Here is a 455348-nt window from a genome sequence, read left to right on the forward strand (position 1 = left end):
AGGCTAAGTACTCCTTGCTGACCGATAGCGAACCAGTACCGTGAGGGAAAGGTGAAAAGCACCCCGACGAGGGGAGTGAAACAGTACCTGAAACCGAACGCCTACAATCAGTCGGAGGCTCCTAGCGAGCTGACGGCGTACCTTTTGTATAATGGGTCATCGACTTGGTCTCACGAGCAAGCTTAAGCCGTTAGGTGTAGGCGTAGCGAAAGCGAGTCTTAATAGGGCGTATGAGTTCGTGGGATCAGACCCGAAACCGAGTGATCTAGGCATGGCCAGGTTGAAGGTGCGGTAACACGCACTGGAGGACCGAACCCACATCCGTTGAAAAGGATCGGGATGAGCTGTGCCTAGGGGTGAAAGGCCAATCAAACTCGGAGATAGCTGGTTCTCTGCGAAATCTATTTAGGTAGAGCGTCATCCGAATACCCCGGGGGGTAGAGCACTGGATGGGTAATGGGGCCCCACAGGCTTACTGATCCTAACCAAACTCCGAATACCCGGGAGTACTAGATGGCAGACACACTGCGGATGCTAACGTCCGTAGTGGAGAGGGAAACAACCCTGACCTACAGCTAAGGCCCCCAATTCATGGCTAAGTGGGAAAGCAGGTGGGACGACCAAAACAACCAGGAGGTTGGCTTAGAAGCAGCCATCCTTTAAAGATAGCGTAACAGCTCACTGGTCTAAACAAGTTGTCCTGCGGCGAAGATGTAACGGGGCTCAAGCCATGAGCCGAAGCTTAGGATGCCGTAAGGCATGGTAGCAGAGCGTAGTGTGACATAAGACTTATCCTCTTTAGTGTCTTTCGGGGCACCTTGGAGGATCGAGTCTTTTCGATGAAGCCGGCCTGTGAGGGATCCGGTGGAGAGATCACTAGTGAGAATGATGACATGAGTAGCGACAAAGAGTGTGAGAGACACTCGCCGAAAGTCCAAGGGTTCCTGCTTAAAGCTAATCTGAGCAGGGTAAGCCGGCCCCTAAGCCGAGGCCGAAAGGCGTAGGCGATGGGAACTAGGTTAATATTCCTAGGCCAGGAGGATGTGACGGATCACAGGTGTAGTTCAATCTTATCGGATTGATTGGGCTGCTGAGTGGTTCCCGGAAATAGCCCTCCATCAGACCGTACCCTAAACCGACACAGGTGGACTGGTAGAGCATACCAAGGCGCTTGAGAGAACGATGTTGAAGGAACTCGGCAAAATACCTCCGTAAGTTCGCGAGAAGGAGGCCCGGTTCCTAGGCAACTAGGGGCTGGGGGCACAAACCAGGGTGGCGACTGTTTATTAAAAACACAGGGCTCTGCGAAGTCGCAAGACGACGTATAGGGTCTGACGCCTGCCCGGTGCCTGAAGGTTAAAAGGAGAGGTGAGAGCCTTGAATTGAAGCCCAGTAAACGGCGGCCGTAACTATAACGGTCCTAAGGTAGCGAAATTCCTTGTCGGGTAAGTTCCGACCTGCACGAATGGCGTAACGACTTCCCCGCTGTCTCCAACATCGACTCAGCGAAATTGAATTGCCTGTCAAGATGCAGGCTTCCCGCGGTTAGACGGAAAGACCCCGTGCACCTTTACTACAGCTTCGCACTGGCATCAGGACTGCAATGTGCAGGATAGGTGGTAGGCTTCGAAGCAGGGACGCCAGTTCCTGTGGAGCCTCCCTTGAGATACCACCCTTTGCATTCTTGATGTCTAACCGCGGTCCGTTATCCGGATCCGGGACCCTGCGTGGCGGGTAGTTTGACTGGGGCGGTCGCCTCCTAAAGCGTAACGGAGGCGCGCGAAGGTTGGCTCAGAGCGGTCGGAAATCGCTCGTTGAGTGCAATGGCAGAAGCCAGCCTGACTGCGAGACTGACAAGTCGAGCAGAGTCGAAAGACGGCCATAGTGATCCGGTGGTCCCGAGTGGAAGGGCCATCGCTCAACGGATAAAAGGTACGCCGGGGATAACAGGCTGATACTGCCCAAGAGTCCATATCGACGGCAGTGTTTGGCACCTCGATGTCGGCTCATCTCATCCTGGGGCTGGAGCAGGTCCCAAGGGTACGGCTGTTCGCCGTTTAAAGAGGTACGTGAGCTGGGTTTAGAACGTCGTGAGACAGTTCGGTCCCTATCTGCCGTGGGTGTAGGAGACTTGAGAGGAGTTGCCCCTAGTACGAGAGGACCGGGGTGAACGATCCACTGGTGGACCTGTTGTTGCGCCAGCAGCAGTGCAGGGTAGCTATGATCGGACAGGATAACCGCTGAAGGCATCTAAGCGGGAAGCCCCCCTCAAAACAAGGTCTCCCTGAGGGCCGTGGAAGACCACCACGTCAATAGGCCGGAGATGTAAGCGCAGCAATGCGTTCAGTTGACCGGTACTAATCGCCCGATAGGCTTGATTTGATCCAGTAACAGAAAGACAAATCACCAAAAGCATACACTGACCTTGAGTTGGACAATTACGTCGCTTTTGCTACGCAAATAGCGACGGTGTTGATTGATGTGAAACCCCGCAAGGGGTGACACAACAACCGTGGGCAACGCGCATTCGCTTCGCGAATACGCTGCCTGCCGCGCGCCGCCTTTTTGCAAAGCAAAAAGAGCGACGGGGATTTTCCTCGGTTTGGTGGTCATAGCGCAAGTGAAACACCCGGTCCCATCCCGAACCCGGAAGTTAAGCACTGCAGCGCCAATGGTACTTGGGCTCAAGCCCCGGGAGAGTAGGTCACCGCCAAACCTAGAAAAATCCCCCCTCTCAAAAACGATGAAAAAACACGACCAGGTCTCAAACAGCCAAATAGGCAACAGACCAAACCAAAGTGTCGCGGGATGGAGCAGCCCGGTAGCTCGTCAGGCTCATAACCTGAAGGTCGCAGGTTCAAATCCTGCTCCCGCAACCAAACTCAAAAAATCAAACTACAGCCCGAAAACCCAAACGGCCAACGGGAAGTAAGTAAGATATGCGCGTAGTCACTGCGCGAAAAGTGCAGCGCGCCGCCGAAGAAATCTTAGAATTTTTCGAAACCCTCGTCAGCTCCGCGGCTCTTGGCACACCCGTCACGGTAACCAAAATATCGGTGTCTGCCCTCGGAACGGGACAGTCCGATCACAAGCCGATGGGTGAAAGTAGACCCTGATGATCTGTCGCTATCGGCAGCCGATCCGCCGGATAGGCCGATTGCGGCGCTGCGCGTTTCTTCGTGTCGCCCCTTCACAACGTTCTACAGGTCATCGGACATGATCCGTAGATCGGGCACCTCTTCTATTACCCAGTCTTCGGGCGGGTTCAGTTGCGCCTGTCGTTTGCCGGTGTTTGGGTCTTTGACGAAACGCTGCCGGTTCCAAACCAACCGCCCGATATAGAGTTCGTTGTTCAAGATGCCGGTGCCACGCTGGTAGTTGCCGTAGATCGTCGATGATCCCCATGTGCCAAGGGGGCCGTGAATGCCCTCATTGTTCAGTTGAGCAGCGATGTTGCGTGGGCTTTGCCCATGGCTGTAGTCCTGAAACATACGTTGAACGATCTGGGCTTAGCTTTCATTGATCCGCCGTTCCCCTGTGGTGATAGACCCGTCTGCGTCCATATCTAGCGCAATGTCGTAACGGTATGTGATACCACCGGTTGATTTACCTTTACGCACACGTCCTTCAAGGTCGCGATGGGTCTTTTGAGCCAGGTCTTTCAGGATCAGGCTGCTCATAGTGCCTTTGAGACCGATATGCAGTTCAGAAATTTCTCCCTCTGCCACGGTTACAATCGGGATGCCCTGAAACCGCATCTGCTTGAAAAAGGCCGCGATATGTTCCTGATCTAGGCTTAAGCGGTCGAGACCTTCGGCTACGACGACTTCGAAATTATCAAGCCGGGCGTCTTCCAAAAGCCGTTGATAGCCAGAGCGAAGATGAGATGCTCCGCTCAGTCCTCGGTCGGAAAAGGTCTGGGCCTCCTGCCAACCATTGCTATTGATCAAGCGCAGGCACAGCCGATGCTGGTCCTCAATGGAGGCGTCACTTTGAAGATCGGTGGAGTAGCCGGCGTGGATAGCGGCGCGCATGGGTCGGGCCTTTCGGCCTTAGGAGCTGGTTGGTCCAACCCGTTATAGGCATGGATTGGGCCGTGTTTTGTACTTTCATTGCAACCCGTTGCAATGAAAGATGCTTCGGTCATAGGTATTTGGCCGAACCGACGAGCGGCTTTAGGGTGCGATAACTTGCCGTTTGCGACCCAAGGTCTTCATCTTTGCCTGCAGGAGAGATTGGTAGTCGTCACAGGCTTACAGTCCGATGGAGCGATTGTAATGCTTCTGAGACATGTCCAGCGTGGCATGTCCGAGGATATCCCGGATGATGTTGACATTTTCCGGGTCTGTCTCTGCGAGGCTGGTCGCCGCAATGTGCCGAGAATTGTGTGTGCGCAACTTAACGCCCAGCAAGCGTTTTGCCGCTTTCGGCAGCTCACGAGACAGGCCATTGGCGGTAATCGGGTCTCCATATTGGCTGATCCACAGCGCATTGGATGTCTTGGGTCCAACCAGGATCGGACGATAGATCCCCAGATAAGACACCATCGGTTGCACCAGTAATTTGGGTAGAGGAAACCAGCGCTCTTTTTTGTCTTTGGTGTCCTCAGCCGAAAGATGAACTTCAAAAGCATCAGGGCTTGTATCGTGCGTACCCAAAGTCCATATACACACGGCTTACGTTTTTCTTTTTCGACCTGCTGTCTCCTCAATTCGGCGTTCAGTCTCTCGATTCAGACCGACCACGCCGAGTCGCCGCAATGATGCGGGCGACAAGCATTAGGAGACTTCCACCATGGCAAATGGCACAGTAAAATGGTTCAACTCAACCAAAGGTTTTGGCTTTATCGAGCCTGACGATGGGAAGCGCGACGTGTTCGTGCATATTTCCGCACTTGAGCGTTCCGGCATTAGCGAATTGAAGGACGGCCAGAAGGTTACCTTCGACGTCGAAGCTGGCCGTGACGGACGCGACAGCGCTTCCAACCTGGCACTCGCATAGCCTGCTACGGGCATCCTTCTGGGGTGCCCGGTTGCTCAGAGGGTTCCCAAGAGCCGTTGGAGAACAAGTCAGTTGCAACAGCAGGAATTGACCCGGGCCCTCGTTCAATACCGCGTACCCGATACGAAGCGTAGTGTTTTTGAACTGACTATTACTGTTATCCCTTTTTTCGCGCTATGGGGCGCAGCGTGGTTTGCGCTTTCCCTTGGTGTCTGGGTCGCTATTCCACTGGCAATCCTTAACGCTGCATTTCTGGTGCGTCTCTTCATCATCATGCATGATTGTGGTCACGGATCATTTTTTAAAAACCGTACCGTTTGCAATTGGACAGGCCGGGTCTTGGGTGTTCTCGTCCTCACACCTTATGACGTCTGGCGGCAAAGCCACGCGATTCACCACGCCTCAACCGGCAACCTCGATCGGCGCGGGATGGGCGATATCCCTACGTTAACTGTAGAGGAATATCTGAAGCGAAAGTGGGTCGGGCGTGCCGCTTACAGGTTAATCCGGAACCCCTTCTTCCTGTTCTGTATCGTGCCTGTCTACACGTTCTTTCTGCAAAATCGCTTACCCTTTGGTTTCATGCGGTCAGGCTGGCTGTATTGGGCAAGCGCAATGGGAACAAACGCCGCGATTGCGGTGGTCCTGGCCCTGATTTTTTGGACCGGAGGCCTGGATGTGCTGGTTTATGTATTCCTGCCGACCATGATCGTCGCCGCCTCGATTGGTATTTGGCTTTTCTATATTCAACACCAGTTTGAACACACGACATGGGAACGGGAAGAAGAGTGGAACCTTCAGGACGCCGCATTCTATGGAAGTTCTCATTATGCCTTACCAGGCATCCTGCTTTGGTTCTCTGCAAATATTGGCGTACACCATGTTCACCACCTTGCCAGCCGCATACCGTTTTATCGGCTAAACGAAGTTTTGCGGGACCATTCCAAGTTGGAAAATTGCCAACGTATTACTCTATATGAGAGCCTTCACTGTGCACGATTGCATCTTTGGGACGAAAAAAGCCAGCGCCTGCTGACATTTTCCGAGGCTTTGTCGAACGCCAATTCCAATAGGCATTTAGTGTAGCCTGGCGCGTACCAGATAGGCTTCGACTGTATCACCGCCCAAGGCACGAATGGCCTCTAACCGGTGAAGGCCTTCAATCAGCACGAATCTCTTGTTGTCCGAGCGTATCTGGATCGGGGTTTGCTGGCCGTTTTTCAAAATATCTTCGGCCAGCGTCAGAACTTTTTGTTGATCAAGCGTTTTTGCCCGTTTCACAGGTACATAAATCAGGTCGAGCGGATATGGTCGTTTCTCCAACATAAGCTACGTGACCAACCTTTCGTACATTTGTTCCGATTTAGAGCTCACTTCAAAAGCGGGGGCTGGAACGTGCGTCATAGAACTGAACGAACAGCGTCGCGCAGTTCCTGATGCATAATCCAAGTTGCGGGCTCGTCGTCACTTTCGATGTAAGAAAATGCCAGAACCTGTGCGGCTCCATCATTCTGTGCCGATCCGGCTTCGGGAAGATCCAGCTCCAGATATTCCGCAATCAATAGCCCGATTTTCTTGAAGACCTTGATAGAGGCTTCGCGCGATTTGTAACCGGCCGCCTGAGACAAGTTACCAATGGTCAGACCGTCCTTGCCTGCGATTGTAAGTGCTTTCAGCAACCTGACCTGCGCAGGGGTGAGCCTGATCTGGCGCAATGCCTCGGCATATTCTCTTTCACTGGGAACGAGGGTTCCGGAGTTTCCCTCCAAACGGCGTTGACCGCTACGCTTCCTGTCTCGTGCTTCGAGAATTTCTTTCAAGGCTTCTATAGCCAATGCTGGTGTTTCTCCAACTGCATCGGCAATCATTGTCTGCGTTTTGGCCGGCGGTTTGGGAAATGCCCGTGCAACACTATCGCCGCTCAGAACGCCGGCCTTGATCAAGTACTTTCCAAACTCTTCCTCAATCACTCCTGATACGTCAGCGTTCCGCGACTTACGAACACTGCGGTCCTGAAATGCTCGTTGTTCCAGACCTCGAGCTGACATCTTTGAACCGGAAAGGGTAATTTGAGGGGTATTTTTGCGCATCAGAGAAACACCACTACAACTATCGCTGCGACAAACACCGCCGATGCAATAGATATCTTTATCCCATTGGACCGGCGGCGCGCCTTTTCAGCCTTGATGCTCTTGCCCAGGTTTTCATCAATCGAGTCATTGTTCACGGCTTTGTCCTTCCTGATTTCTCATGCGGCATAGGTTTCCACCAACGCATTGTTATGGCACATTTTCCGTGCACGTATCGTTCTGTCTTGTGAATGGACGATTACATTCCCAACCGTCACCTCTTCGGTTCAAATGAGCGTTGGAAGGAACTTGAATCTTATCGCACCTGTTCCGGTTTGCGCGAAAACCACGTTCGCATTTCCATCCGGAAAAAGTCTCAGGGGCGAGATATGCATCCTGTGGAATTGCCACTGGTTCACAGCTGCTCTCCGCCGCCCTGTAACCTCTGAGGCACACCCATCCATCCGAGCTTCTTTTGTCGCTCAGACGACCGTTTTTTGGGACATCTATTTCAACACAATCCTGGCTCTCTTTACGAAATCCCCAGTTGCAGTGTATTTCCTGCACGCCAAACCGAGTTTCGACGTACCCATTTTGGGGCGAAATCACTTCTTCACACTCTTCTCCGGCACGCTGGAACAGCCGATTGCACGCCCACTGATCTCCGGTTGATGCCAGGTAGGCATTTTCAGGAACTCTTATTTTCTCACAGAGTTCTCCGACATTCTGAAAACCGTGATTGCATTCCCACCCGCGGCCATAGGAGCTACCCGTTAAATATGCGTTTTGGGGTACGTCTGGACTTTGGCAGGATCCGTTTCTGTTTTCGAAACCTTCGTCACAAACCGTTGCACTGGCATTGCCTGCGACTTGGGCAGCAAGCTGCGTTCCTGAGAGCGACACCAAAAGTGTCGAGATCAAACAAAGTATGCAGCGCGTAAACCCAATGAGTGACTGATCCAAACGGAGCCAGAGACCTGATCTATCGGGCATCAAACACGCAATTCATGTGCCAAGTGCTGTTCATGCGGCGCCTTCTTTCCTTGGTCACGCGATGACAGGTGCATGTCCTGTGACAGTTGCAAATGCTTGCGAGGAACGAGCTCATAGCGAAGACCCCAGCGAAACCCGTTCCTATGCTGGGGCACATGCTACAGTTAGTCTGAAGGCCATTGGTTTATCGTAACCGGCAGCATCGCGGCGACGAGATACTTTCACCAATACACTTTTGTGGTTCGTGGCAGCGATAGAGTCAAGGAACTTTCCTTCGTCGCCGTGGCAGCACCGTTAGGGCAGGTAGTAATTGAAACTGCAGGTGACCAAGTTGCCAAACAAGCCTCCGAAAGAAATTAACTGGCAGCGGTCTGACGTTGTAGAGATTTCGGACTGGACCAACAGCGAATACCAACTTTGTCTCGCGTCGCCCTTATCGGGCCTGAGCGCCGCGAAAGTGCTGTACGTGATCAAGGTTTCCAGGTGTCTATAGATGATTGGCCAGACGTCATCAGGAGCAGTGCAGCGACAAAAGTGCCGCATGCTGCGCGATGCTCAAATTACAGCAATGCACATGAAGCGGGCATGGTGCAGTCGCTGAGCATTCGGTCTCAATGACATTGTGAGAAACACTATTGGCCGAAGTTTGAATTCAAACTCCTAACTTGGTGGTTTCCAATTGGCTTGTCTCATGGCGTAACTGAGGTCTTTGCCGTATTTCGAATCTACAAATAGCTCCTCAAAGAGCGCATCCACGCGACTGTCAGGCCACTCGCGTGACAGTTGCTCAGATAGAGTTTGAGCTTCTGCCTTATTCCCCAACATCTGATGTGACGCCATAAGGTAAGCAACGGTTACTGGTCCCACAGGGCCGCCTTTTTCAGCTACGCTTTCAAAGGCTGACACAGCGCCTTCGTAGTCCTTCATATGGAACTTTGCTGACCCCATCGCGTTCTGAAAAACATAACCCCGCTCTAGCTCGATTTTTGAGAGTGCGTCCTCGCTAATTTCTACGACTTGTTCAAACGAACCGGAATAGAGCAGGACCAGCGACACGAACTCCAAAACATGTACATCGTGTGGTGCCAAACGCCGTGCTCTTTGCGCAAATTCTATGGCTTCAAGCCAGTTTCCCTTGGCAAATTTGACCCAAGCCATTGCGGCTTGGCTCCACCCCGCTTCCGGAGCCAATTCGATGGCCCTGTTGGCCTGAGTGTCCGCGTAGTTCAACATGTCCTGAGCTAGGTCGACGTCGGATGTCAGCACTGCAATTGTGGCGGCGACTTGTGCAGCGCCTGCATGGCCGCCGAAATAGCTGTCGTCGTTTTCAATTGCTCCCTGGAATATGGTTAAGGCCGCGTCAAGACGCGCAGGTTCCAAGGCCGGAAAGATCAGGTCCCGACCAGTATGGGCCAGATTTACAGCCTGAAGACGCATTGGGGATGCATCAAAAATGGCGCTGCGCTCATCACGGCTCAGCCCATCGACCGATAAGTCAGTTGGAACATCCTGCTTTGTCGAGCTCACCAAAAAAGCAATCGCACAACAGCCTAGAATTGTGATCCCGACAATCCTAACAGCTGGCCGTGCCAATGCACGAGCACTGGCGTCCAGCTCGGAGAAGTGGGGGTGAGCCGTTTCGGAGCCGCTTCTCAAAATCCGAGGTGCGTAACCACCCTTTGGCAGTTCAAACACCGTTTTTTCCCCGTGCCCATCTGCAGCGTAATATTCGGCAAGCTTGCGTCGCAGGCGCCCAGCGTCCACTCGCACCACATTTTCACGGCGAGCCATCTCGGACATTGATCCGCCATAGACATCCATTGCAATCGTCTTGGCGCGAATTTTATCGGCCCTTCCATTGAGAGACTCCTCGACCACATACGCAAGAAAGTCCTGCAAGCGCTGCGAGCCCGTGAAAGTCGAAGACCTGATAAGCCGCTGAAGTGCCGCCCGAACATCTTTTGCAGCAGGTGACCCGCTCTCATTCAGTGGAGAAGATGTGTCTTTGGTTAAACCCATATTTTCAGTAAGTTACGCATCTGATTACACCGTATTATGCCCCGATATACCTATTGTTAAAAGTGAATTCGTCCAACACTCCCCTAAACCAGTTGATCCATTGAACGAGCTCCGAAATGAAAGGCATCGCCCTTGATAACCTGTTTCCCAACCATCGGGCCGCGATTGCGGACCTAAGGCGGGCGGACACCGTTTTCGATGAAATCTGCCGAGACTATCAGCTTCTAAGTGACGAGTACCTCTCCGTGAACACTGAGCCGAGAAGTCGGTCGTACACGATTGCCCGCGACATCCGCGAGTCTTTGGATGGTCTTCGGGATGAAATTGCTGAATCGCTGCGGCGTGCAGGGAAGATATAATTCAAATAGGGGAAGGGAAACCGATGAGATCAATATTGAAACATGCCACAGCCATGGTGCTGATTTCTGGCGCGGGTTTTGCCCAAGAAGCGCCTATCATACACGACGGCGAGTTCGAGTTTCTCCGCGCGCAGTTTGGCGAGCAATGGGATGCTCAGGATGCGGAGGTAGAAGTTAAGCTTGCCGAGATCCGTGGCGCGAATGGAGGACAACCACCCAACATTCTCTACATTCTGATTGACGATGTGAGTTTCGGTCAAATGGGCAACCGGACGATGAACTATGTCACCGGTTTCGATACGCCCAACATCAATGACTTTGCCACAGAAGGCATGTCTTTGATGCGAATGTACACGGAGCCATCCTGCACACCGACTCGAACGGCGATGTTGACCGGTCGACATCCGGTGCGCGCGGGCGTGGAAGAGGTCAAGGTCGCCCTGGTCGGCGAAGGTCTTGCGTCCGAGGAAGTCACCATCGCCGAAATCCTCAAGGAAGTAGGGTACAACACCGCGCACGTCGGGAAATGGCACCAAGGCGATATTGAACAGGCCTATCCGCACAATCAGGGCTTCGACTGGGCGGCTTTTCCCTTGCATCAGCAGGTTCAGCTGAGCTTGATGACACGTGATGCGATGGTCGCCAACAATATGCTTGGTTACCATTGGTCAGGGCAGTCCAACCAATTTCAATTGGACGAGCGGTTCAAACCCTATGGCCTTGTGACCGGCGTAGAAGGTGAAGCGGGTGGTCTGGCTCGCGAAGTCGAAATGGAGCCCGGCGAAGAATGGACCCAAGCGAAATACGAGGAAATGAACTTGCGCTATCAGCTTCAAGCATTGGAGCAGCTGGAGCGGCTGGCTTCGCAGGACGCGCCATTCTTTATGCAATACTGGCCACTCTATCCGCTGAACTTTGCTTATCCTGAGCAGGCCGTATCTCGCAACGGCGGCTTCCATGCGGACAAATTGCAGGTTCTAGACGGTTGGATCGGCGAGGTTTTGGCCAAGCTGGATGAAACCGGCAAGGCAGACAATACCGTCGTCATGATCATGGCCGACAATGGTTTGATGTACCACTACGAAGGTACATCCGGCCTGAACCAGCTGATATATCGCGGCGGAAAGACACAGCACCTTGAAGGCGGAGTGCGAACCGATGCCTTTATCCGCTGGCCCGGCGCCATTGAGGCGGGCAGCGCGGCAGGTGACATCGTGCACGTATCTGACCTGTTCACCACCTTCGCCCGTATAGCAGGTGCGACTGACCGTATTCCACGGGACCGTGTGATTGATGGCATCGACCAGACGGCATTGTTGCTTGAGGGAGAAGGCAATTCGCGCCGTGACTACGTCTACGTGTACGAAGGGCCTGTTCTGCGCTCAGTTGTGAAGCAAGAGTTCAAGATGCATTTGCCGGCCCCCGGCCAGCCCGGCGCTGCGGCCCCCGTTTTCAATGTCTATCGAGACCCACGTGAAGAACATCCGCTTGTCGGGTACTCACTATGGTCCGGTGCATCTTTCCAAGACATGGTGAAGCGCCATCAGAAAACTATAGCAAAGCACCCGCATCTGCCACTGGGAAAGGGCGTTCCGTATGAGGGGATCGAGAACCTTCGTCCTGAAAGCGAACTGACCCGAGAAGTCTTCTCCAGTTGGCAATGATGAATGTAGACGGCGGCGCAAACCCGTCGCCGTCTAACCAGACCATTCAATTTCTCTCAGGCATATGATGCCACGCATCTTCCTGTGTTTTGTTCCCCTGATCTCTGCGCTGCTCGTGGTGGGCTATGCAGCCGAAGCTGAGGAAACGCGTCAATTCCATTGGCTGTGGTGAACAACACCGACATTCGATATCAGTATTTTGATTTGGGAGGGGGTACAGACCTTCAGGATGCCTTTGTCGATGGTGCATACATGCTGCGCCCTGATCTAAAACTAAAATACGAGCTCCACTAAAATTCAACGAATGCGACTGGCGAAAGGTTCAACGGGTTCGAAAAGACCAGCTTCAAGCTGATCTACTTTCCCTCACAGAAACCCTTGTCTGACACCTGGAGCAAAAAATCCGCACTTGGTTTGGAGTGGATCCTCGATTTTGTTGACCCCGACGAAGGCATCGGCATCGGTACGGATCAGATCGCCCCATTTGGTGGGTTCGCTTTTGCAAACACGAATACTGGGCTGACTCTGATCCCTCTGGTCCAGCACTTTGCTTCGCATAACGCTTCTACTTGATATCAGCCAAATTGCGCTGCGCCTGATTGCGCTTCAGCCATTTGGTGACGGGTATTGGGCAAAAGCAGATATCAAAGCGCCATACGATTGGGAAAATGACGCGTGGCCCGCGACCGCCGAGTTCCAGATCGGTAAAAACCTCAACCCTGGAACTGCTCTCTACACCGATGTGTTGGTCGGTATTGATGCTAACAGACCCTACGACCAAGGTGCCGGGATAGGTCTCAGGTCCAACTACTAAGCACCGCCAATATGCAAGGAAGCTTTGATGCTCCACCTCAGATGAATTAGCGCCCTCGTAGTTCTGACCGGCGTATTTTCTATGCCCGGGCTTTCCCGCGCTCAGACTCTACCTGCGCCAGGTCAAAACGAAACAGGCTGTCGGCATGGAGCCTCATTCTATCTGTTCACACCCCTGCGAATCACGGGTAAGTCAACCGTGGCTGGACAATCCGCGGATTTGGATCTGGACCTTGGTGACGTTCTGGATGTGCTCGATTTCGCGGCAGCTGGCCAGTACGAGGCATGGAACGGGGGTTTTGGGATAATCGTAGATGCGAATTAAGTGGTGATCGAACAGTATACCACTTTGCCTGGCCCCCTGGGAGCCGGGGTTAACGTTGACGTTCGTCAAAGATGGTTTGGTGAACTGTGGCCTTACTGTATTTCAGATGGCGAATACGGCAGCAGCGGCCAGAGATGTACAATCGATCTCCAGGGCGGCCTGAGGTACAATTCCATCCGTTAGGAAATCGACATAGCGACCCCAGGTCTGGGAAACCCACCAACATTGGACGGAGATCAGGGTTGGATAGAACCAGTCGTCGGCATACGCGGAATGTGGCGGCTAAACCAGAAATGGACTGGGATTGCGTCTGTGGAACTTGGCGGTTTTGGTGCCGGTGGAAATGATCTCCAGATTGGCACAAGTATTGGCTTTGACTATCAGCCCTGGGAGAAAACCTCACTGACATTCGGGTATCGTTACTTTAGCGTCGACTATAGCGACACACTGAGTTCCGGTGAATTTGCCTATGACGTCGATCAGCATGGTCCATACATTGGTATCAAGTACTTTTTCTAGCGAGCGGGCGTAAGGTGAATTTCATAAGAAACGAACTGGGCCGGAAACTCGCGCTGCGTCAGCTCAGTCGCTAGTCTGATCGCGGCCGGGCCACATGTGCTTAATCGCGTTGAAGGTCGATCAACACCGGCATCAACTGCAACTGCAAAGCGCGGTTACCTCCGGCATTTGGTTAGCAAAAAACTCGGTTCATATTGTCTCCCTTGGGTTGCGAACATTCCTTGATTGTTCAGCCTTCGATGACGGCTTTGTCCGCACAACGTAATTCTAAGAGTGGCAACACTGACGTCCGCTTGGCGAATAAACCTGACATCTCAATTGCGTTCGGAAACGGTGGTTGCGCCCTCCCGCAACCAAACTCAAAAAATCAAACTAGCGCCCAAAAAACCAAGCTGTGGGCAAAGGTCGGCCCTATTCCGATAAGGCAATGCCTTGGGGCGCCAAGCAGAAGCGCTTTGGGAGTGTTTCAGCGAAAGTGGTCCACTGTAACGACGCACCTTCACGCCCGATGAGCCAATCCGCCTAACTTACGTTCGCGCTACCGTCGATGCGATTGACATCTGTGTTGGGAAAGAACTCTGCCCAGACGTGCCAGAACAAACCGGCACGCAAGGTTTCAACCCGCGTGAGTTGCCCCTGATCGCTATTTCCCCAAAAGTCACAACGCTTTACTGGTTTGCCGCTGTCGTTGTACCAGACCCCGAGGCTTTCGAAATGTGGGTCTATTTGAACCACAAGATCACGCCCTCCGACTTGTGTGTTCACCAGCCAGTTCTGGTCAACCACGAAGTCGTCGGTCCAACACACGGCATCCGACCCGATGGTCACGCCCCAAACAGGTGTCTTGTTGGGCAGGCGCGTGTCAGGCGCGCGCTCCATGTTGTCCATGACGGGGTCAGCCTCCTGATGCTGCCTGGCGATCCCCCATCCGAAAACGATCTCCAGCACCATGTCCAGCAGTCTCAGGAACGGGTTGCTCGACGGCTTGTTCAGAAAGACCTCACCGTCCGGGTAGGCTTTCTTGAAGCCACGGAATGTCATGCGGAACGTTGGCCATGGCTCCATTTGAGCTTCCGGACGCAATGGGCAGGCGGGCCCGTCCGACGCGGTGTCCCGATCCGCTTCTCGGAACCCATAGATGTGTTGGATTGGCTCCCCGGAGTCGTTGTCCCGCAGGATCAAGTTGTTGCCATGTTGCGCTAGAACTTGAAGGTTAAGCCGTTTTCCTTCGATGGATGGCCTGTAACCCTGACCAAGATTGGCCATTGCGCAATAGGTCATGACCACGTCTTCGCCCCCAAGCCCCTTGGCGTCGCCGGCCAGATGCGGCCGCATGATCTGGGCGTCAGGATGTGCCCGGGCGAGATCGCCGTTTGTTATCACGATCACGGGCGCGGTCGGTCCGACGAACCGTTCGGCTTCGGCAATGCTGTAATACCGGGCTGTGTTGAGCTGGTTTCTCAACCCTAAATGGACCCACACATAGGGAAAGCCATACAGAACCAATGCCAGAGCCGCGCCCAACCACCAGATCGCGCCGATGCCGGCACCGAACGCAAAGTGGGCTATGGTCGCAACCGCAAAAGCCGCAAGGCCAAGCCCGATCAACCGATATTCGTTGCGAATGAAGCGGATCATGTTTTCTCGCTTTACCTTCAGCAACATCTGGGAAACGTCACCGAGGTCGCGGAAATAGACAAAGCCAATCCCGAGCGAGATAGCGAGGCCAGTATAGAAGATCAGATTGGCAAGCATGGAGGTGCCTCTTGAACGTGGCGGGCCGAGGTGAGGTCGGACTGCAGTTAGCGTTCGACCGCAGTCTGTTTGGTCAGAAAGGCTTCGACCGCGGCAACGGTTTCTGGGCGCAGGTTTTCGATGCCTTCATACGGCACGCCGCGCGCAGGTTCGGTATCAGGATACAGCTTTTTTCGGGCAAGATGCCGTCCCAGAATGCGCTGGAATTCCTGGCCGCCCCACGCGCCAACTTCGGTCGAAACCGGGTACTTTTCATGCGTATCCCGATAAATATCGAAGAAATTCGCCAGAATTGCACTTTCTCCGGCACCCGGAAGGTTCAGTTTCAACTGATCCTTCACGATCGCCTTCGGGGATGCCACCGAATAGATGATCACATGATCGCGACGCGTTTTCGACTCGTCGCCGAACAGGATTGACGCGGATTGGTCCACCCCATCCACAAGCCTGTCCCGTGGGATGAACGCGTCGGCACCAGCCAGGCGGGACAGGGTCGTATACAGATCCGACACATGGATGATGTTGTTCACGATCGAGTCCGCCTCGATCATTCCGGGCCAACGGATAAAGGCATCCACACGTACGCCGCCTTCTGTCGTATCTCCCTTGCCGCCACGGAAAATCATCGGCGTGAAACCTGACTGTGGGGAATATTTCGTGAAGTGCCCGTTGTCGCCCATCAGCACCACAATGGTGTTTTCGGCTACGCCAAGCGTCTCCATCTCGTCAAACAGCACGCCCAGATATTCGTCCAGCAGTTGCAACTTGTCCGCATAAAGGCCGCCATTCACGCTTTCAGGGCCGTCGCGTCCGGCGCGCGTGTTGTCGAGCGGGATCATCGGCCAGTATTGCAGAAAGAAGGGGGTGTCACCGCCTGCCAGCCGCTGCAGTTCAGACAGCGCCTTGAGCTGGAACTGTTCGTTCATCTCATCGTATTTTTCTGCGTCCCAACGCTCGCCGGGCTGCATGCGGATTTCGCGGATTGGACCGCCAGCCTCACCTTCGATGACGGTGGCCATGGCGGCAGGATCCGGGCGGAACCAATCGTCTACGATATAGTCCTCTTCAAAGTCCTGGATGCCGACCGAGACCTGCTCGCGGATCGCATCATCGTTGAAGATTGTCAGTTGACCCTGTTGATGGATGGCATGCTGCGCATAGTCGAAACCCTGATTCATCGCCCAGCTTTCGGCGATATCACCCATATGCCATTTGCCGACATGACTGGTGGCATAGCCGGCCTCTTTCAGAACCTCTGCCAGTGTGACCTCATCTCCGGGAAGGCCAAAGCCGGCAATGTCGACCGTAGTGTCGCCCATACCCATGCGCACCGGCAGCCGCCCGGTCATCTGGGCCACGCGCGTCGGCGTGCAGGACGGCTCGGTATACATTCGAACCATGCGCATGGCTTCGTCCGAGAACGCATTGATGTTGGGGGTTTCAATTCCGCGTACCGCATTCAGTTCGGGAATGCCCATGTCGCCGAAACCCAGATCGTCGATCAGAATGGACACGATGTTGGGATGGTTGCCAGCATTGCCTTCCCGAAACTCGACCAGTAACGCATCGACGGCAGCGTTGTCTTCAATCCACTGCTCGCCATTCTGCGCTTCCAGAATATAGTACTGTGCGTCATGGATGATCGGCGTGTCCTGCGCAAAAAGCGGGGAAGACAACAGGATCGAGATGGCCGGCGCCAAACAAAAAAGTCTTGTGAACATAAAGGGTTCCCCGCTGTAGGAAGGTTGCGATTGCGACAAGTCTAATTATTTCGGCCTCTAAATCAAATTCAGGGGCGGTGGCACGAGGGCCGGTCGCCCCGTTTGGGGGCAAACCACCGGCGTGATCGCTAGGCTGTTTCGAACAGGGCGTCGGTGAGCAGGTGTTCCGAAAGCGCACCGGGCGCGCCGATCGCCACAAGCCGCGTCTCGGGTTTTCGATCACCCCATGCGCCATCCCGTGAAATGTCCATGCGCTTTCCGACGACCTGCACAAGAATGCGATGATCCGGGTCCTCCTCGCTGAAAACAAATCCTTTGAGGCGATAGACGTCGCCCGGTAGCTTTCGAATTGCGCCTCTCAGCGATGACAGGCTGATGGGTTGCTCGGCCTTCATCATCGTGGTTGAGAATCCGTCAGAATGGTCAGCGTGTTGGCACCCGCAGTCAGGCCCATGCTCATGATGCTCCGGCACTTCTGTCTCAAGCTGTTCGGCAGCAAACCGGCCGACCGACAGCAATATGTCCAGCGGGACATCCGCATTGACCGCTTCGACCAGGCGATACCTGCGGAAACGCGAGCCGAGCCAGTCGTGCACTTTCTGAACTGTTTCTCTGCTGACCAGGTCCACCTTGTTCAAGATGACCATGTCGGAAAACGCGATTTGCCTGAGTTTCAACTCCATCTGCTCTGGTGCGGCGAACAGCTGCTCGGCGTCGACAAGGCACATGAGGCTGTCGAGGCGGATCATGTCCCGGAACTTCTGGTCCGTGAACGTCATCGCAATTGAAGACGGATCAGATACGCCACTGGCCTCGAGGACGATGTATTCCGGTTTTTCCGGCCGGGCGAGAACGGCCTCGACCGTTTCGATCAGGTCATCCCGGATCGAGCAGCACACACACCCATTCGCCAGGCTCATCACATCATCTTCCATGCCAACCACAAGATCAGCATCCACATTGATCGAGCCGAAATCGTTGACCAGAACTGCAACCCGCAGACCATGATTGCCGGTCAGGATGCGGTTCAGAAGGGTAGTTTTCCCCGCCCCGAGAAAGCCGGTCAGAATTGTGACCGGAATTGCCGAAGTCGAACCAAACTCGATCATAGTGTCACTCCGTCTTCTTCTTGCGGTTTGGAATGACGTCGTCGGTTTTGATCACGAAGTCGCTGGGCCATTCGGGATTGGGCGCACGGAACACGTCGGAGGGGTAGTATTCCTTGGGGTCGATCTCCATGTCGCGGTACTTTTGGTCCTGCTGTTCGGCGCGCGATGACCGCGGGGCAGGTGGCTTGATTTCATCGGGCAAGGTGATCTTGCCTTCGGCTTCCATCTTGCCCAATTCACGGAACGGTGCGACCGAGCCTGACTTGCCGGGCAGTGTCGCCTTCCGATACCAGATCGCATCTTTTGTGACGTTGACCACGGCCACGTCCAGACCCCAGGCGAACAGCCCATCATAATGGGCCCGGATACCCGCCAGCATCTCGGCATCAATGTCCTCGTCCTGCGTGTAATGGGTCACCATCGCAAGCCGGGGGCGTGCCTCAGCCATCATCTTGCCAACCGCATAATGCGAGGTGTGATGGGTATCGATCGTGTAGTTGAACAGCTCCTGCGGCAGGCCGTATTTGTAGGTCATCAACTGGCCGATATCCTGACCGGACATTTCGGTGACGAACACATCAACGCCTTTGCCGTATTCAAGGCTCAATTCATCCGGTCGGCCGTCCCCGGTCCAAACGAAGCTCAGGCCGTTCCAATCCAGGCGATACCCGACGGCGCCGTCCTTGGCATGGCTGCGTGGCCAAGAGCGCACGGTGACGCCATCTTCGTCATAGACGATGCCGCCTTCCTGACGGAAATCGAACTCGTTGACCTCGATTTCGTAACCGTCTCCAATCGGGAATACGTCGAAGGCCTCTAAATGCCATTTCAGCATTTGCTTCATGCCGTCCACCATGCCCGCCGTCCCAAGCTCGGGGGTCCGACCGGACGGGCCGTGGATCCGCAGCGGCGTGTAGCCTCCCGACCAAGCTCTGAACGGATAGATATAGGGGATGTCGGCGTAGTGATCGACATGCAGATGCGTGATGAAGATATCGTTGATCAATTGCGCAGGCACCTGCATCCCGATGATGTTGCGCACACAGCCCGACCCGAAATCGAAGAAGAACCGTTTTCCATTGCCCAGCTCGACCATCACACAGGTGCCTGCCTGATCCTCACGCGGAGGAAACGGCGTTGACCCGCAGAAGGAGATGCGCATCTCGTCGGGCCCCAATTCCTCGGAAAGCGGGAAATAGTTTGCGTTCGACCCGGTCATGTATTTCGTCGGCCGGAAGTACTCTGGCAGAGTGATGCCGCCGGCAGGCCGGCCGCCATAGGGGTTCTTCAGGCTTTCACCCAGAGGGCCGTCCCCCTCATGCGCCTGTGCTGCGCCGGAGCCGTAGCTGACAGCCCCCGTTGCCACCGCACCTGCCGCCAGCCCCTGCATGACATGCCGGCGCGAAGGGCTTTCGATCTCATCCGCTGGCTGGTTTTGCTCGTTTTCGTGATCGTTGCTTTGGTCTTTGTCGGTCATTGCGATACCCTCAGTCGGATGCGTTTCTAAGATTGCGCTTCGCCAGACGACGAAGCTCGTTCACAAGTTCAGATTTGATGTGGGCCCATTCCTCGCGCTCGGACGCGGTGATCGACGTATCCTTAAGCTTTGCGCAGACTTTGCCGAAGTCCTCGATGGCCTCGCTCAGAAATGCGTCCGGTTTGAACTGGCTGGAAAGCGCAGTCGAAAGCTCGGGTAGCTCGTCTTTGAGGTCGTCCGTCACTGGATAAAGCCCGATTCCCACTATCTATTCTCGCATCAAGATGCGTGCGGTTGACCGGGGCGGCCAAGTGAGTCACCGTGAGTTGGGGGTGAGTTTGCAGTGAACCAAGCCAATGATTTATCGATAGATCAAGATGTTGGGCTGCCATCACCTGACCTGGTTCGGCAGGCGCTGCGTGACGTTGTTGCCAGCGCCGAGTTCCAAACGTCGCCCCGGCTTCAGCAGTTCCTCACCTATGTCGTCGAGGAAACCCTCGCCGGTCGCGGTTCCCAGATCCGCGGCAAGGCCATTGCCGTCGAAGTGTACGGTCGCAGCATTGATGGCAGCGGCGGTCGAAATCTGGTTCGGGTAGAGGCCAGGCGACTACGGCGTTTGCTGCGTGAGTTTTACGAAGACCATTGGGACGGTCAGGGCGTTCGGATCTTCGTCGATCCAGGCGGATACAAACCGCGGTTTTCACACCAAGCTTCCCTGGATGATCCCAAGTCGGACTTGGCAAGCCACGGCCCGTCCGGCGGACCCAGCCACCTGCGTGGACTTCTGTTGGTCGGGCTGTGCGTTGTGGCCATGATCGTCATGCTGGGCATGTGGCTGAGACCCGGCAACGACGAGGCCGGGCAACCCACCAACACCACCCGGCAGGCCGAACGGGCTGCGCTTGGTCAGCAATCGCTTGCCAGATTGCAGGCGGCCAACCTGGCGGATCAGGCGCGGGGGATGTTCTTTCCGGTCTTCGATGTCAAACGCCAGCAGATCGCCCTGGGAATGTTCCAGCATTCCACCGAGCTCGACCCGGCCTTGCCCGATGGCTATGCGGGAATGGCTCAGGTCTTGGCCACACTGGCTCTGCTGTCTCAAGACGAGGACACACGAGAGGATCTGTTGCGGCAAGCATCCCAGATGTCAGGAACGGCGCTTGAGTTGTCCCCGTCGGGTGCTTGGGCCAACGCCTCGAACGGTTGGCGATTGGCGGTGTCGGGCGACGCGGATGAGGCTTTGAAATATGCGCGCCTGTCTGCTGAACTAGCGCCTGAAGATGGCCATGTTCTGGACCTTGTCGGGATTGCCGCCCTGATTGCGAACGAGCCTGAACTTGCGGCCGAGGTCAGTAATCCGACGCGGGTCAGATCCGGATCCGGCCGATTTGGGGCGAGAAATATCTGGGGGGTATCCCAGCTTGTGCTCGGGAACTACGAAAACGTTGTCGAAGCCTTTCAGGGCGCACCGGCTGCTGGAGCGCCCGTAAGCGGGCCATCACTTTTATTCCAGGCCGTCGCTCATGATCGGCTGGGCAATTTTGACGAAGCACAAAGACTTGTTGACGAGTTGGACACCACGTGGCCGGATTTTCCGTCCGAATTTCTGGTGCAAAGGATTTTTCCGGGTGATGCCGATATGTGGAAGAAGATACTCGAATCTCTGGCGAAGTACTGACAAGCCCGTCGCAGCCGGCGCCATTCAGAAGTCTTCAAGTTTCAACTGACGGCGTCATGAACGGTCCGGGAGATTTGCGCTGTGCATCCCGGATCCGGCTTACACTTCGACCACAGCGATGGGGGATTCGGCCGTTTCTCACGATTGGAATCCTCGGGCGGCTTAGCTCGGCGATGACCTTTCGGTACGGTGCTGCAGTCCTTCGTCGGCTTTGGGGGAATTTGCAGCAAACTTCTCTTGACCTTCCAGCGCGGGAATGGGGCAGACAGTCCCCCCGAAACTGTGCGCAAGGCGGCAAAACCGGCAGGTCAAGCAGGTTTGATCAGTGTCAGACCGTTTCGGTGTCGCCTGCGCCAAGCCAAAAAACAACCGAGTGAAACGAGCCGATGAACAAACTGACGCTATTGGTAGGCGGCGTTCTGATCGCAGGCGCTGCCGTATTTGTCTACAACTACAACCAGCAGCCTGCGGGCCATTCGATGGTGGTGCCCGACACGTCGTCGCTGTCGCAAGGGGAACCAATCGCGCAGGTCCGGGTGCCAGCGACGTTGAGTGCGCAGGCGCAGATGGGCAAGGTTGCCTTTGACGTCAAATGCGCTGTCTGCCATGGGGCGAATGCCACGGGGTTGGAAGGCCTGGCGCCGCCGCTGGTGCATAAGATCTACGAGCCCAGCCACCACGGGGACGAGGCCTTTCAGCGGGCGGTTCAATATGGTGTTCAGGCCCACCACTGGCGCTTTGGCGACATGCCGCCGGTCGCTGGCTTGACCCGTGCAGACGTGCAGGGCATCGTTGCCTATGTCAGGGAACTGCAGCGCGAGAACGGGATAAACTGAACCTTGCACAGCTGGGCGGACAGGATGATCGGACGGTGGATTCTGGCCTTGGGCCTGGTTCTGGCCGGTATTCTGGTGTTCTCGGAACCCGCCTTTGCGCATGGGGGCGATGGGGGCACACATGCCGTCGTCGATCTGGGAGCACCCGACCCCGACCACGTCGAACAGGGCCACCCGGGCCATTGCCACGGCGGGGCCTTCTGCAACGGCGTCGCAATGACCGTGGCCGCGCCAGTCCTTTCCGCGCTGGTATCAAGGATCAGCCGTCGTGCCATCCCGCCGGGCCGGTACCGGATGCTGCCGGTGGCCCTGTTCGATCCGCCCCCGCCACGCGCCGTGTCCTGAGTCATGAAAGGCCCCTTTCGGTGGGCGAGTTGAAGCAGACATACAGGACAAGACGATGACCCTTTTCAAGCTGACGACGGGCGCCGTGCTGGCGTCGATGATTGCCGTGACCGCCCTGGCGCATGGTGGCGCCACCGGGATCGTGAAGGAACGGATGGACGGCATGTCCGCCATGAAGGACGCCATGAAGACCCTGACGCCGATGATGCAGGGCAAGACGCCCTATGACGCCGCCACCGTCCGGCGCGCAGCCGAGGCGATCGGCCGCCATGCCGGCGACAGCATGACCCGGCTGTTCCCCGAAGGCAGCAACGGCATGCCCTCCGAGGCCAAACCCGCGATCTGGCAGGACTGGGACGCTTTCGCCGAACTGGCCGAACAGCTGCAGACCAATGCCGAGGGGCTGGCTTTGGCGGCCGACAACGGGCTGATGATGGCCGGTGCCGGGCAGGGGTCCGGCATGATGAGCGGATCGGGCATGATGGGTGGCGCCTCGATGATGGGGGGCGGGGCCATGATGGGCGGAACCCCCAAGCGCGAGGAGCTGTCCGAGATGCCCGCCGATGACGTGTTCATGATGCTGGGCCAGACCTGCTCGGCCTGTCACACGCGGTTTCGGTCGGAATAGGGTGCCACGATGAAACGCATCTATCGTCTGGGCCTTGCCTCTGCCGTTCTGGCAGCGGCGGGGCTGGCCGCCGTGATCGCGTGGCCGATCGGCCTGACGCCGCAACTGCCCGACCTGACAAGCGAGGTTGACCGCGGGGCCTACCTAGCGCGGGCGGGCGGCTGCATCGCCTGCCACACCAACTTCGCCGAGGGCGGCGCGCCTCTGGCCGGCGGCGTCAAGCTCGAGACGCCCTTTGGCACGCTGTATTCCCCGAACCTGACCACCGACCCGGACCACGGCATTGGCGGCTGGACGATCGAGGAATTTGCCAAGGCTGTGCGTCAAGGCGTGGCGCCGGACGGGCAGCCTTATTACCCGGCCTTCCCGTACCCGTTCTACGCCGATTTCACCGATCAGGACATCGCCGACCTGTGGGCGGCTTTCCAGACCGTGCCGCCGGTGGCCACGCCGTCCCGCGTGCAGGAGATGGCCTTTCCCTTCAACCAGCGCTGGGGGCTGAAACTGTGGCGCGCGGCGTTCCTTGAGCCGCCGCACACCGATCCGGTCCCCGGCAAAGGTGATGTGTGGAACCGCGGCCGGCTGCTGGTCGAAGGCGTCACCCACTGTGCCGCCTGCCACACCGGGCGCAATCTGCTGGGCGCCCGCAAGTCGGATACCGAGCACTTCAAGGGCAGTGATGCACTGCCGGGCGGCGACAAGGCGCCGGCCATCGACTCTGAAACCCTGCAGATGCGGGGCTGGACCGTCGACAGCCTGGCCTATGCCCTGCGCACCGGCATCATGCCCGACGGTGACGTATTCGGCGGCGCAATGGGCGAGGTCGTGACCTACGGCACCAGCTTCCTGACGGACGAAGACCGCCGCGCCATGTCAACTTATCTGCTCGATGACCATGACGGAGGGTGAAAAGGTGGAGGTGCTGCGCGGAACGATCTCGCCAATGATGAAATGGGGTACACCGGTGGCCGTTGTGATCATCGTCTTGGCCAGCGCTCAATGGTGGATGTCGAAAGGGGTGCCTGACGGAGCATCCGGCGATCCGCTACGTGGGGCGGCGCTTTATGCCGAGAACTGTGCATCGTGTCACGGGGCCAACCTGGAGGGTCAGCCCGATTGGCAAACGCCTGATGCGGACGGCGTCCTTCCAGCCCCGCCGCATGATCGAACCGGGCACACCTGGCATCATGGCGATGGCCTATTGTTCGACTATACCAAGTTGGGCGGCGAGGAGATGCTCAAGCGAATGGGAGTCTCGGGGGTCAAAAGCGGAATGCCGGGATTTGCCGACAGCCTGTCCGATCAGGATATCTGGGACATTCTCGCGTTCATCAAGAACAGCTGGCCCGAAGGCGAACGCGCGATTCAACGCCAACGCACCGAGGCGGAACATCAGGCAGGCAACTGACTATTGGCCGGGGTGGGCGCGTCAATTCTGTGTCTGCCCAAGTCGGTGGGGCGAGATCACTGCTCGCCTCCGCACGGCTGGGTCCCGTGCCGGCCCACCCTACGAGGCAAGCAGACCCGACAGTTTGAGTGCCCCGGACTGCAGCAGTGGCAGGAATTGCTTCAGGCTTGTCAGATCGTGACGTTGTGTGGGTGCGTGCACGGACAGAGTGGCCGCAAGCCGGTCATTCTCGTCAAAGACCGGAACCGCGACGGCGGCCATGCCGGGCATGAACTCCTCGTCGTCGGTCGAGTAACCGTTTTGGGCGATTTTGGCGATCTCGGCACGCATGGCCTTGGGGTCAGTAATGGTTTTCTCGGTGTTTGCGGTCAGTCCGCGCGCCGAGAGAAACCCATCCAAGGTGTTTCGGCGCAGGGTCGAGAGGTACATCTTTCCGCTGGCGGTGCAGTGGAATGGCACCTGGGTCCCGATCGGCAGCTGGATTCTCAGCGGCCATTTGGTCTCGACCCGATCGAGATAGATCATGCCCTCGCGGTCGGGGATGGCAAGGTTGCAGGTTTCGCCAATTTCGTCGGCTACTCCGCGCAGGATTGCCAGCCGGGCCGTGCGCAGATGTTCGGACGAAACAGTGTTCACGGACATCTGCCGCAACCGGGGGCCGGGCCCATAGGACCGGCCGTCCAGATCACGTTGAAGGAACCCTTCGGCCTCGGCCGTCTGCAGCAGCCGGTGGACCGTCGGCTTTGCCAGACCCAACGCTTCGATCAGGTCTGCCGGTTTGACCGCGACCCCGCGCCGCGCGACCTCTTCCAAGATCAGCAACAGGCGCAGGTTCGTTGGAATCTGGGTGTCCTTGTCTTGTGTGTCCGTCGCGGTCATCCGGCTACAGTCTAGTTTTTCGGCAGCAGTATCAAGGCCAGATCAGGCACCAGTGACACCAGAATCCAGACCGAGAGCAACGCCACCAGATAAGGCACCGTATACCGCAGAAGCCGGAAATACGGCACGCCTGTAACTCCCGAGGCGACATACAGGTTCAGCCCGTATGGCGGCGTGATGAAGCCAATGGATGCTCCGACAAGGAAGATCACCGAGAAGTGGATCGGATCAATCCCGACCGAAGCTGCGATCGGAGCCAGAATCGGAGCCAGAATGATGGTCACCGGCAGGCTTTCCAGAACCATGCCCGAGAAAAACACGATCACCATCGAGGTGAACAGAACAGCATGGTAGCCCCCCATCGAGGTCACGAAATTGCCGATCGTTTCCTGGGCACCCAGCAGGGAAAGGATCTGCTGCATCACCACCGAGATGGCAATCAGAGGCGCCAGGATCCCGGTGATCTGTGCCGAACGGATGACGATTGACGGGATCTCGGGGATCGTGAAGCCCTCGACCACCAGCATTTCGGCAAAGCTCTTGTCCGTTGGGGAAACATCGTCGCGGGCGCCCATGATCCGGTTGATCGGATAACTCACCAGCCCGGCGATGACGCAGAAGCCAACGGTGACCCCGGCGGCCTCGGTCGGAGAGAACTTGCCGGTGTAGATGCCCCACAGCACGAGCCCGATGGCAAAAAAGCCCAGCCACGCGCCGAAGGCGGTTTTCAGAACGCGGTTCAGCTGCAGCGGGATCAGGTGACCCCAGCCGTTCATGCGGCAGATGATCCAGCAGGCAAACTGCATCCCGATGACCATCAGCGCGCCGGGCAGGATGCCGGCCACGAACAGCTCGGAAATCGGCAGGTTCATCAGGAAGCCATAAACGATGAAGATGATTGATGGTGGGATGATGATCCCGACTGTGCCGCCCGCCGCGGCGGTCGCAGCGCTGAAGCGTTCGTCATATCCGCCCTTGACCATCTCGGGGTGCAGCATCGATCCGATCGTGGCTGTCGTGGCCGAGTTCGACCCCGAGATCGCCGCGAACAACCCGCAGGCCCCAAGCGAAGCCATCGCCAGACCGCCGCGTATCCAGCCGAGACAGGCATAGGCGAAATCGCTGAGCCTTCGGGCGATACCCGACTTGTTGATCAGGTCTCCGGTCAGGATGAACAGGGGCATGGCTAGCAGCGCGAAGCCCTTGTTGAACACGTTCAAAAGCTCGGCGCCCATGTTGTCGAGCGTCAGGCCCAGAACAAACGAGCAGCCGATCACCCAGTAGCCGATGACCAGAAGGACCGGCACGCCCAACATGAACAGGAATGTCACGCCGAGCGAAATCAAAGTAACCCAAGTTCCGTCTGCCATCAGTCTGCCCCGATCACGGCCTGCTTGATCAGCGGCTCGCCTGTTTTGAAGTTGCGCAGATCGTCCGCCAGGTTCTGGAATACTCGGCCGACCATAAGAAAGAATGACAACGGTGCCGCCAGCAGGAACCACCACTGCATGACGTTGTCCGTGCCCAGAACGATCTGGAAGTTGGACGCTGACAAGGCCACCAGCCGCGACGTGGTCACGATGACGATGACCGCGAAGATGAACCACAGCACCGCGTCCAGGATCAGGCAGGCCAACTGCCCGCCGCGTGGCATCGCGGTCCGGAATTCGCTGAAGCTCAGATGCGTTCTGAGGCGCACGTTGTAGGAGGCCCCGAACCACGCCATCACCATGAACAGCAAGGGTGGAATCGTTGTGGACCAGGGTTCCTGGTCATTGAAGACGAATCTGTCGATCACGCCCCAGAAGATAATCAGCGCGATGGCGAGATAGGAATACACCATCACGGATCGTTCCAGATGGCGCTCGATGAAGGGAACCTTGCGATAGATCAGCATGACCAGAAGCCCGCCCAGCGCAGCGACGACGGCGCCGACAACCCACGCTGCGTCGGGCTCCAACGCTGATTGAATTTCAAAGGAATCCTGGCTGAGAAAGGCGCTGAATATCGCGCCAATGTCTGCCCAAAATGACATGAACCCCGTCCTCCCAGTCGGTCTTCGGATGAATCGGCCCACGCGGGGCCGGTTCAAATCAGTTTATCAGGCTTGGCCCATCCACCAACGGCGGGGCTCGACATTTTCCGGCAGGGTGTCTGCCGGGATCTCGCGCGCGATGTCGTAGATCTCCTGATAGGTGTCGATGCCGCCGGCCCACTTGTTCAGGCGCTCGCGCCATTCCGCCCAGGGTTCCGGGTTGAAGTTCGGGGCACACATTTCCTCGGCCAGCTTGATCTGGTCGTCCGGCAGGAAGGCCGCACGCACACCGTTCTCGGCAAAGATCGTGTTGGGCAGCTGCGGATCCGAGAAGCCGACCGTGTTCAGCAACGCGGCTTCGTTTGCACCCTGGATCAGCGCCTGCGTGAAGTAGGACGATTCCATGACCGCATCCTGCAACTCGCCGCCCAGGCTGTCGAAGACCTTGGCCGACATCGACGTGTGTTCGGTACCGCAGAAGAACTTGAGGTTGACCGACTGGGAAACGACTGGCGCCATGTTCGCATAAGCCACCGCCGATGCCCAGGTTTCGGCCCCATCGATCAGACCGGTCTTCAGCGCATCCAGCGTCTCTTCCCAGGCCACCGGAACAGGGTTCAGGTTCAGCAGTTGCATCGCGATTCGACCCAGCTGAGTGCCGGTCACGCGGTTCTTGGTGCCAAACAGCTCTTCCAGTTTGGTGACGGTGGGCTTGTCCGCAAAGGTCGACCCCATCTGAAGCCCGCGCAATTCGCAGTGGGTGAAAAGGAACTTCAATCCGTGGCGCTTCTCGAGCGGCTCGCGCAGGATCCGCTGGCTGGCGGGGCTGTAGAAGAAATGATACTGCGCTGCGCGGCTTGGGAACATGTAGGCATAGTCCAACACGTTCAGATAGGGTGCGCCACCGGCCGAGTTCTGGGTCGAGGCCGCGTAAATGTCCACGATGCCCTGCTGGGTTTTCTCGACACAGCTCAGCTGACCGCAGATCTGGTTGTCGCCGATGAACTCGATGCGAATCTCACCGTCCGTGCGTTCCTCGAGGTCGCGGGCGAATTCGATGGCGCCGGCCCGTTCGATGAGAAGGTTGCGCGTGTTGAAGCCTGCCGCACCGAATTTCAGCGTATGCTTAGGCTCTTTCGAGAACCGTTTTTCATACGTGGATTCAGCCGCCTGCGCGAGATTGGCAAGGCTCATGGCCCCACCGAAACCCCCTGCTGCCAGCAGAGTGGAACTCATGCCATAGCGTCCGGCAACGCGGAAAAAGTCCCGCCGTGAAATGCCACTTAACTTTCGTCCGATCTCCATTGCTATCCTCCCGTTTCGCAATTAATGAGACGTTTTGTATCAAAAAATGCTAGCTTAATTCATGCATCTTGCATAGGGTTTTTTTAGCAACTTCGGGAGGAGCCGATCATGGAAGTGGACTATGTGATTGTCGGTGCCGGTTCTGCGGGATGTGTCATCGCCAATCGGCTTAGTGCTGATCCCCAAACCAAAGTTGCATTGATCGAGGCGGGCGGACCAGACACCAACCCGTGGATTCACATCCCGGTCGGGTACTTCAAGACCATGCACAACCCCTCGGTCGATTGGTGTTATCGCACCGAGCCTGACCCGGGCCTGAATGGGCGTTCCATTGATTGGCCGCGCGGAAAAGTGTTGGGTGGGTCGTCGTCGTTGAACGGGCTTCTGTACGTTCGCGGACAAAAAGAGGACTATGACCGCTGGCGCCAGATGGGAAACGTCGGGTGGGGCTGGGACGATGTTTTGCCCCTGTTCAAACGCAGCGAAGATCAAGAGCGTGGAGAGGATGAGTATCATGGCGTAGGTGGGCCATTGTCCGTCTCCAATATGCGCATACAGCGCCCGATCTGCGATGCTTGGGTCGCTGCGGCACAGGCCGCAGGCTATCCGTTCAATCCCGACTACAACGGCGCCAACCAGGAGGGTGTCGGGTATTTTCAGCTGACCACGCGCAACGGGCGACGTTGCAGTGCAGCCGTCGCCTATCTCAAGCCCATCCGCAACCGTCAGAATCTGACGATCGTCACGCGCGCGCTGGTGACGCGGGTTGCCATGGACGGCAAGCGCGCAACAGGCGTTGTCTACCGCGATCGGTCGGGCGAAACCAAAACGGTGAAAGCACGGCGCGAGGTCATCCTGTCCGGGGGGGCAATCAACTCTCCGCAGATCCTGATGCTGTCAGGCATTGGTGACCCCGATCATCTGAAGGCAAACGGAATCGAACCCGTTCACGCCTTGCCGAACGTCGGCAAGGGGCTGCAGGACCACCTCCAGGCGCGTCTGGTATTCAAGTGCAACGAGCCGACCCTGAACGATGAGGTGCGAAGCCTGTTCAACCAGGCCCGCATTGCGCTGAAATACGCGTTGTTCCGGGCCGGTCCCATGACCATGGCGGCCAGTCTGGCAACCGGTTTCATGAAGACCCGTCCCGATGTTCAAACCCCGGACATCCAATTTCACGTCCAGCCCTGGTCGGCGGACAGCCCGGGCGAAGGCGTGCACCCGTTTTCGGCCTTCACGATGTCGGTCTGCCAACTCAGGCCGGAAAGTCGTGGAGAGTTGCGGTTGGATGGACCGGACCCCGCCAGCTATGTCAAAATCATCCCGAATTATCTGTCGACAGAGACCGATTGCCGAACGATCGTCGCTGGCGTCAACATCGCTCGCAACATTGCGCGCCACAATCCGTTGGCCTCAAAAATCTCCGAGGAGTTCCGACCGACGGCCGATCTGTCCTGTGATGACTATGAAGGTACGTTGGACTGGGCGCGCTCGAATTCGGTGTCGATCTATCATCCGACCGGAACCTGTGCGATGGGCACGACCGACGCCGCCGTTGTCGGTCCTGACTTGAAGGTGAAAGGGATCGAGGGGTTGCGCGTTGCGGATTGCTCGATCATGCCGGAAATCGTCAGCGGAAACACCAATGCGCCCGCCATCATGATCGGTGAGAAGGCCAGCGATCTGATCGCGGGACGCGGCTGACGCCGTGTTTGGGGGTCGGTTTTTGGCTCGGTAAGGTCAGAGCGTCATTCGACCGGCAATCCGAATACCGCGATTGCTGCGCCAAGAATGCAGAACAAAGCAAACATCAACGCGCGGAGGCGCAGGTTCTGCTGAGACGCCGACCGGGCCGCGATGCCGGCCTGCAGCGCGTAATAGGCTGCAAAGGCGCGCGACGCATAGCTGATGATTTCAAAGACATTCGATGTCCAGGTCAGTATCAACCCGACGCCGACCAGAACGGTATAGGCGGTCCGTTCAGAGACGCGCCCGCCTGAAATCTCGGACAGCAATCCACCGGACCCGCTTGTATCCGCGACGGCGGCGCTGAACTGGGCCGACAGGGCCGCAATAACCAGAAGAACGGGCAGTATCGGGGCGACGACTTGCATCAGGTCAATGATTGCCGTTTCGTCCAGAACCAAGCCGCCCGGTTCGACCGAATAGGTCAACAGGCCGATATAGATCAGGTAAACTGCGCTTGCGATCAACTGGGCCCACCGCATGGAGCGAATTCGCGTTTCCGCATCATAGGCGTGGCCGAGGTAGCGCGAGGTCTCAAATCCCTGCACGGTGACGATCAGCCCGGCCAATAACATGAACGCGTGCGAGCCACGCTCGGCCGGCGGGTCAAAGACAAGTGCATCATGGCTGTATTGCTCGGCAAAATACGTGGCAAGTCCGACAAGCAGCCCGGCGATGATTGCCAGTTTCAGGCCGACTGAAATCTGCTCCAACCGTTCCAGCGCGGAAAACCCCCGGGTGCAGCCGACGAAAAGGATCAGCACAAGTACGCCAGAGGTCACAAGGCGGGCATGGAACGCGTCGTCCACTTGGGTCAGGCTCACGCCAAACGAGCCGAACAGGTTCAGGTAGTAGGCGACCGATATGAAGTAGGCAAAAGCCAGGCTTGCCGACGCGACTCTTTCGGCCCGCTCGATACCGGCGCCGCGGTCGGATCTGTGCGCCATGTCGCGGATGTTGTATCGAATTGCGCTTCCGAACCCCCAGGCCGCGGCGCAGAGGCCCAGCATGGCAAGCGGGGCCAGATCGCCAAAACTGACGTCCAGGATCGGACCAAGAACAAGGAACCCGCTGCCGATGATCGACGCCAACGGGGTGATCGAAGCTCGCCACATCCGGGAATTGGCGACACCCGGCCAAACCAGAATGGCCAAGACCACCACGACCGCGGACAGGATCAGCGTATTCTGCAACTCGGTCGTCAAGGGAAGGGTTCTGCCTCGCTAGTGCTCTTCGGGACGCCGCTGGTGGGGGGCAATCGCTGAAGAGGCGATCATGGTATGTGTACCGGCATCCAAGGTCGCTCAGATTTACCAATCAGCGGTATCCCGTTCAACTCTGGCGCTTGGTTGTGCCGCGTTCCATCGCCTTTTCCGAAGCCAGATGGCCCGCGCGCCCAAAAAACCGGCTGGCTGTCAACGTCTTGTTCCATCTTTCGTGAAAGGTCTTCCTGCACGCCAATATGACGTGACGTGCCGGGGTATGAGTTGGACATTTCGCGTGTAATCCATCAGGTTCCGGGCAACACAGCTCCGGTCGCTCGGCCCTTGCATGGCCGCGTTCGGCGCGCAGCATTCGCAGGTTGAACCAGATGCAGTATCACAACAAACCCTATGATCAGCTCAACATCGGGGACACGGCCGAACTGAAACGTTTGTGCACCGAGGATGATTTTTATGCCTTTGCCGCGAATTCGGGCAATCACAACCCGCTGCACCTGGCCCATGAGGACGGGGACGGAGACGACCGGCCCGAGGCGGTAGCGCCATCGCTGTTCGTGGGCGCGCTGATCTCGGCGGTTCTGGGAAACATCCTTCCCGGGGCCGGGACGCTTTACAAATCGCAACAGTTCGACTTCGTGGGCCGTGCCATGGCCGGGGACGAGCTTTTGGCGCGTGTGGTCGTCACCGAAAAGCGCGCCAACCGCGAGGTGGTCCTGGATACCACCGTCACCCGATGCAGGGATGACGCGGTCATCGTCAGCGGCAAGGCCGTGGTAATCGCGCCGGACCGCGCCCTGTCGTTCCGTGAAGTCGAGGTTCCCGGCCTGATCGTTCAGCGGCACCGTCACTTCGACGCGTTGCTGGAGAAATCCCGGCCGATGGACCCCATCCCGACCGCCGTCGTCGCGCCGGAGGACCCGAACTCGCTGGGCGGCGCGATCCTGGCTGCGCGGGAAACGATCATTGAGCCGATACTTGTCGGTCGCCCGGACCTGATCGGGCAGGCGGCGCAGGAACTGGGCGAAAAGCTGGATGGTTTCGAGATTGTCGCCGCGGAAGAGCACAGCGAAGCCGCCCGCATCGCCGTCGACCTTGTGGTCGAAGGCCGGGCCGGGGCGCTGATGAAGGGGCATCTGCACACCGATGATCTGCTGAGGGCCGCATTGCGGAAGGATCAGGGATTGCGCGCGGGCCGGCGCTTTACCCATGTTTTCGTCATGGACGTGCCCGGGCAACCGCACCCGCTGCTGGTGACCGACGCCGCGATCAATATCGAGCCCGATCTGCAAACCAAGATCGACATTACCCAGAACGCGATTGATCTGGCGATCTCGATCGGGATGGAAACGCCCAAGGTCGGCGTTCTGTCGGCGGTCGAGACGGTGAACCCGGCCATTCGGTCCTCGATCGACGCGGCGTTGCTGTCCAAAATGGCTGAACGGGGCCAGATCATAGGAGGCTTGGTCGACGGTCCGCTGGCCATGGACAATGCGGTCAGCATGGCCGCAGCACGGATCAAGGGGATCGTCTCGCCAGTGGCCGGACAGGCCGACATACTTGTGGTTCCGAACCTGGATGCGGGCAACATGCTGGCCAAACAGCTGACATATATCGCCAACGCCGAAGCGGCAGGGGTGGTTCTGGGGGCGAAGGTGCCGATCATCCTGAACAGCCGCGCGGATGACGACAAGGCGCGTTTGGCATCCTGCGCCGTGGCTGCCCTGCACGCCGCCCGCATTGCCGGGGGGCGGTCATGAGCCATGTCATCACGCTGAACGCAGGCTCGTCGTCTCTGAAGTTCGGGCTGTTTTCGTTGCCATCCGATGATCCGGTTGCAATCTGCACCGGAATCGTGGATCGCATCGGTGCCGCTGGCGCGACCATCCGCGCCAAAACGTCGGATGGCCGCACGTTGGGCGGTGATGTCGCAGACGGGATTGCCGATCATCACGAGGCCCTGAACCATGTTCTGGACCTGATCGTCCAGCAATTTCCCGCGGCCAATATTGCAGCCGTCGGCCACCGCATCGTTCATGGTGGTCCTGACCACGATCAACCGATCTTGCTGACGCCGGAAAGCCTTGCGGCGCTGGACAAACTCTCGCCCTTCGCACCATTGCATCAACCTTATAACCTCAGCGGCGTTCGTGCCTCGGTCGAGCGGTTCCCCGATGCGGTGCAGGTTGCCTGTTTCGACACCGCCTTTCATCGCAGTCACCCTTGGGTCAACGATACGTTTGCCTTGCCGACCGAGTATTATGACAAGGGCGTTCGCCGTTATGGGTTTCACGGCCTCAGCTACGAATACATCTCGGGCCATCTGGCCAAGACCGCGCCGCTGCTGCATGGCGGCCGGGTCATCGTGGCGCATCTGGGCAACGGCGCGTCGATGTGCGGTATGATCCACGGCCGCTCGGTCGGGTCCAGCATGGGGTTCTCGGCCATAGACGGTCTGCCTATGGGAACCCGATGCGGCCAGTTGGATCCCGGTGTCGTCCTCTACCTCATGGACCAGAAGGGCATGAGCGTGGATGAGATCACCGAACTTCTGTATCGCAAATCCGGTCTGCTGGGTCTGTCCGGTTTGTCCAGCGACATGCGAACTCTGGAAAAGTCCGACAGCGGCAGCGCGCGCCGGGCCATCAGCTATTTCAATTTCCGTGCGCGGCGTGAACTCGGTGCCCTTGCGGCTGTGCTGGGCGGGCTGGATGCGGTGGTGTTCACGGGTGGGATCGGCGAGAATTCTGCGCTGGTGCGCGAAAGGATTTGCGTCAACATGGGGTGGTTGGGGATTGAACTGGACCATGATGCCAATACGGACCACGCCCGGATCATCTCGACACCGCTGTCCCGGGTTCAGGTCATGGTCATTCCCACCAACGAGGAACTGGTGATCGCCCGTGCGGCTGCTCGTTTCGTCTATCCGCACATGTACGAGACGCTATTGGACAAAGCGAGCCCAGCCGCGCCGCCCCCGGCCGATGGTTCGGGGCCTGAGTGATCAGGCGCTGGACGTCAGCGAAGGATTTTCGGCGAATTTTTCGAAAAAATGGCTCTCTACGGGAAACCCCCAATTTCGGGCATAGGTGGGCTGGGCTATTGTCTGATCAACCAAGGTCAAACTTGGCCTACCACTTTCCCCGAAGAGGGGCTGGCTACCTACCCCCTCAGCCGGCCCCTCAAAAACCCCCAAAAAAGTTGAATCCCTTGACAGCCAAAGCCTTAGAGCCCGGTACCAGATAAGCCCGTGATGCGCATTGCCAGGTCAGGGAGGAGCGCAAAGTCGTCGAAGCTGGCCAAATGGGGAAGTTCCGAGACCGGCGACTTTCGATACCCTTCCGAATACAGAATAAATGGGACTTGGGCACGTTGGGCGGTTTCTGCGTCCACTTCGCTGTCGCCCACAAAGACCCGCGCGTCGTTTGTGCCCAGTGCCTCGAACGTGGCGGTCAGGTGGGCGGGGTCGGGTTTGCGGGATTTCACTGTATCTCCGCCGATCACCACGTCGAAGAACTGCGCCAGATCCAGAACCTCAAGGATATGCTGCGCGGGCGCTTCCGGTTTGTTGGTGCAGACCCCTAGCGCGATATTTGCAGCCCGCAGTCGTCGCAGAGCGTCTTTGACACCTGGATAAGGCCTGGTGATCGCACTTGATGCCTGGCTGTAATGGTTCAGCGTGACCTGTGTCAGTTCGGAATGGCGCTCAATGCTCAGTCCGCAGTGGAGTATCACGCGCTCAACCAGTTTTGGCAGACCATTGCCGACGAATCCCCGGATCGTTTCTTCGGGCAGGGGCGCATAGCCCTGATCGGCCAGCATCCGGTTCGCTGCTGCCGCAATGTCAGCCAGGCTGTCCACCAGCGTGCCATCCAGATCAAACACGATTGCCGCCGTCATCTCCGCTCCCGTCTCTAAGTGCCGAGACCCGGCCTAACGGGCCTGCCGCAAGGGCGCAATGGTTCGGTGTGCGAATAGCAGGAAACCGGCACTTGACATACCTTAGTATTTTTATCAGATTAAGCATGAAGACACGCAGCCAACCCGGTTCCGGGCCAGCCAGATCCATGAAAGTTGAACGGAAAAGGCGCTTTGCCTGAACACAACCGGAGATGACCCGATGAACGCGCAGAACCCGAATCCGACCCAAGCCTATGCCGTTTCGATGCTGCCGGCCCACAAGGCCGAGGACCTGACGCAGGGCGGCAACCTGGCCCATATCGAACTGGGCGACCAGCTGTATACCCTGCGCATCACCCGCGCGGGTAAATTGATCCTGACAAAATGAGCGGCGCATCGACCCGGGGCGGCGCCCCGGTCGGACGGCTGGCCGATCTGACCCCGATCGAGGCTGGCGCCGTCATGTACCTGCGGATGTGGAGTGACGGGGCCGCCGGCCGTGCCGACGCCGCACATGACTTCGACATCGCGCTGGGCGCCGATCATGGGCAGCTGGCCATGCTGGCGCTGGATCGTCTGTGCAGCCTGTGCGCCCATCACGCCCGCCGCCCCCTGATCCGGCACGGGCTGGGCTGCGCCAGTCTGGGCGCGGACGAAAGCTGTTTCGCGCAGATGATCGCCGCGGCCTCGGAAGGGGCGCGCGAGGATGCGATGATGCTGGCCGCCTTGATCGTACGCCCCGATTTCGCGCCCGCACTGGCGTCACTGTCCGAAGAGTTCGGGCTGGCCCTGCGGCGCATGACCACCGCCATCCCACTGCCGTCTACCGGCCATCAGCCCCCCTCGGCCGTGCTGCACTGACAGCGCGGTTAACTGCCCTGGCCGAATCCGGCCGAGGCGTATCTCAGCAGCAGCCGCACCCGTCATGGTGATGGCTGTGGTCGCACACCGGGGCAGGGGCATAGTCGCCCACCTCGGCCAACACAGACCGCAGCGCCCACAGGATCATGTCCACATCCTCGGCTTCGATGGTCAGAGGCGGGCGGATCTTCAGGATGTTATCCTTCGGCCCCTCGCTGCCGATCAGGATGCGGTGGTCCCGCATCCGGTTCTTGACGTATCGGCAGATCTCGGTGCCTTCCGAGCCGTCGGGGTTGATCAGTTCGACCCCAAGAAACAGGCCCATGCCCCGCACATCACCCACGCAGGCGAACTCGGCTTCGATCGCGCGCAGACCATCCATCAGCCGTGCGCCCATCATGCGGGCATTCTCCTGCAGGCCCTCGTCATCGACGATGTCCAGCACCTCTTTGCCGATCCGGCAAGACAGGGTCGAGCCGCCGAAGGTCGAGAAGAACTCGATCCCGTTGTCGAAACTGTCGGCGATCTCGCGCGTTGTGACCAGCACGCCCAGAGGGTGGCCGTTGCCGATGGGCTTGCCCAGAACCACGATATCGGGCGACGCGCCCTGGTGTTCGAATCCGAAGTAGTACTCGCCCAGCCGGCCCAGGCCCGTCTGCACCTCGTCGGCGATGCAGACGCCACCGGCGGCGCGGATCTTTTCATAGACCGCTGGCAGATAGCCCTTGGGCGGGATGATCTGCCCCCCGACCGAGGGGAAGGTCTCGGCGATGAAGCCGGCCACCCCGTGCCCCTTGCGCTGAAGGGCGGCAATCGCGTCGTCCACAAGGTCGGCATATTTGCGCGCGCGGTCGGGGTCGTCGCGTTTGAACCGGCCGCGATAATCGTCGGCCACCTCGACCAGTTCGACCCAATCGGCCTGACCCACGCCGCCGGGCTTGTTGAACTTGTAGGCCGAAATGGCCACCGCCGCATTGGTGTTGCCGTGATAGCCGTGATCGGGCGTCACCATGCCCTTGGCCCCGCTATGCGCCCGCGCCAGACGCAGGGCCAGCTCGTTGGCCTCGGTGCCCGAATTGACGAAGAAGCACACCTGCAGGTGGTCGGGCAGCTTCGACAGCAGCTTGTCGGCAAATTCCACCTGCGCGGGATGCAGATAGCGGGTGTTCGAATTCATCCGCTTCAACTGATCTGCCACCACGGCCTGAATGAGCGGATGCGCGTGCCCCACATGCGGCACGTTGTTGTAGGCGTCAAGATAGGGCCGCCCCCATTCGTCAAACAGGTGATGCTTCCAGCCGCGCACCAGCATCACCGGGTCGTCATATGTCAGGCTCAGGTTGCCGCCGAAATGCGCCCGCCGTTTGTTCAGGATCTCGGCCTTGTCGGTCGGGCGACAGAAGACCTTCTCGTCCGGCAGGTTCAGCAGGGCCGCCGGGGTCGGGCAGACCGCGTGCCACAGGTCCAGCTCGTTCGGGTCGGCGACGCCTGGCCAGTCGGCCTGCATGCCGGTCGTGGTCAGGGCCAGCTGGAAATGCACATGCGGCGCCCAGCCGCCGTTCTGGCCAGCATCGCCCAGCCGGGCGAACGCCGCCCCCTGCGCCACCGGATCGCCGGGTTTCAGCCGGTCACAGACCTCGGGGTCCAGATGCCCGTACAGCGTATAGAACGAGTCACCCTCGGGGGTTTCGTGATGCAGGATCACCACGCCGCCATAGTCCAGATGGTTCGCCCGGTTCTCGACCGCCTCGACCCGACCGCTCAGCGGTGCCAGCAAAGGCGTCCCCGCCGGCGCGAACACATCCACCGCCAGATGCACCGTGCGCCGGTCCGACGCCTTCCACGGACCCTTGCGGAACGTCGGCTCGGCATAGATCAGGCGCGGTTCGTTGTAATAGCCCAGCCACAACCCGTCGCCGAATTCCGCGCCCACCCGCGCGGCCTCGTCCAGCGGCATGTGATACGGGTTCTGCGGCCAGGTCGAGTTTTCGACCGACAGCGAACCCATCGGAACGTCCGACAGATCCTGTCCCAACAGCTGCGCAAATTGACCACGATGTTCGGACAGGTACGCGTGAATGCGCTCGGCCCCGTCGGTGACGGGCAGCCCGCAGGCCGCCCGCAGCCGCGCGGGCATCAGCTCGCCATTAACCGAACCATCCTGGAGGAACCGCCAGGCCGGTGCCTGGCTGATCGTCACATACGGGTCGTCCGGGTTTTCGGCGGCCATCAGCGTGGAGTTGACGACAGACACGGCCAGCCGCATCCGCAGCAGGGGCCAGATCAGGTCCACTTCCTGCGGGCGCAGCCGGTTTGCGGCGTGATAGCCCCGCACCAGCGCGGCCAGCGCCCGTTCGGGGCGGGGGTGATCCAGCACCACATACGCCCCGGCGATCGCCAGTTCGCACACCCGCGGTGCGGCGCACATGTCACCCAGATCGATCAGGCCCGAAACCTGCCGGCGCTCCGACAGCTCACCTTCGACCAGGATGTTGTAGTCATTCACGTCATTGTGGATGGCTTGCCGGGGTAACTCGGCCAGCATGTCCGAGACGGCATCGAACTGCGCGCAAATCTCGCGCAGAAGGGCTGCACGATCCGGGTCGGCAACCGCATCCAGCTTGTCAGCGATCCAGCGGGCCTGGGTCAGGTCCCATTTGAACTCCGGCCGCTCCAGGCCGGGATGCGAAAACCGCTCCAGCGCCCGATCGGTCGCCCCCAATACCCGGCCCAGTTTCAGGATCAGGTCCTCGGATTTCGGCGCCGTCTTGGCATAGCAGCGGCCCGGCAGCCGCTCCAACAGCCACGCCAGCCGCGGCCGCCCCGCGTCGTCGTCGATCTGCGGCAGCAAACCGCCGTCCAGCCCGGGGATCACCTTGGGAAACGGCAGCCCGGGGGCCTCGGTTGCGATATGCTCCAACGCCTTGATCTGCAGATCCACCAACTGCGGCTCGCATCCGGCTCGCATGACCTTCAGAACGTAGTCCCGCCCATTGGTGGCCTGCACCAGGAAATTCAGGTCATACTCGCCATCCAGCCGCGAGAGCCGGGCGTCCAGCCCCCAGACCTGCCGCAGCGCGGCCGCCCAAAATTCACTGACATCATTCATTCGAACTTCCGCCCCGCGCGCGCCGGAGCCCTCTTCATCTGGCCAAAAAATTCTCGGAGGAATCGCGTCTTGGCGCGATGGGGGCAGACGGCCCCCCGTATTATCCCAATGCCCGCAGGCGTTTGATCAGTGACGAGGTGTCCCAGCGGGCGCCGCCCATCTTCTGAACATCTTTGTAGAACTGATCGACCAGCGCGGTCACCGGCAGCGATGCCCCGGTCTCGTCTGCCGTGTCCAGGCAGATACCCAGGTCCTTGCGCATCCAGTCCACAGCAAAGCCGTGGTCGAAATGGTCGTCCAACATGGTCTCGTACCGGTTCGACATCTGCCAGCTTCCAGCGGCACCCTGGCTGATCACCTCGACCACCGCGCGCCCGTCCAGCCCGGCCTTCTCGGCGAAGTGCAGCGCTTCGCTCAGGCCCTGCACCAGCCCTGCGATGGCGATCTGGTTGCACATCTTGGTCATCTGGCCCGCGCCGCTGTCTCCGATGCGGCGGCAGATCTTGGCATAGACCTGCATCACCGGCTCGGCCCGGTCATAGGCGGCCTGATCGCCGCCGCACATGATCGACAGAACCCCGTTCTCGGCCCCGGCCTGGCCGCCCGAGATCGGCGCATCGACAAAAGAGATCCCGCGCGCCTTGGCGGCCGCGTACAGTTCACGCGTGACCTTGGCCGAAACGGTGGTGTGGTCAACGAAAACCGCGCCTTCCGCCATACCGTCAAACGCGCCGTCTTCGCCGGTGCAGACCATGCGCAGATCGTCGTCGTTGCCGACACAGGCCATCACGAACTCGGCCCCTTCGGCGGCACCGCGCGGCGTGGTCGCCATCTGGCCACCATGCTGCGACACCCATTTCTCCGCCTTGGCCGCGGTGCGGTTGTAGACGGTCACCTCATGCCCAGCCGCCTGCAGATGCCCGGCCATCGGATAGCCCATGACGCCCAGGCCAAGGAATGCAACTTTCGCCATTTTCGAGATCCTCCCTGTGACCGGTCCGGGACATGAAACGCCCACTGGCCGGAATGCTTGCCAGAGACAAAGCAAAGCCGCGGCCAAAGGGCAACCCCGCACCGGGAAACGGGCCGCAAATAGTGGCCGCGCGTCACGCGCCGCTGATATTGCGCTCCATCAGGCGCTGGTACAGGCGTGGGGCCAGCCGGTTCAGCCACCACGCCAGCCGCGCCACCCGGCCCACCGGGATGACGGGCCGCCCGCGATCCATCCCTTGCAGGATCACGCGGGCGGCCGCCTCGGGGGTCATCTCGTCCATGCCGTCGCTGGCAGATCCGGGGCGTGCGGTGCCATCCGGCTGCCGATCAGCCCGGCCCGGGTTGGTCGCCACGAATGATGGCGCCGCGATATGCACCCGCACGCCATGGGGGCGTTCTTCGGACCGCAGCGATTTGAAGAAACCTTCCAGCGCGTGTTTCGAGGCCGCATAGGCCGTGCGGTGATACAGCGGCGCAAATCCCGCCACCGACGAGATCGCCAGATGCGCACCTCGCGACCGGCGCAGCGCGGGCAGAAAGGCGCGGGCCATCGAGACGGCCGCGAAATAGTTGATCTCGAACACCTTGCGGTGGCTGGTGTCGTCGGACTGATCGAACCCGCAGATCTGGGTGATCCCAGCGTTGTAGACAACCAGATCGATGCTGTCGCAATGCGCAAGCGTATCGTTCACGGCACGCGCCAGTTGCGCCGGATCGGTCAGATCACAGGCAAGCGCCATCTGCGTGGCGGAGTCCTGCACCCCATTCAGCTTCAGATCCAGCAGGACCACGCGCCATCCACGCTCTTGCAGCGCGACTGAGAGCGCCTGACCCAGCCCGCCGGCCCCGCCCGAGATCACTGCGGTTTTCACAGGCCCACACTCCTTTTCCAAAGGTCGAACACCTCGGCGCTGGTCTTCTGCGGGACATAGCCGAACACGGTCTTCAGCGCCGTATTGTCCAGAACCGGTCGGTATTGCAGGAACCGCACCTGTTCGGGCCCGTAGCGCGACAGGCGCAAGGGTCGGGCCACGGCCAGCGCCGCCTTGAGCGCCCAGGCCGGCAGGCGCAGCACGGGTTTGTCCAACGCGCGGGCCAGATCGTCGACGCTCAGCGCGCCGTCCCCGGCGACGTTGTACACTCCCGGCGGCCCGTCGGTGGCCGCGCGTTTCAGGATGTGGGCCAGATCGCGGGTCCAGATGAACACGAAGGGGCTGTCGCTGCCCGCCACCGCCAGCAGGCGGGGCTTGCGGAACAGGGCGGTGATCTGGTTGTCGGTGCCGTCGCCCAGCACCGTGCCCACCCGAAGCACCACCTGTTCCAGCTGCGGCGCGGCGGTTCGGGCCTCGGCCAGCAATTCCTCGACCTGCCGCTTGTGGTCGGAGTAGGGAAACTCGGGGTTGCCGCGCACCGGATCGGTTTCGCGCAGCAGCACCGGGTTGTCCGCGTGATAGCCATAGGCCGCACCCGACGAGGTGACGACCAGCCGCCGTACGCCATGGACCAGCGCGGCATCGACCACCTTGCGCGTGCCGCCCACATCCACCGCATGGGCCTCGGCCCGTGACATGCCCGGCGGCGGCGTGACGATCGAGGCCAGATGCACGATCACCTCGGGCTTCACCTTGGCGATCACCCGGGCCGGGTCGCCCGTGGTGACATCCATGCGCAGAAACGGAACCTCGTCCGGCAGCGTGTCCGGGCGGCGCAGGTCGGTGGCAAACACCTCATGGTCGCTCAGCTCGTCCAGCAGGGCGCGGCCGACCAGCCCAGCAGCGCCGGTGATCAGGATGCGGGTCATCGGGCGGCCTCGGTCCGGGCCATCAGCTGCGCCAGCGCCAGCCCCGAGATGGCATGCCAGATCCCCCAGAAGGCGGCCACCACGGCCATGCCGCCCAAGCCGTTGAAAAAGGCGAAGATCAGCACCAGTCCAAGGCCCGAATTCTGGATACCGGTCTCGATCGTGATTGCACGCCGGTCAAAGGGGGGCAGCCGGGTCAGAGTGGCCACAACCCAACCGCCCCCCAGTGCCAGTGCGTTGTGAGCGATCACAAGCCCGGCGACCGCCCCGGCGTAGCCCAGGAAGAAACTCCAGTTGGCCGCCAGGGCGAGCACGACGAAAGCCATGAAAATAGCCATGGACAGGATCTGCAGCGGCCCGCGCAGCCGCGCCGTCAGGGCGGGGCGCTTCTGGTTCAGCGTCACGCCCAGAACCAGCGGCAGGATCAGCATCAACCCGACGATGATGGCGATCTGCACCGGGTCGATCTGGGTCTGCTGCAGAATGGCGCGGGTCGGCGGGTACAGCCCGCCCCAAAGCGCGATGTTGAACGGTGTCATCACGATGGCCCCGATGGTGGCGAAGGCGGTCATCGACACCGAAAGCGCCGCGTTTCCGCCCGCCCGATGGGTGATGAAATTCGAGATATTCCCCCCCGGACAGGCCGCCACCAGGATCAGCCCCAAGGCGATCGAGGGGCGCGGCTCGGTCAGCCAGACCAGCAGGAAGGTCAGCGCCGGCAGCACCAGGAATTGCGAGGCCAGCCCCACCACCACCGGCTTGGGCGCGCGCCGCAGCCGGTCGAAGTCGCGTGGTGACAGGTCGATGGCGATCGAGAACATCACGATCGCCAGGATCGCGTTCAGCAGGGTCAGCGAGCCGGGGTTGAAATTCAGCGTGATCTCGTCGATGCCGGTCATGCGCGGGCTTTCCGGAACCGCGCGATCCAATCCGTCACCGCCTTGCGATAGGTCGCCTTGTCCACGTAATAGGCCATGCGGGGCAGGTTCAGATACTGCATGCCTCCGGTGGCGCGCTGATAGTCTTTTTGTTTTTCCGCCTTCAGCGCCGCGGCCACGGGGCAGCCGGACTGAAGACCCTTGATATAGCGCGCCACCATTTCGGCCTGCTCGTGGCGTCCTTGCCAGCCCAGCCCGGTGGCCTCGATCATGCCCAGAACAAACAGGTCGTCGCGTTCGGGATGCATGGCGTTCAGGTACAGATGCGGCGCATCGCCCTGCCAGTTCAGCAGGTTCGGGTCGATGAACGGGTAATGCAGCTTGTAGCCGGTCGCGGCCAGAATCATGTCATAGTCGCTGGCGCTGCCGTCCTTGAAGTGAACGGTGCGGCCCTCGATCCGGTCGATATCGGGGCGAATGCGCAGATCGCCGTGGCCCGCGTGATACAGGACCAGCGAATTCACCACCGGGTGGCTTTCGTAAAGCTTGTAGTCAGGCTTGGGAAAGCCGTATTTCTGCGGGTCGCCCACGAACCAGCGCAGAATCATCCCGTCGATCCGGCGCTTCAGCCACATGGGCAGGCGGATCATCCCGCCCAGCGTGTCGGCGGGTTTGCCAAAGACGTATTTCGGCACGAAATAGTATCCCCGCCGCATCGACAGGTCGCACTGCGCGGCGTGATGGATGGCGTCCACCGCAATGTCGCACCCGGAATTGCCCGCGCCCACGACCAGCACCCGCTTGCCGTCGAACTGGCTGGGATAGCGGTACTGCGAGGCGTGGATCAACTCGCCGTCGAACTTGCCGGGAAAATCGGGCATGTTGGGCTCCGACAGGGTACCGTTCGCGATCAGAACCCCGGCAAACTCACCGCTATGCGTTCCCTGGTCGTCCCGCCAGGTCAGTCGCCAGCCATCGCCCGGCGCGCCCAGTGGCGATGCGTCTATCACCTCGGTGCTGAACCTGTAGTGATCGCGCAGTCCGAAATGATCGGCAAAAGCCCGGAAATAGTCGCGCATCTGCCGGTGCGACGGGTATTCAGCTACGTCGTCGCCCATCGGAAAATCGGCAAATTCGGTCATCGACTTGGACGAGATCAGATGCGCGGATTCGTACATGGTCGACCGCGGCGCATCGATATCCCACAGCCCGCCCACATCGGAATGCAGTTCGAACCCCTTAAACGGGATGCCCTGTTCCTTCAGCACCTTGGCCGCCGCCAGCCCCATCGGACCTGCGCCGATCAAGGCATATGCCTTGCGCACTTGTGTCATGAACCCTCCCCTGCTCGTGGCGCTTAACTTGAACGATCGTCCAAAATAAGGCAAGATGAAAAACATGAGCGCGAAATACATTGAAAAACAAAGGCAAAGGGCGCCGTCGGCCCGGTCGCTTGAAACCAAGGCGCGGATTCTGGACGCGGCCGAGGCGCTGTTTGCCGAGCGGGGATTCGAGGGCGCCTCGATCCGCGACATCGCCACGCGCGCCGGGGTGCAGGTGGGTCTGGTCCACCACCATGGCGGCGGCAAGGAAGAGCTGTTCTTCCAGACTGTCGCGCGCCGCGCCGACGAGCTTGCCCGGATCCGGATGCAGGCGCTGGAGGATCGGCGCGCGCAGGGCCCGCTGACCCTGCGGGGCATTCTGGACTGTTTCATCCGCCCCTATGTCAGCCTTGCCGAAACCGGCGGCCCGGGCTGGATGGCCTATGGGCGGCTGGTGGCGCATGTGTCGGTCGATCCGCGCTGGCGCCATATCGCGGCCGAGTGTTTCGACCCAACCGCTCAGCTATTCATCCGTGAGATCGCCGCGCTGTATCCGCAGGCCGATCCGGCGCTGTTGGCCACGGGCCAGATCTATTCGGTTTCGGCGATGCTGGCGCATCTCAACAGCGCCTGGCGGGTGCAGGCACTGTCACAGGGGGGCGATCTGTCCGGGATCGACCAATTGGTCGAATTCTGCGCCGCGGGGATCGAGGCAATGGTGCACTCGGGCCCCGCTCGGCTCAGTCGATAGCGCGGGCGGTGCCCGAGACGCGCGGGGATTCAAGATTTCGGTCCTCAATTGTCAGTTTGTCGGCAGCTTGGGTGAAGACTCGGGCTTTGGTTGCGCCTTGGATTCTGTGTAGGGGGTGAGCACGGGATAAGCGCTCTGCATCGCTTCGATGGTCTGTGCCCGGAACTGGGTCTGAAACGGGTCGGGCTCGGCGGCGCGCACGGCCTCGGGCGAGAGGTAGAAGCCGACGGTCACGACCGAGACGGCAAAGACCGATCCGGCGGTCAGGGTTGCAAGTGTGTTGGTAATCGCGCGTAGCATGGCATTGATACTCCTATTGCTGACGGTTTCGGGGTCTTGGGGTTGCCTCAGGCCTTTCGGGCCAGAGTCTGCTTCAGTTGGTCGTTCTCGGCCTGCAGCTGGGCCAGTTGGCGGCCAAGCTCGTTCAGATGGGGGCGCAGCTCGGCCTCGGTGAAGCGCGGAGTGATGTGGCGCGGGCAGTTCCAGTCCAGCGCTGCGACATGGATGATCGCCGCGCGTTCCGCCTCGGCCCCATCGGGAAACAGATCGCGCGCGGCCTCGGCGCCTTCGCGAAAGTCCACGCGGCCCAGGATCTTGAGCCTGCGCTGGTTGGCATAATCCATCAGGATCAGCGCGATCCGGTCATTGCCGTCCAGGTTCCCGCGCGAGATATACTGCTTGTTGCCCGCGAAATCGGCATAGCCGATGGTCCGGTCGTCCAGCACCTTCAGAAACCCCGCCGGCCCGCCGCGATGCTGGACATAGGGCCAGCCGGTCTCGGACACGGTGGATTGATAGAACCCGTCGCGCGCCTCTATGAAGGCCTGCTCGGCGGGGCCGATCAGGTGGCCCTGCTGCGGGCCGCCGTCGATGAACTTGGCGTAGGAGGCGGCGGACCCCATCCGCTCTTGATGCGCGCGGACGGCGGGGGTGAAGGTCAGTTCGGAAAAGGCTCGGGGCATGGGGAGCCTCCTTTCACAGGTTCAGGTCGGACAGGCCGGGATGGTCGGCGGGCCGCGGCCCCAGGGGCCAGTGAAACAGGCGCTGGGCGTCGGTGATCGGCAGATCGTTCAAGGACGTATGTCGCTGGGCCATCCGGCCATCGGCGGCGAACTCCCAGTTCTCGTTGCCGTAGGAGCGGAACCACTGCCCTCTGTCGTCGTGCCATTCATAGGCATAGCGCACCGCGATGCGGTTCCCGTCACAGGCCCACAGCTCCTTGATCAGGCGATAGTCCAGCTCGGTGCGCCATTTGCGGGTCAGAAAGGCGTGGATCTCGGCGTGGCCGGTCAGGAACTCGGACCGGTTCCGCCACTGGCTGTCCTCGGTATAGGCCGGGGTCACGATGTCGGGGTCGCGGCTGTTCCAGGCGTCTTCGGCCTTGCGGACCTTTTCGATGGCGGTCTGCGTCGTGAACGGGGGCAGAGGAGGGCGCGGCATGATGGGGGGCTTTCAGGCGAGGGTGGCGGCCAGAAGGGCCACAGTCAGAAGGAAGGGAACATAGCTTGCGGGAAATGGGCTGGCGCGGCGTCGCATCGGTCAAATCCTTTGGGTGTACAGATCAGTAAACTGCGTTGATAAGGTGTACAGATCGGTCACCACTTTCAACCCTTGGGTCAAAAAAAGTTTTTCGATATGGCCGGTGGTATAGAGAAAAAGACCTAATAACAGCGACTTCAACGGTGTGAATTGCACCTGAACGGAAAAGGTATTATGTACTGATCTGTACGCAAAGGAGCCGAATCATGCGTCCGAACAAACGGGATGAGCTGGTCCGCAAGGCGCTGCAGGTGTTTTACCGCGACGGGTTTCACGCCACCGGAATGGACCGGCTGGTGGTCGAAACCGGCGTCTCAAAGACCTCGATGTACAAGCATTTCCGCACCAAGGAAGAGCTGATCCTGGCGGTGCTGCGCCTGCGGGACGAGAATTTTCGCAACTGGTTCGTGCGCCGGATCGAAGAACTGGCCGACACCCCCGCCGATCAACTGCTGGCCGCGTTCGATGCGCTGGGCGAATGGTTCCGCGAGGACAATTTCCGCGGCTGCATGTTCATCAAGGCCGGGGCCGAGTACCAAGACCCCGACCACCCGATCCATGTGCAGGCAGGCGAGCACAAGCGCCTGTTGCTGGAGTATTTCACCGACCTGTGTCGCAAGGCCGGGGCGCAGGGCCCGGACAAGCTGGCCTGCCAGCTGCTGCTGTTGAAAGAGGGCGCGATCGTCACCGCCGTGCTGCTCCGCAACGGCGATCCCGCGCGCGACGCCAAAGAGGCGGCTGCCGTCTTGCTGAAAAACGCGCTGGCTTGACCCATGAAAACCCGCTTTAGTCCCTGAAGCAGGCAAAAGGGGGGGCGTATGCAGCAGGCTTCGGATTTTCTGGAAGAATGTCAGGTTCTTGATGACGCTCTGAAGGGGCTGGGTGCCGCGGATTGGCAAATCGTGACCCAGTTCAAAGACTGGACGATCGACGATGTGTTGGTGCACCTGCATTTCTGGAACCAGATGGCCGATCTGTCGCAGCGTGACCCGGATGGGTTCGACGCAAGGGTGCAGCAGGTGATGCCGCGTATTCAGGCCGACGGGTTCCGTGCGACGGAAAACGTTGCAATCACCGAGCGTGGACATGAACTGCGCGCCGCATGGTCTGATCTATGCAGCCGAATGGGCCGCGACTGGTTGGGCCTGGACCCCAAGGCGCGGGTCAAATGGGTGGGGCCGGATATGTCGGTGCGGTCCTCGATGACCGCCCGGCAGATGGAGACCTGGGCGCATGGTCAGGAGGTGTTCGACACCCTTGGCTTGACCCGGCCCGAGACCGCCCGGATCCGCAACATCGTCGTGCTGGGGGTGAACACCTTTGGCTGGACCTTCACGGTACATGGCCGCCCGGTGCCACCGGTGGCACCTCATCTGCGCCTGACCGCGCCCTCGGGGGAGCTGTGGGAATTCGGCGCGCCCGGTGCCGACCTGATCGAAGGACTGGCCGTCGATTTTGCCCGCGTGGTGACCCAGACCCGAAACGTGGCGGACACCGGCCTGTCGGTGCAGGGGCCGGTCGCGCAGGAGTGGTTGGCCATCGCCCAGTGTTTCGCCGGCGCCCCCGAAACGCCGCCGCCGCCCGGTGCCCGGCATTGCGTAGGGCATTGACGCCAAAGGACGTTGCGTAGCAGCGCAAACCGACGCGGCGTCACCCGGATTGGCGGAATCGGCGGCGAAAGCTACCCTTTCCGCCAACAGAATTCCGGAGAGCCAATCATGTCGCTTTTTACCTCGACCGCTTCCTGGGTCACTGACGAACACCGCATGTTTGCCGAAATGGCCGGACGGTTCATGGATGATGAGCTGGTGCCCAACATCGAAGCGTGGGCCGAGCAGGGCGTGGTCGATCGCGACTTCTGGCGGAAAGCCGGGGAAACCGGGCTGATGGCCGGGGCCATCCCCGAGGAATTCGGCGGTGTCGGCGGCGGTATGGGTTTTGATGCGGTCACGATCTATGAGCAGACCTCGCGGGGGGATGCGGGCTGGGGCTATGGCATCCAGTCGATCGTAATCCATTACATCACCGCCTATGGCAGCGAGGACCAAAAGAAGAAATGGCTGCCCAAGCTGGCCTCGGGCGAGATGGTCGGCGCGCTGGCCATGACCGAACCGGGCACAGGCTCGGACGTTCAGGCGATCCGCACCACCGCCGAGAAGGATGGCAACTCGTACCGGATGAACGGGTCCAAGATCTTCATCACCAACGGCCAGACCGCCGACCTGATCATCGTGGCCGCCAAGACCGACAAGTCGCTGGGTTCCAAGGGCGTGTCGCTGATCGCGGTCGAGACCGAGGGGGCCGAGGGCTTCCGCCGGGGGCGCAACCTCAAGAAGTTGGGCATGAAGGCCAATGACACGGCCGAGCTGTTCTTCGAGGACGTCAAGGTGCCGATGACCAACCTGCTAGGCTCCGAGGAGGGGCAGGGCTTCTATCAGCTGATGAAGCAACTGCCGTGGGAACGTCTGACCATCGGCATCATGGCGCTGGGCGCGATCGACTTCGCCATCGCTGAAACGGTGAAATACACCCAAGAGCGCAAGGCGTTCGGCCAACGAGTGATGGACTTCCAGAACACCCGCTTCAAGCTGGCGGAATGCAAGACCAAGGCCGAGGTGCTGCGCAGCTTCGTCAATGACTGCATCGGCAAGCTGGAGGCCGGTCAGCTGGATGCGGCCACCGCCTCGATGGTGAAATACTGGGGGTCCGAGGTGCAGAACGAGATCATGCATGAATGCCTGCAGCTGTTCGGCGGCTATGGCTTCATGATGGAATACCCGATCGCGCGGCTTTACGCGGATGCGCGGGTGCAGATGATCTATGGCGGCACCAACGAGGTAATGAAGGAACTCATCGCCCGCTCGATCGACGTCTGACCGGGGCTCCCGCCCGTCGTCAACGGCACTTGCGGGCCGCCTTCTCCGGTTGGGCCCGGCCGCGCCCGAGCGATGCTCGGCCGCGGCGGTGCCGGATCGGCTAAGTCAGCTGCCCCTGCAGCCAAGCGCGGAACGAGACAAGCGGGGCCGGTTCCGTGCGATTTTGCGGCCATACAAGATAGTAGTCGCCCAGACTGACCGGCGGAGCTGCGCAGGCCGGAACCAACCGGCCGGCCTCGAGCTCGGCTGAGATGAGATGGCTGGGCAGCAGTGCAACGCCCAGCCCATGGATCGTGGCCTGGATAATGGTCGAAAACTGGTCGAACAGCATGCCTCGGACGCCCTCGACAGGGGTGCCTTGCGCGGCGAACCAGCGTTCCCACGCATCGGGCCGGGTATCCAGATGCAGCAGTGGTGCGTCGACCAGCCATTCAACCTTTGGGGTTTCGGCTGGCAGCAGCGCTGGCGCGCAGACCGGCAGAACCTCTTCGCACATGATCGGCAGATAGTTCACCCCGGTCCAGTCTCGCTGGCCGAAATGGATAGCCGCGTCGAAAGGTTCGGTGCCGAAGTCGAAAGGCTTGAGCCGTGTGCTCAGGTTCATCGTCACTTCGGGGTGGCGCTGCGCGAAATCCTGCAGGCGCGGTGCCAGCCAGTGCATGCCGAACGCGGGCAGAATCGACAGTTGCAAAGAACCGCCAGAGGGGTTGGCCTTCAGCTTCAGTGAGGCCTGCGCCAGTTGCTGCAGCGCTGTTCGGGCGGTTTCCACGTATTCCTTGCCAGCGGGTGTGAGTTGCAGGCGCATTTGGTCGCGCTGGATCAGCGCGACGCCCAGCTGTTCTTCGACGGCCTTCAACTGGCGACTGACCGCGCTTTGGGTCAGCGAGAGTTCATCGGCTGCTGCTGAAGCGCTGCCTAGGCGGTCGACGGCTTCGAGCGCCAACAGGGAAGAAATAGACGGCAGAAATCGACGCGGCGCCAGCATATGATTTTCCCTCATGGCTTGTGGAGGGAATATCACTGGTGGATCCTCCAATCCAATAGCAAAAAGGCGCAGCCGTAGAAAAGTGCAGCGGGGCGATTATGACCATTCAGAACAGTTTGAGCGGATTTCGGAGGGCGGGCCGTCTCGACGGGATCGAATTGTCCGAGATCGTCCAGATCTCGGAACGGGCCGCGCAGCTGCGGGCGCAGGGCGTGGACGTGATCGCGCTCAGCACCGGCGAGCCCGACTTTCCGACCCCGCCGCATGTGGTCGAGGCCGCGCACAAGGCGGCGCTGGACGGTCAGACCCGATATCCCGCCACCGCCGGAACCCCGGCCCTGCGTGCCGCCATCGCGGAACAGGCCGGGGTCGAGTCTGCGCAGGTCATCGTCTCGACCGGGGCTAAGCAGGTGCTGGCCGGCGCGTTCCTCGCGACGCTCGATCCGGGCGATGAGGTCATCACCACCGCGCCCTTCTGGACCAGCTATGCCGACATGGTGAAGCTGGCGGGCGGCACTCCGGTGGTGCTGGACTGCCCGCGTGAACAGGGTTTCAAGCTGACCCCCGAACAGCTCGATGCCGCGATCAGCCCGCGCACCCGCTGGCTGCTGCTGAACACGCCCTCGAACCCGACCGGGGCGGTTTACACCGAAAGCGAATTGCGAGCGTTGGGCGACGTGCTGGAGCAGCACCCGCAGGTCTGGGTGATCTCGGACGAGATCTATCAGCACCTTGCCTATGTGCCTTTCACACCCTTCGTTCAGGCGGTTCCGGCGCTGGCAGACCGCACGCTGACGGTGAACGGCGTGTCCAAGGCCTATTCGATGACCGGCTGGCGCATCGGCTGGGGGATCGGCCCCGCGCCGCTGATCAAGGCGATGGTGGCGGTGCAGGGGCAGATCACCTCAGGCGCCTGCTCCATCGCGCAGGCGGCGGCGCTGGCCGCGCTGACCGGCCCGCAGGACCTGCTGACCGAACGCCGCGAGGCCATGCGCGCGCGCCGCGATCTGGTGGTGGCAAGCCTGAATGCCGCCGGATTGGACTGCGCGGCGCCCGACGGGGCCTTTTACGTCTTCCCGCGGACGCCTGCTGCGATGCCCTCGGACCCCGAGTTCTGCCGCCACCTGCTGGATCATGCGGGCGTCGCGGTGGTGCCGGGGCGGGCCTTTGGCATGCCGGGGCATTTTCGGCTTTCCTTTGCCTATGACACCGATAGCCTGACCCAAGGCCTGCGCCGGATTACCGACGCTACGGCCAAACTCTGACCTGACCGGGGAACCCAGATGGATCGCGCCCAGATCGTTCACGAAAACTTCCTGACCCGCGTCGCCAATCGCGACCTGCCCAAAGGCGCGCCGCCGCGCCCGGGCCTGACTGCGCCCGAGGCGGTGTCGCTGTTCCGCTCGCAGGTGCTCAGCCGCGCGCTGGATCGCACCAGCCGGGCGATGCAGAAGGCGGGGCAGGGGTTCTACACCATCGGATCCTCGGGGCACGAGGGGATGGCCGCCGTGGCCCATGCCCTGCGGCCGACCGACATCGCCTTTCTGCACTATCGCGACGCCGCCTTTCAGATCGCACGCGCCGAGCAGGTGCCCGGTCAGCAGATCGCCTGGGACATGCTGCTGAGTTTCGCGTGTTCCAAAGAGGACCCGACCTCGGGCGGGCGGCACAAGGTGCTGGGGTCCAAGGCGCTGATGATCCCGCCGCAGACCTCGACCATCGCCAGCCACCTGCCCAAGGCGGTGGGCGCGGCCTACAGCCTGGGCGCGGCGCGGCGGCACGACCCCGAGCACCGGCAACTGCCCGAGGATGGCATTGCCATGTGTTCCTTTGGCGACGCTTCGGCCAACCACTCCACCGCGCAGGGGGCGATCAACACCGCAGGCTGGACCAGCGTGCAGTCGATCCCGCTGCCGCTCTTGTTCGTGTGCGAGGACAACGGCATCGGCATCTCGGTCAAGACGCCCAAGGGCTGGATTCAGGCCTCGATGGAGCATCGACCGGGCATCAGGTATTTTCAGGCCAACGGGCTGGACATCTTCGAGACCTTCGCGGTGGCGCAGCAGGCGGCCGACTATGTCCGCACCCGGCGCAAACCGGCCTTCCTGCACCTGAAAACCGTGCGCCTGTATGGTCATGCCGGGGCGGATGTGCCGACCACCTATCTCAGCCGCGCCGAGGTCGAGGCCGACGAGGCCAATGATCCGCTGCTGCATTCGGTGCGCCTGCTGGATCAGGCCGGGGCGCTATCGCCCGGTCAGGCGATGAAGATCTATGAACAGACCTGCGCCCGCACCGACCGCATCGCGGCGCAGGCCGCCACCCGTCCGCATCTGACCACCGCCGCCGAGGTCGCGGCCAGCCTGATCCCGCCCAAGCGCCCCTGCAAGCCCACCAACGGCCCCAGCGCCGAGGCCCGCGCCGCAGCTTTCGGCAGCGACCTGCGCGCGATGGACGACCCGCAGCCGATGGCCCGCCTGATCAACTGGGCCCTGACCGACCTGATGCTGGAACATGGCGAGATCGTCTGCATGGGCGAGGATGTGGGCCGCAAGGGTGGCGTCTATGGCGTGACCCAGAAGCTGCAACAGCGCTTCGGCCCCGACCGGGTGATCGACACGCTGCTGGACGAACAGTCCATCCTCGGCCTTGCCATCGGCATGGCCCACAACGGCTTCGTCCCGATCCCCGAGATCCAGTTCCTCGCCTATCTGCACAATGCCGAGGACCAGATCCGGGGCGAGGCCGCCACGCTGCCCTTCTTCTCGAACGGGCAGTTCACCAACCCGATGGTCGTGCGGATCGCCGGGCTGGGATACCAGAAGGGCTTTGGCGGGCATTTCCACAATGACAACTCGCTGGCCGTGCTGCGCGACATTCCGGGCGTCATCATCGCCTGCCCCTCGACCGGGGAAGATGCGGCCCGGATGCTGCGCGAATGCGTGCGGCTGGCGCGTGAAGAGCAGCGCGTGGTGGTGTTCCTCGAACCCATCGCGCTTTACCCGATGCGCGACCTGCATCAGGCGCAGGACGGCGCCTGGATGACCCGCTATCCCGCGCCCGGCGAACGCATCGCGCTGGGCGAGGTGGGCGTGCATGGAGACGGCACCGATCTGGCCATCGTGACCTACGGCAACGGCCAATACCTGTCGAAACAGGCCCTGCCCGAGCTGCAGGGTGCCGGGCTCAACACCCGCATCATTGACATGCGCTGGCTGGCGCCGCTGCCGGAACAGGCCCTGTTGGAGGCCACCAGGGGCTGCAAGCACGTCCTGATCGTCGATGAATGCCGCCGCACCGGAAGCCAGTCCGAGGCGCTGATGACGCTCTTTGCCGAGCAAACCGACCTGCCCACCGCCCGCGTGGTGGCCGAGGATTGCTATATCGCCACCGGCCCCGCCTATGCCGCGCCGCTGCCCTCGCGCGAGGGGATCGTGGCCACCGCCCTGACCCTGACCGGAGCCAAGAAATGACCCGCACCGCTGTCGTGATCTGCCCCGGCCGGGGCACCTACAACAAGCCCGAGCTGGGCTATCTGCACCGCCACCACGCGGGCCGGATGGAGCTGTTCCGCGAATTCGACGCCATCCGCGCAGAGACGGGCCAAGAGGCGGTGACCGCGCTGGACGGCGCGTCGCGCTTCTCGGTCAGCAAGTATTCGCGCGGCGACGTGGCCTCGCCCCTGATTTATGCCGCCGCACTGGCCGATGCGCAGGCTCTGGCCGAGGATATCGAGGTGGTGGCCGTCACCGGCAACTCGATGGGCTGGTATATCGCGCTGGCCGCCGCGGGGGCGCTGTCGCCCGAAAACGGGTTCCGGGTGGTAAACATCATGGGCACGCTGATGCAGACCCACCTGATCGGCGGGCAGCTGGTCTATCCCTTCACCGGCGACGACTGGCGCGACGACCCGACCCGCAAGGCCGAACTTTTGGCCGAAGTTGCGCGCATCAATGCCCTGCCGGAGCATGACCTCGCCCTGTCGATCGATCTGGGCGGGATGCTGGTGCTGGCGGGCAACGAGGCCGGGCTCAAGGCGTTCGAGGCTGCCCAGCCCGTGGTGCCGGAGCGGTTCCCGATGCGGCTGGCCAACCACGCCGCCTTTCACACGAGCCTGCAGGCCCCCGTGGCGCAGGAAAGCCGCCGCCAATTGCCCGCCACGCTGTTCACTCAGCCGGACCTGCCGATGATCGACGGGCGCGGCAAGATCTGGTGGCCCGGCGCCACCGACACGGGCGCGCTGTGGGATTACACGTTGGGCCATCAGGTGACCGAGCCTTACGACTTTACCCGCGCGGTGCAGACCGCCGCCCGCGAATTCGCGCCCGACCTGTTCATCGTGACCGGCCCCGGTGCCACGCTGGGCGGCGCGGTGGCGCAGTCGCTGGTGCTGGCCAACTGGCGCGGCATGTCCGACAAGGAGAGCTTTCAGGCCCTGCAAGCCCAGAACCCGTTCCTGATCGCGCTGGGGCGCGAGGATCAAAGACCTCTTGCCATCGGCTGAGCCCTCGGGAAATCTGCGCTCGCATTCAAGGACATCCCGCCCATGACCACCGACCCGGAAATCAGCCTGTGGACCAGAACCAGCCGCGAGCGGGTGGACGCCCCGCCCCTGACCGGGTCCGTCACGGTGGACCTTGCGGTGATCGGCGGCGGCTACACGGGTTGCTCGGCGGCACTGCACGCGGCGCAGGCGGGGGCCTCGGTCTGTCTGCTCGAGGCGCACCAGATCGGCCATGGCGGGTCGGGCCGCAATGTCGGGCTGGCCAATGCCGGGCTGTGGCTGCCCCCGGCCGAGATCCGCGCCCATCTGGGCCGCGAGGCGGGCGATCGGTTGATCGCCCTGCTGGCGCAGGCCCCGGCCGAGGTGTTCCGCCTGATCCGTGACCACGCCATCGACTGCGAGCCGGTGCAGGCCGGAACCCTGCACCTAGCCCATTCGCCAAAAGGTCTGCGCGACCTGCAGGCCCGCCACCAACAACTGTCATCCGACGGCGCGCCGGTCGAGCTGCTGTCCGCGCAGGAAGCCGCCCGCCGCACTGGGAGCGAGGCCTTTCACGGCGCTATTTTCGACCCGCGCGCCGGGACGATCCAGCCGCTGGCCTATGTGCAAGGCCTCGCCCGCGCAGCGCGGCAGGCCGGGGCGGCGATCCACGCCAACAGCCCGGTGCAGACCCTGCGCCACGATGGCGAGCTATGGCATCTGGAGACGCCGCAAGGCTTGGTGCGGGCCAAGGCGCTGATCCAAGCCACCAACGCCTATCATGCAGGACTGCCCGACACCCGTCAGGATTATGTGCCGGTCTACTACTTCCAATACGCCACCGACCCACTGCCCGAGGTCATCCGCGCCACCCTGCTGCCGGGGGGCGAGGGCTGCTGGGATACCGGGCTGATCATGACCTCGTTCCGCATGGATCAGGCCGGGCGGCTGGTGATCGGGGCGATGGGTGATCTGGGACACGTCGGCAGCTTTGCCCATCGCGGCTGGATCACGCGGAAACTGGCGCAGATCTTTCCCCCGCTGGCCGAACGGCCGCTGAAAGACGGCTGGCACGGGCGCATTGCCATGACCTCGGACCACATCCCGAAACTGGTTCAGATCGGGCCGAACGCCTTGTCGACGCATGGCTATTCCGGGCGCGGCATCGGGCCGGGCACTGTCTTCGGCCGCATGATGGCCGACAGCCTGCTGACGGGCGACCCCGCCCGCCTGCCATTGCAACCGGTGACCGCCCATCACGAAAGCTGGACAGGCTTGCGCCGCGCCTTCTTTGAAACCGGCGCGGCGCTGACGCATCTGGTCAAGGCAAGGGTCTGACCGGTCAGACCGAGCGGGTGATCCCGCCATCCACCCGGATGTTCTGCCCGGTGATGTAACCGCCGCCCTCGGAGGCCAGCAGCGATATGACTGAGGCGATCTCGTCATAGCTGCGCCCATAGCGGCCCATGGGGATCTTGGCCTTGAACTCTTCTTTCTCAGGCAGGCTGTCGATGAAGCCGGGCAGGACGTTGTTCATGCGGATATTCTCGGCGGCATATTTGTCGGCGAACAGCTTGGTGAACGCCGCCAGCCCGGCCCGGAACACGCCCGAGGTCGGAAATACCGGGTCCGGCTCAAACGCCGCGAAGGTCGAGATGTTGATGATCGCCCCGCCGCCCTGCGCCTGCATGATCGGCGTCACTAGCCTTGTGGGGCGCACCGCGTTCAGGAAATAGACGTCCATCCCCTGATGCCAGTCTTCGTCGGTCAGCTCCAGCACCGGCGCGCGCGGGCCATGCCCGGCCGAGTTCACCAGCACGTCGATCCGCCCCCAATGGGCCATCGCCGCATCCACCAGCCTCTGCAGGTCGTCATTCGACTGGTTCGAGCCGGTCACGCCTACGCCGCCCAGCTCGGCTGCCAGCGCCTCGCCCTTGCCGGACGAGGACAGGATGCCCACCTTGAACCCGTCCGCCGCCAGCCGCCGCGCCGCATCCGCGCCCATGCCGCTGCCGCCGGCGGTGATCAGAGCCACTTTTTCCGTCATCTTTGTTCTCCGTTTCAATCTGCCGCCAAGATGAAGCGTGGCAGGCCGTTTGACCAATCAGTTCTTCTGCCTTAAGGGTGTAGAAAATCTATAGTATGGATGCCATGGCTGCCCTTCCTCCGCTGAACGCTCTGCGCGCCTTCGAGGCGTCAGCCCGTCACCTGAACTTCAGGCTGGCGGCGCAGGAACTGGGTGTCACCCAAGGGGCGGTTGCCCAGCAGGTTCGGGGCCTCGAGGCGCGGCTGGGAACCCCGTTGTTCGACCGCCTGCCGCGCGGCCTGCGGCTGACCGAGGCCGGACGGCGATTCCACGCGCCTCTGCGTCGCGCTTTTCGCCTGATTGAAGAGGCGGTCGAAGACCTGTCCGGCCAGCGCCAGATCACCTTATCGGTCACGCCCAGCTTTGCCTCGAAATGGCTGGTGCCGCGGCTGGGCGATTTCACCGCGCGCCACCCGGATGTCTCGGTGCAGGTCGATGCGCGCGAGCGGCTGGCTGATTTCCAGACGGACGGGGTGGATATCGCGGTGCGGCAGGGCCGCGCGCGGTTTGGCGACGGCCTGGTGGCCGAGCCGCTGTTCCCCACCGAATTCGTCGTGGTTGGCAGCCCCGACCTGGCCGCGCAGGTGACATCGGCGCAAGACCTGCTGGCGCATGTACTGCTGAGCGATTCTCATGGCCTTTGGCCCCTGTTTCTGGAACGCGCCGGCGTGCAGGGGCGCCCGAGAATGATGAATTTCAGCCAGACCAGCCTGGCCATCGACGCCGCCGTGGCCGGGCAGGGCTTTGCATTGGCAAATGCGCCACTGGTCGCGGCCGAGCTGATGGCGGGGCGGCTGGTGCAACCGCTGGCGCAGGTGCTGCTGGACGATCTGGGGTTCCATATCGTCATCCCGCGCAAGCCGCGGCAGCCGGATCTGGTGGCGCTGATGCGCGACTGGTTGCGGGCTCAGGCCTGAAGCGTGGCGGCGATCGCCGCGATCCGCCGGCGCAGCCAGCGATGGGCGGGATCGTTGGCGAACCGCTGGTGCCAGACCATGTAGATCGAAACCGGCTGACAATCGAAGGGCAAGGGCGCGCAGTTTAGCGCCGCCAAAGGCCCTTGTTTCATCAGCGCCGTGTCGGTCGAGATCAGATCGCTGCCTTTCACGAAGGCCGGGATCGCGTTGAAATGCGGCAAGGTCACGGTGGGCGGGCGGATCTGGCTCTGATCCACGCCGCGCATCACCGCCCGCGCGTTGCGCCCATCGGGAAACCGCACCTCGACATGGTCGGCGGCGCAATAGGCGGCCCAGTCGGCGGGCGGATCACGCCGCTCGGCGTCGTAAAACACCATCAGGGGGCTGCTCACCAGCAGCTTCTGAAAGATGTCGGGGCCGTCCGGCGGCAGCGGGGTCAGCATCAACTGGCACCGGTCGCTGCGCAGCAGTTCCGGGTCGGGCACGCCCGAGGGCATGAACCCCAGCTGCAGCCGCACCCCATCGGCCCGCGCCCTGCGCAGCAACTTCGGAAAGATCAGCTCGCGCGGCATGTCGTTGGTGGCGATCTGGACGGCGATCTCTTCGGACAGCGGGTCAAAGGGCCGCTCGTCGGTCAGGGCGCGCATCCCGTCCAGCACCTTCTGAACCGGCTCCTTCAGCGCCAGCGCCCGCTCGGTCGGGGTAAGCCCTTGACCGGAGCGCACGAACAGCGGATCGCCCAGCACATGCCGCAACTTGGCCAACGTGTGGCTGATGGCCGATTGCGTAACGCCCAGGCGGTCGGCGGCCTTCGAGACCGAGTTTTCCTCGAGAATCGTCAGGAAGGTGCGCAGGACCTTGCCGTCCAGATCAGTGAAATCGATTTTCTTCATACCGTTTATGATCTGCCATGAATGGTGTTGCTGTTCATGCCGCGCTAGGGGAAGCTTGGCAACAGGAGGCACGCGATGGGGATCCGCTTTTTCTCGGACAAGAACCGACCCGTTCACATGGGTCCTTATCCGCTGGAACGGCTGCGGCGACAGGATGCGCTGCCCGACCTGTCAGCGCTGGCGCCCATGCCGGTGCTGAGTTTCGACCGCCCCGAGCAGCCCCACAGCATCGTCAACGCGATGGGCGAGTTTCAGGCAATGCTGGACACCATCCGCGATGGCTTCGTCAATCCGGCCCGGGCCGAGATGCCCCGCGATCCGGCTGAACGCGCCAACCACCTGAAGGCGTTCGGCTATTTCAACGATGCCTCGATGATGGGCTGTGGGCCTCTGCCGCCGCAGGCGCTGTTGGACCGGCCCCGGCGAAACCCCGATATCGACCGGCTGGCCCATGCGCTGCAGACCCGGCAGACGAAGACACTGGCCTCGGGGATCGACGTGATCATGGCCGATCTGCGCGACAGCGTGGCAGCCCAACCGGGGCCGATCACCGCCCACCGTCATGCCATCGTGTTCCTGTACGAACATCACCGCGACCCCGATCCGTCCGAGCCGGGCGCTGAGTGGATCCTGGATGCGCAGGACCACCGCGCCTGCCTGCTGGCCACCGAAAACGCGGTGGTGATCGCCAATTACATCCGTCTGTTGGGGTATGACGCGCGGGCGCATTCGGTGATGTCCTCGGACGTGGACCTGCCTCGCCTTGCCGCCGCAGCCGGGTTGGTCTGGGCCGAGGATGGCACCGCCGTGGCCCCGTGGCTGGGGCGTAGGTTCGGCCTGGCCGCCGTGACCACCGAGATGGAAATCGCCCATGATCGACCGCTGGCCCCGCGCGACCGGCAGCCGTGGTTCAGAACCCAAGGCCCCGCGTGGTGGCTGGGCGCGGGCTTTGCCAAAAGCGCGCTGAACCGCGACCCTTACGCCCGCCGCCGCTATGCCGATGGCGCGCACCCGTTCGAGACGCTCAAACGCGTGGACAGCCCGACCACCTATATCGACGAGGCGAACGTGGCCCGCGTGCCCAAACGGGCCGACATGTTCGCGCGGGCGCAGTTCGGCGATATGGGCAAGCCGCTGCAGGATGCGGCCAAGGGCGGGCACTACGTCCGAAAATCCGCGCCCAGCTTTGCGCAACGGCGCGCGCTGGGGGCCTTCGTCTTGCTGCAGGACGGCGACAGCGCCGAGGTCGCCAGACCCACCGATGCCGAGCGCAACGCGGCGAACATCAAGGCGGCCAGCTATTTCCTGGGCGTCGATGCCGTAGGCCTCAGCCGCTGCCCCGAATGGGCGTGGTATTCCCACGACGCCACCGGCGAGGAGATCGTGCCGCCCCACGATCAGGCCGTCAGCATGATCATCGACCAGGGTTATGAGACGATGGAGGGCGCATCCGGTGACGACTGGATCAGCGTTGCCCAGTCGATGCGCGCCTATCTGCGGTTCTCGCTGCTGGGCGGGGTATTGGCCCGTCAGATCCGCAATCTGGGCTACAAGGCCAAGGCGCATACGGTGATGGATGGCGAAGTGCTGCAACCGCCGCTGCTGTTGCTGTCGGGGCTGGGCGAGGTCAGCCGCATCGGCGAGGTGATCCTGAACCCGTTCCTTGGCCCGCGCCTGAAATCGGGGGTCGTGACGACCGACATGCCCATCACCCATGACAAGCCCATCGACTTCGGCCTGCAGCGGTTCTGCGAAAGCTGCAACAAATGTGCCCGCGAATGCCCCTCGGGGGCGATCACCGCCGGACCCAAGCTGATGTTCAACGGCTACGAGATCTGGAAATCCGACAGCCAGAAATGTGCCACCTACCGGATCACCACGCCCGGCGGGGCGATGTGCGGGCGCTGCATGAAGACCTGCCCGTGGAACCTGGAAGGGCTGTTCGCCGAACGCCCGTTCCGCTGGGCCGCGATGACCATTCCCGCCGCGGCACCCGCGTTGGCGAAACTGGACGATGTGCTGGGCAATGGCGGGCTGAACGACACCAAGAAGTGGTGGTGGGATCTGGAGCTACAGCCCGACGGCGCCTATCGCCCCACCGCGCACCCGCTGAACCGGCGCGATCTGCAAAAGGATCTGGATCTGAAATACGAGGATCAGACGCTGGCCGTCTATCCCGCCCCGCTCGCGCCGCATCCCTGGCCCTATCCTTTTGCGATGGACCGCGAGGCCGGGATCGCCGCCTATCAGGCCATGGTAACCGCCGACGAATACAAGGCCCGTCTGGCCGCAGGCGATGTGTCGGTCATCCACCGCTACACGATCTCGGGCGATGCGCCGGTGATGCAGCTGGTGCTGTCGAAGGTCGAGAAGATGACGGCGGATGTCACCAAGTACGAGTTTTCCACCCCGGACGGTGCACCGTTGCCGGATTGGACGGCCGGCGCGCATCTGGATGTGCTGGTGGCGCCGGAATTCCTGCGGCAATACTCGATGTCCGGTGACCCAGCCGAACGCATGACCTATCAGATCGGGGTACTGCGCGAGGATCAGGGCCGCGGCGGTTCGGCCCTGCTGCACCGGATCTTCACGCCGGGCCGCAAGGTGTTCGTGTCAAAGCCGATCAACCATTTCGAACTGGACGAGACCGCCACCCGCACCCTGCTGATGGGCGGTGGTATTGGCATCACCCCGATGATCGCCTTCGCCCATCGCCTGCACGCGCTGGGGCGCGATTTCGACCTGCATTATTCCGTCCCCTCACGGGAAAAGGCCGGGTATCTGGCCGATTTGGCCGCCGCTCCCTGGGCGGACCGCGTGCATCTGCATGTCTCGGACGAGGGCACCCGCGCCGATCTGGACACAATCCTGGCGGGTTATAGCGACGGCTGGCATGTCTATACTTGCGGCCCGGACCGATACATGGAGGCGGTGATGCAGGCTGCCGAACGTCAGGGTTGGCCAGAGGAGGCCCGGCATCTGGAGTATTTCTCGGTGCCCGAGCAGCCCGACTATGAAAACCACCCGTTCACCCTGCGGCTGGCGCGCTCGGGGCGTGACCTTGAGGTGCCCGCCGACAAGGACGCGGCGCAGGTGCTGAACGAGGCCGGCATCCATGTCGACGTGAAATGCGCCGACGGCATCTGCGGCGTGTGCAAATGCGGGCTGATCGCGGGCGAGGTCGAGCATCGCGATTTCGTCCTGTCGCGCAAGCAGCGGGAATCGGCGCTGATTCTCTGCCAGAGCCGTGCGGCCGAGCCGGGCGGGGTGGTCGAGATCGACCTCTGACCTCGGTCGGAAAGCGACATTTTCAGGTGAAAAAATAGGTCGCGCGGGCCATGGACGCCGCCGCGCGGCTGCTCTAACGTCGCCCCAAACCCAGTGAACCCTGACCAACAGGCGCGAGGTACAATCATGCAATATCACCGCCCCGCCAGCTTTGCCGAAGCTTCGGATCTGGCTGCCCATGCAACGGGCATCACGCGGTTTCTGGCCGGCGGCACCGACGTCTTGGTGCAACTGCGGTCCGAGATCGTGACTCCGGACACCCTGATCGACATCAAGGCCATCGACGGCGTACACGCCATCACCCGCCACGCCGATGGTAGCTGGACGCTGGGCGTGGCCGTCACCGGCGCCGAGATGAGCGAACACCCCCAGCTGGGACGCGAGTGGCCCGGAGTGGTCGAGGCGATGGACCTGATCGGCTCGACCCAGGTCCAAGGCCGCGCCACCCTGACGGGCAATCTGTGCAATGGATCGCCTGCCGCCGATTCCGTCCCGGCCATGGTTGCTGCGGGCGTGACAGCAACGGTGACCGGTCCGAGCGGTGATCGGATCGTGGCGGTCGAGGACATCCCGACCGGCCCCGGCAAGACCTCGCTGGCGAAGGGCGAGTTGATCTCGGCCCTGCATATCCCGGCGCGGGGCGAAAATGGCGGCGACGCCTATCTGCGCTTCATTCCGCGCACCGAGATGGACATCGCCGTGGTCGGCGTGGGCGTAAACCTGCGCGTCGATGGTGACACGATCACCGAGGCCCGCGTTGCGCTGGGGGCCGTGGCGCCCACCGTCCTGCTTGTCGAAGACTGCGCCCGGGCGCTGATCGGCACCACGCTGGACGATGCCGCGTCGGCGGCACTGGCCGCCGCCGCCTCGGCCGCCTGCAAACCCATCGACGACAAACGCGGCACGATCGAATTCCGCACCGAAGTGGCCGGCGTTCTGGCAAAACGCGCCGCGAAAATCGCCTATGCCCGCGCCAAGGGAGAGACCGCATGACCAAGCATCACGTCACCACCACCGTCAACGGCGATACGGTCGAATACCTGTGCGACGCGCGCGAAACCCTACTGGACTGTCTGCGCGACAAGCTGAACCTGACCGGCGCCAAGGAAGGCTGCGGCACCGGCGATTGCGGGGCCTGCTCGGTCACGCTGGACGGGCGGCTGGTCTGTTCCTGCCTGGTGCTGGGGGTCGAGGCCGAGGGCAAGCAGATCGAAACCATTGAAGGCATGGCGCAGGGCGAAACCCTGCACCCGCTGCAGCGCAAGTTCATCGACCATGCCGCGCTGCAATGCGGGGTCTGCACACCGGGCGTTCTGGTCGCCGCCAAGGCGCTGCTGGAAAAGAACCCCGACCCGACCGAGGAAGAGGCCCGCTATTGGCTGGCCGGCAACCTGTGCCGCTGCACGGGTTATGACAAGATCATCCGCGCCGTTCTTGAGACGGCCGCCGAGCTGCGGGAGGCTTCGTAATGGCACTCGACGATCGCAAGTCGCACTTCACCTTCGTGGGCACCCGCCCGAACCGTCCCGACGGATTGGACAAGGTCACCGGCCGCGCCCGGTTCGGGGCCGACGTGACCGCGCCGGGCATGCTTTTCGGCGCCATCCTGCGCTCGCCCCACGCCCATGCGCGGATCGTCCGGATCGACACTTCGAAGGCCGAAGCGCATCGGGACGTGAAGGCTGTGGTTACCCGCGCCGATTTCGCCGATGTCCCGTTCAAGCCGGGGCTCGAGGGCGAGTTCTGGAACGTTCTGGAAAACGTCATGGCCGGGGAAAAGGCGCTCTATGACGGGCACGCGGTGGCGGCGGTTGCGGCCAGTTCGGCGCTGGCGGCGCGGGATGCGCTCAAGCTGATCGAGGTCGAATACGAGGTGCTGCCCCATGTCACCGACGTGGACAAGGCGATGGCGCCCGACGCACCGGTGATCCGCGAGGGCGCGGCCGACTATTCGGTGCCCGAGGGCATGCACCCCAACGTCGTGCGCTATCACGAAAGCGGGCATGGCGATGTTGAGGCGGGCTTTGCCGAGGCCGATCTGGTGATCGAGGATCACTTCGTCACCGAGGCCACGCACCAGGGCTATATCGAACCGCACGCCTGCCTTGCCTCGCTGGGCGCTGACGGCAAGGGCGAGCTGTGGTGCTGTACCCAGGGCCACTGGATCGTGCAGAAGACCTGCGCCGCGCTGTTGGGGATCGAAACCGCGCAGCTGCGCGTGACCGCATCGGAAATCGGCGGCGGGTTCGGCGGCAAGACCACCGTGTTCATCGAACCAGTGGCGCTGGCGCTGTCGCGCAAGGCCAACCGTCCGGTCAAGATCGTGATGTCCCGGTCCGAGGTTCTGCGGGCTACGGGGCCGACGGCCTCGGCCTCGTTGGACGTCAAGATCGGCATGAAGAAAGACGGCACCATCACCGCCGCCCAAGGCGTCTTCCGCTTGCAAGGCGGTGCCTTTCCGGGTGCGCCGGGCGACATGACCGCGATGTGCGCCTTTGCGCCCTACAACCTGACCAATGTGCGGCAGGTGGGCTATGACGTCATGTCCAACCGCCCGAAGCAGGCCGCCTATCGCGCGCCCGGCGCGCCGATGGGGGCGTTTGCGGTGGAGTCGGTCATCGACGAGCTGTGCAAGAAACTGGGCCTCGACCCGGTCGATGTGCGCCTGAAGAACGCCGCGCACGAGGGCACCAAGGCCAGCTATGGCCCCACCTATGACCGGATCGGCCTGGTCGAGACGCTCGAAGCCGCCAAAGCCCACCCGCATTATGCCGCGCCGCTGAAGCCGCGGCAGGGACGGGGCATCGCCTGCGGGTTCTGGTTCAACCACGGGGGCGAGACCTCGGTGTCGCTGGCCCTGTCCGAGGACGGCTCGGCGCAGCTGATGGTCGGCACGCCCGATATCGGCGGCTCACGCGCGTCGATGGCGCTGATGGCGGCCGAGGTGTTAGGCATTCCGTACGAGAACATCCGCGTGACCATCGCCGACACCGCCACGCTGGGTTACAACGACGTCAGCCACGGCTCGCGCGTGACCTATGCCAGCGGTCTGGCCACGATCAAGGCGGCGCAGCACGCAGTCGAGAAACTGTGCGAACGCGCGGCGGCCAAATGGGGCATCCCGGTGGACGCGGTGAAATGGGAAAACGGCTGCGCGGTGCCATCCGGCCCCAACGCAGGCGATTTCGACCCGCTGCCGCTGGCCGAGATCACCGCCGACATGGGGCGCACCGGCGGCCCGATCTCGGGCCATTTCGAGGCGACCCCCGAAGGCGCAGGCGTGTCCTTCGGCACCCATATCGTCGATGCCGAGGTCGATCCCGAAACCGGCAAGACCTCGATCACCCGCTACACGGTCATCCAGGACGCGGGCAAGGCGATCCACCCCGCCTATGTCGAGGGCCAGTTCCAGGGCGGCGCGGCGCAGGGCATCGGCTGGGCGCTGAACGAGGAGTACATCTATGGCGAGAATGGCCGGCTGCAGAATCCGGTGTTCCTCGACTACCGTATTCCGGTGGCCAGCGACCTGCCGATGATCGACACGGTGATCGTCGAAGTGCCCAATCCGGGCCATCCGTTCGGCGTGCGTGGCGTGGGTGAAACCGGCATCGTGCCGCCATTGGCAGCCATCGCGAACGCGGTCTCGAACGCGGCGGGCGTGCGGATGCGACAACTGCCGATGTCGCCGCCGCGCATTCTGGCCGCCCTCAAGGGCAATGGTTGAGGTCCATCTCTGGTCCGGTCTCCGGTCGCTGACCGGGGGCCAGGAAGTGGTGCAGGTTCAGGCTGCGACAACCGGCGAGCTGCTGCGCGAACTGGTGCGCCTCCATCCGCAATTGCAGGCGCCGATCGACGCGGGCGTGTCCGTTGCCGTCAATGGCCGGATCATTGCAGCGGGTCTGTCCGAACCCATTCCCGAAGGTGCCGAAGTCTATCTGATGCAGAGGTTGCGGGGCGGGTAGCCTCGTGAAATCGGCGGGGGAGGACCGGAAGCCCCGGTCTTGAATTCAGCGCTTCGGCCTCACCCCTGGTCCTACCGAAGTACCCCCTCGTTAAAAAAACACCATCAAACGGATCGGCAGGATTGATCCGCTATGTATTGCAATATTGGCATTAGTATTGCGGGAAGGTGTCAGATGTGTGTGATTTCCGGCCAAGTCCGGTTGACGTTGGGGAAGTCGCGCCTGCCAAGATATTGAGGCGTCGTACAACGGAATCCGGAAAAAACTGGAAGATGGTGCAGCTAGAGGGAGAAGGTTCGAACTCCCTCTTTGACATCTTGCAAGAATGGGAAGCCGTTCTCAAGACCTGTGATTCACTTATCAACACCGTAAATCAGGACAACGATCCGGGGTGCGGTGATGAGCATTTCGGAACGTGATTTCAACAAAGTAGCTGGGAAGCCAGTCAAAAAGCGGGAAGCACCATTCTCGCTTCGATTGAGCTTCGACGAGAAAGCCGCGCTTCTGGAAGCCGCGAACGGCGTGCCGCTTGGTGCCTACATCAAGGCCAAACTTTTTGACGAACCGTTGGAGAAAGTGCGCCGCCGAAACACCAATCCCGTGAAGGATCACGAGGCTTTGGGCCGTGTCCTCGGCACTCTTGGTGGATCGCGCCTTTCCCAGAACCTTAACCAGCTTGCCCGCGCCGCCAACACTGGCGCGATGCCTGTTTCGCCGGAACTTGAAGAAGAACTGCGCAAGGCATGCGATGAGGTCGCCGAGATGCGTGCTGAACTTCTCCGTGCGCTCGGGAATGGAGGTCAGCCATGATCCTCAAAGGTTCCCAGCGCGGCAATGCCCGCGAGCTTTCCAAGCATCTGATGAATGCCCGTGACAACGAGCATATGGAGCTGCACGATCTTCGTGGCTTCATGAGCGAAGACGATCTGCATGAGGCTCTCGCCGAGGCGGATGCGATCTCAAAAGGCACGCGCTGCAAGCAACATCTATTTTCTCTGAGTCTGAACCCTCCCGAGGGCGTGCATGTCGATACGCAGACCTTCGAGACGGCAATCGAAATGGCCGAACAGAAACTCGGCCTCGATGGTCAGCCGCGTGCAGTCGTCTTCCATGAAAAAGAAGGGCGGCGTCATGCCCATGCCGTCTGGAGCCGCATCAATACCGACTCCATGACGGCCAAGCAGATGTCTTTCACGAAGGTGAAGCTCATGGAGGTTTCGCGTGAGCTGTATCTTCGTCATGGCTGGGAGATGCCAAAGGGGATGGTGGATCGTGAGAACCGCAATCCGCTCACCTTCTCCCGCGCGGAGTGGCAACAAGCGGCGCGTGCCAAGCTAGACCCCCGCATGGTCAAGGCAATGTTCAAGGAAACTTGGGAGCGTTCTGATTCAGCAGAAAGTCTCAAATCCGCCCTGGAGCAGCGCGGCTATTATCTGGCGCAAGGAGATCGGCGCGGCGTGGTCGCGGTGGATTATCGCGGTGAAGCGTTCTCCTTGTCCCGCTGGGCGGGCGTGAAGGCAAAAGACGTCAACGCACGCTTCGCCAACGCCAACGAACTTCCAAAACTTGATGAGCAACGCCAACATATTGCCGTGCTCATGGCAGACGGCTTGCGCCGTCAACGCGCCGAGATTGAAGAAGGATATAAGCGCGCCCGTCCGTCAATTGAATTTCGCCGCACGCAGATGGTGGAACGCCATCGGATCGAGCGCACTGGAATGACCGAACTCCAAAAACAGCGCGAAACCCGTGAAGCAGCTGCGCGCGCCTCGCGTCTACCGAGTAAGGGCGTGGGCAAGTTGTGGAGCCAACTTACTGGCCGATATTCGAAGCTGAAAGCCCAGAACGAACATGATGCCTGGCAAGCACTGAAGCGTGATCAGGTCGAACGCGACAAGATGATTGCGCGGCAACTCGATGAACGCCAGCGCTTGCAGCAGGCCATTCGCGCTATGCGCGAAGAGCGCATCAAGGAACACATGGCGCTACGCCAGGAGATCGCTAACTACATGCTCATGAAGCAGGGCAAGGTTCCGAAGATCGAGCCCAAATACCCGACGACCCGAGCGGATGCGCGATCCCAAGAGACCCAACGAACGGAACGACGCCGCGCCGATGATCGTCAGCGCGAACGCCAACGTCAGCGCCCGCGAGACCGTGGGCCTGATCGGGGCCGAGAATTTTAACCCAAACAATAAGGAGGTCGCCCATGCGACAAGAACTACGACAAACCTTCATGCTGAATTTAGATGAGAAACACGCTCATCTTCTCAATGATCTGCGCGAGCATTTCAGGTTGAAGGCGGAAGATACCCTCCGCCTCACTATCAGGTTGGCTCATGCACGCTTGAAAAAGCCCGATGTACTTGTGCCGAAATTCAAGCCATCGGCGCACCGCGATGATTGGTATGATGATGAAAATGGACCAGTCTAGATCAAAAAAAACGCCGCATGTTCCTGCGGCGCTTTTTCTAGAGCGCGTCAAACAGATCGGCCTGTTTGAGCGTTTCGCTATCCTTCTTTGGCAGGAAAAGAGCTTCCGGTCCGACAAGAACGCAGTCCTGCTTTCCATGACGGACACGCATGCCGTGATAAAAGCCTTCGGGCTTGATACGCTGTTCGAAGGGCAGCATCGCGACTTCGTTGTAGGTCGTAGGCTCGCCGTCAAAGAAGCGCTCAGGCACAAGACGATACGCTTCGGCGGACTTGCTGTGCGTGCCAGTGCAAACCCAAAGTGAATTCTGCCAGACAAAAGGCTTCCGTACTTTTCCTTCCAGACCGATCTTGTCGGCGCTGTAGGATGCCGCGATATCGCCTTCGCCGATACAGCGATCCCGCGTATGGCACCATGTTCCAGAAGCAAGGCGTGAAGGATCGACGCGGTACTCCCTGGGGTCGATGGGGGCGCTCATGAGCGCCCCGCGTCGTTTGATGTCTCGGGAGTATCTTCCAGCGGGAGACGAAGGACGATGCGGCCATTGATTGGGCAGGTTTCAAGTTGGAGTGTGTAGCCTCGCCCGTCTTTGTGCTGCCAGGCGGCTCCGACTTTGTTCCAGTAGGATTTTTCGCCTCTTTGGGTGACGTGCCACGCCAGATAGTCGGGCGCGTTTAAATTCAGGTTTTGGTTCGCTTTTTCGCGTGCCATGGTTTTCTCCTTTGCTTTCTAAGTTGGCTTGCTAACGCCCTCGCTATGGAGCGAAGGCAATGGATCAGGGTTCATGTTCAACACGGCTGGCGAAGCCAGGTGGAGCGGGCAGGACATTGAATGCTGAGCCGCATTCGGTCAGGGGTTTTGGGGCAATCAGTGCAAGCCACTTTGATGCGAAGGGGACCGGACCAGCCGAGATATTAGCGGCCAGACCTGACTTGGCCGCGCTCGTCAGAGCGTGTCGATCTATGCCCGATTTCGACAATCCGCCTAAAGTAAAGCGACGCTTGCGTCCTACACGGGCGAGCAAACGCCTCCAAAGCCTGCTGCCATCAAGCCGTATCAATACCGCCTTCGTGGTGATCCCATCAAAATCTAAACGTCCGCGCTTCATTCGTATCGCTCCATCGCTCCAAGATGTTCCCCGACCCATCAGCGCCTTCATTGGCCAATGATGGTGTGCGTGGGGCCGAAAGGCCCTGAGCGGTTCGGGGCCTCCTTGAAACAAAGGAGATAGCTATGAAACTCGTCTCACGATTTGAAGCGGCATCCCGCAGTACGGCAGAATTGCATGGACTTTTGGCAGAAGCCTTCAACGCTTTTGCCGCTGCTCCGCGTGGAAGCCATGAACGCCGCAATGCTCTTCAAAGCATGCGCAATATCGAAGATGAGCTGGCGGCTCGCACCCTCAAGCTTTAACTCACGCGACTGGCCGTTTGGCCAGTCGCTTCCTTGCAACTGGCCTCAAAAGCGGCCAAAGAAGCGGCCATGCAGTCGGACTTCAGAACGCTTCCGCAGATCATAAAGATATGATATAGTTAAAATAAGTGAATTTAACTACCCGGCCTACAAACCGGCCAAAAAACAGGACAAACATGGCGCGCGACGATGGTGAAAGCATAGGTCTTTTTGAGCCCCTCATGGTGAGCGAGGGCTCTCCGCGTCGTGCTGACCTCAGCGATCTGGCGCTTGAGTTGGCGGAAAAATCCGCCGCGTTCCGTGCCAGCTTGCCCGAGTCCATCGCAGCGGCGCTGGCCGATTTGGTGCGCTCGATGAACTGCTATTACTCCAATCTGATAGAAGGCCACAACACGCACCCTATTGATATTGAACGCGCTCTGGAGGGAGACTACAGTGCCGACCCGAACAAGCGTGATCTACAGATCGAAGCCAAAGCGCATATCACTGTCCAAAAATGGATCGATGATGGCGGGCTCGAAGAGCCCCCGACTACTCCGGCGTCGATCATTGAAATACATCGCCGCTTCTGCGCGTTGTTGCCGGAAGACCTGCTTTGGGTGGAGTACCTCCAAACGGGAGAGCGTGTGAAGGTCGTGCCAGGCGAACTGCGCGAGCGTTATGTGGAAGTCGGGCGTCACGTCGCGATCAGCCCTGGCGCTGTCCCAAGGTTCTTAGATCGCATGCACACGGCTTACGCTCGTTCTGGGCGGATCGAGTCTATCCTCGCCGCAGCATGTGCGCATCATCGCCTGCTATGGGTGCATCCCTTTCTGGATGGCAATGGGCGCGTGGCGCGTTTGATGTCCTATGCGATGTTGCGCAACTCGCTGGACACGCGTGGACTTTGGTCTGTCGCGCGCGGCCTTGCGCGCCGCGAGGCAGACTACAAAGCCCATTTGGAGGCCTGCGATGGAGACAGGCGCGGCGATAGGGATGGACGCGGCACGCTGAGCGAAGCGGCGCTGGCCTCCTTCACCGAATTTTTTCTACGCATCTGCATCGATCAGGTAGAATTCATGGGCTCGCTGATGCAGGCCGACCGCCTGCGCGATCGGATCATGATTTGGGCTGAAGAAGAAATGCGCGCCGGAAACCTGCCCCCGAAATCCGATCTGGTTCTGAAAGCTATTCTCTATCAAGGCGTGCTGGAGCGCGGCGAGGTCGAGTCCGTGCTTGGCACAAGCGAGCGCACCTCGCGCCGCATTACCTCGGCCTTGCTCAAAGCTGGAGTCCTTCGCTCTGAAAGTACGCGGGCACCGCTACACTTGGCCTTTCCGGCAAAATACGCGGAGCGTTGGATGCCGGGACTTTTCCCCGAGGGCTAGATGCTAGAAAAGTATGCGCCCGCCGGAAGGCGGGCGCGAAATTTTCCAGTGGCTTTGAAATCGCCGCCTAAGCGGCGACTCCTTCTTGGCTTTCTTCCTCGATAAACGGTTGAAGCCCGTGCAGGAAATCTGCCGCGCGTTGTGCGTGGGCGGCGGCGCTGAAAATCGCCCGCTTGTCTTCTTTCAGGACTTTAAGCCAACTCTGGATATAGGCGGCATGATCGGTGCCAGGTTCCGGCGTCAATTCCAGATCGGCGCAAAGGAAAGCCGCGCCAAGCTCTGCAACCAGCTCTTCGCGGGCGTAGCCTTCATCACCCCATTTCTTGCGCCCGAATTCGCGGTCAAGGCGGCTCTTGTGCTTCGTCCAGTGGGTCAACTCATGGGCAAGCGTTGCATAATAGCTTTCTGGGCTCTTGAATGTCTCGAAAAACGGCATCTGCACATGATCGCTCCCGCCAGCATAATGGGCGCTGTTGCCGCCATGACGGATATCGGCGCGCGTGTTTGCGAAGAATTCTTCCGCGTGGCTGATCCGCAAGGCGGGGTCGATGACGGCTTCCGGCTTTGAATAGTAGTGTTCGGGCAAGCCTTCGATCTGCTCGACGTTGAAAACGCTGTATCCCTTCATGAAGGGGATTTTCCGCTCTTCCTCTGATCCGTCGTCCTGCTCTTCAGTCTTGGTGATGGTGTTGGCATAGACGACCAGATTGCCGCGCTCGCCCTTCTTGACGTGAGCCCCTAGCTCTTTCGCTTGTTTGAACGTCATCCAGAACGGCGAGAGATAGCCCGCTTCAACGGCGGCTCCCCAAAGCATCAGAATATTGATTCCGTTGTATGGCACGCCGTTGTGCCGCAAGGGTTTTGTAATTTTGCCTTCGAGGTTTCCAGCATTCCAAGGCTTGAGCCATGACAATTCGCCTTGTTCCAGATCGGCAACAATCTTATCGGTTACTTTTTGGTAAATATCTTTTTTCATTGGCTTTTCCCTTTCTTGGATAGTCGGTTGCGCATGCAACCGGACTAGGCCCGCGCCAATGAGCAGGGGGATGGCCGTCAATGACCCGCGCGGCGCGAGGGGGATCACCCGCTTCTGCACGACCAAAGGGAGGAAGAACGGGGACACGCGCCAAAGCGCGCCCATAAAGGGCGCTTGGGTCTTGATGGCCCGGGGCTGCAAGCCCCTATCAAAAGAAAAAAGCTTCAGCCGTTCGTGGCTGACTTAAAATCGCGCAAGGGATGGAAGCCGTTGGCCGAGACTACAGGCTCGGTTCACGACAGCCCGCCCCTTCAAGATTTTCGCGGAAGGGTGCGCCATAAAGATGGTCTACGGGACTTTGATTTGGTCTTGTCGGTCGCTAACTTCTTTCAGCCACTTCTCCAATGCATTCAGTTCGTCGCCAACAATATCGGGCGTTGGTGCCTTTGGATTGAGTGCATCGGAAGCCTTGTGAAGAAGTTCGGAGCATTGTCCGTAATGCTGGCGCATGGTGTATGCATCCGTCTCGGTGATCGCCGAAAGCTTGGCGAAGCCCTTGGTATTCACTTTGCTAGCGAATGTCCGAAGCACAGGAGAAATCGCGTCTTCTACGGCGGTTTCCCAAGTTTGCCGTAAGCTGTCGATCAATCCCCTCGCATTGATGAGCCAATCAGTACTGTCGGGGTCGCGATCAAAGAGGATGCGCGTGTTGGCTAGATGCTTGCGCATCTGTTCAAGTCTGCTTTTGGCATCCTGGGCCTTATCGGGAGCTTCGTTGCGGCAGTGGCCAGGGATATTCTGCCGCTTCTGGATATGCCGCAGAGCAATATCGGTCTTCAGTGAGGGATCATCAACCTGAGCACAGGCGTTCCGCAGAAGAAACAGGAAGGGCAGATCATGAGTGAAGACGATGACCTGACGCTTGCGCCCTTCTTCGGCTAAGCGCTTGGCAATCGCTTCGCGGTGCAGGTGATCAAGTGAAGAAACCGGATCATCAAATATGATTCCGGAATCGCTATTATTAGTTGCCAACTCGGCCATAAATCCGGCAAGAGCGACGCAGCGGTATTCGCCCTCACTCAAAATATCGCCTGCATTTCGTGAAGCGCTTTGCATTAGGCTAACTCTGAAGCGCGACACACCAGCCTGCGAGCTGGCTTGCGTTAGTTCGATGGCGAGGCCAGAAAGGTTGAGGTGATCGATCTCGCGCGCAAAAGTGCCGCGCAACCTTTCGGTGATGAGCGCTTCAGACAAAGTGGTATTTTTCGCGGTGATCGTGTTCGGGCGTGTGTCCTTGAGGGCGGTTTCGATCACATCGATGGACTTGCGGCGACCGATCTCGGCAATCACGTCGTCCGTGATTCCAGACAGCCATTGCCGATCCTGCAACTCAGAAAGTTCGGCCTTCATCGCTTTGCGCTCGTCACTGTCGTCATCAGCCAACAGCGCGTTAGCCCGCGCTTCTAGACCGTCAATGGCATCTGAAAGACTCTGCATGACAGTAGTTGGCACCAGGTTCGGGACATTGCCATTGGCACGCAACATCGCACGTAGCCGCAATTTGGCGGCGATCACATACTGTCGTATCGTTTCGGACAATGCTTGATTGGCGAGTTCGTCGCCGATGAAGACAAGAGCCTTCCTGAGATTCCCATGTAGAATGTTGGCATTGCGCAGAGTGACTTGGTGACTTGAAAGTGCTTGGCGCGCTTTAGCGGCATCCTGTTGGGTCCGATCTTGAACGAAGCTCTCGAACCTGCGTAGTCGAGCCGCTGCATCTGCATCGAGCTCCTGCTGACATAGAACGCATCGTGAGTTTTCGTTGGTCGCCGGAAAATCCTTGTCGGGGTAGGCAATGCCCGTTGAATAGGCGCGCGCGGCTTCCCAAAGGCTGCGCCAGACCTCCGAACCGACACCCTCCAGAGGCTCATCCTTGGAAAGGTTTTGGGAAGCCAGCAGGGCTGCGGCTTTCTTGGTTTCCAGATCAGCCGCAAGGCGGGCAAGTTCGTCGGCACTTGCATCCGAGATGGCTTCATGCAGAGCCATAACATCAGTCCGAATATTCTCCAGCCTTACTTTTTCTGCCCGAAGCCGCCTTGCCGTTGCATTGGGGTCCTGGGCGAAGTCTGCGGCCAGCTCGGTAAGTCGCCTGCTTTCATCATCACTGAGAGTAGAAAGGTCGCGAACCGTTTTCGGACCGGTGTTTTTTCCGAGCCCGTTGACAAGTTTGCCAACAGTGGTGTTCGGCGAGCATTTCGGAGACTTGATACTCTCCGGAGTTTGCGATTTGAGCGTTGAAATTTCAGTGTCGAGGTTTTCTTTCACGGCCTTGCATGCGTTCACAAGCCGCTCAAGGAGTTTCATGGGATAAGGCGTGTAGGCCAAGTCATTCGTTTCTTCGACATGAACATTGGCCGTACGAGAATCGAAGACACTTACCTCGGAGAGCAGGTCGTCCGACTTCTCGCCCTTCTTCCATTGCGACTTCTGCGATTGAGCACCCGCGTTATATTCTATCTCGGCAATCTGCGGTCCAGATGACGCCACATAGATGTTGTCAAGAATTTGCTCGTCTTTACCGCGTGCGACGCGGGCTCGGCATGCCTGTTTGAGTATACGGACATATCCCGACTTTCCTGCGCCGTTGTCGCCATAGACAATGGTGACACCCTTCGGGATGAAGTTTAGCGTCTGTCCGTCAGCCAAAGCATTGACGTTTTGAACGTTGCGGATATTCCGAAGCGCGACCGTAGGCGCTCCGGTGCGTTGCGCGCCGATATGCTTGGCCGCAAGGGGCTCATTTTGCTTCGTGCTGTCTTTGCAGAGTGCTGTGAGCTCAGTGATGTCGGAAACGGCAAGCTCACCACCAACGACTAATCGCCGAAGAGCATCTCGTTGCCATGCAGGTCGATTCTCCGACCAAGACAAAATTTCTGCAAGTGCTTCTGCTTCTGTGTTTACCATCTATTTCTCAGGTTCCGGTTTCTTTCAGCAGATCGCTTACGCACGTTGCCTTGACGTATTTTGCAGCGGTTTCATCCTGAGCCAGAACCGCAAAATGCTCTTTTCCACAGGCGATTTTTGCACCTTCCTTATGACGAAGGTCATCCCACCATCCGCTACCCTTGGTTTCGACCACAAAATAGAGTTTTTCTTGCCCGTCATCCTCGATCAACACGGCCCAATCGGGGTTATAGGTTCCGAGCGGTGTCGGGACTTTGAACCAGCCTGGGAGCTTGGCGTAGACCTTCACGGCTTCGTTGGCTTCCAGCTCTTCTGCGAAACGCCGTTCAACGCCAGCCGAGTCATAGACGACATGCTCGTAGACGGATTTTTGCGTCTGTAGCGTGTTCTTCAGATAGCCCGTCAACTCTTCCTGTTTGAAGAGTTCCTGTGCGTAATAGTGATCATCGCCGACACGTTGGTATTTGATCCCATCGACCAGAGCGAGACGCTTTGTACGGTTGATAGCCTCGGACGCCAGATCGATGAATTCCTGCGGGTTCTTCTTGAAGTCCGGCAGGCGACGACTATCAGTTAAGATTTTGACCAAGCTCTTGCGCGTGAGCTGGGTTTTGTCCTGAAGATCCGTCAACAGATCGGGGAGCTCGATATCGCTCTCGCTAATGGAGGTAAATCCCGACGCCGATGTCTCGCTTGCCTGAACACCGCTCTTGCCGATTGCGATGTCAGCAACGCGGAACTGCGCGCGGGTCTTGGTGATGCTGGGGCCGTCCGTGATGGCGCGCGCGCAATCATCAATGAGCTTGGTGTTGTCAAACTCGACGCGGTAGGTGGTCTTGTGCTTGATACGATCCCAGAGCGCCTTGAAGTCTTCGCTCTCAAGTACGGCCTCTCGGGTGCGGATCGTGATGCGCTCGTCCGCGTTCTTGATGTCGAGCTTGCCCGCCAGCTTGCGCAGGATGTCTTTGATACCGTCTTCCTGCTCCGAAAAATCTTCGGGGAGCTCAAGCGTGTTGTCTTTAAGCGCCGTGCGGAGCGTGTCCTGCACCTTGCCCTTGGCATCAACGAAGCCGTTGTCCTTGAGATAAGTCCAGACCTCTTCTGACCGATCAACGCCTAGAGGGCTGGTGGTGCCGTCTTCGGCAGTGACGGCCAGGTTGGCGAATTGGTGCTTCTCAACCACGCCAAAACGAATGCCCGTATCGGCCTCGATCTCTTTCTGAAGATTGTCGGCGAATTGCTCGTAGCTTTCCGTCGCGACAACGGTAAGTGTGTTCACGTCGAAGCCGCGAAGTCGCTGACCTTCCTGATTAACGCATAGGCGAAGCCCGCGTCCCAAGGTCTGACGACGCTCACGCTCTGTCCCGATGTCGCGCAATGCGCAAATCTGGAAGACGTTCGGATTGTCCCAGCCTTCCTTGAGGGCAGAGTGGGAGAAGATGAATTTCAGTTTGGAATCAAAACTGAGCAACTTCTCCTTATCTCTCATGATGAGATTATAGGCGCGCTCCGCGTTGTCACGGTTTGTCGCATTGTCGGCGATTTCACCGCTGGCTTTTCTGTTTGGCTCCTGAAACTTCTTGTTCTTGTCGATGGCGAAATATCCATCATGAACTTCCGCCGCTTCGATATCGAGGTCAACTTTCTCGAAGAGTGTTTGATAATCGGAATGTTTGGCCAGCTTGCGGTATTCTTCCTCAAACATCTGGGCATATTTGCCCTTTACGATGTTTCCGTCCTCATCGTACTGACGGTAAAAATCAACGCTATCAATGAAGAATAGGCTTAGCACTTTGACTTCGCGTTTCTGGGCGGCAAAGCGCATCTCTTTGTCCAGATGCTCTTTGATGGTACGGCGGATCATAAGCCTTTTAAGGTCATCTTTGTTAACGCCGCCAACTTCATCGCCAGGGCGAAGCAAAGCCTCGCCGCCCGGCATGCCGAGCTCCACTGACTGATTGTCTTTGCCGACCGTGATCGTACCGACGCGGAAATTGGCATAAAGCTCGCGGCCTGTCTCCTGTTCCAGATCGTCACCGTCTTCGACAGTGAAAATCTGACGCTTAACCTTGCCTCCGCTTACGATGTCGGCCTCAATCTTGGCCGTGATGGAGCCGCGCTTGTTCTCGGTAGAGATGAGCTTCACGTATGGCTTGTTGTGACCGCCCTCAACTTCGAGCGACGCCACTTCGATCTGTTTCACTAGCTCTCGCTCATAGGCATCCACGGCGTCCAGTCGGTACACCATGTGGTGCTTGTCCACATGCGTTGCCGAATAGCGCAGCGTGCAAAGCGGGTTCATCGCTTCGAGCGCTTCCTTCCCGCGACCTGTCATCCCGCCATCAACGCTTTGCGGTTCGTCCACGATGATGATTGGGTTGGTCGCACGCACGAGGTCGATGGGCTTCTCGCCGCCCGTCTTCTCGCTCTCTTTGTAGAGGTTGTTCACATCCTTCTTGTTGATCGCCCCGACTGTGACGACCATGATCTGAATATTCGGGCTGGTTGCGAAGTTGCGCACCGTGCCTGGCTTGCCTGAGTCGTATTGGAAATACTCGTAGCCCTTGGCCATCGGGTAGAGGTTCTCGAAGTGCTCGCGGGTGATCTGGAGAGTCTTGTAAGTCCCTTCCTTGATCGCGACGGAGGGCACAACGATCACGAATTTAGTAAAACCGTAACGCTTATTCAGTTCGAAGATGGTGCGCAGGTAAACGTAGGTCTTGCCCGTACCTGTCTCCATCTCGACGGTGAAGTCACCGCTGGTCAGAGACTCCGAAGGTCGAAGTCCGTTCTTGAGCTGTATTTCCCGCATGTTCTCCAGAATTTCATCATCCAGAAGTTCAAGCTTGTTGCCGATGCCAAGCTCGCTCTCGGTGACGCCGAACGAGCCCTGCGCCGCGTCGCCAGAGCGGTAAGTGACGGTGAATTCCGTTCGGTTGATCTCCTGACCTTTGAACAGGGCAGCCACAGATTCAACGGCGGCGTGCTGATAGTCGAGATTATCTTCGAAGTGCAGTTTCATCGCTCAGCCCCCAATCTTACAGGCTGCGCACATGAGCGATGCCGTTCTGTTCCAGAATGGCGGTCATGTTCGTCTTGGCGATGTCGTCGGCAAAGGCGCTGTCACGGAAGACAACTTGCGTGTCTGCGGCTGGCTCCAGCTCCTTGTGCCAATCCGTTATCCCCTTGGCGAGGGCTTCGATCTCGGCCTTGTCGATGGTTTCGTCCAGACAGGCAAAGAGGACGCCGTACCCGATGGAGTAGACCGTCTTACCTGAGATGGACTTCTCTTCAATCGGAACGGTAAGATCGACGCCGCGCTTCAGCAGAAGCTCATAGAGCACGTCCTGTTCACTGCGACCCTCGACCAAGTGCTCTGCATGATCGAGCAAGGTCTGCTCAAGATCGGATGCGTCGGGGTTCCAAGCTCGAATGTTGCTGCTATCGAGCTTGAAGACTTTGAAGCCTAGATCACCCGTGAAGTCTTCACGCTGGCTCCTTAGCGATTCTGCTGCTCGTCGGATTCTATCCTTGCTGATGTCGGCGATATTCTCATACCCAAGCACGGCGGCATCAGATTTCTCATTAGTTATCTTTTCCGGCAGCTGAACCATGATGAATTTTCTAGTGCCGCCATCCTGAACATTCTTCCGCATAACTGCATGGGCTGTTGAAGAAGACCCGGCGAAGAAGTCGAGCACGGTGAAGTCATTTTCCTTATGCAAGAGGTCGATCATTGTGGTCATGAGGTTTAGCGGTTTTGGCGTGTCAAACGGAACCTTATCAGAAAACAGTGATTTTATTTCAGAATTTGCAGATCGCGTTGTACCGAACCTCTCTCCGGCCCAAATATTTTCCGGGGTGCGGCCTTCCTGCTCGGAGAGGTAGATTTTTCTAATAATCTTCGTTTCATCACCCGAAAAGATAATCTCTCCTGAGGCGATTTTTTCCTCGATTGTGGATTTTGCCCAACGCCAACCATTATCCGGCGGGGCAATCGTTTTTCCTGAAGGCGTCTCGATGTCAAAACGCAACGTCTGCCTAAAGTTCGGACTTCTGACGTCACCAGACCTCCAATCGCCCTTCGGATCATTGTCTGGATTTGAGTAGTTTTTATTGTCTTCTTCGGTTCTTGGAAGACTTAAGTTCTTCAAGTCATCAGAGCGTCGAAAAACCATAATATCATTCTTGTGCCGAGAGAAGAAACGCTCATCGTTCTTGCTCTGCTGGGTATGTTTCCAGGCTATTGTGGCAAGGAAGTTTTCTTCGCCAAAAATCTCATTGCACATTGCGCGTAAATTTGATGTCTCATTGTCATCAATAGTGATGAGAATGACGCCATTGGATGCAAGCAAGTTTCTAGCCAGCTTTAGGCGTGGATACATCATATTCAGCCAATTCGTGTGATAGCGCCCTGAGCTCTCCGTATTTGTCGATATTTTTAGACCTTCGTCAGATTTCTGCCCTGTGTACCTGAGATAAGTGTCTAGATTCTCTTGATAGTTGTCGGGATAAATGAATTCACCGCCCGTATTGTAGGGCGGGTCAATATAAATCATCTTGATCTTTCCTGCATAACTCTTCTGCAAGAGCTTCAGGACTTCGAGGTTATCTCCCTCGATAAACAAGTTTTGTGTTGAATCCCAGTCAACGCTTTCTTCGGGGCATGGTCGTAGCGTGCCAGTGGAAGGGGTCAGCGCGATCTGACGTGCCTTTTTCTTGCCGTGCCAAGTCAGTCCGTACTTCTCTTCTCCGTCTGCGACGTCATCTCCAAGCAATTGACGCAACACATCGAAGTCGATCCCATCCTCAGTGAACGCATCCGGCAAAATTGTATTCAGCGCTTCGATGTTTTCGTCAACGATGCTCAGGCTTTCGCCATCTTCTTTTTTCAGTGCGTCCATTACTCTTTCCTCAAATTTCTTTTCGAATAGCTTCGATGCTATCACTGAGTTGCTTGATCCGGGTGTTCAGATTGACCTGTGTCCCCAAGTTTTTCTCTTTCTTCAGTTTGTTGCGGGTTTCGTTCCGCTCCTGATGAAGCTTCTCCATCTGCCGTAGCGCCTCCAAACGGTCGGCCTTCGGTCTTGTTGTCTCACTCGGCGGTGCATACTGCCCTGAGTGAGCTGCGCAGTTCAGTGCGATGATCCTGCCTACCGCGTCCTGATAAAAATCGTAGAGACTGCGGTAACTTAAGTTGGTCGCTCGAAAATCCGATAGGAAGGCATCCTGCGCGGCATTCGGTGAGGACATGCCTATCCAGCCCGTGTCGTAGCTGGCCTCGACCACGATCTTGTTGGCATCAGCACGGTTGATCCGTTTGTCGGCAGCGTGGATCGCAATGTCATGATCACGCACGAAGACGATCAAGAGCGGGTACGGGATGGCTTTCTGGATGACCGAGGCGATGCGAGCATGACGCTCAATAGCAGTAAGCACGACCTTGAGAACGGCGATCTCCAGATACTCATGTGTATCGTCTTCGTGCTTCGGAATGTTGATGGTGGATGGCTTGAGCGTGTAGCTCCAGTCAATCCCTTCGATGTCCTCGACAAAGGCCTTCTTGTCAGCCGCAACAAGCTGTCCATGCTCATAGAACTGCTTCTTGAACAACCGCTTGCCGAGGGAGCACGTCTCCGGCAATCCCAGGTTTGCGTAGAAGTCCTCGATGCTGCGGATATCACTCACGACGCGTTCACCACCATGTAGCTGACGACCTCGAAGTCCTCCATTCCCTGAAAACTCTCCTTGGTCAGGTTCGTGCCGCCGCGAGAGAAGAGGCTCTCGACGCCTTTTTCTTCGGACTTGCCGATGATGCTGCTGACGGCAGCCTCCAAGAGGCTTCGGTAGTGGCTCATATCTCTACCGTTCTTTGTGATGGCATTCATTCGGGCGATGGCGGTGGTGTCTGGTTGCCGTTTGCCGTGGCCATGCTTCTTGAGCACGTCGAGAATCTTCTTCGACTGCACAAAGCTCAGGTTCACCTGGCCGTCATCGGTGACATAGGTCAGGTAGTACGGTGCAAGGGCATAGCCGTCCTCGCGGTTCACTGGCTTGCCTACATTTTTCAGACAGAAGACAACTCCGGGCGGCAAGCCGTCGCGATTCAAGCCAGCGTCGAGGGTAGTAGCGGCGAAGAGCCCTGTCGGTGCCTGTTCCAGATCGCCAAGATGCTCTTTCATGTATTCGGAGAGATCCATGCGGAAGTCGTTCAACGTCAGGTCGGTGATTGAAACCCCACCTGACATCTCTTCCAAATCGACCACCGTGTTTTGCAGTTGATGGAGTTGCTTGCGGCGATACTCCAGATCATTCATGCCGCCAGCGTCCTGTTCGATGACATTTTCTTCGCCAGTCGCCGAGATATCGAGAAGAACCATTCTGCCACTAACGCGCGCTTCAAGATTGATGTATTCATCCAACTCCATATTAGGCCAGAAGTTCGCCAGTTGGATCGCCTTGTTCTTTGATCCCAAACGGTCGATGCGGCCAAAACGCTGAATGATCCGAACGGGGTTCCAATGGATATCGTAGTTCACCAGATAGTCACAATCCTGAAGGTTCTGACCCTCTGAAATGCAGTCGGTCGCAATAAGAAGGTCGATCTCATCGGTTGCGGCCTCATCGATCTTGGCGCGCTCCTTCGAGACTGGCGAGAACGAGGTTAGCAGACTGTCAAAATTACTACTTTGACCCGGCAGGTTCGTCTTGTTGGTGCCGCTGCCAGTGATTTGCGCAGAATAGACGCCGAGTTCCGTGCAGGCCCATTCCGCTATGTGTTCGTAGAGATAGTCAGCGGTATCTGAGAATGCCGTGAAGACGATTATCTTTCGGTTGTCGTCATTGATCGGGTTCTTGCATTTGTGCGCGATCAACTCCCGCAAGGCGCGGAGCTTTGCATCTCGGCTTGCTTCAATCTTACGAGCCTCGTCCAGAAGCGCTGATAACTTAGCGCGGTCGTCCTCCAAGTCCTGCCGCCAGCGATGCTCGTCCATGTCTTTGATCAGAACCTTGACCTTGCGCCCAATAAGGAAATCCTCGAACTCCGGCGAGTCCGTTTCGATGTCCTCGATACCAAGCTCTTCGATGTCCGAGGCGCTGTGGCTCTCAAGTTTTTCGAGAAGCATCTCGACCTCGGCCAGAAGCTTACCAAGCGTGAGGCCAAACGAGTGGATCGAGCTTTCCATGCGCTTGAGCAGGTTGACACGCATCAGGTGGATAAGGCTTTGCTCGCGGTCCACTTGACGGAAGACGGAGGCTCCGTCCTTCACCTTCACATCGTACTTGCGACTATACTCTTCACGTTTGTCAGCGCGGACGTACTTGAGCGGCGAGTAAGCGCTAAGGTTCAGCTTACGGATGGTCCTGTTGATCTCTCGGAGCGGCGGGAACTGATTCTGTGTGTCGATATCGGCCTTGATGTTGATGGGCTGTAATCTCTCGGGGAACGATCCGATCTCGGTGATGTCGTAGTACTTCTCGATGTGCTTGCGCGAACGCGCGATGGTCAGCAGATCGAGAAGTTTGAAGTAGTCGAAGTTCATGGTGTCCAGCAGAGCCTCAACCTTGCGCTCATGATCTTCCAGCCGCAGCCAGTTGTTGAATCGCGTCTGAGCTTTTCGAAGAGTTTCTTCGATGCTTCCGATGCCGTGGTCGCTGTAGGCGCTATCTATACCTTCGGTGATGAACGCGACCTGGTTCTTCAAGTCGTTCATCCTGTTATTCACAGGCGTGGCGGATAGCATGAGTACTTTGGTCTTTACGCCGGAACGGATGATCTCATCCATAAGGCGGGAGTAGCGAGTGAGGCCTTCCTTGGCAGAGCTGGAGTTGCGGAAGTTGTGGGACTCGTCGATCACTACAAGGTCGTAGTTGCCCCAATTCAATGTCTCTAAGTTGATCTCGCCGGAGCGCCCCTGCAATCGCGTGAGGTCTGTATGGTTCAAGACGTCATAATTAAAACGATCCGTGGCCAGCAGGTTGCGCTTGTCGTTGACAGTGTAGACAGTCCAGTTGTCACGTAGCTTTTTCGGGCAAAGCACCAAAACGCGATCATTGCGAAGCTCATAGTATTTGATCACGGCCAATGCTTCGAAGGTTTTGCCGAGACCAACGCTATCGGCAATGATGCATCCGTTGTATTTTTCGAGTTTATCGATAGCGCCCAGAACGCCGTCGCGCTGGAATTTGTAGAGCTTGTTCCAGACAATTGTATCCTTGAAGCCTGTTTTGGATTTTATGATGTTTTCTTCGTCAATATCCTCAAGGAAGTCCTTGAACAGGTTGTAGATCGTCAGGAAGTAAACAAATTCGGGCGACTGATTTGCGCTTAGCCGATCAAGCTGCTTGAGCAACAAGCTCTTGGCATCTTCTGTGGCTTGAGGGTCACGCCAGATTCCCTCGAACCAGTCCAACATTGATGACGTGCTTGGCGTATCTTTTGCGCACATATTCATATGGAAGCGATTAGACTCTGAGTAGCCGAGCCCTGTACTCGTAAAAGTAGAGCTTCCTTGAATTGCGACAGCCTTTCCCTCAGAGTTTTTTGCCAGCATGAGGTTCTGACCAAATGATTGCGGCGAGCGCGCTGTGCGTATCTCGGCTTTTTCTGCCAGCCACTTGGAACACTCCTTTGCAATCTGCATTTGGTTCAATTGGTTCTTGAAGCGTAGTTCAAAGTCGTCACCTTCAAGCATTGGGAAGATGACTGCATCATCCCCGTTATCGTTGGATGTGGCTGGAAAAAGCAGAAAGCGTGCGCCGTCAACAGCCTTAAGCTCTTTCTTGAGAGCCTCAAAGCCGTAGATAGAAAAAAGGCCTGACATAACGGAGAGCTTGGTTCCAGTTGAAAGGTGCTTTCTCAGTTCGTCGCCGACTTTCCCATTTTTCTTGTTATCAAGAAGCATTTACTCGCTCTTCCCGCCACTCTTCAGTCGTTCGTCAATCCAGGCGTCGATCTCCTGCTTTCTGAAGCGCCACGCCCCACCGACTTTGAAGCCAGGGATTTCTCCATCGGCGGTCAAACGGTAGGCGGTTTTTTCGGTGATCTTCAAATAAGAGGCGACTTCCTTGATGGTCATTATGTCAGTGTCCATCAAACGCCTCTGAATTTCTCTGCCCGTCTGAGAAAATACAGGAAGAAACAGAAAACCTCAACCCTAGTGTGTGGCGGTCGGCTGGTGGTGTTCGGTTCGGTGAAGGTGGAATAATCACCCTCTTCAAGCCCTGCGAAGTGGGGTCTTGGGGGCAGTGATAGGTCTCTTGATCGGGTTCAGCGCCGATGCGGTGACGGCATCCAATCCGCGCAGGGTTGGTCAGGGTTCCAATGGGGCTCGAAGGCTCCGTGGTCGATGGGATGGTTCCAAGGTAAGGGCAGCTATGAAATGCTACCTTCCTGGTCTCCATGAAATGGTCATGGGGGTATCGGTGGGAGCAGGAACGCTCCCCTGATTGGTGATGCAACGGCCAAAGGTTGCGAGTGGTTTCATGGGGCGCGATAGCCCATTGATCGATGGGTGCAGGGAGAGCGAAGTCTCCTGCGACTGATTGAACGGGGATACGTTCTACGGGCTCTGACGTGGGTTCAATGCCCAGGAAGAGCCACAGGCCGGGGGGATGCAACGGGGGCGCGCAGCGGGACCCCTTGCCAAGCAGCGTGGTAGTACCACGCACAGCTTGCGTTCGGCGCTATTCTAGCTGCCTTCACGTGGAGTAAATGGTAGTACCACATAGTGGATCGCGGACTTGCGGGCTTGCATTCTGGCTCATTGCTCGTCTGGGATGGGTAGATTTGCTGTCGGGTACATTGCGTTGTGAAGGTATGCCATAGACTGACGATCTTGTCTCGAAGCAGCGTGGTCGAACGGCATTCGGAGCTGTGCATCTTGAAGCCAGGATGATCCCGCATCTTGCTCCATCGCCACTTTGAGAAACCCAACACTGCCACGCATCGCCGCCACGTGAATCGGCGTCAAGGCGGTGGTTGGCTGATTGGTTCGAAGAGACTGTCCATCCTCTAAGGCCATTCGCAACTCATAGAGGTCATCATCCCTCGCTGCCTTAAAGATGTCAGGCGGCTCTTCCTTGCGCGTACTATCGTTCTTGGCGGGCTTGGTCTTCATTTTCAGTGATACCCCGCACTGAACTTCTCGGCGATGGCCTCAAGGTAAGGATTGCTCCCCACAAGATCAGCGGTGAGTCTGCGTGATGCTCCGTCAAAGGATGATCCGTCAAAGCGCTGCACCTTCTTCAGCTCTACCTTGTTTGAAACCTCCGGTGGAAATTCAGTCGTATCGATGGTCATGCTGTAAGCCGTGACACTTCCATTCTCGTCCTTGGTCACATCAATGCGCCCATCGGCAATTATTCTTGAATAAGGAAAGAGCTCGTCACCATAGTCATGCACATCTTCATTAGTGAGAACAAAACGCGCATTGACCAGATCACGCCCTTGAAGGGCTCCTGAATATTCATTTGCCGTGACAATTGAATAACCGCGCAAAACAATTGGAAATCGGCCTTTCTCCAGTGAAACAAAAAATTCCTCATGGAAGGTGTTTGCCGCTTTGCGTACGGCTGCAACGTCTGAAAAGACAATCGTCAGCGGCGCAATGCCGCCATAGAAACCGCCGCACATGATCAGACAAGTTGGAAACGGAACGCCGAATCCCGCTGTCAGAGAATGGATCAGCATGTGTGGTGCTGTTCCATCAAGGATTTGAGCAACGGGCTCGCTCAGATAACCTGAGGCAAAGATATCTCTGAGCGCCTGTCGGTGGAAATTCGTACGCTCCTTGTTGTAGCGCACCTCAAATCCGTTGAAGCCGCCTTCGATCATTACTTGCTGTGCGAAGCGGTTGATAAAGGCGAATTTGGCATCGCCAATGTGATGTGAAGATTTACTGCCGAACCACTTCTTTAGGTCATCCAGCGTGAGCCGCGAGTCTCGTTCGTTCGCAGCTCGTCCTTTGAAGCCGTCAGACTTCGCACGATCACGAAGCTCTGTGTCTTCGGGGGCCATGATCAGATCGCGAAGCTTCTGGTTCCCGATCCCATTGACGTCTTTGTACTCCATAAGCGCCCGTCGATAGTATTCTTTGAGGCTGCTAGGGAAATATCCCAACGTCCTGTCTGCTTGAATAAGGCCTGGCGGGCTGACTGGCAGCGAGACCCGATCACCTCTAGAGGCCTCATCACCCTTATTTTTATGGTTGAAACTTAGGGGAACAATCTTCCCCTCATCAGTTTTTTTCATTGGTCTAGATTGAGCTCAGTTGAAACAGCGGCGCGCCAAAAGCGGTCGCAAACGGAGAAAGGAGAAATCGATGAACGTAAAGATGAAACATTGCAGCTGAGCCCGATATGACGATCTGGCAGCTATCCTAGACCAAGTGGTGCGCTTCACAAGGCTCACCTGAAGGTCGCACTCAAGCAGCAAGCCCACAGAACCAACCAATCAAACGCTGAAGCGATGCGCTTCAGCGACCACCCAAGCTCGGCGTTCTGCCAGGGCGCAACAAGGAAAGGAAAGGCGGATGAGTAACAAAGAAGAGTCAGCCCACACCCGTGACATTAACCATCTGGCGGGGCTGCTTTCAGCAAGCTTGACGCTGTTCATCATGGTCAACGCTATCGATGGATATTTCGACGCGGTGCACAGCTATTTCGCGCGGCGGCTTCCACCAGAAGCGGCCTATCTCGCCACACTGGCAAGTTACGGTCTCGGGGCCGGAATTGCCTTCAAGCTCTTCAAGATCGTGTTGGGAGCCATCCTGCTGGGAGCGGTTGTCAGCGCGGCGCGGAATGGCGGCTCGCCGCTGGGCGTCCTCGGCTTCTGAGCAATCCAGCACGGAAGCTTCAAAGGCCCGTATAGGGCATCACACAAACTAAGGAGAAACACATGCGAAACAAAGAGTTTAAAAAAAGCAAGTTCTGGGGAATTGGAAAACAAGCGACGGTCGGACTCGGTTGCTTCTTAATTCTCACAGCCGGAATTGGCCTGTGGAATGAAGGGGTGGCGGTCCTCGGTGTCGCGCTGAAAATCGGTGGAGTCGGTGCAGTTCTAACTGCCATCGGCGCTCGAATCCCTCCGAAAGACCAGTACACCCAGCGGTGAAAAGGTCTGGTTCGAGAACAGTCTCGAACCAGACCCGATAACCGAGACTTCAATAGCCTCTAACGGTCTGGCGCTCTTCAGCCGTCCAAGCGCGAAGCGCCAGACCACCACCCCAGATGTAAGGAACAATGACATGACGATCCATACCAATTCGCCTTATGGCGAAGCCCGTTTCGCACGCCTTGATGAAGTCCGTCAGAAGGGCCTTTTCCAACGCGGCGGCGTAGAATTCGGACTAATCGAAAACCGCCCGCTCTATCACTCGAACCGCGCGGGCATGAAGATCACAGGCGGTGCTGGTAGCGGAAAAACCTCTCAACTCGCCCTGCCGATGATCCTCGGCTCGAACGCCAGCTTCGTTCTGCTCGATACAAAGAACGCGGAAATCACCCGCGTGATCGAGGCACATTGTGCGCTTCAAGCCGTTCCGCTCTACGCCATCGATCCTTTTGGTGTGAGTGGCCTGCCTCGCCAGCGCGTCTCGCTACTGTCCTACCTCAAGGCAGAGTCCAGCACCCTTGTGCCTGACTCACAGCGCTTCTGGAATGCACTTCTACCGGATAGTGGCGGCGACAACCGTTTCTTTGATCAAGCGGGGCGGCGTTTCGGCGATGCCATCACGCGGCACGACATCTACCTGAACGGCAGCACGTCTTTCCAGTCGATCTTTGATCTGGTCTCGATGCTGCGCAGCGATTTTTCTGCCTGGAGTGCATGGGCCGATATGGCGCTTGAACACAGCCCCGCCGATATTATCGCCACCTTCGGTGAGATGAAGGATATGTATGCGGGCTCGGCAAAGACTTTTGACTCCGTCATGGCAGGCATCAGCAACGCGCTCTCCTTAATGGCTAGCCCTGCGGCGCAAGAGACATTCGTTTCGAATGAACTTGCCGACTTTCCGCTGGAGGCGATGCTGCGCGGAGGCAAGACAATCGTTTCTCTGATCGTGCCGGAAGAACTGCTGGAGCCTTTGGCTCCTGTTGTACGCCAGTTCTTCTCCGCAATCCGTACAGTGAAACAACGAACGCCAAGTGCATCGCCGATCAATTTTCTGATCGATGAAGCTGCGCGGCTTGGTCGTTTTGGCGAACTGGCAGAACTGTTTTCCATCGGGCGCGGGCAAGGCATCACGCCGTATGTCTTCTATCAGGATGACGGGCAGATTGCCCGCAACCTGGGGCCGACCGGAAAAGCGACCATCGAAGCCAACGCTGCGATCATGATCGATCTCGGCGGTGGTATCCGCGACTACGAGACTGCCCGTAATCGCAGCCTTGCTCTTGGCTATCAGACAATTGAAGTGGCCGATCAGCTTGTACAGACCCGCGCCCAGAGCGAGGCGGCGGATATCTGGCGGAAAGTCCATCTGGAGGATGCCGATCCTGTTCAAGCGGGCCTTCGTCTGCAACAGCTCGACTATGAGGCGGCGCACCGAACGAAAATGCGGAAGGCACTAATGGAGCCGGAACAGCTTCTCGGTCTCGATCCCGCCAAGATGCTCGTGCAGGCGCGTGGATATCACTTGCGCCCCTTCATTGCGGACAAACGTCCGTACTTCATCCAGCGGCGCTTCGCAGGCCACTACCTGCCCAATCCAAACGAAGAGCGCGACCTTGTCCGCGTCACGATCCAGACGCGTTTCGGCAAACGCCGCCGCGCTGTCATCGAACAGGACTGCCCGCGCGGGCTTTCACATCTGCCGCAATACGCAGGCGGGCATCGCTCTCTGCGCTTCGTCAAAGGCTTCAAGCCTGCCTCCTGAAACCCAAGCAAACAAAGGAAGACCCATGACCCAAGACCGAAAAGACGGCCCTATTGCCAAGCTACGTGAACATGCGCTGAGCGCGGAAGTTTGGGAAAACCGCCATGAAAGTGGTGCCTCCCACAATGTCACCTTTAGCCGTGCCTACCGCGATTCCGAGGGGAAGTGGCAAAGCACTTCCAACTTCGGCGAGCGTGATCTTCTCCCGCTTCAGCATCTGGCCGGACGTGCTCACGACGCCATTCGCGAACGTAAGATCGAACTGCGCCAGGGTGAACGGCCAAAGGAAAACCGCACCCGAAGCCGAGGCCGCGATCATGATCGGTGATCCCAAAGATGCTTTCGACCGGATGGCCTCGAAAGAGGCACGTGTCCGGCGAGAGGGTCTCCCCGATCCGTCCCGTGTGGCTGAAACGGGGATCAAGACGAAGGAAGCTCTCGAATGGATGGCGCTGGAGCAGCCCGACAGGCCTGAGCTGGTGAGGGATATCGACGATGAGAATCTGCGCCGCGAGGCGCAAGACAAGACCATCGAAGAACGGCGTACGCAAGTCCGCAACATGCGCACGCGCTTCCGACAAACGGCCCGAAAAGGTCGTGAAGATTTTGAAACGGCTCGCAGCTTTCGCGGCCACGAACATGAAAGGGAATGACAATGGAAATGAAGGCGATGACTGAGGAAATTTGCGGGATTGGCCCGAACAATGGTAAAATGAAAGTAGGACAAAGCGTCTCGAATGACGCTCTGCTTTCCGCCTCCGCTGTTCAGCGTGGGGCACCTCAAGGGCATGACGGCAATGATGCACATCCGCGAGTAGCGGGTGCGGGAAATCGCACGCCTATGGTGGGAAAGGAGGGTGCGGCCATGAATGAACACGATGAAGGCCAGGATGTTCGCTTCACGCTAGATGCGGCAGCAAAGCCAAGTCTGGAGATCGATACGGCCAAATACCAAGCCTATCTTGATGATCCTTCTCTGACTGACGCGCAGAAAGAAGAGATCATGCAAGCTCTCTGGCGCATCATCGTCGCCTTCGTGGACCTCGGCTTTGGCGTCCATCCGGCGCAAGAAGTCTGTGGAAAACACCAGCAAGAACTTGATGTGCAAGGCAACAAGGATTCTAATGAATCCAAGCCTGTAAATACTTTGAGCAAGAAATTCGAGCGTGCCAGCGATGATACGTGATCGCGGCCCGCCAGAGATTGAAAGGAGGCCCCATGGCCATTGCGAACAAGAAAGAGGAGACCCAGCTAAAGGCAGTGATTTACTGCCGGGTCTCTTCGCCCAAACAGAAACTGGAAGGGAGCGGGCTGGAAAGCCAGGAACATCGATGCCGCGAATATGCGGATATGAAGGGCTATGACGTAGACGCTGTCTTCCCCGACGATGCGTCGGGCGGCGGTGACTTCATGAAACGTCCAGGCATGGTAGCACTTCTAAGCTACCTCGATGCCCAGCCTGACAAGAATTATGTGGTGATTTTTGACGATCTCAAGCGTTTTGCGCGCGAGACCGAAATGCACATTAAGCTGCGCCAGGCCTTAAAGGCGCGCGGCGCACTCGTGGAATGTCTGAATTTTAAGTTCGAAGATACGCCAGAGGGCAAATTCATTGAGACTATTATCGCGGCTCAAGGAGAACTTGAGCGCGAACAAAATCGCCGACAAGTCATGCAGAAGATGAAGGCGCGCGTTGAAAACGGCTTTTGGGTTTTCCGCGCTCCGGTCGGCTACAAATACGTCTCGGCAAAAAGTGGTGGCGGCAAGGTGCTCGTCCCAGATGAACCGCTCGCCTCGACTGTCCGAGAAGCCCTAGAGGGCTTTGCGAATGGGCGCTTCGCCTCGCAAGCTGAAGTACAGCGTTTCTTCGAGCGATGCCCGCACTTCCCGAAAGACCTCCCTGACGGGCGGCTCCGTCCGATGACGGTCTCGCGACTGCTGAAGAAAGTCGTCTACGCCGGATACGTCGAAGCTCCTAAATGGGGTATCTCTGTCCGAAAGGGAGAGCATGAGGGATTGATCAGCTTCGAAACCTTTGAACGTGTCCAAGAGGCACTTGCTGGCCGAGCGCGGCCCGCTGCGCGAAAGGATTTTAATGAAGATTTCCCGCTACGAGGCTTCGTACACTGCGATGACTGCGGCAAGCCAATGACCGCTTGTTGGTCGAAGGGGTGCCGCAAGCACTACCCTTACTATTTGTGCGACACGCGGGGCTGTCGGTCGAAACGGAAGTCGATTCCGCGTGCCAAGGTCGAAGACGGCTTTGCGGACATCCTCAAAACCATGCAGCCGACGAAGCAACTCTTCACGCTTGCCCGTGTGATGTTCGAGGACGCTTGGAATGCTCGCCTCCAGTCCGTTACGGCATCCCAAGGGGAAATCAAGCGTCAGCTCAAAGCGGTTGAGAAGCAGATCGAGAGCCTTCTGGATCGCATCGTGGAGGCAACTAGCCCCAGCGTGATCAGCGCTTACGAGACACGCCTGACAAAGCTAGAGCGTGAGAAGTTCGTGCTGACCGAAAAAGAGGCATCTGCGTTGCCGCCCAAGGGACGGCTGGAGGAATTTATCGAACTATCGCTTCAATTCCTATCAAGCCCTTGGAATATCTATAAAAATGGCGACTACGCCACACGTCAAACGGTGCTCCGTTTGGCCTTCGCGGAGCCTCTTCGGTATAGTCGGAATCAAGGCTATCGAACTCCCGAAATTTCCTTTCCCTTCAAGGTGTTGGAGGGTATCTCAGGCGCAAAAAAGCAGATGGTGCTGCTGGAGAGAATTGAACTCTCGACCTCTCCCTTACCAAGGGAGTGCTCTACCTCTGAGCTACAGCAGCGCTGTGGGCGGGTGATTAGACTCAAACGAAACGGGGCGCAAGGGTCTCTGGACGGTTTTTTTCGCCTCCTGTAGAGAAAGATCATGGCAGAGAAAAAATCACCCAAAAAACACGGACAATCCGGATCCGCGCGCGAAGATCGGCTCAAGGCTGCCCTCAAGGCAAACCTGGCGCGGCGCAAGGCGCAGGCCAAGGCGCGCAGCGCACAGGATGACCGGCCGGGACAGCACAAGGACTAAGAGCAGATGGATTCGATTCTGGTAACGGGCAACGGGCCGCTTCACGGCCAAATTCCGATCGCGGGGGCCAAGAATGCCTGCCTGACGCTGATGCCGGCCACGTTGCTCAGCGAAGATCCGCTGACGCTGACCAACGCGCCGCGTCTGAGTGACATCAAGACCATGACCGCGCTGCTGCAGTCGCTGGGGGCCGAGGTGTCGGCCCTGCAGGACGGGCAGGTTCTGGCGATGTCCAGTCATGATCTGACCAGTCACACGGCGGACTACGAGATCGTGCGCAAGATGCGTGCCTCGAACCTCGTTCTGGGGCCGCTCTTGGCGCGTTTCGGGCGAGCCGTGGTGTCGCTGCCGGGCGGTTGTGCCATCGGGGCGCGGCCGATGGACCTGCATGTCGAGGGGTTGGAAGCCCTGGGCGCCGAAATCGAGTTGAAGGACGGCTACCTGCACGCCAAGGCGCCAGGTGGATTGAAGGGGGCGGTGCATGAAATGCGCTTTGCCTCGGTGGGTGCCACGGAAAACATCGTCATGGCCGCGACGCTGGCCAAGGGCACGACGGTTCTGAAAAACGCCGCACGCGAGCCCGAGATCGTGGATCTGGTTCAATGCCTGCGCAGCATGGGCGCGCAGATTGAGGGCGAGGGCACCTCGACCATCGAGATCCAGGGTGTCGACCGCCTGCATGGGGCCACGCACCAGGTAGTCACCGACCGGATCGAACTGGGCACCTACATGCTGGCCCCTGCCATTTGCGGCGGCGAGGTCGAACTGCTGGGCGGCCGCCTGTCACTGGTCGAATCCTTCGTCGAGAAGCTGACGGCCGCAGGGGTGGACGTTGCCGAGACGAAACAGGGCCTGAAGGTCTCTCGCAAGAATGGCCGGGTGCGCGCCGTGGACGTGGTGACCGAGCCGTTCCCGGGCTTTCCCACCGATCTGCAGGCGCAAATGATGGCGCTGATGTGCACGGCCGAGGGAACCTCGGTGTTGGAGGAGCGGATTTTCGAGAACCGCTTCATGCATGCCCCCGAACTGGTGCGCATGGGCGCGCAGATCGAGGTGCATGGCGGCACCGCGACGGTGACGGGGGTCGAGCGCCTGAAAGGCGCGCCGGTGATGGCCACCGATCTGCGGGCCTCGGTCTCGCTGATCCTGGCCGGGTTGGCGGCCGAGGGCGAAACAACCGTCAGCCGGGTCTATCATCTGGACCGCGGATATGAGCATGTGGTCCGCAAGCTGGAAGGCGTGGGCGCGAAAATCGAACGGATCAAGGGCTGATGGCAGACGCAACATTCGAAGATGGGCGCGAGGCGCCGCTGAACCTTGGCGCATTGGATGTCGAGGACCTCAAGGTGATCGCAACGCTGACGCAGGATGCGGTTTTTCCGGTCAGCGAAATGACCTGGCAACCAGCCCGCCGCCGCTTTGCCTTGCTGCTCAACCGGTTCCGGTGGGAGGACAAGGAAGCAGCCGAGCGCCGTGGCCGGGATTTCGAACGCGTGCAGTCGCTGCTGGTATTCGACTCGGTCCTGTCGGTGTCCAGCCAGGGGGTTGATCGATCCGACAAGGACCTGATCCTCTCGGTTCTTGATATCGAGTTCCACCCTTCGGATGACGGCACGGGCGAGGTGCTGCTTGTTCTGGCCGGGGATGGCGCGATCCGTCTGACGGTGGAAGCGGTTGATGCAACGCTCAAGGATGTGACCCGCCCCTATCGTGCGCCTTCGGGCAAGGCGCCTCGGCACCCGGACTGATATGCAGAACAAGCGTGGCATTTCGCAGGCGCTGTCTCAGGGGCGGGCCGGCGTGTCGCTGCGCCGGGCCACCGTGTTCGACGTGTTCGGCCTGAGCCGGGTTCTGGTCCGCTCCATCACCCGGCTGTGTGAAGCTGACCACGGAAATCAACCAGACAAGATCGCAGCGTGGACTGCCAACAAGGACCCGCAGTCCGTTCGCAACTGGATCGCGTCGGGCGCCCAGATCTGGATGGCCGAGCGGAGCGGGCAAGCGGTCGCCGTCGGCGGGCTGCGCGCACCGGCCGAGATTTCGCTGCTTTATGTCGATCCGGGCCACGCGGGGCAGCGGGTCGGTGCGGCGTTGCTGTCCCGGCTCGAGGCCGAACTGGCCCTGTCCGGGGCCACCACGGGTCATTTGATGTCCACCCGGACCGCGCTGGGCTTCTATCGCCGGAACGGCTGGGTCGCGGCGGGAGAGCCCGCGGACTGGAACGGCATTCCCCAATTTCCCCTGCGCAAATCGCTGCACCCCTCGGGCTGAGGGTTGAGGCCCGCCCCGGCGGGCGATAAGACCCGTTAAAACGCCCCGGAGTACGCAAATGCCCGTTTTCCTCGACACGACATCCGCCGATTTCGAAACCGGATTCCTGGCCCTTCTGTCCGCCAAACGCGAAGACAGCCCCGATGTCGACGCCGTCGTGGCGCAGATCATCGCAGACGTGCGGTCGCGTGGCGATGCTGCGGTGATCGAATTGACCGCAAAATTCGACCGGTTGCAACTGACGCCGGACACTCTGGCCTTTAGCGCCGCCGAGGTGACGCAGGCCATCGCGACCGTCAGCGACGATGACCGCGCGGCGCTGGAACTGGCCGCCGCGCGCATCCGCGCCTATCACGAACGCCAGATGCCGCAGGACCAGGAATGGACCGACGAGGCGGGCGCGACCCTGGGCTGGCGCTGGTCGGCAGTGTCTGCCGCGGGGCTTTACGTGCCGGGCGGGCTGGCCTCCTACCCGTCCTCGGTGTTGATGAATGCCATTCCGGCCAAGGTGGCCGGGGTCGAGCGGCTGGCCATCGCGGTGCCCACGCCGGACGGACAGGTCAACCCGCTGGTCCTGCTAGCCGCGCGTCTGTCGGGGGTCGACGAAATCTATCGCATTGGCGGCGCGCAGGCGATTGCCGCTCTGGCCTATGGCACCGACACGATCGCGCCGGTGGACAAGATCACCGGACCGGGCAACGCCTTTGTCGCGGCGGCCAAACGGCGGGTGTTCGGCAAGGTGGGCATCGACATGATCGCCGGCCCCTCCGAAATTCTGGTGATCGCGGACAAGGACAACGACCCCGACTGGATCGCGCTGGATCTGCTCAGCCAGGCCGAGCACGACGAAAGCGCCCAGTCGATCCTGATCACTGATGATGCCGGTTTCGGCCGGGCGGTGGCCGAAGCGGTGGAAAAACGGCTGGAGACGCTCGAACGACGTGCGATCGCCGGGGCCAGCTGGCGCGACTATGGTGCGGTGATCACCGTGCGCGACCTGGACGAAGCCGCCGCGCTGTCGAACCGCATCGCACCCGAACACCTTGAACTGTGCGTGGCCGATCCGGTGGCGCTCAGCCAAAAGACGATCCACGCCGGCGCCATTTTCCTGGGCCAGTACACGCCCGAGGCCATCGGCGACTATGTTGGTGGCCCGAACCACGTGTTGCCCACCGCACGCTCGGCCCGGTTTTCGTCGGGGCTCAGCGTGATGGATTTCCTCAAACGCACCACGCTCAGCCACATGACGCCCGAGGCCCTGCGCGCCATCGGCCCGGCGGCCGAGCAATTGGCGCGGTCGGAAAGCCTGGAGGCGCACGGGCTATCCGTGGGCGCGCGGCTCAAGCGGCTGAATGGTTGACCTTGGCATCATGGCGGCGGGGTCACATCCGGCTTGCGACTGCCGCGGCGCGTGCAAAACCACTTGCGGTGGTCGTCCGACCCGTGCGTTTTAACCGGTGACGTCTTAGGACAAACCCGGAGCCGAATTTGGAACGTGTCGCAACCCTCTGGATCGGAGAGCGCTTCAGCTTTCTGGAGCATCTGTGCCTGAAATCCTTTGCGGACTTGGACCAAAAGCCGATCGTCTACCACTATGGCGATCTGCAGGACATTCCGGGCTATGTTGAGGCCCGCGATGCGCGAGAGGTATTCGATGCGTCCGAAATCTATCGCGATCCGATCACGCGGTCGGTCGCCGTACATGCGGACCTGTTCCGCTTGAAACTGCTGCAGCAGACCGATCAGATATGGGTGGATGCGGATGCCTATGCGGTCAAACCTTTCCAGACCGATCAGGGCTATTTGTTTCCAGCGGCCAACCGCAGACGACAACGCATCATGAATGGCGTTCTTGCCCTGCCGAGCGACAGCCCGGCCTTGGCCGAAATGTGCGCCTTTGCCTTTGACGGCGATCTGGTGCCGCCCTGGTGGCCCGAGGAACAGCAGCGCGCCTATCTTCAGATCTTCGGGCGCTCGACCTATTGGAGCCTGCCGATCTTCAGCCTTGGCCCGCCGATGTTGTTTCACTACCTTTTTCCGACGCCGGAACATGCCAAGGCCGTCTCGCGGAAATCGCTGTATGCGGTTCCGCTGCGCCATCGGGCACTGTGGAACGAGCCGGATCAGGACAAGCTTGAGTTCCTGGACTGGCAGAACCAAACCTCGATCCATTTCTACGGCTCGTGGTTTCGCAGGATCTTCAAAGATCGCGATATCAATCCCGGTTCGCTTGTTGACACCTTGCTGCGAAAGCACGGGATCGACCCCAACGAGCACCCCATCTGACCTTGCGTCCAGCCCGTTTCCCGCGTTGTCCCGCGGGCATAGGTGCGCTAGGTCTGGCCTGACCTGAACGGAAGTCGATGACAATGACCCGCATTTCGCATATCGAACTGGACGATCGAAACCTGCCGCCGCCCACGCCCGAGATCGAGCAGGAGCGCAAGGTTGCGATCTATGACCTGCTCGAGGAAAACTCGTTTGCCCTGCCCAAACGCGACGATCGGTTGGTGCCCGACGGCCCCTATCACGTGCAGCTGTCGATCCGCGACAAGCGGCTGGTGTTCGACGTCACCACCGAAGACAGCCAGAAAGCCGCCGAGTTCCACCTGTCGCTGGGTCCGTTCCGGCAGGTGGTCAAGGACTATTTCCAGATCTGCGAAAGCTATTTCGATGCGGTCAAGACCCTGCCGCCCAGCCAGATCGAAACCATCGATATGGCCCGGCGCGGCATCCACAATGAAGGCAGCCGAGTCCTGCAGGAACGGTTGGAGGGCAAGGCCGAGATCGACACCGATACCGCCCGCCGCCTGTTCACGCTGATCTGCGTGCTGCATTTCGGAGGCTGACGGGTGAAGCCTCTGCCGCATTCGGTCCTGTTCTGCTGCGACCACAACGCGGTGCGCTCGCCCATGGCCGAAGGCATCATGAAGAAATTCTACGGCACGGGCACATATGTGCAGTCGGCCGGGGTGCACAACGACCTGGAAATCGACGGGTTCAGCATCGCCGTCTGCCAGGAGATCGACGTGGAGCTGTCGCGCCACCGGTCGCGGTCGTTCGACGAGATGCAGGAATGGGGAGATGACCTGGGGTCATTCGACCTGATTGTGGCCCTGTCGCCTGCCAGCCAGCGCAAGGCGCTGGAGCTGACGCGGGTTTTTCACCTCGATGTCGATTATTGGCCAATAATGGACCCTACCGGGCTGGGCGAGACGCGCGAGGAAAAGCTACACCACTACCGTCAGACCCGCGATCAGATCATCAAACACCTGAAGGATCGCTGGGGGAAACCTACGGAGATCGCATGACCCAGACCGTCCAAGCCTATTTCGATGCCTTCAACGCCGGGGATGTGGCCGGCATGCTGGCCTGCCTGTCCGACGACGTGGCCCATCACGTGAACGAAGGCCAGATCCGCGTCGGCAAAGAGAAATTCGCCGAATTCTGCGCGCATATGAACCGCTGCTATCGCGAGACCTTGACCGACATGGTGATCTTCGAGGCCGAGGGCGGCACCCGCGCCGCCGCCGAATACATCGTCAACGGCACCTATCTGGAAACCGATGCCGGCCTGCCCGCGGCCTCAGGTCAGTCCTATCGCCTGCCCGCCGGGTCGTTCTTTGACCTCAAGGACGGCAAGATCACCCGCGTGACAACCTATTACAACCTGGCCGACTGGGTGAAACAGGTGTCGGGTGGCTGAGGTCACGCAGGTCCGCGCGCTGACGGGGCCGGCGCTCGAGGTGGCGCTGGACGACGTGGCGCGCCTGCGCATCGCGGTGTTCCGCGACTGGCCCTATCTCTATGACGGCGATCTGGCCTACGAGCGCAGATACCTGCAATCCTATCGCGACAGCGACCGGGCGATCGTGGTCGGGGCCTTTGACGGCGACCGACTGGTCGGGGCCGCGACCGGCGCGCCGCTGGCCGACCATGCCGAGGATTTCGCAGCCGCTTTCGACGGCACCCGGCTGGAGTTGTCGCAGATCTTCTACTGTGCCGAATCCGTGCTGCTGCCCGACTATCGGGGGCAGGGCGTTGGACATGCGTTCTTTGACCTGCGCGAAGACCATGCACGTGCCTTGGGCTTTGCCAAATGCGCCTTCTGCGGCGTGCAGCGTCCGGCGGACCACCCGATGCGGCCAGCCGGCTACCGGCCGCTCGACCCGTTCTGGCGCGCGCGGGGCTATGCGCCCTTGCCCGGCGTTATCGCCCAGTTTTCGTGGAAGGATCTGGGCGAGGACTCGGAAACCCTCAAACCGTTGCAGTTCTGGATCAGGGATTTGTGAACCCGCCCTATCGCGTTGTTTGTGCCGCCGGCACGCGCGCCGACAGCCGTTCGTCTAGCCGCGAAAATCTTCGAGGATCCGTCGATAGAACGCTCCTCGTGCTCCAGCGCCCAAGGGTCCTGCGACACATTCCCGATCCAGGTTTAATTCCCCCGCGGGCACGATCTGCCGCGCGATTTCGGGCGGTGTCGTTTCGTCAGACGTTCCCGTCCTCCAATCGTGAAAGGCGGTGGAGTATCGAACGACCGCGCCGCTCGCCGGCAAGTCAAGCAACCCACCCTCGGCAAAGAACGTCAGTCTGTCTCCCATTTCTTCCCCGATGAGTTTGAGCCTGTCACCCAAGCGATGCTTGAGGATAGCGACAAACACGATCGCGGCGGAGAACGTGAATTTATCGACAATTACGACGACCCGCTGACTTGCGCTTTGCGCGATTGCGTCGATCAAAGGCATCGTCAGAAGAAAATCACCGCCGCTGTTTCCGCGAACGTCAATCAAAAGCGTTTTGCCAGAGCAAGCGCGCACGCGACCCGCTGCCTCGGATATGGCTTTGCGCAGCGCATCGTTGTCAGGGTCAAAGAAGCTCGGCAGTTGAATTAAAAGCCCAAGTGCCTGCCAATCCTCAATTTCCACAAAGCTCTCGGGTTCCCATGCTGGATCGGCTTTGCCGCGCTCGTTTCTCGGGTAGAGCGTCGACGCAGGAACGGTGTTTCCATTTGCTACTTTCAGGTTGGTTGTCTGCCCATTTTCGTCCTGCAAATGATACTCGGTCGTACCGTCGTTGGACGAAAATCCCAGCCGTTCCAACGCCTGCGGCCAAGCCAGAATAATCGGGCCGATGACCCGCTTCCTCTGGCGCGTTCCCGCCAGAAATTTGTCCGCCGCGGCCTCGATTTCGCTTACAGCAGCGCCATTGACTGCCAGCAGCGCGCCTTGTGGAGCGATCACCCCCGATGCCGACCCAAGGACTTGGACGGAACGCCCCACGCTTACGAACCGCAGAGGCAACACCGAGATTGCATCATTCGGGATCAGCCGGGTGTGCCCGTTGCTGGGAAGTGCCAGAAGGCGCATCGCGGACAGGAGAAATGCATCGACCGAGCTCTCAAGTGCGTATCGCCGACTGTCACTGACACAGCTGTCTATCGCCGCCCTTTCGATCCGCTGAAAGCTGGGATCGTTTGGCAGAACAGTCTCCAGAATGAGCTCCAGGTCATCGATCAGCGACATGGGTCACAGTGCGCATGGCCGATCGGCAATGTCCAGATTGGGTGTGGGTCCGGCGCTCTACCGGCCCGGACCCTTGCTTTGAAAGGCTATGCACCGAACCAATAGTTTCTGTTGCGGCGAACAACCCGATTGGCCTGTACACCGGGCAACAACGGCTATTTACTTCTTCGCAAGAACAGCATTGGAACCCGCATCATGAAAATCGCCACGGCCGCCTACAATCTCGACTGGCTCGACAGCTGGGCGCATTACGAAGACAAGCTGGACGCTTGGGTTTCGCAGGCCGCGGGGCAGGGGGCCGAACTGCTGGTGTTTCCCGAGTACGGCGCGATGGAGCTTTCGACGCTGGCCGGGGCCGAGGTTGCGGGGGATCTCGAGCGCTCGATCCAGGCGGTATCCGAGCGGATGGAAGATGTACAAATCCTGCATCGGTGCCTCTCGGCCGAATACAATTTGTACATTCTGGGCGCATCCGCCCCGGTTCAGGCCGGCTCAGGCCGCCCGATGAACCGGGCCGAATTCTACGCCCCTTCGGGCGCGCAGGATCATCAGGACAAGCAGATCATGACCCGGTTCGAGCGCGAAGACTGGGACATCGCGCCGGGCGGACCGTTGAAGATCTTCGAGACGGCGCTGGGCCGGATCGGCGTTCTGATCTGCTATGACAGCGAGTTTCCCCTGCTGGGCCGCGCCCTGTCAGAGGCCGACGTGATCCTTGTACCGTCTTGTACCGAGGCCCTGTCGGGCTATTGGCGGGTCCGCATCGGCGCGATGGCACGGGCGCTGGAGAATCAATGCGTTACGGTCATGGCGTCGCTGGTGGGTAACAATGAATGGTCCCAGTCCGTGGACGCAAACACCGGGACCGGAGGCGTTTTCGGCCCGCCGGACAAGGGCTTTCCACAAACCGGCGTGCTGTCGGAAGGCGTGCTCAACCAGCCCGGCTGGACCTACGCAGACGTCGATCTGTCGGCGATCGCCGAAGTTCGGGCGGATGGCCATGTCCTGAACCGATCCCACTGGACCGAGCAGACGCCCCGAGTCGAATCGGTCACAATGTCGCGCCTTTAAGTGATTCCACCCTTGAAATAAGGCCGAAATAGGCTCATTTAAGCGCCACCTGCGGATTCTGCAGGGCAACGCAAAGATGGAGACAACATGGCCAAGGAAGATACGCTCGAATTTCCCGGTGTCGTGAAGGAACTCCTGCCTAATGCGACGTTTCGGGTCGAGCTGGAAAACGGCCATGAGATCATCGCACATACGGCAGGCAAGATGCGCAAAAACCGCATCCGTGTTCTGGCCGGCGACAAGGTTCAGGTCGAGATGACCCCCTATGATCTGACCAAGGGTCGGATCAACTACCGCTTCAAGTAACGCCTGCCGCAATGGCGTTCATTCTAGGATCGGGCAGCCCCAGACGGCTGGACCTGCTGGCTCAGCTTGGCGTGCAGCCCGACGCCATTTCTGCCCCTGACATTGACGAAGACCCCCAAAGGGGCGAGCTTCCGCTGCCGTATTGCGCGCGCATTGCCCGCGAGAAGGTGCATGCCGTGAAGGCGGCCCCGGACGATATCGTCCTGTGCGCCGACACGACGGTTGCGCTGGGTCGACGCATATTGGGCAAGCCCGAGGGTGCGGGACAGGCAGCCGAATTTCTGCATGCCCTTTCAGGACGTCGCCACCGTGTGATCACCTCGGTCGCGGTGCGTCGCGGCGATCGGATGTTGCAGCGTGACGTGGTCAGCCAGGTCAAGGTCAAGCGACTTTCGGACGTGGAAATCAACGCCTATCTCGCTACCGGCGATTGGCAGGGCAAAGCCGGTGCCTATGCCATCCAAGGGCCCGCGGGCGCCTTCATTCCTTGGATCTCGGGCTCGTTCACCGGTATCGTCGGGCTGCCCTTGTCTGAAACCGCAGGACTGTTGCAAGGCATCGGTTACCCCCTGTATCGCGAGGCATCATGAAAGGTCGAACGATCATTCTGGATCACATTCAAGGCCGCGAAGCCGCGGCCCTGATGGTGGATGGCAAACTGGATGATTTCCTGATCGCTGCCGATGCGCCCGCCCCCGGAACCATCTACCGGGCCCGGGCCGAGCGGGCGATCAAAGGGCAGGGCGGGATGTTCCTGACAACGCCGGATGGTCCGGCTTTCCTTCGGCAGGTCAAAGGGTTGGCGCAGGGTGAGATGCTGCTGGTGCAGGTCACGGGTTATGCCGAACCGGGCAAAGCCTTGCCAGTGACGAACCGCATCCTGTTCAAAAGCCGCTATGCCATCGTCACGCCGGACGCGCCCGGGCTGAACATCTCCCGCTCGATCCGCGATGATGATGAGCGCGACCGGCTGCTGGTGATTGCCCATGAGCAGATGGACGGCAGCCCCTTCGGTCTGATCCTGCGCTCCGGTTGCTGGGGCGCGGATGCCGATGAAATTGCCGAAGACATCGCCGCCATGCGGGCGCTGGCCGAGCAGGTCGTGAACGACACCGGAGACGCACCGGAAACGCTGTCCGAGGGCGACGGACCGCATGTTCTCGCCTGGCGCGAATGGGTGGAGCCGGCCGAGGTCTCGACCCAGGCGGGCGGGTTCGCGGACCATGGCGTGCTCGAGGCGCTGGACGCCGCACGTGGCGCATCCCATCCTTTGGCGGGTGGGGCGCATATGTATATCGAACCCACCCGGGCGTTGGTGGCCGTGGATGTGAACACTGGTTCGGATGGCTCGCTGGCTGCGGGAACAAAGGCCAATTTCGCCTGCGCCAAGGAACTGCCGCGCGCCCTGCGCGTGCGCGGGCTGGGCGGGCAGATCACGCTCGACCTTGCGCCGATGCCCAAAAAAGACCGGCGCGGATTCGAATCCGCACTCCGCGCTGCCTTCAGGGCTGACAGCGAAGAAACGATCCTCGCCGGCTGGACGCCGCTGGGGCATTTCGAATTGCAGCGAAAACGCGGCCGTATCCCATTGTCGGAGGTCCTGAGATGAGCTGCCCGATCTGCGGAGAAGATACGGTCAAACAGTTTCGTCCGTTTTGCTCGAAACGCTGCGCCGATATCGATCTGGCCAAGTGGCTGAACGGCTCCTATGCGGTTCCGTCGCAGCGCGAGGATGACCTTGATGATGAGATTCAGGATGCCGTCGAAATCAAGGATCGCCCGCACTGAAAAAATCTGAAAAAGCCTCTGGACACCGCGTTTGGCAAGTCATAGAAGGCCTGCACCCAACGGCAAACGCCGTTCCCGTGCCCGGGTAGCTCAGGGGTAGAGCAGTGGATTGAAAATCCTCGTGTCGGTGGTTCGATTCCGCCCCCGGGCACCACTTCAATTCTTTGAAACCTCTTGTATATTCACAACTCTAGATGGATTGATGTCGAGCCGAAAGCGGTCGATTCGCGACTTGCGCAGCGAACAACGCTCGCCGAACCCCAGATCAACATGCAGTATTTGGAGCCAAAATAGGTGGCTCTTCAACGTTTGGAATTTTTGCGCAGGTCGTTTTGCGCTTTGCCGTACAGATCCCAATTACTGTGGCACACTGTTCGAAATGAATAGTGCCCAATCTCTTGATCCAACGATTTTCAGAGATTTAGTGGCTGGGGTGGTAGGATTCGAACCTACGATACACGGTACCAAAAACCGCTGCCTTACCACTTGGCTACACCCCAACGGTGAGCGGCTATCTACGATTGTTGGTGACGGTGTTCAAGTGCTTTCCCGCAAAAAATCGAGGCCCGCGAAAATTTTTTTGCGGCGATCTATTTGGTCTCCAACAGCACCGCTCCGGTTCGGTTTCCGGCCTCGACCGCACGGTGTGCGGCGGCGCATTCTTCCATCGAATAGACCTTTTGGATCGGGCAGTTCAGCGCGCCGTCGGCCAGCGCGTGGTGGAGGTTCGCGATCGCTTCGTTGCGCAGATCGGCCGGCAGCAGATACACCAGAACCATTTCCAACGTCACCGATTTGAACATGAGCGGGTAAAACGGAAGCGTCGGCGTCATTTTCTGGGCCGAGCCATACGCATTGATTCTGCCGCTTTCGGCGATAACTGCAACATTGGTTTCGACGTTTTGGCCAAACTCCACATCGACGATGCGACCGACCGGACGCCCTTGATTGGCGTCCAGGATCTGTGCCGGCAAATCGGTCGCCGTGTAATCCAGTACCGCATCGGCTCCGGCCTTTGTCACACGTTCGAAGTTGCGTGGACTGGCTGTGGCCAGCACCTTTGCTCCGCCCCATTTGGCCAACTGGACGGCAAGGAATCCGACCGTCCCTGCACCACCGTGAACCAGCAGGGTTTTACCCGATACCGGGCCACCGGAAAACACGGTGTGGCTGGCGGTCAGGCCGGGAATCCCAAGGACGGTACCGGTTTGCAGCGCGACCGTGTCGGGCAGGTGAACAGCCTGTTCCGAGGGCAGGGTGATTTGGGTTGCGGCCGTCCCGAACGCACGGCCCCACTGGCCGTTCCAGATCCAGACCCTTTGACCCACCCGCGAGTCCGGAACGCCTGGCCCGACAGCCGAGATGACACCTGAACCGTCGCTGTGCGGCACGATTACCGGGAAAGGCGGCTTGGTGATCCCGGGCCGTGCCCCCGCACGTGCCTTCACGTCCGAAGGGTTCACTCCGGAATAGGCCAGCGCAACTGTCACTTCGCCCGGGCCCGGGGGTGTATCCGGCAGTTCTTGAATGGATAGAACATCAGCGGCGGGTCCAAATGTCTGATAGGTGACGGCTTTCATGGCGGCTCCGGTTTGTCGCGTCGTGACGTTCACCCTATCGTCGCGGGCCAGGAATGCTAGCCTGCCAAAAAACCATGGGAGATCAGAGTATGAAGGCGTTGCGCACACCGGACGAACGGTTCCAAAATCTGCCCGACTATGATTTCGCACCCAACTACCTTGAGGTGGATGATACTGAAGGCGGCGCGTTGCGGGTCCACTATCTTGATGAGGGGCCGCGCAAGGCAGTTCCTGTACTGATGATGCACGGCGAACCCAGTTGGTCTTTTCTGTATCGTCATATGATCCCGCCAGTCGCCGCCGCGGGTCATCGGGTCATCGCTCCGGACCTTGTGGGTTTCGGCAGATCCGACAAACCCGTCGAGCGCGGCGACTATACCTATGCGCGCCACGTCTTCTGGATGGGTGACGTTCTGCGTCAACTCGATCTGCGGGACATCACTCTGGTCTGTCAGGACTGGGGCGGATTGATCGGGTTGCGCCTGTGGGCCGAGATGCCGGACAGGTTCGCCCGGGTCGTTGTCGCCAACACGGCCTTACCAACCGGGGACCAGCCCTTGGGCGAGGCGTTTGCCGCCTGGCGACAGTTCAGCCAGGAGGTGCCGGATTTCCGCGCCGGCCGCATCGTCTACGGCGGAACGGTTTCAAAGCTGACCGAGGACGAGGTCGACGCCTATGACGCGCCGTTCCCTGACGATCGTTTCAAGGCGGGGGCGCGACAATTTCCGATGCTGGTGCCTGACCGCCCCGACGACCCCGAGTCTGAACCGAACCGACAGGCTTGGAACGTTATCCGCGGTCTGCAAACCCCTGTCCTGACGGCTTTTGGTGCTGAGGACAGGATTATGGCCGGGGTGGATGGGGTTTTTCAGAAACTTTGTCCCGGTGCGGCGGGACAGAACCATGTTGTGGTGCCGAAAGCCGGTCACTTCCTTCAGGAGGACGTGCCCCTGGAACTTGCGGAAACGGTTCTGGCCTTCATCCGCGAGACGGCCTGAGCAGCGGTCTCATTCTCGGATTTCGTCGGGCTCCACGCCCCAAAGATTGCTTTTGAGGGTCCAGCCGCGATAGCCACCGGCCGAAATGCGGCACCAATCCACCGTGCAGGTGCCCAAGCGGGCCACGACGCCTGTTTCGAAATGAGCGTTGACCGGGGATTTGGGGTCGGGGCTGGCATAGACCGGCAGCATGTCCGATTCAATCAGAACCGTGCGGACACCTGACAACAGTGCGTAGTGGACCCATCCGCCAGCCCCGTCGCGATCCTGAACCTTGCGCCAGTTGCCGTATTCGGCCGTCACCTGAAGTGGCATGCCGCGGCGCTTGAAAACCCAGTCAACACGATGAGTCAGCGAAGGGCCGCGGCGTACGTTCGCCTCGGCCGCCTTCATCGACACGTAGCGCGGCAAAGGCAGGTTCGTCACCTGCCCGCGTTTTTCCTGCGCGTGCGCGATTGCGCCTGTCAGGAACAGAAGCGTGATTAGAAATGCCAGAACTGGGCGTTTCGCCCTCAAGAAAGCACTCACTGCCTGCCCGCTGATTTGCCTGTCTGCCGTGTTTCAAAAAAGGTTGGGGCGATGCCCATGGGGTTCTTGTGCCCCGGCTGATCCTGCGCCACGATGCCATGACGCGCATCGGAATGCAAAGCGGTAGGAGGGCTGAAGTGCCAAGAGAACGTCTGAGTGTTGTTGTAACGCGACGGTTGCCCGAAGTGGTCGAGACACGTCTGAGCGAGTTGTTCGACGTCCGTTTGCGGGACACCGACACACCGATGACGCGCGACGAGTTGGTCGAGGCGGTCAAACAGGCCGATGTGCTGGTTCCGACGATCACGGACACGATCGACGCGGGTGTTTTGGGCCAAGCCGGAGAGCGGCTGAGGCTGATTGCGAATTATGGCGCCGGTGTCGACCATATCGATGTCGCGACGGCCCGTCAGCGCGGCATCCTGGTCTCGAACACGCCGGGTGTTCTGACCGACGATACCGCCGACATGACGATGGCGCTGATCCTTGCCGTAACCCGTCGGATTCCCGAGGGTCTGTCGGTTATGCAAAAGGGGGACTGGACCGGCTGGGCGCCGACGGCATTCCTTGGCGGGCGGATAGGAGGCCGGCGTCTGGGCATTCTGGGTATGGGGCGGATCGGACAGGCCGTCGCGCGCCGCGCCCGGGCCTTCGGAATGCAGGTCCACTACCACAACCGCCGCCGGTTGCGTCCCGAAATAGAACAGGATCTTGAGGCGACCTATTGGGAAAGCCTCGATCAGATGGTGGCGCGTATGGACGTGATCTCGATCAACTGCCCATCAACGCCGTCGTCATTTCATCTGATGAACGCGCGACGTCTAAAGCTGATGAAGCCGACGGCGGTCATCGTGAACACGTCGCGGGGCGAGGTGTTGGACGAAAACGCGTTGACGCGGATGATCCGGGCGGGCGAGATCGCCGGTGCCGGGCTGGACGTCTACGAGCACGGAACCGACGTGAATCCCCGACTTCGGCAGCTGCCGAATGTCGTGCTGCTGCCGCATATGGGGTCGGCGACGCTCGAGGGTCGCATCGAGATGGGCGAAAAGGTCATCATCAATATCAAGACGTTTGAAGACGGGCACCGGCCGCCTGATCAGGTCGTTCCCGCGATGTTGTAAGAAAACGCCAAGGCATACGTGCTCCTGCTGTTTGCAAGGCAGAGCTTTGCCGTCTTTGGCGGTCGTCCCCGCACATGGTTGCGGGGCAGCACGGTGCCGTGCACTGTCAGATTCAGTATTTGGATAAGGAGGTTTTTTATGTGCTCCAATTGGTTCCCTACTGTTGTGGCCTGCGCGCTGACCCTGGCGAACCCAGTGATTGCCCAGCAAACCGCCGATGAGGTCGCGCCCGAGGGTGCATCCGACGGCCAAGTTCAGGCCTTGACCGACGAGGTGATCGCCGCGCTGAAGGCCAAGGCCGACGGCGTGCCTGTCAAAGCTGAAACCTGGATGGTTGCGGCGGCCAACCCGCTGGCCGTCGAGGCGGGTGCCAAGGTTCTGGCTGCCGGCGGAACGGCAGCGGATGCAATGGTCGCCGTTCAGGTTGTCTTGGGCCTGGTCGAACCGCAGTCCTCAGGATTGGGCGGGGGTGCCTTTCTGGTCTGGTACGACGCGGCCAGCGGACGCCTGACCACCTTGGATGGGCGAGAAACCGCGCCGAGAGAGGCAAGCCCGACCCTGTTTCTGGACGAAAGCGGCGAGCCGCTCAAATTTTTTGACGCGGTTGTTGGCGGGCTTTCGGTCGGGACACCCGGTACGCCTGCATTGTTGGAGGAAGCCCATCGGCGCTGGGGGCGCAGCCCCTGGCCCGGTCTGTTCGAGGATGGTATCCGCCTGGCTGACGAGGGGTTTGTCGTTTCGCCGCGGCTGGCGGGCTTGATTCAGGCCGACGCTGAACGTCTGGCACGCTTCCCTGACACGGCCAACTACTTCCTGCCGGACGGCGAGCCGCTGGCGCAGGGTCAGCGCGTCTCCAACCCAGACTATGCCGAGACTCTGCGCGTTCTGGCATCCGAAGGGGCTGCGGGCTTTTATGGAGGAGAGATCGCGGCGGACATCGTGCGGACTGTCCGAAACGCTCCGGGTAACCCGGGGGTTCTGTCCGGAGTTGATCTGGCGTTGTATCAAGTGATCGAGCGCGAGCCGATCTGTGCCGCCTATCGTAGCTATGAGGTCTGCGGGATGGGTCCGCCGTCCTCGGGTGCGCTGACGGTTGGACAGATCCTTGGCATTCTCGACAATTACGATTTGGCGGCGATGGGTCCCGAAAGCGCCGAAGCGTGGCGGCTGATCGGCGATGCCTCGCGCCTGGCCTTCGCGGATCGCGGTCGCTACATGGCCGACAGTGATTTCATTCCGATGCCGACGCAGGGCCTGATCGATCCGGCCTATCTGGCCGAGCGTGCCGCGTTGCTGAATGACGCTGGGGCGTTGACCGAGGTTGCGCCGGGAAATCCTGAGTTTGACCACGCGCTGAACTGGGCCGACGATGCTTCGATCGAACTGCCGTCGACGTCCCATATTTCGATCGTGGACGCCTATGGAAACGTGCTTTCGATGACCACGACAATCGAGAACGGTTTTGGTTCGCGTCTGATGACCAACGGCTTTCTGCTGAACAACGAACTGACCGACTTTTCCTTCCGGACCCACAGGGACGGGGTTCCGATTGCCAACCGGATCGAACCGGGCAAACGCCCCCGTTCCTCAATGAGTCCGACGATTGTCATGCAAGACGGGTCTCCGATTCTGGCGATCGGGTCTCCGGGTGGCAGCCGGATCATCGGTTATGTCGCAAAGTCTATCATTGCCTGGGCGGACTGGGGTATGGACGTCCAGCAGGCGGTCGCCCTTCCTCATCTGGTGAACCGTTTCGGGACCTATGATGTCGAGGTCGGCACAAGCGCCGAAGGCTTTGCGGACATGTTGGGCGAGCTGGGCTTTGAAGTGAACGCGCGGGATCTGACCTCGGGCCTTCATGCCATCGAAATCCGCGACGGTCTGCACGGCGGAGCCGATCCCCGTCGAGAAGGGATCGCACTGGGCGAGTGATCACGTCGGAGCGTATGGGTATTGCTCCTGTGGCGTGGGCCTTCTAGTCATTGTCTGGGCCTGCGCCACTGCGCCAAGGGAGGGTTGCCATGGTTGAAGCGACAGCATTGTTCCGCAATGCGGCGGGGATCGACACCGCCATCAGCATTCTGAAACAGCGGTTCGGGGACCGGTTGCAGACCGGCGCCTCGGTCCGCGAGCAGCACGGGCACACCACGACCTGGATTGAAAACCAAAGCCCGGACGCGGTGGTCTTTCCCAATTCGACCGAAGAGGTCTCGGACATCGTCAAGACCTGTGCAGCGCACAAGGTTCCCGTGATCCCTTTCGGCACCGGAACGTCGCTGGAAGGCCACGTGAACGCGCCGGCCGGCGGCGTTTGCATCGATCTTGGCCAGATGAACCGGGTCTTGGCCGTGAACGAAGGTGATCTGGATTGCGTCGTGCAGCCCGGGGTCACCCGCGAGGACTTGAACACCCATCTGCGCGACAAGGGGCTGTTCTTTCCGATTGATCCCGGAGCCAATGCCTCATTGGGCGGGATGGCGGCGACCCGAGCGTCGGGTACCAATGCGGTTCGCTATGGAACGATGAAGGACAATGTCCTGAGCCTCGAGGCGGTTATGCCCGATGGCAAAATCATCCGTACCGGTCACCGGGCCAAAAAATCCTCGGCCGGCTACGACTTAACCCGCTTGCTTATCGGTGCCGAGGGCACGCTGGGCATCATCACGGAACTGACTCTGAAACTGCACGGCATCCCCGAGGCGATTACCTCGGCCCGGTGTTCTTTCCCGACGGTTGATGCGGCCTGTCAGGCCGTGATGACGACCATTCAATTCGGCGTTCCGGTTGCCCGGATCGAACTGCTGGACGCGATGTCGGTCAAGGCGGCCAACGCGTATTCCGGGCTGAAGCTGCCGGAAACGCCGTTGCTTCTGCTTGAGTTTCACGGCTCGGAGGCCGGCGCAGCGGAACAGGCCGAAACCTTTGGCGAAATCTCCGAGGATTTTGGCGGCACGGGCTTTGTCGCTACGGCCAGCACCGAAGAAAGGTCCAAGCTCTGGCAGGCGCGGCACGACATGTATTGGGCGTCCCTCCAGCTTCGGCCCGGAGCGCGAGGAATCTCGACGGATGTCTGCGTCCCGATCTCGCGCTTGGCCGAATGCGTCACCATGGCTCAGGACAAGGCAGCCGAGTTGGACCTGCTGGCCCCGGTCGTCGGTCATGTCGGTGACGGAAACTTCCACACGCTGGTGCTGATCGACATGGACGATGCCGACGAAGTGGCGCGGGCCAGTCAGTTTGTCGGATGGCTCAATGATCTGGCGATCTCGATGGACGGGACCTGCACAGGTGAGCATGGAATCGGGCAGGGCAAGAAACCGTATCTGGTACGGGAACTTGGGGATGCGACCCGGTACATGGCGGCGATCAAGGCCGCGCTGGATCCTGACAACATCATGAACCCCGGCAAGATCGTCTGACCAGGCCGGGAAAGCGCGCGCAACTATCGGCTCTTGGTGCGTGCCTGTTCGCGGATTCGCGTCCCAACGTGTACGGCAGGTCGGTTTTGCACCGTTTTGCGTCGGATGGACTTGGCGCTGATTGGTCCCGTTCGGCATAAACCTTGCCAAACAGACTCAATCCGGAGAGCGGGCGTATGAAAACCCAAGTCAAAGCACTGGTCGTTGGCGGCGGCGCCGTCGGGACCTCGATAGCCTATCACCTGGCCAAGGCGGGCTGGGAGGATGTCATGCTGATCGAGAGGGACGAGTTGACCTCGGGCTCGACCTGGCACGCTGCGGGTCTGCTTCCGCTTTTCAACATGTCCTATGCGACGACCCATATCCACAAATACTCGGTGGATTTCTACAAGACGCTGGAAGAGGAAACCGGCCTGAACGCGGGGTTCGCGGTGGTTGGAAACCTGCGCATGGCGCAGACGCAGGACCGCATGGATGAGTTCATGCTCTATGCCTCGACTGCCGAGACCTGCGACGTCAAATATGAATGGTTGACGCCCGAGCAGATCAAGGAGCGCTGGCCGCTGATCGAAACCTCGGATCTGAAGGGCGCGCTTTACCATACCGAGGACGGTTACATCAATCCGGCCGACGTGACCCAGGCGATGGCAAAGGGCGCCCGCCAGCGCGGTGTCGAGATCGTGCGCAAGATGCAGGCCGATGCCTTCCATTGGAACGGAACCCACTGGGAAGTCACCTGCACCAAGATGGTCGAAAAGGGTGGCAACCTTGTCCCCAGCGACGAGCAGGTGGTCATCACCGCCGAGCACGTGGTGACCGCTTCGGGAAACCATGCCCAGCGTACCGCCAAGCTGCTTGGGATCAAGATGCCGGCGATCCCGGTCGAGCATACCTTCATTGTCATGGACAAGGACCCGGAACTGGTGAAATGGCGTGAAGCCGGCAATCAGGAACACCCGGTCGTGCGTGACGCCGACAACGAATCCTACGCACGCGAGGAGCGCGGCGGCTGGATCCTTGGCATCTACGAGCACGGTGCCCCGGCACGTTTCGAATACGGTGTGCCCGACAGTTTCCGCGCTGACCTGTTCCCTCTGGATCTGGACCGGATCGCCGATCAGTACATGGCCATGGCCGAGCGTGTCCCGTCCTGTGCCGAGTCCGGCCTCAAGGACGATTTCAACGGTCCCATCTGCTATACGCCTGATGGCAACCCGCTGGTCGGCCCGGCGCCGGGCCTGCGCAATATGTGGCTGGCCGAAGGGTTCAGCTTTGGCATCACCGCCGCCGGCGGCACCGGCTATTATCTGGCGCAGATGATGGTCGACGGCGAAGCCGAGATCGACATGGCCTCGCTGGACCCCAAACGCTATTCGTCCAACTGGATGACCACCGAATTCGCCGCGCGCAAGAACGAGGAATGCTACGAGCACGTCTACATTCTGCATCACCCGGATGAAGAGCGCGAGGCCTGCCGTCCGCTGCGCACCGTTCCGGCCTATGATCGTCAGAAAGCCCGCGGCGCGCAGTTTGGGTGGGTCAACGGATGGGAACGCCCCAACTATTTTGGCCCGGTCGATGCCCCTGACAACTTCGACAGGGAAAGCCGCAGCTTCCGCCGTGGTGGATGGTGGCAGTATGCCGTCGAAGAAGCCAAGGCGATCCGCAACGGTGTCGGTCTGATCGACGCGTCAGCCTTCACCAAGCATGTCGTCAAGGGCCCCGGCGCCACCCAGTTTCTGGATTGGTTCACCTGCAACAAGCTGCCCAAGGTCGGTCGCATCAATCTGACCTATGCGCTTACGGCGCATGGCACCACGCGTACCGAGTACACCATCGTTCGCCTGAAAGAGAACGAGTATTACCTCGTCTCGGCCGGTGCCTGGACCGAGTATGACGCCGACTTCCTGCGCAAGGCGGCCGAGGACAAGATGGACGAGTTCGGCCACATCGAGATCCAAGACGTGACCACCCAGTGGGGCGTCTTTGCCATCGCCGGGCCGAAATCGCGCGATGTGCTGAAAGAGGTCATCAAGGACGCCGAGCCGGAAACCGCCCTTTCGAACAAGCGCTTCCCGTGGCTGTCGGCACGTCAGATCGAACTGGGCATGTGCCCGGTCAACGCGATCCGCGTGGCCTATACCGGCGAGCTGGGCTGGGAACTGCATCACCCGATCGAGATGCAGAACTACTTGTTCGACCTGCTGGAACAGGTCGGCGAGAAGCACGGCATGAAGCTGGTCGGCGCCCGCGCGCAAAACTGGCTGCGGCAGGAGAAATCCTATCGCGCCTTCGGCACCGAACTGGGCCGCGACGCCACCCCGCTCGAGGCCGACCTGCCGCGTTTCGTCGATTTGGACAAGGAGTTCCACGGCAAGGACAAGCTGATCGAAACCGGTGTGCGCGTGAAATGCTGCACGTTGCTGATTGACGGGCCTGAGGATGCCGATCCGTGGGGCCGCGAGGCGCTCTATACGCCCGAAGGTGAGCGCGTGGGGCGTCTGACCTCGGGCGGGTATTCGGTGGCTTTCGAGAAATCCATCGGCATGGGCTATGTAAAGCCCGCACTGGCCGTGGAAGGAACCAAACTGAAGGTCAAAATGCTGGACCACCTGTGGGATGCGGTCGTGACGTGCGACAGCCCCTATGACCCCAAGAACGAGACCATCCGCAAGGACGGTTGATCGGACAGAGGCCCCGGACAACTCCGGGGCCTTTTTTTGGCTACGCGCTGAGCTCGTCGAAGCACTCCAGCGCCTTGGCTGCGTACATCATCGACGGACCGCCACCCATCTGGATCGCCATGGCCAGAACGTCCGAGAATTCTTCACGCGAAGCGCCCGCTTTGACCAGTGTTTCGGTGTGCAGCGAAATGCAGGTTTCGCACCGTACTGCTATGGACATGCCCAAGGCGATGAACTCCTTGGTCTTGAAATCCAGTGTTCCGCCTTCCTTGACCGATTTCCCGAGCGTACCGAAAGCGCGGGCGGTATCTGGTATGGCTCCGTTCAGGTTGCGCAATCCGCTGCGCGTTTCAGCAAGTCTGTCTGACCAGGTCATGTCTTGTGCCTCATGTACATATTGCATCTTGCATATGTATCAGCGGCGTCAGAGCGGCTTTGATCTTGATCAGATCGAGGGCTTTTCTGCGACAAAAGCCAGATTGTTCGCAGGCATTGGAACCACTCCGACAACCCGCAGCCCTGTGCTTTCCAAGTAGTTGCTGATCTGGCTGTCGTCCTTGTAGCCGATCTCGGGGTCTTGCCGGGTCAGGTCGGCATGAAAGCGTCGGTCGCCGTCGCTGATTAGCTTGCCCTGGCGCATGAACGGTCCGTAGAGAACGAACCGCCCCCCGGGGCAAAGGGCCAATGCGGCCTCGGACAGAACATTCCGGGCTTCTTTCCAGCTGATCAGATGCAGCAGGTTGATCAGAATGATAAGGTTCTGGTTGCCAAAGTTTTGGTGCCATCCGGGCAGGGTTGCGTCCAAATCGACGGCGGGAAGGATGTTTGGCAGGTCCTCCGCATAGGCGTCGATGCTGGCCCGGCGGGCGGGATCGATCTCGCTTGGCTGCCAAGTCAGGTCAGGAAAGATACGGGCAAATGCGGCGACGTGTTGACCCGTGCCGCTGGCTAGTTCCAATGCGTTTCCAGTTGCGAAGGGCATCTCGGCTAGCACCGCGCACAAGGCGTCTGTATTGCGGCTGGCCGCAGGAGCGATCATCTTCGCGCCGTCACCCTGAGAGGCGACGCTTGCCGTCGGAGGCAGTTTCCGCCCGCCCATCAGCGTAACCGGGACACGGATAGCGCGGAGACCATCGCGGCATCCAACTCGGGCGCGCGGCCTAACGCAAGATCCGCGACCAATCGCGACGCCACCGGTGCGGTTTGAAACCCGTACCCTCCCTGACCGGCAGACCAGACAAAACTTTCATCTGACGGGTCGGGACCCAGAACAAGCGTGCCATCCGGGGCAAAGCTGCGCAGCCCGGCCCAATTGGTCTCGACACGGGTGACCGGGCTGGTCACCATTTCTTCGTACCGGGCCAGGCCCTCGGCCAGCACCATATCGTCGGCATAGGCGTCATGCGGTTCGACCGGGTCGGCCTCGGACGGTGACACCAACAGCTTGCCGGCATCCGGTTTGGCGTACCAGGTTTCACCCGCGCCCAGCATCATCGGCCAATTTTTCACATCATGGCCCCCAGGTGCTGGCAGTCGGGCCATGGAACGGCGGCGCGGCGTGATTCCGATCGGTGCGATCCCGGCCATCCTTGCGACCTCGTCCGCCCACGCACCAGCGGCATTGACGATGGTGCGCGCCTGAAAGGCCTCGGCCGCTTCCACCAGCCAATGGCCGTCCTTGCGGATCCGCGCCACTTTTTGGCGGATCAGGACCGATCCCGCATTGGCGCGAATGGTGCGGGCGAAATCCTGTAGTATACGGTCGGTGTCGATGTCGTAAGCGCCCTCACTCAGCGCTGCGTATGCGACGGTTTCCGGGTTCAGGACCGGAACACGCACCAACGCATCGGCGACCGAGATTTCGGCCATTCCCAGCTCGCTCAGGTCTTTGCGGAACTGGTCGGCCTGATCAATTTTGGCCAGCAGCATCAGCCCGCGCGGGGTCAGATAGTCGTTCGAAAAAAAGAACTCGGCGCTGGCCTTGTTCAGAGTCACGACCGAAGGCGGGCCATAACCTTCTTCGAACAATGCCGCCGATCGCCCCGAGGCGTGATAGCCCAGCGCGTCCTCGGCCTCGAGTACGGTTACCGTCCCATGCTCGGACAGACGCGCACCGGCGCTTAGGCCGGCAATACCTCCGCCGATGATCAGAAAATCAATCACTGGACCTCCTCCAACCGGTCCGTCGCCGGTGGCGGTGTCTGGCTGAGCGCCGTGATTCGGGCATAGAGCTTAGCCGGAAGGTCGAGCGTCAGCGCAGCCAGCGACGGCGCCAGCTGTTCGGCAGATCTGGCCGATATGATCGGCGACGGCGCAAACGGGCTGGCGGCAACCCAAGCGACGGCAAGCGTCGCCGGATCCACGCCAGCCTGATGTCCCAAGCGGGTCAGTTCGGCAGCTGTTTCGGCCATCCATTCAGCCCCATAGCGGCTGGCATATCGGTCATCTTCGGACAGCCGGCCGGCTGCACCGCCATGGGAGTACTTCCCGGTCAGCAACCCGCCACCCAGCGGCGAGTAGGCAAAAACCGATATACCTTGATCCGCACACATAGGCAGGATCTCGACCTCGGCCTGTCGCTTGACCAGGTTGTACATCGGTTGCAGCGCGTCGATGGTCAGGCCGAAATCTGCGGCGACGCGCACGGCTTTCATCACTTGCCAGGCGGCAAAATTAGACAGGCCGACATAGCGGATCTTGCCCGCGTCTTTGAGCTGGGCAAAGCACTCCATCGTTTCGGCAAGATCGGTATCCGGGTCGAACCGGTGCAGGTACAGCAGGTCGACCATGTCCTGACCCAGACGTTTGCGCGAAACGTCGAACTGCGCACGGATGTTGGCCGCGCCGGCGCCGCCTGTGTAGCCCGCTTTGGTGGCGATCGTCAGCTGCTCGCGCTGAGACGCGATCATCTGGCCCAGCAACGTTTCCGACGCACCGTCGGTATAGACATAAGCTGTATCGAAATGCGTGATGCCGGCCGCGCGACAGGCGTCGAACATGGCCCGGCTTTGTTCGGCATCGGCGCGGCCCCCGAACTGCATCGTGCCAAAAGTGAAACGGCCAATGTCAGTGCCGTCGGGATTGGAAAGCCTGAGTGTCATGAGAGTGCCTGAAATGAGCCCGGCGAACGGGGGACTTTGATCAATTGTCGTCCCAAGTTTTAATCAGGGTTGAATTTGAGCATCAACCCTTCCAAACATTCACAACCAAAAACGCAGGAGGGCAGGGTGACCACCGCAGACCTACACCCAATGGCCACAGGGCACATTCCGTCATATGTGACCCAGGCGGATGGCAGCGATTTTCTCTTCAATTTCATGGTGATCTTCACAGTTGGTCTGATCCTGCTGATCGGTGTCGCGTATTTTACGTTGCATTCGATCCCCGAGAAGATGGCCCATGAGAACAACCACCCGCAGTTTCAGTTGGTTGGCATCCTGGCGTTGTTGGCCCTGTTTACGCACAATGGCTTATTCTGGGTTGCCGCCATCCTGGTTGCAGGTTTTCAGTTTCCTGACTTTGCTGCGCCCCTGCGCGCGATTGCAGATGCAATTCGGTCGCTGGCACCCGGGGCGTCTCCTCCGCCCGCCGAGCCGGACCCTGAGCCCACCGCTCCGCAGGAGCACTGACGCATGATCGAAACATTTCTTTGCGCACTGGTCACTGTTCTGCCCGACTTTCTGTTCCGACGCTTCGTTCAGGGAAAACGGATTGGTCACGAAATCACGCTGTTCACCATGTGGTACGAACTGCGCTGGGGGCTGACCGCCTGCGCAATCCTTGCGCTGACGGTGATTACCACGCTGTTCTACTTCCATCCAGCAAGCAAAACGGCGGCGTCCTATTTCCGGACCGTGACGATTCTTCCGCAACTGGGTGGGCGGGTGTCCGAGGTATATGTCACCAACAACCAGATGGTCACCGCGGGCCAGCCGATCTTTCGTATCGAGGATTTCACCCAGCGCGCGCAGGTCGAAGCCGCACATGCCCAGATTGCTCAGATACAGGCCTCGCTGAAGGTTACGCAAACGGATCTGGCCGAGGCCGAAGCCGGTATTGCAGGCGCGCAGGCGGCGCTGGCGCAGGCGCTCGAGGATTTGGAGCGCAACACCACTCTGCGCGATCAGGGATCCAGCGCAGTCCGCCTGACCGAGATCGAGCGACTGGAGAACCTTGTCGCCGAGCGCGAGGCAAAGGTTCTGGCCGCGCAATCCCAAAAGGCGGCCGTTGTTCAGAAGATCGAAGAACTGATCCCTGCCCAGTTGGCCAGCGCCGAGGCGCAGCTGGATGCCGCACTGGCCGAATTGGACAAGACGACAATCAGCGCAGGTGTGACGGGCCGTGTCGAACAGTTCGGGCTACGGGTCGGCGATTTTGTCAGCCCGCTGATGCGCCCGGCGGGGATTCTGGTTCCGACGGATTCCGGCCGCGACCGGTTTCAGGCGGCTTTCAACCAGATGTCTGCGCAGGTGATCAAACCGGGAATGATCGGAGAGCTGGGCTGTATGACACGGCCATTCACGGTGATTCCGGTCGTTGTGGTCCAAGTGCAGGATGTGATCCCTTCGGGACAGATCCGGCCCACCGACGAATTGCGCGACGTTCAACAGAACACAACCCCCGGATCAATCCTCGTGTACCTCGAGCCGCTTTACGAAGGGCTGGCAGACAAGGTTCCCCCGGGCAGCAACTGTCTTGCCAATGTCTACACCGACAATCACGACAGGCTTGAACACGAAGATCTGGGTTTCTGGGAAAGGGCATTCCTGCATGTCGTGGACACGATCGGTGTGGTTCATGCGGCAGGCTTGCGACTGCGTCTGATCCTGATGCCTGTGAACACGCTGGTTCTAAGCGGCCACTGATGGCGGGAACGTGAGTGTTCTCGCGCTATTGTGTCTGGAAATGGTGCCGGTCCCCGGTTAACTGCCGCACATGTTTGATGCGCAAATCCGCCCGATTATCGACCCGGCCCTGAACGCTCAGGGCCGTTTTCTCGCGCGGTTGGGCTTTACGGCGAACCAGGTGACGCTGATAGGGCTGGCTCTTGGTTTGGTCGCAGCGGGCCTGATCGTGGCCGGCGCGACGTACTGGGCGCTGGTGCCTTTGCTGCTGTCGCGCCTCGCGGATGGGCTGGACGGTGCTGTTGCGCGTGCCCGGGGCGGCACCGATTTCGGCGGCTATCTGGATATCACCTGCGACTTTCTGTTCTACGGCGCCATCCCCTTCGCATTTATTCTGGCTGACCCGGCCTCCAATGGCGTGGCCGGTGCTTTCCTTCTGCTGTCCTTCTATTTCAACGGCACCAGTTTCCTGGGCTTTTCGCTGCTGGCCGACCGGCACGGATTGAAGACCGACGCCAGAGGGCAGAAGGCCCTGTATTTTTCCGGTGGTTTGCTGGAGGGGGCCGAAACGATCGGTTTCCTTGTTCTTTTGTGTCTGGTGCCAGACGCGTTTGCCGCTTTGGCGTGGATATTCGGCAGCTTGTGTTTCCTGACCGCCACATCCCGGATCGTGTTGGCAGCGCGCAGTTTCGGCAACCGTTCCGGGAACTGAAAAAGCCCGCCGTTTCCGGCGGGCTTTGGGTTTGTTGACAGTACATGTCCCGCTTATTGCGGGATGTCGCCTTCCAGCCCTTCGACATAGAAGTTCATGCCGGCCAGAGTGCCATCATCGGCCACTTCACCCTCGGCCAGCCAGGCGCTGCCGTCTTGCTTGTTCAGCGGCCCGGTGAACGGGTGATAGCTGCCATCTGCAATCGCGGCTTTCAGGGCCAGCGCCTCTTCTTTGACGTCGGCCGGAACGGCGTCGGAAATCTCGCCGATTTCAACCATGCCTTCCTTGATGCCGTCCCAGGTGTTCACCGACTCCCAGGTGCCGTCCATCACGGCCTGGGTGCGTGCGATGTAGTAAGGCGCCCAGTTGTCGATGATCGAGCTGACGCGCGGCATCGGAGCATATTCGCTCATGTCCGAGGCCTGGCCGAAAGTGATCACGTTGCCGGCTTCTTGTGCGGCCGCCTGCGGTGCGGTCGAGTCCGTGTGCTGCAGGATCACGTCTGCGCCCTGTTCGATCAGAACCTTCGCCGCATCGGCCTCTTTCGCCGGATCGAACCAGGTGTAGGCCCAGACGATCTTGAACTCGACATCCGGGTTCACCTTCTTGGCGTGGATGAAGGCCGAGTTGATGCCGCGGATCACTTCGGGGATCGGGTACGAACCGATGTAGCCGATGATGTTCGACTTGGTCATCTTTCCGGCGATATGACCTTGGACAGCGCGACCCTCATAGAAACGCGCCGAGTAGACCGACACGTTGTCGGCGGTCTTGTAGCCCGTGGCGTGTTCAAATTTCACGTCCGGGAATTTCTTGGCCACGTTGATGGTCGGGTCCATGTAGCCGAACGAGGTGGTGAAGATCAGGTCAGCGCCTTCCAGCGCCATCTGGGTCATGACGCGCTCGGCATCCGGGCCTTCGGGCACCGATTCCACGTACACGGTTTCGACCTTGTCGCCAAAGTGCTTTTCGACGGCCTGACGGCCCTTGTCGTGTTCATAGGTCCAGCCGCCATCGCCCACCGGGCCGACATAGACGAAACCGACCTTTGTCTTGTCCTCGGCCACGGCGCCCGTGGCAAGGCCAAGTGCCATGGCGGCGCTTGCCAGAAGTGAAGTGAATTTCATTTAGTTACTCCCCAAGTTGGTACAGTTGGCCCCTAGTGCGAGGCGTGGAAGGTCCGGCCCAGTGAGGCAGGTGCGCTGCTCTTGTCGGCCGAAAGGATCACAAGCACAAGGATCGTGATGATGTAGGGCGACATTGCCAGATACTCGACAGGTATGGCAACGCCCGCTGCCTGCAGATTAAGCTGCAAGACCGTGATTCCGCCAAACAAATAGGCACCCAGCAAGGCACGCCACGGTTTCCAGCTGGCAAACACCACCAGAGCCAGAGCAATCCAGCCGACTCCGGCGGTCATGCCTTCGGTCCACTGAGGGACCCGGATCAGGCTGATATATGCACCGCCAAGCCCCGCACAGGCCCCGCCGAAGAGTATCGCCATAATGCGGATCTTGATGACCTTGTAGCCGAGGGCATGCGCTGCATCATGGTTCTCACCCACCGCACGAAGGATAAGCCCGACGCGGGTGTATTTCAGAGTGGCCCATACCGCTGCCGTCAACGCGATCCCGACATAGAGGATCGGATCATGTTGGAACAGGATCGGACCGATGACCGGAATATCGCTGAGCAGCGGGATATGGATGTCCCCCATGCTGGGCGGTTTGATGCCCACATAGCTTTGGCCCAGAAGAGCACTGAAGCCCAAGCCAAACAGCGTCAGCGCAAGACCGCTGGCCACTTGGTTCGCCAACGCGAACTGGGTCAGCAGAACGAACAGCAGCGACAACAGCGCACCGCCAACGGCCGCCGCGACAAAACCCAACCATGGCGAGCCTGTTTCGACCGAGATCGCAAATCCGCTGATTGCGCCCACGATCATCATGCCTTCGACGCCGAGGTTCAGAACGCCGGCCTTTTCGACGACAAGCTCTCCGATCGCCGCGAGCAGAAGCGGGGTTGCGGCAACCATCAACGAGGCCAGCAAAAGAACGGGATTGATTTCTCCAAGGTCCATGGTCACGCCACCTCGCTACGGGCCGCACGGATGCGGTAGTTGGTCAAAAGATCGAAGGCCAGCAGGAAGAACAGAAGCATTCCCTGGAACACCTGGATGGCCGCAGCAGGCAGCCCCAGCTGCGATTGTGCGATTTCGCCACCGATATAGGTCAGCGCCATCAGGCCGCCGGCCAGCAGGATGCCCACCGGGTGCAGACGGCCCAGAAACGCCACGATGATCGCGGTAAAGCCGTAACCCACGTTGAAGTCGATGCTGACCACGCCGGACGGGCCCGAGACCTCGAACATACCGGCAAGACCGGCCAACGCGCCCGACAGCCCCAGGCAAAACAGTATCAGCCGCGGGGGATTCACGCCGGCAAATCGTGCCGCGCGCGGAGCTTCGCCTGTAAGGCGGATGTGAAACCCCAGCATGTGCCGGTTCAGCAGGACATAGGCAAAGATCACCGCGATAAAGGCCGCGACGACGCCCCAGTGCATGCCGGTTCCGGCAAACAGTTCGGCATTGTGGGCACTTTCATAGGACTGCAGGTTGCGCGAGCCGGGAAACCCGAACCCCTCAGGGTTTTTCAGCAGACCCAGCGACATCGAGGCCAGAAACTGCTCGGCCACGTAAACCAACATCAGGGAAACGAGAATCTCGTTGGTTCCAAACCGAACCTTGAGCAGGGCAGGGATCATCGCCCAGATCCAGCCGCCGAACGCGCCGGCGATCACCATGATTGGAAAGACGTACCACGCGTCCAGAGGGTAGAAGGCAAGGCCGGCCGCGGCGCCGAAGATAGCGCCCATGATGTACTGGCCCTCGGCACCGATATTCCAGATACCGGCGCGGAAGCCCAGCGACAGACCGATGGCGATCAGAACCAACGGTGCGCCCTTCACCAGAAGTTGCGGTCGGTAGTAGAATGAGAACTCGCCGAACAGGGGTTCCCAGAAGATGGTTCCGATGGCTTCGACCGGGTTCTTGCCCAGAATTGCAAACAGCAACCCGCCGAAGACCATGGTCGCCAGCACTGCGACCAGAGGGGTGGCATAAGACCACGCCTTGGACGGCTGTGGCCGTTTCTCCAACACTATCATTTGCTCATCCCCCCAAAGTCTTCGTCTTTTTTGGATTCTTGCGCCAGAGGCGGCACCGTAGGTTACACATGGGCCACCTCCATCCCATGCGCGCCGCCCATCATCAGACCGATCTCTTCGACTGTCAGGCCAGTTGTGGGTCGCGGAGCGCTGAGGCGCCCTTCGTTCAGGGCGGCGAAACTGTCGGAGATCTCCATCAGTTCATCCAGATCCTGGCTGATGCAGACCACCGCCGTTCCCTTGGCCGCAAGGTCCAGAATGGCCTGACGGATCGCAGCGGCTGCGGCGGCGTCGACGCCCCAGGTCGGCTGGTTCACGACCAGCACTTCGGGGTTTTGCAGGACTTCCCGGCCGATGACGAATTTCTGCAGGTTGCCGCCCGACAGCGACCGCGCGGCGTTTTCCGGCCCCGGGGTCCGCACGTCGAATGCCTGAATGATCTTTTCCGCAAACACGCGGGTGTCGGCCCATTTCAAAAAACCGTTCTTCTCCAGAGACTCGCGCACCGAACCGGTCAGCAGAGCGTTTTCCGTCAGGCTCATGTCCGGCGCCGCGGCATGTCCCAACCGCTCTTCTGGGGCCGTCAGCACACCCAGTCTGCGCCGGGCCGTCGGGCCCAGTTTGCCGATCGGCTGGCCGTTGAAGCGGATCGCATCCGCGTCCGTCAGGATTTCACCGGACAGAACGCCCAGCAGTTCGTCCTGACCGTTGCCGGCCACGCCGCCGATGCCAAGGACTTCGCCCTTGCGGACGGTCAGGTGCACGTTCTTCAGCGCGGTCCCGAATTCGGAAGGGGACGGAACCGAAAGCCCGGTAACATCCAGCGCGACGGGTCCGAACTCGCGCCCAGACCGTTCAGGGGTCTGAAGGGCTGATCCCACCATCATTTCGGCCATGTCGCGGGCGGATGTTTCGCTGGGTGTGCATTCACCCACATTCTTGCCCAGCCGCAGAATGGTGGCGTGGTCGCACAGCGTGCGGATTTCCTCCAGCTTGTGCGAGATGTACAGGATCGAGGTTCCCTCCGACCGCAGCTTTTTCAGTGTTTCGAACAGGATATCTACCTCTTGCGGGGTAAGAACCGAGGTGGGTTCGTCCATGATCAGCAGCTTGGGGTCCTGCAGCAGGCAGCGGATGATCTCGACCCGCTGGCGTTCACCGGCGGACAGGTCACCAACCCGACGATACGGATCCAGTGGCAGGCCATAGGTCTCCGAGACCTCGCGAATGCGCGAAGCCAGATCACCCATCGGCGGCGGGCTTTCCATGCCCAAGGCGATGTTTTCGGCCACGTTCAGCGCGTCAAACAGCGAAAAATGTTGGAACACCATGGCAATGCCGTCGGCACGGGCCGCGCGCGGCTCGGCCGGCGCATAGGGTTGGCCGCGCAACAGCATCGTGCCGCTGTCCGGCTTGACCAACCCGTAGATCATCTTCACCAGCGTGGATTTTCCTGCGCCGTTTTCGCCCAGCAGGGCGTGAACTTCGCCCTCACCGATGTCAAAGGACACTTGGTCGTTGGCCACGACGCCGGGATAGGCCTTGGTCAACCCCTGCAAGCTCAGTAGTGGAGTGGTCACGCGCTCTGGTCCTTCTTCAAGTCGTTCTGTCGGGCGGGGCGCAGGATTTGCGCTGCCACACCAACTGCGATCATCTGCGGGTGCTTGCCCAACGATGGGTCACCGATCGGGCAGGTGATCCGGGCGATCTGAGCCGGTGAGTGACCCAGCGCAGCCAGGCGCGAGCGGAATCGCGCCCATTTCGTAGCCGAGCCGATCAGCCCGGCAAAGTGAAAACCGTGCGTCAATAGCCGGTTGCACAGTTCCAGATCCAGATTGTGTGAATAAGTCAGCACCAAGTGCTCGGCTTGAACCGGTGCGTGGCGCACGAGGTCGGCCGGGTTCGCTGCCGGAACCACGGTTACACCTGCTGGGATGCCAGCTGGAAACCGGTCGGCGGCGGTGTCTACCCAAGTGATGGCAAGATCGGGGAGAGGCGACAGCACATCCACCAGCGCCCGTCCGACATGACCGGCCCCCCAGATCCACAATTGGCGGGTCGGTGTGTGCACCGGTTCGATCATCCAGCCGTCAAGCAATTGCGGTTCAGGCGCGATACCCTGTGCGCGTGCGGTTGCCAGCAGCCGCTTGACCGACAATGGCATGTCACCACCGGCAGTCGGGCGTGCGATGACGGTATCGTCCAGGGCCTCGACGGATTTCAGGTCATAGACCTCGCTCAGCAGCGTTACGGCACCGCCGCAGCATTGCCCGAGGTCGGGACCCAGCGCATGGCGGGACAGGCGGGTTGGGCTTTGCTGAACCCGGGCGGCCTCAGCCGCCTGATACTCCAGCGTGCCGCCCCCGATCGTGCCGGATTGCCCGCCCTTCCAGACCATCATCGCAGCGCCGACCTCGCGCGGGGACGAGCCTCGGATTGCGGCAATGACCACGCGGGTCACCTTGCCATGCGTCTTGACCGCCTCCCTCAAAGTCTCCCGGTCAAATCCCATCAGGTACCTCCACGCATGCGTTGAATGGCGGTCCAGACCTCTTCGGCGGTGGCCGGGGCATTGATCGCAGGATACCCGTCGCCGCAGGCCGCAACCGCGTTCGACAACGCCAGCCAGGCCGAGATGCCCAGCATGAAAGGCGGCTCGCCCACTGCTTTTGAGCGATAGATGGTGTCTTCGCGGTTCTGACCATCCCAAAGCGCAACGTTGAACACACCCGGTCGGTCCGAACAGGCGGGGATCTTGTAGGTCGATGGCGCATGGGTGCGCAGCCGGCCTTTGTCGTCCCAGACCAGTTCCTCGGTCGTCAGCCAGCCCGCACCTTGCACATAGCCGCCCTCGACCTGCCCGATATCCAGCGCAGGGTTCAGCGAAGCACCCGCATCATGCAGGATATCGGTCCGAAGGATGCGGTTCTCGCCGGTCAGAGTGTCCACGGCGACTTCGGTCACCGAAGCTCCATAGGCGAAGTAGAAGAACGGGCGCCCGCGTCCGGCGATCCGGTCCCACTCGATCTTGGGGGTCTTGTAGAACCCGGTTGCCGACAGGCTGACGCGCCCCTGATAGGCCAGCGCTGCCGCCTCGGCAAAGCTATAGCTTTCCTCGCCCACGCTGACCCGGCCATCGGCAAAGACGACCGCCGTTGGATCGGTCTGATGCCGCTCGGCCAGATAGGCGGCCATCCGGTCGCGGATCGTGTCGCATGCGGCCTTGACCGCCATCCCGTTCAGATCGCTGCCGGACGAGGCCGCCGTGGCCGAGGTGTTCGGCACTTTGGCGGTATCGGTCGCGGTGATCTTCACCATCTCCAGCGGAATGCCGAACCGCGCGGCCGCCACCTGTGCCACTTTCTGAAACAGGCCCTGGCCCATCTCGGTGCCGCCATGGTTCAGATGGACCGAGCCGTCCTGGTAGACATGCACCAGCGCCCCGGCCTGGTTCAGATGGGTGAGCGTGAAGGAAATCCCGAACTTGACCGGTGAAAAGGCGATGCCCTTCTTGATCACGCGGTTCTGGGCATTCCACTTCTCGATCGCCGCCTTGCGGGCTGCGTAATCGCAGGACTCCAGCAAGGCTTCGGTCATGGGATGCAGCTCGAAATCGGCGACTTCCATACCGTAGGGGGTGGTGTTGCCGCCCGCGGGGACAGGGCGCACCACCGAGCGGCCGGTTTCGACCGCGCCGCGGCTGGTTAGATCCTCATGCGGATTCGGATGGCCCAGCGGCTTTTCCCGCACCGGTTCTTCAACGCCTGCATGTGCAGGTTCATAGTAGTTCCGCCGCCGCAGCTCGACCGGGTCTAGACCCAGCACATGCGCGGCGTGATCCATCACCCGCTCGATCCCCACCATGCCTTGCGGCCCGCCAAAGCCGCGATAGGCGGTTGCGGACTGTGTGTTGGTCTTCAGCCGATGGCTCTCGATCCGCGCGTTGGGCAGAAGGTAGGCGTTGTCGGAATGCAGCATCGCGCGGTCGGCGACCGGCAGCGACAGGTCCTGCGCCCAACCGCAGATGGCGTAGTGCAGGAAGGAAACACCCTGAATGTGGCCGTTTTCGTCAAAGCCGGCCTTGTAGCTGATGCGGAAGGCGTGGCGCTTGCCGGTGATGACCATGTCATCGTCCCGATCATAGCGCATTTTGCAGGCTCGACCGGTTGCCCGTGCCGCAACTGCGCAGGCCACGGCCAGCGCGTTGCCCTGGCTTTCCTTGCCGCCGAACCCGCCGCCCATCCGCCGGGTTTCGACCCGCACCGCGTGCATGGGAACGCCCAAAGCTTCAGCCACCTTGTGTTGAATCTCGGTCGGGTGCTGGGTCGAAGAATGCACCAGCATGTCGCTGCCTTCGTTCGGCACTGCCAGCGCCGCCTGACCTTCCAGGTAGAAATGCTCCTGCCCGCCGATCTCGAACGTGCCTTCGATCACATGCGACGCCTGCGCGATGGCGGCATCCGCATCACCCTTGGCATAGATGCGGGGGCCGTCCTCGAACCGGCTGTCTGCGGCCAGAGCCTCTTCGATCGTCAGGATCGGCGTTTCCTCGGCATAGTCGACCTTGCCCAACCGCGCGGCCTTGCGCGCCGCCAGATGGCTGGTGGCGACAACCAGAAACACGGGCTGGCCCACGTAATGAACGGTGCCGTCGGACAGCAGCGGTTCGTCATGGATCGAGGGCGAGACGTCATTGGCAAAGGGCAGGTCCTCAGCGGTCATCACCATCACGACCCCTGGGGCCGCGCGGACATCTGACAGGTCCATCGCCATGATCCGGCCCTTGGCGATCGGGCTTAGGCCGAACGCCAGATGCAACGTGTCCTTGGGGGTCGGAATGTCGTCAACATAGCGGGCGGTTCCCGACACATGCAGGGGTGCGGCGTCATGGGGCAGCGGCTTGGTCACGCTCATGCCGACACCTCCAGCACATTGGTCAGCTCGCCCTGATCTTCTAGGAAATAGCGTTCGAGCATCGCCTTTGCGGTCTCCAGCCGGTAGCGGGCCGAGGCACGCATGTCGCTCATCGGGGAATAGTCCTCGGCAAAGGCCGGCAAAGCACTTTGAACGGTTTCCGCCGTCCACGGGCGACCGGTCAGCGCGGCCTCAACCCGAGTCGCGCGTTTCGGCACACCGGCCATTCCGCCAAAGGCGATCCGGGCTTGCGAGACGACGCCGTCCGAAACGATTATGTTGAAACAGCCGCATACGGCCGAGATATCCTGATCGAACCGTTTGCTCAGCTTGTTGCATTTCAGCCGGTCGGGTTGACGCAGAAAGCTGACCGCTTCCACGAACTCGCCGGGCGCGCGATCCTGCTTTCCATAGTCAATGAAGAAATCTTCGATAGGGATCGACCGCCTCTCGTCGCCCTTGCGCAGGTGCAGGGTGGCCCCCAGCGCGATCAGCGCGGGCGGGTTGTCCCCGATGGGCGAGCCGTTCGCGATATTGCCGCCCACCGTAGCCGCGTGGCGCACCTGCACGCTGGCATAGCGCCGGATCATCTCGGCATAGGACGGATGCAGATCGGCCATCGCCGCGCCCATGCGGTTCATGTCCACCATCGCGCCGATGTGCACCTCGTCTTCGGTGATCGAGATCCCCTTCAGATCGTCGCAGCCGCCCAGAAAGATCACCGGGTCCAGGTTCCGCAGTTGCTTGGTGACCCAGAGGCCGACATCGGTGGCACCCGCGATCAAAGTTGCACCGGGATGGGCGGCAAAGACTTTGGCCAGTTCGTCGGATGACTTCGGCAGAAGGGGCGAGGCCGGCTTGGCCGCAACCGGCTTGTCCTTGACCCAGACCGGCACCGGCTGGTCTTCGACGGCCTTTGCCGCGCGGATGATCGGCGCATAGCCGGTGCAGCGGCACAGGTTGCCGGCCAGTTGCGTGTCGTGATCGGTCGCGCCATTTGCATGGCTCGCCACCATCGACATCACGAAACCGGGTGTGCAGAATCCACATTGCGAGCCATGAAGATCCACCATCGCCTGCTGGACGGGATGGGGCTCGCCGTCGGGCCCGCTCGCCCCCTCGACCGTGCGCACAGCCTTGCCGTGCAGTTGAGGCAGAAAAAGAATGCAGGAATTCTGCGCCTTGGCACCGGCCTCATCCGTAACCATGACCGTGCAGGCCCCGCAATCGCCCTCGTTGCAGCCTTCCTTGGTGCCGGTCAGGCCGCGATCCTCGCGCAGCCAATCCAGCAATGTGGCCGTCGGATCGACATCCGCCAGCTCCACTGTCTCTCCGTTCAGAAGAAACGTGATATTCATTCTTGAAACCCGTCGCCTTACCCGGTTGCGCCCATGGGTGCTCATGTCTCGATGCGACGTAGAGACAGAAGCGGGCTTGTAGCTTGCCTGAAGATGTTAGAAACAGCCTGTGCGCGCTGGCAAGAAAAACTGCCTGCCGAATGTACCATTTCCGATCCCATGCCTTGATATGCACCACGTCATTATTATCTAGGCATCTGAATTGAAAGAGATTTTGGTGTAACGCCGGCGGCGTCGGCTGAAGCACCTTCTGGAATCTCCGAATAATGCGCGGCTATTTTTTCAGCAATCACCCTTAACTGTTCCGTCTTTTTCCCGGGTCGCGAGTGCGATAGCCTGCCTCGTATGAGCAGTACTCCTCGATTCATCCACCTCCGAGTTCACACCGAATATTCCCTTCTTGAGGGGGCGGTGCGCCTGAAGAAACTGCCAACGCTGTGCGAGCAGATGGACATGCCCGCCGTTGCGGTGACGGACACCAACAACATGTTCGCGGCGCTGGAATTCTCGGTCACCGCAAGCGGTGCGGGTGTGCAGCCGATCATGGGCTGCCAGGTTGATCTGGCGTATGTTCAGGCGCAACCGGGGGAAAAACCCAAGCCCCCCGCGCCGATTGTACTGCTGGCACAGTCTGAGACGGGGTACGAGCATCTGATGAAGCTCAGCTCGTGCCTGTATGTGGACAAGGGCGGGCAGTTGCCGCAGGTCACGCTTGAGGAGTTGACTGCGCATGCCGATGGGCTGATCTGCTTGACCGGCGGACCGGATGGGCCCGTGGGCCGCCTGTTGCAGCAGGGCCAGCGTCCGGCGGCCGAGTTGCTGGTCGATCGGTTGGCCGCGATGTTCCCCGATCGGCTTTATATCGAACTGCAACGTCATCCCGGCGAGGATGGTCAGCCCGAGGCCGAGCGCCTGACCGAGCGCGGCCATGTGGAAATGGCCTATGCCAAGAACCTGCCTCTGGTGGCCACCAATGACGTCTATTTCCCGACTTCGGACATGTACGAGGCCCATGACGCCCTGATCTGCATCGCCGAGGGCGCCTATGTCGACCAACAGGAGGGCCGCCGCCGCCTGACCGCGCAGCATTACTTCAAATCGCCGCAGGAAATGGCCACGCTCTTTGCCGATCTGCCCGAAGCGATCGAAAACACGGTCGAGATTGCCAAACGTTGCGCCTTCATGGCCTACAAACGGGATCCGATCCTGCCGAAATTCGCCGATGACGAGGTCGAGGAGCTACGCCGCCAGGCCAACGAGGGTCTGCAGGCCCGACTGGCGGTGATCCCGCACGCTGTCCCACCCGAGGAATACCAGAAGCGTCTGGATTTCGAATTGGACATCATCGAGGGCATGGGGTTCCCCGGTTACTTCCTGATCGTTGCGGATTTCATCAAATGGGCCAAGGATCATGACATCCCCGTCGGTCCGGGTCGGGGCTCGGGCGCGGGCTCGCTGGTGGCCTATGCGCTGACGATTACCGACCTAGACCCGCTGCGTTACAGCCTGCTGTTCGAACGCTTCCTGAACCCCGAACGGGTGTCGATGCCCGACTTTGACATCGACTTCTGCATGGACCGCCGCGAAGAGGTGATCCGGTATGTTCAGCAGAAATACGGCCGCGACAAGGTTGGCCAGATCATCACCTTCGGCGCGCTCCTGTCCAAGGCAGCGGTGCGCGACATCGGGCGGGTGCTGCAGATGCCCTACGGCCAGGTGGATCGCCTGTCCAAGATGATCCCGGTCGAAGGCGTCAAGCCGGTGTCGATCGAGAAGGCCCTGAAAGACGAACCGCGTCTGCGCGAAGAAGCCCGCAACGAAGAGGTGGTCGATCGCCTTCTGACTTACGGCCAGCAGGTCGAGGGGCTGCTGCGCAACGCTTCGACCCACGCCGCCGGCGTGGTGATCGGCGACCGGCCGCTGGACGAGCTGGTGCCGCTCTATCAGGACCCCCGCTCGGACATGCCTGCCACCCAGTTCAACATGAAATGGGTCGAACAGGCCGGTCTGGTGAAATTCGACTTTCTGGGCCTCAAAACTCTGACGGTCATCCAGAACGCTATTGACCTGATCTTCAAGTCCGGGCGGCCATTGCACGTGGCGGCCGACGGTCGGCAACTTTATGAGCCGGCCGAGGGGGCCGAGAACCAGATCAACGCCATCCCGCTGGATGACCCGGCCACTTACAAGCTTTATTCCGCGGCCAAGACCGTGGCGGTGTTCCAGGTTGAAAGCTCGGGCATGATGGATGCGCTCAAGCGCATGAAACCCACCTGCATCGAGGACATCGTGGCGCTTGTCGCGCTCTACCGCCCCGGCCCGATGGAGAACATCCCGACCTATTGCGAGGTCAAGAATGGCCAGCGCAAGATCACTTCGGTCCACCCGCTGATTGACCACATTCTGGAAGAAACGCAAGGCATCATCGTCTACCAGGAGCAGGTGATGCAGATCGCTCAGGTCATGGCGGGCTACAGCCTCGGCGGCGCCGACCTGCTGCGCCGCGCGATGGGCAAGAAGATCAAAGAGGCGATGGACGCCGAACGCCCCAAATTCGAGGCCGGGGCAGCCGCGAACGGGGTAGATGCCAAGAAGGCGTCCGAGGTGTTCGACCTGCTGGAGAAATTCGCCAACTACGGCTTCAACAAATCTCACGCGGCGGCCTATGCGGTGGTCAGCTATCAGACCGGCTGGCTGAAGGCGAACCACCCGGTCGAATTCATGGCCGGTGTCATGAACTGCGATATCCATCTGACCGACAAGCTGGCGATCTATTTCGAAGAGGTCCGCAAGGGGTTGGAACTGCCCTATGTGCCGCCTTGCATAAACCGGTCGCAGGCGACGTTTGATGTGGTGGATGGCAAACTGGTCTATGCGCTGGGCGCGCTCAAGAACGTGGGCGTCGAGGCGATGAACCTCGTGGTGCAGGGCAGGGGCGACAAGCCGTTCGTCAACCTCTTTGACTTTGCCCGCCGGGTCGATCTGAAAAAGGTCGGCAAACGGCCGCTGGAGATGCTGGCCCGTGCGGGGGCCTTTGACGAGCTGGACAAGAACCGCCGCCGGGTCTTCGAAAGCCTGGAACAGCTGGTGCAGTATTCCGCCGCGATCCACGAACAGAAGAACTCGAACCAGGTGTCGCTGTTCGGCGAGGCGGGCGACGATCTGCCCGAACCGCGCCTGTCGAAATCGCCCGACTGGCTGCCCGCCGAACGGCTGAGCGAAGAATTCAAGGCGATCGGCTTCTACCTGTCCGGCCACCCGTTGGACGACTACATGCCGGCCCTGAAACGCAAGCAGGTGATGACGCTGGACGAGGTTACCGAAAAGGCACGCTCGGGTCCGTTGATCGCCAAGATGGCCGGTGTGGTCGCCGGGCGACAGGAGCGGAAATCGGCCAAGGGCAACCGTTTCGCCTTTGCCCAGCTGTCCGACCCGACCGGGGCGTACGAGGTGACGCTGTTCTCGGAAACCCTCGAGAAATCACGCGAATACCTGGAAACGGGCGCGCAGGTCGTGCTGACGGCCGAAGCCACGATGGAGGCTGACCAACTGAAGCTGCTGGCGCGCTCGGTCGGGCCGGCGGATTCAGTCGTGGCCGAGGCCGGCGCGACCGGGCTTCGTATCTTTTTGGACCAATCACAGGCGTTGTCGACGGTCGCCAGCGTTCTCGCGGATGCTGCGGGGGCGGCCAAAAACGCCTCGAAAGGGCCGATCCATTTGTGCCTGCTGGATCCAGGCTTGCCGGGCGAGGTCGAGATGGACCTGGGGCAGGAATTCCCGATCAATCCCCAGATCAAGGGTGCCATCAAATCACTGGATGGGGTCTTGTCCGTCGAAGAAGTCTAGGGTGACGGTCCAGACCGACACGTCTTAGTAGTCACGCTCGAAGAAAATCCCGATGCCGGTATCGCCGCGCCCATCTACGGTGCCGCGCACTGTCACGCTGTCGCTGACGTCCAGGTTCAGGTTCACCTCGGTGTCGCCTTCGGTGTTCACGGTGAAATCGGTGTACAGGTTGTCACTCAGATAAGCGCCGGCGCCCAGACGCCCGCCGCCGCCCTCGGTCGCGCCGACGTCGACGGTATCTACGCCCGTGGCGTCCCGAACGCCCTTGGTGGCATCGCCACCGGCACCGCTCAGCTGGGCCAGCGACGCGGCCATCTGGGCAATGACAAACGGGGACAGTTCGGAAAAGCGGTTGCCGAACAGCAGCATGGCCAGCGCCTCTTCGGCGGGGCGTTCGGGGTCCGAGAACACATCGACTGTCGGAGAATCCAGCGGGCCCGCGATTTCCAACGTCGCGGTTCCATCCGAAGTGCTGGCCGAGGATTCGAACTCGATATACGGCGTCAGGTCGCCCTGCAGGCTGACCACGCCCTTGGTCAGCGCCAGCCTCCGGCCAAGGATGTCCAGATTACCGCGGATCAGTTCGATCTGGCCCGATGGGATGACGGATTTGGTGGTGCCCTTGATGAAGATCGCACCGCCCAATTCAGCATTCACACCGCGGCCCCGCACGAAAACCGCCTTGGGGGCCAACAGGCTGATGTCGAGAGAGATGCGAGAGTCCGATTGCGACGTTTCCTCTTTTTCAACCAACTGCGCCCGTTCCCGAGTGACGTAGCTGGCATTGCTTTCGTTCACGTGTTCGATCTTCGGGATCGGCGCGGCCCCCACCGCGCCAGATGCCGCGGCCAGGTTGATATTGGTCTCGCCAAATGTGATCTGCCCGGCCAGCGAACTGTTCCCCGCCAAAGCGCCCGTCATAGCGATCTGGCCGTTCAACGTGGTCTCGTACAAAAGATTGTCGGTCAGGACGAGATTGTTGATTGCAGTTGTGATCTGCGCGTTGAACGGCGGTGTAAGGTCGACCGGGCCACTGACCGTAAATCCGCCTCCGGCGCGCATGCCGCCGCGCATCGAAATCGTTGCGCGGCTGTTGGCAAGGTCTACAGTTCCGCCGATATCGGTGATGGTCTGCCCAACGCTGGGGATCGCCATCGACGTCCCTGAGGTGGTGATCTGACCACTCAGCGACTCCAGCGCCGGCTTGCCCTTCAACGCCAGGTCGAACCGGGCCGATCCGTCGATCTTGTTGGGCGTGATGAAGATGTTTGCAATGCCCAAATTGACGCCGCCCTGTGCGGAGATGTCGGCATTGCCCGAGGCTTCGTCGTAGGTTCCCTTGACTGCACTGCTGATCTCGGCCGGTCCGGCGGCATTGGCATCAATGGTCCACACGCCGTTCTGGCGCGTTGCATTGCCTTTCGCCGTCAAGCTGCCCGGAAACTCGGGCGCAAAACGTTCGACCCGATCAAACTTGGCGTCAAAGTCCAGGTCAGCCGAGCCATCCGTATTTACGCTGCCGACAAGATTGGCATAGGACGTCTCCGGGCCGGTCACTCTGACCGTGCCCTCGACACCGCTGGATGTGGGGGCCACATTCCCGTTCACCTTCAGCGGTCCCGTCAGGGTCTGTGAAACCCGGGCGAGGTCGTCCAACGCGGCGGAGAAGCTCAGCCCGCCGCTTTCGCGGCTCAAGATGCCGGATGCGTTGGCGGACAAGGCTGTCCCTGCAAGCCGGAAGTTGCGGATGTTCAACCCTTCCTCGCCGTTCGATGCGTCGACTGTCAGCGTCGTCTGTCCGGGGATCAGCGCATCCACCGCTTGGATTCCGGTCAAGATGTCCTCTGCATTGATTTTGCCCTGCACGTCGAAGACTTTGCTGCCACGGGCCCCTCGACCGGTCACATCCGCCGTGACCGCGCCCGCCAACGTACGGCCTGCCAGTCCGGAAAAGACGGACAGGTCGGGGGCATTGACCTGCGCCTGACCGTCAAAGGCCAGGTTTCCGGTCGGATCGTCGATGGTTGCCGCGACTTGGGCACTCAGCGTGGCTGCGTCAACGGTCGCCTTGCGGATTTCGATCCGGTCACCGGTGCGGGCCCCGTCGAAGTTCAGGACAACGCGGCCGGTCACAAGCGGATCCACCTGATCCAGCCCGGTTTGCAGGTCTGTAGTCGTCACCTGCGCAGTGCCATCAAACTCAAGGGTCTGCACGGTGCCTTTGCCATCCACCTGGGCCTGAACGGCCCCCGCAAGGTCGCGCTTGGCGAGGCCGGAGAATACAGAGAGGTCCGAGGCATTCACCCGGGCCTGGCCGTCGATGGTCAGATTGCCGTTCGGAGTGGTGACCGCGCCATCCGCCCGTGCGTTCAGCGTTTCGCCGTCGATGGTGAAAGCGCGGATCAGGATGCCGTTTGCATCCCTCTTGGCGTCCAGCGTGATGTCCGTCTCGCCCGCGATGATGGGGTCGATATCGTCCCGACCAGTGGACAGGTTTTGTCCGGAAACGGCCAGCTTGCCGTCAAAACTGCCCTCCAACGGCGAGCCCGCCCCCTCGACCCGGACCGATGCCCGGCCGCCCAGATCCAATTTGGCGACCTCAGAGAACCGAGACAGATCGGACGCCTGCATCGTTGCCGATCCGTCAATCTTCAGACCGCTTTCAAGCCCGCTGACGACAGCATCGGCGGTCGCTGAATAGTCGGTTCCCCCAAGTTCGAAACCCGAGAGTCGGAGCGATTTGTCCCGTCCGTATTCGAACAGGCCATCAAGGGTTACGCGATCGCCCACCGCTGTGTTCAGAGCAGGATCAGCCAAGTCCAAACCATCCAGAGAGGCTTGAAGATCCCCAGTCAGGTCCAGACCGCCGATCTGAGTCAGGGTGCCCTGTGCGGTCACCCGCGTGTGCGCAATCTGGACTTGGGGTGTGACAACATTCTCGGTCGTCAGGCTCAGGTCCCAATGATTGCCGTTCTCGTGGTCGAACAGGGCAGAGAGCTGTGCGGCCTTGACAGATGTGTCTCCTCCACCGAATGGCAGGACCACGTCGTCCCCGGCCGGCGGCGAGATCCTTGCCTGGACGGCTGCCAGTTGCAGCGCCCCGCCTGTTCCAAGGCTGAGCTGCGCTTCCAGTTTCAAAGCTTCGGACGTGATGTCCGCCTCGGTAATCTCCAGCGCACCTTCGGCTCCGGTACGGCCATCGACATACAGACGTGTATCCGTACCGAAGAAGGTATCCATGTTGGCGGCCAAAAATGGGGTCAGGTCGCCGCCCAAGTCGGCGGTAAAGGCAATGCCTTCGTCTGCCGCCCCTTCCGTCTTTTCTATCCCGCGCAGGCGCACCTGGCCCGAGACACGGTCGACATTGTCACTGCTCAGCCCGATATCCGCCGTGAAATCGGTGATCGGACCGGACCCTTTGGCCGTCAGGCCGATGGGTGGGCTGTCCGGTATTTTCAATGCGGTCGAAATCAACCCGCCTGACGCCTCGGAGACGGTCAGGTCCAGGTCGATTTGTCGGCTTTCGTTCTGGAAACCAGCCACAAGATTTATCTGATCTCCGGCCCGGTCCAACCGGTTGATGTCCAGCTTGGTGTCCAGCGCGCCATCGGCCAGATTCAGGTTTCCGTCCACTGAAAGGTCTGCTGCAACGCCTATCAGCGGTTCGCCCAGGGACAACTCGTTGACGCGCAGTTCACCGATCTCGATCGCCACGGGCAGTTCGGGCAGTTGAAAGGGTTCGGTCTCGGCGGTGGCGGCCGGTTCGTCTGTGGTGGTCTTGCCGGGTGCGCGTGCGATGTCGATTTCTTCGGCGGTCAGGGCGTTCACGGAAAACCGGCCGCGGATCAGGGCCAGCCGGTTCCAATCCAGCTCGGCGTTTTTGATGGTCAGCCAGACTCCTTCGTCGTCGGCCACCGTGATCTCCTGGATGCGTGCGCGAGAGCTCAGCGCGCCCTCCAGCCCGATGACCCGGATATTGCGGTTGTCCCCGGATAACGTGTTCTGCAGGAAATCGGTCAGCAGACCGCCACTCTCTTCCTCTTGCGCGGCCACGGGGCCGGACAGGGCAAAGGCGGTTGCCCCGACCGCCAGAGGATATGAAAGGTAGCGCCTCAAAATGCTTGCCCGATCCCGATATAGAACTGCAGCCCGTTGCCCGTGTCACCTTGCACAGGCACCGCCAGGTCCAGCCTTAGCGGGCCGAAGCCGCCCAGATCGTACCGAACGCCAAGGCCCGCGCCCGCGTGGTACTCGGCGCCACTGCCAATGAACGAAGACGTGTCCACGATACCGTAGTCGTAAAACCCAACAAGAGACAGCTTTTCAGTGACCTTGCCGCGCACCTCGCCCGACAGGCCAAGAAAGGACTTGCCGCCGGCAATGCCCGTGCCGACGGGGACACCAAGGCTTTCATAGGGCTGACCGCGAACGGTGCCCGCGCCGCCGGAGAAGAACAGGAAATCCGGTGTGACACCATCCGCCGGGGGGCCGAGTATCGATCCAAGTTGCACCCGCCCGGCCAGCACGATCCGGCCGCCAGTGCCCAGGCTGGTATAGGCGCGACCGTCGAAAAACAGGCGCAGCCCGGTATCCGTGCCCGAGATGCCGACAAAGGGCATGAACTGGCTGTCCAGGTAATACCCGCGGGTGGCGCTGACCTTGCTGTCGCGTTTGTCCCACTCGGACCGGAACGGAATGATGAAATACCGGAACTTGCGGCCGTCACCATAGGCGTCGTCAGCGTTCGAGAAGGAAAAGCCCACAGCCGCCTCGGCATACAACTCGTCCGAGAATGTCCGCCGTGCACCATAGGTCAGCGAGGCAACCGACACGCTGTAATTGTCGGTGTTTCGGCGCTCGAGCAGCGCGCTCCAGAAGGTGTTGTCGTCCGGGCCCAGTCGGTCGGGCTGATCCAGACGCAGACCCAACCGCCCGTCGATATCCTCAGACCCGCCGATGTTTCGGATGGCGGCCTCAAAGCGTAGCCGCTGGGCGCGCCGGAACACGTTGCGGTGGGTCCAGGTGGCGGTCAGGTCGAGACCATCGCGCGAGGCCAGTTCGACCCCAAACGTCAGGCGGCGTTTGGGCAAGTCCTCGAAGGTGGCGTCGAAATCCAGCGTGCCGTCCGGGTTCGGCGTGTCCCGTTCCTGGATCGAGACGGTGCTGAACGTACCAGTCCGCCGCAGCCGTGTGCCGACCTTTTGCAACTTTTCGGGCGAGTAGACCTCGCCCGACGGGAAACCGGCGATTTTCTCGATCGAACTGTGGCGGACATCGGTGCCGCCTTCGATATACATCTTGCCGAACTTCAGGCGCGGCCCCTGATCCAGGTCGATCCGGGCGTCCAGCTGGGCCTGTGCGTGCCGGGCGATGATCTGTTGATCGCGCAGTTTCGCTTTGGCGTGGCCCGCGTCCTTCCAGGCCTGAATCCCGGCCGAAGTCGCCTGTTGAATGGCGCCGGTCGTGGCCAGCTTGCCGGGGGCAAACTCTTCGGGCAATTCCGTATCGGGGGCCAAAGGCTGAACGACTGCGGTTCCGAAATTGTACGCTTTGCCGGGGCGAATGGTGATCGTTGCCCGATTGATCTGCGCAGGAACGCTCAGCGAGCTGAGATCTGCCGCTTCTTTCCCGTCCAGCTTGATGCTGACCGACGGGCCGAAATATCCGGCATCATAGAGGATTTGTACGATCGTTCGGTAATCCGACAACGCGGCTGACAGAACTTCAAGCGGCGTGTCCAGCCCCCGGTTGTCGGCAGTCATGACCGAGGACGTTTCCTCAATCTGCTTTTTCAAGTCGTCCGACAATCCTGGCGCTGCAAGCGATGTTTCCAGTGCCATCGCACAGGTCGGGGCGAGGGCAAAAAACACACCCGCACACCAGTTCTTCAGACCGCCCCTACGTCTGCTCGCCTGCATCAAATGGCTCCACCTGTCCCGGGCCGCATTGATTTGCGCTGCTTGTCGCGGCGCCGCGATCCCTTGGAAACAGTTAGATCATCTCAAACCGCTCAGGCAAATAAATAAACGCGGATTTCCCAGTTCCCATGCGAAGTTGTGGAAAAGCTGCCGCTACAGGCCCGCGTTTCGGAACCAGCGGATAATGGCCTCGCGGTCTTCGGGTTCCATATAGGTGACGTTGGCCGGCGGCATCGCGTGGCTGACTCCAGCCTGCAGATAGATTTGCTCGGCATTGCGCGCGATGTCACCTTCGGTTTCCAGAAGAACACCCTTGGGGGCCCAGAGGATTCCGTCCCAGACGGGCTCGCGCGCGTGACACATGGAACAGCGCCCCAAGACTACGTCATGGGCTTCTTCAAAGCCGCTGGCCTGCACAAAGCGCTCCTCGAACTGTGTCAGGGGCTGCGCCTCGGCCTCTTCCAGCGGTTTGTACATCGGCGCAGTGGACAGCCACATGATGGCGATGAACAGCAGGGCCGTCACAAGCCAGGTCCAGGTCGGGTTGCCGGCCCGGGCGTGGCGTGTGTTGAAATAGTGCCGGATGGTGACGCCCATCAGGAACACCAGCGCCGCGATGATCCAGTTGTATTCGGTCGCAAAGGCCAGCGGGTAATGGTTCGACAGCATCAGGAAAACGACCGGCAGTGTCAGATAGTTGTTGTGGGTCGAGCGCAGCTTGGCGATCTTGCCGTATTTCGGGTCGGGGGTGTGGCCGTTTTTCAGGTCATCCACCACGATCCGTTGGTTGGGCATGATGATGAAAAACACATTGGCCGTCATGATCGTGGCGGTGAAGGCGCCCAGATGCAGCATCATCGCGCGGCCGGTGAAGATCTGATTGTAGCCCCAGCCCATCGCCACCAGCAGAACGAACAGCAGCAGCATAAGCAGGGTCGGGCGCTCGCCCAGCCCCGATTTGCACAGGAGGTCATAGATCAGCCAGCCCACGGTCAGCGACGCCGCCGAGATCAGGATGCCCTGCCACAGTGCCAGATCGGCCTTCTGTGCGTCGATCAGATACAGCTCGCCGCCCACCCAGTAGACGATCATCAGCAGGGCCGCGCCGCTGAGCCAGGTTGCATAGCTTTCCCATTTGAACCAGGTCAGGTGGTCGGGCATCCGCTCGGGCGCCACGAGGTATTTCTGGATATGGTAGAAGCCGCCGCCATGCACCTGCCATTCCTCGCCATCAGCAGGACCGGGGATGTCGCGGTTCAGGCCGAGGTCCAGCGCGATGAAATAGAACGACGATCCGATCCAGGCGATTGCCGTGATGACATGCAGCCACCGCACCGCAAATGCCATCCAGTCCCAGAACACGGCGAATTCATACATGCAAAGCTCTCCGATTGCTTGCCGACACACTAGGCAAACGGGGTTTTCTTCGGTATTCCCGTATATTGTCAAACTGTATCAAAAAAAACGATAAGATGTCCTATCTCGACAATATCCGTACCTTTGTCCGGGTCTATGATCTTGGCAGCATGTCCGCGGCCGGACGCGATCTGCGAATCTCGCCAGCGGTGACTTCGGCGCGGATTTCCCAGCTCGAAGATCATTTGGGTGTGCGATTGTTCCAGCGTACCACCCGAAACCTCAGCCCGACCGAGCAGGGCCGGGCGTTCTACCCCGGTGCGGTTGCGGTTCTGGATGCCGTGAACGAGGCCGAGGCGCAGGTCGTGCACCTGACCGAAGCGCCCCGGGGGTCGCTTTTTGTAGCGGCTCCACTGGGGGTCGGGCGACGGCTGTTGGCCCCTCAAGTGCCGGAATTTCTTGCCGACTACCCCGAGATTGACGTGCGGCTGCGTCTGACGGACAGGTCTGTTGATCTCACGACCGAAGGGCTGGATCTGGCGTTCTTCATCGGTCAACCCGAAGACAGCACATTGCGAATCCGCAAAATCGCGGATTGCCAGCGCGTCTTGTGTGCTGCGCCAGACTATGTTGCGCGCCGGGGCATGCCCCGGACCGGGGCGGAGCTGATCTCGGACCGGCACGAATGTCTGAATCTGCGATTCCCCGGAGCAACCGAGTTCCAATGGCTGCTGCAGACAGCCGAAGGACCCAAACGGTTTGCGGTGTCCGGGCGGTTCGAGTGCGACGATGGCGATGTTCTGACTGATTGGGCGCTGGCTGGGCAGGGGATCGCGATGAAACCCGTTTTTGAAGTGGCCGAGCATCTCAAGGCCGGGCGATTGGTGCCCGTTGCCGTCGACACGCCACCGGTTTCGGTCCAGATGGCGTGTCTCTACACGCATCGGCGTCATCAGGACCCCAAGGCGCGCCTGTTCATGGATTTCATGATCTCGCGGATCGGCGACGTGGTGCGGACGTCGCAGGTCTAAGGGGTCAGCTGCCCCGGTAGGTCGAATACCCGAATGGCGACAGTAAAAGCGGCACGTGGTAATGCGCCTCGGGGTCGGACATGCCAAACCGGATCGGTATTTGATCAAGGAAAAGAGGGTCCTCAACGGCTTGTCCGGAGGCACGTAGGTAGTCCCCCGCAAAGAAGATCAACTCGTAGATACCGGTCTTGAAAGTCTTTTCCGGCAGGATGGGACTGTCGGTGCGCCCGTCCGCGTTGGTTTCCATCTCAACCAGTTTCCGGTGCGAATTGCCGGACACCCGGTACAACGCGATTTTCAGCCCGTCGGCCGGACATCCGCGCGCCGTGTCCAGAACGTGGGTCGTCAGATAACCTGCCACGAGTTGCTCCTGCTGTTGTCTGCACGTTTCGTGTTTGGATGCCATTTTAGGCAATCCGGTTTGCATTGCCCATCTTGCGGCAAAGGCCATGGCACAGGGAACGCTGAAACAACCGGAAACAGCGTTCGGATTGATTTGATAATCCATCACGGTTTTATGGGATAAACCGAATGGAAGCCTGAAATTGAAGACGGAAAGCAGAATGCAGCCCCCCCGATACCCCCGCGACATGATTGGATACGGAGCCAACCCGCCAGAAGCCCAGTGGCCGGGCGGGGCCAAGCTGGCAGTGCAGATCGTGCTGAACTACGAAGAGGGCGGTGAAAACTGCGTGTTGCATGGCGACGCCGCTTCCGAGGCGTTTCTGTCCGAAATCGTCGGCGCCGCGCCTTGGCCGGGCCAGCGGCATTGGAACATGGAATCCATCTATGAATACGGCGCCCGCGCTGGGTTCTGGCGGCTGCATCGCCTGATGGCCGACCTGCCAGTGACCGTCTATGGCGTGGCCACCGCGCTGGCGCGCTCGCCCGATCAGGTGGCGGCGATGAAATCCGCCGGGTGGGAGATCGCCAGCCACGGCCTGAAATGGGTCGAGCACAAGGACATGCCGGAAGACGAGGAGCGCGCCCAGATCGCCGAGGCGATCCGCCTGCACACTGAGGTGGTCGGAGACCGCCCGCGCGGCTGGTACACGGGACGGTGTTCGGACAACACCGTTCGGCTGGTGGCCGAGGAAGGCGGGTTTGCCTATGTGGCCGACACCTATGCTGACGATCTGCCCTATTGGATGCACGTCAGCGGACGCGACCAGCTGATCGTGCCCTATACGCTGGACTGCAACGACATGCGCTTTGCCACGCCGCAGGGGTTCAACTCGGGCGATCAGTTCTTCGCCTATCTCCGCGACAGTTTCGATGCGCTCTATGCCGAGGGGCAGGCGGGCGCGCCCAAGATGTTGTCGATCGGTCTGCATTGCCGCCTGATCGGCCGACCGGGCCGGGTGATGGCGCTGAAGCGGTTCCTGGACTATGCGCGCGGCTTCTCCGATGTATGGTTCGCGACCCGGTTGCAGATTGCCGAACATTGGGCGGCGCATCATCCGCCGCAGGATCGCCCACGCCCCTCGCAGATGGACCGCGACGCCTTCGTGGCGGCCTATGGCGGCATTTTCGAACATTCGCCCTGGATCGCCGAGCGCGCCTGGGCGCTGGAACTGGGCCCCGCCCATGATACGGCGGGCGGGCTGCACAACGCGCTGGCGCGGGTGTTCCGTTCGGCCTCGTCCGAGGAACGCCTTGGCGTTCTGACCGCGCATCCGGATCTGGCGGGCAAGCTGGCACAGGCCAAACGCCTGACGGCCGAAAGCACCTCCGAGCAGGCCTCGGCCGGGTTGGACGCCCTGACCGACGCCGAGCGCGACGCCTTCACCGATTTGAACACGCGTTACACCGAAAAATTCGGCTTCCCCTTCATCATCGCGGTGCGCGACCACGACAAGGCCTCGATCCTGCAGGCGTTCCAGCGGCGCATCGAGAATGACCGCGAGACCGAGCTCGCCGAAGCCTGCTGTCAGGTCGAGCGCATCGCCGAGTTCCGGCTGCGCGACCTGCTACTCTCATGACGCGAGTCGTCCATATCGCGCCGCTGACGGCCCAAGCTTTTGCGCCGTTCGGTGACGTGCTCGAGGTTTCCGGTGCGCCGGACAAGATCATCAATCAGGGTCAGTGCGGGCGGTATCACGACCGGGCGGTTCTGGACTTTGCGGACGGGCGCGCGGGGATCAGCCTGTTCGACGCCAACCCACGGACATTGCCCTTTCAACTGGACATGGTCGAACGTCACCCTCAGGGCAGCCAGGCCTTCATTCCCATGTCCCACCAGCCGTTCCTGGTGATCGTCGCGCCGGATGAGGATGGCGTTCCGGGCCGGCCACAGGCCTTCGTGACGCAGCCGGGACAGGCCGTGAACTACCATCGGGGCACGTGGCATGGCGTGCTGACGCCGCTGCACGCGCCTGGCCTGTTCGCTGTAGTCGACCGTATCGGTTCGGGTGCAAACCTCGAGGAGCACTGGTTCGACACCCCTTACGAGGTGGTTGAACGCTAAGCCAATTTTGAAGCCGTCGGAGAAGCGGCAAGACCCCCATGAGAAAACAGGGAGACAGTTGAGATCATGGCCGAAACTTCGATAGGAACACCCGATCAGCTTCGGGATCCGAATTACACGCCTGCGCTGCACAAGGCGATACCACTTGGGATTCAGCACGTTCTGGCAATGTTTGTGTCAAACGTGACCCCCGCCATCATCGTGGCCGGTGCGGCCGGGTTTGGCTTCGGGTCGAACTCGCCCGATTTTCCCGAGCTGCTGTATCTGATCCAGATGTCGATGCTGTTTGCAGGGCTGGCGACCTTGTTGCAGACCATCACGCTGGGCCCGGTTGGTGCGGCATTGCCCATCGTTCAGGGAACAAGCTTTGCGTTCCTGCCAATCATGATCCCATTGGTGGCTGGCAAGGGCGTCGAGGCCCTTGCTGCGCTGTTCGGAGGCGTTCTGATCGGCGGTATCTTTCACGCCTGCCTTGGGATGTTCATTGGCAAGATTCGCTTCGCTCTGCCGCCATTGGTCACGGGCCTTGTTGTGACGATGATCGGATTGGCACTGGTCAAGGTCGGCATCCAGTATGCGGCGGGTGGTGTCCCGGCGATCGGTACGCCGGAATACGGATCGCTGCTCAACTGGTCTGCGGCACTGGTCGTCGTGATCGTCACGCTGGGCCTCAAGTTCTTTGCTCGCGGAATGCTGTCGGTGTCTGCGGTTCTGGTCGGATTGGCTGTCGGCTATGTCTACGCCCTGATGGTCGGAATGGTGACGTTCGAAACCATTGGAACAAGCTGGTCGCGGGCCGCTGGTTTCGCGCTGCCGGTGCCCTTCAAATATGGGTTCGAATTCTCGCTTGCGGCGGTGATCGGGTTCTGCCTCATGGCTTTCGTGTCAGCGGTCGAAACCGTCGGTGACGTTTCGGGCATTACCAAAGGCGGTGCGGGTCGCGAGGCCACGGACAAAGAAATCGCGGGAGCGACCTACGCAGATGGTGTGGGTACGGCGGTTGCCGGTATCTTTGGCGGTTTGCCGAATACCTCGTTCAGTCAGAACGTTGGTCTGATCGCGATGACCGGTGTCATGAGCCGCCATGTCGTCACGATTGGTGCGCTGTTCCTGATCCTGTGCGGACTTGTTCCCAAGGTCGGCGCCATCATACGCACTGTTCCGATCGAAGTTCTGGGGGGCGGCGTGATCGTCATGTTCGGTATGGTGGTGGCTGCCGGTATTTCGATGTTGTCTGACGTGGACTGGAATCGCCGCAACATGGTGATCTTCGCTATCTCGCTGTCGATCGGGCTTGGCTTGCAACTGGAACCCGGCGCGGTTCAGCATTTGCCGGACACAATCCGCATCCTGATGACAAGCGGACTGCTGCCCGCAGCGCTCATCGCCATTGTGCTGAACCTCATTCTGCCGCATGAACTGGCCGAGGAGTCGACCGAAGAGGTCTCGGGCGGAATGGCCGGTCACGGCGCTGGCAGTTTGCCGCACGACTGAAACCTGTAACTCAGCCCTGCAGCGCCAAGCGCGCTGCGGGCTATTCCAACTGGGCCATCATCCCGGCGACATCGAGCATACGGGCCGAAAAACCCCACTCATTGTCATACCATCCGAAAACCCGGACCTGATTTTGCCCGACGACACGTGTTTCCGGTCCGGCAATCACCAGCGATTCTGGTCGCGCACGCAGATCGGACGAGACCAGCGGCAAGTCGGTCCAGCCGAGCACCTTTGAAGCCTCGACGGCGCGACGCAATTCGACCAAGAACAGCTCGGGTTCCGTTCCATTTTGCAGGGTCACGACCAGATCGATGGCCGAGACGCTGGCCGTCGGCACCCGAACTGCCGCGCCCGAGATGCGGCCTGCAAGATGCGGCAGAACCACGTCGATCAGATGGGTCGCGCTTGACGTTGTGGGCACCATCGACAAGGCCCCGGCCCGCGACCGCGCCAGGTCGCCGCGCGGAGCGTCCACCATCGGCTGGCTGTTGGTGTAGCAGTGAATCGTGGTCATGTGCGCTGAGGCGATGCCCCCGATCTCGTCGATCACCTTGGCCAGCGGCGCCAGCGCGTTGGTGGTGCAGGACGCGTTCGATACAATCCGGGCATTGCCCAGCATGTCTTCGTTGGCACCCAGAACGATCGTTGTCTCGGCGGCCGGGGACGGGCCGGAAATCAGCACCTTGCTAGCCCCTGCCTGCAGGCCCCGGATTGCGACATCCGAACTGCGCGCGATACCCGTGCAATCCAGCATCACGTCCACGCCGGACAGATCGACATCGGCAAGGTCGTCGCTGTGGCTCAGTGGAATCGAATGTCCATCCACCTGCAAGGCTCCGGCGCTGGTTTCGACCGAACCGGCATAGGGGCCGAACGTGCTGTCGTACTTGAACAGATAGGCACAGGTCTCCAGCGGTGCGATGTCGTTGACCAGCACCACTTGAATATCCGAACCCGCTGGCAGGGCCATGACCTGCCGCAGGATCGTGCGGCCGATGCGGCCGAATCCGTTGATTGCGAGTTTCATGCGCAAGCTATGGCAGGCCGTTTGACCGACCTCAATGCCTGTATGGCGTCGCCGCTATCCGCAGCTGACCTGCGAGAAGAACTGGCCCGAAATATTCTGGTACATGCTTGACCGGATCACCTTGCACCCGGTTGCCTGCTGGATGGCCGCAATGGCCTGAACCGTGCGCAGGCGTGGCGGCGGGCCGAACGGGTTGAGGTTGTTGTTGTCGCGGGTCGCACGATACACGACAGGGGCATCCGCAACCTGCGTCACAGCCCATGTGCGGCTCATGACGGATACGGTTTTGGTCGCTTCCTTCGCCACGACCGGGGCGGTGTCGACGGCGACCATGAGGCCGATCATGGCCAGTGCCGTCAGAGGGGCGCGCAGTTTCATCGACCAATCTCCACGAATGAACAAAACGAAATCACCTCTGATTTCAGCAAATTCCGCCGTCCCTGTGAACCCCTGCCGACGCAAAAGCCCGTTTTCAGAACCTTTTGCTGGTCATCGTGTGGACAGTTTCAACGGCATGTGCCGATTGACGTCCTTGTAGAGCAGATACCGGAATCGCCCCGGCCCGCCCGCGTAACAGGCTTGAGGACAGAACGCGCGCAACCACATGTAGTCACCGGCCTCGACCTCGACCCAATCCTGGTTCAGTCGATAGACGGCCTTGCCCTCAAGCACATAAAGCCCGTGCTCCATGACATGCGTTTCGGCAAAGGGGATGACCCCGCCTGGTTCAAACGTGACAATGTTCACATGCATGTCATGGCGCAGATCACTTGGATCCGCGAAGCGCGTGGTGGCCCACCGACCTTCGGTGCCGGGCATTGGGGTTGGGGCGACGTCGCGTTCGTTGGTGATGATCGGATCGGGGGCCGGCAATCCGGGTACGGCCTCATAGGCCTTGCGTACCCAATGGAACCGGGCCACGGCGTCAGAGCGGTTGTGCAGGGTCCAATCGGACCCGGGCGGAATGTAGGCATAGCCCCCTGTGTCCAGCACGTGGACCTGCCCCGCAAGGGTCAGGGTAACCGACCCTTCGACGACGAAGACCACGCCTTGAGCCTCCGGGTCCGTCTCGGGCCTGTCGCTGCCGCCGCCCGGCTGGACCTCCATGATGTATTGCGAAAACGTCTCGGCAAACCCGCTGAGGGGGCGCGAAAGGACCCACAGTCGGGTTTGTTCCCAAAACGGCAGAAAGCTGGTCACGATGTCTCGCATCGTGCCTTTCGGGATGACGGCATAGGCGTCAGTGAACATGGCGCGGTCGGTCAGCAGCTGAGTCTGGTCCGGAAGCCCGCCGGTGGGCGCGTAGTAGTTTTGATCAGCCATTCCTGTGCCTCAAGCTTGGTTTGCGATTACTATGGTCGCATCAGCGGCGGGCCGATAGCGCCGGCAGTCCGATAGGTTTGTTCGGCATTATTTGAAGGTCCGGCCGCTGGGGCTTGGCCCTGATTGCATGGATGTATATTCTTGGTGCAGATCAATTTTCACGAAAGCGAGTTTCGCATGACTGTCCGGTTGCCTGCTGCCCTGTTTGCGCTGTTTTTGTCGGGTGTCGTGGGGGCGGTCGATGCCAAGCCTCTGTCCCGGATCATCGCTGAAATGGGGCTGAGCCCGGACGACTATCAGGTTCTGGACGCAACGACGTCGTCGATGCTGGCAGGCGGGACCCCAAGCGTCGGGCAGGAGCGCAACTGGGTCAACGAGAAAACGGGCACCAAAGGCACGGTCAGGATACGGGACGTGAAGGACAACTGCGTTCACTTCCAGCACTTTGTGCAGCCGTCCGGGGCGGCGCCCAACCCGGAAATCCGCACCCGTCAGTGCAAGGATGCCAGCGGCAATTGGATTCTGACGCCGTAATCGCGGCTCAGTAGCCGCGGCTGCGGTCAACCTCGTGCAGCAGGGGCTGACCTGCGCTCAGCCGCAGAAAGTTCTGGGCAACATCCGCCAACGCATCACCCAGATGCCATCCCGACACATGCGGTGTGATCGTGACCGCCGGGTGCCGCCATAAGGGGCTGTCTTTGGGCAACGGCTCTTGTGCGGTCACATCGAGAACCGCGTGCCCAGGACGACCCCGGTCAAGTGCCTCGATCAAGGCTTCCTCGTCGATCAGGTCGCCACGTCCCGCATTCAACAACTGGCTGCCGTCCTTCATCGCGCCGAGCATTTCTGCGTCAAACAAGCCGATGGTTTCGGGGGTCGAGGGCAGAATCGCGCAGACATGGTCGCAACCGCGCAGCATTCCCGGCAAAGCATCCTGCCCGTGCAGACAGGTCACATCTTCGATTTGCTTGGGCGACCGGCTCCAGCCGATGACCTGGAACCCGACATCGCGCAGCATGCGGGCGGTACGGCTGCCGATATGGCCCAGCCCCAGAACTCCGACTACGGTGTCAGATGTCAGCACCGGCGCTTTCGGCCGCCACTCGGCCCGCCGCTGAGCGTCCGCGTGAAAGCCCATGTTCCGGTGAGCGTACAGGATATAGGCCAGAAACCACTCTGCGATGCCTTGCGCCGGGGCGTCCGGTTTCAGGCGGGCCACGCGGACATGCGCGGGCAGGGCGGGGTTCGACACGATTGTCTCGACTCCGGCGCCCAACTTTTGCACCAGCTGCAGATTGGGTAGGCGGGTCGCGTGATCGTCCCGCAGGCCGACAACCGCCACCATGGTGACCTCGGCCGGGTCACCAATTGTGCTTGGCGTGCGCACATCGGCCGTTGGTGCATGTTGCCGTACTTCTTCGGCAATCTCGGCATCGCTCATCCAGTCGGACAGCCCGGTATCGATTAACAACGCCATCTGCGCCCCTCTTCCGTTTCAAATTGATTGCAAGTGACGTGCCGTCACGCGGCTGGACACAGTTGCCGCAGCTAAGCCATCCTCGGCGCAAAGGTAAAGCCCGGTTCCGGGATCTACGGAGGATTCTTCATGAACATGTCATTTGTCTTGCGCGAGGAGAACCGGGCGCTGCTGGAGCGGGTCCGCGACATGATCCGCAACGAAATCATGCCCCTGGAAGAGGAATACCAGGCCGAGATCAACAAGGGCGACCGCTGGCAGTACACCGAACGCCAGGCCGAGATACTGGAAGGCCTGAAGGCCAAGGCCAAGGCGGCCGGTCTGTGGAATTTCTGGCTGACCGACAGCGACAAGGGGTTTGGTCTGACCACGGTTGAATACGCCTATTTCGCCGAAGAGATGGGCAAGACCCCGCTGGGCGCCGAGGTGTTCAATTGTTCCGCCCCCGACACCGGCAACATGGAGGTGTTCGAGCGCTACGGCACCGAGAAGATGAAAGAGCAGTGGCTCAAGCCGCTGCTCGAGGGCGAGATCCGCTCGGCCTATCTGATGACCGAGCCGGATGTAGCCTCGTCGGATGCCACGAATATCTCGATGTCCTGCGTGCGGGACGGGGATGACTATGTTCTGAATGGCGAGAAATGGTGGTCGTCCGGCGCGGGCGATCCGCGCTGCAAGGTCTACATCGTGATGGTCAAGACCGGCGGCGACGACCTGCCCAAGCACAAGCGCCAGTCGATGATCGTGGTGCCCGCCGACACGCCCGGGATCGAGATCCTGCGCCCGATGGAAGTGTACGGCCATGACGACGCGCCGCACGGACACATGCATATCCGGTTCACCAATGTCCGAGTGCCGGCCGAGAACATCCTGCTGGGCGAGGGCCGCGGGTTCGAAATCGCGCAGGGGCGCCTCGGGCCCGGTCGTATCCATCACTGCATGCGCGCGATCGGCCAGGCCGAGATGGCGCTGGAGCAGATGTGCAAACGCGCCCTGCAGCGCGAAGCCTTCGGCAAGAAGCTGGCGCAACTGGGTGCCAATTTCGACATCATCGCCGAGTGCCGGATGGAGATCGAGATGGCCCGCCTGCTGTGTCTGAAGGCCGCGTGGTACATGGATCAGGGCGATGCGCGCGCGGCGGCCCCGTGGATCAGCCAGATCAAGGTCGTGGCACCGCGCGTTGCGCTGAAGGTAATCGACGAGGCGGTGCAGATGTTCGGCGGGCAGGGCGTCAGCCAGGATACGCCGCTGGCCACCGCCTGGACGCATGTGCGCACGCTGCGGCTGGCCGATGGCCCGGATGCGGTGCATCGCCGTCAGGTGGCGCGGGCCGAACTGAAAAAGCATACCCAGGAAAAGATCTGAGATGCAGGACGCGGCGATGCAGCCAGTGGTGGGTAAGACCGCTTATTTCCGGGTCGCGCCCGACGGGGCCTTTGTCGGAAATGACCCGGCGCGCGGGCCGTGGTCGGCTGACCACTGTCATGCCGGCCCGGTTGCGGGCCTGATCGTGCGCGCGGCCGAGATCGAGGTCGGCCCCGACAAGATGCTGACCCGCCTGACCGTCGATCTGCTGCGCCCGCTGCCTCTGTCCGGTCTTCGCGTGGCCGCCGAGACCGTGCGCCACACCAAGACGCTGGCCACCACGCGCGTCACGGTGCATGACCTGGACGATACGCTGTGCGCGACCGCCACCACGATGCATCTGGCGCGCCGGGATCTGGGGCCGGTGCCGAATGTGGCGATCCAAGGCCCCGACCTGTCGCAGATCGAAGACGGCCCGTTTCCCATCGGCGAAATGCGGCATGACCTGCCCGGCTTTGCCCATCATTCCGAGGTGGCCTATCCCAAAGGCGGCAACCAGGGGGCGGGGCCGAAAACCATCTGGATGCGCACCCCGCTTCTGCTCGAGGGTGAAACCCCCTCGCCGATCCAGTCGTTGTGCCCGCTGGCCGATTGCGGCAACGGAATTTCGTGGAATGCGCCGACCTCGGAAATGGGGTTCATGAACACCGACCTGACGGTGCAGATCCACCGCGAGCCGACCTCCGACTGGCTCGCCTCGGACTCCGTGTCGCACTGGCAGCCCAGCGGCATCGGGATGTCGCAGTCGGTTCTGTACGATACTCAAGGCCCGATCGGCACGGCGCTGCAGACGCTGGTCCTGTTTCCGCCGAAATGAGCGGCAAAATCCGTGCTTACCGCCGAACCGCGTTGCCAGCGCCGGTCGGGCACCCTATCTTCGCGTTCATGCGCTGGATACCCACCTTGTTCGCCTGTTGCCTGCCGTTTACCGCGGTGGCGCACCCGCATGTCTTCATCGACACCGGGCTGGAGTTCATAGTGGACGAGTCGGGCAACCTGACCCATGTCCGCGTCACCTGGGCCTATGACGAGTTCTACTCGCTGCTAGTGCTTGAAGACATGAGATTGGATCAGGACGGCGACGGCGTGCTGTCCGAAGCCGAAGAGCAGCGCCTCGCCGGTTTCGACGCGCAGTGGGTCGAAGGATACAATGGCGATCTGGTCATCCTGGCCGCCGATCAACCGGTTGCCTTGTCCGGTCCGCTGGAACCGCGCGCCACGACCGAGGATGGTCGTATCGTGACAACCCATCTGCGCAAGGTCGAGGGCGACCCTTTGCCCGCCCAAAGCCTGTCTGCCAAACCCTATGACGAGACATTCTATACCGCCTACGAAGTGACGCGTCCGGTCACCGTTTCCGGGCCTGAATCCTGCCGGATCGACAGGTTCGAGCCGGATATCGACGGCGAACTGGCCCAGATGCAGGCCTTTCTGCTGACCCTGGACGCCGACTATGACCTCGAGGAGAACGACATCCCCCTGGTCGGTGAACGCTTTGCCACCGAGATCCGCGTTTCATGTCCCGCTACCTGATCCTGCCGGTCGGCCTGGCAATAGCGCTGCTGCTGTGGTTCTGGGGCAGCGGAGGCTTTGACAACCTCGCGTCCTGGGCCGCGGGCGAGCAGCGGGAATTTCAGAACCAGATCGCCCGAGCCCTTCGGGCCGCGCGGGCCGAACAGCCCGAGGCCGTGGCCACGCTGCTGGCCGTCTGTTTTGCCTATGGGTTCTTCCATGCGGTGGGGCCGGGGCATGGTAAGGTGCTGATCGGAGGGTACGGGCTGGGCCGCAATGTCGCATTTCTGCGCCTGTCGGCGATCAGCGTGCTGTCCTCGCTGGGGCAGGCCGTGACGGCCATCGTTCTGGTTTATGCAGGCGTTCTGGTGTTCCAGATGTCGCGGCAAAGCCTGGTCGGCACCACCGAACAGATCATGGCCCCGGTCAGCTATGGCGCGATCGCGGCCATCGGGCTGTGGCTGGTTCTGCGATCGCTGCGCAGTTTCGCCCGGCGCGGTCGTGCGGACAGTGCTCCGCATGACCATCACCATCATCATGATCACGGGCATCACCACCACGACGGCGAAGTCTGTTCCGATTGCGGGCATCGTCACGGCCCCACCGCCGAAGAGGTGGCCCAGGTCGGCAGCCTGCGCGAGGCGCTGATCCTGATCGCCGGTATCGCCGCGCGACCCTGTACCGGGGCCTTGTTCGTGCTGATCCTGACCTGGCAGATGGGCATCGCGATGGTCGGCATCGCCGGGGCCTTTGCCATGGCGCTGGGCACCGCGACCGTCACCACCCTGGTTGGCTGGACGTCGTTCGGGTTGCGGGGCGGGTTGCTGGCCTCGGCCTCGGCCACGCGGTTCGCGGCCGTGTTGGCACCCACGATCGAACTGGTGGCCGGGCTGCTGATCGCAGTGATCGCGGGCGGATTGCTGCTGCGCGCGCTCTGACGTCAGTCGAAAACAGGATCGGGATAGCCCACCCGCGCCAGGTACAATCCTTGCGGCGGGCAGACCGGCCCGCAGGCCGCGCGGTCGGCGGCCTCGAGCGCATCGCGCACGTCCTGCGGTGTCCAAGCGCCCGCGCCGACCCGTTCCAGCGTGCCGACGAAACTGCGGACCTGGTTGTGCAGGAAGGACCGGGCGCGGACGTGGAAATGCACCTCGGGGCCGGAAAAGCCCTGAACCTGTTCGACGCGCAGCTCGTCCAACGTCTTGACCGGGCTGGCCGCCTGGCAGATCGAGGACCGGAAGGTGGTGAAATCGTGCCGCCCGATCAGCATGTCGGCCCCTTCCTGCATCGCGGCGACATCCAGCGGATGCCCGATCTGCCAGACCTGGCCCTTGTCATGGGTCGCGGGCGCACGGCGGATCAGGATGCGAAACAGGTATTGCCGCTCGATGGCCGAGAACCGCGCATGCCAGTCATCCGCCACCCGCGCGGCCTTGAGAATCGCCACCGGCAACGGCTTGAGGTGATAGTTCAGCGCCTCGGACAGGCGGAACGGGTCCCAGTCTTTTTCAAGGTCGCAATGGGCCACTTGCCCCAGCGCGTGAACACCCGCATCCGTGCGCCCCGCGGCTGCGATCGTGTGTGCCCCGGGCTGCAGTTTCGACAAGGCCGCCTCGATGGCGCCCTGGACCGAGGGCAGCTCTTTCTGCCGCTGCCATCCGGCAAACGGCTCACCTTGGTATTCGACTTTCAACGCGTATCTGGGCATGGGCTGCTGGTACCCTGCCGGAGGCGCCCGGGCAAGGGCAGGCGGCAAAAGCGCTGGCAACCGGGGCAGCGGCTACCTATCTTGGGACAAACAAGAAATGCGGGGCGGCGGTTTGGTCATCTCATCACTGGCAGACAGTCTTGTGCGCGGCGTCGAATCCGTCGGCGACCGCGTGTCCGAGACGTTTTTCGAACCGGTCGTGCGGCTGGGCGTCACCGGTCTTGCGCGGTCGGGCAAGACGGTGTTCATCACGTCGCTGGTGGCCAACCTGCTGGACCGGGGGAGGATGCCCGGCCTGGTCGCCCAACAGGAGGGGCGCATCAACGCCGCCTACCTGCAGCCGCAGCCCGACGACACAGTGCCCCGGTTCGATTATGAATCGCACCTGTCGGCCCTGACCGGGCCTCAGCCCCATTGGCCCGACAGCACCCGCGCCGTGTCCGAGCTGCGCCTGTCGTTCAAGGTTCGCCCCGCCGGGTTGCTGGCCGGCCTGCAGGGGCCGCGCACCGTGCATCTGGACATCGTCGACTATCCCGGCGAGTGGCTGCTGGATCTGGCACTGCTCGAAAAAACCTATGACGACTGGTCGCGCGAAACGTTGGAGCGGATCGCGCAGCGTCCGGCCGCCGCCGATTTCCTGGCCCAGATCAAATCCGTTGATCCGGCCGACCCCCATGATGAACCCACCGCGCAGGCCCTGGCGCGGGGCTTTGCCGACTATCTGACTGCCGCGCGGGATGCGGGGTTTTATGACTGCACGCCGGGCCGGTTCCTGCTGCCGGGCGATCTGGCCGGGTCGCCGGTGCTGACCTTTGCGCCGTTGCCGGTCGAGAGCGCCGCGCGCCGCCGCAGCCTGCACCGCGAGATGGATCGCCGGTTCGAGGCCTACAAATCGCAGGTAGTGAAGCCCTTTTTCCGGGATCATTTCGCCCGGATCGACCGGCAGGTGGTGCTGGTGGATGCGCTGGGCGCGATTCACAAGGGTCCGCAGGCGGTCGAGGACATGCGCCGCGCCATGGGCGACATCCTGTCAGCCTTCCGGCCCGGCCGCAACGCATGGCTCAGCCAGATGTTGCTGGGCAAGCGGGTCGAACGCATCCTGTTCGCGGCCACCAAGGCCGATCACCTGCACCACCTGCAACACCCGCGCCTGACCGCGATCATGGAGGCCCTGACCCGCGAGGCGCGCGACCGCGCCAGGTTCGCCGGGGCCGAAACCGCCGCAATGTCCATCGCCGCGCTGCGCGTGACGACCGAAGAGATCCGCAATCACAACGGCGTCGAACTGCCCTGCGTGCGCGGTAGTTTGGAGAATGGAAAACAGGCGGCCTTCTACCCCGGAGAGCTGCCCGAAGACCCCGCCCATCTGCTGGGCCCTGCACGCAAGGGGGCCGACACCTGGCTGGGCGAGGATTTCGGGTTCATGACCTTTGCCCCGGCGAATCTGTCGCTGCGCCCCGGTGACGGCCCGCCGCATATCCGGCTGGACCGCGCCGCGCAGTTCCTGATCGGAGACCGGCTGTGACTGTTACCCTCAGGCCCGCGCGCAGCCTCGACGCCGGGGCGATCGGAGAGATCCTGCACGGCTTTGCACTCGAAAACGACTGGATGCCCGAGCTGCATACCGGGGCCGAAGCCATCGCCTTTTGCGGGCGGATGATTGACAATGGATGGGTCACGGTTGCCGAACAGGGCGGCAAGGTCGCAGGCTTTTTGGCCATGGACGGAACCGAGGTTCATTGCCTGTACCTAAGCCCCGCCGCGCGGAATCAGGGGATCGGCACACAACTGCTGGACAGCGCCAAGGCAGGTCGCCGAGAACTGGCGCTGTATGCGTTTCAGGCCAACACGGGCGCGTGCCGGTTCTACGAACGGCACGGCTTTGTCGAAGTGGCCCGCAGCGACGGGGCCGACAATGATGAACAACTGCCGGACATTCGGTTCGTATGGCGGAAAAAGGAGTGACGCATGGCCAAGGGTCCGGTTCTGATCGAGCTTGACGAGGATGCCCCGGCCGCCGACGTGTCGAAGGCCGCGCCGGTACCGAATATCGCGCCGCCCCAGGGGCAGGCGATGCAGGCCGCGGCCCGGCTGGCCGCGCGCAAGCCGTCGGTTCTTGGGCGGTGGTTTTGGGGGCTGGCGGTTGCGGTCGTGGGGGCGGCGGTCTCTGTCGTCGCATGGAATTTCGCCACCTCGTTGATCGCCAGCGTGCCGGTGCTGGGCTGGATCGTGACCGGCCTGATCTGCGCGCTGGTGCTGGTGGCCCTGCTGATCGCGCTGCGCGAACTGGCCGCGCTGGGCCGGCTGTCGCGGGTGGACGGGATGCGCCGCGCCGCCGATGCCGCGCTGGCCGATGCCGATCTGGCACAGGCCCGGGCCGTGACGCAGCGCCTGATCGCGTTCTATCGCGGGCGCGAGGATACGCGCTGGGGCCGCGACCGTCTGGTCGAACGGATCGAAGAACAGTTCGACGCTTCGGGCCTGCTGGGACTGGTCGAGGATGAATTGCTGGCCCCGCTCGACGCCGCCGCCAGCCGCGAGGTCGAGGCCGCCGCGCGCCAGGTCGCGACGGTGACGGCGCTGGTGCCGCTGGCGCTGGCCGATGTTGCGACGGCGCTGCTGGCCTCGCTGCGGATGATCCGCCGGATTGCCGAGATCTATGGCGGGCGGGCCGGGTTTCTGGGGGGCTGGCGGTTGACCCGTGCGGTGTTCGTTCACCTGGTGGCCACCGGCGCGGTGGCCGTGGGTGACGACCTGCTCGAACCGGTTCTGGGCGGGTCGGTCCTCAGCAAGCTGTCGCGCCGCTTTGGCGAAGGACTGGTCAACGGCGCCCTCAGCGCCCGCGTCGGCGTGGCTGCGATGGAGGTCTGCCGCCCGCTGCCCTTCTCGGACCGGCACAGGCCGTCGACCCGCGGCATGGTTTCGCGCGCGCTGGGCGGGCTGTTTTCCAAGGGTTGATCTGCCGCAAAGCCATCGGGCCGCCACGCAGGGCACAATCTCTTGGAAGGGAGACCAGCCATGGCGGATCACGGCCACACCCAACAGGAAATCGCAGACCGGATCGACGCCCCACCCGGGCGCGGGGTCCTGCGTGACGTGGTATATGGCGGGATCGACGGATCGGTGACCACGCTGGCCATCGTGGCAGGCGTGGCCGGGGCCGGGCTTTCGCCCTTTGTCATCGTGGCCTTGGGCTTGGCCAACGTGCTAGCCGACGGGTTCTCGATGGCGGCGGGCAATTACTCGGGGACCAAGGCCGAGTTGGACAATATCCGCCGGATCCGCGCTATCGAAGAGCGCCACATCCGCCTCTACCCCGACGGCGAGCGCGGCGAGGTGCTGGAGATCCTGTCCCGCAAGGGTTTGTCAGGCCGGGTGCTGGAACAGGCAACCGACGCGATCACCGCCGATCGTGACACTTGGATCAACCTGATGATCGAGGGCGAATACGGGCTGGGCAGCGTCGATCCGCATCCGCTCAAGGCCGCTGCGGCCACGTTCGCGGCCTTTGTCGTGGCCGGCATGGTTCCGCTCGTGCCGTTCCTGTTGGGTGTTCAGGGCGCGTTTCCAGCCTCGGTCCTGATGACACTGGGCGTTTTCTTTGCCATCGGCGCGATGAAAAGCCGGTGGTCGCTGGCGCCTTGGTGGCGCTCGGGGCTTGAGACGCTGGCGATTGGTGGAGCGGCGGCGGCAATTGCCTATCTCGTCGGGTCTCTGTTCCATCCTTAGATCACTGGCGTCAGATCGCAACAGGCTGAAACCATTCGGGATTTCCCGACTGTCTTGCCGCGCCTGGACAGGATAGCCTGTAATGCAGATTTGCCCGGAGGTGCGGTTTGGAATCTCTGCTTGTTCTTGTTGGCCTGGTCGTTTTGGCGATGCCGGTATCTATTGTCGTCTTGCTGGTCGGCCATGCCCGTCTGCGGCGGCGGGTCGAGCAGTTGGAGAGTCGGTTGGGTGCCGAGCAGCAACCGGACGCGGAGCGGCCACCAAAGACGCAGTCCGCGCCAATCGAAGCGCCGACGCCTGAACCGCGGCCGGCCCCTTGGGGTTCACCGAAACAGGAAAGCCCACCGACGCCGGACCAACGGCCTGACCCTGAAGAGTCGGCAGCTGTTACTGAGAGTGCATCGCCTCCGGCGGCAGTGGTGTTCCGCGCCGAGCGGTTCGACGATCTGGGCGCGTGGCTGCGCGAGAACTGGTTCTATGCCGTATCCGCTCTGTCGCTGGCGCTGGCGGGGATCTTCCTCGTGCAATACGGGGTCGAGAACGGTTTGCTGCCGCCTACCGCGCGCGTGTTGGCGGCCCTGGGCTTCGGCGCGCTGCTGATCGTGGCGGGTGAAATTGTGCGGCGTCGGTATGGCGATGACGAGTCGTCGGCCACCGCCTACCTGCCTTCGGTATTTTCCGGCGCGGGGCTGGTCACGCTGTTCGGCGGTGTGCTGGCGGCGCGTCAGCTCTATGACTTGATCGGCCCCGAGGCGGCCTTGGCAGGCATGATCGCCATCGCTCTAGTCGGGCTGGTACTTGGCTGGTTCCACGGCCCGCTGCTGGCGGCGATCGGGTTGATCGGCGCCTTTGCCGCGCCATTCGTCGTGGGTGGCGGCTCGGCTGACCCGTCTTGGCTGTACGTATATTTCTTCGTGATCACCGGGCTGGGGCTAGGGATCGACACGGTGCGGCGCTGGGCCTGGGTGTCGGTGATGTCGCTGGTGGGCGCCTATTTGGCGGGCCTTTTGCTGGTGATGGGTTCGCCGATCACGGAATCGGCTTTCCTCGTCTACATGGCCGCCGTGGCCGTGATCGCCATTGCCATTCCCGCCCGGCGGATCTGGCCCGACCATGACGGCGCGATGTTCAGCGAAATCCTTGTCAGAAAAGCCAGTGGTCCGTGGCCCGAATTTCCGACGCGCCTGGCCTTTGGGGCGGTGCTGGCAAGCTCGGCCATTCTGGCACTGCAATGGGCGGATACGAGCGGTGAGTTCTGGCTGGGTGTGATCCTGCTGGCCGGGCTGACTTTCGCCCTGCTGATCTGGGCAAAGGACGCGCCGGCCCTGCAGGACATGACCGCGCTTCCCGCCCTGGCTCTGGGTGGTTTCGTGTTCACGCATGGATTTGATGGCGGCGCGGTGGCGCGTGGGTTCTGGCAGACCTATTCCGAAACGCCCGAGGCTGCTTTTCCGTTGGCCGTGACCTTGCTGGTTGCGTTGGGCGCGATGATCTCTCTTCTGGCGGCATGGCGGTCGTTTCGGGGTGGGCGGTACCCGCTGGTCTGGGCCGGTGCCGCCGCGCTGTACGCCCCGGCGCTGGCCATCGCGCTTGAGCTTGGCTGGCGTCCTGCCAGCGTGATGGGCGCCTACCCCTGGGCCTTGCATGCGGTCGCGCTTGCGGCGCTGATGGTGGTACTGGCCGAGCGCTTTGCGCGTGTGGATGGCGAGGCCCGGATGCGTCCGGCTTTGGCCACGCTGTCGGCCTTGTCCTGCTTGACCTTCGGCTGCGTGATCGTGCTCAGCTCGGCGGCGCTGACCATCGCTTTCGTGGTCACGATCATCGCGGCGGCAGCGCTGGACCGGCGGTTCAACCTGCTACCGATGAGCTGGTTCATCTGGGTCGGCGTTGCCACCGTCACGTTCCGACTGATCCTGAACCCGGGCCTGGACTGGGCGCTGCACGCGCCGGTTGTGGAAATGGCGCTGGTCTATGGGGCTGCGGTTGCAGGTTATCTTGCCGCATGGTGGATGCTGCGCCCGTTGGACCGCCCGGTCGCCAATGTCATGCTGGACAGCGCAGCGTGGGCGACGGGCGGCGTTCTGGTGTCTCTGCTGCTGTTGCGCTGGCTGGAAGGGCTGGGCGAGGGCGGTGCCGACGACAGCCATTGGGGGCTGGGCCTGCTGTCGGCCATTTGGCTGCTGCTGGCCTTTGTGCAGGTGCAGCGCTTTGCGCTGGGCGGGCGACTGAACTGGGTTCGGGTCGCACTGGGCGTGTTCTTTGCCGCGCATGGCCTGTTGTGGCTCGCGCTGGCTGCGACAGTGGCCAACCCTGTTTTGCGTTTTGGGGCAGATCCTGTTCTGGGGCCTCCGATCGTGAACACGCTGGCCATTGCCTATCTGCTGCCGGCCCTCGTCATCGGCCTGTCCGCGTGGCGGATCCCCACGATGCCGGCGCAGTTGCGGCTGGCCTGTCAGGGGGTGACCATTGCGCTGGGCGCCTTGTGGCTGGGCCTGACCATCCGGCATTTCTGGCAGGGCGCGGCAGGGATGTATGAAGGCAACGGCGTATCCCAGCCTGAGCTCTATACTTACACGCTCGCCCTGCTGGTGATCGGCGCGGCGCTGTTCTATCAGTCGCTGGCGCGTCGGTCGGACCTGATGCGCAAGGCCGGGCTGGCGGTGATCGGGTTGGCGGTGGCCAAGGTGTTCCTGATCGACATCTCGGGGCTGGGCGGTTTGATCCGGGTGTTTTCGTTGCTGGCCTTGGGGCTGGCGCTGGCGGGTCTGGCCTGGCTGAACCGCTGGGCCAAGCTGCGCCATTCGCCGCAGGGGCCGGAAGCTCTGGACCAATAGGCGCAACCGGCCTATAAGCCCGGCCATGCAAGACGTTCTGGCCATTATCATTCGAATTATTTCCCCGGCGCTCTGAGTTTCCGAGACGCCGGGCAAAGGTGCTTGAGTTCATCGCACCGACCGCTTCGATCCAAACACGCCAAGATCATCCAAGGGACGCCTCTCCATGTGCGCCGACACGACCCAGACACCCGACTACAAAGACACGCTGAACCTGCCCCGAACCGAATTCCCCATGCGCGCCGGCCTGCCCAAGCGCGAGCCCGCATGGCTAGACCGCTGGGAGAAGATCGGCGTCTATGACCGCCTGCGCGACAAACAGGGTCGCAAGCCCTTCACACTGCATGACGGCCCGCCCTATGCCAACGGGCACCTGCATATCGGCCACGCGTTGAACAAGACGATCAAGGACATGATCGTGCGGTCGCATCAGATGATGGGCTTTGATGCGCGCTATGTGCCCGGCTGGGACTGTCACGGCCTGCCGATCGAATGGAAGATCGAGGAACAGTACCGCAAGAAGGGCAAGAACAAGGACGAGGTTCCGGTCATCGACTTCCGCCAGGAGTGCCGCAAGTTCGCCGAAGGCTGGATCGACATCCAGCGCGAGGAGTTCAAGCGCCTGGGCATCACCGGCAACTGGGCCGATCCCTACGTCACTATGGACTATCACGCCGAGGCGGTGATCGCGGACGAGTTCATGAAGTTCCTGATGAACGGCACGCTGTATCAGGGCTCGAAACCGGTGATGTGGTCGCCGATCGAGAAGACCGCCCTGGCCGAGGCCGAGGTCGAATATCACGACAAGGAAAGCTTCACCATCTGGGTGAAGTTCAAGGTGGTGAACACTGGTGACACCACGCTGGACAACGCCTATGTTGTGATCTGGACCACGACGCCCTGGACCATGCCGTCGAACAAGGCCGTGGTCTATGGCAAGGATATCTCGTACGGGCTGTACGAAGTGACCGCCCGCCCCGAGGAATGCTGGGCCCGGATCGGTGACCGCTACCTGCTGGCCGACAATCTGGCCGCCGACGTGTTCGCGCGGGCGCGACTGGACGACACCATGTACCGCCGCCTGTGTGACGTCACCCAGGACGATCTGGCCAAGATCCAGCTGCAGCACCCGCTGGCAGGGGCCGAAGGGTCCAACGGCGAATGGGACGACATCCGCGATTTCCGCGCGGCCGATTTCGTGACCGATACGGAAGGCACCGGCTTCGTCCATTGCGCGCCCTCGCACGGGATGGAGGAATTCGAGCTGTACCGCGATCTGGGCATGCTCGAGCAGGTCATCACCTACAACGTGATGGACGATGGCAGCTTCCGCGCTGACATGCCGTTTTTCGGCGGCAAGTACATCCTGTCGCGCAAGGGCGGCGAGGGCGATGCGAACAAGGCTGTGATCGACAAGCTGGCCGAGGTCGGCGGGCTGCTGGCGCGTGGCAAGATCAAGCACAGCTATCCGCATTCGTGGCGGTCCAAGGCGCCGATCATCTATCGTAACACACCGCAATGGTTCGTGTCCGTCGACCGCAAGCTGGACGACGGCATGGACGAAATGGGCGACAACATCCGCGAACGCGCCCTGCGCTCGATCGACGAGCTGGTGAAGTGGACGCCGCCATCGGGCCGCAACCGCCTGTATTCGATGATTGAGGCGCGCCCCGACTGGGTTCTGTCGCGCCAGCGTGCCTGGGGTGTGCCGCTCACGTGCTTCACCAAGAAGGGCGCTCTGCCCACCGACGCGGACTATCTGCTGCGCAACGCGGATGTGAACACCCGCATCAAGGCCGCGTTCGAAGAACACGGTGCCGATGTCTGGTACACTGACGGGTTCAAACAGCAGGTTCTGGACGGCATCGTGAACCCCGACGACTATGACCAGGTGTTCGACGTTCTGGACGTTTGGTTCGACTCGGGCTCGACCCATGCGTTCGTTCTGCGCGACCGTGAGGATGGCACTGACGACGGTATCGCCGATGTCTACATGGAGGGCACCGACCAGCACCGCGGATGGTTCCATTCCTCGATGCTGCAAGCCTGCGGCACGATCGGCCGTGCGCCGTATCGCAACGTGGTCACGCACGGGTTCACGCTGGACGAGAAGGGCAACAAGATGTCCAAATCGCTCGGTAATACCATCGTGCCGGAAGAGGTCGTCAAGCAATACGGTGCCGACATCCTGCGCCTGTGGGTGGCCCAGACCGACTATACCGCCGACCAGCGGATCGGGCCGGAAATCCTGAAAGGGGTCGCTGACAGCTATCGCCGGCTGCGCAACACGATGCGCTTCATGCTGGGCTCGCTGGCCGATTTCACCGAGGCCGACCGGATCGACCCGGCCGAGATGCCGCGTCTGGAACGCTGGGTGCTCAGCCGCCTGGCCGAGTTGGACGAGCAGGTCCGCAAGGGCTATGCTGCGTTCGACTTCCAGGGCGTGTTCAGCGCGGTGTTCAACTTTGCCACCGTTGACCTGTCGGCCTTCTATTTCGACGTGCGCAAGGATGCGCTTTATTGCGATGGCGACACCCCGCGCCGCCGGGCCGCGCGCACGGTGCTGGATATACTGTTCCACCGACTGACCACCTGGCTGGCGCCGGTTCTGGTCTTTACGATGGAAGAGGTCTGGCTCGAGCGGTTCCCGGGCGACGACAGCTCGGTGCATCTGGTCGACTTCCCCGACACGCCTGCCGATTGGCGCGATGCCGAGCTCGAGGCGAACATGGCCAAGATCCGCCGTGTGCGCCGTGCGGTGACCGCCGCGCTGGAAGTGCAGCGCCGCGACAAGGTTATCGGCTCCAGCCTCGAAGCCGCGCCGGTCGTGCATGTCGAGGATGCCGAAACCCGCGACCTGCTGGCGACCTTCGACGTGGATGACCTTTGCATCACTTCGGGCCTGACCGTCACCGCCGACCCGGCCCCGGCCGAGGCGTTCCGCCTGCCCGAGATCGAGGGCGTCGGCGTCGTGTTCGAAAAGGCCGAAGGGGCCAAATGCCAGCGCTGCTGGAAGATCCTGCCGGATGTGGGACGTCACGCCCACCCCGGCGTCTGCGGCCGATGCGATACGGCGCTGAGCTGAAAATGATCCCTGAAACCCGCGCCATCGCGCGGGGGTTTTTCTTGCGGCTTGCGACGCACCCGCCGATCTGAAACTCTGCGCCCATGCCGATGATTGCAGTGGAAACCCAGTTCGGATGCCTTGGGATAGAAGAAGAGGACGGTGCCATCACCAGTCTGGTGTGGGACGGTCACACAACGGGTGAGAAGACCCCGCTGCTGATCGAAGCGGGGTTACAAATCAGGGCCTATGCCGAGGGCCGGTTGCAAAAGTTCGACTTGCCACTGCGTGTCGTTGGGTCCGAATTCCAGAAACAGGTCTGCGACTTGATGTCCGCGATTCCTTTCGGTTACACGCGGACTTACGGTGATATCGCGCATGATCTTGGGTGTCCGGCGCAAGCTGTCGGGCAGGCCTGTGGTGCCAACCCGATTCCGGTGATCATTCCCTGTCACCGCGTTCTGGCGGCAAGCGGCCTTGGGGGGTTCTCGGGGCAGGGCGGGGTTGAGGGCAAGGTTGCCCTGTTGCGTCACGAGGGGGCTGCCAGCCTGCTGATCTGACCACCGGAATCCGGTTGCAATCTTTCGCAAAGCGTCCCAACCTGAGACAGTTTTCGAACCCGAAGGACTACAATTCATGACTGCGAAAATTGACCCCGCCGCCCGGAAGAAGGCCATCATTGACCAATTGATGGCGTTGGAGGCACAGGAGTTGGCGACGGCGCAGGCGCACCACGATGCCTTTCAGAAAGAGTCCCAATTGGATGACCGGGAAGGCCACGACAAGGATGATATCGCGGCATCGCGCGAAAGCGCCGATCTGGCCGCCGCGTTTGACGGGCCGGTGCATGCGCATCATGCCAAGATTGACGTGATCGAAAACACCGATTTCAGCCTGACGGATACAGTGCAGCCAGGCGCCGTGGTCTGGCTGGGCGACCGGCATTTCGTCGTCTGCGTGTCGACCACCAAGTTCGACGTAGATGGTGAACCATATATGGGGATTTCAACCCAAAGCCCGATCTATCTGGCCATGGCCGGAATGCGCAAGGGGGACGTCTTCACCCACAATGGCACCGAGTTCGAGATCCGGGAAATCCTCTGACCTGTGATTTTCGCCCGTTGGGGCCGCGTCTCAGTCGCGGCTCGGCGGCATGATTTGCTGGGCGATCCCTGCCGAGACCAGGTACAGACTGGTCACCACCAGACCCCAATGCGCCCAGCTTTGCGGGTGAAAATCCACCCAAGCGGCCCATCCGGCGAAAAATGTCCATGCGAAGGCCATGGGCAGGGACAGGTTGCGCCAGCGTTCCGTGCGCACGGGGTGAATGAATTTCAGGGGCAGAAACATTGCAACGGCCAGCAGCGCCACAAGGACGAGGCTGAACCAGAAGTCGGGCTTTAGCGCAAAGATCACCACCACGACCATGTTCCAGCAACCGGGAAAACCGGAAAAGGAATTGTCCTTTGTTTTCATACGCGTGTCGGCAAAATACATCGCGCTGGCGAAGGTGATGACGATGATCGCGAACCAACCGGTCCAGCCGTCCATCAAGCCGGATTTGAACAGCGCATAGGCCGGAATGAAGACGTAGGTCAGATAGTCGATGATCAGGTCCAGCAGGACACCGTCGAACTCGGGCGCGTTCTTTTTGACGTGATAGTGCCGCGCCAAAGGGCCGTCGATTCCGTCGACGATGAACGAAACGACCAGCCACAGAAACATCAGGCTCCACTTTTCCTCGACCGCGGCCAGCATGGCCAGCATCGCAAATACGGCTCCGGTCGCGGTAAACAGGTGAACGGCTAAGGCTTTGAATCTGAGTGTCATGACCCGTGTCATGTACGATGCGCGCCCGAGATGCAAAGCAAAAAGCCAGCGGTATCAGCACCGAAATTTGGTTGCTGCAATTCCGCCGCGTCTCAGGCTTTGGGGTGCGCGCGGTTGTACACCTCCATGAGGCGCGCGGTGTCGACCGCTGTATAGGCTTGGGTGGTCGAAAGGGACGCGTGACCCAGCAGTTCCTGAATGGCCCGGAGGTCTCCGCCGGCCGACAGAAGATGGGTGGCAAAGCTGTGCCGCATCGCGTGTGGAGTGGCCGTTGCCGGAAGACCCAGCTGCATGCGCGCTTTGGCCATGACGCCCTGAATTGCCCGCGGACTCAGGGCTTTGCCTCGTACGCCGCGGAACAATGGGGCGGTCGGGCTATGGGGATGTGGGCACAACTCAAGGTATCGGTCGACCGCCTGGCGCGCGGCGGGGATGACCGGAACGATCCTTTCCTTGTCACCCTTGCCGACAATTCTCAGCGTGTTGGGCAGGGGCGCGTCCGCTCCGGTCAGGGACAGGGCTTCGGAAATGCGAAGGCCGCAGCCATACAGCAGGGTCACGACGGCAACGTCGCGGGCGGCAACCCAATCTGACCCGGATTGCAGCTCGACCGTCTCGATCATGGCGCGGGCGGCGTCTTCGGCCAGAGGGCGCGGCAGTTTCTTGGTGTATTTCGGGGCGCGGGTGGACAGGACGGCGGTGGGCTCGAACCCCTCGCGTTCGGCCAGCCAGCGATAGAAGCTTTTGACGGCGGACAGTTTTCGCGCCAGTGACCGCGCCCCGACGCCGGATTCGCGTTGCTGTGCCATCCAGGCCCGCATGTCCGAAATGGTGATGCGTTCGAGCGCCGCCAGCCCCTGCCGTTCGCTGTGATGCAAAGTCATGAAAGACAGGAAATCCGCGACATCCCCGCGATAGGCATTGATGGTGTTTTCCGAACGGCCCGCCAAAGCGGTCAACCCCTCCAGCCACAACTGCAACGCATCGCGGCAGGCTGGAGAGATCAGGCTCACGACAGCCAGTGGCGCATCGACCGTTCGAATACGCCTGCAAAAAAGGCCAGCAGATCAGTGCCCAATTGAGGCGAGAAGTGCCTTGGGTCGCGCGCCCCCATGACAATCATGCCCGGCAGACGCCCTTTGCCGAGATCTAGCTGCATACATGCCTCAGATTGCAGCTGGTCCAGCTGATCCCCGTGCACTCTGCGGTTGGGCTGGCGAATTTCGCGCAGGACAACCTCACGCGCGGGGTGGTTCGGTGCGTTGTCCATGTAGGAATGCACGAAACCCGGTTCCGCCACGGCCAGAACACCGTCCAGCCGGTCGATGCTTGGGTCCTGCTGGACCATCGTTGTTTCCAGGACCAGTGTGATGCGGTCGACGCGGAGGATTTCGGCAACTTCCGTACCCAGCACGCGCAGAAAGTCCTCGAATTCCGTCGGCTCAAGAAGGCGCAGGATGGCGCGGTGAACCTGGTTGGTTCCGGCGAGGTTCTCGTAGGCGGCTGCGATGACCGAGCGGTGAGTGTCCTCCAGCCGGTCCAGCCGTGCCTCAAGCCGTTGCATGGCGATGCCGCGCAGGTCGATGATGTTGTCTCCGCGGGCGCGTTCGTTTGCGGCGACCAGCGCCTGCATCAAATCCTTGTCGTCCAGCACGGCGTCCGGCTCGGCCAGAATCGCGGCGCGGAGGTTGTCCTCGAGTTTGGGATTGCTGCTCATATCCTGTCCGGTCTTTTTTGTTAGGGGCGTTATAGCACGGGTGCCCGGAAATGCCTTGGGAAAAATGCACGTTTAGGTGGATTAGGCGCCGTGTGTGGGGGCGTGGCTCCCGCCTGCAGGCATCTGATTAAAGATCAGGCCCCCTGCAGTTGGGCCAAGCGCGGCCCAAGTCGGGGCCGCGCGGTTGTACTTGGGATCAATGGATCACAGAATCTTCTGACCGGTCTTGGCCCAATCCGACAGGAAAGCCTCGAGCCCTTTGTCGGTCAGCGGGTGATCAGCCAGCTTCTTGATCACAGCGGGCGGGGCGGTGATCACGTCGGCGCCGATGCGGGCGCTGTCGGCCACATGGTTCACGCTGCGGATCGAGGCGGCGAGGATTTCGGTTTCGAACCCGTAGTTGTCATAGACCTGACGGATGTCGGCGATCAGGTCCATACCGTCGAGGTTGATGTCGTCCAGCCGTCCGATGAAGGGCGAAATGAAGGTCGCGCCGGCCTTGGCTGCCAGAAGTGCCTGATTGACCGAGAAGCACAGGGTGACGTTGACCATCTGGCCCTCGTCGCTGAGCGTCTTGCAGGTTTTCAGACCGGCCCAGGTCAGCGGCACCTTGACGGCGATGTTCGGTGCGATCTGCGCCAGCTTGCGGCCTTCGGCGATCATGTCCTCGGCTTCGGTGGCGACGACTTCGGCGGAAACCGGGCCATCGACCAGGTCGCAGATTTCCTTGGTCACTTCCAGAATGTCGCGACCCGATTTCAGGATCAGCGAGGGGTTGGTGGTGACACCGTCCACCATGCCCAGATCGTTCAATTCGGCGATGGCGTCGATTTCGGCTGTGTCTACGAAGAATTTCATCGGGGCAGTCCTTTGATGGGTTGGCCTTGCTCGCGGATGCCTTTACCTCAAAGAGACCCGTGCTGAAACCCCTGCTGAAGAAAGGCGCGCATTGAGCGACCCGGTGCATTTCGACCAAGGTGAGCTGGTGGCGGTTCTGACGACCCAGCCGCTGGACCGGACGTTGGATTACAAGGCGCCCGAGGGGGGGTGTTTCCTGGGGGCCTTCGTCGAGGTGCCGCTGGGCCCGCGCAAGGTTCTGGGTGTGGTCTGGGGCGCGGGGCGCGGAGATTTCGACCGCAGCAAGATCCGCTCGGTCATCCGGGTGCTGGACGTGGCGCCCATGCGCGAAGAGATGCGCCTGTTCCTGCAGCGCGCGGCTGACTACACGCTGACGCCGATGCCGGCCATGCTGCGGCTGGCCACCCGCGCGCCCGGGCTGGGCGACCCGCTGTCGATGCGCAAGATCTATCGGCTGGGCAGCGGCACGCCTGACCGCATGACCGATGCCCGGGCCCGAGTGCTGGAGGTGCTGCGTGACTATGGCGGGCTGGCCTTTACCCTGAAAGAACTGGCCGAGATGGCCGGGGTCACCTCGTCGGTCGTCAAAGGTCTGGTCAAGCAGGGCGCCGTGCGCGAGGAGGACAGCCCGCGCGACCTGCCTTATCCGACGCTGGACCCGGACCGGCCCGGCAAGGCGCTGACCCCCGATCAGACCGCTGCCGCCGACACGTTGCGGGCCGCACTGCGCAGCGGAACCTATGGCACAACGCTGCTGAAGGGCGTGACCGGGTCGGGCAAGACCGAGGTTTACCTTGAAGCCGTGGCCGAAGCGCTGCGCATGGGCCGGCAGGCGTTGGTGCTGCTGCCCGAGATTGCCCTGACTGCCGAGTTTCTGACACGGGTCGAGGAGCGGTTCGGCGCGCGCCCGGCCGAATGGCATTCCGGTGCCACGATGACTGAACGCCGCCGTGTCTGGCGCATGGTCGGGCAGGGCGATGCGCAGATGGTGGTGGGCGCGCGGTCGGCGCTGTTTCTGCCGTTCCGCGATCTGGGCCTGATCGTGGTGGATGAGGAACACGACACCTCGTACAAGCAGGAAGACGGCGTGCATTACAATGCGCGCGACATGGCGGTTCTGCGGGCGGCGATCTGCGGGTCGCGCGTGATCTTGGCCAGCGCGACACCGTCGCTGGAAAGCTGGGCCAATGCGGAGGCCGGCAAGTACGACCGGCTGGACCTGACCTCGCGCTTTGGGGCGGCGGTGCTGCCGGACATGAAAACCATCGACATGCGCGCCGAGAAGATGCAGCCGGGCACCTGGATTTCCCCCAGCCTGCGCCAGGCGGTGCAGGCGCGCATCGAGAAGGGCGAACAGTCGCTGCTGTTCATCAACCGCCGTGGATATGCGCCAGTGACGCTGTGCCGGGCCTGCGGCGAACAGATCGCCTGCGACCATTGCGATGCGCGCATGGTCGAGCACCGGTTCCTCAAACGTCTGATGTGCCATCAGTGCGGCGAGACCAAGCCCATGCCCGAGGCCTGCCCCGCCTGCGGGGTCGAGGGCAAGCTGGCCCCGGTCGGTCCCGGCATCGAACGTCTGGCCGAAGAGGCCGAGGCGACCTTTCCCGAGGCCCGCATCGCCATGCTCAGTTCCGACCTGTTCGGCTCGGCCCGGGCGCTGAAGGCCAAGATCGAAGAGATCGCCGAGGGGGACGCAGATATCGTCATCGGTACGCAGCTGGTGGCCAAGGGGCACAATTTCCCGAACCTGACGCTGGTCGGGGTGATCGACTCGGATCTGGGCCTGCACGGGTCCGACCTGCGCGCGGCTGAGCGGACCTTTCAACTGATGCGGCAGGTGGCGGGCCGGGCCGGGAGGGCCGACAAGCCGGGGGCGGCGCTGCTGCAGACCTTTCAGCCCGAACACCCGGTGATCCGCGCGATCCTGTCGGGGGACGAGGAAGGGTTCTGGCGGGCTGAGGCCGCCGGGCGTCATGCGGCCGGGGTGCCGCCCTATGGCCGGATGGCGGGGATCGTGCTGTCCGGCCCCGAGGTCGGCCCCGTCTTTGACATCGGAAACGTATTGGCGCGCAATGACGCGCCGCTGCGGCAGATCGGGGCACAGGTCTTTGGACCAGCCCCGGCGCCGATTGCCCGTATCCGCGGGCGGCACCGGGTGCGGCTGCTGGTCAAGGCGCCCAAGGGGGCGCCGATCCAGGACGCCATCGCCCGCTGGATCGCACCGCTGCGCCTGAAGGGTGACATCCGCCTGACCGTCGATATCGACCCGCAGAGTTTCTACTAACCCTGCATCAGCGCAGACCCGATGTGCACGGGGGATTTCCTCTCGCCAGCCGAGCGGATTGGGCGTAGAGAACTCTCATGCTGAAACCGATGCCCCTGTCCCAGGCCCAGAGCCTGCCGTTCTGGCGCCGCCCCATCACGTTGCTGTTCGTGATGGCGCTGACCATGCCGATCGCCTTCAACGCGTGGAGCGCGCTGCTGAACAACTTCGTGATCGAAGTCGCGGATTTCGACGGGGCAGACATCGGCCTGCTGCACACGGTGCGTGAAATCCCCGGCTTTCTGGCCGTCGGCGTAATCGCAGTAATAATTTTCGTGCGCGAGCAGGTGCTGGCCATGATTTCGCTGGTGCTGCTGGGTGTGGCCACGGCAGTGACGGCATGGTTTCCCAGCCTCGGCGGGCTGCTGTTCGTGACCCTGTTCAGCTCGATCGGGTTTCACTACTACGAAACGGTGAATCAGTCGCTTCAGCTGCAATGGCTGCCCAAGGACCGCGCCCCGCAGGTGCTGGGCTGGCTGGTGGCGATGGGGTCGGCCTCGACGCTGGTGGTCTATGGGCTGATCGTGCTGACCTGGGACCGGTTTGATCTGTCCTACAACACGGTCTTCATGGCGGCTGGTGGGCTGACCGCGGTACTGGCGTTGTTCTGCCTGATCGCCTATCCGCAATTCGATGCGCCGACACCGCAGACCAAGAAAATCGTACTGCGCCGGCGCTACTGGCTGTATTACGCGCTGCAGTTCATGGCGGGCGCGCGGCGGCAGATCTTCGTCGTGTTCGCGGGGTTCATGATGGTCGAACGCTTTGGCTTCGAAGTGCATCACCTGACCAGCCTGTACCTCATCAACCTGATCATCAACATGGCCGCCGCCCCTTTGCTGGGCAAGGCCGTCGCGGTGTTTGGCGAGCGGCGTACGCTGATCTTCGAATATCTGGGCCTTGCCATCGTATTTGCAGCTTATGGCGGCATCTACTGGTTTGGCTGGGGTGTGCTGCTTGCGGCCATTCTCTATGTCATCGATCATGTGCTGTTCGCGCTGGCTTTGGCGCTCAAGACCTATTTCCAGAAAATCGCCGACCCGGCCGATATTGCACCCACCGCGGCGGTGGCCTTCACCATCAACCACATCGCGGCGGTGTTCCTGCCGGCACTGCTTGGCCTGTTGTGGGTCGTGTCGCCGGGGGCGGTGTTCGGTCTGGCCGCGGGCATGGCTCTGATCTCTCTGGCACTGTCGCTGCTGATCCCGCGCCACCCCGAGCCGGGGAACGAGACCATCTTTTCGAAATACGCCCCCGCACCGGCCGAATGACACGCGGGACGCTTGACCTCGGCGGCTGACGGCCCTAGGCGCAAAGGCGGTTTCTGCAGGAGGTTCCCATGCCCACATTCACCGCCCTGACCACCCTGAAAGGGAAAGCCGCGGCCGAAAGCCTGGGCGAAGCGATGGAGCGGCTGGAGCCCGAACCCACCGGCGTGGGCGTCTTCGAGGTCGAGGACGGCTCGGGCCTGTGGGAGGTCGGCGGCTATTTCACCGAAAGCCCAGACGAGGCCGCCCTGGCCCTGCTGGCGGCGGCCTTTGAGGCCAAGCCCTTCGTGGTGTCGGAACTACCGGAAACCGACTGGGTCGCCCATGTCCGGCGCGAGCTGGCCCCGGTCGAGGCCGGGCGGTTTTTCGTCTATGGCAGCCACGATGCCGACAAACTGCCTGAGGGGCGCATTCCGCTGCTGATCGAGGCTGCGATGGCCTTCGGTACAGGGCACCACGGAACGACGCTGGGATGTCTGAAGGCGCTGGACAAGCTGATTGAGACTGGGTTCGAGGCCAGCAAGGTTGCCGATATCGGCTGCGGTACGGCGGTGTTGGCGATGGCGGCGGCGCGGGTCTGGGAAGGTGACATCCTGGCCAGCGACATTGATCAGGTCGCCGTCGACGTAGCCGAGGCCAACCTGAAGGCCAACGGCATGGCCGGGGCCGTCCGTTGTGTCGAGGCTGCCGGTTTTGACCATCCTGACCTCCAGGCGGCGGCGCCTTACGATCTGATTTTCGCCAACATTCTGAAGGGACCGTTGGTGGCCCTTGCCCCGGAAATCGCGCAGAATCTGCGCGGAGGCGGACATGCGATCCTGTCGGGAATCCTCAACGAGCAGGCCGACGAAGTGGAATCAGTTTATTCACGAAACGGGTTCAATACGATGGATCGGTCAATGATTGGTGAATGGACGACGCTAGTCTTAACCAAACAGGGCGCAAATTAGACCATTTGCAGGAGTTTTGTGGATTTTTGCCACGGTTTTGACGCATTCTCTTTCTACCGTCATCCAATGAATTTGGGGGGCGGTTTTTGGAGGCTGCCATGACAGGAAAACAACTTGAATTCGATCAGCGCGTTCATCGGCTGACAAAGAAACACAACAAGATGAGCCGTGGCTATCGCGCGACTATGCGCAAAGATGGTCTGGTCGTCATGAAACCCCAGCGGGTACGCTCGGCGGTTCCGGCCAAGGTTCTGTTGCTGTGCCTGTGCGGATTTTTTGCTTTCAAAGCGTTCCTGCTATCCAATCTCGGCCCGACCGGATACCAGTATCGGGTGGATGCCCTGAACGAAGGGACATCGGTTGAACAGGCGGGCGCGTGGATCATGCAGATTGATCCATTGTCGCAGGCCCTGTCGACACAGCTGAACAAGATTCTCTACTGAACTTTCTCTCCTAAAGAGCTTTCACAAGACAAAAACACCGCGTACCTTTCGGTCCGCGGTGTTTCTGTGCTGCCCCGAGGGAGGATAGGGGCGAGAGTGGGTGGTTTCAGTACAGACGGCGGCGGCCAGCAGCGACTTCGTCGATGTCACCGCGGCACAGGCCGATATCTTCCAGTTCACGGTTGCTCAGACCGTTCAATGCGTTGCGCGTCACGCGTGCGTCGTTCCAGGCGACAACGGCGTTCACGACGGATGCCAGAAAGGCGCCGATACGGCCGACAAGGCCAAACGAGCCAATCGAGGCGCGGGTTGTGTCAATTGCAGCCATATCCTGCTTCCTTCTGTTCAGTGTTGACGTTTGAATGTCGAATTCTCGGGCCAGTTAGTGATGTCGGATTGACCTTGCAAGTGCTGAAACTGCATGTGTCCTATGCAGTTTTTGCAATGCTTCGAAAATGATGAAAGTCCCTTAAATTATTGATGAAAACTGCCTTGGGAATGTGTCGGTTTCAGACTTTCTGGCGTCGCAATGCGTCCGAATTGTCGCGGACGGAACAGGTGTGTCGCATTTGGTCACCGGATCAATTTTCTTGGAAAATGTTCACGCTTCGTGCTAATCGAGAGAAAAGACAATGAAAACCCGAGCAGGCCGAGGCACAACATGCGAATTCTGGGCATTGATCCGGGGCTGCGAACCCTGGGATGGGGCGTCATCGAATCACATGGCAGCCGGCTGAGCCATGTTGCCAACGGCCTTTGCAAATCCGACGGGGATGATCTGGGTGAGCGGCTTTTGTCGCTGCACAACCAGATCGTCGAGGTGATCTCCGAACATCAGCCCGACCAGGCAGCCATCGAACAGACCTTCGTCAACAAGGACGGCGCCGGGACGCTGAAGCTGGGTCAGGCGCGCGGAGTGGCGTTGCTGACCTTGGCGCAGGCCGGGTTGCCGGTGGGCGAATACGCGCCCAACCGGGTTAAGAAAACCGTGGTGGGCGTAGGGCACGCCGAGAAGGAGCAGGTTCTGCACATGGTCAAACTTCAACTGCCGGGGTGCCAGCCCAAGGGGGCCGATGCGGCGGATGCGCTGGCGATCGCGATCTGTCATGCGTTCTACGGTGCGACGCCGCAGGCGCGCATCAAGCAGGTGGCCACATGATCGGCAAGCTGACCGGACGCATCGATTACCGCGCGGCGGATCATCTTCTGATCGACGTGCGCGGGGTCGGCTACATCGTCTATTGCTCGGACCGGACCATGGCGGCCCTGCCCGGGATAGGCGAGGCGGTCTCGTTGTATACCGATCTGGTGGTGCGCGAGGACCTGATGCAGCTTTACGGCTTTCTGTCTCTGGTCGAGAAAGAATGGCACCGGCTGCTCTGCTCGGTTCAGGGGGTGGGGGCCAAGGTGTCGCTGGCCATTCTGGGCGCGCTGGGGCCGGACGGGGTCAGCCGGGCCATCGCGCTGGGCGATTGGGGCGCGGTTAAGGCGGCCAAGGGTGTCGGGCCCAAGACCGCGCAGCGCATCGTGCTGGACCTGAAAGACAAGGCGCCCGGCGTCATGGCGATGGGCGGCACGGTGACCGAAGCGATGGACGGCCCCGTGGCCGAGGTGGTTGAACCCGCAGACCCGGCGCCGGCCCCGGTGCGGGCCCCGAAACCCGGCGCGGGTGCGACGTCGGCGGGTGCTTTGTCGGCGCTGTCGAACCTGGGCTATGGCCCGTCCGAGGCCGCCTCTGCCGTCGCCGAGGCCGCCGCCAACCTGCCCGATGCCGGTGAGGCCGAATTGATCCGCGCGGCGTTGAAACTGCTGGCTCCGAAAGGCTGAATGAATGGTTGATGCCGACCCGACCCTGCGCCCGCAGCCTCTGCCCGAGGACAACGACCGCGCCTTGCGCCCGCAGGGGCTGGACGAATTCATCGGCCAGGCCGAGGCCCGGGCCAATCTGCGCATCTTCATCCAGTCGGCCCGCCAGCGGAACGAGGCGATGGACCACACGCTGTTCCACGGCCCTCCGGGCTTGGGCAAGACGACGCTGGCGCAGATCATGGCGCGCGAGCTTGGGGTGAACTTCCGCATGACCTCGGGGCCGGTTCTGGCCAAGGCCGGGGATCTTGCGGCGATCCTGACCAATCTCGAAGAGCGCGACGTGCTGTTCATCGACGAAATCCACCGCCTGAACCCGGCGGTGGAAGAGGTTCTGTACCCTGCGATGGAGGATTTCGAGCTGGATCTGGTGATCGGCGAGGGGCCCGCGGCCCGCACCGTGCGGATCGAGCTGCAGCCCTTTACCCTGGTCGGGGCGACCACGCGGATGGGCCTGCTGACCACGCCGCTGCGCGACCGGTTCGGCATTCCCACCCGGCTGCAATTCTACACCGTGGAAGAATTGCACGAGATCGTCACCCGCAACGCCCGCAAGCTGGGCGCGCCGGCCGAGGACGATGGAGCCCGCGAGATCGCGCGCCGGTCGAGGGGCACCCCCCGTATCGCCGGGCGGTTGCTGCGGCGGGTCGTGGATTTCGCCATCGTCGAGGGCGACGGCCGCATCACGCGCGAGCTGGCCGATGGCGCGCTGACACGGTTGGGCGTTGACAATCTGGGTCTGGACGGGGCCGACCGCCGCTATCTGAAACTGATCGCCGAGAATTATGGCGGAGGCCCGGTGGGGATCGAGACCCTGTCGGCCGCCCTGTCCGAAAGCCGCGACTCGCTGGAGGAAGTGATCGAGCCCTATCTGCTGCAACAAGGCCTGATCCAACGCACGCCGCGCGGCCGGATGCTGGCGCAGAAGGCCTGGGCGCATCTCGGCATGACCGCGCCCAAGGGACAGAGCGACCTGTTTGGTTGAAGCCGCCGGCCTCAGACCTTAAGGCTGGGGCGAGAGAATTTTCGAAAGACGAAGGGCAGGGCGTGACACCCGAAGAGATCCAGGCGCTGTTTACTCGAGCCGATGGCGCGTTCCTGTTTGCACGTTGGGGACGGCCCATCGTGCCGATCGTATTTGGTGTCGAAGACAAGACGCTAGCAACGGTCAAGGGCGCGTTCGAGGCGGTCGTTGCACTGGCCGGCCATAAAATGGCCGAGACCGACCCCGAGTTGGGGGCCAACTGCATGGTGTTCTTTTTTCGCGATTGGGCCGAGTTGCTCGAGGTGCCTGACCTTGACCGGCTGATCCCGGACCTCGCGCCACTGGTCGAACGGCTCGATGCTGGCGGAGCCAACCAGTATCGAGCATTCAGGTTCGATCCGGACGGCGCGATCCGTGCTGCGTTTGTCTTTGTGAGGATGGACCGTGAGCTGTCGAAAGTTTCGGCCGAAACGCTGGCTTTGTCGCAGGTCGTTCAGACCATTCTTTTGTGGTCGGACACAGCCTTCCGAGAACGCTCGCCCCTGGCTGTGGCGGGCGACACGACGATCCTGCGGCCCGACATTGCCGCGCTGATCCGCGCCGCTTATGATCCGGTTTTGCCGGCGGTGGCGCGGGACCCGTCCCATGCGCTGCGGCTGTTCGCACGCATGGAGCCGACGCAATGAAGCATGTCTTTCCCGTCCGCGTCTACTACGAGGACACCGACATGGGGGGCGTGGTCTATCACGCCAACTATTTGCGCTATATCGAGCGCGCCCGGTCGGATTGGGTGCGCAACCTGGGCAATGACCAGAACGCAATGCGCGAGGCTGGTATCATCTGGGTCGTGCGGAGGGTCGAGGCCGACTATCTGGCGTCTGCGCGGTTCGATGACGAGCTGCTGGTCGAAACCGAGGTCGTCGCGATTTCCGGCGTGCGACTGACCATGGCTCAACTCATTCGGCGCGGCGAGACCGAAGTCTTTCGCGCGACCGTGACGGCCGTTTGCGTCAATCAGGATGGCCGGCCGATCCGGCTTCCGGCAGAGATTCGCGCATTGCTGTAACAATTTGCTCAGCCCCTGTGGTTCTGTTGGCAATTTGCCCCTAACTACGCTAGCGTTTGGCAAAACAAGGCCAATCAACGGCTGTCAGGCAAAACAAAGAGCAGGTTCATGGAAGCTGAAACGCTGGCGCTGGCGCAGGAGATCGATTTCTCCATGTGGGGGCTGTTCGCCCGTGCGACATTCATCGTGAAAGTGGTGATGCTGATCCTTGTGGTCGCATCCTTCTGGTCATGGTCGATCATCATTCAAAAGCTCATCACCTATCGCAGCGCGCGACGCGAAGCGCAGGTGTTCGACGAGGCGTTCTGGTCGGGCAACCCGCTGGACGAGTTGTTTGAACAGATCGGAACGCAGCCGGATGGAAGTTCCGAAAAGATCTTCGCGGCCGGCATGATCGAGTGGCGCCGCTCGCACCGCGCCGACGGTGGACTCATAGCTGGCGCGCAGGCCCGGATCGATCGTTCGATGGATGTGGCCATCGCAAAAGAGGCCGAAGGCTTGCAAAAGGGGCTTTCGATCCTTGCGACCGTGGGTTCGACTGCGCCCTTTATCGGCCTGTTCGGTACGGTTTGGGGCATCATGAACGCCTTCATCGAAATCGCCGAACAGCAAAACACAAACCTGGCCGTCGTGGCACCGGGCATTGCCGAAGCTTTGCTGGCGACCGGACTTGGCCTGCTGGCCGCAATTCCGGCCGTAATCTTCTACAACAAACTTAGCGCGGACAGCGATCGCATCGTTGGCGGATACGAGGCTTTTGCCGACGAATTCGCAACCATTCTGTCCCGCCAGTTGGACAGCTGACATGGGTGCGGCGATCCAGCAATCGTCTGGCGGCAACGGACGACGCCGAGGACGGCGGCGCGGGCGTGCGCAGCCGATGGGTGAAATCAACGTCACACCCTTTGTCGACGTGATGTTGGTGCTGCTGATCATCTTCATGGTCGCGGCTCCGCTGATGACCGTGGGGGTCGAGGTTGATCTGCCCAAAACTGCCGCCAGCGCTCTGCCCGGCGACAACGAGGAACCGTTGACCGTCACGCTGACAGCCGACGGGCGGGTTCAGATCCAGACCACCGAGGTGACCCGCGACGAGTTGATCGGCAAGCTGCGCGCCATTGCTGCCGAGCGCAGCAGCGACCGCGTCTACCTGCGGGCCGATGGCGCCATTCCTTATGCGCAGGTCATGCAGGTCATGGGTGCGTTGAATGCCGGCGGGTTTTCGAATGTGGGCCTTGTCACCGATACTGGCGGGCCGGCGCTGGACGCGGGCGGAGAGTGAGGCTGCGCGGTGGATACCGGCACCAAGATTTCGGCGATTGCCCATGTGACATTGATCGGATGGGCCCTGTTCGGCGGCACGTTCCGGTCCGAGCCGCTGCCTTTTGCTGTGCAGGAGGTGTCGGTGGTTTCGGCTGAGCAATTCGCTGCCCTGACGGCGCAAAGCGATGCGCCCGAAGTTCCGACGCCCCCCAACGCATTGGAAGATCCGAGCGTACAACCCCCGGCGCCCGAAGTGCCGGAGCCGTCTGCCGAAGAACAGCCGCGCCCCGAGCCGGTCACGCCAACTGAACCGGAGCCCGAGCCGCAACCCGAGGCAGTTGAGGCTCCACCTGAACCCGAAGTGATCGAGCAGCCTCCGGTACTGGATGAACCGGAACCCGAGGTTGCGGTTTTGCCAGCGCTGCCCGAGTCCCAGCCGCGCCCAGCGGACAAGGTCGCCCCCGAACCCATCGCTCCTCCGCCACTGGACGCAAAGCCGGACGATATCGAAACACCGGCGGTTTCGCTGGATGAAGGTGCTGAGATCCAGCAGGAGCAGCAAGACCAGACCGCGCCCGAGGAAGCCACCGACCAGATCGTGACCGAGGCGGAAGAAGCCAAGGACCTGTCGCCACAAAGCTCGCCGCGTCCCCGGGTCCGGCCCAATCGGCCCAAGCCTGCGGAAACCGAACAGACCGCGACCGCTGAGCCGGCCGAACAGGCTGCGGAACCGGACGAGGCCGCGATCAATGACGCGTTGGCCGAGGCCTTGGGCGGTGCGTCCGAGCCGTCCGGCCCGCCTCTCACCGGCGGTGAAAAGGATGCGATGCGTCTGGCTGTTTCGCGGTGCTGGAATGTGGGCTCGTTGTCGACCGATGCGCTCAAGACCGTTGTGGTGGTCGGTTTCTCACTGAACCGCGACGGCTCGATCGTTCCCGGCAGCCTGCAGCTTCTGGATAGCTCCGGCGGCTCGGACGGGGCCGCAAAACAGGCATACGAGGCCGCCCGGCGTGCGATTTTGCGCTGCGGAGCAAAAGGATATGACCTTCCTGCTGACAAATACGAGCATTGGAAGGATATTGAGATCACCTTCAATCCCGAGAGGATGCGGATCAAATGATGAAACTTCTGACCAGCCTCTTCGTTGGCCTGACCCTTCTGTCGGCCCCCGTGTCTGCGCAAACCGGCCCACTTCGGCTGGAATTGGATGAAGGCATTATCGAACCTTTGCCGTTTGCGGTGCCCAGCTTTGTACCGGACAGTCCGGCGGCCAGCCAGTTTGCGGCTGACATCAGCCGCGTCATCGCCGAGGACCTGACCGGAACCGGCCTGTTCCGTGAGATTTCGCCGGATGCGTTCATCAGCCGTGTCAGCAGTTTCGAAGCGCCGGTCCAATTTGCGGATTGGAAGGCGATCAATGCCGATGCGCTGGTCACCGGCGCGGTGAATGTCTCAGGCAATACCCTGTCCGTCCGGTTCCGGGTCTGGGATGTATTCTCGGGTCAGGAATTGGGCAACGGCCTGCAATTCGCCGGTACAACCGAGGGCTGGCGCCGAATGGCGCACAAGGTGGCTGATCAGGTCTACAGCCGCATCACCGGTGAAGGAGGCTATTTCGACAGCCGTGTGGCTTTTGTCTCGGAAACCGGCCCAAAGGACCAGCGCCGCAAGCGGCTGGCCATCATGGATTATGACGGGGCGAATGTTCAGTACCTGACCGACAGTGCCGCGATCGTTCTGGCCCCGCGCTTTTCGCCAACGGGCGACCGGCTGCTCTACACCAGCTATGAAAGCGGCCGGCCGCGGATTTACGTTCTGGATGTTGGCCGGGTCAAGCGGCAGGAATTGCAGACTCAGGAAGGTACGATGAGTTTCTCGCCACGCTTTTCGCCGGATGGCCGCTCGATCGTCTATTCGCTGACGCAGGGCGGCAATACGGATCTTTGGAAAATGGATCTGGCGTCCGGGCAGAGCGTGCGCCTGACCAACACGCCCGCAATTGAAACCGCGCCCAGCTATTCGCCCGACGGATCGCGGATCGTGTTCGAGAGCGACCGTTCCGGCAGCCCTCAGCTGTACATCATGCCGGCAAATGGCGGTGAGGCGACCCGCATCAGCTTTGGCCAGGGACGCTATGGAACACCGGTCTGGTCACCACGCGGAGATCTGGTGGCGTTTACCAAGCAGAACAAGGGCCGGTTCCATATCGGTGTGATGCGACTGGACGGTAGCGAGGAGCGGCTGTTGACCGCCTCGTTCCTGGACGAGGGGCCCACATGGTCGCCCAATGGCCGGGTCATCATGTTTGCGCGGGAAACACAGGGCGCCAGCGGGCGTTCGACCCTTTACTCGGTCGACATTTCGGGCCGAAACCTGCGCCCCGTACGCACCCCGGACGGTGGCAGTGACCCGTCGTGGGGGCCACTGTTGAATTAAGGAGCCGCCGGTCGGGCCGAAGTTCACAAGGCAGGCTGGCTGTGATAGACAGACGTCAACAAACAAACGGGACAAGAGGCAACAGAAATGAACGTATTGAGCAAGTTTGCGGCTCTGGGCGCGCTGGCGCTGGTGGCCGCATGTACCAACAACGATCCCTCGGCTTTGGGCGGTGGCGCCGGCGGCAACGGCGCAATCGTCCCGGGTTCTCCCAGCGACCCACGTTCGCCCGCCTATTTCCAGCAGGCGATCGGTGACCGGGTCCTGTTTGCCGTGGATCAGTCCACGCTCTCGCCCGAGGCGCAGACGATCCTTCAGGGGCAGGCCCAGTGGCTGTTGGCCAACACCGACTACGTCGCGACGATCGAAGGTCACGCGGATGAACAGGGCACGCGGGAATACAACCTTGCGCTGGGCGCCCGCCGGGCAAATGCCGCGCGGGAATACCTGATTTCCCGCGGTGTGGCCGGAAACCGTCTGCAGACGATCAGCTATGGCAAGGAACGTCCGATCGAAATCTGCAGCACCGAGGAATGCTATTCCAAGAACCGCCGCGCGGTCACCGTGCTGACCGGATCCACAACGGGGTAACAGGATGAGAATTGCGGGATTGGTTCTGGCGGCGGCTTTGACCCTTGCCAGCGGCGCGCAAGCGCAGGATCAGCAGACTCTGGCCGATATCCGCCAGGAGCTGACGGTGCTGCATGTCGAAATCCAACGGCTCAAGCGCGAGTTTTCCACGACAGGCTCGCCCGCGCCGAACCTGTCCGGCAGTTCGATACTGGAACGCGTTGACGCCATCGAGGCCGAGTTGCAGAGGCTGACACGGCAGACCGAGCAGCTGAATCAGCGTGTTCAGAATGTCGTGACGGACGGAACCAACCGGATCGGAGATCTGGAGTTCCGTCTCTGCGAGCTGGAACCCGGTTGCGAGTTCACCGGCGAAGACACACTGACATTGGGTGGAGATAGCGACACAGCGGCCATCACCGCTCCGGTGACGACGCCCGGCGATGCCACCGACGGCGATCAGGTCGAACTGGCCGTAGGTGAACAAGCCGATTTTGATGCCGCGTCGCAAGCCCTTGCGGACGGAGATTTCCAGACGGCGGCCGATCTTTTTGCGCAATTTGACAGCGCGTATCCCGGCAGCCCGCTGGCCCCCGAAGCCAATCTGAGGCGAGGGCAGGCCTTGGAAGGGCTGGGGGACACCCGCGAAGCGGCCCGGGCTTTCCTTGCCAGCTTTACTGGCGATTCCGAAGGGCCGGTGGCCCCCGAGGCGTTGTACGAACTTGGCGCAGCATTGGGCCGGTTGGGCCAGGTGGACCAGGCTTGTATCACGCTTGGAGAAGTCGGCGTCCGGTTCCCGTCGTCGGCCTTTTTGGCCACGGCAACCGAGGAAATGGCGTCGCTGAGCTGTTCTTGAGCTCACCAGCCGACACCCTTCCGGAGCGCGTCAGGGCGCTGTTGCCTGAAACGCTTCCGTCGCGACTGGGCGTGGCCGTGTCCGGCGGAAGCGACTCGCTTGCATTGCTGCATCTTTTGGTCCGGATCGCCCGGGATGAAGATGTTCGGCTGTTTGCGGCCACTGTCGACCACGGCCTGAGGCCGGATGCGGCCGCCGAGGCGGCCAGTGTTTCCGAGACATGTGCACATTTGGGCGTGTCCCATGTCACTCTGAAATGGACGGGATGGGACCGGTCGGGAAACCTGCAGGATCAGGCACGGCAGGCGCGCTACGGCCTGCTGCGGGACTGGGCGGTGTTGCAGGACATTCCTGCGGTCGCTCTGGGCCACACCGCAGATGATCAGGCGGAAACCGTGTTGATGCGTCTTGGGCGCGCCGCTGGCGTGCGCGGATTGTCGGCCATGTCTTTTGCGCGCGATCTGGACGGTGTCACGGTTTGGCGACCTTTGCTGGGCGAAACGCGCACCGCTTTGCGGGACTACCTGCAGGCTGAGGGGGTGCGATGGATCGAAGACCCTTCGAATCAGGATCTGCGCTTTGACCGGATAAAGGCCCGCGAGGCGTTGGGCCATCTGTCCGGCTTGGGGATTACGGCCGAAACTTTGTCCCGCGTTGCTGCGAACCTCGGGCGTGCTAACCGGGCGCTTGAGCATTTTGCGCAGGAATCCGCCCGCCGTGTTGCGAAGGAGACAGCCTGTGCGGTGCGTGTGGATCGCGCCGGTTTTGGCGCGCTGCCTGAAGAAATACAGCGCCGGCTTGTTGTCGGGATCCTCCAGCGGATCACGGGTCCGGGGTACCCGCCGCGGCAAAGCAAAGTCGAGCAGGTCGTACAGGCCGTTATTGCGGGACGTTCGTCGACGCTGAGCGGTTGTCAAATCCTGACGGACGGGAATAGTTCGTGGTTTTGCAGAGAGCTGACCGCCGTTTCGACATGCGAGGCCCGACCAGCCGAACTCTGGGACGAGCGTTGGATCGCGACAGGACCGGACACGCCCGGAGTGCAGATCCGCACTCTTGGCGAGACCGGGTTGCCACAAGTACCCGACTGGCGCGCGACAGGGGTGCCGCGCATGGTGCTTATGGTCACGCCCGCCGTTTGGCTGGGCGACCAAATCGTGTCCGCGCCATTTGCTGGTTTTTTGAACGGATGGTCGTTTGAAATGAACCCGAAATTCCCCGAGTTTTCGGCTTCTTTTTTATCGCATTGAACCTGCTTCAATCATCTCTATTTTAAGAGGCAACCCGGCAGCGCCTCATCTGCCGATGTCTTTTGGGAGAATTTTCTTGGGCAACGCTCGCAATATAGCCTTCTGGGTCGTTCTCTTCCTGTTGATCCTTGCACTGTTCAATCTGTTCAGCGGACCGGGAGGAACCCTCCAGAGCAATGAAAAAACCTATTCGGATTTCGTAAGCGCCGTCGAAGCAGGCGACGTAAAAGGCGTGACGCTGGATGGTGAGCAGATCCGTTACACAACCAGTTCCGGCGGGAATTTCGTCACGATCAAGCCCGGTGATGCCGAAGTCACCAAGCTGCTGATCGAGAAAGACATCCCCGTGCGGGCGGAAAAGCAACAGCAATCGGGTTTCCAGTCTTTCCTGATCACGCTGCTGCCGTTCCTGCTGCTGATCGGTGTCTGGGTCTATTTCATGAACCGGATGCAGGGCGGTGGCAAAGGCGGTGCCATGGGCTTTGGCAAGTCCAAGGCCAAGATGCTGACCGAAAAGCACGGCCGCGTGACCTTTGACGACGTGGCGGGCATCGACGAGGCCAAGGAAGAGTTGGAAGAGATCGTCGAATTCCTGCGCAACCCGCAGAAATTCTCGCGCCTTGGCGGCAAGATCCCGAAAGGTGCGCTGCTGGTTGGCCCTCCGGGCACCGGCAAGACGCTGCTGGCCCGTGCGATTGCAGGCGAGGCCGGCGTTCCGTTCTTCACCATTTCCGGTTCGGACTTCGTGGAAATGTTCGTGGGTGTGGGCGCGTCCCGCGTGCGCGACATGTTCGAACAGGCCAAGAAGAACGCGCCCTGCATCGTGTTCATCGACGAGATCGACGCCGTTGGCCGCCATCGTGGTGCCGGATATGGCGGGGGCAACGACGAACGCGAACAGACCCTGAACCAGCTGCTGGTCGAGATGGACGGGTTCGAGGCAAACGAGGGCGTCATCATCCTGGCTGCAACCAACCGCAAGGACGTGCTCGACCCGGCGCTGCTGCGCCCGGGCCGCTTTGACCGTCAGGTGACCGTCGGCAACCCGGACATCAAAGGTCGCGAAAAGATTCTTGGCGTTCACGCCCGCAAGACGCCTTTGGGTCCGGATGTCGATCTGCGCATCATCGCGCGCGGCACACCCGGCTTCTCGGGGGCTGACCTTGCCAACCTTGTTAACGAAGCCGCGCTGATGGCCGCACGTGTCGGTCGGCGCTTTGTCACCATGGAAGACTTCGAGAACGCCAAGGACAAGGTGATGATGGGGGCCGAGCGCCGCTCGATGGTGCTGACCCAGGACCAGAAGGAAAAGACCGCCTATCACGAGGCCGGCCATGCCGTGGTCGGCATGACCCTGCCGTTGTGCGATCCGGTCTACAAGGCCACGATCATCCCGCGCGGCGGCGCGCTGGGCATGGTGGTAAGCCTGCCTGAAATGGACCAGCTGAACTATCACAGGGACGAATGTGAGCAGAAGCTGGCCATGACCATGGCGGGCAAGGCGGCCGAGGTCATCAAATACGGTGAAGACCACGTCTCGAACGGCCCGGCCGGCGACATCATGCAGGCCAGCCAATTGGCGCGGGCCATGGTGATGCGTTGGGGCATGTCCGACAAGGTCGGCAACATCGATTATGCCGAAGCGCATGAGGGCTATCAGGGTAACACGGCCGGGTTCTCGGTTTCGGCCCATACCAAGGAACTGATCGAGGAAGAGGTCAAACGGCTGATCCAGCAGGGATATGACCGCGCCCATCAGATCCTGACCGAACACAAGGAAGAATGGGAGCGTCTGGCTCAGGGTCTGCTTGAATACGAAACTCTGACGGGTGACGAAATCAAGCGCGTCATGAATGGCGAACCGCCGAATGAGAGTGACGACGAAAGCGACAAGTCCGATCACGGCAATGCCGCGAGCGTGACGGCGATTCCCAAGACCAAGGTCAAGAAGACCCCGCCCGAGGGCGGGATGGAGCCTGAACCTTCGGCATGATGCAAGAGACCCGGCCCCAGAGCCGGGTCTTTTCTTTTCGGCCTTTCCATCAGGGCAGCGAGCGTTAGGCTGCAGCGAACTTTGATCCGCTGTCGAAAGGAAATGGCATGCCTGTCCTGCGTGAAACCGAATTCAAGGCCCGGGTCGTCTGGTTGGGCCACGTTCCCGCCGGGCAATCCCTGCGGGCTCAGCCGGTGCCGCAGCTTGACCTTGGGTTCTCGGGCGAAAAGGGCGCCCGTCATGAAGGACTCAATCGACCATCCTGCGTGCGGGTCAGGAACCTGTACCCGGAAGGCACCGAAATCCGCAACGTGCGACAGCTGACGATCCTGGCTGCCGAGGAAATGGCGGCCATTGCTTCAGACATGGGCGTGGACCGGCTGGATCCGGCCCTTTTGGGTGCAAGTATCGTTATTGAGGGCATTCCGGATTTCACGCATGTTCCGCCCTCGTCACGGCTGCAGGCGGATACGGGATTGACCCTGACCGTCGATATGGAGAACCGGCCTTGTGTCCTGCCCGGACGGGAAATCGAAGCAGAGTCTCCGGGGCACGGCGCCCGGTTCAAACCAGCCGCACAGGGCCGGCGCGGGGTGACCGCTTGGGTCGAACGGCCGGGACTTCTGAGGCTCGGAGACATTCTGACCCTTTACGTCCCCGATCAGCGCGCATGGGACCCAAAACAGACGGCGGTTTCCGATTAGATACGCCCGAACAAGGCCTACGCCGTTTCGCGGCCTGAAAATGTCGGAATCCACATCCATTCAAACCGTACACAACGGTATGGATTTGACAGCACCGACGCGCGGCGTCGGTTTTGCACGGAATTCAATCAGGGATCTTGCCCAATGAGCTACAAATCCGACATTGAAATCGCTCGCGAGGCGAACAAGAAGCCAATCCAGGAGATTGGTGCAAAAATCGGCATCTCGAGCGACGACCTGCTGCCATACGGCCATGACAAGGCTAAGGTAAGCCAGAATTTCATCAACTCGGTCCAGGACCGCGAAGATGGCAAGCTGATCCTTGTGACTGCAATCAACCCGACGCCCGCGGGCGAGGGCAAGACCACCACAACCGTCGGTTTGGGTGATGGCCTGAACCGGATCGGCAAGAATGCGATGATCTGTATCCGCGAGGCCTCGCTTGGTCCGAACTTCGGCATGAAGGGGGGAGCCGCGGGCGGTGGCTATGCGCAGGTCGTTCCGATGGAAGAGATGAACCTGCACTTCACCGGTGACTTCCACGCCATCACCTCCGCCCACTCGCTGCTGTCGGCGATGATCGACAACCACATTTATTGGGGCAACGAACTGGAAATCGATACCCGCCGCGTCGTTTGGCGCCGGGTCGTCGACATGAACGACCGCGCCCTGCGCCAGATCACGGCCTCTTTGGGGGGCGTGTCGAACGGTTTCCCGCGTGAAGCAGGTTTCGACATCACCGTCGCGTCCGAGGTCATGGCGATCCTGTGCCTGGCCAACGACCTGAAGGATCTTGAAAAGCGCCTGGGCGACATCATCGTGGCCTACCGCCGCGACAAGACCCCGGTTTACTGCCGCGACATCAAAGCCGAAGGCGCGATGACCGTTCTTCTGAAGGACGCGATGCAGCCCAATTTGGTCCAGACGCTGGAAAACAACCCGGCCTTCGTGCATGGCGGCCCGTTCGCCAACATCGCGCATGGCTGTAACTCGGTCATTGCGACCAAGACCGCGCTGAAGGTGGCCGACTATGTCGTGACCGAGGCCGGTTTCGGGGCCGATCTGGGCGCCGAGAAGTTCATGAACATCAAATGCCGCAAGGCCGGCATTGCGCCGTCGGCCGTGGTTCTGGTTGCAACGGTTCGCGCGATGAAGATGAATGGCGGCGTGGCCAAGGCCGATCTGGGCGCGGAAAACGTCGACGCGGTAAAGTCGGGCTGTGCCAACCTGGGCCGCCACATCGAAAACGTGAAATCGTTCGGCGTGCCGGTCGTCGTCGCGATCAACCACTTCGTCACCGATACCGATGCCGAGGTTCAGGCGGTCAAGGACTACTGCGCCGAACATGGGGTTGAGGCGGTTCTGTCGCGGCATTGGGAACTGGGCTCGGAAGGATCTGCAGATCTGGCAAAAAAAGTCGTTGAACTGGCTGATGCCGGTACCGCGAATTTTGCGCCGATCTACCCTGACGAAATGTCCCTGTTCGAAAAGATCGAGACCATCGCCAAGCGCATCTACCGCGCCGACGAGGTTCTGGCCGATGCCAAGATCCGCAACCAGCTGAAGGAATGGGAAGCCGCCGGATACGGCAATCTGCCGGTCTGCATGGCCAAGACACAGTATTCCTTCTCGACCGATCCGTCGCTGCGCGGCGCGCCCACCGGCCACTCGGTTCCGGTGCGCGAGGTGCGCCTGTCGGCGGGTGCTGGCTTTATCGTGGTGGTCTGCGGTGAGATCATGACAATGCCCGGTCTGCCCCGCAAACCGGCGGCTGAGACAATCCGCCTCAACGACGAAGGGCAGATCGAGGGCTTGTTCTAAGCCGCTGAATAAGACATCTCGTGGTCCGGGGAATCCCCGGGCCATGAGGAGATTGCGATGCCCACTCTGACGCTGCCGCAGGACTGTCATTCCATGCAGGAATTGCGGGTTCAGATCGACAAGCTGGACCGCCAACTGATCGAACTGTTGGCGACGCGCGCAACCTACATCGATCGCGCGTCCGAATTGAAACCTGGCGAGGGCCTGCCGGCCCGAATTCCCGAGCGTGTCGAGGACGTGGTGCAAAAGGTGCGTTCAAACTCGGTTGAGGTGGGCATGGACCCCGATCTGACCGAAAGGCTTTGGCGCATCTTGATTGATTGGTCGATTGCGCGCGAGGAGAACGTGCTCGGCCCTGACTGAATGACCGGGCGCCCTTCGCGCCCGATCCGCTTTTTGAAAGAAGGGATCAAAGGATGGTAGCTCAAGTCATCGACGGCAAGGCCTTTGCGGCCAAGGTCCGCGCACAAGTCGCCGATCAGGTTGCAAAACTCAAGGAAGAAAACGGCATCACCCCCGGTCTGGCAGTGGTCCTGGTCGGCGAAGATCCGGCCAGCCAGGTCTATGTCCGCTCCAAGGGCAAGATGACTGTCGAAGTGGGCATGAACTCATACGAGCACAAGCTGGATGTCGACACGTCCGAGGCAGATCTGCTTGCCTTGATCGAGAAGTTGAACAACGATCCCGCGGTGCATGGCATTCTGGTCCAGCTTCCGCTGCCCAAGCATTTGAATGAGGACCTGGTGATCAACTCGATCGACCCGGCCAAGGATGTCGACGGGTTCCACATCTCGAACGTTGGTCTGTTGGGCACCGGTCAGAAGTCCATGGTTCCCTGCACGCCGTTGGGCTGCCTGATGATGTTGCGCGATCATCATGGCTCGTTGTCCGGCATGGATGCGGTGGTGATCGGCCGGTCGAACATCGTGGGCAAGCCGATGGCCCAATTGCTGCTGGGCGACAGCTGCACCGTGACCATCGCGCACAGCCGTACCAAGGACTTGCCCGATGTCGTGCGTCGCGCCGATATCGTTGTGGCCGCGGTGGGCCGTCCCGAGATGGTGCCTGGCGACTGGATCAAGGAGGGCGCCACCGTCATCGACGTTGGCATCAACCGGATCGAGCGTGATGGAAAAACCAAGCTGGTCGGCGACGTGGATTATGCCAGCGCGGCCGAGCGCGCAGGCGCTATTACACCGGTTCCCGGTGGTGTTGGTCCGATGACCATCGCCTGCCTGTTGGCCAACACCCTGACGGCCTGTTGCCGATCGAACGGCCTGCCCGAGCCCGAAGGCCTGACGGCCTGACCACTGACGGCCTTGGGGCGGAGCTTCCGCCCCGGGGCCAACGTGGGGATGAAGCGCCCCCGCCAGCACGCCGCAAACGTGTTTGATTGTCTGACATTTCGTGATAAGCTTGAGTTTCCAGCCGGTTACGAAGTGAACAAGTGGGCGTCTGAGGGACAAGGGCTGGGTCCCGAAAGGCGGCTCATTGATTTTGATATGTTGTCAAAACTGAGCCCATTCATTGCAGAATGCACGCCTCAGAGGGTGGTCGCCGGTATTCTGTTCATCCCGTTGCTCGCCTATACTTTTCCACCGTTCCGAGAAATGGATCTGCCCTTCTCCGTACGTCTGTTGTTCTGGGCAGGAGTGATGATTCTGGCGGTTGTGGCAACTTGGGGATCTCGGCAGTTGGTGAAAGATCGTCTGGACCACGTCGGACTGACGGTCCGGGACGTGGCGTTTGCCTTGGTGATCCTTGTGCTGTTCACGCCGGCGTTGTGGATCCTGACGTGGATCCTGTACGCTGCCAGTGGCCACGATGCCCCCGGTTTGCTGGCGGTTGGCACTTACGGTGCGCTGTTTAGCACAGGTCTGGTACTTGTCAGCAAAGGCGAAGCCCCGCCTGAAAATGACGACATCATCGAAGCACCCCAACCCCGTTTGGCGAGCCGTCTACCGGACGGGTTTCGTGGTGATATCCTGCGGCTTGCGGTCCGGGATCACTACGTTGATGTGGTGACCACCAGCGGAACTTATACGATCCGGTCGCGCTTTACTGATGCGATTGCTGAGATGGAACCGATTTCGGGCCATTGTACCCACAGATCCCATTGGGTCACGGACGCGGCCATTCTGGAAATCCAGAAAAACAACGGCAAGACCTACCTGCGCCTTAGGAACGATGATCTGGTTCCCGTCAGCCGCAAATACAAACCCAAACTGGAAGAAGACGGTGTGATCTGAACCAGCTGTCGGCTAACGCGGCATCGCCGTCAGCTGTGGCTGCGGGCCCGTCAGAATGGCGCGGGCGTCCGGCTGCATCAACTGAGACAACGCGGTGTCCGAGCTGCGCAACCCTCCGGTATATGTTCCATAAGCCGGCATGATCAGTCGACACCCGTCGAACAAAAAGGCCGGGCGCGAGATCATGCGGCCCCGCGCATTGAGCCGGACCTTGGGGTGAAAATGCCCTGAAACTTCGCCTTGCGCGTCGGTTTCCGCTATATGGCGGAAGACCAGCACGTCTTGGCTCCACTCGGCCAGATGGGTGCCGCTCAGCGCGACGGGACCCGGGTCGTGGTTGCCCTCTATCCAGATCCAGAGCCGCCCGGCTTGCAGCGCAGAAATCTCGAGCCGATCTGCGTCGCTCAGCGATTCCGAGGCTTCGAGATCATCGAAACTGTCCCCCAAGCATACCACTGTCTTGGCACCGGTCGTGTCAAGATCGGCGGCCAGCCGGGACAGTGTCTCTCGGTTGTCATAAGGGGGCAGGGCCGGTCCGCCCCGCCGAACGACCCGAGATGACTTGCCCAAGTGCAGGTCCGAAACACACAGAAGATCGTGCGCAGGCCACCAAAGGGCGCCCGATCCCATGGCGCGCAGCCGGGCACCTGCAAAGGAAAATTCAAGGCTGTTCATGGTCCGTTCTTTGCCTGTCGGGGCTTGATTTGCAAGTCGTTTCTTCAGGCGGGTTCCAGGCCGGCGTCGCGCAACAAACGGGCGCTTTCTTCGGCCAGCAGCCGCTCTTCGGCCACGCCCTTGACCGGGACCTTTCCCACCTCGAGCAGCAACGGCGCCGCCAGCGGTGACACCCGATCCAGCCGGATCAGGTCGATCCGGTCGCCGATGCGTGCAATCATGGCCTCGATCCGTCCGAAATCGACCAGCCCGCGCATGGCTTCTTCGCGGGTGATCTGCATCAGCAGGTGGTCGGGGTCGTATTTCAGCAGCGTGTCGTACAGGATGTCCGACGAAAAGGTCGCCTGTCGCCCGCTTTTGCGTTGGCCACCTGTGTTGCGCTCGATCAGCCCGGCGATGGTGGCCGAGGCGCGGAAGGTGCGTTTCATCACCGCATTGCCCGCCAGCCAGTTGTCCAACCCGTCGCGCAGGGCCTCGATCTGGAACAAGGGGCTGGAGTCGGTCACCGCGTCCAGACCCCAGATCAGCGTGGCATAGTCGGTCGCGACAAAACCCAGCGGGGCCAGCCCGGTTTCCTCCATCCGTTTGGTCAGCAGCAGGCCCAGCGTTTGTTGTGCGTTGCGTCCGGCAAAGCCGTAAACGCACAGGTTTTCGCGGCCGTCATTGGGAAAGCTCTCGATCAACAGCCGGTCACGCCCGGGCAGCCGCGACATCCGGCGCTGCAGGGCCAACCATTCACCCGTATGTTCGGGCAGCTGCGGCCAGTCGGGCTGTGCGAACATCCGCAGGATGCGGTCGCTCAGCTGGGTCGAGGTGGCGAACTTGGTGCCCGAGAAGGTGGCGACCTTGGGCTTTTTGTCCGCACGGCGCGTGACCTCAACGACCATTTGACGCAACCCTTCATAGCGCACGATCTGACCGCCGATCAGGAAGGTGTCGCCGGGGGTCAGCGATGCGGCAAAGGCCTCCTCGACCTCACCCAAGGGCTTGCCGCCCCGGTTGCGCTTCAGCCGGACCTTCAGTGTATCGCTGTCCTGGATCGTGCCCAGGTTCATGCGGATGCGATGCGCCGCGCGCGGGTCGCGCAGTTGCCACAGCCCGTCGGGGCGCTGTTGCAGGCGTTGCCAGCGGTCATAGGTGCGCAGCGCATAGCCACCGGTTGCGCAGAACTCCAGACAGGCGTCGAAGGCCGCGCGGGTCAGATCGGCATAGGGACCGGCTGAGGTGACCTCGGCATACAGGGCATCGGCATCGAACGGCCCGGCGCAGGCCGCGATCAGGATGTGTTGGCACAAGACGTCACGCGGGCCGGGGCCGCGCGGCTCGCCGTCCAGATCGTGCGCGCGTGCGGCCTCCAGCGCGGCGACACACTCGACCACCTCAAATCGGTTGGCAGGCACCAGCAGAGCCTTGGACGGCGCGTTGTAGCGGTGGTTGGCCCGCCCGATCCGCTGGACCAGGCGCTTGACGTTCTTGGGGGCGCCGATCTGGATCACAAGATCCACGTCGCCCCAATCGATCCCCAGATCGAGGCTGCCGGTGCAGACGATGGCGCGCAGGTCTCCACGAACCATCGCCGCCTCGACCCGTTCGCGCTGTTGCCGGTCGAGGCTGCCGTGGTGGATGCCGATGGGCAGGCCTTCGTCATTGGCCAGCCACAGGTTGTGAAAGAAGATCTCGGCCTGGGCGCGGGTGTTGTGGAAAATCAGCGTCGTCTTGTGCTGCCGGACCTGCTCCAGCACCGCCGGGATGGCATAGGCCGCGCCGCCCCCGGCCCAGGGCGGCATTTCGGCCGTTTGCAACATGGCGATATCGGGATCGGGGCCGGGGTCGGCCAGAACAATGTCGCAAGGGTCGGGGTGGCGGGCCAGAAAGCGCGCGATGGCGTCCGGGTCCTCGACTGTGGCCGACAGGCCCACGCGCCGCAGATTGGGGCACAGGGTCTGAAGGCGGGCTAGCGCCAGCATCAACTGGTCGCCTCGCTTGCTGTCGGCCAACGCGTGTATCTCGTCCACGATCACGCGCTGGACGCCCTGAAACATACGTGGTGCATCTTCGTAGGACGCCAGCAGCGCCAAGCTTTCCGGGGTCGTCAGCAAAATATGCGGCGGGTCCACGCGCTGGCGTTTCTTCTGGGTGGGGGTGGTGTCGCCGGTGCGGTCTTCGATCCGGATCGGCAAGCCCATCTCGTCGGCCGGGCCGCGCAGGTTGCGCTTGATGTCGGCGGCCAGCGCTTTGAGCGGCGAGACATAGATCGTGTGCAGCCCCGCGTGCCGCCCCTCGGCCAGTTCGATCAGCGAGGGCAGGAACCCGGCCATCGTCTTGCCGCCGCCCGTGGGCGCGATCAACAGCGTCGCCGGGGCCCGCGCCCGGTCGATCATGGCCTGTTGATGCGGGTGGATGGACCAACCTCTGGCGGTAAACCAGGTGTCAATCCGGGCGGGAATCTGCGTCATATGCACAGACTAGCCCGCCCGGTGACAAAGCGGAATGCGGTTTGGGCCGGTCTTACTTAACGATTTCCTCGTCCTTGACGAACATGTTCGCCCAGGCGCGGTCGATCAATTCCGGGCTCATTTGATAGGGGATGCCCTCGAATTCGCAGATCGAGATCATCTGATCGATCAGGAAGATCGGCTGATAGTTCGCATAGACATTGTTGATGGTCGGGTATTTGACCTTCAACAGATGTACCAGTGCAGCTTCGTCCAACGGAATGCCGCGCTTGCGGGCCACCATGGCGAAGATCTTCAGGAAGTTTTCCTGGTTCGGGCCGTCGATCTTGATCTTGAAGAAGATCCGGCGAAGCGCGGCCTGGTCGAAGATCTCGTTCGGGTGGAAGTTGGTCGAGAAGATGACCAGCGTGTCGAAGGGAACTTCGAACTTTTCACCCGACTGAAGGCCCAGAATGTCCTTGCCCTCTTCCAGCGGAACAATCCACCGGTTGATCAGGGCCTGCGGCGGCTCGGCCTGGCGGCCAAGGTCGTCCACGATGAAGATGCCGCCGGTCGATTTCAGCTGCAGCGGCGCCTGATAGGTGCGCGCCGTGGGGTTGTAGACAAGGTCCAGCATGCTCAGCGACAGTTCACCACCCGTGACCACAGTGGGGCGTTCACACTGGACGTACCGCGTGTCGAACCGCTTGCGGCGGCGCAGGCTGTTCGGGTCGTCAGCCTCTTGCTCGATCGCTGTGTGCACGATCGGGTCGTACACGGTGATCACCTGACCGGCATATTCGATGGCATACGGAACAAAGACGTTGTCACCCAACGCATCCCGAATTCCGTTGGAAATCGAAGACTTACCGTTGCCCGGCGGGCCGTACATCAGGATCGAGCGACCGGCGCTGACCGCAGGGCCCAGGTGGTCAAGCAGGCTGTCCGGCAGAACAAGGTGCCCCATGGCGCCGGTCAACTGATCGCGCGTGACTTGGATGTTCCGGATCGACTGTCGTTTGACCTGCTCGCGGTAGACCTCCAGCGGAACGGGCATGGCGCCAAAGTATTCGGATTGGCTCAGCGCGTCCAGCGCCCGTGCCTTGCCGGCGTCGGTCAGCTGATAGCCCATTTCGTTGCCGCTGTTGGCGTTCAATGTCCCCGTCGCCTCAAGCAGCTTCTGTTCGCGGGCGATGTCGACCAATTCCTGCGTCACCGAACTCGGCAGACAGATCGAGGCGGCGATCTCGCTCACCGTGTCCACATTCTTGCGAAAAACGGTCTTCAGAAGGATGTCCCGCATCATAACAAGCGGAAGCTGCATTTCCCCCAGACCCTTCGGGGCAGGAGGAGCCATAACGGATGAGGTCTGCATGTTCATGAGCGCGGCTCGTCTATCCAGTTGTCAATCCTTGTGTCCCGAAAGGGACCACTTGCGGAAAATCTGGCGCAGCTTTGTGGCAGGACCAAGGCGCGGGCAAGGCGCAGACATGATGGTTTACGAGCCGTTAATTGCGCCCAAAATCAAATAGATGCCAAGACTCGCACCCAAGGCCAGCCCCATGGGGAATTTCTTGCCCTGATCCCAGCTTTCCCAGTTCGGAGCGATCTGGCGCAGGCGGGAGTATTTGGCCAGCCGATGGGTGGCAAACGCGGCCAGCGTCGTGACCATCAGAATCACCATCACCAGCAAGAAGTCACCAACCCATACGAACGGAGCCGCAGCCGCGCAGAACTTGGCGTCGCCCGCACCCATGGCGCCTGCGGCATTGAGAAGAATGCCAAAAAACAGCACGACCACCAGATGGAACAGCTGCCAGGCATAAACCGGCAGAGAAAACTGCAAAGGCCCGATGCTGGCCCCAACCCAATCGCCGGACCAAGGTGGCAGCACAATCAGCCCGACCACCACAAAAACCAAGGTCAGAGCGGTAACCGCATGGTTCTTGATCTTCATTTCCCGCATGTCGGTGAACGCGACATAGAAACAGATGGGCAGCACAAATGGTAGAAACCACTGGGCTGCCACTGCAGGAATTTCCATGCCTTATGCTTCCTCGAGCGCGCGGAGCGACCGAACCGCTTCGTCGAAATGCTGCGGATGGGTGGCGATTGCTTCCCGGAACAGGTTCTTGGCAGTGTTGATGTCACCGCGCTTCACGGCCGAGATGCCCATCGTGTTCAAGAGTTCCGCGCGTTCGGTCTGGGACATCGGGATCACCGGCATGGAATAATTACCCTGCGCCGAGCGGGCAAGAACCAGGTTGTTCTTCGCCGTGAACAATGAACTGTCCTGTCGGATGGCTTCGGTGAACAGGCGCTCGGCCTCGGAATATTGGCCGCGGGTCAACTTGGAATACCCCCAGTTGTTCATCACGCCGGCCGGCCGTGTTGTCAGCCCGATTGCGGTTTCATAGAACTGGTCCGCACGCTTCCAATCCTTGCTGGCATCTGCCACCAAGGCTTCAAGCCGATAGCGTTTGAACGTCTCGTAGGTCGGGGGGATCTGGTCCAGCGCTGCCTTTGCCGCCTTCCAATCACCACTGCGGACCAACGAGTCCGCATAATCGACGCGATCCGCGTTCGTTGCACCGGACATCGCGGTCACGCGCTTCCAGGCGGCCGATGCTTCGGTGCTGCGCTTGGCGCGGGTCAGCGAAATGGCAAGGCCACGCTGCAAATCGATCCGATCTGGATTCTTGCCGGCGGCTCCACGGAAATAGGTCACTGCCTCGTTCGGGTCAGCCGCATTGAGCATCACGTCGTTGAGGTTCGTCTCATCGATGACGTTCACTTCCTGGAACGTGCGTTCGACCTTTTCCTCTTCGGTTTCTTTTGCGCATGCAGACAGGATCAGCCCGCACACGACGACTGTCGGAATCAGGAGTTGTTGGCGCATTTTTGCGTCCCTTACTGCTCTTGCCTCTGTTACTGGTTCTTCCGCAGCAGGAAAGCTCCGTTCCCTTGCTGCTCCAGCGTATATTCTTGTTCTTGTGGTGTATTATTAACAGGATTTTCCATTTTTGCGAGCGCTAAGCGAAGATTGTCACGGATTGCGTCACTTTCGCCATTGTCCAGCGCATAGGCCCTTTGGAAGACCTGCGCGGCCTCGGCATACTCACCTTTTTCCATCAGCAGAACGCCGAGATTGTTCCACGCAACCGACCAATCCGGGTCTTCCTCGACCGCTTGTCGCAACAAGGGCTCGGCTTGTCCCAGCCGCCTGAGGCCGAGATTGGCGGTTCCGATCGAGGTCAGGATTTCCGGGGTCATCCCTTCCGTCAGGGCCGCGCGGGTGAACGATTCCATGGCCAGTTCGTATTCTCCGGCTGCCATCAATCGGTTCCCGACAGCAATTTCGTCAATCGGTCCACCTTTGGGGTCGACGCCGGGGGCAAAAGGCCCGTTCGAAAGACTTGGGTCCGTACACGAAGCCACCACGGCAAGAACCGCGGTGGCTATCATTAGGCGGTGGAGCCCAAAGCGGGCGCACCGGTTGCGTGAGGGCATGGGCTTATTGGCCTCTGTTACCGAACTCCATGATGCCTTTCGCCGAAGGACCGACCAGAATGATCAGCAGCGGCGGCACCGTCAGCATCATTGTGGCAAGGGTCATTTTCGTTGGCAACTTGTTCGCGGCTTCTTCGGCGCGCATGACGCGTTTGTCGCGCATCTCGCCGGCATAAACCCGCAGGGCGTCGGCAATCGACGTACCGAATGTGGCCGATTGAATCATCACCGTCACGAAAGAGCTCACATCCTGGACACCGCAACGCGTCCCGAAATCGCGCAGAACCTGATCTTTCTCTTTGCCGGCCTTCATCTCATAGGCGACTATCTCGAATTCCTGCGCAATATCGGGGTAGGAGGCCTTCATCTCGCCGGCCACACGCACGATCGCCTGGTCCAGAGACTGACCGGCTTCCACGCAGACCAGCATCAGATCAAGCGTGTCGGGAAAGCCCGCGATAATGTTCTCTTTGCGCTCTTCGATCCGGCGCGTGATCCAGTATTTGGGAATGTAGTATCCGATGGCACCCGGCACCAGAACGCGGATCATCATTTGCTGACCGGTGAATTCCTGCCCGTTTGAAAACACGGTCACCAGGAGAACACCCAAAACGATCCCGGTGATCCCCAACGCAAATTGCGCAAAGTGGAAGAACCGAACGGAATCTTTCGAGCGGTAACCGGCCTGGCGCAGCTTGAGCTCCATGGCCGAGTATTCTTCTTCATCTTTCGGCTCAAGGAAGGTCGCGAACTTTTCAAGCTGTTCGTTCCGGCCCGAGTTGCGCAACTGATCCTTCTTGCCGCGCTTTTCCTTTTTGGGTGCAGCGTTTGCACGCTGCAGCTTTTTCAAGGGATCTTCCGGCTGGTTCAAAAGGATCGGAATGGTCACCAGGACCATGAACAATCCCAGCACGCCGACGACGATCAGCGGGCCGAACTCGCCCAATTGATCCGTCAGCATGTCGTTGATTTGGGTCAGAAATTCCATGGTCGTGCCCTCAGACCTTGATGTTGGTGAGAATGCGCATGACGATCAGGTTCAGCGTCAGCATGATCCCCACGACAAAACAGGCGGGAATGAACCATTTGTGGTCCAGAACCGAGTCATAATACCCGGGGTCCTTGACCAGAATGAAAACCAGGCAAAACAGTGGGAACCCCGACAGGAACTTGCCCGACCACTGCGCCTCGGCCGTGATCGCCTTGACCCTGCGGAACAGACGGAACCGTGCGCGGATCACCTTGGCAAGCCCGTCAAGGATCTCGGCCAGGTTGCCGCCCGACTGCTGCTGGATGCCAACGGCGACCGCGAGAAAGCGCAAATCCTGCATGTCCAGACGTTCGGCCATGTCCTTCAACGCCTCGCCCACGTCACGGCCATAGGCGCATTCGTCGGCAATCACGCCAAATTCGGTCGCAAGCGGATCCTGCACCTCGTTCGCGACGATCTGGATCGTCGAAACGAACGGGTTGCCGACCCGAAGTGAGCGCACCATCAGTTCCACGGCATCGGGCAACTGCTCTTCAAGCATGCCCATGCGCTTCTTGGCCTTGTGATTGACCCAGGCATAGACAGCGCCGATACCGATTGCGATCGACAGAGCTGCCCGCAGGATTGTGTCGGTTCTGGTGCCGATGCTCAGGCCCATGAACGCGACCACGGACACCAGTGCCATGATCATGACCAGTTGCCGCGGGCTGAAGGCAATCGCCGCCTTCTGGGCCTTGTCGGCCAACAGCGAGTAGAGCGGAATGCTCTGCGACTTCATGTGCTGCTGCATTTCCTTGCGCAGCTGCTCCAGAACCTGTTCGCGCCCGACGCCTTTGTCGATCATGTCCAGACGGCGATTGACGCGGCTGTTCAGGCTGATGGATTTGCCGAAAGCCACCAGATAGATACCTTCGACCAGCGCCAGAACCCCGACGAAGATCGCGACATAGATGAGCGCCTCGGTTGGCAGTTGCATGCCCTGATCTCCTACATTGTCGTCGGTTCGTAGATCGATGCGGGCAGGTCATACCCCCACAGACGGAACCGTTCGGAATAGTGGCTGCGAACGCCGGTGGCCGTGAAATGACCAATGATCTTATTGTCGGGCGTCAGGCCAACTCGTTGGAATTTAAAGATTTCCTGCATCGAGATTACGTCACCTTCCATCCCGGTGATCTCGGTGATCGAGGTCATGCGGCGCGAACCATCCTGCAGACGGCTGGCTTGGACGATCAGGTTCACAGCGCTTGCAATCTGGCTGCGCACGGCCTTGATAGGCATTTCGATCCCGGCCATCGCGATCATGTTTTCAAGTCGCGAGATACCGTCGCGGGCCGAGTTGGCGTGGATCGTGGTCATCGAGCCGTCGTGGCCAGTGTTCATGGCCTGCAGCATGTCGATCACCTCGGCGCCGCGCGTTTCGCCCACGATGATGCGGTCAGGGCGCATCCGCAGGGCGTTCTTCAGACAGTCGCGCGGGCTGACTTCGCCTTTGCCTTCCACGTTGGGCGGGCGGCTTTCCATCCGGCCCACATGGGTCTGCTGCAGCTGCAGTTCCGCCGTATCCTCGATGGTCAGAATGCGTTCTGCGTCATCGATGAAGCTGGACAGCGCGTTGAGCGTGGTCGTCTTACCCGAACCCGTACCACCAGACACGATGATGTTCAGACGAGTGGAGACGGCGGCCTGAAGATACGCGGCCATTTCTTCGGTAAACGCGCCGAAATTGACCAGATCGTCGATGCCAAGCTTGTCTTTCTTGAATTTCCGGATGGAAACCAGGGACCCGTCCACCGCGATCGGTGGAACCATGGCGTTGAAACGAGACCCGTCGCGCAAACGGGCGTCAACATAGGGGTTGGATTCATCGACCCGGCGACCAACGGCGGACACGATCTTGTCGATGATCCGCATCAGGTGCTTTTCGTCTTTGAACGACACGTCGCTCAGTTCGAGCTTGCCGAAGCGTTCGACAAAGATCTGATGCGGACCGTTGACCAGAATATCGCTGACCGAGTCGTCTTGAAGCAGTGTTTCAAGCGGACCCAGACCGGTGACTTCGTCGTACAATTCCTTGTTCAACTGGGTCCGGTCTTCGCGATTGAGAACGATGCTCTTGGCTTCCAGAACCTCGCTCGCGATCGCGCTGATTTCGGTGCGCAATTCGGCTTCGGCTGCATTTTCCAGTGCGGCCAAGTTCAGGTTTTCCAGAAGCTCCCGATGCAGCTCGATCTTGATTTCGCTCAGCCGTTCCTTGCGCTTGCGCTCGCGGTCGTTGCCCTTGGCTTCCGCCGCGGTTTTGGCCACCGGTTTGCGGGCAATCGCGGTGGACGGCGAAGGTGCCGCTGCCGGAGCAGCTGGGGTTTCGGCGGCCTTGGGGGCTTGTGAAGGGGTCGCAACCGGCTGCGCACCTGATGGTTTCTTGTAACGTGAGAACACGGCGGTTTCTCCCCCTGATAGCCTTTGTTATGCCGCTTCGGCGCTGTTGCTGCCGAGGCTGTGCAAGGATTGAGCAAGCTTTGCGATTTCGCGGCGAAGAGGGTTCTTGCCGGCCGAGCTGGCCAAAGGCAGACCATGGTCGCCGCTTTGCATGACCGGCTTGCCGCCATCCGGCAGCTGCAGGTCAATCGAGATTCCCAGGCTTTCACCCATGCGCTTGACGCGGCTTTTGCCGCTCAGGTCCGTGAACTTGGGTGCGCGGTTCAACGCAAAGCGAAGCTTGTTGAACGGCAATTCCTCGGCCTGAAGGGCGCGTTTCAGACGCAACGCGTTCTGAGCGGACCGCATATCCAGTTCGATCAGAGCAAAATAGACATGCGCGGCCTGCAAAACGGTCTCGGACCAGTGCACCAGCGTTTTCGGCATGTCGACCACGACATAGTCGTAGTGCTTGCGGGCCATGTCGATCACCCGCTGGATATCTTCGTGCGTGAGAATATCCAGAGGCACCATGTCGGTCGGGGCCGTCAGAACATCCAGCTTTTCGTCGAATGTCTGCAGAGCCTGCCCAAACACTTCGTCATCCATGGCCACGGTGTCCGACAGCATTTCGAACACGGTTTCACGGCGGGGCAGGTCCAGATAGGTCGAGATGGTTCCGTATTGCAGATCCAGATCGATCAGGCAGACCTTGGGTGCATCCTTTTGCGATACGGTTGCCAATTCCCAGGCCAGGTTCACGGCCAGAGTCGTTGCACCGACACCACCGGCCAAGCCCTGAACTACAAACAAAGCGCCTTCTTTCGAAGCTCCTGAGGCCAGCGGGACGGAAACCTGTTGCGGAGTCACGACAGGTTCGGGCGCATTCATGCGGTCGATCGCTTCCTGCAGTTCGTTCTCGGGAAGAGGGTAGGGGACGAATTCATCGGCACCCTTGCGCAGCAACTGATGAAGAGCGGCGGGGGTCACGTCCTCGGCAATCAGGACGACTTTGATCTTCTTTTCCTTGGCCTGGGTGATGATCTCACCCATCAAGGTCAGGTTGTCCTCGTCCTCACCGTCGATCGCGAGGGCCACGAATTGAAGTGACTCAGCTTCGGGCTGGCTGAAAAAGGCCAGAGCCTCGGCAAAGCCAAGGTCACCCCAGCGCTCGCCCAAAGCGGCTTCCATGTCCTCGATCAGCAGGTCGAAGTTCTGGACATCTCGGCTGATGGTACAGGCCAGAATGCCGGTGTCGTCGTTTTGCGGCGTTGCGCTCGTCATTAACACAATCCTCGTCGTGAGAGCGCAGCAAACGTCGATACAATACCAGTCCGTGTTTCAGCTTGCTGTCGCCCTAAGCGGTCAATTCTGGCCGCAGGTCACCCAATTGTTCACAATGTTGCGTGGAAGTGGGGCAAGAATTGGGCGCAAAAAAACCAATTGTAGGGAATTGGGCGACGATGCCGCCCAATTTCTGATTATTGTTCGCTGGTTTCGCCGATGGCCGTTTCGCGGCGCAGCTGGCTCTTGAATGTCGCGCTTTCGATGTACTCGCGATAAACGACGTCAGCATACTTGCCATCCAGGATGTTGGGATGGCGATCGACCAGACCCGACACCTCGGTAACGGTGCGGCGGTTACGGCGATCCCGATTGGGCGTGGCCACCAATGGCTGCGTTTTTCCATAAGAAACAACGGCTTCCAGGCGCGAGCGGGAAATACCCTGTTGCGCGAAGAAGTTGACGACCGCTTGCGCGCGGCGCAGACCCAGACTGTTGTTGTAGGATTGGGATCCGACGGCGTCGGTGTGGCCGTACACGCGGAAACGCGCTTCGGGGAACTGTTTGATCCAGTTCGCCTGATACAGCAGAATCTGGCGTGCTGCCGAATCCAGCTGCGCGCTGTCGAACGCAAAGTTGATCTGGGTTGGAACCTCGGCAGCGAATCGCTGCGCCAGGATCTGGCCATAGGTCAACTCGCCATTCATGACCTGGATGTTGTTCAGCGTTGCGTTGCCGAATGCGCCTTGGTCCACTTCATAGCCGGCCTCACGGGTACAGCTGGCGACAGCGACTGTAAGACCCAGTGTGATGATCCACTTCTGCATTGGTCTGTCCTCCCTATCAATCCAGGACGTAGCCGTAGGAATTGCCAAAGTCCTGCTTGGCGACTTCCGATGCGGCTCCATTACCAACCCGTTCCGTCCGGGCAGTTCTGCCGTTCATGAACAGGTCGAATTCGCTGGGCGGCTTCACACGGTCGGTCGGCAGCGCTAGGGCTTCGCCGCGGGTTGGAGAAACCAGATGCGCGGTGATGATGATCACCAGTTCGCTCTGCTCGCGCTGGTACTCCGCGCTGCGGAACAATGCTCCCAGAACAGGTACGTCACCCAACCAAGGGATTTGGTTGTTCAGGTCTCTGAAATCGTCCTGAATCAGGCCGGCGATCGCAAAGCTCTCACCATCTCGCAGTTCGACCGTTGTGCTGGTCTGGCGCGTGATGAAGCTGGGGACTGTGTCACCGTTGATGGTGAAGTTCGAACTGGTGTCGATGTTGGACACCGCCGCCGCCATCTCAAGGTTGATCAGGTCACCGTCGACGACGCGCGGAACGAAGTCGATTTCCACACCGAAAGCCTTGTATTCAATGGCAACTACACCGTCATCCTGAGGAACCGGAATCGGCACTTCACCACCGGCGAGGAAGGTTGCCTCCTGCCCGGACAGTGCCGACAAGTTGGGCTCGGCCAAGCTACGGGCCAGGCCCTTGGCTTCCAGCGCTTCCAGCAGCAGCCGGACCTGGGTGGAGCCTGCGCCAAAGCCGAACAGAATCGCGCCAGTATTCGACTGAACCGCCGGGATGTTGTTGGCCAACGCGTTGCTCAGGGACAACTGGTTGTTCAGCGTGTTGATACCACCGGTCGCGTCACCGCCGGAAAAACCAAGCGAGGCGGACAGGTTCTTGGCGACCGACCGGTTCATCTCGGCAAAGCGGACTTTCAGCATGACCTGCTGTACGCCGCCGACATTCATAAGGTTCGACACACGCTCGGGCGCATAGCGCTCGGCCAGTTCCAGAGCACGTGCCAGTTTGGCTGCGCTGGAAACCGTGCCCGAGAGAACGATGCCGTCATTGGCGGTACGCACTTCGATTCGCTCATTTGGCAGAATCTGGCGCAGGCGCTCTTTGAATTCGGTCACATCGGGCGCAACGCGAACGCGGACGTTCGTGATCAGGTTTCCGGCGCCGTCAAACAGTGTCAGCGTCGTCATGCCTGGCGCTTTGCCCAAGACGTAGATTGTGCGGTCCGAGAGCGACGAGATGTCCGCAATGCCTGCATTCGCGATGCTGAGCTCTGCAAACGGCTGTTCGCTTTCAACCACGATGGCGCGGTTCATGGGCACATCCAGCGTTTCCGCCGTGCCTTTTTTGACCACGCGAAGATTTTGGGCCCAGGCGGAATCGCCGACCGGGCTCAGAACTAGGGCCAACCCCAAAAGGGTCGAACCAATCAAGGAACGTATTGTCATGTGACCTGCCTCTCCGATCACCACTCTATTTTTTTGGGTCTTATGCCCTATGTGTCGAACTCTGCGCGAATTCCGGATTTATTGCAATAATCAAGGGTTTCTGGAATTTTCCTTATGTGGACAATGCGCAACAACCCAAACGAAACGAGCCGCGCATTATGCGCGGCTCGGGCATGGTAACGCTCTGAATGGGCGTCAGTTTGTGCAGGGGATCGGGGTCTCGACGATCTGGTCGCCGCGGCGAGTCCGGATGGTGCAGACCTTCTCTGCCTCTTTCTTCGGTGCGGGGGCTGCTTCTTCGATTCCCAACAGTTTGCGTTGGTCAACTTCGATCGCACTTGCGATGGTTTCATCCTGAACCCCGACCAAGGCCAGAGACAGGCGTCCGGTGTTTTGCGCCTGCGCCAGGGCCGCGATCTGTTCCGGCGTGGCGGCAACGGTGACGGTCCGGGCAATGGTCGTGCCGGTGACATCCGATCCCGCCGTCTGATCGACGGCAATCAATTCGATATTGGTCTGGATCAAGCGGGTGATTTCCCCGTTTGCCCCTTCGACCGCGCTGCGCAGCGATCCGGTCCAGTACACGTCAACAACGTCGCCGGGGCGAAGAAAGCCCGAAACGCCCGAGGCGACATCGACACTGATGGCGAACGCGCGCATACCTTTTTCGAGACGCGAGGTCAGGCCGGCCAGCTCACCCGGCCGGGTGATCTTGACCTCCATGATGGCCTCGTCCTTTTCCATGGTGCGCAGAACAAAGCGTTCATTGTTGCCGGTTTCCGGGAACAGAGCCGTAATATCGGTGAACGAACCTTCCGGAACCGCATTCTCAGGCCATTCCACGACGCGCACATCTTCTTGGGTCAGGCGCTCGCCGTATTTAAGCGGACGTTCAGATACGATCACGCCGACGGTCGGAACGACGTCGACCTTGGCGTTGGCAAGGGCCTCTTCGGCCATCTGCCGTTCACGCGCCAAGGCGTTCTGATACTCGGCAATATAGTTGCGGGCCATATAGACCGCACCGCCAGCCAGGGCGACCCCGACGATCAGGACAAGACCAAATACAGCTCGCATGCGTATACCTCTTTATTGCTCTGGCCGGACCTGTACCGGTCCGGGCAGGACATTGAAACAGCATATTTCCTAAATCGGAATTGTGTCGAAATGTGGGACAAATGGATATTTTTCGTTGTTTTATTGGCACAGAACGTTGCGAACGAGCATCTCGTGACGTGGCGTCTGCTGTATCCCAGCATGGGTTGTGCGGTGCGGAGAAGGCAGGGGGCAAACGCGAACAACCGCGCCCGGCTGGCGCGGTTGTCATGTGGCCGGTTGGCCAAGTTCCCGAAAATCAGTTGCCGCCGGATCCGTTCGATCCACCGGTGATGATCCCGCCAACGGCCGTGTTGCTGTCGCCGGTGCTGATGCTGATTGCCGAGTCGGAAAGGGCCGCCTCAACATCGTCAGCCAAGCCCTCGGTCCCACCTTGGATCAAAGCGTAGGCAATCGCTGCCAGGCCGGTGACGGCTGCGGTCAGGACCACCCAGTCGACGGTGATCGCACCGCTATCATCTTTTTTGAAGTTCCTGATGAACTTGATCATTTCGCGTCCCTCCTGACAGAGTGATTCCGCCCAGTTCCGGTTTCTGATGGCGACCAGAATTCTCGCGGGCACCTAAATACTAGTTATCAAAGACTTAAACGCGGTCTCCGTGGCGGAAATTGGGCCAAACGTGGGCCATGCTTGGCCCGGCGCCCGAAATCCGATGCGCAGCGTGTGTCTTGCTTCAAAGGAAAAGGCCGCGCCCTCAGGCGCGGCCTTGTATCCCGATTGGGATGAAGTCAGCTTAGTTGCTGCCAGCGGAGGTGATACCACCAGCTGCCGTGTTCGAACCGGTGCTGATCGTTGCGCTGGTCAGGGCGCTGGAAACGTCGGTTGCCAGGCCGGTCGCGCCGCCTTCGATCTGCTGGTAAGCAACGGCTGCCAGGCCAACAACGGCTGCGGTCAGAACGACCCAGTCAACAGTTACGGCGCCGTCTTCGTCTTTGCGGAAGTTCTTGATGAACTTGATCATGTTACGTCCCTCCTAAAGGATCAAAAAGTCAATAAAACCTCGGGGTCTTTCAGAGCTTCATCTCTCAGTCGGCTCATGACCGTCTCGGTATGGCACTATGTTTGCCCCTCGTGCGTGGCAGGAATTGGGCCAAACAACGAATTTTTTGCCTCAGGCTTAACTTTTTGGTCACTAATCTGGTAACCTATTGAAATAAAAAACAAAAAATTTTTGACACTAACCCGCCACGCTGTTTCGGCGGTGCAAAATTGCGCCAAATGAGGCAAAACCGCCCCAATTCGCTTTGTTTTTCTGGCCTTGCGGGAAGATTCGCGTATCAAATCAACTCAAAAGAACAGATGAGGCAGGCAGAAATGGTTTTCCGGGACGCACTGACATGCGCCGGCGTTTTGGCGTTGCTGGTTGCCGTGGCGGCTCCGGCACCTGCCGCGGATATCGAGCCACGCGGCGTATACAAACGGATCAAGGCTCCCAAGGCGGGGGAACGCCCGCGAGTGACGGTTCAGATCAGTCCGCAAGAACACGCATCAGCACCTTCAGCGCCCAGCACGGGCCCCGATTTGGTCGTGCCCGATATCATAGCCCGGACCAAAGTCCCTCCGGCGGCCTTTCCGGACATAATGAACAAAAAGACCCCCGAGGGCGCGTACAAGGCGTTCTGGGACAAGGTATCGCCGGATATGACTCGAGCCGGCCCTGGCCGCCTTGACGAAGCCCTGCAGGCTCTGGCGGCGACCCAGATTTCATCTCCGCGGCTGCAGAACCTCCAAAAGATCGTCGAGCAGCGCGGGGTCGATATTCTCCGTACGACTGTAGGAACAAAAGTGTCGCCAGCGCTGGTCCTTGCGGTCATGTCCGTGGAATCAGGCGGTCGCCCCACTGCCGTCAGCTCGGCCGGAGCACAGGGTTTGATGCAACTGATGCCTGCCACGGCCAAGCGGTTCGGCGTGACCGACAGCATGTTGCCGGAACAGAATATCGCCGGCGGCGTGAAATACCTGGATTGGCTGATGGGTGAATTCAACGACGACCCGATTCTCGTCCTGGCGGGATACAACGCCGGTGAAGGCGCGGTGCGAAAGCACAATGGTGTTCCGCCTTATGCTGAAACGCGGGACTATGTCCCCAAGGTTCTTGCCGCCTTCCAGGTGGCCCGAGCGTTGTGCGCCACTCCGCCGATGCTGATTTCCGACGGGTGCGTCTTTCAGTCAATGAATTGAAAAAGGCCCGCCGAATGGCGGGCCTTGCGGTTTCTCCGTTTGCTCAGCAGTCAGCTGACGATGGTCGCCTCGGTCGCCGCGCGCATCTCTTCTTCGCTGACGCCATCGGCCAGTTCGACGATTTTCAGGCCGCCTTCGACCACGTCCAGCACGCCCAGGTTGGTGATGATGCGGTCAACCACGCCCTTGCCGGTCAGCGGCAGGGTGCATTCCTTCAGCACTTTGCTGTCGCCGTGCTTGTTGGTGTGGTCCATCACCACGATGACCCGTCCGACGCCGGCCACCAGGTCCATCGCGCCGCCCATGCCCTTGACCAGCTTGCCCGGAATCATCCAGTTGGCCAGATCGCCTTTCTCGTCGACCTCCATCGCGCCCAGGATTGCCGCCGCGATCTTGCCGCCGCGGATCATGGCAAAAGACGTGGCGCTGTCGAAATAGGCGGTGCGGGGCAGTTCGGTGATGGTCTGCTTGCCGGCGTTGATCAGGTCCGGGTCCTCTTCGCCCTCATAGGGGAAGGGGCCCATGCCCAGCATGCCGTTTTCCGATTGCAGGGTGATGTCCTTGTCGCCCACATAGTTCGCCACCAGCGTCGGAATCCCGATGCCGAGGTTCACATACATGCCGTCTTCCAGTTCCTCGGCCGCGCGCGCGGCCATCTGATTGCGGTCCCAGGGCATTACGCTTCCTCCTTCTTGCGGGTGGTGCGCTGTTCAATGCGCTTCTCGTGCTGACCTTGGATGACCCGGTGCACATAGATGCCGGGCAGGTGGATACAGTCGGGATCCAGCGAGCCGCGCGGTACGATCTCTTCGACCTCGGCCACGCAGATCTTGCCGCAGGTCGCCGCCGGCACGTTGAAGTTGCGGGCGGTTTTGCGGAACACCAGGTTGCCGGTGTCGTCGGCCTTCCATGCCTTGACGATGGCCAGATCGGCAAAGATCCCTTCCTCGAGGATGTAGGTCTCGCCGTTGAACTCCTTGTGCTCCTTGCCCTCGGCGATCACGGTGCCGACGCCGGTCTTGGTGTAGAAGCCCGGGATGCCCGCGCCACCGGCGCGCATGCGCTCGGCCAGGGTTCCCTGCGGGGTGAATTCCAGCTCAAGCTCGCCCGACAGGTACTGGCGCATGAATTCGGCGTTCTCACCGACATACGAGCTGATCATCTTCTTGACCTGCCGCGTCTGCAGCAGGATGCCGATGCCGAAATCGTCGACGCCCGCGTTGTTCGAGGCAAAGGTCAGATCCTTCACGCCCGACTCCTTGATCGCTTGCAGCAGCAATTCGGGAATGCCGCACAGGCCGAACCCGCCGGCCGCGATCAGCATGCCATCCCGAAGTATCCCATCGAGGGCCTCGGTGGCATTGGCATAGACTTTCTTCATGGAAAACTCCCCCAATGACATGGTGATGGGCAGGTTGTGCCGCCACGTCATTGGGAAGTCAATGAAACCCGCAGGCGGGTGGTATTTCTACCTAACCGCCCGCGGGGGCCTGGATCAGCCGGCTTTCTTCTTGGGCGCGGCCTTTTTGCGGGTGCCTTTCTTGGCCGCCTTCTCATTGACCAGTTCCACCGCCATTTCGGGCGTCACATCCTCGGGCTTGATGTCCTTGGGCAGGGTCGCGTTGACCTTTTCCCACTTCACATAAGGCCCATAGCGCCCGTCCAGAACCTGGATCGCACCGCCATCGGGATGCTCGCCCAGTTCCTTCAGCGGTTTGGCCGCAGCCCGTCCACGCCGCCCGGGGTTGGCGCGCTTTTCCGCCAACAGTTCGACGGCGCGGTTCATGCCGATCTCGAATACGTCGTTGGGATCCTTAAGGTTGGCATAGACAGGCTTCGCCTCATCCGGCAGCTGGTGCATGATATAGGGACCGAAGCGCCCGAAATTGGCGCTGATCACACCGCCCTCGGGGTGTTCGCCAATCTCGCGCGGCAGGCTCAGTAGGATCAGCGCCTTCTCAAGGTCCATGTCGTCCTTGCTCCAACCCTTGGGCAAAGAGGCGCGTGGCGGTTTATTGTTCTCGGGCGTGGCTTCGCCGCGCTGGACATAGGGGCCGAACCGACCGGATTTCAACCAGATCTCATCCTCGCCATCCATGCCCAGCAGGCGTTCTTCGCCCTCGGCGCCTTCGCCAGCGATGGGGCGGGTATAGTTGCATTCCGGATAGTTCCCGCAGCCCACGAACCCGCCGGTCCGCGAGGTTTTCAGGTGCAGCCGTCCGACCCCGCATTTGGGGCAGATGCGCGGATCAGAACCATCCTCGCGCGGGGGGTACAGCTGTGGGGCCAGCGCCTCGTCCAGCTTGTCGAGCACCTCCGAGATCCGCAGCTCGGACGTCTCGGCGATCGCGGCCGAGAAATCGCGCCAGAACTTGGAGAGCAGGTCCTTGTAGTCGCGGGCGCCGTCGCTCACCTCGTCCAGCTGTTCTTCGAGGTTGGCGGTGAATTCGTAACCCACGTACTGACGGAAGAAATTCAACAAGAAGATCGTGACGATCCGGCCCTTTTCCTCGGGGATCAGGCGGTTCTTGTCCTTGCGGACGTAACCGCGGTCCTGAATCGTGGTGACGATCGAGGCATAGGTCGAGGGTCGTCCGATGCCCAGTTCCTCCATCCGTTTGACCAGGGTCGCCTCGGTATAGCGCGGCGGCGGCTGGGTGTGGTGTTGCAGCGCCAGAACCGCCTCGTTGTCCGACAGGATGGCTTTCTTGTCCGCGCCGTCGGCGGTGGCCTTGTCAAACTGATCCTTCAGCGTGGTCTTGGCAAAGCGCGCCGGATCACCCTGCATGATCTGGGGCAGGCGCTTGTCATCCTCGTCCTCGACATCGTCGCGGCCTTCCTCGTAGACGCGCATGAAGCCGTCGAACAGCACGACCTGACCGGTGGCGCGCAGGCCCACCTGGCCGTCATCGCTGCCGATTTCGACGGTGGTGCGTTCCAGCCGCGCGGCAGCCATCTGGCAGGCGATCGTGCGCTTCCAGATCAGATCGTACAGCTTGCGCTGATCGTCATCCGACAGTTTCAGGGCGGCCGCATCTTTGCTCATGTCCGTGGGCCGGATGCATTCGTGCGCTTCCTGCGCGTTCTTGGCCTTGTTCTTGTACATGCGCGGGCTGTCCGGCACGTATTCGGCACCGAACCGGTCCTTGATCGCGTCCCGCGTGGCGGCGACGGCCTCGGGGGCCATGTCGATGCCGTCAGTTCGCATATAGGTAATGTGCCCGGCCTCGTACAAACGCTGGGCCACCTGCATCGCGTGGCGGGCGCCCATGCCAAATTTGCGGCTGGCTTCCTGCTGCAGGGTCGAGGTCATGAACGGGGCGCTGGGATTGCGCGCGGCTGGCTTCGCTTCGACCGAGGTCACGCTCAGCGCGCGGCTGGTGATGGCCTGCACCGCCAGTTCAGCCTGGGTGGCGTTGGCGATGTCATGTTTGTCCAGCTTTTTGCCGGCCAGCGTGACCAGTCGTGCTTCATAGGTCTGGCCGCGCGGCGTTTCGAACAGCGCCTTGACCGACCAGTATTCCACGGGCTTGAAGGCCTCGATCTCCATCTCGCGCTCGACGATCAGGCGCAGGCAGACCGATTGCACGCGCCCGGCCGATTTCGCGCCGGGCAGCTTGCGCCACAGAACCGGCGACAGGTTGAAGCCGACCAGATAGTCCAACGCGCGCCGGGCGAGGTACGCCTCGACCAACGGCATGTCCACCTCGCGCGGGTTCTGCATCGCCTTGGTCACCGCATCCTTGGTGATGGCGTTGAAGGTCACCCGGCTGACGGCCGTATCCTTCTTGATCGAGCGGCGTTTGGTCAGCGCCTCCTGCAGGTGCCAACTGATCGCCTCGCCCTCGCGGTCGGGGTCGGTTGCCAGGATCAGCGCGTTGTCATCCTTGAGCGCGTCGGCGATGGCCTTGACGTGTTTGCGGCTGTCGGCACCGACCTCCCAAGTCATCGAAAACTCGTGGTCGGGATCCACCGATCCATCCTTCGGAGGCAGGTCGCGAACATGTCCGTAAGAGGCCAGGACCGTGTAGTCGGGGCCAAGGTATTTATTGATCGTTTTTGCTTTGGCCGGGGATTCTACAACAACTACAGGCATTTAGTTAAAAACCTCGCTCGACGGATTGGGCGCCTTCTATGGCCGTGCAAAATGTGTAGGGCAAGATGGATTTGTCAATGCACAGTCTGAAAGGCCCGAAATCCGGCCAAATTGAGACGGTCTGCCCGGGTTGGAACCACCTCGGCAGATCACACGGCGAGGCTCAGCAACCCGCCCGGCTGGCGACGGATCAATCCGTCCAGCTCCAGATCGATCAAAGCGGGGCCGATCACGCTGGCGGGCGCATCAACATCCCGGATCAACTGGTCCTCGGCCAAAGGCGAAGGCCCCAACCGTTCCAGGATTCGGGCGTGGAGCGCCTCGGGAGGAGTGATTGTCTGCGCGACGGGCGCCGTGTCGGGGGCAGGTTCGGACGCTCTGCGCGGCTGCGGGGGCAGGGCGTCGATTACATCCTGCACGCAGCGCACCAGTGTGGCGCCTTCACGGATCAGAAGATTGCATCCGGCGGCGCGGGCGTCGAACGGATGGCCGGGCACGGCAAGAACCTCGCGTCCCTGATCCAGTGCGTCGCGCGCCGTGATGAGGCTGCCGGACTTGGCGGCAGCCTCGACGACGACGACGGCCTGAGACAGACCCGATATGATCCGGTTGCGGCGAGGAAAGTGGCGGGCCTGCGGGGTCACGCCCATTGGTTGTTCGGAGATGCGCAGCCCTTTGGTCGCGATGTTGCAGGCCAGTTCCTTGTTTTCCGCCGGATAGATGATGTCGACGCCACCGGCCATGACCGCAACGGTTCCCGTTTGCAGCGTGGCCAGATGCGCGGCGGTGTCAACACCGCGGGCCAAGCCGGAGACGACTACGTAGCCACTCTCACCCAGGCCACCTGCCAGAGCCCGCGCCATCCTGGTTCCCAAGGACGAACAGTTGCGGGCGCCGACAAGCGAGATCATCGGGCGCTGAAGCACCGACACGTCGCCTACTGCCCAAAGCATAGGAGGGGCATCGTTCAGATCGGTCAGCGCGGTTGGATAGTCGGCGGCCCCAAGGCACAAAAGCCGCGCTTTTGCGGCTTTTGCGGCCTTGAGTTCCGCCTCGATGACGCCGGGCGGGCATATTTCATACCCTGCAATTCCGGCAGCGCGTGCCAATTCCGGCAACGCGGCCAGCGCATTCTGCGCCGAGCCATGTTCGTGCATCAGGCGCCGGAATGTTGCCGGGCCAACCTTGCGCGAGCGCAACAGGCGAAGCCAGGAAAACCGGTCCTCTTCCGTGGTGGGTGGGAGTGGGGGGTGATTGGAAGAAAGCTGCTCTTCGGTCATCCGTCGCTCCGCCTGATTGCAGAACTGGTTTACGGCGTGACGGGTTAACAGCTTGTGAATCGCAGAAAATTTTAGCGTGTTCCAGCGTGGGCTTCGCGAAATAGGCGCGCAAACCTTTGAAGGTAATAACTTTTCTCAGACGGTCATTTTTGATGCGCTACGGTTCATTCCCGCCGGGCCGGCAGCACGGATTAACCATGGTGCCGGCCGCAAGCACACGATTCGTATCAAGCGGCGGATCCTCCGACCGTCAGCCCCTCCATCAGCACCGTAGGCTGCCCCACACCCACAGGCACCCACTGACCGTCCTTGCCGCAGGTTCCCATGCCGGGATCCAGAGCCATGTCGTTGCCCAGGCCCCGGATACGTTTCAGCGCTGAAGGACCGTCGCCGATCAGCGTTGCGCCCTTGACCGGCGCGCCGATCTTGCCGTTCACGACCCGATAGGCCTCGGTGCAGCTGAACACGAATTTGCCGTTGGTGATGTCGACCTGGCCGCCGCCGAAACCTACGGCCCAGATGCCATCCTTGATTTCGGCAACAAGGTCCGCCGGGTTAGCATCGCCGCCCAGCATGATCGTGTTGGTCATGCGCGGCATAGGTTTGTGCGCATAGCTTTGCCGCCGCCCGTTACCGGTGGGGGATACCCCCATCAGGCGCGCATTCTGGCGGTCCTGCATGTAGCCGGTCAGGATGCCGTCTTCGATCAGCACGGTGCGCGAGCTGGGCGTTCCCTCGTCATCCACGGTGATCGATCCGCGACGATCCGGGATCGTTCCGTCATCCACCACGGTCACGCCCTTGGAGGCGATCCGCTGCCCCATCAGCCCGGCAAAGGCCGAACTCCCCTTGCGGTTAAAGTCTCCTTCCAAGCCATGCCCGATGGCCTCGTGCAGCAAAATGCCGGGCCAGCCGGGGCCCAGTGCAACTTCCATCACGCCGGCCGGAGCGGGAACGGCATCAAGGTTGACCAAAGCAATGCGCAGCGCCTCTCGGACCTTATCCTGCCAATCGGACGGGTCAATCAGGCCGTCCAGACCAACGCGGCCGCCACCGCCGGCCGATCCGCTTTCGCGCCGACCGTTCTGTTCGACGATGACCGACACGTTCAGGCGGGTCATCGGACGAACGTCGCGTACCATGGTGCCATCCGGGCGGAGGATCTCGACCTCTTGCACGGACGCGGCGATCACGGCGCTGACTTGGACCACCCTGGGGTCCAGATCGCGCGCAAATCCGTCGATTTCGCGCAGAGTCTCGACCTTGACCGGGAAGCTGGCGGATTCGATCGGGTCTGCATCCGTATAAAGCTGCTTGTTTGTGCGCCTTGGCGCGTCGGCCAAAGTGCCGCCGCCGTCACCAACCGCCAGCCGGGCGGTTTCCGCAGCACGTTTCAGCGAGGGCATTGATACATCGGTCGAGTGGGCATAACCGGCCACATCACCCTGCACGGCACGCAGCCCGAATCCCTCGGACGCATCGTAGGATGCGGTGCGCAGGCGCCCATCGTCAAAGGCAAGTGTTTCGGATTTCCGACGCTCTACAAACAGCTCGCCGTCTTCGGCCCCAGCGGTGGCCGAGCGCAGTACGGCCAGTGCCTCGTCATGCGGCAATGCGGTCTCGAACGGGCGAAACGGGGCTTGAGTCATGGGTTGCGGCCTTTCGCGTTTGATCCAGATCAAAAATAGCGTCTGTTTGACGCAAGCATTTTGCTTTATCTACCTCCCGGAATATGGTTTTTAACGCGGCCAAAGACAACGGGAGAGGTGTGACCGATTCACACCTGTTCGCCAGAGACGCAAAGATCAAACGATCAGGACAGAAAATGAAGAATGCTTTGATGCTTTCGGGGGTGTTCGCAGCCCTCTCCAGCCTTCCCGCCATGGCTCAGGATCTTGAGATCATCGGCAAGCCGGTCGACGGCGGCATGGGCTTCCAGCCGGCGGCCACCAGCCTGGCCGAAGGGATTCACCGCCTTGATGGTATGATTCTGGTTATCATCACCGCGATCTGTCTGCTGGTCGCAGGCCTGCTGGTATACTGCATCGTGCGCTACAACCAGCGTGTAAACCCGACCCCGGCGCGGTTCTCGCACTACACTCCGGTCGAGATCGCCTGGACCATCGGCCCGATCCTGATCCTGGTCTTCATCGGTGCGTTCTCGCTGCCGGTGCTGTTCAAACAGCAGGAAATCCCCGAGGGTGATGTCGTCATCAAGGTGATCGGCAACCAGTGGTACTGGACCTATGAATATGTTGATCACGACTTTGCGTTCGACAGCTATCTGCTGGGTCACCCTGCCACTCTGGACGAGGGTGCACGCCCCGCCGATGCGGATGTAACCCCGTTCGTTCTGGACGATGCGATGCGCGCCAAGCTGGCCGATGCCGGCTACAGCGAGGATGAGTGGCTGCTGGCCACCGACACAGCTGTCGTGGTTCCCGTCAACAAGGTGGTTGTGATGCAGGTCACCGCGGCTGACGTGATCCACTCGTGGACGATCCCCGCGTTTGGCGTCAAGCAGGACGGCGTTCCGGGCCGTCTGGCCGAGCTGTGGTTCCAGGCCGACAAGGAAGGCATCTACTTTGGCCAGTGCTCCGAGCTGTGCGGCAAGGACCACGCCTATATGCCGATCACTGTCAAAGTCGTCAGCGAAGAAGCCTATCAGGAATGGCTGCAGGGCGCGTTGGACGAATACGCTGGCCAGCCGGCGTCGTTCCAGATCGCCTCGAACTGACGATCCCGGGGCCTGAGGCCCGATAGAAACCAAGGACAGGCTGCGCGGGTATCGCGCAGCTTTCGCACCACAAGGACCTGACATGACCGACGCGAGCATCAATGCCAGCACACTTGCCGCACAATCCCGTGCGGACGAGGCCGGCTTTGGCGACTATTTCGCCCTGCTCAAGCCGCGGGTGATGTCGCTTGTCGTGTTCACCGCGTTGGTGGGTCTGCTGGCCGCCCCTGTGCCGGTACATCCGTTCGTCGGCTTCTGCGCCATCCTGTTCATCGCCATCGGCGGTGGCGCCTCGGGCGCGCTGAACATGTGGTGGGACGCGGATATCGACAAGGTTATGAAGCGCACCAAGGGCCGTCCGATCCCATCGGGCAAGGTTGAGCCCGGCGAGGCGATGGCGCTGGGCCTGGCCCTGTCGGGCCTGTCGGTGATCATGCTGGGCTTGGCGACCAACTGGTTCGCGGGCGCGTTTCTGGCCTTTACCATCTTTTTCTATGTCGTGATCTACACGATGTGGCTCAAGCGGCTGACGCCGCAGAACATCGTGATCGGTGGCGCTGCGGGCGCCTTCCCGCCGGTAATCGGATGGGTGGCGGCCACGGGTTCGATGACGCTTGAGGCGTGGCTGATGTTTGCCCTGACCTTCATGTGGACCCCGCCGCATTTCTGGGCGCTGGCGCTGTTCATGCGCTCGGATTATGACGACGCGGGCGTGCCGATGCTGACTGTAACGCATGGACGCCGCGCCACGCGGACCCATATCTTGGTCTATACCGCATTGCTGGCTCTGCTGGCCGTGGGCACCGCGTTCTCGGGTATCGGTGGGCCGATTTACTTGGCTGTGGCCGTGGTGTTGAACGCTCTGTTCCTGCGGGGGGCATGGGCCATCTCGCGCCGCACCGAGGATGACGCGGAGGCGGACAATTTCAAGGTTGAGCGCAGCTTTTTCAAGCTGTCGCTGCTGTACCTGTTCCTGCATTTTGGCGCAATCCTCGCCGAGGCGCTGCTGAAACCTTACGGGTTGGGAGGCTGGTCATGAGCCTGCGCAAAAGCCATGAACTGCACCAGCGTCGTTTTGGCCGCAACCTGGGTGTTGGGCTGACTCTGGCGGCGTTCATCGTGATTATTTTCGGCCTGACCATCGTAAAGGTCTCGGGCAGCGATTTCGGCGTGCCCAGCGAGGAGTTTCAGAACTGATGGCTTTGAGCGGACCGCAGAAGACCGTCGCGCAGACCGTTGGTCTGGTTGTTCTGATGGGCAGCCTGGCCTGGGCGGCCGTACCGTTCTACGACTGGTTCTGCCGGGTCACCGGGTTCGGGGGCACCACCGGCGTGGCCGAGGCCACGCCCGACGATATCCTCGACCGGGTGGTGACCGTTCGCTTCGACGCGTCCAAGGCCAAAGACATGCCGTGGGAGTTCAAACCCGTCGAGCGCGAGATGAAGGTACGCATCGGCGAGACCGGTCTGGCCTTCTACGAAGCATACAACCCGACGGACAAGCCGGTTGCGGGGCAGGCGTCGTACAACGTGACGCCCTATTCCGCCGGCGGATACTTCCAGAAGATCGCCTGTTTCTGCTTTGAAGAGCAGGTTCTGGAGCCTGGCGAGCGGGTCGAGATGCCCGTAACTTTCTTCGTCGACCCCGAAATGGTGGAAGACCCCGAAGCACAGTATGTTCATACGATCACGCTGTCGTATACATTCTATGAAATAGACCTGCCCGAGGGCTATGCCGCCCTGGATGCGCAGGCAGAAACAAACACGAACTAACGCCTGTAGGTGAGGGACGCTGATGGCACACGCAAAAAACCACGATTACCACATTCTGGCACCTTCGATCTGGCCGCTGATCGGCGCGATCGGTGGCTTCGTCATGCTGTTCGGAGCCGTCTTGTGGATGCACGGCATGACCTCCTTCGTGTTCTGGGGTGGTCTTGTGGCGGTACTCTACACGATGTTTGCCTGGTGGTCCGAGGTCGTGGCCGAAAGCCGCGCGGGTGATCACACTCCGGTCGTCCGGATCGGACTGCGCTACGGGTTCATCCTGTTCGTCATGTCCGAGGTGATGTTCTTCTTTGCCTGGTTCTGGTCGTTCTTCAAACATCGCATGTATCCGATGTACGACTATGCCGGTACCGAATACATCCAGCCTGACATCCACGCGGTGGACCCGTTCCACCTGCCGCTGATCAACACTCTGGTTCTGTTGCTATCGGGCTGTGCGATCACTTGGGCGCACCACGCGCTGGTCCACGACAACGACCGCAAGGCGCTGATTCAGGGTCTCGCGATCGGTATCGTCCTGGGTATCGCCTTCACCTTCCTGCAGGCCTTCGAATACTACGAACTACTGGCCCACGAAGGGTGGGAGTTCGGCGGCGATCAGTTCTACTCGAACTTCTTCATGGCAACCGGCTTCCACGGCGCACATGTGATCATCGGCACCATCTTTCTGACGGTCTGTCTGATCCGCGCGCTGCGTGGCGACTTTACCCCGGAGAAACACGTCGGGTTCGAGGCGGCCGCATGGTACTGGCACTTTGTCGACGTTGTCTGGTTGTTCCTGTTCTTCGCCGTTTACATTTGGGGTCAGGCACCTCTGATGTGACGTCGCGCAAGGCTGTCGAATTGCAAAAGCCGCCCTTCTGGGCGGCTTTTTCTCGATCAGGTGCGCAAGGGATTGCGCCCCTTACAATTGCAAGGTTGCATTTCCTTGCGCACAGACCGTAACAAGACGCCGGCTTGACCCCGAGCCGCTATGACACGCAACAAGGGCCAGACATGCGCCGCATCCTGTTTCTGCTGATTTTCGGGCTCGCCGGGCTGGCGGTTCTTGTGTCTCTGGGCACTTGGCAGGTTCAGCGTCTGGCGTGGAAAGAGGGCATTCTGGCCGATATCGAAGCCCGGATCGCCGCCTATCCGGTGCCGCTGCCCGAGGCGGTCGATCCCGAAGCCGACCGCTATCTGCCCGTAGAGGTATCGGGCGAGATGCTGCCCGGCGAAATCCATGTGCTGGTTTCGGTCAAACAGGTCGGGCCGGGCTATCGGATCATAGCGCCTTTCCGAACCGGTGATCGTACGATCCTGGTGGATCGGGGTTTTGTGCCCACAACGGCCAAGCAGGCCGAACGCCAGATCGGCCCCACGCAGGTTGTCGGAAATCTGCATTGGCCCGATGAGATCGACGGCTATACCCCCGATCCGGACCGGGCGGGCAACATCTGGTTTGCCCGCGATGTACCCGCGCTGGCCGATGCGCTTGGGGCCGAGCCGATCCTTCTGGTTGCCCGCAGCCAGACCGATCCCGCCATCACGCCGCTGCCGGTGGATACGGCGGGTATTCCCAATGACCATCTGCAATACGCGGTGACATGGTTCGGCCTGGCGCTGGTCTGGGCCGCAATGACCGGATATTTCCTGTGGCGCGGCCGCGCCCCATCAGAAAGTGACGCGCAATGAAATATATCTCGACCCGCGGGCAGGCGCCCGAACTGAGCTTTGAAGAGGCGATGCTGACCGGTCTTGCCCGCGACGGCGGCCTGTACCTGCCTGCCGAGATCGCGGTTCTGAGCCAGGACGAGATCGCCGCGATGGCCGGGCTGCCCTATGAAGAGATCGCGTTCCGCGTTATGTGGCCCTATGTCAGCGGCTCGTTCGCCGGGGACGAATTCAAAGAGATCATTGCCCGCGCCTATGCCGGGTTCGGTCATGATGCCCGCGCGCCGTTGAAGCAGCTGAACGAGAACCACTTTCTGCTGGAGCTGTTCCACGGGCCCACGCTGGCCTTCAAGGATTTCGCCATGCAACTGATTGGTCAGCTGTTTCAGGTGGCGCTGAAGCGGCGGGGTGAGCGTGTGACCATCGTGGGCGCCACCAGCGGCGATACCGGATCTGCCGCGATCGAGGCGTTCCGGGGGCTGGATGCGGTCGATGTGTTCATCCTGTTCCCGCACGGTCGCGTGTCCGAGGTGCAGCGCCGGCAGATGACCACACCCGCCGACAGCAACGTGCACGCGCTGGCCGTCGATGGCGATTTCGACGACTGTCAGGCCGCCGTGAAGGACATGTTCAACGATTTCGACTTCCGCGACGGGGTCAAGCTGGCGGGGGTGAACTCGATCAACTTTGCCCGCGTGCTGGCTCAGGTGGTCTATTATTTCTCGGCCGCGACCAGCCTGGGCGCGCCGCACCGCAAGGTCAGCTTCACTGTACCCACCGGCAATTTCGGCGACATCTTCGCCGGCTACATCGCCAAGCGGATGGGTCTGCCCATCGACCGTCTGGTGGTGGCGACCAACCAAAACGACATCCTGCATCGCTGCTTGTCGGGGCAGGGCTACTTCAAGGGCGACACCATCCCCTCGATCAGCCCGTCGATGGACATTCAAGTCAGCTCGAACTTTGAACGCGCGCTGTACTATGCCTATGGCGAGGACGGGCGGGCCGTGGCGCAGTTGATGGACGAGCTGAAACAGGGCGGCTTCCACGTCAGCCAAGGCGCGATGGAGGCCCTGCGCGAAAGTTTCGACTCGGGCCGTGTGTCCGAAGAAGAAACGCTGGCCACGATCAAATCCACGCTGGAACAGAGCGCCGAGCTTGTCTGCCCGCACACTGCCGTGGGCATCAAGGTGGCCGAAGACACCCGTGCCGCCGATGTGCCGATGGTCACGCTGGCCACCGCGCACCCTGCGAAATTCCCCGCCGCGGTCGAGCAGGCCAGCGGTGAGCATCCGCCTCTTCCCTCGCGCATGTCCGATCTATATGAACGTCCGGAACGGGTGACCCGCATCGCCAACGATCTGGGCGCCATCGAGGATCATATCAAAAGGCACATTGCTGAGTGACTGTCAGACTGGACCAACTAACGAACGGCTTTCGGATCGTCAGCGAGCAGATGCCGGGGCTGCAATCGGCCGCCATCGGAATCTGGGTGACCGCCGGCGGGCGGCACGAGCGGATCGAACAGAACGGCATCGCGCATTTCCTCGAGCACATGGCCTTCAAGGGCACCGAGCGGCGCTCGGCCCTGCAGATCGCCGAGGCGATCGAGGATGTGGGGGGATATATCAACGCCTATACCTCGCGCGAGGTGACGGCCTATTACGCCCGGGTGCTGAAGGATGACGTGGCACTGGCGATGGACGTGATCGGCGACATCGTTCTGAACCCCGTCTTCGATCCGCGCGAAATCGAAGTCGAGCGCGGCGTGATCCTGCAGGAAATCGGCCAGGCGCATGACACGCCCGATGACGTGATCTTTGACTGGCTGCAGGAACAGAGCTATCGCGACCAACCGCTGGGCCGCCCCATCCTTGGCCCATCCGAACGGGTCAGCGCCTTTTCGCGCGACGACCTGTCGGCCTTCGTGGCCGAGCATTATGCGCCCGACCAGATGATCCTGTCGGCGGCAGGTGCCGTCGATCATGACCAGCTGATGAAGCTGGCAGAAGAGATGTTCGGCCATCTGCAACCCCGCAAGGGGCTGCTGCCGGAACCCGCCCGGTTCACCGGCGGCGAGGCGCGGCGGGACAAGGCGCTGGAGCAGGCGCATTTCGCACTGGCGCTGGAAAGCCCGGGCTATCGCGATGACGAGATCTATACCGCGCAGATCTATTCGACCGCGCTGGGTGGCGGCATGTCCTCGCGCCTGTTCCAGGAAGTGCGCGAGACCCGCGGGCTGTGCTATACGATCTTTGCCCAGACCGGCGCCTATGCCGACACGGGAACGACCACGATCTATGCCGGCACCTCGGCCGATCAGGTGGGCGAACTGGCCACCATCACCATCGACGAGATGAAGCGTGCCGCCGAGGACATGAGCCCCGAGGAGGTTGCCCGGGCCCGGGCGCAGATGAAGGCCGGGATGCTGATGGGGCTGGAAAGCCCCTCGAACCGGGCCGAGCGTCTGGCCCGACTGGTGCAGATCTGGGGCCGTGTTCCGCCGCTTGAGGAAACCGTGGCCAAGATCGACGCGGTCAGCACTGCAGACGTCCGCGCCTTCGCCGAGAAGATGGCGGTTCAGGCCCCGGCGGCGCTGGCGCTTTACGGGCCTGTGGGGGGTGCGCCGACACTGGAGAGGCTGCAGGAGAGGCGCGCGGCGTGATGCTGTTGGGCAGACGCAGGCTGAAACTCGAGACCGAGCGGTTGAGCTTGCGCCCGCCCGTGCATTCCGACTTCAACGACTGGGCCGCGCTGCGGCTGGCCTCGCGCGAGTATCTGACCCCGTGGGAGCCGATCTGGGCCAAGGACCATCTGACCCGCAAATCCTTCACCAACCGTGTCTACTGGGCGCAACGCTCGGTGGCCAATGGCACGGCGGTTCCGCTGTTCCTGTTCCGCAGAACCGATGACATGCTGGTGGGCGCCATCACGCTGGACAACATCCGCCGGGGGCCGGCGCAGGCCGGAACGCTGGGCTATTGGACCGGGCAGGCCTTTGCCCGGCAGGGTTACATGCGCGAGGCCATCGGCGCCGTGGTGCATTACGCCTTTACCCGGCTGGACCTGAGCCGGATCGAGGCCGCCTGTCTGCCGGAAAACGCCGCCTCTCGCGGGCTTCTGGAAAGTTCGGGGTTCAAATACGAGGGCGTGGCGCAATCCTATCTGCAGATCAACGGGCGTTGGCGGACGCATGTGCTCTATGCGTCGCTGCGATCGGACCGGCGCGGGCGGACGGACGCGGGCTAGGGCGCCCGTTCGGCCCTGATCCGGGCGGGCCTGTTTCCGAAATCTGGGCCCCGTGACGTGACTCGAGGCGCCGATGCGCTAGACTTCCCGTCATGCGGAGTATTTTGGCGGGTTTGATCTTTCTGGCAGGGACGGCGGCGGCGCAGGAGCGTCGGCCGAGTCATTGCATCGCCATCGCCCAGAACACCCCCGGCATCGAATATCTGCACAAGGCGGCGTGGCAGGATCCGGTGCCCGAATTCTCGGTCCGGATCAGCTATGTCGCGCATGCGTCCTTTCTGATCCAGACACCCGGCGGGCTGAATGCCGTGACTGATTTCACCGGGTTCATCGGCGGCGCGGACCTGATCCCCGACATCGTGACGATGAACCACGCCCATGACACCCATTGGACCGCCTATCCCGATCCGGCCATTCCTCATGTGCTGCCGGGGTGGGGTGAGTTCGGGCAGGGCATCGAACACTATCTGGATCTGGGCGAATTGCTGGTGCGCAACGTCTCGACCGACATCCGGTCTGCTTACGTTGGGGTGGAAGAGCGCGGGAACTCGATCTTTGTGTTCGAGGTCGAAGGCCTGTGCATCGGCCATCTGGGACATCTGCACCATGTGCCGTCCGACGCGCAATTCGCCGCCCTTGGGCGGCTGGACGTGGTCATGGCGGCGGTAGACGGGGGCACGACCATGCCCTTGCCCGAGATGATCTCGGTCCTGCAGCGGCTGAAAAGCTCGGTCATCATTCCGATGCACTGGTTCTCGGGCTATTCGCTGGACCGGTTCCTGGCCGATATCCGATCCGACTTCCCGGTGCGCCGGGATGGGGTTTCGGAGATCGAAGTGTCCCTGCGGACCCTCCCGGACCGCCCGACGGTGGTAGTGCTCGAGCCGCAATACCTGATGGAACTGGAATAAGCCTTGCCGTGCGCCGCGGGCTTGGGCATGCAGAGGGCATGCATTTGAACCCTGCCGACGAAACCTTTGCCGAAACCATCCGCGCCCGCCTGGGTGACGATATTCTGCGCCCGGTCGAGCCGCGCTATCTGGACGAGCCGCGCCGCCGCTTTGTCGGGCAGGCGGGTCTGCTGGCCTTGCCCCGCACGGTTGAGCAGGTCGCAGCCTTGGTGCGATTGGCGTCCGAGGCCCGCGTCCCGGTGGTGCCATACGGTGGCGGCACCGGTCTTGTGGGCGGGCAGGTCATGGCGGATGGCCCCGCGCCCCTGATCCTGACGCTCGAGCGGATGCGCGCGATCCGGGCCGTTTACCCGACCGAAAACATCCTGATCGCCGAGGCTGGTGCGGTGCTGGCCGACATTCAGGCCGCGGCCGAGGCGGCCAATCGGTTGTTTCCGTTGTCGCTGGCGGCGCAGGGGTCATGCCGGATCGGGGGAAACCTGGCTACCAATGCAGGGGGCGTCAACGTCCTGCGCTATGGCAATGCGCGGGATCTGTGCCTCGGGCTCGAGGCGGTTCTGCCCAACGGCGAGATCTGGCACGGGCTGGGGCGGCTGCGAAAGGACAACACCGGTTATGACCTGCGCAACCTGCTGATCGGGTCCGAGGGCACGCTGGGGGTTATCACCGCCGCCTCGCTCAAACTGTTCCCGCGTCCTGCCGGGCTGGGCACGGCGATCTTTCAGGTGGCCAGTCCCGAAGCGGCGATCGACCTGCTGGCCCTGGCCCGGGACCATCTGGGCGAAACCGTCAGCGCATTCGAACTGATCCACAGACAGGGGCTGGATTTTCTGGCAGAGGTCTTGCCGGACGTGCGGCAACCCTTTGACACACCGCCGGAATGGTCGGTCCTGATCGAGCTGGGATTGCCGGCGGGGCACGAGCCCGAGGCGGCGCTGGAATCCTTGTTCGTGGCAGCGGAGGCGCGTGGTCTGGTGTCGGACGGCGTCATCGCCCAGAGCGCCGCGCAGCGCGACGCGCTGTGGTCGGTGCGCGAACGCATCCCCGAGGCAAACCGGCTGATAGGTTCGGTGTCCAGCCACGATATCTCGGTTCCGATTTCGCGGATCCCCGACTTCATCCGGCAAGGCGGCCAGGCGATTGCCGCCCTTGGACCGTTCCGGGTGAACTGCTTTGGTCATCTGGGGGACGGTAACCTGCACTACAACGTCTTCCCGCCCAAAGGCCACGACCGGGGCGAGTTTGATGACCGGCGCGCCGAGATCAAGCGCGCGGTCCATGACCTCGTGCATGAGTTTGAGGGATCGGTCAGTGCCGAGCATGGGGTGGGCCGTTTGAAGACCGGCGATCTGGAACGCTATGGTGATCCGGCCAAACTGTCGGCCATGCGCGCCATCAAGGCTGCCTTGGACCCGCTCGGGATCATGAACCCCGGTGCCGTTCTGTCAGATGTGTGAGTGCGGCCCGGACGCTCCGGGCCGCAGCGATGCGATCTTTACGACTCGGGCAGGATAACCTTGTCGATGACGTGGATCACGCCATTGCTGGTTTCGATGTCTGCCTGAACGACATTTGCGTCATTGACCATGACACCGTTGTCGAGGTCGATTGTGATCTCTCCACCCTGGACGGTGGCGGCGGTCATGTCGTCGGACAGATCACCCGACATCACCTTGCCCGGAACCACGTGATACGTGAGGATCGCCACAAGCTGGTCCTTGTTCTCGGGCTTCAGCAGCGTTTCCACGGTGCCTTCGGGCAGAGCAGCAAAGGCTTCATCCGTGGGCGCGAAAACGGTGAATGGGCCTTCGCCCTTCAGCGTGTCAACCAACTCGGCGGCCTGTACGGCTGCAACCAGAGTGTTGAAGCTGCCGGCTCCGACAGCGGTGTCCACAATGTCCTTGCCGTGGCCGTCGGCAATGGCAGCGGTCGAAAACAGGATACTGGCGACACCGGCAACAGCGAATTTGCGAAACATGATCTACTTCCCTTGTTGAGGATGTCATCGGCGACATCAGGGGCGATACGGGGACATGCCGGAAGGAGATCACGCGTCGGGGACAAAAAAACCGACTGGAAAACGAACGACGCCGCGCTAAGCGCGCGGCATTTCCAGCGACAAGTCACGAAATCGTGACCGTTGTCTGTTCACAGCCCTTCGAATTCGCACAGGACATGGACGTCCATGCCCATGTCCTCGAGCACCTTCCGGCCACCCAGCTCGGGCAGGTCGATGATGAAGGCGCAGCTGACGATCTCGCCACCCAGACGTTCGATCAGCTTGATGCCTGCTGCGGCAGTGCCGCCGGTGGCCAGCAGGTCATCGACCACCAGAACCTTTTCGCCGGGCTGGATCGCGTCATCGTGGATCTCGACGATGGCCTCGCCGTATTCCAGCTTGTATTCCTCGCTGATCGTGGTGCCCGGCAGTTTGCCCTTCTTGCGGATCGGGACAAAGCCCACGCTCAGTTGGTGCGCGATTGCGCCCCCCAGGATGAAACCGCGCGCCTCGAGCCCCACGACCTTGTCGATGCGCTCGCCGGCATAGGGGTGCAGCATCTGGTCGATGGCCATGCGAAACCCGCGGGGATCGGCAAACAGGGTCGTCACGTCGCGGAACATGATCCCTTCGTGGGGGAAATCGACGATGGTCCGAATGTAATCCTTGACCGTTTTGCTTCTGGACATGGGGCAACCCTTCTTGCGTCAAAACACGGCGGTGTTTGGCGTATCACGGCCAGTCATGCAAGCCACGGTTGCCTGCCTGCGCGTATTTGCTGCGGAACAGATGCGCCCGGATCACCCGCCCTTGGGGGGCTGCGGGTATCGACAAGCGATGCGCTTTGTCTATAGAAGGTGCCACGCGCTGATGCAGGCCCAGAACAAGGATGACAGCCGTGGCCAAGGCCGACCTCAAGGGATCCACAAAAAAGAACAGCCAGCTGGTTCTGCGCCTGGACAAGGACGAACGCGACGCGTTCGTTGCGCTGTGCCGCGATCTCGACACCTCGGCCGCGCGCGAGATCCGCAAGTTCATTCGCGCATTCATGGCCGAGAACGCCGGGACCTGACTGCTTTCAGGCCGGGCGGCGCAGTACCGCCGTGGCCACGCCCATTCCGATCAGGGTCAACCCTCCGAAACGGGTCATGCCGGTGATGATGCCGGGGCGGCCGATTACGCGGCGCAGCCGGTCGGCCAGCAGCGCATAGGCCAGCGCGTTCAGCCCGGCCAATCCCACGAAAGTCGCAATCAGGATCGCGAACTGCGGGCCCAGCGGCTCGGCCGGGCGCAGAAATTGCGGCACGAAGGCGATGAAGAAGGCGATGGATTTCGGGTTCAGCGCAGTAACAGCGGCCGCATGGCCGAACACGCCGCGCGCGGTGACGTCGCGCCCGGTGGCAACTGCCTGCATCCCGCCGGACGGCGCACTGCGCAGCAGCTTGATGCCCAGCCAGACCAGATAGGCGGCTCCCACCCATTTCAGCACCGAAAACAGCGTGGCCGACGCCAGCACCAGCGCCCCAAGCCCCAGCAACGAGGCGGTCATGGCAATCAGGTCCCCCAGCGCAACCCCCGTGGCCGAGGCCACGGCCACGCTGCGCCCTTTGGACAGCGCATAGCTGAGCACCAGCAGGACCGTCGGGCCCGGTATCAGCAGAAGGGCGGTCGAGGCGGCGACAAAGGCCAGCCAAAGTTCAAAATCCATCATCCAACTCCGTCAAATCCGCAGCAGCTAGCCTAAGAAAACACGTGGCCGTCAAGGCCGCCTACAATACCCGGCCCGCCACCGCATCCAGCTTGGCCAGCACTTGCGGGTCGCGCTTTTCCGGGGCCGTCAAAATCGCGTGGTCCAGCGCACGGTCGCAGCCATGCGGGCAGGGGGTGCGGTCTGCCCCCAGCAGGGCGGGCAGGCCTTTGACCAAGGCGCGCGCGTTCTCGGCGTTGCCGCTCAGCGTCGCGATGATCGCGGTCACGTCCACTTCGCCGTGATCGGGGTGCCAGCTGTCATAGTCGGTGACCATCGCCACCGAGGCATAGCAAAGCTCGGCCTCGCGGGTCAGTTTGGCCTCGGGCATGTTGGTCATGCCGATCACGTCGCAGCCCCACTGCTCGCGGTACATCTTCGATTCCGCCAGCGTCGAGAATTGCGGCCCTTCCATCGCCAGGTAGGTGCCGCCGCGATGCACGGTGATGCCGGCCGCACGGGCGGCGGATTCACAGGCATCGCCCAGGCGTGGGCAGGTCGGATGGGCCACGCTGACATGGGCGACGCAGCCGGTGCCGAAAAAGCTTTTCTCGCGGGCGAAGGTGCGGTCGATGAACTGATCGACGACCACGAAATCGCCTGGGGCCATGTGTTCGCGGAAGGAGCCGCAGGCCGAAACCGAGATCACATCGGTGACCCCCAGCCGTTTCAGCGCGTCGATATTGGCGCGATAGGGCACCTCGGTCGGCGAATGCACATGCCCGCGCCCGTGGCGGGGCAGAAAGGCCATCTCGATGCCGTCCAGTGTCCCGGTCAGGATCTGGTCGGACGGCGCGCCCCAAGGCGTTTCCACGGTAACCCATTGCGGCGTTTCCAGCCCATCGATGTCATAAATTCCCGATCCGCCGATGACGGCAATCTTTGTCTGGGCCACGTTCGTTCTCCGCTGCGATACCTGCCTGTGGGAATTTCTGCGGGCTTGTCGGGCATTTGGCAAGGCTTGCCGGTGTTTTTGCGCCCCACAGGGGCCACAAGGCGCGCGGCCTTGCAGTTTTTGCATGACAGCCTGCCATCGATGGGCTAGCAGACAGCGCCGAAGGCGGGTATACGACCGCCTTCGCGCGAACATTCTGACCCACAGGACCATTTCATGCCCCGAGCCTTGCTGGCAAACTTTGCCAATCGCCTCGCTATTCCCGATCTGAGCTGGATGCCGGACGAAAAGCTGACCCCCGCCCGCCTGCGGATCGAGCTTCTGTCGGGCCTGACCGTCGCCCTGGCCTTGGTGCCCGAAGCGGTGGCCTTTGCCTTCGTCGCCGGGGTTCACCCTCTGGTGGGCCTCTACGCGGCGTTCCTGGTGGGGCTGATCACCGCGCTGATCGGGGGCCGTCCGGGTATGATCTCGGGCGCAACCGGTGCGCTGGCGGTCGTCATGGTGGCGCTGGTGGCGCAGCACGGGGTCGAATACCTGTTCGCCACGGTGGTCTTGATGGGCATTCTGCAGATCATCGCGGGGGCCATGCACTGGGGCCGGTTCATCCGACTGGTGCCGCATCCGGTGATGCTGGGCTTTGTCAACGGCCTGGCCATCGTAATCTTTCTGGCGCAACTGGGCCAGTTCAAGGTGCCGGGCACGATGGAAAACACTGGCCACGGCATGAGCGGCGGTGAATGGCTGTCCGGGATGCAACTCTATACGATGCTGGGGCTGGTCGCGCTGACCATGGTGGTGATCTGGGTGATGCCGCGCATCACGCGCATCGTGCCAGCGCCGCTGGCGGGCATCGTCGTGGTTGCCGCGTTGGTGATCGGCATGGGGCTGGATGTCCCGCGCGTCGGTGACCTGGCCTCGATCGAGGGCGGACTGCCGAAATTCCACATCCCCATGGTTCCGCTGACTTGGGAGACATTGGAGATCATTCTGCCCTACGCCGTCATCCTGGCCGCCATCGGCCTGATCGAATCTCTGCTTACGCTGAACCTGGTGGGCGAGATCACCGGCAAGCGCGGTGGTGCGTCGCAGGAATGCATCGCGCAGGGCACCGCCAACGTCGTGACCGGGTTCTTTGGCGGCATGGGCGGCTGTGCGATGATCGGTCAGTCGATGATCAACGTGAAGTCCGGCGGCCGCACGCGCATCGCGGGGATCGCTGCCGCGCTGTTCCTGCTGGTGTTCATCCTTGTCGGCTCACCCCTGATCGAACAGATCCCGCTGGCCGCGCTGGTTGGCGTGATGTTCATGGTGGTGATCGGCACCTTTGCTTGGAACTCGTTCAACATCCTGCGCAAGGTGCCGCTGACGGATGCCTTCGTCATCGTTCTGGTCACCGTCGTCACCGTGATGGAAGACCTCGCTGTGGCCGTCGTGGTCGGCGTGATCGTTTCGGCGCTGGCCTATGCCTGGAACAACGCCAAGCGCATCCACGCGGTCACCCGCGACTCGGAAACCGAGAAAGGCGCCAAGGTCTACGAGATCAAGGGGCCGCTGTTCTTCGGCTCGTCTGAGGGGTTTGTCGAACTGTTCGATGTCCAGAACGACCCGGAAACGGTGATCGTGGACTTCGCCGACAGCCGTGTGGTCGACCAATCGGCCCTGCAGGCCATCGAAAACATCGCCGCGAAATACGAGGCGGCAGGCAAGCGCGTCATGCTGCGCCATCTCAGCCGGGATTGCCACAAGCTGCTCAAGAAAGCAGGTCACCTGATGGTCGACAGCGACGATGACCCGGATTACGGCCTTGCGGTCGACTATTCTGTTCGAACCGGCGTTCTGGGCGGCCATTGAGCCCCCAAACCCGGCTCAATCGTCTGGACGATTGAGGGAAAACAACTCCGTCACCACCGAGTAGTCGCGATACCCAAGCCGCGACAAGGGTTGAAAGGTGGTGACGTCGAACTTGCCGTCCTTCAGGCAGTCATCGCGCAGGTGCACGCCGACGACTTCTCCGAAAACCACCCGGTTGGCCTGGCCGGGCAGCGTGACGATCTGGGTCAGTTTGCATTCCAGCGCGGCGGGGGCGCCTTCGATGCGAGCGCATGGGATGGTTTCGCATTCCACAGGTGTCAGGTCGGCGTAGGCGAACTCGTCCACCTCTTTCGGAAGGCTGGCCGAGCTTGCGTTCATCGCGTCCCGATGGGCGTGGGCCACCACGTTGACGCAAAAGACGCCGGTCGCCTCGATATTGGCGATGCTGTCCTTTCCGCGGTCCTGGTCGTGTTTCGTGCCGGTGGAGGCAAACATCACCTGCGGCGGCGTATAGGCGACCCCGTTGAAGAATGAATAGGGCGCCAGATTGTTGATCCCATCGGCGCTGCGGGTCGAGATCCATCCGATCGGGCGCGGCGTGATGATGGCGTTGAACGGGTTGTGCGGCAAACCGTGACCGTCTTCGGGGCGATAGAACATCTGGTCTCCAAGCGTTTGCTCAAGGCCTAGCGAAGTGCTAGGGCGATTGCCAGAGTCGAAAAGAGGGCCGCGGTGCAGCAGTTCGGGATCAGGCCGGAAGAGCCGGAGGATTGGTGGGAAGTCGAAGCCCTCTACGACCTGTGTTTTGCACCGGGGCGCGAGGCGCTGTCCTCCTACCGCTTGCGCGACGATGTTCCGCCAGTGCCGGGCCTGTCGATGGTGGCCCGTGACGGGCAGGGGATTTTGGCCGGGGCCATCCGATTCTGGCCCGTTCATGTTGGCGCACACGATGCGCTTTTGCTGGGGCCCGTGGCCGTCCACCCGACCCACCAGGGCGAAGGGTTGGGTGGTTTTCTGATCCGTGAAGGCATCGAAGCGGGGCGGGCCAAAGGGTGGGAGCGGGTCATGCTGGTCGGTGACGCGCCCTACTATTCACGCTTTGGGTTTGCCCGGCTCGAGGGGGTAGAGATGCCACCGCCAACCAACCCGGATCGGGTCCTCGGGCTGGATTTGGCGCCCGGCGCCTGGCACGGAGTGAGTGGTTCGGTGACCCGCTGGACGCGCTGATCTATTGAAACGGCGTTGTGAAATGCCAATGTTTCAGGGTCAGGAGGACACCGAATGAATGACGTCGTTCTCGTCGGAGAAATCGACCCCGACGCTGAGTTGGACCGGCTGGCAAGCCACTACCGCAGCGCGGGCGGCAGCGGTATCAGGTTGCTCAATCGTCTGGGTGGATCGGCTGAGTCGCTGCTGGAACAGCTGCCCGGTTCGGTGCGCGATGGGCTGACCGGTGCAACCGAGCAGGCCTTGTGGCTTGCAGTTCGTGCCGCTGACGGATCGCGCCGCGCGGTTCCCGACCAGAAGCCGTGGGTCAACACCGCCATATCGACCACGATGGGCGCCGCGGGTGGGGCTGGCGGCCTGACGACGGCGTTGATCGAGCTTCCGGCGACCACGGCCATGTTGTTGCGCGCAATACAGGGTGCCGCATCGCGTGAAGGTTTTGACCCCTCGGCAAGGAACGTGCAGTTCGATTGCATCCGCGTTTTGTCGGCGGCAGGTCCCTTGGCGCATGACGACGGCGCAGACATGGGGTTCTTTTCAGTCCGACTGACCGTGACGGGCCCCGCTCTGCAAAAGATCATTGCTGCTGTCGCTCCGAGGTTGTCGGTCGTTTTGGGGCAAAAACTGGCGGCACAGACCGTTCCGGTATTGGGGGCCTTGGCCGGAGGCGGCGCAAACTACCTCTACGCCCGGTACTATCAGCAGATTGCCCGTGTGCATTTCGGCCTGCGGCGTCTGGCGATCGATGCCGATATTCCGCATGACGAGCTTGTGCAGCGTCTGCAACGTCGCATGTTGGCCTGACCCACAGTTTCAAAATTGGACAGAACCGCAGGATGTGGTATCCTGCACCCAATCGGCCCGCAAGATAAGTGGCCGAAAACAGGCAAGAAGAACAAACAAGAGGCGGGGCAGCGTGAAAAGCGCAGGGCTGTCACCAGACATTCTGTCCGAAACCGGGGCATTTCCGGTTCTGCCGCAGTCTGCGGCTCTATGCTACCGGCTTCGGCGCGGGGTGCCTGAGATATTGTTGATCACGACCCGGGGGTCGGGGCGGTGGATCATCCCCAAAGGCCGCATGGTCGACGGCCTAAGCGGGTCTGAGACCGCAGCGCAGGAGGCCTGGGAAGAGGCCGGTGTGACAGGCCGTTGTGAGACGCGCAGTATCGGACAGTTCTCTTTCGACAAACACCACCGGGATCTGGGGCGGGTGACATGCGTCGTTGATGTCTACCCGTTGCTTGTTGCCAAGACGGCGGATCGGTTCCCCGAGGTCGCCGAGCGGCGGCGTAGATGGATGCTGCCGGAAAAAGCAGCACAAGCGGTTTCGATCGGCGGGCTTTCCGGGCTGTTGCTGTCAAATGCGCTCAATCCTCATTGAACCGCCTCTGTAAAGACTTGATATTGCCATGTCTGTCAGTATCTATTGGCCCACCGACATTTTGGGCGACAGATGATTCAATATTCACTGAAATGCTGCAATGGTCATGCGTTTGACAGTTGGTTCCAGTCTGCGGACGCTTACGACAAGCTGTCCAAGGCTGGAATGGTCTCTTGCGCGACTTGCGGCAGCACCCGGGTCGAAAAGGCGATCATGACGCCGCGGGTCCAGTCTGCGCGCTCATCTGCTGCAATGCCGCGCGCGGAGAACAGTGATCGACCCGAAGCCCAGCGCCAACCGACCAAGGCCGAGATAGAGCGCGTTCTCAACGCCCTGCGCGCCAAGGTCGAGGCGAATTCCGATTATGTCGGCCACGAATTTGCGCGCGAGGCCCGCAAGATACATCTGGGCGAGGCCCCGGAGCGCGCCATCTATGGCGAGGCCAAGCCGGAAGAGGCCAAGGCCCTGATCGAAGATGGGGTTCCCGTGGCCCCTCTGCCGTTCATTCCAAGCCGAAAGACGAACTGAACCGTGCATCTTGTTATCACCGGCGCCAATCGCGGCATTGGGCGTGCTCTTGCTGAATGCTATCGTGGCCGCGGCGATACTGTCACCGGCACCGCACGGGACGATTCCGCCGATATTCGTCTGGACGTTACCGACCCGGCGCAACAGGCGCAGATGGCGCGCAAGTTGGATGGCCAGCCCGTAGATCTGTTGATCTGCAATGCAGGTGTCTATCTGGACAAAGGCCAAACAATCGACGGCTACCCGGCCGAGATGTGGGGCCAGACCTTTGCGGCCAACGTCACCGGGGTGTTTCTGACCATTCAGTCCTTGTTGCCCAATCTGCGTGCGGCGCGCGGCAAGATCGCGATCATCTCGTCGCAGATGGCCTCGCACACGCGGGCGCCCGGGGGCAGCTATATCTATCGGGCCTCCAAGGCGGCTGTGCTGAACCTTGGGCGCAACCTGGCGGTGGATATCAAGGACGATGGCATCGCCGTCGGCATTTATCACCCGGGATGGGTGCAGACGGACATGGGCGGTCAGGCCGCCGACATCACCGTGTCACAGGCCGTTGCCGGGTTGACCGAGCGTTTCGATGCGCTGAGTTTGGACTCCACCGGCTGCTTTGAAACCTGGGACGGGCAGGCACATCCTTACTGAGCGGCCAGCGCTGCCTTGGGGATCTCGTAGACTTCACCGGGATCGATGAAGATCACCAGAATTTCGCCCCGCGTTTCCGAAGTGATCTTCGACGTCGAGCTGCTGGAATCCGGCTTTCCATCGGTGAAATAGATGCGGCGTACTTCCCCAGTATCCAACTGAACCGCCAGGGTTGCAGTGCCATCATCCTTGCGCCGCAACTCGGCAGGGCAATTTTTCAACGGCTGGCCCGCCAACGCGGCGCAGGGGACCGTTCCCAACGCGTTCTGGCCGTCCGTTCCGGACAGTGAAGCCACCTGGGCCAGAGCCGGGCCGGACATCAGCGCACAGGCGAAAACAAAACGCAGCATGGTACTCCTCATGGTTTAAATCCTTGACGATACGCTGACATTGCTGCCGGTCCTTGTAAAGCGTTGCGCTGCAGTGTCCTACCGTTCTATGTGCCCTTGCTCTTGCGTGTTGCCTCGCATAAGACGCTCGGGACCGGAAATCCAAGGCGCGGAGACATTTGCCCCCATGCCCGTACTCGTGATGAAATTCGGCGGCACATCCGTCGCCAACCTCGACCGCATCCGCCGCGCGGCCAAGCGCATCGGCGTCGAAGTGGCCAAGGGCTATGACGTCATCGTCATCGTGTCGGCCATGTCGGGCAAGACCAACGAATTGGTGGGCTGGGTCGACGAGATCTCGCCGCTGTATGACGCGCGCGAATATGATGCCGTGGTATCCTCGGGCGAGAATGTCACCGCCGGTCTGATGGCGCTGACGCTGCAGGAAATGGAGATCCCCGCCCGCAGCTGGCAGGGCTGGCAGGTGCCGCTGCTGACCGATGGCGCCCATTCGGCGGCGCGGATCCTTGATATTCCGACCGACAACATCAACCAGAAGTTCGGCGAGGGCATGAAGGTCGCGGTGGTGGCAGGCTTTCAGGGTCTCAGCCCCGAGGGGCGGATCACCACGTTGGGCCGGGGCGGTTCGGACACCACTGCCGTGGCTTTTGCCGCCGCCTTCGACGCCGAACGCTGCGACATCTACACGGATGTAGACGGCGTCTATACCACCGATCCGCGCATCTGCGAGAAGGCGCGCAAGCTGGACAAGATCTCGTTCGAGGAAATGCTCGAACTGGCCTCGTTGGGGGCCAAGGTGCTGCAGACCCGCTCGGTCGAGCTGGCGATGCGGTACAAGGTGAAACTGCGTGTTCTCTCGAGCTTCGAGGAACAGTCAGACGAGGCCGGAACCCTGGTCGTCGACGAGGAGGAAATCATGGAATCCAATGTAGTCTCGGGTGTGGCCTATTCGCGGGACGAGGCCAAGATGACCGTCGTGTCGGTCGCCGACCGCCCCGGCATCGCCGCGATCATCTTCAACGCGCTCAGCGATGAGGGGATCAACGTCGACATGATCGTGCAAAACATCTCGGACGAGGGGCGCACGGACATGACCTTTTCCTGCCCCACCAACCAGGTGGCGCGCGCCGAAAAGGCGCTGTTGGCGGTCAAGGAGCGTGGCGAGTTGAACTATGCCGAGCTGGTCGCCGACACCGATGTGGCCAAGGTTTCGGTGGTGGGCATCGGCATGCGCTCGCAGTCGGGCGTGGCGGCCAAGATGTTCAAGATACTCTCGGATGAGGGGATCAACATCAAGGTCATTACAACCTCCGAGATCAAAATTTCCGTCCTCGTCGACCGGAAATACATGGAACTTGCCGTTCAGGCGCTGCATGATGCCTTTGAACTGGAAAAGGCGGCCTGAGCATCTCGGCCAAGGTCCCGCCTGACACCGCAGAGTAGATCGGGCGATGGCAGACGGAATGGAAACAGAATCCCGCAAGCTGCTGGGGCGGCTGCGCGAGGAGATGGCAAGCGAGGCGGCCGGTCAGGAGCGTCTTGACCGGATCACGCATCTGATCGCCGACAGCATGCGGTGCGAGGTATGTTCGATCTACCTGTTCCGCGACGACGAAACCCTGGAGCTGTGTGCCACCGAAGGTCTTGCTCCCGAGGCCGTTCACCAGACCCGGATGCGTCTGGGCGAAGGTCTTGTTGGCCGGGTGGCCAAGTTCGGCAAGGTCGTCAACGCCGCCGATGCGCCCTCCGAGAAAGGTTTTCGGTACATGCCGGAAACGGGCGAGGAGCGGTTTTCATCGTTCTTGGGTGTGCCCATTCAGCGGCTGGGGCAGAAGCTTGGGGTTCTTGTGGTCCAGTCCCGCGCTCAACGCGAGTTTTCCGCGGATGAGGTCTATGCGCTTGAAGTTGTGGCAATGGTCCTTGCGGAAATGGCCGAGTTGGGTGCGTTTGTGGGCGAAGGTGCCGCTCTTTCACCGCTGCATCAGCAATCCATTTTGCTGCGCGGTGGCCCGGCACAAGAGGGCTCGGCCGAAGGGCATGTCTGGCTGCACGAGCCGCGCGTCGTCGTCACCAACCCGATCGCCGACGATCCACATCGCGAGCTGGAGCGGCTGAACGAAGCAGTCGAAGAGCTGCGCGTGGGCGTCGACAAGATGCTTGAAATCTCGCGGGGCGGTGACACTGAACAGCTGCAGGTTCTGGAAGCCTACCGTATGTTCGCCAATTCCAAGGGCTGGATGCGGCGGATGGAGGAGGATATCGCCCGCGGCCTCAGCGCCGAGGCGGCGGTGGAAAAGGAACAGTCGCAGGCTCGCGCCCGGATGAGCCAGGTCACCGACCCTTATCTGCGCGAGCGTCTGGCGGATCTGGACGATTTGTCCAACCGTCTGCTGCGCATCCTGACCGGGCAGGGCGGGTCGAACGGTAAAGAGCTGCCGCCCGATCCGATCCTGGTGGCGCGCAATATCGGCCCGGGTGACCTGCTGGAGTATGGCCGTTCGCTGAAAGGTGTCGTGCTCGAGGAAGGCTCGGTCGGCAGTCATGCCACCATCGTCGCCCGCGCTCTGGCCATCCCGCTGGTGGTGCATGTGGGCCGGATCACGACCGAGGCTTTGAACGGCGACCACATTCTGGTCGATGGCGATGAAGGGGTGGTGCATCTGCGCCCCGAGGATACCGTCGTCAGCGCCTTCCGCGACAAGATGGCCATGCAGGCCGAGGCGCAGAAACGCTATGCCTCGATCCGCGAAACCCCGACCGTGACCAAGGATGGCGAGCGGATCAATCTGGTGATGAATGCTGGCCTGATGGCCGACTTGCCGTCGCTCAAGACGTCCGGAGCCGAGGGCGTTGGCCTGTTCCGCACCGAATTGCAGTTCCTGATCCGCAACCAGATGCCCAAACGGTCGGAACTGGTGGCGCAGTATAAACGCGTTCTGGATTCGGCCGATGGCAAGCGCGTGGTATTCCGAACGCTGGATATCGGGTCGGACAAGGTACTGCCCTACATGAAGCATGTTGCCGAGCCCAACCCGGCGCTGGGCTGGCGTGCCATTCGCGTGGGTCTGGACAAGCGTGGGGTCATGCGCATGCAGTTGCAGGCGCTGATCCGCGCCGCCGAGGGGCGACCGTTGACGGTGATGTTCCCATTCGTGGCACAGGCCGATGAATACCGCGAGGCCCGGTGGGAAGTGAACAAGACCATCGACCGCGAAAAGCGTCTGGGCCATGTTCTGCCCGAAACGCTTGAAATCGGGGCGATGCTGGAAACGCCTTCGCTGGCCTTCGCGCCGCAGAAGTTTTTTGACGAGGTCGATTTCATCTCGATCGGTGGCAACGACCTGAAGCAGTTCTTCTTCGCAGCCGACCGTGAAAACGAGCTGGTGCGTCGCCGCTATGACACCTTGAATGTCAGCTTCCTCAGCCTGATCGAGCGCATCGTCGAACGGTGCGGAATTTCCGACACGCCGTTGAGTTTCTGCGGCGAGGATGCCGGCCGCCCGATCGAGGCGCTCTGCCTGGCGGCGATGGGCATCCGCACCCTGTCGATGCGCCCGGCCTCGATCGGCCCGGTCAAAAGCCTGCTGTTGCGTTCGAACCTGCAGGAGGTCCGCAAGATCATCGCCGACGCTCGCCATCGGGGCGAACAATCGGTGCGTCCGGCGATCATGGAGTATCTGCGCGACAACGGCTGACGCCCGGGTGACCGCGAAAAAAGGCCCGATTCCGAAATCCGGGCTTGCTTTTTGGGCTTGGTCTTTCTATCCAAGCCACGAATGTTAGCGGTAACAGGATGTCTGGCTGCAGACCGCGCCGGATTGTCCGAAGAAGGGAGCCAGCCATGGTTTCACGCGTAATCCCGGTAGATCCGTTCGATCTGGTCCTGTTCGGCGCGACCGGAGATCTGGCCCAGCGCAAAATCCTGCCGGGCCTTTACCATCGCTTCGAAGTGGGGCAGATGCCCGAAGATGCGCGCATCATCGGGACCGCGCGGTCGGATATGGACGATGATGGGTTCCGTGCGCAGGTGCGCAAGTCGATGAAGGAATTCGCCCCGTCGTTCAAAAAGGACGTGCTGGACCGGTTTCTGGCCCGGGTCGAATACGTATCGGTCGATGCGCTGGGCGAAAACGGCTGGGACAAGCTGGCCAAATCGCTGCGTGCTGACGTGGTGCGCGCCTTTTATCTGTCGGTCGGTCCGAAACTGTTTCCCGGCATCGCACAGCGCCTGCATGATCACGGGCTTGCCACGCCCGACAGCCGCATCGTGGTCGAGAAACCCTTTGGCCATGATCTGGCCTCGGCCAAGGCGCTGAACGAAGGTCTGCGCGCCTGTTTCGAAGAACATCAGATCTATCGGATCGACCATTACCTGGGCAAGGAAACGGTGCAGAACCTGATGGCGCTGCGCTTTGCCAACTCGCTGTTCGAACCGCTGTGGAACGCGACCCATGTGGATCATGTCCAGATCACCGTGGCCGAAACCGTCGGGGTCGAAGGGCGCGGCGCCTATTACGACCAGTCCGGTGCGATGCGGGACATGGTGCAGAACCACCTGGTGCAGCTTTTGTGCCTGACCGCGATGGAGCCGCCCTCGACTTTTTCGCCCAACGCGGTGCGCAGTGAAAAGGTCAAGGTGATCGAGGCACTGGAACCTGTCGCCCCGACCGACATCGCCCGCGGCCAGTACCGGGCGGACAAGGGCGGCGACGGCTATGTTGATCATGTGGGCAACCCCGACAGCCTGACCGAAAGCTACATCGCGCTGAAGGTGCGCGTGGGCAACTGGCGCTGGTCGGGGGTTCCGTTCTATCTGCGTACGGGCAAGCGTCTGCGCGCCCGCGAATCCGAAATCGCGGTGTTTTTCCGCGACCCGCCGCACACGATCTTTCCCAATGTCGGCCCGCTGCACGGCAACGTTCTGGTGATCCGCCTGCAGCCCGACGAGGGCATCACCCTGCGCACCACGATCAAGGATCCCGGCCCGGGCGGCTTCCGCCTGACGGACGTGGCGCTGGACATGAGCTTTGCCGAGGCGCTGGGTGCCGATGTGCGTGCACAGGACGCCTATGAACGGCTGGTGATGGACGTGATCCGCGGCGACCAGACCCTGTTCATGCGCGGCGACGAGGTCGAGGCCGCCTGGGCCTGGGTCGATCCCATCATCAAGGGCTGGGAAGAGCGCGGCGACCGCCCCTCGCGCTATGATCAGGGCAGTTCCGGCCCGGAAGACGCATTGATGCTGATGCATCGCGACGGGCGCCGCTGGCGCCAGATCGGAGGTTGAGATGGTTCACAACGTCATCACCGATGTCACCCAAAGGATAATCGAGCGCAGCGCCGATCCCCGCCGTACCTATCTGCAGCGGATGGAGCAGGCCCGGTCCGAAGGGCCGGCGCGCGCGCATCTGTCGTGCAGCGGCCAGGCCCATGCCTATGCCGGGGCGGGGGCCGATCAGCAGACGATGGCCACGACCAGCGTGGGCAATCTTGGCATCGTCACCGCCTATAACGACATGCTGTCGGCACACCAGCCGTTCGAGCGCTATCCCGAACTGATCCGCCGCGCGGCCCGTGCCGCGGGCGGCACCGCGCAGGTCGCGGGCGGGGTTCCGGCCATGTGCGACGGGGTCACGCAAGGCGAGGCCGGGATGGAGCTGTCGCTGTTCTCGCGCGACGTGATCGCGCTGGCGGCGGCGGTGGCGCTCAGCCACAATACCTTTGATGCAGCGGTGTTCCTGGGGGTCTGCGACAAGATCGTGCCAGGGCTGGTGATCGCAGCGCAGAGCTTTGGCCACCTTCCGGCGGTGTTCCTGCCCGCCGGCCCGATGACCAGCGGCCTGCCTAACGACGAAAAGGCCAAGGTGCGCCAGAAATTCGCCGCCGGCGAAGCCACCCGCGAAGAACTGATGGCCGCCGAGATGGCCGCCTATCACGGGCCGGGCACCTGCACCTTTTACGGCACCGCCAACACCAACCAGATGCTGATGGAGTTCATGGGCCTGCACCTGCCGGGCTCCAGCTTCGTCAACCCCAACACGCCGCTGCGCGATGCGTTGACCGAGGAAGGCGCCCGCCGTGCCCTGTCACTCAGCGCGCTGGGCAACAACTACACGCCGGTGTGCCAGATCCTCGATGAACGGGCCTTCGTGAACGGCATCGTGGGGCTGATGGCCACGGGCGGGTCGACCAACCTGCTGATCCACCTGATCGCCATGGCCCGTGCCGGGGGCATCGTGCTGGACTGGCAGGACTTCTCGGACATCTCGGGCGTCGTGCCCCTGGTCGCGCGGGTCTATCCCAACGGTTTGGCCGACGTGAACCATTTCCACGCCGCGGGCGGTCTGGGGTATACCATCGGCACGCTGCTGGATGAAGGCTTGCTGCATCCCGACACGCTGACCGTGGCGGGGCAGGGGCTGCGCCACTATACGCAGGAGCCCAAGCTGATCGATGGCGCGCTGGTCTGGGAGGACGGCGCCGGCCACAGTCTGAACGAAAAAATCCTGCGCCCGGCCAGTGACCCGTTCCAGCCCACCGGAGGCCTGTCGCGGCTGAGCGGCAACCTGGGTACCGGCGTGATGAAGGTCTCGGCCGTGGCGCCCGAACACCAGGTGGTCGAGGCCCCGGTGCGCGTCTTCCACGACCAGGACGAGGTCAAGACCGCGTTCAAGGCGGGCGAGTTCACCGACGATGTCATCGTCGTGGTCCGTTTTCAGGGGCCCAAGGCCAACGGCATGCCCGAACTGCACTCGCTGACGCCGCTGCTGTCGATCCTGCAGGGGCGCGGGCAGAAGGTGGCGTTGGTGACCGATGGCCGCATGTCGGGGGCCTCGGGCAAAGTGCCCGCGGCGATCCATGTCTGCCCCGAGGCGCTGGACGGCGGCCCGATCGCCAAGCTGCGCGATGGCGACCTGCTGCGCGTCGACGCGGTGCGGGGTCAACTTGAAATCCTGACCCCCGGCGTGCTGGACCGCCCCGCCGCCACCGCCGATCTTTCGGCGCATCAATACGGGGTCGGCCGCGACCTGTTTACCACGTTCCGCAACGCCGTCGGCTCGGCCGATGCCGGTGCCAGCATTTTCGGAGCCTGAGCCTATGTCCGCAAAAACTCAACGCACACGCGAGATCTGCGCATTGGCGCCCATCGTCCCGGTTCTGGTCGTCGATGACGCCACCCATGCCCGCCCGCTGGCCGAGGCTCTGGTGGCCGGTGGCCTGCCCGCGCTCGAGGTGACCTTGCGCACGCCCGCCGCGCTGGACGCGATCCGCGCCATGGCGCAGGTGCCCGGCGGGGTCGTGGGGGCCGGCACGCTGGTCACGCCCGACGATGTCCGCGCCGCAAAAGAGGCGGGCGCGCAATTCGGGGTATCGCCCGGTGCCACCGACGCCCTGATCGCCGCCTGCGAGGCCGAGGGCCTGCCGCTGCTGCCCGGCGCGGCCACTGCGACCGAGGCGATGCGCCTGCTTGAGCAGGGCTATGACATGCTGAAATTCTTCCCGGCCGAAGCCTCGGGCGGGGCGCCTGCGCTCAAGGCGATCGGCGCGCCGCTGCCGCAGATCACCTTCTGCCCGACTGGCGGTGTGTCGCCCGCCAACGCGCGCGACTACCTGTCCCTGCCCAACGTGATCTGCGCGGGCGGCAGCTGGGTTGCGCCGAAACAGATGGTTACACAGGGTAACTGGGCGGGGATCGAAACCCTCGCGCGTGAGGCCGCCGCCCTGATGGATTGACCTCGCCTAACTGGGCGCTAGGGTGGGCGCCATTACAGGCAGGTTGATCCACATGACAGACAATATGTCCCTCGCCCAAGGGCGAAATTATCTGGCCATTCCGGGCCCTTCCGTGATTCCGGACGCGGTGCTGCAGGCCATGCACCGCCCGTCGCCCAATATCTATGCCGGTGAACTGGTCGAGATGATGCCCGACCTGACGGCCGACCTGCGCCGCGTGGCCCGTACACGGCACGAGGTGGCGATCTACATCGCCAACGGCCACGGCGCGTGGGAGGCGGCGCTGTCCAACGTTCTGGCGCCGGGGGAAACCGTGCTGGCTCCGGCTTCGGGGCGGTTCACCCATGGCTGGGCGGAAATGGCCGAGCGTCTGGGCGTGAAGGTCGACATGATCGATTTCGGCCCCTCCGACCCTTGGGATATGGACCGGATTGCACAGGCCCTGCGGGCTGATGCCGACCACCGGATCAAGGCGGTTCTTGCGGTGCATGTGGACACGTCCAGTTCCATCCGCAACGACATTCCGGCGCTGCGGGCGCTGTTGGACGACCTGAACCACCCGGCATTGCTGATGGCGGATTGCATCGCCTCGCTGGGCTGCGACCGGTTCGAGATGGATGATTGGGGCGTCGATGTCATGGTCACCGCCTGCCAGAAGGGGCTGATGACCCCTGCGGGCATGTCCTTCGTGTTTTTCAACGACCGGGCCAAGGCCAAACGGGCCGCGATGCCGCGGGTTTCGGGCTATTGGGACTGGCAGCCGCGATCAGAGCCCGACTGGTTCTATCAGTATTTCGGCGGCACCGCGCCGACGCACCACCTGTACGGCCTGCGCGCCGCCTTGGACCTGATCCATGCCGAGGGGATTGAGCAGGTCTGGGCCCGCCATGCGCGGCTGGCACAGGCTGTCTGGGCCGCCTGCGAGAAGTGGGCCGAGGCCGGGGCGCTGCACCTGAACGTCGGCGATCGCGCGCATCGCAGCCATGCCGTCACCGCCCTGCGCCTGACCGAGGGTCGCGGCACGCCCCTGCGCAGCTATACCGAGCGGCACCTGGGCCTGACCCTGGGCATCGGGCTGGGCATGGCGGACGAGGAGTCGTGTTTCCGGTTGGGCCACATGGGCCATCTGAACGGTCACATGGTCATGGGCCTGTTGGGCGGCATCGAAACCGCCATGGTCGCGTTGGAGATCCCGCGCGGGTCCGGCGCGCTCGAGGCTGCGGCGGCGGTTCTGGCGGGCTAGGCGCTGCGCGCCGCCGCCAGCGCCTGCGGCAGGGCGGCGGCAAAGGCGTTCAGGTCGGCTTCGGTGCCGCAACTGACGCGGATGCAGCGGTTCTGCGGGGCTGCAAAGGGCATCCGCACGAAGATCCCCTGCGCCACCAGCGCCTCCAGCACCGCCTTGGCAAATGCTCCGTCGCGCCCACAGTCGATTGCCACGAAATTGGTGGCCGAGGGCAGCGGGGCCAACCCGTTGTCACGCGCGATCGCGCCGATCCGGTCGCAGGCCGAGGCGATCTGTGCTTGTACCTGCGTCAGCCAGTCCTGATCGTGCAGGGCGGCCAGCGCCCCGGCCTGCGCCATGCGGTTCATGCCGAAATGGTTGCGCACCTTGTTGAAGGCCGAGATCAACCCGGGCGCTCCGATCGCATAGCCGACCCGTGCGCCGGCCATGCCGTAGACCTTGGAAAAGGTGCGCATCCGGATCACGCGCTGATCATCCGCCGCGACCGGCGCGGCGGTGCCGACGGGCGCGCATTCCACGTAAGCCTCGTCCAAAACCAGCAGACAGCCGTCCGGCAGAGCGTCCATCGCCGCGACGATGTCCGTGCCGCGATGCCAACTGCCCATCGGGTTGTCCGGGTTGGCCAGATAGACCAGCTTGGCGCCGACCTCGGCTGCCTTGGCGAACAAGGCGGCCGGGTCCTCGTGATCGTTGGCATAAGGCACCTTGTGGATCGTCCCGCCATAGCCCGCGACGTGGTAGTTGAAGGTGGGATAGGCCCCGTCCGAGGTCACGACCGCATCGCCCGGACCGACCATCAGGCGCACCAGATAGCCCAGCAGCCCGTCGATGCCTTCGCCGACCACGATGTTGTCGGGGCTGATCCCGTGATGATCGGCCAGCGCATGGCGCAGATCGTGGTTCTCTGGGTCGCCATACATCCAGATGCCGTCAGCGGCCTGCCGCATCGCCTCGATCGCGCGGGGCGAGGGGCCGAACACGCTCTCGTTTGCGCCCAGCCGGGCCACGAAGGGCGCGCCGCGCTGACGCTCCTGCGTCTCGGGGCCGACGAAGGGCACGGTTGCGGGCAGGGATTGGGCAAGCGGGGTGTATCTGGGTCCGGTCATGGGCGCAGATAATCCCAAGGGCATGGCCGGGGCAAGCCTTGCATGTGGCCGGGGCGTCCGCGCCGATCTGCCCTCACGTCGGGCTGGCGTCGGCTGCGGGTTTCGGGGCATGGTTTGCCCGGAACATCAAACCCGGAGGCCCAGATGGCGCGCGTATCAGTCGAATACAGGAACCACATCGCCCATGTCACCCTGACCCGCGGCGACAAGATGAACGCGCTGGATGATGCGATGATCAAGGCGATCCTGGCAGCGGGGCAAGAGGTCGCTGCCTCGGACGCCCGTGCCGTGGTGCTGTCGGGCGAGGGCAAAAGCTTCTGCGCGGGCCTCGACATGGCCAGCTTCGCGGCCATGGCGCACAAGGACCCGACCGAGTGGCTGATGACCCGCAGCCATGACGACGCGAATGAGATGCAGGAACTGGCGCTGATCTGGCGCCGCGTGCCGGTGCCGGTGATCTGCGCCATTCAGGGCGTGGCCTATGGCGGTGGACTGCAGATCGCGCTGGGTGCCGATATCCGCATTGCCCATCCCGATGCCAAGCTGGCCGTGATGGAGATGAAATGGGGCATCGTCCCCGACATGGGCGGCATGGTCCTGTTGCCGAAACTGGTACGGTCCGACGTGCTGCGCCTGCTGACCTATACCGCGCGGCCCATCGGTGCCGCCCAGGCCGCCGATTGGGGGCTGGTCACCAGCCTGTCGGATGATCCGCTGACCGAAGCCATCGCACTGGCCGAGGATATCGCGGGCAGGAGCCCCTCGGCCATCCGCGCCGCCAAACGCCTGATCGAGGTGGCCGAAACCAAGTCGCGCGCCGAAGTTCTGCTGGCCGAATCCGCCGAACAGGTCGAGCTGATCGGCAAACCCGACCAGATGGAAGTGGTGATGGCCCAGATGCAGGGTCGCAAGCCCGAGTTCAAGTAAACTCGCGGGCCGCGGCCAGGTGGGCCTCAGCCCCGCAGGCGCGTCGTCACCCAATAGGCGATGCCGCCTGCCAGCAGACCCCAGACCGCCGCGCCCAGGCCAAACACGGTGATGCCCGAGGCGGTGATGGCAAAGGTCAGGATCGCGGCTTCGCGCTCGGCCGGAACCTCGAGCGCGGCGAAGGTGGCATTGGCCATGACCCCGATCAGCGCCACGCCGGTCAACGTGCCCATCAGCATCGGATCGGCATGGGCGGCAAACCCGGTTATGGCCACGGCGAACATCCCGAATAGGCAATAGAACACCCCGGCCATGACAGCCGACCAATAGCGCTGATCCCGGTTGGGGTGGCTGTCCTCGTTCGAGCACATGGCAGCGGTGATGGCCGCGAGGCAGGTCGCCGGCGCGCCGAAAGGGGCCGACAGGATGCTGGCCCCGCCCACGGCCGAGAACAGCCGCCCTGCCACCGGGGCATAGCCAAAGCTGCGCATGACCGCGATGCCGGGGATGTTCTGCGTGGCCATCGTGACCACGAACAGCGGCACCCCGATGCCGATCATCGACGCCACCGAAAAGGTGGGCGTGATCCAGACCGGCGCGGCCAGCAGGTGGTCGGGGCGCACCGACGGTCCGTCAGAGAACAGAACGACGACCAGTGCGGCGGCCAGTACGGCGGCGGGAACCGCCAGTAGTCTGTGCACACGTCCGGCGATGAACCAGGTCAGGATCACCGGCAGGGCCTGCCAGGGGATCTCGACCGCGGCCTGAAACGGGACGATGCACAGCGGCAGCAGCACTCCGCCCAGCATCGCCTGCGCCAGCGTGGTGGGAATCGCCGCCGCCAACCGTCCCAGCGGGCGCCACATTCCGGCCAGCACGGCCAGCGCACCCGCAAACAGGAACGCGCCGATGGCATCTGAGAAACCCGCGGCCGGCGCGGCCGAAACCGCCAGCAGCGCCGCACCGGGCGTGGACCAGGCCACGCTGATCGGTTGGCGGTACCACAGGCTGAGCGCGATCGCCGCCAGCCCCATGGCAAGGGCGGCCATCATCAGCCCCGATGCCGCCTGCGGCCCCGAGGCGCCCATGGCATCGAGCCCTTGCAGGACAATCGGAAAGGAACTGAAAAAGCCGACTACGGCCACGACCAGCCCGGTTGAAACGGTCTGCATCGGCGGAAAGGGTCTGGACATGGGGGCCTCGGTGGATTGGTCCCGAGATTGCTAGCAACCGTTTGGCCCGGTGAACAGGGTCGGGTGCAAAAAACCCCGCCGGGCGTGCGCGGCGGGGCTTCTGCAAGCGTGTGCGAGGGGCTGACGGATCAGGCGATCTCGGCCAGTCGGGCCAGCGCCTCGTTTATGCGGGCCTCTTCCTCTTCGCGGGCGGCGAGGTTGGCCTTGGCCTCTTCCACCACCTCTTCCGGGGCCGAGGCCACGAATTTAGGGTTGTTGAGACGCCCGCGCAGACCGCCCAGTTCCTTGGCCAGTTTGCCCTTGGCTTTTTCCAGCCGTTCCTTTTCGGCGCCGATGTCGATGATGTCGGCCAGCGGCAGACCAAAGGACGCGCCGGGCGCGGCGATCGAGATCGTGCCCTTGGGCAGCGTATCGGCCTTGGTCAGGCTGTCGATCCGAGCCAGCCGTTTGATCAGCGCCTCGTTCCGGTCCCAGGCGGCCTGGCCGTGGGCGTCGATCTCGGTCACCAGCATCGGCACGTACAGGCCCGCCGGGACGCGCATCTGGGCGCGGGCCGAGCGGGTGTTCTCGATCACCGAGATCACCCAGTTCATCTCGCGATCCGCGTCGGCGTCGACCAGATCGTCGGCGGCATAGCTGGGCCAGTCGGCATGCACCAGCATCTTGGCACGGGTGCCGGTCAGGCCCCACAGCTCTTCGGTGATGAAGGGCATGATCGGGTGCAGCAGGATCAGGCATTGGTCCAGAACCCAGCGCATGGTGGCGCGGGTCTCGGCCTGGGCCTCGGCATCGTCGCCCTGCAGCAGCGGTTTGGACAGTTCCACGTACCAGTCACAGACCTTGCCCCAGACAAAGGCATAAAGCGCATTGGCCGCGTCATTGAAGCGATAGCTCTCCAGCGCCGAGTCGACCTCTTCGCGCACGCGGGCGGTTTCGCCGATGATCCAGCGGTTCACGGCGGCCTTAGGCTGCAACTCGGCCACGTCCAGTTGCGGCACGGCGTCGGTAAAGACCTCGTTCATCTCGGCAAAGCGGACAGCGTTCCACAGCTTGGTGCCAAAGTTGCGATAGCCGGTGATGCGCTCGCGCGACAGTTTAAGCACACCTCCGATGGCCGCCATCGAGGCGTTGGTAAAGCGCAGCGCGTCGGCGCCGAACTCGTCCACGATTTCCAGCGGGTCGATGACGTTGCCGGTGGTCTTGGACATCTTCTTGCCCTTCTCGTCGCGGACGAGTTGGTGCAGATAGACGGTGTGGAACGGGATTTCGTTCACCACGGCCAGCTGCATCATCATCATCCGGGCGACCCAGAAGAACAGGATGTCGAACCCGGTGATCAGGACATCGGTGGGGAAGTAGCGCTGCAACTCCTCGGTTTGTTCGGGCCAGCCCAGCGTGCCGATGGGCCACAGGCCGGACGAGAACCAGGTGTCCAGCACATCCGGGTCGCGCCAGACCGGATAGACCAGCTTGGTCGGGTCGCGGTCGATCGCGTATTGCGCCAGGCTTTCGGCAAACCGGTGGATCGCCTCGTGCTTGTCGGCCACCTCGATTACCGTGGCGTGGCTGAGCGGGCTGGGAATGTCGGCATTGTCATCCAGGAATTTCCCGGTGACGTCTTCGAAGCTGGCGGCGCACTCCATGACCGCGCCCCGGTGCAGCATGCCGCCTTCGTTCAGCAGCCGGCCCAGTTCGACCAGGTCCAGTTCGCCGTCGTTTTCGTCATCCTTGAAATCCTCGGTCGACAGGTCCAGCCCGTACCAGACCGGAATCTGATGGCCCCACCAAAGCTGGCGGCTGATGCACCAGGGTTCGATGTTCTCGAGCCAGTGGTAATAGGTCTTTTCGCCCGATTCCGGGATGATCTTGACCCGGCCGTCGCGCACCGCGTCCAGCGCGGGGCCCACGATCTTTGACGTCTCCACGAACCACTGGTCGGTCAGCATCGGCTCGATCACCACCTTCGAGCGGTCGCCGAAGGGCTGCATGATCGGTTTGCTCTCGACCAGCGGCACCAGCGCGTCGGCGCCTTCGGTATCGGGTTTCAGCGCGGTCGATCCCAGGCGCGGATCGTCCGCACGGGTCATCACGCCCAGACCTTCGGCGGTGATCTCTTCGACCACCTTGGCGCGCGCCTCGAACCGGTCCAGGCCACGCAGATGGTCGGGCACCAGGTTGATCGCGTCGATCTCGTTCTCGGTGAATTCGCGCCCACGGGCATATTCCTGGGCCTTGGCGGCTTCGTCCGCATAGGGCGCGCCGTCGGCCCGCATGTGGCCGCGCGTGTCCATCAGGCGGTACATCGGGATCTTGCCGCGCTTGGCCACCTGATAGTCGTTGAAGTCATGCGCGCCGGTGATCTTCACCGCGCCCGAGCCGAAATTCGGGTCGGGGTATTCGTCGGTGATGATCGGGATCTGGCGGCGATGCTCTTTCGGACCCACCGGGATTTCGCACAGCTTGCCGACGATCGGCGCATAGCGTTCGTCCGACGGGTGCACCGCAACCGCGCCGTCGCCCAGCATGGTCTCGGGGCGGGTCGTGGCGATCGAGATATAGTCGCGCTCTTCCTCGAGCACGATGTTCCCGTCCTCGTCCTTTTCGACGTAGGTATAGGTCTCGCCCCCGGCCAGCGGGTACTTGAAGTGCCACATATGGCCGGCGACCTCGATATTCTCGACCTCGAGGTCCGAGATCGCGGTCTCGAAATGCGGGTCCCAGTTGACCAGCCGCTTGCCGCGGTAGATCAGGCCCTTGTCGTACATGTCGACAAAGACCTTGATGACCGCGTCATGGAAGTTGGGGCTGTTTTCGTGGCCCGTGCGCGGGTCGCCGGCCGCACCGGCCATGGTGAAGGCGTTGCGCGACCAGTCGCACGAAGAGCCGAGGCGTTTCAGCTGCTCGATGATGGTGCCGCCGTATTCGCCCTTCCACTCCCAGACTTTCTCAAGGAACTTCTCACGGCCCAGTTCGTTCCGGCCGGGTTGTTGCGTGGCGGCGAGCATCTTCTCGACCTGCATCTGCGTGGCGATGCCGGCATGGTCCTGCCCGGGCTGCCACAACGTGTCGAACCCGCGCATCCGGTGCCAGCGGGTCAGAATGTCCTGCAGGGTGTTGTTGAACGCATGGCCCACATGCAGCGCGCCGGTCACGTTCGGCGGCGGGATCATGATGCAAAAGCTTTCGTCGCGCGACTTGTTCGCGCCTGCCTTGAAGGCTCCGGCCTGTTCCCAGGCCTTGTAGATCCGGGCCTCGGCCTCGGCCGCGTTGAATGTCTTGTCCATCGCCATCGGGTGCGTCCTGCGTCATCGATCTTGGGTCAGCGCCTGCAATAGCGAATGGCGGCGGGAAGGGAAAGGGCCAAGCACCCCGCACACTGGACATCCGCCGCATCAAGGCTAGGGTCGCGGTCTGAGGCAGTGAAAGGGGCGCGTCATGGAAAAGTTCGGCAAGAGCCAGCCGGTCACCCGGACCGAGGATCAGCGGTTCCTGACCGGGCAAGGCCGCTACATGGACGATACGGTGCCACCCGGCGCGCTGCACGCGGTGTTCTTTCGCAGCCCGGTGGCGCATGGCGACATCACCGGGCTGGACCTTGGCGCCGCCCGCGCCGCGCCCGGCGTGCGGCTGGTGCTGACCATCGATGACCTGATCGCCGCCGGAATCGACCCGGTGCTGAGCGCCACGATCCTTGTCAACCGCGACGGCAGCCGTGCCGCCAATCCCCCGCGCCACATGCTGGCCCGCGACCGGGTGCGCTTCGTCGGCGAGCCGGTGGCGATGGTCGTGGCCGAGACCCCGGCGCAGGCCCGCGACGCCGCCGAGCTGATCTGGATGGACACCGCCGACCGCCCCGCCAAGCTGGACCTTGCGCCGGGTGGTGAGCCGCTGCACCCCGAGGCCCCCGACAACCGCGCCTTTGACTGGGCCGTGGGCGACGAAGCCGCGACCCGGGCCGCCTTTGAAGCCGCCGCCCATGTGGTGTCGCTGCAGGTGGCCGACAACCGGGTGATCGTGAACTCGATCGAGCCGCGCGGCTGTAATGCGGTCTGGTCCGACGGGCGGCTGCATTTCAGCTATGGCGGGCAGGGTGTCTGGGGGATGAAGGCGCAGCTGGCCGACAAGCTGCGGCTGGACCCTCAGGCGGTCCATGTCACCACGCCAGACGTCGGCGGCGGGTTCGGCATGAAGGCGATGCCGTATCCCGAGTTTTTCTCGGTCGCGGTGGCGGCGATGCAACTGGGCCAGCCCGTGCACTGGATGTCGGACCGGACCGAGGCGATGTTGTCCGACCACCACGGGCGCGACCTGACCTCGCTGGCCGAGCTGGCCTTTGACGAGGATCTTCGCATCACCGCCTACCGGGTCCACAGCCGCTGCAACCTGGGCGCCTACAACAGCCATTTCGGTCAGGCGATCCAGACCAACCTGTTCAAATGCGTGCTGCCCGGCGTCTATGACGTGCAGAAAACCTATCTGCGGGTCGAGGGGTTTTATACCAACACCACTCAAGTCGATGCCTATCGCGGTGCCGGCCGACCCGAGGCGATCTATGTGCTGGAACGCGCGATGGACCGCGCCGCGCGGGAACTGGGCGTCGACCCGTGGGAACTGCGCCGCCGTAACTTCATCCGGCCCGAGGCTTTTCCCTATGTCTCGGCCACCGGTGAAATCTATGATGTGGGCGATTTCGGAATGGTTCTGTCCCGCGCCGCCGAACAGACCGCCGGTTTCGCCGCGCGCAAGGCCGCCGACGCCGAACGTGGTCTGATCCGGGGGCAGGGGCTTTGTTACTATATCGAAAGCATTCTGGGTGACCCTTCCGAAGGCGCAAAAGTCGAATTTTGTCAGGACGGAACAGTGAACCTTTATGTCGGGACGCAATCGAACGGGCAGGGCCATGAGACGGTCTATGCCCAGTTCCTGTCGGATCAGACGGGGATTCCGGCCGACCGGATCCGGGTCGTGCAAGGTGACAGCGACCGCATGGCGCAGGGCGGCGGCACCGGCGGGTCGCGCTCGGTCACGGTGCAAAGCGCGGCGACGCTGGTCACGATTGACCAGATGATCGCCGCATTCACGCCCTATCTGGCGGATAAAATGGGGGTCGAGGAAAGTGATGTGACCTTCGACCATGAAACCTTTCGCGCGCCGGGGTCGAACCTGACGCCCACGCTGATCGAAGCGGCCGAGATGGCCCGCGCGGATGGCCGCACCGACCTGCTGCAGCACGAGGCCCGCACGCGGCTCGAGGCGCGCAGCTATCCTAACGGCGCCCATGTTGCCGAGATCGTGATCGACCCGGAAACCGGCGCGACGACGGTCGACCGCTATACGGTCGTCGATGATTTCGGCAATCTCATCAACCCCATGCTGGCCGAAGGGCAGGTGCACGGAGGGGTGGCCCAGGGCATCGGCCAGGCGCTGTGCGAGCACGTGGTGCATGATGGTGAGGGGCAGTTGCTCACGGCAACGTTCATGGATTACGCCTTGCCGCGCGCCGCTGACATACCCATGATTAGGTTTACCTCGGCGCCGGTTCCGTCAACGGCCAACCCCATGGGAATGAAAGGATGCGGCGAGGCAGGCACCGTTGGCGCATTGGCCGCGGTTGCAAATGCGGTGCAGGATGCGCTCTGGGATCATGGAGTGCGGCAGGCGGACATGCCGTTCACTCCGGTCAAGGTTTGGGAATTGTTGTCGAATGGTACTGTCGCGGTTCGGTAAGAAGATACTTGGATGGCTCGGCCGCCCCCTGCGGTCCGAGCATTCCGCCGAAACGCGCCACCGCGAACCCATCAGTCATGTCATCATTCTGGACGGAACGATGTCTACCCTGGAGCCCGGCTTCGAGACCCATGCCGGCCAGACCTTTCGATTGTGCTGTGAAATGGGCAATCAGGTCTCGGTCTTCTATGAAGCGGGCGTGCAATGGGAGAGCTGGAAATCCACGCTGGACGTGATGATGGGGCGGGGGATCAATCGCCAGATCCGCAGGGCCTACGGCTATCTTGCCTCTCGGTACAAGCCCGGCGATCGGATCTACTTCATCGGCTATTCCCGCGGCGCCTATGGTGTGCGCAGCCTTGCCGGCGTCATCGATATGATCGGGCTGCTGCGGGCCGAGCATGCGACCGAGCGCAACATCAAGCAGGCCTACCGGCATTATGAGTGCAACCCGGGCGGGCAGGCCGCACAGGACTTTCGCCGGAATTTCTGCCACGACGGCGTCGAAATTGAGATGATCGGCGTCTGGGACACGGTCAAGGCATTGGGACTGCGCCTGCCGCTGTTGTGGCGCATGGCCGAAGAGCGGCATTCATTTCACAACCACCACCTCGGGCCGTCCACCCGGCACGGGTATCATGCGCTGGCGCTGGATGAAACGCGAGAGGTCTTCACGCCGATCCTTTGGTCGACCGCACCGGATTTCCGAGGCCATTGCGAACAGGTTTGGTTCCGCGGCACGCATGGTGACGTCGGGGGGCAACTCAGCGGGTTCGAGCCCGCGCGACCGCTGGCCAACATTTCGCTGGTGTGGATGCTCGACAAGGCCGAGTTGCATGGTCTGCCGCTGCCTGAAGACTGGCGCAACCGCTTTCCCACTGATCCCCATGCACCGTCGGTCGGGACGTGGCGGGGGTGGGGCAAGATCTTCCTGCTGCGCAAGCATCGCACCGTAGGTCAGGACCCGTCCGAACGCCTGCATGTCTCGGTTTCGCCCGGCGAACTGCCCAAATGGGTGAATTTGCCGGCAGGGCCGCATTCACATCCGGCGCAGTAACGGTCAGTCAAACTTCGCCGGGCTGGGTGACTTGCCGTTCGCCTGAAACGCAGCGTGGATGTCTTTTTCCAGATTGCGTGTCCGGGACAGGTCCGGCAACGCATCCGGGGCGAAAAACGCCGCTTCGCTGGTTTCGGGGCCCGGTATCGGGGTGGCGGCATCCAAAGGGCTACACAGGAAGAACAGTTTGTAGAAGTCCCGTGGATCTGGCGGGTAGGGATGCCGTGCCTTGTGGCGTACGGCATAGAGTGTCTGCGCCGTGACACGCAGACCGGCTTCCTCCAAGACTTCGCGTTCGATGTTCTCCGCCGGAGAGCTGCCGATATCGGCAAAACCGCCAGGCATCGCCCACAACCCGTCGCTGCGTTCCCGTACTAGCAGGATACCGCCGTTGCGAATTACGGCGGCGCGGATGTCGATGCTGGGTGTTGCGTATCCGCCCGTATGGGCAGGCATCGTCATTTCGATCTGTGACAAAGGCACCCGACCCAGATCGGACAGCATCGCGCGGGCCATTCCGGCGATCTCGTCATAGCGTTCGCGGTCGAACGGATCGGTGGTGAAATGCTGGCCGGTTTCGGCCAGCGCCAAAAGCCGTTTGGCCCGGGCCAGCCAGGTATCCTCCATCGCTGTCGGATCCTGGCGCATGGGCCTCAGCGACGCCGGTCGCGGCGCGAGCTCATGGGTTGGAAGGCGACGCCCACATGCGCCTCGCAATAGGGTTTGCCCGGCTCGGCCGGCAGACCGCAGAACCAGAAATCATCCGTGGCCGGATCGCCCACAGGCCATTTGCAGGTCTTTTCGGTCAGTTCCATCAGGGTCAGCTTCTTGGCCTTCTTTTCGACCTCGTTGACCTTGGCCAGCGCCTCGGGGCTGATTTCATTGGCCGAAGGCTGCGGCGGCAGCGGCTGGCCGGCCGGAATGATCTGGCGGCGCGGCGGCGTGGCCGGCTTTGCCTCGGCGGCCGGTGCGGCTGCTGCAGGGCGGGCCGGTTCGGTCTTGGGGGCGGGTTTGGGCTTGGCCTCGGCCTTGGGTGCGGGGGCCGGTTTTTCCTTGGGCTCGGCCTTGGCCGGAGCGGCGCCGGTGGTCCGGTTCGACAGGCCCAGGCGATGGACCTTGCCGATCACCGCATTGCGGGTGACCCCGCCCAGTTCCTTGGCGATCTGGCTGGCCGACTGGCCTTCGCCCCACATTTTCTTGAGCAGTTCAACGCGCTCGTCTGTCCAGGACATGGGTAGCCTTTCAAAAGCGGGAAAGCGGCCTCGGTCACGGGCCGCCTTCGGAATTCGTCTCAGCGCCCTATTCTAATCACTGCGGGCCGAGTTACAAGCGGTCATCGAATCAGATTGGGGGCAGGAATGCAGAATCTCGCGGATCAGGACATGCGCCGTTTCGGAGCGGTCAACTGGATGGGGTTGTGGACACTGGCTCAGCGCGAAACCCTGCGCTTTCTGGCGGTCTGGACGCAGACCCTGCTGGCGCCTCTGGTCACAGCGGGCCTGTTCCTGCTGATCTTCAACATCGCCGTCGGCCCAGGGCGACCGGATGTGATGGGCGTGCCGTTCCTGACATTCCTGGCGCCCGGGATCATGATGATGACGGTGATTCAGAACGCCTTTGCCAACACTTCGTCCTCGATGGTGATCTCGAAAGTGCAGGGCAACATCGTGGACACGCTGATGCCGCCGTTGTCCCCACTCGAGATCTTGCTGGGCTATCTGGCGGGCGGCATCGCACGGGGTGTGCTGATCGCGTTGATGCTGGCCGCTGCGCTGGCGCTTGGCTTGGGGCTGATGCCGCAGCATCCCGTGCTGGCCTTGGTTTTTGTCATTCTTGGGGGTGCGTTCATGGGCGCGCTGGGCCTGCTGGCAGGGGTTTTTGCCAACAAGTTCGATCAGATGGCCGCAATCACCAACTTCATCGTTACCCCGCTGGCGTTTCTGTCCGGCACCTTCTACTCGGTCGATGCGTTGCCGCCGTTGCTGAACAGGATCAGTCACGTGAACCCCGTTTTCTACCTGATCGACGGATTGCGATACGGCATGATCGGTGTGTCGGACAGCAACCCGATGTTGGGGATGGCCGTCTGTTTGCTGTCGACCCTGCTGATCTGCGCCGTCATCTGGCAAATGCTGCGGACCGGTTACCGTTTGAAGGCCTAGGCAGCTTCGGACAACGAACCGGGCTGCAGCGGTACGCGAGGGCGTCCCAGCCGCGGGTGCAGTCGTGCGGCCACGGACCAGGCTCCCAGCATTGCAAGCCCACCTGCCGCAAAAACACCAGCCACCGGTGTCGCCAGCAACACCAAGGCGGCAACGCCCGGTGTCAGAATTCCCGAAACGTCGCGATAGCTGGAATAGATTGCGGACATCTCCGTCCGCTCGGACGGCTTCACCGCCATCAGGAATGGCAGCCCGGCACAAATGTCCAGCACGATCAACCAGATTGACCCCATGACCAGTGCGACGACCGATGCCACCGGCCAGCCCGAGAGAAATGCAGCCAACAGAAAACATGTGGCGCAGGCGGCAAAGCCCGTTCGCACGGCGCTGCGCAGAGACCGGTTCTGGACCCAGCGCAGAATCAGGGGGGCAGCAAACAGCATGGCGTTCGTGGCTGACAAAAGCGTGCCGCCCAATTGCTCACCCAACCCGTTTTCGATGGCGAAAATCGGAAGGTAGACCACATAGATCCACCAGCCACAGGACCGGATCATGGCAAACAGATACCCGGCCACCAGCCGTGGTTGGGCAAAGAACCGTGGTAGAAAAGACAGCGGATTTTTCGTTGCCCTCCTGGCCTTGGTAATCAGTTTGCCGTTCCCCAGGCGCATGGCCCAGAACATGATCAGCATACCAATGGCGGCGGCCGCGCTGATGACGAAAGGGGCCGGCGCCCATAATTCCATCAACATCACACCTGCCATCGGCCCCGCTGTCCAACCCAGCGCGCTGTAGAACATCCGACTTGTTTCGCAGCGGCCGAGCTCGATCTTGCTGATGTAGTCCAAAACGTAGGCGTTGAAGCAGATAAAGGTCACCACCGCGGCCACGGTGTTCAGCGCAAGCGCCCCGATCACGGCCTCGGGGCTGCCGTCGATGGCCAGCAGAGCGCCGGTGATGAACATAACGCAGCCCGCTGTGTAGGCCCATCGCCGCGGGACATAACGGATCAGGAACGGTACCATCAGTCCGGCCAATAGCGAAACGAGGCCGACCAGAAAGTAAACGAGCGAGACGGACCCGGCGTCGCCCATGGCCCGGTACATCACCAAGGGGAATACGGAAATCAGGATGCCTCGAACGACGGCCTCGAACCCGGCAAGTATTCCGAACTTGCGAACGGAGGGCGCGGGCGCATGACGGACCCATTCCGGGATTCGGCGTTCGTGCATCGGGCAATCTCTCTAACCAACCGCATTCAGGGTGCGTCATGCGGTGTCGGTTTCATGAGAGTTTGCGACATCGGGGTCGCCTGCGGACAAGGCCGTAGAAAAAAATTTTAGCGGCGTCTGGCTCGGGCCTCGCGCCAGACAAGGATCAGCGCTCCGGTCAGAATGACCCCTGAGCCCAGCAGACTGACCCAATCCGGAACGACCCGGAACACCGCAAAGTCATAAAGCGCGGCGAATATCAGCGTTGCATAGCTGATCGGTGCTACGAACGAGGCATCTGCCCGGGCCATTCCATTGACGAAGCAGGCCTGCGCGCAAGCCATCAGAAAGCCAATGCCGGCCAAAGCCGCCCACTGAGCGGGCGATGGTGGCTGCCAGACGGTTGCGACCGCGATGCTGGCAATCGTCAAGCCCATGGCATTGTTGATGAGCAGGATCTGGATGGGACTCTCTCGACCGGACAGCTTTTTGATGAAGATCAGTTCCATCCCGATCACTGCCGCCGCCGCCAAGGCCAGCAGGGCCGCGGGTTGAAAGCTGTCGGGGGTCGGGCGCAGCAGGATGATCGCCCCCGTCAAAGCCACCGCCGCCGCCAGCCAGCGCCAAGGCCCAACGGTCTCTTTCAGCAGAGGAATGGCCAGAACCATCGCGAAAACAGGGTTCAGAAACGATATCGCCGTGGCATCGGCAATGGGGATATAGGCGACCGACGCGAACATCAGGGTAATGCCAGTCCACCCGAAACTGGTGCGTCCGATATGCAGGCCCCAATGTGGACGCCGTAGTTGGGGACGCAGAACGCCAACCGCTGCCACGATGACCACAAATGCGAACAGGAACCGGCCATGGCTGATCTGCATCGGGTGCAGGGGCGGGCCCAGTGTCTCGGTGCCCAGAGCTTTGGCCAGCAATGTCGTGCCCGCGATGAAAGCGCTGGCGCAGAAGATAAGTAAGGCTGCCAGGGCAGGGTTGTGGGCTTGTGGTGAGAACATGGGCCATCGGTGCGCCAGCGTAAGAGAAATGACAAGCCCGAATTGCAAGGCGCCCGACCCGCGCCAGCAAAAAATCCATGGGCGGTTGCATTTTGCCTTTCCACACTGGGCTGACCCCGCTATACGGGCACCCATGATCAAACTCGCGCATATCCTGCCGCTCCGACGCCGACGCATCACCGCGTAACCGGCCCGTTTGATCCTGCGCGCGCGACCCAAATCCGCGCATCTCTCACCAAATCTGTTGACGAACCCGGTCTCAGTGTTTCAGTCACTGGGTTCAAGTTTTCCAAAAAGGATGATCCGATGATCCCGTCCGTTCTGCCGACCTACAATCGTGCTCCGCTGACCTTCGTTAAGGGCGAAGGCGCCTGGCTGACCGAGGCGGACGGCCGACGTTTCCTTGATCTAGGCGCGGGGATTGCGGTGAATGCGCTGGGCCATGCCCACCCGGCACTGGTCGGGGCCTTGACTGAACAGGCGCACGCGCTGTGGCACGTGTCGAACCTGTACCATATTCCGCAGCAGCAGGCGCTGGCCGACAAGCTGGTGGATCTGACCTTTGCCGACACGGTGTTCTTCACCAATTCGGGCACCGAGTCCTGCGAATTGGCGGTCAAGATGGCCCGCAAATACTTCTACGATCAGGGGCAACCCGAGCGGGTGGAGATCATCACGTTTGATGGGTCTTTCCATGGGCGTTCTTCAGCGGGCATCGCCGCTGCCGGGTCCGAGAAAATGACCAAGGGGTTCGGCCCGCTGCTGCCGGGGTTCGTGCATGTCGCCTTCGGCGATCTGGACGGTGTGACCAACGCGATCAGCGACAAGACCGCCGCGATCATGATCGAGCCGATCCAGGGCGAGGGCGGCATCCGCCCCGTCCCCGATGTCGAGCTCAAGGCCCTGCGCCAGATCTGCGACGACAACGGCTTGCTGCTGATCCTCGACGAGGTGCAGTGCGGCGTCGGCCGGACCGGGAAACTCTTTGCCCATGAATGGGCGGGCATCACGCCCGACATCATGATGGCGGCCAAGGGTATCGGTGGCGGCTTCCCGTTAGGTGCGGTGCTGGCTACCGAAGCGGCCGCCAGCGGCATGACCGCGGGCACCCATGGGTCGACCTATGGCGGCAACCCGCTGGGCTGCGCGGTGGGCTGCGCGGTTCTGGACCACGTGGCAACCCCGGCCTTCCTGGACGGCGTCAACCGAAAGGCGGGTCTGCTACGCCAAAAGCTCGAGGGCCTAGTCGCCGATCACCCCGACGTGTTCGAAGAGGTCCGCGGATCCGGCCTGATGCTGGGCCTGAAATGCAAGGCGCCCAATGCCGATGTGGTCGCGGCCGGTTATGACAACGAAGTCATCACCGTGCCCGCGGCCGACAACGTGATCCGCCTGCTGCCGCCTCTGACCCTGACCGAGGATGACATCGCCCAAGCTTTGATCCGTCTCGAGAAAGCCGCCCGGCAGGTTCAAGGCCAACTCGCCTCGGCCTGACGCCACCCCATCCCGAATGCGCCGGGGGCGACGCCCCCCTGCAACCGACAGTGAAAAAGCGAACCGACATGAACCATTTCCTTGATATCCACAAAACCGACGCCGCCGCGCTGCGGTCGATGATCGACCAGGCCGGCGCGATGAAGCAGGCCCGGTTGGGCCGTCCCAAGGCCGCGCCCGACGACGAACAGCCGCTGGCCGGCCGCATGGTGGCGCTGATCTTCGAAAAACCCTCGACCCGGACCCGCGTTTCGTTCGATGTAGGCGTGCGCCAGATGGGCGGTCAGACCATGGTGCTGTCGGGCAAGGACATGCAATTGGGCCATGGCGAGACCATCGCCGACACCGCCCGCGTGCTGTCGCGCTATGTCGACATGATCATGATCCGCACCTTTGACGAAACCATCCTGACCGAGATGGCCGAATACTCGGACGTGCCGGTGATCAACGGCCTGACCGACCGCACCCATCCCTGCCAGATCATGGCCGACGTGCTGACCTATGAGGAACACCGCGGCCCCATCGCCGGGAAAAAGGTGGTCTGGACGGGTGACGGCAACAACGTCTGCGCCTCGTTCCTGCATGCCGCAGGCCAGTTCGGCTTTGACCTGACCTTCACCGGCCCCGCCCAGTTCGATCCCGAGGAAGAGTTCATGGGTTTCGCCCGCCAGAAGGGCTCGAAGATCGTGGTCGAACGCGACCCGTACAAGGCCGTCGATGGCGCTGATCTGGTTGTGGCCGACACCTGGGTTTCGATGCACGATTCCCAATCCGCGAAGGAACGCCGGCACAACCTGCTGCGGCCCTATCAGGTCAACGCCGAGCTGATGGCCCATGCCAAGCCCGACGCCCTGTTCATGCACTGCCTGCCCGCCCACCGCGAGGAGGAAGCGACCTCCGAGGTGATGGATGGGCCGAACTCGGTGATCTTTGACGAGGCCGAAAACCGCCTGCATGCGCAGAAGGCGGTAATGCGCTGGTGTTTGGGGGTCTGAAGCCCCCTCAGTCATTCAATGGGAGCCGCTGGTTCTCTTTCAATCCCGGAGGCTCCCATGCCGCACGTCGTCTTGGAATTTTCAGCCGGACTTGAGCAATCGCATGATTTTCAAGCCATATGCAAAAAACTCTATGCGGACCTAGCCGCGCATCAGGAGTTTGACGCACCAACGCTGAAAATTCGCGCGATGCCGATCCCGTATTCCTTCATCGGGACCGAGCCGCAGACCTTCATCCATGCCTCACTGTTGCTGATGCAGGGACGGGATGAACGGACGCGAGCCGAGCTGAACGCGATCATTCTGGATGTTCTGGCCGCCGCGGCGCCGAAGGTCGGCAGCATTACCGTACGGGATGTAGAGATGAACCGCGCCACCTATGCCAAGCGCCTGGCGACCTGACGTGCGCCCGTCGCTTAACCCCGCGGTTTCACGTCCCAGACCTGCAATCTGATCAACGCTCGGACGCAGGCGAATAATACAAGCCCGCACAATGTGGCCTTGGTGACGGTTTCCATTGCGCCCTCGATCAGCAGGGCATGAACGACCGTGCCTAGGATGGTCACAAGCGCAAGACTGGCATGGGCCAACCGCCAAAGGCGGAACCGCCATCCCAGCCGGCTGCGCAACGCGGCCAACACCACGGCGGCGAACGCTGCCCACATGGCCGCCACGCCCCAAGCCGAGAACGGAGTGGGGGACCGGAACAGCAGGGCATCCACCACGTCCGGGGGGCTGGTGATCCACAACCCGCCCACATGCAGGGCAATCATGGCGATCAGGGCGATGCCGACCCAGCGGTGCACCATTCGGCTGTTCATCGCGGTCAGCCCCGGCAACATGCGCGCAGCCAGCAGCGGCTGCACCAGAAGCAATCCCAACCCGATGACCCCGGCAAAGCCCGCAGCGATATAGATCGAGCTGCGCCAGGCCAGATACGGGCTGAACCCCGCCACCACCACAGGCACCGCAATGGCGGCGATCAGCGCCAGCCAAACCGCAAGGACGCCCGGGCGCGGCACGTGGTTCAGACCGGTTGCAGAACGAAATGCGCGGCCAGGGTCTTGTCGCGCGCACTGGACATGATCGGCCGCAGGAAGACGGTCTGGAATTCGCCGCTGTCATAGGCCAGATGTCCATGCGGCTGACCAAAGGCCGGCACGATCTGCGGCATCTCCAGCCGGAATTCTCCGTTCGCATCGGTCAGGGTGGCGCCGTGGCTCTGAGGGTCGCGCTCGTGGCCTTCTGTGGTATGCGCCCAGACCTGGATGCGCTGACCGGGCAGGGGCGCGCCGTCGCCGGCCCGCCGTACTGTGCCGGTCATCCAGAAACCGCCGCCGCCGATCCGGTCGACGATTGGCGCGCCCGGGCGGTAGTTGTTCGATCCGCCCCGCATCGACGGGGTCGGCGCCAACCCACTGGCCCGCGCAGGCATGATGAGGCCGCTGCCGGCCGAGGCGACCAGAGCGGTGCCGGCCACCAGCATGGTTCTTCGGTTCAGTGAATCTCCGGGCATCGAAACCTCTCCTGTGCTGACCCGGCAGCTGTTCCAACCGCCACAGTGGAAGAATAGCACGATCACGACTCATTCCGAGCGTTCCGGGCAAAATCCGGCCGACCTGCAGACAAAAGCGCGTGGAATGGACCGAGACGGCAATAATCTTTGACGCCTGCGCCATTCGGGTGCGATCCTTTTCCTTGCGTCACCAAGGGGGAAGCCGATGACAGATGCCAACCTGCTGACCAAGGATGAAATCACCGCCTTCCGCCGCGATGGCGCGGTGGTGCTGCGCCAGAAATTCAGCGCGGACTGGCTGGAGTTGCTGCGCGCGGGCATCGACGCCGATCTGCAGACCCCGACCGAGAACTTCACCCGCCACACCAAGGACCCGGACGCGCCCGCCTATCTCGAGGATTACTGGGCCTGGAGCAAGATCCCCCAGTTCGAGGAATTCGTCCGCAGCTCGCCCTGTGCGCCGATCGCGTCCGAATTGCTGGGCGCCGCGCCGATCAATCTGGTGATGGACAACTGGTTCCTGCGCGAGGCCGGATCGACCTCGCGCCCGCCATTCCATCAGGACCTGTCCTATTTCGATTTCGAAGGCTCGATGTGCGTGCTGTGGCTGCCGCTTGAACCGGTCAGCAAGGACAACGGGATCGCCTTCGTGCGCGGCTCGCACCTTTGGGACAAGCTGTTCATGCGGGTGCGGTTCGCCGACGGGCACCCCAGCTATGAATCCACGCAGGTTGCAGGCCGCACCTATCACCCGCCACCGGATGTGAATGCCGACCCCGGCACCTATGACCTGCTGCAATGGGATATGGATCTGGGCGACTGCATCTATTTCGACATGCGCACGCTGCACGGGGGGCTGTCCTCGGTCACGCCCTCGGAAACCGTGCGCCGCTTCACCCTGCGCATGACCGGGCCGGACGGGGTGATCCGGTATCGCGGCGATTGGGCCAAGGAGGAACGGGCGCAATTCGAGGCCGCCGGCTATGCTGAGGGCGACCGGATCGCCGGCCCGTTTTTCCCGCAGCTCTGGCCCCGTGCACAGGGCTGATCCGGGCCGCAGCCTTTCTGTGCGCAGATGCACTTTATCCGCCGGTATTTTGCGCTAGATTGACAGGAGTAAACATCCCGCCGCACCGGATTGGAGGCCGACATGAGCTGGAACCCCACCCACAGCCCCGAATGCGTCACCGAAGGTGCGGCGCTGGAAACCCTGATCATCCCGCGCGCCCGCGATCTGGGCGGGTTCGAGGTGCGGCGCGCGCTGCCCTCGGTCAAGCGCCAGTTGGTGGGGCCCTTCATCTTCTTCGACCAGATGGGACCGGCCGAGTTCATCACCGATGGCGGCATCGACGTACGCCCGCATCCGCATATCGGGCTGGGCACGGTTACTTACCTTTACCAGGGCGAATTTGAACATCGCGACAGCCTCGGCACCCATCAGATGATCTATCCCGGCGAGGTCAACTGGATGGTCGCGGGCCGCGGCGTTACCCATTCCGAACGCACCAGCGCCGAAACCCGCGCCAAGCGGCACAGCCTGTTCGGTATCCAGACCTGGATTGCGCTGCCCGAAGCGCACGAGGACATGGCCCCCGATTTCGAACATCACAAGCAGGCCACGCTGCCGCATATCCAGGATGCCGGTGTCAGCGCCCGGCTGATCCTCGGCTCGGCCTATGGGGAAACCAGCCCGGTCACGATGCTGTCGGAGACCTTCTATCTGGACGTGCAACTGGACCCCGGCGCCGCCTTTCCGCTGCCCGACGATCACGAGGATCGGGGCGTCTACGTCACTCAGGGCTCGGTCGAGATCGCGGGTGACCGGTTTGAGGAAGGCCGCATGATGGTCTTCCGCCCGAGTGACCGCCTGTCGGTGACCGCCGGGCCGGCGGGGGCGCGGCTGATGCTGCTGGGCGGGGCCACGATGAATGAGGATCGGTATATCTGGTGGAACTTCGTCTCGTCTTCGAAGGACAAGATCGAAACCGCGATCCGCGAATGGAAATCCGCCGATTGGGCCAACGGCGCCTTCCACCTGCCGCCGGGGGACGAGGACGAGTTCATTCCGATCACCCCGGAGCTGGAACGCACCAAGCCCCGGCGCGCGCGCTGAACGCGACGTCAGCGCCCGCCCGGCTTGCCCACCCGCGCGATCCCGGCGATCCTTGGCGGCAAACGGGAAGGGGACGGCATGAAACTGGCGATCGCGGGCGCTGGCAGCATCGGATGCTATTGCGGGGGGCTGTTGGCCGATGCCGGGCATGACGTTACGCTGTTGGGCCGGGCGCGGGTGCTGGACCCGATCCTGCAGAACGGGCTGACCGTGACCGACTATTCGGGCCTGCGCAAAACGATCCCTGCCGACTGTCTGACCCTGTCCGATGACCCCGCCTGCCTGTCCGACGCCGATCTGGTTCTGGTCACGGTGAAAACCGGCGCCACCGCTGAGATGGGCCGCCTGATCGCCGCGTACGCCCCGGCCGAGACCCCGGTCATTTCGTGGCAGAACGGGATCGAGAACGCGCGCACCCTACGCACCGCGCTGCCCGGGCGGGACGTGCGCGCCGGGATGGTGCCGTTCAACGTGGTGCCTGCCGGTCCGGCCACCTGGCATCGCGCGACATCCGGCGACATCGTGATCCAGTCCGGACCCGGCGCGCTGGCCCGCCGCCTGTCCTTGCCCGATCTGCCCGTCACCGAAACCGACGGGATCGAGGCGGTGCAATGGGGCAAGCTGGTCATCAACCTCAACAATGCTCTGAACGCGCTGTCGGGCCTGACCCTGCGCGAGCAGCTGTTGAACCGCGACTGGCGCCGTCTGATGGCCGATCAGATGGCCGAGGCGCTGGCGGTTCTGGCCGCCTCCGGGCGCCCCGTGGCCTCGACCACGCCGCTGCCGGCCTCGATGACGCCGCATATCCTGCGCCTGCCCACGCCGCTGTTTTCGCGCATCGCGGCGCGGATGCTGACGATCGACCCCGCCGCGCGCACCTCGATGGCCTATGATCTGGATGCCGGTCGCCCGACCGAAATCGACAGTCTGCAGGGCGAGATCATCCGCCTGGGTCGCGAAACCGGCACACCGACCCCTATCTGCGACCGGGTGGCAGCGCTGATCACGCAGGGCGAGACGGGTCCGCTGACCCCCGATCAGATCCGCGCAGGGCTGCACGGTCCCGGCGGTTAGATCCGCAACAGCAGCTTTTTCAGCTCTGGTTCATGGACGCGTTCAGACGCCTCTTGCGGCGAGACCCACTCGCGGGTGCGTTCGTGCATTTCGGGAAATTCATCGGCCAAGTCGGTGACCCGCAGCCGATAAACAGTGGTGCAGACCGGATCGATCGCGCCGCTTTTGCGGACCTTGCCGTAGCAGTAGCTGCCGACCGGCTCTGGATCGACCTCGGCGTTGCGCACGCCGGCCTCTTCCCAGGCCTCCTGCACCGCCGCCTCGGCCCCGTTCAGCCCGTCAATCGGCCAGCCCTTGGGAATGATCCACCGCCCGGTGTCCCGGCTGGTGACCAGCAGCACCTGCGTATCGGGGCCATCGCCACGGGTACACAGCGCCGCGAACTGCACGAGGCGCGGACGCTGAAACAGGGGTTTCAGGACCCCCTCCCAGAATTTGTGCAGCCATGTCATTGCGGGTGCCTGCCGTTTTTTTGTTGTTCTGCCTTCCAGACGGCGAGAGATATCAATCTGACAGACGGTATTCAAGCACCCCTGCGTTTGGCCCGCAGGGTCGGGTCGGCCTGGGTCGGGTCCTCGGGCCAGGGGTGCTTGGGATATTGCGCGCGCATGTCCTTGCGCACATCGGCATAGGACCCGGCCCAGAACCCCGGCAAGTCGCGGGTGATCTGGATCGGGCGTTGCGCGGGGGACAGAAGGGTGATCTTCAGCGGCTCGCCGCCCACCATCGGGTGCCGGGTGACCCCGAACATCTCCTGAAGGCGAACGGCGATTTCGGGCACCGCCTTGCCATAGTCGATCGGGACCTTGCGCCCCAGCGGCGTGACGAAGGCCGGGGGCGCGCGGCGGTCCAGTTCCTGCATCTGGTCCCAACTCAGCCGCGCCTGAAGAGCGGGCAGCAGGTCGAACCGCTTCCAATCCTCGGCACTGCGCACGCCGGTCAGCATCGGCAGCAGCCAGTCCTCAAGCGTGTCCGTCAGCCCGTTTTCCGAGAAATCGGGCAGGTCGACGCCCGCCGCCCGCACCAGTTCGACCCGCGCTGCCAGTCGCGCGGCCTTGCCCTCCAGCCGCAGGCCCATATCGCGCACGCCGTCCAGCATCGCGCGGGCCACGGACTCGTCGGGCACGTCCTTCCAGATGCGGTCATCGAGCACCAGCGCCCCGAACCGTTCCTGCCGCCGGGCCACCACCCGACGGTCCCGTTTCGACCAGGCGCAGGTCTCGACCCATTCGATCTGGTCGGCGAACAGCGCGCGGATCTCGGCTTCGGTGATCTGCGCGGCCATACGCAGCCGGGCCTCGCGCGGGTTGCCGTCAGTATCGATGGCAACCAGATACGGCGCCGCGGCCAGCGGATCGCCGGGGTCCATCACCACACCCTTGCCGCCGGACAGCACATAGCGTGGCGCGTCGCCCTTGCGCCGCTGGCCGACCCGGTCGGGATAGGCCAGCGCGGCCATCGCCGCCGGGCTCAGCGGGTCGCCTTCGGTCTTGATCTGGCCGCGCAGCCGTTTCGCCTCGGACCGGATCCGGTCCAGAATACCGGGATTGGCGGGCCAGACCCGGTTGCGCTGATAAGTGCGCGGATCGCGCAGCGCCTCGAGCCGCAGCGACAGGTCCACCGGTGCTCCCTTCAACGGGTCGCGCTCGGCCATCAGGGCGGCAAGCGGGGCGGCCTGCGCACCGGCCGTGACCAGCATGTGCCCCAACCGCGGATGCAGCGGCAGACCAGCCAGTGCGCGGCCATGTTCGGTGATCCGGCCCTTGCCGTCCAGCGCGCCCAGCATCCGCAGCAGCGCGCGCGCCTCGGCCAGCGCCCCCTCGGGCGGGGGTGTCAGAAAGGCCAGATCCTGCGGCTCGGCCCCCCACAGCGCCAGTTCCAGCGCAAGGCCGGTCAGGTCGGCGGCCTCGATCTCGGCGGGCGGAAAGGCGGGCAGGGCGCCGTCCTCACCCTTTGACCACAGGCGATAGCACAACCCTTCGGCCACGCGGCCCGCGCGGCCCGCGCGTTGGGTCGCCTCGGCGCGGGTGACGCGCTCGGTCACCAGCCGCGACATGCCCGAGCCCGGATCGAACCGCGCGCGGCGGGCCTGGCCCATGTCCACCACCACCCGGATATCCGGAATGGTCAGCGAGGTCTCGGCGATCGAGGTGGCCAGCACCACCTTGCGCCCGGTCTCGGCCGGCGCAAGGGCGGCGCGCTGGGCGGCAAAGGGCAGGGCGCCGAACAAGGGCCGGATTGCGCAATCGCCGGGCAGCCGCCCGGCCAGCGCGGCCTCGGCGCGGCGGATCTCACCCTCGCCGGGCAGGAACACCAGAATGCCGCCGCCGGTGGCGCGGGTCTCGCGCTCGGCCTGACCCACCAGATCGACCAACGCGTCCAGCCGCCGCGCCTGCGGGCCCAGCGGGCGGTCCAGCCAGCGGGTCCGGACCGGGAAACTGCGGCCCTCGGATGTCACCAGCGGCGCGTCCATCAACCGCGCCACCGGATCGGCATCCAGCGTGGCCGACATTGCCAGCAGGATCAGATCGTCGCGCAGCGCACCGGCGACCTCGAGGCACAGGGCCAGCCCCAGATCGGCGTTCAAAGAGCGTTCGTGGAATTCGTCGAAGATCACCGCCCCAACACCGGGCAGGTCGGGTTCGGATTGCAGCATCCGGGTCAGGATGCCTTCGGTCACCACCTCGATCCGGGTGGCTTTCGACACTTTCGCCTCGCCCCGCACGCGATAGCCGACGGTCTGGCCCGCGCGTTCGCCCAGTGTCTCGGCCATGCGTTCGGCGGCGGCGCGGGCGGCCAGCCGCCGCGGCTCCAGCATCACGATGCGTCCGTCGCACAAGCCGGCGTCGCGCATCGCGAGCGGCACGCGCGTGGTCTTGCCGGCGCCGGGCGGGGCCTGCAGCACGGCACGGCCGCGCGTGCGCAGCGCTGCGATCAGGTCGGGCAGGGCATCGTCGATCGGTAGACGGGTCATGCCGCCTTATCGCCAAAGCCTCGGCCAAGGTCCAGAACGCCTGCGTCAAATCCCGCGACCGGCGGTACTGGACAAACCCGGCCCATCCCCGTCATCTAGGGCAGATTTCGACGAAGGACCCCACCCATGACCACAGCCGAGCTTGCCGACAGGATCCTCAAAGGCGACCGCCGGGCGCTGGCCCGCGCGATCACACTTGTCGAAAGCACCCGCGCGGATCACCGCGCCCAGACGGCGCAGCTGCTCGAGGTGCTGTCGGGTGCCGGGCGGCAGGCGCTGCGCATCGGCCTGTCGGGAACGCCGGGGGTGGGCAAGTCGACCTTCATCGAAAGTTTCGGCATGATGCTGATCGGGCAGGGGCTGCGGGTGGCGGTTCTGGCGGTCGATCCCAGCTCGGCCCGGTCGGGCGGCTCGATCCTGGGCGACAAGACCCGGATGGAACGTCTCAGCCGCGAACCGAACGCTTTCATCCGCCCCTCGCCCAGCCAGAGCCATCTTGGCGGCGTCGCCCGCCGCACGCGCGAGGCCATCGCCCTGTGCGAGGCGGCCGGGTTCGACGTGGTGCTGATTGAAACGGTGGGTGTGGGTCAGTCGGAAACCGTGGTGTCGGAAATGTCCGACCTGTTCCTGCTGCTGCTGGCCCCGGCCGGCGGGGATGAATTGCAGGGCGTCAAGCGCGGCATCATGGAGATGGCCGACATGATCCTTGTGAACAAGGCCGACGGCGACCTGAAAGCCACCGCGACCCGAACCTGCGCCGACTATGCCGGGGCGCTGCGCCTGCTGCGCAAACGTCCGCAGGACCCCGAGGGCTTTCCAAAGGCGATGACCGTTTCAGCGGTCGAGGAGCACGGCCTGGACCAGGCCTGGGCCGAGATGCAGGCCCTGGCCGACTGGCGCAAGCAGAACGGCCATTGGCAGGCCAACCGCGCCGAACAGGCCCGCTACTGGTTCGATCAAGAGGTGCGCCACGCGCTGCTCGCCAAGCTGGAGACCCCGCAGGCCCGGTCCGAGATGAACCGGCTGGGCGCCGAGGTCGGGTCGGGGCGGCTCAGCCCCTCGGTGGCGGCCGAGCGGATGCTGAGGACTCTTGCATCCGGGTAACACCGTTGCCCGCGCGGACAGGAAAACTTGGCGCAACGCCGAGGAGTTCTGTAGCCTGAGTGCAGGTGAAATCCTTGGTTGTGGCGCCCAGCACATAGAAAAACCGGGGCGCAACTGGCTGGCCGTGACCAAGCGGAGAAACAGGACTCGCCTCTTATGCCCGATATCTTTGGGACAAACGGCGACGACGATATCGATGTCACCAATGACAACGGTACGCTGAATGGCACTCCTCAGGGTACGCCGATTGATGATATCCGCGCGCGCGGAGGCAACGACATCATCACTGTCACCAACAGTACCATCTCTGGCAGTGTCCGTGGAAATGCCGGGATCGATACGATCACGGTGAACGGCAGCACGATCGGCGGTCAGGTAAGGGCCGGATCAGATGACGACACGGTCACGCTGCAAGGCTCGGTCATTGGCAATATCCGTTTGGGCGGTGGAAATGATGTTCTGAGCTTCCGCAGCACCAGCGTGTCCGGCGACGTGCGCGGTGGCAATGGTACCGACACGCTGAACCTGCCTGCTGGAACCGTGGTCAACGACAGCTCATTCGGGACATTTACCGTGTCTGCCGGCACCAGCTATTCGTTGACCAGCGGCAGTTTCACCCTGCCGTCGGGTATTACAGTCACCTATTCCGCATTTGAAAACGGATCCGGCGTTCCCTGCTTTACCGCTGGCACGAGCATTCTGACTGACCGCGGCCCGGTACAGGTGCAAGACCTGCGCACCGGTGACCTGATCTGTACGGCCGAGAGCGGCAACCAATCCATCCGCTGGATCGGTCGGCGCAGGTTTGATGCGATTGATCTGAGGGCCAATCCGAAACTGCGCCCAGTTCGTATTTGCGCCGGGGCTTTGGGGGCAGGGCTGCCCACGCGGGACCTGTTGGTTTCCCGCCAGCACCGCATGATGGTCAGTTCTCGCATCGCGCAACGCATGTTCGGCCAGTATCAAGTTCTGATTCCCGCGATCAAGCTGACGGCGCTGCCGGGGATCTTTGTAGATTGCACTGTCGACAGCATCGAGTACTTCCATCTGCTGTTCGATCGGCACGAGATCCTGTTTGCCGAATCCGCGCCGACCGAAAGCCTGTATACCGGCCCTGAGGCGCTGAAATCTCTCGGACCCGCGGCAAGGGCTGAAATCCTTGCGATTTTTCCGGAACTGGCTGATGAGAACCACGAATCCGAACCCGCAAGGTTGATCCCGATAAACCAACAGCAGACCCGTTTGATTGCTCGTCACCTCAAAAATCACAAGCCTTTGCTTGTTGATGCCTGAGCCGTTTCAGGACCATTAGTTGGCCCGGAAAGATTTCGCAGCTGCTGTCTTGACCCTTCCGGCGATTCCCACTAAACGCATCCAACCAGTTTTCGGGCGCGACTTCGGGTTGTGCCCCTTGTGATTTGGCTGCGGATTTATGCCCGGCCTCCAGAAACAAAGGAAGAAACCATGTCGCGCCGTTGCGAACTGACCGGAAAAGGCCCGATGACTGGCAACAATGTCAGCCACGCCAAAAACAGAACTCGTCGTCGTTTTCTGCCCAACCTGAACGACGTGACCCTGCAGTCGGAAACCCTGGGTCGTGGCGTCAAGCTGCGCATCTCGGCCGCCGCGCTGCGCTCGGTCGATCACCGTGGTGGTCTGGACGCGTTCCTGGCGAAAGCCAAGGACGAAGAGCTGTCCGCCAACGCGCTGAAAGTGAAAAAGGAAATCGCCAAGGCGCAAGCCTCGGCCTGATTTTCCCAAAGACTGTTTCGTGGCCCCTGTACCCGTTGGTGCAGGGGCTTTTCGTTTATCTGTAGGTCCTCAACCTGTCTCAAGCCTGTATTTCAGGAATTGCTCGCCGGAATAGGTCACCGGACCGACATAATGCGCGCCGATGCGCTGTAGCGCAGAGAGATTGCGGCGGGACGGAGGAAGCAGAAAAGTGACATAGGGAATGCGTTCATCGGCTCGGGCGAATGCGAAGGCCTTGCGGGTGATGCGCGTGCCCAGACCGAATGCGTCCGCCGTCAGGACCAGACCGAAATCCCATTCACTGCCTTCACGCTGGAAGCCGCCCCAGCCGACATAGCAACCGCCGGACGTGATCGCCCAGTGCCCAAGCCCGTCGCGTTCCCAGCAGGCTTCTTTCGCGTCTATGAAGGCCCGCGCCATCGCGATGTCCCAGGGCCCCGTCAGCAAAGGCAGATGCCGAGCGACGCGGGGATCAGACATGTGCCGTGCGATTTCAGCCGGCTCAATCTGTGGCAGCCTGAGGAACTGAATTTCTGTGTGCGCTTTGAGTGGCATGACCGCGATCTACGCTTGAATTTCTGCCCAAACCAGACCGTCCCGATCACTTTGCCGTTGGACTGATGCCGCACGCGATCTCGGTGCGGAAGGCAAAGGGACGCGACTACGTGACATTGTTCACATACAGGGTTTTGAATCTGTTTTATGTATGCGGTTATTCTATGGCGGAGTGTGGTAATGTCTGCGAATACTTCAATTATTATTTCCTTCCTTTCGACTCTTCTGGTCGGCTCATTTTCCAGCTGTGCGCGAATGCAGCGGCGGGTGAACCGGCTGCATACCGGTCTCAACACAGGTCCGGATGATCGCGGAATTCTTTGAAGGTCACTATCAAAGCAAAATCAAGGGTCGGCCAGTCAGGCCGGCCCTTTTCCATTGTTCGCGCCAAACTGTCTCAGCGCTCACGAAGGCACTTGCAGTCCGTTTCCGATCGGGCCTAAACCTCTGCCAAGATGACCCGATCCTATCGCCTCGTGTTGCCGTTGCTGCTGTCGCTGATGCTGGTTCTGACAGGCCAGGGTTTTGCGGCGTCACGGGGATTGAATGCAGTGGTCGGTCAAATGGTGCTTTGCACCGGGAATGGGCCTGTGGTCGTGTACATGGACGAGCACGGCCAGCCCACCAAACCACCTCACTTCTGTCCCGACTATGCGCTCAACTTGCTGGGTGCGGTTCTGGATGCCCCTCCGCCGGCACCGAAAGGGCCTGAGCGGGCAAAGTCTGACATACCATTGCGTTCCGCCAGCCTTGTTGCGGCTCCTATCCCGCAGCGACCGGCGCGCGCGCCGCCGGCCCCTGTCTGAGACCCTTCGCAACACAATCAGACAGTCAAAAAGGAGAGGCGAGATGCCCTTCAAATCAATCCTGCCCGCTATTTTCGTCGCTGCAATCATGTCCACCGCCGCCCATGCGGAAAGTGTGATCTCGGTCGAGGATGCCTACGCCCGATCCTCGGGGGCCAATGCCAAGGCTGGTGCGGCCTTCATGATGATCCGCAATTCAGGCGACACCGATGATCAACTCGTCGCCGTCAATTCCGATATCGCTGCACGGGTCGAGCTGCATACGCACAAGATTGACGACAACGGCGTGGCCAAGATGATGGAAGTCGAGGAAGGTTTTTCGATCGCCGCTGGCGAGGCGCATATGCTGCAGCGGGGCGGGGACCATGTGATGTTCATGGGGCTCAAGCAGCCGTTTGAGCAGGGCGCAACCATACCCGTCACTTTGGTTTTTGAGCAGGCCGGTGAGGTCGTTGTCGAGATTCCCGTGGACCTGGAACGGAAAGACGGCCACGGGCAAATGAAGCACTCGAACTAACAGAACGCCTGTCTTCGGGCCGCGATGCGGCCGTCATCCATGCGTCAGGCCGGGTCAAGCCCCGGCCTGTTCGCGTTTCAACTGCCGATCAGCGTTGTTCTTCACTTGTTGACCACGCGCATCGAAACTCGTTCTCCGGCCCGTTTGAAACGTGCGGCCATGAACAGCATGACGCCGGCAAAGGCCAAGGCGGAGAACGCGATTGCCCAGCCCAGTGCGACGACGCCGCTTCCGGGCCAGAAGATCAGCACCAGCCCGATGATAAGGGCCACGATGCCCGAGTTCCGAACGGTCGCGCGTTCTGGGTCCAGCTGATGCATCTGGCCCAGCGAAATCAACGACCCGATCCCGATGATCAGCGCCCAGGCGCCCATTAGGAAGAACGTCAGACGTGCTGTGCCTTCCGGCCAGATCAAAAGGACCAGCCCAATCAAGACCGCCCCGATACCCGCGCCTCCGATCAGTCCGCGCCGCCCGAAGCCAAGCAGGGTCAGGCCGCCATCGAGGATCAGCAGCACTCCTACCAGCCGCAGCAACAGAGCGATGCTGCCGGTTGGCCAGAACAGCGCGGCAATGCCAACGGCCCCCGCAAGCAATCCTCGCAGTAGGAACGTCCACCACAGATCCGCGAGGGTGTCGCCCAGCGCTTCGCGGCTGTCGATGCCTTCGTCGTCAACGATTTCGCCACGGGGGGCTTCAGGCTCGGTCATCTGTTTCTCCTGGTTCAGGTTCCTTCAGCTTAGACCAGCGTGATGACCCGAGTCACCTGCGGCCCAGCAAGTCATCGACCCAGCGTGGCACGATCTGGGTGGCGGGGCCAAGCAGCGTCTGATCGAAGCTGGATGCACCAACCGAAGGCTCGAGGTTCAATTCGACTGTCTGTGCGCCCGCAGCAATGGCTTCGTGAACGAAGGCCGCAGCCGGGTAGACCTGGCCAGAGGTTCCGATAGCGGCGAATATCCCGGCCTGTGCCAGATGGTCGTAAATCTGATCCATGTGGTAAGGCATTTCGCCGAACCACACGATGTCGGGTCGGGCGGTTGCCGCGCGGCAGGCGGGGCACGGTTCGCCCACGGACATTTCCGCTGGCGCCGTCCAGCGATGCTCGCAGGAGGCGCACAGCGCGCCTGACAGGGTGCCGTGCATGTGGATAACCCTGGTCGCACCTCCGGCTTCGTGCAAATTGTCCACGTTCTGGGTTACGATCACCACTTCTCCCGGCCAGTCGCGCTGAAGCCGGGCCAGTGCTGTGTGGGCTGCATTTGGGTCGGCACCACCCGCCTGCATCCGGCGCGCGTTGTAGAAGCCATGAACTAGGGCAGGGTTTCGGGCAAAACCTTCGGGTGTCGCCACGTCCTCGATCCGGTGCTGGGCCCACAATCCGCCTTCATCGCGAAAGGTGCCCAATCCGCTTTCCGCCGAAATCCCGGCTCCGGTCAAAATCACGATCTTTTCCATTCGCCCTCCACACGCTAAACCCGAGCCATGTCACAGCGTATCCTGTTTGTCTGTCTCGGCAACATCTGCCGTTCCCCTGCTGCCGAAGGCGTTTTTCGTGTCAGGGCGCCCCATCATTCTTGCGACAGTGCCGGAACGTCCGACTGGCATGTCGGGGATCCACCCTATGCGCCGATGCAATACGCGGCTCGCAACCGAGGGCTGGAACTGAGCGATCTGCGCGCGCGCCAGTTTGCGGTGTCTGATTTCGACAGGTTTGACCTGATCATCGGTATGGACAGCGAAAATCTCGCAAAGATAGAGGCTTTACGCCCGGCCGACAATCCTACACCCGTACGCTTGTTGACCGAATTTGCGCCCAACACCGGCGCCGATCATGTGCCCGACCCCTACTATACCCGTGATTTCGACGGGGCGCTGGACCTCATCGAAGCCGCCGTGGATGGGTTGGTGGCATATCTGGACGGCTAGCCGCCGATCACCTTCAACTGACCGGACAACCAGGGCAGGCGGGAAAGCGCTGGTTCGATCATCTGGCTTTGCATCAAACGGCGCGTCATGCCCGCGACTTCGCGCGGAACCTGATCTGACCAGTCAGACCGCGTGAACAGGGAAATAGTGCGCGAGAACTCTCCGAACGGAGCCGGGTAGACATCCATGCCTTCGTGGAAGCGGGCTGCCCGCATGTATCCCAACGGCGTGGTGATTGCCCAGCCAAGGCCACGCGCCACCATAGCCATCAGTGCCAAGTGCGACCCGATCTCGAACCGCTCTTCGAACTGAAGCTGTTGCCGCGCCAGGTGGCTTTCGATTTGCCGGCTGATCAACTGTTCTCGCGCATAGCGCAGAAAGGGCAGGGCCTGCAAAGCAGCCTCTACGCCCCCATTGGCCACACCGCCCTTCGGCGCGACCAGAATGAAAGGATCCTGTACCAAAGGGTACTCCACCACGCCTTCCAGCACCTCGCCGCTATGGGCCGAGACCGCCAAATGCAGGCGTTGCGAAGCCAGCGCCTCGAAAATTTCGAGGCTGGGGAGGGTTATGAGTTTGAACTTGGAACGGGTCAGGCTGTCGGCCAGCAACGTTGCAAGGCGCGGTGTCAGGTCATTGTCGAAATCGTCGATCAGGCCGATCGAAAGAGTGCTCAGGTGACCCAGGTCCATGACCGACAGCTCGCTTTGGGCCATCTGCAACTCGGCCAGTACGGATTCGGCCCGCGCCAGAAAGCTGCGCCCGGCTTGGGTCAGGCGCATGGGTCTGCGCCCGTGATCCACGAGGTCCGTGCCCAGAGCATTCTCGAGATTGCGCAACTGCTGGCTGACCGATGGCTGGCTGAGTCCGGTAATCTCGGCAGCCTGTGCCACCGAACCGGTCCGCGCCAAGGCCTCGAACACTTCGAGACCGCGCAGGGTCAACCCTTTCGTCACCATATGATTTCCCTTTCACTGCGCCATTACTGAGGCGCAGGGCGGGTCAGGTCAAGGATCGCGGTCAGCGTCAGCTGCAGATCGCCTGCGCCATGCGGCCAAAGTTCTGATACCGCTCCCACAGCGCGTCGTCGCGGGCGGATTTCGACATCTTCAGCTCTTGGGCCTGATGAGGGTCGGTGAACCACTTGGCCACGGTTTTCTGGTCTTTGTTGGTCAAAGCCTGATCGGCCACCCGCTGGATGCACTTGCATCTGTCACGGGTCGCAGCCGAACGGTCGGACGCCAAACATGCACGTTTGATCTGCGCCGCTTCGGTCATGGCCGGGGCCAAAGTGGTCAGCGACGTGGCGCATAGCGCGATAATGAGGAACTGTTTCATGCTCATGCCTCGTTTTGCCTGCCCGGAGGAGTCTTGTGTCCCTCTCGGCTTGCGGCGCAGTATCGTCCAAGTTTTCCTGCCGTTCAACAATTTGCTTTCAGAAACTCCGTACCTGAGTCGAAAGTGCCGCGGTTGGCGCGACGGTCGGCTGTGGCATGCCCTTCGCAATCCGTTTTGGGCCGCGCAATGCGGCCGAGTTCTTTCTGCGATAGGCCGCCTAGACGCAACTGAGGCCTTGGAACGAAGCCAACCGCAGCGTCATTGCTTCATAGCGCTGAAGTATGGGGTGTTCGCCGTGCTGTCTCACCTTGACCAGCGCCCGATTTCGAACCATATCCCGACGCTATGACAGACCTCGCTCATATCCGCAATTTCTCCATCGTCGCGCATATCGACCATGGCAAATCCACCCTTGCCGACCGGCTCATCCAGGAGACCGGGACTGTGCAGGATCGCGACATGAAGGAACAGCTGCTCGACAGCATGGATATCGAGCGCGAGCGCGGCATCACCATCAAGGCCAACACGGTCCGCATCGACTATACCGCCGACAATGGCGAAAAGTACGTGCTGAACCTGATCGACACTCCCGGCCACGTGGACTTCGCCTATGAAGTCTCACGGTCCATGCGCGCGGTCGAAGGCTCGCTGCTGGTGGTGGACTCGACGCAAGGGGTCGAGGCGCAGACGCTGGCCAACGTGTATCAGGCCATCGACGCCGACCACGAGATCGTGCCGGTGCTGAACAAGATCGACCTTCCGGCCTCGGACTGCGACCGCGTTGCCGAGCAGATCGAGGACGTGATCGGCATCGACGCCAGCGACGCGATCCGCGTCTCGGCCAAGACGGGCGAGGGGATCCACGAAACGCTCGAGGCGATCGTGCACAAGCTGCCCGCGCCCAAGGGCAATCTGGACGCGCCGCTCAAGGCGATGCTGGTGGATTCATGGTACGATGCCTATCTGGGTGTGATCGTTCTGGTCCGCATCGTTGACGGCGTTCTGAAAAAGGGCATGCGGGTCAAGTTCATGTCGAACGGCACCTTGCACCATGTCGACCGCGTGGGCGTCTTCCGCCCCGAGATGCAGATGGTCGATCAGCTCGGGCCGGGCGAGATCGGATTCCTCACCGCATCCATCAAACAGGTCCGCGACACCCGCGTCGGCGACACGATCACCAATGACCGCAACGGCTGCGAGGAACCGCTGCCGGGCTTCAAACCCGCGCAGCCGGTGGTGTTCTGCGGCCTCTTCCCCGTGGACAGCGCCGAATTCGAAGACCTGCGCGACGCGATCGAGAAACTGGCCCTGAACGACGCCAGCTTCTCCTACGAGATGGAAACTTCGGCCGCGCTCGGCTTCGGCTTCCGCTGCGGCTTCCTCGGCCTGCTGCACCTCGAGGTCATCCGCGACCGCATCGAACGCGAATACGATATCGAGCTCATCACCACCGCGCCCTCGGTGATCTATCACGTCTACATGAAAGACGGAGAGATGATCGAGCTGCACAACCCCGCCGACATGCCCGACATGTCCAAGGTCGACCACCTGGAAGAGCCGCGCATCAAGGCCACCATCCTGGTGCCGGATGAATACCTGGGCGACGTGCTGAAACTCTGCCAGGACCGCCGCGGTATCCAGATGGACCTGACCTATGCGGGCAGCCGCGCGATGGTCGTCTATGACCTGCCGCTGAACGAGGTCGTCTTCGACTTCTACGACCGCCTGAAATCGGTGACCAAGGGCTATGCCAGCTTCGACTACCAGATGACCGGCTACCGCGAGGACAGCCTGGTCAAGATGTCGATCCTGGTGAATGACGAGCCGGTGGACGCACTGTCGGTCATGGTCCACCGCGACCGCGCCGAGACCCGCGGCCGCGCCATGTGCGAAAAGCTGAAAGAGCTGATCCCGCGCCATATGTTCAAGATCCCGATCCAGGCCGCCATCGGCGGCAAGGTCATCGCCCGCGAGACCCTCTCGGCCCTGCGCAAGGACGTGACCGCGAAATGCTATGGCGGGGATGCCACGCGGAAACGGAAACTGCTGGAAAAGCAGAAGGCCGGCAAGAAAAAGATGCGCCAGTTCGGGAAGGTAGATATCCCGCAGGAGGCGTTTATTTCAGCGTTGAAGATGGATGGGTGAGGCTTCTCAGGAATTTCTTTGCCTAAGAGATATCAGTTGCCCGAAGGTCGGCGCGGTTCAGATGATTTCATACCTTGGCGCGAATGATATGGAAATCACATTCTACTAACCCGTTGGATTGATAGTCCAATGGTTTTGAGAAATTGATTCTTCTAAGTTGCCGGTCGGCCACCCGAACATTTCGCATCTGGAAATCGTCGTGAACGACAAACCCATCGGTTGGCATCAGTCCGCCAATCGCAATGGCTTCCCGAAGGTGTGTGTCCTTTGAGCCGTCAAGATGAAGAAAATCAACTGTCGCATCCGGGTTCTCAAGCTGGAACCGGGGTGTTTCGATCAAAGAGTTCCCCTTAATTAGTTCGACCCGATCGCCAAATTTGTACCTGAGCCAGTTGAAAGCCGCCGGTACGTAAATATCCACGCGCGCCCAACGCTGGTTCAGACGTTCGCAAACGTCCACACCTACGCATTTCAGCTCGGGGTTAGCCATAAGCGCCAGCAACATGCTGTGGCCAGCATTCACTCCAATTTCGAACAGGCAAGTCGATCGCCGGGCCAGTTCGAAGAAGTTTCTGCGTTTGGATTCGAATTCTGTATTCAATGGCAGGTTATGAAAGTCCCTTTCCAAGTGTTTATAAAACAAATTCCCGTTAATAACTGCAGGTTCCCCGGCTCGAGCCAGATTATCCACGATATAGTCGTTGAGATCCTGAAGAGTGTCTTTCCAGCTTGATGAGGTGATGAGGTCGTTGTAGTCAGCGGCCCGGTTGCTGGAGTCCATGGTCTGTACCCTCGTGTGTGTGGCTCCGTCGACAAATAACCAATCCAGCCAGCTGGTGAAACTTCAAAAAATTCAAATCACCCTCGGGGGCAAGGCCGGGCCAAAAAAACCTGTGATATAGCTTCGGGCCAGTCGCCTCGTGCCTCCCCGCTGAACGGCCGCCGCAGCAGCGGTTGCGCACTGGAGCTCCGTCTGTTCAGCCCAAAAACGCTCCACAGGACCGTTTCCGACACGGGCCTCCCCTCAACGTGACCCACTTCACAGCCCCGCCGACCCGCACCTGCTAAGGTTAACCCAACGGAAACCAGCGGCGGAGGCCCCCATGTCCATGATCCCCATCATCGCGCTTGGATCGGCGGGTCTCTATTCCGTGGCCATGATATCGATGAAGTTCTGGTGGAAACTCCCCGGCCTCGGGCTGGGGCTGCTGATCGTCGCCACCTTGCTGGCCGCCGCCACGCTGGAACTCGCCGCGCTGCGCGACGAACGGCTGGGCATCATCTATACCGGCATTCTGGGGGCCGAGGTCGTGCTGATCGCCATCGCTTCGTTCTTCCTGTTCGGCGAGTCCTTTTCCTACCGCGAGGGGCTGGGCATCGCCCTTGTCATCGCGGGCACCGCGCTGGCCTGGGCCTGAGCCCGTCGGTGAGCGCCGCATGAACCCTTCATGAAGTTTCCCTTAGGTAAGTTGTAACGGCCGCGCGCCCTCCCAATCTGTTCAGCAGGCCAGCAAGGCCCGCCTATCACAGGGAGAGAGCCCATGACCAGATACATGACCGCCGGCGCCGCCGCCGTGGCCGCCACATTGACAATGGGGTCTGCCGCCCTCGCCGATGCCATGCCCGACCTGCGCGGCACGTGGACGGCCAGCCAGACTACGGTGTCGCCCTCGAACGCCAACACCGCCACCGCGCCGCGGTTCAATACCTCGGAATGGGTGCTCGAGATCCAGGCGCAGCACGAAAACGTGTTCTGGGGGCCCAGCATGTGGCGACGCAACGCCATGGATGACTGGACGATGTATGAGGCCACCGGCTCGATCAGCCAGGATGGCTCGGGCAAGATCGGCATTGTTGAAACCGCTGCTGATCCGACCTCGGGCGTCAACGCGCTGATCGATGCGCGCTACGAGGACGGCAAGATCTATGCGGATTTCCGTAGCCTGCGGACTGGAACCACCTACAGCACGGTTCTGGAACGACAGGTGAACTGAAGCGTTTCCGGCCCAGGCGGTTGTAGGGGGTAGTTGCCGTTGCCCGATTTTGCGGGATACGGAGAGTAGTAGGTTGCCTCGTCCGGGTCGGAACGCTTCTCAATTTGTGGGCTGCACGTTCGTTCACCGTTGCGTGTGGCGACTCATCGATGTCGATTCGAGCGATATGCCCGTATGCGTCAGGTCAGGTCCGCCATGAGGGCCGAGATTTTCCCTTTGCACCCGCAGAAATCGCCCAATTGAACGGAGAGAAATCGGCCTTCGGCTTTTCCCAGCGCAACCCAGCCGGATTTCATCATTTCCCGACTTATCCACATCGTCTTCCAGTCGGATATCAACATCTTATCCCCGGCTAATTTTCATGCTGCAGTGCTATTTTCTTGCCGGATGTGAGGGCGAGTGCCATCGTTCAGACATCGCCAAGGTTCATCACGATCCAAGGCGGGACGCAAAGGTCAGGGGGTCCTGGCACCGCAGGCAGATCTTAGGATTTTCGTCGGGTTGCAAGGGCTTACCGGTAGGTGACCAGTCAGGAGGGGCGCAAGCCCGGCTTGAGCGGTCAGCTTCTCAGAAGGCCAAAGCGGGCGGCAGAGCGCCATCAGGTGCTTTGCGGCAGCGAGGTCCCCTCGGGGGCTGAAGCAACTGGATCGGGGCGTCCCTCGGGCGTGTCGACCCGGCAAGGCGTCAGGGGTGTCCGCAAGGGCACATGCAAAGACCGCGTCTGCGCACCTGGCGCCTTTTCCTTTTGCCGATTTCGGTTTCGTACAGGCTTCCACTCACCGCCCGTCAGAACGGGAACGGGGTTCTTGCGCAATTGCACAAGAACCCCGCAGTCGTGTCAGTAATGCATTACCGCGTCTATGCACCTGTGGCAGGGACAATAATCCGGTCGCCCGGAACTTTCAACCATATGTTGGTAGTGCTGCGCCGCTGTCCGCTAGATGCTGACGGGTGTCAGAGGCTTTCCTGAACGTCCGTCGCCGCGCCCTGGATGGCGTCGCCGGCTTTTTCGATGTCTTTGCCCGCGCCTTTTGCGGTTTCACAGGCCGACAGGGCCAAAAGGCTCAGCCCGATCAGAATAGTGCGGATCATCGATATCTCCTTGGTTGGTCGACTACCAATCGGTAGCACCATTCAGGCAATGCAGACAAACCTTTTTGGGTGATCAGCCTTTGCGGAAGATGGGACCAAGGATGGCCGTCGCGACAAAGATCAACGCGGCCGCGCAAACGATGCTTGGTCCAGCGGGTGTATCCGCCCAATATGCACCGCCCAGCCCGCCCAACGCCGCCGTCGAGCCTATGATCGCAGCGGTGAAAGCCATACTTTCTGGGGTGCGGGCCAAAGGGCGGGCTCCGGCCGCTGGAATGACCAGCAGGGCCGCGATCAGAAGAATTCCGACAACTTTGATGGCGACCGCAACGGCCAGTGCCATCGCCAGAGTCAGCCATAGTTCTTCTCGTTTAGGATCGATCCCGGATGCCTGAGCCAAGTCCGGGTTGAGTGTCGAAACCAGAAGGGCTGACCAGCGCCAGACCATCAGCGCCAAAATCGTGGCGCCACCGATCCAGATCGTGGCCAGATCGGACTTTGTGACGGCAAGGATATCGCCGAACAAAAAGGCATTCAGGTCCAGTCGGACATCGGACAGCAACGCCACGGTTACCAAGCCGGCGGCCAGTGCGGTGTGTGCAATCACACCCAGAAGCGTGTCCATGGCGTAACCGCGACCGCGCAGCAGGCTGACCGACAAGCCCATGGCAAGCGCAGCGGCAATGATTGCGGGCAGCAGCGGCAGAGAAAAGCTGAGCGCCAGCGCTACACCCAATACGGCCGCATGTGCGGTGGCCTCTCCGAGATAGGCCATGCGCCGCCAGACGACAAAACATCCCAGCGGTGCCGCGGCGATCGAAACACCGAGTCCTGCCAGGGCGGCGCGAACCATGAAATCGTCCAGCATCAGTGTGACGTATCCTGCGCGTGATTGTGATCGTGGGTATGACTGTGCTTGTGTTGGTACAAGGCCATCGTGCCCCGTGTTCCACTGCCGAACAACGCCCGATATTCCGGCGCGTCTGCGACCATGTGGGGTGCCCCTTCACAGCAGACATGCCCGTTCAGGCACAGAACCCGATCCGACGCGGCCATGACGACGTGCAAGTCATGGCTGACCATGACTATGGCGCAGCCGAGGTCCGTGCGAACCTGTTCAATGCGTTCATAGAAGGCAGCTGCGCCGGGCTGATCAAGCCCCTGGGTTGCTTCGTCCAGCAGCAGCACCTGAGGCTCTTCCAGCAGCGCGCGGGCCAGAAGGACGCGTTGAAACTGACCGCCGGACAGTCGGGTCATCTGTCTGTCACGCAAGTCCGGTACGCCGGCCAGTTCAAGCGCGGTTTTGGCCTTGCTGGCCGAAACCCGTTTCGGCAGGCCAAGGAACCGTTGCACCGTCATCGGCAGGGCGGCGTCCAGCGCAAGTTTCTGGGGGACGTAGCCGATCCGCAAACCCGGAGCGCGCCGAACAGTGCCCTGAGCCGCGGGAACAGCTCCGATCATGGCGCGCAGCAGAGTCGATTTTCCCGAACCGTTCGGGCCGACAATGGTGACGATTTCACCAGCGGCGATCTGTGCTGATACGTTGTCCAGAATGAGCCGGCCATCCAGGCGCACCGACAGGTTCTGTAGAGAAATGAGGGGGGTCGTCATGGCTGCGTTCCAATGCAATCCGGGCAAAGACCTTCGGCCTCGACCACAATCCTTTCAATGGTGAAGCCTGATGTGTCGGCGGCAGCACCAAGCCGGCCCTGAGTCAGCTCGGTTTCGGTTTCGGCCACGGCCTTGCACGCCCGGCAAATCAGAAACGCAGGTACGTGGTCGTGCGTGGGGTGGGCGCAAGCCGCATAGGCGTTCATCTGCTCGATACGGTGCACGAACCCATGCTGCACCAGGAAGTCCAGTGCACGATAGGCCACCGGAGGTTGCGACCCCATGCCTTCGGCGGACAGAACAGCCAGAATGTCATAGGCTCCCATTGCCTTGTGCTGCTCCAACAAGATCTCCAACACGCGACGGCGCACCGGCGTGAACTGAAGCTTCTGGTTGGCGCATTTTTCCTCGGCCTTGCTCAGCGCGGTTTTCATGCAGTGGTTATGATTGTGGTGCCTGAAGCCTACTGTGCTCATGTGCGCTCCGAAATTTTTGACTTGATATGTTATAACGTGGGCAATATCAAGCCGACCAGCAATGTAATAACATATCATTTTAGGAGGTGACATGTCCCGAAAATTCTTGTTGCTGGCCGGCGTCGTGCTGGCTGGAAAGGCGGCGGCTGATGCGCCCAACGTTGCCGTCGATATCGCACCGGTTCACGCGTTGGTTGCCCAAGTCATGGACGGTGTTGCCGAGCCTTCCCTGATCATCCCGCCCGGAGCCTCACCTCATGATCACGCCATGCGCCCGTCCGAGGCGCGAGCGTTGCAATCTGCCGACGTGGTTTTTTGGGTAGGCCCTGAGCTGACCCCGTGGATGACTGGACCACTTGGCGCCCTGTCCGAGGGAGCGACGCAGGTTGAGTTGCTGGAGGTGGCCGGAACTGTGCGGCACGACTTCCGCGACTTGGCCGATCATCATGAGGGCGAAGAGGAGCATGCAGACCACCACGATCACGACGATCACGACGATCATTCGGACCATGATGACCATGCGAAACACGATGATCACGAGGATCATGCAGGTCACGACGACCATGCGGACCACGATGAACATGAGAAACATGAAGAGCACGCCGATCACGATGCACATGACCATGACCACGGGCATGACCACGACGGTGTAGACCCGCATGCCTGGCTGGACCCGGAAAACGCGCGCGTCTGGGTGCAGGCAATTGCCAAAAGTCTGTCGGAGAAGGACCGGGATAACGCTGCGCGGTACCAAGCCAACGCGGACAAGGCGGTTGAAGGCCTGAGTGCTTTGGAAGCCGAGATCCGGGCGGATCTGGCACAGTCAGAGCCGCGGTTTGTCACCTTTCACGACGCTTACCAGTATTTCGAACACCGATTCGATCTGGCATCGTCGGGCACCGTGAGCCTGGGCGACGCGGCCTCACCCGGACCGGCCCGTCTGGCCGAGCTGAAAGCCCGGATTGCAGAGGAAGGCATTGATTGCGCTTTTTCCGAGCCGCAATTTGACACTCGCCTGATCTCTGCCGCGACGGAGGGGGTGGATGCACAAATCATCGTGCTTGACCCGATCGGGGTTGCGCTCGAGCCGGGTCCAACCCTGTATCCGGACCTGTTGCGCGAAATGGCCGCAAGTTTTCAGGCCTGCAGCGGCAACTCGTGAACAAAGAAGGGCGCAACGATCTGTTGCGCCCTTCGCCATTCAATGGGTTTTCTGTCTTATTCCTCATCGCAGAACAACTCGTACACCGTTTCCAGCATTTTGCGAGGTCTGTCGTCTGCAAGGCGATAGTAGATTGCCTTGCCTTCGCGCCGTGGCGTGACCAGCCCCTCAAGGCGCAGCCGCGAAAGTTGCTGTGAAACGGCGGCCTGTCGGGCGGACAGCAGTGACTCGAGTTCGGTCACCGATTTTTCGCCGGATACCAGATGACAGAGGATCATCAACCGGCCCTCGTGGCTGATCGCTTTCAGAAAATTCGAAGCGCGGGTTGCGTTAGCGGCCATCCGGTCCATGTCGTCGCGCGAGATGTCTTCGGAAAGTTGGGGAAGTGCCATCTTCTTGTCCTTGTTGGCCCCTTGGTGAGTGTGGGGCAGGTGTTCCCTTTGTTAGTTTCGCCTGAGCGAATTGGGTCTCTATATAGAATGATCAGATATTTCCATATGCATGGATCAAAATGGCGTGATGAAAGCGCTGTGAATGGCGGCGAGGCCAAAAAACAGCCGGGTATTTGCGTTCTGCGCGGTTGTTCGCTCTGTTTTGCGGGATCCCGACGATGCGGACTGATCCGTATTTCTCAATCGGCGTCGCGTGTCCGCTGCCCCTTGCAGGCCCCCGAAGGCAACACTAAGACTCATGTAACTTCTCATCGGGTATGGTCCCGGTTCACACCAAAGCAGGCAGGTTCCGAATGTTCGATCCAGTTGACACCTACATGAATACGCTCGTCCCGATGGTCGTTGAGCAGACCAGCCGTGGCGAAAGGGCCTATGACATCTTCTCTCGCCTGCTGAAGGAGCGGATCATCTTCATCAATGGCCCGATCCATGACGGGATGAGCCACCTGATCGTAGCGCAGCTTCTGCATCTGGAAGCCGAGAATCCCAACAAGGAAATCTCGATCTACATCAACTCGCCCGGCGGTGTCGTGACCAGCGGTCTGTCGATCTACGACACAATGCAGTACATCAAGCCAAAATGTTCGACATTGGTGATCGGCCAGGCGGCCTCGATGGGGTCGGTCCTGCTGGCGGGCGGAGAGAAGGGGATGCGCTTCTCGCTGCCGAACAGCCGCATCATGGTGCACCAGCCCAGCGGCGGTTACCAGGGTCAAGCCAGCGACATCATGATTCACGCGGCCGAAACGCAGAAGCTGAAGGATCGTTTGTACGATATCTATGCCAAACATACCGGACAGTCGAAAAAGGCCATTGAAAAGGCTTTGGACCGTGACAATTTCATGAGCCCGGAAGAAGCAAAAGAGTGGGGCCATATCGACGAGATTGTCGAAAGCCGCTCCAAATCCGAACCGACCGAAGCGTGATGCGGAAACCCCGCACCCACGGGTGCGGGGTGCGATTTTGACATTGTAGCTGCCCCGGTGCTGGCCTAAGCTGCACGGACAGGCGGCAAGCGCGGTCCGGATCCGGGCCGCAGGGATGGAGCCCGAAAGGTAGAACATGGCGACGAATTCAGGCGGCGACAGCAAGAACACGCTCTACTGCAGCTTCTGTGGAAAAAGCCAGCATGAGGTGCGCAAGCTTATTGCTGGACCGACCGTGTTCATCTGTGATGAATGCGTCGAACTGTGCATGGACATCATCCGCGAGGAAACCAAAGCCAGCGGGCTGAAGTCCTCCGACGGTGTGCCCACCCCCAAAGATATCTGCGAGGTGTTGGACGACTATGTCATCGGCCAGGCTCGGGCCAAGCGTGTCCTGTCGGTTGCCGTGCACAACCACTACAAACGTCTGAACCACGCGCAGAAGGCCGGTGGTGACATCGAGTTGGCCAAGTCGAACATTCTGTTGATTGGTCCCACCGGGTGCGGCAAAACCTTGCTGGCGCAGACGCTCGCGCGGATTCTGGACGTGCCGTTCACGATGGCAGACGCGACCACACTGACCGAAGCCGGGTATGTGGGCGAGGATGTCGAGAACATCATCCTCAAGTTGCTGCAGGCCAGCGAATACAATGTCGAACGCGCGCAGCGCGGCATCGTCTATATCGACGAGGTCGACAAGATCACTCGCAAGTCGGAGAACCCCTCGATCACCCGCGACGTGTCGGGCGAGGGTGTGCAGCAGGCCCTGCTGAAGCTGATGGAAGGCACCGTGGCCAGCGTTCCGCCGCAGGGCGGGCGCAAGCACCCGCAGCAGGAATTCCTGCAGGTGGACACCACCAACATCCTGTTCATCTGCGGCGGCGCTTTTGCCGGCCTCGACAAGATCATCGCGCAGCGCGGCAAGGGCTCGGCCATGGGCTTTGGCGCCGATGTTCGCGACAATGACGAGCGCGGTGTGGGCGAGATCTTCCAGGATCTCGAGCCTGAGGACCTGCTGAAATTCGGGTTGATCCCGGAATTCGTTGGACGTCTGCCGGTTCTGGCGACGCTTGAGGACCTGGATGAGGACGCGCTTGTCACCATCCTGACCAAGCCCAAGAACGCGCTGGTTAAGCAATACCAGCGTTTGTTCGAGTTGGAGAACGTCGAACTGGACTTTACCGACGACGCGCTTGCGGCGATTGCCAAAAAGGCGATCGAACGCAAGACCGGTGCCCGCGGCCTGCGTTCCATCCTGGAAGACATTCTTTTGGACACGATGTTCGAACTGCCTGGCATGAAGAACGTGACCAAGGTGGTCGTGAACGAGGAGGCCGTGACGTCGGACGCGCAGCCGCTGATCATCTATGCGGATGCCGCGCCGGAATCGGCATCTGCCGGCTGAACTGTTTGAAATTTAATGCAGATACGGCGCGGCAAAGTCCGCGCCGTTTTCATATGAGGGTGTCATGACGATCCAGCGTATTTCTTCGGGGGGTGAGTTCGAAGCCAAGGTCGGCTACTGCCGGGCCGTTGTTGCGGGTGGCTGGGTCCATGTTGCCGGAACGGTCGGGCAGGGCGAGGGCGTCGTCGACCAATGCCGCTCGGCGCTGACGATCATAGGCAACGCCTTGGCAGAGGCGGGCGCCTCTTTTGCCGACGTGGTGCGCGTGACTTACATGCTGCCCGATCGCCGCGAATTCGAAGCGTGCTGGCCGGTCCTAGCTGAGACGTTCGGTGCCAACCCGCCTGTTGCGACGATGATCGAATGCGGATTGATTGATCCAAAATACCTGATCGAAATCGAGGTCACCGCATTCTTGCCCAAGTAATGGGTGCGGTATTTGTGGCTCTGGACCTCTGCTCGGCTTTGGTCCATATCTGCAGGGACAGAAATGCCGGAGGCAGCCGATGGGAATCCTGAACACTCTTTTGCGGGCCGTGACCTGGTGGAACGGGGCCACTCTGAACACGCAGATCTACACTGCGCGCAAAGGTATCAAGGTGGGCGAGGACGATCAGGGCAACGTGTTTTATCGCAACGCCGATGACAGCAAACGGTGGGTGATTTTCAATGGAGAGGCCGAGGCCAGCCGGATCGACCCGGAATGGCACGGCTGGTTGCACCGCACATGGGATGAGCCTCCGACCGACAAGCCATTGCCACACAAGGCGTGGGAAAAGCCGCATCAGGAAAATCTGACGGGCACCGCGATGGCCTATGTGCCGGCGGGGTCCCTGCGCCGTCCCGATCCGATCGAGCGCAAGGACTACGAAGCCTGGAGCCCGGAATAAGCGAGATCCACATGTCGACCCACAACATGACCGAAGTTCTTGTCGGCGGTGTCGTGCTGGCCAGTGCATTGGCGTTTGGCGTGTATGCCAGCCAGTCCACGGGCTGGTCGCGCGAAAACGGGGGCTACCACCTTGAGGCGTCCTTTCGGTCGCTTGAAGGTGTGGCGGTGGGCACGGATGTGCGCCTCGCGGGTGTAAAAATCGGTACCGTGACCGATGTCGAGTTGAACCCTGAAACCTACCGTGCCGATACGACGATTTCGGTTGCCGAAAACATCCAGATTCCGGATGACAGCGCGATTGTGATCTCGTCCGAAGGCCTTCTGGGGGGTAACTTCGTCGAGGTCATGCCCGGCGGTTCTCCGTTCTATTTTGAGCCGGGCGATCAGATTGAAGACACGCAAGGAGCCGTCAGCCTGATCTCGTTGCTGGTCAAGTTTGTGGCCGGGGATGGCAGCGAATGATGCGTGCCGCCCTGATGGCGCTGCTGTTGGCCGCGACGACGGCCGGCGCGCAGCAGAAGGTTTCCTCGGGACCGGGGGCCATGCTGCGCGGGCTGGACAAGGTCAGCGGTCAGACGGTGGACGTGCAGGTGCCGACAGGTGATACGGTCGAAATTTTTGGCTTGGATGTCGCTCTGGGTGATTGCCGGTATCCGTCTGAAAACCCGACCGGTGACGCGTTTGCCTATCTTACGATCTGGGAAAAGGGAAAGGCCGACCAGCTGTTCGACGGCTGGATGATCGCCACGTCCCCGGCGCTCAACGCCCTGGATCACTCGCGCTACGATGTCTGGGTGATCCGCTGTATCACCCCCTGAGGGGTCTGGCACAACTCGGCGGTGAAATCTGCGCTGGCAGCAGTGGCCTGATCCAGAAGTTGGCGGTATTGCTGTCTGGGGATTTCGATCGCCCCCAACGAAGCCAAATGTGCCGTCAGAAATTGTGTGTCGAACAGTTGAAAACCTGTCTGGCGCAATCGGTCGACCAGATAGGCGAGCGCAATTTTTGACGCATCGGTACGGCGCGAAAACATGCTTTCCCCGAAAAATGCCGCACCCAAGGCAACTCCATAGACGCCACCGACAAGCTCCTCGCCCTCCCAAACCTCAAGTGAATGGGCGCGGCCCGAGTGGTGCAGTTGGGCATAGAGTCTGCGCAGTTCGTCATTGATCCAGGTGTCCGCCCGGTCCGCGCATCCGTCTACGACGGCTGCAAAATCCTGGTTTATGGTCACGGAGAACCCGCAGTTCCGGATGCGTCGCGCAAGGCTGCGGGAGATGTGAAACCCGTCCAACGGGAATACACCCCGCAGCTTTGGATCGACCCAGAAAAGATCCGGGTCGTTCCTGTGTTCGGCCATCGGGAAGATGCCGATGGAATAGCCGTGCAACAGCAGGTCAGGCGTCAGGCCCATGGCTCACACCGCGGCGACAAGCCTGAGAGCGCGTGCTCTCGCGGCTTGGTCGATACTAGGCCATGTTCTCCGCAAGCCAGTGCTCCAGCCAGTGGATGTTGTAATCGCCGCTGTGGATGTCGGGTTCCTGCAGAAGTGCGTGAAACAGGGGAACCGTCGTGTCTACACCGTCCACGATCAACTCACCCAAGGCCCGGTTCAACCGTGCCAGCGCTTCGGGGCGGTCGCGGCCGTGCACGATCAGCTTGCCGATCAACGAATCGTAGTAGGGCGGGATCGAATACCCGTTGTACAGCGCCGAATCCATCCGGACACCCAGGCCGCCCGGCGCGTGATACGCCGTGATCTTGCCCGGGCAGGGCGCGAAGTTCGGCAGCTTTTCGGCGTTGATACGCACTTCGATCGCGTGGCCGTTGATCTCCAGATCGTCCTGGCCGAACGACATCGGTTCTCCGGCCGCAACAAGGATCTGCTCGCGAACAAGGTCGACGCCGAAAATGCCTTCGGTCACAGGGTGTTCGACCTGCAGGCGGGTGTTCATCTCAATGAAATAGAACTCGCCATTTTCATACAGGAACTCGATCGTACCCGCGCCGATATAGTTGATCTTGGCGACCGCATCCGCGCAGACCTTGCCGATTTGGGCGCGCTCCTCAGGAGTGATGCAGGGGCCCGGAGCCTCTTCGAATACTTTCTGGTGACGGCGCTGCAGCGAACAGTCGCGCTCGCCCAGATGGACCGCATTGCCCTTGCCGTCGCCGAAGACCTGAATCTCGATATGGCGGGGCGTGGTCAGGTATTTCTCGATATAGACCTCGTCATTGCCGAACGCGGCCTTGCCCTCGGCCCGCGCGGTCATGAAGGCGCTTTCCATTTCGGCCGCAGTCTGCGCGACTTTCATGCCGCGTCCACCGCCACCGGCGGTGGCCTTGATGATGACCGGATAGCCGATCTCTTCACCGATGCGTTTGGCGGCCTCAAGATCCGGAACGCCGCCGTCCGAGCCCGGTACGCAGGGAACGCCCAGCTCTTTCATGGTGTCCTTGGCGGTGATCTTGTCGCCCATGATGCGGATGTGTTCGGCGGTGGGGCCGATGAACGTGATGCCGTGGTCCTCGACGATCTGAACGAACTCGGCATTTTCGGACAGAAAGCCATAGCCAGGGTGGATCGCTTGGGCGCCGGTGATTTCACAGGCCGAGATGATCGCGGGCATCGAGAGATAGCTCTGGGGGCCGGGTGCCGGTCCGATACACACGGACTCGTCAGCCATGCGCACGTGCATGGCGTCACTGTCGGCGGTCGAGTGCACGGCAACCGTCGCAATCCCCATCTCGCGCGCGGCGCGGATCACACGCAGGGCGATCTCGCCTCGGTTGGCAATCAGGATCTTGTCGAACATGGGCCCGCCTTACTCGATGATGACCAGAGGAGTGCCGAATTCGACAGCGTCGCCATCCCCGACCAGGATCCGCTTGACGGTGCCGGATTTGGGGGCGTGGATGTGGTTCATGGTCTTCATCGCTTCGACGATCAGCAGCGTGTCGCCTTCGGAAACAGATGCGCCAACGGCAATGAACGGGGACGCGCCGGGTTCCGGCTGCATATAGACGGTACCAACCATGGGCGAGGTCACCGCGCCAGGGTGGCTCGCCGGGTCCTCGACGGCAGCGGGTGCTTCGGCGGGGGCAGCAGCGGGGGCTGCGACAGGTGCCGGCGCGGCAGCGGGTGCCGGGACGGCAACTTGCACAGGCGCGGCTGTCGGGCTTACTCGGCTGACCCGGACGTTCAGGCTGTCTTCTTCGCCATATTCCCGTTTCACCTGCAACTCAGTCAGGTCGTTTTCGCGCAAGAGTTCGGCCAGTGCCTTGATGAACGTCACATCCGCTTCGTGTCTGTTGTCTGTCATGAGTGTCCTCGAAGGTTCCCCTTTGGCCCGTCTATCTGCGCGGGCTCTGGTCAATTACGCTGCGTTATAAGGCAACCGCGCGGCCATGAAAAGCGCCGACTGGGGCCGTTCGGCCCCGGTTTCTGCGTTATCGGCAGGGTCCACGACGGTCAGAACGGCGTGCCGGACAGTTTGGCGACCAGTTCCGGCAGCTTGCGCGCGCCGAATTTCTCGAGCAGCCGGGCGCGGTAGGCTTCGATGGTCCGGTAGCTGAGCCCCAGTTCGACGCCTATTTCCTTGGCCGACAGGCCGCGACAGGACAGGATCGCGACTTCACGTTCGCGTTTGGTCAATTCGACCAGTGGGCGTTCCTCGGAAATGTCGGAGAAGCTCCAGATTCCATGGCGGAATGGGTCATCGGGTGTCAGCGACCGGCCGCGCGCGCGACACCAGAACAAGTCGCCGTTGCGGCGGCGCATGACCCGCTCGTCCGTGTAGTAGCCGGTGTCCCGCATGACCTGAAGACTTCGTGCGCCAATTCTCTCCCAATCGGCAACGGATGGGTACAGGTGCAGCAAAGGCAGGTTGCGGTAGTCGGATTCGTTGCCCCCGAATGTCCGGGCAAACTGCAAATTGCACCGCCGGATGATGCGGTTTTCAAGCTCGACAAGCCCGATAGGTGCGTATTCGAAGGCCGGATCACTCATTTGCCTATCGTGCCGCCAATTCGGCCGGAATTGAAGAGGGCATTGCAGCACAGGATTGCTTTGGCGTCCGAAAGCGATCAGAGCCCGGTGAAAGCCACGACATTGTCAATGTTGTAAAACTGCTTTGAAAAGGGCGGCGTAAATCATATAAATACATGAAGTATTCAGAAAATAAGGGGTTGTTTCGAGGGCAACTCGAACACGTTTCGGCGGGGGCATCATGCGTGATTCATTGACGGGCAGCCGTATCCGCGAAAGGCGGCAAATCTCGGGCTTGCGTCAGGCCCAGCTGGCGCGTCAGGTCGGCATTTCAGCGTCATATCTGAACTTGATCGAGCACAATCGGCGGCGCATCGGGGGCAAACTGCTGGTCGATATCGCTTCGGCTTTGTCCGTTGAGCCTTCGGTTTTGACACAGGGGGTCGAGGCGACGCTGATCGCGGCTCTTCGTGAGGCGGCGGCGGATGCGGTCGGCCAAAAGGCCGAAGTTGAGGCGCTGGATGAATTCGCCGGCCGGTTTCCCGGCTGGGCCGCTGTACTGGCACAGATGCATCGTCGGGTGGTTTCGCTGGAACGTACCGTGGAAACCCTGTCAGACCGGCTGACCCATGACCCGCACCTTGCGGCATCCATGCACGAAGTCCTGTCCGCCGCAGCAGCGATTCGGTCGACAGCCGCCATCTTGGCCGAACCGGGCGAGATCGAGGCCGAGTGGCGCGACAGATTCCACCGAAACTTGCACCAGGATGCCGAACGTCTGGCTGAAAGCTCAAAAGCTCTGGTCGCCTTTTTGGACGAAAGCGAGGACACCGGCGAACGGCGCGGGTTGCCGATGGAGGAGGTCGAGGCATTTCTGGAGAAGCGCGGGTTTCATTTGCCGGAACTTGAGACAGGACAGGACCCGGTAACCCTCGCGCAGGCCGAGATGGCCTCTTCCGCCTCAAGATCTGTCGCGCGTCAGGTGCTCGACGCCTATGCGGCGGATGCCCGGGCCATGCCGCTGGAAGCGGTTTCGGAGGCACTGGAGGTCGAAGGCGTTGATCCTCTGCGTCTTGCCGCGCGGTTTTCTGTTGACGTGCCGACAGTCCTGCGACGGCTTGCGTTTCTGCCCGAGGATGTCATGCCGCGCCCGGCTGGTTTGGTCATATGCGATTCATCAGGAAGCATTTTGCTGTTCAAGCCGGTCCCCGGTTTCGCAATGCCGCGCCACGGCGAAGCCTGTCCTTTGTGGCCGGTCTTCAGCGCGCTGAACCGGCCCCTTGTGCCGATCCGAAAACGCGTGACCCTGTTGGGCCGGACGCCGGCGGATTTCGACTGCTTTGCAATCGCCTGGCCTCAACCCGTCAGCGCCTTCGGTCAGGAACCTGTGTACAGATCGGCGATGCTGGTGCTGCCGGTCAAAGAGCCCGGCGTGGCCACCGACTTGCCGCTACAGGTCGGCACGAGCTGCAGGATCTGTCCCCGAAAGCCGTGCGACTCGCGGCGGGAGCCGTCGATTTTGAGTGAAGGTTTTTGACAGTTTCCTGACACAGCGATTAATCTGCACTTGGCAGGTGGCTGGAGGTGCGACCGGTCTTGGGGAGGAAGTGAACATATGAGCCGCAAGGTTCTGTTGATCGAGGATGAACCGAACATCACGGAGGCAATCAGGTTTCTGCTGACCCGCGAAGGGTGGCAGGTCGAAACCCATGCCGAAGGTGAAAACGCGGTTCAAACGATATTGTCTGCGCAGCCTGATCTGGTCATTCTGGATGTGATGCTGCCCGGCAAGAGCGGTATGGATGTTCTGCGCGAATTGCGCGAGCACGAGGAGATGCGCGCCTTGCCTGTTCTGATGCTGACCGCTCGCGGTCAGTCGCGAGACCGCGAGATGGCTGAAAAGGCAGGCGTCAGCCGGTTCATGACGAAACCGTTCTCGAATACCGAAGTGCTGACGGCTGTGCGTGATTTGCACGCGCAGGCGTCACAGTCATGACCACACCGGAAAACGAGCCAGCCCGCCCGACAGGCCCGCGTCCGTCGGTGTTTTTGGAACGGCAGAGTTACCGCCGCCGCAGGCTGGCCGATGCGGCCCGAATGCTGCCCTTTGTCGGCGCGGGTCTGATCTGCATCCCGCTGCTGTGGCCGGATCCGGGGCCGGAAAACTCTGGCGTCCCGTTGTCGTCGGCCATTCTTTATGTCTTTTCATGCTGGGCCGCCCTGATTGTGGTCAGCCTCCTGTTCGGCTTTGCCGCCCGGCGGATGTCGTCCTCGGAGGGGTCCGCGGCAGAGAGTGAGCAATGGCCACGCTGAACGTCCTGATCCTTGTTTGCCTGGGCTACGTCGTGCTTTTGTTCGGCGTCGCGTTTGCAGCCGATCGAATGGCCGCAGCGGGGAGAGGCAAATGGCTGCGGTCACCGTTGATCTACACGCTGTCTTTGTCGATCTACTGCACGGCCTGGACCTTCTATGGCGCGGTCGGCAATGCGGCCCGGTCCGGTCTGGAATTCGTGACGATCTACCTCGGGCCGACCTTGGTGATGATCAGCTGGTGGTGGGGGCTGCGCAAGCTAGTGCGTGTGGGCCGTAGCCAGAGGGTGACTTCGGTCGCCGACTTGATCTCATCGCGCTATGGCAAGTCGAACACCTTGGCCATCTGTGTTACGATCCTCGCCGTGCTGGGGGGCACACCCTATATCGCGCTGCAACTCCAGTCGATAACGCTGTCGTTCTCGATTTTCGCCGAAGCCGACCCTTCGGGCCTTTACCGTGAGGGCGCCAGCGTATTCTGGGTGGCCGCGGGTCTGGCCGTGTTTGCCATTCTGTTCGGCACCCGGAACCTGGATGCCAATGAACGGCACCATGGCGTGGTGACCGCCATCGCGTTGGAATCCGTCGTCAAACTGTTCGCTTTGTTGGCGGTGGGCATCTTTGTCGTCTGGGGGGTGGCCGGAGGCGTCACGCCCATGATGGAGCGGATCGACGCGTCGGAAATCGGGCGTTGGAACGTCGATACCGGACGCTGGATGGCCATTACCTTCCTGTCGGCGGCTGCTTTTGTCTGCTTGCCGAGAATGTTTCAGGTCATGGTCGTCGAGAACGACGACGAAAGTCACCTGAGAACGGCGGCCTGGGCGTTCCCGCTCTATCTTCTTTTGATGAGCCTTTTCGTGGTTCCCATTGCGGTCGTCGGGCTGGATCTGCTGCCGGCCGGGTCAAATCCGGACCTTTTCGTGCTGACGGTTCCTCTGTCACAGGGGAATGACTGGCTGGCGATGCTGTCTTTCATCGGCGGTTTTTCGTCGGCCACGTCGATGGTCATCGTGACGGCGATGGCCCTGTCGACCATGGTCTCGAACCACGTCGTGATGCCGATCTGGCTGAATACGCGCGAGAACGCCAGTTCCATGTCAGGCGATGTGCGAAACGTGGTGCTGATGGCGCGCCGGGTTTCGATTGCCGCCATCATGGCCTTGGGGTTCTTTTACTATCGTATGTCCGGTGGCGGCGCCGCGCTGGCCTCGATCGGCCTGGTAGCCTTTGCAGGTGTGTCGCAGATCCTGCCGGCTCTGGTTGGTGGCCTGTTCTGGCGCGGGGCCACACGGACAGGTGCCCTTGTCGGGCTGAGCGTGGGGTTCTTCCTTTGGATCTACACGCTGTTGCTGCCGGGAATGGGCGGCAGTGTCATGTCCGCCTCGGTCATCGAAAACGGTCCTTTCGGTCTTGGATGGCTGCGTCCGCAGGCGTTGTTCGGCCTTGATGGTTTGGACCCGATGACCCACACGGTGCTGTGGTCGCTGTCACTGAACACGTTGGCCTTTTGCCTCGCGTCTCTCCTGAGCTTTCCCAGCCCGCTTGAACGGTTGCAGGGGGCGCAGTTCGTCAATGTCTTTGATCATTCTGTCGCGCCCGGGGGGTGGACGGGATCCGTTGCCCAGAGTGAAGACCTGATGATCATGACCCAACGGATCCTCGGGGCCGGTCCCGCTCAGGATTTCTTTCAGGCCGAGGCGGAAAAGCAGGGCGTGCGCGGGCGCTGGCCCGAACCTACGCCGGGTTTTCTGGAACGGCTGGAACGCGAATTGAGCGGCTCGGTCGGTGCGGCCACCGCTCATGCCATGATCGGGCAGATCGTCGGAGGTTCGTCCGTTTCGGTCGAGGATCTGTTGGCGGTGGCCGACGAATCCGCGCAATTGCTGGAATACTCCAGCCAGCTTGAGGCGAAGTCGGCCGAACTGAGCCGTACGGCCCGCAAGCTGCGTGAGGCCAACGAAAAATTGACCCAGATCTCGCGTCAGAAAGATGCCTTTCTGGGGCAGGTCAGCCACGAGTTGCGCACTCCGATGACGTCCATTCGTGCCTTTTCGGAGATCATGCGGGACACTGACGGGCTGAGCGCTGAGGATTCCCGGCGTTATGCGACGATCATCCATGACGAAGCGCTGCGTCTGACGCGGCTGCTGGATGACCTGTTGGACCTGAGCGTTCTGGAAAACGGTCAGGTCAGCCTGAATATGGGTGATGCCAGCTTGCGAACGGTTCTGGATCGGGCCGTTTCAACGACTATGGCCGGGGCAGAAAGCCCTTTGACCATTCGCCGCAATCTGTCTGCCGAGCGCATCGCGTTGCATTCCGATCTGGATCGCCTGGGGCAGGTCTTCATCAATCTGATTTCGAACGCCCAGAAATACTGTGACGCGCCCGAGCCGGTCCTGACGATTTCAGCCCATGATGTCGGCGGCCAGGCGGTGATCGACTTTGTCGACAACGGCAGCGGCATCCCGCCGGACGCCCAGTCGATGATCTTTGAGAAATTCGCGCGGGTCGGATTCGACAAGGCGGGCGGTGCAGGTCTTGGACTGGCAATTTGCCGTGAGATCATGCACCGGCTTGGAGGAGAAATCACCTATCTGCCCGGGCAGGGCGGCGCAGCTTTCCGCGTCAGCCTGCCATTGCCACACCGCCAGGCCGCTCAGTAACGGCCAAGTAAAGGTATTCGTAACGAACAATGGGCTAGACCAGTAGCGAGCAGAATGGAAACTGGCGGACCGTTGCGATGTCAAAGACTGTCAGCGCGGCCTTGGCGCGCAAATTGTCGGCAGGACAAGAGGGGACGGGCAGCAGATCCCGGGCGCTGCTGCGGGCATTGCGCCTTGCGATTGCCCGTGCCGCGGTCGAACGGTTCAAGCTATCAGCATCTGTCATTGGCGCGAAACAGGTCAGCAAATGCCAGGAAGTCGTCACGAGCCGGCTGGAAGACGGTCAGATGTTTCTGCTGTTCGCGACCAAAGAGGGCAGGGTAGCCAGTGTTGTCTTGGACGTCGGTTTGGTCTCGGCAGTCATCCAGAAGCAGACAATGGGCGAAGTATTCGCGAACCCGCCCCAGCCTCGCGCCCTCACCGACACCGATGCGGCAATGGTGGTCCCGTTGGTCGAGGACATGCTGGACCGGGCCCGGAAACTGGTCGATGATCAAAGCGATGCAGCCCGCCTGAATGGATATGAGTTCACCTCAAGGGCGGTCGATCGGCGCACGCTTTCTTTGGCACTGGTCGAGGACAGGTATGATGCGTTCGAGTTCACGGTTGAACTCGAGGGCGGTGTGCGGCAGGGAACGGTCCTCATCCTGCTGCCGAAAATCTCGGTGGCCGAGGGGCAGGCCAAACACGCAGATTTGGAACCGCTCAAGACACTGTCGCAAGCTGCAGGCGTGGTTCGGGCCGAACTCAACGCGGTGATTTGTCGGATGCATCTTCCGCTGACAACGCTGTCGGATCTGGGCATCGGGGATCTGCTGCCACTTGCGGGCGCGCGACTTGATCGGATCGACATTGCCGCGATTGATCGGAACCAGGCCACTACAGGACGTCTGGGCCAATGTGGCGGTCAACGGGCCGTGCGGATCAACGAATTTCTGCAGCCACCCGCCCCAACACGACCCGAAGCGCAGAGCTTTATCGAGCACAAGCGAAGGGACGCGCCGGTTGAAATGGCAGATGTTGAATTGTCGCGTCAGGACGCCGTTGCCGAAGACCGATCGCATGCGCAATCCGCAGCGGATGAAGACTTCGCGCAAGCAAGCACCGACCGCCTCGCGTCCGAGATATCCGAGTTGGCGGGTCTTCCTGCTCCTGTGGAACGACCCAACGACTGACGTATGAAATCAGGTGTTCGCAGACCGCATCTGCACCAATGCCGGCCGCAAACCGTCCAGCGCGTAGCCCGCCTTTGCCGTGGCTTCGAGAATTTCATCGGGGCTCATTGTGTCACACTGCCCAAGAGCCCAAACGACAGAACAGCGTGTGCCCGAGGCACAGTAGGCAAGAACCGGGCCTTCGCAAGACTCGGCAAGGTCGCGCTGCCGTGCCACGTTCTCGGGCGTCATGGTTTGGTGCGTCAGTTCAAGCACCTCAAACTCGAGACCCGCATCCCGCACGGCCTGGCCGATTACCTCGGATTGCATGGCGGCAGGCACTTCGACATTCGGCCGGTTGCAGATGACCTTGACGAAGCCGGCGGCAACGATGGCGGGCACATCCTCGACCGTGATCTGCGGCGAGACGAAATAGCGGGGCGTGATCTGTCGAATCTCCATTCCGATTTCTTAGGTCGCAGAGTCAGCCCTGTCCAGTTCCACGGCGTGAAGGTACTTGCGCAATGCGATTTCTTCCATTGCGGCTTTTGCGGATTGATGTCTGTCAAGGCAGTTTGGTGGAAATTAGGTTAATATTCGATCGACTCGCGGCCCAGTGCCGGTCGCCTGATAGCGAGCGGGCGATTTTTTGCTGGGATTGGGCGGGTCCTGTGTTGGTCTCAATCCTGTTACCTATATCAGGCAGGATGGCAGCATTTGGGAGGATGGCCATGACCACGAACGAGCTATATTTCGAAGCCGAGCGGCTGGAGCGGAAACTGCACGGGGCAAATCTCGAGACCCGGCTGGCACTGCAGCCCAGCGTCACGAAGGTAATTGAACGCATGCGCGCTCAAGGCATGAGCGTACCATCGCGCTTCCGACGGCTGGACGCTGCCTTGATCGAAGATGCGGTTGAAGCTCAGTTCGACAATATGCCGATCTGACACCGGCGATCAGCCGAACGATATGCCAAGGATAACCAGTATCAGTCCTATGACGGACAGAAAAAGCGCGCCCATGTTCCAAGGCAGCACCCGCTGAACGGCCGCCCGCAATTCGTCGTCAGTCAAGCCTGACCGACGAGCCTTCATCACGCGCAGAATGCACCAGACCAATCCTGCCAGCCCGGCCAGTGACAGGCTGGCGCCTCCCCAGATGAACACCTCGAACATTGCGCCCCGCATCGTTCTGTTTCGCTGCCGATGCGCTTAGCGGATCGTTGCCGGCGGCACAAGGCAAGCAGCCCCATTGTTCGCTTGCGGCTGACCCGCCGGCACGGTATCCGACATGTTGCCCGTGACCCCGGCTAAAGAGATTTCCACTTGGGAGAGACGCATATGGAAGACATGACCGAAGACCAGGCCGCTGCGAACTACCGCGTGACCGCAGGCGAGCTGCGCCAGTTCATCGAACGGTTCGAACGTCTGGAGGCCGAAAAGAAAGACATCGCTGACCAGCAGAAGGAAGTGATGGCTGAGGCCAAGGCACGTGGCTACGACACCAAGGTGATGCGCAAAGTTATAGCGCTGCGCAAGCGTGACAAAGACGATATCGCCGAAGAAGAAGCGGTGTTGGAAATGTACAAAGAAGCCCTCGGCATGTAAGCCTCGGGCCTTGTGAGGCTTCGGTCAGCGCCCCAGAAACCGCACGCCCGGCATTTTCTTGAGCCGTTCCAGATCCTGTGTGTAAAGCTCGGAAAACGCCGCGTGGATTTCGGCGCTCCACCCGGGGAAGTCCAGTTCCTCCTCGATTCTGTCCGGCAAGGCGTGCTGCGAAAAGACGGCCGCGAGGCGGTCGTGAAGGAGGGTCGGGTCCGCGTGCCCGACCTGTTGTTGGATCTCTTCAATCTCCCGCTTGCCGTCTGCGTCAACCAGCGAGGATAGCAGCGAGAACTCCTCGGTCAGTGGTATGTCGGCGCTCAGACCGCACAGGCTGCGGATAATGTCTCCCCAGATCAGCGGGCACTCCTCATTGGCCCAGACCGTGATCGAAACGGCCGGGGCAAGATCGTGAATATCCTCGATAAGGGTCAGCCAACTTAGGCAACTCAGGTCAGTTGAAGCCAGAATGCTGTCGCGGGTTTCGTCCGGCAATGCCATCAATACCTTGGGTATGAAGCTGCCCGGATTTTGCAGCCCGATAAACAATTCGAGCTCGTGTCCTTCGAAAGCCTGATCCAGCAAGGCTAGCCGACGACCTGCATGGGGGAAGAATTGGCCGTCCTTTATGGCGCTGTTCAGTTCTCCGATGAAGTCCGCAGTGCTCATGACCACCCGGCCGGTTTCCGGATCATCAGGAATTTGGGCTCTCAAACGCTCGAAGGCATCTGGGGTCAGCTTGCCTTCGTCCAGTGCATTCAGCGGCGTCTTGAACGCCTTCCGGAACCGGCGCGGACCAAACAGCACAATGCCGTTTTCCTGCAATACACTGGCATTCGCCTGAAGCGATTTGAGCAGGAGCCCCCCGTCTGAAAAAACCACACCGGAGTGAATGGCCACATGCATGTCGACCGCTGTCCTTGCCCTTCGATTGAGTACGTTCCGGGGTTACAGGTTGAACGATCGACAGTCAAACCTGCCACTCTTTCGCAATGATAAAGATTGCCTGAGAACGTCCAAACTTGATTGTGGTTCAAGCTCAAAGAACAGAACAGCGCCAGAAACGACTGGGTCGAGATGCCTCGAAATCGTCGTTGCTGCATACCCATCTGCGGCGTCTGTGTTGCAGATGATCGAGGCGATTTGATGTGGCGCAGATTTTCCGCATGTTGTTGCAAAATTCCGTCGCAAACCCGCTTGCCTTTATTGAGGCTTTCACCTAATCACAGCGCCATCGGCTCAATGGAATTACAGGTCTTTCGATAGCCATGTAATCACAGTGGGTTGACAAGGTAGGAGTGGTTGCCCGTTCTTGCCTTTGCCTGCAAAGGTATCTGAAAGCGTAATGCTTGCCCCTATAGCTCAGCTGGTAGAGCAACTGATTTGTAATCAGTAGGTCCGCGGTTCGAGTCCGTGTGGGGGCACCATCTTCTTCGAACACGCTAAAAAAGATTTCCCTTTTCTGAACGCGGAACGGTTTTCCGCTGGTTCAGCACGTATTTTATCCATCGTATTTAGGAAACGCATTCCGCAAGCTTGCTCCATTTCCCCCGCGTGGGTGCGCTTGGCAGGGTTGTTCTCTGTGGTCTCTATCGCGAGGCCAATTCAGGATATGCCTGCGACATTCCTCTGCCACTTCGGGGAACTGTGTTCGCTCGCGGGTGTACAGATAAACATCACGAACGTCCGACAAATCCTCGATCGGACGGAAGGCAGTGTTTTCTGGCAGAAACCGTGCGACCGTTTCGGGCAGTATGGTCACCCACCGCCCGGTCGCGACCATGGCGATCAACGAGTGAGTGTTGTGCACCGTTATCGCAGACCCTGCGATAACGTCTTCGAAACCCGGATTTTCAATGAGTTGGCACAGTGAGTTGTGCACGAATCCCTTGGCCGCGACCTGGTTCAGCGTTGGTGGCTCGTGCGCGGTGATCAGGGCGTGATCAGCGGCGGCCACAAGCCCGAACCTATCCTGAAACAGCGGCTCGGCCTGTATTCCGTTCAACGGGTGATGACCCGAGGCAATCCCCACATCCGCCCGCCCCTCGGCGAGGCTGTCCAAAACCTGTCGGGTGTCGGTGTCCCTCAGCTCGATCTTCAAGCCGGGAAAGGCGCTGGACAGGTAGTCAAGCACCGATGGAAACAGCAGTGCTGCCACCGACGGGACGGACACGATCCGGATCAGCCCTTGGGACGCCTTGGCCAGGGCTTCGATACTTTGGACCGTGTCGTCAAATTGGCGGACCTGATTTTGGGCGAGGGCAAAGACTTCCGCCCCCAGAGGCGACAGCTGGTTCTTTCGCTCACCCAGAAACAAGCGTTTGCCCAGATGCTCTTCAAACTGTTTCAGGGTCATCGAGACTGCAGACTGAGTGCGACCCAGACGGCTTGCGGCTTCGGCCAGATTTCCGGACTGGGCGACGGTGCAAAAGCAGCGGAGCATTTCCAGTTTCAGCGACAAATTTCAGATTTCCTGAAGTCCATTAAATTTGTTTGAGTTTGCCTGATGTCCGGGCAGAGGTCTATTCTGTTCGTGAAACGTACCAGAGCCGAGGCACCCTGTGACAAAATTGAACCTGATTGCCGGCGAGTGGATGGCCGGCGACACCGCTATCGAGAACCGAAACCCCTCTGATCTGACGGATGTGATTGGCCTGTTCGCCCAGGCAAGCGCCGATCAGCTGTCCGCGACCCTCGACCGGGCACGGAACGCGCAGCTGGAATGGGCGGCCTATGGGTTGGAGCGCAAGCAGGCGGTACTGATGAGTATCGGGACCGAGTTGATGTCCCGCGCCGAAGAGTTGGGGCGGTTGTTGTCGCGAGAAGAGGGGAAGCCGTTTGCCGAGGGCAAGGGCGAGGTTTACCGCGCGGGGCAGTTCTTTACGTATTATGCGGCGGAATGCCTGCGCCAGATTGGTGAAAACGCGGACAGCGTACGTGAGGGCGTCGAAATCGACGTGCGCCGCGAACCGGTCGGGGTTGTCGCGGTAATCTCTCCTTGGAATTTCCCGACAGCTACGGCCGCATGGAAGATCGCACCGGCCTTGTGTTATGGGAACGCCGTAGTGTGGAAGCCGGCCAACCTGACCCCGGCCTCAGCCGTGGCGTTGACTGAGATCATTGAGCGTCAGGACATTCCCAAGGGTCTTTTCAGTTTGGTCATGGGGTCAGGCGGCGCAATCGGCCAAGGACTGGTTGAGAGCCCTCAGGTGGATGCAATCTCGTTCACCGGGTCGGTACCCGTCGGCAAGGGCATTGCCGCAGCAGCCATCCAGAACCTGACCAAGGTGCAGATGGAGATGGGCTCCAAAAACGCGTTGGCCGTGATGGATGACGCGGATCTGGATCTGGCGGTGTCACTTGCACTGGGCGGGGCGTTTGGCGGCACCGGGCAGAAGTGCACCGCCTCTTCGCGGTTGGTGGTCCATGCCGCGATCCACGACGCGTTTGTCGAGAAGCTTGTCGCCGGCGCCAAGGCACTGAAAGTCGGGCATGCCCTGGAGGAAGGCACGCAGATGGGACCCGTCGTCAGCGAGCAGCAACTGCAAGAAAACCTGGCCTATGTCGAACTTGGCCAATCCGAAGGCGCCGAGCTGGCGTGCGGCGGGCATCGGCTGGAGCTGCAGCATGACGGGTATTACATGTCGCCCGGCGTGTTCGTGAACACGAACAACTGCATGCGGATCAACCGGGAAGAGATGTTCGCCCCGCTGACCAGCGTGCTCAAGGTCGACAGCTATGATGAGGCTTTGGCGATCGTGAATGACACGAATTTCGGCCTGACATCGGGCATCGTGACCCAGAATCTTGCGCGCGCGACGCATTTCCGGCGTCATGCAAGAACCGGTGTCGTGACCGTCAATTTGCCCACCGCAGGTACTGATTATCACGTTCCTTTCGGTGGCCGGGGCGACAGCTCGTATGGACCGCGCGAACAAGGCAAAGCGGCCGCCGAGTTCTACACCACTGTCAAAACCGCCTATATCAGCGCCGGGACCCCGATCTGATGCGGATTGACGGCCTGCAATACGCCAACTGGTCGGAAAAGATCTTCCGGCAATTGCGGGAAGGGGGCGTGGATGCCATCCACGTCACCGTCGCCTACCACGAGAATTTTCGTGAAACGGTTCAGAACCTCGAGAAATGGAACCGATGGTTCGAGTTGTTCCCGGACCTGATCATGAAGGGACGATCGGCCAGCGACATCGACACCGCGCGTGACACTGGGCGTACGGCCGTTTTCTTTGGTTTCCAGAACCCATCACCCATGGAAGATGACATTGGGCTGATTGAAATACTGTACGATCTCGGTGCCCGGTTCATGCAGTTGACCTACAACAACCAATCCCTGCTAGCGACCGGCTGCTACGAGGCTGAAGACACCGGTATCACCCGGATGGGGCGGCAGGTGATCAAGGAGATGAACCGCGTGGGATTGGTCATCGACATGAGCCATTCGGCCGACCGCTCGACGATCGAGGCGGCCGACCTTTCCGCGCGTCCGATCGCCATCACCCACGCCAATCCGCATGACTGGGCGCCCGCCCTGCGCAACAAGCGTGACCCCGTCATCCGCGCCGTGACGGAAAGAGGTGGGATGCTCGGGTTTTCGGTCTACCCTCATCACCTGAAGGACAAGTCCGACTGCTCGCTGGAAAGCTTTTGCACCATGATTGCCCGAACGGCCGAAAAATACGGAACACAGCATCTCGGGATCGGAACCGACCTGTGCCAGGACCAACCCGACAGCGTTGTCGAGTGGATGCGTGTGGGTCGCTGGACCAAGGAAATCGATTACGGCGAAGGATCGTCTGCGAACCCGGGTTTTCCGCCGATGCCAAAATGGTTCCGGGACAATCGTGACTTTGACAAGATCGAGGCCGGCCTTCTCGCGGTTGGGATGACTCCGACCGAAGTCGCCGGGATCATGGGGCAGAACTGGTACCGCTTTTTTGCGGATAACTTCGGACCGGTCCAGAATTGACCGGACCGGGGCCGCATATCGCGCGCCGGGATCCGGCAACCGTTATGCGGCTCAGCCGGCTCGGGTCCTTGCACCAGTGCAGGCTCAGCTTCATGCGCGTTCTGACCCGCCGCCTGGCACGCGACAACTGGCGGTTTTCCACGCCGGTGTTCGAGATTGACGAGGCAGGTGTCGGACGAGCCGTCTATGTCGCCCAAGGACCCGAGCGCGCTTATTCTCTGGTGGCCTTCGCCCATGATCTTCCACCTGAAAAACGGTCGGACCGAGTGATCGCGGATGCGTGGGACGCGACCTTCACCCTATTCGACGGAATCCCTTCCGAAGCCGACCTTGACCGGCTGTCCCGCAATGTTCCGCTGCAAGAGGCCGGTCGGATCAGCGAAACCGAGCTGTCGCTGTCCCGGGCCAACCGCTCGGTCCGATTGTGGGCGCATGTAGTCGAAGCCCTGGCCGACGGTCGACAGCCGGATCTGGAGCAGATCCAAATGGTTGGCTACCTGATGCGAACTACGGCTGTGTACGGATCGGGTAAATTCGGCGCCGCGGACCGGGAAAACCTTGCAAACCGTGCGGAAACCGAGGGGCCGTTTCAGGCCGAGATGCTGTCGGTCTTCCTCACCCGCGCCTTCGTGCGGGACCTGGTCGAACACATGGCGCGCGCCAAAGGGGGAAGCAAGGCCGTCAGGATGTCTCCTGATATCGCGCGCCGCCTGGGCATAGGGAATTCCACGGGACTGGGCATGGCGCCCTTCCTGATCAATCATCCGGTCCTTCTGAACAACTGGATCATGGCGCGCGAGGAGGCAATCGCCCGGGTTCGAGCCGTGGAAACCGCGACCCAAGAAGAAATCAGTGTATTCCGGTCGGTGTTTGATCGCAGCCAATTGTCGATTGGCCAATGGCATTCGGAACATCCGATACAAGAGCGGAAACTGTCTGCTCTGAAATCGGACCTCGGGGCGATCGCGGGCTTTCTTCGCCATGACGAGCTTACTGGCCGAAGACCGTGGAACCGTCTGGTGGAGTGGTCGGAAACTGTTCTGAGCGAGGAGGGGCAGGAGTTGCTTCTTTCCCTGATCCTCGAACCCTATTCAGACTTGGTGGACGGTTTGTCAGGATGCATGGCAGATTCAAGCCCGCATCTGTACGAGATTGACGGCGCCATGCCGCTAGCCGATGTGCGGCAGGCGATCCGCGACGGTTTCGGTTGGGCGTTGGATCTGGACTGGGGCGCCCGGGAAGCCTGCGCAAGGGTCTGGTATGTATCGGAAGAAAAGCTGGAACCCAGACTGGGTGAGCGCTTTGACGAGCCGGTAGCCGAGTACGAACAACCGCTTGCCCCGGCACGGGATGCGGCAGCGGCATATTCGGCAATGGCCGATTGGGACACAGCCGCGACCACCGCGGAATTTCTTCTGCGCCATCCTGAACATCGCCACACGATCCGCCGGGCGCAGATCAGCCGCAAGGCCCCCTACAGCGAGATCCGAGACAACACGATAGGTGCATCGGTTCTGCCGATCGACATGCTCCGCGCCAAACTGTCCTTTTTTGGCGCCACGCATTTCGATCCCCGCTCGGACCGTTGGGTCCGTATCTGCATGTATTCAGGCGCGCCTTACCCAGAGAATCTTTCGCCCGAAAATGCCGATTTCTGGGTTTATCCTGAGGTGCCGGTATGAATCTGTCGCTGAACGAGGTCGAAGGATTGGCAAAACGCGCGGCACGTGGGGCGGGTCATCACTGGGGGCCGGCCGAGGACGCCGCCAAAGCGACCCGCTGGCTGTGTCGTCAAGGTTTTGACGGCGCAGCCGCCTTGTCAGCGGTCCTGCGCCAGGAATTTGCCCTTCGGTTTGTTGCACACACGCCGCAGGTTCTCGGGGCGAATTGGCGTGCGCATGGGCAGATGTGCCCGTTGGGGGCGGGGATGCTGCTGTCAGATTGTTCGGAACATCTGGGCCGCGGGCCGATCGTTCTGCATAACGTTGCGGTTCCGCTGTTTCTCGTGCCGTTCGCTGGCAACGCTGCACGCCGATTGCGGACCACTGTGACTGTCGTCTGCGCTGAACTCAGTGCCACGACGGACGGGGAGGTCGTGGACGCTCCGGATCTTTGGCCGGAAAGCGCCACAAAGGTCACCGTAAGGATCGGCGGTACGCCCAACAAACTGCGCGCCAAGCGGACGCGCGCCCTGCCGGCGTCTGCGGCTCTGGCTTTTTTGAACACTCTGGCTCAACGCACCTATGCCCCGGCAACCGAAGAGTCTCGCCGGTTGGGTGCAGGTGCTGGTTTGTCCGATAATGACTGAGGAGGCCGAGATGCCGGAAACCCGAACGTTGTCACTTGCTGAAATCGAGGACCTGTCGTTGCGCGCACTGATGGCGGCCGGAACGTCCGAGGACAATGCCCGGCCATTGGCGGTTGCGACCGCCGCGACCGAGGCGGATGGAGTGGCCAGCCACGGGCTGGCCTACATCCCGATCTATTGCGAGCACGTACAATGCGGCAAGGTGGACGGGCGTGCACAGCCGGTGATGTCCGCCCCCAAACCGGGCGTGGTGGTCGTTGATGCGGCCACCGGTTTCGCGCACCCGGCGATCGACTTAGGGTTCGACGCGTTGATCCCGGCTGCACGCGAGCAGGGGATAGCTGCGCTGGCCATCCGCAACAGTTACAATTGTGGTGTGCTGGGGTATCACACCTATCGCTTGGCTCAGGCGGGCCTTGTTGGTCTGGGGTTCACCAATGCACCTGCATCCATTGCACCGTCGGGTGGTTCACGGCCCGTCGTGGGCACGAACCCGTTTTCGCTGGCCGTTCCGGGTGCTGATGGGCAGCCTGCCGTCTTGATCGACCAAAGCGCCAGCACGATCGCAAAAAGCGAGGTCATGAAACACGCCCGCGAGGGAAAACCGATTCCGGTCGGTTGGGCGCTGGACCCTGATGGCAACCCGACAACTGACCCGGCCGTTGGCCTCAAGGGCTCGATGGCGCCTTCGGGCGGCTACAAGGGCGTGGGCGTCGCACTCCTGACCGAGGTAATGGCCGCCGCATTGACCGGGGCCACTTTGGGCATCCATGCTTCACCCTTTTCCGGAACTGTGGGCGGCCCGCCAAAAACCGGCCAGTTCTTCATTGCCATCGACCCCGGCGCTACGGCCGGGTCGGGGTTTTCTGCCAATATCGCGGAACTTGTCGAGGCGATCCGGTATCAGGAAGGAGCGCGTCTGCCCGGCGATGGTCGGCGCGCCAAGCGCCTGCAGGCCAGCCAGGACGGGGTTGGTGTCAGCGTCGCGACGCTGGACAAAATCCACGCCATACTGGCCTGACACCCGTTTCAGGCGGAAACAGGGGCAAGGCCGATGCCGCGCCCCCTCTGCATCACGCCTGGATGATGTTGTGTTCCGGTCCGTACGGAAAGCCGGTGATATTCTCGGCCCCGTCCTTGCCTACGACCAGAATGTCGTGCTCGCGGTAGCCGCCCGCGCCGGGCTGACCTTCGGGAATCCACAGCATCGGCTCGATGGACACCACCATGCCCGGCTCGAGCACTGTGTCGATGTCCTCGCGCAGTTCCAGGCCCGCCTCGCGGCCGTAATAGTGGCTGAGGATGCCGAAGGAATGGCCATATCCGAACGAGCGGTATTGCAGCAGGCCCTGATCGGCGAAGAACCGGTTGATCTCGGCTGTGATGCCGGAACAGGTCGCGCCGGGTTTGATCAGGCTCAGCCCCAGTTCGTGGGCGGCGACATTGGCCTGCCACAGGCGTAGGCTGTCGGCGTCGGGCTCGCCCAGGAACAGGGTGCGTTCCAGCGCGGTGTAATAGCCCGAGATCATCGGGAAGGTGTTGAGCGACAGGATATCGCCTTTCTGCAGCGCCCGCTTGGTGACGGGGTTGTGCGCGCCGTCGGTGTTCAGGCCTGACTGGAACCAGACCCAGGTGTCGCGGTACTCGGCTTCGGGATAGGCGCGGGCGATCTCGATCTCCATCGCGTCGCGGCCGGCCATGGCAATCTCGATCTCGGTGGCACCTTCACGGATCGCGGCATGGATGGCTGCGCCGCCCACATCCGCCGTGCGGGCGCCGCCCTTGATCAGTTCGATCTCCTCGGCCGATTTCACCATCCGCGCGGCCATCGTGTCGGGAGCGATGTCCACAAGCTCGGGCTGGTTCAGCATGGCCAGGGCCGTGTCGCGCGCAGCCAGCGTCATGTGGTCGCTTTCGATGCCGATCCGGCGGGCATTCCCGATCAGGCTGGCTACGGCGCGCCAGTAGTTGTCGCGCTTCCAGTCGGTGTAGATCACGTTGTCTTCGACCGACCGGCGCCAGGGCTGGCCCGCGTCGATATTCGCCGACACGGTGGTGCAAGTGTCCTGCGTCACCACGCAGCCATAGGGCCGGCCGAAGGCGCAGTACAAAAAGCCCGAGTAGTAGGCGATGTTCTGCATCGAGGTCAGCAGAACGACCGGGATGTCCCGCTGCGCCATGATGGCGCGCAGTTTGGCCAACCGGCGGTCGTACTCGGCCCGACTGAAGGGCAGGGGCGCCTTGTCGCCGTTGTGGCAGGTGAAGAATTCGGGGCGATTTGAAAGGTCTGTCATGTGCTCTCTCGTTTCTTTGCCGGACGTGCAAAGCCCGGCCACATGTCCCGGCGTACAGGACAGGCGGTCTCGGGGTCCGAGAGCCGATCACCCCCTTGGGTGCTGCGACGCCATCGCAGCAGGGGGTGAACCAGGAAATCGTTAGATCAGCAAATGCCGCCGGTCAAGCCGGCGTCAGCCCGCGCAGACGTTCCGACCGCCGCCGCAGCAGCTCAACCGTGGTGAGCAGCGCGATCGAGATGACGACGAGGATCGTGGCCACGGCCAGGATGGTCGGGCTGATCTGCTCGCGCAGGCCGGTGAACATCTGCCAAGGCAGGGTCTTTTGGCTGGCCGATCCGACGAACAGCACCACGACCACCTCGTCGAACGAAGTGATGAAGGCGAACAGCCCGCCCGAGATCACGCCCGGCAGGATCAGGGGCATCTGGATCTTGAAGAAGGTCCGCACCGGGCCCGCGCCCATATTCGCAGCGGCCCGCGTCAGCGAGCGGTCAAACCCGACCAGCGTGGCCGTCACGGTGATGATGACGAAGGGAATGCCCAGAACGGCGTGGGCCAGAATCACCTTGAGATAGCCCACAAAGGTCTTGTTCATGCCCAAAGTGCCTTCAAGGAAGCGGCCGATGTCGCTGTAGAAGAAGAACATGCCCGTGGCCGAGATGATCAGCGGCACGATCATCGGAGAAATCAGGATCCCCATGATGGCGCGCCGCCCAGGCACATGCGATTGGCTGAGACCGATGGCCGCCAGCGTTCCCAGCGTTACCGATATGATAGTCGCGATGGGCGCGATGATCAGCGAGTTCTTGAAGCTGCGCTGCCATTCGTTGTTGGTGAAGAAATCCTGGTAATGCTTCAGTGAATACCCTTCGGGGTCCAGCCGCAGCATCTCGGGCGTAAAGGTAAAGAAGTCCTGCGCGTTGAACGACAGCGGAAGAACAACCAGAATTGGCGTGATCAGGAAAACGAAGATCGCGCCGCAGATCACCCGGAACAGATAGTGATAGAACACCTGCTGTGCCGTCAGATAAGGCAGCAGTTTGCGGCGGTATCGGCCCTCGTACAGCCAGAATGTGAACCATGCGAAAAACCAGCCGCCCAAGAAGCCGAGCACACCGCCCATCGGCCCGGAAACCGCGAAGCCGACGGCCGCGAAGCCGATGATGTTGATCCAGTAGGCAAGCCTCTCGTTCTTGAGGACCGAGATGTAGATCCAGGCCAAAAGGGCCGTCAGCGCCGCGCCGCCGATCATTCCCAGGGGGACCGAGCCGTTTCCTGCGCCAACAAACATGCCGGCAAACGCGCCGGCCAGTGCGACGCTGGGCAGGACCATGGATAGGGGCTTGCGCGAAATTGGTGTCAGTGCGGCCATGTCGATTACCCCAGCTTCACGTTATCGATGCCCACGATCTTGTCGTAGACCCAGTAGAGGATCAGAACCACCGCCAGCAGGATCGTCCCCAATGCTGCAGCCAGGCCCCAGTTCAACGACGACGATATGTGATAGGCAATCCGGTTCGAGATGAAGACACCCTTGGTGCCGCCCACGATTTCGGGCGTGATGTAGTAGCCGATTGCCAGAATGAACACGAGGATCGATCCCGCTCCGATGCCCGGGATGGATTGCGGGAAGTAGATCCGCCAGAACGTGGTCCAGTTCGTCGCGCCCATGGATTTGGCCGCGCGGGTGTAGGATGGCGGAATCGTCTGCATCACCGAATACATCGGCAGGATCATGAACGGCAGCAGGATATGCGTCATGGCAATGATCGTGCCGATCTGGTTGTTGATGATGATCAGCCGGGCGTCATCTGCGACCAGCCCGAGCCAGACGAGGGTGTCGTTTATAACGCCCTGCTGCTGCAGCATGACCTTCCATGCGGATGTCCGCACCAGAAGCGACGTCCAGAAGGGCAGCAGAACCAGAATCATCAGCAGGTTCGACACGCGCATTGGCAGGGTCGCCAGCAGGTAGCTGACCGGATAGGCCAGCAGGATGCAGGCCCCGGTGATTACCAGCGACATGAACAACGTACGCCCGAACAGCTTGATAAGAATCTGCTTGTCTTCCGGCTGAGCCTGAGCACCTTCCGGGGTGCGCCGCATGTCGATTGCGTTCAGGAAGTAACCGTTGGTGATCGGAACCGCATGGGTTTTGATCACGCGCCACGTCTGCGGGTCCCCCCAGCCGTCGTGGATCTCGATCAGCTTTTCCTTGAACGGACCGTCGGTTTCGGGGTCCAGCCGTTTGATCTTGCGGCCTGACTGGCGGAACAGCGAAGACATGCCGGTTTCTTCGTAGTTCAGACGCGTTCCAAGCCGGGTGTGTTCCTTGTTTTCGATCGCGACCACCATGTCACGAACGAAGGCATCATAGACGTCCTCGCCCGGCAATTCGCCGCTGGTTTCATCCCAGTTGTCCAGCGCTTCGACCGTCAGGGGCAGGGTTTCCGAGACAATCCCATTTTCCACCGACCGAAACAGCATCGATGCGATCGGTACGAGGAAGGAAAACAGCACGAACAGAAGCAAAGGCGCGATCAGCATAAGCGCGCGCAGTTTCTGACGTCGCAATGAACGCGCCAGCGATTGCTTGAGCGGCGTTCCGTCCGCTGCCAGCATGGGTCCTGCTGTTTGGCTTGCGTCAGTCATCAGTGCCTCTTGGTTGTGCCCGGGTCAGATGGCGGCGCACCGCCACCTGACGTTTCTTCAGAGATTCAAGCTCTTATTGCGCCAACCACGCCTGGAATTTGGCGTCGATGTCATCGCGGTAGTCAGCCCAGAACTCGTAGTTGTAGAGGAACGTGTTCTTGGCGTTTTCCGGATCGGTCGGCATGTGCGGAGCCATGTCGATTCCCAGTTCGGCATGCTTGCCGACCAGCGGAGCCGACGAAGCGCGAGCCGGGCCGTACGAGATGTATTTGGCCTGATCCGCCAGGCGCTGGGTGTCGGTCGCGAACATGATGTAGTCCAGCGCGCGTTGCTTGCGCTCTTCGCTCAGACCGGCGGGAATGATCCAGCCGTCCAGATCGAAGACCTGCGCGTCCCACAGCATGGCGACGGGCTGCTTCTGCTCTTCGATGACGCTGAACAGGCGGCCATTGTAGGTCGAGCCCATGACGACTTCGCCGTCAGCCAGCAGCTGGGGCGTATCGGCGCCGGCGGACCACCAGACGACGCTGTCCTTGATGGTGTCCAGCTTCTTCAGAGCACGGTCCTGGCCTTCGTCGGTTGCCAGAACGTCATACACTTCGTCCTTCGGGACGCCGTCGCACAGCAGGGCCCATTCCATGTTGTTGATCGGGCGCTTTTCCAGCGACCGCTTGCCGGGATAGGTCTCCAGGTCGAAGACCGCGCAGATGTCGGTCGGCGGGTTGTCCCCGACCATGTCGGTCCGATACCCAAAGGTGGTCGAATACACGATCTGAGGGATGAAGCATTCGCTGACCAGCAGATCGCCGAAGTCTTCCGAAGCCGGGGTGCCGTCCGGCGCAGGCGCCAGCTGGGTGTCCGGGTCGATTTCCATTGCCAGACCTTCGTCACACAGACGGATCGCGTCCGCGGCAACCACGTCGACCACATCCCATGTGATGTTGCCCGCCTCGTTCATGGCGCGCAATTTGGCCACGGCCTCGGCCGAGCTGTCATCGTTCAGGATGGTGACGCCGGTCTTTTCCGAATAGGGCTCGTGATAGGCCTTGAGCTGCGACTTGGAATAGGCGCCGCCCCAGGACACGATCGTCATTTCTTCGGCGGAAACTCCGCCTGCTGCAGTTGCCAGAGCAACAGCTGTCAGCATTGTGGTGGTACGTTTCATATGTAGCTCCCAGTTTTTCCCGTTTTATGATTTGTCGACCAACGCACGGGTTTTCGTCGGTCGGTTCTTTCGGCTTGGGGGCGGATTGCGAAGCCGGGCGCGCCTAGGCGTCCAGAGCGCGGCAATCCTGCGCCAGCCATCCGATCTCGATCTCCTGACCCGGTGTCAGCCTGACGGCGTCAGGGGCATTCCGGGTCTTGACGATGAATTCATCATTGCCGGCCACCGACATGCGGAACCTGAATACATCGCCCATGTAGATGAATTCCTTGACCACAGCCTTGAGCGTATGCGCTTCGGGGCTGAGGCGATCCTTGTTGAATTCCACGCGCTCGGGCCGGATCGAGACCTTGGTCCGTTCCCCCGGTTGGCTCACGTTGATCGGAACCGCGTCGATCTCGGATCCATCGTCCAGCGTGACGACGCATTTCCCGCCATCGACGGATTTCAGAACGCCTTCCAGCGTGTTGTTCTCACCGATGAACTGCGCAACGAAACTGTTCTCCGGTTCTTCATAAAGCTGGTCCGGCGGTGCAAGCTGCTGGATCCGCCCATCGTCAAAGACCGCTACGCGATCCGACATGGTCAGCGCTTCGGTCTGGTCGTGGGTCACATAGACGGTCGTGATCCCCAATTCATGGGCCAGACGCGTGATTTCAAACTGCATGTGCTCGCGCAGCTGTTTGTCCAATGCGCCCAGCGGTTCGTCCATCAGAACCAATTCGGGTTCGAAGACCAGCGCGCGGGCCAAGGCGATACGCTGTTGTTGTCCGCCCGACAGCTGCGCGGGTCTGCGGCTGCCGAAGGCACCCATCTGCACCATGTCGAGGGCGCGCTGGACCTTTTCTTCGCGCTCGGATTTGCCGATTTTTCGGACTTCCAGCGGAAAGGCGAGGTTCTCGGCCACCGTCATGTGCGGGAACAGGGCATAGTTCTGAAACACCATCCCGATGCCACGCTTGTGCGGCGGAATGTTGTTGATCGGTCGCCCGTCCAACAGAATTTCGCCATGCGTCGCAGTTTCGAACCCGGCCAGCATCATCAGGCAAGTGGTCTTGCCAGATCCCGATGGGCCCAACATTGTCAGAAACTCGCCCTTTGGCATCGCGAGGTTAAGGTCTTTGACGACAAGATTTTCGCCGTCATACGATTTTTGAACGCGTTGAAATTCGACAAACGCGGCGTCGCTAGAAGTGCCGGTCACAAGACCCCCTGTTGCGTCAATTCTTGATCCGGTTGGTCCGGATTTCATTGATCCCTGAGCACATTAAAGACGCAGCAATGTCCGGCTGGCAAGACTCAATGACAAAAACCAATCCCCATTGGGGGGAATTCAGCGATTTTGCGCAGTGTTGAGGCGCTGCATGTGCCACGCAAGGGCCTGATTGCTGGACAAGACCGGTTTGCCAATCTGTTCATGGATCTGCGGGATGGCGTCCAACGTGCGAAGGTTGGTGCAGCTGAGAAAAACAGCTTCGACCGCTCTGTCCGAACCCAGCCTCACCGCGGCGTCAACGATGGATTGCGTTGATATCCGGACGACCTTTGCTTCTTCGGAAATCCCAAAGGTGCCGAACACATCCATGAGGATCCCTTGATCGGCGAAGGCCGCGCGAAGCGCCGTGTTGACCTGCTCCTCATAAGGGGACAGCAGTGCAAAGCGTGACACACCCAATTCGCGCGCCTGAGCAACCGCGGCGCGCAGAGGGTTGGTCACCGTTTGCACGTCACAAGTCTGCTTTACCAGTTCTTCGACCTTTTCCGATCCGATGACCGAGCTTGCCGAGGTGCAGGCGTAACCCACAGCCCGGAAGGGGTGCGCCTTGGGCAGTAAATCTGCCGCCGCTGGAAGCGCATGTTTCATGCGGGTCAACGTCTTGGTCGTGACCTGCGGGTCGCTGGTTATGCGCGAGACATAAACGGGTGACGGGTCGCCGGCAAAAAGCCTGCGGAAATCGCCTTCGATCGTTTCGTCTGTCTGCAAAACGATCAGGCCAAGCGGAGATATACCCGGGTCATCCGTGTCCAGAGAAAATGGCAGTGTTGTCATAGCTCGGGAATCTCCCGTCCTGCTTTGGGACTCAGGAACCGGGGTGCGCCTTCGGTGATCAGCACGTTTTCCTCGTGCACAAGTATTTTGCTACCGACCTCAATACCTGGCTCCAGCGTCAACACCATTCCGGGTTTCAGAACCGTGTGATCCGATGGGATGAGCGAAGGCCACTCGGTCAATGACATGCCCAACCCGTGGCCCAGGCGCCCGGCTTCGGTCCCGCCGCCGCCATGGGACAGGACCGAGTTCATCGCGTGATACAGGTCCGAGGCCGTCGCGCCCGGTCTGGCCTGCTCGAACGCAGCCTCGGTGGCATCGATCAGCGCGTGGTGCGCCGCGCGCACGGCCGGACTGGCCGGGCCGACGGACCAGTTGCGGTCGAAATCGCAAAAATACCCATCCCAGACCAGCCCGGTATCCAACACAAGCACGTCGCCCGGCTTCAACGGTCGTTGGGTTGCCGGTGAGATCACGTCGTCATATCCGCCCAGGTCGGCAGCGCCGGCAAGATAAGGCACCCAATCGGCGCCTTCATCGAGACACAACATCTGAAACCGTCGAAAGACCTGATCCAGAGGAACACCGGCCGATGCAATCTCAGGAACCCGCTCAAAAGCTTCCCCTGCGATCCGGCACGCGGTTTGGATCTTTTTGATTTCGGCTTGGGATTTGACCATGCGCAGGTCGCGCAGAATGCCTGCGTCGCTGGCGATCCTGCGGCGGTTGACTTCGGATTTCAGACGCGCCAAATCTGCGAGCGGCATCCGCAGGTGCGTTTCATGCCCGTCGGGGCATCCGATCAAGCCGTCGTCCGGAACGAGTTCGCGTAGGGTTTCGGCCAGCAACGATACTCCGTCGTCTGCCAGATCCGGGGCGGTCCAAGTGCGGATGTCTTCGATCCAGGTCTGCGCCATCAAGGCCGCTCCAATCGACGGGATCACGGCGATAGGTTTACCGGTCGCAGGAACGACAAGGAACCAGGGGCGCGTCGGGCTTTCCCAGAACCGGGTCAGAAAGCCGCTGAAATACCGGACGTCGGGCTCGGTCGTCAGCAGCAGGGCGTCCAGTCCATGCTCTTGCATGAGATCCTGCGCACGCGAAGTTCTGTCCTCGAATTCGGCTTGTTCGAACCCTCTCATGAGGCTTGCTCGGTCACGACGCACAAAACGCGGTCCTGTGGTCCGATTTTGAGCAAGTTGCGGCTATCGGCATCCAGAACGGCAGCCAGTCCGGCCCCGCCTGACGCAGTCGTTTCGAACCCGGCCTCTGCCATGACTGGAAGCTGAGCGGCCACGGTGTCATCGTCCAGCGTCAGAAACAGATCGGCATCCCGCGCCAATCCATTCAGCGCAATCAGCGATGGCTCCTTGCAATCCAGCCGTCCCATGATGCTGTCCGGACCGTCTGCAAAGACCGGCGCGCCGGCTTGGATGCTGGCCATCAGCGCCGGGGCTGCGGCCGGTTCGACCACGACGATCCTGGGGTCGTCTCCCCAAGCCTTTCGGAAACATGCGGCAACGGCGCCCGCCATGCCTCCCACTCCGGCCTGCAGCAGGATCAATGTCGGAGGTTCGGGACATTGATCAACCGCCTCGACGGCCATTTGAACGTACCCCTCCATCAAGAGATGGGGCAGGTCATAATACCCTTCCCAAGAGCTGTCTGACAGAAGCGTCCAGTCGTTGTCGTTCGCCGCGCGGCTCGCGGCGTTCATGCTTGCGGCGTAATCGACGCCTTCGCGCACCACTCGCGCACCTTGCGCCGCAAGGCGCTGCGCAAAGCTTTCGGGCACGGTTTCAGAAATGAACACCACGGCATTCGCACCAAAAACGCGTGCACCCGCAGCCATGCTGAGGCCGTGGTTCCCGGCGCTGGCCGTAACATAAGTGCGGCCGGCAAGGGATGTGTTGTCGGGTGTCTCGGTGGCCTCGCTCGCTTGACAGGCGATGACATAGGCCGCGCCCAATGCCTTGAACGACCCGAGATTCATCCGCGTCCGTTCATCTTTGATCCAAAGGCGGGAAACGGGCGCCAAACCCGACGCTTCGGCCAGTGGTGTCAAGCCGGAGGCCGGGCACAGAGAAAGAAGCTGTGCCAACCGGTTCGAGTTGGTTGAAGGGAAGGGTGCCTGAGAAAGCAGTTTGCCTTTGCCCCGATACGGGTTGGTGACGGTCTTCATCGCGGCCTCCCTCAACGATCCGGCAGACGTCATAGAAATGCAGTCGATCTGTCAAGGCAAAGGGGTGGAATGCGAGAATTGCGCGCTTCTTCTTCCCTTGGGAAATTGGCTGCTTGCACTGAACCGCACGGCGTTGATCAGGCTGGCGAATTAACTGCTTGCGGTCTTTGCAATCGGAATGGGTGCGTGTAAGTGTTCGGCACGTGATCCGTTGCCGGTGCACCAGACCGGCCGGATGCGGGCGTGATGGAATGGTAGACATATCGGACTTAAAATCCGAAGGCCTTAGCGCCGTGTGGGTTCGAGTCCCACCGCCCGCACCAAACACAATGGTCGGCTTGGCCGAGGGCGATCGTCAGACCGGATAACCCAGCTTGGAGATCAGCCGCCATATGTCCTGGTTCGCCGCCGACAGCTGCGCTACGACATCCTCGATTTCCTGCATCGCCTGTTCGTCGACCGTATCTTCGCGCCCCAGCTTGATGTCGGTTTTTCGATCGGCAATGCGCATCAGGATCGTCTTGGGATTCCCGGTTTCCTGGTCGAAGGAATAGATGCAGTGGTTGAACTTGTTGCGTATGCCCGACAGACGGCTGAGCCGCTGCGTGTGCTCAAGGATAGGATCACGAACCGAGACCGGCCTTCCGTCCATCTTTGCCAGACGCTCGACCAGATCAATTCGGGCGCGGGTCGTGTTCAGGGTGAGGAAAGTGATGACGGCTACGTCTTTGCTGGTCCCCGAGAGGCCGGCAATCAGATGTATCAGCAGGCTTTCGGTGTTCGTCCAGACATAGTTCAGGCGGCCGACCAAAAGGATCAACCGATCGAACCTGGCTTCGAAGTCGTCAGTCAACCGAAGTTCGGTGCGCGTCTTGCGCCGCCGCCTCAAAGAAGAAATGCGCCGCTGCCGTTCTGTTGCTGACACCGATCTTGCCCGACACGTTGTGCATGTGCAGCTTGACCGTGTGTTCGGTGATACCCAACTGGGCAGCGATAGCCTTGTTGCTTTTGCCTTCGGAGACAAGCTGCAGAACCTGCTTCTCGCGCCTGGTCAGTTTAGACAACAGAGGGCCAGCCGCAGGGGATTTCGGAGTTTCCCGGGCTGCAGTTGGGGTTTTCGCGCACGGCTTCGATGCAACGCAATTGGCCACAAATCCCGGCAGGTACAACTCTTCATGCATCAGCAGCCGCAGGATCGCGCGCCATGCGTCCGGAGCGACGTTCATCGGAAGAAACCCGATTGATCCGTACCGGGATCGGTCCCATCGCTCGAAAACGAAACGGGCTGCGTCCTCTTTGCGGTATGCGAAGGCAAGGCATCCCGGCATGGACGATCGGACATAATCGGAGGGACGGGCCAGCAGATCCTCCATCATGATCTGATCCACGACAACAATCTTGCCGGAACCCTCAGCATTGCTGGCTTGGGACAAGAATGCCGCGAGAGATTCAAACCGATGGGCTGCCACACCGAATTCGTGCTGAACGCTTCGCAGGGTTTGGTTGGAGTAGAAGAGCTCTTTCCCAATAAAAACAATCATAAAATCTTCGTTTTCGTCGATCGTGCAGGAACTGTTACTTAATTCGGAAATGCTCATTCTTGTGCCCCCCTAAATACCCCGGATTACGTCCTGAATTGGCCGTTATTGGCCGAGGTGAAACTGAAAAAAAACAATTAAAATTATGTATTGAGTATACCAGAAAGTTCAGTTTTCGACAACTGTACGGCTTTGAGAATCACCAGAGTTTAGAACTTTCGATTAAGGCCGTTTGACGGTCGGACCGCTTAAATATCTGGATACAAAGAACTTTAATTCACCAACCTTTGTCGCTGGCCAATTCGGCTCCGAACTCGGCCATGAAATGCGTGTTCGAGTAATACATCAAGCAAATCAGCCTTTTAGTGATGTTAATACTTTCTGCCAGCTAGGCAGGCCGAACGGCATCTGTACCCTGTGTCGTGCTTCAATTTGCGAAGTGTACTTGTACCTGGCGTGTCTGCGGCCCGCGTATTTTCGCGTGATTTTGAGCAGTCACGGAATCGGCTTGGCCGAGAAAAGGGGGGTGACAACACATCATTCGAAAGACAAGGCCGCAGACATGCGCAGTTTCGCGAATGGATGCTCAATAATATTTTTCAACCGCGCCGAATATCGCTTTGTAGATGAATGGCGGTCTGGCGCTTCAAAAATGGAAGATTGTTATGCGACGCAATGTGAACAATACCAATGTCACGACCGTTGACGAAGTTAATGTTGAAAATCTCGAAGCTCCGATCTCGGTGGAAATTCCCGTTGAAGAAGCAAATATCGAGGCCGAACTGACCGCGCAGCAACAGCAGCAGGGTCAGGAAGTTCAAAACGCTGCAAACAACGAAGACGAACAGAACCAGGCTCAGGCTCAGGCGACCGAGGTTGCAAACGAACAGGCCCAGGGTCAGGATCAGGGCCAAGCGCAGCAGCAGGGCCAACAGCAAGGTCAGCAACAATCGAACGTCAATGGCGGCGATGACAGCAACAGCATCGCAAACTCGATCAACATCGATTTCGGTGAAGGCGAGTGGATCCCGCGCGACGATGACCAGGTCGATCTGGATATCGGTGACTCGGCATCGATCGGTGATGTCATCACGGCCGGAAACGACGTGAATTATGATCCCGGCGATGATCTGAACCTGTCCATCTCGATGAATGGTGACGGCAATGACATGTCGTCGATCAACAACCAGTTGGCCAGCCTGAGTGACGATGACACGCTGGATTCGCCCAGCCTGTCGAATGACGGCTCGTTCTATCAGAACGGCAGCGCGACGGGCGGTTCGGCCTATGCCGAAGAAGGCATCGGTTCCTCCTCCGGCGGCGGTAACTCGGGTTCTGGCGGAACCAGCTACGGCGGTGCAGCAAGCGGCGAGACCAATGGCAGCCACGCATTCGCGCTGGGCGGCCACACCGGCAATGCCGGCGCGGCTTCGCAAGGCGGCAACGGTGCGGCTTCGGGCGGCGCCAACAACACGAGCCTGGGTCTTGGTCTGTCGGGCGCCGAAGCCAGTGGCGAAAGCACGGCTGGCAATGGCGGCAACGCCAACAGCACCTCCAGCGCCAACAACACCGGCAGTTCGAATGCCAACGGCCAGGGAACTGGCGGTGAAGGCGGTAATGCCGGCTCGATCGGTCTTGGCCTTGGTCTGGGACTGTCCGGCGCCAACTCGGAAGGCAATGCCAACGGTGGTGAAAACGCGACCGGTTCGATCGGCGCGGGCCTTGGCCTGGCCGGAAACGAGTCGGGTGCGAACGGCGCCAATGGCGGCAACGGCGAGTCATCGAACTCGGGTTCTGCATCGAACAATAGCACCGGTACGACCGAAGCGAATGAAGCGACGGCCGGAAGCAACACGGGTGCGGGCATGGCTGGCAGCGGCGCGCAAAGTGGCGCCAATGGCACCGGCGGGTCTGGTTCCGGTGGCACGGGTTCCGGCGGCTCGGGCTCGGGTGGTGAAGGTGCTGGTGGCGAAGGCTCTGGTGGCGAGGGATCCGGCGGATTCTCGGCCATGGTCGAAGCAGCCATCGCGGCGCTGAACCAGGAAATCGCGGATGGTGGTCCGGCCTTGAATGCGGCTGATACCGACGCTGCGACCGGCGGCGGCGGAACCACAGGCAACAACCCGGGTACCGGCGGAGCGGGCACCGGTGGTGCCGGAACCGGCGGCGCAGGAACCGGCGGTGCCGGAACCGGTGGCGCAGGGTCCGGCGGAGCGGGCACGGGCGGCAGCTCGGCAGCCAACTCTGGCGCACAGGGCGTCGGCGATCTGGCAGCAAGCGGTCCGAATATCAGTCAGTCGCCCGGTGACGTGAACGGTGCGGCCAGCAACCCGCAGACGTCGACCGGAACCGGCGGAGCCGGCGGTTCGAACGCGGCCAATGGCGCGGCAAATGGAACCGGTTCGGGTTCGTCCAGTGCAGAAGGCGCTGGCGGAGCCGGTGGGACCACGACGCCCACGTCCACCTCGTCCGGTAACGGTGCGGGTTCTGCGGACGCGGTCAACACGGCCGGTACCGGTGGTGCGGCAGAAGTCTTTGCTGACGCTGACACAAACGGTTCCGCCGACAGCTTGGCCGAAGCCATCGCGGGATACGGCGGCGCGTCGTACACCGACAACGATGCCACCTCGACCGGATCCGGCAGCGCGACTGGCGCGGCCAGCTCGGGAGCCGGTGGTGCAGGCGGTGCGTCTGCGGCCAATGGCGGTACCAGCGGCTACGCCATGGGTAGCGCCATGTCCGGCGATACCACGGGTGGCGCAGTCACCGGTGGCAGCGCGGCCGGCGCCTATTCGGGTGACGGCGGAGCCGGCGGCAATGGCGGCACCTGGGGTTCCAACAATGGTGGCGACGGTATCGTCACTGGTGAATCCTACGCGTCGGCAGCAGCAGTGGTCGATACCTCGGCCTTCAACCAGACAATCGTCATGGGCGCCAACGTGCTTGGCAACTCGGTCGATACCACGATGGTTGGCGGTTCGATGAGCTCGACCTACGCGAGCGACGACACCGAGGCATAATGCCTGACCCCGGAGGCCGCGATTTCGGCCTCCGGTCTTTGATGAAAACACCGGGGCCGTGCTTCATGGCCTCGGTCCAACTTAACCCAGACCCGGAAATTTTCTGCCGGAAAGGGTGACAGGGATAGTCCAGATGTCACTTGACAGCATTACGGAAACGATCGCCCATTTTATCGGTACTTTTCAGCTCACGATGGAACAGGCCATCCTGCGGCAGCAATACGAGGAGTTTACGGCGCTTCGACGGCTGGCCGAAGTTGAAGGCCTGGAGGATCCGATCAGGATTGTCGTCAAGGCCGATCTGGATCTGAAGCCCAAGGACTACGACCCGCTTCCCTACCGTTTCCCCGAACCGCCCGCGGACCCGCAGTTGCCGCTGCCTCCGGCCGGTCCGATGCTCGAGTCGAGCATCCAGATCGGTGACCCATTGGCGCCGGGCGGATTTGTTCCGCAGTCCGAATTGCCCATCTCGGTCGGGCCGCAATTCTTGATGCTGCAGCCTCAGGTCGTCAGCGACCTGATAGGGTCTGCCGTCACTTACACATTCCAGACATTGGTCCTGCGCGACAATGATACCGTCGGCGCGGGCGACTTCCGCGATGCGGCGATGCTGACTGCGCAGGCCGAGGCCGCGCTGGACGTGGCGCAGTCGCTTCATGCGATGGCGGTGCCTTCACTGGCGATACCGGACTACATGACGCCAGAATACCTGGATACGCTGGTCGAACAGATAACGACACCGATGAACGGATCGGTACAAGGTGTCACGGTTCACCAATTCCATGGTGAAGACGCGGAAGGCATCATCGTCAACGGTCAACACGTGTCGGAGGCTCCGGTCTGGAGCGATCTTCTGCCGGCCTACCACCAGCCCGAGGAGGCTGAGGAAAATCTGGTGTCACAGTCCTATCCGGCCGAGTGGAACCAGTCCGAAGGGCCGGAGTCGCACGAGGGTCATTCCGTTGTCACCGGCGGCAATCTTGCAATCAACGAAGTCGCGCTGAACGTCGGTTGGGTGGACGCCCCCTTCATCGCCGTGGGTGGACAAGCAATCAGCCTGACGATGATCAGCCAGGTCGCGCTGGTATCAGATGTTGATGTCGGAAACACCGGCAGCGGTGCGGGCACCAACGTCGTCCAATCCGCCCGGATTGAAACCGAGGCGAATCCTGCGCCCTGGCTTGCCGAAACCTCGGCTGTCGCTGGTGGGGCCGGGCAGCCGTCCTTTTTGACCGTCGACTGGATCCATGGCGATCTGGTGGTTGCCAACTTCCTCAAGCAGGTCATCAACGCCACCGACATCGACCATATCCAGACCGAGATTTCCGCATCTTCGACCATGTATGCGATGGGTGGCAACCAGATGGTCAACGTGGCCGATATTGTTCAACTCGGCAGTTACTATGACCTGATCATGATCGGCGGCGACATGATCTCGGTCGACATGTTGTTCCAGACGCTTGTCCTGATGGATGACGACGTGGTGTCAGGCGGCCTAGCCGGACCTGCCGGAGGTGCGAACGAAAATCTGCTGATGAACCAGGCTTCGGTGATGACCAACGGCCTGGACCTGCAGGAGGCGCTTGAGGAGAACATGGCCGAGGCCATGGCTCTGAATGAAATGAACATGGCCGCGCTCGAGGACGCATTGCTGAACGATCCGATGTTCGCGGGTATGGAGCAGATGCGCGTTCTGAAGATCGACGGAAACCTGTTGCAGGTGAATATTCTTGAGCAGGTCACGATGCTTGCCGATCAGGATGACATTTTCCTGTCCGGTCCGCACGGTGCCAGTACCGAAGTCGTGTCCGGCAGCAACGCGATGCTGAATGCGGCCAACATCAACAAGCTGGGTGTGGACTCCGTGGTCATGGCCGGGCAGGGCGCATATTCCGAGCTTTTGCTGCACCAGGCCAGTCTCATCGACTTGCCCGAGAATGAGATCGGCCCGGAATTTGCCAATGAAGCCATCGCAATCCTGATGGAGGAGGCAATGACCGCCGGGCAAGCAGTCAGCGGCCCGACCGCTCCTGTCCTGACCCCCGAAGACTTGGACGCCAATGTAGGAATGCAATCCATCCTGACCTGATTTTCCCTTTTTTACGAGTGACCGGAAGGTTTGTTTATGTCGATCGTTTTTTCGTCGCGCCGCACCCGATATGCCAGCCCGCTGGACCGGTCGGGAAGCGGGCAGCCTTTGACTTTGCGACCCAGCGACATGGTGTCTGGCTCGTCATTTGAAGCGGAACGGCTGACCGCACGGCTAAGGCTGACCAAGGAGATGCGCGTGCCCGTGACCGAGCAGAGCCAGAACAAGGCAGCGCAGGAGGGCCCGGCGACAGCGCAGAATGAGCATGAGGTTGCGCGAAATGCTGCGGCTCCGGCACCGGAAGCCCGGAACGAAACCGATCAGAAAATAACAGACGACAGCACACTGGAAACAACATTCAGCGCCGCTTCTCCCCGACGGCGCGAAACGCCGGAGACCGTCGCCGTGGAAGGGCGTGCGGGTGACGGCGAAGGGGTGGCCAATGCCGAGGACTCGGAACCGCAAACCGCCGAAAGCCCGACCGCGCGCATGACCCCCTCGTCCCGGTCGGGTGGGACGGATCGCATGGGCACCACTATCGAGGCCGAAGCGAACAAGCCGCTGCTGCGCACTGGTTCAAGCGATGGCGGCGGCAAAGGGCCACCCCAAACTTTTCACAAACGCACGCCGCCCGAAGACTTTCAACGCACCCTTCGGACCTCGATGCGAGCGATATGGCGAAACCTTGCCTTTGTTCTGGTACTGACCTGCGCGACCAATCTGTTGATCCTGGCGATCCCGATCTACCTGTTCCAGATCAGTGACCGGGTGCTGACCAGCCGCTCGTTGGACACGCTGATCATGCTGACCGCGATCGTGGCCGGGGCAATCATCTTTCAATCGGCTTTCGATGCGGTGCGGCGCTTCATGTTGATGCGCACCGGGGTCGAAGTGGCGGCGCGACTGGGTGCTCCGACCCTCAGTGCCGCAGCGCATGCCTCGTTGCACGGGACGGGACGCGAGTATCAGACGCTGGGTGATCTGCAGCAAATCCGCGGCTTTCTCGTTTCAAGCACCCTTCTCTCCTTTTTGGATGTTCCTTTTGCGCCGTTGTTCATCCTTATGATTTTTCTGGTTCACCCAGAGTTGGGCATGATCGTGGTGGTGACGGCCGTGATCCTGATGGTTATCGCGCTGATCAACCAGCGGATGACGGCCAAACCGTTTGCCGAGGCCAACATGGCCCAATCTCTGGCCAACCAGCATCTGGATTCGATGTCGCGGAACAGCCAGATCATCAACGCACTTGCAATGATCCCCGAGGCGGTTCGGATCTGGGGACGCGACACCGCCAACTCCCTGACCTGGCAGGTCCGGGCGCAGGACCGAAACGTGGTGTTCGCGGCGATCTCGCGCACCGTACGCCTGCTGACGCAGGTCGGCATTCTGGGATGGGGGGCCTATCTGGCCCTGCAAGGCGAAATCACGGGCGGCATGGTGATCGCGGCCTCGATCATCGCTGGGCGGGCTTTTGCGCCAATCGAAGGGTCAATCGAGGGCTGGAATACATTCCTGCTGACCCGCGGTGCCTACAGCCGCATCAAGGCATTGCTGTCCAATTCGGCGCTTCAGTATGAGAAGCTGCGCTTGCCCCGCCCCGAGGGACGAGTGGATGTTGAACGCCTTCTGTTTGTACCCGGGGGTACCAAACGCGTGGTTCTCAACGGCATCAGTTTTTCGCTCAACCCGGGCGAGACGCTGGCGATCATCGGCAACTCGGGCGCGGGCAAGACCACGCTGGGCAAAACGCTGGTAGGATCGATTCTGCCGACCTCGGGCAGCATGCGGCTCGACCTGATGGATATCCGAAACTGGGATCCGCGCCAGTTCGGCGAAAGCATCGGGTACCTGCCGCAGGACGTTCAGCTGTTTCCGGGCACGATCAAGGACAATATCGGCCGAATGCGCGCCGATGCCACCGATGAGCAAATTCATGATGCTGCAGTTCTGGCCGACGTGCACAACATGATCGCCACCTTGCCACAGGGGTATGAGACCGTGGTCGCTGCCGATGGCTCGCCCCTGTCTGGCGGTCAGAAACAGCGGATCGCGCTGGCGCGCGCCTTCTTTGGCAATCCGCGGATGGTGGTTCTGGACGAGCCGAACTCGAACCTGGATGTCGCGGGCGACAAGGCGCTTGCCCGGGCAATCGAGCAGGCGAGGGAAAACAAGATTACCGTGGTCGTGATCACCCAAAAACCGACGCTCTTGAACGTGGTGGACAAGATCATGCTGCTGACGGACGGGCGGGTCGCCCTGTTCGGTCAGCGTGAGCAGGTGCTGCAGCAACTGAACGGGCCGCGCCAGCAGCCCGAGTTGAAAGGGTAGACGGGGGTAAAGATGAACGAGTTGGTACAAGTAGACGATCCCGCCCTTTGGTACGCCGAGGTTCCGAGATCGATAACCAAGTTCATAGTCGTGGGTACCGTGCTGCTGGTCGCCTGTTTCGGCGGGTTCGGCCTGTGGTCGTTTCAGGCGCCTCTCGCGGCCGCAGTGATTGCTCAAGGCAGCTTTGTAGCCACCGGGCGCAACAAGATCGTTCAGCATCTTGAAGGAGGGATCATCGAACAGATCCTGGTCACCGAAGGCCAGACCGTGCAGGAGGGGCAGGTCTTGATGACACTCGACCAGACCTCGGCCGAGGCAAATGAGCGTGAATTGTTCATCCGCAAGATCCGCCTTCAGGCGATGGTCGAGCGCTTGCTGGCGGAATACGCCGAAAAGGACACTTTGGAGTTTTCACCCGCCCTGATCGAGGCGTCCGACGACGTTGAAGTGATGACCATTCTCGACAATCAGCGCCTCAGTTTTGAAGTCTCGCGCAAGACACTGCTGAATGACATTGCTCTTCTCGAACGTAATATCGAGGCGCTGAAGATCAGGGCCAGCGGCTTCGAGGCGCAATTGGAAAGCATGGAGCGCCGCAAGGCGATCCTTCAGGAAGAATACGAAACCAAGAACGCGTTGTTCGAAAAAGGGCTTGTCCGAAAGGGTGAGTTGAACACCATCCGGCGGGTCCAGGCCGAAGCGGACGGGCAGTTGGCCCGACTGGCGGCCGAGGCTTCGGAAACCAGCCAGATGCTGCTGAAATACGAAGAGCAGATCACCCGGACCCGGTCTGCCTATCGCGAAGCAGCGCTGGACGAACTGGGTGTAATCGAGGCGGATCTGGAAAGCGTGCGGGAAAAATCGCGCCAGGCCAGCAGTGTTCTTGCCCGCGCGGTGGTTCGCGCCCCGGTCGATGGCACGGTTGTGCGACTGCACTATTACACGCCGGGCGGCGTCATCGAGACTGGCAAGCCGATTGCCGAAATCCTGCCAGCTGATGCCCCGCTGATCATCGAGGCCCAGATCCCGCGCACCGATATCGACAGCGTTGTGACCGGCCAGGCCGCGACCGTGCGGTTGGTGGCTCTAAATCAGCGCACGACACCGGTTCTGACGGGCGAAGTTTTTTACGTCTCGGCGGACGCGGTTCTGGAAGAAGCCAGCGGAATACCTCAAGAGGTCTATCTGGCCCGGGTGTCTTTGGAGCCTGACGAGATGGACCGGGTACGGGGCTTCATTCCGACCCCCGGCATGCCGGCCGAGATCATGATCCAGACCGAGGAACGCACCTTTGCCGCCTATATCGCCAAGCCGATCGTCGACAGCATGTCTCGGGCCTTTCGCGAGCAATAGGCGCCGACTATAGCGCTTACAAATACAAAAGGCCCCGTGCTAGCATTCGTGAAAATCCGGGAGGGACCGCACGAATGCCATTGACCGTTCAAGAGATGCTTGAGGCCGCGAATGCTGATGTTCAACGTATCAGCGCCGCGCAAGCAAGGGAGCTATTGCAGCAGGGTGCGCTGCTGCTGGACATTCGCGATGCGCCTGAACTGGAAAAGACCGGTCGCGCCGTCGGATCTCACCATATCTCGCGCGGAATGCTCGAGTTTCGTGCCGATCCTGCGCTGCAGTCGCATGACCCCGAGCTGCGGAAGGATCGCCCGATCATTCTGCATTGCGCTTCGGGCGGACGGGCGGCTCTTGCGGGCAAGTTGCTCAAGGACATGGGGTATCAGCATGTCTACAACCTGGGTGGGTTCTCGGACTGGGTCAACGGCGGGGGCGACTACGTCGGCCCGGTTGATTCCGGGATGTAGGAACCCAGCCTGATCTGCATCAAGGCCGATTTTTTCCGCTTCGGCAATCTGAGGGTCAGACGCCATCAATAAGGACGACTGGCCATGATGAGACTTTCAGCGCTACTGTATTCCCTGATCGCGACCGCCCTCGTGGGGACGGCCGTTATCGCCGTGCTGACCGCGGGGATGGTTTCGGCCCTGGCCATCGTGGGCGCCGCAGCCGTCGGAGCGGTCGCGGCTTTGCCCGCATCCTGGCTGGTCGCCAAGCGCCTATACCAATAGAGAGCTTAGGCGGCGTTCAGAAATGTCCGGACGGCAGCTTCGAACTCACGCGGTTTTTCGGCGTGCAACCAATGGCCTGCGCCCAGAATCTTGGCGAAACGGGCGTTCGGGAACAAGGATTTGATGATTTCGCGGTGACTTGCCTGAACATAGTCCGACTCCGCACCGGCGAGAAACAGCGCCGGACCGTCCCAGTGCGAGGTAAAGTCCGGAAAACCCATGATATTCGACATCTCTTTGGCCAATACGTCCAGATTCAGCCGCCAACGTTTGCCGGGAACGTCCAGCGACTGAGTGAAGAAGCTCTGCAACGCCTTCTCGACTCCGAGATCGGCCAGTTGCTGTTCCACATCCGAGCGGCGCGCGACCTGTGTCATGTCCACGGCGCGCATGGCCTCGATATATTGCATTTGCGTGTGGCTGTACCGAACCGGAGCAATGTCCGCCACGACCAACCTGTTGACCATTTCGCCATGCTCGAGCGCCAATGTCATTGCCGACTTGCCGCCCATCGAATGCCCGATCACGTCTGCCACGCCGCCCATGCTTTCGATGACCTCAGCCAAATCATCCGCCAATGCCGGATAATCGTGCCGGTCGTCCCAGAAGCTGTGGGCGTGATTGCGCATGTCGACCGCCACCACCTGACGTTCGTCTGACAGCCGACGCGCGATCACCCCCCAGTTTCGGGCCGATCCGTATAGCCCATGGGCAATCAGCAGCGGTGTGCGGGACGTCGGTTCGCCATGTGTGATCGTGTTCAGCATGTCTTTCTGATAGCCTCCGGCGCCCCGGACAACCAGCCCCATTGTGACCGCCTGCGCAGACCGTTAGATTGCCCCATCAGGAGGGGCGCATGGCTCAGGAAACAGAAATTCAGACCCAGATCGCGCAGACGATAATCCTGTTGCGCAAAAAACTGGGCGCAAAGGGCAAGACCCTGGCCGAGTCGGTGCGCCGTGCCAAGCGTCGCTTGCCGCGTAAGGTCTACAAACAGGCAATGGAACTCGCCCGTGCCGAGCCGTTGGTCGAGCATCCCAAGCTCCGGCTGACCCTGGACTCGCCGACCCTGGAAAAGGCGGCGAAGGATGTTCAGTCGCATCTGCGCGCCATTAATCTGGCGGATCGCCGCTGGGGTTGGTTCCTGGGCATGCTCGGGGGGCTGGCCTTCAACATTCTGGCCTTGGCCGCACTGTTCCTTGTCGTGCTTTGGTGGCGCGGTCTGATCTGATCAGGGCATCTGCCGGCAAGGAAAAATGGCGCCCGAAAAAGGCGCCATCTTGTTGTTTCTAAACTTGTAGCGTCAGAGGTTCGGGTAGATCGGGAACTTTGCGCACAGATCCGCGACCTGCGCTTTGACCCGCGCCTCGACCTCACCGTTGTTGTCTTCACCATTGGCGGCCAGTCCATCGACCACCTCGATGATCCAATCCGCAATCTGGCGAAACTCGGGCTCTCCAAAGCCTCGGGTCGTGCCGGCGGGCGAACCCAGACGGATGCCGCTGGTCACGGTCGGCTTTTCTGGATCGAACGGCACGCCGTTCTTGTTGCAGGTGATGTGCGCACGGCCCAGCGCCTTTTCGGTCGCGTTGCCCTTGACGCCCTTGGGGCGCAGGTCGACCAGAACAACATGGGTGTCGGTGCCGTGGGTCACCGTGTCCAGGCCGCCCTTGATCAGTTGATCCGACAACGCCTGAGCGTTGACGACGACCTGTTTGATGTAGTCTTTGAACGAAGGCTGCAGCGCCTCGCCAAATGCCACGGCCTTTGCCGCGATCACATGCATCAGTGGGCCGCCCTGGATGCCCGGGAAGATCGCCGAATTCACCTTCTTGGCGATCGTCTCGTCATTGGTCAGGATCATGCCGCCACGCGGGCCGCGCAGGGTTTTGTGCGTGGTGGTCGTGGCCACATGCGCGTGCGGGAAGGGGCTGGGATGCTCGCCCGCGGCGACCAGACCGGCGAAATGCGCCATGTCCACGTGCAGATAGGCGCCCACCATGTCGGCGATCTCGCGCATGCGTGCAAAGTCGATCTGGCGCGGAATGGCAGAGCCGCCGGCGATGATCAGCTTGGGCTGGTGTTCTTTGGCCAGCGCCTCGACCTGATCGTAGTCCAGCATGTTGTCCTGCTTGCGCACGCCGTACTGAACCGCATTGAACCACTTGCCCGACTGGTTGGGCTTGGCGCCATGGGTCAGGTGACCGCCAGCATCCAGGCTCATGCCCAGAATGGTGTCGCCCGGCTGGATCAGCGCCTGGAACACGCCCTGGTTGGCTTGTGATCCCGAATTCGGCTGCACGTTGGCGAATTCGCAACCGAACAGTTGCTTGGCGCGGTCGATGGCCAGGTTCTCGGCGATGTCGACGAACTGGCAGCCGCCATAGTAACGCCGACCGGGATAGCCTTCGGCGTATTTGTTGGTCATGACCGAGCCCTGCGCCTCCATGACGGCTGCGCTGACGATGTTTTCCGAAGCGATCAGCTCGATCTCGTCGCGCTGACGTCCCAGTTCGGAGGTGATTGCCCCAAAAAGTTCAGGGTCACGATCCGCGAGGGACTGGGTGAAGAAACCGGTATCACGAAGGTTGGCGTTCATGGGCGCTCCGCATGGCTGAGGTTGGTTTGGCGGATTTCCTATAGGAAACTGTACGGATGAAAAAGACTTTAAAGCGACGAAATGGCCAGCTGCGGCGTCACGTCTGGCCTAATGGGGAAAGGTATGTTTGTTTCGGAACCAAATGCGCAGCACCGGAAACCGGAAAACATGACCAAGAGAATCGCTTTTCTCGCCAGCGACGTGGATGTCGCGCAGTCGGCCCGCAACAAACTGGTGGCACGCTATGGCAATGCGGCGCCCCGAGATGCGGATGTCATCGTGGCGCTGGGCGGCGACGGGTTCATGTTGCGGACGCTGCACAACACGCAGCATCTGGATGTGCCGGTCTACGGCATGAATCGCGGGACCATCGGGTTTCTGATGAACGAGTTCCACGAAGCCGATCTGATGGAGCGTCTGAGAGCCGCCGAAGAAGAAGTCATCAACCCCTTGACGATGAAGGCCATGGACCAATCGGGACAGGTGCACGAAGCCCTTGCGATTAACGAGGTTTCGTTGCTGCGCGCCGGTCCGCAAGCCGCGCGCCTGAAGATCAGCGTGAATGGCCGCGTGCGGTTGGCCGAACTGGTCTGTGATGGCGCGCTGTTGTCCACGCCCGCCGGGTCGACCGCCTACAACTATTCGGCACATGGCCCGATTCTGCCCATTGGGTCGGACGTTCTGGCGCTGACGGCCATTGCGGCCTTTCGCCCTCGGCGGTGGCGCGGTGCGTTGCTGCCCAGCACGGCGCACGTGCGCTTTGACGTGCTTGAAGCCGACAAGCGCCCGGTGATGGCGGACGCTGATTCCATATCCTTTCCGGATATCGATTGGGTCGAGATTCGGTCGGAACCCAAGATCCGCCACAGGATCCTGTTTGACCCCGGGCATGGCCTGGAAGAGCGTCTAACGATTGAACAATTCACATAAATTCCCGAAATTCTCGGGCTTATGTGAAGCAGTTCACAGGACGCTGACCATCTCTCAGCTATGCTGAACCTGCCCGGAGAACACGCCGCGGTGGGAGTGAGTGGCCACCAAATGGTGTTTTCGGATGATTGCGCAGTTTTCGCGCTGGCGAGGGTGGGTGGTGCTACGCTCGTCATCACAATCCGGGCATATTTTAGCACGTGGACCCCGGGCTCTCAGTCCCGGGGTCAATTATTTTGGGGCATTTGAAAGCGGTTGGTGTTTCAGCCCGTGCTTGCCAGATCGGCCCACAGGTGATCAGCCATACGACCAACCCGGGCTTCAATTGCGACGGCTGCGTCCACGGCAAGGTCCTCGCGCCAGCGCTGCGCCGCGATCTGAACGTTGATTGGTTGGCGCCCGTTCGGCAATTCGGCCAAACGCGCCGGAACGCAGGCGGCGGGTAGGCCCAGAAAGTTCATGGCGTAGGAATAGACTGCGCAGCCCAGCACTTCGTGCACACCTTCCGAGCCTTCTGTGTCGCGGTCGGGTCTGAAAAAGGGCTGCGGCAGGAAAGGAGACAGCACCAGCGGATAGTCCTCCATGAACAGGGACCATTCCCGCGCATGGTGGCTGCGCTGCGCCAGCGCCCGGATCAGGTCCGGTCCGGTGATCGGGGGAAATTCCTGGAAGTAAGTGGCAAAGATGCGTTGGATGGTCTCGGACCCGGCCGCCTCGACATCGGCTTTCATCAGGGTCAGAACCTCGCCCATTAATGCGCGATAACCAATCCGTCCACATTCAAAAACGTTCGGAGCGTCGATCTCGTCAACGGTGTACCCGGCATCAACCAGTGCATCACGGGCCGTGTCCAGCGCCTTGTCGACCTCGGGGTGGAGATCGTAACCGAAAGTGTTCTTGGTGAAAGCCACCCGCGGCTGCTGGTCAGGCTCGGCCATGCGCCATGGCAGCGGAACGTGAAACGGATCGCGCGGATCCGGCGCGATGAGGCTGGGCATGGCCAGGTGCAGGTCAACCGCGCTGCGGGTGATCAGTCCTTGCACCGACATCAGTTGCGCCAGCAGACCGCGTTCGGCGGTTTGGCTTGGGTTCCATGCGGGGACGCGGCCAAGGCCCGGCTTCACTGTGACCGCGCCAAGGGCCGCGGCCGGGAACCGCAGGCTGCCGCCGATGTCGTTGCCATGCGCCAGCGCCCCCATGCCCGTCATCACCGCCACGCCGGCCCCGCCCGAGGAGCCGCCGGGCGAAATATGCTGTCCCCACGGGTTGTGCGTGCGCCCATACAGCGGGTTGTCGGTGTCGGCGCGGAATGAGAACTCGGGCGTGTTGGTCCGGCCGATCACCACCGCACCGGCCTTCAGCAGGTTCGACACGACGGGCGCATCGTCAGGGGCAATTACGTCTTTCAGAGCGGCCACGCCATTGGTCGTGGCATGGTCTTTCTGGTCGACATTGACTTTGATCGTGACGGGAACGCCGTGCAGCGGGCCGGTCGGTTCGCCGCGCGCCCACTGGGCATCGAGGGCGCGGGCGCGCTCCTGCGCCTCGGTGCTGAGGTCTTCGACGACGGCATTCAGCGCCGGGTTCAGCGCGTGCATCCGGTCGATCGCACTTTGGACGGCTTCGGTCGCGCTCAATTCGCCGGAGCGGGTCAGTTTTGCTAGTTCTGCAGCGCTCAGGCGCCAGATGTCGTCATTTGCCATGTGCCCTCCGTCAAGGGCACAGTAGGCGGTCTGCCAATGGTTGCAACCCTGCAGGGCAGGGCGGGCGGCCCAGGGCCGCACAATGCCCGGTTACTGGGCGTAACCGATTGATTTCAGGGCTTCGGTGATCTCGTCCAGAATGGCCGGATCGTCGATCGTGGCTGGCATTTTGTATTTCTTGCCATCGGCGATCGACACCATCGTTCCACGCAGGATCTTGCCGGACCGTGTCTTTGGCAGACGATCCACTACGACGGCCAGCTTGAATGCTGCTACGGGCCCGATTTTGTCGCGCACCATCTGCACGACCTCTTTCGCGATCTCGGCATGGTCACGATTGCAACCCGCGTTCAGGCACAGGAAGCCAACCGGGGCCTGACCCTTCAACTGGTCCGATACACCGATGACTGCGCATTCGGCCACATCGGGATGGGCGGCCAGAACCTCCTCCATCGCGCCGGTGGACAGGCGGTGGCCGGCGACGTTGATCACGTCATCGGTGCGGGCCATGATGTAGAGGTACCCGTCCTCGTCGATCATGCCTGCATCGCCGGTTTCATAATAGCCCGGGAAATGCTCGAGATAGGATTTCTTGAAACGCTCCTCGGCATTCCACAGGGTCGGCAGCGTGCCCGGGGGCAGTGGCAGCTTGACCGCGATCGCGCCCAGTTCGCCCGGTTTCATCGGGTGACCGCCTTCGTCCAGGATCTGCACGTCATATCCGGGCATCGGCTTGGCGGGCGAGCCCAGCTTGATTGGCAGTTCCTCGATCCCCAGCGGGTTTCCAGCGATGGTCCAGCCGGTTTCGGTCTGCCACCAGTGGTCGACGACCGGAACCTTCAGCGCGTCCTGTGCCCAAGTGATCGTGTCCGGGTCGGCGCGTTCACCGGCCAGGAACAGGGCCTTGAGGCAGGACAGGTCGTATTTCGCCAGCATTTCGCCCTTGGGGTCCTCGCGCTTGACCGCCCGGATCGCCGTTGGGGCGGTGAAAAAGCTTTTGACCTTGTGCTCGGATATCACCCGCCAGAAGGTGCCCGCGTCGGGGGTGCCGACGGGTTTGCCCTCGAACACGATGGTGGTGTTGCCGTGGATCAGCGGACCATAGCAGATGTAGGAATGCCCCACGACCCAGCCCACGTCTGAGGCCGCCCAGAACACGTCGCCGGGATCGACGTTGTAGATGTTCTTCATCGTCCAGTTCAGAGCCACAAGGTGCCCGGCCGTCGGCCGCACGACACCTTTGGGTGCGCCCGTGGTGCCCGAGGTGTAAAGGATGTAGGCCGGATCATTGCCTTCGACCGGGACACACTCGGCCGGCTCAACGCCGTACTGGAAGCCGTGCCAGTTGAAGTCGCGCCCCTCGACCAGCTTGGCCACTTCCTGTTCGCGCTGGAAGATCACGCAGAAATCGGGCTTGTGTTCGGCCATGTCGATGGCACCGTCCAGCAGCGGCTTGTAATGCACCACGCGACCGGGCTCCAACCCGCAGGACGCCGCGATGATCGCCTTGGGTTTGGCGTCGTCGATCCGCACCGCCAGTTCGTTGCTGGCAAACCCGCCAAAGACCACCGAATGCACCGCACCCAGCCGCGCGCAGGCCAGCATCGCCTCAAGAGCCTCTGGGATCATCGGCATGTAGATGATGACGCGGTCGCCCTTTTCGACGCCCTTGGCGCGCAGCGCGCCGGCCAGGGTCGCCACGCGATTGCGCAGCTCCATATACGAGATTTCGCGCTTGGTGTGGGTGATCGGGCTATCATAGATGACGGCGGTTTGCTCGCCTCGGCCGTTTTCAACGTGGCGGTCCACCGCGTTCCAGCAAGTGTTCACCTTGGCATCACAGAACCATTCATAGAGAGGGGCGTTGTCGTCAAACAGGGCCTTGCTTGGCGGTTGGAACCAGTCGATCCCCTTGGCCGCGTCCATCCAGAAAGCCTCTGGGTCTTTTTGCCAGCTCTCGTAAACGTCCTGGTATGCCATGGGTCCTCCTCCCAAAAATTGCTCGCATTGTGTTAGGCGCGGACGGCTGACCGAGCAAGCGGCGCGCGTGACGGCGCGTCAGTTTATCGCGAAATATTTGCAGAACCGCCCCATTTGCCTTGCAAAGTTTTGCAAATGATCCTTGTTTTCGCGCCTGGGCGGGAAATTTTTGCGGAACTTGCAAATTTGCGAAGCGTCTGGTGCAAAAGTGGCGTTGCCAGATTCGGATCAGGTCGTTGTTCCCGCATATCGGGGCAGACTGTCCTCGATGTTCAGCCAATGCAGATGCTCGGCGTGAAAAACGTGAAACCGGGGCGCGGCATCCTCGGGGTTGTCCAACGTGGCGGTATAGAGGTGAATGTTCACCCGGTCGCGGGCATTGCGGTATGCCATCGGCGTGCCGCAGGTCCCGCAGAACAGGCGTTCGACATCCTTAGACGAGTTGTACACGTGCGGCGCATCCCCCGACCACGTCACCGAACCGTGGGGCAGCCCGATGAACGCGGTGACCGGGGCGGCGCAGTTGCGCCTGCAATCCGCGCAGTGGCAGTAACAGCTCCAGGCGATCTCGGCATCGCTGGCCCATCGCACGTCGCCGCAGTGGCAGTGACCATTCATGATGACCTCCCTCGACAGGGCGGCCAGACCGGTCGGGCCGCCGTGTTCAACCGTAGTGCGCGACGGGCGTTCCGGCAATCGCCGCCATGTTCAGCAGCCCGCGTGCCGTGATCGAGGGTGTCACGATATGCGCCTTGTTGCCCATGCCCATCAGGATGGGGCCAACCTCGATGCCGTCGGCCTTCATCTTCAGAATGTTGCGCACACCGCTGGCCGCGTCCGCATGGGCAAAGATCAGAACGTTGGCCGCCCCCTCCAGGCGGGAATTGGGGAAAATCCGCTCGCGCAGTTCGGGGTCCAGGGCCACGTCCAGGTTCATTTCGCCTTCATAGATGAAGTCGCGGGGCTTGCTGTCCAATATCGCGATCGCTTCGCGCAGGCGCTTGCCCGAGCCCTCGGCCTGATTGCCGAACTGCGATTGCGAGCAGAACGCGATCTTGGGTTCGATCCCGAACCGCCGCACATGCCGCGCGGCGCCCACGGTGATCTCAGCCAGTTCTTCCGGGTTGGGCAATTGCCGGACATGAGTGTCGGCGATGAACAGCGGGCCGTCTTCAAGGATCATGAGGGACAATGCGCCGTGCGGGCGAAGATCGCCGTCATTCAGCACCTGCTCAACATAGTTCAGGTGCCAACGATACTCGCCGAAGGTGCCGCAGATCATGCTGTCGGCTTCACCCCTGTGAACCATGATCGCGCCGATCGCGGTGGAATTGGTCCGCATGATTGCCTTGGCCAGATCAGGCGTCACCCCCCGGCGCTGCATGATTTGGTGGTACGAGTTCCAATAGTCATAATAGCGCGGGTCGTTTTCCGGGTTTACGATCTGGAAGTCCTGCCCGGGGCGGACCGACAGGCCCAGTCGTTCGCAGCGTGCCTCGATCACCTCGGGACGGCCGATCAGGATCGGGGTTTCGGTGGTTTCCTCAAGAATCGCCTGAGCGGCGCGCAGCACGCGTTCGTCTTCGCCTTCGGCAAAGACGATGCGGCGCGAGGCAGCGGCGGCGGCCTCGAAGACGGGGCGCATCAGTAGGGCGGACTTGAAGACCGTCTGGTTCAGCTTTTCCTTGTAGGCTTCGATGTCCTCGATGGGGCGCCTGGCCACGCCGCTTTCCATCGCGGCGCGGGCCACGGCCGAGGACACCACACCCACCAGTCGCGGGTCGAACGGCTTGGGGATCAGGTAGTCTGGGCCGAAGGTCAGCTGTTCGCCCTTGTAGGCGGCTGCGGCCTCGGCGCTGGTGGTGGCGCGGGCCATTTCGGCGATGCCTTCAACGCAGGCGATCTGCATGGCATCGTTGATCTCGGTCGCACCCACGTCCAGCGCACCGCGGAAGATGAACGGGAAACAAAGGACGTTGTTCACCTGGTTCGGGAAGTCGCTGCGCCCGGTGGCGATGATGGCATCGGGGGCGACTTCGCGCGCGGCGTCGGGCAGGATCTCCGGGGTCGGGTTCGCAAGAGCAAAGATGATCGGCTGTTTGGCCATGCGCGCGACCATCTCGGGCTTGAGCACGTTCGGCCCGCTGAGGCCCAGAAACAGGTCGGCCCCGTCGATCACCTGATCCAGCGTGCGCAGGTCGGTTTTCTGGGCGAATTGGTCCTTGTGCGGGTTCATGTCTTCGACGCGACCCTCATAGACCAGCCCGTGAATGTCGCACAGCCAGATGTTCTCGCGCTTGACGCCCAGTTTGACCAGCATGTTCAGGCAGGCGATCCCCGCCGCACCGCCACCGGTGGAAACCACCTTGATGTCCTCGAACCGCTTGCCAGCCACGTGCAGCGCGTTGCGCGCAGCGGCCCCCACCACGATGGCGGTGCCGTGTTGGTCATCGTGGAAGACCGGAATGTTCATCCGCTCGCGGCACAGTTTCTCGACGACAAAGCAGTCGGGCGCCTTGATGTCCTCGAGGTTGATCGCGCCGAAGGTCGGCTCCAGCGCGCAAACGATATCGGCCAGCTTCTCGGGGTCGGGTTCGTTCAACTCGATGTCGAAACAGTCGATGCCGGCGAATTTCTTGAACAGGACGGCTTTGCCCTCCATCACCGGCTTAGAGGCCAGCGCGCCGATATTGCCCAGCCCCAGCACCGCGGTGCCATTCGAAACCACGGCCACCAGATTGCCGCGCGCGGTATACATCTCGGCGGTCGCCGGGTCGGCCTTGATCTCAAGGCTGGCCTCGGCCACGCCGGGCGAATAGGCGCGGGCAAGGTCGCGCCCGTTGGCCATGGGTTTGGTCGCCTTGATCTCCAGTTTCCCAGGCTTCGGATGCGCGTGGTAATCAAGTGCGGCCTGACGCAGGCTGGGTGTGTCGGACATGTCAAAACTTCCCGTTTGGAATTTAGTTTAGTGCTAAACTATTTCTTACGCAGGGGAAACCTCGAAATCGCATGACGGCGGATCCGACCCCAACTTGCAAATCCCCCAACGGCCCCTCACAGTCCCGCGCAGAGGAGACCAGCATGACCGATACCATAGCCGAATTCCGCATTCCGACCCAAGAACTGCGAAACGACATTCCGTTCTACACCAAGGTTCTGGGCATGCGGATGGACATGATCTATCCGGCGGATGACCCACGGGTTGCGGTGTTTTCGGGGCATGGCCTGCGACTGCGTGTGGAAAAGGACGCGCCCGAGGCGCCGGGCACCTTGCGTATCCTCACCGATGATCCGGACGGGTTTGCCGGCGGTCAGCGCAGCCTGGTCGCCCCCAACGGCACCCGCATCGAGATCGAAGAGCGCAACCCGCCCCTGGTGATGCCCGAGACGGTTCATTCCTTCGTTGTCCGCAGGCTCAAGGATCAGGCGCCCTGGATCATCGGGCGCGCGGGCATGCATTACCGCGATCTGGTGCCCGACCGGCTGGGCGGGTCGATCATCGCCAGCCACATCCGCATTCCCGACGGCGGCCCGGTCCCGGACATGGTGCATTTCCACAAGGTCGGGTTCCAGCTGATCTTCTGCATCCACGGCTGGGTGGATGTGGTCTATGAGGATCAGGGCGACAAGATGCGCCTGACCGCTGGCGACTGTTTCATCCAGCCGCCCGAGATCCGGCACCGCGTGCTCGAAGCGTCGGACAACGTTCAGGTGATCGAAATCGGCGTTCCGGCCGAGCATGTCACCGAGATCGACCACGAAATGCAGTTGCCTACGCCGCATTACCGCCCCGAGCGGGAATGGCAGGGCCAGCGGTTCGTCTACAACCGGGCCGAAGGGGCAGAGTGGCAGCCGTTCCGCCTGCCGGGTTATCAATGCCGCGACACGACGATTGCCGAAAACACCAAGGGCGTGGCGGGCGTTCAGGTGGTGCGCCGGGGGCAGGGCGACCCGGTCTGGGCCAGCCATGATGCCGATATCCACTTTACCTTCGTGATGAACGGGACCGTCACCCTGGAAGGTGAAGGCCGTGATCCATTTCGGCTGGAGCAGGGCGATGCCTTTGTCATCCCGCCCGGAATGCGCACGCGGCTGGCCGACCCCAGCGACGATGTCGAACTGCTCGAGGTCACGCTGCCGGGGTATTTCAAGACCGATCTGGGCTGACGCGCGGGCGCGTCGAGATTCCCGTGCAGAGGGGGCTTCAATTCCCCCGCGGATTTCCAGTAGGGTATGGCATTCTGACCAGATGATCAAAAATCGGGGAATCGCCATGTCGTTGAAAGAAGCAGCCCTCAAGGTGCGTGAAAACGCCTATGCGCCCTATTCGAATTTCAAGGTAGGCGCCGCGCTCCGCACCCCGTCGGGCGAAGTGTTCGCGGGCTGCAACGTGGAAAACGTGGCCTATCCCGAAGGAACCTGCGCCGAGGCCGGTGCGATCGCCGCGATGGTCGCCGCCGGAGAAAACAAGCTGGCCGAGGTCTATGTGGTGGCCTCCAGCCCGCAACCGGTGCCGCCCTGCGGCGGGTGCCGGCAGAAACTGGCCGAGTTCGGAGACAAGGACGTGGTGGTCACCATGGCGACGGTGGACGGGATTGAGACCCGCACGACCATCGGCGAGCTGCTGCCCGGCGCCTTCGACGCCTCGTTCATGTAAGGGCCGCGCCCATGGACGCCCGTTCGATTATCGCGAAACTGCGCCGCCGTGAGGTGCCGGATGCCAGCGAACTGGCGTGGTTCGCCCAAGGCCTGGCCGATGGAAGCGTCAGCGACGCCCAGGCTGGAGCCTTTGCCATGGCCGTCTGCATGGGCGGGCTGGGTCCCGAGGGCCGCGCCGCGCTGACGCTGGCGATGCGCGACAGCGGCGAGGTTCTGACCTGGGATCTGGACGGTCCGGTGATCGACAAGCATTCGACCGGTGGGGTGGGGGATTGCGTCAGCCTCGTGCTGGCCCCGGCGCTGGCGGAATGCGGGGCCTATGTGCCGATGATCTCGGGGCGCGGCCTGGGCCATACCGGCGGGACACTCGACAAGCTCGAGGCGATCCCCGGCGTGTCGACCCAGATCAGCCAGGACCGGTTGGCCCAGATTTTGGCCGAGACCGGTGCCGCAATCGTCGGCGCAACGGCACAGATCGCCCCGGCGGACAAGCGGCTCTATGCGATCCGCGACGTGACCGCCACGGTCGAAAGCCTCGATCTGATCACCGCCTCGATCCTGTCCAAGAAACTGGCGGCCAGCCCGGATGCGCTGGTGCTGGACGTCAAGGTGGGCAGCGGAGCCTTCATGAAAACGCTGGACGAGGCGCGCAAGCTGGCGCAGGCCCTGACCGAAACGGCCAATACGGCCGGGTGCCGGACCTCGGCCCTGATCACCGACATGAACCAGCCGCTGGCGCCCGCCTTGGGCAACGCCCTGGAAATCGCCGAAGTAATGAAGGTGCTGACCGGTGGGCAGCCCTCGCCCCTGGCCGAGATTTCGGCCGAACTTGGCGGTGTTCTGCTGTCTGACGCAGGTATGGTCGGCGACGCGCGGGCCGGGCGGGACATGATCGCCGAGGTGATCCGCGATGGCCGTGCGGCCGAACGGTTCGGACGGATGATGGCCGCGGTGGGCGGGCCGCTGGGGCTGGTCGATGATTGGGCGCGCTACTTGCCCGAGGCCAGCGTGATTCTTGAGGTCGCGGCGCAGGACGAAGGCTATGTCACCGCGATGGATGGCGAGGCTCTGGGCCTTGCCGTCGTGGCGCTGGGCGGTGGCCGGCAGGTGGAAAGCGATGTGATCGACCCGGCAGTGGGCCTGTCGGGGCTGGTGCGGCTGGGCGAAAAGGTCTCGGACGGAACGCCGCTGGCCGTGGTCCATGCCGCGCGAGAGGACGCCGCGCAGCGTGCCGCGCAAGCCGTGCGTGCCGCAATCACCATCGGCCCGGCGCCCGTTCCGGTGCCGGAGCTGGTACAGGAAAGGATCCTCGCATGAGCCGCGCGTTCCTTGTGGTGATGGATTCGGTGGGCATCGGCGGCGCGCCGGATGCCGACCGCTTTTTCAACGGCGACGTGCCGGATACCGGCGCCAACACGGTGGCCCATATCGCGCAGGCCTCCGCTGAAGAGCGGGCCGAGGATGGCCGGTCCGGGCCGTTGCGCCTGCCCAACCTCGATGCGCTGGGGCTGGGGGCGGCGGTGCGGCTGGCCTCGGGCGCGGATGTGCCGGGCTTGGAGGCCGACCCGACCGGCCTGTGGGGGTGCGCGCGCGAACATTCGCCGGGCAAGGACACGCCGTCGGGTCATTGGGAGCTGGCCGGGCTGCCGGTGCCGTGGGACTGGCACTATTTCCCCGACACGGTCCCCACGTTCCCTGATGATGTGACCCGCGCCGCCGCACAAGCTGCAGGTACCGAGGGCATTCTGGGCATATGCCATGCCTCGGGTACCACGATCATTGCCGAACTGGGTGCTGAACATATGCGCACGTGTTGGCCGATCTGCTATACCTCGGCCGACAGCGTGTTCCAGATTGCCGCGCACGAGGAGACGTTCGGGCTGGAGCGCCTGTACCAAATGTGCCGGACACTGGCCCCCATGCTGCACGAGATGAAGGTCGGACGGGTAATCGCGCGCCCCTTCGTGGGTTCGCCCGAACAGGGGTTCGTCCGCACCACCAACCGCAAGGATTTCGCCATCACGCCGCCCGCGCCGGTGCTGACCAACTGGGCGCAGGATGCCGGGCGCAAGGTGCATGGTGTGGGCAAGATCGGCGACATCTTCTCGATGCAGGGGATCGATACGCTGGACAAGGGCTCGGACGCCGATCTGATGGGTCACCTCTCGCGCCTTGTGGACAGCGCCGAGGACGGCAGCCTGACTTTCGCAAATTTCGTCGAGTTTGACAGCCAGTACGGCCACCGGCGCGACATCTCGGGCTATGCGCGCGCGCTGGAGTGGTTTGACGCCCAGATCGGCCGTATCCTGCCCCGGCTGCGCCCGGGCGACCTGTTTCTGTTGACCGCCGATCACGGCAACGACCCCAGCTGGGTCGGCACTGACCACACCCGCGAACAGGTGCCGGTGCTGATCGCCGGCCTGGGGGCCGGACAGATCGGGCAAGTCAATTTCGCCGACGTGGCCGCCAGCATCGCCCATCACCTGAACATTCCGGCGCAAGGGCCGGGAAGGACCTTTCTATGACCGTCGCAGACCTGCCCAAGATCGAACTGCACCTGCATCACGAAGGCGCGGCCCCGCCCGCCTTCATCCGCCAGCTGGCGCATGAAAAGAAGGTTGACCTGAGCGGCATTTTCAAACCCGACGGCAGCTATGACTTTCGCGATTTCGCGCATTTCCTCAGCGTCTACGAGGCCGCTTGCGAAGTGTTGAAAACCCCTGAGGATTTCCGCCGCCTGACGCTGGCGATCCTGGAGGAAAGCGCGGCGAACGGGGTGGTCTATTCCGAAACCTTCCTCAGCCCCGATTTCTGCGGCGGGGGCGATCTGTATGCCTGGCGCGACTATCTGGCCGCCATTCAGGACGCCGCTGACGAGGCCGAGCACAAGTTCGACATCACCCTGCGCGGCGTGGTGACCTGCGTGCGCCATTTCGGACCCGACAAGGCCAAGCGCAGCGCGCGCTGCGCCGCCGAAACCGCGGGTGACTGGATCACCGGGTTCGGTATGGGCGGGAACGAGGCCATGGGCCAGCAGGCCGATTTCAAATGGGCCTTCGACTGCGCGCGCGAGGCCGGATTGCGCCTGACTACCCATGCCGGCGAATTCGGCGGCCCTGAAAGCGTCCGCGATGCGGTCCGCGCGCTGGGGGTCGAACGTGTGGGCCATGGGGTTCGTGCCATCGAAGACCCCGATTTGGTACATGAACTGGCCGACCGGGGCGTCACGCTCGAGGTCTGCCCGGGCTCGAACGTGGTGCTGGGACTGTACCCGGATTTTGCGGCCCACCCGATCGCGCGGCTGCGCGAGGCGGGTGTGAAGGTCACGGTTTCCACCGATGACCCGCCGTTTTTTCATACCACCATGCGCCGCGAATATGAGATGCTGGCCCAGGCCTTCGGCTGGGACGCCGAGGATTTCGCCGCGCTGAACGACACCGCCCTGAACGCCGCATTCTGCGATGAAGAGACCCGCGCAAGGGTCAGAAAAAGACTGGAGAACACATGAGCGAACATCTGACCGTCGTCGACCACCCGCTGGTTCAGCACAAACTGACGCTCATGCGGGACAAGGGCACCTCGACCGCCTCGTTCCGGCAGTTGCTGCGCGAGATCACGCTGCTGCTGGCCTATGAAGTCACGCGCGAGATGCCCCTGACCACGCGCCATATCGAAACCCCGATGGAGGAGATGGACGCGCCGATCCTGGCGGGCAAGAAATTGGCGCTGGTGTCGATCCTGCGTGCGGGCAACGGGATGCTGGACGGCGTTCTGGAACTGGTGCCCTCGGCCCGGGTTGGATTTGTGGGCCTGTATCGCGATGAAGAAACGTTGCAGCCGGTGCAGTACTACTTCAAGGCCCCCGAAGGCCTTAAAGATCGGCTGGTGATTGCGGTCGACCCGATGCTGGCCACCGGCAATAGCTCGGCCGCTGCGATCGACCTGCTGAAACAGGCCGGTGCCACCGACATCCGGTTCCTGTGCCTGCTGGCCGCCCCCGAAGGCGTGGCCCGCATGAAAGAGGCGCATCCCGACGTCAAGATCGTTACCGCCGCGCTGGACCGCGAGCTGAATTCCAAGGGCTACATCATGCCCGGTCTGGGCGATGCCGGAGACCGGATGTTCGGCACCAAATAGGCACGCCTAGTCGCTGCAGATATTCTGCAACCGCACCCAATCGCGGTCGGGCATAACCTGATCCAAAGGCTGACCCGTCATCGGGTCGGCCTCGATCAGACCCAGCACCGTTTCGCCCGTGATATCAACCGCATAGGCATATGGGGTTGAGGGCAAATTGGCGGACGCAAACGCCTCCAGCAAGTCGTCTTCCGGAACTGCGGGGCGGGGTTCGGCCAGAACCTGTTCGGAATAGGTGTCAACGATCTGAGGCGTCAGTTCGCCCGTCGTCAGCAGACGAAACGCTGCAGTAGGCCCGGTTTTGTCCAGGAGATCGTCCAACGGATCATGCAGCCTGGCCCGCGTGCGTTCAGCTATCACGTAACCGGCGGCCACCGCGGGATCTTCACTGTCTTCAACCAGCGCTCGGTTCAGCAGCACGATCCCACCGGGAAGTGACAGGCTTTCCTGCACCCCGGCCGGCAACACAACGATCCGTCGCACACCTGTTCTCTGGGCCAGCTTCTGCAGCGCCGGCTGCGCGTCCGCCGAGGCGCAGGCCCGGCCCGAGACCCGCTCGATCCGTTGCAGGATCGTGTTCCCGATGTCCTGCCGTTTGATCTCAGGCACGACCTTTTCGACATGGCTTTGCAGGGCGCCGGGCAGCCAGAACAGCAAGACCGCCGCGACAGCCGCAACCACGCCGCCGACGCTGGCCCACCGCAGGCGTCCGGGATGCGGGCGCGCCCGTTCGATGGCGCGTTGCAAGCGGTCGATTGCCTCGATCATGGTGGTTTCGGACTGCTCCAGCTCCAGTGTCTCATCCGGGTCGCCGTCTGGATTGAATATTGCGGGGAACTTGCCCGGGTTCTGCCTTTCAAGTGCGGCAAGCGACCAGTGCGTCAGCGCGCGATCGTTGAAATCGGTGATGGTCAACGTTGCCTCGCCGATCGAAACAACCACTTCGCGCCGCTGCTCGTCGGGCGACGGGCGCCACAGACCGGTAGCCTCGATCCGCTGGTATTGTTTCAGTGCCGTCATTTCGATGAGGTCTGCTCGTTTTTTCTTTTGTCGATTCCTAGCACGGAGAGATTAATCCGCGCAAACCTGTTGCGTGGTGATTTGGAAATGTGCTCGATAACCGGGACGCGTAGTTTCGGCCAAAGGGCCCGGAGGCCAAGGCCACATGCAGACAGCACATCCTTCTTCACCGGTTCTTGCATCGGTTCTGATGGTCTCGGCCATGGCAATCATCGGCGTCGTGGACAATTTCGTCATTCGGCTGGCCGAAACGATCGGTCTGTGGCAATTCCACCTAAGCCGGGCCGTGATGATGCTGCCTCTTATCGTTGGACTGTCGTTTCTTGGGTTTGGAGGGCTGCGACCTCAGAGGTTTTGGGCGGTCCTGCTGCGCAGTGTTCTGATCACCCTGGCGATGTTGTTCTATTTCAGCTCACTGGCTTTGATGCCAATTGCTCAGGCCCTTGCGGGGCTGTTCACATCACCGATCTTCGTTCTGTTGATTTCCGCGCTGTTGCTGGACCAGAAGATCGGCCCCTGGCGGGTCCTGGCTGTGCTTATGGGTTTTGTCGGAATCCTCTGTGTATTGCAGCCTGACCCCAATGCCTTTGATGCGACCAGCCTTTTGCCGGTGGCAGGCGGCTTTTTCTATGCGCTCAGTGCGATCCTGACCCGAACGCATTGTGCAAACGAAAGCACCGTCGCTTTGCTGGCCGCGATGATTGTCACGCTTGGGCTGGCCGGCGCTCTTGGTCTCGCCGTTTTTTCGGTTTTGCCGGTTGTGGAGTCTGACGGCCCGGCCGGTTTTGTGACCCGGGGCTGGGTCTGGCCGATGGAGGCCGCTCTGCCGTGGGTCGCATTGCAGGCGGTTGGGTCCACGGCTGCGGTATTCATGCTGATCAAGGCCTACCAACTGGGCGAGCCGTCATATGTCGCGGTGTTCGAGTATTCGGTCATGATCTTCGGGCCGGTTTTTGCCTGGGTGGTGATGGGGCAGGGGATCGGACCGCTGCAGATTGCGGGCATCGCCCTGATCGCCGCGGCCGGCGCAGTGCTGGCGTGGCGGGCGAGCGTGGTTCCCCAACGGGAACCGGCGCAATGATTCTATCAACAGGGCGGACCTACATCTTCATACATATTCCCAAGACCGGGGGAACATCACTGGCGCTGGCGCTCGAGCAGCGGGCCATGAAGGACGATATCCTGGTGGGCGACACCCCCAAGGCGCAGCGCAGAAACAAACGCAACAGGTCACTGAAGACGGCGGGAAGGCTGTGGAAACACTCCCGTCTGACCGATTTGCGGGGGCTTTTGCCCGACCAGCAGATGCAAGAGATGTTCGTGTTCACGCTGATCCGCAACCCGTGGGACCGGATGGTCAGCTATTACTACTGGCTGAGGGATCAGTCCTTTGATCACCCAGCAGTCCATCTGGCCGGGCGGCTGGATTTTGAGGCCTTTGTTCTGCACCCTAAAATCCAGCAGTCCTTTCGGGAAAACCCGTTCCCATCCTATGTCAGAGACGCCACCGGAACCGATCTTTGTCGCGCATACATTCGGATCGAAAGCTTTCAGCGGGATGCGGCCCCACTGTTCGATCATCTGGGGTTTCGTCTGGACCTTCCGCATGAAAACCGGTCAGCCCGGGGGGCGGAATACGCCAACTACTACTCGGTTCAGGCAAAAAAGGCGGTGTTTGACGTTTGTCGCGAAGACATAGAGAGATTCGAATATCAGTTCGAATAAGGCTGGTCGATTATTTCCCAAATTGTGCAAAACGCTGACAAATGCAGGCTTTTGTTTATAGGAAACGCGATTAATGGGGCGAAAAAGGCCCAAATTGGCCCGAAATATGGCAAAACTAAGTCGCTCCCGAAAACTTCGTGCTAGCCCAATGGGATAGTTTGAAAGTGCCAAAAGGGGGTAGGCACGTGTTGGAAGTAGTGAGTGTTTCGGGGTTTTCCGAAAATAATATCCAGACCGTACCGGGTGACGCCGTTTCGGTCAGGCGTGGCGGATTGCTGCATGGAACGAAGGTTGCCACCACCAATGGCTGGAAGCTGGCCGAGGCATTGATCGCCGGGGATCTGGTCAGAACGATGGACAACGGATTCCAGGAAGTGAAACGCTTGTCCCACGACAGAATAGCCGTACCGGCTGGCGAGACCCGTCCTGATTTTCTGCCCGTGCGCGTGCCGTCACGCGCGGCATACAACGGTCGTGAGGTCTGGCTGATGCCCGAGCAGGGAATGGCCGTAGCCTTGTCTTCTGATGGAAACATAGACGAGGGGCTGGCGATCATTCCGGCGCGCCTGCTGAGCGGGCACTTCAGCTTTTCCTCTCAGACACCGGCAGAGGAATTCCAGGTCACATCGCTGTTTTTTGAGCAGGACGTAGTGGTCTTCATCGAGGGTGGCTTTCAAGCCTTCTGTTCCTCGTGCCGCATCCGTTCGCTGTCTGGTCCGTCCCGACGGTCCTACGCGGTGCTGGAGGAATCCGAGGCGCGGAGCCTCGTCACATCTATCGCAGAGGCGGGCGAACTGTCGGCCCTTGCAAACCCGTTGGGTGCACTGCCTGCACCCATCCCGCAGGAACCGATCTTTCCGATCCGTCCCCCATCGGGGGTGCGGCGTCCGGGACGTCCGGGGCGGCCCAACGTGCCGGCTTTGTTTCTGCGGCCTGAATGGCAGACCTGACCAAACACCTTAAAAAAGATGCTGGCGCATGGGATCATGTGCCAGCATCACTTGGTCAGGCAGCTTTGGCTTCGGGGTCGAAGCGGCCGTAGAAGGTCTGACCTTTTTCGGCCATCTCGCGCAGTAGCGGCGGGCAGGCGAAGCGGTCACCGTACTTCTCCGACAACTGGTCACAACGCTCGGCCGCGTAAGGCGCACCGATGATATCAAGCCAGCTGAACGGACCACCTGACCAGGGCGCAAAGCCCCAGGCCAGGATGGCGCCGACATCGCCTTCGCGGATGTCTTCCAGAACACCTTCTTCAAGCGCGCGCACGGCTTCAAGAACCTGTGCGAACATCAGGCGTTCCTGTACTTCGATCAGGTCGGGCTGCTGCTCGGCCAGCGGATATTTGTCCTGCAGACCTTTCCAGTAGCCGATGCGCTTGCCATTTTCGTCATAATCGAAGAACCCGGCCTTGGACTTGCGGCCCAAGCGACCCTGTTCTTCCATCCAGAAGATCAGATCGTCCGCAGGGCTTTCCGGGTAGGCGTCGCCCATTGCCGCCTTGGTCGCCCGCGCGATCTTGGCGCCCAGGTCGATCGAAGTTTCGTCGGTCAGCTGAACCGGACCCACCGGGAAGCCCAGTTGACGGGCGGCGTTGTCGACCAGAACCGGGCTGACGCCTTCGGTGATCATCCGTGCCCCTTCGTTGATGTAGGGGATGATGCAGCGGTTGCAGTAGAAGAACCGCGCGTCATTGACCACGATCGGCGTCTTGCGGATCTGGCGGACATAGTCCAGCGCCTTGGCCACGGCCCGGTCGCCAGTTTCCTTGCCCTTGATGATCTCGACCAGGAACATCTTCTCGACCGGCGAGAAGAAGTGGATGCCGATGAACTGATCGGGCCGCTTGCTGGCCTTGGCCAGTTCGGTGATCGGCAGGGTCGAGGTGTTCGAGGCAAAGATGCAGTCCTCGGGGATGATCGCCTCGACCTTCTGGGTCATCTCGGCCTTGACTTTGGGGTCCTCGAACACGGCTTCGATGATCAGATCGCAGCCCGCCAGCTTTTCAAGATCAGGCGTGGCGGTGATGCGGGCCAGCATGGCCTCTTTCTTCTCGGCCGTGACCTTGCCACGCTTCATGCCCTTGTCCAGATAGGCTTCGGTATAGGCCTTGCCCTTGTCGGCGGCGGCTTGATCGCGGTCGATCAGCACGATCTCCATCCCGGCCTGCGCCGAGACCAGCGCGATGCCCGCGCCCATCATGCCGGCACCCAGAACGCCCACCTTCTTGACCGACTGGTCCGGAATGCCCTTCGGACGAACGGCGCCTTTTTCCAGCGCTTCCTTGTTCAGGAACAGCGAACGGATCATCGCGCCCGAGGACGGGTTCATCAGCACCGAGGTGAACCAGCGCGCCTCGATCTTCAGCGCTGTGTCGAAATCGACCAGTGCGCCTTCATAGACCGCGCTCAGCAAGGCTTTGGCCGCCGGGAAGGCGCCTTGGGTCTTGCCGTTCACCATCGCCGAGGCGCCCACGAAGTTCATGAACCCCGCAGGGTGATACGGTGCGCCGCCGGGCATCTTGTAGCCCTTGGCGTCCCACGGCTTGACCAGATCGGCGTCCTTGGCGTTCAGAACCCATTCCTTGGCCGCGGCCAGCGGATCGGCTGCGATCTCGTCGATGTAGCCTGCGCCCTTGGCCTTTTTCACGTCCAGCATCTTGCCTTCCAGCAGCAGCGGAGCCGCCGCGATGGCGCCCACTTTGCGGACCATACGCGTGGTGCCGCCTGCGCCGGGGAAGATGCCGACCATGATTTCCGGCAGGCCGTATTTGGCCTTGGGGTTCTCGGCGGCAAAGATGCGGTGCGTGGCCAGCGGCAGCTCCATCCCGATGCCGGCGGCGGTGCCGGGCAGGGCGGCCGCGATCGGCTTGCCACCTTTCTTGGTCTTGGGGTCCATGCCGGCCAGCTCGATCTTGCGCAGCAGGGCGTGCATCTTCATAGTGCCTTCGAACAGGCCCTTGGCCGGGTCGTCGCCCGCCTGTTCCTTCATCACCGCCAGCAGGTTCAGGTCCATGCCGCCGGCAAACGAGCCTTCCTTGCCGCTGGTGATCACGATGCCTTTGATCTCGTCATCGGCCAGCGCCTGATCAATGCAGTCGTTCAGTTCGGACAGGCCGTCGAACGACATCACGTTCATGGTCTTGCCGGGGACGTCCCAGGTGATGATGCCAACGCCGTCGGCGTCTTTGGTCAGTGTAAAATCAGCCATTTTTCTTCTCCTGATCCCCGCCGTTACACACGTTCGATGATGGTTGCCGCGCCCATGCCGGATGCGATGCACAAGGTCGCCAGACCGGTTTCCTTGTCCTGGCGCTCCAGCTCGTCCAGCAGGGTGCCGATGATGATCGCGCCGGTGGCGCCCAGCGGGTGGCCCATGGCGATCGAGCCGCCATTGACGTTGACCAGCGCCGGATCGACGTCAAACGCCTGCTGGAACCGCAGAACGACCGAGGCAAAGGCCTCGTTGACCTCGAACAGGTCCAGATCGCTGATCTTCATGCCGGTTTCCGCCAGGATCTTTTCGGTCACCGGAACCGGGCCGGTCAGCATGATGGTCGGGTCGGTGCCGATCTTGGCGGTGGCCTTGATGCGGGCGCGCGGCTTCAGGCCGTATTTCTCGCCGAATTCCTTGTTGCCGATCAGAACAGCCGCCGCGCCATCCACGATACCCGAGCTGTTGCCGGCGTGGTGGATGTGGTTGATCTTTTCCAGATGCGGGTATTTCAGCATCGCCACCTTGTCGAAACCGGGCATCTGCTCGCCCATCATCTGGAACGAGGGGTTCAGCGCGCCGAGGCTCTGCATGTCGGTGCCGGGGCGCATATATTCGTCGCGGTCTAGAATGGTCAGGCCGTTGCGGTCTTTCACCGAGATCACCGACTTGGCAAAGCGGTTCTCTTCCCACGCCTTGGCCGCGCGTTTCTGCGACTCGACGGCCAGCGCGTCTGCATCGTCGCGGCTGAAACCGTATTCGGTGGCGATGATGTCGGCCGAGATGCCCTGAGGGACGAAATAGGTCTCCATCGCCAGCGACGGATCGACCGCGATGGCGGCGCCGTCGCTGCCCATGGGCACGCGGCCCATCATCTCGACGCCACCGGCGATATAGGCCTCGCCCGCGCCGCCCTTGACCTGGTTGGCGGCCAGGTTCACGGCCTCCATGCCGGATGCGCAGAACCGGTTGATCGCCAGACCGGGGATCGATTCATCCAGGTCCGAGGCCAGAACCGCGGACCGCGCCAGGCAGCCGCCCTGTTCCATTACCTGGGTGACGTTGCCCCAGATCACGTCCTCGACGGCGTGGCCTTCCAGGTTGTTGCGTTCCTTGATGGCGTTCAGGGCCACCGCCGACAGGCGCACCGAGGTCACCTCGTGCAGGCTGCCGTCCTTGCGGCCCTTGCCGCGCGGGGTGCGCAGGGCATCATAAATGTAAGCTTCGGTCATACTTCTCTCCTCAAGCTCGATCCGACGGATTGCCGGGCATCAGGTCATAGGGGTGTTTCCAGCCGGGCTGCTCGGACAGGCGGGTCAGCCAGGCGTCGATATGGGGCCATTCGGCACGGTCAAAGCCGAACGGTTCGGGGTAATACAGGTAGCCGCAGCAGCTGAGATCGGCGTTGGTCACGCTGTCGCCGACGATCCAGTCGCGTCCCTCAAGATGCGCGTTCAGCACCTGATAGGCGGCTTTCAGTCGGCCCTGGTTGAAGGCGAGCACATCCGGGTTGCGGTGCTGTTCGGGCAGAAAGTTGATCAGGAACCGGGTCATGCCAGCCATCGAGCTGAACTTGTGGTTGTCCCACAGCACCCAGCGCAGGATGTCATAGTTCTCTTCCCGCGTCTTGCCGCCGAATTTCCCGGACTTCTCGGTGACATAGGCCTGAATCGCGCCCGACTGGCTGGTCCGGAAATCTCCGTCGATCAACACCGGCGCTTCGCCCATTTCGTTGACTTCGGCGCGGTATTCGGGGGTTCGGGTCTGGCCGTTGAAGAAATCGACAAAGACCGGCTGCCATTCCAGCCCCGACATCTCAAGTGCCAAGGCAGCCTTGTATGAGTTTCCGCTTTCTCCGAAGCAATGCAGTTTTATCGTCATGCACTCACCCCTCCCAAGGCGGTTTGTACGGTTTTCGTCACGCACGTGTTTCAAGAAAGACCTGTCTCGCGGGCCGCAGCCGCGTTCGGACTTGTCTTGCTGAAAACACGCCGGGCCTGGGCCAGGCATCGGGGTCGTTTAGCGTTTGCGCGCCTCAAGCTCGGAATTGAAGATGCGCAGCCGGTGGGTCAGGTTCTCCTCGTCGATCACGCTGTTGAAATTCTCGAACAGGAATGACAGCGCCTCTCCTTCGTCCAGCCCGGCCTCGCGGGCAAAACTCTTGAGTTTTCGATACCCGTCCTCGGTCATGGCGACGGGAAAGCGGCGGGTCAGGCGAAAGCGTTTGGGCATGTCAACTCCTTGGTGAGCGCTGGTTCCGGGCGGGGTCGCCCGGAACCAGACTGGGATCAGAAGTTCGCCGCGTCCAGTGCCATCACCGTGTCGGCGCCGGTCTGGATCCGCGCGAGGTGCATGCCCGTGGCCGGCAGACGGCGCGCCATGTAGTAGCGGCCGGTGGCGATCTTGGTTTCGTAGAAGTCCTTGTCGGACGCACCGGCATCCAGCGCTTCTTGCGCGGCCTTGGCCATCTGAGCCCACATCAGGCCCAGGCAGACATGACCGAACATGTGCATGAAGTCATACGAGCCCGACAGAGCGTTGTTCGGGTTGGTCATGCCGTTCTGCATGAAATACATGCCGGCGGCCTGCAGGTCCTTCGAGGCGGCCTTCAGCGGTTCGATGAACGCCTTGTCATAGGCTTGGTCCTTGCCGCTGTTTTCCTTGCAGAAGGTTTTGACCATGTCGAAGAAGGCCATGACATGCTTGCCGCCGTCCTGCGCCAGCTTGCGGCCGACCAGGTCCAGCGCCTGAACGCCGTTGGCCCCTTCGTAGATCATGGCGATGCGGGCGTCGCGGGTGTATTGCGACATGCCCCATTCCTCGATGTAGCCATGGCCGCCATAGACCTGCTGGGCCTGAACGGTCATGTCGTAACCCTCATCGGTCAGGAAGCCCTTGATGACCGGGGTCATCAGCGAGATCAGCCCGTCGGCATCCTTGTCACCCGAACGGTGCGCCTTGTCGATCAGGGTCGCGCCCCACAGGATGAAGGCCCGCGCGCCTTCCACAAAGCTTTTCTGGTCCATCAGGTTGCGGCGGATGTCGGGATGTACGATCAGCGGATCGGCCGGGCCGTCGGGATTCTTGGCGCCGGTCACGTCGCGGCCTTGCAGGCGGTCCTTGGCGTATTCCAGCGCGTTCTGATAGGCGGCTTCGGCCTGAGCCAGACCTTGCATGCCGACACCCAAACGCGCTTCGTTCATCATGGTGAACATGGCGCGCATGCCCTTGTGTTCCTGACCCAGCAGCCAGCCGGTTGCGCCGTCATAGTTCATCACGCAGGTCGAGTTGCCGTGGATGCCCATCTTTTCTTCGATCTTGCCGACCGAAACGCCGTTGCGCTCACCCAGGCTGCCGTCTTCGTTCACCAGGAACTTGGGGACGATGAACAACGACACGCCCTTGATGCCCTCGGGGCCGCCGGGGATCTTGGCCAGCACCAGGTGGATGATGTTGTCGGCCATGTCGTGATCGCCGGACGAGATAAAGATCTTCTGGCCGGTGATCTTGTAGCTGCCATCACCCTGCGGCTCGGCCTTGGTGCGCATCAGGCCCAGATCGGTGCCGCAATGCGGCTCGGTCAGGTTCATGGTGCCGGTCCATTCACAGCTGACCATCTTGGGCAGATATGTGTCTTTCTGCGCATCGGTACCATGCGCCAGGATGGCTGAGGCCGCGCCGTGGGTCAGGCCCTGATACATCGTGAAGGCCTGGTTCGCGGCCGAGAACATCTCGCCCACGGCCGTGCCAAGAACATAAGGCATGTTCTGGCCGCCATATTCCTCGGGCATGTCCAGACCGGTCCAGCCGCCTTCCTTGACCTGCTCGAACGCATCCTTGAACCCGGTCGGGGTGTAGACGACGCCGTTTTCCAACCGGCAGCCTTCGGTGTCGCCGACCACGTTCAGCGGGTGCAGCAGGTTGACGGCGACCTTGCCGGCCTCTTCCAGAACGGCGCCCGTGAACTCGGGCTCCAGCTCATTGTAGCCCGGAATATCCGAGGCCGAGATTTTCAGAACGTCATGCAGAACGAATTGCGTGTCTTTGGTAGGCGCGTTGTAAACGGGCATTTGAAGCTCCCTTAATTCAGATGTCCGGGTGGCAGGCGGGCGAGGAGTTACTCGGCCGCCTTCTTTTCCTGTTTCATCGAGGCGATGACCTTCTCGCCCCAGCGCAACTGCTCCTTCAGATCGTCAATGGCCTGAGTCAGTTCCTCGCGGCGGGCTTCCATGTCCGCCAGACGTTCGCACGCGATTTCATAGGTGCGGGTCATCTGGGTCAGTTGCTGGTCGCCGACATGGTACAGATCCAGAAGCTGTCGAATCTCTTCCAGGCTGAAACCAAAGCGTTTGCCGCGCAGGATCAGCTTGAGTCGCGCCCTGTCACGTTTGGTGAACAGCCGTTTCTGGCCCTCACGGATCGGAAACAAAAGCTCTTTGGCTTCGTAGAACCGCAAGGTCCGCGGCGTGACGTCATAGGTCTCGCACATCTCGCGGATGGTCATAAGATCTTCGGTCATTGGTCACCCTCTCGTCGCTGGCGTCATGAGAAAGTTGCGCAGTCGATGGCCGCTTTACAACATGAGATTGACGTTTACGTAATCCAGACGCTGCGTCACAAAGAAATTGACGTAACTTCCGGTCGCGTAAAGCGGCGGGTTGGCAATTTTCTTTCCGTTGGGTCAGCCAAATCCACTGTACCGGCGCGGTTCGAAGCCGACGGGCAGGCGGCAGGGCGCCAGCCGAAAAATGCAGATTTCCGGTGTAATGAAGGATGGATTTGGGGGCTCGAACTGGCCGATTTAGGTCAGGGAGTTGGCCGTTTGATCGCGAAGGCGCTGCAACTCGTCCATAGCTTCGTCCAGTTGCTGACGCTGCTGACGCAGCTCTTCCATCTGGCGGTCGGCCATTTCGATAAAGGTAGCCATCTGGGCCTTGTTGCCTTGATCTTCGTAGATCAACAACCACTGCCGGATTTCCTCAAGTGGAAACCCGAACTTTCGGCCACGCATGATCAGCTTCATCCGCGCACGCTCGCGCGGACCGTAAAACCGGGACCGTCCTTCCCGGTCTGGCTGCAGCAGCTCGATATACTCGTAGTAGCGCAGGGTGCGCGGAGTCACGTCGAACTCGGCGCACATCTCTTTGAATGACAAACGCTTGTCGGACATTCCTGTTCTCCTCGGTTGCAACCTAGGGCGTTGTGCGGACAAGCGCAACAGGCGGGCTTGCCCTTTGCGCGCAGAGCAGATCATAAAGGGGCAGGACAACAGGACTGAACCTCATGGTCGACAAGACAGTACTCGCCCGCCAGTTCATCGAGGCGATCCCCCATGCGCGGGCCCTGGGCCTGACGCTGACCCATATCGGCGAGGGTGAGGCCGAGATCACCATGCCTTACAACGAGGATCTGATCGGCGATCCCCGCACTGGCGTGATTCACGGCGGGGCTGTGTCGGCCAGCCTGGATACTTGCTGCGGGGCTGCGGTCATGAGCCACCCGGCCGCGCCCGGCGGCACAGCCACCATCGACCTGCGCATCGACTACATGCGCGCCGCAACGCCCGGCCAGACGATCACCACCCGCGCGACCTGCTATCACATCACGCGCAACGTGGCCTTCGTGCGCGCAACCGCGATGGACGACGAACAGGATCGCCCGGTGGCCACCGCCTCGGGCGCCTTCACGGTCGAGGGGAAGTGAGATGGCAAGACCCCGTCCCGAACCGATGCAGGTGGTGAAACAGCGCCGCGACGCGGCCCTCAAGGCGCTGGTCGAGGGGGTCCCGTATATCCGGTTCCTCAACATCAGCTTCGACCGGCGCGGAGACGAACTGACCGGAGTTCTGAATTTCGACGAAAAGCTGATCGGCAACCCATTCCTGCCAGCGATTCATGGGGGCGTCACGGCGGCCTTTCTCGAGGTGACGGCGGTGATCACGCTCAGCTGGGAGCACCTGTTCCCGCGCATCGAAAGCGGTGAGATTGACGCCGAGGACATCATCTCCGATCACAGTATCCGCTTTCCCAAAACCATCGACTTTACGGTGGACTACCTGCGCTCGGGCCTGCCGCGCGATGCCTATGCGCGCGCCTTCATCAGCCGGGCAGGGCGGCGGTACGCCTCGGTGCGCGTCGAGGCCTGGCAGGACAACCACGCCAAGCTGTTCGCGCAGGCCACAGGGCATTTCCTGATGCCGCAAGAGCCTTCGGCCAAGGGCTGAGCAAAATGCGGGACGCCTCGGCACCCATTACGCACAGACGGGTGCTGAAGATCGCGGTGCCGATTGTGCTGTCCAACGCGACGGTGCCGATTCTGGGCGCTGTGGATACCGGCGTGGTCGGCCAGATGGGGCAGGCCGCCCCGATCGGCGCGGTTGGCATTGGCGCGGTCATTCTGGCCACGATCTATTGGGTGTTCGGTTTTCTGCGCATGGGCACGACCGGTCTGGCCGCACAGGCCCGAGGCGCGGGAGACACGGCCGAAACCGGTGCTCTGCTCATGCGCGGTCTGCTCTTGGGTGGCGCGGCTGGGCTGTTCTTTATCGTGGCGCAGGTGGCGGTATTCGCAGGGGCGTTCGCGCTGTCGCCCGCCAGCCCCGAGGTCGAGGCGCTGACGCGCAAATACCTCGAGATTCGGATCTGGGGCGCGCCGGCGACCATTGCGCTTTATGCCGTGACGGGGTGGCTAATCGCGGTCGAGCGCACGCGCGGCGTGTTCGTCCTGCAGGTTTGGATGAACGGGCTGAACATCCTGCTGGATTTGTGGTTCGTACTGGGTCTGGGCTGGGGCGTTGAAGGTGTGGCGGTGGCCACGCTGATTGCCGAATGGACGGGTCTGGCGCTGGGTTTGTGGTTGTGTCGCGATGCTTTCGGGGGCAATCAATGGCGCGACTGGGCGCGGATCTTCGACCCCGCCCGCCTGCGCCGGATGATGCAGGTCAATGGCGACATCATGATCCGGTCGGTCCTGCTGACCGGGTCCTTCACCACCTTTCTGTTCGTGGGCGCCGATCTGGGCGACGTGACGCTGGCCGCCAACCAGGTGCTGCTGCAGTTCCTGGAAATCACCGCCTTTGCGTTGGACGGGTTCGCCTTTTCTGCCGAGGCGCTGGTGGGCAGCGCCGTTGGGGCCAAGGACCGATACCAGGTCCGGCGCGCCTCGGTCATGGCGTCGCAATGGGGCGTCGGTGGGGCTCTGGTGCTGGGGGCCACGTTTTTTGTGGCAGGGCCCGCATTGATCGACCTGATGGCCACCGCGCCCGAGGTGCGGATCACGGCGCGCGAATACCTGATCTGGGCGGCGCTGGCCCCGGTGGTCGGTGTTGCCAGCTGGATGTTCGACGGCATCTACATCGGCGCCACCTGGACCCGCGCCATGCGCATCGCCATGATCCAGTCGGTGGCAATCTATGTGGTGGCGCTGTTCCTGCTGGTGCCGACCATGGGCAATCACGGGCTGTGGGCCGCGCTGATGGTGCTGAACACCGCCCGCGCGGTGACGCTGGGCCTGCGCTACCCCCGGCTCGAGGCGCAGGTGGCCTAGAGCAGGGTCAGCAGGGTCTCGGGCGGGCGACCGATTGCGGCCTTGTCGGTGGTGATCCCGATGGGGCGTTCGATGAGGATCGGGTTCTCGGCCATGGCGTGAACCAAGGCCTCTTCGGGTGTTTCCCTACTCAGCCCCAGTTCCTTGAACCGCGCCTCGCCCCTGCGCATCATCTCGATCGCCGGGATGCCCAACCGGGACAGCACCGCGCGCAGCTCATCCGCGCTGGGCGCGTCCTCGAGGTATCTGCGAACGGTGACTTCGGCGCCGCGGTCCTGCAGCAGGGCCAGCCCGGCGCGCGATTTTGAACAGCGTGGGTTGTGCCAGTATTCGATCACAGCCAATCCTCTCGTTTGCTGCCGACGGCGTCGGCCACCGACTTGAACCCGTCCCGCGCCAGCAGGGCGTCCAGCCCCCGCGCGATCTCGGCCGCCAGTGACAGGCCGCCATAGACCATCGCGGTATAGAACTGCACGGCCGAGGCCCCGGCGCAGATTTTGGCATAGGCCTGTTCGGCCGTGCCGATGCCACCCACGCCGATCAGCGGGATCTGCCCGTCGGTCAACTGGCTCAGCCGAGCCAGAACGCGGGTCGATTTCTCGAACAGGGGCGCGCCCGACAATCCGCCGGCCTGATCCTTGTGCAGGCTGCGCAGCCCTTCGCGCGACAAGGTCGTGTTGGTGGCGATGACACCGTCGATGCCCGTGTCACGGGCGACATCGGCGATGTCCCGCAGTTCGTCATCCGTCAGGTCGGGGGCGATCTTCAGAAACACCGGGACCCGCCGCGCCAAGGCATCGCGGGTGTCCAGCACACCTGCCAGCAGGGCGCTCAGCGCTTCTTTCCCCTGCAGGTCGCGCAGCTTTTCGGTGTTGGGTGACGAGACATTCACCGTGGCGAAATCCAGCCATTGCCCGCAATGGGCCAGCACATGCGCAAAATCCCGCGCCCGGTCGGTGCTGTCTTTGTTGGCGCCCAGGTTCAGGCCGATCACCGCGTCCTTGGGGCGGTGCGCCAGACGCCGGGCCATCGCCTCCATCCCTTCGTTGTTGAAGCCGAACCGGTTGATGGCGGCGCGGTCCTCGGTCAGTCGGAACAGGCGCGGCTGGGGGTTGCCTGGCTGCGGGCGCGGTGTGACGGCACCCACCTCGATAAACCCAAAGCCTGCGCGTGACAGCGGGCCCAGAACCTCGCCATTTTTGTCGAACCCGGCGGCCAGCCCCACCGGGTTGGGCAGGTCCAGCCCGGCAAGTTGCGTGCGCAAGCGCGTCGAGGTGACGGGACCGGGCGCCGGGGTCAGACCCGTTTTCAGCGCCTTGATCGACAGGCCGTGCGCGGTTTCTGGGTCCAGGCGATGTAGCGCGGCCAGGGCCAGTTTCTCGGTCAGTTTCATCCGAAGGACGCTCCGGTTGGGGTAGGGGCGGTGCGGATCAGGCGCGAGTCGGCCACAGCCGCCTGCCGGTGAATGACCGCCGCGCGATAGGCCGGGTGGGTCACCATCTCCAGAAACGCATGGGCCGAGGGGTAACGGGCGATGAACATCTCGTCCCACGCTTCGCCCTGCGGGCCGATCAGCGTTGTTTTGAACGTGCCGCGCCAGATGATCGAGGCCCCCAGCCGCGCGATGATTGGGGCGGTTTCGGCCCCATACCGGCGATAGGCTTCTGCGCCGCTGAGCCCCGCGCCGACCAGGTCGTGGCCTGCGGGATAGTCGGCCTTGGCGCGGAACCGCACAAGGTTCAACATTTCGATCGGGTGGTCGCGGTCCAGCGCCTTGAACGCCTCGAACTGGGCGCGGTCGGGGTCGACATGGCCGGTCATTGCATCTCCTTGGGGAAGAGGTGCGCGCCGTTTTCCAGCGGCAGCGGCTTGGCCCAGACCACATCCGCCAGGCGCATGTTGCGATAGAGATGTGGGAACAAGGCCCCGCCGCGCGAGACCTCCCATTTCAGATCATCGCCCATTTTCTGGGCATCGCAGGCCACGAGGGTCAGGTTTTCGGCCCCGGCAAAGTGCTTGGCCGCGGTTTCCGCCGCCTGTTCTGCGGTGGAAAAATGAACGAACCCATCCGCCACATCGACCGGCGCGCCCCGGGTTTCGCCCTGTGCCTGCAGAGCCGCCCATTCTTCGGCCCGGAATATCTTATAGATCAGCATGGCGCCGTGATGCCCCGCGCGCGGGATGGAATCAAGCCGCATTTCCCCCTTTGACTCTTTGTCGCCCTCGGCGCACGATCCTGACAATCAATAACAGGGAGTTTCAAATGATTACCCGTTTCCTGACATCCGTGGCGGCCCTTGGTCTGACTGCAGGCATGGCGGCGGCCGACTACAAGCTGACCATTCTGCACACCAACGACTTCCATTCCCGGTTCGAGCCGATCAACAAATATGACAGTGGCTGTGGCGCCGAGGACAATGCCGAGGGCAAATGCTTCGGCGGTTCGGCGCGACTGGTGACCGCGGTCAACGACGCCCGCGCGCGGGCCGAAAACTCGATCCTCGTGGACGGCGGCGACCAGTTCCAAGGGTCCTTGTTCTATACCTACTACAAGGGCAAAGTCGCGGCCGAGTTCATGAACAAGCTGGGCTATGACGCGATGACCGTGGGGAACCACGAATTCGATGATGGCCCCGAGGTTCTGGCCGGTTTCGTCGATGCGGTCGAATTTCCGATTCTGATGTCGAATGCGAACATCGAGAACGAGGAACTTCTGACTGACCGGATCAAGAAATCGACCGTGATCGAAGTGGGTGGAGAGAAGATTGGCCTGATCGGCCTGACCCCCGAAGACACCGACGAGCTGGCCTCACCCGGTCCGAATGTCGTGTTCTCAGATCCTGTTCCGGCGGTTCAGGCCGAGGTGGACAAGCTGACGGGGGAAGGCATCAACAAGATCATCGTGCTCAGCCATTCGGGCTATGGCGTCGACCAGCGGGTCGCGCAGGAAACCACGGGTGTTGACGTGATCGTGGGCGGACACTCGAACACCTACCTGTCGAACACTTCGGACAAGGCCGCCGGGCCGTACCCGACCGTGGTGAACGGGGTGCAGATCGTTCAGGCCTATGCCTACGGCAAGTTCCTGGGCGAGCTGAACGTGACCTTCGATGACGACGGCAACGTGGTTCAGGCGGTCGGTGAGCCGCTGATCATGGACAACACCGTGACCGAGGATCAGGCTGCCCTGGATCGCATCGCAGAACTGGCCAAGCCGCTGGACGAGATCCGCAACAAGGTCGTGGCCAACGCCGCGGCTCCGATCGAAGGTGATCGGTCGATCTGCCGCGTGCAGGAATGCGAGATGGGTAACCTGGTGGCCGATGCCATGCTGGCGCGGGTCGCCGATCAGGGCGTTCAGATCGCCATCGCCAACTCGGGTGGCTTGCGCGCCTCGATCGACGCGGGCGACGTGACCATGGGCGAGGTGTTGACCGTTCTGCCCTTCCAGAACACGCTCTCGACCTTCGAGATCAGTGGGCAGGGTATCATTGATGCGCTGGAAAACGGCGTCAGCCAGGTAGAAGAGGTCAAGGGTCGCTTTCCGCAGGTGGCAGGGCTGAAATTCACCTGGGATCCGTCGGTTTCCCCCAACGAAGGCCGCGTGACCGAGGTCATGGTGGCCGAGGGTGATGGCTATGTACCAATTGATCCGGCCAAGACCTATCTGGTGGTGACCAACAACTATGTCCGCAACGGTGGCGACGGGTACAAGATGTTCTCTGGCGAGGACAAGAATGCCTATGACTTCGGTCCCGATCTTGCGGATGTGACCGCGGAATACCTTGCGGCCAATGCACCTTACACGCCCTATCTGGATGGACGTATCCAGCAGAAGTGATTGCTGACACAAAGAAAGAAAAGGCCGCATCCCCGGATGCGGCCTTTTTTGTTGGGTTTCGGCTTAATCGAATTCGTACTCGGGCCACAGTTCGGGGTCGAAACCGTCCAACATGGGCCGGATATAATCCGCAACCTGACGCCAGCCGCCAACCGATTTGGTCGAGATTTTGTTGCGCACTTGGTCGATACTGGCCGTACGCACCTGTTTCTTGTTTTCTTCCGGGTGCATCATGCTTTCGCGCCATTCGATCCCGCAGAATTCTGCAACCTGCTTGCTGTAGGTCTCGGGATCGGCCACCAGTTTTTCGTAGGGCACCGTCAGGATGCGATCACCGAAGATGGCGTCCCAATGCTGCATGTAGCGGCGATACATGTTGGCCGAGTGCGCGATCGAGTTCAGGTTCGATGCGTACCGCATACCGGCCGCGGGAAAACGCCGGATCCATTTCGACAGGCCGACGTCCCGAGGGTCACGCAGCATGTTGATGATCTTGGCGTTGGGGAACGCTGCCAAAAGAAAACCAACCCGCTGGTAGTTGTGCGGCATTTTGTCGACGAAAGCGATCGAGCTCTCGGGGATCGGGGGCATCAACTCGCGGAAATGCTTGGCGAATTCCGCAGCTTCGGCGTCCGAGAATGCCTTCTTTTCGTTCGAGTATGGCGCCGAAAGGTCGGTTGCGAGGGTCAGCTCTCCACATCCCGCGATGTCGGGGGCGGAACTCAGCATCATTTCCATCAAGGTGGTGCCCGACCGAGGCTGTCCGATCACGAAAATCGGCAGGGGCATTTCCTCGATCCCGGAACTTGGGACCGACGCGCTGTCGGGGAACAGGCCGCAGATTCGGCGTAGTTTGCGCTCTTCTTCTTCGAAATCGTATGGGTTTTCGTCGTGCTGCACCCTGTTTGCGACTGCAAACTGCGCGAGGGCGGCCTCCAGCCCACCGATCTTCGATTGAAGCTGTGCCAGCGTGAACTCCAGAGTCGAATTGGGATGTTTCCGCTTTGCGATCGCAGCCTCGACCCGGGGCAACAATGCTTCGGCCTGTTCGGCGTCTACCATCGACGACAATTGGAACAACGCCGATGCGTGATACGGATCCTTGTCCAAAACACGCCACAAAATGTCAGTACAGCCCTTCTTGTCGCCAGCCTGGTGCAGGTCCACCGCTCGGCGGAAGGCGATTTCGATGCTGTCGGGATCCAGCTCGTATGCACGCGCAATATCGGCCGAGGCCGCATCCACGAAGCCGACGCGCCCATAGGCCCTGCTGCGGGTGGACAGCAGCTTGGGGTTGTCTGGATCGGTCATCAGGCGCTTGGTGGCGTTCTCGATGATGCTGCGCCAGTTCTTGCCCTTGAGCGTGATTTCATCGATCACCCGGACGATCTCGCGGTTGCCGGGCATCTTTTCGGCCATCTTTTCGGCATAGGCCAACGCTCGCGCGATCTGGCCGGTCTGCATCAGGGCATTCGCGATGTTTTCGACGAATTGCGGGTCGTCCGGTTTCAGGCGGGCGGCTTCCTGGAAATGCGGCAGCGATTTCTTGTACTGCTTCATCTCGGTCAGAACGAACCCGGCAATCGCGTGGTAGTCCGCGTCATTCGGGAATTTCTTGATGCCGAGCGTAGCTTTCTTCAGAGCCTGAGGAAGCTTGCCGGAGTCCAGATCCGCCACCGCCTTGGCCTTGAGGGAATTTGGTGCTTGATTTGTCATCTGACTGCGCGAGACCCTGTGCCTGATTGAAACTTTTGTTGTTGGTTCATTACCCATGTGCGGACGGTTTGCAATAACTCTTCCCAACGATGCCATGGCGCAGCTGTTTGCTGCGCGGCCATCAAACGCATTGCCGGACGTGCCCAACTACAACATCTGCCCGACAAATCAGGTGCATGTCGTGCGCGCCGGAGAGGGAGGGCGGCAATTGGACCCGCTGCGATGGGGTTTCTTGCCACATTGGTACAAAACCCAAAATGACGGTCCGCTGCTGATCAACGCGCGCGCCGAAACTCTGGCCCAGAAGCCGGCCTTTCGCGCAGCCTGCCGCGATCGGCGTTGTCTGATCGTGGCCACGGGTTTCTACGAATGGACCAAGACACAGGACGGTGCGCGGCTGCCTTGGTACTTTTACCGCAGCGATGGTGCGCCCATCGCCTTTGCCGGGATTTGGCAGAACTGGGGCGAGGGCGAGGCGCGGCAGGCGACCTGCGCGATCGTCACGACCGCAGCCAACGACAATGTGCGTGCGGTGCATCACCGGATGCCGTTGATCATCGAACCGGCGGATTGGGCCTTGTGGCTGGGCGAGGTCGGCAAGGGGGCAGCCCGCCTGATGAAACCCGGCGCCGAGGATGTGTTGCAGTTTCACAGGGTCGGCACGGCCGTAAACTCCAACCGGGCCAGCGGGCCGGACCTTATCGCGCCCGAAGCCGATGAATGACATCAGCGGGGCCTTCTTTTCTTTTGCCATCCTGCGCGCTAAACCCCTGTCATGGCCCTGAAATTCTCAAACCTGCCGCAGCTGTACGCGCATCCGTTCGATACGATCATCGATGTGCGCAGCCCGGCAGAGTTTGCCGAGGACCATCTGCCCGGCGCCATCAACCTCCCGGTTCTGGACAATGAGGAACGCGCATGTGTCGGCACGATCTACGTTCAGCAGAGCCCGTTTCTGGCGCGCAAGCTGGGGGCCGCGTTGGTGTTCCGCAACGCCGCCACCCATATCGAGACGCAACTCAGCCACCACGAGGGCGGTTGGCGACCTCTGGTCTATTGCTGGCGCGGCGGTCAGCGTTCGGGATCCTTCACTTGGATGCTGCAGCAGATCGGCTGGCGAGCCGAGGTGATCGAGGGCGGATACCGCAGCTATCGGCGTCTGGTGAAGCAGTACCTCTACGATGACCCGCTGCCGTTCAAGCTGGTGGCGTTGGATGGCTACACCGGCACTGCAAAAACGGAACTTCTGGCCCAGTTGCAAACGCGCGGGGTGCAGGTTCTGGATCTCGAAGCGTTGGCCAATCACCGCGGTTCGCTGCTGGGCGAGCAACCCGGCGGACAACCCAGCCAGAAAGCGTTCGAATCTGCCTTGGCTTCGGCCATGTGCGCCCTTGATCCGGCACGGCCCGTATTGGTCGAGGCCGAGTCGTCAAAAATCGGTTCGTTGATCCTGCCCCCAGCGGTCTGGCAGAGCCTGTGCCAAGCGCCGCGAATACTTGTCACGGCAGATATCGAGGCGCGAACGGACTATCTGGTCGCTGCCTATGACGACATTCTGTCTGATGCCGAGCGTTTGCGGGACCGCCTGTCGCCGCTGCGGTTTCACCGGGGGCATGATGTCGTGGATGCGTGGATGGCTCAGATTGCCGAGGGCAACAAGACGGCCCTGACGCGCGCCTTGATGGAGCAGCACTATGACCCGGCTTACGAAAAGTCGCGGAGAAACCACCAGTTTGATGTGATCGCGCGCGTGCATGCCGCGTCCTTGACCACGGACGGGCTGGATCAGGTCGCGTCGGAAATCGAAGGGGTTGTGGTTCAGCTCTGAAGGCGCAGGCCGGGTGTGTCGCTCAATACTCCGATGACTGCAGCCGGGTAACCAGCGGCACGCAAATGGTCGCAGATTTTTCGTGCGTCGTCGGCCGAAACGGCAGCCAGCAACCCACCTGCGGTTTGAGGATCGAACAGCAGATCGGCCTTGCCGCCGATTGGAACTTCGGGCGCGATGGAACGATTGTCGTTGAACAAGCTGGACCGGAGCCCTTGCTGGCTAAGCTCCAGGGCACCCGCCATGACCGGGACTGCGTCGAGGTTCAGGACTGCGCCGCAGTTGGATGCCTCGCACAGTCCAACGAGATGCCCGGCCAGTCCGAACCCGGTGACGTCGGTCATGGCATGGGCCTGGGCCAGAATGCGTGCGGCGTCACCCTGCGGCTGCGTCATGTGGTCATAGGCGGCCACTACCCACTCGCCGTTGGCTTGCCCAGCCATTTCCGCGGCCATCAGGACTCCGCTGCCAATCGGTTTGGTCAGGATCAACACATCACCGGGCCGCCCGCCGGACAGGGTGATCGGATCAGACTGGCACAAACCTGTGATGGTGAAGCCGATGGTAAGCTCATCGCCCATCGAGCTATGGCCGCCGACGATCTCAGCCCCGGCGCCGCGCATGACTTCGGTCGCGGTTTGCATGATTTCAGCCATGGTGCGGTGTTGCAGCTGGGAGGACATGCGCGGCAGGATCAGTGTGGCCGTCGCGGCCTGTGGGGTCGCACCCATCGCCCAGATGTCCCCCAGTGCGTGAATGGCCGCGATGCGGGTCATCAGAACAGGGTCCGGAACGACACTGCGCAAATGATCTGACGTCAGCACCTGCCGGACGCCTCCAAAGGTCAACACCGCTGCATCATCGCCGGGCAGGGGTGTGATATCTGGACGGTCGGATCGCTGTACCGCGGATAGCGCGGCCTGCAAGGCGCCGCGACCTACCTTGGCGCCGCAACCGCCGCACATGGGCTTGTCGCCCAGAGCATCGCGCAGTCCATCCGCATGGTGACGGGGAATTGCGGGGGCTGACATCTGGGGCAGCTCACGAAAGCGACGCATGAACTTCTGGTCGATATGGTTTTTCCACCGCCACATCACAGGTCCGCTGAATGACGTCCCAAAGCGCTCGGCCAGTGCCGAGCGTTCCCCCAGCGAGACCAGCTTCAGGTAATCCTTCTGCGGCTTGTACCGGCGCATGGTTCCAGCCCCGAGAGCTGCGCGCAGGTTGTTGAAGAGAACGGGAGCCTCTCGTACGGCAAAGACGCCAGCCTTGGGGCGCGGCGTGTCATCCAGATGAGCGCAGTCGCCGACTGCGAAGACCGATGGATCGCTGGACTGCAAATACCCGTTCACTCGGATAAAGCCGTCTTGCAGGTCCAGTCCGGTCAGACCGATCCAGTCATAGGGGCGGGCGCCCGCCGCGCCAGTTGTGAAATCGGCCGTGATGTGACGCCCATCGGTCAGTTGCACGCCTTCGGGTGTGATTTGCGCAATTTTGGCCTGTTCGATGCAATCGATGCCAAGCTGTTCCATCGCCCGCCGAATGGTCTGGGCGGCCTTGGGGTTTATCGCGGTCAGAATTTGCGCCTTGTCGATCAGAGTGACCGTTGCTTGCCGACCCTTGGCGCGCAGAGCATGGGCCATGGCCATCGCCAGTTCGACGCCCGCTACACCGCCGCCAATGACCGCCACCGAAGCGGGGTCGGTTGTCTCCAGGTACTGGGCCCATTTTGCGGCAAAGGGACCAAGAGGTTTTGCAGGGATGGCATGTTCCGTGAACCCGGGCAAAGACGGCATGTCCGATGTGATTCCGACATTGATTGAGGCGACATCGAAAGCGACATCAGGGTGATCGGCCACATTCAACAGCCGCCGGTTCAGGTCCAGGCCGATCGCGGCACCCAGAATGATCCGGGCCCCCGCAAACCGTGCCAGCCGGATAAGATCGATGTCCAGGTCGCGGCGCGCGTAGTGCCCCGCGACATATCCGGGCAACATCCCGGAATAGGGCGCGGTCGGGCCAGGATTGATCACGGTCAACCGCGCGCCGGGTAGGGGGTTCATCCCCCATTTCCGAAGGAAAAGCGCGTGCGTATGACCTCCGCCCACCAGAACCAGATCGCGGGTAAGTGGCAACGAAGGTGTTTTCATGAAGTCAGTTCGCGCTGTGATCCGGGACGTCTTCGACCTGCTCGACCGCGTGGGTGGCCCAGAGCTTGTCTTCGCCCGCGTCCGGCAGATCTTCGGGGGCTTCATGGCGATGAATGTGCCACTTGGCAATGAACAGAGCCGTGATCGGAGCCGTCAGAAACAGGAACAGCGTGATCAGCAGTTCATGCATGGAAAGGCGCTGCTCGATCAGGATCGAATGAAAGATCGAGGCCAGCAACACACCGCCCACGCCCAGCGTGGTGGCTTTGGTCGGGGCGTGCAGCCGCGACATCGGATCCTTCAGCTTGATCATGCCGAATGACCCGACAAAGCCGAAAATCCCTGAAACGATCAGGAAAAATGCAATCAGAAGCTCGAAGATGAATTCCATGGCGGCCTCACTCGATGATGTTGCCGCGCAGCATAAAGCGCGCATAGGCCACGGTCGAAACAAAGCCCAGCATGGCAATGATCATGGCGGCTTCGAAAAAGATCTCGGTGCCCAGATGCAGGCCGTACAGGATCATTAGGGCGATGGTGTTGATCACCATCGTATCAAGGGCGAGCACTCGCGTCCCCACACCATCGGCGGTGATGATCCGCCACAGGCACATCATGATCGCGGCCCCAAAGCAGGCAAAGGCAAAATAGATTGCATATTCGATCATTCGAAAATCTCCTTCAGGCGGCGCTCGTAACGCTGCTTGATCTGGTCTCGTACCGCGCCCGGATCCGGAGCGTCCAGGCAATGGACCAGCAGACAATGCCCTTGGGCCGAGAGGTCGCAACTGACGGTGCCCGGAGTCATGGTGATGGTTCCAGCCAGTACCGTAATCGCTTCGGGTGTGCGCAGTTCCAGCGGGATTGAGATCCAGTTCGGCTGTCTGTCCGCGTCGCGTTTGAACAGGATGATGCGTGCCACGGTCACGTTGGCCACCACGATGTCCCACAGAACTACGATCATGTACTCAACGACCATGGGCCAGTTCCGCAGGACGGGCCGGTCGGGCCAGTAGGGTTGGGTGATGAAGGGAATGATGATCCCCAGAAGCAATCCAAACACCAACGAGTTCAGTGAGGGCGCGTTGGCCAACAGCACCCAGACCAGAGTCAGCAGGAAGCTCAGATGCGGGTGGGGGAATATCCGGCGCAGCAGTTTCATCAGTCTTCCCTTCCCAATACGGCCGAGATGTACTGTTCCGGCGCAAACAGTTGCGCGGCGGTCTTGCGAGTGTAGTCCAGCGAGGGCCCGGCGAACAGGGTCAGCAGGACGAGGCCCAGAACCACTCCGAACACCGAGGTGAACGCCAGCCCCGGCTGCGGTTCAGGCGCGGGCCGGTGCGGGGGTTCATCATCGTTGGTGGCCTCGGTTTCGGGTTCCGGTTCGATCTGGGTGCTGGCGTCATAGCTTTTCCAGAAGATCAGGGACCCGGCGCGAGCCAGTCCCACGATGGTGACGAAGGACCCGATCAGAACGACCGCCCAGACTGCGGTGGCATCCGGCGCATACCAAGACGCATCCAGCACCAGAAGCTTGCCGATGAACCCCGACAACGGCGGCATGCCCGCCATCGCTATGGCTCCTACGAAGAACAGCGCCGAGATCAGCCCGCTTTGCGGCATCGGCGGGCGGGGCGCAATGGCCCCTCCTCGACGTTCCATCACCAGATCGGCCACCAGGAACAGCAGTGCGGTCGCAAGGGTTGAATGGTAGACGTAGTACAGAGCGGCGGCTGTGGCCGTCTCGGTGAACAAGGAAATAGCCACCAGCAGCGTTCCCATCGAGGCGATGGCGCAAAACGCAACCATGCGCGCGATGTGCCGCGTGCCCAGAATACCGATCGAGCCGATGGCAAGGGTCACCAGCGCGGCAGGTTGTAGCCAGTCACCAACCAGTCCTTCGGTGACGGCAACATCCGGGCCGAATGCCAAAGTATAGACCCGCAGGATCGAATAGGCCCCCACCTTGGTCATGATCGCAAACAGCGCGGCAACTGGCAGCGGCGCGTTGGCATAGCTGGCCGGCAGCCAGAAATGCAGCGGCAGGACAGCGGCCTTGATGCAGAAGACCAGCAGCAGAAGAACCGCACCCACGCGCAACAGGGCGGTGTCTTCGACCGGAATTTCCGCGACGCGCACGGCCAGGTCGGCCATGTTCAGGGTACCGGTAACCGAATAGATCGTGCCCAATGCAAACAGGAACAGAGTTGACCCCAAGAGGTTGTAGGTGACGTATTGCACCCCGGCCTTCAGGCGTACCGCGCCGCCGCCATGGGTCATCAGGCCGTAGGAGGCGATCAGCAATACCTCAAAAAACACGAACAGGTTGAAAGCGTCGCCGGTCAGGAAGGCGCCGCAGACACCCATCAGCTGGAATTGGAACAGCGGATGAAAGTGGTTGCCGCGTTCGTCCCATCCGGACGCGATGGCGTACAGCACGACAGGCAAGGCCAGCAACGCCGTCAGCAACACCATCATCGCGGACAGTCGGTCAAGGACCAGAACAATGCCAAACGGGGCCGGCCAATCACCCAGCTCGTAGACATGAATCTCGCCGCCCGCTGCCTGCGCAGTGATGGTCAGTGCGATGCCGAGCAGACCCACCACACCGGCGACTGAAAAGATACGCTGCAGGTCCAGATGGTACCGCAGAACCATGATGATGAAGGGGGCCAGGATCGCGGGCAGGACGATCGGCGCAACGATCCAGTGGTTCATGCGTCTTCTCCTGCGTCATCCACGCTGTCCTGCGCGGCCATGTCTATATGGTCATCCTTCGACGACAGGTAGGCGCCCAGAGCGATCATCACGATCACAGCTGTCATCCCGAACGAGATCACAATCGCCGTCAGAACAAGGGCCTGCGGCAATGGATCGGTATAGGGAACCTCTTCGTATTTGTTCAGAACTGCAGGCGCGTTCACGGCCAGCCGTCCCGTGGCGAACAGGAACACGTTGACCGCATAGGTCAGCAGAGACAGGCCCAGGATGACCGGAAAGGTCCGACGGCGCAGGATCAGAAAGATCCCTGCGGCGGTCAGAACGCCAACGGCCGATGCGACGAGTGCTTCCATCAGCCCTGCTCCTTCGCTTTTTCTTGTTCTTCGGCCAGATCATCCCGCAACGGGTTGATGTCCATCGGGAATTCCTGCGCCATGCCCGGCCGCCACGCGAACCGCGACAGGCTGTCAAGAGCCAGCATTACGGCGCCCAGAACGGCCAGGAACACGCCTGTGTCGAACAGCATGGCCGTGGCCCATTCGAACTCTTCCAGCGGTGGCCAATGCAGATAGCCGAAATCGCTGGTCAGGAAGGGCCGCTCGTTGAACCAGGCGCCCAAACCCGTGGCTGCAGCGATCAAAACGCCCCAGCCGATTGTGCCATGGTAGTAGAACCGCTGCCGCTCGATCGCCCAGGTATAGCCACTGGCCATGTACTGCATCAGGAAGGCGATCGCGACCACCAGACCGGCGATGAACCCGCCTCCGGGCTGGTTGTGCCCCCGGAAGAAGATGTAGGCGCCCACCATAAGGGCGATCGGCATCATCACACGTGTGGCAACAACCATCATCAGCGGGTGTGAGTCACCTGACTGGGGCCAGTGCGGTTTGCGGTTCAGCAGGTAGGCGCGGACACTGGTGCCCAGCACGGCCTCGGTCAGGGCAAAGATGATCAAGGCCGCGATCCCCAGCACGATGATCTCGCCGAAGGTATCAAATCCCCGGAAGTCCACCAGGATCACGTTGACCACGTTGGTGCCTCCGCCACCCTTGTAGGAATTGGCCAGGTGGAACTCCGAAATCGTCGGGAAGGCGAAATCGCGCAGCATGAGCGCATAGATCAAGCCCCCGGCGCCGATACCGGCCACTACCGAAATGGCGGCATCACGCCAACGCCGTGCCGCGCTGCTGTCCCATGGGGTCTCGGTCGGCAGGAAATTCAGCGACAGCAGCAGCAGTATCATCGTGACGACTTCGACCGAGATCTGCGTCAGGGCTAGATCAGGCGCGGACAGATAGTTGAAGGCCATCGACACGATCAGGCCGACGACACCGATCAAAACAAGCGACAGCAAACGGTTCCGGTGGAACCACATGATGCCCATCGTCGCCACGATCAGGCACAGCCAGCCGATGATCGGAATGATTGGAGCCGGCAGCGGAACCCGCGTTTCCACGCCAATCGTGCCGGTCGAATAGGCATAGTATCCAAGGCCGACCGTAAAGGCGATCAGGATGATCGCATAGCGGCTGATGACACCGTTGTGCAGCTCGTCCGTGATCCACCGGCTGGCGGCGGTCAATCCGCCGATCACGGCGTCGAAGATGGTCTTGGCCTCGGGGCGGGGCAGGATATTCCAGACCTGCTCGCCGCGGCGGTGCAAAGCCAACAGGAAGAGGCCGCCAAAAGTTGCGACGATCGACATGTACAAGGCAGGCGTGAACCCGTGCCACAGCTTCAGTGAGTAATAGGGCAGCTTCTCGCCGCCGATCACTGCGGAAGACACAACCGCAACCAAGGGGCCGACGATGGCGGCCGAGTTCAGGCCGATCAGCACGACCAGCACGACCAGGAATGCCGGAGCCAGCCACAGCCCCACCGGCGGGTCATGCGGGTGCGCAGGGTAATCCTCGCGTTCAGGGCCCAGAAAGACGTGGGACACGAACCGGAAGGAATATGCGGCAGAGAAGATCGCGGCTACCAGGGCAAGGGCTGGCACCAGATAGTGCGAGTTTCGCCAGACCGTGTGCACGGTTTCTTCCAGCATCATTTCCTTCGACAGGAATCCGTTCAAAGGTGGAATCCCTGCCATGGACAATGCGGCGATTGTTCCAATCGAAAAGGTGATCGGCATCAAATGGCGCAGGCCGCCCAGGCGCTTGATGTCCCGGGTGCCGGTTTCGTGGTCCACGATCCCGGCGGTCATGAACAGGGCGGCCTTGAAGGTGGCGTGGTTGATGATGTGAAAGATGGCGGCCACGACCGCGATCTTGGTGCCAAAGCCCAGCAGCATCGTGACCAGCCCCAGATGCGACACCGTCGAAAAGGCCAGCAACGCCTTGAGGTCATCCTTGAACAGCGCGATCACCGCGCCGATCAGCATGGTCACCAGGCCGGTGGTGGCGACGATGTAGAACCACGCCTCGGTTCCGGCCAGAACCGGCCACATGCGCGCCATCAGAAACAGGCCAGCCTTCACCATCGTGGCCGAGTGCAGATAGGCCGAAACCGGCGTTGGAGCGGCCATTGCATGCGGCAGCCAGAAATGGAACGGGAACTGGGCCGACTTGGTGAAACATCCCAGCAGGATCAGTATCAACGCCGGCAGGTAGTAGGGCGAAGACTGGATCAGTTCGCGGTTCTGGAGGATCACGCTCAGGTCATAGGACCCCACGATATTGCCGAGGATCAGCATCCCCGCGATCATCGCCAGCCCGCCGGACCCGGTGACCGCCAGCGCCATCCGCGCGCCCTGGCGGCCTTCGGGCAGGTGTTTCCAATAGCCGATGAGCAAGAACGAACTGAGCGAGGTCAATTCCCAGAAAATCAGCAAAAGCAGTATGTTGTCGGACAGAACGATACCGACCATCGCGCCCTGGAACAACAGGAGATAGGTATAGAATTGCCCCATTGGGTCTTCACGCGACAGGTAGAACCGCGCGTACAGGATGATCAGCAGACCAATGCCGAGGATCAGCAGCGCGAACAGAAATCCCAGCCCGTCCAGCATGAAATTGGCGTTCAACCCCAGCCCCGGAATCCAGTCGAACCGAGCGGTGACCACCGTGCCGTTCATGACGTCCGGGATATGAATCAGCAGCCCCATCAAGGCCAGAAACGTGGTCAATCCCGCTGCCGATGCGGCCGCGTTGCGCCCGGCGCGGATCAACAGGGCGGGAAAGACAGCTCCGAGGAAGGGAAGGGCCGCGATAAGGAATAGGGACAACTGCGATACTCCGGGCTGAGCGGTCAGGGTGCTGTTGATTTTGTAAGGATAATTTATTGACTGTCCAGCTATTGCAAGTTTTTCACCTTGCACTACACCGCTCGGATTTTTGGCCAAAGCCTGCGCGAAAATGACGCGAACTTGATCTGCGCCCTGCTTTTCGGCGCAGCGTCGGAGGCGGACCCGTGATAAAACCGGCTTGGAGAAACCGGAGGGTGCACATTGGCGATCACAACCAAGCTCAGCCGCAGAGGCGTGTTCCTTGGGGGCGCAGCCGCTGTGCTTGCGGGTTTTGCGATCCGTGAATACCGTCTGATCCCCGAAGACTTTTCTGGCGGTACGTTGACCGTCGCTCAGGCGCATGAAAAGGCTGTTGCGGGGGAAATCCTGTTGCTCGACATCCGGACCCCGCGCGAATGGCGTGCCTCAGGCATCGGGCAGGGCGCTCAACCGCTGGACATGCGCCGTGAAGACTTTCTGGATGCGTTGGATCGCCTGTCCGGCGGTGACAAGGGGCGGCCGATTGCCGTGATCTGCGCCCGTGGTGTGCGGTCAGCGCGGCTTGGCAACAGATTGACCGAGGCGGGCTACGGCAACATCCTTGACGTGCCCGAAGGGATGCTGGGGTCAGCCGCAGGTCCGGGCTGGGTGCGGGCCGGGCTGCCGGTGCAGGCGTATTCGGAGGGGGCGTGATGAGGCTCAGGGATCTGTTGGCCGTGTTGTTCGCAACGGCCGCAACTCCGGCATTGGCCGCGTGTGGGCAGGATCAGGGTGTTTGCGAGACGGACTCCGGAAGCTATCGCATCGAGTTGCCGGAAGACTCCAACCCGCCTTTGGTCGTGTTCCTGCATGGGTATGGCGGCAGCGCGCAGGGAACCATGAAAAACCGCGGTATGGTCGAACCCTTGCTGGCGCGGGGATATGCGGTCATGGCCCCCGAGGGGGCCGAGCGGAACGGTCGAAAAAGCTGGAACTTCTATCCGGGGTGGGACGGGCGTGACGAAGCCGCGTTCCTGAAGGAGGTTGTTGCGGATGCGGTCCAACGGTTCGGGGTCGATGACCATCGCGTGGTGCTGGGGGGATTCTCGGCCGGCGGCTTCATGGTGAACTATTTGGCCTGCGCCGATCCCGAGGCGTTTTCGGCCTACGTGCCTGTCTCAGGAGGATTCTGGCGCCCGCATCCCGAAAGCTGCGCGGGGCCCGTGCGCCTTTTTCACACACATGGCTGGACCGACAACGTGGTGCCGCTAGAGGGGCGCGCACTGGGCGGCGGTCGGTTCCTTCAGGGCGATATCTTCGCCGGGCTCGAGATCTGGCGGCAGGCCAACGAATGCGCCGACAACCGTCCGGACGGGTTTTCGACGACAGGCCAGTTCATGCGCCGCAAGTGGACCGCCTGTGCTGACGGCAGCGCATTGGAGTTCGCGCTGTTTCCCGGCGGTCATTCCGTCCCTCGGGGTTGGGCCGACATGATGGTGGATTGGTACGAAGGGTTGCCCGGCGGGTGATCATTCCGCTGGGGTCATGGTTCCTTTGCCTTCGATCAGGCGTTTCAACTCGTTGCGATGCGAACGTGCCGCCCGCGTGATGGCAGGCTCGTGGAAATCCTCGGGCATGCCGACCATGCGACGCGCCGCAGCCGCAGATACGCCGCTGAGCGCGGAGAGCGGTACCGCAAAGGTCAGGCTGATGGCGATTGGAGCCAACCAGACCGAGACCAACCCAGCCAGGATGCCCGCGCTCAGCGCGAGGCCGCTGATGGTTTCGAGCGCGTGACACACGATCAGCGTCCGCAGCCCATAGGTGCCGCCATCCCGTGCCTGCGGGGTCCAGCCTTTTTGCACACCGAGAAGGGTGCGGAACACGGCGATCATCTGCTGCACCATAAGGATCGGTGCGTACAGGATCGACAGCACGACCTCGAACAGGAATGACGCAAGAAACCGGGTCCGGCCGCCGAAATCTTCATAGCGAACACCGCTGAGGGGCAATGCCAGTGCACCCAGAATTTTGGGGGCCAGCAGCATCGCGTACATGACAAGGATGATCAGAACATGCCGCGTTTCGGTCATTTCCGGCCACTGGGGGAACATCGGATTGTCGGGGCTGAAATAGTGCAGCACCGAAGCATCCTTGCCCTGACCGATCAACGCCCACATGACCAGCAGTGCGAACCACAAGGGTGACATCAGGTATCCGACGGCGCCGTGGAACAGATGAAACCGCGACACGGCCCGAAACCCGGTCGAGCCGAGCAGACGCAGATGCTGCAGGTTGCCCTGGCACCAGCGGCGGTCGCGTAGGGCGTGGTCGATCAATGTCGGCGGTGTTTCCTCGTACGAGCCTCGGATGCGCGGCAGAAAGCGAACGCCCCAACCGGCGCGGCGCAGCAACCCGGCCTCGACGAAGTCGTGGCTCATGATCAGTTGTTCCTGGCCCGAGAGCGAGCGCAGCTTGGGCAGACCCGCACAGGTCGCAAAGGCCTTGGTACGGATGATGGCGTTGTGGCCCCAATAGTTGCCTTCCTGGCCACACCAACGGGACAGGCCCTCTGCAAATGCGATGCCGTATACACCATTGGCGAACTGCTGCATCCGTGCAAAGACGGACTGGGCACCGATCAGTTGCGGATAGCTTTGGATCAGGCCGGCGCCGGGATCGCGGGCCAGCGCGTCGGTCAGCCGCGCGATCGCGCGCCCGGTCATCAGACTGTCGGCGTCCAGAACCAGCATTGCATCCCAAGCGCCACCCCAGCGGCTGACCCAATCAGCAATATTGCCGACCTTGCGGTCCGTATTCTGTTCTCTGCGTCGGTAATACAGCTCAAGCCCCGGGGCGAGCGTGGTACGCAGCGCCTCGATGCTGGCCTGTTCCTGGGCCGCGATTTCCGGATCGCGGGTGTCTGACAGGATGAACATCGCATAGTGATGCTTGCCCCCTCGGGCGCGCAATTCTTCCAGCATCGTGCGGGCATTGCCCAACACGTTCCACGGCACTTCGTTGTAGACGGGCATCAGCAAAGCAACCCGCAGTGGCTGCGCGCGACCCTGCCGTACCGGACGCTCTTGCCGGGCCAGAGAGACCATGCCCAGAAGGACGGTGCAGACCGTGAAGGAAATCCAGAAGAAATTGAACGAAATCAATGCCAACAGGATGGCTTCGACCACGTTTATCCCTTCGGCGTCGAACCAGTCCGCCATGACCCACAGCAAAGCAACCGAGGCGGCCATGGCCGGGGAAAACGCCAATGCGCGCCAAAGGCCCGCCGACGACCGGCGGGCATCCGCAGGCGCTTGGGCGTCCCGAAACCCGGCGGCAAAATCCTGCTCCGGCATCGCCAGCGGTGCCTCGGGCGGCATGATTTTCAGGTCCGGGTTCATGCTGTCCATCTGTACATCCAGACTTCCGAGGCGGGCTCGTCACCCAGCCTCAGCTGCGCGCGCAATTCGACGTGGTCGCGGTCGCCGGGTTGAAACGAAAAGGCCAGACGCAAGCCGCCCGTATCCGGGTTGCGTTGCAGAACCCCGTCCGAGGTTTCCGCATGAGGCGACTGCACGAACACGCTGAGGGCGTCCGGATCGTCGAACAACTCGCTTGCTTCGAAGTCGATCACCGCAAGCCGCCCTTCGCCAAACGTGTTCTCGCCCATGGCGGTATTGATCACCCGTGGCATGGCGGTCCGCTGCGGTTCTTCGCCCCATGTCAGGCGGTACGACAAGTCGAGCTGAGCACCGGCAGCAATTGGTTCAGCGGGGCGCCAATAGGCGACAATGTTGTCGTAGATCTCCTGATCGGCCGGAATTTCGACCAGAGTGACGGTACCTTTGCCCCAATCGCCCATCGGCTCGACCCAAAGGCCGGGGCGCTTGTGGTATTGCGCCTCGAGGTCGGCATAGTCGGAAAACGCGCGTTTGCGCTGCATCAGTCCGAACCCGCGCGGATTCATGTCGACGAATGAGGACACCTGCAATCGCTTGGGATTGGCGAGCGGGCGCCAAATCACTTCTCCGGCCCCGTTTCGGATCATCAGACCGTCGCTGTCATGCACGGCCGGACGGAAATCGTCGAACCGGTTGTGATTGGTCTGATCGAACAGGAACATCGACGTTCCCGGTGCGATCCCGACGTGGGGAAGCTCTTCCCGAGCAAACAGGGTCGCCTGCACCTCCATGATGCAGTCGGCGCCGGCGGTGATATCGAACCGGTAGGCGCCGGTTACACTGGGGCTGTCCATCAGGGCGTGAACGATCATGTTGCGTTGGCCGGGCTTTGGGCGCTCCAGCCAAAATCGGATGAAATCCGGAAATTCTTCGCCCTCGGGATCCCCGGTTTTCAGAGCAAGACCACGGGCCGACAGACCATAGACCTCGTGCAGGCCGATGGCACGGAAATAGCTGGCTCCCTGAAAGACGCAGAACTCGTCCGTCTTGCCAGGGCGATGCATCTCGGTGCGCAGCCGGAAACCCGAAAAACCCAGCGTTTCGTCTACGGGCAGATCGGGGACATCCTCGGCCCGGTCGAACATCTCGAGGTCGAAGGCAACCGGCGCGGTGATCCCGTTCTCAACCGCCGAGACCTGAACGGTTCGGGGGAAGTAGAGGCCGGGAGTGAAGAAATCGACGTTGAACGGCGTATCGGTCCCGTACCAAAGCGCACGGTCCAGCCGGAAACGGATGGAGCGGTACTGTTCGTAGGTGAGGTCCTGCCACGCCTGCGGAACGGTTTCGCGCGCCTCGTAGGGGCGATTGGCCAGATCGCGGGCAAGGGCGATGATATCGGCCCGGTCGAATGGCACCTCGCCACCGGTGGCAAAGGTGGCCGGGGCGAAGGCCAGCGCCGTAGTCGACGCAAGGAATGCACGACGCGTGAACTTCATGACTTCGATTTCCATGGGTGTGATTTGAACCAAGCGGCCAGATAAGCCACGCCGATGATCAACGCAAATCCAATTAGGTTTGCGGCCAGAACGGTGGCGAAATCCCGCCCAAATTCGTCGAGGAAAACGCCGATAAGTCGCGCCGCTGCCATGGAAAATACAAAAACCGCCAAGGACTGCTGGCCCACTTTGGTGATCTGCTTCAGGATCCATCGCCACAGCTGCGCGCCGATCGTGTTGCCGGTGGCGATCAGGCGATGCCCATGTTGCCCAGCAGCCACCCATCCCAGGTAGGCCAGCGACAGGAAGTGCATGTACCGGAACAGGCCGAAATCGGTTTTTTCGCGCAGCTCGCTTGTCAGAGGCCAAACCTTTCGGATGTTCTCGGCAAGATCCGGCGCGGCCGCCTGGACCCACAAGAACACTTTCCACGATCCGAACGGGGCTGAGAGGACAAGGAACAATGCCGCGGCCCAGATCAGCGTCTTGGAAACCGGCGGTGCAGGAATCCAGCCCCGCATGAATGCAAAGCCGGTGAAAAACAGCAACTGCCATCCAAACGGGTTGAAGAACCACTGGCGGTCCGACCACGGTTCGGCCGGAAGCGCCAACATACCGGTCTGCGCCACCAGCCAGATCGCGACCGAGACCAACCCGACTGCCCAGATGCTGAGGCGCGACAGGCCCATGAACATCGGCATCATTGCCAGAACGACCAGGTACATCGGCAGGATGTCGAAATAGTTCGGCACATAGGTCAGGGTGAACAGCCCTACCATCTGTGGCATCGGGTCGTTGAAGAAATGCTGCAGGTTCAACCCCGAGACATAGCTTTTGTCGAAGGCTCCCGACAGATCCAGCGCCGCCATGGACATTGCGACAAAGAAAAACAGACAAATATGGGCCCAGTAGACCTGCCAGATGCGGAAGCTGACCCGGGCGGTACCCATCCACCAGCCCTTGCGCTCAAACGCGCCGCCAAAGGCGATCGCCGAAGCCATGCCCGAGCAGAAAACAAAGATTTCAGTCGCGTCCGAGAACCCGAAACGGGCCGGGATCCATCTGGCCCAGGGGTCGTTCGGGATGTGCGCGATCAGGATGATGAACATCGCAATACCGCGATAGAAATCCAGCCGCGGGTCGCGGGTTGTGGCAGCAGGGGCGGAGGATGCCGCCACCGGTGCAAAATCAGAAGCGGGCGAAGCGGTCGCCATTCGTTTCTCTGTCCTTTGTGGTCGTCTTGTTATTCAGCCGGTACGCTTTGCACACCGGATTGGTCGCGGGCCGAACTGATCAGAGCGCGGCGCGCGAGGGCGTAATTGTCTTCGGTGCCGGTCCGTTTGGCCTTGCGGTCGTCCAAAATGCGCTCGACATCATCGAGGCGTCCGGCACGCAGGCCGGAATCGATCGTAATGCGTTCAAAAACATCCCTCTGGGCGTGACTGCCGCCGGCCAATTGCATCGAATTTCGCGCATTTGCAAGATGCTCGAAGGCTTGGAGATAATCGCCTTTTCCAAAGGCCTCGAGCCCTATGGCGGCGGCCAAGCCCGGGTCGGCCATGCGACGTGCCGTGTCGGTTGCGGGCTGTTGCGAGTCCTTGTGTATACGGGCCAGCAACTTGGCGGTCGAGTCGGGCCTGTTGTCACCAGTCAGTGCCAAAAGGTAATGCAGATCGGCGAAGATCAGACAGCCGTCTTCGGTGCGGGCGGCGCTCAGGTCGGCCAGTTCTTCCCATCGGGTGCCAATGTCCACGCCTTCAAGCTCGAGCCTCGACAATAGCGAAGTCGCATTCGAAATATCGCGATAGTCATCTGTCTTGTCTTGGCGAATCTCGTGGTCGTACAGATCAAGCACCTGGTCGATCTGACCCAGATCCAGATGCATCAACGCTTTGTGCCACCACACGTGATACCGGAAGTTGTTGCAGTGGGACCAGGCAGCCTCGCGCCCGGCCAGCCAGTCCAGGCCAGATTGCGCATTGCCCGTCATTTCGTGCACGTGAGCGACTGCGTGCAGGCCCCACGCGTCGTCCGAAACCATCCACAGGGCCTGACGCCCTGCGATCTCGGCCTTTTCATAGGCACCGGTTTCTTCCAACGCAAAGGAATGGCACCCAAGCAGGTATCCACGACCGGGGTGATCAGGCGCATAAGCTGGCAGAACCCGTTCGATTGAGCGTCGCATCCCTGCGGAATCACCCAACACGAAACGGGTCGCGTGGCTGAGCTTCATGGCAAGCGTGTCCTCGGGGTGAGTGCGCAGAATTGCCTCGAAAGTTTGTACGGCGCGGGTGGGTTGGCCTGCCAGCCAGTGATCCAGGGCCTCAAGATACAGTGTCTCGCGGGCTGAAATCGGCTGCTCAGCGGCCGCACTCTTTGCCGTGGCGGCGGCCTGATGGGCGACCTCCATCATTTCCCGGCGCCCCAACAGAACCATGAAAAGCCCCTTGATGGCATGTCCAAGCGCAAAGCCCGGTTCAAGCTCAAGCACCTTGCCCAGATGCTGAGGTGTGACGGCTGCGTGTGCCATGAAACCAAGCAGAACACCATTCCACGCTTCGGCGCTGTCCGGGTGGGTCAGGGTGTTCATCTGTCCGAAAACATCTTGCTGCATGCTTGGGTCCAATCTGGTTGCAAAAACTCACACTCTTGGACTTAGCAGAGTGTGCAGACGGGACGTAACAGTATCGGGCTTGCTCTCGAATTGGTGAAAGCTTGTGTTCGCAAAAAGCGAAAAAAATCGCCGATTCAATGACATGTTTCAGCGACTTGCCGCCGAAAAAGGCAGAGTGTTTCAATCCTCGAAGGGGTTTTCCGCGTTCAGAACCGCCTGCGTGTCAGCGCCGAACTCGGGCGGAGCGGAGCGATAGGTCACCGGGCTGCGGGACAACTTCAATGGATTCCCGATCAGACGCACCGGGCCGGGCCGGGCTGGCATATTCACTTGCATCCCCCGCGTGGCCACTTGGTCCGAGGCAAAGACCTGATCCAGCGTCTGAACCGGGCCGACCGGCACTTTCAACGCCTCAAGGCCATCAATGACGGCCTTGGTCTTCAGCCGCTGCAGCGCGGGCCGCAGAACGGCGTTCAGGGCGTCGCGGTGTTCCAGCCGGGCTGGGTTGGTGACGAACCGCGTGTCGTCGGGCAGGTGGCTCAACTCCAGAAATCCGCAGAAGCGCCGGAACTGGCTGTCATTTCCCACGGCCAGAATGACGTGGCCATCAGCTGTTTCATAAACATCGTAGGGCACGATGTTGGGGTGCCCATTGCCGCGCCGTAGTGGCACCTGGCCCGAGGTCAGATAGTTCACGCCCTCGTTGATCAGCCACGCGATCTGGCTGTCGACCAGCGCGATGTCGATCTGCTGGCCTTCGCCGGTCTGATCCCGGTGGCGCAGCGCCGCCAGAATGCCGACGGTCGCGTACATGCCGCACATCACGTCGGCGATGCCCACGCCCACCTTCATCGGGGCTCCGTCAGGCTCGCCGGTCAGCGACATGATCCCGCCATAGCCCTGCGCCATCAGGTCATAGCCCGGCTTGGCAGCGTTTGGCCCGGTCTGGCCGTAGCCCGAGATCGAACAGTAGATCAGCCCCGGAAAGTCCCGCGAGAGGGTTTCATGGTCCAGCCCGTATTTGGCCAGCCCGCCGGGTTTGAAATTCTCGATGAGGATGTCGGCATGGGAGGCCAGCCGCCGGATCTGTTCCTGCCCCGCTGGCGAGGCGATATCGATGGCGACGGACTTCTTGTTGCGGTTCGCGGCCATGAAATAGGCGCTCAGATCGGTCGGGTTGCCATCCGCGTCGGTGACATAGGGCGGCCCCCATTGGCGGGTATCGTCGCCACCGGTTGCCGGGTTTTCCACCTTGATCACGCTGGCGCCCAGATCGCCCAGCAGCTGCGTGCAGGTCGGCCCGGCCAGAATGCGTGACAGATCCAGAACCTTGACGCCCTTCAGCGGCCCTTCAGATGCGGCCATCATAGCCTCCGCGGTCGATCTCGGCGGAGATCACCGTAAACGTGTCGGCGGCCATCGCGGACTTCAACGCCGCGCGCAGCTCGGCGCGGTTGCGCACGGTGTGGCCGTTGCCGCCGAACGCCCGGCCCATAGCGGCATAGTCATGCCGGTCGAAATCGACGCCCCGATTGCCCATCTGGCGCTGGCGCTGTTTCAGCTCGATCAGCGCCAGGCTGGCATCGACAAAGACCAGAAAGATCGGGTTTCCACCCATTTCTGCGGCGGTCGACAACTCACCGGCCACCATCAGGAATCCGGCATCGCCGGAAAAGCTGATTACCGGGCGGTCGGGTTCGGCCAGTTTCAGGCCAATCGCCATCGGAACAGCGCAACCCATCGTGCACAGCGCCGAAGACTGGATCAGGTCGCGCGGCTCCAGGCACTGCCACATCTGGCTAAGGAGGATGCGATGCGCACCGCTGTCTGCGGTGGCCAGTGTTTCGGGGGGCAGGGTGTCGCGGGCCTCGGCGATCACGGCGGCGGGGCCCCAGTCGTCATCGGAGGGAAAGGCCGCGGCCAAGGCGGCCTTGACCTGCGCCGGTTGGCCTTGGGGCCAAGTCGGTCGCGCAGGGTTGCCCTTGGCGATCGCTTCAAGCGTGGCTCCGGTATCGGCCACCAGGTTCAGCCCCGCCTGGTGCATGTAGTGGTCATTCACCACGGCCGAGATGTCGATCACCCGTTTCTCGTCCGGGTCCCAGATCTCGCGCCAGCCGGGGCGCATTTCGATTGGGTCGTAGCCCAGGCACAGGATCAGGTCGGCCTGTTCGACCAACGGTACAAGCTGCGTGTCGGCAAGGGGCGACAGGCCCGCGCCACCTAGGCACAGCGGGTGATCCTCGGGCACCACGCCTTTGGCCTTGTAGGTCGTGACGAACGGGATGCCGAAATGTTCCAGAAACGCGCGCACCACGCTGCGCGAGTCGTCATACAGCACGTCCAGCCCGATGATCGCCAGCGGACGCTCGGCCTCGGCCACCCAGCGGCGGGCCTTCTCGAGGCATGTGCCCTCGGGCGCGACGCGGGCGGCCCGGGTCAGCCGTCGGCGCTTGGCGACCGACACCCGTGTATCGGCGACCGAGATCGGCACGTCGATATGCACCGGCCCGGGGCGCGGCTGCGTGGCAAGCGACACGGCCTTGTCGGCGATGATGTCGGCGCCCTTGGCCGTCAGGGTGAACGTACCCTTGGTGATCGAGCGATAGACCTGCGCATGATCCATGACCTGATGGGTGTAGGTCAGCGCCTCGTCGGCATCGACGCAGCCGGTCAGCACGATCATCGGCACCCGGTCCTGCAGCGCGTTGGCCACGACATTGATGCCGTTCATGGCCCCAGGACCCAGAGTCGCCACCAGAATCGCCGGCGCGCCATCGCGGTGATGTACCGCCTCGGCCATGAAACCAGCGGAGTTTTCGTGCTTGGTCAGGTGAAAGGTGATCCCGGCCTGTTCCAGCGCATCGACCAGGGTCAACACCTCGCCTCCGGGCATGCCGAAGGCGTGGCGGCACCCGGCCTCGTACAGCCGTTGCGCCAAAAGGTCCGCAGCGCGGGGGGACAGGTCCTGCATCGAACAAGCTCCGTAAGTTCCGTTTCGCAGCAGATTGCGGAGGTTCCGGGCCGGCGCAAGCCGCATCACGTCAGTGTGACTATTTGACAGCCAAATCGGCGATGGCGGCGAACTTGGCGTCCAACTCTGCGGCGATCGCGGGCAAGGTGTCGGAGCCGCCGGTGTAGGAGGCAAAGACAAGGCTGGGTGTCTTGTAGGACAGCGTCGCGGTGCCATCCTCGTTTTCCGTGACGTACAGGCGGATCGGCGCCTCGATCATCGCGGGCACCGATTGTTCCAGAACCCGCACCGCATAGTCGTTGTTGAAGACGCCGATCACCCGATTGCCTGGAATGGTGATGCCGCGCGCGGCGGCGGCCTTGGTGGGCCCGGCCTGCGTTACCACGATCAGACCGTTTGCCTTGACCGCTGCGATCGTGTCGGCCACCAGCGCGTCATGGGTCTTGGTCGTCGGGTGGACGGCCCAACCCGGCCGGGGTTCGATATCGGCCGCCAGCGCGGGAAGCGCCAGCAGGCCTAGGAAAAACATAAGACGTGTCATCACGGGCTCTCCAAGTCGTAGTTGGCCCAAGTCTTCCCGAATTCCCGGGTGCGTACAGTCACAATATCGTGGGTGGCGGGCTTGCGCCGGGGGTGCGAAACCCGCACAAGCGACAGTGTGAAACGGAAAAAAGGCAGGCGAGGGGCATGCGTGTTTTGATCTGCAGCAGCTGCGCGGGCGAGCGCGACTTGCTGGCCGAGCGTCAGGCCGTATTGGAGGCCGTGCGCGCTGCGGGACTGGACGGGCGGGTCGAGATCGCCGAGCATGCCTGTTTCAGCGGCTGCGAGGAGCCGACCGTGGTGGCGATGCAGGGGGAGAGCCTGGCGTCCTACGTGTTTTCGGGAATCGATCCGGTCGCCGATGCCGATGACATTGCGGCGACCTGTCGGACCATTCTGCACAGCCCGAATGGCTGGATCGAAGACGCCCGGCCGTGCGGGCGGCTTCGCTTGTGTCTGCGGGCGCGGATCCCCGCGTTTCAGTCCACCTGAACCGTAACCGAGGCGCTGACCGGCACCCCATCCACGGCCAGCGGGCTGTGGCTGTTGGCGTTCAGCGAGACCTCGATGGTCGTTTCGCCCTTGGGCAGGTCAGGGATGTGCATCCAGTTGCCATAAAGCCGCGCCAGCTTGACGCCGTTCACGTAGACATGCGCATGGCCTTCGCCGGGTTTGTCGTCCAGCGAGGCGTGCTCGGGCGCGAACGTGAAGTTCCGCGGCATCACATGCAGGTTCCAACCCGCCATCGGGTCGGGGGAGACGGCGATCTCCAGCCCCGGCGCGTCCGGTCCGGCGGGCAGGTTGATGGCGGTGCTGTGGTCATGGGCCATGGCCTCGGCGTGATGGCCGCCATGTTGGGCGGGGTCGGCATGGTCGTGGCCGTCGAAGGTGACGCCGTTGGCCGCGGCCAGCACGAACCCGGCACCCCCGCCAAAGACCAGACCGATCGCGAAAAGAGCAAGCGAGCGTGTCATCTTGTTTCCTAAAAAAGCAAATGACCCGCCGGTTGGGCGCCGGCGGGTCGTGGGATTTCGGGGATCAGGCTGCGGCTTCGACGCGCTTGCCCTCGCTTTGCCAGAAATACCCGGCAAACGAACCCAGCAGCACCCAGGCCACAAGGCCCACACCGAAGGCGCGCGCGGCGAACAGTGCCCCGATCTCGGTCGGAACCGGCCCGGTGAACACGTCGGGTTCCGGTGCGCCGATCAGGTGCGGGGCCATCAGCAGCACGGCCGCAACCAGATAGCTGACGATGTTGCCACCGAAAGCGATCAGCCACATGGCCACACCAGCAGCCGCGACGGTTGCCCACCACCAGATCTGCCGCGCAAACACATCGGCTGCGGCAACGCCCGGAACCTCGGGGGCCAGGGTGAAGCCCGGCGCCAGGTGAAAGGCGATGAAACCGGCAAGGCCCCACAGCACGCCCGTGCGCCCGTCAACCGGGTGGCCCTGGGCTTCGGCCAGCGACATCAGGGCGACCAGAACCAGCGCATAGCCGGTATAGGTCAGCATCGTGAACACCACGCTCAGCCCGTCGCGGGTCAGGTCCGAGAACATGCCCGGCAGCTCGGGATGGGCCGAGACGGCTTCGGCTCCGAAATGCACCAGCTCTCCGGATTCATACAGTTCAGCATGCAGCAACACAGGCTGCACGAATACCAACTGCAGCAGGGCGACGATCAACCCGGCTGCAGCACCAGCGAACAACGCGCTGGTCAGAATGCGACTGAACATTGGTTTAGTGGCAGGGGAAGCCGGTTGCGTGGCGCACGTCATGCGCGGCGTCATGCAGCGCCGATGCCTGAACGTGACCGGCCAGGGCGATGATCCCCAGGCCCAGGGCTGCCGCGAACACTGCCGAAAGAATGCCAGCGCGTGCCGTTGATGCGGTTTGCGTTTGTGTCGTCATTTTCTGTCCTCCTGTGCCGCCGCACCCGACGGCCGGTGTTTCATTGTTCGCCTGGCAGGTCTCCTGGCTTGCGGGTCAGCGCCTCTGTTCGCCTTCCCCCCGAACGGATCGGGAGTGGCTGGTTGAACAGGGCTCACCGCTTACAGTCGCGGGGGCGGCTTTGGATTTGACCTGCGCGCAGGCCGCACCAAATTCCCTCTTAGCATCCGGATGTCTCCGGCAGGACCAGACCCATCCATTTAGACGTGAATGCCGCTGTGGCGCAATCGCCATTTGCGACCTTTCGCGTCAATTCCCGCGCTTTTTCAGAATGTAGATGTCCATGATCCACCCGTGCCGGGCGCGGGCCTCGGCGCGGGTGCGGAGAATCTCGTCGGCCACATCCGCCAGCGGACCTTTGATCAGGATCTGCTCGGGCATACCCACGTACGCCCCCCACCAGATGTCAAAATCGGCCATGTCCAAAATCTGGAACGAACATTCGCCATCGAGCATCACCGCAACCGTATCCGCAGCGCTGGGCCAGCCCTCGTCGCGGAGGCGCCGGCCGGTGGTGACCAGATAAGGCGCGCCGATCTCGTTGATCGGCATGGCATGGGCCGCCGTCAGCGCCTGCAGCGCCGTGATGCCGGGGATCACCGTCGTGTTAGGCTGCGGGTCCAGCCGCGCCGCGATTCGCAGCGAGCTGTCATAGAGCGACGGGTCGCCCCAGATCAGCAAGGCGACGGTGCGCGCCTCAGGGTGCCGGGCCATCGCCTCCTGCCAGCGCAGGGCGATTATGTCGTGCCATTCATCCACGCCGCGCAGGTAGCCTTCCTGCGACCGGCGCTCGGGGATGTCGAAATAGGCGATTTGGGGCGGTGTGTCGGTGACCTTGCGAATGATTTCCTCGCGCACGCCGGCCAGATCGGTCTTGTTGGCGCCCTTGCGCGGGATCAGGATCAGATCGGCCGTGCGGATCGCCTGCGCGCCCTGAAAGGTCACGTGGTCCGGGTTGCCGGTGCCGATCCCGATCAAGACCAGATCAATCATCGTCGCTCTCCGCCAGCGGACCATAAAGGATCAGCGCCGGCGCGGTGCCGATCTCGGAACCCAGGCGCTCGGCCAAGGCACCGACGGTGGACCGGTGCAGCGACTGCTCAGGCGTCGAGACCGACTCGGCCATCAGCGCGGGGGTATCCAGCGGCAGCCCATGCGCGTGCAGCGCGCCGGCTAGCAGTGGAAAGGTGCGCTTGCCCATGAACACCACCGTCGTCGCACCCGGGTCGGCCAGCGCGGGCAGGTTCAAGTCCTCGGGAAGCTTCCCGCTGACATCGTGGCCGGTGACGAACTGCACGCGCCGCGCGGTCAGCCGCCGGGTCAGCGGGATGCCTGCCGCGGCAGCCGCGGCAATGGCTGAGGGGATGCCCGGAATGATCTCGTAGGCGATGCCGGCAGCGCGCAGGGCCACCAGTTCCTCCTCTAGCCGTCCGAACAGGCCGCCATCGCCCGATTTCAGCCGCACGATCCGCTGGCCGGTCTGGGCGTACTCGACCAGCAGGCGGCTGACATGGTCCTGCTTGGGCGAGGGCCGCCCGGCGCGCTTGCCCACGCCCACAAGGTCGGCCTCCTTGCGCGCATGGCTCAGGATCGGCCCGCTGCTGAGATCGTCGAACAGTACCGCATCGGCCTTTTGCAGCCGGTCCACGGCCTTGAGGGTCAACAATTCCGGGTCGCCGGGACCGGACCCGATGAAGGAAACGAAACCGCTCATGCGCTGGCCTCTGCGATCAGATGGAAGAACGTACCGGTGACATGTCCGCGGCGCGATCCGGTCTGTGGGCCTTCGGCGCCTTCGGCGTCAAAAACCCGTGCCAAGGGCGCGTCGGGCTGCTCGATGATCGAGGAATAGTGGAACTCGTGCCCCCGCAGCGCGGTCCCGGCCGAGAACCCGGGCATGTCGGCCAGCAACTCGGCGCGGCGATAGCCCAGGTTGAACTTGCGCTTCTCGTACGAAGTGACAAGGCCCAGCAGCCCGGCCATCCGGTGGCGGGCGCCGTCCTTGTCGATCAGCCCTTCGCCCAGGGCCATGTAGCCGCCGCATTCGCCATGCACGGGCCGCGTTTCGGCATGTTTGCGCAAGCCGGTCAAGAACCGCTCTGCTGCAGCCAGGGTTCCGGCGTGCAGTTCGGGGTACCCGCCGGGCAACCAGACCAGATCGGCATCCGGGGCCGGCGCCTCGTCCGCCAGCGGAGAAAACGGCAGAATCTCGGCCCCGGCCGCTCGCCAGCCTTCCAGAAGATGCGGATATGTAAAGGAAAACGCCGCGTCCCGGGCCAGTGCGATCCGTTGCGCCGGAGGGCGCGGCAGCGCGGCCGACGACGGCCCCATCGGGCCAGAGCAGGCCGCCCGCTTGATAGCTTCCAGATCCACATGTTCGCGCAGAAAGGCCGCGTAGCCGGCAATTGCGCTTTCCAGATCGGGGTGCTCGACCGCCTGGATCAAGCCAAGATGCCGCTCGGGCAGGGTCAGGTCGCCGCGCCGGGGCAAAACGCCCAGAACCGGCAGGCCCGCGCGCTCCATCCCCAGACGGGTCAGGCGTTCGTGGCGCGGGCTGGCGCAGCGGTTCAGAATCACACCGGCAAAGGGCAGGTCGGGGTTGTACATCCGGAACCCCAGCGCCGTTGCTGCGGCCGATTGCGCCTGGCCTCCCACGTCCAGCACCAGAACCACCGGCCAGCCCATGCGCAGCGCGGTCTCGGCGCTGGACCCATGGCCCAGCTCGCCCGGCTTGGCGACCCCGTCGAACAGGCCCATCGACCCTTCGGCCACCACGATGTCGGCGCCTTTGGCCTGCGCCGCAATCGCGCCCAGCAACGGCGCGCCCATCGCCCAGCTGTCCAGGTTGAACGAGGCCCGCCCCGCCGCCGCCCGGTGAAAGGCCGGGTCGATGTAGTCGGGACCGCTCTTGAAGGGCTGCACCGTGAGCCCGTCCTCGGCCAGCGCGCGCAGCAGGCCCAGCATCACCGTGGTCTTGCCCGTCCCCGAGGATGGGGCCGAGATCAGCACTCCGGGCGGGTTAGTCATCTCCGTGACTCCAGCTTGACCACGGGCTGTCGGCGCTTTGCGGGCGATAGCGACGGTCATAAGTCTTTGAATACAGACAGCTTTCGTCGAAGCCTTCACCGGCCAGCGCCGGCCCGACCAGGATCAGCGCGGTGCGCGAGATGCTCTCGTCCAGCGAGTCCTTCAACGTGCCCAGCGTCGCGCGGATGATCCGCTCGTCCGGCCAGCTTGCGCGGTACACCACGGCCACCGGGCAATCGGCGCCATAGGCGGGGGTCAGGTCGGCCACAACCTTGTCCAGATTGCCGATCGACAGGTGAATGGCCAGCGTCGCGCCGGTGCGGGCGAAGTTTTCCAGCGTTTCGCCCTCGGGCATGGACGAGGCGCGCCCCGGGGTCCGCGTCAGCACCACCGATTGCGCCAGCCCGGGCAGGGTCAGTTCGGTGCCCAAAGCGGCTGCGGCGGCGGCAAAGGACGGAACGCCGGGGGTCACGCTGACGGGAATACCCATCTGTTTCAGGCGCCGGATCTGTTCGCCCATCGCCGACCAGACCGACAGGTCGCCCGAATGCAGGCGGGCCAGGTCCTGACCGGCGTCATGGGCGGTTTTGATTTCAGACATGATCTGATCCAGATCCATCGGCGCGGTGTTCACGATGCGCGCGCCTTCGGGGCAGTGGGCCAGGATCTCCTCGGGCACAAGTGATCCGGCATACAGGCACACCGGGCAAGCGGCGATGATGTCGCGTCCGCGCAGGGTCAGAAGGTCGGCGGCGCCCGGTCCGGCGCCGATGAAATGAACGGTCATGTCTGTCCTCCAATGGCGACCGCGCAGGTGGCAAGCCGGTCGTCCGAGATCTGTCGGGGTGAAAGCAGCCGCGCGCCCGGTCCGGCGGCGGCAAGGGCGGAAGCTTCAGCCACGCTGCCGGTGCCATGACTGGCGCGGCTGCGGGGCGAGCAGGTGAGGGTGCGTTGCCCGGCCAGATCGGCCGGGTCCGCGAAATGCAGGGGCAGGGCGCAAGCGGCGGCAAATTCGGCCAGCGCCGGATGGCCGGCCTTGTCGGCGGCGGTGGCCAGCGCGTTCACCGCCTGTCCCGCAGTGGCGCGGTCGAACGCGGCACGCAGGCTGGCGCAGGTCGCGGTGGACGAAAACCCAAGCCCGGCCACGATCATAGGGTCACGCTCCACTGCACGACCGGATAGGCCGATTTCCAGCCGCGCCGGGGGCCGAGGTCCCCGGCCTGCGCCAGCTCGATCCGCAGCAGGTCGCCGCCCAGCTTGGCGTGCCATTGGCTCAGCACCGCTTCGCTTTCCAGCGTCACGGCATTGGCCACCAGCCGGGTGCCCGAGGGCAGGTTGGCCGCAACCCAGTCCAGCAGTGCGTCGCTCAGCCCACCGCCGATGAACACCACGTCAGGCAAGGGCAGGCCGTCCAGCGCATCGGGCGCCCGGCCATGGATGACCTGCAACCGATCTTGTCCCAGCGCGTCGGCATTGGCGCGGATGCGCGCGGCGCGGTCGGCGCGCGGCTCGATTGTGGTGGCAGTCAGGGACGGGTCGCACATGAGCCACTCGATGCCGATCGATCCACTGCCGCCGCCGATGTCCCACAGATGCTCGCCCCGCGCGGGTGCCAGCGCCGACAGGGTCAGCGCGCGCACCGGCCGTTTGGTGATCTGCCCATCGGTTTCGAAAATCTCGTCGGGTTTGCCCGAGGCCATCGGCAGCGAGCGCCCGTCGCCCGAAACCTCGAGCGCAACGCAGACCGGGTGCTCGAACGCGCCCAGCAAGGCTTCGGTCAGGGACATGCTGCGCGCGCGTTCCCGAGGGCCACCGAGGGCCTCCATCACGTGCAGGGTCGTATCGCCGAACCCGGTCTCAGTCAGATAGCGGGCCAGCTCGGCCACAGCGGCCCCGTCGCGCAGCAGGACGATGGCGCGCAGGCCGCGCGACAGATGCGGACGCAGGCGGGTCAGGGGGGCGGCGTGCAGGCCGAAGGTGGCAGTGCTTTCCAGCGGCCAGCCCAACCGCGCGGCCGCCAGCGAAAAGGTCGACTGCCCCGGCCGTGCAACCCAGTCTTCGGGGGCGAAATTGCGCGCGATCACCGACCCGGCGCCAAACCGGAACGGATCACCCGAGGCCAGAACCACCGTGCGCCGGCCCTTCAGTCCCTGCAGGATGGGCAGCCCGTCGGCGAAAGGCACCGGCCATGCGATGCGTTCGGCCCCGGTTTCGGGAACCAGCGACAGGTGCCGGGGCGGGCCCATGATGACCTCGGCGCGCTCCAGCTCTTGACGGCTTGCGGCCGACAGGCCATCCAGTCCATCCTCGCCCAGGCCCAGAATGGTCAGCCACGGAGTTTCAGACATGCCCAACCTCCTGATCCTTGGCGGCACGACCGAGGCCAACGCATTGGCCCGCGCCGTGGCGGATTTGGGTGTGGCGGCAACCTATTCCTATGCGGGTCGGGTCGACAACCCGCGGCCGCAACCGCTGCCCACTCGTGTGGATGGCTTTGGCGGGGCCGAGGGGCTGGTGCGCCACATCCGCGACACCGGCGTGACCCATGTGATCGACGCCACCCATCCTTTTGCCGCGCGAATGAGCCGCAATGCCATCGCCGCCTGCCAGCAGACGCATACGCCGCTGGCCGCGCTGACCCGCTCGGAATGGACGGCTGCCCCCGGCGACCGGTGGCAGCGCGTACCCGACATCGCCAGCGCCGTCGCCGCGCTGGCCGGGCCGCCGCGCCGGGTGTTCCTTGCGGTGGGGCGCATGCATCTTGAGGATTTCGCGGCGCAGCCCCAGCATCACTATCTTCTGCGGCTGGTCGATGAACCCGGCACGCTGCCCTTTGCCGAATGCGACGTCGTCGTGTCGCGCGGGCCGTTTTCGGTTGAAGGCGACACGGCGCTGATGCGCCGGCACCGAACCGAACTGGTCGTGTCCAAGAACGCCGGCGGCACCGGCGCGCGCGCCAAGCTGGACGCCGCGCGAGCATTGGGAATCCCGGTGCTGATGATCGACCGGCCCAAGCTGCCCCGTCGGGTCGAGTTGACAAGCGTGCCGCAGGTTCTGGACTGGTTGGCTCATTCCGGCGTGGACCTTGGCGTATAGACGATGGGGCCGATGGGACGGTCGATAACGCGGGTCAGCGACGAGCCGACGATCACCACCGTCTGCATGTCGGCCATGTCGGGCGTTGCCTCAGCCAGGGTCGCGATGCGGATCGCCTCGTCTGGGCGCGATACGGCGCGGGCGAACAGGATCAGGCGCTCGGGCTCGCATTCCTGCCGCAGGATTTCCAGCGTCTTTACAAAACCTTCGGGCCGCGACTTCGAGCGCGGATTGTAGAAGGCCATCGCGAAATCGGCCTGCGCGGCCAGCCGCAGGCGTTTCTCGATCACGGCCCAGGGCTTGAGGTTGTCACTGAGGTTGATGGCGCAGAAATCATGGCCCAGCGGCGCGCCCGCCCGGGCCGCGGCGGCCAGCATGGCGGTGATGCCGGGCAGAACCTCGACAGGGATCTCGCGCCAGGTGTCGGGGCCGTTTTCCAGCGCCTCGAACACGGCGGCGGCCATGGCGAACACGCCCGGATCGCCTGATGAGACCACGACCACCCGCTTGCCCTCGGCCGCCATGCGCAGCGCGTGCTGCGAGCGGTCGATCTCGACCCGGTTGTCGCTGGCGTGAAGGGTCAGGCCCGGCCGTTCGGCCACCCGCGCAACGTAGGGAATATAGCCCACCACGTCGGTCGCCTCGGCCAGTGCGGCGGTGACCTCGGGGGTCACAAGCGCCTCGTTTCCGGGGCCAAGCCCCGCGATCTTGACCCAGCCGCTCATGGCCGACGCCCCTGTCCATGCACGATGATGATCGAGAAATAGGGCGTGACCTCGGTGCAGGCGTCACTCAGCTTGCGGACGGTCTGGTTGGGCATCTGCGCATATTCCACGATCCAGGCCCGGTCGAACAGGCCCGCCGTTTTCAGCGCGCGTTTCACCTTGTCGATGTTGCGGCCGATCTTCATCACCACCAGCGCATCGGTGCGCGCCATGCGGTCGGCCAGAACCTCTTCGGGCAGGGTGCCCATCAGCACCGTGAGGATGTCGTCGCCCCAGGTGATCGGATCACCCGAGGCCGTCCAAGCGCCCGACATGCCGGTGATCGCCGGGACGACCTCAACGGGCACTACGTCGCGCAGGCGGCTGTAGAGATGCATGAACGAGCCGTAGAAGAACGGGTCTCCCTCGCACAGCACCACCACGTCCTCGCCCTGATCGGCCAGTTCTTTCAAGCGCGCGGTGCAGCGTTCGTAGAACTCGGCCAGCAGTGCGTTGTAGCGCGGATCGGTGACCGGGATCTCGGTCGTGACCGGGTATTCCATGGGAAACTCGACCGCATCGTCGCGGATCATCCCGTTCACGATCTTGCGCGCCTGCCCGGTACGGCCGGGCTTGCGGAAATAGGCCACGTGTTTCGCGCCGCGCAACAGGCGGTCGGCCCGGACGCTCATCAAATCGGGATCGCCGGGGCCGAGGCCCAGGCCATAGATCGTGCCCATGGTCATTCCGCCCGGCTTGCGATGGCGTTGATCGCGGCGACGGTGATGGCGCTGCCGCCCAGGCGGCCCTTGACGATGCAGCTGGGCACGGGCTGGGCCTCCCACAGGGCGTCCTTGGATTCGACCGCGCCGACAAAGCCCACGGGGCAGCCGATGATCGCGGCGGGGCGGGGGCAGTCGGGGTCTTCGAGCATGTTGAGCAGGTGAAACAGCGCCGTGGGCGCGTTGCCGATGGCCACCAGCGCGCCCTCCAGATGCGGGCGCCACAGTTCCAGCGCGGCGGCGGATCGGGTGTTGCCCATCTTCTCGGCCAGCGGGCGCACGCGGTCGTCGTGCAGGGTGCAGATGACCTGGTTGTCGGCGGGCAGGCGAAAGCGCGTGACGCCTTCGGACACCATCCGCGCGTCGCACAGGATCGGCGCGCCGTTTTCCAGCGCGGTGCGGGCGGTGCGCACGAACCCGTCCGAGAAATGGATGAACTCTTCCAGCCCGACCATCCCGGCGGCGTGGATCATGCGGACGGCGACCTGCTCTTCATCCGGATCAAAGCGGGCCAGATCGGCCTCGGACCGGATCGTGGCGAAGGATTGCTTGTAGATCGCCGCGCCGTCGGTTTCGTATTCATAGGGCATCAGGTCAGGTCCATGGTCTTCAGTGTTTCGAGGTCCAGCCCGCGCTGGAGGGGCTCATCCCCCGCGCGGCCGTGTTTTACAAGATCAAATCGCCCGTCGCGGCCCACCAGCGTCAGATCGGCCGCGCCCATGCGCGCGCAGCCCTTGGCGCAGCCCGAGACATGCAGGCTGCCGGACACGCTCGGAGCCAGTGCGCGGGCGATGGCGCGGGTCTCGGCCTGTGCCTGCGGGCAGAATGGCGCGCCGGGGCAGGCGTCGGTGGTCAACAGAGGGTCGGCGCCATCCGTTACGAAGGCCGGGGCGGGGATCGCCGCCCCGCCTTCCAGCAGGAATAGCCGCCAGGGCGTGACGCGCAGGGCGGCGGCGCCCGAGGCCTCGACCAATGCGCGCAACTCGGCGGCGGGCAGTTGCCCGAAGGCCGCGCCATAGATCGGGCCGATTGCTCTGTTGCCGGGTTGCAGCGCCGGTGCCTTGGGGCCGGGGGCGCGGCCCTGCCAATCCTTTGGCAGGTCATGCACCGCGATCAGCCGGGCCATGCGGCGGGTGTCAGAAGTGAAGCGCTCGGAGAACCATTGGGCCAGATCGATCACGCGGTCAATCGCCTCATCTTCGGTCACCAAACGGCCGGTCTCGGCCCCGTCGGCGCGCAGGATCAGGCCCGAAGCTCCCCGCTCCAGCCGGATATCGGCCGAGTCCTCGGTCAGCAGCCGTGCCGCGCCGGTATCCACCGCAAAGCCGAACTTGGCGGGCAAAGCGGGCAGATCGCCCAGCCGGTCGATCAATGCCTGTGTCAGGCGCCCGGTCAGGTCGCCGGGTTGGAAAAGCGGTGACACAAGGATGTTGCGCCGGGTTTCGATGCCCGGTTCGGCATCCAGCAGGTTCAGCGCCGACAGCTCTGCCAGCAGCGCCTGATGGTCGGCCTCGGCCACGCCGCGAAGTTGCAGGTTGGCGCGGTTGGTCAGGTCGATGGTGCCGTTGCCGAACCGCAAGGCCAGATCGCACAGACCCAGCGTTTGCGCGGCGCTTAGCCGGGCCAGACGCGGGCGCACCCGTACCACCAACCCGTCGCCGGACATCATCGGGCGATGCGCGCCGGGGCACCAGCCCTGAACGACCGGGGCGCTCATCCCAACCCCTCCAGATCGGCGCGGATCGAGTTGCGACGGGTGTTCCACAACCCGGCCTCGTAAAGTGCGCGGAACCTGTCCTGCATAGCCTGATGGGCCTGCGGGTTGGCTTGCTGCAAAAACGCGTCCACTTCGGGGTTGCCCAGGGTGGCATCGTGGTAGAGGTCGAACAAATGCGGGGCGACGCTGCCTGACAGATGTGCGAACGAGGCCATGTGATCCAGCGTCGCCGCGATCTCGGCCGCGCCGCGGAAGCCGTGGCGCTGCATTCCGGCGATCCAGTCGGGGTTGGCGGCGCGGGCGTGGACCACGCGACTGATTTCCTCGGGCAGGGTGCGGGCGCGGGGCGTTTCAGGGCGGGTATTGTCCAGGTGGTACAGCTGCGCCTGACCGCCGGTCAGCTTCTTGGCAGCGGCAAATCCGGCCTCATGCGTGGCATAGTCATTGGCCAGCAACAGATCGGTCTCGGTCAGGTCCTGCAGGTGCACGAAGCTGTCGGCCTGCGCCACGCGCTGGGTGATCCCGTCGGGGTCGTGGGCAATGTGCTCGCCCTCGAAGGCGAAGGCGCTGGCGTCCAGCCAGGCCTGACCGGCCTGCGCGCGGGCCTCGTCTGTATAGGTCTCGGACAGGTGGGTCATGTTCAGCCCATAGCTGCCCGGCGCCGGGCCATAGACGCGGGCGGCGGGAGCGTGGCCGGCGTAGGGGTTCCAGTCTGGCGCCTCGTCGCGCTCGGACAGCGCCCGGACCGCCTGACCGAACAGGGCCGACAGGGTCGGGAACACGTCGCGGAACAGGCCCGAGACGCGCAAGGTCACGTCCAGCCGTGGGCGCTCCAAGTCAGTGATCGGAAGAACCTCGATCCCGCTCACGCGCTCCGACCCCGGATCCCAGACCGGTTTGACGCCCAGCAGGTGCAGCGCCATGGCGAATTCCTCGCCCGCCGTACGCATCGTGGCCGAGCCCCACAGATCGACGATCAGGCCCTTGGGGTAATCGCCTTCCTCCTGCAGGTGGCGGCGCACCAGTTCTTCGGCCAGTTTTACCCCCTGCGCATAAGCCGCGCGGGTGGGGACGGAGCGCGGATCGGTGGTGAACAGGTTGCGGCCCGTGGGCAGCACGTCGGTGCGCCCGCGATAGGGTGAGCCCGACGGGCCGGCCTCGATCCGCTTGCCGGCCAACGCGTCCAGCAATGCCGTGCGTTCGGCCCGTGCCGAAGCGGCGGTGTCAAAATTGCCCGCAACCTGCGGCGCGCGGCCAAAGACATGCAGGCCGTCGCCGAACTGGCTTTCCTTGATGTCACAGACGAAACGGTCGATGCGGGTGATCGCCTCGGCGGTGCTGGTGGCCTGATCCAGCCCCAGATCGGCCTCGAGCCCGATGGCGCGGGCCTCGTCACGGATATCGGCCTGCAGCCGGTCGCGCCGCTTGGGGTCCAGCCCGTCGGCGTTCGAGAACTCGTCCAGCAGCGATTCCAACCGCACCATGCGGTCGGGCGTGCTGCTCTGCTTCATCGGCGGCGGGATGTGGCCCAGCGTCACGGCCCCGACCCGGCGCTTGGCCTGCGCGGCTTCGCCCGGGTCGTTCACGATGAACGGATAGATCACCGGCAGATCGCCGATCAGCGCCTCGGGCCAGCATTCGGCCGACAGGGCCACCGATTTGCCCGGCAGCCACTCCAGCGTTCCGTGGGCGCCGACATGGATCAGCGCGTCCGCCCCCAGCCCGTGCCGCAGCCACAGGTAGAAGGCCACATAACCATGACGGGGCGTGCGCGACAGGTCGTGATATTCGTCGTCACGCAGCTCGGGCACGCCACGTTCGGGCTGCAGCGCCACCAACGCCCTGCCGCGCCGAAGCGCGGTGAAGTGGAAGGCCCCATCGGCGCAGGTCGGGTCGTCCTCGGGCGCGCCCCAGACGGTGTCCAGATCGGCGCGCAACGCCTCGGGCAGTTGTGCCAGCGCTGCGCGGTAAGCATCGACCGACCATGAAATCCGGGCGTCCAGAAGCGTTTCGGCAATCGGTTCGGCGGGGGCGGTGTCATACCCCGCGCCTTGCAGGTCGGACAGGATCGCCTCGGCCGAGGCCAGTGCGTCCAGCCCCACCGCATGGGCCATCTGCCAGTCCTTGCCGGGATAGGTGGACAAAACCAGCGCGGGTACCTGTTGCGCCTTTGGTTTCTCGGCCAGGTCCACCCAGGCCATCGCCCGGTCGACGATGGCGGTGATCCGGTCCGGCTCGGGCCGGTGGGCAAAGCGGGAATATTCCAGATGCGGGTCGCGCTTGCCCGGTTCCTTGAACGAGGCGACACCGGCCGAGATGCGCCCGTCCACTTCGGGCAGCACCACATGCATGGCCAGATCGGCAGGCGACAGGCCGCGTTCGGCCTCGGCCCACGCCTTGCGGCGCGAAGTGGCCAGCGCGACCTGAAACACCGGCACGCCCGCCACGTCCAAGGGCGATGTGCCCGACGCGCCTTTGCCCGAAAACGAGGTGGCATTGATGATCGCCGAGGGCGTCATCGCGGGGATATTCTCGGCCAACCACTCAGCCGCCGTAGGCGCCTTGAGCGAGGGTGCGAATAGCCCCACCGCCTGATGACCCCGCGCGCGGATTTCCCGGATCAGCGCCGCGACCGGCGCGGTATCGGCTGAGGTCAGGTAGGCGCGGTAGAAGGTTACGATGATGCGCCGGCCTTGGCCTGCGAAGGCGTCCTCGGGCGCGATCACGCCGCGATCCGGGCACCACGCGCCGCAGTCGGGTAGTGTCTTGGCCCCCATCACCGGCCCGGCATACAGCCCCGCTGCCAGCGCCATCTGCGCCAGAGCCGCCTGGGCTGCCACTTCGCCGCCGGTATCGCACAGATGCGCCAGCCGCCGCAGGGTCGAGACCGGCAGGGTGGAATAATCGTCCAACCGCGTATCCTCGCGCCCGTCGGCGGGCAGAACCGCCAGCGCGATGCCCTTGGCCTGCGCCAGCGCCAGCACCTGCTGCAACCCGTAGGGCCAGTAGGGCACGCCGCCGATCAGCCGGATCAGGATGCCCTTGGCGCCCTCCAGCGTCTGTTCGACATAGGTATCGACCGACAGCGGGTGTTTCAGCGCCGTCAGGTTGGCCAGCCGCAACGAGGGCATCCGCCCCTCGGGCCCGCCGCCGCGATGCCATCCGGCTGCGAAGGCACCCAGATCGCTGTCCGAAAAGGACAGCACCACCAGATCCGCTGGGCTCTGGCCCAGATCGGTCGGGGTCTCGGTTTCCTCGAGCCCGTGGCTTTCGCGAAAGACGACGTGCATCGGTGCTTACTCGGCGGCCTCGGTGACGCCCGTCAGGATGCCGCGGATCGCAGCCTCGTCGATGTCGTGATGCTCGGCGATGACAACAAGGCGCGAGCGGCGCTCCTCGTCCGGCTTCCACGGGCGGTCATACTGGTGCCGCACCCGCGCGCCGACCGCCTGAACCAGCAGGCGCATCGGCTTGCCCTGAACGGCGGCATAGCCCTTAACACGCAGGATGTTCAGCTCGTTTGCCAGACGCTCGATTTTGGCGACCAACTGCGCCGGGTCGGTCTGTTCGGGCAGTTCGACAACGATGCTTTCGAAATCGTCATGTTCGTGGTCGTCATGGCCATCGTGATGCGAGGGGCGGGCGTCCATGTCGTCTTCGGCTGCGGCTTCCAGTCCCAGCACCACGCGCACGTCCACCGCGCCCTCGGCAACCTCGACTACGGGCAGGGGGCGCGGCGCCTCGGCGGCGATGACCTCGCGCGCCTTGGCCACGCCTTCGGGGCCGGCCAGGTCGGGTTTGGTCAGAAGGATGATGTCGGCGCACGAGATCTGATCTTCGAACACCTCGGACAGGGGCGTTTCGTGGTCGATCGAGTCATCGGCCATGCGCTGGGCGTCCACTACCGCGACATTCGGGGCAAAACGGCCTGCAGCCACGGCCTCGGCATCGGCCAGCGCGATCACGCCGTCCACGGTGATCTTGGAGCGGATATCGGGCCAGTCGAACGCCTTGAGCAGCGGTTTCGGCAGGGCCAGACCGCTGGTTTCGATCAGGATGTGGTCGGGGCGCGGGTCCAGCGCCATCAGCGCCTCGATCGTGGGGATGAAATCGTCGGCCACGGTGCAGCAGATGCAGCCATTGGCCAGTTCCATGATGTTCTCCGCCGGGCAATCGGGGATGGCGCAGCTTTTCAGGATTTCGCCATCGACGCCCACGTCGCCGAATTCGTTGACCACCACGGCCAGCCGCTTGCCCTGCGGCTCGGACATCAGGTGGCGGATCAGCGTGGTCTTGCCCGAGCCGAGAAAGCCGGTGATGACGGTGACGGGAAGTTTTTCGAGGGTGCTCATGCTCAGGCTCCAATCGGGGGAATGCGGGCGGCGCAGTTCTTGCGGAAATGTTCAGGGCGGTCGCGCCATTTCACAAGGCCATCATCGGCGGCTAGGTACTTGGTGGCGCCTTCGACGATGATCTCGACATGGTCGGATTCGTTGAGGTTCTCATAGACGAAGGTCCAGCGCGACGGCCCGCCGCGCAGAACGATCGAGCAGCCCTGGTCGCAGTTCGACAGGCATTCGACCGGCTTCAGGGTGATGCCTTCGGGCAGGTCGGCGGCGGCCAGCGCCTTGTGCAGCAGCGTGCCGGGGCGCTGGGCGTCGTCCTCGATGGGCAGCCCGCGTCGGCAGGTGGTGCAGACCAGCAGCTCGACTGGTGTGGTCTCGGTCACGTCTCTCATCCCCATCACTCGGTTGTCGGGGGACGGGGTATGCGCGGGCCACGTTGCGGACATGGGCCCGACACCGGAACACCCCGTCCGGTTTGTCTTCGGGCGTTGGCAGGTCTCCCGGCTTGCGGATGTCAGAGCAGTGCTCTGTCGGATGTCCCGCCTTCCCGGCCTGCGGCCAGTGGCATTTGGGCACCCTCTCCGGTCACGGTCGCGGGGGCGGCTGCGTTTGACGGAAAACCGCTGACGCATTCCCTTTTCATCTGTTTGCACAGACACCAACGCAAGCGACATGCGGTACGGGCAGGGGGGTTGTCAAGCGCGCAGGGGCAAGTGCTTTGCGTCGGATCGAAAAAGCGACTTGCCGGGGTCAGTCCGCGGCATCACCGGCCAATCGGTCGCGCAACCACGCGAGGAACAACTGGGCGGGGATGGACGGAGGCGCCGCGCTGACGCTGCGGATCAGGTAGTGCGACTGGGCAAAGGGAATCGCCGGCCCTGCAACCCGGATCGGCGCGCCCTGCGCGATCGCGTTGCGCCCGAACCGCTCCAGAACGGTGGCGTAGCCCGCGCCGGCCATCACCAGTTGCAGCGCCGTGACGGTCGTATCCGCCGAATGCCGCGCGGGGCGGTCGGGCAGGTCGGTGTCCGTCGCCTCGAAGTACCGCGCCCAGTTGTCCTCGTACCCCAGAATGTGGATCAACGGGCCGTTGCGCAGGTCTGGCGCCGGGTCCTGCGCCCGGCAGATGGGCACCAGCCGCTCCGAGCACAGCCGGTCGGCCGCAACACCGGGCCAGTCGCCATAACCCAGCCGGATTTCCACGTCCACATCGGCAGGCGCGGCCGAGTCGTTCCAGATATGCGACACCAGCCGCACGGGGATCTCGGGGTGCTGCGCGCTGAACGCGGGCAGCTCGGCCGCGATCCAGTAGGTCATCGACGATATCGCCGCCCGGATGGTCAACGCCTGTCGCGAGGCGGGGCCGAACAAGCTGTTGGTGGATAGCGCGATATCCGACAACGCCCGGCGCACGGTCAGCGCATAGGACTGGCCCAGCTCGGTCAGCGACAGGTGTCGTGCGTTGCGGGCAAAAAGCGGCTGCCCGAGGTCCGCCTCGAGCGAGCGGATATGCAACGACACCGCCGTTTGCGTCAGGCCCAGTTCCTGCGCGGCGGTTGTGAAATTCAGGTGGCGGGCAGCGGCCTCGAAGCTGCGCAGCCAGGCCGGATTGGGCAGGCGGTCCATTCAGCACCAAAATTTTTTGCATCTAAACTGACTTTTTATTCGTTTCTTTTGTCGGTGGGCAACGGAAATACTCGGGCCAACGAAATTGCGCCTGCAGGAGGGCAGAACATGAAGGTCGGGTTCATCGGTTTGGGCAATGTGGGGGGCAAGCTGTCGGGGTCGCTGCTGCGCAACGGTATCGACCTGACGGTATACGACCTTAACCCCGATCTTGTGGCGGAGTTCGCCGCCAAGGGGGCAAAAGCCGGTGAAAGCCCGGCGCAGATGATGCGCGATTGCGATGCGGTCATCACCTGCCTGCCGTCGCCCGCTGCCTCGGACGCGGTGATGCAGCAGATGCTGCCCGAGGTGACCCACGGCAAGATCTGGATGGAGATGTCCACCACTGACGAGGCCGAGGTCAAACGCCTGGGGGCCATGGTGATCGAGCGCGGCGGGGCGGCGGTGGACTGCCCGGTTTCGGGCGGGTGCCACCGGGCGGCCACGGGCAATATCTCGATCTTCGCGGGCTGCGACCGGGCAACGTTCGAGCGGATTCTGCCGTTCCTGACGACGATGGGCCGGCGTATTCTGCATACCGGCGATCTGGGCACGGCCTCGGTTCTGAAGGTGCTAACCAACTATCTGGCCACCGCCAACCTGATTACCTGCGCCGAGGCGCTGGTGACCGCCACGGCCGCCGGGATGGATCTGAACACCACCTATGAGGCGATCAAGATCTCGTCCGGCACGTCTTTCGTGCATGAGACCGAAAGCCAGGTGATCCTGAACGGCTCGCGTGATATTTCCTTCACCATGGACCTGGTGAAAAAGGATATCGGTCTGTTCCAGGAGGTCGCCGACCGCGCCGGCGTGCCTTTGGAGATGAACCCGTTGATGATCAAGATTTTCGACGACGCCATCGCCCGCTATGGCGAGCGCGAGCTGTCGCCTAACATCATTCGGCGGCTCGAGGATGCAACCGGGCTGAGCATTACCGCGCCCGGTTTTCCGGCCGAGATGCAGGACGATGAACCGGAAGAGCCGGGGTACGAGGTGATTCCGCAAGGTAGAAGCGCGGTCTGATCGGACGGTCAGCGCAAACGCGCGGTTTCGGAGGTGTCTTGCATGGATCGAGTGCGTAGGTGGTGCTCCTGCGCTGACTAAACCCTTGCCCGATAGTTACTGGTTAGCTCGGCTGGGCTAACCATCTCCGCACGTATTTTGGCGTTTCGTATCAACAAACTGTTCCAGTCGACTATTATTAGGACCAGAGAGCAGCGATGCAGTGCGAGGCTAAAAAGTTGGAGGCGAGTACCACTTGAATACCGCTGTCGCGATCCGTCTCATTTCGTATTAATTTCAAGGGCCTGGTCGATTTAACTTGTTCCATTCCGTCGCATGAAATAGCCATGTGTTGCATCCGTTTGGGCGGGTAGGAATGGGGTAGGAATCCAGGGGTCGAGTTCGATTCCCGGTTCGAACAGAGGTCGCAAGTATTGCCAAAACGTGCCAGAGAGCTCGGATCTCTCGAAGTGAAACGGCTGACACGGCCCGGCGTACACGCAGTGGGCGGCGTGGCCGGGCTTGCATTGCAGGTAACCGGCACCGGCGCGCGATCCTGGGTCTTTCGCTACCGGCATAACGGTCGGCGACGGGAGGCCGGCCTTGGCCCTTACCCGGACGTGCCGCTGGCCAAAGCCCGTGAATACGCTCGCGAAGCGAGGGATATGCTCCGGCATGGCGCAGACCCAATTGCCGAGCGACAGGCCGCACAGCGCAGGCTTCTTACATTCGCAGAGGCGGTTGAACTGTATGACCAGGAGAAAGCGGTCGAATTTCGCAGCGGCCTGCACCGAAAACAGTGGCGCGCCTCGCTCGATCGGCACGCAGTTCCCCTGCTCGGCGAAATAGCCGTGGCCGATATTACTCTTCAGGATGTGCTGGCGACACTCCGGCCAATCTGGACGACAAAAACTGAAACAGCTTCAAAGGTACGTCAGCGGATTGAGCGCGTTCTGGACTACACCACCGTCGCGGGACACAGAAGCGGCGAGAATCCGGCCCGTTGGCGCGGAAATCTTGACATGGTTTTACCCGCGCCGACGAAGCTGACCGGCGGTCAGCACTACTCCGCGCTGCAGCTTGATGACGCACCGCGATGGTATGCGGCCTTGCGCGCCCGTGAAGGAACCAGCGCAAGGGCGCTGGAGTTTCAGGCTTTAACTGCATCCCGCACAGGTGCGGTTCGTTTTGCGACCTGGGACGAGTTCGATCTCGAGCGCGGTCTTTGGGTTATTCAACCCGGGCGCCAGTCTTCGAAAATACCACCGTCCGGGCGGCCGCACAGGGTTCCGCTCACTGATAGCCTCAAATCCCTGCTTGATGAGCTGCCGCGCGAGCAGGGCAATCCGCTGGTGTTCTGGGCCCCGCGGGGAGGTGCATATTCAGATGCTGCTCTGGCAGCTGTCATGCGAAAAATCCACGCGGCAGATCTGAAATCGGGAAACCGGGGATACTTCGACGCTCAAAGCGACAAACCTGCGGTACCGCATGGACTGCGTTCAACCTTTCGAACATGGGTTGCCGAGCGGACCCGGTTCGATGGTGACATGGCCGAAATCGCGCTGGCCCACAAAGTCGGAAGCAAGGTTCAGCAGGCCTATGATCGATCCGACCAGGTCGAAAAACGCCGGGAAATGATGGGCGCGTGGGGATCGTTTCTTTGCTCGAAGGATTTAGCGCGCAAAAAGGTCAGACCGAGGAAGTGACGTGCCTGAAGTTGAACAACAGCTCGTGGAAGCCTTTAAGGCTCATTTGGATGTTGAGGGTGCGAACCTCGAAAAAATGGTGAACAACTTCCTGAGCTTCCTGCGCTGGAAACCCTTTAAGTTATATGACCGAAAAAAAGATCTGGAAGCGCTCGACCGTTTTATTCTCGGTTTGTCTCATCTCGACAAAAGAGTTTACGACAGTTTGAGTATCTCAGCGCGAAAAAGGCTGGATTCACGCCTTGGCCTCGGAGCTGACTACAGTGACGAGGGGATTCTGGATTTCATGCAAAGGAGTGAAGAGCGACATGTTCGCCTCTTTATGGACCTTTTAGCGCATGCTTCAGAGCTGCGGACGCTCGTTGCTGCAGCGCGAAAAGACATTGAGGTTTCTGAGCGAACGCGCCGAACGCTCAGCGTGATCAATGTGGACAGACTTCATGTAGTGGCTCTGGCAGCGCCTCTTTGGGCGGCGCGAAACAGACAGGACTTGCCGGCCAAAGGCATCAAGGAAACTCACGCGCTGGCAAGTTTCCTTGCAGTTCTTTTTGGTATTCTGGGGATCGATACGTCTCCGACGAAGGCATATGACTCGTGGCTGGAGCTGGACCACACTTCCCCCCTTCATGAGAATTGACACGGCGAACGGGTGCCGACTGCAAAACCGCTGCGTGCCAATTTGGATCCATCAATTCGATGGAGTTCAATCATGTATCTTTCAGATCGCCAGGTGGCGAAAAGATATGGCGTTTCAAGAGGAACGCCGTGGCGGTGGGCCAAATCCGATCCAAGTTTTCCCAGGCCCGTGGAACTAACGCCCGGCTGTACCCGCTGGCGGCTCGACGCGCTTGAACGCTGGGAGACTGCAAAGACGGAGGGACACGTCAATGCAAGGGGATAAGCGAAATCGAATTCTGGAAGCCGCGGAGAAAGCCCGGCGAGTCGAATGGGATCCAAGCACAGGAAACGCGGCTGCTGGTCGTGCCACGCCGCCGGCTTCCAGCAGTTTGACATCAGGAACACCTCAGCAATCCGGCGGAGGCCTCAAGTTCCGTCATGCGGACATTCCGGTCGTCCGCAATGACAAAGGATTGCCTGTCTGGTGCCCCGCCACGGCGATCGCAATGTTGGAAAACCATTCGGACTGGCAGGGTTGCCTGCGCCACGATGCCTTTCTCCAATGCGACATGCTGTACCGCCCTGTGCCCGGGACCGACGAAATCCAAGATTTTGAAATCCGTGAAATCAGGGACACCGATATTGTTCAGGCTCAGGTTTGGTTCAACCGAAATGGTTTTCCGGATGCGACGCGCAACACTGTCGCGGATGCCATTCAGGCGGCTGCCGGTGCAAATACTGTTGATCCGCTAAGAGACTGGCTGACGAGTTTAGAATGGGATCGCCGTCCCAGGCTTTCATCGTGGCTAATGAACTATCTTGGCGCGGAGGAGAGCACGTACAATGTGGCAGTTGGACGGTGCTGGATGATTTCGGCGGTGGCTCGCGTGTTCTCCCCAGGCTGCAAGGCAGATGGCTGCATCGTGCTGGAGGGCGATCAGGGCAGCGGAAAAAGCTCAGTTCTGCGTGAGCTGGCAGGACCAAAGTTCTTTGGAGATTCTCTGCCTGACATTTCATCCAAGGACTCAAAGCAGTTCCTGCGTGGAAAGTGGATAATTGAGCTGGCCGAACTGGCAACACTGAACCGGGCCAGTTTCGAGGCAATCAAAGCGTTTATCTCGAGACAGATAGAGCAGTACCGCCCGTCATACGGCCGTAAGGATATTGTTGAACCTCGCCGATGTGTTTTTGCCGGCACAACCAATCGAGATGACTATTTGCGAGATTCAACGGGGAACCGTCGGTTTTGGCCCGTGCGAACCGGGTCAATAGATGTCGAGGGCGTTCGAAGAGATCGTGACCAGCTTTGGGCGGAAGCGGTAAACGCATACCAATCCGGCGAAGCATGGTGGCTGTCGGCGGAGATTTCCAAACTGGCATCTCTGGAGCAGTCCGAGCGCGGCGAGGATGATCCCTGGGTGGTAGAAGTTTCCCGGTACTGCGAAGGACGGGAATTTGTGGCCTGCAAACCCATTCTGGCGGAAGCGCTCGGGTTTCGCAGTGAGAATATGGGGCAGCGCGAAACAAAAAGGGTGGCGGGTATACTGAGGTCTCTTGGGTACCAGCGAGATGGCCAGTTCACTTCCGGACCGGATAAAGGCGCTACCAGATTTGTTCGGGTTGCTAAAACTGGGAACGATTGAGCAGTAGACGAAGCTAGGTTCTTTCACCGAGAGGACCTGGCAGTAGACGAGGTAGAGGAGGTAGACCGATATTGTGTTGGTATTCCGCGGCCGGCTAAGTAAATGAAATAAAACTGTTTTCAAAAGTTGGGTAAGAGCGGATCATGTCCGACTTGCTCTCTGAGCAAGTTCACGCGAATACATCTACTTCATCTACTGCTTAGCTTCTTGGCGAGCGCACCTTGGAGGGGGTGGTTTCGAAGTCACCAGCCGGATACCCGCAGACCCGTCTCTATCCGCATTCGCAAATTTTTTTTCCGCGACCGGGCAGTTTTTTGCAGACAGATATGTTCCGCAAATGCTGCGGGCAAACGTCAGCCGGAGTTAGAGAAGTTGTTTCGGCGTGCCCGAGAAATCGACTCCAATTCAATGACTTAGAGTGCTAACTTCACAGCTGACATCTTGGAAACTTCCGGTTCCATGGAAAACCGCTCTTCAGCCTTTCGATCAGATCATTTTTCCCGGCAAGGCAGGTATTGAACAGTTGCTACAAATCCACAACCTGTGATCGCCGGTCGTCCTTCAGCCAGTTGCAGAGCCTGTTGAGCGTGATGGCCCTTTGTTCGCTGTGCCGCTTTCGAGGTTCGAGTGAGCATTCCCAGACAGTTGCGACGCTGAAACCTTTTGAAAGGGCACGTTCTAAATTTTTTTGATCTCTTTCCCGGTTGCCGCTTAGCTTTTTTGCCCATTTGCTGTCTGCATCATCTTTTACCCTTGCAGCGTTTTTGCAGCCGGGATGCTGGTGCCAAAAGCAACCATGTACGTACACCACAGCCTTGCGACTGACAAAGACAAGATCCGGCGATCCCATGGCGCGGCTTCCATGCAGCCGATACCGAAAGCCACGTGCAAAAAGTTCTTTTCGAACGATCATCTCGGGAACGGTGTTTTTGCTGCGAATCCGCGACATGTTTTTGGAACGGTCGGCGGAACTTTTGATGTCAGCCATCGATCTTATCCCTGGTCATTTCCAACCATCCTGGTAAGAAGTGTAATTCCAATCGTCAGGATAAAAAACAGGCATGGCGCGAGCTTACAAAGTAGTTGATCTCTTCGCAGGGCCTGGCGGTCTGGCCGAAGGATTTTCATCGGTCCTGGCAAAAGGAAAGCGCGTGTTCGACGTGGCGCTTTCTGTCGAAATGGAGGAAGCCGCGCACAAGACCTTGAGCCTGCGCTCGTTCACTCGCCAGTTCCCGCCTGGCACCTTGCCTGACGAATATTACCAGTTCGTGGCTGGAACGATATCTCAGGACGAACTTTTTGAAAAATATCCTGGAGAGTGGAGGAAGGCTAAGAAGGAAGCTCTGCACGCAACCCTCGGAACGCCGGAGGCCGCAAGCCTAATAAATCCTGCTATAGACAGGATCAAAAAGTCGGCCAGAGGGCGAACTGTTCTGATTGGCGGCCCTCCCTGTCAGGCATACTCACTGGTTGGCAGAGCTCGAAACGCGGGTAATTCAGAATACAATGCAGAAGACGACGGCAGACATTACCTTTACCGGGAATACATTGATATCCTGGATCGCCTTCGCCCGGCTGCATTTGTTATGGAAAATGTTAAGGGCATCCTGTCTTCCAAGGTTTCTGGCACAGGTATCTTCAAGCGCATTCTTGATGACCTGCAAAGCGTTGGCAGTGAGGAAGGCGGCTATCGGTTGCTGGCTTTGGTCCCAAACAGATACGGCAAAACCGCTTCAACTCTTGGTCCGGACCCGCATGATTTTATTGTTCGTGCTGAGCAGCATGCGATCCCGCAGGCACGGCATCGTGTCTTTGTTGTAGGTCTGAGGGCCGACATTGCAGACAGGCTGGACGACACAAACTACGAATCTGTGCTGAACTTTGAAGGTACGACCACTGTCAGCACGGTGCTCAAGGGACTGCCGCAAGTCAGAAGTGGTTTGAGCCGCAAAGACTCGGCAGAGGACTGGCAGAAGACGGTTCTCGAGGCCGCAGAGTTCCTTTCTTCATTGCAGCTTCAGATTGGATCCGCGGCTGAAAGAAAAAAGTGGAAAAAGACAGTCGGAACCGTAGCAAAGTTTCACCAAAGAAAGAACAATCCGCTGTCGAGGAAGAGTGGAGAATACGAGCTGGCAATCGAGAGCGGGGATATGCCTGGTTCGCTCATGGAATTCCTGACTGATCCCAGGATGCCTCTGCTTTCGCAGCACGAGACAAGAGGCCACATGAAGAGTGATCTCGCGCGTTACCTTTTCTGCTCAGTATTCTCAGACGTGTTTGGGCGGGCTCCCAAAGCTCCGGATTTCCCTGATGAACTGGCTCCGAACCATCGCAGCTGGAAGACTGGTAAATTCGCCGATCGGTTTCGGGTTCAAAACTGGGACGAACCGTCAAAGACAATAACAAGTCACATAGCCAAGGACGGGCACTATTACATCCATCCGGATCCAAAACAGTGCAGGAGCCTTACTGTGCGAGAGGCTGCACGATTGCAAACTTTTCCTGACAATTACCTGTTCCTCGGCAACAGAACTCAGCAGTACGTTCAAGTTGGAAATGCTGTTCCGCCATTTTTGGCCAAGCAAATTGCCGAGGCTCTGGCGGCACTGTTGCCATGAGGCAACGGCTTCAGTTCTCCGGGGCACTTGGTGCAAAGGTTTGAACCCAAAATTCGTGTCAATTTACTCCAGGCGCAAGAGAACATCACATTCAGGTTTTCCTTTGTATGCCTAAGTGTTTTATCTCTCGGTGCCGCTCTCGGCTGAAAAATCAATTTCTTTCAACTTCATTCTCCCCCTTAAAGAAAGATTGGTGGCCTCGGCAATTTCAATCAGAAGGGGATTGAATCTCAACTCGAGACATTGTCACTTGTGCCCGCCAGAATATAGGCAAGAGCAAAAGGATAAATGAAATTGGACGCGCAGGTTGAGACACTCGTCAAAAAGATCCTTGATGTACTACCCAGAGTGAATGATCTGGATGCAGCGGTAAAGTCTGTCACAGACGATCTCGAAGTGCTTCTCCCGGGGTATACGCTGGATCATGCCGAAGAATTGAGGCTGGCCCGTCTCGAAGTCGAAAAACAGTTTGAGGACATTGAAATCCTTCACCAGCGGTCGGTGATTCGTAAACGACCAGACTGGTACTTTGGTCCCAGACCAACAGATCTTCACTGGCCGGTCCTAAAGCAATTCCTGATAAGCAAAGGCTGGGATAAAGACGATGTCGACGGCATCGATCACGCCTCGAACGAAGTTGTGTCGCTACTGGACAATCCGCAGCAAGACCAATTCGATTGCCGTGGGCTCGTCGTTGGTCATGTGCAGTCCGGAAAAACTGCGAACATGACTGCAGTCATCGCGAAGGCGATTGACGCAGGATACAACACAATCATTGTTCTGGCGGGGCTGACAAACAAGTTGCGTTACCAGACCCAAATGAGGATGTACGGCGATCTCGTTAAACGGCGACCGCTGAACTGGCAAGTTCTCACGGCAAACAGCGAGGGGCTGGATTTTCGAGCACCCGCGCAGGGCGGATTCCTCTCACATACAGACAAATCTCAGCTGGCTGTTGTGAAGAAAAACGTTTCGCCGCTGGGGCAGCTGGAGATTGCAATCAATGAAACTTTGCCGGCGCATTTGCGGCGACTGAAGGTGCTCGTAATTGACGACGAATGCGATCAGGCCAGCGTTAATGCGGCCAGCCGCGAACTTGACATGACGGCGATTAATCAACGTATTCGAGGGCTGCTTACGAAGTTTCCTGCAGTCACTTACGTTGGATATACTGCCACCCCTTTTGCAAATGTACTCATCGATCCTTACCGGGTGGATGAACACAAAGGAGAGCGGCTTGATGACCTTTATCCGAGAGATTTCATTACTGCTCTGCCCTCGTCGGACAACTATTTCGGCACAGCGAAGCTGTTCGGCGTGCCGCCGGACGATGCAGATAATGAAACCCCGGAGGAACTAGGGCTAGATATGATCCGAGATGTGCCGGAGGAAGATCAGACGGCGCTTCAACCCGGCAGTGCGAAGGACAGGGAAGCTTTTTATCCCGCCATGACTCCAAGCCTGAAAAAGGCAATACTTTATTTTCTGGCGTGTTGCGCGGCCCGAAGGGCTCGCGGCGATACTGAAAAACACATGACCATGCTGGTGCATACTTCGGCATTTGTAGTGGCGCATCAACGAGTGGCCAACATTATCTCGGGCTGGGTGGAACAATGTGCGGAAGATATTCCAGACAGAAACTCAGAAATTGGAAAAGAGCTTGCAGCGGTCTGGGAAGAGGAGAATGGACGATTGCCTGCGGACATTACCGCGGCAGAGAGCATCTCCGTAACCGAAATTTTTGAATATTTGCCCGAGGTCCTTGAGGCAATCGAGTTTCCTGTAGAAAACGGGGCCAGCGACGACAGGATTAACTACGAGCAAAATGCAAAGACCTACATCGTTGTCGGTGGCTCGATCCTTGCCAGAGGCTTAACGCTGGAGGGATTAATGGTCAGCTACTTTCTGCGAACGGCCAATCAGTACGACACTCTCCTGCAAATGGGGCGCTGGTTCGGGTATCGCCCCAACTATGAGGACTTGCCGCGAATCTGGATGCCGGAAGACCTCAAGTTGCGCTTCCGTAACCTCGCCAGGGTCGAGATGGAAATCAGAAGCGATATCGATCGCTACAGTGCGCAGGACATGACGCCTATGGATATCGCTGTAAGGATCCGGGCAATTCCTGGTATGGCAATAACCGGAGCCACCAAGACACGCTCGGCGAAGACTTGTGCCATTAGCTTCTGGGGCACTCACAGACAGACTTTCCGTTTCGAGCACAGGAATATTTCAGTTCTCAAGCAGAACTGGCAGGCAGGGGCAGACCTTCTCGGCGCTGCATCCAGTCTCGGCCTGGAAAACAAGGATTGGCGACATCGTCTGTGGGAAGGCGTGCCAAGAAATCTGATCCTAAGTTTCTTTGAAAAATACCTTCCGCACAGTGATCACAGTGAACTGAAGGCCGACGTTTTACTGCCATTCCTGCGGCAGTCTGATGACCGACTAAAAAGCTGGAATGTAGGTATAGTGGAGTCGCAGATTGGTACGCCGTCAGAAGTCGGGCTGGGTCCGATCGGACAAGTAAAAACCGTGAATCGTGCGAAACTGGAAAACAGCGGATACTCGGCGGATATCAAGGCCCTTATGTCGAAAGCTGACATCAGGTTCGACTGCCCGGCCGACCTTGATGGGTCAGGTAGCTGGGATGATGTGAAAGACAGACGACTGGAAACCATTGGCCAGGTCCCGCTGCTGCTACTTTATGCGATTGACCGCAACTCTGAGCCGAAAAGAAAAAGTGACGTCCGTGAGCCCCTGAATGCACTGCACGACGTCCTTGGTTATGGGATCGTTTTCCCGGGATCGACCGCCGAGGGTGCAAGTTTCGTATCGGTGGAGCTCCAAACGATTTCCGCGGATGAGATTGAAGAAATAGAGGCAGAGGAGAAAGCACAGGTGGAGGCAGCTGGTGTCGAGTAAAGAAGATGAGCAAGCCGTTGACAAGGCATGGGCCATTCTGCGCGCGGGGTCCTCTGACTCGTCAGGCCTGGAAATAGCGACATTACCGGCCGGGGTATCGACGGCAGATGGTCCTGTGCGATTTGCTCTCGGCGGCAAAGGAGAAGCGCGTTTGCTACTCCCGCTGTCAGACAGGGAGTCAGGCAAGGAAGTAGTCGGAGCAGAAGCTCTGCAAATTTTGGTTTCAGTATACACTCAGGGGGGAAAACAACAGCGCTTCCTTGATCTCACCTGCCGGGCTCATGAGCTGGAACGCGTGTTTACGGAATTGGGCAATGAAATCCTGTCCCGTGTTGCTGCTGGTGTGGGCTGCGAAGAAGCTGCCAAATCGACCATTGAAGAGTTCAGATCGCTGCTTGTAAGGCCGAACTCAACGCAGTCGTCTATCAGTCAAGTCGCAGGTCTGGTGGGGGAGTTGATTTTTTTGAACCGGTTGCTGGATCGAGAGTCATCAGCGTGGAAAAGCTGGCGCGGTCCGGCGGGCGACCGTCATGATTTCGCATCTGAATCGCACTCTCTTGAAGTGAAGACGTCCCTGAGCAAAGGGCGAACGACGATAAGTATCAATGGTTTCAACCAGCTTGAGAGACCGGCGGGAGGCAGTCTTCATCTGCTTCACTTTGAGCTGGAAGCGGTCATGGCGGGAATGCTTTCAGTCGAGGCACTCGGCAGTGCCGCACTTGGAAAGGCAAATGAGCCCGAAAAACTGCAGCAGCGCCTTTCAGCTCTTGGCTGCGAAGAAGTTCGGGATCCCGCGTGGAACCACACAGCTTTCAGACTGGAGGCCGAAAACCTGTTCTGCATCGAAGAGGGTTTTCCGCGACTGGTGCCGTCAATGCTCGCAGCGGGTTCGCCACCAGTAGGAGTTTCCAGCGTCTCGTATTCCATTGATCTTTCAACCGCAGAGGAATTTCGAGTGGACCCGGCCGAAACGGCTAAGATCGAGGAGCTTTTCCTGTAATGCCTGTAACGCTAAGCCTGTACTCGGAACCTTACGGAAGCACAGGGAACATTGGGGAGAACTTCCTTCGATTGCTTGGTACGCCTTCTACAGATCCCCTACAGACGGTGATCCGTGAGGCGATTCAAAATATCGCGGACGCCGCTAAGCTAGGCCAGGGTCCCGGGGTTCGCATCAGACTGCGCCGTCTTAATGACGACCAGCGTAACTGCATGCGAAACAATGTACTGTACCACCTTCCTGACGAACTGAACTCTCGCAAGAAATTCAATGACTTTCTCGAAAAGGAAGAGCAGGTTGTTCTAGAGATCTGTGACTTCGGAACCACGGGGCTTGGCGGACCAACAAGGGCGGACAGGATCCCACTGGGCGTGGAACAGAACGATTTTATTAACTTTCTGAGAAATATAGGCGCACCTCGCGATACCGATCACGGCGGCGGTACATACGGATTTGGCAAGGCGTCGCTTTATGCAGTAAGTCAGTGCCAAACTATCCTTGTAGATACACTAGTTGCGGAAGAGCACGGAGGTGAACGGCGAGTGATCGGATGCCACGTCGGCTCAAGACACGAGGTCGCCGAAGACGGTTACAAGAAGCAATTCACCGGCCGCCACTGGTGGGGCGTGGCCGACCCAGACGACGGCATTGCTGATCCTGCGCTGGGTTCTGATGCCAAAGTCTTGGCAGAAGCACTTGGCTTTCCGCCTCGTATGCCCGGGGAGTCCGGTACTTCCATCATGATGCTTGATTTCAATCCTGAGGGAGAAGACCTCTTTGCCGTCGGCCAAAGGATTGTCGAGGGTCTTCTCTATAGCTTTTGGCCTCGGATGATGAAGGACACACCAGTCGGCATGCAGTTTTCCTGCAGCGTGGAAGTCGACGGTGTGGAGTTGGATATCCCGGACCCGGAGTTGTTTCCACCGCTTCATTTGTTTTGCCGCGCGATGCGCAAGGCGAGAGCGCGGTCTGGCGTCGGGGTTGAGAGGATTTTTTCTGAACGCCCTTCGAGAGATCTCGGGTGGCTTGCGATTGAGAAGGGGCTCAGGAGCGAAAGAAGGCCAATTGTGGTTGAAGACAGCCTTTTCCGAAGGACCTCAAGGCATATAGCTCTAATGAGGCCCGTTCAGCTTGTGGTGAAGTATCTCGAAGGCATAGCATTGCCTGACGAGAATCTTGAATGGGCCGGTGTGTTTCTCGCTTCGGAGGAAAACGAAGTAGAACGCGCATTCGCACTTTCGGAACCACCGGCACACGATGACTGGATCCCGGGTAATTTGGAGAAGGGTCATGCCAAAACGTTTGTGAATGTCGCCCTTCGAAAGCTCGATACTCGTGCAGCGGAAATTGGGCTGCCTTCCACATCTGGCCGCAATCAGGAAAGCGACGCACCACCTCTTGCAAAAGTGTCCGGTATGCTGGGCGCCGCTCTTGAGGGGGTTGACGGAGAAGGCGCTGGACGACCGAGAACTAACAATAGTGGAGGAGGTGCATCTAGGCCGCTTCGAGCGCGTGCATCAAGGCCAGTATTTTTGAGGTTGGAAGAGCGGGACGGCATGAAAGTTGCAGTGTTCTCCACTTCTGTGCAGCAGGATTTTGACTGCAGCGGAAGTAAGCTAAACGCGTCGGCTGCAGTGGCAATAGATGGCGCTGCGGCGCAACAGTTGGACCATACTATCCTTAACCCGGAAGTAATTGAGTTGAGGGCCGAAGATGGAAGCTGCGCCGAACTTGGCGATACGCTGATGATCGATGGCGCGAGCGGCACCTATGAAATTGTCGTGCGCATACCGGATGAGTGCGCAGTAACGGTAGATGCCGAAATCCAGAGTGGTGAAGGCATATGAAGTCTCGCGTCGCATTTCCGTTTCTCACCTTGAGCGATCGTGCAGTCGATGCGGGGCCATGGATGCTGCGGCTCAACGATAATGAGCAAGCTCCGGCTGGTGATTATCTTCCAGACTGGGACTACGCCTCCCGCATATATCTTCAGCGAACGGTTTCCGTGAACAAGGATTTCGCAGCCTCAGAACTTGCGATCCAGAAGAGCAATCTAGCCCTGTCGCTTTGTGTAAGGGCGGGTACTGGTGTCGGCCGCCTGCCCAGATCAGTTATTTCTCAGCAACAGCATCCATTTGGCGATGACACAGATACGATCGTTCTCGACCTTGAAATTCTTGGCCATGAGCTCTCTTCCGTGCTCGATCTGAGGACCGAGATCGTGATTGAAAATGCTCCCACGGATCTAGGCAACCTCTCGCCATCAAAACCGTATGAACGAGTCTGGCATGAAACGCTCCGTGTTCGTCTCGAAGGTGAGGAGCCCAGGTTTCCAATTGAAGTGGCTGATTTTGGAAACTTGCTTTCTGGAAGCATTGCGGTATCCGCGCCTTGGTATGTCCACTGGTCGCCGGGAGACTGGTCACGAGATTTTCACGGTTCCATGCGTCTTTACCTGAACAAGAACCACTCAGGTTTCATCGATAGGGTGACCGAAGGTGATCCGGAAACGCTAAGGGCCATCATGGCTGATGTCATGGGCCAGGTATGCGAAAGATTTCTTGCACTTGATGATTGCGGAACACTTGCGAAAGAGTTCGAAGAAGGATCGCTGGGGTCCCAGGCGGCCAGCTGGATAAGGGCGGCGTGGCCGGAGCGCGATCTTGGATTTGTTCAAGCTCAAATGAAATCTCGTCCTGGCACTTTCCGGGCAGCAATACATGCTCTTGCAGAACAGCGGGGTGTCGAAGAATGAGCTTTTTGCTGCCACGACTACCAGGGCCTTCCGCCGAGAGTATGCTTGATGGGTTGTTCGAAGGCGACGATCTGAATTGGCCCGGTTTTGATCCGACAAGCCTTCCAGACGAGGCACGTTTTGCGTCTACAGGTGGTTCAGCTGTCGATCCACTGCAACTACGGGAATTTCGAAGTGGCATTGTTCAAGTAGCAGAAGAGTTTGGGTTTGGAACACAGAATGCGAGAGCCACACAGGCGAAGTTTGATGCAGCCCTGGGAGTTTGGTTGGTCCAGCATCCCCTCCTGAAAACAGGCGAGGCGTTGCGAGATGATGTGTGGAGTTTTGTTGGCGTCGTTGTGGCGCCCGACATAGTTCATTGGCGCTTCGGTAAGTCGAGGCAGCGCTATCTCGGCGGGATACGCAATACTTTTCAGCGGCTATGGATGCGAGCTCGTGTTCTGGACAGGGGTGAGACAACCCAAGACCGCTGGGGACTACTGGACAGTCTCACCGAAGATGCGCTGGTTCAAATAACGGAAAGACCCAGCATCGGCGCTGATGCGATCCTTTCCAGAGAACTTGCTGAAGCTTGGGTCAGGGCGAGCCACCGACTGGGCAGAAGTCAAATGGAAGATGTTATGCGTTCAGCCATCCTTCGTCTAAGAATTCGGAACGAGATACGTAGCCTCTCAATGCTTCCAAAGCCCGAGTTAGAGAAATTGCTTGACGAGTTTTTCGATCATGCTGCTCTGGGTCTGAAGCTAACTAAGAATTCATCTGACATCACTCAGAGGCAAGGAAAGCAAATTGAAGGTTCCGGAGAAAAGGCGGTTAAAGAGCAGGATTCAAACGTCACTGGCAATCGAGTAAGAAGTTGGTCTTCTTGGTTTGGTCGGTAAAGGGTGATGGTATTGAGCATTCCAGTGATTTTTCAACGTGCTTGCGAAACATGTGATGGCTTTGAGTGTAGTAAATGAGCGAGGTGCCAAAAGGTCTTGAAGATCTGCTGACCAAGTTAGTGGCGGCGGATAGCGGCTGTTCGCTGCACGTTTCACAAGGCGTGTCATAGATAGCGAAATCTGGCCTTAGGAACCTCTTGGTTAGCCTGCGCAACCTAGGGTGGAGCGTGGCAATGGGAAAAGTTACAAAATTTAGTGATTAAGCAACCAATCTAAGAAGGTGTTTCGTGTTGACGGTCGCCGATAGAATCGGAGTTGAGAGAATTGATAAATTTTAGAAAAGGTATTCGCGACGAATTCGCCAAGCTCTCGGATGAGGCAGGTTCTAAAGATCGCTTGGATATTGTCAGGCGGCACCTAGCCGACGTTTTTGGCTCCAAGAATTTAACGTTTCTCATTGGTTCAGGATGTTCCTCGCTCAAGGAGGGCGACGAAGAACTCGGCATTCCAACAATGGGACCCTTGGCTCAGGAGTTTCAGGCGACTTTTGACGCTTTGCCTGGTTTGCCTTCTGACATCAGCTACGTCACGGGCATTCAAAAGGCTGCGCTTCTCGAAAAGCTGGGAATCGACCTCTCCCACGAGGATTTCCACTGGAACTTGGAACGACTTATGGAAGTTCTCATAACCGCGCAGCAATTCTGCAAATCGAGTAATAAACCTGAGTTTCAGGATGCCCTCATCACCGTCGATGAGGTGATCGCAGGGGTCAAGAAGTTCATCCTTGAGAAATGCACTGAAGGCCGGTTCGCTCAGGGCAACGATGGCGTCGTGTCACTCTATCGTCGTTTTTACCAGTCGCTTTCAACGCGATCTCGTGGGCTTTCGCCACCTTGGGTTTTCACCACCAACTACGACCTCTTCAATGAACGGGCTATGGATCGATCCGGTATTCCCTATTCCAACGGGTTTGCAGGAACGGTCGAGCGTCGCTTCAATCCTGCCACATATCGGCGGGCGTTGGCGGAGCAGCTCGATATTTCGTCGAAGAGGTGGGCTACCGTTGATGGATATGTCCATTTCTGTAAGCTTCACGGCTCCATCAATTGGACCGAGGAAGAGGCCGGCCTTTTTCCGATCCGCGAGTCGGCCAACAAGCTCGATCCCGCGCAAGATCGAGTCATGATTTATCCCACGCCTTCGAAACAGACCGCGAGCTTTGGCTCACCTTACTCGGACATGTTTCGCGAGTTTCAACGGCAAATCGTACAAGATCAGAGCGTCCTGCTCGTTATGGGCTTCAGCTTTGGTGACGAGCACATCAACAATATCATTTTTCAAGGACTTACTCTTCCTAGCTTTAGGCTGGTTGCCTTCCTCAACCCCGATGACGAGAGTAACCCTGTGACAAAAGAGCTCGCAGCACTCGGTGATCCTCGGATCTGGTTCATTTGGGGCGCTGACGAAGAGACCCAAAAGAAGGCTCACTACTTCGATACCATTGTGCAGGATTTGTTGCCATCTAGCGCTGACCAGAAAGAGGACCAAGCTATAGAAAAGGTGTTCAAGAAACTTCTTTCAAAGCAGCAGAGCGGTGAAGATGGCGAAGGATGACATAAGCCGCGCAATTGGCAAGATCGTTAGCGTGTCTGCAGATCGCTTGGTTGTCGAGTTGCACAGGGGCAGTGATAATTTCACGGTGGTGGGTTTCGATGATGTGCACTACGTTGCAACCCTTGGGTCATATTTGATGGTGCCCACACAATCCGAGTATGTCGTTCTCGAAGTTATCGGCCTCCGCGAGAAGGATTTTTCTCCCGCCTACGGGGGAGGAACTGAGATGGACAAGGCAACGGCGGCGAAGTTTCTCGACGTTGTGCCGGTCGGCTCAATGCCTGTTCAGGGCGGCTCGTTTAAATTCGGTGTTTCCACTTTTCCACCACTTTATGCCGATGCACTTTACGCCCGCGATGAAGACTTGGACCGTATCTTCAACGTGGAGCAAGTGCCCGATCAGGCGACAAAGACCGATGCCGATGGCTTGGAAAGATTTGGGACGGTGCCTCATACAATAGAGATCGGTACATCAGCGGTTTTCAAGGATTACCCAGTTAAGGCACAGCTCGACGCCCTTTTCGGCGGGCATGTCGCAGTTCTTGGCAACACCGGAAGCGGGAAGTCCTGCACCGTGGCGTCGGTAATTCAATCGGTGTTTGACCGCGTGGAGGAATTTTGGGCGATTGGTTCCTCGTTTGTACTCTTCGATGTCAATGGTGAGTATCGACAGGCTTTTGAAGATATGCCTTGGCAGATTCAAGCAAGCTATTTCAAGGCCACCAGCTCAGAGGCAGAAGCAGAGGGACTGGACGAGGGCTTTCTCGGAGCCGATTTAGTTGACCGCTTCCGTCTTCCCCATTGGTTCATGACTGTGGATGAATGGGCTCTTTTGCTACGAGCTAGTGAAAAAACGCAGCTCCCAGCATTGCGGACTGCTCTCGGCCTAACGACGCTATTTCAAGAAAACCCAGTTGCAGATGTGATTGAGCGTAGCGACGACGAGCTTGGAACCGTAAGAAATCATGTTCTAGCAAAAATTATTCTTTCGATTTTGAATGACGACGCCAGTGTTCCAAGCAAGGAGGGAAGAATCCTTGCGTTACTGCACACGTTCTCAACCGATGAGATTTCCCGAGATACAATCAAAGAAGGCCTCTACAACGATTTTGGTCAGTTCAAAGATGGACGAAATTCCAGCACATCTGAGAACTACGAGGCCATTCTAGAGCTGTTACAAGACCACGTTACAGATGAGCCAGTTCTTCCAAGCTACGGAAACATGCCGTTTTCTTTTGAGAGGTTACAAGCAGCGCTTGATTTAGCTCTCTTCTATGAAGAGGCTAATGGAAACAGGCAGATAAGAGAGTATTGTTCTCAACTAGTTACACGATTGAAGTCTGTATCCGACAATCCAGATTTTGAGTTCTTGCGGGCTTCTGTCGAAGGATTGGATGACCATGATAGGGAGCCAACACAGTTTGTGGACCGACTTCTTGGCCTTGCGAGGGAGGGCGCAAGTTATCGCAAAGACCGCCAAATCTGTATTATTGATCTGAATGACGCATCCGATGAAATCGTCGAGCTTGCATCAGCAGTGGTCGCTAGATTGATTTTTGATCGTATGCGCCGCGCAGACCCTCGAAACAAGATGCCAGTGCATCTTATCCTCGAAGAGGCGCATCGCTATATTTCGGAGCGTGCAAGTCGATTTTCTATCGACGCCGGGATCACATTTCAACGGATTGCGAAAGAAGGTCGAAAGTACGGAGCGTTCCTTATGGTCGCCTCTCAAAGGCCGAGCGAACTGTCGAAAACAGTGCTTTCTCAATGTAATAACTTTATCATTCATCGTATCCAGAACCCCGACGACCTTTCGCAGATTAAACAGATGACACCGTTCATCTCTGAAACAGTACTGCAGCGTCTACCCTCATTACCAAAACAGCACGCACTGATTTTCGGCAGCGCAGTTAAGATTCCGACTACTTTCCGCGTTCGTGACGCTAACCCAACGCCGAATAGCGACGACACACAGGTCAGAGACCTTTGGTATGTCCCTCCGAATCCGAGTTTGAATTGGAAGGTTTAGAGTCCTCATGTTCTTTTTGTCCAATTTCCTGTCTGCAGAGAGTTGTTGCGGAAGTAGGTCGGATGGAAGTGGCGTTTAATCCGATCGACCTAACGGTCAACGGCTTAGCTCGAGCTTACTTTGCATTGTTCGCGGGCACTGGTGCCGGCGGAATAACATTGCTACTTCCCGCCAATTTGAAAAACCTCACACCGGAGAGCGTACTTTGTCTATCGAGAACGAGCGGAACCAACATCCAGTCGGCCAAGGGTTCTTTCATAGTGGTTTTCTTTTCGAAAATGGCACGATGCGCTTGTCGTACATTTATGACTGCGGAGCGATGCACCGATATGAGGCAGCACGAAAACGTGAAATTCAGCGGTATCTAAAGCAAGTTGGTGTTGGCATATCGATCGACGTAGTATTCATCTCCCACATTCATGCCGACCACATAAATGGTTTGGAGCAACTCCTCGATGCTAACACTGGTGCTACCGTGGATACCATCGTTCTGCCTCTAACGAATGTTTCAGATAGGCTGATTGCCTATGCCCGCACGGTCGCCGAAGACTCTTCTTCGGCTCACAACAACTTCTTCCGTGATTTTATTGTTAATCCCGGAGCCGCGCTTGAACGCTTTAACCCTCGGCAAATCATCTTCGTGTCTCCTGGTCGGAGAGAGGATGGCGCGCCTGACGGAGATGATCGCCCATTTACAATGCCTGACGGGCCTCAAGTACTTGGCCCAAATATAGAAAAGCGCGAGATTGCTTGGAAGCTAGTGGGTCGGGGTCTAGTCCGTAAACTCGATGATGATCCCGATACTTCCTCTGATCAAAGATCAAGAACTGTGTTGTACGAGGCCAGCGACACACTCGCTTTATTGAGCTCAGATTCACGAACGGATTGGCTCTTGGCCCCATTTGTTGACCCCACTGTCCGAGCCGATCGCAAAAAGTTCCTTACTGAACTGGCAAAGCAATGCGGTGTGGCGCGATCAAAGATTAGTTCGTGGCTCAGTGTCAGTTCCAATATTCAGAACCTACTCACCGTCGACCTCGATTTGCTAGCTGCTGCATACGGTGCAGTCACGGGCGAACTAAATATAACGTCGCTATGTTTATACTCTGGTCCAGCAAGCAGGGTTGACCCAAAGCTCCGTCGAAGCGTCGAAGGCATCTTTGGGTGCGTGAACAACTGGGATAGCGGTTCAAAGGCCCGGATCGCGTGGCTTGCCACTGGGGATGCTGCTTTAAAACAAAAACAACGCCGGGCAGATTTCATTAATCACTATGGGAAGTTGTTGAAAAATGTGTCCACTATGACGCTCCCTCATCACGGATCCGACAATAACTTCGATGACCAACTTCTTTCAGAAGTGAGGCCGCGGGTTTGTCTAGCGGCGGCAGACCGCTATGGTACGTGGAAACATCCTGGACCTCACACAGTTCAAGCCGTGTGCTCGCATCCTGCAGTCCTGCAAGTAGTAACCTCGAACAGGCGCTCAAGGGCTCGTGAGCGAGCATTTCTAGGCTGAATTCACCAATCTCCCACGATATCAGTCGCGGAGAATTCTCTAACAACTGGCCGCGTCACAGCATAAAGCCACGCTCAAGAATTGTAGGTTTGAACCGAAACGGATCGAAAATTATGAGCCTGAAAGTGGGTTCTGGCGGGAGCGTGTCGGTCGGTGCAAAGCGTGTATCTTGCGCACGATGCCGAAGGTTTCACGGTTCTCAATATCTTTAAATCTATTGCGCTACAGTTTCGCTACCACGGACATCGTGCGCCAACCCAAAAGGCTTCTACTGTCTTGAATAAATCGACCTGACCGGCAACCATTTAGTCGTTTAAGCCATTAATCAGAAAGAGAAATTAATAGGTTCTATTCTCTTGTGCTTTGGGTGGGTAGGTGGTCAGTTTTGCAAAAGATATTGGGGAAAAATTAATAATAACAGTGTGTTGAGTGTGTATTTTGGAGGCGAGTACCGGAATCGAACCGGTGTACACGGATTTGCAATCCGCTGCGTCACCACTCCGCCAACTCGCCTTTTCAAGCAATTTCAATTACTTGACGTGGTGCAGACGCGGTTCTAGCAGCTTTCCAGAACAACGTCCAGAGGGTTGCTGAAATTTCCGCCGGCCATGGCGTTGGATGGCCGGTCAGCGCAGTGGCAACTTTTGTCGCGGCCTGCAATTTTTGCCGGGCTGGCCGTTGCCGGGCGGGATCGGATGTGGCAAAAGCCGAGCAACCATGGGAAATATACGAGCGGTCACATGACGGATTTCGCAGCCCGACGCCACACGATGGTAGACACTCAGGTCAGGCCCTCTGATGTCACCAAATTCCCGATCATCGATTCAATGCTGAAGGTCCAGCGCGAGAACTTCGTGCCGGATGCCAGTCGCGAAGTGGCCTATGCTGGCGACCTGATCGATCTGGGAAACGGGCGCTGCCTGCTGGAGCCGAGGACTCTGGCGAAGATGCTGGATGCATTGAATATTTCGAATGACGAGGTGGTTCTGGATATCGCCCCGGCGTTCGGATACTCGACCGCCGTCGCCGCGAACATGGCGCAGCTTGTGGTGGGCGTCGAGGATGACGAGGCCAACGCAGCCGACGCGCAGTCCCGCCTGATGGAGGCGGATATCGACAACGCGATCATTCATGTCGGACCTTTGGAGCAGGGGGCGGCCGAGCATGGCCCCTATGATGTCATCATCATCCAGGGCGGTGTGGAACGTCTGCCCGATGCCCTGCTCGATCAACTGAAAGATCATGGCCGCATCGCTTGCCTGTTCGTCGAAGGCAACCTGGGCACCGTTCGCATTGGTCGAAAGTCCGATGGGCGGGTGACATGGCGTCATGGCTTCAACGCAAACGCCCCGGTACTGCCGGCGTTTTCGGCCGAGTGTGCATTTTCGCTATAGTCGATCAGCGGTTTTCCGCGGTCCCTTGATTAGTTGAAAACAAAGGCGCAAACTGCCTACGGGCTTGCGTTATTTTGATTTGAGAGGATTTGGGTATGCTTGGAACGGCTGGAGGGAAGCTGGTCAAGGCAGTCGCTCTGACGGCGGGAATCGCGCTGAGCGTGATACCGGGGCGCTCGGTTTTGGCGGACAATCTGACCGACGCGTTCATCGGTGCATACAACACAAGCGGGCTGTTGGAACAGAACCGCGCCTTGCTGCGCGCAGCCGATGAAGACGTTGCAATCGCGTTGTCGGCCCTGCGCCCGATCATCAACTGGACCGTCCGTGTCAGCCAGGATTATGCCAAGTCTCGCGCCGGAACAGTGGTGTCGACGGTCGAACCGTCGCGCTTCTTCTCGGGACTCACGCTGAGCCAGCTGGTCTATGACGGCGGTGCATCGATTCTCGGGAAACAGTCGGCTCAGGAAACAGTTCTGGCAACTCGCCAAGCATTGATCGATATTGAGCAACAGGTTCTGTTCCGCGCAACGACGGCTTATCTGAGTGTTCTGCTACAGGAAGAAACGGTTCAGATTCGCCAGAACAACGTCAATCTCTCAGGCGAGGAACTGCGGGCCACGCAGGACCGTTTTGAAGTCGGTGAGGTCACCCGGACCGACGTCGCGCTGTCCGAAGCGCAGTTGGCAAGCTCGCAGGCTGATCTGGCCGATGCGCGAGGCGACCTGAGCACTGCCCAAGCGGAATATGTGAACGCCGTCGGCAAACAGCCGGGCCGTACTGCGGGCCAGCCGCGTCTGCCGAAGCTGCCCGGTTCTTTGGCCGAGGCCATCAGCCTGGCACAAAGAAACCACCCGGCAATCCTTTCGGCGCAGCATCAGGTGCGTGCCTTGGATCTGACCGTGCAACAGCAGCGCGCGGGCCTGGGTCCGAATGTAAGCCTGAACGCGGACGCGGGGATCACGGAAAGCTATGACAACGACGACTATACCAACGATGCGTCCATCTCGTTGAATTTCAATCAGCCCATCTATGCCGGTGGCCGATTGGCGGCCAACGTGCGCCGCGCAATGGCTCAGCGGGACGCATCGCGTGCCAATCTCCTGAATGTGCAGAAAGACATCACTCAGGGTGTGACGGACGCCTATGTGCGCTTTGAAACGGCCACTGCCAGCCTGCGGGCATCCGTCGAACGGGTACGCGCATCGCAGGTCGCCTTTGACGGGATTCGCGAGGAGGCCACCTTGGGGGCTCGGACCACGCTGGACGTTCTGACCGCTCAGCAGGATTTGCTGGACGCACAATTGGCCGAAGTTGCCTCGCGGACGGAACGGTCTCTGGCGGCCTATCAGCTGTTGCAGGCGCAGGGTCTGTTGACCGCCGAGCGCCTTGGACTGGCAGTCCAGATTTACGACCCGACGCTCTACTACAACCTGGTCAAAAAGGCGCCAGCACAGATCAGCAAGCAAAGCCGCGACCTGGATCGAGTTCTCAAAGCTTTGCGGCGCGAGTGATCAGCCACACTATCTGTTGTTAGGTTCGACCGGATTGGATACACTGGTCCAAAAGGTCAGAGCGGTAGAGAACAATGACGGATAGCAGTGTCAAAGCAGGTGTCGAAGACGTATTGTCGTCGATCAAGCGTTTGGTCAGCGAAGAAGGGCGCAAGGTCCCGAACCTGATCAAAGCGACTGCGGCCCGCAAGCCGGGACGCCTGGTTTTGACGGATGCCCTGCGGGTTGGCACACCGGCCGAGGATCCAAAAGCACCTTTGAAACTGGCCCAAAAGATCTCGGCTGAGGCGGCCTCGCAGCATGCTGCGAATGTCGAGGCGGTGCGCCCGGCCAACGACCTGTCACAACCTATGCGGTTGCGGTCTTGCGATATCGTTCGTCCCGGAACGCCGGCAATCAATGACATCGGCGGTGAGTCTTCGGATGATCGCGAAGGCCGCAGGGATCTGGCCGGAAGCCTGAGCGCCAAGATCGCAGCTCTTGAGGCTGCGATTGCGCGGACCGAAGATCAGTGGGAGCCTGACGGTGAAAGCGACGACGCTTATTCCGGCACGCGCACTGACAAGGTCAGTTGGGCCTCGGACACCGGGTTTTCGGCGCCGAAGGATGCGGCTGCGTCCGAAGCTGAGATGGACGCTGACAGCGACGAGGAATCAACGCCTGCCACGTTTATCCGGGACAACCGGGATGCCTCTGAGGCCGAGGTGAAGCTGGATCAGGAAACGCCGGCGATGGCGACCGGCACGATGGATGAAGACGAATTGCGCGAGTTGATCGCAGACATCGTCCGTCAGGAACTGCAGGGCGCGCTGGGTGAACGTATCACCCGCAACATTCGCAAGCTGGTGCGGCGCGAGATCAACCGCGCTTTGGCCGCTCAGAATTTGGATTGACGCTCAGCCGAACCGAGGCTCGGCTGCCAGTGACAGCAGGGCATCAAGGTCCATATGCTGTTCAAGGTGATCAGCCAAAGACTCCAACGTTTGCTCAACACTGACTTCGTATGCCAGTTCCGACCTGGCTCCAAACCGCTGCAGAAACGACGCGCGGAAGGCGTCTGACGCGAAAATGCCGTGCAGGTAGCTTCCCAGAACGCGCCCGTCTCTCGATGCGGCGCCTTCCGGGCGCCCTTCCACCTGCAACCACGCGCGGGCAGTATCCGGACCTTGGGTGCGTCCCATGTGGATTTCGTAGCCGGTGACAGGCTCGCCGCCGGGCAAGGCCTGCGCTGATCGCAGTTCGACCCGCTTTTCCCCGGACATAACCGTTTCCACGTCCAGCAAACCCAGCCCATCGACGCTGCCGGGTCTGCCGTCCACTCCGTCGGGGTCGGCGATCACCCGGCCCAGCATCTGATACCCGCCACAGAGGCCAAGAACATGCCCGCCCCGCCGTACATGGGCATACAGGTCGATGTCCCAACCCTGTTTGCGGAAAAAGGTCAAATCTCCGATCGTTGATTTGCTGCCCGGCAGAATCACCAGATCCGCGTCACCGGGAAGGGGGCGGCCAGCCGGAATGATCTCGACCGAAACACCCGGCTCGGCGGATAGCGGGTCCAAATCATCGAAATTCGCCATGCGCTCCAGTTGCGGCACCGCAACCTTGCAGGTGCCGCCGGCGTGCGAGCGGATATCCATCATGTCTTCGGCCGGCAGTTTCCAGGCGTCGTCAAACCAGGGAACGACGCCCAGGCAAGGCCATCCGGTGCGCGCCGCAATGTCGTCGCGCCCGTCATCAAACAGGCTGACGTCTCCCTTGAAGCGATTGACTGCAAAGCCGCGGACCATTGCAAGATCGGCACTGTCCAGCACTGCATGGGTGCCGACGATCTGCGCTATGACGCCGCCCCGGTGAATGTCTCCCACCAGTATGACGGGCACATTTGCGGCGCAGGCAAAGCCCATGTTGGCGATGTCGCCTGCCCGCAGGTTGGTCTCGGCCGGGCTGCCGGCGCCCTCGACCAGCACAAGGTCGGCATCTTGGCAAAGTCTGGCAAAGCTCTCGAGCGCGGCGTTCAGAAGCTTGGATTTGTCCCTGCGATAGTCCTTGGCCCGCATCGTTCCCGCCCGCTTGCCCTGAACGATCACTTGCGCACCGGTATCGGTTTCCGGCTTCAGAAGGATTGGATTCATGTCCGTATGCGGCTGGCGCCCCGCCGCCCGGGCCTGCAGCGCCTGGGCGCGGCCAATCTCGCCTCCATTTGCGGCTACTGCGGCGTTGTTGGACATGTTCTGCGGTTTGAAGGGGGCAACCTTCAAGCCTCGCCGCGCAAAGGCCCGGGCCAGCCCGGCCACAAGCATCGACTTGCCGACGTTGCTGCCGGTCCCCTGAATCATGATTGCGCGAACCATCTGAGCCTCCTGCGGATGTTGGCAGATGACCGCATTTATTCAGCCGACGAAAGCGTGGATCGGGCCATTTGCACGACGAATGCGACTATTCCGCTGCGTACAGGGCAAAAAAAAGCGCGCCGAAAGTACCGGCGCGCGTTTTTGGGTCGGGCAAAGCCTTAGGCGGCTTCGGCCTGCTGTGCAGCGTTGCGACGTTCGCTTTCTTCGCGCGACAGGGCGACGGACGTACGCACGCCACGGCCAACGAACTCCATCAGTCCGTGGACAACCCGTTCGTTCGGGTCGATGCCAGCGCAGGACAGCACTTCGCGACCATCGCGCGAGCGTGCCCAGCGGGCGATTTGTTCCGGGCCATTGCCGTATTTCTTGTCATCGGCGATGGCATCATCGAGTGCAGCCAGCACAACGGCCGCGAAAAGTTTGCGGGCACGGTTGCCTTGCTCATTGTTAAAGGCGGTGCCGTCAACGAAATCTCTCATCTCGTTTTCCTTGTTGTTCTTGCTCTTGTAATTTTCGGCGTGGCGGTCCTTATGACCTATTTAGTGCGATTCGGATACACCTAATTTGCATAGTTGCGTTGCGTCATTTGCATGGCTCTCTGCAGGTGCAGCACTAGGTTTCGTTGTATTGCATGGATCGGTCCCGCCAGATATAGGGACGACAACTGACGCATCAACCATGTGTGAAGGAAATATGTCATGCCCAAGATCAATGGGAACGAAATTCGCCCGGGCAATGTGCTTGAGCATAACGGCGGTCTGTGGGCGGCGGTCAAGGTCGATCACGTCAAACCGGGCAAAGGCGGTGCCTTTGCACAGGTGGAATTGCGGAACCTGCGCAACGGTTCGAAACTGAACGAGCGGTTCCGTTCAGCGGACAAGGTCGAGCGTGTTCGGCTGGAGCAGAAAGACCAGCAGTTCCTGTATGAAAGCGACGGGATGCTGGTATTCATGGATGCCGAGACCTATGAACAGATTGAATTGCCTGCAGATTTGCTGGGTGACCGTCGTCCGTTCCTTCAGGACGGAATGACCATCGTGGTCGAATTCTATGAAAGCGAGGCGCTGAACGCGACGCTGCCTCAGAAAGTCGTCTGCAAGGTCGTCGAGACCGAACCGGTCGTCAAAGGTCAGACTGCGGCGAACTCGTTCAAACCGGCGGTTCTGGACAACGGGGTCAAAGTCATGGTGCCGCCGTTCATCGCGCAGGACGAGATGATCGTCGTGAACACCGAGACCATGGAATATTCCGAGCGCGCGTAACGTCGCGTCATACTCGGAGAAAGACCAAGAAACCGCGCAGCTATTCGGCGCGGTTTTTTTCTTGCGAGGCGGCCCCGCCCCTGCGGTAGCGGGCGCGGTCCGGGCCAAACAGTTCCAGCAACAGCTCGAACTTGATGCGATTGGCGCTGACCTGCCGATAGAAAGCGATGAGAAACCCGGTCGGCCCCTGGATCCGGGCCAGACCGCTGGTCGCGGCGACCACGGTTCCGACGTCGGTTTCTCCTTGCAGAACCAGCCATCCGCCCAGCATCAGAACACCCACGGTGCCTGCACCGTTGATCACGCTCAGCAGAAATTTGGCCGACAGTTTCCACAGAAACATCCGCCGTCGGGTGTCGTAGATCGCGTCGAACTGGTCATGCACCTCTTGAGTCACGGCCTCGATGTCCTCGATCGTCAGATGGTCGGTCGCGCTACGCAATATGCGGACGCGGTCCGCCACGAACACGTTCACCTTTCTCTGCGAGACGAGAACGATAAGGATCTGCGGTGCGATCATCGAAAGGGCAATCAGTCCCAGCCAGGGTTGCGTCGACGAGATGTAGCCAATCACACTGACCAAGGTTCCGATCTGTACGACCGGGTCCGAGAATGCACCCCCTGCGAATTTGCCCAGTTCTTCGGCTTCGGCAGAGATGGCCGTCGTCATGGTTCCCTTGCGGACATTCTCGCCCGACTCGTCCACATCCACTGTGCGGGCCAGCAAAAGCTGGCGAATGCGACGGATCATGTCTTCGCCCAATGTCCCCGCGCGATATCCCAGCACCCACTTCAGGGCGAGGCTCAGCAGGATCACCCCCATCATGCCGGCACCCAGCAGCAGGAGATGAGGCGCTTCGATATTGTCCGAGGTCAAATGATTGACGATGTCCCTTTGAAACTCCAACGGGGCCGCGGCAAGAGCCGCGACCGACAAGGACAACAGGATCAGTATGACTTGCCGTCCGGCGCTGGCGCGCCAGATGGCTGAATACAGTTGGAGCATGCAGGCACCCGATCAGCCAAGTGCCTCAAGTCTTACCGTGTGGCCGGGCCGGATAAAACGTTTGCATAGCGGCCTGGTCGGTGGCCGTGCCGGTTGGGCAACAGGCTCAATCCAGCAGACGCAGGCGGGCGTCTCCGGCCTGCATGTCGTCGCCCGCCCGATCAAGGCGCAGATAGGCGATAGCCTGTCCGTTCGATTGCGTGAACAGGGTGCCGGCCGGCTTTCCCGCCGAGAGGATTTCGGAGCCGACCGGAGCCGCGCCGTCGATGGCGACAACCCGCAGCCCCTTGCGCAACTGGGTTTTGTGCTTCATGCGGGCGGTTACCTCTTGCCCGACATAGCAGCCCTTCTTGAAATCGACGCCGTTGAGCGGCTCGAAACCGGCCTCGAGGATATACGTGTCCGGTGTCAGCTCGATCCCGGTTTCCGGGATGCAATGACGCACCCGAATTGCGTCCCAATCCGTTCCATCATCGGCTTCGGGGGCGTCAGAATATGCGCGCCAGCCCATATCGGGGTGACGAGGATCGGGCATGGCGCCTTCCGGTGCGGGCCCGGTTCCGCGTTGCAGGTGCAGGTTGGTTTCCTCGATAAGCACATCCGCCCGCAGCTTGTACATGTTCAGCCGCTTGATCAGTGCATCCGCAATCCCCTCAGCCACGTCCAGCAGCACCGAGGCGCCATCGCGTTTCAAAAAGAAATCGGCCAGGTATTTGCCCTGCGGGGTAAGGATGGCCGAGTAGACAAGACCATCGTCCAGCTTGCGGGTGTCATTGGTGACCAGACCTTGCAAGAAGCTGTCGGTATCCGTGCCGGTCAGGCGCAAAATGCGGCGGGTGCTCATCTTTGGGTCCTCGTCATTGCCCTGAGAGCGGTGATATAAGCGAACCCGTTGCCAAGACCAGAGGTTTCGAACGTGTCCGCCCCGATCAGCATCGTGATTCCGACATTCGACTCCCAGACCGACCTCGCGCGCACGCTGATGACCCTGATGGAGGGACTGCACGCCGGGCTGATCCGCGAGCTTGTCATCTCCGACGGAGGGTCGACCGATCATACATTGCGTATTGCCGATGAAGCAGGGGCCCGGATCGTTGCCGAGGCCGGGTCTCGTGCCGCACAGCTCCGCGTGGGATTCGACGCCGCGGTGGGCGACTGGTTGCTGTTGATCCGTCCGGGGACCGAGCTTGAGCCAGGGTGGACCGACGCGGTGGCCGAGCACCTCGTAACGCGGCGTCCGGGTGTGTTTCGCCTTGGGTTCCGGTCCTCAGGCCTGATGCCGAGTTTGACGGCAGGTTGGGTCAATCTGCGCAGCCGGGTCTTTGGACTGGCGTCTGGTGATCAGGGCCTGCTGCTGCCGGCGCAACTGTACAAGGCTGCCGGCGGATATCCGGATCAACCGGGGAAGGAGGGGGCGCTCATGCGCTCTCTGCCGCGCGCGACTCTGTTGCGGGCGCGTGCCATTACAGGTGTCGGGCGCCGTGATCGGGCGCGTTCTGAGGCGCCACCTCAGTAATCCCGGTCGCAGATGCTTCGGGGGGTGGCTGCCGCGCTGCCGGCTCGGTGATGAGGTTGGACCGCAACTCGACAACAGATTTGCCCAACCTGAATGGTGCCGCAAAGCTGACCAGACACAGCGCGATGATCTGTAGCACGAGAATGTGGGCGTTTTCCTGAAGATACTCCCACTCTCCCTTCAGTTTGGCGACCTGAGCGATCAGGTCATCATAGCTTTGCGCAAGGATCATATAGTCTCCGGCGATTGCCGGCACTTTCCGCCGCATGTTGTCGATCGCGGTCTGCGTTTCTTCGTCCAGCGTGGTGAAAACCAGGAATTGCTCGATGTCGAAGGCATCGGCTTTGGCGGCCATGTCCTGAATGTCATCCATCTGGTCTCGGGACCGGGCACCGAAGATGAAGTTCAGGCCCTGCAGCGGTGCAACTTCGTTGGTGACCGCGATGAACAGCGGCAGGTCGGCGTTGCTGGCGGTTGAGGCCGACAGGAACTCGACCTTGTCGCACAAAACCGCCGTGTCCGGGTCGTAGGCCGGATCGCAGAACCGCAGCCGGAACCGCGCGGCGTCGCGATCGAAGGCCAGTGTCGCCGCATAGGCAACGTCGATCTGTCGGTCCAGCCTTGAACTGTCGGATTTGTAGAGCCCCGCCATGACCGCCACCAGCGCGCCCAGCCCACCCAATACGACCCACACGAGGTCGGCCAGCTTCCATGCCCGGTGACCCGCTGGTTTGCGAAACAGGAACGCGGTGCCAATCGATCCGGCCAGAAAGAACAGCAACAGCAGGGGCAGCTGGTAGTCGGTGATGAAGCTCATGCATCCGAGTTTAAGTGGTCAGCCTTCCCACGCAACAGCGATCACGTGCAGTTGTAACGCGTGTCAGGATGCCCATACTCGGGTCAGGAGCCGGAGGGAGAACGTGATGACCAAAGAGATTGTGCTGATCCACGGGGCGTTTGCCGGGCCGTGGTGCATGGCGGACTATGCGGAGTTCTTCCGCGCCCGTGGATGGACGGTGCACACCCCGGCGCTGAGGTTCCATGGCGGCGATCCCGCAGCCGAGCCCGATGCGGGTCTGACCGACACCAGCGTAATGGATTATGCCAACGACATTGCCGAATTCGTCCAGGGGTTGGGCAGCAAACCCGTGATCCTTGGGCATGCCATTGCGGGCGTCGTTGCCCAGCAGGTTGCGTCTCGCGGGCTGGCCAGAGCCATCGTGTTGATCAACCCGAACGCGGCCTGGGGCACCCTGCCGGAAACCGATGACGAACGCGCCGTGCCGCGCGCCTTGATGGAGGGCGGGGCGTTCTGGAAGCAGCCCATGCGCGTCGACTTCGACCTGATGGCCCCATTTGCATTGAACAAAATGCCCAAAGCCCAGCAACATGCGGTGTTCGATCAGCTTGGCCCGGAAAGCGGGCGGGTGATGTTCGAGATGTTTTTCTGGATGTTCGACGATCACCACGCGATGAAGGTTGATATCGACAAGGTCGACTGCCCGGTTCTGATCGTTTCAGGCTCGGAGGACAGGGCGGTGAACCCCAACACCTGCCGTTCCTTGGCGAAACTCTATGGCGACCGCGCGACCTTTCTGTCCGCAGAAGGTCACGCGCATTTTCTATTCATGGAGCCCGGTTGGGAAAAGCCAGCCGCACAGATTGCGGACTGGCTGGACCAGACGCTGGGCTAGGGGCCGTTCAGGCGTTACTTGCTGACCTGAAACGTGCTCTGCGGCCGCCAACGCAGCACGCCGTCGCTTTCGCGGTAACAACGCAACAGGCGTTCCTGCACCGTGCTCACCGTGCTGGTGACAGTGTTGTCACCGACCATCAGCACAAAGGCATCCTCGGAATAGGCCATGCCGTCGTAATAGCAAAACCGGGTCTCGGCGCCGTCGGGGATGGGGGATGCGGTGCTGAGCATCTGCTGCGCGGGGGCTGCCGAGGCCATCAGGGTCAGGGCCAGCCCGAGGGTCAAAGTTTTCATGTCGTCCTCCCGTTCGGATATCCGTTTTTCAAATTGGGTCTTGGACGCTCGGAACCTCAAAGCTCGTTCTTGGATGACGGGTTTAGAGTAAGTGTGAACGGGATCAACGGGTTAGGCAAGGGGCGTGTTTTACATGCCGCTCGTGAGGACGTTCCGACCCACACTCGGGCCGGGCGCCGACAAGTCAAGCGTTGACCGGGTCTGGACATGTGAAGTCGTTTCCCGCTTCTAGGTGACGACAAAGTTCTTCGACGTATTCGGGCTCATACCGATAATCTTCATCTACTGGGTCATAGTGACAAAATCTCGTATTGGTGGCCGAAGGATCTTCAGCGCCGTTAATGGGGCGAATGCATAAGGCTTTCCACGCATTTGCAAAACGGTTCATTGTGAACTCTGGATGATGCTCTTTTACCTGTTGAACGACCGCCTTCGGTTTTAGTAGATCGCCTCGCATGGGAACCTGACGATCCCTAATCATTGTAGCAAGCTTAGTTGCCCTTTCTTTTTGCGCATTTGTCATACCTTCCAGCTTTAGGAACTCGATTGTTACGTCGGACGAGTTTTGGTGATTCCCAATTCTGGGCATTAGGAAAGCTCTGAACGCGTAATTTGTTCCATTCCAAACATGTGGATCAAGTGATGCTCGAAACTTGTCAACAAACTGAATGACAGCTTTCTCTTCGGCTGATTGGGGTATTACACGCTTTGCACTAAAAACCGAGATTGGAATGTACAAACCCATGTCACCCAATAGCTCGATACCAAATTCTTCGCTCAAAAAGTTCTTTAGGTTTAGTAACAAAGCTTGGCACTCTGCGGCAACATGAGCGTCAAGCGTCGCCATTTGCCGATGCTCGATCTTATTCCTCAGTTTGGCAAACAAACGTAAGTTGGCGGCGACGTCTGTACCTATTTTTTCGACGCCATACTTTTTGACGCATTCGAGCAGTTCCCATGCTCTTTTGTCGCCATCAATACGTTCAAATCGTCCATTGCGCTTCTTGTAGTAGTAGGAGACCCCTTCACGTTCGAAGACGGCGTGAAGTGCGGCAGTCCAAGCAATCACCATAAGTGAAGCATACGCGCCGGTCCTGAATTGAACCGTTGGCTTATTGTAGACCTCTACAGCGAGTACCGAAGACTCGACGGATTTCAATACCAGTTCTTTAACCGAGATTTTTCTCGGCAGTTTTCCTAGAAATCCACTCAAACATCCAACTCCTCCACAAACCGCGCGTTCTCCTGAATGTATTGGAACCGCAGTTCGGGTTTCTTACCCATCAAGCGCTCGACCAGATCGCCGGTCTCGCCCGGTTCGTCCTCGTCGATGGTGACGCGGATCAGCTTGCGGGAGGCCGGGTCCATCGTGGTTTCTTTCAGGTCCTTGGCGTCCATCTCGCCCAGACCCTTGAAGCGGCTGACGTCGATCTTGCCTTTGCCGCCCAGACCTTTTTCCAACCATTCGTCGCGCTCGGCTTCGTCCAGGCAGTAGACGCGCTTGGCGCCTTGGGTCAGGCGGTAGAGTGGCGGGCAGGCCAGGTACAGGTGGCCCGCGTCGATCATCGGGCGCATCTGGGTGAAGAAGAAGGTCATCAGCAGCGAGGCGATATGCGCGCCGTCCACGTCGGCGTCGGTCATGATGATGACCTTGTCATAGCGCAGGTCGTCGAGGTTGAACTTGGTGCCCAGCCCGACGCCAAGCGCCTGCGTCAGGTCATTGATCTCGGCGTTGGTGCCCAGTTTCGAACTGGCCGCGCCTAGGACGTTCAGGATCTTGCCACGCAGGGGAAGCAGGGCCTGTGTCTTGCGGTCGCGGGCCATCTTGGCCGATCCGCCAGCCGAGTCGCCCTCGACGATGAATAATTCGGTGCCGTCGCGTGTTGAACTACTACAGTCCACCAACTTGCCGGGAAGACGGAGTTTCTTAGTGGCGGACTTGCGTTGTGTTTCCTTTTCCTGGCGGCGGCGCAGGCGCTCCTCGGCCCGCAGGATGAGGAAGTCCAGAATGGCGCCGGCGGATTTGGTGTCGGCGGCCAGCCAGTTGTCGAAATGGTCGCGGACCGAGTTTTCGACCAGCCGCTGCGCCTCGACCGTGGCAAGACGGTCTTTGGTCTGGCCGACGAATTCGGGTTCACGGATGAAGCACGAAACCAGCGCGCAGCCGCCGGTGATCAGGTCATCGCGGGTGATCTGGGCGGCCTTCTTGTTGTTGATCAGTTCACCGTAGGCCTTGATGCCCTTGAGGATCGCGGCCCAGAAGCCCGCAACATGAGTACCGCCTTCGGGCGTGGGAACGGTGTTGCAGTAGGACTGGATGAAGCCATCGCGCGACGGCGTCCAGTTGATCGCCCATTCCACCTTGCCGGCGGTGCCGAATTTTTCATTGAAATCGACGGTGCCGGCAAAGGGTTGGTCGGCATAGGTCGAGGAGCCGTTCATCGTCTCTTTGAGATAATCCGACAGGCCACCCGGGAAGTGGAAGGTGGCCTCTGTGGGAGTTTCGCCGTCGTCGATGGCGGTTTTCCAGCGGATTTCCACGCCCGAGAACAGGTAGGCCTTGGAGCGGATCGACTTGAACAGGCGGGCGGGTTTGAACCGGTGGTGGCCGAAGATCTCGGGGTCGGCGTGGAAGGTGACGATGGTGCCGCGCCGGTTGGGAGCCGAGCCCACCTTTTCGACCGGACCCAGCGGGATGCCGCGCGAAAAGCGCTGTTCGTACAGCTCCTTGTTGCGGGCCACCTGTACGACCATCGAATCCGACAGCGCGTTGACCACCGAGGCGCCCACACCGTGCAGACCGCCCGAGGTCTGGTAGGCCTTGCCCGAGAACTTGCCGCCCGCATGCAGGGTGCACAGGATCACCTCAAGCGCGGATTTGTCGGGGAACTTCGGGTGCGGGTCGATCGGAATACCGCGGCCGTTGTCGCGCACGGTCAGGGTGTAATCGTCGTGCAGTTCCACCTCGATACGGTTGGCATGCCCGGCAACGGCCTCGTCCATCGAGTTGTCGAGGATTTCGGCCACCATGTGGTGCAGAGCCCGTTCGTCGGTGCCGCCGATATACATGCCGGGGCGTTTGCGCACGGGCTCCAGGCCTTCGAGGACCTCGATCGAGGAGGCGTCGTAGGTGGTGGCGGATTCGGGCGTCAACAGGTCGTCGGGCATGGGTGCTGCTCTTGTTTTTGGGTTTGGCCCATTATGGCAGGTGATGTGGGTCGGGGGAAGAGGGACGCGAGGTGTTGTATCAATCTTGCGGTCGGTGGCGGGTTGCAAAACGGGTGGTTTTCCCGCTGAGTTGCGGAAATCGCGGAGGAGCAGGTGATGAGCTGGATCAAGACGATACCATTCGACGAGGCACGCGGTCGGTTGAAGACGCTGTATGACCGGGTCACGGGGCCCGGGAACAATGTGGACAACATCATGATGGTGCATTCCCTGCGTCCACATTCGATGGAAGGTCACATGGCGCTCTACAAGAACGTGCTGCACCATTCGGGAAACTCGGTTCCCAAGTGGTTTCTGGAAGTGCTCGGGGTCTGGGTCAGCTCGCTGAATCGCTGCGGCTATTGTGTCGAGCATCATTTCAGCGGGTTGCAGCGACTCTTGGGCGACGAGCAGCGCGGTTTGGCCATTCGCGTGGCGATCGAGGCAGAAACACCCGAGACGGCGCCGCTGGACCCCGCACAGGTGGCGGCGATGGAATACGCCCGAAAACTGACCGAGAACCCGGCCGACCTGGTGGCGGGGGATATCGACGCGTTGCGATCTGTTGGCTGGGACGATGGTGAGATCCTGGAGATCAATCAGGTCTGCGCCTATTTCTCCTATGCCAACCGCACCGTTCTGGGGCTTGGCTGTTCGACCAAGGGCGACATTCTGGGGTTGTCTCCGAACAATTCGGACAATCCAGATGACTGGGGCCATCGGTGAAAGGCGCTGCCTCCTGCGTCCTTTAGTGCCGGGCGAAGAGTTGGCTTAGTTGTCCTGAACCCAATCGAGAATAGCGTCGGCCACCGCCTGAGGCCTCTGGTGATGCAGCCAATGGTCTGTTCCGTCGATCTGCTTGCGGGTCAGGTTGGGAGCGAACTCCTCCAGCCCATCGGTGCATTCGGGAAGCAAGGCTTTGTCCCGCGGCCCCCACAGAAGCAAATGCGGGCAGCGGACCCTCAGCCTGTCAACGGGCAGTTCCGGCAGGTCCGTGCAGGGCGCGCCCGGCTCAGCCACCACAAGGGGTGAGGCCCGGTACCAGTTCAGCATGGCGTCGAGCCGTTCCGGGCGGGCCCATTCGGTGCGATAGTCGCCCATGCGCGCGTCGCTCATCCAGTCCAACCCCATGCCATGCCGAAAGAATTGTTCGAGCTTGGCGAAGTTGTCGGCCGAAAGAAATTCGGCTGCATCGGGCGCGCGCAGGCGGTTGATGTATTGAGAGGCCTCGGATTGTTTGCCTCCTGCCGCAAGTTCGCGCTGGAACGGGACAGGGTGAACACCGTTGGCGATTATCAGGCGGCTGACCAACTTGGGGTGGAACATGGCAATTCCGTAAGCCACCGAGGCGCCCCAATCATGTCCCAGCACAGTGACGGGGTCGCCAACCTGCTCGATCAGCACGGCCATGTCCGACACCAGCTTTGACAGCGCATAGTTCGAAATACCCTCGGGGGCCCAGCTTTGACCATAGCCACGCTGGTCCGGCGCGATGCAGTGAAAGCGGTCCGACAGGTGCGGGGCCAGGTCGGACCACGCGCCGCCATACTCCGGGAAACCGTGCAACATCAAAAGCGTAGGCAGGTTGGGATCGCCCCAGCGGCGGACGAAGAACGGGTGGCCGTTGAGGTCGAAGAATTCGCTGTCCATGCGGGATGCCCCTGACTGAGTTCACACCTGCAGAGTTTTAGGAGCTGTCGCCGAAGTCAACTTGATACGGATCAACGCGGAAAAGATGCAAATTTGCTAGGCGTTTCGGCGGACAGTGACACAGGAGAGAGCATATGGACGCAGTGACCCGAAAAAAGACGAACGCAGCCCCCGTGGCCGTCATGGCCAAACCGAACGCGGACACCGAAGCGCCCACTCGCGAAAAGATCCGGCAAGCCTTTGAAAGCGGGGAGTATCCGTATCGCTCGAAACTGTCGCGGGCGGCTTATGAAAAGCAGAAGGCCCAGTTGCAGGCCGAATTGTTGAAGGTGCAATTGTGGGCGCAAGAGACCGGGCAGAAGTTCGTGCTGCTGTTCGAGGGTCGCGACGCCGCCGGCAAGGGCGGCACCATCAAGCGGTTCATGGAGCATCTGAACCCGCGTCAGGCCCGGGTGGTGGCGCTGAACAAACCGACCTGGGAGGAGAAGGGCCAGTGGTATTACCAGCGCTATATCCAGGAATTGCCCACCGTCGGCGAAATGGTGTTCTATGACCGGTCCTGGTACAACCGCGCCGGGGTCGAGCGGGTGATGGGGTTCTGCACCCCCAACGAATACCTCGAGTTCATGCGCCAGACGCCCGAGTTGGAGCGCATGATGGTTCGGTCGGGAATCCAGCTTTATAAATACTGGTTCTCGGTGACACGGGATGAGCAGCTGCGCCGTTTCAAAAGCCGCGAGACGGACCCGCTGAAGCAATGGAAACTGTCGCCCATCGACAAGGCCAGCTTGGACAAATGGGATGACTACACCGAGGCGAAAGAGGCGATGTTCTTCTATACCGACACCGCCGACGCGCCTTGGACCATCGTCAAGTCGAACGACAAGAAGCGCGCCCGGCTGAACTGCATGCGGCATTTCCTGTCGACGCTGGATTATCCCGACAAGGATCATGGCATCGTGGGCCAGCCCGATCCTCTGATCGTGGGGCAGGCACATCATGTGGTCCACCGGTCGGATCACATCCTTGGTACGGCGATCCATCCCGAGGCGCGCGTCACCTGATTGGCCCGACGGGCGTCACCGAGGTCTCGAAGTGAAATTTCAGAGATCTCCCCTTGCCCCGGCTCGGGGCCGCGCATATGGCTGGCGGGATGAGAAAGGTCATGACATATCCCGCCCATTTCCGGGCCATTGCTGTGCTGGGGCTGCCGTTGATCGGTGGTCATCTGGCGCAATTCGCCATTGGCCTGACGGATACGATCATGCTGGGCTGGTATGGCGTCGAGGCACTGGCCGCGGTGACGCTGGCCAGCAGCTTTTACTTTGTTCTGTTTCTTTTCGGAGGCGGATTTGGCCTGGCCGTCATGCCGATGGTCGCGACCGCGGCCGCAGAGGAGGATGAAACCAGCATTCGCCGCAGCACCCGAATGGGTCTGTGGCTGTCGCTGCTGTATGGCATGCTGATCATGCCGCTGCTGTGGTGGTCCTACCCGATTCTGATCGCCACGGATCAGGATCCACAAGTGGCGCAAACCGCGTCCGAGTATCTGCGGGTTGCGGGCTGGGGCCTGTTCCCGGCGCTGGTGGTGATGGTTCTTAAATCCTATCTGGCCGCTCTGGAGCGCACGCAGATCGTGCTGTGGATTACCGTCGCGGCGGCAGTGGTCAATGGACTTACGAATTATGCGCTGATCTTCGGCAACTGGGGCGCGCCGGAACTGGGCGTGATGGGTGCCGCGATTGCGTCGGTGGTCACGCAGACCGTGTCGCTGGTGGCGGTGATCATTTACGCGGTGAAAGTCCTGCCGGAGCATAACCTGTTCCAGCGGTTCTGGCGCCCGGATTGGGAAATGTTGCTGAGCGTCCTGAAGCTGGGTGTGCCCATCGGTCTGACCTTGTTGGCCGAAGTGTCTCTGTTCGCCATGTCCGCCTTCATGATGGGTTGGATCGGACAGGTGCCGCTGGCGGCGCACGGGATTGCGCTGAACCTGGCCTCGGCCACTTTCATGGTGCATCTGGGCCTGTCGAATGCAGCAACGATCCGGGCCGGCAATGCGCTGGGGCGCAAGGATCGACCGCATCTCGAGAAAGGCGCAATCGCGGTCACGGGCATGTCCCTTGTGGTGTCCGTGCTGACAATCATCCTGTTCCTGACCTGCGCCGAGCCGCTCATCTCGGTATTTGTCGAACCGGACGACCCGCAGCGTCCCCAGATTCTGGCCATCGGGACCGGTCTGCTGGCCATGGCGGCCCTGTTCCAGCTGGTGGACGGCGCGCAGGTAATCGCTCTGGGCCTTCTGCGCGGGTTGCAAGACGCCAAGGTGCCCATGGTTATGGCAGGCCTCAGCTATTGGGTCGTGGGGATCCCCGCATCCTACTACTTTGGTTTCGTGCAAGGCATGGCCGGAATCGGAGTCTGGCTTGGCCTTGTTCTGGGCCTTGCCTGCGCGGCGGTCATGCTGATGGGACGGTTCTGGCTGCGATCCGTCCGCGTGGTAGGTGCGCCCGCCGCGTAGCGACAACCGCCAGGCTCAACCCTTCTCCAGCCGGTCGGCCTTCTTGCGCACCAGTACCGTGCGCAAGTCGTGCATCGCCAGCAGCAACCGGTCCGTGATGTCTTCCAATTGGGTATCGGTCGCCTTGGACTGGGCCCATTGCGTGGTCAGGTTCAGGTGATCGATCGTGCGGTGGATGTCGTCGACGTCGCGCCGCGCAAGCAGGGTTTTGCGTTCGTCCATCCAACGGGCGATTTCGGTTTTGTCGGCTTCGGTCAGGGTACCCTGACCATGCGGCTTGACCTCGCCGTTGCGGATGTTGATCACCGCGATCTGGTCCATTTCGATCCGGCGCTGCCGGTTCTCCGTGTCGATCTTGAACACGACCGCGCCGTTCTCGCGGACGCGAAAGTAATATTCGGGCAGTGCTGCGGACATGTCGAACCTCGGTGTTAGCTCAGGGACGCACAGAACCGCTGGATGCGGGTGCAGGCCTCGGTCAAGGCTTCGTCCGAAGTCGCATAGCTGACGCGGAAATTCGGGGACAGGCCGAAGGCCGCGCCGAATACCACGGCCACATCGGCCTCTTCCAGCAAGGCCGTGGCGAAGGCCTCGTCGCTGTCGATGACCGTACCGGCGGGCGTGGTCTTGCCGATCAGCCCAGCGATCGAGGGGTAGACGTAGAATGCGCCCTCGGGAGTGGGGCAGGTGATGCCGTCAATCTGGTTCAGCATCCCGACCACAAGATCGCGCCGGCGCTTGAAGGTCTCATTGTTCGGGGCAAGGAAGTCTTGGGTGCCGTTCAAGGCCTCGACTGCGGCCCACTGGCTGATCGAACACGGGTTCGACGTGGATTGTGATTGGATCTTGCGCATAGCCGCGATCAGTTCAACAGGGCCTGCGGCATAGCCGATACGCCAGCCGGTCATGGCATAGGCCTTGGAGACACCGTTGCACGTGAGCGTGCGATCATACAGCCCGGGTTCGACTTCGGCTGGCGTGCAGAACTCGAACCCGTCATAGGCCAGGTGTTCATACATGTCGTCCGACATGATCCAGACATGAGGATGCCGCATCAGAACATCGGTCAGAGCCTTGAGTTCAGCGCGGTTGTACCCTGCGCCGGTCGGGTTCGACGGCGAGTTGAAGATGAACCATTTGGTGTTTGGCGTGATTGCGGCTTCCAACTGGTCTGGGGTCAGCTTGAAGCTGTTTTCCAGCGTGGTCTCAACCACGACAGGCGAACCGCCCGCAAGCAGCACCATGTCCGGGTAGCTGACCCAGTAGGGGGCGGGAATGATCACTTCGTCGCCCGGGTTCATCGTCGCCATCAGCGCATTGTACAGCGTCTGCTTGCCACCTGTTCCGACCGAGATCTGTGCTGGCGTGTAGTTAAGCCCGTGGTCACGTTTCATCTTGGCGCAAGCGGCCTGTTTCAGCTCGGGAATGCCGTCCGGCGCGGTGTATTTTGTTTTGCCGGCGGCGATTGCGGCAACGGCTGCGTCCTTGATGTTCTGCGGCGTGTCGAAATCGGGCTCACCTGCGCTGAGGCCGATGACGTCACGTCCAGCGGCCTTCAACTCGGCGGCTTTGGCCGTCATGGCAATGGTCGGCGAAGGTTTGACGCGCGACAGTGTCGCAGACAGAAAGCTCATGGCGGGCCCCGGTTTGTATGTTGCTCAGGACTGTCATAGGGTGCCGCTGAAACACGATCAAGCGATATGCTTTTGAAGAACTGGAGAGTTTGATGAGCGACGAAACCGACTGGTTCGGACCCGAGGCCGCGACATTCGGAGACCGCGTTGCAGGCGCACGCGAAGCCGCCGGCATGACCCAGACCCAACTGGCCCGTCGGCTGGGCGTCAAGAAGTCCACTGTGGTGGCCTGGGAGAATGACCTGTCCGAACCGCGCGCCAACAAGCTGTCGATGATGGCAGGTATGTTGAACGTGTCGATCATGTGGCTGCTGACCGGTGAAGGCGAGGGCATGGACGCTCCGGATGTTGCGGAAGCCGCGGATATGGAGCTGGCACCGCTGGTCGCGGAGTTGCGCGCCATCCGAGGCGAGATGCGCGCCAGTTCCGAGCGCCTTGCGCGGGTCGAGAAGACGCTGCGGCTGAAGCTGGAGAAAGGCGAATGAACGACATCCGGATCAAACGGCTGAAGATGCGGTCGATGCGGCGCGGCATCAAGGAAATGGACATCATTCTGTCTGCCTATGCCGACCAGCGGCTTGAGCGGATGTCTGCGGCCGAATTGGACCTGTACGAAGCCTTGCTGCACGAAAACGATCAGGACCTCTATAAATGGGTAACGGGGCAGGTCGCCGCCCCCGAACACTACGCGAGCATGATCTTCGATATCTCGCAAGTATTTCAAAAATAAAGGCAAAACTGACTTAACCGATTCTTCGGAATTTCGCGTCAAAGTTCCCTGAACGGCGCGATTGAATCGGAGGATCGGATGAGTTTGGAATTGCAGGTCTCCGCACCCGGAACCAAGGGGTTCATGTCCAGCTATCTCGAGGCGCTGGCATTGGTTGAACGTCTGCATCGGTTGCTTCTGGACGTCATCAAGGACGAGTTCGAGCGGGTCGGCGTTCTGGAAATCAACGCGGTGCAGGCGCTGCTGCTATTCAATATCGGCGACCACGAGGTGACTGCCGGTGAGCTCAAAAGCCGCGGTTACTATCAAGGCAGCAATGTCAGTTACAACCTCAAGAAATTGGTCGAAATGGGGTTCATGCATCACCAGAGATGCGAGATTGACCGACGTTCGGTGCGGGTGCGTCTGACACCTCGGGGACGGGAAATCCGTGACATCGTGGCCGATCTCTTCTCGCGCCACGCCGAAGGGTTGCAAGCCAAAGGTGTCCTGGGCACCGAAGGGATCGAAGAGATTACCAGCGCTTTGCGCCGGGTCGAACGGTATTGGACGGATCAGATCCGGTACATCTACTGACTTTCGCCGTTCAATGGCAACACTTGGGATAGGGCCAGCGAATCCAACTCTCTGATCAGCTTGCGTGTCATCGCGTCTTCGTAGGCTTCAAATCCCAAAGCGGTTTCGACGAAGGCTCCGGGCCCCAGGATGACCCAAGCGTTGTAATAGGCCGACAACTCTCCGATTTGCACGTACCGCTTGTCCCCGGTGCTGGGATCATCGGCTCCGATCACAAGCCCATTGATCGTGATGCCGGTTGCCTGCAGTTGGGCTTTGGCCTCCCTGGGATGGAGGCCGACATTGTGCTTGCCATCTCCTGAGAGGTCCAGCGTCCGCTTCCAGCAGGCGGCTTGGGTATCCAACAAATCAGCCCCATACTGCATGGCAGACCCCACCGCTGTGCCTTGAGGTGCCGATGACCGACGGGTGGATTGTAGGCGTCGCGCAATCCCGGACAAATCGGTCGGGGACCGAATATCGGTCCAGCCGACCAACAGCCGCTGGAAACCTGCCTCGCTCCATTCGAAAACAGAGATGCGAACGGGGGCTTCCGGATTTGACAGGATCAACCGCTCCACCTCCGGCCGTTGCAAGGCAGCGGCCAAGCCGTCCAATTGAAGTCTGTATTCGTTGCTGTCGACTGAGCCTGAAACATCCAACCCAAGCGCCAGGGCTTGCCGGCATTGAGCAGCGGCCGGGCTGCCCAAGGCCAAACAACACAGAGCCAGCGCACGGGTAATCATTTTGCGCTGCGCCCCAACGCGCCGACCTGAAGGCTGGTCAATTCCCGTTCCAGCTTGCGTCGCATGGCGCGCTCAAAGTCTTCGAACCCTTGCGCGATTTCCAAAAAGGCGTTTGGCCCATGCAAGACGTTGTTCTCAAAAAACGGGATGAGGAACAGCTCCCCTTCGAAATCCGCCGCATTTATGACCAACCCATTCACGGTTATGCGGTCGAAGGGAAAGTGGCGATAGGCGATCTGCGGACCGTAGCCGTCATTGTTCGAGCCGTCCCCGGACAGGTCAATCGTTTGAAACAGGCATTGCGGAGCCTGCTCCATCAGAGAGGCCCCGAAAGCCAGGGCATATCCCATGGCAGTGGCCGAGCCGCTGTCAGATCTTTGGGACTCGCTCACCTGTGTCGCTGCAACAAGCAGATCAGCCTCGGTCTCGATCAGGCGCCAGGGAAGGACGATGTACTGGGCGTCGCGACCGCTCCACTCATAAACCGTCAGGGCTACGGGCAGCGGCGAGGAAAAGAACGCTTTCCGGACTTCCGGAGCGATCAGGGCTGAAGCCAGGCCCTGCCGCTGCAGGGCGTCTTCTTTGGCGTCGACCGAAACGGATATGTCCAAAGCAAGCGCCAAGGCCAGCCGGCAGTTTTGGGCCTCAGCAGAGCTGGCCAGAACGGCCAGCCCCAATCCTGTCAGCCAGCGGATCACCAGTGGCCGGTGCTTTCCATGCTGGCCCAAGGTTCGGCCGGGGGCAAGGCATCGCCATTCTGCAGCAGTTCAACCGAAATGTTGTCAGGCGAGCGCACGAACGCCATACGCCCATCGCGCGGAGGGCGGTTGATGACGACACCATTGTCGGCAAGGTGCTGACAGGTCTCGTAAATGTTGTCGACCCCATAGGCCAGGTGGCCGAAATGGCGGCTGTCGCTTGGCAAACCCTCATCGCCATCCCAGTTCCATGTCAGCTCGATCGGCCTGTCCTCCTGACCCGGAGGGGCCATGAAGATCAGCGAAAACCGCCCTTCCTCGCTGTCGTAACGGCGGGTTTCCTGGAGACCCAGCAGCTTGTAGAAGGCCATGGATTTTTCCAAATCCTTAACGCGCACCATGGTGTGGAGGTATCTCAGCCCCATCTCGGCGATCCTTTCGGTGTTGATGATTGTGTGCAGCTTAGCGCGCTGCAGGGGCGTGTCGAGGGGGCGGTCGCAGAGAAACCGAAAAATGCGCGACGCAGCACACATATGGCGGTTTCAGTGCTGATGTTGCCGATATATAGTGGTCGGCGACTCATTTCAAAAACGAGGTATGTCCATGCCGCTGTCCGCCGAACAACTGGCCGAGATCGAAGAGCAACGCGCACAAACGCAGTCGACCCGCCGTGTTGTGGCTCCGGGTATGGAACAGCACCTCTACACTGCGCATCCTGTTCTGGACCACGGATTCGTGCGGGTCATCGACTATATGGGCGATGATGCTGCGATCTGCCAGGCGGCCCGCGTGTCCTATGGCAAAGGTACGAAGTCCGTACAGAATGACGAGGGGTTGATCCGCTACCTGATGCGCCACTGGCATTCGACCCCGTTCGAGATGTGCGAAGTGAAACTGCACGTGAAACTGCCGGTCTTCGTGGCCCGTCAGTGGATCCGCCACCGGACGGCCAACGTGAACGAATACTCGGCCCGTTATTCGATCCTTGACCGAGAATTCTACATTCCCGCGCCGGATCAGCTTGCGGCGCAATCAGCGATCAACAATCAGGGGCGGGGCGAGGCGCTGCAGGGCGAAGAGGCTGCGCGCGTGCTGGACATTCTCAAGGCCGACAGCGCCCGCTGCTATGACAATTACGAAGCGATGATCGGCCAAGATGGCCAGCAGGGTCTGGCGCGCGAACTGGCGCGGATGAACCTGCCGGCAAACATCTACACGCAGTGGTATTGGAAGGTGGACCTGCACAATCTGTTCCACTTCCTGCGCCTGCGGGCAGATCCGCATGCGCAATACGAGATCCGCGTCTATGCCGAAACCATGTGCAAGATCGTAGCCGACTGGGTACCGTTCGCGTACAAGGCGTTCGAAGACTATCGCCTGGGTGCGGTCAACCTGTCGGCGCAGATGGTCGAAGCGCTGCGTCGGATGCTGAAGGGCGAGCAGGTGACGCAGGAAAACTCGGGCATGACTGCGCGCGAATGGCGTGAGTTCGAAGCGGTGATCCGCGAAGGCTGATCGCCACCTGTTCGGATTGTCATGATCCTGTTACACTTTGGGCATGACGTTCAGCTTGATGTTTAGAACTGCAGCGATCGCTTTGTTGCTGGGCCAGCCAGCGTATGCAAAGTCGCCAATCGCTGAGGTGATCTGCGAGCCCACGGCGCGGATGCATGACAAACTGCGCCACCAATTTGGGGCGCAGCAGACCGCCTCTGGTGTTCGCGGACCCGAGCAGATCATGGAGGTGTGGACCAGCCGTCGCGGTGACTGGACCCTTGTCGTAACCTATGCGACCGGGACGTCCTGCATTGTGGCCATGGGCGACAACTGGACAAACCGCATCGAGACCGACCCGACGCGAGGCTAGACTATCCGGGAAGAGGGTGGACAACGGCCTGTCAATTGGCCGTTGACCTTGTTTCGTCGCACCCGCCAGTTGGCGGGCCCTTTTACAATGGCTTCAAATCAGCCGCCATTTGGCGGCCGTCACGTCCGTCCTGCAACTCGTACGAGACTTTCTGATTGTCGGCGAGTCCGGTCAGGCCGGATCGTTCTACGGCCGAGATATGCACAAACACATCCTTACCCCCTTCATCGGGGGCAATAAAACCATAGCCTTTGGTCGTATTGAACCACTTCACGGTGCCGGTTGGCATTTCCCGTGTCTCCTTCTCCTTGCGCGTCACCCAGCAAATCGGCAGGGCATAGTCAAAGCGACCACAAACCCACGCAGTTCCGAACGAACGAGACGGCGCAAATTGTGTGTTTCGCCTTTTTCAACATTGCACGGTGAAGTAAAAAATCAAGGAATACTGGGTTAACCTATTCGTTTTGCCCGAAATTGCTGCAACGACCGGAGTAGATACACTATGCGCCTTTTTGGCCTGAAGACCTGCGATACCTGCCGTAAGGCACTGAAATCACTTCCTGATGCCGAATTCATCGATGTCCGAGGCGCGGGTGTTCCTTCGGAGGTGTTGGCCAAAGCGTTTGACCAGTTCGGCGAAGCCTTGCTCAACACCCGCTCGACAACCTGGCGTGGATTAGACGACGATCAACGCTCGCGACCGCCGCTGGAACTGCTGGCGGATCATCCTGCCCTGATGAAACGTCCGCTGATCGAATGGGACGGGCACTTGTTCCTGGGCTGGACCCCGCAAACCCGCACAGCCCTTGGCATTGCTTGATCGGGTGACTATCTGAACCGGCGCAACAATCAGGAATACTTCATGCGAAACGCAGCGATGATATTGGGTGTCATTGCCGGTCTGGTCGGAATGATCGTCGGTTTTTTTGGGTACGGGTTTGTCGAGCTTGTGGATCGTTACGGCGAGATCGAGGGGCTCGCAGAACAGGTGGACAACCCCCAGCTTATCAAGACGGCATCGCTTCTGGCGCCGTTGCTGGCGATTGCCGGGGGTGCCATGGCGCATGCGCGTGCTCTGTTGGCCGGTGTGTTGTTGCTGATTTCCGCGGCGGGGATGTACTACGCCTTTGGCTTCGGCGTGTTCACCATGTTCCCGATTGCCTTCGCCGGCGTTGCGGGGCTGCTTGGGATCGCCGCGGGCAAGCCGGACGAACCCAAAGCGCATTTCTAGATCATTTCAGGCGTAGAACCCTGTCGAGCGAGAGCGGGCCCGCGCCGTTGATCACGATCACCACGAACAGGAAGGTCCACATAACCCGCTGATCCATCAGGGTTATGGTGTTGTCGAACAGACCGCCCAGCTTGACCCCGTGCCCGGTGACATCGGTGAAGGTCTGGACCCAGACGAACCCGATCATGCCCAGGGCGGCAAGGCGGGTCAGCAGCCCCACCAGAAGCAATGCAGGCAGGATGAACTCGGCCCAGGTTCCGGCGACGGCAACGGGCCAGGTAAAGAACCCTAGCTGCGAGCTGTCGTAGCCGACGGCCTCCATGGCCTTGGGGAAGATCTGCACATAGGCCCCGTCCGAGGGGAACAGGAACCCGAAAAACCCGCTGCCCAGCTTGGTCATGGCCGAGTTCCAGTAATAGACCAGAAGAACCGCTATGAAAGTCAGCCGCGCCACGGTCGGTGTCAGCCAGTTCGAGGCGTGGTCCAGCTTTCCGAGAACGGAATTGTGCATAGAAATCAGGGCAGTCATGTTTCCGGCCTTTCGATAGTCACTGAAGTAATCGCACTGCCCTGCAGCAGCAGTGCCAGGGTGGCGCCCAGGTCGAACTCGGGCGTCCGGGTGGTGGTTGCCTCGAAGGCCTGACCAATGGTCTGGCCGGCCTGCATGGCGGTGATCCAGTCGAACCCGCCGGGCGGCAGCAGGTGTGGCGACGGGTCAAATTCGGGGCGCGTGATCAGCACGTCCTGCGCGCCGGGCTGGGGCTTTGGCGCGCCGTCTTCGGTGTTGAACCGCCAGATGGCGTGGATGGGCCAGTCGGACCGGATCAGCTGCATGGTTGGGGCAAAGCCCAGCCGCGCCTGCATCAGGTCTTCGGGCGGCAGGGCGGCCAGCGCGTCGGGCGTGATCGGTTGGCTGTCGGCGGCGTGGTAGGACCGGCGCAAGGCCAGTTCCAGCCGCGCCACGTCGGGCAGATAGCCAAGATGCGCCAGTTGTTCGGTGTCGGCGAGGAATTCGGGGAAGTTCTCGCCATAGAACATCATCAGCGGAGAGCTAGGCGGGTGCTGACGCAGGTAGATTCCGGCCAGGCCGTCCATGTTCTGCGGACCCAGCAGCTTGGTTATGACCGGAAAGGCCTGATGCATGGCTTCGGTCAGAGACACGGCCACGTTGTTGCGGTAGACGCTGAAGCGGCGTCCGGCGGGGCGGGCCTGATCGTCCAGCAACCCCTCGGGCACGGGGGCCGTCGGGTCCAGCAGGGCCGCCCGGAACTCTGATTGCGAAACGCTCATGCCGGGATCCGGTCCAGCGCGGATTGCGCGCGTTCGGCCTCGGAGCGCAAGGTGGGCCAGTCGGGCACGTCGTTGTCCCATTCGATCAGCACGGGTTTGGGGCCTGACTGGTCGAGCACATAGTCCAGCAACGCCCAGACCGGATCGACGACGGCGCGGCCGTGGCTGTCGATCAGCAGGGGTTGGCCGTGATCGTCCTGATCCTCGTCATGGCCCCCCAGGTGGATCTCGCCAACCTGGTCCAGAGGGTAGGCGTCGATATAGGCCTGCGGGCTGTAATTCAGATTGGTGGCCGAGACGAAGACGTTGTTGACGTCCAGCAGCAGGCCACATCCAGTCCGGCGCGTGATCTCGCGCAAGAAGTCGGGTTCGGACCACGTGCTTTCAGCAAAAGCGAGATAGCTGGAAGGGTTTTCCAGCAGCATCTGCCGGCCCACCGTCTCCTGTACCTGATCGATATGATCGCAGATGCGGGTCAGTGTGGCGTCGGTATAGGGCAGGGGCAGCAGATCGTTCAGGAACTGGCTGTCATGGGTGGACCATGCCAGATGCTCCGAAAAGCTGGCCGGGTTCAGCCAGCCCACAAGATGCTTCAGGCGGGCCAGGTGCTCGGCGTCCAGCGGCCCTTCGCCACCGATGGACAGGCCCACGCCGTGCACCGAAATGGGAAACCGTTCGGACAGGTGGCGCAGCTGCGCCAGCGGTCGACCGCCGTCGCCCATGTAGTTTTCGGCGTGAATTTCCAGCCAGCCGACCGGGCCGGGCTGGTCAAGGATCTCGGTGTAGTGCTGCGGCTTGTAGCCGACCCCGGGCGCGGCGGGCAGCCGTTGCATTCTGCGGGCGTCATCCAACATCGCGTGATCCTTCTCAGCAAGAAACAGGGCGGGCTGTTTGGTTTAGCCCGCCCCTGACATTCCTTCCCGTGCCTTATGCCGGCAGATCGCGTTCCAGCGGCTCGAGCGAGCCTTTGCGGGGCGTTCCGTCCGCGGATTTGGGCAGCTCGATGTCGGCGCAAGTGCCCGCATCGACCAACGTCCAGGCGTTGCCTTGGTAGTCCACAGTCGAGGTACCGGCACATGTGGTGCCCGGACCGGCAGCGCAGTCATTCTGGCCTGCCAGCGATACGCCATAGCATTTTTCTTTGGCCTGAGCGGCGGCGGTGGTTGCAGAGCCCGCAACAGCTGCGGCAACGGCGCTTGCGATTACGAGGGTTTTGGCGGTGTTCGACATCTCAGGTAATCCTTTTCGTGATTGCGTATGTCTGCTTGTGACAGTGACAAAGGTAACGGCTGACACTGCTCTGTTGAATTCACGAGCCCGTGTCTCACGGCTGTGTCAGCGAGCGTTAATGCCCCTTGCAAGTTAACACACTGTTATAAATTAGGAAATCCAGAAATGTTTCATTCCGGCCCCGTGCTGGGGGCCGGATCGGCGGCAAGACTGTGCCGATTGTTACAGAAGATCAGGGGGCGTGGCCGCGTGCGCCAGCTCTTTTGTTACAGCGTCAAGCGGCTGGACCTGGGTCTGCTTCTCGCCAAGGCGGCGCACACTGACGGTGCGCTCCTCGACCTCGCGGTGGCCGACGGCCAGGATCACTGGCACCTTGCCGACCGAATGTTCGCGGACCTTGTAGTTGATCTTCTCGTTGCGGATGTCGGCCTCGGCCCGGACACCGGCAGCCTTGAGCGTTTCGACCACTTCCAGAACATAGTCATCGGCCTCGGAGGTGATCGAGGCCACGACGACCTGGCGCGGCGCCAGCCAGAAAGGAAGTTTGCCGGCGTGTTCTTCGATCAGGATGCCGATGAACCGTTCGAACGATCCCAGGCAGGCGCGGTGCAGCATCACCGGACGGTGTTTGGCACCATCGGCGCCGATATAGGTGGCGTCCAGCCGTTCGGGCAGGACGAAATCCACCTGGAAGGTGCCGCATTGCCAGTCACGCCCGATCGCGTCGGTCAGGACGAATTCCAGTTTCGGCCCATAGAAGGCACCTTCGCCGGGGTTCAGTTCCGGCTCGACCCCTGCTGCGCGGGTGGCGGTCAGCAGGGCCTCTTCGGCCTTGTCCCAGACCTCGTCCGAGCCGGCGCGCTGTTCGGGGCGGTCCGAGAATTTGACCTTGAAACTGTCAAAGCCCAGATCCTTGTAGACATCGGTCAGAAACCCGATGAAGCGGGCACATTCGTCGCCGATCTGGTCCTCGGTCGAGAAGATATGCGCGTCGTCCTGGGCAAAGCCGCGGACCCGCATGATGCCATGCAGCGCGCCCGAGGGTTCGTAGCGCGCGCAGGATCCGAACTCGGCCATGCGCAGCGGCAGGTCGCGATAGGATTTCAGGCCCTGCTTGAAGATTTCCACGTGGCAGGGACAGTTCATCGGCTTGAGCGCGTTCACGGCCTTTTCGCGGGCGTGTTCCTCGTCAACTTCGACGATGAACATGTTTTCCTGGTACTTGTCCCAGTGGCCCGAGCGTTCCCAAAGCTTGCGGTCGACCACCTGCGGGGTGTTGACCTCGACATAGCCGCCTCGGTGCTGGGCACGCCGCATATAGTCCTGCAGCGTGGTGTAGATGGTCCAGCCGTTGGGGTGCCAGAAGATCTGGCCAGGGGCCTCTTCCTGCATGTGGAACAGGTCCATCTCGCGGCCCAGCTTGCGGTGGTCGCGCTTGGCGGCCTCTTCCAGCATGTGCAGGTGCGCCTTCAGCTTTTCCTTGCCGGTGAAGGCCACGCCGTAGATGCGTTGCAGCATCGGGCGGTTGCTGTCGCCGCGCCAGTAGGCGCCGGCGATCGACATCAGCTTGAAGGCGTCACCGGGCAGTTGGCCGGTATGCTGCAGGTGCGGACCGCGGCACAGGTCCTGCCAGTGGCCGTGCCAATACATGCGCACCGGCTCGTCACCCGGGATCGCCTCGATCAGCTCGACCTTGTAGGGCTCGTTGTTGGCCTTGTAGAACGCGATGGCACGCTCGCGGTCCCAGATCTCGGTGGTGACGGGATCGCGCTTGTTGATGATCTCTTTCATCTTTTTTTCGATGAGGCCGAGATCTTCGGGCGTGAAGGGTTCCGAGCGGTCAAAGTCGTAGTACCAGCCGTTTTCGATGACCGGGCCGATGGTGACCTTGGTGTCAGGCCAGATTTCCTGCACCGCGCGGGCCATCACGTGGGCAAAGTCGTGGCGGATCAGTTCGTTGGCCTGGGCCTCGTCCTTCATCGTATGGAGAGCGATTTCGGCATCCTGTTCGATGGGCCACTGCAGGTCCCAGTGCTGGCCGTTGACGGTGGCCGAGATGGCCTTTTTCGCCAGCGAGGTGGAGATGTCGGCCGCGACCTCGGCCGGCGTAACGCCTGCCGCGTAGGATCGGGAATTGCCATCGGGGAAGGTAAGAGAGACGGATTTTGAATCCAAGGCCATGGTCTGGCTCTCCTCGTCGGTTTGGCGCCCACTGAACGCCCGGTTGCGGGTTATGGTGTCGGGTCCGTTTGGCAGTTGGTGGTGTCCGTGTCAAGCGTTGGCGGGCAGAGGGCTCTGCTCCTGGCGTGCCGCGGGATATCTGCCTCCAGATGACGGAGGGGCGGGAATTGCACTTGGGCGCGGCGCGTGCATGATGCTGGAAAAGCATGTGAGGATTTCATGGCAGCAACGACATTTCTGGAAACGCCGCAGGGGCGGCGGCTGGCCTATCATAAGAGCGAAGGGACAGGGCCCGCGGTCGTTTTTCTGGGTGGCCTCAAGTCGGACATGGAGGGCACCAAGGCGGTGCATCTGGAGGACTGGGCGCGGGCGCGTGGGCAGGCCTACTTGCGGTTCGACTATTCCGGGCACGGGGAAAGCTCCGGCCGGTTCGAGGAAGGGTGCATCGGGGATTGGCATGAAGACACGGTTGCGGCGGTTTCAGCGCTGACCGAAGGGCCGTTGATTGTGGTGGGTTCGTCCATGGGCGGCTGGCAGGCGTTGCTGCTGGCGCGGGCCATGCCCGAGCGGATCGCCGGCATGGTCACCATCGCGGCGGCGCCGGATTTCACCGAGGACGGCTATTGGGCCTCGTTCACAGACGCGCAGAAAGAGGCGTTGGAGACGGTCGGGCACGTTGAACTGCCTTCGGACTACATGGAGCCCTACATCATCACCAAGCGGATGATCGAAGATGGGCGGACGCGGCTGGTATTGCGGTCGCCGTTGAACCTGCCGTTCCCGGTACGGTTTCTGCAAGGCACGGCGGATACGGCGGTTTCGGTCGACACCGCTGTACGGCTGCTCGACCATGCCAGCGGTCCGGACATGCGGTTGTTGCTGGTCAAGGATGCGGATCACCGGTTCTCGGACGGGCCGTGCCTGGGGCTGATCGAGGATGCGGTTCGCGACGTGATGGGGACAAACTGATGCGGCGGCTGGGGCGGTTTCTCGGGCGGGCCTTGCTGGCGTTGGTGGTGGTCGGCGGGCTGATCTACTGGTTCGGCCCGCGCGAAGAAGTGGATCTGCACCCGCGGTTCGATCCGCGCAAGTTCGGCGAGGGGGTTCAGGTCTATTTCGAAAGCATCGAGTCCGCCTATGACGACATCGTACCGGGTGTCGAAAAGCGGGTGATCTGGCAGGACGGGTTCAAGGAACGTCGCGCGCCATATTCGGTGCTCTATGTGCACGGGTTCTCGGCCTCGTCCGAGGAAATCCGCCCGGTGCCCGACAGGATCGCCGAAGCGCTGGGGGCCAATCTTGTCTATACGCGCCTGCAGGGGCACGGGCGCGACGGGTTGGCAATGGCCGAAGGGACGGCCTCGGGCTGGATGCAGGACATGGCCGAAGGTCTGGCCGCCGCCCGCGCGGTGGGCGACACGGTTATCGTGATCTCGACCTCGACCGGGGGAACCCTGGCGGCAGCCGCGGCGCTGGACCCCGAGCTGAGCAAGGACGTGGTCGGGATGGTGTTCATCTCGCCCAATTTCGGGGTGCAGGCGGCCGGATCCTGGATACCATCACTGCCTTGGGCGCGCAGCTGGCTGCCGTTGCTGATGGGGGAAACCCGCGACGTGTCGGGCCCTGATCCGGAAAAGAACCTGTACTGGTCGTCCTCTTATCCGTGGGAGGCGGTGGTTCCGATGTCTGTTCTGGTGGATACCGTCGACGCGCTGGATTTTTCGGGTGCACTGGTGCCGGCTCTGTTCTGGTTCTCGGATGACGATCAGGTGGTTCGGCCCGACCTGACTCACAAAGTTGCAGAAGACTGGGGGGCACCTGCGACCGTTCAGACCGTAACCATGGGGCCGGGTGACGACCCGCAATCGCACGTCATTGCCGGACGGCTGATGTCGCCGGGGCAGACCGATGCGACGGTGGCGGGTATTCTGCAATGGCTGAACGGTTTGGGGGTAGAGTGATGGAGCAACGCGTCAGCCTGATCACGATCGGGGCCGAAGATCCCGAAGCCGCAGCCCGCTTTTACGAGGCGTTGGGCTGGCGCCGCACCGACAGCCCGGACGGGGTGATCGTTTTTGACCTGATCGGCCAGACGCTGGGTCTGTACCCATTGACCGCTCTGGCCGAAGAAATCGGGGTTGGCGTTGAAACCCTGGGGCGCGGCGCGATGACGCTCAGCCACAATTGCCGATCCAAGGAGGGTGTCGCTGAACTGTTGCACGCTGCCGAGGCAGCGGGGGCCGAAATCCTGAAACCAGCCTCAGACGTGTTCTGGGGCGGGCACCATGGGTACTTTCGGGCACCGGATGGCACGATCTGGGAAGTTGCGTTCAACCCGCACTCGGCCCTTGCGCCGGATGGGGCCTTTCGTTGGAACGGGTACTGAATATGCGCAGACCGGGCAGCATGTGGAGCCTCGAGACCCTCGGCCGCGTGCGCCTGTCGCGCCATTTCTTCATGCGCGAATTCCTTTATTCCGAGATCGGGAACTTTCACGAAAAACAGAACCTGCCGGACAACCCGGATCTGGCCATCGAAACCGGCCGTGCATTCTGCGAAACCCTTCTGGACCCGTTGGAGGAAACATTCGGGCGTGTTGCCGTCCGGTCTGGATACCGGTCACCCTCGCTGAACCGGTTTGGAAACGAGAACAAGTTGAACTGCGCGCGCAATGATCATCCCCTTGAATGCCACATCTGGGACCGCGGCACAGGCGAGGCGCGAATTGCCGGAGCCTCGATCGTGATCCCATGGTTTGCCGACCGTTACGCACAAGGCCGGGACTGGCGCGATCTGGCCTGGTGGATGCACGATCATCTGGATTATTCCGAGATCTGGTTCTTTCCCAAACTTTGCGCCTTCAACCTGGTGTGGCGGCCCACCCCGCTGCGCCGGATCGACAGCTACATTGCGCCGCGTGGCAGCCTGCTCCGGGCCGGCGCCGATCCGGATGAGACTCTGAGCGAACGCCGTCGGCGCTATGCGGACTTTCCCGAATTTCGCGCAATCCGCTATCCTTAAAGTTTTTCTTGCCCGTCTGCGCCGAAACTCTCATCCTGATCAACAAAACGGCCGAGCCGATCGGCCAGTACAAGGAGGCCCTGCGTGATCGAGCCGCTGGTCTTGCTGCCAGGATTGATGTGCGATGCTCGGCTGTTTCAGCCGCAGACAACCCGGCTGTCTCAGACCCGGCCGGTGATGGTCGCGCCGATCGGCGGCGGTGATCGGATCGAGGAGATTGCCTCGGCGCTTTTGGACCAGTTGCCGCACCGCTTTGCGTTGGCTGGTCTGAGCATGGGGGGCATTGTCGCGCTGGAACTGGTGCGCCGCGCCCCGGAACGCGTGACCCGCCTTTGCCTCATGGCGACGGATGCGCAGGCCGATACCCCCCAGATCGCAGCCGACCGCGAAGAGCTGATCGTTGCGGCGCAGGCTGGCCGTCTTGAGGATGTCATGCGCAAGGTTCTGGGCTCGGACACTCTGGCCCCCGGACCGCAGCGGATTCCGATATTGAACCACATGCTGGAAATGGCGCTGGAGCTGGGGCCGGACCTGTTCGTGCGCCAAATGCGCGCTCTGCAGCGCCGCCCGGATCAGCAGGGCACCCTGCGGAGGATAAAGGTGCCGACCTTGGTTCTGTGCGGGGCACACGACACTTTGACGCCGGTCAGAAAACACAGTTTCATGGCCGAGCTGATCCCCGGGGCCGCCTTGCATGTGGTGGACATGGCAGGGCATCTTCCAACGCTTGAGGCGCCGGGTGAAACCACGGACGCGCTGTCCGATTGGTTGAACATACCCGTGCGGGCTTTCTAGTCGTACAGCGCCTTGCGTTCTTCAAGGGTGATGACATGCGGAGCCACAACCGGCTTGCCTGTTGCGATGTCGAAGAACGGAGTTTGCTTCCAACGACCGGAAAGGCGCGCCGAAATGACTCTGCGGATCATGCCGAGAACAGCAGGAGCCACATTCTCGTGCTTCCATTTCCCATTCGCCTGCGGAACATGGGCGCGGGTCTTCACCGGCCCCAGAGGGGATGGATCGGAAAACCTGGCGACATCAAAACCAGCAAAGGGGAATTTCATGCTGCTGGTGGTGGTCGCCACAGGCGCGTTGCAGCATTTGGCGTACCATCGAAACAGACCTTTGGGGCCCAGCCGCATCACGGCCAGGTTCTCGGCGCCTTTCGTGATGCGGATATATTCGGGCGACATCTGAAAAATGTCGACCGGCCCGGGTGCGGGGTCAGGTTGGCCAAAATACAGCTGTCCGGCGCGGCAATCTGGGCAGAAACAGACGACATGGGTGCCGCTGGACACCCCCTTGGTCGTGATCTCGCCGATAAGCTCGCCGCAGTTGCAGGCGAACGGAAGG

Annotated in this window: 434 protein-coding genes, 7 tRNA genes, 2 rRNA genes, 1 pseudogene and 2 riboswitches (2 of these 446 running past the window's edge); of the genes and pseudogenes, 234 read left to right on the top strand and 210 right to left on the bottom strand. The window is 61.2% G+C overall.

Annotated elements, in window-relative coordinates; genetic code table 11:
• From ACR3EL_RS03200 to ACR3EL_RS03210, 3 genes are all read left to right on the top strand, one after another.
• Positions 1–2382, top strand: a 23S ribosomal RNA gene (locus ACR3EL_RS03200); it begins 443 nt to the left of the window's first position.
• 219 nt (positions 2383–2601) lie between these two features.
• Positions 2602–2716, top strand: a 5S ribosomal RNA gene (rrf, locus tag ACR3EL_RS03205).
• Between the two features lie 86 nt (positions 2717–2802).
• Positions 2803–2879, top strand: a tRNA-Met gene (locus ACR3EL_RS03210).
• A gap of 321 nt (positions 2880–3200) precedes the next feature.
• Here the strand turns inward: ACR3EL_RS03210 and ACR3EL_RS03215 are convergent.
• From ACR3EL_RS03215 to ACR3EL_RS03225, 3 genes are all read right to left on the bottom strand, one after another.
• Positions 3201–3503, bottom strand: a complete 303-nt coding sequence (locus ACR3EL_RS03215; protein ID WP_480722453.1) for a recombinase family protein — start codon at positions 3501–3503, stop codon at positions 3201–3203.
• Positions 3504–3509: 6 nt separating this feature from the next.
• The gene (locus ACR3EL_RS03220) at positions 3510–4034 is read right to left on the bottom strand and encodes a recombinase family protein (RefSeq protein ID WP_170337398.1); all 525 of its coding nucleotides are present in this window, start codon (positions 4032–4034) and stop codon (positions 3510–3512) included.
• Between the two features lie 219 nt (positions 4035–4253).
• Positions 4254–4658: a site-specific integrase gene (locus ACR3EL_RS03225; protein ID WP_170337399.1), complete on the bottom strand. Its 405-nt coding sequence runs from the start codon at positions 4656–4658 to the stop codon at positions 4254–4256.
• 136 nt (positions 4659–4794) lie between these two features.
• Here ACR3EL_RS03225 and ACR3EL_RS03230 point away from each other — a divergent pair, with 136 nt between their 5' ends.
• Positions 4795–5001, top strand: a complete 207-nt coding sequence (locus ACR3EL_RS03230) for a cold-shock protein (protein WP_170337400.1) — start codon at positions 4795–4797, stop codon at positions 4999–5001.
• 72 nt (positions 5002–5073) lie between these two features.
• On the top strand, positions 5074–6087 hold the full coding sequence (locus tag ACR3EL_RS03235) for a fatty acid desaturase (protein WP_480720392.1): 1014 nt from the start codon (positions 5074–5076) through the stop codon (positions 6085–6087).
• Here ACR3EL_RS03235 and ACR3EL_RS03240 read toward each other — a convergent pair.
• The 4 genes from ACR3EL_RS03240 to ACR3EL_RS03255 form a co-directional block, all read right to left on the bottom strand.
• On the bottom strand, positions 6079–6327 hold the full coding sequence (locus tag ACR3EL_RS03240; RefSeq protein ID WP_170337402.1) for a ParB N-terminal domain-containing protein: 249 nt from the start codon (positions 6325–6327) through the stop codon (positions 6079–6081). The genes ACR3EL_RS03235 and ACR3EL_RS03240 overlap by 9 nt on opposite strands.
• Positions 6328–6401: 74 nt before the next feature.
• On the bottom strand, positions 6402–7091 hold the full coding sequence (locus ACR3EL_RS03245) for a hypothetical protein (protein ID WP_170337403.1): 690 nt from the start codon (positions 7089–7091) through the stop codon (positions 6402–6404).
• Positions 7091–7228 (bottom strand): hypothetical protein, encoded by a 138-nt coding sequence (locus tag ACR3EL_RS03250; protein ID WP_170337404.1) that lies wholly within the window; start codon positions 7226–7228, stop codon positions 7091–7093. Before ACR3EL_RS03250 ends, ACR3EL_RS03245 begins: the two co-directional genes overlap by 1 nt.
• 1495 nt (positions 7229–8723) lie before the next feature.
• Positions 8724–9962 carry a tetratricopeptide repeat protein gene (locus ACR3EL_RS03255; protein ID WP_170337405.1) on the bottom strand — a complete coding sequence of 413 codons (1239 nt, stop codon included), beginning with the start codon at positions 9960–9962 and terminating at the stop codon, positions 8724–8726.
• Positions 9963–10198: 236 nt separating this feature from the next.
• Between ACR3EL_RS03255 and ACR3EL_RS03260 the strand changes: the two genes are divergently transcribed.
• The 3 genes from ACR3EL_RS03260 (at position 10199) to ACR3EL_RS03270 (ending at position 12678) form a co-directional block, all read left to right on the top strand.
• Positions 10199–10441 (top strand): hypothetical protein, encoded by a 243-nt coding sequence (locus ACR3EL_RS03260; protein ID WP_170337406.1) that lies wholly within the window; start codon positions 10199–10201, stop codon positions 10439–10441.
• A gap of 35 nt (positions 10442–10476) precedes the next feature.
• Positions 10477–12105, top strand: a complete 1629-nt coding sequence (locus ACR3EL_RS03265) for a sulfatase-like hydrolase/transferase (RefSeq protein WP_254432914.1) — start codon at positions 10477–10479, stop codon at positions 12103–12105.
• Between the two features lie 378 nt (positions 12106–12483).
• Positions 12484–12678 (top strand): hypothetical protein, encoded by a 195-nt coding sequence (locus tag ACR3EL_RS03270; RefSeq protein ID WP_170337408.1) that lies wholly within the window; start codon positions 12484–12486, stop codon positions 12676–12678.
• A 1606-nt stretch (positions 12679–14284) separates the two neighbouring features.
• On the opposite strand, the gene ACR3EL_RS03275 is transcribed toward ACR3EL_RS03270, so the two are convergent.
• The 5 genes from ACR3EL_RS03275 to ACR3EL_RS03295 all read right to left on the bottom strand — a co-directional run bounded on the left by ACR3EL_RS03275 (position 14285) and on the right by ACR3EL_RS03295 (position 20068).
• Positions 14285–15517: a DUF3179 domain-containing (seleno)protein gene (locus ACR3EL_RS03275; RefSeq protein WP_170337409.1), complete on the bottom strand. Its 1233-nt coding sequence runs from the start codon at positions 15515–15517 to the stop codon at positions 14285–14287.
• Positions 15518–15564: 47 nt separating this feature from the next.
• Complete coding sequence (locus ACR3EL_RS03280) at positions 15565–17238, bottom strand: sulfatase-like hydrolase/transferase (RefSeq protein WP_170337410.1); 1674 nt, start codon at positions 17236–17238, stop codon at positions 15565–15567.
• A gap of 128 nt (positions 17239–17366) precedes the next feature.
• On the bottom strand, positions 17367–18347 hold the full coding sequence (locus ACR3EL_RS03285; protein ID WP_480720398.1) for a CobW family GTP-binding protein: 981 nt from the start codon (positions 18345–18347) through the stop codon (positions 17367–17369).
• 4 nt (positions 18348–18351) lie between these two features.
• Positions 18352–19824, bottom strand: a complete 1473-nt coding sequence (gene gntH / locus ACR3EL_RS03290) for a guanitoxin biosynthesis MBL fold metallo-hydrolase GntH (RefSeq protein ID WP_480720400.1) — start codon at positions 19822–19824, stop codon at positions 18352–18354.
• A gap of 10 nt (positions 19825–19834) precedes the next feature.
• Entirely contained in the window at positions 19835–20068 is a 234-nt protein-coding gene (locus ACR3EL_RS03295) for a hypothetical protein (protein ID WP_170337412.1), read from the bottom strand.
• 99 nt (positions 20069–20167) lie between these two features.
• On the opposite strand from ACR3EL_RS03295, the gene ACR3EL_RS03300 reads away from it, so the two are divergent.
• The 6 genes from ACR3EL_RS03300 (at position 20168) to ACR3EL_RS03325 (ending at position 24719) form a co-directional block, all read left to right on the top strand.
• Positions 20168–21502, top strand: coding sequence for a tetratricopeptide repeat protein (locus ACR3EL_RS03300; protein WP_170337413.1), 1335 nt, complete (start codon positions 20168–20170; stop codon positions 21500–21502).
• A 386-nt stretch (positions 21503–21888) separates the two neighbouring features.
• Entirely contained in the window at positions 21889–22338 is a 450-nt protein-coding gene (locus tag ACR3EL_RS03305; protein ID WP_170337414.1) for a c-type cytochrome, read from the top strand.
• A gap of 24 nt (positions 22339–22362) precedes the next feature.
• Positions 22363–22683, top strand: coding sequence for a hypothetical protein (locus ACR3EL_RS03310; RefSeq protein ID WP_170337415.1), 321 nt, complete (start codon positions 22363–22365; stop codon positions 22681–22683).
• Positions 22684–22738: 55 nt separating this feature from the next.
• Positions 22739–23311, top strand: coding sequence for a c-type cytochrome (locus ACR3EL_RS03315; RefSeq protein ID WP_170337416.1), 573 nt, complete (start codon positions 22739–22741; stop codon positions 23309–23311).
• Positions 23312–23320: 9 nt separating this feature from the next.
• The gene (locus tag ACR3EL_RS03320) at positions 23321–24220 is read left to right on the top strand and encodes a c-type cytochrome (RefSeq protein ID WP_170337417.1); all 900 of its coding nucleotides are present in this window, start codon (positions 23321–23323) and stop codon (positions 24218–24220) included.
• Positions 24207–24719 (top strand): c-type cytochrome, encoded by a 513-nt coding sequence (locus tag ACR3EL_RS03325; protein ID WP_170339371.1) that lies wholly within the window; start codon positions 24207–24209, stop codon positions 24717–24719. Before ACR3EL_RS03320 ends, ACR3EL_RS03325 begins: the two co-directional genes overlap by 14 nt.
• A 99-nt stretch (positions 24720–24818) precedes the next feature.
• On the opposite strand, the gene ACR3EL_RS03330 is transcribed toward ACR3EL_RS03325, so the two are convergent.
• From ACR3EL_RS03330 to ACR3EL_RS03345, 4 genes are all read right to left on the bottom strand, one after another.
• The gene (locus ACR3EL_RS03330) at positions 24819–25598 is read right to left on the bottom strand and encodes an IclR family transcriptional regulator (RefSeq protein WP_170337418.1); all 780 of its coding nucleotides are present in this window, start codon (positions 25596–25598) and stop codon (positions 24819–24821) included.
• A gap of 11 nt (positions 25599–25609) precedes the next feature.
• Positions 25610–26968, bottom strand: a complete 1359-nt coding sequence (locus ACR3EL_RS03335) for a TRAP transporter large permease (RefSeq protein ID WP_093962896.1) — start codon at positions 26966–26968, stop codon at positions 25610–25612.
• Positions 26968–27633 carry a TRAP transporter small permease gene (locus ACR3EL_RS03340; protein ID WP_170337419.1) on the bottom strand — a complete coding sequence of 222 codons (666 nt, stop codon included), beginning with the start codon at positions 27631–27633 and terminating at the stop codon, positions 26968–26970. The genes ACR3EL_RS03335 and ACR3EL_RS03340 overlap by 1 nt, the downstream gene beginning before the upstream one ends.
• Positions 27634–27699: 66 nt before the next feature.
• Complete coding sequence (locus ACR3EL_RS03345) at positions 27700–28938, bottom strand: TRAP transporter substrate-binding protein (RefSeq protein ID WP_093962894.1); 1239 nt, start codon at positions 28936–28938, stop codon at positions 27700–27702.
• Positions 28939–29046: 108 nt separating this feature from the next.
• Between ACR3EL_RS03345 and ACR3EL_RS03350 the strand changes: the two genes are divergently transcribed.
• Positions 29047–30642 carry a GMC family oxidoreductase gene (locus ACR3EL_RS03350; RefSeq protein ID WP_170337420.1) on the top strand — a complete coding sequence of 532 codons (1596 nt, stop codon included), beginning with the start codon at positions 29047–29049 and terminating at the stop codon, positions 30640–30642.
• Between the two features lie 44 nt (positions 30643–30686).
• On the opposite strand, the gene ACR3EL_RS03355 is transcribed toward ACR3EL_RS03350, so the two are convergent.
• On the bottom strand, positions 30687–31889 hold the full coding sequence (locus ACR3EL_RS03355) for an APC family permease (RefSeq protein WP_254432912.1): 1203 nt from the start codon (positions 31887–31889) through the stop codon (positions 30687–30689).
• A 386-nt stretch (positions 31890–32275) separates the two neighbouring features.
• Here ACR3EL_RS03355 and ACR3EL_RS03360 point away from each other — a divergent pair, with 386 nt between their 5' ends.
• Positions 32276–33664, top strand: coding sequence for a bifunctional enoyl-CoA hydratase/phosphate acetyltransferase (locus ACR3EL_RS03360; RefSeq protein WP_170337421.1), 1389 nt, complete (start codon positions 32276–32278; stop codon positions 33662–33664).
• A complete protein-coding gene (locus ACR3EL_RS03365; protein ID WP_480720407.1) occupies positions 33661–34908 on the top strand; it encodes an acetate/propionate family kinase in 1248 nt (415 codons plus the stop codon). Before ACR3EL_RS03360 ends, ACR3EL_RS03365 begins: the two co-directional genes overlap by 4 nt.
• Before the next feature lie 221 nt (positions 34909–35129).
• On the opposite strand, the gene gph is transcribed toward ACR3EL_RS03365, so the two are convergent.
• Positions 35130–35804, bottom strand: coding sequence for a phosphoglycolate phosphatase (gene gph / locus ACR3EL_RS03370; RefSeq protein WP_170337423.1), 675 nt, complete (start codon positions 35802–35804; stop codon positions 35130–35132).
• A 220-nt stretch (positions 35805–36024) separates the two neighbouring features.
• Here gph and hemP point away from each other — a divergent pair, with 220 nt between their 5' ends.
• Both hemP and ACR3EL_RS03380 read left to right on the top strand, forming a co-directional pair.
• Positions 36025–36192 (top strand): hemin uptake protein HemP, encoded by a 168-nt coding sequence (hemP, locus tag ACR3EL_RS03375; RefSeq protein WP_005978533.1) that lies wholly within the window; start codon positions 36025–36027, stop codon positions 36190–36192.
• On the top strand, positions 36189–36665 hold the full coding sequence (locus ACR3EL_RS03380; protein ID WP_170337424.1) for a hypothetical protein: 477 nt from the start codon (positions 36189–36191) through the stop codon (positions 36663–36665). The genes hemP and ACR3EL_RS03380 overlap by 4 nt, the downstream gene beginning before the upstream one ends.
• A gap of 43 nt (positions 36666–36708) precedes the next feature.
• Here ACR3EL_RS03380 and ACR3EL_RS03385 read toward each other — a convergent pair whose 3' ends face one another.
• The 6 genes from ACR3EL_RS03385 to ACR3EL_RS03410 form a co-directional block, all read right to left on the bottom strand.
• Positions 36709–39774 (bottom strand): aminotransferase class III-fold pyridoxal phosphate-dependent enzyme, encoded by a 3066-nt coding sequence (locus ACR3EL_RS03385; RefSeq protein ID WP_480720410.1) that lies wholly within the window; start codon positions 39772–39774, stop codon positions 36709–36711.
• Positions 39775–39874: 100 nt separating this feature from the next.
• Positions 39875–40747: an NAD(P)-dependent oxidoreductase gene (locus ACR3EL_RS03390; protein WP_480720412.1), complete on the bottom strand. Its 873-nt coding sequence runs from the start codon at positions 40745–40747 to the stop codon at positions 39875–39877.
• Between the two features lie 133 nt (positions 40748–40880).
• Entirely contained in the window at positions 40881–41639 is a 759-nt protein-coding gene (locus ACR3EL_RS03395; RefSeq protein WP_480720414.1) for an SDR family NAD(P)-dependent oxidoreductase, read from the bottom strand.
• Positions 41636–42568: an SDR family oxidoreductase gene (locus tag ACR3EL_RS03400; RefSeq protein ID WP_480720417.1), complete on the bottom strand. Its 933-nt coding sequence runs from the start codon at positions 42566–42568 to the stop codon at positions 41636–41638. The genes ACR3EL_RS03395 and ACR3EL_RS03400 overlap by 4 nt, the downstream gene beginning before the upstream one ends.
• Positions 42565–43467, bottom strand: a complete 903-nt coding sequence (locus ACR3EL_RS03405; protein ID WP_480720419.1) for a bile acid:sodium symporter family protein — start codon at positions 43465–43467, stop codon at positions 42565–42567. The genes ACR3EL_RS03400 and ACR3EL_RS03405 overlap by 4 nt, the downstream gene beginning before the upstream one ends.
• Positions 43464–44780 (bottom strand): flavin-containing monooxygenase, encoded by a 1317-nt coding sequence (locus tag ACR3EL_RS03410; protein ID WP_480720421.1) that lies wholly within the window; start codon positions 44778–44780, stop codon positions 43464–43466. Before ACR3EL_RS03410 ends, ACR3EL_RS03405 begins: the two co-directional genes overlap by 4 nt.
• A gap of 64 nt (positions 44781–44844) precedes the next feature.
• Between ACR3EL_RS03410 and ACR3EL_RS03415 the strand changes: the two genes are divergently transcribed.
• A complete protein-coding gene (locus tag ACR3EL_RS03415; protein WP_170337431.1) occupies positions 44845–45519 on the top strand; it encodes a TetR/AcrR family transcriptional regulator in 675 nt (224 codons plus the stop codon).
• A 51-nt stretch (positions 45520–45570) separates the two neighbouring features.
• Here the strand turns inward: ACR3EL_RS03415 and ACR3EL_RS03420 are convergent, their stop codons facing one another.
• From ACR3EL_RS03420 to ACR3EL_RS03430, 3 genes are read right to left on the bottom strand one after another with little or no spacing between them, the layout of a single operon-like run.
• Complete coding sequence (locus ACR3EL_RS03420; protein WP_174819685.1) at positions 45571–45819, bottom strand: hypothetical protein; 249 nt, start codon at positions 45817–45819, stop codon at positions 45571–45573.
• A 47-nt stretch (positions 45820–45866) separates the two neighbouring features.
• Positions 45867–46481, bottom strand: a complete 615-nt coding sequence (locus ACR3EL_RS03425; protein ID WP_170417338.1) for a pyridoxamine 5'-phosphate oxidase family protein — start codon at positions 46479–46481, stop codon at positions 45867–45869.
• A gap of 13 nt (positions 46482–46494) precedes the next feature.
• Positions 46495–46959 (bottom strand): nuclear transport factor 2 family protein, encoded by a 465-nt coding sequence (locus tag ACR3EL_RS03430; RefSeq protein ID WP_170337433.1) that lies wholly within the window; start codon positions 46957–46959, stop codon positions 46495–46497.
• Between the two features lie 305 nt (positions 46960–47264).
• Here ACR3EL_RS03430 and ACR3EL_RS03435 point away from each other — a divergent pair, with 305 nt between their 5' ends.
• From ACR3EL_RS03435 to ACR3EL_RS03445, 3 genes are all read left to right on the top strand, one after another.
• A complete protein-coding gene (locus tag ACR3EL_RS03435; protein ID WP_093962879.1) occupies positions 47265–47828 on the top strand; it encodes a TetR/AcrR family transcriptional regulator in 564 nt (187 codons plus the stop codon).
• A gap of 48 nt (positions 47829–47876) precedes the next feature.
• Entirely contained in the window at positions 47877–48668 is a 792-nt protein-coding gene (locus ACR3EL_RS03440; RefSeq protein WP_170337434.1) for a TIGR03084 family metal-binding protein, read from the top strand.
• A gap of 108 nt (positions 48669–48776) precedes the next feature.
• Positions 48777–49934: an acyl-CoA dehydrogenase family protein gene (locus ACR3EL_RS03445; protein ID WP_170337435.1), complete on the top strand. Its 1158-nt coding sequence runs from the start codon at positions 48777–48779 to the stop codon at positions 49932–49934.
• 100 nt (positions 49935–50034) lie between these two features.
• Here the strand turns inward: ACR3EL_RS03445 and ACR3EL_RS03450 are convergent, their stop codons facing one another.
• Complete coding sequence (locus tag ACR3EL_RS03450; RefSeq protein ID WP_170337436.1) at positions 50035–50919, bottom strand: LysR substrate-binding domain-containing protein; 885 nt, start codon at positions 50917–50919, stop codon at positions 50035–50037.
• A 98-nt stretch (positions 50920–51017) separates the two neighbouring features.
• On the opposite strand from ACR3EL_RS03450, the gene ACR3EL_RS03455 reads away from it, so the two are divergent.
• From ACR3EL_RS03455 to ACR3EL_RS03470, 4 genes are read left to right on the top strand one after another with little or no spacing between them, the layout of a single operon-like run.
• Complete coding sequence (locus ACR3EL_RS03455) at positions 51018–52184, top strand: pyridoxal phosphate-dependent aminotransferase (protein WP_170368893.1); 1167 nt, start codon at positions 51018–51020, stop codon at positions 52182–52184.
• Positions 52185–52202: 18 nt separating this feature from the next.
• Positions 52203–54392 (top strand): dehydrogenase E1 component subunit alpha/beta, encoded by a 2190-nt coding sequence (locus ACR3EL_RS03460; RefSeq protein ID WP_170337438.1) that lies wholly within the window; start codon positions 52203–52205, stop codon positions 54390–54392.
• Positions 54389–55423: an ACP S-malonyltransferase gene (locus tag ACR3EL_RS03465; protein WP_480720426.1), complete on the top strand. Its 1035-nt coding sequence runs from the start codon at positions 54389–54391 to the stop codon at positions 55421–55423. The genes ACR3EL_RS03460 and ACR3EL_RS03465 overlap by 4 nt, the downstream gene beginning before the upstream one ends.
• 42 nt (positions 55424–55465) lie before the next feature.
• Positions 55466–56740 (top strand): NAD(P)/FAD-dependent oxidoreductase, encoded by a 1275-nt coding sequence (locus ACR3EL_RS03470; RefSeq protein WP_170337440.1) that lies wholly within the window; start codon positions 55466–55468, stop codon positions 56738–56740.
• Between the two features lie 4 nt (positions 56741–56744).
• On the opposite strand, the gene ACR3EL_RS03475 is transcribed toward ACR3EL_RS03470, so the two are convergent.
• Positions 56745–57449: an SDR family oxidoreductase gene (locus ACR3EL_RS03475; protein WP_170337441.1), complete on the bottom strand. Its 705-nt coding sequence runs from the start codon at positions 57447–57449 to the stop codon at positions 56745–56747.
• Positions 57450–57553: 104 nt separating this feature from the next.
• On the opposite strand from ACR3EL_RS03475, the gene ACR3EL_RS03480 reads away from it, so the two are divergent.
• Entirely contained in the window at positions 57554–58405 is an 852-nt protein-coding gene (locus ACR3EL_RS03480; protein ID WP_170337442.1) for a LysR substrate-binding domain-containing protein, read from the top strand.
• Here ACR3EL_RS03480 and ACR3EL_RS03485 read toward each other — a convergent pair.
• Complete coding sequence (locus tag ACR3EL_RS03485) at positions 58396–59298, bottom strand: LysR family transcriptional regulator (RefSeq protein ID WP_170337443.1); 903 nt, start codon at positions 59296–59298, stop codon at positions 58396–58398. The genes ACR3EL_RS03480 and ACR3EL_RS03485 overlap by 10 nt on opposite strands.
• Positions 59299–59373: 75 nt before the next feature.
• Between ACR3EL_RS03485 and ACR3EL_RS03490 the strand changes: the two genes are divergently transcribed.
• The 8 genes from ACR3EL_RS03490 to ACR3EL_RS03525 all read left to right on the top strand — a co-directional run bounded on the left by ACR3EL_RS03490 (position 59374) and on the right by ACR3EL_RS03525 (position 68982).
• Complete coding sequence (locus ACR3EL_RS03490; protein ID WP_170337444.1) at positions 59374–62586, top strand: reductive dehalogenase; 3213 nt, start codon at positions 59374–59376, stop codon at positions 62584–62586.
• A gap of 126 nt (positions 62587–62712) precedes the next feature.
• The gene (locus ACR3EL_RS03495; protein WP_170337445.1) at positions 62713–63579 is read left to right on the top strand and encodes an FAD binding domain-containing protein; all 867 of its coding nucleotides are present in this window, start codon (positions 62713–62715) and stop codon (positions 63577–63579) included.
• Positions 63576–64055 carry a (2Fe-2S)-binding protein gene (locus ACR3EL_RS03500; protein ID WP_170337446.1) on the top strand — a complete coding sequence of 160 codons (480 nt, stop codon included), beginning with the start codon at positions 63576–63578 and terminating at the stop codon, positions 64053–64055. The genes ACR3EL_RS03495 and ACR3EL_RS03500 overlap by 4 nt, the downstream gene beginning before the upstream one ends.
• Positions 64055–66310 (top strand): xanthine dehydrogenase family protein molybdopterin-binding subunit, encoded by a 2256-nt coding sequence (locus tag ACR3EL_RS03505; RefSeq protein ID WP_170337447.1) that lies wholly within the window; start codon positions 64055–64057, stop codon positions 66308–66310. The genes ACR3EL_RS03500 and ACR3EL_RS03505 overlap by 1 nt, the downstream gene beginning before the upstream one ends.
• On the top strand, positions 66303–66548 hold the full coding sequence (locus ACR3EL_RS03510) for a MoaD/ThiS family protein (RefSeq protein ID WP_040633350.1): 246 nt from the start codon (positions 66303–66305) through the stop codon (positions 66546–66548). The genes ACR3EL_RS03505 and ACR3EL_RS03510 overlap by 8 nt, the downstream gene beginning before the upstream one ends.
• 399 nt (positions 66549–66947) lie before the next feature.
• Positions 66948–67358 (top strand): hypothetical protein, encoded by a 411-nt coding sequence (locus ACR3EL_RS03515; RefSeq protein WP_480720432.1) that lies wholly within the window; start codon positions 66948–66950, stop codon positions 67356–67358.
• Entirely contained in the window at positions 67355–68734 is a 1380-nt protein-coding gene (locus ACR3EL_RS03520) for a relaxase/mobilization nuclease domain-containing protein (protein ID WP_480720434.1), read from the top strand. The genes ACR3EL_RS03515 and ACR3EL_RS03520 overlap by 4 nt, the downstream gene beginning before the upstream one ends.
• A 23-nt stretch (positions 68735–68757) precedes the next feature.
• Positions 68758–68982 (top strand): hypothetical protein, encoded by a 225-nt coding sequence (locus ACR3EL_RS03525; RefSeq protein WP_480720436.1) that lies wholly within the window; start codon positions 68758–68760, stop codon positions 68980–68982.
• A 37-nt stretch (positions 68983–69019) separates the two neighbouring features.
• On the opposite strand, the gene ACR3EL_RS03530 is transcribed toward ACR3EL_RS03525, so the two are convergent.
• Both ACR3EL_RS03530 and ACR3EL_RS03535 read right to left on the bottom strand, forming a co-directional pair.
• The gene (locus ACR3EL_RS03530) at positions 69020–69460 is read right to left on the bottom strand and encodes a hypothetical protein (protein ID WP_480720438.1); all 441 of its coding nucleotides are present in this window, start codon (positions 69458–69460) and stop codon (positions 69020–69022) included.
• The gene (locus tag ACR3EL_RS03535; protein WP_480720440.1) at positions 69457–69693 is read right to left on the bottom strand and encodes a hypothetical protein; all 237 of its coding nucleotides are present in this window, start codon (positions 69691–69693) and stop codon (positions 69457–69459) included. Before ACR3EL_RS03535 ends, ACR3EL_RS03530 begins: the two co-directional genes overlap by 4 nt.
• A 522-nt stretch (positions 69694–70215) precedes the next feature.
• Here ACR3EL_RS03535 and ACR3EL_RS03540 point away from each other — a divergent pair.
• Positions 70216–70395: a hypothetical protein gene (locus tag ACR3EL_RS03540; RefSeq protein ID WP_480720441.1), complete on the top strand. Its 180-nt coding sequence runs from the start codon at positions 70216–70218 to the stop codon at positions 70393–70395.
• A 176-nt stretch (positions 70396–70571) separates the two neighbouring features.
• On the top strand, positions 70572–71762 hold the full coding sequence (locus ACR3EL_RS03545) for a Fic family protein (RefSeq protein WP_480720444.1): 1191 nt from the start codon (positions 70572–70574) through the stop codon (positions 71760–71762).
• A 67-nt stretch (positions 71763–71829) separates the two neighbouring features.
• Here the strand turns inward: ACR3EL_RS03545 and ACR3EL_RS03550 are convergent, their stop codons facing one another.
• The 9 genes from ACR3EL_RS03550 to ACR3EL_RS03590 form a co-directional block, all read right to left on the bottom strand.
• Entirely contained in the window at positions 71830–72738 is a 909-nt protein-coding gene (locus ACR3EL_RS03550) for an ArdC family protein (protein WP_480720446.1), read from the bottom strand.
• Positions 72739–73086: 348 nt separating this feature from the next.
• Positions 73087–75702: an AAA family ATPase gene (locus ACR3EL_RS03555; RefSeq protein ID WP_480720449.1), complete on the bottom strand. Its 2616-nt coding sequence runs from the start codon at positions 75700–75702 to the stop codon at positions 73087–73089.
• Positions 75703–75709: 7 nt separating this feature from the next.
• Positions 75710–78724, bottom strand: coding sequence for a type III restriction-modification system endonuclease (locus ACR3EL_RS03560; RefSeq protein WP_480720451.1), 3015 nt, complete (start codon positions 78722–78724; stop codon positions 75710–75712).
• 16 nt (positions 78725–78740) lie between these two features.
• Positions 78741–80606 (bottom strand): site-specific DNA-methyltransferase, encoded by a 1866-nt coding sequence (locus ACR3EL_RS03565; RefSeq protein ID WP_480720453.1) that lies wholly within the window; start codon positions 80604–80606, stop codon positions 78741–78743.
• A gap of 10 nt (positions 80607–80616) precedes the next feature.
• Complete coding sequence (locus ACR3EL_RS03570; protein ID WP_480720455.1) at positions 80617–81390, bottom strand: DUF4391 domain-containing protein; 774 nt, start codon at positions 81388–81390, stop codon at positions 80617–80619.
• Positions 81387–84608, bottom strand: a complete 3222-nt coding sequence (locus ACR3EL_RS03575; RefSeq protein WP_480720457.1) for an SNF2-related protein — start codon at positions 84606–84608, stop codon at positions 81387–81389. The genes ACR3EL_RS03570 and ACR3EL_RS03575 overlap by 4 nt, the downstream gene beginning before the upstream one ends.
• On the bottom strand, positions 84609–84782 hold the full coding sequence (locus ACR3EL_RS03580) for a helix-turn-helix domain-containing protein (protein ID WP_480720460.1): 174 nt from the start codon (positions 84780–84782) through the stop codon (positions 84609–84611).
• Between the two features lie 684 nt (positions 84783–85466).
• Positions 85467–85823, bottom strand: a complete 357-nt coding sequence (locus ACR3EL_RS03585; RefSeq protein WP_480720462.1) for a hypothetical protein — start codon at positions 85821–85823, stop codon at positions 85467–85469.
• Positions 85824–85825: 2 nt separating this feature from the next.
• Complete coding sequence (locus ACR3EL_RS03590) at positions 85826–86956, bottom strand: hypothetical protein (protein WP_480720464.1); 1131 nt, start codon at positions 86954–86956, stop codon at positions 85826–85828.
• Positions 86957–87236: 280 nt separating this feature from the next.
• On the opposite strand from ACR3EL_RS03590, the gene ACR3EL_RS03595 reads away from it, so the two are divergent.
• The 7 genes and pseudogenes from ACR3EL_RS03595 to ACR3EL_RS03625 form a co-directional block, all read left to right on the top strand.
• Entirely contained in the window at positions 87237–87539 is a 303-nt protein-coding gene (locus tag ACR3EL_RS03595) for a hypothetical protein (RefSeq protein WP_480720465.1), read from the top strand.
• 62 nt (positions 87540–87601) lie between these two features.
• Complete coding sequence (locus ACR3EL_RS03600) at positions 87602–87817, top strand: hypothetical protein (RefSeq protein WP_129372266.1); 216 nt, start codon at positions 87602–87604, stop codon at positions 87815–87817.
• 133 nt (positions 87818–87950) lie between these two features.
• Positions 87951–89582, top strand: coding sequence for a type IV secretory system conjugative DNA transfer family protein (locus ACR3EL_RS03605; RefSeq protein ID WP_480720468.1), 1632 nt, complete (start codon positions 87951–87953; stop codon positions 89580–89582).
• A gap of 25 nt (positions 89583–89607) precedes the next feature.
• Entirely contained in the window at positions 89608–89910 is a 303-nt protein-coding gene (locus tag ACR3EL_RS03610; RefSeq protein ID WP_480720470.1) for a hypothetical protein, read from the top strand.
• Positions 89900–90235, top strand: a complete 336-nt coding sequence (locus ACR3EL_RS03615; RefSeq protein WP_480720472.1) for a hypothetical protein — start codon at positions 89900–89902, stop codon at positions 90233–90235. The genes ACR3EL_RS03610 and ACR3EL_RS03615 overlap by 11 nt, the downstream gene beginning before the upstream one ends.
• A gap of 2 nt (positions 90236–90237) precedes the next feature.
• A complete protein-coding gene (locus tag ACR3EL_RS03620; protein WP_480720474.1) occupies positions 90238–90768 on the top strand; it encodes a hypothetical protein in 531 nt (176 codons plus the stop codon).
• A 32-nt stretch (positions 90769–90800) separates the two neighbouring features.
• A pseudogene (locus ACR3EL_RS03625) lies at positions 90801–91790 on the top strand (recombinase family protein); the annotation flags it as partial.
• 550 nt (positions 91791–92340) lie between these two features.
• On the opposite strand, the gene ACR3EL_RS03630 reads toward ACR3EL_RS03625, so the two are convergent.
• Positions 92341–92415 (bottom strand) — tRNA-Thr (locus tag ACR3EL_RS03630).
• A gap of 83 nt (positions 92416–92498) precedes the next feature.
• Between ACR3EL_RS03630 and ACR3EL_RS03635 the strand changes: the two genes are divergently transcribed.
• From ACR3EL_RS03635 to ACR3EL_RS03680, 10 genes are all read left to right on the top strand, one after another.
• A complete protein-coding gene (locus ACR3EL_RS03635; protein WP_170337448.1) occupies positions 92499–92654 on the top strand; it encodes a hypothetical protein in 156 nt (51 codons plus the stop codon).
• Positions 92655–92660: 6 nt separating this feature from the next.
• Positions 92661–93926: a UDP-N-acetylglucosamine 1-carboxyvinyltransferase gene (gene murA, locus ACR3EL_RS03640; protein WP_170337449.1), complete on the top strand. Its 1266-nt coding sequence runs from the start codon at positions 92661–92663 to the stop codon at positions 93924–93926.
• Positions 93926–94402, top strand: coding sequence for a DUF2948 family protein (locus tag ACR3EL_RS03645; protein ID WP_170337450.1), 477 nt, complete (start codon positions 93926–93928; stop codon positions 94400–94402). Before murA ends, ACR3EL_RS03645 begins: the two co-directional genes overlap by 1 nt.
• 1 nt (position 94403) lies before the next feature.
• The gene (locus ACR3EL_RS03650; RefSeq protein WP_170337451.1) at positions 94404–94925 is read left to right on the top strand and encodes a GNAT family N-acetyltransferase; all 522 of its coding nucleotides are present in this window, start codon (positions 94404–94406) and stop codon (positions 94923–94925) included.
• A gap of 58 nt (positions 94926–94983) precedes the next feature.
• A complete protein-coding gene (gene hisD / locus ACR3EL_RS03655) occupies positions 94984–96285 on the top strand; it encodes a histidinol dehydrogenase (RefSeq protein ID WP_170337452.1) in 1302 nt (433 codons plus the stop codon).
• A 128-nt stretch (positions 96286–96413) separates the two neighbouring features.
• On the top strand, positions 96414–97211 hold the full coding sequence (locus tag ACR3EL_RS03660; protein WP_170337453.1) for a glycosyltransferase family 32 protein: 798 nt from the start codon (positions 96414–96416) through the stop codon (positions 97209–97211).
• 83 nt (positions 97212–97294) lie between these two features.
• Entirely contained in the window at positions 97295–97774 is a 480-nt protein-coding gene (locus ACR3EL_RS03665; RefSeq protein WP_093962859.1) for a UPF0262 family protein, read from the top strand.
• A 3-nt stretch (positions 97775–97777) separates the two neighbouring features.
• The gene (locus tag ACR3EL_RS03670; protein WP_093962858.1) at positions 97778–98236 is read left to right on the top strand and encodes an arsenate-mycothiol transferase ArsC; all 459 of its coding nucleotides are present in this window, start codon (positions 97778–97780) and stop codon (positions 98234–98236) included.
• Complete coding sequence (locus ACR3EL_RS03675; protein ID WP_170337454.1) at positions 98233–98631, top strand: ketosteroid isomerase-related protein; 399 nt, start codon at positions 98233–98235, stop codon at positions 98629–98631. The genes ACR3EL_RS03670 and ACR3EL_RS03675 overlap by 4 nt, the downstream gene beginning before the upstream one ends.
• A complete protein-coding gene (locus ACR3EL_RS03680) occupies positions 98624–99217 on the top strand; it encodes a GNAT family N-acetyltransferase (protein WP_170337455.1) in 594 nt (197 codons plus the stop codon). Before ACR3EL_RS03675 ends, ACR3EL_RS03680 begins: the two co-directional genes overlap by 8 nt.
• Positions 99218–99271: 54 nt before the next feature.
• Here ACR3EL_RS03680 and ACR3EL_RS03685 read toward each other — a convergent pair whose 3' ends face one another.
• A complete protein-coding gene (locus tag ACR3EL_RS03685; RefSeq protein ID WP_170368882.1) occupies positions 99272–100447 on the bottom strand; it encodes a S41 family peptidase in 1176 nt (391 codons plus the stop codon).
• 195 nt (positions 100448–100642) lie between these two features.
• Here ACR3EL_RS03685 and ACR3EL_RS03690 point away from each other — a divergent pair, with 195 nt between their 5' ends.
• The 6 genes from ACR3EL_RS03690 to ACR3EL_RS03715 all read left to right on the top strand — a co-directional run bounded on the left by ACR3EL_RS03690 (position 100643) and on the right by ACR3EL_RS03715 (position 103766).
• The gene (locus ACR3EL_RS03690; RefSeq protein WP_170337457.1) at positions 100643–101518 is read left to right on the top strand and encodes a carbon-nitrogen hydrolase family protein; all 876 of its coding nucleotides are present in this window, start codon (positions 100643–100645) and stop codon (positions 101516–101518) included.
• Positions 101519–101605: 87 nt separating this feature from the next.
• Positions 101606–101824 (top strand): translation initiation factor IF-1, encoded by a 219-nt coding sequence (gene infA, locus ACR3EL_RS03695; RefSeq protein WP_005978431.1) that lies wholly within the window; start codon positions 101606–101608, stop codon positions 101822–101824.
• A gap of 11 nt (positions 101825–101835) precedes the next feature.
• Positions 101836–102414, top strand: a complete 579-nt coding sequence (locus ACR3EL_RS03700) for a Maf family protein (protein WP_170337458.1) — start codon at positions 101836–101838, stop codon at positions 102412–102414.
• Positions 102411–103433, top strand: a complete 1023-nt coding sequence (locus ACR3EL_RS03705) for a ribonuclease E/G (RefSeq protein ID WP_170337459.1) — start codon at positions 102411–102413, stop codon at positions 103431–103433. Before ACR3EL_RS03700 ends, ACR3EL_RS03705 begins: the two co-directional genes overlap by 4 nt.
• Positions 103430–103612: a DNA gyrase inhibitor YacG gene (locus ACR3EL_RS03710; RefSeq protein ID WP_170337460.1), complete on the top strand. Its 183-nt coding sequence runs from the start codon at positions 103430–103432 to the stop codon at positions 103610–103612. The genes ACR3EL_RS03705 and ACR3EL_RS03710 overlap by 4 nt, the downstream gene beginning before the upstream one ends.
• Before the next feature lie 79 nt (positions 103613–103691).
• Positions 103692–103766 (top strand) — tRNA-Phe (locus tag ACR3EL_RS03715).
• A gap of 271 nt (positions 103767–104037) precedes the next feature.
• On the opposite strand, the gene ACR3EL_RS03720 is transcribed toward ACR3EL_RS03715, so the two are convergent.
• Both ACR3EL_RS03720 and ACR3EL_RS03725 read right to left on the bottom strand, forming a co-directional pair.
• Positions 104038–104112 (bottom strand) — tRNA-Gln (locus ACR3EL_RS03720).
• A 90-nt stretch (positions 104113–104202) separates the two neighbouring features.
• Entirely contained in the window at positions 104203–105192 is a 990-nt protein-coding gene (locus tag ACR3EL_RS03725; RefSeq protein WP_170368864.1) for an NADPH:quinone reductase, read from the bottom strand.
• Between the two features lie 89 nt (positions 105193–105281).
• On the opposite strand from ACR3EL_RS03725, the gene ACR3EL_RS03730 reads away from it, so the two are divergent.
• On the top strand, positions 105282–106190 hold the full coding sequence (locus tag ACR3EL_RS03730) for a haloalkane dehalogenase (RefSeq protein WP_170368863.1): 909 nt from the start codon (positions 105282–105284) through the stop codon (positions 106188–106190).
• Positions 106191–106199: 9 nt separating this feature from the next.
• Here ACR3EL_RS03730 and ACR3EL_RS03735 read toward each other — a convergent pair whose 3' ends face one another.
• Positions 106200–106673 carry an SH3 domain-containing protein gene (locus ACR3EL_RS03735; RefSeq protein WP_260066315.1) on the bottom strand — a complete coding sequence of 158 codons (474 nt, stop codon included), beginning with the start codon at positions 106671–106673 and terminating at the stop codon, positions 106200–106202.
• Between the two features lie 182 nt (positions 106674–106855).
• Between ACR3EL_RS03735 and ACR3EL_RS03740 the strand changes: the two genes are divergently transcribed.
• The 4 genes from ACR3EL_RS03740 (at position 106856) to ACR3EL_RS03755 (ending at position 113945) form a co-directional block, all read left to right on the top strand.
• A complete protein-coding gene (locus ACR3EL_RS03740; RefSeq protein ID WP_170337463.1) occupies positions 106856–107842 on the top strand; it encodes a 2-hydroxyacid dehydrogenase in 987 nt (328 codons plus the stop codon).
• A 138-nt stretch (positions 107843–107980) separates the two neighbouring features.
• Positions 107981–109774 (top strand): gamma-glutamyltransferase, encoded by a 1794-nt coding sequence (gene ggt, locus ACR3EL_RS03745; RefSeq protein WP_170337464.1) that lies wholly within the window; start codon positions 107981–107983, stop codon positions 109772–109774.
• An 89-nt stretch (positions 109775–109863) separates the two neighbouring features.
• Positions 109864–111261 (top strand): FAD-binding oxidoreductase, encoded by a 1398-nt coding sequence (locus ACR3EL_RS03750; protein WP_170337465.1) that lies wholly within the window; start codon positions 109864–109866, stop codon positions 111259–111261.
• Positions 111262–111437: 176 nt separating this feature from the next.
• Positions 111438–113945 carry a GcvT family protein gene (locus ACR3EL_RS03755; RefSeq protein WP_480720487.1) on the top strand — a complete coding sequence of 836 codons (2508 nt, stop codon included), beginning with the start codon at positions 111438–111440 and terminating at the stop codon, positions 113943–113945.
• 40 nt (positions 113946–113985) lie between these two features.
• On the opposite strand, the gene ACR3EL_RS03760 is transcribed toward ACR3EL_RS03755, so the two are convergent.
• The 4 genes from ACR3EL_RS03760 to ACR3EL_RS03775 form a co-directional block, all read right to left on the bottom strand.
• Positions 113986–114321: a carboxymuconolactone decarboxylase family protein gene (locus tag ACR3EL_RS03760; RefSeq protein WP_170337467.1), complete on the bottom strand. Its 336-nt coding sequence runs from the start codon at positions 114319–114321 to the stop codon at positions 113986–113988.
• Positions 114322–114390: 69 nt separating this feature from the next.
• Positions 114391–115044, bottom strand: coding sequence for a DUF938 domain-containing protein (locus ACR3EL_RS03765; RefSeq protein WP_170337468.1), 654 nt, complete (start codon positions 115042–115044; stop codon positions 114391–114393).
• Complete coding sequence (locus ACR3EL_RS03770; protein ID WP_170337469.1) at positions 115044–116108, bottom strand: NAD(P)/FAD-dependent oxidoreductase; 1065 nt, start codon at positions 116106–116108, stop codon at positions 115044–115046. Before ACR3EL_RS03770 ends, ACR3EL_RS03765 begins: the two co-directional genes overlap by 1 nt.
• Positions 116105–117046 carry an aldo/keto reductase gene (locus tag ACR3EL_RS03775; RefSeq protein ID WP_480720490.1) on the bottom strand — a complete coding sequence of 314 codons (942 nt, stop codon included), beginning with the start codon at positions 117044–117046 and terminating at the stop codon, positions 116105–116107. Before ACR3EL_RS03775 ends, ACR3EL_RS03770 begins: the two co-directional genes overlap by 4 nt.
• Before the next feature lie 150 nt (positions 117047–117196).
• On the opposite strand from ACR3EL_RS03775, the gene ACR3EL_RS03780 reads away from it, so the two are divergent.
• The 3 genes from ACR3EL_RS03780 (at position 117197) to ACR3EL_RS03790 (ending at position 119501) form a co-directional block, all read left to right on the top strand.
• Positions 117197–117574 (top strand): hypothetical protein, encoded by a 378-nt coding sequence (locus ACR3EL_RS03780; protein WP_170368933.1) that lies wholly within the window; start codon positions 117197–117199, stop codon positions 117572–117574.
• 3 nt (positions 117575–117577) lie between these two features.
• Positions 117578–118810: an HlyD family secretion protein gene (locus tag ACR3EL_RS03785; protein ID WP_480720493.1), complete on the top strand. Its 1233-nt coding sequence runs from the start codon at positions 117578–117580 to the stop codon at positions 118808–118810.
• A 70-nt stretch (positions 118811–118880) separates the two neighbouring features.
• Positions 118881–119501, top strand: coding sequence for a CDP-alcohol phosphatidyltransferase family protein (locus tag ACR3EL_RS03790; RefSeq protein ID WP_170358096.1), 621 nt, complete (start codon positions 118881–118883; stop codon positions 119499–119501).
• Positions 119502–119554: 53 nt separating this feature from the next.
• On the opposite strand, the gene ACR3EL_RS03795 is transcribed toward ACR3EL_RS03790, so the two are convergent.
• The 7 genes from ACR3EL_RS03795 to xdhA all read right to left on the bottom strand — a co-directional run bounded on the left by ACR3EL_RS03795 (position 119555) and on the right by xdhA (position 128938).
• Entirely contained in the window at positions 119555–120628 is a 1074-nt protein-coding gene (locus tag ACR3EL_RS03795) for a BMP family ABC transporter substrate-binding protein (protein WP_170337473.1), read from the bottom strand.
• Positions 120629–120660: 32 nt separating this feature from the next.
• Positions 120661–121581: an ABC transporter permease gene (locus ACR3EL_RS03800; protein ID WP_170337474.1), complete on the bottom strand. Its 921-nt coding sequence runs from the start codon at positions 121579–121581 to the stop codon at positions 120661–120663.
• 2 nt (positions 121582–121583) lie between these two features.
• On the bottom strand, positions 121584–122666 hold the full coding sequence (locus tag ACR3EL_RS03805; RefSeq protein WP_170337792.1) for an ABC transporter permease: 1083 nt from the start codon (positions 122664–122666) through the stop codon (positions 121584–121586).
• Positions 122667–122728: 62 nt separating this feature from the next.
• Positions 122729–124246, bottom strand: a complete 1518-nt coding sequence (locus tag ACR3EL_RS03810; RefSeq protein ID WP_170337476.1) for an ABC transporter ATP-binding protein — start codon at positions 124244–124246, stop codon at positions 122729–122731.
• On the bottom strand, positions 124243–125178 hold the full coding sequence (xdhC, locus tag ACR3EL_RS03815; protein ID WP_170368857.1) for a xanthine dehydrogenase accessory protein XdhC: 936 nt from the start codon (positions 125176–125178) through the stop codon (positions 124243–124245). Before xdhC ends, ACR3EL_RS03810 begins: the two co-directional genes overlap by 4 nt.
• A complete protein-coding gene (gene xdhB, locus ACR3EL_RS03820) occupies positions 125178–127580 on the bottom strand; it encodes a xanthine dehydrogenase molybdopterin binding subunit (RefSeq protein ID WP_480720498.1) in 2403 nt (800 codons plus the stop codon). Before xdhB ends, xdhC begins: the two co-directional genes overlap by 1 nt.
• Positions 127577–128938 carry a xanthine dehydrogenase small subunit gene (gene xdhA / locus ACR3EL_RS03825; RefSeq protein ID WP_480720500.1) on the bottom strand — a complete coding sequence of 454 codons (1362 nt, stop codon included), beginning with the start codon at positions 128936–128938 and terminating at the stop codon, positions 127577–127579. The genes xdhB and xdhA overlap by 4 nt, the downstream gene beginning before the upstream one ends.
• Positions 128939–129283: 345 nt before the next feature.
• Here xdhA and dnaE point away from each other — a divergent pair, with 345 nt between their 5' ends.
• The gene (gene dnaE / locus ACR3EL_RS03830; protein WP_170337480.1) at positions 129284–132784 is read left to right on the top strand and encodes a DNA polymerase III subunit alpha; all 3501 of its coding nucleotides are present in this window, start codon (positions 129284–129286) and stop codon (positions 132782–132784) included.
• A 24-nt stretch (positions 132785–132808) separates the two neighbouring features.
• On the opposite strand, the gene ACR3EL_RS03835 is transcribed toward dnaE, so the two are convergent.
• The 3 genes from ACR3EL_RS03835 to ACR3EL_RS03845 all read right to left on the bottom strand — a co-directional run bounded on the left by ACR3EL_RS03835 (position 132809) and on the right by ACR3EL_RS03845 (position 140079).
• Positions 132809–136900, bottom strand: a complete 4092-nt coding sequence (locus ACR3EL_RS03835) for a translocation/assembly module TamB domain-containing protein (RefSeq protein ID WP_170337481.1) — start codon at positions 136898–136900, stop codon at positions 132809–132811.
• The gene (locus tag ACR3EL_RS03840) at positions 136897–138579 is read right to left on the bottom strand and encodes an autotransporter assembly complex protein TamA (RefSeq protein WP_480656755.1); all 1683 of its coding nucleotides are present in this window, start codon (positions 138577–138579) and stop codon (positions 136897–136899) included. Before ACR3EL_RS03840 ends, ACR3EL_RS03835 begins: the two co-directional genes overlap by 4 nt.
• Positions 138580–138855: 276 nt before the next feature.
• Positions 138856–140079 carry a urate hydroxylase PuuD gene (locus ACR3EL_RS03845; protein ID WP_170337483.1) on the bottom strand — a complete coding sequence of 408 codons (1224 nt, stop codon included), beginning with the start codon at positions 140077–140079 and terminating at the stop codon, positions 138856–138858.
• Positions 140080–140174: 95 nt separating this feature from the next.
• Here ACR3EL_RS03845 and ACR3EL_RS03850 point away from each other — a divergent pair, with 95 nt between their 5' ends.
• A complete protein-coding gene (locus tag ACR3EL_RS03850) occupies positions 140175–141089 on the top strand; it encodes a LysR family transcriptional regulator (protein ID WP_170337484.1) in 915 nt (304 codons plus the stop codon).
• A 4-nt stretch (positions 141090–141093) separates the two neighbouring features.
• On the opposite strand, the gene uraH is transcribed toward ACR3EL_RS03850, so the two are convergent.
• On the bottom strand, positions 141094–141450 hold the full coding sequence (gene uraH / locus ACR3EL_RS03855) for a hydroxyisourate hydrolase (protein WP_170337485.1): 357 nt from the start codon (positions 141448–141450) through the stop codon (positions 141094–141096).
• A gap of 202 nt (positions 141451–141652) precedes the next feature.
• On the opposite strand from uraH, the gene puuE reads away from it, so the two are divergent.
• From puuE to ACR3EL_RS03870, 3 genes are all read left to right on the top strand, one after another.
• Positions 141653–143071 carry an allantoinase PuuE gene (puuE, locus tag ACR3EL_RS03860; protein ID WP_170337486.1) on the top strand — a complete coding sequence of 473 codons (1419 nt, stop codon included), beginning with the start codon at positions 141653–141655 and terminating at the stop codon, positions 143069–143071.
• Entirely contained in the window at positions 143068–143556 is a 489-nt protein-coding gene (locus ACR3EL_RS03865) for an ureidoglycolate lyase (protein ID WP_170337487.1), read from the top strand. Before puuE ends, ACR3EL_RS03865 begins: the two co-directional genes overlap by 4 nt.
• A gap of 66 nt (positions 143557–143622) precedes the next feature.
• The gene (locus tag ACR3EL_RS03870; RefSeq protein WP_170337488.1) at positions 143623–145050 is read left to right on the top strand and encodes a uracil-xanthine permease family protein; all 1428 of its coding nucleotides are present in this window, start codon (positions 143623–143625) and stop codon (positions 145048–145050) included.
• A gap of 40 nt (positions 145051–145090) precedes the next feature.
• Here ACR3EL_RS03870 and ACR3EL_RS03875 read toward each other — a convergent pair whose 3' ends face one another.
• The 3 genes from ACR3EL_RS03875 to ACR3EL_RS03885 form a co-directional block, all read right to left on the bottom strand.
• Positions 145091–146080 carry a type I glyceraldehyde-3-phosphate dehydrogenase gene (locus ACR3EL_RS03875; protein WP_480720505.1) on the bottom strand — a complete coding sequence of 330 codons (990 nt, stop codon included), beginning with the start codon at positions 146078–146080 and terminating at the stop codon, positions 145091–145093.
• A gap of 54 nt (positions 146081–146134) precedes the next feature.
• Complete coding sequence (locus ACR3EL_RS03880; RefSeq protein ID WP_170337821.1) at positions 146135–146458, bottom strand: hypothetical protein; 324 nt, start codon at positions 146456–146458, stop codon at positions 146135–146137.
• 111 nt (positions 146459–146569) lie between these two features.
• Positions 146570–147403 carry a bifunctional allantoicase/(S)-ureidoglycine aminohydrolase gene (locus ACR3EL_RS03885; RefSeq protein WP_170371997.1) on the bottom strand — a complete coding sequence of 278 codons (834 nt, stop codon included), beginning with the start codon at positions 147401–147403 and terminating at the stop codon, positions 146570–146572.
• A gap of 177 nt (positions 147404–147580) precedes the next feature.
• On the opposite strand from ACR3EL_RS03885, the gene ACR3EL_RS03890 reads away from it, so the two are divergent.
• On the top strand, positions 147581–147937 hold the full coding sequence (locus tag ACR3EL_RS03890) for a hypothetical protein (RefSeq protein WP_170337492.1): 357 nt from the start codon (positions 147581–147583) through the stop codon (positions 147935–147937).
• A 7-nt stretch (positions 147938–147944) separates the two neighbouring features.
• Here ACR3EL_RS03890 and ACR3EL_RS03895 read toward each other — a convergent pair whose 3' ends face one another.
• A complete protein-coding gene (locus ACR3EL_RS03895) occupies positions 147945–148880 on the bottom strand; it encodes a 2-hydroxyacid dehydrogenase (RefSeq protein WP_170358124.1) in 936 nt (311 codons plus the stop codon).
• Positions 148881–149009: 129 nt separating this feature from the next.
• Between ACR3EL_RS03895 and ACR3EL_RS03900 the strand changes: the two genes are divergently transcribed.
• The 4 genes from ACR3EL_RS03900 to ACR3EL_RS03915 all read left to right on the top strand — a co-directional run bounded on the left by ACR3EL_RS03900 (position 149010) and on the right by ACR3EL_RS03915 (position 152695).
• Positions 149010–150245, top strand: a complete 1236-nt coding sequence (locus tag ACR3EL_RS03900) for an acyl-CoA dehydrogenase family protein (RefSeq protein WP_170337494.1) — start codon at positions 149010–149012, stop codon at positions 150243–150245.
• A 1-nt stretch (position 150246) separates the two neighbouring features.
• Positions 150247–151062 carry a thioesterase family protein gene (locus tag ACR3EL_RS03905; RefSeq protein ID WP_254437743.1) on the top strand — a complete coding sequence of 272 codons (816 nt, stop codon included), beginning with the start codon at positions 150247–150249 and terminating at the stop codon, positions 151060–151062.
• Positions 151063–151148: 86 nt separating this feature from the next.
• Positions 151149–151778, top strand: a complete 630-nt coding sequence (locus ACR3EL_RS03910; protein WP_480656760.1) for a DUF1007 family protein — start codon at positions 151149–151151, stop codon at positions 151776–151778.
• On the top strand, positions 151763–152695 hold the full coding sequence (locus ACR3EL_RS03915) for a nickel/cobalt transporter (RefSeq protein WP_170337496.1): 933 nt from the start codon (positions 151763–151765) through the stop codon (positions 152693–152695). The genes ACR3EL_RS03910 and ACR3EL_RS03915 overlap by 16 nt, the downstream gene beginning before the upstream one ends.
• Before the next feature lie 2 nt (positions 152696–152697).
• Here the strand turns inward: ACR3EL_RS03915 and truA are convergent, their stop codons facing one another.
• Positions 152698–153465 carry a tRNA pseudouridine(38-40) synthase TruA gene (truA, locus tag ACR3EL_RS03920; RefSeq protein ID WP_170337497.1) on the bottom strand — a complete coding sequence of 256 codons (768 nt, stop codon included), beginning with the start codon at positions 153463–153465 and terminating at the stop codon, positions 152698–152700.
• A 112-nt stretch (positions 153466–153577) separates the two neighbouring features.
• Between truA and ACR3EL_RS03925 the strand changes: the two genes are divergently transcribed.
• From ACR3EL_RS03925 to ACR3EL_RS03960, 8 genes are all read left to right on the top strand, one after another.
• The gene (locus tag ACR3EL_RS03925; protein ID WP_170337498.1) at positions 153578–154990 is read left to right on the top strand and encodes a YcjX family GTP-binding protein; all 1413 of its coding nucleotides are present in this window, start codon (positions 153578–153580) and stop codon (positions 154988–154990) included.
• Positions 154987–155430, top strand: coding sequence for a GNAT family N-acetyltransferase (locus tag ACR3EL_RS03930; protein ID WP_170337499.1), 444 nt, complete (start codon positions 154987–154989; stop codon positions 155428–155430). Before ACR3EL_RS03925 ends, ACR3EL_RS03930 begins: the two co-directional genes overlap by 4 nt.
• A gap of 3 nt (positions 155431–155433) precedes the next feature.
• Complete coding sequence (locus tag ACR3EL_RS03935; RefSeq protein WP_480720513.1) at positions 155434–156423, top strand: YcjF family protein; 990 nt, start codon at positions 155434–155436, stop codon at positions 156421–156423.
• Between the two features lie 60 nt (positions 156424–156483).
• Positions 156484–157194, top strand: coding sequence for a VIT1/CCC1 transporter family protein (locus tag ACR3EL_RS03940; protein WP_170337501.1), 711 nt, complete (start codon positions 156484–156486; stop codon positions 157192–157194).
• A gap of 107 nt (positions 157195–157301) precedes the next feature.
• On the top strand, positions 157302–160028 hold the full coding sequence (locus ACR3EL_RS03945; RefSeq protein ID WP_170337502.1) for a DUF2339 domain-containing protein: 2727 nt from the start codon (positions 157302–157304) through the stop codon (positions 160026–160028).
• 166 nt (positions 160029–160194) lie between these two features.
• Positions 160195–163113, top strand: a complete 2919-nt coding sequence (ileS, locus tag ACR3EL_RS03950) for an isoleucine--tRNA ligase (RefSeq protein ID WP_480720516.1) — start codon at positions 160195–160197, stop codon at positions 163111–163113.
• Positions 163114–163196: 83 nt separating this feature from the next.
• Entirely contained in the window at positions 163197–163652 is a 456-nt protein-coding gene (locus ACR3EL_RS03955) for a methylated-DNA--[protein]-cysteine S-methyltransferase (RefSeq protein ID WP_170368840.1), read from the top strand.
• 76 nt (positions 163653–163728) lie between these two features.
• Positions 163729–164196: a hypothetical protein gene (locus ACR3EL_RS03960; RefSeq protein WP_170368839.1), complete on the top strand. Its 468-nt coding sequence runs from the start codon at positions 163729–163731 to the stop codon at positions 164194–164196.
• A 30-nt stretch (positions 164197–164226) separates the two neighbouring features.
• Here the strand turns inward: ACR3EL_RS03960 and ACR3EL_RS03965 are convergent, their stop codons facing one another.
• The 4 genes from ACR3EL_RS03965 to fsa form a co-directional block, all read right to left on the bottom strand.
• A complete protein-coding gene (locus ACR3EL_RS03965) occupies positions 164227–164922 on the bottom strand; it encodes a CDP-alcohol phosphatidyltransferase family protein (RefSeq protein ID WP_093962794.1) in 696 nt (231 codons plus the stop codon).
• A 92-nt stretch (positions 164923–165014) separates the two neighbouring features.
• The gene (locus tag ACR3EL_RS03970) at positions 165015–165935 is read right to left on the bottom strand and encodes a tyrosine recombinase XerC (RefSeq protein WP_170368838.1); all 921 of its coding nucleotides are present in this window, start codon (positions 165933–165935) and stop codon (positions 165015–165017) included.
• Positions 165932–166639 carry a DUF484 family protein gene (locus ACR3EL_RS03975; protein ID WP_170362898.1) on the bottom strand — a complete coding sequence of 236 codons (708 nt, stop codon included), beginning with the start codon at positions 166637–166639 and terminating at the stop codon, positions 165932–165934. Before ACR3EL_RS03975 ends, ACR3EL_RS03970 begins: the two co-directional genes overlap by 4 nt.
• Positions 166640–166843: 204 nt before the next feature.
• Complete coding sequence (gene fsa / locus ACR3EL_RS03980) at positions 166844–167497, bottom strand: fructose-6-phosphate aldolase (protein WP_170337507.1); 654 nt, start codon at positions 167495–167497, stop codon at positions 166844–166846.
• A gap of 91 nt (positions 167498–167588) precedes the next feature.
• On the opposite strand from fsa, the gene ACR3EL_RS03985 reads away from it, so the two are divergent.
• From ACR3EL_RS03985 to ACR3EL_RS04000, 4 genes are all read left to right on the top strand, one after another.
• Positions 167589–169784, top strand: coding sequence for a primosomal protein N' (locus tag ACR3EL_RS03985; protein ID WP_170337508.1), 2196 nt, complete (start codon positions 167589–167591; stop codon positions 169782–169784).
• Between the two features lie 77 nt (positions 169785–169861).
• Positions 169862–171094, top strand: a complete 1233-nt coding sequence (locus tag ACR3EL_RS03990) for an MFS transporter (RefSeq protein WP_480720522.1) — start codon at positions 169862–169864, stop codon at positions 171092–171094.
• Positions 171095–171162: 68 nt separating this feature from the next.
• Positions 171163–172041, top strand: coding sequence for a 50S ribosomal protein L11 methyltransferase (locus tag ACR3EL_RS03995; protein WP_170337510.1), 879 nt, complete (start codon positions 171163–171165; stop codon positions 172039–172041).
• A 98-nt stretch (positions 172042–172139) separates the two neighbouring features.
• Positions 172140–172484: a hypothetical protein gene (locus ACR3EL_RS04000; RefSeq protein WP_093962787.1), complete on the top strand. Its 345-nt coding sequence runs from the start codon at positions 172140–172142 to the stop codon at positions 172482–172484.
• Between the two features lie 106 nt (positions 172485–172590).
• On the opposite strand, the gene ACR3EL_RS04005 is transcribed toward ACR3EL_RS04000, so the two are convergent.
• Positions 172591–172812, bottom strand: coding sequence for a DUF1127 domain-containing protein (locus ACR3EL_RS04005; protein ID WP_093962786.1), 222 nt, complete (start codon positions 172810–172812; stop codon positions 172591–172593).
• A gap of 333 nt (positions 172813–173145) precedes the next feature.
• Between ACR3EL_RS04005 and ruvC the strand changes: the two genes are divergently transcribed.
• The 18 genes from ruvC to ACR3EL_RS04095 all read left to right on the top strand — a co-directional run bounded on the left by ruvC (position 173146) and on the right by ACR3EL_RS04095 (position 189543).
• Positions 173146–173643, top strand: coding sequence for a crossover junction endodeoxyribonuclease RuvC (gene ruvC, locus ACR3EL_RS04010; protein ID WP_170337511.1), 498 nt, complete (start codon positions 173146–173148; stop codon positions 173641–173643).
• The gene (ruvA, locus tag ACR3EL_RS04015; RefSeq protein ID WP_170337512.1) at positions 173640–174311 is read left to right on the top strand and encodes a Holliday junction branch migration protein RuvA; all 672 of its coding nucleotides are present in this window, start codon (positions 173640–173642) and stop codon (positions 174309–174311) included. The genes ruvC and ruvA overlap by 4 nt, the downstream gene beginning before the upstream one ends.
• 4 nt (positions 174312–174315) lie before the next feature.
• Positions 174316–175335, top strand: a complete 1020-nt coding sequence (gene ruvB / locus ACR3EL_RS04020; RefSeq protein ID WP_480720527.1) for a Holliday junction branch migration DNA helicase RuvB — start codon at positions 174316–174318, stop codon at positions 175333–175335.
• A 62-nt stretch (positions 175336–175397) separates the two neighbouring features.
• Positions 175398–176021 carry a hypothetical protein gene (locus ACR3EL_RS04025; protein ID WP_480720529.1) on the top strand — a complete coding sequence of 208 codons (624 nt, stop codon included), beginning with the start codon at positions 175398–175400 and terminating at the stop codon, positions 176019–176021.
• A complete protein-coding gene (gene ybgC / locus ACR3EL_RS04030) occupies positions 176018–176401 on the top strand; it encodes a tol-pal system-associated acyl-CoA thioesterase (RefSeq protein ID WP_093962779.1) in 384 nt (127 codons plus the stop codon). The genes ACR3EL_RS04025 and ybgC overlap by 4 nt, the downstream gene beginning before the upstream one ends.
• Before the next feature lie 108 nt (positions 176402–176509).
• Positions 176510–177205: a protein TolQ gene (tolQ, locus tag ACR3EL_RS04035; protein WP_093962778.1), complete on the top strand. Its 696-nt coding sequence runs from the start codon at positions 176510–176512 to the stop codon at positions 177203–177205.
• 1 nt (position 177206) lies between these two features.
• The gene (tolR, locus tag ACR3EL_RS04040) at positions 177207–177683 is read left to right on the top strand and encodes a protein TolR (protein WP_093962777.1); all 477 of its coding nucleotides are present in this window, start codon (positions 177207–177209) and stop codon (positions 177681–177683) included.
• Between the two features lie 9 nt (positions 177684–177692).
• The gene (locus ACR3EL_RS04045; RefSeq protein ID WP_170337517.1) at positions 177693–178784 is read left to right on the top strand and encodes an energy transducer TonB; all 1092 of its coding nucleotides are present in this window, start codon (positions 177693–177695) and stop codon (positions 178782–178784) included.
• Complete coding sequence (gene tolB / locus ACR3EL_RS04050) at positions 178781–180100, top strand: Tol-Pal system beta propeller repeat protein TolB (RefSeq protein WP_093962775.1); 1320 nt, start codon at positions 178781–178783, stop codon at positions 180098–180100. The genes ACR3EL_RS04045 and tolB overlap by 4 nt, the downstream gene beginning before the upstream one ends.
• Positions 180101–180187: 87 nt before the next feature.
• Positions 180188–180691 carry a peptidoglycan-associated lipoprotein Pal gene (gene pal / locus ACR3EL_RS04055; RefSeq protein ID WP_093962774.1) on the top strand — a complete coding sequence of 168 codons (504 nt, stop codon included), beginning with the start codon at positions 180188–180190 and terminating at the stop codon, positions 180689–180691.
• A gap of 4 nt (positions 180692–180695) precedes the next feature.
• On the top strand, positions 180696–181526 hold the full coding sequence (gene ybgF / locus ACR3EL_RS04060) for a tol-pal system protein YbgF (protein ID WP_170337518.1): 831 nt from the start codon (positions 180696–180698) through the stop codon (positions 181524–181526).
• Positions 181523–182776 (top strand): tRNA lysidine(34) synthetase TilS, encoded by a 1254-nt coding sequence (gene tilS, locus ACR3EL_RS04065; RefSeq protein WP_170337519.1) that lies wholly within the window; start codon positions 181523–181525, stop codon positions 182774–182776. The genes ybgF and tilS overlap by 4 nt, the downstream gene beginning before the upstream one ends.
• Positions 182777–182852: 76 nt before the next feature.
• Positions 182853–184769, top strand: coding sequence for an ATP-dependent zinc metalloprotease FtsH (gene ftsH, locus ACR3EL_RS04070; protein WP_093962771.1), 1917 nt, complete (start codon positions 182853–182855; stop codon positions 184767–184769).
• 107 nt (positions 184770–184876) lie between these two features.
• Entirely contained in the window at positions 184877–185473 is a 597-nt protein-coding gene (locus ACR3EL_RS04075) for an MOSC domain-containing protein (protein WP_170337520.1), read from the top strand.
• 144 nt (positions 185474–185617) lie between these two features.
• Entirely contained in the window at positions 185618–187294 is a 1677-nt protein-coding gene (locus ACR3EL_RS04080) for a formate--tetrahydrofolate ligase (protein ID WP_170337521.1), read from the top strand.
• Positions 187295–187351: 57 nt separating this feature from the next.
• Positions 187352–187657: a chorismate mutase gene (locus ACR3EL_RS04085; protein WP_170337522.1), complete on the top strand. Its 306-nt coding sequence runs from the start codon at positions 187352–187354 to the stop codon at positions 187655–187657.
• A gap of 53 nt (positions 187658–187710) precedes the next feature.
• Complete coding sequence (gene folD, locus ACR3EL_RS04090; RefSeq protein ID WP_170337523.1) at positions 187711–188601, top strand: bifunctional methylenetetrahydrofolate dehydrogenase/methenyltetrahydrofolate cyclohydrolase FolD; 891 nt, start codon at positions 187711–187713, stop codon at positions 188599–188601.
• 48 nt (positions 188602–188649) lie between these two features.
• Positions 188650–189543, top strand: a complete 894-nt coding sequence (locus ACR3EL_RS04095) for a LytTR family DNA-binding domain-containing protein (protein ID WP_480720538.1) — start codon at positions 188650–188652, stop codon at positions 189541–189543.
• 12 nt (positions 189544–189555) lie between these two features.
• On the opposite strand, the gene pdeM is transcribed toward ACR3EL_RS04095, so the two are convergent.
• The 15 genes from pdeM to ACR3EL_RS04170 all read right to left on the bottom strand — a co-directional run bounded on the left by pdeM (position 189556) and on the right by ACR3EL_RS04170 (position 205184).
• Positions 189556–190218 carry a ligase-associated DNA damage response endonuclease PdeM gene (gene pdeM, locus ACR3EL_RS04100; protein ID WP_170337524.1) on the bottom strand — a complete coding sequence of 221 codons (663 nt, stop codon included), beginning with the start codon at positions 190216–190218 and terminating at the stop codon, positions 189556–189558.
• 44 nt (positions 190219–190262) lie between these two features.
• Positions 190263–192674 carry a ligase-associated DNA damage response DEXH box helicase gene (locus ACR3EL_RS04105; protein ID WP_480720540.1) on the bottom strand — a complete coding sequence of 804 codons (2412 nt, stop codon included), beginning with the start codon at positions 192672–192674 and terminating at the stop codon, positions 190263–190265.
• 52 nt (positions 192675–192726) lie between these two features.
• Positions 192727–194034, bottom strand: coding sequence for a P-loop NTPase family protein (locus ACR3EL_RS04110; protein WP_093962764.1), 1308 nt, complete (start codon positions 194032–194034; stop codon positions 192727–192729).
• A gap of 117 nt (positions 194035–194151) precedes the next feature.
• Entirely contained in the window at positions 194152–194697 is a 546-nt protein-coding gene (locus ACR3EL_RS04115; RefSeq protein ID WP_480720543.1) for a prepilin peptidase, read from the bottom strand.
• 3 nt (positions 194698–194700) lie between these two features.
• Entirely contained in the window at positions 194701–195552 is an 852-nt protein-coding gene (locus ACR3EL_RS04120) for a tetratricopeptide repeat protein (protein WP_170337527.1), read from the bottom strand.
• Between the two features lie 29 nt (positions 195553–195581).
• Positions 195582–196163 carry a tetratricopeptide repeat protein gene (locus tag ACR3EL_RS04125; protein WP_170337528.1) on the bottom strand — a complete coding sequence of 194 codons (582 nt, stop codon included), beginning with the start codon at positions 196161–196163 and terminating at the stop codon, positions 195582–195584.
• Positions 196164–196167: 4 nt separating this feature from the next.
• Positions 196168–197151: a type II secretion system F family protein gene (locus ACR3EL_RS04130; protein WP_093962760.1), complete on the bottom strand. Its 984-nt coding sequence runs from the start codon at positions 197149–197151 to the stop codon at positions 196168–196170.
• Positions 197152–197161: 10 nt separating this feature from the next.
• Positions 197162–198130, bottom strand: coding sequence for a type II secretion system F family protein (locus ACR3EL_RS04135; RefSeq protein ID WP_093962759.1), 969 nt, complete (start codon positions 198128–198130; stop codon positions 197162–197164).
• Positions 198131–198141: 11 nt separating this feature from the next.
• A complete protein-coding gene (locus ACR3EL_RS04140) occupies positions 198142–199593 on the bottom strand; it encodes a TadA family conjugal transfer-associated ATPase (RefSeq protein WP_170337529.1) in 1452 nt (483 codons plus the stop codon).
• 27 nt (positions 199594–199620) lie between these two features.
• Positions 199621–200856: a CpaE/TadZ family protein gene (locus tag ACR3EL_RS04145; RefSeq protein ID WP_093962757.1), complete on the bottom strand. Its 1236-nt coding sequence runs from the start codon at positions 200854–200856 to the stop codon at positions 199621–199623.
• 197 nt (positions 200857–201053) lie between these two features.
• Positions 201054–201683: an OmpA family protein gene (locus tag ACR3EL_RS04150; protein ID WP_480720547.1), complete on the bottom strand. Its 630-nt coding sequence runs from the start codon at positions 201681–201683 to the stop codon at positions 201054–201056.
• Between the two features lie 16 nt (positions 201684–201699).
• On the bottom strand, positions 201700–203106 hold the full coding sequence (locus tag ACR3EL_RS04155; protein WP_170362937.1) for a type II and III secretion system protein family protein: 1407 nt from the start codon (positions 203104–203106) through the stop codon (positions 201700–201702).
• A gap of 195 nt (positions 203107–203301) precedes the next feature.
• Entirely contained in the window at positions 203302–204183 is an 882-nt protein-coding gene (cpaB, locus tag ACR3EL_RS04160; protein WP_480720549.1) for a Flp pilus assembly protein CpaB, read from the bottom strand.
• 277 nt (positions 204184–204460) lie between these two features.
• Positions 204461–204712, bottom strand: a complete 252-nt coding sequence (locus ACR3EL_RS04165; protein ID WP_170337531.1) for a hypothetical protein — start codon at positions 204710–204712, stop codon at positions 204461–204463.
• Between the two features lie 244 nt (positions 204713–204956).
• Positions 204957–205184 (bottom strand): Flp family type IVb pilin, encoded by a 228-nt coding sequence (locus tag ACR3EL_RS04170; RefSeq protein WP_480720552.1) that lies wholly within the window; start codon positions 205182–205184, stop codon positions 204957–204959.
• Positions 205185–205537: 353 nt separating this feature from the next.
• On the opposite strand from ACR3EL_RS04170, the gene ACR3EL_RS04175 reads away from it, so the two are divergent.
• Positions 205538–206404 carry a lytic transglycosylase domain-containing protein gene (locus ACR3EL_RS04175; RefSeq protein WP_170339382.1) on the top strand — a complete coding sequence of 289 codons (867 nt, stop codon included), beginning with the start codon at positions 205538–205540 and terminating at the stop codon, positions 206402–206404.
• A 50-nt stretch (positions 206405–206454) separates the two neighbouring features.
• On the opposite strand, the gene ACR3EL_RS04180 is transcribed toward ACR3EL_RS04175, so the two are convergent.
• The 5 genes from ACR3EL_RS04180 to tldD all read right to left on the bottom strand — a co-directional run bounded on the left by ACR3EL_RS04180 (position 206455) and on the right by tldD (position 213429).
• On the bottom strand, positions 206455–207081 hold the full coding sequence (locus ACR3EL_RS04180; RefSeq protein ID WP_170337532.1) for a CoA transferase subunit B: 627 nt from the start codon (positions 207079–207081) through the stop codon (positions 206455–206457).
• Positions 207081–207785: a CoA transferase subunit A gene (locus tag ACR3EL_RS04185; RefSeq protein ID WP_040634234.1), complete on the bottom strand. Its 705-nt coding sequence runs from the start codon at positions 207783–207785 to the stop codon at positions 207081–207083. Before ACR3EL_RS04185 ends, ACR3EL_RS04180 begins: the two co-directional genes overlap by 1 nt.
• Positions 207786–207899: 114 nt before the next feature.
• A complete protein-coding gene (gene topA / locus ACR3EL_RS04190; protein ID WP_170337533.1) occupies positions 207900–210500 on the bottom strand; it encodes a type I DNA topoisomerase in 2601 nt (866 codons plus the stop codon).
• 149 nt (positions 210501–210649) lie between these two features.
• Entirely contained in the window at positions 210650–211780 is a 1131-nt protein-coding gene (gene dprA / locus ACR3EL_RS04195) for a DNA-processing protein DprA (RefSeq protein WP_170337534.1), read from the bottom strand.
• A gap of 227 nt (positions 211781–212007) precedes the next feature.
• A complete protein-coding gene (gene tldD, locus ACR3EL_RS04200) occupies positions 212008–213429 on the bottom strand; it encodes a metalloprotease TldD (RefSeq protein ID WP_093963036.1) in 1422 nt (473 codons plus the stop codon).
• Between the two features lie 176 nt (positions 213430–213605).
• Here tldD and coxB point away from each other — a divergent pair, with 176 nt between their 5' ends.
• The 11 genes from coxB (at position 213606) to ACR3EL_RS04255 (ending at position 223574) form a co-directional block, all read left to right on the top strand.
• Complete coding sequence (gene coxB, locus ACR3EL_RS04205) at positions 213606–214517, top strand: cytochrome c oxidase subunit II (protein WP_170368823.1); 912 nt, start codon at positions 213606–213608, stop codon at positions 214515–214517.
• An 82-nt stretch (positions 214518–214599) separates the two neighbouring features.
• Positions 214600–215556 (top strand): heme o synthase, encoded by a 957-nt coding sequence (gene cyoE / locus ACR3EL_RS04210; protein WP_480720557.1) that lies wholly within the window; start codon positions 214600–214602, stop codon positions 215554–215556.
• Complete coding sequence (locus ACR3EL_RS04215; protein ID WP_170368821.1) at positions 215553–215714, top strand: hypothetical protein; 162 nt, start codon at positions 215553–215555, stop codon at positions 215712–215714. The genes cyoE and ACR3EL_RS04215 overlap by 4 nt, the downstream gene beginning before the upstream one ends.
• Positions 215714–216289: a cytochrome c oxidase assembly protein gene (locus tag ACR3EL_RS04220; RefSeq protein ID WP_093962748.1), complete on the top strand. Its 576-nt coding sequence runs from the start codon at positions 215714–215716 to the stop codon at positions 216287–216289. Before ACR3EL_RS04215 ends, ACR3EL_RS04220 begins: the two co-directional genes overlap by 1 nt.
• A gap of 22 nt (positions 216290–216311) precedes the next feature.
• Positions 216312–217127 carry a cytochrome c oxidase subunit 3 gene (locus ACR3EL_RS04225; RefSeq protein WP_093962747.1) on the top strand — a complete coding sequence of 272 codons (816 nt, stop codon included), beginning with the start codon at positions 216312–216314 and terminating at the stop codon, positions 217125–217127.
• 173 nt (positions 217128–217300) lie between these two features.
• Positions 217301–217978, top strand: a complete 678-nt coding sequence (locus tag ACR3EL_RS04230; protein ID WP_170339384.1) for an SURF1 family protein — start codon at positions 217301–217303, stop codon at positions 217976–217978.
• Positions 217975–219363, top strand: a complete 1389-nt coding sequence (thrC, locus tag ACR3EL_RS04235; protein ID WP_170337539.1) for a threonine synthase — start codon at positions 217975–217977, stop codon at positions 219361–219363. The genes ACR3EL_RS04230 and thrC overlap by 4 nt, the downstream gene beginning before the upstream one ends.
• Positions 219360–220622 carry a M16 family metallopeptidase gene (locus ACR3EL_RS04240; RefSeq protein WP_170337540.1) on the top strand — a complete coding sequence of 421 codons (1263 nt, stop codon included), beginning with the start codon at positions 219360–219362 and terminating at the stop codon, positions 220620–220622. Before thrC ends, ACR3EL_RS04240 begins: the two co-directional genes overlap by 4 nt.
• Positions 220622–221206 carry a GNAT family N-acetyltransferase gene (locus ACR3EL_RS04245; protein ID WP_093962743.1) on the top strand — a complete coding sequence of 195 codons (585 nt, stop codon included), beginning with the start codon at positions 220622–220624 and terminating at the stop codon, positions 221204–221206. The genes ACR3EL_RS04240 and ACR3EL_RS04245 overlap by 1 nt, the downstream gene beginning before the upstream one ends.
• 92 nt (positions 221207–221298) lie before the next feature.
• Positions 221299–222117, top strand: coding sequence for an MBL fold metallo-hydrolase (locus ACR3EL_RS04250; protein WP_480720561.1), 819 nt, complete (start codon positions 221299–221301; stop codon positions 222115–222117).
• 38 nt (positions 222118–222155) lie between these two features.
• Entirely contained in the window at positions 222156–223574 is a 1419-nt protein-coding gene (locus ACR3EL_RS04255) for an FAD-binding oxidoreductase (RefSeq protein WP_480720563.1), read from the top strand.
• Positions 223575–223612: 38 nt separating this feature from the next.
• Here ACR3EL_RS04255 and ACR3EL_RS04260 read toward each other — a convergent pair whose 3' ends face one another.
• Positions 223613–224095, bottom strand: coding sequence for a fasciclin domain-containing protein (locus tag ACR3EL_RS04260; RefSeq protein WP_170337543.1), 483 nt, complete (start codon positions 224093–224095; stop codon positions 223613–223615).
• A 170-nt stretch (positions 224096–224265) separates the two neighbouring features.
• Positions 224266–224805, bottom strand: a complete 540-nt coding sequence (locus ACR3EL_RS04265) for an adenine phosphoribosyltransferase (RefSeq protein ID WP_093962739.1) — start codon at positions 224803–224805, stop codon at positions 224266–224268.
• Positions 224806–225005: 200 nt separating this feature from the next.
• Here ACR3EL_RS04265 and ACR3EL_RS04270 point away from each other — a divergent pair, with 200 nt between their 5' ends.
• Complete coding sequence (locus ACR3EL_RS04270; protein WP_170337544.1) at positions 225006–225188, top strand: hypothetical protein; 183 nt, start codon at positions 225006–225008, stop codon at positions 225186–225188.
• A gap of 6 nt (positions 225189–225194) precedes the next feature.
• Here the strand turns inward: ACR3EL_RS04270 and ACR3EL_RS04275 are convergent, their stop codons facing one another.
• Both ACR3EL_RS04275 and ACR3EL_RS04280 read right to left on the bottom strand, forming a co-directional pair.
• Complete coding sequence (locus tag ACR3EL_RS04275; RefSeq protein WP_040634229.1) at positions 225195–225824, bottom strand: LysE family translocator; 630 nt, start codon at positions 225822–225824, stop codon at positions 225195–225197.
• Between the two features lie 61 nt (positions 225825–225885).
• Positions 225886–226758, bottom strand: coding sequence for an S-methyl-5'-thioadenosine phosphorylase (locus tag ACR3EL_RS04280; protein ID WP_170337545.1), 873 nt, complete (start codon positions 226756–226758; stop codon positions 225886–225888).
• A gap of 216 nt (positions 226759–226974) precedes the next feature.
• Here ACR3EL_RS04280 and ACR3EL_RS04285 point away from each other — a divergent pair, with 216 nt between their 5' ends.
• Positions 226975–228609, top strand: a complete 1635-nt coding sequence (locus ACR3EL_RS04285; RefSeq protein WP_170337546.1) for a SulP family inorganic anion transporter — start codon at positions 226975–226977, stop codon at positions 228607–228609.
• Positions 228610–228624: 15 nt separating this feature from the next.
• Here the strand turns inward: ACR3EL_RS04285 and ACR3EL_RS04290 are convergent, their stop codons facing one another.
• Positions 228625–229230, bottom strand: a complete 606-nt coding sequence (locus ACR3EL_RS04290) for a flavin reductase family protein (RefSeq protein ID WP_480720568.1) — start codon at positions 229228–229230, stop codon at positions 228625–228627.
• A 72-nt stretch (positions 229231–229302) separates the two neighbouring features.
• On the opposite strand from ACR3EL_RS04290, the gene ACR3EL_RS04295 reads away from it, so the two are divergent.
• The 5 genes from ACR3EL_RS04295 (at position 229303) to ACR3EL_RS04315 (ending at position 232348) form a co-directional block, all read left to right on the top strand.
• Entirely contained in the window at positions 229303–229797 is a 495-nt protein-coding gene (locus tag ACR3EL_RS04295; RefSeq protein WP_170337548.1) for a GNAT family N-acetyltransferase, read from the top strand.
• Between the two features lie 54 nt (positions 229798–229851).
• Positions 229852–230601 (top strand): EcsC family protein, encoded by a 750-nt coding sequence (locus ACR3EL_RS04300; RefSeq protein ID WP_170337549.1) that lies wholly within the window; start codon positions 229852–229854, stop codon positions 230599–230601.
• The gene (locus ACR3EL_RS04305; protein ID WP_480720572.1) at positions 230558–231178 is read left to right on the top strand and encodes an NUDIX hydrolase; all 621 of its coding nucleotides are present in this window, start codon (positions 230558–230560) and stop codon (positions 231176–231178) included. The genes ACR3EL_RS04300 and ACR3EL_RS04305 overlap by 44 nt, the downstream gene beginning before the upstream one ends.
• 72 nt (positions 231179–231250) lie before the next feature.
• Positions 231251–231706 (top strand): DUF1178 family protein, encoded by a 456-nt coding sequence (locus tag ACR3EL_RS04310; RefSeq protein WP_170337551.1) that lies wholly within the window; start codon positions 231251–231253, stop codon positions 231704–231706.
• Between the two features lie 3 nt (positions 231707–231709).
• Positions 231710–232348 (top strand): SDR family oxidoreductase, encoded by a 639-nt coding sequence (locus ACR3EL_RS04315; RefSeq protein WP_170337552.1) that lies wholly within the window; start codon positions 231710–231712, stop codon positions 232346–232348.
• Here the strand turns inward: ACR3EL_RS04315 and ACR3EL_RS04320 are convergent.
• Complete coding sequence (locus ACR3EL_RS04320) at positions 232342–232698, bottom strand: hypothetical protein (RefSeq protein ID WP_170337553.1); 357 nt, start codon at positions 232696–232698, stop codon at positions 232342–232344. The genes ACR3EL_RS04315 and ACR3EL_RS04320 overlap by 7 nt on opposite strands.
• Before the next feature lie 166 nt (positions 232699–232864).
• Between ACR3EL_RS04320 and ACR3EL_RS04325 the strand changes: the two genes are divergently transcribed.
• The 6 genes from ACR3EL_RS04325 to ACR3EL_RS04350 all read left to right on the top strand — a co-directional run bounded on the left by ACR3EL_RS04325 (position 232865) and on the right by ACR3EL_RS04350 (position 241675).
• The gene (locus ACR3EL_RS04325; RefSeq protein ID WP_480720575.1) at positions 232865–234103 is read left to right on the top strand and encodes an aspartate kinase; all 1239 of its coding nucleotides are present in this window, start codon (positions 232865–232867) and stop codon (positions 234101–234103) included.
• A 46-nt stretch (positions 234104–234149) separates the two neighbouring features.
• Positions 234150–236393, top strand: coding sequence for a phosphoenolpyruvate--protein phosphotransferase (gene ptsP, locus ACR3EL_RS04330; protein WP_170337555.1), 2244 nt, complete (start codon positions 234150–234152; stop codon positions 236391–236393).
• 146 nt (positions 236394–236539) lie between these two features.
• Positions 236540–237985, top strand: a complete 1446-nt coding sequence (zwf, locus tag ACR3EL_RS04335) for a glucose-6-phosphate dehydrogenase (protein ID WP_170337556.1) — start codon at positions 236540–236542, stop codon at positions 237983–237985.
• A gap of 1 nt (position 237986) precedes the next feature.
• Positions 237987–239792, top strand: coding sequence for a phosphogluconate dehydratase (edd, locus tag ACR3EL_RS04340; protein WP_170337557.1), 1806 nt, complete (start codon positions 237987–237989; stop codon positions 239790–239792).
• A gap of 4 nt (positions 239793–239796) precedes the next feature.
• Positions 239797–240432, top strand: coding sequence for a bifunctional 4-hydroxy-2-oxoglutarate aldolase/2-dehydro-3-deoxy-phosphogluconate aldolase (locus ACR3EL_RS04345; protein ID WP_093962724.1), 636 nt, complete (start codon positions 239797–239799; stop codon positions 240430–240432).
• Between the two features lie 52 nt (positions 240433–240484).
• Positions 240485–241675, top strand: a complete 1191-nt coding sequence (locus tag ACR3EL_RS04350; RefSeq protein ID WP_480720578.1) for a pyridoxal-phosphate-dependent aminotransferase family protein — start codon at positions 240485–240487, stop codon at positions 241673–241675.
• On the opposite strand, the gene ACR3EL_RS04355 is transcribed toward ACR3EL_RS04350, so the two are convergent.
• Positions 241672–242781, bottom strand: coding sequence for a pyridoxal phosphate-dependent aminotransferase (locus ACR3EL_RS04355; protein WP_480720581.1), 1110 nt, complete (start codon positions 242779–242781; stop codon positions 241672–241674). The genes ACR3EL_RS04350 and ACR3EL_RS04355 overlap by 4 nt on opposite strands.
• Before the next feature lie 144 nt (positions 242782–242925).
• On the opposite strand from ACR3EL_RS04355, the gene ACR3EL_RS04360 reads away from it, so the two are divergent.
• Complete coding sequence (locus tag ACR3EL_RS04360) at positions 242926–243708, top strand: crotonase/enoyl-CoA hydratase family protein (protein WP_222457037.1); 783 nt, start codon at positions 242926–242928, stop codon at positions 243706–243708.
• Between the two features lie 26 nt (positions 243709–243734).
• Here the strand turns inward: ACR3EL_RS04360 and ACR3EL_RS04365 are convergent, their stop codons facing one another.
• Together ACR3EL_RS04365 and ACR3EL_RS04370 are read right to left on the bottom strand one after the other, a co-directional pair.
• A complete protein-coding gene (locus ACR3EL_RS04365) occupies positions 243735–244901 on the bottom strand; it encodes a benzoate/H(+) symporter BenE family transporter (RefSeq protein WP_480720583.1) in 1167 nt (388 codons plus the stop codon).
• A gap of 128 nt (positions 244902–245029) precedes the next feature.
• Positions 245030–248191 carry a valine--tRNA ligase gene (locus ACR3EL_RS04370; protein ID WP_480720585.1) on the bottom strand — a complete coding sequence of 1054 codons (3162 nt, stop codon included), beginning with the start codon at positions 248189–248191 and terminating at the stop codon, positions 245030–245032.
• A gap of 145 nt (positions 248192–248336) precedes the next feature.
• Here ACR3EL_RS04370 and ACR3EL_RS04375 point away from each other — a divergent pair, with 145 nt between their 5' ends.
• Together ACR3EL_RS04375 and ACR3EL_RS04380 are read left to right on the top strand one after the other, a co-directional pair.
• On the top strand, positions 248337–250628 hold the full coding sequence (locus tag ACR3EL_RS04375; RefSeq protein WP_480720587.1) for a xanthine dehydrogenase family protein molybdopterin-binding subunit: 2292 nt from the start codon (positions 248337–248339) through the stop codon (positions 250626–250628).
• Positions 250606–251685, top strand: coding sequence for a DUF2235 domain-containing protein (locus tag ACR3EL_RS04380; protein ID WP_480720589.1), 1080 nt, complete (start codon positions 250606–250608; stop codon positions 251683–251685). Before ACR3EL_RS04375 ends, ACR3EL_RS04380 begins: the two co-directional genes overlap by 23 nt.
• Positions 251686–251688: 3 nt before the next feature.
• Here ACR3EL_RS04380 and ACR3EL_RS04385 read toward each other — a convergent pair whose 3' ends face one another.
• A complete protein-coding gene (locus ACR3EL_RS04385; protein WP_170339388.1) occupies positions 251689–252312 on the bottom strand; it encodes an NUDIX hydrolase in 624 nt (207 codons plus the stop codon).
• Between the two features lie 26 nt (positions 252313–252338).
• The gene (locus ACR3EL_RS04390; protein ID WP_093962717.1) at positions 252339–252917 is read right to left on the bottom strand and encodes a GcrA family cell cycle regulator; all 579 of its coding nucleotides are present in this window, start codon (positions 252915–252917) and stop codon (positions 252339–252341) included.
• A gap of 126 nt (positions 252918–253043) precedes the next feature.
• Between ACR3EL_RS04390 and ACR3EL_RS04395 the strand changes: the two genes are divergently transcribed.
• Positions 253044–253847 (top strand): ABC transporter permease, encoded by an 804-nt coding sequence (locus ACR3EL_RS04395; protein ID WP_170337564.1) that lies wholly within the window; start codon positions 253044–253046, stop codon positions 253845–253847.
• Here ACR3EL_RS04395 and ACR3EL_RS04400 read toward each other — a convergent pair.
• Positions 253844–255079, bottom strand: a complete 1236-nt coding sequence (locus tag ACR3EL_RS04400; protein WP_480720592.1) for an MFS transporter — start codon at positions 255077–255079, stop codon at positions 253844–253846. The two genes, ACR3EL_RS04395 and ACR3EL_RS04400, sit on opposite strands and share 4 nt — an antisense overlap.
• Positions 255080–255186: 107 nt before the next feature.
• The gene (locus ACR3EL_RS04405; protein WP_480720594.1) at positions 255187–256071 is read right to left on the bottom strand and encodes a DMT family transporter; all 885 of its coding nucleotides are present in this window, start codon (positions 256069–256071) and stop codon (positions 255187–255189) included.
• A 306-nt stretch (positions 256072–256377) separates the two neighbouring features.
• On the opposite strand from ACR3EL_RS04405, the gene ACR3EL_RS04410 reads away from it, so the two are divergent.
• From ACR3EL_RS04410 to ACR3EL_RS04420, 3 genes are all read left to right on the top strand, one after another.
• Positions 256378–257565 carry an aspartate aminotransferase family protein gene (locus ACR3EL_RS04410; protein ID WP_170337567.1) on the top strand — a complete coding sequence of 396 codons (1188 nt, stop codon included), beginning with the start codon at positions 256378–256380 and terminating at the stop codon, positions 257563–257565.
• Between the two features lie 68 nt (positions 257566–257633).
• Positions 257634–258560, top strand: coding sequence for an ornithine carbamoyltransferase (argF, locus tag ACR3EL_RS04415; protein WP_093963032.1), 927 nt, complete (start codon positions 257634–257636; stop codon positions 258558–258560).
• Positions 258561–258617: 57 nt separating this feature from the next.
• Positions 258618–258962, top strand: coding sequence for a 5-carboxymethyl-2-hydroxymuconate Delta-isomerase (locus tag ACR3EL_RS04420; RefSeq protein WP_170337568.1), 345 nt, complete (start codon positions 258618–258620; stop codon positions 258960–258962).
• Between the two features lie 14 nt (positions 258963–258976).
• Here the strand turns inward: ACR3EL_RS04420 and ACR3EL_RS04425 are convergent, their stop codons facing one another.
• Both ACR3EL_RS04425 and ACR3EL_RS04430 read right to left on the bottom strand, forming a co-directional pair.
• On the bottom strand, positions 258977–259582 hold the full coding sequence (locus ACR3EL_RS04425; RefSeq protein WP_170337569.1) for a ferric reductase-like transmembrane domain-containing protein: 606 nt from the start codon (positions 259580–259582) through the stop codon (positions 258977–258979).
• 5 nt (positions 259583–259587) lie between these two features.
• Positions 259588–260076: a peptidase associated/transthyretin-like domain-containing protein gene (locus ACR3EL_RS04430; protein WP_170337570.1), complete on the bottom strand. Its 489-nt coding sequence runs from the start codon at positions 260074–260076 to the stop codon at positions 259588–259590.
• A gap of 205 nt (positions 260077–260281) precedes the next feature.
• Between ACR3EL_RS04430 and ACR3EL_RS04435 the strand changes: the two genes are divergently transcribed.
• From ACR3EL_RS04435 to ACR3EL_RS04445, 3 genes are all read left to right on the top strand, one after another.
• Entirely contained in the window at positions 260282–261124 is an 843-nt protein-coding gene (locus ACR3EL_RS04435) for a phytanoyl-CoA dioxygenase family protein (protein ID WP_170337571.1), read from the top strand.
• A gap of 102 nt (positions 261125–261226) precedes the next feature.
• Entirely contained in the window at positions 261227–262189 is a 963-nt protein-coding gene (locus ACR3EL_RS04440; protein ID WP_170337572.1) for a pirin family protein, read from the top strand.
• Between the two features lie 78 nt (positions 262190–262267).
• Positions 262268–263263 carry a 2-dehydropantoate 2-reductase gene (locus ACR3EL_RS04445; protein WP_480720598.1) on the top strand — a complete coding sequence of 332 codons (996 nt, stop codon included), beginning with the start codon at positions 262268–262270 and terminating at the stop codon, positions 263261–263263.
• Here ACR3EL_RS04445 and ACR3EL_RS04450 read toward each other — a convergent pair.
• Positions 263260–263715 (bottom strand): NUDIX hydrolase, encoded by a 456-nt coding sequence (locus tag ACR3EL_RS04450; RefSeq protein ID WP_170337574.1) that lies wholly within the window; start codon positions 263713–263715, stop codon positions 263260–263262. The two genes, ACR3EL_RS04445 and ACR3EL_RS04450, sit on opposite strands and share 4 nt — an antisense overlap.
• 71 nt (positions 263716–263786) lie before the next feature.
• Entirely contained in the window at positions 263787–266237 is a 2451-nt protein-coding gene (gene hrpB, locus ACR3EL_RS04455; RefSeq protein ID WP_480720601.1) for an ATP-dependent helicase HrpB, read from the bottom strand.
• 126 nt (positions 266238–266363) lie between these two features.
• Here hrpB and meaB point away from each other — a divergent pair, with 126 nt between their 5' ends.
• From meaB to rpmB, 3 genes are all read left to right on the top strand, one after another.
• Positions 266364–267341, top strand: a complete 978-nt coding sequence (meaB, locus tag ACR3EL_RS04460) for a methylmalonyl Co-A mutase-associated GTPase MeaB (RefSeq protein ID WP_480720603.1) — start codon at positions 266364–266366, stop codon at positions 267339–267341.
• A 156-nt stretch (positions 267342–267497) separates the two neighbouring features.
• Complete coding sequence (locus ACR3EL_RS04465; RefSeq protein WP_480720605.1) at positions 267498–268634, top strand: Hint domain-containing protein; 1137 nt, start codon at positions 267498–267500, stop codon at positions 268632–268634.
• Positions 268635–268805: 171 nt separating this feature from the next.
• Positions 268806–269093 (top strand): 50S ribosomal protein L28, encoded by a 288-nt coding sequence (gene rpmB / locus ACR3EL_RS04470; protein WP_039532366.1) that lies wholly within the window; start codon positions 268806–268808, stop codon positions 269091–269093.
• 69 nt (positions 269094–269162) lie between these two features.
• Here the strand turns inward: rpmB and ACR3EL_RS04475 are convergent, their stop codons facing one another.
• Positions 269163–269648 (bottom strand): GNAT family N-acetyltransferase, encoded by a 486-nt coding sequence (locus ACR3EL_RS04475; protein ID WP_170337578.1) that lies wholly within the window; start codon positions 269646–269648, stop codon positions 269163–269165.
• Between the two features lie 849 nt (positions 269649–270497).
• Here ACR3EL_RS04475 and ACR3EL_RS04480 point away from each other — a divergent pair.
• A complete protein-coding gene (locus ACR3EL_RS04480) occupies positions 270498–270971 on the top strand; it encodes a copper chaperone PCu(A)C (protein ID WP_170337579.1) in 474 nt (157 codons plus the stop codon).
• Between the two features lie 101 nt (positions 270972–271072).
• On the opposite strand, the gene ACR3EL_RS04485 is transcribed toward ACR3EL_RS04480, so the two are convergent.
• Entirely contained in the window at positions 271073–271681 is a 609-nt protein-coding gene (locus ACR3EL_RS04485) for an HdeD family acid-resistance protein (RefSeq protein ID WP_480720609.1), read from the bottom strand.
• A gap of 52 nt (positions 271682–271733) precedes the next feature.
• A complete protein-coding gene (locus tag ACR3EL_RS04490; RefSeq protein WP_170337581.1) occupies positions 271734–272429 on the bottom strand; it encodes an NAD-dependent deacylase in 696 nt (231 codons plus the stop codon).
• 27 nt (positions 272430–272456) lie between these two features.
• Here ACR3EL_RS04490 and ACR3EL_RS04495 point away from each other — a divergent pair, with 27 nt between their 5' ends.
• Positions 272457–272900: a low molecular weight protein-tyrosine-phosphatase gene (locus ACR3EL_RS04495; RefSeq protein ID WP_170337582.1), complete on the top strand. Its 444-nt coding sequence runs from the start codon at positions 272457–272459 to the stop codon at positions 272898–272900.
• Here ACR3EL_RS04495 and ACR3EL_RS04500 read toward each other — a convergent pair.
• Positions 272897–273859 (bottom strand): LysR family transcriptional regulator, encoded by a 963-nt coding sequence (locus ACR3EL_RS04500; RefSeq protein ID WP_170337583.1) that lies wholly within the window; start codon positions 273857–273859, stop codon positions 272897–272899. The two genes, ACR3EL_RS04495 and ACR3EL_RS04500, sit on opposite strands and share 4 nt — an antisense overlap.
• A 67-nt stretch (positions 273860–273926) precedes the next feature.
• Positions 273927–274238 (bottom strand): hypothetical protein, encoded by a 312-nt coding sequence (locus ACR3EL_RS04505; RefSeq protein WP_093962696.1) that lies wholly within the window; start codon positions 274236–274238, stop codon positions 273927–273929.
• A gap of 345 nt (positions 274239–274583) precedes the next feature.
• Between ACR3EL_RS04505 and lepA the strand changes: the two genes are divergently transcribed.
• Positions 274584–276383 (top strand): translation elongation factor 4, encoded by a 1800-nt coding sequence (lepA, locus tag ACR3EL_RS04510; RefSeq protein WP_170337584.1) that lies wholly within the window; start codon positions 274584–274586, stop codon positions 276381–276383.
• Between the two features lie 67 nt (positions 276384–276450).
• Here lepA and ACR3EL_RS04515 read toward each other — a convergent pair whose 3' ends face one another.
• Entirely contained in the window at positions 276451–277164 is a 714-nt protein-coding gene (locus ACR3EL_RS04515; protein ID WP_170337585.1) for a class I SAM-dependent methyltransferase, read from the bottom strand.
• Positions 277165–277486: 322 nt separating this feature from the next.
• Here ACR3EL_RS04515 and ACR3EL_RS04520 point away from each other — a divergent pair, with 322 nt between their 5' ends.
• Both ACR3EL_RS04520 and ACR3EL_RS04525 read left to right on the top strand, forming a co-directional pair.
• Entirely contained in the window at positions 277487–277801 is a 315-nt protein-coding gene (locus ACR3EL_RS04520) for a hypothetical protein (protein ID WP_110644555.1), read from the top strand.
• Between the two features lie 123 nt (positions 277802–277924).
• Positions 277925–278377, top strand: a complete 453-nt coding sequence (locus tag ACR3EL_RS04525; RefSeq protein ID WP_093962693.1) for a hypothetical protein — start codon at positions 277925–277927, stop codon at positions 278375–278377.
• Between the two features lie 954 nt (positions 278378–279331).
• On the opposite strand, the gene ACR3EL_RS04530 is transcribed toward ACR3EL_RS04525, so the two are convergent.
• The 4 genes from ACR3EL_RS04530 to ACR3EL_RS04545 all read right to left on the bottom strand — a co-directional run bounded on the left by ACR3EL_RS04530 (position 279332) and on the right by ACR3EL_RS04545 (position 281556).
• Entirely contained in the window at positions 279332–279469 is a 138-nt protein-coding gene (locus tag ACR3EL_RS04530; RefSeq protein WP_480720614.1) for an entericidin A/B family lipoprotein, read from the bottom strand.
• A gap of 73 nt (positions 279470–279542) precedes the next feature.
• Complete coding sequence (locus tag ACR3EL_RS04535) at positions 279543–280337, bottom strand: iron chelate uptake ABC transporter family permease subunit (RefSeq protein ID WP_170337587.1); 795 nt, start codon at positions 280335–280337, stop codon at positions 279543–279545.
• The gene (locus ACR3EL_RS04540) at positions 280337–281080 is read right to left on the bottom strand and encodes a metal ABC transporter ATP-binding protein (protein WP_170337588.1); all 744 of its coding nucleotides are present in this window, start codon (positions 281078–281080) and stop codon (positions 280337–280339) included. The genes ACR3EL_RS04535 and ACR3EL_RS04540 overlap by 1 nt, the downstream gene beginning before the upstream one ends.
• Complete coding sequence (locus ACR3EL_RS04545; RefSeq protein ID WP_170337589.1) at positions 281077–281556, bottom strand: Fur family transcriptional regulator; 480 nt, start codon at positions 281554–281556, stop codon at positions 281077–281079. Before ACR3EL_RS04545 ends, ACR3EL_RS04540 begins: the two co-directional genes overlap by 4 nt.
• Before the next feature lie 91 nt (positions 281557–281647).
• On the opposite strand from ACR3EL_RS04545, the gene ACR3EL_RS04550 reads away from it, so the two are divergent.
• Positions 281648–282718, top strand: a complete 1071-nt coding sequence (locus tag ACR3EL_RS04550; protein ID WP_480720617.1) for a zinc ABC transporter substrate-binding protein — start codon at positions 281648–281650, stop codon at positions 282716–282718.
• 56 nt (positions 282719–282774) lie between these two features.
• Here ACR3EL_RS04550 and ACR3EL_RS04555 read toward each other — a convergent pair whose 3' ends face one another.
• On the bottom strand, positions 282775–283110 hold the full coding sequence (locus ACR3EL_RS04555; RefSeq protein ID WP_093962687.1) for an ArsR/SmtB family transcription factor: 336 nt from the start codon (positions 283108–283110) through the stop codon (positions 282775–282777).
• A 353-nt stretch (positions 283111–283463) separates the two neighbouring features.
• On the opposite strand from ACR3EL_RS04555, the gene ACR3EL_RS04560 reads away from it, so the two are divergent.
• The 6 genes from ACR3EL_RS04560 (at position 283464) to ACR3EL_RS04585 (ending at position 287211) form a co-directional block, all read left to right on the top strand.
• Positions 283464–284096, top strand: coding sequence for an ATP-dependent Clp protease proteolytic subunit (locus tag ACR3EL_RS04560; RefSeq protein ID WP_093962686.1), 633 nt, complete (start codon positions 283464–283466; stop codon positions 284094–284096).
• A 136-nt stretch (positions 284097–284232) separates the two neighbouring features.
• Entirely contained in the window at positions 284233–285501 is a 1269-nt protein-coding gene (gene clpX / locus ACR3EL_RS04565) for an ATP-dependent Clp protease ATP-binding subunit ClpX (RefSeq protein WP_170337591.1), read from the top strand.
• Between the two features lie 64 nt (positions 285502–285565).
• Positions 285566–285928 carry a RidA family protein gene (locus tag ACR3EL_RS04570; RefSeq protein WP_170337592.1) on the top strand — a complete coding sequence of 121 codons (363 nt, stop codon included), beginning with the start codon at positions 285566–285568 and terminating at the stop codon, positions 285926–285928.
• Between the two features lie 79 nt (positions 285929–286007).
• Positions 286008–286391, top strand: coding sequence for an NADH:ubiquinone oxidoreductase subunit NDUFA12 (locus tag ACR3EL_RS04575; protein ID WP_093962683.1), 384 nt, complete (start codon positions 286008–286010; stop codon positions 286389–286391).
• Positions 286392–286402: 11 nt separating this feature from the next.
• Positions 286403–286855 (top strand): outer membrane lipid asymmetry maintenance protein MlaD, encoded by a 453-nt coding sequence (mlaD, locus tag ACR3EL_RS04580; RefSeq protein WP_093962682.1) that lies wholly within the window; start codon positions 286403–286405, stop codon positions 286853–286855.
• Entirely contained in the window at positions 286852–287211 is a 360-nt protein-coding gene (locus ACR3EL_RS04585; RefSeq protein ID WP_170337593.1) for a DUF2155 domain-containing protein, read from the top strand. The genes mlaD and ACR3EL_RS04585 overlap by 4 nt, the downstream gene beginning before the upstream one ends.
• Here the strand turns inward: ACR3EL_RS04585 and aat are convergent.
• The 4 genes from aat to ACR3EL_RS04605 all read right to left on the bottom strand — a co-directional run bounded on the left by aat (position 287175) and on the right by ACR3EL_RS04605 (position 290402).
• On the bottom strand, positions 287175–287807 hold the full coding sequence (gene aat, locus ACR3EL_RS04590; protein WP_480720624.1) for a leucyl/phenylalanyl-tRNA--protein transferase: 633 nt from the start codon (positions 287805–287807) through the stop codon (positions 287175–287177). The two genes, ACR3EL_RS04585 and aat, sit on opposite strands and share 37 nt — an antisense overlap.
• Before the next feature lie 55 nt (positions 287808–287862).
• Positions 287863–289209, bottom strand: a complete 1347-nt coding sequence (gene accC, locus ACR3EL_RS04595) for an acetyl-CoA carboxylase biotin carboxylase subunit (RefSeq protein ID WP_170337595.1) — start codon at positions 289207–289209, stop codon at positions 287863–287865.
• Between the two features lie 9 nt (positions 289210–289218).
• A complete protein-coding gene (gene accB / locus ACR3EL_RS04600) occupies positions 289219–289716 on the bottom strand; it encodes an acetyl-CoA carboxylase biotin carboxyl carrier protein (protein ID WP_170337596.1) in 498 nt (165 codons plus the stop codon).
• 149 nt (positions 289717–289865) lie between these two features.
• Positions 289866–290402 carry a LuxR C-terminal-related transcriptional regulator gene (locus ACR3EL_RS04605; protein ID WP_170337597.1) on the bottom strand — a complete coding sequence of 179 codons (537 nt, stop codon included), beginning with the start codon at positions 290400–290402 and terminating at the stop codon, positions 289866–289868.
• A gap of 220 nt (positions 290403–290622) precedes the next feature.
• Between ACR3EL_RS04605 and ACR3EL_RS04610 the strand changes: the two genes are divergently transcribed.
• The 5 genes from ACR3EL_RS04610 to ACR3EL_RS04630 all read left to right on the top strand — a co-directional run bounded on the left by ACR3EL_RS04610 (position 290623) and on the right by ACR3EL_RS04630 (position 296535).
• Positions 290623–291918: a helix-turn-helix domain-containing protein gene (locus ACR3EL_RS04610; RefSeq protein WP_480720627.1), complete on the top strand. Its 1296-nt coding sequence runs from the start codon at positions 290623–290625 to the stop codon at positions 291916–291918.
• 78 nt (positions 291919–291996) lie between these two features.
• Positions 291997–292377, top strand: a complete 381-nt coding sequence (locus ACR3EL_RS04615; RefSeq protein WP_093962675.1) for a response regulator transcription factor — start codon at positions 291997–291999, stop codon at positions 292375–292377.
• On the top strand, positions 292374–292694 hold the full coding sequence (locus ACR3EL_RS04620; RefSeq protein WP_170337599.1) for a hypothetical protein: 321 nt from the start codon (positions 292374–292376) through the stop codon (positions 292692–292694). The genes ACR3EL_RS04615 and ACR3EL_RS04620 overlap by 4 nt, the downstream gene beginning before the upstream one ends.
• Complete coding sequence (locus ACR3EL_RS04625) at positions 292682–295360, top strand: sensor histidine kinase (RefSeq protein WP_170337600.1); 2679 nt, start codon at positions 292682–292684, stop codon at positions 295358–295360. Before ACR3EL_RS04620 ends, ACR3EL_RS04625 begins: the two co-directional genes overlap by 13 nt.
• Before the next feature lie 77 nt (positions 295361–295437).
• Complete coding sequence (locus ACR3EL_RS04630) at positions 295438–296535, top strand: FliM/FliN family flagellar motor switch protein (RefSeq protein WP_170337601.1); 1098 nt, start codon at positions 295438–295440, stop codon at positions 296533–296535.
• A gap of 9 nt (positions 296536–296544) precedes the next feature.
• Here ACR3EL_RS04630 and ACR3EL_RS04635 read toward each other — a convergent pair whose 3' ends face one another.
• Positions 296545–296976 carry a protein tyrosine phosphatase family protein gene (locus ACR3EL_RS04635; RefSeq protein WP_170337602.1) on the bottom strand — a complete coding sequence of 144 codons (432 nt, stop codon included), beginning with the start codon at positions 296974–296976 and terminating at the stop codon, positions 296545–296547.
• 269 nt (positions 296977–297245) lie between these two features.
• On the opposite strand from ACR3EL_RS04635, the gene ACR3EL_RS04640 reads away from it, so the two are divergent.
• Positions 297246–297461 (top strand): hypothetical protein, encoded by a 216-nt coding sequence (locus tag ACR3EL_RS04640; protein ID WP_170337604.1) that lies wholly within the window; start codon positions 297246–297248, stop codon positions 297459–297461.
• 9 nt (positions 297462–297470) lie between these two features.
• Here ACR3EL_RS04640 and ACR3EL_RS04645 read toward each other — a convergent pair whose 3' ends face one another.
• A complete protein-coding gene (locus tag ACR3EL_RS04645; protein WP_170337605.1) occupies positions 297471–297689 on the bottom strand; it encodes a hypothetical protein in 219 nt (72 codons plus the stop codon).
• Between the two features lie 165 nt (positions 297690–297854).
• On the opposite strand from ACR3EL_RS04645, the gene ACR3EL_RS04650 reads away from it, so the two are divergent.
• Positions 297855–298121: a DUF2312 domain-containing protein gene (locus ACR3EL_RS04650; protein WP_093962669.1), complete on the top strand. Its 267-nt coding sequence runs from the start codon at positions 297855–297857 to the stop codon at positions 298119–298121.
• Positions 298122–298145: 24 nt separating this feature from the next.
• On the opposite strand, the gene ACR3EL_RS04655 is transcribed toward ACR3EL_RS04650, so the two are convergent.
• A complete protein-coding gene (locus ACR3EL_RS04655) occupies positions 298146–299021 on the bottom strand; it encodes a hypothetical protein (RefSeq protein ID WP_170337607.1) in 876 nt (291 codons plus the stop codon).
• A 445-nt stretch (positions 299022–299466) separates the two neighbouring features.
• Between ACR3EL_RS04655 and ACR3EL_RS04660 the strand changes: the two genes are divergently transcribed.
• Positions 299467–299542, top strand: a tRNA-Thr gene (locus ACR3EL_RS04660).
• Positions 299543–299616: 74 nt separating this feature from the next.
• Here the strand turns inward: ACR3EL_RS04660 and ACR3EL_RS04665 are convergent.
• A complete protein-coding gene (locus ACR3EL_RS04665; protein WP_480720634.1) occupies positions 299617–300576 on the bottom strand; it encodes a LysR family transcriptional regulator in 960 nt (319 codons plus the stop codon).
• Between the two features lie 133 nt (positions 300577–300709).
• Between ACR3EL_RS04665 and ACR3EL_RS04670 the strand changes: the two genes are divergently transcribed.
• Genes ACR3EL_RS04670 through ACR3EL_RS04690 form a run of 5 tightly spaced genes read left to right on the top strand, consistent with a single transcriptional unit; the run spans position 300710 to position 306428 of the window.
• Entirely contained in the window at positions 300710–302122 is a 1413-nt protein-coding gene (locus tag ACR3EL_RS04670; RefSeq protein WP_480722454.1) for an aldehyde dehydrogenase family protein, read from the top strand.
• Positions 302122–303099 (top strand): membrane dipeptidase, encoded by a 978-nt coding sequence (locus ACR3EL_RS04675; RefSeq protein ID WP_170390588.1) that lies wholly within the window; start codon positions 302122–302124, stop codon positions 303097–303099. The genes ACR3EL_RS04670 and ACR3EL_RS04675 overlap by 1 nt, the downstream gene beginning before the upstream one ends.
• Positions 303100–303143: 44 nt before the next feature.
• A complete protein-coding gene (locus ACR3EL_RS04680; RefSeq protein ID WP_170339392.1) occupies positions 303144–304781 on the top strand; it encodes a hypothetical protein in 1638 nt (545 codons plus the stop codon).
• The gene (locus ACR3EL_RS04685) at positions 304778–305407 is read left to right on the top strand and encodes a DUF3726 domain-containing protein (protein ID WP_170337612.1); all 630 of its coding nucleotides are present in this window, start codon (positions 304778–304780) and stop codon (positions 305405–305407) included. Before ACR3EL_RS04680 ends, ACR3EL_RS04685 begins: the two co-directional genes overlap by 4 nt.
• A gap of 10 nt (positions 305408–305417) precedes the next feature.
• Positions 305418–306428, top strand: coding sequence for an Ldh family oxidoreductase (locus tag ACR3EL_RS04690; RefSeq protein ID WP_170337614.1), 1011 nt, complete (start codon positions 305418–305420; stop codon positions 306426–306428).
• A gap of 52 nt (positions 306429–306480) precedes the next feature.
• On the opposite strand, the gene ACR3EL_RS04695 is transcribed toward ACR3EL_RS04690, so the two are convergent.
• The 8 genes from ACR3EL_RS04695 to ACR3EL_RS04730 all read right to left on the bottom strand — a co-directional run bounded on the left by ACR3EL_RS04695 (position 306481) and on the right by ACR3EL_RS04730 (position 315753).
• A complete protein-coding gene (locus ACR3EL_RS04695) occupies positions 306481–307701 on the bottom strand; it encodes an aminopeptidase P family protein (RefSeq protein WP_170337616.1) in 1221 nt (406 codons plus the stop codon).
• Positions 307702–307864: 163 nt separating this feature from the next.
• Positions 307865–309076 carry an ABC transporter permease gene (locus ACR3EL_RS04700; protein ID WP_093962661.1) on the bottom strand — a complete coding sequence of 404 codons (1212 nt, stop codon included), beginning with the start codon at positions 309074–309076 and terminating at the stop codon, positions 307865–307867.
• Between the two features lie 5 nt (positions 309077–309081).
• Positions 309082–310356: an ABC transporter permease gene (locus tag ACR3EL_RS04705; protein WP_170337618.1), complete on the bottom strand. Its 1275-nt coding sequence runs from the start codon at positions 310354–310356 to the stop codon at positions 309082–309084.
• A gap of 73 nt (positions 310357–310429) precedes the next feature.
• On the bottom strand, positions 310430–311521 hold the full coding sequence (locus ACR3EL_RS04710) for an extracellular solute-binding protein (RefSeq protein WP_093962659.1): 1092 nt from the start codon (positions 311519–311521) through the stop codon (positions 310430–310432).
• 103 nt (positions 311522–311624) lie between these two features.
• Positions 311625–312773: an ABC transporter ATP-binding protein gene (locus ACR3EL_RS04715; protein WP_174819681.1), complete on the bottom strand. Its 1149-nt coding sequence runs from the start codon at positions 312771–312773 to the stop codon at positions 311625–311627.
• An 81-nt stretch (positions 312774–312854) separates the two neighbouring features.
• Positions 312855–313571: a maleate cis-trans isomerase family protein gene (locus ACR3EL_RS04720; protein WP_170337622.1), complete on the bottom strand. Its 717-nt coding sequence runs from the start codon at positions 313569–313571 to the stop codon at positions 312855–312857.
• Positions 313568–314713, bottom strand: a complete 1146-nt coding sequence (locus ACR3EL_RS04725) for a M24 family metallopeptidase (protein ID WP_170337624.1) — start codon at positions 314711–314713, stop codon at positions 313568–313570. Before ACR3EL_RS04725 ends, ACR3EL_RS04720 begins: the two co-directional genes overlap by 4 nt.
• Positions 314710–315753, bottom strand: coding sequence for a pyridoxal-phosphate dependent enzyme (locus ACR3EL_RS04730; protein WP_480720640.1), 1044 nt, complete (start codon positions 315751–315753; stop codon positions 314710–314712). The genes ACR3EL_RS04725 and ACR3EL_RS04730 overlap by 4 nt, the downstream gene beginning before the upstream one ends.
• A gap of 237 nt (positions 315754–315990) precedes the next feature.
• Between ACR3EL_RS04730 and ACR3EL_RS04735 the strand changes: the two genes are divergently transcribed.
• Positions 315991–316076: transfer RNA gene (locus ACR3EL_RS04735), tRNA-Leu, on the top strand.
• A 32-nt stretch (positions 316077–316108) separates the two neighbouring features.
• Here ACR3EL_RS04735 and ACR3EL_RS04740 read toward each other — a convergent pair.
• Both ACR3EL_RS04740 and ACR3EL_RS04745 read right to left on the bottom strand, forming a co-directional pair.
• The gene (locus tag ACR3EL_RS04740; RefSeq protein WP_170337628.1) at positions 316109–316606 is read right to left on the bottom strand and encodes a hypothetical protein; all 498 of its coding nucleotides are present in this window, start codon (positions 316604–316606) and stop codon (positions 316109–316111) included.
• Complete coding sequence (locus ACR3EL_RS04745) at positions 316599–317351, bottom strand: helix-turn-helix transcriptional regulator (RefSeq protein WP_170337630.1); 753 nt, start codon at positions 317349–317351, stop codon at positions 316599–316601. The genes ACR3EL_RS04740 and ACR3EL_RS04745 overlap by 8 nt, the downstream gene beginning before the upstream one ends.
• A 605-nt stretch (positions 317352–317956) precedes the next feature.
• Here ACR3EL_RS04745 and ACR3EL_RS04750 point away from each other — a divergent pair.
• The 6 genes from ACR3EL_RS04750 (at position 317957) to ACR3EL_RS04775 (ending at position 326812) form a co-directional block, all read left to right on the top strand.
• Entirely contained in the window at positions 317957–320311 is a 2355-nt protein-coding gene (locus tag ACR3EL_RS04750) for a hypothetical protein (protein ID WP_170337631.1), read from the top strand.
• Positions 320312–320444: 133 nt separating this feature from the next.
• On the top strand, positions 320445–322400 hold the full coding sequence (locus ACR3EL_RS04755) for a type I secretion protein (RefSeq protein WP_480720644.1): 1956 nt from the start codon (positions 320445–320447) through the stop codon (positions 322398–322400).
• 36 nt (positions 322401–322436) lie between these two features.
• On the top strand, positions 322437–324728 hold the full coding sequence (locus ACR3EL_RS04760; RefSeq protein WP_480720645.1) for a type I secretion system permease/ATPase: 2292 nt from the start codon (positions 322437–322439) through the stop codon (positions 324726–324728).
• Positions 324729–324740: 12 nt separating this feature from the next.
• On the top strand, positions 324741–326081 hold the full coding sequence (locus ACR3EL_RS04765) for an HlyD family type I secretion periplasmic adaptor subunit (RefSeq protein WP_170449303.1): 1341 nt from the start codon (positions 324741–324743) through the stop codon (positions 326079–326081).
• A 74-nt stretch (positions 326082–326155) separates the two neighbouring features.
• Complete coding sequence (locus ACR3EL_RS04770; protein ID WP_480720647.1) at positions 326156–326548, top strand: rhodanese-like domain-containing protein; 393 nt, start codon at positions 326156–326158, stop codon at positions 326546–326548.
• A gap of 84 nt (positions 326549–326632) precedes the next feature.
• Positions 326633–326812 carry a hypothetical protein gene (locus tag ACR3EL_RS04775; RefSeq protein ID WP_170337638.1) on the top strand — a complete coding sequence of 60 codons (180 nt, stop codon included), beginning with the start codon at positions 326633–326635 and terminating at the stop codon, positions 326810–326812.
• Positions 326813–326817: 5 nt separating this feature from the next.
• Here ACR3EL_RS04775 and ACR3EL_RS04780 read toward each other — a convergent pair whose 3' ends face one another.
• Entirely contained in the window at positions 326818–327621 is an 804-nt protein-coding gene (locus ACR3EL_RS04780) for an alpha/beta fold hydrolase (protein ID WP_254432904.1), read from the bottom strand.
• Positions 327622–327668: 47 nt separating this feature from the next.
• On the opposite strand from ACR3EL_RS04780, the gene ACR3EL_RS04785 reads away from it, so the two are divergent.
• Entirely contained in the window at positions 327669–328043 is a 375-nt protein-coding gene (locus ACR3EL_RS04785) for a hypothetical protein (protein WP_170337639.1), read from the top strand.
• A 72-nt stretch (positions 328044–328115) separates the two neighbouring features.
• Here ACR3EL_RS04785 and glyA read toward each other — a convergent pair whose 3' ends face one another.
• Entirely contained in the window at positions 328116–329411 is a 1296-nt protein-coding gene (gene glyA, locus ACR3EL_RS04790; RefSeq protein ID WP_170337640.1) for a serine hydroxymethyltransferase, read from the bottom strand.
• A 168-nt stretch (positions 329412–329579) separates the two neighbouring features.
• Between glyA and ACR3EL_RS04795 the strand changes: the two genes are divergently transcribed.
• Positions 329580–330341, top strand: coding sequence for an NAD kinase (locus ACR3EL_RS04795; protein ID WP_170337641.1), 762 nt, complete (start codon positions 329580–329582; stop codon positions 330339–330341).
• Between the two features lie 263 nt (positions 330342–330604).
• Here ACR3EL_RS04795 and ACR3EL_RS04800 read toward each other — a convergent pair whose 3' ends face one another.
• The 4 genes from ACR3EL_RS04800 to ACR3EL_RS04815 all read right to left on the bottom strand — a co-directional run bounded on the left by ACR3EL_RS04800 (position 330605) and on the right by ACR3EL_RS04815 (position 336962).
• On the bottom strand, positions 330605–332044 hold the full coding sequence (locus ACR3EL_RS04800) for an amidase family protein (RefSeq protein WP_170337642.1): 1440 nt from the start codon (positions 332042–332044) through the stop codon (positions 330605–330607).
• A 90-nt stretch (positions 332045–332134) separates the two neighbouring features.
• A complete protein-coding gene (gene prpE, locus ACR3EL_RS04805) occupies positions 332135–334024 on the bottom strand; it encodes a propionate-CoA ligase PrpE (RefSeq protein WP_170337643.1) in 1890 nt (629 codons plus the stop codon).
• A gap of 228 nt (positions 334025–334252) precedes the next feature.
• Positions 334253–334642, bottom strand: a complete 390-nt coding sequence (locus ACR3EL_RS04810; RefSeq protein ID WP_170337644.1) for a GFA family protein — start codon at positions 334640–334642, stop codon at positions 334253–334255.
• A gap of 46 nt (positions 334643–334688) precedes the next feature.
• Complete coding sequence (locus tag ACR3EL_RS04815) at positions 334689–336962, bottom strand: NADP-dependent malic enzyme (protein ID WP_480720650.1); 2274 nt, start codon at positions 336960–336962, stop codon at positions 334689–334691.
• A gap of 143 nt (positions 336963–337105) precedes the next feature.
• Here ACR3EL_RS04815 and ACR3EL_RS04820 point away from each other — a divergent pair, with 143 nt between their 5' ends.
• From ACR3EL_RS04820 to upp, 6 genes are all read left to right on the top strand, one after another.
• On the top strand, positions 337106–338191 hold the full coding sequence (locus tag ACR3EL_RS04820; RefSeq protein WP_480720651.1) for a cupin domain-containing protein: 1086 nt from the start codon (positions 337106–337108) through the stop codon (positions 338189–338191).
• 106 nt (positions 338192–338297) lie between these two features.
• Positions 338298–338681, top strand: coding sequence for a cytidine deaminase (locus ACR3EL_RS04825; RefSeq protein WP_170363036.1), 384 nt, complete (start codon positions 338298–338300; stop codon positions 338679–338681).
• Positions 338682–338692: 11 nt separating this feature from the next.
• Positions 338693–340000, top strand: a complete 1308-nt coding sequence (locus ACR3EL_RS04830) for a thymidine phosphorylase (RefSeq protein ID WP_480720654.1) — start codon at positions 338693–338695, stop codon at positions 339998–340000.
• Positions 339997–341208 (top strand): phosphopentomutase, encoded by a 1212-nt coding sequence (locus tag ACR3EL_RS04835; RefSeq protein WP_480720656.1) that lies wholly within the window; start codon positions 339997–339999, stop codon positions 341206–341208. Before ACR3EL_RS04830 ends, ACR3EL_RS04835 begins: the two co-directional genes overlap by 4 nt.
• Positions 341205–342191: an adenosine deaminase gene (locus ACR3EL_RS04840; protein ID WP_480720658.1), complete on the top strand. Its 987-nt coding sequence runs from the start codon at positions 341205–341207 to the stop codon at positions 342189–342191. Before ACR3EL_RS04835 ends, ACR3EL_RS04840 begins: the two co-directional genes overlap by 4 nt.
• Entirely contained in the window at positions 342188–342820 is a 633-nt protein-coding gene (gene upp / locus ACR3EL_RS04845; RefSeq protein ID WP_093962638.1) for a uracil phosphoribosyltransferase, read from the top strand. Before ACR3EL_RS04840 ends, upp begins: the two co-directional genes overlap by 4 nt.
• A 6-nt stretch (positions 342821–342826) precedes the next feature.
• Here the strand turns inward: upp and ACR3EL_RS04850 are convergent, their stop codons facing one another.
• Complete coding sequence (locus ACR3EL_RS04850; protein WP_480720660.1) at positions 342827–343840, bottom strand: hypothetical protein; 1014 nt, start codon at positions 343838–343840, stop codon at positions 342827–342829.
• Between the two features lie 145 nt (positions 343841–343985).
• On the opposite strand from ACR3EL_RS04850, the gene ACR3EL_RS04855 reads away from it, so the two are divergent.
• From ACR3EL_RS04855 to ACR3EL_RS04865, 3 genes are all read left to right on the top strand, one after another.
• Positions 343986–344921: a DMT family transporter gene (locus ACR3EL_RS04855; protein ID WP_170337656.1), complete on the top strand. Its 936-nt coding sequence runs from the start codon at positions 343986–343988 to the stop codon at positions 344919–344921.
• Complete coding sequence (locus ACR3EL_RS04860; protein WP_170337658.1) at positions 344918–345565, top strand: sulfotransferase family 2 domain-containing protein; 648 nt, start codon at positions 344918–344920, stop codon at positions 345563–345565. The genes ACR3EL_RS04855 and ACR3EL_RS04860 overlap by 4 nt, the downstream gene beginning before the upstream one ends.
• A gap of 185 nt (positions 345566–345750) precedes the next feature.
• Positions 345751–346515, top strand: coding sequence for a Hint domain-containing protein (locus ACR3EL_RS04865; RefSeq protein ID WP_367646632.1), 765 nt, complete (start codon positions 345751–345753; stop codon positions 346513–346515).
• A gap of 55 nt (positions 346516–346570) precedes the next feature.
• On the opposite strand, the gene ACR3EL_RS04870 is transcribed toward ACR3EL_RS04865, so the two are convergent.
• From ACR3EL_RS04870 to ACR3EL_RS04900, 7 genes are all read right to left on the bottom strand, one after another.
• A complete protein-coding gene (locus ACR3EL_RS04870; RefSeq protein WP_480720665.1) occupies positions 346571–348772 on the bottom strand; it encodes a 3-hydroxyacyl-CoA dehydrogenase NAD-binding domain-containing protein in 2202 nt (733 codons plus the stop codon).
• Between the two features lie 23 nt (positions 348773–348795).
• Entirely contained in the window at positions 348796–350007 is a 1212-nt protein-coding gene (locus ACR3EL_RS04875; RefSeq protein ID WP_170337662.1) for an acetyl-CoA C-acetyltransferase, read from the bottom strand.
• Between the two features lie 10 nt (positions 350008–350017).
• Positions 350018–350656 carry a glutathione S-transferase family protein gene (locus ACR3EL_RS04880; protein WP_170337664.1) on the bottom strand — a complete coding sequence of 213 codons (639 nt, stop codon included), beginning with the start codon at positions 350654–350656 and terminating at the stop codon, positions 350018–350020.
• 138 nt (positions 350657–350794) lie between these two features.
• Entirely contained in the window at positions 350795–351007 is a 213-nt protein-coding gene (locus ACR3EL_RS04885) for a hypothetical protein (protein ID WP_170337666.1), read from the bottom strand.
• A gap of 56 nt (positions 351008–351063) precedes the next feature.
• Complete coding sequence (locus ACR3EL_RS04890; RefSeq protein ID WP_170337668.1) at positions 351064–352845, bottom strand: acyl-CoA dehydrogenase C-terminal domain-containing protein; 1782 nt, start codon at positions 352843–352845, stop codon at positions 351064–351066.
• A 47-nt stretch (positions 352846–352892) separates the two neighbouring features.
• Positions 352893–353294 (bottom strand): MerR family transcriptional regulator, encoded by a 402-nt coding sequence (locus ACR3EL_RS04895; RefSeq protein WP_093962630.1) that lies wholly within the window; start codon positions 353292–353294, stop codon positions 352893–352895.
• A gap of 282 nt (positions 353295–353576) precedes the next feature.
• Positions 353577–353945: a MerR family transcriptional regulator gene (locus ACR3EL_RS04900; RefSeq protein ID WP_170337669.1), complete on the bottom strand. Its 369-nt coding sequence runs from the start codon at positions 353943–353945 to the stop codon at positions 353577–353579.
• Between the two features lie 113 nt (positions 353946–354058).
• Between ACR3EL_RS04900 and ACR3EL_RS04905 the strand changes: the two genes are divergently transcribed.
• From ACR3EL_RS04905 to ACR3EL_RS04915, 3 genes are read left to right on the top strand one after another with little or no spacing between them, the layout of a single operon-like run.
• Positions 354059–354478: a PaaI family thioesterase gene (locus ACR3EL_RS04905; RefSeq protein ID WP_093962628.1), complete on the top strand. Its 420-nt coding sequence runs from the start codon at positions 354059–354061 to the stop codon at positions 354476–354478.
• A gap of 1 nt (position 354479) precedes the next feature.
• Entirely contained in the window at positions 354480–354998 is a 519-nt protein-coding gene (locus tag ACR3EL_RS04910; RefSeq protein WP_170337672.1) for a PaaI family thioesterase, read from the top strand.
• Between the two features lie 5 nt (positions 354999–355003).
• A complete protein-coding gene (locus ACR3EL_RS04915) occupies positions 355004–356320 on the top strand; it encodes an MATE family efflux transporter (RefSeq protein WP_170337674.1) in 1317 nt (438 codons plus the stop codon).
• On the opposite strand, the gene arsC is transcribed toward ACR3EL_RS04915, so the two are convergent.
• From arsC to ACR3EL_RS04935, 4 genes are read right to left on the bottom strand one after another with little or no spacing between them, the layout of a single operon-like run.
• On the bottom strand, positions 356317–356658 hold the full coding sequence (arsC, locus tag ACR3EL_RS04920) for an arsenate reductase (glutaredoxin) (protein WP_170337675.1): 342 nt from the start codon (positions 356656–356658) through the stop codon (positions 356317–356319). The two genes, ACR3EL_RS04915 and arsC, sit on opposite strands and share 4 nt — an antisense overlap.
• Positions 356655–357713, bottom strand: a complete 1059-nt coding sequence (locus tag ACR3EL_RS04925; protein WP_170337677.1) for a quinone-dependent dihydroorotate dehydrogenase — start codon at positions 357711–357713, stop codon at positions 356655–356657. Before ACR3EL_RS04925 ends, arsC begins: the two co-directional genes overlap by 4 nt.
• Positions 357710–358141 (bottom strand): DUF1330 domain-containing protein, encoded by a 432-nt coding sequence (locus ACR3EL_RS04930; RefSeq protein WP_170337678.1) that lies wholly within the window; start codon positions 358139–358141, stop codon positions 357710–357712. The genes ACR3EL_RS04925 and ACR3EL_RS04930 overlap by 4 nt, the downstream gene beginning before the upstream one ends.
• Positions 358138–358476: a DUF952 domain-containing protein gene (locus tag ACR3EL_RS04935; RefSeq protein ID WP_170339396.1), complete on the bottom strand. Its 339-nt coding sequence runs from the start codon at positions 358474–358476 to the stop codon at positions 358138–358140. Before ACR3EL_RS04935 ends, ACR3EL_RS04930 begins: the two co-directional genes overlap by 4 nt.
• 107 nt (positions 358477–358583) lie before the next feature.
• Between ACR3EL_RS04935 and ACR3EL_RS04940 the strand changes: the two genes are divergently transcribed.
• Positions 358584–360161 (top strand): bifunctional metallophosphatase/5'-nucleotidase, encoded by a 1578-nt coding sequence (locus ACR3EL_RS04940; RefSeq protein ID WP_170337680.1) that lies wholly within the window; start codon positions 358584–358586, stop codon positions 360159–360161.
• A 63-nt stretch (positions 360162–360224) separates the two neighbouring features.
• On the opposite strand, the gene ACR3EL_RS04945 is transcribed toward ACR3EL_RS04940, so the two are convergent.
• Positions 360225–361877 carry a tetratricopeptide repeat-containing sulfotransferase family protein gene (locus ACR3EL_RS04945; RefSeq protein ID WP_170337682.1) on the bottom strand — a complete coding sequence of 551 codons (1653 nt, stop codon included), beginning with the start codon at positions 361875–361877 and terminating at the stop codon, positions 360225–360227.
• Between the two features lie 55 nt (positions 361878–361932).
• Here ACR3EL_RS04945 and ACR3EL_RS04950 point away from each other — a divergent pair, with 55 nt between their 5' ends.
• Together ACR3EL_RS04950 and mnmH are read left to right on the top strand one after the other, a co-directional pair.
• Positions 361933–362601: an SOS response-associated peptidase gene (locus tag ACR3EL_RS04950; RefSeq protein WP_170368757.1), complete on the top strand. Its 669-nt coding sequence runs from the start codon at positions 361933–361935 to the stop codon at positions 362599–362601.
• 51 nt (positions 362602–362652) lie between these two features.
• Positions 362653–363705, top strand: coding sequence for a tRNA 2-selenouridine(34) synthase MnmH (mnmH, locus tag ACR3EL_RS04955; RefSeq protein ID WP_170337686.1), 1053 nt, complete (start codon positions 362653–362655; stop codon positions 363703–363705).
• On the opposite strand, the gene selD is transcribed toward mnmH, so the two are convergent.
• From selD to ACR3EL_RS04990, 7 genes are read right to left on the bottom strand one after another with little or no spacing between them, the layout of a single operon-like run.
• Positions 363696–365855: a selenide, water dikinase SelD gene (gene selD, locus ACR3EL_RS04960; protein WP_480720672.1), complete on the bottom strand. Its 2160-nt coding sequence runs from the start codon at positions 365853–365855 to the stop codon at positions 363696–363698. The two genes, mnmH and selD, sit on opposite strands and share 10 nt — an antisense overlap.
• A 4-nt stretch (positions 365856–365859) precedes the next feature.
• On the bottom strand, positions 365860–366246 hold the full coding sequence (locus tag ACR3EL_RS04965) for a Na+/H+ antiporter subunit G (RefSeq protein WP_093962618.1): 387 nt from the start codon (positions 366244–366246) through the stop codon (positions 365860–365862).
• Positions 366247–366253: 7 nt separating this feature from the next.
• Complete coding sequence (locus ACR3EL_RS04970) at positions 366254–366523, bottom strand: K+/H+ antiporter subunit F (protein ID WP_093962617.1); 270 nt, start codon at positions 366521–366523, stop codon at positions 366254–366256.
• Positions 366520–367017, bottom strand: a complete 498-nt coding sequence (locus ACR3EL_RS04975) for a Na+/H+ antiporter subunit E (RefSeq protein WP_093962616.1) — start codon at positions 367015–367017, stop codon at positions 366520–366522. Before ACR3EL_RS04975 ends, ACR3EL_RS04970 begins: the two co-directional genes overlap by 4 nt.
• Positions 367017–368573 (bottom strand): monovalent cation/H+ antiporter subunit D, encoded by a 1557-nt coding sequence (locus tag ACR3EL_RS04980; RefSeq protein ID WP_170402042.1) that lies wholly within the window; start codon positions 368571–368573, stop codon positions 367017–367019. Before ACR3EL_RS04980 ends, ACR3EL_RS04975 begins: the two co-directional genes overlap by 1 nt.
• The gene (locus ACR3EL_RS04985) at positions 368570–368929 is read right to left on the bottom strand and encodes a Na+/H+ antiporter subunit C (protein WP_170337694.1); all 360 of its coding nucleotides are present in this window, start codon (positions 368927–368929) and stop codon (positions 368570–368572) included. Before ACR3EL_RS04985 ends, ACR3EL_RS04980 begins: the two co-directional genes overlap by 4 nt.
• On the bottom strand, positions 368929–371802 hold the full coding sequence (locus ACR3EL_RS04990; RefSeq protein ID WP_480720675.1) for a monovalent cation/H+ antiporter subunit A: 2874 nt from the start codon (positions 371800–371802) through the stop codon (positions 368929–368931). The genes ACR3EL_RS04985 and ACR3EL_RS04990 overlap by 1 nt, the downstream gene beginning before the upstream one ends.
• A 222-nt stretch (positions 371803–372024) precedes the next feature.
• Here ACR3EL_RS04990 and ACR3EL_RS04995 point away from each other — a divergent pair, with 222 nt between their 5' ends.
• Entirely contained in the window at positions 372025–372495 is a 471-nt protein-coding gene (locus ACR3EL_RS04995) for a rhodanese-like domain-containing protein (protein WP_170337700.1), read from the top strand.
• Complete coding sequence (locus ACR3EL_RS05000; RefSeq protein WP_170337701.1) at positions 372495–373310, top strand: CE1 family esterase; 816 nt, start codon at positions 372495–372497, stop codon at positions 373308–373310. The genes ACR3EL_RS04995 and ACR3EL_RS05000 overlap by 1 nt, the downstream gene beginning before the upstream one ends.
• Here ACR3EL_RS05000 and mdoH read toward each other — a convergent pair whose 3' ends face one another.
• The 7 genes from mdoH to ACR3EL_RS05035 all read right to left on the bottom strand — a co-directional run bounded on the left by mdoH (position 373311) and on the right by ACR3EL_RS05035 (position 382804).
• Complete coding sequence (mdoH, locus tag ACR3EL_RS05005) at positions 373311–375182, bottom strand: glucans biosynthesis glucosyltransferase MdoH (RefSeq protein WP_093963020.1); 1872 nt, start codon at positions 375180–375182, stop codon at positions 373311–373313. It abuts the gene before it with no gap.
• Positions 375179–376678 (bottom strand): OpgD/OpgG family glucan biosynthesis protein, encoded by a 1500-nt coding sequence (locus ACR3EL_RS05010; RefSeq protein WP_480720678.1) that lies wholly within the window; start codon positions 376676–376678, stop codon positions 375179–375181. Before ACR3EL_RS05010 ends, mdoH begins: the two co-directional genes overlap by 4 nt.
• The gene (locus ACR3EL_RS05015; RefSeq protein ID WP_093962610.1) at positions 376675–377892 is read right to left on the bottom strand and encodes an OpgC family protein; all 1218 of its coding nucleotides are present in this window, start codon (positions 377890–377892) and stop codon (positions 376675–376677) included. Before ACR3EL_RS05015 ends, ACR3EL_RS05010 begins: the two co-directional genes overlap by 4 nt.
• Before the next feature lie 29 nt (positions 377893–377921).
• Positions 377922–379292 (bottom strand): tetratricopeptide repeat protein, encoded by a 1371-nt coding sequence (locus ACR3EL_RS05020; RefSeq protein ID WP_170337707.1) that lies wholly within the window; start codon positions 379290–379292, stop codon positions 377922–377924.
• Positions 379293–379472: 180 nt separating this feature from the next.
• On the bottom strand, positions 379473–380657 hold the full coding sequence (locus ACR3EL_RS05025) for a CaiB/BaiF CoA transferase family protein (protein WP_170337709.1): 1185 nt from the start codon (positions 380655–380657) through the stop codon (positions 379473–379475).
• The gene (locus ACR3EL_RS05030) at positions 380644–382263 is read right to left on the bottom strand and encodes a thiamine pyrophosphate-binding protein (RefSeq protein WP_480720682.1); all 1620 of its coding nucleotides are present in this window, start codon (positions 382261–382263) and stop codon (positions 380644–380646) included. Before ACR3EL_RS05030 ends, ACR3EL_RS05025 begins: the two co-directional genes overlap by 14 nt.
• 79 nt (positions 382264–382342) lie before the next feature.
• Positions 382343–382804: a DUF302 domain-containing protein gene (locus ACR3EL_RS05035; RefSeq protein ID WP_170337712.1), complete on the bottom strand. Its 462-nt coding sequence runs from the start codon at positions 382802–382804 to the stop codon at positions 382343–382345.
• Positions 382805–382950: 146 nt separating this feature from the next.
• On the opposite strand from ACR3EL_RS05035, the gene ACR3EL_RS05040 reads away from it, so the two are divergent.
• Positions 382951–383295 (top strand): DUF1636 family protein, encoded by a 345-nt coding sequence (locus tag ACR3EL_RS05040; RefSeq protein WP_170337714.1) that lies wholly within the window; start codon positions 382951–382953, stop codon positions 383293–383295.
• On the opposite strand, the gene ACR3EL_RS05045 is transcribed toward ACR3EL_RS05040, so the two are convergent.
• The 9 genes from ACR3EL_RS05045 to cbiE all read right to left on the bottom strand — a co-directional run bounded on the left by ACR3EL_RS05045 (position 383283) and on the right by cbiE (position 390129).
• Positions 383283–383777: a hypothetical protein gene (locus ACR3EL_RS05045; protein WP_170337716.1), complete on the bottom strand. Its 495-nt coding sequence runs from the start codon at positions 383775–383777 to the stop codon at positions 383283–383285. The genes ACR3EL_RS05040 and ACR3EL_RS05045 overlap by 13 nt on opposite strands.
• 64 nt (positions 383778–383841) lie before the next feature.
• Complete coding sequence (locus tag ACR3EL_RS05050) at positions 383842–384540, bottom strand: CbtA family protein (protein WP_170337718.1); 699 nt, start codon at positions 384538–384540, stop codon at positions 383842–383844.
• Positions 384541–384544: 4 nt separating this feature from the next.
• On the bottom strand, positions 384545–384715 hold the full coding sequence (locus tag ACR3EL_RS05055; RefSeq protein ID WP_170337720.1) for a CbtB domain-containing protein: 171 nt from the start codon (positions 384713–384715) through the stop codon (positions 384545–384547).
• A gap of 36 nt (positions 384716–384751) precedes the next feature.
• A riboswitch (cobalamin riboswitch) is annotated at positions 384752–384960 on the bottom strand.
• Positions 384961–385003: 43 nt separating this feature from the next.
• On the bottom strand, positions 385004–385747 hold the full coding sequence (gene cobF, locus ACR3EL_RS05060) for a precorrin-6A synthase (deacetylating) (RefSeq protein WP_170337722.1): 744 nt from the start codon (positions 385745–385747) through the stop codon (positions 385004–385006).
• Positions 385740–386468: a uroporphyrinogen-III C-methyltransferase gene (gene cobA, locus ACR3EL_RS05065; RefSeq protein WP_170337724.1), complete on the bottom strand. Its 729-nt coding sequence runs from the start codon at positions 386466–386468 to the stop codon at positions 385740–385742. Before cobA ends, cobF begins: the two co-directional genes overlap by 8 nt.
• The gene (locus ACR3EL_RS05070; protein ID WP_480720688.1) at positions 386465–387781 is read right to left on the bottom strand and encodes a cobyrinic acid a,c-diamide synthase CobB; all 1317 of its coding nucleotides are present in this window, start codon (positions 387779–387781) and stop codon (positions 386465–386467) included. The genes cobA and ACR3EL_RS05070 overlap by 4 nt, the downstream gene beginning before the upstream one ends.
• A complete protein-coding gene (gene cobM, locus ACR3EL_RS05075) occupies positions 387774–388568 on the bottom strand; it encodes a precorrin-4 C(11)-methyltransferase (RefSeq protein ID WP_480720689.1) in 795 nt (264 codons plus the stop codon). Before cobM ends, ACR3EL_RS05070 begins: the two co-directional genes overlap by 8 nt.
• On the bottom strand, positions 388565–388933 hold the full coding sequence (locus ACR3EL_RS05080) for a cobalamin biosynthesis protein (protein WP_170339400.1): 369 nt from the start codon (positions 388931–388933) through the stop codon (positions 388565–388567). The genes cobM and ACR3EL_RS05080 overlap by 4 nt, the downstream gene beginning before the upstream one ends.
• Positions 388930–390129: a precorrin-6y C5,15-methyltransferase (decarboxylating) subunit CbiE gene (gene cbiE, locus ACR3EL_RS05085; protein ID WP_480720691.1), complete on the bottom strand. Its 1200-nt coding sequence runs from the start codon at positions 390127–390129 to the stop codon at positions 388930–388932. The genes ACR3EL_RS05080 and cbiE overlap by 4 nt, the downstream gene beginning before the upstream one ends.
• Between cbiE and ACR3EL_RS05090 the strand changes: the two genes are divergently transcribed.
• Entirely contained in the window at positions 390128–390877 is a 750-nt protein-coding gene (locus ACR3EL_RS05090) for a cobalt-precorrin-6A reductase (RefSeq protein ID WP_170337732.1), read from the top strand. The genes cbiE and ACR3EL_RS05090 overlap by 2 nt on opposite strands.
• On the opposite strand, the gene cobJ is transcribed toward ACR3EL_RS05090, so the two are convergent.
• From cobJ to ACR3EL_RS05130, 8 genes are all read right to left on the bottom strand, one after another.
• A complete protein-coding gene (gene cobJ, locus ACR3EL_RS05095) occupies positions 390850–391602 on the bottom strand; it encodes a precorrin-3B C(17)-methyltransferase (RefSeq protein WP_170337734.1) in 753 nt (250 codons plus the stop codon). The genes ACR3EL_RS05090 and cobJ overlap by 28 nt on opposite strands.
• On the bottom strand, positions 391599–392327 hold the full coding sequence (locus ACR3EL_RS05100; protein WP_170368747.1) for a precorrin-2 C(20)-methyltransferase: 729 nt from the start codon (positions 392325–392327) through the stop codon (positions 391599–391601). Before ACR3EL_RS05100 ends, cobJ begins: the two co-directional genes overlap by 4 nt.
• Positions 392324–392953 carry a precorrin-8X methylmutase gene (locus ACR3EL_RS05105; protein ID WP_170337738.1) on the bottom strand — a complete coding sequence of 210 codons (630 nt, stop codon included), beginning with the start codon at positions 392951–392953 and terminating at the stop codon, positions 392324–392326. The genes ACR3EL_RS05100 and ACR3EL_RS05105 overlap by 4 nt, the downstream gene beginning before the upstream one ends.
• A complete protein-coding gene (locus tag ACR3EL_RS05110; protein ID WP_480720694.1) occupies positions 392953–394080 on the bottom strand; it encodes a cobalamin biosynthesis protein CobG in 1128 nt (375 codons plus the stop codon). Before ACR3EL_RS05110 ends, ACR3EL_RS05105 begins: the two co-directional genes overlap by 1 nt.
• Complete coding sequence (gene cobN / locus ACR3EL_RS05115) at positions 394077–397370, bottom strand: cobaltochelatase subunit CobN (RefSeq protein WP_170337741.1); 3294 nt, start codon at positions 397368–397370, stop codon at positions 394077–394079. Before cobN ends, ACR3EL_RS05110 begins: the two co-directional genes overlap by 4 nt.
• Positions 397371–397376: 6 nt before the next feature.
• Positions 397377–398432, bottom strand: coding sequence for a cobalamin biosynthesis protein CobW (cobW, locus tag ACR3EL_RS05120; protein ID WP_170337743.1), 1056 nt, complete (start codon positions 398430–398432; stop codon positions 397377–397379).
• Positions 398433–398434: 2 nt separating this feature from the next.
• The gene (locus tag ACR3EL_RS05125; protein ID WP_093962591.1) at positions 398435–398818 is read right to left on the bottom strand and encodes a DUF1636 family protein; all 384 of its coding nucleotides are present in this window, start codon (positions 398816–398818) and stop codon (positions 398435–398437) included.
• A gap of 81 nt (positions 398819–398899) precedes the next feature.
• A riboswitch (cobalamin riboswitch) is annotated at positions 398900–399104 on the bottom strand.
• A gap of 72 nt (positions 399105–399176) precedes the next feature.
• Positions 399177–400052 carry a LysR family transcriptional regulator gene (locus tag ACR3EL_RS05130; protein WP_170337745.1) on the bottom strand — a complete coding sequence of 292 codons (876 nt, stop codon included), beginning with the start codon at positions 400050–400052 and terminating at the stop codon, positions 399177–399179.
• 108 nt (positions 400053–400160) lie between these two features.
• Between ACR3EL_RS05130 and ACR3EL_RS05135 the strand changes: the two genes are divergently transcribed.
• The 4 genes from ACR3EL_RS05135 to ACR3EL_RS05150 all read left to right on the top strand — a co-directional run bounded on the left by ACR3EL_RS05135 (position 400161) and on the right by ACR3EL_RS05150 (position 405063).
• Positions 400161–401117 carry an NAD(P)-dependent oxidoreductase gene (locus ACR3EL_RS05135; RefSeq protein WP_170337747.1) on the top strand — a complete coding sequence of 319 codons (957 nt, stop codon included), beginning with the start codon at positions 400161–400163 and terminating at the stop codon, positions 401115–401117.
• Between the two features lie 449 nt (positions 401118–401566).
• On the top strand, positions 401567–402802 hold the full coding sequence (locus ACR3EL_RS05140) for a tyrosine-type recombinase/integrase (RefSeq protein ID WP_480720698.1): 1236 nt from the start codon (positions 401567–401569) through the stop codon (positions 402800–402802).
• A 1-nt stretch (position 402803) separates the two neighbouring features.
• Entirely contained in the window at positions 402804–403439 is a 636-nt protein-coding gene (locus tag ACR3EL_RS05145) for a hypothetical protein (protein ID WP_480720700.1), read from the top strand.
• 250 nt (positions 403440–403689) lie between these two features.
• Entirely contained in the window at positions 403690–405063 is a 1374-nt protein-coding gene (locus ACR3EL_RS05150; RefSeq protein ID WP_480720702.1) for a virulence-associated E family protein, read from the top strand.
• Positions 405064–405589: 526 nt separating this feature from the next.
• Here the strand turns inward: ACR3EL_RS05150 and ACR3EL_RS05155 are convergent.
• Positions 405590–406051 (bottom strand): DNA mismatch endonuclease Vsr, encoded by a 462-nt coding sequence (locus ACR3EL_RS05155; RefSeq protein ID WP_170703488.1) that lies wholly within the window; start codon positions 406049–406051, stop codon positions 405590–405592.
• A 73-nt stretch (positions 406052–406124) separates the two neighbouring features.
• Between ACR3EL_RS05155 and ACR3EL_RS05160 the strand changes: the two genes are divergently transcribed.
• The 9 genes from ACR3EL_RS05160 to ACR3EL_RS05200 all read left to right on the top strand — a co-directional run bounded on the left by ACR3EL_RS05160 (position 406125) and on the right by ACR3EL_RS05200 (position 420401).
• A complete protein-coding gene (locus tag ACR3EL_RS05160) occupies positions 406125–407681 on the top strand; it encodes a DNA cytosine methyltransferase (protein WP_480720704.1) in 1557 nt (518 codons plus the stop codon).
• A gap of 288 nt (positions 407682–407969) precedes the next feature.
• Complete coding sequence (locus ACR3EL_RS05165; protein WP_480720706.1) at positions 407970–410603, top strand: Z1 domain-containing protein; 2634 nt, start codon at positions 407970–407972, stop codon at positions 410601–410603.
• Positions 410593–411603, top strand: a complete 1011-nt coding sequence (locus tag ACR3EL_RS05170) for a PD-(D/E)XK motif protein (protein WP_480720708.1) — start codon at positions 410593–410595, stop codon at positions 411601–411603. The genes ACR3EL_RS05165 and ACR3EL_RS05170 overlap by 11 nt, the downstream gene beginning before the upstream one ends.
• Complete coding sequence (locus tag ACR3EL_RS05175; RefSeq protein WP_480720710.1) at positions 411603–413450, top strand: hypothetical protein; 1848 nt, start codon at positions 411603–411605, stop codon at positions 413448–413450. The genes ACR3EL_RS05170 and ACR3EL_RS05175 overlap by 1 nt, the downstream gene beginning before the upstream one ends.
• Positions 413447–414358 (top strand): hypothetical protein, encoded by a 912-nt coding sequence (locus tag ACR3EL_RS05180; protein WP_480720712.1) that lies wholly within the window; start codon positions 413447–413449, stop codon positions 414356–414358. Before ACR3EL_RS05175 ends, ACR3EL_RS05180 begins: the two co-directional genes overlap by 4 nt.
• Positions 414355–415239, top strand: coding sequence for a DUF6339 family protein (locus tag ACR3EL_RS05185; RefSeq protein WP_480720714.1), 885 nt, complete (start codon positions 414355–414357; stop codon positions 415237–415239). Before ACR3EL_RS05180 ends, ACR3EL_RS05185 begins: the two co-directional genes overlap by 4 nt.
• Before the next feature lie 315 nt (positions 415240–415554).
• A complete protein-coding gene (locus ACR3EL_RS05190; RefSeq protein ID WP_480720715.1) occupies positions 415555–416853 on the top strand; it encodes an SIR2 family protein in 1299 nt (432 codons plus the stop codon).
• Positions 416840–418885: an ATP-binding protein gene (locus ACR3EL_RS05195; RefSeq protein ID WP_480720716.1), complete on the top strand. Its 2046-nt coding sequence runs from the start codon at positions 416840–416842 to the stop codon at positions 418883–418885. The genes ACR3EL_RS05190 and ACR3EL_RS05195 overlap by 14 nt, the downstream gene beginning before the upstream one ends.
• Before the next feature lie 205 nt (positions 418886–419090).
• Positions 419091–420401 (top strand): MBL fold metallo-hydrolase, encoded by a 1311-nt coding sequence (locus ACR3EL_RS05200; RefSeq protein ID WP_480720717.1) that lies wholly within the window; start codon positions 419091–419093, stop codon positions 420399–420401.
• A gap of 439 nt (positions 420402–420840) precedes the next feature.
• Here ACR3EL_RS05200 and ACR3EL_RS05205 read toward each other — a convergent pair.
• A tRNA-Cys gene (locus ACR3EL_RS05205) sits at positions 420841–420914 on the bottom strand.
• Between the two features lie 227 nt (positions 420915–421141).
• Between ACR3EL_RS05205 and ACR3EL_RS05210 the strand changes: the two genes are divergently transcribed.
• The 3 genes from ACR3EL_RS05210 (at position 421142) to ACR3EL_RS05220 (ending at position 424202) form a co-directional block, all read left to right on the top strand.
• Positions 421142–421795 (top strand): protein-L-isoaspartate O-methyltransferase family protein, encoded by a 654-nt coding sequence (locus ACR3EL_RS05210; RefSeq protein ID WP_093963017.1) that lies wholly within the window; start codon positions 421142–421144, stop codon positions 421793–421795.
• A 95-nt stretch (positions 421796–421890) separates the two neighbouring features.
• Entirely contained in the window at positions 421891–423309 is a 1419-nt protein-coding gene (locus ACR3EL_RS05215) for a TolC family outer membrane protein (RefSeq protein ID WP_170337765.1), read from the top strand.
• Between the two features lie 74 nt (positions 423310–423383).
• Positions 423384–424202, top strand: a complete 819-nt coding sequence (locus ACR3EL_RS05220; protein WP_480720718.1) for a hypothetical protein — start codon at positions 423384–423386, stop codon at positions 424200–424202.
• A 3-nt stretch (positions 424203–424205) separates the two neighbouring features.
• On the opposite strand, the gene ACR3EL_RS05225 is transcribed toward ACR3EL_RS05220, so the two are convergent.
• The gene (locus ACR3EL_RS05225) at positions 424206–425663 is read right to left on the bottom strand and encodes a cobyric acid synthase (RefSeq protein WP_480720720.1); all 1458 of its coding nucleotides are present in this window, start codon (positions 425661–425663) and stop codon (positions 424206–424208) included.
• Positions 425664–425821: 158 nt separating this feature from the next.
• Entirely contained in the window at positions 425822–426142 is a 321-nt protein-coding gene (locus ACR3EL_RS05230; RefSeq protein ID WP_093962585.1) for a DUF6280 family protein, read from the bottom strand.
• A gap of 219 nt (positions 426143–426361) precedes the next feature.
• Here ACR3EL_RS05230 and efp point away from each other — a divergent pair, with 219 nt between their 5' ends.
• The gene (gene efp / locus ACR3EL_RS05235; RefSeq protein WP_093962584.1) at positions 426362–426925 is read left to right on the top strand and encodes an elongation factor P; all 564 of its coding nucleotides are present in this window, start codon (positions 426362–426364) and stop codon (positions 426923–426925) included.
• A gap of 40 nt (positions 426926–426965) precedes the next feature.
• Here efp and ACR3EL_RS05240 read toward each other — a convergent pair whose 3' ends face one another.
• Positions 426966–427931: an ABC transporter transmembrane domain-containing protein gene (locus ACR3EL_RS05240; protein ID WP_170337772.1), complete on the bottom strand. Its 966-nt coding sequence runs from the start codon at positions 427929–427931 to the stop codon at positions 426966–426968.
• 106 nt (positions 427932–428037) lie between these two features.
• On the bottom strand, positions 428038–428775 hold the full coding sequence (gene ygfZ, locus ACR3EL_RS05245) for a CAF17-like 4Fe-4S cluster assembly/insertion protein YgfZ (protein WP_480720723.1): 738 nt from the start codon (positions 428773–428775) through the stop codon (positions 428038–428040).
• Positions 428776–428847: 72 nt separating this feature from the next.
• On the opposite strand from ygfZ, the gene ACR3EL_RS05250 reads away from it, so the two are divergent.
• The gene (locus tag ACR3EL_RS05250) at positions 428848–429447 is read left to right on the top strand and encodes a glycosyltransferase (protein WP_367646633.1); all 600 of its coding nucleotides are present in this window, start codon (positions 428848–428850) and stop codon (positions 429445–429447) included.
• On the opposite strand, the gene ACR3EL_RS05255 is transcribed toward ACR3EL_RS05250, so the two are convergent.
• Positions 429395–430264: a hypothetical protein gene (locus tag ACR3EL_RS05255; RefSeq protein WP_170337775.1), complete on the bottom strand. Its 870-nt coding sequence runs from the start codon at positions 430262–430264 to the stop codon at positions 429395–429397. The genes ACR3EL_RS05250 and ACR3EL_RS05255 overlap by 53 nt on opposite strands.
• A gap of 106 nt (positions 430265–430370) precedes the next feature.
• On the opposite strand from ACR3EL_RS05255, the gene ACR3EL_RS05260 reads away from it, so the two are divergent.
• A complete protein-coding gene (locus ACR3EL_RS05260; protein ID WP_170337777.1) occupies positions 430371–431141 on the top strand; it encodes an alpha/beta hydrolase in 771 nt (256 codons plus the stop codon).
• Between the two features lie 14 nt (positions 431142–431155).
• Here ACR3EL_RS05260 and ACR3EL_RS05265 read toward each other — a convergent pair whose 3' ends face one another.
• From ACR3EL_RS05265 to parE, 3 genes are all read right to left on the bottom strand, one after another.
• Positions 431156–431437 carry a DUF1496 domain-containing protein gene (locus ACR3EL_RS05265; protein WP_170337779.1) on the bottom strand — a complete coding sequence of 94 codons (282 nt, stop codon included), beginning with the start codon at positions 431435–431437 and terminating at the stop codon, positions 431156–431158.
• Positions 431438–431621: 184 nt separating this feature from the next.
• On the bottom strand, positions 431622–432650 hold the full coding sequence (locus ACR3EL_RS05270; protein ID WP_170337781.1) for a DUF3644 domain-containing protein: 1029 nt from the start codon (positions 432648–432650) through the stop codon (positions 431622–431624).
• Positions 432647–434605, bottom strand: coding sequence for a DNA topoisomerase IV subunit B (gene parE, locus ACR3EL_RS05275; RefSeq protein WP_480720726.1), 1959 nt, complete (start codon positions 434603–434605; stop codon positions 432647–432649). The genes ACR3EL_RS05270 and parE overlap by 4 nt, the downstream gene beginning before the upstream one ends.
• Before the next feature lie 156 nt (positions 434606–434761).
• Between parE and ACR3EL_RS05280 the strand changes: the two genes are divergently transcribed.
• Positions 434762–435370: a carboxymuconolactone decarboxylase family protein gene (locus tag ACR3EL_RS05280; RefSeq protein WP_170368735.1), complete on the top strand. Its 609-nt coding sequence runs from the start codon at positions 434762–434764 to the stop codon at positions 435368–435370.
• Positions 435371–435415: 45 nt separating this feature from the next.
• On the opposite strand, the gene ACR3EL_RS05285 is transcribed toward ACR3EL_RS05280, so the two are convergent.
• Positions 435416–436294, bottom strand: coding sequence for an alpha/beta fold hydrolase (locus ACR3EL_RS05285; RefSeq protein ID WP_480720728.1), 879 nt, complete (start codon positions 436292–436294; stop codon positions 435416–435418).
• A 134-nt stretch (positions 436295–436428) separates the two neighbouring features.
• Between ACR3EL_RS05285 and ppk2 the strand changes: the two genes are divergently transcribed.
• Positions 436429–437358, top strand: coding sequence for a polyphosphate kinase 2 (ppk2, locus tag ACR3EL_RS05290; RefSeq protein ID WP_170417976.1), 930 nt, complete (start codon positions 436429–436431; stop codon positions 437356–437358).
• A 101-nt stretch (positions 437359–437459) separates the two neighbouring features.
• Complete coding sequence (locus ACR3EL_RS05295; protein WP_170358487.1) at positions 437460–438812, top strand: MATE family efflux transporter; 1353 nt, start codon at positions 437460–437462, stop codon at positions 438810–438812.
• A 15-nt stretch (positions 438813–438827) separates the two neighbouring features.
• Here the strand turns inward: ACR3EL_RS05295 and ACR3EL_RS05300 are convergent, their stop codons facing one another.
• Both ACR3EL_RS05300 and ACR3EL_RS05305 read right to left on the bottom strand, forming a co-directional pair.
• The gene (locus tag ACR3EL_RS05300) at positions 438828–439229 is read right to left on the bottom strand and encodes a hypothetical protein (RefSeq protein WP_170337793.1); all 402 of its coding nucleotides are present in this window, start codon (positions 439227–439229) and stop codon (positions 438828–438830) included.
• A 14-nt stretch (positions 439230–439243) separates the two neighbouring features.
• Complete coding sequence (locus ACR3EL_RS05305; protein ID WP_170368733.1) at positions 439244–440446, bottom strand: pyridoxal phosphate-dependent aminotransferase; 1203 nt, start codon at positions 440444–440446, stop codon at positions 439244–439246.
• Between the two features lie 92 nt (positions 440447–440538).
• On the opposite strand from ACR3EL_RS05305, the gene ACR3EL_RS05310 reads away from it, so the two are divergent.
• The 3 genes from ACR3EL_RS05310 to ACR3EL_RS05320 all read left to right on the top strand — a co-directional run bounded on the left by ACR3EL_RS05310 (position 440539) and on the right by ACR3EL_RS05320 (position 441752).
• Positions 440539–440931 carry a helix-turn-helix domain-containing protein gene (locus ACR3EL_RS05310; RefSeq protein WP_170337797.1) on the top strand — a complete coding sequence of 131 codons (393 nt, stop codon included), beginning with the start codon at positions 440539–440541 and terminating at the stop codon, positions 440929–440931.
• The gene (locus ACR3EL_RS05315; protein ID WP_480720732.1) at positions 440928–441176 is read left to right on the top strand and encodes a succinate dehydrogenase assembly factor 2; all 249 of its coding nucleotides are present in this window, start codon (positions 440928–440930) and stop codon (positions 441174–441176) included. Before ACR3EL_RS05310 ends, ACR3EL_RS05315 begins: the two co-directional genes overlap by 4 nt.
• A 78-nt stretch (positions 441177–441254) precedes the next feature.
• Positions 441255–441752 carry a MarR family winged helix-turn-helix transcriptional regulator gene (locus tag ACR3EL_RS05320; RefSeq protein ID WP_093962569.1) on the top strand — a complete coding sequence of 166 codons (498 nt, stop codon included), beginning with the start codon at positions 441255–441257 and terminating at the stop codon, positions 441750–441752.
• Here ACR3EL_RS05320 and ACR3EL_RS05325 read toward each other — a convergent pair.
• Genes ACR3EL_RS05325 through ACR3EL_RS05335 form a run of 3 tightly spaced genes read right to left on the bottom strand, consistent with a single transcriptional unit; the run spans position 441746 to position 443600 of the window.
• Positions 441746–442477 carry a DUF1194 domain-containing protein gene (locus tag ACR3EL_RS05325; protein ID WP_480720734.1) on the bottom strand — a complete coding sequence of 244 codons (732 nt, stop codon included), beginning with the start codon at positions 442475–442477 and terminating at the stop codon, positions 441746–441748. The two genes, ACR3EL_RS05320 and ACR3EL_RS05325, sit on opposite strands and share 7 nt — an antisense overlap.
• Positions 442474–443175, bottom strand: a complete 702-nt coding sequence (locus tag ACR3EL_RS05330) for a DUF1194 domain-containing protein (protein WP_170337802.1) — start codon at positions 443173–443175, stop codon at positions 442474–442476. Before ACR3EL_RS05330 ends, ACR3EL_RS05325 begins: the two co-directional genes overlap by 4 nt.
• The gene (locus ACR3EL_RS05335; protein ID WP_170337804.1) at positions 443172–443600 is read right to left on the bottom strand and encodes a VOC family protein; all 429 of its coding nucleotides are present in this window, start codon (positions 443598–443600) and stop codon (positions 443172–443174) included. The genes ACR3EL_RS05330 and ACR3EL_RS05335 overlap by 4 nt, the downstream gene beginning before the upstream one ends.
• 178 nt (positions 443601–443778) lie before the next feature.
• Between ACR3EL_RS05335 and thyX the strand changes: the two genes are divergently transcribed.
• Positions 443779–444690, top strand: a complete 912-nt coding sequence (gene thyX / locus ACR3EL_RS05340; RefSeq protein WP_093962566.1) for an FAD-dependent thymidylate synthase — start codon at positions 443779–443781, stop codon at positions 444688–444690.
• A 58-nt stretch (positions 444691–444748) separates the two neighbouring features.
• Positions 444749–445042, top strand: a complete 294-nt coding sequence (locus tag ACR3EL_RS05345) for a hypothetical protein (RefSeq protein WP_260063254.1) — start codon at positions 444749–444751, stop codon at positions 445040–445042.
• A gap of 82 nt (positions 445043–445124) precedes the next feature.
• Here the strand turns inward: ACR3EL_RS05345 and ACR3EL_RS05350 are convergent, their stop codons facing one another.
• Entirely contained in the window at positions 445125–445331 is a 207-nt protein-coding gene (locus ACR3EL_RS05350; RefSeq protein WP_008758035.1) for a cold-shock protein, read from the bottom strand.
• 213 nt (positions 445332–445544) lie between these two features.
• On the opposite strand from ACR3EL_RS05350, the gene ACR3EL_RS05355 reads away from it, so the two are divergent.
• Both ACR3EL_RS05355 and ACR3EL_RS05360 read left to right on the top strand, forming a co-directional pair.
• The gene (locus ACR3EL_RS05355) at positions 445545–445862 is read left to right on the top strand and encodes an ArsC/Spx/MgsR family protein (RefSeq protein WP_170337810.1); all 318 of its coding nucleotides are present in this window, start codon (positions 445545–445547) and stop codon (positions 445860–445862) included.
• 42 nt (positions 445863–445904) lie between these two features.
• Entirely contained in the window at positions 445905–446273 is a 369-nt protein-coding gene (locus tag ACR3EL_RS05360; protein ID WP_170337812.1) for a hypothetical protein, read from the top strand.
• A 1-nt stretch (position 446274) separates the two neighbouring features.
• Here the strand turns inward: ACR3EL_RS05360 and ACR3EL_RS05365 are convergent, their stop codons facing one another.
• From ACR3EL_RS05365 to thrS, 5 genes are all read right to left on the bottom strand, one after another.
• Positions 446275–446802, bottom strand: a complete 528-nt coding sequence (locus ACR3EL_RS05365) for a DoxX family membrane protein (protein WP_093962563.1) — start codon at positions 446800–446802, stop codon at positions 446275–446277.
• The gene (locus ACR3EL_RS05370) at positions 446799–447563 is read right to left on the bottom strand and encodes an HvfC/BufC N-terminal domain-containing protein (RefSeq protein ID WP_170337813.1); all 765 of its coding nucleotides are present in this window, start codon (positions 447561–447563) and stop codon (positions 446799–446801) included. Before ACR3EL_RS05370 ends, ACR3EL_RS05365 begins: the two co-directional genes overlap by 4 nt.
• Positions 447560–448417 carry an MNIO family bufferin maturase gene (gene bufB, locus ACR3EL_RS05375; RefSeq protein ID WP_093962561.1) on the bottom strand — a complete coding sequence of 286 codons (858 nt, stop codon included), beginning with the start codon at positions 448415–448417 and terminating at the stop codon, positions 447560–447562. Before bufB ends, ACR3EL_RS05370 begins: the two co-directional genes overlap by 4 nt.
• Before the next feature lie 73 nt (positions 448418–448490).
• Positions 448491–448793, bottom strand: a complete 303-nt coding sequence (locus tag ACR3EL_RS05380) for a BufA1 family periplasmic bufferin-type metallophore (RefSeq protein ID WP_005982123.1) — start codon at positions 448791–448793, stop codon at positions 448491–448493.
• Between the two features lie 222 nt (positions 448794–449015).
• Complete coding sequence (gene thrS / locus ACR3EL_RS05385) at positions 449016–450974, bottom strand: threonine--tRNA ligase (RefSeq protein WP_170337815.1); 1959 nt, start codon at positions 450972–450974, stop codon at positions 449016–449018.
• Between the two features lie 219 nt (positions 450975–451193).
• Here thrS and ACR3EL_RS05390 point away from each other — a divergent pair, with 219 nt between their 5' ends.
• From ACR3EL_RS05390 to ACR3EL_RS05410, 5 genes are all read left to right on the top strand, one after another.
• A complete protein-coding gene (locus ACR3EL_RS05390) occupies positions 451194–451943 on the top strand; it encodes an alpha/beta hydrolase (protein WP_170337817.1) in 750 nt (249 codons plus the stop codon).
• Positions 451943–452935, top strand: a complete 993-nt coding sequence (locus ACR3EL_RS05395; RefSeq protein WP_170337819.1) for an alpha/beta hydrolase — start codon at positions 451943–451945, stop codon at positions 452933–452935. The genes ACR3EL_RS05390 and ACR3EL_RS05395 overlap by 1 nt, the downstream gene beginning before the upstream one ends.
• Positions 452935–453360: a VOC family protein gene (locus ACR3EL_RS05400; RefSeq protein WP_170337820.1), complete on the top strand. Its 426-nt coding sequence runs from the start codon at positions 452935–452937 to the stop codon at positions 453358–453360. Before ACR3EL_RS05395 ends, ACR3EL_RS05400 begins: the two co-directional genes overlap by 1 nt.
• Before the next feature lie 20 nt (positions 453361–453380).
• Positions 453381–453995: a hypothetical protein gene (locus ACR3EL_RS05405; RefSeq protein WP_170339406.1), complete on the top strand. Its 615-nt coding sequence runs from the start codon at positions 453381–453383 to the stop codon at positions 453993–453995.
• Between the two features lie 84 nt (positions 453996–454079).
• Positions 454080–454790, top strand: coding sequence for an alpha/beta fold hydrolase (locus ACR3EL_RS05410; protein ID WP_170337822.1), 711 nt, complete (start codon positions 454080–454082; stop codon positions 454788–454790).
• Here the strand turns inward: ACR3EL_RS05410 and ACR3EL_RS05415 are convergent.
• Positions 454787–455348 carry the 3' portion of a DUF6151 family protein gene (locus ACR3EL_RS05415; RefSeq protein ID WP_170337824.1) on the bottom strand. Its footprint extends 23 nt past the window's final position, so only the last 562 of its 585 coding nucleotides appear in the window; its start codon lies off the right edge, out of view; the stop codon is at positions 454787–454789. The genes ACR3EL_RS05410 and ACR3EL_RS05415 overlap by 4 nt on opposite strands.

Source organism: Ruegeria sp. BJ3, assembly GCF_056535665.1.

Bases quoted from the DNA above. Each gene is read 5' to 3' on its own strand.
- ACR3EL_RS03220 (WP_170337398.1), bottom strand. From the start codon at position 4,034: ATGCGCGCCGCTATCCACGCCGGCTACTCCACCGATCTTCAAAGTGAC.
- ACR3EL_RS03230 (WP_170337400.1), top strand. From the start codon at position 4,795: ATGGCAAATGGCACAGTAAAATGGTTCAACTCAACCAAAGGTTTTGGC.
- ACR3EL_RS03240 (WP_170337402.1), bottom strand. From the start codon at position 6,327: ATGTTGGAGAAACGACCATATCCGCTCGACCTGATTTATGTACCTGTG.
- ACR3EL_RS03245 (WP_170337403.1), bottom strand. From the start codon at position 7,091: ATGCGCAAAAATACCCCTCAAATTACCCTTTCCGGTTCAAAGATGTCA.
- ACR3EL_RS03260 (WP_170337406.1), top strand. From the start codon at position 10,199: ATGAAAGGCATCGCCCTTGATAACCTGTTTCCCAACCATCGGGCCGCG.
- ACR3EL_RS03275 (WP_170337409.1), bottom strand. From the start codon at position 15,517: ATGCTTGCCAATCTGATCTTCTATACTGGCCTCGCTATCTCGCTCGGG.
- ACR3EL_RS03280 (WP_170337410.1), bottom strand. From the start codon at position 17,238: ATGTTCACAAGACTTTTTTGTTTGGCGCCGGCCATCTCGATCCTGTTG.
- ACR3EL_RS03285 (WP_480720398.1), bottom strand. From the start codon at position 18,347: ATGATCGAGTTTGGTTCGACTTCGGCAATTCCGGTCACAATTCTGACC.
- gntH (WP_480720400.1), bottom strand. From the start codon at position 19,824: ATGACCGACAAAGACCAAAGCAACGATCACGAAAACGAGCAAAACCAG.
- ACR3EL_RS03305 (WP_170337414.1), top strand. From the start codon at position 21,889: ATGAACAAACTGACGCTATTGGTAGGCGGCGTTCTGATCGCAGGCGCT.
- ACR3EL_RS03310 (WP_170337415.1), top strand. From the start codon at position 22,363: ATGATCGGACGGTGGATTCTGGCCTTGGGCCTGGTTCTGGCCGGTATT.
- ACR3EL_RS03315 (WP_170337416.1), top strand. From the start codon at position 22,739: ATGACCCTTTTCAAGCTGACGACGGGCGCCGTGCTGGCGTCGATGATT.
- ACR3EL_RS03320 (WP_170337417.1), top strand. From the start codon at position 23,321: ATGAAACGCATCTATCGTCTGGGCCTTGCCTCTGCCGTTCTGGCAGCG.
- ACR3EL_RS03325 (WP_170339371.1), top strand. From the start codon at position 24,207: ATGACGGAGGGTGAAAAGGTGGAGGTGCTGCGCGGAACGATCTCGCCA.
- ACR3EL_RS03330 (WP_170337418.1), bottom strand. From the start codon at position 25,598: ATGACCGCGACGGACACACAAGACAAGGACACCCAGATTCCAACGAAC.
- ACR3EL_RS03335 (WP_093962896.1), bottom strand. From the start codon at position 26,968: ATGGCAGACGGAACTTGGGTTACTTTGATTTCGCTCGGCGTGACATTC.
- ACR3EL_RS03340 (WP_170337419.1), bottom strand. From the start codon at position 27,633: ATGTCATTTTGGGCAGACATTGGCGCGATATTCAGCGCCTTTCTCAGC.
- ACR3EL_RS03345 (WP_093962894.1), bottom strand. From the start codon at position 28,938: ATGGAGATCGGACGAAAGTTAAGTGGCATTTCACGGCGGGACTTTTTC.
- ACR3EL_RS03350 (WP_170337420.1), top strand. From the start codon at position 29,047: ATGGAAGTGGACTATGTGATTGTCGGTGCCGGTTCTGCGGGATGTGTC.
- ACR3EL_RS03360 (WP_170337421.1), top strand. From the start codon at position 32,276: ATGCAGTATCACAACAAACCCTATGATCAGCTCAACATCGGGGACACG.
- ACR3EL_RS03365 (WP_480720407.1), top strand. From the start codon at position 33,661: ATGAGCCATGTCATCACGCTGAACGCAGGCTCGTCGTCTCTGAAGTTC.
- gph (WP_170337423.1), bottom strand. From the start codon at position 35,804: ATGACGGCGGCAATCGTGTTTGATCTGGATGGCACGCTGGTGGACAGC.
- hemP (WP_005978533.1), top strand. From the start codon at position 36,025: ATGAACGCGCAGAACCCGAATCCGACCCAAGCCTATGCCGTTTCGATG.
- ACR3EL_RS03380 (WP_170337424.1), top strand. From the start codon at position 36,189: ATGAGCGGCGCATCGACCCGGGGCGGCGCCCCGGTCGGACGGCTGGCC.
- ACR3EL_RS03385 (WP_480720410.1), bottom strand. From the start codon at position 39,774: ATGAATGATGTCAGTGAATTTTGGGCGGCCGCGCTGCGGCAGGTCTGG.
- ACR3EL_RS03390 (WP_480720412.1), bottom strand. From the start codon at position 40,747: ATGGCGAAAGTTGCATTCCTTGGCCTGGGCGTCATGGGCTATCCGATG.
- ACR3EL_RS03400 (WP_480720417.1), bottom strand. From the start codon at position 42,568: ATGACCCGCATCCTGATCACCGGCGCTGCTGGGCTGGTCGGCCGCGCC.
- ACR3EL_RS03405 (WP_480720419.1), bottom strand. From the start codon at position 43,467: ATGACCGGCATCGACGAGATCACGCTGAATTTCAACCCCGGCTCGCTG.
- ACR3EL_RS03410 (WP_480720421.1), bottom strand. From the start codon at position 44,780: ATGACACAAGTGCGCAAGGCATATGCCTTGATCGGCGCAGGTCCGATG.
- ACR3EL_RS03415 (WP_170337431.1), top strand. From the start codon at position 44,845: ATGAGCGCGAAATACATTGAAAAACAAAGGCAAAGGGCGCCGTCGGCC.
- ACR3EL_RS03420 (WP_174819685.1), bottom strand. From the start codon at position 45,819: ATGCTACGCGCGATTACCAACACACTTGCAACCCTGACCGCCGGATCG.
- ACR3EL_RS03425 (WP_170417338.1), bottom strand. From the start codon at position 46,481: ATGCCCCGAGCCTTTTCCGAACTGACCTTCACCCCCGCCGTCCGCGCG.
- ACR3EL_RS03430 (WP_170337433.1), bottom strand. From the start codon at position 46,959: ATGCCGCGCCCTCCTCTGCCCCCGTTCACGACGCAGACCGCCATCGAA.
- ACR3EL_RS03435 (WP_093962879.1), top strand. From the start codon at position 47,265: ATGCGTCCGAACAAACGGGATGAGCTGGTCCGCAAGGCGCTGCAGGTG.
- ACR3EL_RS03440 (WP_170337434.1), top strand. From the start codon at position 47,877: ATGCAGCAGGCTTCGGATTTTCTGGAAGAATGTCAGGTTCTTGATGAC.
- ACR3EL_RS03445 (WP_170337435.1), top strand. From the start codon at position 48,777: ATGTCGCTTTTTACCTCGACCGCTTCCTGGGTCACTGACGAACACCGC.
- ACR3EL_RS03450 (WP_170337436.1), bottom strand. From the start codon at position 50,919: ATGCTGGCGCCGCGTCGATTTCTGCCGTCTATTTCTTCCCTGTTGGCG.
- ACR3EL_RS03455 (WP_170368893.1), top strand. From the start codon at position 51,018: ATGACCATTCAGAACAGTTTGAGCGGATTTCGGAGGGCGGGCCGTCTC.
- ACR3EL_RS03460 (WP_170337438.1), top strand. From the start codon at position 52,203: ATGGATCGCGCCCAGATCGTTCACGAAAACTTCCTGACCCGCGTCGCC.
- ACR3EL_RS03465 (WP_480720426.1), top strand. From the start codon at position 54,389: ATGACCCGCACCGCTGTCGTGATCTGCCCCGGCCGGGGCACCTACAAC.
- ACR3EL_RS03470 (WP_170337440.1), top strand. From the start codon at position 55,466: ATGACCACCGACCCGGAAATCAGCCTGTGGACCAGAACCAGCCGCGAG.
- ACR3EL_RS03475 (WP_170337441.1), bottom strand. From the start codon at position 57,449: ATGACGGAAAAAGTGGCTCTGATCACCGCCGGCGGCAGCGGCATGGGC.
- ACR3EL_RS03480 (WP_170337442.1), top strand. From the start codon at position 57,554: ATGGCTGCCCTTCCTCCGCTGAACGCTCTGCGCGCCTTCGAGGCGTCA.
- ACR3EL_RS03485 (WP_170337443.1), bottom strand. From the start codon at position 59,298: ATGAAGAAAATCGATTTCACTGATCTGGACGGCAAGGTCCTGCGCACC.
- ACR3EL_RS03490 (WP_170337444.1), top strand. From the start codon at position 59,374: ATGGGGATCCGCTTTTTCTCGGACAAGAACCGACCCGTTCACATGGGT.
- ACR3EL_RS03495 (WP_170337445.1), top strand. From the start codon at position 62,713: ATGCAATATCACCGCCCCGCCAGCTTTGCCGAAGCTTCGGATCTGGCT.
- ACR3EL_RS03500 (WP_170337446.1), top strand. From the start codon at position 63,576: ATGACCAAGCATCACGTCACCACCACCGTCAACGGCGATACGGTCGAA.
- ACR3EL_RS03505 (WP_170337447.1), top strand. From the start codon at position 64,055: ATGGCACTCGACGATCGCAAGTCGCACTTCACCTTCGTGGGCACCCGC.
- ACR3EL_RS03510 (WP_040633350.1), top strand. From the start codon at position 66,303: ATGGTTGAGGTCCATCTCTGGTCCGGTCTCCGGTCGCTGACCGGGGGC.
- ACR3EL_RS03515 (WP_480720432.1), top strand. From the start codon at position 66,948: ATGAGCATTTCGGAACGTGATTTCAACAAAGTAGCTGGGAAGCCAGTC.
- ACR3EL_RS03520 (WP_480720434.1), top strand. From the start codon at position 67,355: ATGATCCTCAAAGGTTCCCAGCGCGGCAATGCCCGCGAGCTTTCCAAG.
- ACR3EL_RS03525 (WP_480720436.1), top strand. From the start codon at position 68,758: ATGCGACAAGAACTACGACAAACCTTCATGCTGAATTTAGATGAGAAA.
- ACR3EL_RS03530 (WP_480720438.1), bottom strand. From the start codon at position 69,460: ATGAGCGCCCCCATCGACCCCAGGGAGTACCGCGTCGATCCTTCACGC.
- ACR3EL_RS03535 (WP_480720440.1), bottom strand. From the start codon at position 69,693: ATGGCACGCGAAAAAGCGAACCAAAACCTGAATTTAAACGCGCCCGAC.
- ACR3EL_RS03540 (WP_480720441.1), top strand. From the start codon at position 70,216: ATGAAACTCGTCTCACGATTTGAAGCGGCATCCCGCAGTACGGCAGAA.
- ACR3EL_RS03545 (WP_480720444.1), top strand. From the start codon at position 70,572: ATGGCGCGCGACGATGGTGAAAGCATAGGTCTTTTTGAGCCCCTCATG.
- ACR3EL_RS03550 (WP_480720446.1), bottom strand. From the start codon at position 72,738: ATGAAAAAAGATATTTACCAAAAAGTAACCGATAAGATTGTTGCCGAT.
- ACR3EL_RS03555 (WP_480720449.1), bottom strand. From the start codon at position 75,702: ATGGTAAACACAGAAGCAGAAGCACTTGCAGAAATTTTGTCTTGGTCG.
- ACR3EL_RS03560 (WP_480720451.1), bottom strand. From the start codon at position 78,724: ATGAAACTGCACTTCGAAGATAATCTCGACTATCAGCACGCCGCCGTT.
- ACR3EL_RS03565 (WP_480720453.1), bottom strand. From the start codon at position 80,606: ATGGACGCACTGAAAAAAGAAGATGGCGAAAGCCTGAGCATCGTTGAC.
- ACR3EL_RS03575 (WP_480720457.1), bottom strand. From the start codon at position 84,608: ATGCTTCTTGATAACAAGAAAAATGGGAAAGTCGGCGACGAACTGAGA.
- ACR3EL_RS03580 (WP_480720460.1), bottom strand. From the start codon at position 84,782: ATGACCATCAAGGAAGTCGCCTCTTATTTGAAGATCACCGAAAAAACC.
- ACR3EL_RS03585 (WP_480720462.1), bottom strand. From the start codon at position 85,823: ATGAAGACCAAGCCCGCCAAGAACGATAGTACGCGCAAGGAAGAGCCG.
- ACR3EL_RS03590 (WP_480720464.1), bottom strand. From the start codon at position 86,956: ATGAAAAAAACTGATGAGGGGAAGATTGTTCCCCTAAGTTTCAACCAT.
- ACR3EL_RS03595 (WP_480720465.1), top strand. From the start codon at position 87,237: ATGAGTAACAAAGAAGAGTCAGCCCACACCCGTGACATTAACCATCTG.
- ACR3EL_RS03600 (WP_129372266.1), top strand. From the start codon at position 87,602: ATGCGAAACAAAGAGTTTAAAAAAAGCAAGTTCTGGGGAATTGGAAAA.
- ACR3EL_RS03605 (WP_480720468.1), top strand. From the start codon at position 87,951: ATGACGATCCATACCAATTCGCCTTATGGCGAAGCCCGTTTCGCACGC.
- ACR3EL_RS03610 (WP_480720470.1), top strand. From the start codon at position 89,608: ATGACCCAAGACCGAAAAGACGGCCCTATTGCCAAGCTACGTGAACAT.
- ACR3EL_RS03615 (WP_480720472.1), top strand. From the start codon at position 89,900: ATGATCGGTGATCCCAAAGATGCTTTCGACCGGATGGCCTCGAAAGAG.
- ACR3EL_RS03620 (WP_480720474.1), top strand. From the start codon at position 90,238: ATGGAAATGAAGGCGATGACTGAGGAAATTTGCGGGATTGGCCCGAAC.
- ACR3EL_RS03635 (WP_170337448.1), top strand. From the start codon at position 92,499: ATGGCAGAGAAAAAATCACCCAAAAAACACGGACAATCCGGATCCGCG.
- murA (WP_170337449.1), top strand. From the start codon at position 92,661: ATGGATTCGATTCTGGTAACGGGCAACGGGCCGCTTCACGGCCAAATT.
- ACR3EL_RS03645 (WP_170337450.1), top strand. From the start codon at position 93,926: ATGGCAGACGCAACATTCGAAGATGGGCGCGAGGCGCCGCTGAACCTT.
- ACR3EL_RS03650 (WP_170337451.1), top strand. From the start codon at position 94,404: ATGCAGAACAAGCGTGGCATTTCGCAGGCGCTGTCTCAGGGGCGGGCC.
- hisD (WP_170337452.1), top strand. From the start codon at position 94,984: ATGCCCGTTTTCCTCGACACGACATCCGCCGATTTCGAAACCGGATTC.
- ACR3EL_RS03665 (WP_093962859.1), top strand. From the start codon at position 97,295: ATGACCCGCATTTCGCATATCGAACTGGACGATCGAAACCTGCCGCCG.
- ACR3EL_RS03675 (WP_170337454.1), top strand. From the start codon at position 98,233: ATGACCCAGACCGTCCAAGCCTATTTCGATGCCTTCAACGCCGGGGAT.
- ACR3EL_RS03685 (WP_170368882.1), bottom strand. From the start codon at position 100,447: ATGTCGCTGATCGATGACCTGGAGCTCATTCTGGAGACTGTTCTGCCA.
- ACR3EL_RS03690 (WP_170337457.1), top strand. From the start codon at position 100,643: ATGAAAATCGCCACGGCCGCCTACAATCTCGACTGGCTCGACAGCTGG.
- infA (WP_005978431.1), top strand. From the start codon at position 101,606: ATGGCCAAGGAAGATACGCTCGAATTTCCCGGTGTCGTGAAGGAACTC.
- ACR3EL_RS03700 (WP_170337458.1), top strand. From the start codon at position 101,836: ATGGCGTTCATTCTAGGATCGGGCAGCCCCAGACGGCTGGACCTGCTG.
- ACR3EL_RS03705 (WP_170337459.1), top strand. From the start codon at position 102,411: ATGAAAGGTCGAACGATCATTCTGGATCACATTCAAGGCCGCGAAGCC.
- ACR3EL_RS03710 (WP_170337460.1), top strand. From the start codon at position 103,430: ATGAGCTGCCCGATCTGCGGAGAAGATACGGTCAAACAGTTTCGTCCG.
- ACR3EL_RS03725 (WP_170368864.1), bottom strand. From the start codon at position 105,192: ATGAAAGCCGTCACCTATCAGACATTTGGACCCGCCGCTGATGTTCTA.
- ACR3EL_RS03730 (WP_170368863.1), top strand. From the start codon at position 105,282: ATGAAGGCGTTGCGCACACCGGACGAACGGTTCCAAAATCTGCCCGAC.
- ggt (WP_170337464.1), top strand. From the start codon at position 107,981: ATGTGCTCCAATTGGTTCCCTACTGTTGTGGCCTGCGCGCTGACCCTG.
- ACR3EL_RS03750 (WP_170337465.1), top strand. From the start codon at position 109,864: ATGGTTGAAGCGACAGCATTGTTCCGCAATGCGGCGGGGATCGACACC.
- ACR3EL_RS03755 (WP_480720487.1), top strand. From the start codon at position 111,438: ATGAAAACCCAAGTCAAAGCACTGGTCGTTGGCGGCGGCGCCGTCGGG.
- ACR3EL_RS03760 (WP_170337467.1), bottom strand. From the start codon at position 114,321: ATGACCTGGTCAGACAGACTTGCTGAAACGCGCAGCGGATTGCGCAAC.
- ACR3EL_RS03765 (WP_170337468.1), bottom strand. From the start codon at position 115,044: ATGGGCGGGCGGAAACTGCCTCCGACGGCAAGCGTCGCCTCTCAGGGT.
- ACR3EL_RS03775 (WP_480720490.1), bottom strand. From the start codon at position 117,046: ATGACACTCAGGCTTTCCAATCCCGACGGCACTGACATTGGCCGTTTC.
- ACR3EL_RS03780 (WP_170368933.1), top strand. From the start codon at position 117,197: ATGGCCACAGGGCACATTCCGTCATATGTGACCCAGGCGGATGGCAGC.
- ACR3EL_RS03785 (WP_480720493.1), top strand. From the start codon at position 117,578: ATGATCGAAACATTTCTTTGCGCACTGGTCACTGTTCTGCCCGACTTT.
- ACR3EL_RS03790 (WP_170358096.1), top strand. From the start codon at position 118,881: ATGTTTGATGCGCAAATCCGCCCGATTATCGACCCGGCCCTGAACGCT.
- ACR3EL_RS03795 (WP_170337473.1), bottom strand. From the start codon at position 120,628: ATGAAATTCACTTCACTTCTGGCAAGCGCCGCCATGGCACTTGGCCTT.
- ACR3EL_RS03800 (WP_170337474.1), bottom strand. From the start codon at position 121,581: ATGGACCTTGGAGAAATCAATCCCGTTCTTTTGCTGGCCTCGTTGATG.
- ACR3EL_RS03805 (WP_170337792.1), bottom strand. From the start codon at position 122,666: ATGATAGTGTTGGAGAAACGGCCACAGCCGTCCAAGGCGTGGTCTTAT.
- xdhC (WP_170368857.1), bottom strand. From the start codon at position 125,178: ATGGGATTTGACCGGGAGACTTTGAGGGAGGCGGTCAAGACGCATGGC.
- xdhB (WP_480720498.1), bottom strand. From the start codon at position 127,580: ATGAGCGTGACCAAGCCGCTGCCCCATGACGCCGCACCCCTGCATGTG.
- xdhA (WP_480720500.1), bottom strand. From the start codon at position 128,938: ATGAATATCACGTTTCTTCTGAACGGAGAGACAGTGGAGCTGGCGGAT.
- dnaE (WP_170337480.1), top strand. From the start codon at position 129,284: ATGAGCAGTACTCCTCGATTCATCCACCTCCGAGTTCACACCGAATAT.
- ACR3EL_RS03845 (WP_170337483.1), bottom strand. From the start codon at position 140,079: ATGTATGAATTCGCCGTGTTCTGGGACTGGATGGCATTTGCGGTGCGG.
- ACR3EL_RS03850 (WP_170337484.1), top strand. From the start codon at position 140,175: ATGTCCTATCTCGACAATATCCGTACCTTTGTCCGGGTCTATGATCTT.
- puuE (WP_170337486.1), top strand. From the start codon at position 141,653: ATGCAGCCCCCCCGATACCCCCGCGACATGATTGGATACGGAGCCAAC.
- ACR3EL_RS03865 (WP_170337487.1), top strand. From the start codon at position 143,068: ATGACGCGAGTCGTCCATATCGCGCCGCTGACGGCCCAAGCTTTTGCG.
- ACR3EL_RS03870 (WP_170337488.1), top strand. From the start codon at position 143,623: ATGGCCGAAACTTCGATAGGAACACCCGATCAGCTTCGGGATCCGAAT.
- ACR3EL_RS03875 (WP_480720505.1), bottom strand. From the start codon at position 146,080: ATGAAACTCGCAATCAACGGATTCGGCCGCATCGGCCGCACGATCCTG.
- ACR3EL_RS03880 (WP_170337821.1), bottom strand. From the start codon at position 146,458: ATGAAACTGCGCGCCCCTCTGACGGCACTGGCCATGATCGGCCTCATG.
- ACR3EL_RS03885 (WP_170371997.1), bottom strand. From the start codon at position 147,403: ATGGCTGATCAAAACTACTACGCGCCCACCGGCGGGCTTCCGGACCAG.
- ACR3EL_RS03890 (WP_170337492.1), top strand. From the start codon at position 147,581: ATGACTGTCCGGTTGCCTGCTGCCCTGTTTGCGCTGTTTTTGTCGGGT.
- ACR3EL_RS03895 (WP_170358124.1), bottom strand. From the start codon at position 148,880: ATGGCGTTGTTAATCGATACCGGGCTGTCCGACTGGATGAGCGATGCC.
- ACR3EL_RS03900 (WP_170337494.1), top strand. From the start codon at position 149,010: ATGAACATGTCATTTGTCTTGCGCGAGGAGAACCGGGCGCTGCTGGAG.
- ACR3EL_RS03905 (WP_254437743.1), top strand. From the start codon at position 150,247: ATGCAGGACGCGGCGATGCAGCCAGTGGTGGGTAAGACCGCTTATTTC.
- ACR3EL_RS03915 (WP_170337496.1), top strand. From the start codon at position 151,763: ATGTCCCGCTACCTGATCCTGCCGGTCGGCCTGGCAATAGCGCTGCTG.
- truA (WP_170337497.1), bottom strand. From the start codon at position 153,465: ATGCCCAGATACGCGTTGAAAGTCGAATACCAAGGTGAGCCGTTTGCC.
- ACR3EL_RS03935 (WP_480720513.1), top strand. From the start codon at position 155,434: ATGGCCAAGGGTCCGGTTCTGATCGAGCTTGACGAGGATGCCCCGGCC.
- ACR3EL_RS03940 (WP_170337501.1), top strand. From the start codon at position 156,484: ATGGCGGATCACGGCCACACCCAACAGGAAATCGCAGACCGGATCGAC.
- ileS (WP_480720516.1), top strand. From the start codon at position 160,195: ATGTGCGCCGACACGACCCAGACACCCGACTACAAAGACACGCTGAAC.
- ACR3EL_RS03955 (WP_170368840.1), top strand. From the start codon at position 163,197: ATGCCGATGATTGCAGTGGAAACCCAGTTCGGATGCCTTGGGATAGAA.
- ACR3EL_RS03960 (WP_170368839.1), top strand. From the start codon at position 163,729: ATGACTGCGAAAATTGACCCCGCCGCCCGGAAGAAGGCCATCATTGAC.
- ACR3EL_RS03965 (WP_093962794.1), bottom strand. From the start codon at position 164,922: ATGACACTCAGATTCAAAGCCTTAGCCGTTCACCTGTTTACCGCGACC.
- ACR3EL_RS03975 (WP_170362898.1), bottom strand. From the start codon at position 166,639: ATGAGCAGCAATCCCAAACTCGAGGACAACCTCCGCGCCGCGATTCTG.
- fsa (WP_170337507.1), bottom strand. From the start codon at position 167,497: ATGAAATTCTTCGTAGACACAGCCGAAATCGACGCCATCGCCGAATTG.
- ACR3EL_RS03990 (WP_480720522.1), top strand. From the start codon at position 169,862: ATGCTGAAACCGATGCCCCTGTCCCAGGCCCAGAGCCTGCCGTTCTGG.
- ACR3EL_RS03995 (WP_170337510.1), top strand. From the start codon at position 171,163: ATGCCCACATTCACCGCCCTGACCACCCTGAAAGGGAAAGCCGCGGCC.
- ACR3EL_RS04000 (WP_093962787.1), top strand. From the start codon at position 172,140: ATGACAGGAAAACAACTTGAATTCGATCAGCGCGTTCATCGGCTGACA.
- ACR3EL_RS04005 (WP_093962786.1), bottom strand. From the start codon at position 172,812: ATGGCTGCAATTGACACAACCCGCGCCTCGATTGGCTCGTTTGGCCTT.
- ruvC (WP_170337511.1), top strand. From the start codon at position 173,146: ATGCGAATTCTGGGCATTGATCCGGGGCTGCGAACCCTGGGATGGGGC.
- ruvA (WP_170337512.1), top strand. From the start codon at position 173,640: ATGATCGGCAAGCTGACCGGACGCATCGATTACCGCGCGGCGGATCAT.
- ruvB (WP_480720527.1), top strand. From the start codon at position 174,316: ATGGTTGATGCCGACCCGACCCTGCGCCCGCAGCCTCTGCCCGAGGAC.
- ybgC (WP_093962779.1), top strand. From the start codon at position 176,018: ATGAAGCATGTCTTTCCCGTCCGCGTCTACTACGAGGACACCGACATG.
- tolQ (WP_093962778.1), top strand. From the start codon at position 176,510: ATGGAAGCTGAAACGCTGGCGCTGGCGCAGGAGATCGATTTCTCCATG.
- tolR (WP_093962777.1), top strand. From the start codon at position 177,207: ATGGGTGCGGCGATCCAGCAATCGTCTGGCGGCAACGGACGACGCCGA.
- tolB (WP_093962775.1), top strand. From the start codon at position 178,781: ATGATGAAACTTCTGACCAGCCTCTTCGTTGGCCTGACCCTTCTGTCG.
- pal (WP_093962774.1), top strand. From the start codon at position 180,188: ATGAACGTATTGAGCAAGTTTGCGGCTCTGGGCGCGCTGGCGCTGGTG.
- ybgF (WP_170337518.1), top strand. From the start codon at position 180,696: ATGAGAATTGCGGGATTGGTTCTGGCGGCGGCTTTGACCCTTGCCAGC.
- ACR3EL_RS04075 (WP_170337520.1), top strand. From the start codon at position 184,877: ATGCCTGTCCTGCGTGAAACCGAATTCAAGGCCCGGGTCGTCTGGTTG.
- ACR3EL_RS04080 (WP_170337521.1), top strand. From the start codon at position 185,618: ATGAGCTACAAATCCGACATTGAAATCGCTCGCGAGGCGAACAAGAAG.
- ACR3EL_RS04085 (WP_170337522.1), top strand. From the start codon at position 187,352: ATGCCCACTCTGACGCTGCCGCAGGACTGTCATTCCATGCAGGAATTG.
- folD (WP_170337523.1), top strand. From the start codon at position 187,711: ATGGTAGCTCAAGTCATCGACGGCAAGGCCTTTGCGGCCAAGGTCCGC.
- ACR3EL_RS04095 (WP_480720538.1), top strand. From the start codon at position 188,650: ATGAAGCGCCCCCGCCAGCACGCCGCAAACGTGTTTGATTGTCTGACA.
- pdeM (WP_170337524.1), bottom strand. From the start codon at position 190,218: ATGAACAGCCTTGAATTTTCCTTTGCAGGTGCCCGGCTGCGCGCCATG.
- ACR3EL_RS04105 (WP_480720540.1), bottom strand. From the start codon at position 192,674: ATGACGCAGATTCCCGCCCGGATTGACACCTGGTTTACCGCCAGAGGT.
- ACR3EL_RS04110 (WP_093962764.1), bottom strand. From the start codon at position 194,034: ATGAACATGCAGACCTCATCCGTTATGGCTCCTCCTGCCCCGAAGGGT.
- ACR3EL_RS04115 (WP_480720543.1), bottom strand. From the start codon at position 194,697: ATGGAAATTCCTGCAGTGGCAGCCCAGTGGTTTCTACCATTTGTGCTG.
- ACR3EL_RS04120 (WP_170337527.1), bottom strand. From the start codon at position 195,552: ATGCGCCAACAACTCCTGATTCCGACAGTCGTCGTGTGCGGGCTGATC.
- ACR3EL_RS04125 (WP_170337528.1), bottom strand. From the start codon at position 196,163: ATGCCCTCACGCAACCGGTGCGCCCGCTTTGGGCTCCACCGCCTAATG.
- ACR3EL_RS04130 (WP_093962760.1), bottom strand. From the start codon at position 197,151: ATGGAATTTCTGACCCAAATCAACGACATGCTGACGGATCAATTGGGC.
- ACR3EL_RS04135 (WP_093962759.1), bottom strand. From the start codon at position 198,130: ATGCAACTGCCAACCGAGGCGCTCATCTATGTCGCGATCTTCGTCGGG.
- ACR3EL_RS04145 (WP_093962757.1), bottom strand. From the start codon at position 200,856: ATGACGAGCGCAACGCCGCAAAACGACGACACCGGCATTCTGGCCTGT.
- ACR3EL_RS04150 (WP_480720547.1), bottom strand. From the start codon at position 201,683: ATGCAGAAGTGGATCATCACACTGGGTCTTACAGTCGCTGTCGCCAGC.
- ACR3EL_RS04155 (WP_170362937.1), bottom strand. From the start codon at position 203,106: ATGACAATACGTTCCTTGATTGGTTCGACCCTTTTGGGGTTGGCCCTA.
- cpaB (WP_480720549.1), bottom strand. From the start codon at position 204,183: ATGCGAGCTGTATTTGGTCTTGTCCTGATCGTCGGGGTCGCCCTGGCT.
- ACR3EL_RS04165 (WP_170337531.1), bottom strand. From the start codon at position 204,712: ATGATCAAGTTCATCAGGAACTTCAAAAAAGATGATAGCGGTGCGATC.
- ACR3EL_RS04170 (WP_480720552.1), bottom strand. From the start codon at position 205,184: ATGATCAAGTTCATCAAGAACTTCCGCAAAGACGAAGACGGCGCCGTA.
- ACR3EL_RS04175 (WP_170339382.1), top strand. From the start codon at position 205,538: ATGGTTTTCCGGGACGCACTGACATGCGCCGGCGTTTTGGCGTTGCTG.
- ACR3EL_RS04180 (WP_170337532.1), bottom strand. From the start codon at position 207,081: ATGCCCTGGGACCGCAATCAGATGGCCGCGCGCGCGGCCGAGGAACTG.
- ACR3EL_RS04185 (WP_040634234.1), bottom strand. From the start codon at position 207,785: ATGAAGAAAGTCTATGCCAATGCCACCGAGGCCCTCGATGGGATACTT.
- topA (WP_170337533.1), bottom strand. From the start codon at position 210,500: ATGCCTGTAGTTGTTGTAGAATCCCCGGCCAAAGCAAAAACGATCAAT.
- dprA (WP_170337534.1), bottom strand. From the start codon at position 211,780: ATGACCGAAGAGCAGCTTTCTTCCAATCACCCCCCACTCCCACCCACC.
- tldD (WP_093963036.1), bottom strand. From the start codon at position 213,429: ATGACTCAAGCCCCGTTTCGCCCGTTCGAGACCGCATTGCCGCATGAC.
- coxB (WP_170368823.1), top strand. From the start codon at position 213,606: ATGAAGAATGCTTTGATGCTTTCGGGGGTGTTCGCAGCCCTCTCCAGC.
- cyoE (WP_480720557.1), top strand. From the start codon at position 214,600: ATGACCGACGCGAGCATCAATGCCAGCACACTTGCCGCACAATCCCGT.
- ACR3EL_RS04215 (WP_170368821.1), top strand. From the start codon at position 215,553: ATGAGCCTGCGCAAAAGCCATGAACTGCACCAGCGTCGTTTTGGCCGC.
- ACR3EL_RS04220 (WP_093962748.1), top strand. From the start codon at position 215,714: ATGGCTTTGAGCGGACCGCAGAAGACCGTCGCGCAGACCGTTGGTCTG.
- ACR3EL_RS04225 (WP_093962747.1), top strand. From the start codon at position 216,312: ATGGCACACGCAAAAAACCACGATTACCACATTCTGGCACCTTCGATC.
- ACR3EL_RS04230 (WP_170339384.1), top strand. From the start codon at position 217,301: ATGCGCCGCATCCTGTTTCTGCTGATTTTCGGGCTCGCCGGGCTGGCG.
- thrC (WP_170337539.1), top strand. From the start codon at position 217,975: ATGAAATATATCTCGACCCGCGGGCAGGCGCCCGAACTGAGCTTTGAA.
- ACR3EL_RS04245 (WP_093962743.1), top strand. From the start codon at position 220,622: ATGCTGTTGGGCAGACGCAGGCTGAAACTCGAGACCGAGCGGTTGAGC.
- ACR3EL_RS04250 (WP_480720561.1), top strand. From the start codon at position 221,299: ATGCGGAGTATTTTGGCGGGTTTGATCTTTCTGGCAGGGACGGCGGCG.
- ACR3EL_RS04255 (WP_480720563.1), top strand. From the start codon at position 222,156: ATGCATTTGAACCCTGCCGACGAAACCTTTGCCGAAACCATCCGCGCC.
- ACR3EL_RS04260 (WP_170337543.1), bottom strand. From the start codon at position 224,095: ATGTTTCGCAAATTCGCTGTTGCCGGTGTCGCCAGTATCCTGTTTTCG.
- ACR3EL_RS04265 (WP_093962739.1), bottom strand. From the start codon at position 224,805: ATGTCCAGAAGCAAAACGGTCAAGGATTACATTCGGACCATCGTCGAT.
- ACR3EL_RS04270 (WP_170337544.1), top strand. From the start codon at position 225,006: ATGACAGCCGTGGCCAAGGCCGACCTCAAGGGATCCACAAAAAAGAAC.
- ACR3EL_RS04275 (WP_040634229.1), bottom strand. From the start codon at position 225,824: ATGGATTTTGAACTTTGGCTGGCCTTTGTCGCCGCCTCGACCGCCCTT.
- ACR3EL_RS04285 (WP_170337546.1), top strand. From the start codon at position 226,975: ATGCCCCGAGCCTTGCTGGCAAACTTTGCCAATCGCCTCGCTATTCCC.
- ACR3EL_RS04290 (WP_480720568.1), bottom strand. From the start codon at position 229,230: ATGTTCTATCGCCCCGAAGACGGTCACGGTTTGCCGCACAACCCGTTC.
- ACR3EL_RS04300 (WP_170337549.1), top strand. From the start codon at position 229,852: ATGAATGACGTCGTTCTCGTCGGAGAAATCGACCCCGACGCTGAGTTG.
- ACR3EL_RS04305 (WP_480720572.1), top strand. From the start codon at position 230,558: ATGACGAGCTTGTGCAGCGTCTGCAACGTCGCATGTTGGCCTGACCCA.
- ACR3EL_RS04310 (WP_170337551.1), top strand. From the start codon at position 231,251: ATGATTCAATATTCACTGAAATGCTGCAATGGTCATGCGTTTGACAGT.
- ACR3EL_RS04320 (WP_170337553.1), bottom strand. From the start codon at position 232,698: ATGCTGCGTTTTGTTTTCGCCTGTGCGCTGATGTCCGGCCCGGCTCTG.
- ACR3EL_RS04325 (WP_480720575.1), top strand. From the start codon at position 232,865: ATGCCCGTACTCGTGATGAAATTCGGCGGCACATCCGTCGCCAACCTC.
- ptsP (WP_170337555.1), top strand. From the start codon at position 234,150: ATGGCAGACGGAATGGAAACAGAATCCCGCAAGCTGCTGGGGCGGCTG.
- zwf (WP_170337556.1), top strand. From the start codon at position 236,540: ATGGTTTCACGCGTAATCCCGGTAGATCCGTTCGATCTGGTCCTGTTC.
- edd (WP_170337557.1), top strand. From the start codon at position 237,987: ATGGTTCACAACGTCATCACCGATGTCACCCAAAGGATAATCGAGCGC.
- ACR3EL_RS04345 (WP_093962724.1), top strand. From the start codon at position 239,797: ATGTCCGCAAAAACTCAACGCACACGCGAGATCTGCGCATTGGCGCCC.
- ACR3EL_RS04350 (WP_480720578.1), top strand. From the start codon at position 240,485: ATGACAGACAATATGTCCCTCGCCCAAGGGCGAAATTATCTGGCCATT.
- ACR3EL_RS04355 (WP_480720581.1), bottom strand. From the start codon at position 242,781: ATGACCGGACCCAGATACACCCCGCTTGCCCAATCCCTGCCCGCAACC.
- ACR3EL_RS04360 (WP_222457037.1), top strand. From the start codon at position 242,926: ATGGCGCGCGTATCAGTCGAATACAGGAACCACATCGCCCATGTCACC.
- ACR3EL_RS04365 (WP_480720583.1), bottom strand. From the start codon at position 244,901: ATGTCCAGACCCTTTCCGCCGATGCAGACCGTTTCAACCGGGCTGGTC.
- ACR3EL_RS04370 (WP_480720585.1), bottom strand. From the start codon at position 248,191: ATGGCGATGGACAAGACATTCAACGCGGCCGAGGCCGAGGCCCGGATC.
- ACR3EL_RS04375 (WP_480720587.1), top strand. From the start codon at position 248,337: ATGGAAAAGTTCGGCAAGAGCCAGCCGGTCACCCGGACCGAGGATCAG.
- ACR3EL_RS04380 (WP_480720589.1), top strand. From the start codon at position 250,606: ATGGTACTGTCGCGGTTCGGTAAGAAGATACTTGGATGGCTCGGCCGC.
- ACR3EL_RS04385 (WP_170339388.1), bottom strand. From the start codon at position 252,312: ATGGAGGATACCTGGCTGGCCCGGGCCAAACGGCTTTTGGCGCTGGCC.
- ACR3EL_RS04390 (WP_093962717.1), bottom strand. From the start codon at position 252,917: ATGTCCTGGACAGACGAGCGCGTTGAACTGCTCAAGAAAATGTGGGGC.
- ACR3EL_RS04395 (WP_170337564.1), top strand. From the start codon at position 253,044: ATGCAGAATCTCGCGGATCAGGACATGCGCCGTTTCGGAGCGGTCAAC.
- ACR3EL_RS04400 (WP_480720592.1), bottom strand. From the start codon at position 255,079: ATGCACGAACGCCGAATCCCGGAATGGGTCCGTCATGCGCCCGCGCCC.
- ACR3EL_RS04405 (WP_480720594.1), bottom strand. From the start codon at position 256,071: ATGTTCTCACCACAAGCCCACAACCCTGCCCTGGCAGCCTTACTTATC.
- ACR3EL_RS04410 (WP_170337567.1), top strand. From the start codon at position 256,378: ATGATCCCGTCCGTTCTGCCGACCTACAATCGTGCTCCGCTGACCTTC.
- argF (WP_093963032.1), top strand. From the start codon at position 257,634: ATGAACCATTTCCTTGATATCCACAAAACCGACGCCGCCGCGCTGCGG.
- ACR3EL_RS04420 (WP_170337568.1), top strand. From the start codon at position 258,618: ATGCCGCACGTCGTCTTGGAATTTTCAGCCGGACTTGAGCAATCGCAT.
- ACR3EL_RS04430 (WP_170337570.1), bottom strand. From the start codon at position 260,076: ATGCCCGGAGATTCACTGAACCGAAGAACCATGCTGGTGGCCGGCACC.
- ACR3EL_RS04435 (WP_170337571.1), top strand. From the start codon at position 260,282: ATGACAGATGCCAACCTGCTGACCAAGGATGAAATCACCGCCTTCCGC.
- ACR3EL_RS04440 (WP_170337572.1), top strand. From the start codon at position 261,227: ATGAGCTGGAACCCCACCCACAGCCCCGAATGCGTCACCGAAGGTGCG.
- ACR3EL_RS04445 (WP_480720598.1), top strand. From the start codon at position 262,268: ATGAAACTGGCGATCGCGGGCGCTGGCAGCATCGGATGCTATTGCGGG.
- ACR3EL_RS04450 (WP_170337574.1), bottom strand. From the start codon at position 263,715: ATGACATGGCTGCACAAATTCTGGGAGGGGGTCCTGAAACCCCTGTTT.
- hrpB (WP_480720601.1), bottom strand. From the start codon at position 266,237: ATGACCCGTCTACCGATCGACGATGCCCTGCCCGACCTGATCGCAGCG.
- meaB (WP_480720603.1), top strand. From the start codon at position 266,364: ATGACCACAGCCGAGCTTGCCGACAGGATCCTCAAAGGCGACCGCCGG.
- ACR3EL_RS04465 (WP_480720605.1), top strand. From the start codon at position 267,498: ATGCCCGATATCTTTGGGACAAACGGCGACGACGATATCGATGTCACC.
- rpmB (WP_039532366.1), top strand. From the start codon at position 268,806: ATGTCGCGCCGTTGCGAACTGACCGGAAAAGGCCCGATGACTGGCAAC.
- ACR3EL_RS04475 (WP_170337578.1), bottom strand. From the start codon at position 269,648: ATGCCACTCAAAGCGCACACAGAAATTCAGTTCCTCAGGCTGCCACAG.
- ACR3EL_RS04480 (WP_170337579.1), top strand. From the start codon at position 270,498: ATGCCCTTCAAATCAATCCTGCCCGCTATTTTCGTCGCTGCAATCATG.
- ACR3EL_RS04485 (WP_480720609.1), bottom strand. From the start codon at position 271,681: ATGACCGAGCCTGAAGCCCCCCGTGGCGAAATCGTTGACGACGAAGGC.
- ACR3EL_RS04490 (WP_170337581.1), bottom strand. From the start codon at position 272,429: ATGGAAAAGATCGTGATTTTGACCGGAGCCGGGATTTCGGCGGAAAGC.
- ACR3EL_RS04495 (WP_170337582.1), top strand. From the start codon at position 272,457: ATGTCACAGCGTATCCTGTTTGTCTGTCTCGGCAACATCTGCCGTTCC.
- ACR3EL_RS04500 (WP_170337583.1), bottom strand. From the start codon at position 273,859: ATGGTGACGAAAGGGTTGACCCTGCGCGGTCTCGAAGTGTTCGAGGCC.
- ACR3EL_RS04505 (WP_093962696.1), bottom strand. From the start codon at position 274,238: ATGAAACAGTTCCTCATTATCGCGCTATGCGCCACGTCGCTGACCACT.
- lepA (WP_170337584.1), top strand. From the start codon at position 274,584: ATGACAGACCTCGCTCATATCCGCAATTTCTCCATCGTCGCGCATATC.
- ACR3EL_RS04515 (WP_170337585.1), bottom strand. From the start codon at position 277,164: ATGGACTCCAGCAACCGGGCCGCTGACTACAACGACCTCATCACCTCA.
- ACR3EL_RS04520 (WP_110644555.1), top strand. From the start codon at position 277,487: ATGTCCATGATCCCCATCATCGCGCTTGGATCGGCGGGTCTCTATTCC.
- ACR3EL_RS04525 (WP_093962693.1), top strand. From the start codon at position 277,925: ATGACCAGATACATGACCGCCGGCGCCGCCGCCGTGGCCGCCACATTG.
- ACR3EL_RS04530 (WP_480720614.1), bottom strand. From the start codon at position 279,469: ATGATCCGCACTATTCTGATCGGGCTGAGCCTTTTGGCCCTGTCGGCC.
- ACR3EL_RS04535 (WP_170337587.1), bottom strand. From the start codon at position 280,337: ATGCTGGACGATTTCATGGTTCGCGCCGCCCTGGCAGGACTCGGTGTT.
- ACR3EL_RS04540 (WP_170337588.1), bottom strand. From the start codon at position 281,080: ATGACGACCCCCCTCATTTCTCTACAGAACCTGTCGGTGCGCCTGGAT.
- ACR3EL_RS04545 (WP_170337589.1), bottom strand. From the start codon at position 281,556: ATGAGCACAGTAGGCTTCAGGCACCACAATCATAACCACTGCATGAAA.
- ACR3EL_RS04550 (WP_480720617.1), top strand. From the start codon at position 281,648: ATGTCCCGAAAATTCTTGTTGCTGGCCGGCGTCGTGCTGGCTGGAAAG.
- ACR3EL_RS04555 (WP_093962687.1), bottom strand. From the start codon at position 283,110: ATGGCACTTCCCCAACTTTCCGAAGACATCTCGCGCGACGACATGGAC.
- ACR3EL_RS04560 (WP_093962686.1), top strand. From the start codon at position 283,464: ATGTTCGATCCAGTTGACACCTACATGAATACGCTCGTCCCGATGGTC.
- clpX (WP_170337591.1), top strand. From the start codon at position 284,233: ATGGCGACGAATTCAGGCGGCGACAGCAAGAACACGCTCTACTGCAGC.
- ACR3EL_RS04570 (WP_170337592.1), top strand. From the start codon at position 285,566: ATGACGATCCAGCGTATTTCTTCGGGGGGTGAGTTCGAAGCCAAGGTC.
- ACR3EL_RS04575 (WP_093962683.1), top strand. From the start codon at position 286,008: ATGGGAATCCTGAACACTCTTTTGCGGGCCGTGACCTGGTGGAACGGG.
- mlaD (WP_093962682.1), top strand. From the start codon at position 286,403: ATGTCGACCCACAACATGACCGAAGTTCTTGTCGGCGGTGTCGTGCTG.
- ACR3EL_RS04585 (WP_170337593.1), top strand. From the start codon at position 286,852: ATGATGCGTGCCGCCCTGATGGCGCTGCTGTTGGCCGCGACGACGGCC.
- aat (WP_480720624.1), bottom strand. From the start codon at position 287,807: ATGGGCCTGACGCCTGACCTGCTGTTGCACGGCTATTCCATCGGCATC.
- accC (WP_170337595.1), bottom strand. From the start codon at position 289,209: ATGTTCGACAAGATCCTGATTGCCAACCGAGGCGAGATCGCCCTGCGT.
- accB (WP_170337596.1), bottom strand. From the start codon at position 289,716: ATGACAGACAACAGACACGAAGCGGATGTGACGTTCATCAAGGCACTG.
- ACR3EL_RS04605 (WP_170337597.1), bottom strand. From the start codon at position 290,402: ATGAGTGATCCGGCCTTCGAATACGCACCTATCGGGCTTGTCGAGCTT.
- ACR3EL_RS04610 (WP_480720627.1), top strand. From the start codon at position 290,623: ATGCGTGATTCATTGACGGGCAGCCGTATCCGCGAAAGGCGGCAAATC.
- ACR3EL_RS04615 (WP_093962675.1), top strand. From the start codon at position 291,997: ATGAGCCGCAAGGTTCTGTTGATCGAGGATGAACCGAACATCACGGAG.
- ACR3EL_RS04620 (WP_170337599.1), top strand. From the start codon at position 292,374: ATGACCACACCGGAAAACGAGCCAGCCCGCCCGACAGGCCCGCGTCCG.
- ACR3EL_RS04625 (WP_170337600.1), top strand. From the start codon at position 292,682: ATGGCCACGCTGAACGTCCTGATCCTTGTTTGCCTGGGCTACGTCGTG.
- ACR3EL_RS04630 (WP_170337601.1), top strand. From the start codon at position 295,438: ATGTCAAAGACTGTCAGCGCGGCCTTGGCGCGCAAATTGTCGGCAGGA.
- ACR3EL_RS04635 (WP_170337602.1), bottom strand. From the start codon at position 296,976: ATGGAGATTCGACAGATCACGCCCCGCTATTTCGTCTCGCCGCAGATC.
- ACR3EL_RS04640 (WP_170337604.1), top strand. From the start codon at position 297,246: ATGACCACGAACGAGCTATATTTCGAAGCCGAGCGGCTGGAGCGGAAA.
- ACR3EL_RS04645 (WP_170337605.1), bottom strand. From the start codon at position 297,689: ATGTTCGAGGTGTTCATCTGGGGAGGCGCCAGCCTGTCACTGGCCGGG.
- ACR3EL_RS04650 (WP_093962669.1), top strand. From the start codon at position 297,855: ATGGAAGACATGACCGAAGACCAGGCCGCTGCGAACTACCGCGTGACC.
- ACR3EL_RS04655 (WP_170337607.1), bottom strand. From the start codon at position 299,021: ATGCATGTGGCCATTCACTCCGGTGTGGTTTTTTCAGACGGGGGGCTC.
- ACR3EL_RS04670 (WP_480722454.1), top strand. From the start codon at position 300,710: ATGGCCGGCGACACCGCTATCGAGAACCGAAACCCCTCTGATCTGACG.
- ACR3EL_RS04675 (WP_170390588.1), top strand. From the start codon at position 302,122: ATGCGGATTGACGGCCTGCAATACGCCAACTGGTCGGAAAAGATCTTC.
- ACR3EL_RS04680 (WP_170339392.1), top strand. From the start codon at position 303,144: ATGCGGCTCAGCCGGCTCGGGTCCTTGCACCAGTGCAGGCTCAGCTTC.
- ACR3EL_RS04685 (WP_170337612.1), top strand. From the start codon at position 304,778: ATGAATCTGTCGCTGAACGAGGTCGAAGGATTGGCAAAACGCGCGGCA.
- ACR3EL_RS04690 (WP_170337614.1), top strand. From the start codon at position 305,418: ATGCCGGAAACCCGAACGTTGTCACTTGCTGAAATCGAGGACCTGTCG.
- ACR3EL_RS04695 (WP_170337616.1), bottom strand. From the start codon at position 307,701: ATGACAGACCTTTCAAATCGCCCCGAATTCTTCACCTGCCACAACGGC.
- ACR3EL_RS04700 (WP_093962661.1), bottom strand. From the start codon at position 309,076: ATGGCCGCACTGACACCAATTTCGCGCAAGCCCCTATCCATGGTCCTG.
- ACR3EL_RS04705 (WP_170337618.1), bottom strand. From the start codon at position 310,356: ATGACTGACGCAAGCCAAACAGCAGGACCCATGCTGGCAGCGGACGGA.
- ACR3EL_RS04710 (WP_093962659.1), bottom strand. From the start codon at position 311,521: ATGAAACGTACCACCACAATGCTGACAGCTGTTGCTCTGGCAACTGCA.
- ACR3EL_RS04715 (WP_174819681.1), bottom strand. From the start codon at position 312,773: ATGAAATCCGGACCAACCGGATCAAGAATTGACGCAACAGGGGGTCTT.
- ACR3EL_RS04720 (WP_170337622.1), bottom strand. From the start codon at position 313,571: ATGACAACACTGCCATTTTCTCTGGACACGGATGACCCGGGTATATCT.
- ACR3EL_RS04725 (WP_170337624.1), bottom strand. From the start codon at position 314,713: ATGAGAGGGTTCGAACAAGCCGAATTCGAGGACAGAACTTCGCGTGCG.
- ACR3EL_RS04730 (WP_480720640.1), bottom strand. From the start codon at position 315,753: ATGAAGACCGTCACCAACCCGTATCGGGGCAAAGGCAAACTGCTTTCT.
- ACR3EL_RS04745 (WP_170337630.1), bottom strand. From the start codon at position 317,351: ATGAGCATTTCCGAATTAAGTAACAGTTCCTGCACGATCGACGAAAAC.
- ACR3EL_RS04750 (WP_170337631.1), top strand. From the start codon at position 317,957: ATGCGACGCAATGTGAACAATACCAATGTCACGACCGTTGACGAAGTT.
- ACR3EL_RS04755 (WP_480720644.1), top strand. From the start codon at position 320,445: ATGTCACTTGACAGCATTACGGAAACGATCGCCCATTTTATCGGTACT.
- ACR3EL_RS04760 (WP_480720645.1), top strand. From the start codon at position 322,437: ATGTCGATCGTTTTTTCGTCGCGCCGCACCCGATATGCCAGCCCGCTG.
- ACR3EL_RS04765 (WP_170449303.1), top strand. From the start codon at position 324,741: ATGAACGAGTTGGTACAAGTAGACGATCCCGCCCTTTGGTACGCCGAG.
- ACR3EL_RS04770 (WP_480720647.1), top strand. From the start codon at position 326,156: ATGCCATTGACCGTTCAAGAGATGCTTGAGGCCGCGAATGCTGATGTT.
- ACR3EL_RS04775 (WP_170337638.1), top strand. From the start codon at position 326,633: ATGATGAGACTTTCAGCGCTACTGTATTCCCTGATCGCGACCGCCCTC.
- ACR3EL_RS04780 (WP_254432904.1), bottom strand. From the start codon at position 327,621: ATGGGGCTGGTTGTCCGGGGCGCCGGAGGCTATCAGAAAGACATGCTG.
- ACR3EL_RS04785 (WP_170337639.1), top strand. From the start codon at position 327,669: ATGGCTCAGGAAACAGAAATTCAGACCCAGATCGCGCAGACGATAATC.
- glyA (WP_170337640.1), bottom strand. From the start codon at position 329,411: ATGAACGCCAACCTTCGTGATACCGGTTTCTTCACCCAGTCCCTCGCG.
- ACR3EL_RS04795 (WP_170337641.1), top strand. From the start codon at position 329,580: ATGACCAAGAGAATCGCTTTTCTCGCCAGCGACGTGGATGTCGCGCAG.
- ACR3EL_RS04800 (WP_170337642.1), bottom strand. From the start codon at position 332,044: ATGGCAAATGACGACATCTGGCGCCTGAGCGCTGCAGAACTAGCAAAA.
- prpE (WP_170337643.1), bottom strand. From the start codon at position 334,024: ATGGCATACCAGGACGTTTACGAGAGCTGGCAAAAAGACCCAGAGGCT.
- ACR3EL_RS04810 (WP_170337644.1), bottom strand. From the start codon at position 334,642: ATGAATGGTCACTGCCACTGCGGCGACGTGCGATGGGCCAGCGATGCC.
- ACR3EL_RS04815 (WP_480720650.1), bottom strand. From the start codon at position 336,962: ATGTCCGACACACCCAGCCTGCGTCAGGCCGCACTTGATTACCACGCG.
- ACR3EL_RS04820 (WP_480720651.1), top strand. From the start codon at position 337,106: ATGACCGATACCATAGCCGAATTCCGCATTCCGACCCAAGAACTGCGA.
- ACR3EL_RS04825 (WP_170363036.1), top strand. From the start codon at position 338,298: ATGTCGTTGAAAGAAGCAGCCCTCAAGGTGCGTGAAAACGCCTATGCG.
- ACR3EL_RS04830 (WP_480720654.1), top strand. From the start codon at position 338,693: ATGGACGCCCGTTCGATTATCGCGAAACTGCGCCGCCGTGAGGTGCCG.
- ACR3EL_RS04835 (WP_480720656.1), top strand. From the start codon at position 339,997: ATGAGCCGCGCGTTCCTTGTGGTGATGGATTCGGTGGGCATCGGCGGC.
- ACR3EL_RS04840 (WP_480720658.1), top strand. From the start codon at position 341,205: ATGACCGTCGCAGACCTGCCCAAGATCGAACTGCACCTGCATCACGAA.
- upp (WP_093962638.1), top strand. From the start codon at position 342,188: ATGAGCGAACATCTGACCGTCGTCGACCACCCGCTGGTTCAGCACAAA.
- ACR3EL_RS04850 (WP_480720660.1), bottom strand. From the start codon at position 343,840: ATGACGGCACTGAAACAATACCAGCGGATCGAGGCTACCGGTCTGTGG.
- ACR3EL_RS04855 (WP_170337656.1), top strand. From the start codon at position 343,986: ATGCAGACAGCACATCCTTCTTCACCGGTTCTTGCATCGGTTCTGATG.
- ACR3EL_RS04860 (WP_170337658.1), top strand. From the start codon at position 344,918: ATGATTCTATCAACAGGGCGGACCTACATCTTCATACATATTCCCAAG.
- ACR3EL_RS04870 (WP_480720665.1), bottom strand. From the start codon at position 348,772: ATGGCTGATTTTACACTGACCAAAGACGCCGACGGCGTTGGCATCATC.
- ACR3EL_RS04875 (WP_170337662.1), bottom strand. From the start codon at position 350,007: ATGACCGAAGCTTACATTTATGATGCCCTGCGCACCCCGCGCGGCAAG.
- ACR3EL_RS04880 (WP_170337664.1), bottom strand. From the start codon at position 350,656: ATGACGATAAAACTGCATTGCTTCGGAGAAAGCGGAAACTCATACAAG.
- ACR3EL_RS04885 (WP_170337666.1), bottom strand. From the start codon at position 351,007: ATGCCCAAACGCTTTCGCCTGACCCGCCGCTTTCCCGTCGCCATGACC.
- ACR3EL_RS04890 (WP_170337668.1), bottom strand. From the start codon at position 352,845: ATGCCCGTTTACAACGCGCCTACCAAAGACACGCAATTCGTTCTGCAT.
- ACR3EL_RS04895 (WP_093962630.1), bottom strand. From the start codon at position 353,294: ATGACCGAAGATCTTATGACCATCCGCGAGATGTGCGAGACCTATGAC.
- ACR3EL_RS04900 (WP_170337669.1), bottom strand. From the start codon at position 353,945: ATGTCCGACAAGCGTTTGTCATTCAAAGAGATGTGCGCCGAGTTCGAC.
- ACR3EL_RS04905 (WP_093962628.1), top strand. From the start codon at position 354,059: ATGGTCGACAAGACAGTACTCGCCCGCCAGTTCATCGAGGCGATCCCC.
- ACR3EL_RS04910 (WP_170337672.1), top strand. From the start codon at position 354,480: ATGGCAAGACCCCGTCCCGAACCGATGCAGGTGGTGAAACAGCGCCGC.
- ACR3EL_RS04915 (WP_170337674.1), top strand. From the start codon at position 355,004: ATGCGGGACGCCTCGGCACCCATTACGCACAGACGGGTGCTGAAGATC.
- ACR3EL_RS04925 (WP_170337677.1), bottom strand. From the start codon at position 357,713: ATGAAACTGACCGAGAAACTGGCCCTGGCCGCGCTACATCGCCTGGAC.
- ACR3EL_RS04930 (WP_170337678.1), bottom strand. From the start codon at position 358,141: ATGACCGGCCATGTCGACCCCGACCGCGCCCAGTTCGAGGCGTTCAAG.
- ACR3EL_RS04935 (WP_170339396.1), bottom strand. From the start codon at position 358,476: ATGCTGATCTATAAGATATTCCGGGCCGAAGAATGGGCGGCTCTGCAG.
- ACR3EL_RS04940 (WP_170337680.1), top strand. From the start codon at position 358,584: ATGATTACCCGTTTCCTGACATCCGTGGCGGCCCTTGGTCTGACTGCA.
- ACR3EL_RS04945 (WP_170337682.1), bottom strand. From the start codon at position 361,877: ATGACAAATCAAGCACCAAATTCCCTCAAGGCCAAGGCGGTGGCGGAT.
- ACR3EL_RS04950 (WP_170368757.1), top strand. From the start codon at position 361,933: ATGTGCGGACGGTTTGCAATAACTCTTCCCAACGATGCCATGGCGCAG.
- mnmH (WP_170337686.1), top strand. From the start codon at position 362,653: ATGGCCCTGAAATTCTCAAACCTGCCGCAGCTGTACGCGCATCCGTTC.
- selD (WP_480720672.1), bottom strand. From the start codon at position 365,855: ATGAAAACACCTTCGTTGCCACTTACCCGCGATCTGGTTCTGGTGGGC.
- ACR3EL_RS04965 (WP_093962618.1), bottom strand. From the start codon at position 366,246: ATGGAATTCATCTTCGAGCTTCTGATTGCATTTTTCCTGATCGTTTCA.
- ACR3EL_RS04970 (WP_093962617.1), bottom strand. From the start codon at position 366,523: ATGATCGAATATGCAATCTATTTTGCCTTTGCCTGCTTTGGGGCCGCG.
- ACR3EL_RS04975 (WP_093962616.1), bottom strand. From the start codon at position 367,017: ATGAAACTGCTGCGCCGGATATTCCCCCACCCGCATCTGAGCTTCCTG.
- ACR3EL_RS04980 (WP_170402042.1), bottom strand. From the start codon at position 368,573: ATGAACCACTGGATCGTTGCGCCGATCGTCCTGCCCGCGATCCTGGCC.
- ACR3EL_RS04985 (WP_170337694.1), bottom strand. From the start codon at position 368,929: ATGGAAGCACTCGTCGCATCGGCCGTTGGCGTTCTGACCGCCGCAGGG.
- ACR3EL_RS05000 (WP_170337701.1), top strand. From the start codon at position 372,495: ATGAGGCTCAGGGATCTGTTGGCCGTGTTGTTCGCAACGGCCGCAACT.
- mdoH (WP_093963020.1), bottom strand. From the start codon at position 375,182: ATGAACCCGGACCTGAAAATCATGCCGCCCGAGGCACCGCTGGCGATG.
- ACR3EL_RS05010 (WP_480720678.1), bottom strand. From the start codon at position 376,678: ATGAAGTTCACGCGTCGTGCATTCCTTGCGTCGACTACGGCGCTGGCC.
- ACR3EL_RS05015 (WP_093962610.1), bottom strand. From the start codon at position 377,892: ATGGCGACCGCTTCGCCCGCTTCTGATTTTGCACCGGTGGCGGCATCC.
- ACR3EL_RS05020 (WP_170337707.1), bottom strand. From the start codon at position 379,292: ATGCAGCAAGATGTTTTCGGACAGATGAACACCCTGACCCACCCGGAC.
- ACR3EL_RS05025 (WP_170337709.1), bottom strand. From the start codon at position 380,657: ATGGCCGCATCTGAAGGGCCGCTGAAGGGCGTCAAGGTTCTGGATCTG.
- ACR3EL_RS05030 (WP_480720682.1), bottom strand. From the start codon at position 382,263: ATGCAGGACCTGTCCCCCCGCGCTGCGGACCTTTTGGCGCAACGGCTG.
- ACR3EL_RS05035 (WP_170337712.1), bottom strand. From the start codon at position 382,804: ATGACACGTCTTATGTTTTTCCTAGGCCTGCTGGCGCTTCCCGCGCTG.
- ACR3EL_RS05040 (WP_170337714.1), top strand. From the start codon at position 382,951: ATGCGTGTTTTGATCTGCAGCAGCTGCGCGGGCGAGCGCGACTTGCTG.
- ACR3EL_RS05045 (WP_170337716.1), bottom strand. From the start codon at position 383,777: ATGACACGCTCGCTTGCTCTTTTCGCGATCGGTCTGGTCTTTGGCGGG.
- ACR3EL_RS05050 (WP_170337718.1), bottom strand. From the start codon at position 384,540: ATGTTCAGTCGCATTCTGACCAGCGCGTTGTTCGCTGGTGCTGCAGCC.
- ACR3EL_RS05055 (WP_170337720.1), bottom strand. From the start codon at position 384,715: ATGACGACACAAACGCAAACCGCATCAACGGCACGCGCTGGCATTCTT.
- cobF (WP_170337722.1), bottom strand. From the start codon at position 385,747: ATGATTGATCTGGTCTTGATCGGGATCGGCACCGGCAACCCGGACCAC.
- cobA (WP_170337724.1), bottom strand. From the start codon at position 386,468: ATGAGCGGTTTCGTTTCCTTCATCGGGTCCGGTCCCGGCGACCCGGAA.
- ACR3EL_RS05070 (WP_480720688.1), bottom strand. From the start codon at position 387,781: ATGACTAACCCGCCCGGAGTGCTGATCTCGGCCCCATCCTCGGGGACG.
- cobM (WP_480720689.1), bottom strand. From the start codon at position 388,568: ATGACCGTTCATTTCATCGGCGCCGGACCGGGCGCCGCCGACCTTCTG.
- ACR3EL_RS05080 (WP_170339400.1), bottom strand. From the start codon at position 388,933: ATGATCGTGGCCGGGCTTGGGTTTTCGTCCACCGCGACCTGCGCCAGC.
- ACR3EL_RS05090 (WP_170337732.1), top strand. From the start codon at position 390,128: ATGCCCAACCTCCTGATCCTTGGCGGCACGACCGAGGCCAACGCATTG.
- cbiE (WP_480720691.1), bottom strand. From the start codon at position 390,129: ATGTCTGAAACTCCGTGGCTGACCATTCTGGGCCTGGGCGAGGATGGA.
- cobJ (WP_170337734.1), bottom strand. From the start codon at position 391,602: ATGAGCGGCTGGGTCAAGATCGCGGGGCTTGGCCCCGGAAACGAGGCG.
- ACR3EL_RS05100 (WP_170368747.1), bottom strand. From the start codon at position 392,327: ATGACCATGGGCACGATCTATGGCCTGGGCCTCGGCCCCGGCGATCCC.
- ACR3EL_RS05105 (WP_170337738.1), bottom strand. From the start codon at position 392,953: ATGCCCTATGAATACGAAACCGACGGCGCGGCGATCTACAAGCAATCC.
- ACR3EL_RS05110 (WP_480720694.1), bottom strand. From the start codon at position 394,080: ATGAGCGCCCCGGTCGTTCAGGGCTGGTGCCCCGGCGCGCATCGCCCG.
- cobN (WP_170337741.1), bottom strand. From the start codon at position 397,370: ATGCACGTCGTCTTTCGCGAAAGCCACGGGCTCGAGGAAACCGAGACC.
- cobW (WP_170337743.1), bottom strand. From the start codon at position 398,432: ATGAGCACCCTCGAAAAACTTCCCGTCACCGTCATCACCGGCTTTCTC.
- ACR3EL_RS05125 (WP_093962591.1), bottom strand. From the start codon at position 398,818: ATGAGAGACGTGACCGAGACCACACCAGTCGAGCTGCTGGTCTGCACC.
- ACR3EL_RS05130 (WP_170337745.1), bottom strand. From the start codon at position 400,052: ATGGACCGCCTGCCCAATCCGGCCTGGCTGCGCAGCTTCGAGGCCGCT.
- ACR3EL_RS05135 (WP_170337747.1), top strand. From the start codon at position 400,161: ATGAAGGTCGGGTTCATCGGTTTGGGCAATGTGGGGGGCAAGCTGTCG.
- ACR3EL_RS05150 (WP_480720702.1), top strand. From the start codon at position 403,690: ATGCAAGGGGATAAGCGAAATCGAATTCTGGAAGCCGCGGAGAAAGCC.
- ACR3EL_RS05155 (WP_170703488.1), bottom strand. From the start codon at position 406,051: ATGGCTGACATCAAAAGTTCCGCCGACCGTTCCAAAAACATGTCGCGG.
- ACR3EL_RS05160 (WP_480720704.1), top strand. From the start codon at position 406,125: ATGGCGCGAGCTTACAAAGTAGTTGATCTCTTCGCAGGGCCTGGCGGT.
- ACR3EL_RS05165 (WP_480720706.1), top strand. From the start codon at position 407,970: ATGAAATTGGACGCGCAGGTTGAGACACTCGTCAAAAAGATCCTTGAT.
- ACR3EL_RS05175 (WP_480720710.1), top strand. From the start codon at position 411,603: ATGCCTGTAACGCTAAGCCTGTACTCGGAACCTTACGGAAGCACAGGG.
- ACR3EL_RS05180 (WP_480720712.1), top strand. From the start codon at position 413,447: ATGAAGTCTCGCGTCGCATTTCCGTTTCTCACCTTGAGCGATCGTGCA.
- ACR3EL_RS05185 (WP_480720714.1), top strand. From the start codon at position 414,355: ATGAGCTTTTTGCTGCCACGACTACCAGGGCCTTCCGCCGAGAGTATG.
- ACR3EL_RS05195 (WP_480720716.1), top strand. From the start codon at position 416,840: ATGGCGAAGGATGACATAAGCCGCGCAATTGGCAAGATCGTTAGCGTG.
- ACR3EL_RS05210 (WP_093963017.1), top strand. From the start codon at position 421,142: ATGACGGATTTCGCAGCCCGACGCCACACGATGGTAGACACTCAGGTC.
- ACR3EL_RS05215 (WP_170337765.1), top strand. From the start codon at position 421,891: ATGCTTGGAACGGCTGGAGGGAAGCTGGTCAAGGCAGTCGCTCTGACG.
- ACR3EL_RS05220 (WP_480720718.1), top strand. From the start codon at position 423,384: ATGACGGATAGCAGTGTCAAAGCAGGTGTCGAAGACGTATTGTCGTCG.
- ACR3EL_RS05225 (WP_480720720.1), bottom strand. From the start codon at position 425,663: ATGGTTCGCGCAATCATGATTCAGGGGACCGGCAGCAACGTCGGCAAG.
- ACR3EL_RS05230 (WP_093962585.1), bottom strand. From the start codon at position 426,142: ATGAGAGATTTCGTTGACGGCACCGCCTTTAACAATGAGCAAGGCAAC.
- efp (WP_093962584.1), top strand. From the start codon at position 426,362: ATGCCCAAGATCAATGGGAACGAAATTCGCCCGGGCAATGTGCTTGAG.
- ACR3EL_RS05240 (WP_170337772.1), bottom strand. From the start codon at position 427,931: ATGCTCCAACTGTATTCAGCCATCTGGCGCGCCAGCGCCGGACGGCAA.
- ygfZ (WP_480720723.1), bottom strand. From the start codon at position 428,775: ATGAGCACCCGCCGCATTTTGCGCCTGACCGGCACGGATACCGACAGC.
- ACR3EL_RS05255 (WP_170337775.1), bottom strand. From the start codon at position 430,264: ATGAGCTTCATCACCGACTACCAGCTGCCCCTGCTGTTGCTGTTCTTT.
- ACR3EL_RS05260 (WP_170337777.1), top strand. From the start codon at position 430,371: ATGACCAAAGAGATTGTGCTGATCCACGGGGCGTTTGCCGGGCCGTGG.
- ACR3EL_RS05265 (WP_170337779.1), bottom strand. From the start codon at position 431,437: ATGAAAACTTTGACCCTCGGGCTGGCCCTGACCCTGATGGCCTCGGCA.
- parE (WP_480720726.1), bottom strand. From the start codon at position 434,605: ATGCCCGACGACCTGTTGACGCCCGAATCCGCCACCACCTACGACGCC.
- ACR3EL_RS05280 (WP_170368735.1), top strand. From the start codon at position 434,762: ATGAGCTGGATCAAGACGATACCATTCGACGAGGCACGCGGTCGGTTG.
- ACR3EL_RS05285 (WP_480720728.1), bottom strand. From the start codon at position 436,294: ATGGACAGCGAATTCTTCGACCTCAACGGCCACCCGTTCTTCGTCCGC.
- ppk2 (WP_170417976.1), top strand. From the start codon at position 436,429: ATGGACGCAGTGACCCGAAAAAAGACGAACGCAGCCCCCGTGGCCGTC.
- ACR3EL_RS05295 (WP_170358487.1), top strand. From the start codon at position 437,460: ATGACATATCCCGCCCATTTCCGGGCCATTGCTGTGCTGGGGCTGCCG.
- ACR3EL_RS05300 (WP_170337793.1), bottom strand. From the start codon at position 439,229: ATGTCCGCAGCACTGCCCGAATATTACTTTCGCGTCCGCGAGAACGGC.
- ACR3EL_RS05305 (WP_170368733.1), bottom strand. From the start codon at position 440,446: ATGAGCTTTCTGTCTGCGACACTGTCGCGCGTCAAACCTTCGCCGACC.
- ACR3EL_RS05310 (WP_170337797.1), top strand. From the start codon at position 440,539: ATGAGCGACGAAACCGACTGGTTCGGACCCGAGGCCGCGACATTCGGA.
- ACR3EL_RS05315 (WP_480720732.1), top strand. From the start codon at position 440,928: ATGAACGACATCCGGATCAAACGGCTGAAGATGCGGTCGATGCGGCGC.
- ACR3EL_RS05320 (WP_093962569.1), top strand. From the start codon at position 441,255: ATGAGTTTGGAATTGCAGGTCTCCGCACCCGGAACCAAGGGGTTCATG.
- ACR3EL_RS05325 (WP_480720734.1), bottom strand. From the start codon at position 442,477: ATGATTACCCGTGCGCTGGCTCTGTGTTGTTTGGCCTTGGGCAGCCCG.
- ACR3EL_RS05335 (WP_170337804.1), bottom strand. From the start codon at position 443,600: ATGGGGCTGAGATACCTCCACACCATGGTGCGCGTTAAGGATTTGGAA.
- thyX (WP_093962566.1), top strand. From the start codon at position 443,779: ATGCCGCTGTCCGCCGAACAACTGGCCGAGATCGAAGAGCAACGCGCA.
- ACR3EL_RS05345 (WP_260063254.1), top strand. From the start codon at position 444,749: ATGTTTAGAACTGCAGCGATCGCTTTGTTGCTGGGCCAGCCAGCGTAT.
- ACR3EL_RS05350 (WP_008758035.1), bottom strand. From the start codon at position 445,331: ATGCCAACCGGCACCGTGAAGTGGTTCAATACGACCAAAGGCTATGGT.
- ACR3EL_RS05355 (WP_170337810.1), top strand. From the start codon at position 445,545: ATGCGCCTTTTTGGCCTGAAGACCTGCGATACCTGCCGTAAGGCACTG.
- ACR3EL_RS05360 (WP_170337812.1), top strand. From the start codon at position 445,905: ATGCGAAACGCAGCGATGATATTGGGTGTCATTGCCGGTCTGGTCGGA.
- ACR3EL_RS05365 (WP_093962563.1), bottom strand. From the start codon at position 446,802: ATGACTGCCCTGATTTCTATGCACAATTCCGTTCTCGGAAAGCTGGAC.
- ACR3EL_RS05370 (WP_170337813.1), bottom strand. From the start codon at position 447,563: ATGAGCGTTTCGCAATCAGAGTTCCGGGCGGCCCTGCTGGACCCGACG.
- bufB (WP_093962561.1), bottom strand. From the start codon at position 448,417: ATGTTGGATGACGCCCGCAGAATGCAACGGCTGCCCGCCGCGCCCGGG.
- ACR3EL_RS05380 (WP_005982123.1), bottom strand. From the start codon at position 448,793: ATGTCGAACACCGCCAAAACCCTCGTAATCGCAAGCGCCGTTGCCGCA.
- thrS (WP_170337815.1), bottom strand. From the start codon at position 450,974: ATGGCCTTGGATTCAAAATCCGTCTCTCTTACCTTCCCCGATGGCAAT.
- ACR3EL_RS05390 (WP_170337817.1), top strand. From the start codon at position 451,194: ATGGCAGCAACGACATTTCTGGAAACGCCGCAGGGGCGGCGGCTGGCC.
- ACR3EL_RS05395 (WP_170337819.1), top strand. From the start codon at position 451,943: ATGCGGCGGCTGGGGCGGTTTCTCGGGCGGGCCTTGCTGGCGTTGGTG.
- ACR3EL_RS05400 (WP_170337820.1), top strand. From the start codon at position 452,935: ATGGAGCAACGCGTCAGCCTGATCACGATCGGGGCCGAAGATCCCGAA.
- ACR3EL_RS05405 (WP_170339406.1), top strand. From the start codon at position 453,381: ATGTGGAGCCTCGAGACCCTCGGCCGCGTGCGCCTGTCGCGCCATTTC.